Below are 331,418 nucleotides of genomic sequence, written 5' to 3' on the forward strand. Positions count from 1 at the left end.
CGCAGAGGAACTCAACTACGGAGTCGATCTATCAACCATCTGAGGGTGGTATCAGATTGATGGGGTGAAGGTGCCCCATCAACCATTAAATCCGTATACCCACTAAAACAAAGCCACCTCGGCAGCAGTTAGGTGCCGATACTCACCCGGGCCTAAATCACCCAGTTTAAGCTCACCTATTTGTTCACGATGCAGGCCTTCTACTTTGTTACCAATAGCAGCAAACATCCGTCGCACCTGATGATAGCGTCCTTCTGATACGGTCACTAACGCTTGCTGCGGATGAATAATATCGAGTTGTGCCGGTTCGGTTAACTTTTTCTCACCATGCAATTGCAGCCCTTGTTTGAATAGCTCTACATGGTGCGGCTCAAGCGGCTCGGCCAGCTCTGCTCGATACACTTTCGGACAGCTACGCTTAGGCGAGATAATCCGATGGGTCCATTGTCCATCATTAGTGATCAGCAAGAGTCCAGAGGTATCTATATCCAGTCGTCCTACCGTGTGAAATTTTTCCGGGTTAGGTAAATCTAAGTAAGCAAATACCGTCATATGACGGGGATCGTCATTGGCACAAACGCAATCTAACGGCTTATGCAACATGATATAAGTTGGGCCCAACAGCTTAAGCGTCACCCCATTAAAAATCACTTCCGCAGTCGCTGGCACCTGCATCGCGCCTTTCTTAGCGACCACACCATCAACACTGACCGCCCCGGCATGCAAAGTTCGCATCGCTTCTTTGCGGCTCATTCCGGTGGTTTCGGCTAAAAATTTATCTAATCGCATCTGCATCACCTACGTTTGCCATGGTTGCTCACCAACACCATGGGCTCGTTACCCAAAAAATAACCTCGCCTAAGCGAGGTTATTGTGCCCCAGAATCTGGGGCTATTATAGCTAGTATCACAGCGGCTTAATAAAAGTTTTTATCCTCAATCACGCCTGCTGCGAATTGGTCGACACCAATGGCATACAGACGGAGTCGCTCAGTACGGCTTAAAGCGCTGGCCTCTTCAGCGCTAATCACTTCGGCTGCCCGCGCTTGCTCTACCAAGGCATCACCGTTGAGATTACCATCAATATCGCCACGTTTAACCGCCTTACGAATACGTTTGTAGACATCTGAATGCTCGCGCATCGCTAAGAATGCCAGTTCCATATGACCGGTCGGATCTTTTTCATCATCCTTCCAATAGGTTAAGAAGGTATGGCGATCACGAGTAACACCCGGCTGCATCATGCTGGTAGAAATTCCCTGCAAAATACTATCGTCCGGCTGATGATAATGGTTGCCTAATGGGAAGATTGCTAAGCGCAAGGTCCACGCAATAAATCGGTTCGGGAAGTTTGCGAAGAATCCTTTAAAGGCTTCACCAATAGCGTACAAATGATGCTGCAGCGCATAATCAACAAACACCAAATCACCACTTTGACGACCATCATCTTCATACCGCTTCAGCACTGCCGAGGCCATGTACAAATGACTTAACACATCGCCTAACCGCGCCGATAACATTTCTTTGCGTTTTAAATCGCCGCCCATCACCAACATCGCCATATCTGCAGTCATAGCCAGCGCTCTGCTCATACGGGTTAATTGTTGATAATAACGTGCGGTTGGACCACTCACTGGGCTCTTATTAAAACGTGCTCCAGATAACCCCATCCACAAACTACCGAAGAAGTTACTCGCGGCAAACCCAATATGTTTGAGTAACAGCTCATCAAAATCATGTAAGCCTTGCTCTTCATCTGGGTTGCTCGCTGCTTCCATTTCTTTCAGTACGTAAGGGTGACAGCGGGTTGCACCTTGTCCAAAGATCATCAAGTTACGGGTAAGAATATTCGCGCCTTCTACGGTAATAGACACAGGTGTGGCCATATAGCCATGGCCCAAATAGTTTCGACTACCTAATTGAATGCCTTTACCCGCATGAATATCCATCGCCGCATCCATCACCTCGCGGCCCATTTCTGTCATGTGATACTTAGTCATGGCCGTGATAACCGACGGACTCTTACCTTCACACAAGGCGGTCACCGTTAACCGACGCATGGATTCGAGGATGTAGTTGGTGCCACCAATTTTACCCATGGCAGCTTGCACCCCTTCGAACATCCCAATGGGCATGCCAAACTGTTGCCGTACGTAAGCATAGGCACCGGTCATGCGCTGCGTAAGGTGGCCCGTTGCTGCCGCCAATGCTGGGAGTGAAATACCACGGCCAGCTGATAAGCATTCCATCAGCATACGCCACCCTTTACCAGCAAACTCTTGCCCACCGATAATCCAATCTAGTGGGATAAAGACATCTTTGCCGTAGGTGGTACCATTCATGAAGGCTTGATTGAGTGGCAAATGACGCTCACCCGTCTCAACACCCTCGTGACTGGTAGGAATTAACGCACAGGTAATGCCGATATCTTCTTGCTCACCCAATAATTTTTCAGGATCGTATAGCTTAAAGGCCAAACCTAAAACTGTCGCGACCGGAGCCAAGGTAATGTAACGTTTGCTCCAATTTAAGCGAATGCCTAAAACTTCTTTGCCTTCAAACTCGCCCTTACACACGATGCCCGTATCTGGAATGGCACCAGCGTCAGAACCTGCTTCAGGGCCAGTTAAGGCGAAACATGGAATATCGGTGCCGTCAGCCAAGCGCGGCAGCCAATAATTCTTTTGTTCATCGGTACCGTAGTGAGTAAGTAACTCACCCGGGCCTAACGAGTTGGGTACCATCACCGTAACGGCGGCACTGATTGAACGGGTCGCAATGCGCGATACAATGTATGAGTTTGCTGCTGGCGAAAATTCTAAACCTCCAAACTCCTTACCAATAATCATGGCAAAGAATTTTTCTTTACGGATGTAATCCCAAACATCTTTAGGTAAATCGCGATCTTGTTGCATGATTTTAAAATCATCCAACATCGCCAATAGCGTCTCTAACTGGTTGTCGATAAAGGCTTGTTCAGCATCAGTAAAGGTCGGCGCCTGAGTCTGGTGAAATTTTTCCCAATCCGGGCGTCCACTAAACAAGTCAGCATCCCACCAGATATCGCCAGCTTGCATGGCCTCGCGCTCGGTTGGCGAAAGCGGCGGCAACACCCGTTTAAAAAAACCAAACGCTGGTCTGCTAATCAGGCTACGGCGAATGTCTTTAATGGCGAATAACAACACCACGGCGACAATCAGGATAATTAAAATTTCCATGCTACTACACCTTATTAAAAGAATGATTCAACTAGCTATAAGCATAGCTGATTATGCTGCCGAGGCGTCAACACCACCGGCAAGAAATGGAATAAGACGATCAATCATCTGGTCTGCTGCAATCGTTTCACCAAAATCTGCTGCGGCAATCTCTCGAAGTGCCGGCCCAGATACCTGTGCAAATACCGTTGCTCCAAGCACAAAGTGTAACCGCCAAAACATATCTACGGGGCTCAATTGCGGGTTAGCTTGATGCAACGCAGCTAATAGATGCTCGATAACATGGCCAAAATGGTCCATGGTATACCGCCGTAGATGCCCTTGAATTTCTGCATAAGCAAATCCCAATAGGCTTAAAAACAACGTGGGACCATGCTTTCTAACCTCACGCAACTGCGCCAATGGCTTACGAAAACAGTCGAATACATCGCGAGTTGATATCTTATTTCGTGCTTGCAGCGCCACCAGTTCTTGCTCTAAGGCGGGCATTAACACCTCTAAATAACGTGCCATAACCGCTTGAATAAGCGCCTTTTTTGAACCAAAATGATAATTCACTGAAGCAAGATTAACATCAGCATCGGCGGTAATCTGCCGCAAGGACGTCTGCTCAAAGCCATGTTCCGCAAATAATGCTTCCGCTGCATTGAGTATTTTTTCTTTGGTTGTAACTCGTTTTGCCATCGTTAACTGGCCTCACCTCTATGCTGTTCTTTTGTAAGCGTTTAGAACAGCCATTTTAAACATGCGTTTCAATTTAATCAAAATAGCATGAATGCGCAAGCGTCAGCCACTTTCCTATCCCTTGATCTGCCTGTTGCTAGCTGATAGTTTATCAATCATGTAAATCTATCAACATTCTAATAACTGAGCAGCCTGGGCCATGCATAAACTTACTCATATCATTTATTTAGCGATTATTGGGGTACTAGTTATTGCGCTAGTTGTTGGCCGATCCGCACCTAGCAGCCCTGTCGCCGGCACCAGTGCAGACCTTAATACTGCAGCGGAGAACACGTCTGCCGCAGCTTCTGTACCTAGCACGTCCTTAACTGCCACCAATGCTGCCACCAATGCTGCTGTAAATAACACGGATAGCGCGGCTGCTTTTGCCAGTGATAGCAGCACTCAACCACAAGCCGCTGCTTCTACCCAAGAGCAACAAAACGTAGCTCAAGAATTAGACCTTAGTGATGCGCAGCTGGCCCGATTGGCCGAATTATTAAAGACCCGTAACCAACAAGAAATAGAGATGTTGCTAGATGTGCAATCAGAAATACTTAATTCTGAGAACATTAGTGAACGTCTTCATACCGAAGCTATTGACCAAGACTGGGCTTATGTCATGACTAGTGAAATAGAAAACCTGTACGCTCAACAGGAAGATTTACAGGGCGCAGAAATTAGCGACATTCAATGTCGCACAACCGTGTGTGAAGTGAGTATTAGCGGTTCAGACTTGCCGTTTGACTACATGATGAAATTTCATAAAGCGCTGGCGCAGTCACCGCAATTAGGCCCAGACTATAAGACCATGATGATCTCTAATTCCTTAGAGGGCTCCCATAAAATTCATATCATCAGACCTCAGCCTTAACCATAACGACTGCGGTAACTGCTAACAGTTACCGCAGTTTGCTGGTTAAACGGTGCTGGTATCAAGTGGAGCAAAACTCTTAACCAACTGATCCACCGCTTGCATTTGCTGTAAATAAGCCTCGAGCTTATTCAATGGCAAAGCACAAGGACCATCACATTTGGCTTGATCAGGATCTGGATGGGCTTCAATAAACAAGCCCGCTAAACCAAGAGCCATCCCCGACCGAGCTAACACAGCAGCTTGTGCACGACGTCCGTCAGCAGAATCTGAACGACCACCAGGGCGCTGTAATGCATGAGTGGCGTCAAACATCACTGGGGCTAGTTGTTTCATTTCGTCCATGCCTAGCATGTCTACCACTAGATTATTATAGCCAAAGCAACTACCACGTTCGCACAAAATCACTTGATGATTACCAGCTTCACCAAATTTTTTCAAAATATGACGCATTTCGTGGGGAGCTAAAAATTGTGGCTTTTTGACATTGATCACAGCACCCGTTGCTGCCATCGCCACCACGAGATCCGTTTGCCGTGCTAAAAATGCTGGAAGCTGAATAATATCAGCAACCTCTGCTACCGGCTGGGCTTGGTGAGGTTCATGCACATCAGTGATAATAGGAACGTTAAAAGTCGCTTTTATCTCAGCAAAAATATCTAATCCTTTGTCTAACCCAGGCCCACGATAAGAGTGAATCGACGACCTATTAGCCTTATCAAAGCTTGCTTTAAAAACAAAAGGAATGCCCAATTTGCTGGTCACTTCAGCGTAGTGCTCAGCAATGCGCATGGCTAAATCACGCGATTCAAGCACATTCATGCCACCAAACAGCACAAAAGGTAAGTGATTACCTACTTGTACCTGCCCTACTTTTATTACTTGAGTATTAATCACATTCGATCCTTACTGGGTCCATGATGAGTTAGTTTAAGCAGCTAACTAACCCTAACCAGCACTAATAACACGAAGAATTTGGCCACATATGTACGCCATATAAGTACCTAGCGCGTAACCAAATACGGCTAGTAATACTCCTACCGGCGCTAACGATGGGTGAAAAGCTGAGGCCACCACGGGCGCAGACGCCGCGCCGCCTACATTCGCTTGGCTACCTACCGCCATGTAAAATACTGGCGCTTTCAGAAGCCGTGCAGTCACTAACATCAGGCTAGCATGAATGACCATCCAGATAGCACCTATTAAGAAATACTTAGGTGAGTCTAGGATAGCAGTAACATCCATGTGTAAGCCGATAGTCGCGACCAAGATATAGACAAACAAAGAACCAAATTTGGATGCTCCTACCCCTTCTAATTTCCGTGCCGGAGTAAAAGAAAGGATAACCCCAACGGTGGTTGCGATGACGATTAACCAAAAGAATTTTTTATCCAAACTAAAATCTTTGAGGAGCGGCAGATGCTCGCCAATAAAAGGTGCCAGCACATCAGCGCCCCAGTGAGCAATACCTGTTACCCCAAATGCAACAGCAAGAATAAACATTAAATCAGGTAGTTTAGCCTCACGGTTATGTTGCGCTTGATAATGCTCCATACGCTCTTTAATGGTTTCAATGGCACTGGTGTCGGCGCCAATCCGCGCATCTATGGCTTTGCTATTAGCAGCCATATACAACAACACTGCCATCCATAAATTGGCGACAATGATATCCACGGTAACCATGGCTGAAAAAATCTCGCCGCCAACTTCGTAAACTTCTTTCATGGCCGCCTGATTAGCACCGCCGCCAATCCAGCTGCCGGCGATGGTAGTCATACCGCGCCACACCGCATCCGGTCCGGCGCCATTTAGCAATTCAGGAAAAACCAGACTTACCAGTAACAGTGCAATAGGCCCACCAATCACAATCCCCAAGGTGCCTACCAAAAATAAAATCACTAACTTAGGCCCCAGCCGCACAATGGCTTTTAAATCGAGACTTAAGGTAAGCAGTACCAAACAGGCTGGCAGTAAATAATCCATCACCAACGGATACACGCCAGTACTGGCGCCATCGACAATCCCAAAGGTGTTCAGTAAAGACGGGATAAAGTAACAGAGTAAAAGCGCTGGTACCCATTTATAGAGCTTTTGAAAAAATGGATGTGAGCTGGATTGGGTGTAAAAAATCGCACCCAAAATAACGGCCAGCAAGCCAAAAATAATACCATCGTTAGTTATGAGAGCGGTTGTTTCCACGTGGGCTCCTTAGTTGTTCTTATTTTATTATTGGCATCCATGGCGCTACTCTCACTTGCCTTAATGCAAGATATGCTGCGGTGCCGCCCAAGTCTCTAATTGCAGACGCAATAATTGAGCACTAGGGTCATCAGGACATTGTTCGACAAAATACAAATAATCGTCAACCGCGGCTTGCTGACAATCTAGCTCTTCTAACACATAACCACGATCTCGAATTTCGTAGGGGTCATCGGGATGGATGGTTAATAACATATGCACGGTCGTCAGCGCATTCGCAAAAGCCCGATCATGAATAAACGCATGTTTTAATTCAGTCAAATAACGAACTAAAACCGTTTTTTGATCGGCCGCTTCAAACATATCCCACCCAAAATCAACGACATTTTCAGTGAGATCTTCAAAGCGCTCTTGCACCTGATAGCCCTCTAGCAAGTCTCCGTTGATGGGGTCAACAAAATAACTTTGTTGTTGATAATCAAATCGCAATAATGGATAACCAGGAAAATCGACCAGTTCTAATTGCAAGCCCGCATAAGCAGCGGCCTCTTGCAGCAACAAAGCTAAACTCATGGGTAACCCAGTGCGATAGCTAATCACTCGATCCAGTAGAATCCTTTGGCTACCAACGATAGGTTCAGGCGCATCACTAAAACTTAGGTTAAAGAAGAATTGCTCAGTTAATCCTTGTAATTTCTCTACACCTTCAAGCTCATCAAGGTCTTCCGCCAAGTGCCGAATGCTTTGATAATAATCAGCTACGTACTGATCACTATCCGAATGAAAGGCACGACTTACTTCCCAGATGATTTCTATGGTAGGAAGAATTTCTTGAGCAATATGTTCTAAGTATGAAAAACGCATAAACTATTCTATTACTTTCCTTAGCCAATCAATGCTTGTTTGCTAATAGCTACATGCAATAAAAAGGCAATCCAGCCTAGGGCCACCGCAAAACCAAGCGTACGCACCAAGGTGGTGGTTGCTTTCATGGCAACTAAACCAGCTAAAATATAACCCACTAAACCAATCAATTTATTGGTCGCAAAAGCATCCCACGGGCGGTATATCATCAAGCCAACGATACTGAGTAACAACAAGGTATCGATGACATGAGGAACAATCTTTACCCACTTCTGCTGAGCCACCTTAGCATCGATGCTAACCCAGAAAAAACGTAACACGAATAATAACACACTCAAGGCTACAAAGGTGACGTGCATGTGTTTTAGCGCCATATAAGACATCTTATATCTCCTGCTTTATATTTTAAAAGTTATTATTAATCAGCTAGTTGCCTATATGCCGTAGCTATCTTTACCGCTGTTTCTGGTTGATGCTCGGCTAACCAGTTACGATAAAACTCTAGTTCAAATTGCAATTGCTGCTGTTTGGCCACCACCTGCATGATGTCACGATAAGAACGCAGCGACGACATCACACAGGTAAAGAGTTTTTGTGCAGTAAGTTCTGTTTTAGCTTTGTAATCATTAATATCGTAGTTCATTACCACCGCGCGCTCAGGCGCTTGACCTGGTTGCCCCGTGCGTAAAATAATTCGTGATGACTGGTTTTTGGCTTGCTCGCGAATAAACCGCGCCACCATCAAACCCGCGTCATCAGTATCCATCACCACATCTAACAAGACAATGGCAAGGTCAGGATGCTGCAGCACTAACTGCTCAGCTTCATGACGCGAATAGGCACTTAAAAATTGCAGCCCACGCCCTTCAAATTGCAGGTCCATCAAAGCGAGCCGTGTTACTGCATGGACTTCTCGTTCATCATCAACGATTAAGATTTTCCATGGCTCTTGATTCGCTTGGTTATGGTGTTCGTTATTATCAGGTTCGTTGGCAAAGATAAATTCGCTACTCATTACTAGCCTCTTCGGTTGTCTGCCCCACACATTGACCATAAGTATAGCGTTCGTTACCGCCATAATCACAACCACTGGCCACTGCTGTAAACCCTTGTTGTACCATCAGTTGTCGTACCGCTGCAGCTTGTTGCCAGCCATGCTCTACCACCAACCAGCCCTGTGGCTTTAGGTAACTCGGTGCTTGCGCCACGATGGCGGCTAAATCAGCCAAGCCCGCGTCTGTGGCAACCAAGGCTGACCGCGGCTCAAATCGCACATCACCTTGCTGCAAATGAACATCACTAGCATCAATATAAGGTGGGTTACTGACAATCAGATCAAAACCTTGGTTTGTGATGGCACTGAACCAATCACTACAACTAAAGCTCACCGGTAGCTGCAGCCGTGCCGCATTGGCAGAGGCAAGCGCTATGGCTGCCGCCTCTTTATCGATCCCTTGTATGTGCCAGTGCTCACGTTCACTTGCTAGGGCCAGCGCAATAGCCCCGGTCCCTGTACCTAAATCGAGCACGTGCGCGGTAGCCGGCAAGGTTAAGCTAAGCGCAAACTCAACTAAACATTCGGTATCAGCCCGAGGGATTAAAGTACTAGGGTTGGTCGCTAAGGGTAATGACCAAAACTCGCGCTCGCCCAGTAGATAGGCCATGGGCTGCCCGGCTTGGCGTTGCATGACCCACGCGCTGAACTGCTGTTGCTGCGCCGCCGTTAACTCAGCTTCAGGCCAAGTAAACAAGTAACTACGCTGTTTAGCTAATACCTTAGCCAACAACACCTCAGCGTCCAGCTTCGGGCTGGAGGATTCACTCAACTGCGTTACGGCCCACTGCAATGCCTGTGCGACCGTGCCTACTGCGCTGTGTTGCTTATCCGCCATGAGGTGCCTTCATTGCCGCAGCCACCTTAATGTTGTTCTGACAAAGCCGCAAGTTGGTCTGCTTGATGCTCTTGCACAATGGCATCCAAGAGCAAATCCAACGCACCTTCAAGCACTTCATCTAAACGGTACAAGGTTAAATTGATGCGGTGATCACTCACTCGTCCTTGTGGATAATTGTAGGTACGAATACGCTCTGAACGGTCACCACTTCCAACCAAGCTACGCCGCGTTGATTGTTCTTCGCGTTGGCGCTTTTCGTCTTCTGCTGCTTGTAGTCTTGACTGCAACACCGACATGGCTTTCGCGCGGTTCTTATGCTGTGAGCGCTCGTCCTGACATTCCACCACAAACCCCGTTGGGATGTGGGTGATCCGAATGGCTGAATCGGTACGGTTGACGTGCTGTCCACCAGCACCGGAGGCACGAAAAGTATCCACTCGTAAGTCCGCAGGGTTGATCTCAATCGCCTCGGCTTCTGGAATCTCTGGCAATACCGCCACCGTACAAGCAGAGGTATGCACCCGACCTTGCGATTCAGTATCTGGTACCCGTTGCACACGATGGCCGCCGGACTCAAACTTCATCCGCCCGTAGGCACCATCACCTGATACGTGCGCAATCACTTCTTTAAAACCGCCATGTTCGCCTTCGTTACAACTCACCATGCTAACCCGCCAGCCATGATTCTCAGCATAGCGGCTGTACATTCTAAATAAGTCGCCGGCAAAGATAGCGGCTTCATCGCCACCGGCACCGGCACGAATCTCTAAGTAGCAAGGACGGTCGTCGTTAGGATCTTTAGGCAGCAACAAGATTTGTAGTTGTTGCTCTAACTGCTCTTGTTGCTGTTGCGCAGCTTCTAATTCGAGCTTGGCCATCTCACGCATTTCTGCGTCATCTTCTTGCATCATCTCGCGCGCCCCCTGTTCATCCGATTGGGCGCGTTGATAGGCGGTAAAGCACTGAACCAGCTCTTCTAACTGAGAATATTCTCGTGATAAGGCTCTAAATTTGTCTTGATCCGAAATAATTTGCGGATCACTTAATAAATGCTGTACTTCTTCATAGCGCTCTAACAGCGCTTCTAGCTTTCGAATAATCGAAGGATTCATCATCGGGCGAAGACCTTACTCGTCATCTGCAATTAATTGTTGGAATAGTGCCAACGTGTGTTGATCACCCGTGGCTCCAGCGGCTCGCATTAACCGCGTGGGTTGGTGTAAAAACTGCCGGGTTAAGCGTTGACTAAACTCACTCAACACCGCATCCGCATCTTTACCTGCGGCCAGCTGTTTTTGTGCTCGTTGTAATTGTTCAGCGGCCATGGCTTCGATGCGTTGGCGATAATCACGAATCACATCAACATGGCTTAGTTGACGTAACCAAGCTAAAAAGGCATCACAGTGCTCTTGAATAATGCCTTGTGCTTCTGCAGCGGCTTCTTCACGGTTACGTAAATTCTCGGTGATGATACCTTGCAGATCATCAACCGTGTATAAATAAGCGTCAGCAAGCTCGTTTACTTGCGCTTCAATATCTCGCGGTACCGCTAAGTCAATCAGCAACATAGGTTGGCGACGCCGCTGTTTTAAGGCATGTTCAATCAAGCCTTTGCCAATAATCGGCAACGGACTTGCGGTAGAACTGATGACAATATCGGCCTTAGGCAATAAATCTTGCAGCTCACCTAAGGTGTGCGCATGACCACCAAACTGCTCAGCTACTGTCGCGGCCCGAGTTAGCGTCCGGTTAGCTACCATCAAATGCTTCACGCCGTGCTCAGTTAAGTGTTGGGCAACCAACTCGGCAGTATCACCAGCCCCCACCAGTAACACATTAGATTCTGGTAACTCGGCAAAAATTTGGCGCGCCAGATTTACCGCAGCAAAAGCCACTGACACCGCGTTCTCGCCCACTTTAGTTTCCGTACGAACGGTTTTAGCAACGCGGAACGTTTGCTGAAATAAGCGCTCTAACACGCTACCAACGCTGGTTTGATTGCGAGCAAATTGATAGGCTTGCTTTACTTGGCCTAAAATCTGCGGTTCACCCAGCACCAGCGAATCTAAACCACTGGCTACGGCCATTAAATGAGCGATGGCGGCACCATCTTGATAGCCATAGCTATGTTCTCTGAGCTGTTGCAAGGGGATGCCGTGATAACCGGCCAGCCAACCTGTGAGCAAATCTAACGAGGCTTCGCCATGACAGTACAATTCAGTTCTATTGCAAGTAGAGACAATCACCGCTTCTTGCACGCCGGTTTGCTCACGCAAAGCCGGCAGCGCGCTATGCAGCTGCTCAGGCGAGAAAGCAACCCGCTCTCGTAATTCTACGGAAGCGGTTTTGTGGTTAACACCCAGTGCGAAAATGGTCATAATAGGAAAAAATTGCAAGCCTCTGGCTACTGCGAAACGCTGGCAATTGTACGTGAAACCCCTCATTATTAAAAGCATGCGAACAGGGATAAACCTGCACATGAAACGTCTTCTATTAGTAGTACTCCTAAGTGGGTGGTTAAGCGCCTGCTCTACGGTACCAACCAGCACCACGACCACCATGGTGTCGGCCGGTGCCATTGCGGCCCAACAACAGCAGTTAGCTGAGCTAACCCAATGGCGTTTGCGCGGCCAAATGGCAATTTTTGACTTACGCGAAAATGACCGCCACGGCATTTACGTGGATTGGAACCAATCCCCCAATCTCGTCAGTATGCACTTTTCACATCCACTCAAAGGTACTCTTGCCACACTCGAACAAACCTCTAACGGTGCTCTGTTAATTGATAATGATGGCAACGAATATCGTGACAACAGCGCCAGCGCCCTGCTTGAGCGCTATTTTGCGGTGCAATTACCGTTCGATTTATTGCAACAGCTGGTGTTGGGTGTGCAACCTGAGCAAATGTTTGAAGCGCACTACCAATTGCTCGATGATGACCCACAACAACGCGCGTTACTGGCCGATTATCAATTGCTGGCGGCCCGCCAAATGTGGACCGCGGAGCTGCGCCAATACCAGCCGGTAGCCACTTACTTATTACCTCACAGCATTGATTTAACCTCAGCGCACTGGCGCCTCAAACTAAAGGTATCGCAATGGCTACTCTGAGCCTTTCGGCTGTTGCCAAACTGAATTTATTCTTGCATATCACCGGCCAACGTCATGATGGCTATCATTTACTCGAAACGCTATTTCAATTTATCGATTACGGTGATCGCTTAGATTTTACCCTTACCGCTACCGACACGCTTGATTTTAGCTGTTCGGTAGCTGAACTCGCGGGCCCTGATAATCTAGTGCTTAGGGCAGTTCAACTGCTGCAACAGGAATTTCCTGAACATGCCCGTGGTGTGCGTATTCACCTCCATAAAGTACTGCCCTGCGGCGGAGGCCTTGGCGGTGGTTCGTCGGATGCAGCCACCACCTTACTCGCCTTACGCCAGTTATGGCAGTTACCCCTCAGCACCGCTGAGTTAGCCCAGCTAGGCTTACAACTAGGAGCCGACGTGCCGATTTTTGTTAGCGGCCATGCAGCTTTTGCCCAAGGTATCGGCGAGCAATTAACGCCGATGACGCCGGCCTGTCCTTGGTACTTAGTGGTGCACCCCGGCGTCCATGTCAGCACCCCAACTATTTTTCAGCATCCGCAACTGCCGCGCCAACATGCGCCCATAGATCCGCAGCAGTGGAACTGGCACAACACCCAAAACGATTGCCAACAACTGGTCTGCCAACTCTATCCAGAAGTTGCCAAGGCCCTGGCCTGGTTGGTAGAATACGCGCCGTCTCGGCTGACCGGCACCGGTGCCTGTATTTTTGCCCGGTTCGACCAGCAGCAACAGGCTCTTGCTGCGCTGCAACAGCTACCTGCGGCTTGGACAGGGTTTGTCGCCCGTGGCATCAACGAATCCCCGGTCTGCCAGCAATTGCGGCAGGCTTCAACTGTAACCTAACCATTGAAAACAGAGGTTTAGTGTGCCTGACATGAAGCTCTTCGCTGGCAATGCAACGCCAGAACTCGCCAAGAAAATTGCCGACCGTTTGTATATCAAATTAGGCGATGCTGAAGTGGGCCGTTTTAGTGACGGTGAAATCAGTATTCGTATCAACGAGAATGTGCGCGGTTCTGACGTTTTTATTATTCAATCAACCTGTGCCCCTACCAACGATAACCTGATGGAATTAATCGTGATGGTAGATGCTTTGCGCCGCGCTTCAGCCGGCCGTATTACTGCAGTTATTCCCTATTTTGGCTATGCGCGCCAAGATCGTCGCGTACGCTCGGCTCGGGTTCCTATCACCTCCAAAGTAGTAGCTGACTTCCTCTCCAGTGTTGGGGTGGATCGGGTGCTGACCGTTGATTTGCACGCAGAGCAAATTCAAGGCTTCTTTGATGTACCGGTAGACAACGTGTTTGGTACCCCAGTTCTGCTTGAGCACCTGCGCCAACAAGCTTTCCATAATCCAGTGGTGGTCTCTCCGGATATCGGTGGTGTGGTTCGCGCGCGGGCACTAGCCAAATTACTAAATGATATTGACTTGGCCATCATTGATAAGCGTCGTCCACGAGCCAACGAATCACAAGTGATGCACATCATTGGTGATATTCAAGACCGTGACTGCATTATCGTTGATGACATGATTGATACTGGTGGTACGCTTTGTAAGGCCGCTGAAGCACTCAAGAAAAACGGTGCTAAACGAGTGTTTGCATACGCCACTCACCCGGTCTTCTCAGGCAATGCCGTGAGCAACATCCGCGATTCTCATATTGACCAAGTAGTAGTAACCGATAGCATCCCTTTGAGTGCTGAAATGAAAGCCTTAGATAAAGTGCATCAGCTGACTCTGAGCGGTATGCTCAGTGAAGCGCTACGCCGCGTGAGCAACGAAGAATCAATCTCAGCAATGTTTGAGTATTGATTGAGTTTTAAGGGCGCCAGTGGTAATATTTCGCGCCTTTAAAATTGGCGAGCCATTTTTAAGGAACTTGTCGGGTATTTGGTCGCGAATAGCCGACGTCATTTTATTTAACGGAGACACTCCATATGTCAACTATCGATTTTACTATTCAAGCAGAACTGCGTACTGATACAGGGAAAGGTGCGAGCCGCCGCCTGCGTCGTGCGGAAAAAGTACCTGCTATTTTGTACGGTGCAGATAAAGAAGCCATCTCAATCACTCTAGATCACAACAAAGTGAACAACATGGCTGATCATGAGGCTTTCTATTCGCACATTTTGACGTTAGTGATTGACGGCAAGAAGCACGAAGCTATCTTGAAAGACGTTCAACGTCACCCGTTCAAGCCTAAATTGACTCACTTGGATTTCCAACGTGTTGTTAAAGGTCAGAAGTTACACACGCACGTTCCAGTACACTTCATCAACGAAGCTACTGCAGTTGGCGTGAAGCAAGAAGGTGGCGTTGTTGTTCACCATGTTGCAGATTTAGAAATCACTTGTTTGCCAAAAGATCTTCCAGAATTTGTTGAAGTTGACATCGCCAACTTGAAACTGGGTGAAACCTTACACTTGAGCGACCTTAACCTACCTAACGGTGTGGAATTGGTTGAGCTTGCTAAAGGTGAAGATCATGACCAAGCGGTAGTATCTATCACTGCACCGCGAGTTGAGAAAGAAGCAGATGCTGAAGAAGTTTCTGCAGAAGTTCCAACTGCAAAAGAAGCAAAAGCAGATAAAGACGCTGAATAAGCTCTGATGTCTCGCATTCGCTTACTCGTGGGCCTGGGTAATCCAGGCCCCGAATACTCTCAAACACGTCACAATGCAGGCTTTTGGTTAGTAGAGCAATTTGCTCGCAGCCATGGCCAACAACTGCAGCCCGATTCCAAGTTTTTTGGTAACACCACCCGCATTCAACAAGGTGCTCTCGATTTACGAGTGCTACAACCGATGCAATTTATGAATCGCAGTGGTAACGCCGTCGCCCTACTAGCTCATTTCTACAAAATTTTACCTGAAGAAATCTTAGTGGCTTACGATGAATTGGATCTTCCAGCTGGAGTCGCCAAGTTCAAAACCGGGGGTGGTACCGGTGGCCATAACGGCATTAAAGACATAGTGGCACGGTTGGGCAGTCAGAACTTTCATCGCTTACGTATTGGTATCGGTCATCCTGGTGATAAAAGCAAAGTAACCGGTTGGGTACTTGGCAAAGCACCGGCTCATGAGCAACAATTGATGGACGATACCATTACGGAAGCTTGCCGCAGCATTGATCTGTTATTACAGCAAGATATGCGCGCAGCACAACAGCACTTACACAGTTTCAAAGCACAGAGAGAGAAATAAGCATGGGATTCAAATGCGGTATCGTCGGTTTACCTAACGTGGGCAAATCAACCCTATTTAATGCCCTTACCAAAGCTGGCATTGAAGCGGCTAATTTTCCTTTTTGTACGATTGAACCAAACACAGGTGTGGTAGCGGTACCAGATCCACGCTTAGACCAGCTCAGTGAGATTGTGAATCCACAACGAGTGGTTCCCACTACCATGGAGTTTGTGGATATCGCCGGTTTAGTTAAAGGCGCATCTAAAGGCGAAGGTCTCGGCAACCAGTTTTTAGCGAACATCCGTGAAACAGATGCGATTGGCCATGTTGTACGCTGTTTTGAAAACGACAACATTGTGCATGTTGCCGGTAAAGTAGACCCTGCCGAAGACATCGAAGTGATTAACACTGAACTTGCTCTGGCTGATTTGGATAGCGTCGAAAAAGCTATCTTGCGTCAGGGTAAAAAAGCTAAAGGCGGTGATAAACAAGCGGCTGCTGAAATCCAAGTTTTGCAAAAGCTACTGCCAGCTTTAGAAAATGGCGATATGGCCCGTTCAGTTGCTTTGAGTGATGATGAGAAAGCCACCATTCGCAGCTATAACCTATTAACGATGAAGCCTACCATGTACATTGCCAACGTGAATGACGATGGTTTTGAGAATAACCCTTACTTAGATAAAGTTCGCGAAATCGCTAGCAAAGAAAATGCCATTGTAGTGCCAGTTTGTGCTGAAATTGAGTCAGAAATCGCTGAACTAGACGATGCCGAGAAAGCTGAGTTTATGGCTGACTTAGGCCTCACCGAGCCGGGTCTTAACCGGGTGATTCGTGGTGGTTACCAATTACTAAACCTACAAACGTACTTTACCGCAGGGGTTAAAGAAGTTCGCGCTTGGACCATTCCAGTCGGTGCAACTGCTCCGCAAGCGGCTGGTAAAATCCATACCGACTTTGAAAAAGGCTTTATCCGCGCCGTTGTTGTTGGTTTTGATGACTACATTCAATATCGTGGCGAGCAAGGCGCAAAAGAAGCTGGTAAACGCCGCGAAGAAGGCAAAGAATACATAGTGAAAGATGGCGACGTTATTTTATTCCGCTTTAACGTCTAACCTCGCCTACAGCTGGTTTGAAACCAAAAAACACGCCTAACGGCGTGTTTTTTTATAGCGCTTTTTATTCTGAGCTGGGAAGCTGGCTCCATTCCGCCCAAGAACCATCATACAATTGTAGCGAACGATTTAATCCTGCCTGAGCTGAATACTGCCAGGCGGCCAACAACAAAATACACGCCGTTATACCCGAACCACAAGTAAACATCAGGTGTTTATCTGCAAACTCGCCAAAATACTCATCCAGCTGTGCCACCGTTTTATAGTGATAGCCGTTCAATAAGCTGGCAAAAGGTAAGTTTATCGCGCCAGGGATATGGCCCCCATGGCTGCCGGCGCGTGGCTCTGCTGCCGTACCGGCAAATCGTGCCGCTGACCGAGCATCTAACAACACCCATTCCGCCGAACCTTGCCGTTGTTTGATTTGCTCAGCTGTCACCAGCCATTCGGGTTGCAGTTGCGCCATCACCTTACCCCGCCGCTTCGGCAAGGGCGCATAGCCCGTTAAGTATTGATAACCAGCGGCCAACCACTGAGGCAAACCGCCATTGAGAATAGCTACTCTATGCATCCCCATCGCTTTGAGAATAAACCAAGCGCGGGGTGACGAATAAACACCTTGGTTATCATAAAGAATAATGGTGTCGCCGGCCTCGATACCCAAAGCTTGCAAACGCGCAGACACTTGCTCTGGCGTTGGCATCGCATTGGGTAAGGCACTCACGGTATCGGTCAGTTCAGTTTCTAACGCAAGATCACGGGCGCCAGGAATCACTTGCAACTGTGGGTAGACAATGGGTTCTTTTCCCACGACCTTGGTCATACTTGCATCTAACACATGCAATTGCGGATCACCTAAGCGACCTGCCAACCAATCACAATCAACCCAAGCGGTGGTGCTTGCAATCATCGTTTTACTAACTCCTACATTTCACCCAAGAGCTGCTCGTTCTTGTTAACCAATGATTGGTAACCAATGATTGATAACCAATTATTGATAACCGATGCTAACGGCCACTAACATAGCTACTGCGCAAGCAAAAATAAGCTTAATCATCAAGGGTGCAATAAATTTGAACCAGCGCTCGTAAGGAACACCAGCTAATCCAAGAATGCCCATAAGTACCGGATTCGTCGGTACTATCATATTCATTAAACCATCGCCCATCTGAAACGCCAACACCGCAATTTGACGACTGATACCGGCGGTATCCGCAATGGGCACCATGATCGGCATGGTCACAAACGCCTGACCACTGCCAGAGGGAATGAATAAGTTAAGCATACTCTGAATAAATAACATACTCACGGCCCCAAAATGGGCACCAAAGGCTTCTACCGGCATGGCTAAATAATAGATCACAGTGTCGAGCACTTGGCCTTGTTCCATAATCATGGCGATTGAGCGCGCAAAACCAATCAACAAGGCGGTCGCTGTTAACTCTGCCGCCCCTTCAATGAATTGATTAGCAGCTTGATTTGCGCCCATCTTAGCGACGATAACCGCAAATAAGCCAAAACCTAAAAACAGCGCACTCAGTTCAACCAAGTACCATCCGTGAACTTTGATGCCCCAAATCAGTAGGCCTAAAACCGCCACAAATCCTAACAAAATGATTTTATGGCGCCCCGTTAAACGCGGATACTCAGTAGTTGCGTTACCTTGTTCCGGGGTCAGATCAGCGAGTAACGATTGGCTAGGATCAGCAGCAACCCGTTTGGCATATTTGTAAACATGGTGAAAACCAATCCCAAATAGTACCGGCCACAATACTAAGCGATACCACAATCCCGATGCCGGAGGAACCTCGGCCACCGCCTGCGCGATGAGCAGCGTAAAGGGGTTAAATAGCGATAAACCGTAGCCGATACCGTAACCGACAATCAAAATCCCCATGGCGGTAATACCATCGAGTTTTAGCGCACGACATAAAGCAACCAACATGGCCACAAAAATCAAATACTCTTCGGCGACGCCAATCAAGGCTGAAAAGATCCCAAAGGTCAACATACCGCCCAGAATTAACCAACCGGTTTTGTTGGCGAATTTAGCTAACAACAAGCCAATTAATGCATCCAGCATGCCAGTGGCACGCAAGATCCCCATCACCCCACCAATCAACAGCACAAAGAAAATGACGCCTTGGGCATCGGCGAGCGCTTGCGGAATCACGGTGAATAGGGTTAACGGTGACAGCCAAGGCTGTTCCGCCAACGTGCTGTAAGTGCCTGGTTGCACCACCGTTTGACCGATATCATTAACGCTACGCTGAAATTCACCAGCAGGGATCAGCCAAGTTAAAACTAACGCGGCTAGCATCATGTACATCATCAGCACCAGCGTGTGCGGGATTTTTATTTTAATCATGAAAGGAATAACCTATTTTTGTTCTTGTGGGTAGACAATCTCGTGTTGCATGGCGGCGAGTATAGCAAGTAAACGGTTTTGAGTGCTAACCGAAAGCTGTTGTTGCTGCATGGCGGTGATCAGATTCTCAACGACGGCATTAAATTCAGCACTACTAATACGCATGCCCCGATGCACCTCAACCATATCGGCTCCTGTGTATTCACAGGGTCCCCCCGTTAACTCACAGAGGTGCAACGTTAACATCTGATGAAAACGTTCAATATCAACTCGTTCAAAATGATGGATAACCCGCTCATCAACCGCAATTGCAAGTACAAAAGCTTCCATCAATTGACTCAGCCCTTGATACTCACCAAGCGCTAGATACAACGAATTATCGCGCTGCTGCAACTCAGTTGGCGCTATCGTGGCGCTCAAAGGAGCGGCACTGTGTGCTACTGCGCCACTATGAATACTGCCAGCTAGCACCGCAGCTAGTACCCACAACGGGCGCTTCGCAATGTTGTAACTCCGCATGCCTGCCCCCTTAAAAACTAATCTGTAACGAGCCATACACGCCCGTTTGGCCGGCCGCCCCGGCAATGGCATCTAAATCAGTGTAAGCAAGAGCCACAGCAACGCGCTTACTCGGAAACCAGCCCACAAAAACATCGTACCAATCTTGTTCTTTGGCGAAACTCAAATTATCTGGTTTTTGCCGATACTCCATGCCCACTACCCAATGACGGTTAACAAACATCGCCACTGACGCTTCTGCTACCCATTGGTAGTTGTTCTGCAAGTCGCCACCAAAGCCAAGCAACCCTAGCTCGTTCGCACGAGTGCCGCGTACGGTTAAGTTAGCCAGCCAAGTACGATGCCAAGGGCCATCTAACCAAGCCTTGGTCGCACTCACGTAAAGATCGGTGCCATTGGCGGACGCTGCACCTAGTGCTTGCGGTAAGCTAAAATCACCCGAGCGTTTGTGCTGCAGGCCAATACTCACTTGTGGCATAGCGCCATAAATAACATCACCCGCAAGGCGATATTTAAGCCCATAAATCGATTGCTTCAGTTCGCCACCTAATTGCTTCAACTCAAAGTTCTGCCGCGCATAACTGAACTCCCAACGATTATCATAGGTGACAGTCGCGGCACCCACCTGCAACTGATAGTCATCAACGTCAGCTACATTGAAGGCTAGGGTTGCGCCCCATTGCTGTTGATCGGCGTAACTTGCTAAGGTTGCCCAAGGGACAATTCCCCCTCCCCCAGCACCTTCAATATTGGTCAAGCCTCCGGTTGCTAATAAGCGACCAAACTCGGCTTGGGCAGGGGCGCTCAGCAGACCTAGGGCCGCCGCCACTAACCAACCTAACTTAGCAGATCTTGCTGTGTTCATGCTTACTCTGCTCATGCTTGTTGTCCTTGTTGATGTTGTTTGAGCCATAGCTCAAGCTCCGCCGCAGCTAACGGCCGACTGAAGTAAAATCCTTGCACTGTGGTACAGCCTAAACGCTGCAAGACCTGCCAAGTAGCTTGATCTTCAACCCCCTCAGCAACAGTCTGCAACTGCAATTGATGCGCCAGCGCTAAGGTGGATTGCACAATAGTTTGGTCGACCTCACTGTGCGCCAGTTCTTGGATAAAAGAGCGGTCTAACTTCAATTCATCTGCAGGGAGTTGCTTCAGTTGGGCCAAGGACGCATAACCGGTGCCGTAATCATCGATCGCTATTTTAAAGCCGAGCTCGCGTAAGGCTTGGAGTTTAGCTTTGGCACTGGTGGGGTCTTCCATCACTGCACTTTCAGTCACCTCAAGGGTGATCCAAGCCGGCGCTATGCCCTGTTGTTTTGCCTGTTGCTGTAATTCAGTCACTAAGCTCGGTGAGGATAGATCTAAAGCCGACAAATTCATCGCTAAACTTAGCTTATGCCCTTGCTCATGCCATAACGCCAGTTGGGCTAAGCCGGCACTAATCACCCATTGGGTGAGCCGATAAATTTCTCCCGTTTGCTCCGCCAGCGGAATAAATTCATCGGGCCGCACCACGCCAAGGTGTTCGTCGCGCCAGCGCAATAAAGCTTCAACCCCAACCACAGTGCCCGTAGCGGTCGCAAGCTTAGGTTGATAGTGCAACTGCAAGCGTTGTTCGCGCACCGCTTTGGGCAGCGCTTGCACTATCTGCAAGCGCCGTAAATACTGCTCGTCCATGCCAGCTTGATAAGCCACCGCAAAACGGTTCTGTAGTCGAGCTTGGCGGGCGCACAATTGAGCCTTACGCAGCAAATCATCGACGGCATCCGCGCCGCCAGTAAAAGCTAAGTAGCCACTATGAAAATGCAATAAATAGCTACTATCAGCTAACCACCAAGGTTGTTCTAGCTGCAGTTTTAATTGCTCTAGCAACCGCTCAACTTGCGGCAAGGTTTGTCCAACCCCAACCAACACAAATTCATCACCAGCTAACCGTGCTAGCCACCAAGGTTTGCTGAGTAAGGCGCTAAGCCGTTGTGCTATGGCCTGCAACAGACGGTCCGCCACTTGCTGGCCAAACTTGTCATTGACCTCGCCAAACCTAGCCACATTGAGCAAAATAATGTAGCCCTGCTGATGGCTTTCGATAGCTTCACGCAGATAACTTTGCAAACTCACCCGATTGGGCAGTTCGGTCAGTAAATCATGCTCCAACTGAAAGACAATTTGCTGCTCACGCATGGCAATATCATGGCGCATGGCCTCAAACGCCGTCCCTAACTTGCCAAATTCATCACCCCGATTGATGCCAATAGGTTTAGCATAGTCGCCTTGCCCAAGGCGTTGCGTGGCCTGGGTTAATTGCGCCAGTGGTTCGGTAATTTTGCGTGCTGTTAAGATCGCCAACAAGCTGGCTAAAATAAGTAGCAGCAAGGCCATCGCCGCATATTGTTGTTGCAGGGTGACGAATTCTTGTTGCGCCTGCTGCCGTTGGCTAGAAAAAATCACCTGTAACCCCTGCGGGCCGGCTAATTGCGCCGTTTGACTCAGGTTATTGATATGGGCGGCTAAGTCCAGCTGCTGTAACCGCTGGTCTAAGGGCTGTTGATTATTACCCAAAATAGTGCGCTCAGCTGCACTCAAACTTGAGGCATAAATTTGCTCGGTGCCAACCTCCATGAAGCTAATATCAGCCAGAGTTAACTGTTGCAATAACTTGGCTAGCTCATCATCAACGCGAAAGCCAAGGGTTGCCCAGGCGATAAGATCCGGCGCCTGTACTGGCACAGTGACTATTTGAAAAATCTCATCTTGCACCAAAATCAAAGGTGCAGCCGCAACTGCAGTACGTGCCGCAATACTCGGTAAGGCACTAACCGCATGGGTTGCTGCAACCTCATCCCCGGCCGCATTTTGTAACACCATCAAGTTAGTGCCAATGCGCTCACCATGGTTAACCAGCGCCGAAATGATGGTTTCTTGGTCTTGGCTAGCTATCGCCTCCCGAAAACCAAAATCTGCCGTGAGTACCGCCGCTGCTTGTTGTAATTGCTCCGTTCGCACTTGCATTAATTCTGAAAAAACGCGCTCGCTCACCAGCAACTCGCGCTCTAGACTCCGTTCAGACTGAAGTGCCACCACCCAACGTAAAGTCACCAACGAGGTTGCCAAAATGCCTGCGGTAAGCAGCAAAAACAGCAGTAATAATCGAGTTCTGAAGCTGTTGATGCGCATTTAATGCTGCTCACTCATAAGGGTTTGTTGTTTACGCTGATTAAATTTTTGCTGTAACGGCGATAGTGGGGGTGGTTGCTGCTGTTGTTTGCTCACTGGCAGTTGCACCACCAGTTCCGTTTGCCCGCTGCGCACAGTCACCAGAGTGTCGGTAACAGTATTTTCCTGGCCCGGATACCAGACCGCTAACTGGGTGCTCCCAGCCGGCACTGTCACTTGGCCTTGCGCATCCGTTTGGGCGCTGTACTGATGCGGGCTGATATAGATGTAGGCTTTCATATGGTCGTGGATATTGCAGCCCAGCACCACCACCCCAGCTTGCTCAAAGCGCACCAGCGGCTGCTCACGATTGCTGTAAAGAGGTAACTCGAAAGGCTTGGCGGGCGAGAACGAAAAGACTTGATGGCGAATGTTATCCCGATTGGGGAACACCACTTGGCTGCCCTTGGCGACTACTAAGATGAAGGGAACAAATAATTTATCCACCTGATCCATCACGTAGGTTTCTGCCGTTAACAAATTATCTGCGCTGTTCGTTGTCGTTGGAAGGTCTACTCCTGCCGGAATACTAATCACCGCCCCAGCTAAGGGTTGTTGCTGTGCGTCTAACACTTTAACTTGCAGGTTAGTTGCGGTTGCTGCGGCCGAGAAGATTAACGCAAGTACTGCTATGCTGCTTACAGCACCGAGTAAGAAAACCGTAAAAACGGTTTGAAATAACCGCATAGTAACCTCATGTATTCACTAGTAACATGGTTTCAGATGAGTGACTATAAAAGGTAACCCTTACCTTTTGCACGACTTTTTTCAAATAAGGAGCAAAACATGGCAACCCGCACCGAAACCGATAGCATGGGCTCCGTCGAGGTACCAGTTGATGCCCTTTGGCGCGCCCAAACTGAGCGTGCGCGACAGAATTTTCAACTCAGCTCGTTGCGCTTTCCAGCCCGTTTTATTCATGCCTTGGCGCAGGTTAAAGCCGCTGCTGCGCAAGCTAATGCCAAAGCCGGCGTGCTAACCCAGCCCCAAGCGCAAGCCATTATCGCTGCGGCTGATACCATTTTAGCGCAAGCTGAACCAGATAGTTTTCCGCTAGATATTTTTCAAACCGGCTCGGGCACCAGCACCAATATGAACATGAACGAGGTGCTCAGCAGCCTAGTCAAACAACAAAGCGGGCTCGAGCTGCATCCTAACGACCACATTAATGCCAGCCAAAGCAGTAACGATGTGATTCCTACCACGATTCTGGTGAGCTCAACCTTGGCTATCAGTCAACAGCTGCTGCCGGCCTTGCAACATTTACAGCAAGTGATCAAACAAAAAGCGACCAGCTTAAAAGATGTGGTTAAAACCGGCCGTACCCACCTGATGGATGCCATGCCGCTTACCTTCGCCCAAGAACTATCGGCCTGGGCAGCCCAAGTTAACCATACCCAGGTTACTTTAGAACAACATTTGCAATTACTACAACAATTGCCTCAAGGTGGTACCGCCATCGGCTCAGGCGTTAATGCTCCGGATGGGTTTGCGGCAGACTTTTGCCAAGCGTTGAATGAGCGCAGCGCCGCTCAGTTTTGCCCGGCTGCAAATCTGTTTGCTGGTATTGCTGGGCAAGAAATCAACGCCATGGTGAGCGGCACCCTGAATGCGATCGGCACGGTACTGCTCAAAATCAGCAACGATTTACGTTGGATGAACAGCGGTCCACTGGCTGGCCTAGGTGAAATCAGCCTGACCGCGTTACAGCCGGGCAGCAGCATCATGCCAGGTAAAGTGAATCCAGTAATTCCTGAAGCTGTAGCTATGGTTGCGGTGCAGGTGGCGGGTAACTACCACACGGTCAGTGCTGCAGCGCAGCAAGGCAATTTCCAATTAAATGTGATGTTGCCGGTAATTGCCTACAATCAACTGCAAAGTATTGAACTGCTCAGCCACGCGGCCCGTGCCCTAGCTGACCAAGCGATTGCTGATTTCAGCGTCAATCACCAACGCATCAACGCCGTGCTAGCTCGTAATCCGATTCTAGTAACCGCCTTAAATCGCGAGATTGGCTACAACCAAGCCGCCGCCATTGCCAAACAGGCCTATCAGCAACAGCGCGATATTCTTGACGTTGCTGCTGAGCAAACGGATTTAGATCGCGACACCTTAGCGCGCTTACTGGATCCCAAACGACTTACCGAATAAATCGCAACTCAACACAGGAGTGATCATGTCAAAACATGTTGTTATTACCGGTGCCAACCGTGGTATTGGCCTAGCTTTAACTGCGCAGTATTTGGCCCAAGGCGACACAGTGACCGCTGTTTGTCGTAGCAGTAGCGAAGCCTTAGAACAGTTGCAGCCAAGCCGAATCATTACCGGCATCGATGTGACTGATGCCAATGCCGTACGCGAGTTAGCCCAACAGCTTGCCGATCAAACCATCGATATTTTGATCAATAACGCCGGCTTGTTAGAACGCGATAGCTTAGGTGCTATCCATGCCGACAGTTTACTGCGGCAATTTCAGGTTAACGCAATGGGGCCATTGATCCTCACCGATGCGCTGCGCTCTCGCCTACATAACGGCAGTAAAGTAGTGCTTATCACCAGCCGCATGGGCTCCATGACAGATAACGGCTCGGGTGGCTATTATGGCTACCGCATGAGTAAGGCCGCCTTGAATGCCGCGGGGGTTTCCTTAGCACGGGATCTCGAAGCCGCTGGGGTCGCGGTAGCCTTGCTGCATCCAGGCTTTGTACAGACCGAGATGGTGAATAACGCCGGCGATATCAGTGCTGATCAAGCTGCAACTCGACTTATCGCTCGCATTAATGAACTAACCTTAAGTTCCAGTGGTCAATTTATCCATAGCAACGGCGAGTCACTCCCGTGGTAGCGACTCATTCTCCTCATAAGGATAAATCATGATTTCCAACAATAGTTTACGCCCGTTAACCGCGGGCATTTTAGCCGCTGGGTTGGTGCTTGCGGCGGGGGTGTTAAGCTATGCCCTTACTGCTAGCGTACAAGAGTTTCGTAGTTTTGAACGGGTGGTCGAGGTCAAAGGCCTAGCTGAACGCGAAGTTGCCGCTGATACGGCGATTTGGCCACTTAAAGTGGTTCGAGCTGGCAACAGTCAACAGACCATTTACGAAGAGCTTGATGCTGATATCAAGGCCATCCAAACCTTTTTGCTGAATAATGGCTTTAGTCAGGATGATATTTCTATCGCCGCACCAAATGTCCTCGATAAACTAGCTGAACGTTGGGCCACAGAAGACGTTGGCTTGCGCTATACCGGTGAACAAACCCTAACGGTTTATACCAACCAGGTCGACAATGTTCGAGCCCTACGGCAACGCTTATCCGAGTTAGGCAAACAAGGCGTGAGCTTAAGTGGAAATGCCTACGAAACCCAAGTGGAATATCATTTTAATGGCTTAAATGCGATTAAACCTAGTATGATTGAGGAGTCGGCGCGCAACGCCCGTGAAGTCGCCTTACGTTTTGCCGAGCATTCTAATAGTGAATTAGGTAAAATTCGTAGTGCTAATCAAGGGCAGTTCAGTATTTACGATCGGGACTCCAATACCCCTCATTTGAAAATTGTGCGGGTGGTGTCGACGGTTGAATACCAACTTGTTGATTAACGACTGCGGATTCGTTGATTAATTAAACAAACTATCGCTTTTTTAAGCAATCGCGCAGAAATACGCGTTTTTTTGAGAAAAAGTGGTTGACGGTATCGTCCCTGATTTGCATAATACGCGCCGCACTCACCGAGCGCAGTTTGATAAAAAATTTGGTATGGCTACGTAGCTCAGCTGGTTAGAGCACAGCACTCATAATGCTGGGGTCGCAAGTTCGAATCTCGCCGTAGCCACCATCCAAATAGCCTTTTTGGGCGGACGTGGTGGAATTGGTAGACACGCTGGATTTAGGTTCCAGTGCCTCACGGCGTGAGAGTTCGAGTCTCTCCGTCCGCACCAACTCAAACTGTGAGGCGATAATAGCTGTTGGGGTATAGCCAAGCGGTAAGGCAGCGGGTTTTGATCCCGCCATTCCCAGGTTCAAATCCTGGTACCCCAGCCAATCGTCTTTATCTCGTTGATGCACCCTGTGTTGGGGTATAGCCAAGCGGTAAGGCAGCGGGTTTTGATCCCGCCATTCCCAGGTTCAAATCCTGGTACCCCAGCCAATCGTCTTTATCTCGTTGATGCACCCTGTGTTGGGGTATAGCCAAGCGGTAAGGCAGCGGGTTTTGATCCCGCCATTCCCAGGTTCAAATCCTGGTACCCCAGCCATTTTTTTGATGCCCCTGATTATTGCGGGGGTGGCGGAATTGGTAGACGCGCTAGCTTCAGGTGCTAGTGAGCTAACGCTCGTGGGGGTTCAAGTCCCCCCCTCCGCACCATCGTTATGGTGAAACCGCAATAATCAGTTTAGACAAGCATTGAATAATAAAACGCTCGTGGATATTTGCTGAAGTTTAGCTAACATCCACGAGCGTTTTTTGTTGTCTCTCTCACCAGCTTCAAAAGCCGATGGCCCGACGTACCAAGGCTCGTTTCAAAGGTTGTACTTGCGCTACCGCGAACAAGCCGGCAGCTACTAGTCCCTGCGGTGCCCAATGCGGCGAACTAAAACCAAGATGGATGGCATCCATAGCACGCATCATCAGCTGGTTTTCACGCATTCTAATACGTTCATACGCGGCCAAGGCCGGGGCTAAAGGTTGACTGGCTAATTGCGCTACTAGGGTTTGCACGTCAGCAAAGCCTAAATTAACCCCCTGCCCGGCTAACGGATGAATGCTGTGCGCGGCATCACCGATAAGCACCACCGATTGCTTCACTTGATAGCGCAATGCGCGCTGACGACGCAGCGGAAAACTGGCAAAGTTGAGCAATTGATAAGCGCCAAGGTGCGGCGCAAAGGTTTGTTCAAGCTGTTGCGCTACTGCTTCAGGTTGTTGACTAAAATGCTGCCATTGTTGTTCGCTACGATAATCAATTAAACAGGCCTGGCGTTCACCAAGAGGTAACAGCGCATAAGGCCCTTCCGGACGAAACACTTCCCATGTTGCCGGCGCAATAGGTTCGGCCAGTTCTGCTAGCGCCAGCATACAGCGCATGTCATAATCCCAGCCGCGCTGGCCAATCTGAGCCGCTTTGGCGACCTGCGATTGGGCCCCGTCAGCGCCAATCAATAAATCGTAACTTAACAGCTCACCGCTACTTAACTGCACTTGTTGCTTGGTTAAATCAAACGCTTGTACTTGAGTTTGAGCTCTTGCGTTGATTGGCAACTCGGCAAACTGCTGCCAGAGCGCTTGCTGCAATGCATGATTCTCAACCATCGCCCCTAGCATCTCGGTGTCGCTATCATGCTGGTTAAATTCAAGCCGCTGCCCGTGTTGTGTTTGCACTGCAAGCTGGGTGTAGGGAAATTGCCGTTCGGCTCTAATTAGCGCCCAAGTATGTAACTGTTGTAGCCATTGCACATTGCGCAGATGGATTGATGAGATCCGTAAATCCCACGGGCCGCTGCTTACCACTGCGGGGCCTGCTTCAATCAGTTCTATCTGATGACCTTGTTGCGCCAGGGCAACTGCCGCTGCTGCGCCCACCATACCGCCACCTACAATAACTACCTGCATGATTTATCTCTTTACCCGGTAAACTTACTACGCATGATAAAAAATACTGCGCCAAGAATACATAAGCCAGCCCATAAATAATCCCAAGTTAGCTTTTCTTTCATATAAAACAATGCAAAAGGCACAAATACCGACAGGGTAATCACCTCTTGCAAGATTTTCAGCTGCCCCAAGTTCATGACCTCATAACCGATACGGTTGGCGGGTACTTGCAACAGATATTCCAGCAAGGCAACACCCCAACTGGCAAAAGCCGCCACCAGCCATGGTTTTTCAGCGAGGTTTTTCAAATGGGCATACCAAGCAAAGGTCATAAAAACATTACTCAGCGTTAATAAAGTGATCGTGATAATATAGCGATTCATACAAGTCTCGTTGACTAGGCGGCTGACGCCGCACAAGGACATTATGGACACGCCGCAGCGCTCCGTGGTTATAGCTTCTCTATTGATTATTACGGCCGAGCTATGCTTTGCCGGGGTAAGTGCCTTAGTTAAATATTTGAGCACCTATTTGCCCTCAGAACAATTGGTGTTTTTCAGAAATTTAATGGCTTTTTTAGTGCTGCTGCCGTGGCTGTGGCGCAAAGGCCCCAGCGCCTTTAAGACTAAAGCATGGAAATTTCACCTGAGCCGGGGCTTGGCGGGTTTGGCGGCGATGTATTTGTTCTTTTATGCGATCGCACATTTGCCCTTAGCGCAAGCCACCCTAGTGCTGTTGTTATCGCCTTTTATTATTCCCATCATTGGGCGGCTTTGGTTACACGAAAAAGTGCTACCCCAAACCTGGTTGGCGATTGGGATTGGCTTTATCGGCGTCTTTATTTTTCTTAATCCCACCACAGCGACCTTGTCGCCGGTGGTCGCAGTAGCTTTCATTGCTGCTTGCTTAGCAGCTTTTACTAAAACTTTGATCCGGCAGATGTCAGCTACTGAATCATCCAGTAAAATAGTGTTTTATTTTGCCAGCCTAGCGACGCTGTTATCGGCAGTGCCGCTATTATGGATGGGCCAGGCCGTTGCCCCAGAACATTGGTTGGCAATTACCGTCATGGGAGCCCTAGCAGTCGCCGGGCAATTAACCATGACCAAAGCCTTTGCCATGGCACCAGCCGCTAGAGTCGGTGTTTTTACTTACAGTTCGGTTATTTTTGCCGCTCTTATGGGCTACTGGTTTTGGCAAGAGCCCATCACTTTGAGTATGTTGATAGGAGCCGGCGTTATTATGGTGGCCGGTTATTTAGCGATTCGCACCCGACGCAAAGCTTAAGCTTGGCGGTAAATCCGCCTGAAAGTTGGCAGTTGGATGCAGAACAAGCTAAAATAGCCGCCCATTTAGTCTATTGATAGCTTGGTTAAGACCAGTGTCACCGCTGCAGCTTAACCAACCAACGCGATACAGCAAGCGAGCCAGAGATTTATGAGTAAGAAGTTATATATTAAAACTTGGGGTTGTCAGATGAACGAGTACGATTCAGCGAAAATGGCTGATCTACTTAAGGCAACTCATGGCTACGAGGTGGCAGGCGAGCCTGAAGAAGCAGATTTGATTTTGCTGAACACCTGCTCTATTCGCGAGAAGGCCCAAGAAAAAGTCTTTCATCAGTTAGGCCGTTGGAAAACCCTAAAAGATAAAAATCCCGATCTCGTGATTGGGGTTGGCGGCTGTGTGGCCTCGCAAGAAGGCGATCATATTCGTGAACGTGCTCCGTACGTAGATATCGTGTTTGGCCCACAAACCCTGCATCGGTTGCCAGAGATGGTGAAACAAGTACAAACCCATCACACGCCGATGGTCGATATCTCGTTTCCTGAAATCGAGAAATTCGACCGTCTACCAGAACCCAAAGCAGATGGCCCAAGCGCGTTCGTTTCTATTATGGAAGGTTGCAGCAAGTACTGTACGTTCTGTGTGGTGCCGTACACCCGCGGTGAAGAAGTCAGTCGTCCAGTCGACGACGTGTTATTCGAGATTGCCCAGCTTGCTGAGCAAGGCGTACGCGAAGTGAATTTACTGGGCCAAAACGTAAATGCCTACCGGGGTGAACATCATACCGGTGAGGTTTGCCGATTTGCCGAGCTATTACACTTAGTTGCTGCTATTGATGGTATCGATCGCATCCGTTACACCACCTCGCATCCAGTGGAGTTTACTGACGATATCATTGAAGCTTACGCCACCATTCCAGAATTAGTGAGTCATTTACACCTGCCGGTGCAAAGTGGTTCAGACCGTATTCTGACGTTAATGAAACGTGGACACACGGCATTAGAATATAAGTCACAGATCCGTAAGCTTAAAAAAGTACGCCCAGATATCGCCATGAGCTCAGATTTTATTATTGGCTTCCCAGGTGAGACTGATGCCGACTTTGAAGCCACCATGGATTTGATTCAAGCCGTTGATTACGATATGAGCTTTAGCTTCATCTACAGTGCGCGTCCTGGTACACCAGCCGCTGATTTGCCTGATGATGTCAGTGAAGCCACCAAGAAACAACGCCTGCAGCTATTACAGCAACGCATTAATCAGCAAGCCCATGCCCATGCTCGACGGATGCTAGGCACCGAACAACGTATCTTGGTAATTGGCCCATCAAAGAAAGATCCGATGGAGCTAAGTGGGCGTACCGAAAACAACCGCGTGGTTAACTTTATCGGCGAGCCGTCCATGATAGGTAAATTTGTAGATGTCAAAATCACCGATGTGTTTGTTAACTCATTACGCGGCGACGTGTTACGGGTAGAATCAGACATGGGCTTGCGGGTTGATACCGCACCACAAACTATCTTGGCACGACAGGCAAAACACCAACCTAACGAGCTTGGCGTGGCCACTTTCGTTCCTCCAGCAGCCTCTTAACCGGCTGCTGGATTTTATCTTCGCAACACCGAGGTTAGCTTGACTCAAACTGTAAGTACGTTAGACATAACTCTAGAGCCCGCAGATAACAACCGTATTGCCGATTTATGCGGGCCCGTTGACGACAACTTAAAACACATTGAGCGCCGCTTAGGCATAGAAATCAGTCATCGTCACAATGAATTTCGCCTGCTCGGCCCAGCTCATACAGTGCAGGCTGGTGCCAAAATCCTGCGCGATTTATACCTAGAAACCGCCACCATCAAAGGTGATGCCGGTAGTGTCACCCCACAAATGGTGCACCTAGCGGTGCAGCAAGCGCAAGTGCTTGAACAGCAACACCATGACGATGACCCCGCGTTTGCGAAAATGACTCACATTAAAACCAAACGTGGGCTGATCAAACCCCGTAACCCGAATCAAGCCGAATACGTTCGCGCCATCTTAACTCACGATGTTAACTTTGGCGTAGGTCCTGCCGGTACCGGCAAAACCTACCTGGCCGTGGCCTGTGCCGTAGATGCACTCGAGCGCCAAGAGATTCGTCGCATTCTATTAACTCGCCCAGCAGTTGAAGCTGGCGAGAAACTAGGCTTTTTACCCGGTGATTTAGCACAAAAGGTCGATCCTTATTTACGCCCGCTCTACGATGCCCTGTTTGAAATGCTCGGGTTTGAAAAAGTAGAAAAGCTCATTGAGCGCAATGTGATTGAGGTAGCCCCGCTTGCCTACATGCGCGGCCGTACCCTCAACGATGCTTTTATTATTTTGGATGAAAGCCAGAATACCACCTGCGAACAAATGAAAATGTTCCTGACTCGGATTGGCTTTAATTCTCGTGCTGTTATCACCGGAGATATTACTCAGGTTGACTTACCGCGCGGCCAAAAATCTGGGCTACGTCATGTCATTGAAGTACTCAAAGACATTGATGACATCAGTTTTACCTTCTTTCAGGCTTCTGATGTGGTCCGCCATCCCGTGGTGCAACGTATTGTGCAAGCTTACGAAAGCTTTGAACAAGCTCCTTCGAGTAACTCATGACCGCTACTTTAGATATCCAAATTGCCAGTACTGCCAGCGACATTCCCAGCCACCAGCAATTTAGCCAATGGGTGACCAGCGTGCTCCAGCACCTAGCCCAACCTGACAGCGAAATGACCATCAGGGTGGTTGACAGCGACGAAGGTTTGCAGCTTAATCACGATTATCGCGGTAAAGACTACGCCACTAATGTGCTGTCGTTTCCGTTTGAATCGCCGGTGCCTTTGCCTTTGCAACTGCTCGGTGATTTGGTCATTTGTGCACCTGTGGTTAGCCGCGAAGCAACTGAACAAAACAAACCCTTGGTAGCTCATTGGGCTCATTTAGTGGTGCATGGTACCTTGCATTTGCTGGGGTATGACCATATAGAAGACCAACAAGCTGAGCAGATGGAACAACTTGAAAGAGACATCCTAGCCGGCTTGGGCTATGCTGATCCCTATGCGGAAGCGGATGCTATCACCTAGACATATCTCTAGGAAAACAGCATAGATACAACTGACTTTTTTCGATAACCAACGCTGCTTAGCAGCGATATTTTGAAGCACACATGGAGCACAACCGACATCATGAGCGATGATAATCCCCACTCTACGAGCGGTTCTGCGCGTAAAACTTGGGCTAGCAAATTGCTGCAACTGTTTACCGGAGAACCGAATAGTCGAGAAGAGTTAGTCGACCTCATCCAGGACGCCGAAGAACGAGACTTGATTGACAATGACACCAAAGAAATGATCGAAGGGGTGTTAGATGTCGCCGAGCTTAAAGTGCGCGATATTATGGTGCCACGTTCGCAAATGGTCACCATTGATATTCATCAAAGCGTCGAGTCGTTTCTACCTATCGTGATTGATTCGCAGCACAGCCGCTATCCGGTAGTGAGCGAAAACAAAGACCACATCGAAGGCATTCTGCTTGCCAAAGATTTACTCGCCTATGGTTTTGGCATGACCGACGAAGAATTTTCGTTGGCTAAAGTGATTCGCCCAGCGGTGATTGTGCCCGAAAGCAAACGCGTTGATGTGCTACTCAAAGAGTTCCGCGAGCAGCGCTATCATATGGCTATCGTCGTCGATGAATACGGCGGTGTATCAGGGTTAGTAACCATCGAAGATATTCTTGAAGAGATTGTTGGTGAAATTGAAGATGAAACCGACTTCAATGAAGATAGCAAAGCTGATATTCGGCGCATCAACAAGTCGCGTTATTCAGTGAAAGCGCTCACCACCATCGAAGACTTTAACGAGTATTTTAATCTCGAGTTAGACGATGAAGAATACGACACCATTGGTGGTATGGTAGCTCATGGTTTTGGCCACTTACCGCAAGTTGGTGAAGAAGTAACCTTGCATGGCATGATCTTCAAAGTGACTGGTGCCGATAAACGTCGGATTCAGCAGTTACAAGTGACTTTAGCTGAAGCACCTCGTGTAACAGATGCAGACTAAATGAATAAAACCAAACTGATGGCATTGCTGCTAGGTGGCAGTTTAGTCTTTAGCTACTCCCCTTTTGAACAGGCTTGGTTGCCCCTTGCAGTGCTGACGCTTCTGTTGCTGCTATTACGCAACAGTAGCCCCAAGCAAGCTTTTGCGCATGGGTTTTGGTTTGGGCTGGGTTGGTTTGGTGCCGGCTTAAGCTGGATCTACGTCAGTATCGATCAGTTTGGTGGGCTGCATCCGCTCGCCTCCATTGCCATCTTACTGGTGCTCTATGCCTACTTAAGTTTGTTTCCCGCAGTGGCTTTATGGCTGTGGAAATGGAGCGAACACAAATTTGGCCCGAGCGCCATCTGGTTACTGCCAGGCATTTGGTTACTCACTGAAAGCTTGCGCGGTTGGCTGTTAACCGGATTCCCTTGGTTAGAGTTAGGTTATAGCCAGACCGATGCCAGCCTTGGACAATACGCTGCTTGGGTGGGTGTTAGTGGCGTCAGTGTGATCGTCTGGCTGATTGCGATTAGCCTTTATCGTGGCTGGCAGCAGCGGTGTTTGTTGCCTACTGCGGTGGCCACAGCACTGCTACTAGTTAGCTTTGCTTTGCCACAATGGAGTCAATTAGAGCGCACTGGCGAAACCAAACGAGTGCTGTTAGTGCAAGGCAATATTTCTCAATCGATTAAGTGGAATCCGGATCAACATTGGCGCTCGCTTACAACCTATTTAGAACTCAGTAAGCCTTTCTATAGCAGTCATGACATCATTGTTTGGCCCGAATCTGCGGTGACTATGCCAGAGCCCTATACCGATGATATTTTGGCGAACATCCATCAGGATTTAGTGGCTGCTGATACCAGTTTAATCACCGGCATTATTGATTACAGCAATCGCGAATATTTTAATAGTTTGATTACCCTCGGTATGGATGCGCCCTATCAACCGATGGAAGCCTATTATCATGGCCATAGTAACCGCTATGCGAAGCATCAATTATTGCCCATTGGTGAGTTTGTTCCCTTTGAAAATTTACTGCGCCCGCTAGCCCCTTTGTTTGATCTACCTATGAGCTCATTTAGCCGGGGAGATTACGTACAGCCCGACCTACGCGCCAAAGGGCAGCACTTAACCGCAGCAATTTGTTATGAAATCGCGTTTCCTAATCAAGTACGCGCCAATCTTAAGCCTCACTCAGATTTTTTAATCACGGTCAGCAACGATACCTGGTTTGGCGCCTCCCATGGCCCAGCTCAACACATGCAAATCGCTCGCATGCGCTCGATAGAACTGGGTCGTCCGTTACTGCGAGCTACCAACAATGGCATCACCGCAGTGGTTAACGAATATGGCCAAGAACTCGCGCGCGCACCGCAATTTGTCGCCGCCACACTCAGTGCCCAAGTCCCGCTAGTTCAAGGCACCACGCCGTTTTATCGTAATGGCCTACTAAATGCATGGATAATTGCACTGATGATTGCGATATGTGGTATTTTCGGCATGGTCAAGCGCCGCCAAAATCAGTAATATAAGCGCAAGTTTAACTAACCTTCGGGTTATTCGTCTTTTTTACCCTACTTTTGAGAAGCGAGTTAATCATGGAAAACATCGTAGCGGCAATTATCTTTGCTATTCTTGTTGGCGCAGGCACCTTAGGTGTTACTAGCTTGGGTTTCTTTGCCTTTCATCGCAACCCAGAAAGCGTTGATGCACAACAGCGCGAGCGGCTTGAGTATGCCTTCTTTGGCCTATTCGGCATCGTTATCATGCTGATGATGTGGTACGCGCTGTAAGCGTGTTCCTGCCTTTCTAGGCAGCCTCAGCTATTACTTTTAATTGCCACCAGTTAATCAATAAACGGAAGTCCAGATGTTAAAGCAGATGCCGGAGCAGTACGATCCAGCCCTTGTTGAACCCCAGGTACAACAGCGTTGGGAACGCGATAACGTGTTTCAAGTTAGCGAAGACCCTAGCAAAGAAAAATTCTATTGCTTGTCGATGTTTCCTTACCCAAGTGGCAAGCTCCATATGGGACACGTACGTAACTACACGCTCGGTGATGTGGTCGCTCGGTTTCAGCGGATGCAAGGCAAAAACGTCCTGCAACCTATGGGTTGGGATGCTTTTGGCTTGCCGGCCGAAAACGCCGCTATTCAGAACCAAACGGCACCAGCTAAATGGACCTATCAAAACATTGATTACATGCGTAACCAGCTCAAGTCTTTAGGCTTTGGTTACGATTGGTCGCGTGAATTAGCCACCTGTCAGCCGGACTATTATCGGTGGGAGCAATGGTTCTTCACCAAGCTTTATGAAAAGGGCTTAGTGTACAAAAAGAATGCCACGGTAAACTGGGATCCGGTCGACCAAACCGTACTTGCTAACGAGCAAGTTATCGACGGTCGTGGATGGCGTTCCGGCGCAAAAGTTGAGCAAAAAGAAATTCCGCAGTGGTTTATAAAAATCACTGACTACGCGCAAGAACTGCTCGACGATTTAGACCAACTTGAAGATTGGCCAGAGCAAGTAAAAACCATGCAGCGCAACTGGATTGGTCGTTCTGAAGGGGTGGAAATTGATTTTGCTATTGCTGACAGTGATGCGCATTTAACCGTTTATACCACTCGCCCAGATACCCTGTACGGGGTGACTTATATGGCAGTGGCGGCGCAACACCCGTTGGCGCAACAAGCAGCTGAACAGAATCCTGAGCTTGCGGCCTTTATCGAAACCATTAAAAACGTCAAAATGGCTGAAGCTGATTTGGCTACCATTGACAAAAAAGGTATGGATACGGGGTTCCGTGGCGTTCATCCGCTAACGGGCGAGCTTATTCCAATCTGGGTCGCTAACTTTGTGTTGATGGATTACGGTTCAGGTGCAGTGATGGCTGTTCCGGCCCACGACCAACGTGACTGGGAATTCGCCACCACCTATCAATTGCCTATCACTGTGGTGATCGATCCGGCCAGCGGTGAGGCCGATATTAGCCAAGCTGCCATTACTGAAAAAGGCACCACCATTGCCTCTGGTCCCTACACAGGTTTAAGCAGTGATGAAGCTTTCCAAGCCATTGCTGATACCCTCGAACAACGTGGCATTGGCCGCCGTCAGGTGAACTTCCGCCTGCGTGATTGGGGCGTATCGCGGCAACGCTACTGGGGCGCTCCTATTCCTATGCTGAATTTAGCGAATGGTGAATCGGTACCGGTACCGGCAGATCAACTGCCAGTAAAACTCCCTGAAGATGTGGTGATGTCAGGTAACTCATCCCCTATCAAAGAAGATCCACAATGGCGCCAAACCACTTACCAAGGGCAGCCAGCCGAACACGAAACCGATACTTTTGATACCTTTATGGAATCATCTTGGTATTACGCGCGCTATTGTAGCGCCAACTACCAAGACGGTATGCTGAACCCTGAGCAGGCTAACTATTGGTTGCCCGTAGACCAATACATCGGCGGTATTGAACACGCGATCCTACATTTGCTCTATGCGCGTTTCTTCCACAAATTGTTACGCGACACTGGGTTAGTGGAATCTGATGAGCCATTTAAGCGCCTGTTAACCCAAGGTATGGTGCTTGCGGATAGTTATTTCCGTGAGGATGCCTCAGGTAAAATCACCTGGTATTCGCCCCTAGAGGTGGATATTCGTCGTGATGACAAGGGCCGCATCATTGAAGCCATCTTGCGTAGCGATGGTAAGCCGGTAACTCATGGCGGCATGACCAAAATGTCGAAATCTAAGAATAACGGCATCGACCCGCAGGTGATGATTGATAAATACGGTGCCGATACCGTGCGCCTGTTTATGATGTTTGCCGCACCGCCAGAAGCCACGCTCGAGTGGTCTGACTCTGGTGTCGATGGCGCGCAACGTTTCTTGCGTCGAGTCTGGCGCTTGGCCGCGGACTTTGTCGCGGTAGCAGACCAGCCGCGTAGCCAAGACTGGCAGCAACTGTCTGAGTCACAACAGCAATTACGCCGTGAATTACATCGTGCTATTCAAAAAGTTACCGATGACATGGGCCGTCGCCAAAACTTCAATACAGCTATTGCAGCCATCATGGAGTTATTGAACCGGCTGCAAAAAGCTTCTTTAGATACAGCTCTTGATCGTGGCTTAATGGCCGAAGCCTTGGATGCCGTAGTGCTGATGTTAGCGCCGGTAACCCCGCATTTAGCAGAAGCCCTGTGGCAGGCCTTAGGCCATAGCAGTGATATCAACTTTGCCGCCTGGCCAAGCTTTGATGAGGCAGCCTTAGTCGAAACTTCGGTACTGATTGTGGTACAAGTTAACGGTAAAGTGCGGAGCAAATTGACCGTAGCCGCCGATGCCGATGAAGCAACCGTGACTGCCCTAGCTATGGCAGACGACAATGTGGCGCGCTTTGTGGATGGTAAAACCATTCGGAAGCAGATTTATGTGCCGGGTAAGTTATTCAATATAGTGGCCAACTAATCATGCGCAACGGCTTGCTCCAATGGATAACTGTGCTGTTAGCCACAACCCTAATCATGGGTTGTGGCTTTCAGTTACGTGATCAGTATCAATTGCCGCCGAGTTTGCAACAAGTGTACTTACAAGCACCTAAGTTCAGTGAATTTGCTAATGTGTTTGAACAGCGCTTAAACTTAGCCGGGGTTGAACTCGTAGATGCCGATCCTGGCTTGGTGATTGCCATTAACCGCGATGAACTAAGTCGCCGTACCCTATCCCTATCGGGCTCTGGCCAAGTAGCGGAATACGAGTTGATCTATAGCGTGGACTACAGCATCAACGAAGCCAATAAAGATCCGGTCGACCTACGAATTGAGGTCTATCGTGATTATCAAGACGACCCCAACTTTGCGCTAGCCAAGACCCGTGAACGCGAACTGCTGGTGGCAGAAATGCGTGAAGAAGCAGCCCGCCGCATGCTGCGGCAGATTCTTGCCCAGTTAGCGGAGTAATCATGCAGCTTTATAGCAGCCAACTCACCCAGCATTTACAACAACATGGGCTAGCGCCTATCGTTTGTGTGTTTGGTGATGCGCCGCTATTAGTGGATGAAAGCGTCCAGCAATTACGCCGTTTTGCGCGCCAGCAAGGCATTGATGAGCGCCAACGGTTGCTCCAAGATGCTCAGCTTGATTGGAGCATCTTGCATACCGCCAGTGCTAATTTAAGCCTGTTTTCGAGTCAGCGTTTACTTGAACTAGAATTACCCGAGGGTAAACCAGGGCGCGAAGGTGGCGAAGCCTTGCGCAGCTATGCCGAGCAGCCCAGCCAAGACCAAATTCTGGTCATTATTGGCCCTAAACTCAAACAAGAACAACAAAAAGCCAAGTGGTTTCAGCAACTCAGCAAAGTCGCCACCATGGTCAGCGCCAACAATCCTGAGCGCCAGCAGCTACCCCGCTTTATTCAGCAACGGGCGCAACGCTATCAGTTACAACTAGACCCATCGGCTGTACAATTGCTGGCTGATTGGTACGAGGGTAACCTGTTAGCACTGGATCAAGAATTGCAGAAACTAGCCTTAAGCGAGTTACCTCCCCCAGTCACTGCGGCCCTGATTACTTCGCATAGTGAAGATCAAAGCCGTTTTAATGTGTTTGCGCTACAAGAAGCTATTTTAGCGGCGGATCTCGACCAAGCTTTGCACAAGTTGCAACGCCTGTTTGAAGGGGATGTTGAGCCGGCTATTTTAAATTGGGCCCTGCAACGCGAATGGACCCTAGTATTCAGTCTGCAACAAGCTCTGGCGGAGGGACAAAGTTTTAGTGCCGCAGCCAAGCAACAACGTCTGTGGCGCTCGCAAGAGCCTGCTTATCGCCAGTTTGTGCAGCGTATGGATGCCTCCGCAATGCAAGTCGCGGGACAATTGTTAAGCCGCTTAGAATACGCTTTTAAAGGTGATTCAGGTGACCACTATCCCACCTTGGTCACGCAGTTGGTAGCCCTGTATTGTCGCCCGCAACAGTTGCAGCAGCTCCCGTTATGATTCGTGCTATTCTTGGCGGTACTTTTGACCCTATTCATTGGGGCCACTTGCGGCCGGCGCAACAAGTGCAACAGCTACTGCAGGCGCAACTGCATTTAATGCCCAGTGCGCAACCACCCCATCGTGACTATCCTGGTGCTACCGCTACCCAACGCCTAACCATGGCGCAACTCGCAGCCACGGCCCTAGACCATTGCGTTGCCGAAGACTGGGAGCTCAACCAAGCTCGGCCAAGTTATACCGCGCAAACTCTTGCCGAACTGAAGCAACGCTGGCCACAGGACGCGTTGGTGTTCTTATGCGGCGCTGATGCCTTTGCATCACTGCATCGTTGGCATCAATGGCAGCATCTCTTTGATCATGCAAATTGGGTCGTCATGCAACGCCCCCATAGCCAGGTCACGTTCAACGCCACCGTTACAAAGGTGCTCGCTGAACGCCAAATCACTCAGCTGGACCAGTTCATACAACAACCCCAGGGGGCGATTTATCTGGCCCCAACCACGGCTGTTGATATCTCTGCAACCGCCATTCGAACAGCTATCCAGCAACAACAAGCATGGCAACATTGGGTGCCGGCAAGTGTTGCTCACTACATCGAACAACAGCAGCTTTATCGTTAGCTGCTTTTTTGGGTTGCTTCATGCTAAACTAGCGCATCTTTTTTTGACATGTTAAACCTTGGCCGCCGTCATTCTTGAACGCGCCAAAAACTGGAGTAAGACCCTTTTGCAAGCTGAACAATTACGCGACTTTGTCGTAGCTAAAATTGATGATATGAAAGGCCGCGACGTTAAAGTATTAGACGTACACGAGCAAACCGATATTGCTGAATATATGGTGATATGTTCAGGTAGCTCAAAAACCCACGTGCGCAGTATTGCGAACTATGTGGCCGCCGAAGCGAAACACCACGGCGTGGCGCCGTTAGGCGTTGAGGGTCATGAGCATTCTGAATGGGTGCTAGTAGACCTAGGTGACGTAGTCGTACACGTGATGCAAGAAGCCATCCGTGATTTCTACGAACTTGAAAAACTTTGGAGCCGCAAGTAATGCGGATTCAGCTGATAGCTGTTGGGCAAAAAATGCCTGATTGGATCAGCACTGGCTATCACACCTATGCCAAACGTTTTCCAGCCGACTGCCAATTACAATTGGTGGAGATTGCGGCTGGTAAACGTGGTAAGAATGCCGATATTGCCCGTATTCTTAAGCAAGAAGGCGAAGCTATGCTGGCGGCCGTTGGTAAAGGTGATCGGATTGTTACCTTAGAGGTGACCGGTAAACCTTGGACAACCCCCCAGTTAGCTGGACGCTTAGAGCACTGGCTGATGGACGGGCGTGACATTAGCTTACTCGTGGGCGGCCCCGAAGGGTTAGCCCCTGAGTGTGTTGCCGCAGCCGATGAACGCTGGTCTTTATCGGCCCTCACCTTACCGCATCCACTGGTACGGGTGATTGTCGCCGAAGCCTTGTATCGCGCTTGGAGTGTCACCAACAACCACCCCTACCACCGTGAGTAAGCATGAAGCACAAACGCATTACCATCCGAGACAATTACGCTGAAGCTGCGCTATTTGCCCGGCGCGTTTTTGTTAGTTTGCTGGTGGTCGTGGTCACCTTTGGGGTGCTGTTGCTCAACATGTATCATTTACAAGTGGTTGAGCATCAACAGTTTCAAACCCGCTCAAACGATAACCGCATTAAAGTCGTCCCACTAGCCCCTAATCGTGGCATTATTTACGACCGTGATGGCCGCATACTAGCCGAAAACCGCCCGGTTCTGAGTCTAGAAATCACTCCTGAACAAGTCGAAGACTTGGATGCAACCCTGGCCAGATTACAACAGTTGCTTGAGTTTGATGCTAGCGTGATTGAGGATTTTCATGAGACCAGGCGGCGCGAACGACGTTTTAATCAGGTGATTTTATTAGACCGTTTAACCGAGCAACAAGCAGCTCGAGTAGCGGTACGTCAACATGACTTCCCGGGGGTAAGTATTGAGGCACGATTAGTGCGGCATTATCCCTACGGCGAGGCCATCACCCATGCACTGGGCTATGTCGCTAAAATTAACCGTACGGATCTTAATAAACTGACCGAACAAGGTTTAGCTGCCAATTATGCAGCCACTCGAGTGATTGGCAAACTCGGTGTTGAACGTTTTTATGAAGAGCAACTGCATGGCAGTATTGGCTATCAACAAGTTGAAGTTGACATTCGTGGACGTAACATTCGCACGCTATCCGTTCAACCGCCGGTACCGGGCCAAGATTTACACTTAGAACTGGATGCTGAACTGCAACAATTTGCCTACGATCTACTCGGCCAAGATCGTGGCTCTATCATTCTCATGGACCCGCGCGATGGGGCTATTTTAGCTATGGTGAGTAAGCCGAGCTATGATCCCAACTGGTTTGCTCAGGGCATCAGCTACGCTCAATATCAAAGCTTACTCAACTCGACCCACTCGCCGCTCCTTAATCGTAGTACCCAAGGTGGCTATCCGCCGGCATCCACCATTAAAGCACATTTAGCCATCACCGCGTTAGAGCAGGATATCATCACGCCAAACAGCCGTATTTGGGACCCAGGTTGGTTCATGATTGAGGGGGTTGATCACCGCTATCGAGATTGGCTAGCGTGGGGGCATGGCTGGGTTAACGTCACCGATGCCATAGTCGAAAGTTGTGATACCTTTTATTACGATATTGCCTTGAAAATGGGCATCAATGTCATTCATGATGATATGGTTCGCTATGGTTTTGGCGAGCGTACTGGCATCGATATCGCCGAAGAATCAGCCGCTGTAATGCCGTCGCCAGGCTGGAAACGCGCGCGTTTTAACCAGCCTTGGTATGCTGGCGAAACGGTATCGATTGGCATCGGTCAAAGTTTCTGGACCACCACCCCGATGCAACTCGCCGTAGCCACATCAGTGCTGGCGAACCGCGGGGAGCGCCCGGTCCCACGTCTTTTAGAAAGTATCGCTGAAGGCCCGGTGCGGATTCCCGCAGTGGTGGAACAACGTGAGCCGGTGGTATTGAAACATGCCAACAACTGGGAAGTCGCCCACCAAGCGCTCACCAAAGTGATCACCTCGCCCAAAGGTACCGCACGGCGGGCGTTTCAAGGGGCCAGTTACACCTCAGCCGGTAAAACCGGAACCGCGCAAGTACGCAGTATCGGCCAAGACGAAGAATATAACGCTGAAGAAATTGCTGAAAAATACCGTGATAATGCGATGTACGTGGGTTACGCACCCGCTGAAAACCCGGAAGTTGTGGTGGTTATTGCCGTCGAAAACGCCGGCGGCGGTAGTAGTATTGCGGCGCCCATGGCGCGCCAATTACTCGATGCCTACTTTGCTGATCCGGCCCCGACGGGTGGCTTAGAGTCTGTGTTAGCGATTTTAGAGGAGCCAGCCGATGCAAACTAGCCAAGAACGCCAACGTCATAAATGGCTCAGTAGATTTCATATTGATGGCCCGCTCTTTTTAGCGCTGCTGGTACTAGCCCTGCTTAGTCTCGTCACGGTTTATTCAGCCAGTGGCCAAGACCTCGCCATGACCGAACGCCAAGTGGTGCGTATTGGCTTGGCCTTTATGGCCATGTTGGTCGTAGCACAAGTTCCCTTAAGTTTAGTTGAGCGCTGGTCACTACCGATATTTGCCGTCGGCATCGTGTTGCTGTTAGGGGTGTTGCTCTTTGGTGAATCCAGTAAAGGGGCGCAACGTTGGCTAAATCTTGGCGTGGCAACCATTCAGCCATCGGAGATCATGAAGCTAGCGGTACCGATGGCCGTAGCTTGGTTCATAGCACAACAAGGCCTACCGCCCACCAAAACGCGTTTGGCTGGGGCCTTTTTGCTGCTGCTCATCCCTACTCTGATGATTGCCAAACAGCCTGATTTAGGTACCTCATTACTGATTGCTAGCGCCGGCATCTTTGTGCTGTTTTTAGCCGGTATGAGTTGGCGTCTCATTACCCTCTTTGGAGTTGCTATAGGCGCTTTTATCCCGGTGCTTTGGTTCTTTCTCATGCACGGCTATCAACGTCAGCGCGTGTTAACCTTCCTTGACCCTGAGCGCGACCCCTTAGGATCAGGTTATCAAATCATTCAATCGAAAATCGCGATCGGTTCCGGCGGTATTGAAGGCAAAGGCTGGTTACAAGGCACCCAGTCGCAGCTGGAGTTTCTCCCTGAGCGCCACACGGATTTTATCTTCTCGGTATTTAGCGAAGAGTTTGGCCTAATTGGCGTGATTGGCTTATTTTTGCTTTATGGTTTCATTGTTTTTCGTGGCATGATTCTGGCCATGCGGGCGCAAAAGGTGTATCACAAATTGTTAGCTGGCAGCTTAACTCTTACCTTTTTTGTTTATGTTTTGGTAAATATTGGCATGGTCTCAGGACTCTTACCCGTGGTTGGTGTACCCTTGCCGCTGGTAAGTTATGGTGGCACATCTATGGTGACATTAATGACAGGATTTGGTTTACTGATGGCTATCGCTACGCATAAACGTTTGGTTATGCACGATTAGCGCCATCAGCACAATAATAACAAGCGGTAAGGAATAACCATGCGCAACTACGTTCGTCTGCTCAACCAGCTTAGTACCAAGCTCCTAATCACCGCGAGCTTAGCTATGGTCCTCAGCCAGCCTGCTAGTGCCAAAGTCGAGCCAGCAGATGCTGCTACCGTAGCGCAATTGCAGCAAGAATTTATTGAAACCATGGTCAACGAGCATGGTTTTAGTACCAGCCAAGTGCAACAACTGTTGCAGCAAGCCAGTTTCAATCAAGACGTATTTGACGCCATTCAGCGCCCGTGGGAAGCCAAGCCTTGGCATCAATACTATCCCATTTTTTTGACCGAAAGACGCCTGCAAGCCGGCCTTAAGTTTTGGCAAACTCATCAACAAACGCTCGCCAAAGCCGAACAAGAGTATGGCGTACCGGCTGAAATTATTGTCGCAATCATTGGCGTAGAAACCTTTTACGGCGAATACCTAGGTAACTATTCGATATTAGATTCACTCTTTACCTTAGGCTTTCACTATCCGCCTCGAGCTAAATTCTTCCGCTCTGAGCTCGCCCAATTTATGCTGTTGGCCAACGAAGAAGGTTTACCTGCTACTGAGCTGAAGGGCTCCTACGCCGGAGCCATGGGCTATGGCCAATTCATCTCCTCTTCTTATCGCCATTACGCCGTAGATTTCGATGCCGATGGCGTACGTGACTTACTAGGTAATCCGGTCGATGCAATTGGCAGTGTCGCTCATTATTTTGCCCGCCACGGTTGGCAGGCCGATGCTCCCGTTGCGCAGCTGCTAGCGCCGAGCGATTCCGTAGCTAACCTCGTAGAAAAAGGCTTGAAGCCAAGTGCAACGGTGGCCGAACTCACTGAACGAGGCCTTAGCCTTACCAGCACCGTCAACGCTGATCAGAAAGCCAAAGTGTTTGCGTTTGAGTTAGCTGAGGGCCATGAGTATTGGCTAGGGTTCAATAACTTTTATGTGATTACCCGCTACAATCACAGCCCGCTGTACGCCATGGCTGTGTATCAATTTAGCCAACAGTTGCGGCAAGCGAGGTAGCACCATGCTAAGGCCACTGAATCTAGGCTGCTTAGCCCTACTCAGTTTACTGCTAGCAGCATGCTCTAGTGCGCCCGAAGCTCCCTCTCGCTATAGCCAAAAGCATGACTCTATCCCCGCACGACTACCTAGTGCCGATGAACTGATAGAGCCCGAGCCCTCATTTGAGCCTTACAGCCGGCAAGGCAATCGAACTTATCAACTGTTCGGGCGTACTTGGCATATTTTAGATAATGTCGAGGGTTACACCCAAGAAGGAACCGCCTCGTGGTATGGCGAGAAATTTCATGGTCATTTAACCTCAAATGGCGAAACCTACGACATGTATGCCATGAGTGCCGCCCACAAAACCCTGCCATTACCCTCCTATGTGAGAGTAACTAATTTAAATAATCAGCAATCGGTGGTGGTGCGAGTTAACGACCGAGGGCCTTTTCACGGCAATAGAATCATCGATTTATCCTACGTTGCCGCCTATAAAATAGGTATGCTTAAAACCGGAACGGCGCCGGTTCGGATTGAAGTACTGCAACCGCCGGAGCCGAATACGGCAATCGCTGTGACCACCCCCATCGCACCTACCTCTGTGCCGCAGTTTTATATTCAAGTGCATGCTGGGGCAGATCCTCAGCGGTTAGCCCTTGAAGCTGAAAAACTTCAACAAATCTACGCTGTCCCTGCAACTACTCAACCTAATAATGGTCTATACAAAGTCATGTTAGGTCCGTTTGCCGAACCACAGACCAATGAATTGTTAGAACAACTTCGGCAAGCTGGTTATCCCGACGCGTTTCGGGTAGCCGTGCCCTAAAGCCTGCGTTTTCTGGTAGAACGTGGTACTATTCGAACCCTTTTTAGAACTAGTAACATAGAGAATCATCCTTATGCCCAATGTGTTTCGTCACTTTGTTCGCAGCTTAACCATTGTTGCTGCCGCCTCCGTAACCATAGCTCATGCTGCTATCGTTCCGCCAGCGCCCTCCATTAATGCCAAAGGGTACATTTTGATGGATTACACCACGGGCCATGTCATTGTCGGTGGTAATGAAGATGAGCAATTAGCGCCGGCTAGTTTAACCAAAATGATGACCAGCTATATTATTGGCCGTGAACTGCAAGCCGGCCGCATCAATAATGACGACATGGTCACCATCAGTGAGAACGCTTGGGCCAAAAACTTTCCTGAATCATCCAAGATGTTCATTGAAGTCGGTAAACAAGTATCGGTTGCTGAACTCAACAAAGGCATCGTGATTTCTTCAGGTAATGATGCTTGTGTCGCTATGGCTGAGCACATTGCCGGCAGTGAAGACGCCTTTGCTGATCTGATGAATACCTATGCCGCAGAGCTGCAATTAAGTAACTCTAACTTCGCCAACAGCCACGGTTTACCAAACCCAGACCAATACACCTCGCCGCGTGACATGGCTGTTTTAGGCCGTGCATTAATTCGCGATGTGCCGGAAGAATATTCGTTGTATGCCGAAAAATCTTTTACCTACAACAACATCAAACAGTACAACCGTAACTCGCTGTTGTGGGATCGCAGCATGAATGTCGATGGGATTAAAACCGGCCACACCGAAGAAGCCGGTTATAGCCTAGTCTCGTCAGCCACCGAAGGTGACACCCGCCTCATTGCTGTGGTGATGGGTACGGACAGCGAGCAAGCACGTAAAGTAGAAAGTAAAAAATTATTGAACTACGGCTTTCGTTATTACGAAACCGTCACTGCCTACAGCGCTGGCGAGAGCTTTGTCGATCACCGTATTTGGGGTGGTGAACAAGATACCGTGCAGCTTGGAGTCACTGAAGATGTGGTGATTACTTTACCTAAGGGCCAACGCGGCAACCTGAAAGCAAACTTTGAGTTAACGCAAAACTTGCAAGCGCCTATCGCTAAGGGCACTCAAGTAGGCACTGTGTATTTGCAACTGGACGGCGAAGATATTGCCAGCTACCCACTTGTTACCCTTCATAGTGTTGAACAAGGCGGTTGGTTTAAACGTTTAAGTGACTGGGCTAAGCAATCTTTTAGCGAAGAATAACCCAGCCTTGATGTTAGTTCCAGCAAGGCCGTTGAGTCAGCGGCCTTGCTCTCTCCCCCACAACCACAACCACAACCACAACCACAACCTCTGCCTAGTGCAAACGCGCAAAGCACATTCAAATTCCAACCTTGCCCTAAAATAATGATATAATCGGCCGCAACAGTTACGACACCTTGTTATCGTTATTTTTGCCCTCATCATGCAGTGGTATAAAGCAATGGTGTTAGTTAAGCCATTCATTTGGGAGTAAAGCATGCAAAAAACACGCTTTGATGAGTTGGTTGAGTTTCCTTGTCACTTCACCTTTAAAGTGATGGGCTTGGCGGTTCCAGAGTTAGCAGATTTAGTTGTCGCCGTTGCTCAGCAACATGCGCCGGGCGATTATAACCCGACTCTAAAGCCTAGCAGTAAAGGAACCTACCACTCAGTATCTATTCAAATTAAAGTAGAAAGCCAACAACACATAGAAACCCTCTATCGTGAGCTGGCGGCAATCGAAGAAGTGAAATATGTGCTCTAAGTTGGCCACTAAAGAGATCGCTCAACAACTGCTGATCAGACAGCTGGGTAGGCAGCCCTACCAGCCGGTATGGCAGGCCATGCAAGACTTTACCGATAAGCGCGATGAGCAAACCCGTGACGAACTTTGGGTACTTGAACATGAGCCGGTGTTCACCCAAGGCCAAGCCGGTAAAGCAGAACATATTTTGGCTCCGGGCGATATTCCAGTGGTCCAAGTAGACCGCGGTGGTCAAGTCACCTACCATGGTCCCGGTCAACTGGTGGTGTATTTTTTACTGGATATTAGGCGCCGCAAAGTAGGCGTGCGCCAACTAGTCAATACCATTGAAGACACCATAGTGGCGCTGATGGCCAATTATGGCGTGGTTGCTGCCGCCAAAGCCGATGCACCTGGCGTTTATGTGCAAGGCGATAAACTTTGCTCGCTAGGGTTGCGTATTAGAAAAGGCTGTTCGTTTCATGGTCTGGCACTGAACGTGGATATGGATTTAAGCCCGTTCGCAAGAATCAATCCTTGCGGGTATGCCGGCATGCAAATGGTACAAACAAAATCACTGAATGGGCCGCAGGATGTCACTGATGCGGCCACGCAGGTAACCCAAATCTTCGCTGAATTGATGGGTTATCAAGAAATCACCGAAACAACAGGATTCGCATAGGCTATGTCAAAACCGGTAAGAATTGAACCTGGCGTGAAACTTCGTGATGCCGATAAAATGGCATTGATCCCCGTTAAAATCATGCCTACTGAGCGTGAGCAGATGCTGCGCAAGCCCGCGTGGCTAAAAGTGAAGCTACCTAGCTCTACTCAGCGTATTGACGAAATTAAGCAAGCCATGCGTAAGCATGGGCTGCACTCTGTCTGTGAAGAAGCCTCCTGCCCTAACTTGGCAGAATGCTTCAACCACGGTACCGCAACCTTCATGATTCTGGGTGCCATTTGTACCCGCCGTTGTCCGTTTTGTGACGTTGCGCACGGTCGTCCGCTGCCCGTTGACCCTGAAGAAGCCGTCAAATTAGGTGCTACTATTCGTGACATGAAAGTTAAGTATGTGGTGGTTACTTCCGTTGACCGCGATGATTTACGTGACGGTGGTGCACAACATTTTGCGGACTGTATTCGTGAAATCCGAGCGCAAAGCCCCGGCATTCAGGTAGAAGTGTTAGTGCCTGATTTTCGTGGGCGGATGCAAGTCGCGTTAGATATCCTAACCGATGAGGCTCCGGATGTGTTCAACCACAATCTTGAAACCGTGCCACGCATGTACAAAGCCGCGCGGCCTGGAGCGAATTACCAGTGGTCGTTAGACCTGCTCAAAAATTACAAAGTAGCTCGACCTGATGTCCGTACTAAGTCTGGTCTTATGGTTGGCTTAGGCGAAACCAATGAAGAGATTCTAGAGGTGATGCGTGATTTGCGTGCGCACGATGTTGATATGCTCACCATTGGTCAATATCTACAGCCGAGTCGTCATCATTTGCCCGTCACTCGTTATGTGACGCCAGATGAGTTTGATATGTTCCGCGCTGAGGGCGAGAAGATGGGCTTTACCCATATAGCCTCGGGCCCCTTAGTTCGCTCGTCGTATCATGCCGATATGCAAGCTGCCGGTAAGGAAGTGAAATGAGTATTCTGATCTGGTGTTTATTGATTGCTGGGTTGCTACCGATTGCGGCCAAAGCACCTGTGGTGTATTTCCAGAATCGCGATGCTGGTTACGATAACCGTCATCCGCGAGCTCAGCAACAACGCTTAACAGGTGCTGGTGCTCGTGCTGTGGCGGGTCATTACAATGCGTACGAGGCGTTTCCACTGTATGCCACCGCTATCCTTGCCGTATTAGCCACCAATAGCGTTTCTGATACCAACATTACGTTAGCAGTAAGTTATCTTGGTTTACGCATTGCGTATCATGTTTTGTATTTAGCTAATTACGACAAACTACGCAGCTTGGTCTGGTTTTTCGCAATCGCCTGCCCAGTGATTATGCTGGCACAAACGGCGTTGGCAGTGGCTGCCGCTTAGCACTGTAAGGCTATCATTGGGAGGAGTTTACCTAATCGTGACTCCTCTTAATGAGCATACTGTTGCTGAATAAGTTCTAGATACAGCGATGGCCAACGCGCACTATCGAAATATTGCATCGCCGTGATCTCAGCTAGTGGTCGCCAAGCAAAATAGTCGCTGTTTTGACACGTATCTACCGCATGTAAACCAATCTGCTCGGGCGCACTCCCTAATTCCCACAACGGCTCTCCTTGGCTATTGGTTAGTGAGGTAGGCTGCGCTAGCAAGCGCCAATCCTCTACCGCAGTTCGCCATGGCAAGGTTTGCCACAGCTGTTGCAGTTGCTCAGCACTGAGTTGGCGACTGTCAGTCACCACAATATTTAAACTAGGATGCTGGTAATCACCGCGACAAAAAGCAGCAGCTAAAGGCGCGCTCATCGCGTATTCATCAGCTAGCCCCAACCAATGCCCAAGTTCGTGAGCTAAGAGCTCCACCGGCGCAGCTAAACTAAGTACCATGCTAAAATCTTGTCGCTGCTGCGATGCCGAAGCTATGCCAGACTGCTCTACCAGTAACACTCGATACCGCGCCTGAGTAGGATCAGCGTGGTGGTTGCCGCCACCTAACGGACCTTGGAGATGACATTGTAGGCGACCGCGCGCAGTTACCTGCTGGCATTCGTTGACAGCTTTCGGATAAGGTTGCAACTGCCAACAAAAGCCAAGTTCGTACATTGGCTTCGCTAATGGATGGTGCTCCCACTGGTGTAATAACTGATACGCTTTGAGCTCGCCACGGCCCTCAGGCACTTGCAACTGAATGGGATAACGGCAAGCAGTAGCCGATGGTGACTGCATGACATGCACGGGTGATTGAGGGGAAAATTCAACGCGTGTAGGTCGTACAGGGACGGCTATTAGCCACCCATTAGGCGGCATGGCTAATAGATCAAGCAAGGTCGCTAACTGCGCGGTACTCACTGCTTTCGGATACTTGCCCTCGCTGCCCTCGCTGCGATGGGAGAGTGGATTGGCGAGTACTTGCTGACAACTCACCAGCGCTATCAACAGGATCCCTAACTGCACCATCCGTTGCAAGCGATTGCTCCAGTATGGCGGTTTGCGCGGTCGCTCACTCTTGCGCATCAAGCTTGGTTGAACTCGCTTGCTGCTCTAGTGCTTGCTGACTGCGTTGCAGCTCAATCCCAGCATAACGGTGTTCTAAAAAGCGGTACACATTGGTCGTGAGCGCTAGTCGAAAATACACCGCTGCAGCTTGGTTGTCGCCTTCCAATTGCTTCAGCTTACCCAAATAAAAGTAACTCTCACACATGCGCTCTGCTAGGGTTTCATCTTCGCCTAAGTGTTTAGGAGCATAGTCATTTAAAAAGCTTTGCTCATCCACCACACCCAACAACAGATCATTCAGCACCCAGCCCCAAGCGCCATTGGCGTACTTGATTCGGCGTTCGGCTAGATTGCGACGGGCTGCCTCGGCATCTGTTTCTACTTCAGCTAAATACAGCCACAGCACCCGATACGGGTCGTCGGGTTGGCTTTCAAAATAGCGTTGATAATCTTTGCTGGCGAGGTCAATCCGGCCATCATAATAGGCTGTCATACCGCGATTAAGCAAGGCATAGGGGTGCTCAGGCTCAAGCTCTAAGGCCGAGTCGAACATCTCATAAGCATAATTGTACTGTTCAATTTCAGTGTACTGGATACCCAGAAAGTTATAGGCATCGGCTAAACGTGGATCGCGCTCTAAAGCACGATTTAAATCAATACGAGCTAACCCACTCAAACCGAGCGCATCATAGAGACTGCCGCGTCGATACAGCAATTGCGCCATACTGGCATCATCCAATTGATTCTGGTGATTAGCGAGGTCTGTGAGTTTGGCGATTTCAATTTGATAACGCATGTCTGGCGCTTGCGGCGTTACTACAAATAAATTCATGACGGCCGATTCAGAGGGATCGGGCAATTGGGCACAAGCACCCAGCAACAGCACCGAAGCCAGCACCGCGATACGACTTTTCATAAAGGACAACCTTTCGTTATGGTTCAACTCATCATACCTTAGTTGCAACAAAAATAAAGTTCTGAACAGGTGCTTGAGCAAGCTGATGAGGATTAACAAGGTAACACGGGGGAGCTGAAAACAGCTGATGAATTCACACCAAGGCTTTGGGTTTAACCAAAACCTTGGCATGAATGCTTTGCTCACCGCAGGTCAGATAACCAACCGGGTTTTGCAGGGTAGGACTTATCTTAGCTTATTCGCTATCGCTGCTGTCAGTGCTAGCTGAAGCTGCTGCTTCAGCTTTATCAGCGGCGTCTTTCATGCTCAAACGAACACGACCTTGACGGTCAATTTCAAGCACTTTAACTGGCACTAAATCACCAACTTTCAGATATTCGTTAACATCGTTCACACGCTCTTCAGCGATTTGTGAGATGTGCACTAAACCATCTTTACCTGGCAAAATTGTGACGAATGCACCGAAGTCTACAATGCGCGCCACTTTACCTTGGTAAATGCGACCAACTTCAACTTCTGCAGTCAGCTCTTCGATGCGAGCGATAGCTGCATCGGCTGATTCTTGGTCAGTTGCAGCGATACGCACGGTACCATCGTCATTGATTTCGATGTTGGTGTTGGTGCTTTCAGTTAACTCACGAATAACTGCGCCACCTTTACCAATCACGTCACGGATCTTATCAGGATTGATCTTGATGGTGGTGTAACGCGGAGCGTAGTTTGATAACTCAGTACGAGCACCGGCTAACGCCTGATCCATCACTTGCAAGATGTGCAAACGAGCTGCTTTAGCTTGAGCTAAGGCAATTTCCATGATTTCACGGGTGATACCGTCAATCTTGATGTCCATTTGTAAGGCGGTTACGCCGTCAACGCTACCGGCAACTTTAAAGTCCATGTCGCCCAAGTGATCTTCATCACCTAAGATATCAGACAAGACCACAAATTTGTCACCTTCTTTCACCAAGCCCATCGCAATACCAGCGACTGATGACTTGATTGGTACGCCTGCGTCCATCAATGCTAATGATGCACCACATACTGACGCCATTGAGCTTGAACCGTTTGATTCAGTGATCTCAGATACCACGCGGATGGTGTACGGGAATTCGTCTTGTGACGGCATCACCGCTTGTACACCGCGCTTAGCTAAACGGCCGTGGCCGATTTCGCGACGCTTAGGTGAACCCACCATGCCGGTCTCACCCACACAGTATGGAGGGAAGTTATAATGCAACATAAAGCGATTGTCGCTGCGACCAGTAAGGTCGTCGATCATTTGTGCATCGCGCTCAGTACCTAAGGTTGCAGTAACCAAGGCTTGCGTTTCACCACGGGTGAATACCGCTGAACCGTGCGTGCGTGGTAACACGCCAGTAGCCATATGCAGGGCGCGCACCATATCTGGTTCACGACCATCAATACGCTTCTCGCCGGCAATAATACGGCTACGTACCACGTCACTTTCTAGTGAATGGAACAAATCGCCGATTTCTTTGGCATCTAAAGTTTCATCTTCTGCCAGTAACTGCTCAGTAACTTGGGCTTTCAATGCCGCTACTTGCTCATAACGTGCCGCTTTTTCAGTAATACGGTACGCATCGCCAATGCCTTGCTCTGCTAATGCTTTGATTTTGTTCAGTAACTCAACATTTTTCGCAGGAGCTTGCCAATCCCAGGCTTCTTTACCTGCTTCAGCAGCAAATTCATTGATGGCGTTAATCACAGTTTGCATCTGCTCATGGCCATAGACCACCGCGCCTAACATGGCATCTTCTGACAATAGTTGCGCTTCTGACTCAACCATCAATACCGCACCAGCAGTACCAGCAACCACTAAATCTAGCTTAGAAGTTGTCAACTCTTCCAAGGTTGGGTTTAACACGTACTCATCATTGATAACGCCCACACGTGCTGCACCAATTGGGCCAGCAAAAGGCACGCCAGAAATAGCTAAAGCCGCTGAAGTACCGATCAAAGCAACTATATCTGGAGAAATTTGTGGGTTAACTGATACCACAGTCGCGATCACTTGCACTTCGTTATTAAACCCTTCAGGGAATAATGGACGAATCGGACGGTCGATTAAACGCGAGGTTAAGGTTTCGTTTTCTGATGGACGCCCTTCACGCTTGAAGAAACCACCAGGAATTTTACCGGCAGCGTAAGTACGTTCTTGATAATTTACAGTTAATGGAAAGAAATCTTGGCCTTCTTTGGCATCTTTCTTAGCCACCACGGTCACCAACACGGTGGTGTCATCCATGCTTGCCAATACGGCTGCAGTTGCTTGGCGCGCCATTGCACCAGTTTCTAATGTGACAGTATGCTGACCATACTGGAATTTCTTAGTAATAGGATTCACGTTATTTTTCCTTTGTCTTTCTCTTTTAAATTCTTAAGCGCTATTAGTTACTAGATATTAGACACTAACTCAACCCAGTGTTATTGCTCTAATGAATATCTAATATCTAATACCCAATAACGCCTTTGTCCTTCGATAAATAAAAAAGGGGCCACAACAGGGCCCCTTCCAATGAACAATGCTTAGCGACGTAAACCTAAGCGCTCAATCAGGGTTGCATAACGCTGATTGTCTTTACGCTTTAAGTAGTCCAACAATTTACGACGTTGGCTAACCATCCGTAATAGACCACGACGTGAGTGGTGATCTTTTGCGTGTTCTTTGAAGTGGCTTTGCAGTTCGTTAATGTTTGCAGTCAATAGTGCTACTTGAACTTCGGTAGAACCGGTGTCATTTTCGCCTTGACCATATTCTTTAACGATTTCAGCTTTTTGTGCCGCAGTTAGTGACATATATTACTCCTGATAAGTGAAAAATGTCAGTGCCGATCACTAATTCAGCACCAACGAAATCGCTGCAAATTATACGCACTTTATGCCCGCAGCGCAATCAATCTCGCAAATTCAATACCCGCTTGGGTTTCACCCAAAGGCCTGCTTCCGCTGGCCCAGTTGCAAGCGCCGGTGCTTGCAGTAAACCCATCCCAATAAACACCCCATCAGAGCTACGCAGTACTCGATAATGATCTGCGACAACTTCAGGTGGCTGCGTTAACTGAGCTGGATTGCCCAATAAAAACTTGGCGGCCTCAGCGGCCTCAACCGTTACCGTAGGCACTTGCTGGATAACCGTATCATTGGCTAGCAATAAAGCGTCAATCGCAGCGTAATCCCCTTGTTCTGGATCCGTCTGTGCGGCGACCGCTGCCAACTCTTCAGCACTGTAGACGGGGCCGACCACACCTTCTATCCAACTGCGGTGCAACTCCGCAACATGAGCTCCGCAACCTAAAGCCGCGCCCATGTCGTCGATAAGCGTACGAATGTAAGTGCCTTTTGAACAGGTCACGTCTAACACCAAGCGCGCTCCGTGCCACTCCACTAAGTTAATCTCGCGAATGGTAATAGCACGTGTTTTGCGCGGCACTTCTATGCCTAAACGGGCATAGTAATACAACGGCCTACCTTCGTGTTTTAACGCCGAATACATCGATGGGGATTGCTGTTGCGGGCCTGTGAATTGCTTAATAACTCGAACGATATCCGCTTGGGTTAAACGCTCAAGCAAAGCAGCATCGGCCTGCGCTACTATCTCACCTTCGCTGTCACTGGTGGTGGTGCGAATCCCTAAACAAGCTTCTACCCGATAGGCTTTATCGGCTTCTAAGGAGTAATGAGATACTTTCGTGGCTTCGCCAAAACACAACGGCAGTAGCCCGGTTGCAGCCGGGTCTAAAGCGCCAGTATGGCCTGCTTTGTTGGCATTTAAAAAACGCCGCACTTGTTGGAGTGCGGCGTTTGAACTGATATCACGGGGCTTATCAAGCAAAATCACGCCGCTGACATCGCGACCTGACTTTCTTCGTCCCATTAATCGTCTCCGTGGTCGTCTGTGGCTGCGGTATCGGCCGGCTTTGCAGTGGGGGCAGCATTACCGCGACTTTCATCACGTTTAATGGCCTCATCAACTAAGCGCGACATCCGAATACCTTCGTTCAAGGACGGGTCATGTACAAATCGTAGTTCGGGAATAATACGCGCCCGAATACGCTTGCCAAGTAATGAACGAATAAAGCCTGCGGCATCATTCAGTACTTTCAGCGCGGTTTTGATTTGCTCTGGCTCATCGTTGAAGAAAGTCACGAATACTTTGGTGTAAGCCAAATCCCGTGACACTTCTACTTCAGATACCGTCACCATACTCACCCGCGGATCTTTTATTTCGCGCTGCAGTATCATCGCTATCTCACGCTGATACTGCTGCCCTACTCTGTCGGTCCGACTATAATCTTTCGCCATAGGCGCTTATAAGCTCCGTTCTACTTGAACTGTTTCAAAGACTTCAATTTGGTCACCAACACGAACGTCGTTGTAGTTCTTCACGCCGATACCACATTCCATACCGTTGCGAACTTCTTGTACGTCGTCTTTAAAGCGGCGTAATGACTCTAACTCGCCTTCGTAGATAACTACGTTATCACGTAGTACCCGAATTGGAGCTGAACGTTTCACCACACCTTCGGTAACCATACAACCTGCAATAGCGCCAATCTTCGGTGATTTAAATACATCACGAACTTCAGCCAAGCCAATAATTTGCTGCTTGAACTCAGGCGCTAACATACCGCCCATAGCTGCTTTAACTTCGTCAATCAAATCATAGATAACACTGTAATAGCGTAAATCTACCGCGTCTTGCTCAATCAAACGCTTGGCTGAAGCATCAGCACGCACGTTAAAACCAATCACAATCGCGTTTGATGCACTGGCCAAAGATGCGTCGGTTTCAGTAATACCACCTACGCCGCTACCAATGATGTTCACTTTCACTTCGTTTGTAGAAAGCTTCTGCAATGAATCAGAAATAGCTTCTAGTGAACCCTGTACATCAGATTTAAGCACGATGTTCAGTTCTTGCACTTCGCCTTCTTGCATGTTCGCGAACATGTTTTCTAGCTTAGCTTTCTGCTGCTTAGCTAATTTAACTTCACGGTATTTGCCTTGACGATAGTTAGCTACTTCACGGGCCTTACGCTCGTCTTTAACTACGGTAGCTTCATCACCAGACTGTGGCACACCTGACAAGCCAAGAATCTCGACCGGAATTGATGGACCAGCTTCTTTCACTTCTTTACCTGTTTCATCGCGCATCGCACGAACTCGGCCATATTCTAGGCCACAAAGTACGATATCACCTTGGCGTAAGGTACCTTCTTGAACCAACACCGAGGCTACCGGACCGCGTCCTTTATCCAACCGTGATTCAATAACTATGCCTTTGGCCATGCCGGTCGCAACAGCTTTCAGGTCCAGCACTTCAGCTTGTAACAAGACCGACTCTAGCAACTGTTCAATACCGTCACCGGTATGCGCCGATACTGGTACAAACATCACATCGCCACCCCAATCTTCAGGGATAACATCGCGTTGGGCTAGTTCGTTCTTAACTCGATCTGGGTCCGCCGTTGGTTTATCCATCTTGTTGATGGCAACCACGATTGGTACTTGGGCGGCGCGAGCATGCTGAATCGCTTCAAGCGTTTGTGGCATCACACCATCATCAGCAGCTACCACCAAGATGACGATATCAGTCGCACTTGCACCACGCGCACGCATCGACGTAAACGCAGCGTGGCCTGGGGTATCGAGGAAAGTGATCATGCCATGATCCGTTTCTACGTGATACGCACCAATATGCTGGGTAATACCGCCAGCTTCACCTTTCGCCACTTTCGCTTTACGAATGTAGTCAAGTAACGAGGTTTTACCATGGTCAACGTGCCCCATTACAGTCACTACCGGAGCACGTGTAGTGGCATCATCGGCTGTATCTGCGCCACGATCCGCCAACACTTCTTGCTCTAGTGCGTTTTCACTAACCAACACCACTTTATGACCCATTTCTTCAACGACCAACGAGGCCGTTTCTTGGTCTAGTACTTGGTTAATGGTCACCATTTCGCCCATTTTCATCATGGTCTTGATAACTTCGCTAGCTTTGACCGCCATCCGGTTAGCTAACTCACCAACAGTAATGGTTTCGCCTAGCTTAACGTCACGCTCTACCGGCGCGGCAGGTTTATTAAAACCATGCTGCAAGGTTGAACGCTTAGCACCTTTACGGCGTTTTTCACGACGCGGGCTATCATCACGTTCGTCATCTTTATGACGGCGTTGCTTACTTACTTTACGACGGCTGCGACGCTCTTCATCCACGTCTTGCTCGTCTTCAGCAGCTTGCGCTGTAGATGAGGTGGTAAAGTGAACATCTTCTTGTTCAGCTTTTTTACGCTTGGCTTCTTCTTCTTGCCAACGAGCTTCATTTTCTTCAGCTAAACGACGCGCTTCTTCAGCTTGACGCGCAGCTTCTGCTTCGGCCTTTTTACGGGCTTCTTCTTCTTGCGCCTTACGTAACCGCTCTGCTTCCGCTTTCGCTTCGTCAGCTTTCTGACGTTCTTCTGGCGTCATTGCTGCGCGCTTATCAGCTTCTGCTTTCGCTTTCGCTTTTTCTTTCTCTTTGCGAGCTGCTTCTTGCTTAGCTTTTTCTTCAGCTGCTTTTGCTTCCGCTTGAGCTTTGGCTGCGGCCGCTGCTTGCGCTTCTTCTTCTAAACGCTTCGCTTCAGCTGCTGCACGTTCTTGTTCAAGGCGCTCTTGCTCAGCTTTTTGCTGATCTTCTAAGGCCGAACGCTTCACGTACGTACGTTTCTTCCGCACTTCAACTTGCACCGACTTACTACGACCTGGGCCGCCGCCGATACTTAAGGTGCTTTTTTCTTTCCGCTTCAACGTCATTTTAGCCGGCTCAGTAGGGCCGTTGCCGCCATGGGCCTTGTTCAAATGCGTTAGTAATGCTTGTTTCTCGTCTTCGGTAACAGCGTCGCCAGGCTGTTTTTTCATACCAGCCTCGGCAAACTGTTGCACCAAACGATCAACTGTCGTACCGACATCTTTGGCTAGCTTATCCAGCGTTACTTCTTCCATAGTCAGTTGTACCCCCGTTGATCTTATTCTTCGTCACCGAACCAGCAGATATTACGCGCTTGCATAATCAATTCTCCGGCTCGTTGTTCGCTTAACTCTTCAATTCCAGCCAAATCATCAATGCCCTGCTCGGCTAATAGCTCGAGACTAGTCACACCTTTGCTTGCTAACACAAAGGCTAAATGACGATCTAAGCCCTCTAAGTTAAGCAATGATTCATCTGGCTCTGCACTCTCTAACGACTCTTCTGTGGCTAATGCACGAGTTGTTAGTACCGCTTTCGCGCGGCTGCGTAGCTCTTCAACAATATCTTCGTCCATCCCCTCAATTTCCAGTAATTCATCTACTGGAACATAAGCGATTTCTTCTAACGAGGAGAAGCCTTCGTCAACTAATACGCTGGCAAAATCTTCGTCAATGCCAAGGTTCTTAGTGAACAAATCAAGTACTTTCTGTGCTTCAGCTTCGTTCTTCTCAGTAAAGTCAGCAACTGACATCACGTTCAACTGCCAACCCGTTAGCTGACTGGCTAAACGCACGTTTTGCCCAGCTTTACCAATGGCTTGGGCAAGATTGCCTTCTTCTACCGCGATATCCATAGTGTGTGCTTCTTCGTCAACCACAATCGCTGCGACTTCGGCCGGTGCCATTGCGTTAATAACGAATTGGGCTGGATTATCATCCCACAACACGATATCAACGCGTTCGCCACCTAACTCACCGGAAACTGCTTGAACCCGCGCGCCACGCATACCAACACAAGCGCCAACAGGGTCAATCCGACGGTCATTGCTCTTCACGGCGATTTTTGCGCGTGAACCAGGGTCACGAGCGGCACCACGAATCTCAATCATTTCTTCGCCAATTTCTGGCACTTCAATGCGGAAAAGTTCGATTAAGAAGTCCGGATGGGTACGGCTAACAAATAATTGCGCACCGCGTGCTTCAGGACGCACGTCAAACAGCACGCCACGAACTCGGTCGCCGGCGCGAACGGATTCGCGTGGCAACATGTCTTCACGATAAATAATCGCTTCAGCGTTGTTACCAAGATCCAAAATCACATGCTCGCGATTGGCGCGTTTGACCGTACCTGTCACCAGCTCACCCACTTGATCTTGATATTCTTCAACTACTTTAGCGCGCTCAGCTTCGCGTACTTTCTGTACAATCACCTGCTTGGCGGTTTGAGTGGTAATGCGATCAAACTCAATCGAGTCGATTTGCTCTTCAACATAATCGCCGGCTTGTACTGAGTCGTCCTCGTACTGGGCCGCAGCTAAGCTGATTTCGCGATAAGGGTGCTCTAGCGGTTGTTCGCTATCATCTACCACTAACCAGCGGCGAAACGTATCAAATTCGCCAGTTTGGCGATTAATGCTGACGCGTACTTCGATATCGCCTTCGTATTTTTTCTTTGTTGCGTGCGCAAGTGCTGATTCTAATGCTTCGAAAATCTTTTCTTTCGATACATCTTTTTCGTTAGAAACTGCTTCTGCAACCAATAAAATTTCTTTTGCCATTGTTCTGCCTCGCCTACGCAATCCTTAGTTAAACTGAGGAACTAAATGAGCTTTCTTAATGGATGACTGCGCTACTTTCAGGGCTTCACCATCAACGTTAAATTCTACGTAATCGCCATCAACAGCAGCAATTACACCTTTAAATTTGCGTTTACCTTGCTGTGCTACAGTTAATTCTACCGCAGCGGTCTCGCCAAGGTAGTCTGCATACTGACTCGCGTTGAAAAACGGACGTTCCATACCTGGCGAGGATACCTCTAAAAAGTATTCCGTGCTGATAGGGTCTTCTACGTCTAAAATTGCGCTTACCTGATGGCTTACCGCCGCACAGTTATCAACGCTCACGCCATCGGCATGATCAATATAAACACGTAAGGTTGAATGTTTACCTGCCCGCACAAATTCCACGCCCCAAAGGGTGAAATCTAAAGCTGCTACTGCAGGTTCTAACATCTCAAATAAACGATCTTCAACTCGAGCCAAGTTTGCCAACTCCTAAAAACAAAAAAAGGGCGTCATCGCCCAGTGTTATTGACTGCCAATTCATTGTATTAAGGGCGTTTATTACTAACGTCTTACGCTTAACACAGATGCTGCAGCAGAGGTCACATAGTAAAAAGCCCCGAACTGCTGCGGGGCTTTTAGAACACTGGACCCTTTGTAATTGGTTGCGGGGGCAGGATTTGAACCTACGCCCTTCGGGTTATGAGCCCGACGAGCTCCCAGACTGCTCCACCCCGCGTCCGAAAACGAATCCATATTATAAAGATTTTGGCTACAAACGCAACCGTAGCCGTTGTAAATTTGGTGCGGATGGCGGGACTTGAACCCGCACGCCCTAAAGCACTACCCCCTCAAGATAGCGTGTCTACCAATTCCACCACATCCGCAAATCTGTTACTAACTCAGCACCACTAACGAACCCAACTCAGAAGTCTTAGTTTGACCCTGGCACGTCGCTATCGTTGCTTGGTACTGTCGGCACTTCTTCTTGCATCATGTCTAAGTCATCAAACTGGCTGCCTGCATCGCCATTACCGGCGGCTAGGTTACCAAGAACCAGACTCAACACAAAAAAGATAACCGCTAAAATAGCTGTGGTACGAGTTAAAAAGTTACCCGAACCGCTTGAGCCAAACACAGTATTTGATGCGCCTGCACCAAAAGAAGCGCCCATATCGGCACCTTTACCATGTTGAATCATCACAAAGCCGATCAACATCAAGGCTACGATGAGATAAACGATTAGAAAAATCTCGTACATAATTTAATTACTCCGGGCCTGAGCTGCAGTACAAATCGCCACGAATTGTTCGGGCTGTAAACTTGCACCGCCAATCAAACCACCATCAATATCAGCTTCAGCAAACAGTTCTGAAGCATTACCAGCCTTCACGCTGCCACCGTACAAAAGCTGTACTGCGGCGCCTGCCGACCCAAATTTTTCTTGCAGCCAGTGCCGTATAAAACCATGCACTTCTTGCGCTTGCGCTGGCGACGCTGTTAATCCCGTGCCAATCGCCCAAACTGGCTCATAAGCTACCACAAGGCGTTCGCATGCAGACACTTGCGCTAAGGCTTCACTAAGCTGCGCCTCGACCACGGCAAAGGTCGCCCCTTGTTCACGTTGTTCGGCACTTTCACCCACACACAGCACAGCGGTAAAACGTGAATCAGCTAGCACTTGACCTAGTTTCTGAGCGATTCGAGTTTCCGAATCACCGTAACACTGGCGGCGTTCAGAATGACCAATCAGTACCCATTGCGCGCCAGCTTCATGCACTAGCGCTAAACTATGCTCACCAGTGTGCGCACCATCAGCATGTTCATTCACATCCTGCGCACCTAACGCAACCACACCTGGTTGCGCTTGCCACACCGGCAATAATACTGCAGGTGGACAGACGACCACAGTCACGTCCGCGTAGTGCGCCTGCTGTTGTTGCAGGGCCTCACTTAATTCAGCAACTAATGCGCGGTTGCCGTTCATTTTCCAGTTAGCTATCACTAACGGTTGGCGTTGCATCGGAACCTCTGACTTCATTGAGAGCGGCGAGATATTACATAACCTCGCCGAAACTTACAAGCGGTGAATGACGATTTGTTAACGAACTGATTAATTACTAGCCGCTTCTACTTCGCTAGCAATTTCTTCAGCATACGCGCGCACTTTATTGCCATCCTGACCTTCGACCATGACTCGAATGAGCGGCTCGGTACCAGACTTACGCAATAACACCCGGCCGTTATTACCCAGCGCTTGCTCTACTTCACTTACTACCGCTTGCACATTAGCCGCAGCTAACGGATCGGTACCGGCGGTAAAGCGTACGTTGATCAAGGCTTGCGGCGCTTTTACCAAGGGTGCCAGCAACTCGTCCAAGCTGCGTTGCTCACGCTGCATCGCCGTCAAGACCTGCAATCCAGCAATAATACCATCACCGGTACTATGAAATTGGCGATTAATAATATGGCCAGAATTTTCACCGCCAATGCGCCAATCACGTTTGACCAACTCTTCCATCACGTAGCGGTCGCCTACTTTGGCACGCACAAACGGAATCCGACGGTCAGTAAAGAATTTTTCTAGGGCGAAATTACTCATCAAGGTTCCGACAATACCGCCTTGCAACAAACCATCTTGCTGCGCCGCTCGGGCCAGAATAAATAACACATCATCGCCGTCAACAATGCGCCCAGTAGCCGTCACCATCATGATCCGATCACCGTCGCCATCAAGCGCAAAGCCCAAGTCAGCTTTACGTGCTAACACTTCGTCGCGTAGTGCATCTAAATGAGTGGCGCCACATTTTTCATTAATATTGATGCCGTTCGGTTCAGTGCCAATTTCCCAAATATCTGCACCTAGCTCACGCAACACATCGGGCGCTATGTGGTAGGTTGCGCCATGGGCACAGTCCACCACAATCCGCATCCCTTTGAGCGATAAATCAGAAGGAAACACGCTCTTGCAAAACTCAATATAACGCCCAGGCGCATCATCAATGCGGCTAGCTCGTCCCATGTGCTCAGACGGCACACAAACAAGCGGCTCATCTAACAGACGCTCAATTTCTGCTTCGACATGGTCTGGCAGTTTACTACCTGAGTCGGAGAAAAATTTAATCCCGTTATCGTAATAAGGATTATGTGAGGCACTGATAACAATGCCCGCAGCAGCACGGAAATTTCGCGTGAGATAGGCTACCGCTGGCGTTGGCATTGGCCCCAAAAATTCAACACTGACGCCGGCTGATAACAACCCCGCCTCGAGGGCAGATTCCAACATATACCCAGATAAACGGGTATCTTTACCTACCAATACACGCTGATTGCCACTGGCCGACAGCACGGTACCAGCTGCCCAACCCAGTTTCACCGCGAAATCCGGAGTGATAGGGAAATCACCTACTCGACCACGCACCCCGTCGGTGCCAAAATATTTACGCTGACTCAACAGTTTTCTCCTGCCAAGGTTGCTGCAACCACCTGCATTGCATCAACCGTTTCCTTGACATCATGAACACGGATAATCCGTGCGCCCTTCATTGCCGCTATCGTTGCCCCAGCAATACTGGCTGCTAGGCGCTCTGCTACCGCTCGTCCGGTCACCTGACCTAACATGGATTTACGCGATAAACCGATTAGTAATGGCAATTGCAATTTATGCAGCGCTTCAAGTCGCTGCAACAGTTGGTAATTATGCCCTAGGCTCTTGCCAAAACCAAAGCCTGGATCCAAATAAATGTTTTGTTTTTGTATTCCAGCTTGTGTGCAAAGGTTAACACGCTGCTGTAAAAACTCACTCACCTCAGCTACCACGTCATCGTATTGGGGTTGCTGCTGCATCGTTCGCGGCTGGCCTTGCATGTGCATCAAGCAGACTAATACCGCGGGATGTTGTGCTAACAGCTCCACTGCACCCTCTTCGCGCAAGGCATTGACGTCGTTGACCATGGTCACGCCAGCCGCGATGGCTTCGCGCATCACCGCCGGTTTAGTAGTGTCTACGGATAACTTCACGTCAAACCGTTGGCGCAGCGCTGTCACTACCGGAATGACTCGTTCCAGTTCGGCCTCTACCGCCACCGCAGCGCTGCCAGGACGGGTAGATTCGCCGCCAATATCTAACCAACTGGCACCAGCCGCAAGCATCTGCTCAGCCTGGCGTAAAGCCGCATCTAAATTGTTAAAACGACCACCATCAGAAAACGAGTCAGGCGTGACATTTAAAATGCCCATCACCTCGATTGGCGCACTCATCAATTGGGTTCCTTATCGCTGTTCATTCAGATCAAACTGGGTAAAAAAAAGCCCCGACTTGCGGGGCTTTATCTGCTTAGCTCGCCGATGAATTATCTGCTGGTTCTGCACCAGGCGAAACATCATCTGCTTTGGCTGAACTGTCACCATCTTTGTTGCTGTTAGAGCGTTGCTGCCAATCACGTGGCTCACGCACATCACGGCGATTCATCAAATCATCGATTTGATCCGCATCAATGGTTTCATATTTCATTAATGCGTCTTTCATGGTGTGTAGAATATCTACGTTTTCTTCCAAAATACGTTTAGCTCGATCGTAGTTACGATCAATAAGCAGCTTCACTTCTTGGTCGATGGCACGTGCGGTATCGTCAGACATATGTTTGTGCTGAGTGACCGAGCGGCCCAAAAAGACTTCGTTTTCATCATCAGCATAGAGCAACGGCCCCATTTTTTCTGACAAGCCCCATTGCGTCACCATCTTACGTGCAATTTGTGTAGCCCGCTCAATGTCGTTCGAAGCACCGGTCGTGACTTTCTCAAATCCATAGATGATTTCTTCTGCCAAGCGGCCCCCAAACAAACTAGAAATCATACTTTCTAGGTACTGCTTAGAGTGACTTACGCGATCTTGTTCCGGCAGGTACATGGTCACCCCAAGCGCTCGTCCACGCGGGATAATCGACACCTTATAAACAGGATCATGCTCTGGCACCAAACGTCCGACAATCGCGTGACCCGCTTCATGATAGGCCGTCATAGCCTTCTCATCTTCGGTCATCACCATCGAGCGGCGCTCTGCCCCCATCATGATCTTGTCTTTAGCCTTTTCAAACTCTTCCATAGCAACAACTTTCTTGTTGGTACGGGCAGCAAATAACGCTGCTTCGTTCACTAAGTTAGCTAAATCTGCACCAGAAAATCCTGGCGTACCGCGCGCAATTAACGAGGCATCGACATCTTTGCCCAGTGGTACTTTACGCATGTGTACTTTCAATATCTGCTCGCGTCCGCGCACATCCGGTAAACCAACCACTACTTGGCGGTCGAACCGACCTGGACGTAACAGCGCAGGGTCCAAGACATCAGGGCGGTTGGTTGCGGCAATCACGATAATACCTTCGTTGCCTTCAAAACCGTCCATCTCTACCAGCATTTGGTTAAGAGTCTGTTCACGCTCGTCATGACCACCACCTAAGCCGGCGCCACGCTGGCGACCTACCGCATCAATCTCATCGATAAAGATGATGCAAGGTGCTGACTTCTTCGCTTGTTCGAACATGTCACGTACCCGCGAGGCACCCACACCAACGAACATTTCTACGAAATCAGAACCTGAGATAGAGAAGAAAGGCACCCGTGCTTCACCGGCAATAGCTTTGGCTAGCAAGGTTTTACCTGTACCTGGTGGCCCCACCATCAACACGCCTTTAGGAATTTTGCCACCTAGGTGTTGGAACCGAGTCGGATCTTTCAAATAATCCACCAGCTCGCTGACTTCTTCTTTGGCTTCGTCACAACCGGCCACGTCTGCAAAGGTCGTTTTAATCTGGTCTTCACTCATCAAGCGAGCTTTGCTTTTGCCAAACGACATAGCGCCCTTACCACCGCCACCTTGCATTTGTCGCATGAAGAAAATCCACACGCCAATCAGCAATAACATCGGGAACCATGAAATGAAGATCGAAGCCAAAATGCTTGGCTCTTCAGGTAGCTTGCCGTTAACTTCTACGTTGTTATCCAACAAGTCATTCAATAAGTCAGGATCCGATGCGGTTGGGATGACCGTGGTAAAATTTTCACCCGTACGCGACTGCGCTTTGATAACGCGGCCGTCGATGTCAACTTTGCGCACCCCACCGTTATGCACTTGCGTGATAAATTGGCTGTAAGCAACATTCGAGTTACTTGCGCCACCGGGACTAAAACTGTTAAATACCGTCATAAGTACGACGGCGATTACCAGCCATAAAATCAGATTTTTTGCCATATCGCTCAAAGCCGACTACCTCTTGTTTGCATTTGTAGCACGCCCTACAGGGTACTACAGTTTATAACCTGTCGCTACCAGATACACTTCTCTAGAACGTGCCCGAGAAGAATCTGGTTTACGCGTGCGCACAACTTTAAATGCTGCTCTAACTGCCTTTAGATATTCTTCAAAGCCTTGCCCATGAAAAACTTTGACCACAAAGCTACCATTTGGTTTGAGTACTTGATGGCACATTTCTAAGGCCAACTCTACCAAATAGATGGCGCGCGGCTGGTCCACGTTGTCGTTGCCGCTCATGTTAGGCGCCATATCCGACAATACTACATCTACGTTCTTACCGCCGATTCGGTCCAATAACGCATTTAAAACTGCTTCTTCACGAAAGTCACCCTCTAAAAAGTCGACTCCGGCGATTGCGTCCATCGGTAGAATATCACAAGCAATAACTTGACAGTTACCCTGCAGGGTATCCACGACATATTGTGACCAGCCCCCAGGGGCCGCTCCTAAGTCTACTAGCGTCATACCTTGGCGCAATAAGTTATCGCGCTTTTGTATTTCGTCTATTTTAAACACAGCACGCGAGCGCAAACCCTGCTTTTGCGCTTTTTGTACATAATGATCACTAAAGTGCTCTTGCAGCCAACGCGTACTGCTGGCCGAACGTTTTTTACCCATTTCTTTTCCACCAAACTGGCTTATTCTACCCAGATGGCGGTAGAATAGCGTAAATTCAAGTCATACGTAGGATATATATTACATGGCAACGGCTTTAACCTTAAGCAATAAGCAAAAACAACACCTGAAAAGTTTAGCTCATTCACTCAAACCTGTCGTTTTATTAGGTGGTAATGGCCTTACCGAAGGCGTGATGGCAGAGATCGAGTTGGCGTTAGAACATCACGAGTTGATTAAAATTAAAGTGCCTGAAGAAGAACGCGAAGTACGTGAACAAATTTATACCACCATCGTTGCTCACACCCAGGCTTATCGGGTGCAGGTGGTTGGTAAAATCTTAACCCTGTACAAACCAAGCCAAGCCAAAAAGATCAGCTTACCTAAAGCTTAATCCGCTTGACTTGCCTCGTTCGGCTGCGCCGTTGCCAGTGCTTTCGCTACCTGGTTCAGCGCAGCCGACAAAATTAATGCCTCGCCTCGCTTCTTAAAATAAGTTTCTGACATCAATTGCCGATTGGTTTCGGTCTTAGGTAAATTGTAGCGCTCAAGCACCGGGTCAATTCGATTAATAGCTTCTATCGCTAAATTCATGGCCTGATTCTGTTGATACAGCGGGGTTGACTCATTCAGTTCCCCCAACTGTCCCACGGTTGGGTAAAATAAATCTTCATAAGGCGCGAATAACCAATCTAGCGACACCCTGTGTCGTAACAAACCTGCAATGATAGGATCGAAGTTAACCGACCCGCGCCGCTTCCAGTTAGCTATGGAGCTTGGCTTAATCCCCAGCCAGCGCATGATACCACTTGCTGAACGCTCACCAGAGATCAGCGCCAGACGCTCCATTACGGTATCCACATCAGGTATTTCCAAGTTGCTTTTAATAGGGTTCTGTGGTCTATTTTCGTTTAAGTCATTTGGCATTTAATTGCTTTTATCTATGTCATTTGACACAGAAAGACCTTCTTATGAATTATTTTTGAACTCGCGGCGCACGCCAAGTGCACCGCCCAGGAAAAGACTCAATATACTGATGGATAGCGCAAAAATCAAAAAGGAATTAAGACGTCGCGGCTTCGATTATTCGATGCTGGCCGAAGCTCTTAATAAAAGTCCTTCTCTTATTTCAAAAGTGGTTGCCCGCAAGGCCAAGTCACAGCCTGTGGCACTGGCCATCGCCAAAGCGTTAGAACTTGAGATTGAGGAAGTATTTCCCGATGTTGAGGCTTATCACCATAAGCCACTAACGCCCGCTGAGCGCGAACAGAAACAACAAGAATTAAAAGCCTTGCTAAATAAATAGTCAGGCAGAGAGACTGCAAACCTTTGCCCAAACAAAAAAACCTAGCTCGCGCTAGGTTTTTTTGTAAATTTTACTCAGCTATTAAAGGTATTTCACATCAACAACTTCGTATTCAACATCACCACTTGGCGTAGTGACCATCACGGCATCATCAACTTGCTTGCCAATCAAGGCGCGAGCAATCGGTGAGTTCACTGAAATCAAATTTTGCTTAATGTCAGCTTCATCATCACCAACGATGCGATAGGTCACTTCTTTATCGGTGCTGGTGTTATAGATGGTCACAGTAGCCCCGAAAATCACCTTACCTTGGTTAGGAACCTTGGTTACATCAATCACTTGAGCATTGGAAAGTTTTGCTTCAATTTCTTGAATGCGTCCCTCACAGAAGCCCTGCTGCTCTCGCGCCGCGTGATATTCAGCGTTTTCTTTCAAATCACCGTGTTCACGAGCATCGGCAATCGCCTGAATGATCCGTGGCCGGTCTTCTGATTTTAAACGCTGTAGTTCCTCCCGCAGCATCTCTGCGCCGCGGGTGGTCATTGGTATTTGACTCATTGTGCTAAAACCCTTTTGTGCAATGCTTGTAACGAATTAACGCGGGCGCGGTCGTCCGCGGTATTAGCCTTAACTGTGGCAAACGCTGCATTTAATGTGGTGGTATAAATAACTTTATTCAAGAGGGCTTCGCGACGAATATAAACCGAATCTTGAATCGCTTGGCGACCTTCGACGGTATTAATAATGTAGCTGTATTCACCGTTCTTGATAGCATCGACAATATTCGGCCGGCCCTCTTGTAGCTTGTTCACAACGGAGCAAGCTAAGCCCTCGTCGTTGAGTAGTTTGGCGGTGCCGCGGGTGGCTTCTAGAGAAAACCCAAGCCCAATAAGGCCGCGCGCCAACTCGAACAAACGACTTTTATCACTATCTCGCACTGAAAGTAAAGCTTTACCCGCTTTAGCTAAGGCTTCGCCAGCACCTAAGTTAGCTTTGGCATAGGCTTCTTCAAAGCTTTCGCCAACCCCCATAACCTCGCCGGTAGAGCGCATTTCTGGCCCACGAATGGGGTCTACCCCTTGGAACTTAGCAAAAGGTATCACCACTTCTTTAACCGAGTAGTAGGGTGGAATCACTTCTTTGGTAAAACCTTGGCTAGCCAGAGATTGTCCAACCATCACCCGCGCTGCGATTTTTGCTAACTGCAAGCCAGTCGCTTTAGATACAAACGGTACCGTGCGGGCTGCTCGCGGGTTAACTTCAATCAAATAAACTTCGTCGTCTTTAATCGCAAACTGGGCATTCATAAGGCCATTTACGCCTAATTCAAACGCCAACTTGCGCATTTGCTCACGCAGCTCGTCTTGAATCTTGTCACTTAACGAATAAGGCGGTAACGAACAGGCTGAGTCACCCGAGTGAACACCCGCTTGTTCGATGTGCTGCATGATGCCGCCGATTAACACATCTTGACCGTCACAAATGGCATCAACATCTACTTCAATGGCATTATCAAGGAAGCGATCCAGCAGCACCGGCGCAGAGTTAGAGACTTTCACCGCGTCAGTTAAATAGCGCAGTAAATCAGTTTCATCATAAACGATTTCCATCGCTCGTCCGCCTAACACATAAGACGGCCGCACTACCAACGGATAACCAATCCGATCGGCTTCGCGAAGGGCTTCGTCTACCTTGGTGACGGTTGAGTTTTCTGGCTGCTGCAGACCTAATCGACGCACCGCGTTTTGGAACCGTTCCCGGTCTTCTGCACGGTCAATGGCATCTGGCGATGTACCAATAATAGGCACGCCGTTAGCCTCAAGCTCACGCGCTAATTTTAACGGAGTTTGACCGCCATACTGCACAATCACGCCTTCTGGTTGTTCTACCCGAACAATCTCAAGGACGTCTTCTAGGGTGATAGATTCAAAATACAAGCGATCTGAGGTGTCATAGTCCGTGGATACGGTTTCTGGATTACAGTTGACCATAATGGTTTCGTAACCATCTTCACGCATGGCTAGCGCTGCGTGCACACAACAGTAATCAAACTCGATGCCTTGGCCGATACGGTTAGGGCCGCCACCAATCACCATGATTTTCTTGTTATTGGTAGGCGCTGCCTCGCATTCCTCGTCGTAGCTAGAATACATGTAGGCAGTATCAGACTTAAACTCCGCCGCACAAGTATCCACCCGCTTATACACCGGATGCACTGCTAAATCCCAACGTCGGCGACGGATTTCAGCTTCAGCAACATCCAATAAATCTGCAATACGCTTATCGGCAAAGCCTTTGCGCTTAAGCAAACGTAACGTGCGTTCATCTAAGCCAGCCATACCTAGCGTTTGAATCTCAGCTTCCAGCAGCACTAACTCTTCAATCTGAATCAGATACCATTCGTCAATGCGGGTCAGCTCAAACACTTCGCGCACTGTCATACCTAAACGGAACGCATCGGCAATATAGAAAATCCGCTCGGCGCCTGGCTCTTTAAGTTCACGAATCACTTTACCGCGGGCCGCAGGGTCGTTGACATCCACCATAGGATCAAAGCCAGACACACCAATTTCGAGTCCGCGCAACGCCTTCTGTAGAGATTCTTGCTGGTTACGACCAATCGCCATCACTTCGCCCACCGATTTCATCTGGGTGGTGAGACGGTCGTTACAACCGGCAAATTTCTCAAAGTTAAAGCGTGGGATCTTAGTCACGACGTAATCCAACGCTGGCTCAAACGAGGCTGGCGTTACGCCGCCGGTGATTTCATTTTCTAATTCATCCAGGGTATAACCTACCGCCAATTTAGCGGCTACTTTAGCAATCGGGAACCCTGTTGCTTTCGAGGCTAATGCAGATGAGCGCGATACCCGTGGGTTCATTTCGATAATAACCATACGTCCGGTATCTGGATCGATCCCAAACTGCACGTTTGAGCCCCCGGTTTCCACGCCAATTTCACGCAATACCGCCATCGCCGCATCACGCATCAGCTGATATTCTTTGTCGGTCAGGGTTTGCGCTGGGGCAACGGTAATAGAGTCACCAGTGTGGATGCCCATCGGGTCGAAGTTTTCGATGGCGCAGACAATAATGCAATTGTCTTTTTTGTCGCGCACCACTTCCATTTCATATTCTTTCCAACCAATCAATGACTCATCAATGAGCAATTCTTTAGTCGGTGATAAATCTAAGCCGCGCCGACAAATTTCTTCAAACTCATCGCGGTTATAAGCGATACCACCACCGCTGCCGCCCATGGTAAAGCTTGGGCGAATAATCACCGGAAAACCTAACCGTTCTTGAATTTCAAAGGCTTCTTGGAGGTTATGCGCAATTTCAGCATTTGGCGTTGCTAGGCCGATTTTTTTCATCGCTTTATCAAAACGATCACGGTCTTCCGCTTTGTCGATGGCATCTGCGTTAGCGCCAATCATTTCTACGTTATAACGCTCTAACACGCCGTGCTTGTCTAAATCTAGCGCACAATTGAGCGCAGTTTGTCCGCCCATGGTTGGCAAGATGGCATCTGGCCGTTCTACTTCGATGATTTTGGCAACCACTTCCCAATGAATCGGCTCGATGTAAGTGACATCAGCCATTTCTGGATCGGTCATGATAGTCGCTGGATTAGAGTTGACCAGGATAACTCGGTAACCCTCTTCACGCAGCGCCTTACAGGCTTGCGCGCCAGAATAATCAAACTCGCAGGCCTGGCCAATAACAATCGGCCCAGCGCCTAAAATCAGAATACTTTTGAGGTCGGTACGTTTTGGCATAATTATTGGCTCATCAATTCGATAAAGTGATCAAACAAGGGTGCGGCGTCATTCGGGCCCGGACTTGCCTCGGGATGCCCCTGAAAACTGAAGGCTTTCACATCGGTGCGCGCAATACCTTGTAAGGTGCCATCAAACAACGATTTGTGAGTCGCTTTAAGATGCGCAGGCAAGGTTGCCTCATCTACCGCAAACCCATGGTTCTGGCTGGTTATCATCACTCGACCAGTCGCTAAATCTTGTACGGGATGATTGGCACCATGATGGCCTAACTTCATTTTAATGGTGGTAGCACCACTGGCTAACGCCAACAATTGATGGCCCAAACAGATACCAAAAATCGGCACTTGTGCCGCAATAATTTCCTGAATAGCCTTGATGGCGTAATCGCACGGCTCAGGGTCGCCGGGGCCATTTGATAAAAATACTCCGTCCGGTTGCAGCGCTAACACGTCTGCCGCCGGAGTTTGCGCAGGTACCAAAGTCACTTTACAGCCACGATCCACTAACAAGCGCAAAATATTGCGTTTGCAGCCATAGTCGTAGGCGACCACATGAAACCGTTGCTCAGTTAATTCTTTAAAACCTTCACCTAAGCGCCAGCTGCCGCTGGTCCACTCCACTGGCGTACGAATGGTCACTTCTTTGGCTAAATCTAAGCCTTTTAATCCAGCAAAACCTTGTGCTAGTTCTAACGCCTTGGCTACGTTGATATCGCCGGCCATGATGCAGCCGTTTTGCGCACCTTTCTCACGGAGGATACGAGTTAGTTTGCGCGTATCGATATCAGCAATACCCACCACATTGCGTTGCCGTAGATAATCAGCTAACGATTGCTCGCGACGGAAATTACTGGCTTTAAGCGATAAATCTCGGATAACTAGGCCTTTAGCCCAAACTCGATTGGATTCTTCGTCTTCGTGATTAGTGCCGTAATTGCCGATGTGGGGATAAGTGAGGGTAACAATTTGTTCAGAATAAGAGGGGTCAGTAAGGATTTCTTGATAACCGGTCATGGCGGTATTAAAAACAACTTCACCAACCGCGGTTCCGCCGGCTCCTATTGCCGTGCCGTGAAAAACAGTTCCATCGGCAAGTACCAAAATGGCTTTACTTGCTGAGTGGCTCGCTAGAATACTCAAGGTTAACCTCCGTACATAAAAAAACGGGTGAATCAATAATTTGACTTCCCCGTTGATTACCTTGCACCAGCGTCTGGTATTTGGATTTTTAACCAGCCAAACACCTCTGGAGTGCGCGTTTCAGCTTGCCCGAAAACTTACTGGCAAATTGGCGGTATTCTACAGAAATATTAGCTTAACGTAAACCAGAAATTACTCTTTCAGTAAGCTTACAGAAGGTCTTGTAATAAGGCTTTTAATTGCAACATATCCGCCATGCTATAACGGCCGGCCGACTGCTGCTGCAGCCACTGTGCTGCTTGCACTGCACCTTGGGCAAAAATATGCCGGTCGCCAACCCGGTGAGTTAGCTCTAAGCGCTCGCCCGGCTGCGCAAATAAGACCGTGTGCTCACCAATAATATCGGCCGCTCGTACCACCGCAAAACCAATCGACCCAGGTTGACGTAAGCCATCGCCACGTACACCAGCACTAACATCAGTTAGCTCCACCCCGCGCCCTGCAGCTGCACTAGCACCTAAGGCCAGTGCGGTACCCGACGGACCATCGCGCTTGGCACTATGATGCGCTTCAATGATTTCAATATCCGTGTGCGGCAGAGCTGCCGCAGCGAGCTGCACCAGCTGTCGCAGTAACGTGATACCAACACTGGTGTTAGCTGCATACAATACCGGAATCTTTGTCGCTGCTTGATCGAGCGCCTGCTGATGGGATTCGCCCAAACCCGTCGTACACACCACAATGGGAACTTGTAATCGCTGCGCTAACGCTAAATTAGCCGACAGCGCTTGCGGTAAAGAGAAGTCAATAAGCACCTCAACTTGGCCGGCTTGCAGTTCATCGGCGTGCTGAAAGCAGACACCGCCATCAGCATCATTAGCGCGAATAGGTTGTCCATAACGGGACGACTGCTGACTTACCACAGCGGCGGTTACGGCGACCTCGAGACGTTTTGCCGCCACGATCACCGCCTGCCCCATGCGCCCACTGGCACCTAAAATACCTACTTTCAAACCCATCCGATAATCCTTCATGCGCTGTCGCCACAGCCTTAACTTGCTGAGCTTAACTTGCTTAGCTTAACTTGCCGAGCTTAGACTAAATGCCATCAATACTAGCCTAGTTGGGCCTTAGCGTCATCATCTGCGCTCTGTTGCTTGCGCCCCAACACCACTGCCACCGCCATATCACCGGTCACATTGGTTGCGGTACGCGCCATATCTATGATTCTGTCGATGGCCGCGATAAATGCAATCCCCTCTAACGGCAACCCAATCGCATTGAGGGTGACGGTTAACATCACCATCGCCGTACCTGGTACACCAGCCGTTCCTACCGACGCAAGCGTGGCAGTTAAGGTGATCAGCATATAGTCTGCCCAATCCAACGGAATGCCATAAATCTGTGCGATAAAGACCGCAGCAATGGCCGGATAAATCCCGCCACAACCGTCCATGTTAATGGTGGCACCAAGAGGTAACACAAAACTTGCATACTCTTTTTGGACACCTAGTTTTTCAGTGATAGCTTGGTGTGCGGCCGGAATCGTGCCAAAACTACTACAGGTTGTGAAGGCCACCAATTGCGCCGAAAACACCGATTTAAAAAAGAACCAAGGCGACATCCCTGCTAACCGTACCATGGTGCCGTACACCAACAGAATATGCAGTAAACAGGCGAGATAAATGGCTCCAATAAAAGCGGCCAAAGGGGTTAAGCTGGCTAATCCGTAGTGGCCCACCACCCACGCCATTAACCCTAAGACCCCAAACGGGGTCAGTTCTAACACCATTTTGGTGATCCGATACATCACCTGTGCACCGGCGCTCATCACCGCGGCTACCGGCTTAGCGACCTCACCCAACTGATTGATGGCTACCCCCACCAACGCGGCAAACACCACGATTTGAATCACGTTACCCTCAGCCAAAGCAGCAAACGGATTGGTCGGAATAAAACTCAACAGTACCTCAATGGGCCCAGGCACTACTTTCGGTTCATAGTTACTATCGGCGACTAAATCAGGTGACGGAGTAATATCCAATAACTGTGCTACCGATAGCCCAATGACACTGGCAATAACAGCTGTAAGTAAGAACAAACCTATGGTTTGCATCCCAATTTTACCAGCCTTTTCGCCACTACCTAACTGTAAAATAGCACTCACAATGGCAAAGAAAATCAGTGGCGCCACCAACATCTTTAACGCATTGATAAAGAGCGTTCCCAGCGGCCGCAACGCTTGCGCAATGTCAGGATGAATCACACCAATCAGCACGCCCAGTGCAAAAGCACCCAGCACGCGTTGCCAGAAGGGAATTGCAAACCAAGCCTTAATCATAACACCTCATTAGTTCATCGCAGCTACCAGCAACCAGCCAGCCGCCGCCAAAAAGTACTTTGCATGCTGATATTCTACTAACGCTGTGAGCAAAGCTTTAGTCCAATCTCGACTTACATATAACCGAAATGAGATGTACCGAGATAAGGTTAAGAGAATGCCGTTAGACGATGAGCCTTCCGTGGCTACTAGAATTAGAGTTTGCAGTTGGCTTTAGGGGCACTTTGATAGACGCCCATCACCTCAGGAGCATAGGCTTCAATAGCATCAATGCGAGATTGGGGTGAAGGGTGTGTCGATAAAAATTCAGGCCCGCCGGCGCCGCTTACACGCGCCATGTTTCGCCATAGATCCGCCGCCGCAGCGGGATTGTAGCCAGCTGCAGCCATGTAATCCAGGCCCAGCTGGTCGGCTTCGCTTTCATGTACCCGTGAGTAAGGCAACAGCACTCCTAGCTGGGTGCCAATACCTAAGGCCGCCATCACTAAGGCAGCATCTTTGTCTTCTAGCTTAGTTGAAGCTACCACGGCACCTATTTGCAAGCCTAGCCCCACGGCAAACTGATTCGACATGCGCTCGTTACCATGGTCGGCGATCACGTGCGCAATTTCATGCCCGATCACCGCCGCCAATTGATCTGGAGTTTCGGCAACTTTCAGTAAGCCCGTGTACACGCCAATGTTTTCGCCCGGTAGGGCAAACGCATTCACATCATCACTGGCAAATAGATTCACTTCCCAGGTTTTACTGCGCCAAGGTTCAGGTAGCACGGCCAACAAGTCATTAGCCACACAGCGTACGTAATTAACCTCACGGGTGTTAGTGCTAAGTGGCTGCTGTTGTTTCAGCTCAGCATAACTTTGGTCGCCTAACGAGGCAATTTCGCCGCTCGAGAACATAATCAATTGCTTACGTCCGGTCGGCGATTGCGTGCAGGCAACCAACAAACTAATCACTACGGTTAAGCTTAGTGCTATTTTCATCCAGCGCATAAGAGGTGCTCCCTGACTATTCTGAATGGCTCAGAAATCTGCTGCTAGCATCAGCTTAACCGCAGTTGTACTAGCCGCGCAAGTCATCAAAGAATTTACGCACGCCGTCAAAAAAGCCTTTTTCTTTGGGACGATACTTAGCAGCTTCGTCGCCACTACCCATCGACTCTTCTAACTCGGCTAGTAACTCACGTTGACGCTCTGACAAATTCACTGGGGTTTCGATAACCACCTTACAAATCAAATCGCCAACAGCACCGGTGCGCACGGATTTAACGCCCTTACCACGCAGGCGTAATAACTTACCTGTTTGGGTTTCGGCCGGTACTTTCAGTTTTACTTTGCCTTCTAGCGTCGGCACCTCGATGTCGCCACCTAAGGCAGCTCGAGTAAAGCTAATCGGCACTTCGCAGTACAGATTATTGCCGTCACGCGCAAAAATCTTGTGTTCACGCACATGCACTTGCACGTACAAATCACCCGCCGGAGCGCCCATTTCGCCGGCTTCACCCTCACCACTTAAGCGGATCCGGTCACCGGTATCAACACCAGCTGGAATTTTCACCGACAAGGTCTTGGTGCGTTCCACTCGGCCTTCACCATGACAGGTGCGGCATGGATCTTTAATCACCTTACCGCGGCCACGACAATGGGGACAAGGTTGTTGGACGGCAAAAAAGCCTTGGCGCATTTGAATATGGCCACTGCCATGGCAATGACCACAGGTTTCAGCGCTAGAGCCAGCTCGCGCGCCGCTACCATGACAGTCGTCACAGGTACTTAATTTAGGAATTTTCAGCTCAACTTCTTTACCGCGTACCGCCTCTTCTAAGCTTAGCTCTAGGTTGTAGCGTAAGTCGGCTCCCCGTTGCGGTTGCGCATGGCCACGTCGACCACCACCGCCAAAAATGTCACCGAACACATCACCAAAAATATCCCCAAAATCAGCACCGCCACCGCCGCCGCCAAAGCCACCTTGACCTTGTTCAAAAGCTGCATGACCATACTGATCGTAAGCCGCGCGCTTTTGCGGATCACTGAGAATTTCGTAGGCCGCTTTAACTTCTTTAAACTTGGTTTCGAGGTCTTTATCACCTTTGGTACGATCCGGGTGATACTTCATCGCTAACCGCTTATAGGCCTTTTTGATGTCGCGTTCGCTGGCATCTTTACTTACTTCCAGCACTTCATATAAATCTATTTTCGACATAATGGTGTGATTTCCACGTTCCTTTTATATCCTGCCTGATACAAGTACACGGAGGCCACCTAGCGGCAACCCCCGTGTGCTTTCTATCACCAACACCCGGTGGGCGGGTTATTATTTCTTGTCGTCTTTCACTTCTTCAAATTCAGCGTCGACAACATCATCAGCATCTTTCTGGCTGTTACCAGCGTCGGCATCGCCACCTTGCTGCTGAGCTTTCGCTTGTGCTGCTTCCATCAACTTACCAGAAGCTTCAATCAAAGCTTGCTGCTTGGCTTCAATCTCAGCTTTGTCGGTACCTTTGATGGCTGTTTCCAGCTCGCTCAAGGCAGTTTCAACCGCTTCTTTATCTGCCGCAGCCAACTCCGCACCAACTTCTTCTAACTGCTTACGGGTAGCATGTACCAGCGCATCAGCTTGGTTACGAACCTGCACCATTTCTTCAAATTTACGATCTTCTTCAGCGTTAGCTTCAGCGTCACGTACCATTTTTTCTACTTCTTCATCACTTAAGCCAGAAGAAGCTTTGATGGTGATTTTCTGCTCTTTACCTGTGTCTTTATCTTTCGCTGACACATGCAGGATACCGTCCGCATCAATATCGAAGGTGACTTCAATCTGTGGCTGGCCGCGCATCGCTGCACGAATACCTTCCAGATTAAATTGCCCCAACGATTTGTTGTCAGCCGCACGCTTACGCTCACCCTGCAACACATGAATCGTTACTGCCTGCTGATTATCTTCAGCCGTTGAGAAGGTCTGTGATTGCTTGGTCGGAATCGTGGTGTTCTTCTCAATCAGCTTAGTCATCACACCACCCATGGTTTCAATACCCAGTGATAATGGCGTTACGTCTAACAACAACACATCTTTCACATCGCCTTGCAATACGCCCGCTTGTACCGCAGCACCTACGGCTACCGCTTCGTCAGGGTTGACATCACGACGCGGCTCTTTACCAAAGAAGTCGGTCACTGCTTGCTGTACTTTTGGCATCCGGGTTTGACCGCCCACCAAAATAATGTCGTTGATGTCGCTTACTGACAAATCAGCATCTTTTAGCGCTTGTTTCACTGGCTCTAACGACTTGGCAATCATGTCTTCAACCAAAGATTCCAATTTAGCGCGAGTTACTTTAATGGCTAAGTGCTTAGGCCCAGTGGCATCAGCAGTAATGTACGGCAAGTTAACTTCCGTTTGCTGTGCTGATGACAACTCAATTTTAGCTTTTTCAGCAGCTTCTTTAAGACGCTGCATCGCCAGCGGATCTTTACGTAAATCAATGCCTTGATCTTTGTTGAACTGCTCAACCAAGTAGTTGATCAAACGGTTATCAAAGTCTTCACCACCAAGGTGGGTATCACCATTGGTCGCTAATACTTCAAAGGTCATTTCGCCTTCTACTTGGTCAATCTCAATGATTGAGATATCGAAAGTACCACCACCTAAGTCGTACACTGCGATAACGTTATCGCCTTGCTTCTTGTCCATACCGTAGGCTAATGCTGCTGCGGTTGGCTCGTTGATAATACGCTTCACTTCTAAGCCCGCGATACGACCAGCATCTTTGGTTGCTTGACGCTGTGCATCGTTAAAGTAAGCCGGCACGGTAATAACTGCTTCGGTTACTTTCTCACCCAAGAAATCTTCGGCAGTTTTCTTCATCTTCTTCAGAATTTCTGCTGAGATTTGTGGTGGCGCTTTTTTGTCGTCGTTAATTTGTACCCACGCATCGCCGTTTTCTGCTTCAACGATTTTGAATGGCATGATGCCGATATCACGTTGTACTTCTTCGTCTTTAAAACGACGACCAATCAGGCGCTTAATTGCGAATAAGGTTTTGTTCGCATTAGTGACCGCTTGGCGTTTTGCCGGCGCACCTACTAACACTTCACCATCATCAGTAAAAGCTACTACTGATGGCGTGGTACGATCGCCTTCCGCGTTTTCAATGACGCGTGCTTTGTCACCATCAAGTACTGCAACACAAGAGTTGGTAGTACCTAAATCGATGCCGATAATTTTACCCATAATTTTCTTCTCCAACTAAATCTTAAAAAACAGGTTTGATAACTTTAATATGGGGCGGCTTTAAGCCTTTTCAATACCCCTAAAAAGCTTATTGTTAATTTTTTACCACCATCACCATGGCTGGACGCAGTAAGCGGCCACTTAGGGTGTAGCCTTTTTGCATCACCGCCAAAATGGTGTTGTTGTCTTGGTCTGCCGATGGCTGCATCGCCATGGCTTGGTGCAGTTCAGGGTTAAAAGCTTCGCCAATTACACCCACCGCTTCTACCCCAAATTTGTTTAAAGTGCTGAGTAGCCCCTTGTGGGTTAACTCAATCCCTTCTAAAAAGTTTTGATTAATACTTTCTGCCTGGGCTGCAATCTCGAGAGCGCGCTCTAAGTTGTCTACCGTGGTAATGATTTCGTTGGCAAACTTTTCCAGAGCAAACTTATGCGCCTTCTCAACATCTTGGGCTGCCCGGCGCCGAATATTCTCCATCTCAGCTACCGCACGCACGGCACGATCATTGGCATCAGTCACACGTTGCTCAGCTTGGCTCAAGGCCAGCTCCAACTCACCGAGCCGATCGCTAGCGTTGCTCGTGGCATCTGCGGCTTGCTCTTGCTCCACGTCTTGCTCCTGTTCAGCCGCTTGCTCTAGCTCTTGCTCTTGCTCTAGCTCTTGCTCTTGCTCTTGCTCTTGCTCTAGCTCTGGCTGCTGTGGGTTCTGTGCTGCATCATTTTTAGTCATGTTTGGCTACTCTCACTGTCATGGCACTTGCGTGACACTTACGTGGCACTATCATCAATTCACAACCAAAATGTTAGTTGGTGTGATATAACTTAACTTGCAGCTGTTAATGGGGGCATCTAACCTCGATTCAAGAGTTGCGTTACAAAAAACCGCAGAATTACAGGGAAATTTATGTCGCAGCGTGACCATCAACCGTTTCAAACCATCGCCTTGCTGGGCAAAGTTAATCACGAAGCTACTCGTACCACCTTATTCACTCTAGAACAAAGCCTACTCAAGCTGGGTTATCAAGTGATTATTGAGAGTCGCACTGCCGAGCAGCTAAGTGGTACTCAAGCGCGCGTGATGTCGCTGTTAGAGCTAGGCCAACACGCCGATCTGGCGATTGTTGTGGGTGGTGATGGCAACATGCTTGGTGCGGCACGAATTCTTTGTGATTTCGATATCGGGGTGATTGGCGTGAATCGCGGCAACTTAGGTTTTCTAACGGACCTTGACCCTGACCATGTGCTTGAGCAACTCAAAGCAGTATTAGCCGGCGACTACCAAACTGAACAGCGCTTTTTGCTACAAACCGAAGTCATCCACCATGGCCAAACTAAGGCCGTAGGACGCGCTATTAACGAAGTAGTACTGCACTCAGACAAAGTGGCTCACATGATCGAATTTGAAGTGTACGTGGATAATCAGTTTGTCTATTCACAACGCTCGGATGGTTTGATTATTAGCACCCCCACCGGCTCTACTGCCTATTCGTTATCTGGCGGCGGCCCTATCGTCGTTCCTAACCTCCATGCCATTAGTTTAGTGCCGATGTTTCCACATACCTTAAGCAGTCGCCCGATTGTGGTCGATGCTACCAGTACCATCAAGCTGCGGGCAGCGACAGATAATGATGATCTACAATTATCCTGCGATGGCCATGTGCGCATGAAAGTTGCTGCCGGCGACGAAGTCATTATTCAGCAGCACCCCCATAAATTATGCTTAGTGCACCCGCACGACCACAGTTATTTTAGAGTGTTGCGCAACAAGCTAGGCTGGGGTAGCCGACTGTTCTAGTGGCTTGGCTTAGGCGCTGCTGCAGAATTTTTAGGCAGCACTTGCATTACTGTATAAATACTGTATAACTACTGTATATTATCACAGTATCTGAGGTGACCTATGTTGCTCCATTTGCATATTCGTAATTTAGCTGTTGTACGTCATTTAGACATAGACTTTGCTGCAGGCATGTCTGCCATTACTGGCGAAACTGGCGCCGGAAAATCCATTGCCCTCGATGCCTTAGGTTTATGTTTGGGCGACCGTGCTGACGTTGAACTCATTCGCACAAGCGCTGATAAAGCTGAAGTAAGTGCAAGCTTTCAACTCGGTGCCAGCGCTAGCCCTGCCATCCAGTGGCTAGCAGAACAAGAGCTAAACGAAGAAGCTGATGCCGATGCCAGCCACATAAGTTGTGTCATTCGCCGCGTGATTACCCGCGAGGGCCGCTCCAAAGCTTGGATCAACGGCCGCCCTGCTACCGTGGGCCAACTCAAGCAACTGGCGCCACTGTTAGTCAACATTCATGGTCAGCACGAACACCAATTATTGACCCGACCGGAGCATCAGTTGCAATTGCTTGATGCTTACGCCCGTCACCAACAACATCTAGATGCGGTGCAGCAGGCCTATCAGCAGTGGTACCAACTGCGCAAACAACAAAAGCAGCTACAACAGCAGCAACAAGATATTGCCGCACGCAGTCAGCTGTTGCGCTACCAAGTCAGTGAGCTGAACGAGTTTGCTCTAGGCGAAGACGAATACGCAGAACTAGAGGCGCAACATAAGCGTTTGGCCAATAGTGCCAGCCTCATTGAAGATTCTGGCTTCGCCCTCAATGCCATCTTTGATGGTGAACATAATAACGCCTACAGTTTGTTGCAAAACGCCCTAACCCGGTTAGAGCAACAACTAGAGACCGATGCTAATTTGCAACAAGCGGTACGTTTGCTCCGCGATGCCAGTGTGCAAGTGGAAGAAGCAGCACGTGAACTGCGTGATTATCAAGACCACATTGAACTTGACGATGAGCAATTAGCTAACGCTGAACAACGGGTTACCCAAACGCTACAGTTGGCTCGCAAGCATCAGCTCGACCCAACTCAACTTTATCAGCACCATCAACAATTAGCGCAAGAGTTAGCAGATCTCGAGTCCATGCAGAGCGCATCTGAACACATCGATGAGCAAGTGGAGCAAGCAGCTAAAAGCTACCGACAAGCGGCTGCCACTTTGTCGGCAAGCCGTGAGCAAGCCGCCACTGAACTTAGTCAGCGTATCGCCACCAGCATGCAGCAACTTAATATGCCCCATGGTCGATTCGTCATTCAAGTGACTCATCAGGCGCAAGCGCCAGCAACAAAACTAGGTACCGATGAGGTTTGCTTTATGGTGACCACGAACCCAGGCCAACCGTTACAAGCCCTAGCAAAAATTGCTTCAGGCGGTGAATTATCGCGAATTAGCTTAGCTATTCAGGTAATTACTGCCAGCCAACTAACCACCCCGACCTTGATGTTCGACGAAGTGGATGTAGGTGTTAGCGGCGCTACCGCAGCCACGGTAGGTAAATTATTACGCCAGTTAGGGGAATCAAATCAGGTTATCTGTGTCACACATTTACCTCAGGTGGCCGCAAAAGCTCACCAACAATTACGGGTAGATAAGGTAACAGATGGTGCCAGTACCGAGACACACATGGTACGATTAGACTCTGAAGCGCGTGTCATTGAACTAGCACGCTTACTTGGTGGTGATGAAATAACCGCAGCAACGAAAGCTAATGCAGCTGAATTACTTGCGGTTGGCAGCTAGCTTTGTTTATTATCGCCCTAGACTAAAATTTTAATAGCAGGTGTTATGAAAGCATTAATTATTGCAGGGACTATAATCTTTTTAAGTGGCTGTTCAGTATTAGATAAATTGGTTTATCGAATTGACATTCCACAGGGTAATTACTTAGAACAACGAGACATTGACCAGCTTCGCGTGGGGATGTCGAAAGAACAAGTGGTTTACGTGGTTGGCAAACCAGTAGCAGATAACCCCTACAATAACGATGTGTGGTTTTACGTTTTTGACATGAATGCAGGTAACGGAACCAGTTATCAACAAAAAATGATTTTACGCTTCGAAGATAACCTGTTGGTATCTTATGAAGGCGATTATGACCGCCCGAAAGACTTCGATACGCCGCTGGAACAATAGACCCTCTGTGGGCCCAGGGTTATCAAGCAACACTGGGCCGACAATTTAAGGTGAGGGATGACAACACCATTGCAGCCTACAACCACTGAGACACGCCTTATTTTAGATGATAGTGCTATCATCAAAAGTCCGGCAGATACTCGTAGCTATCAGATCATTGAACTACCCAACCAATTACGTTGTGTGTTGGTGCACGATCAGACAGCCAACCAAAGCAGTGCGGCACTAGCCGTAGGGGTAGGTCATTTTCACGATCCTCAGGCCACGCAAGGCCTAGCCCACTTACTTGAGCACATGTTATTTTTAGGGACTGAGGGCTATCCTGATGCCCAAGGTTTTCAGTCCTATATCAGCGCTCACGGCGGTAGCCATAATGCTTGGACTGGCACCGAATACAGCAATTATTACTTCAGCATCAATCAGCAGTATTTTGCCCCCGCGTTAGATCGTTTCATCCGCTTTTTCTATGAACCCTTGTTACAGCAAGATTGGGTCGAAAAAGAACTGCAATCGATTGAAGCTGAATTTCACCTAAAACGAAACGATGAATTGCGCCGTTTGTATCAAGTGCACAAAGCCACGGCCAACCCTAAGCATCCTTTTACCAAATTTTCAGTAGGCAACCTAAGTACCCTTACCAACACCAAAGAGAGGCCGCTCAGCGCTGCTTTGCAGCAATTTTTTAAACGCTGGTATTGTGCCAAACGTATGACCCTAGTGCTGTGTGGGCCACAATCCTTAGCTGAATTACAACAGCTTGCTGAGCTTCACGGTAGCCGCATTCCAAGTGGGTGCGCCGATGCCTTATTACTAGACGAGCCGCTCTATGAAGCAGAACAGCTGGGGCTGATGGTTCAAGTGAAACCACTTAAAGAAGCCCAACGGCTGATTTTAACCTTTGCCCTGCCGGGTATCGATGACGATTATGCTAATAAAACCACCAGCTTTTTGGCTCATCTACTGGGCTATGAAGGGCAACAAAGTCTGCTGAGTTATTTGCGCGAACACAATTGGGTGAACTCGTTAGCCGCCGGCGGTGGGATTAGTGGCGGTAATTTCAAAGATTTTAATATCAACATGCAGCTAACCAACCAAGGGTTAACCCACATTGATGATATTATTGCAGCTGTGTTCAGTTATCTGCAGCTCATTGCCAACGAAGGGTTACAAGCTTGGCGCTACAACGAACGCCGAGTGAGCGTCATGAACGCCTTCAATTACCAAGAGCCAGCGAAATTAAGCGATATTGCACCTCAGCTAGCCATTAATCTACATCACTACTGCGCTGAAGATATTATTTTTGGTGACTACCGCATGGATGGTTTGTTTTTACCGAAAATCCGCAACTTTCTGGCCTTGATGAACTCGCACAACATGCGGGTAACCTTGATTCATCAGCAGCTTGAGACCGATCAGGTTGAACCAATTTACGGAACTCATTACCGCGTCTCTGCGTTGACGCCCGCACAACATCAACGCTTCGCTCAGCCGGCGCCGATAGCTGCGCAATTACCGCAAGCGAATCCCTATTTGAGCACACCTTGGCAGTTACAACATCCTCCAACTGAGACCGACTCTAAGCGGCTGCTGCAGCCTGATTGTCAGCAAGTTACGTCGGCATTGCAGCATTGGCATTTAACCGATACCAGTTTTAAGCAACCCAAAGCTCATGTTTATTGTGGCTTTTATCTGCCCCAAGTGATTCAGTCTGCGCAGCATTTTGCGAACGCCCGCTTATGGTGTGAGCTGATGCTCGATGTGCTCAATGAAGAATGCTACGATGCGGAAATTGCTGGGCTTAATTTTAATTTATACCCGCAACAGCAAGGGTTAACCTTGCATGTATCAGGGCCCGCACAGTACGTGCCTCAATTACTGCAGGATATTCTAGGGTATTTGCACCAAGCAACCAGCAGCTCGAATGCACAATTACTCGTGCCGCAACGCTGGGCTAATTTGCGCCAACGTCTAATCACCAACTGGCGCCAAGCCTTGCTGCATAAACCACTGAATTTACTCTTCACCCATCTGAACGTGCAGTTACAGCCCCATACTTTTTCGGTGCAAGATCTAGCCAAACAATTAGAAGCTAGCGATTTTGCGACCTTCATCGATGCCGGCCAGCAAATGTTTAGCCAAGCCAGCGTCGAACTCTTTAGTCATGGTGATCTGCGTCCTGACCAATTGCAAGCGGTACTGCAACAATTGCAACAGCTCCCCCTAGCGGCACAGATGCAGCGCGCAAATTTAACGCCCTACCGGTTTGCCCAGCTAGACCCCGCGCCAGCGCTAGTCACTCAGCATCAAGACCATGCGCTGCTGGCGGTGCTGCAAAGTAGCTCAAACACCACTCAAGCTCAAGCCAGCTTTATGCTGTTGCAGTATTTTCTGAACCCGCGCTTGTTTAGTGCCTTGCGTACCGAGCAACAGCTAGGTTATCTGGTGGGCAGCAGTTACATGCCGCTGCAACAGGTACCGCATTTGATGCTCTACGTACAATCCACCAAGTATCCGCATCAGCACTTACAACAAGCCATGAATGATTACTTAAAGGTGTTTGCTGAGCAATTAGCACACATTGATAGCACTGAATTCAGCAAGGCGCAGCGGGCTATTACCCAACAACTTACTGAGAATGACGCATCTCTGCGTGCGCGGAGTCAAAGGTTGTGGAGCTCTATTACTCAACAAGATGAAAATTTCTCGAGATTACAAGTCATAGCAACGAGTTTAGCGAGCTTGACCTTGAATGACATCCACGCGGAATACCAACAGTTAACCAACAATCCAACACAACAGATGTTTCTAGTTAGCCATCCACAGAGCTTTGACAGCTCGGCATAAATTGTTTAATTTGTTTATCTCTTAAGAACAAGAAGAGCTGCTTTATAAAACAGCCAACCCATTGGGGAATAACGTGCATTTTCGGGGTCAAGGTGGTGCTACTGGTGGCAATGCTCTGTTAGCGTTTGTTATAACGTTAACCTGTACGGCTGCGCTGCTGATGCTACCGTCATTATTTGCCAAAACTCATGCAGCAACTTATATAGCAACTTATGCAGCCCAGTCACCGACCAGCAGTGATTGGCAAGTTGAGCTCATCAGCCTGCGCATTGCCAATCAACCCATTCAAGCTGAACAATTAGATAGTCGTAACCGCGCTCAACTTTACAATACCCAAACGCTATTCCTACCTGTGCTCGAGAGCCCCATCAGCATTGAGTTTGGGGCGCCCTATGCACCTAATGCTCGGCAATTGTATTACCGCTATAAAATGCAAGGAGCCGATCTTGACTGGATTTACACCGACCATCAATATCGTCGTGCCACCTACACCAATCTAGCCTTTGGTCATTATCTGTTTATGATTGAGGCCTCCTACGATGGCAGCACCTGGCTGGGGCAGCGCCAGTTAGCGGTTGAAGTTGCCGCCCCGGCTTGGCTTTCACCCTGGGCGCTAAGCATGTATGCGCTGGTAGGTGGTGCCGGTATTATCACCCTATTCTTCATCGTGCGGGCGCGCCATCGTGCTATGCGCCAACTGCAACAAAGTGAAGAACGGCTGAAGTTAAGTTTGTGGGGTAGCGGTGATCAATTATGGGACTGGGATATTGCAGCTGGAGTGATTCATCGACATAACACCTGGCGCCAAGTCAGTGCGTTCCCGATTGATTATATTCGTACCGGTGAACCGGGCAGCCCCAGCAATATTCATCCACAAGACCTCGCAAATTTACAGCAGGCGTTGAATCAGCACTTAGATGGACACACCCAATTTTTTGAAGTCACTTACCGAGTTCAGGCTGAAGATGGCTGGGTGTCCGTACTAGATCGAGGTAAAGTGGTGGAACGCGATGAGCATCAGCAGGCTCTGCGGATGACCGGTACCATGAAAGATATCACCCCGTTAGTACTAGCTGAAGAACGCTTAAAAATGCTAGCCACCTCCATCACCAATATTTCCGATGGCGTGTGTATTTATGATCATACCTTTGCCGTCGTTGAGGCCAACCAATCGGTGACCAAGATCACCGGCTTTAGTCGCCAACAAATGCTCGGCCGACCACTACAACTGCAGCTCTATAGCGACGATTACGTCAACCAAATAAAACGCACCTTGCAACAGTATGGTAGTTGGCATGGTGAAGTTGAAGATCTGCGCAGTGACGGCAGTTTGTATCAGATTGAATTAACCATTGATGCCATCTACGACGATAGCAGTCAGATTTCCCATTACGTGGCGACCTTTGCAGACATCAGCGAACGCAAACAAACCGAGCGCGAATTGCGCCGGCTGTCTAACACCGATACCCTCACCGGGCTGCCTAATCGCTCCTATTTTCAAGTCAGCCATGCCAATTTAGTGCGTAAACGTATTGGTCACGCTTTAGTGCTTTTCGATCTCGATGATTTTAAGAAGATTAACGATTCGCTAGGCCACGATCTAGGTGACGAGCTGCTGCTACAAGTAGCTGAGCGCATTGCGCAAGTAGGACGCCCGCAAGATACTTTCTATCGCCTCGGTGGCGACGAATTTGTGCTATTGCTAGAAGATACTTGGAACATGAGCACCACCACCGATATCGCTAATCAGATCCTGCACGCCATGAGCCAGCCCTTTCATATTCAACAGCAAGATATCGTGGTGGGCACATCCATAGGAATTGTGGTTTATCCAAGCGATGGTAACTCCTCGCAAGAGTTACTACAGAATGCCGATACCGCTATGTACCATGCCAAGAGTCGCGGCGGCCATAACTATCAGTTCTTTAACGAATCCATGAACAAAACCGCGGTTCGGCGTCTGCAAGTAGAAAACCAACTGCGTTTTGCGCTACGCCATAAGCATTTGCAAGTACTGTATCAGCCTAAAGTGTCGTTAGTGGATTATCAATTTGTAGGATTAGAAGCCTTAGTCCGCATGAACATCCCTGGCCATGGCCCCCTTAGCCCTAGCGAGTTCATTCCGTTAGCCGAAGAAACCGGCCTCATCATTGAGATGGGTGAGCAAGTGCTGCGACAAACCTGTCGTGATATGCGACTGTGGGTAGAACAAGGCTTGGTGCAAGGCCGAGTAGCGGTGAATTTATCTGCCAAGCAATTTGTGCAACCCAATCTTACCGAGACCATCATGACCATTCTCAAAGAAGAAGGTTTAGCACCACAGCATCTGGAGTTAGAAATTACCGAAGGAGTGGTGATGGAAGATCCCGAGCGCGCCATTGCCATCATGACCGAGTTACATCAACAGGGGATTCATCTCGCCCTCGATGATTTTGGCACCGGCTATTCGTCGTTGGCCTATTTGAAGCGTTTCCCGATTCAAACATTAAAGATTGATAAAGCCTTTGTGGATGACATCAATGGTGCCGAGCGCGATCGCAATATGGTCGCCTCCATTGTCGCCATGGCTCACAACTTAGGTTTAGATGTGGTTGCCGAAGGCGTTGTAGACGCAGCTCAAGCAGCCACGTTAAGCCACTTAAGCTGCGAATATGCACAGGGGTTTTTATTTGCCGAGCCGCTTAGCCGTGATGCCTTTGCCGCCCATATCAGCGTACCTGCATCAATACATTAGCATCGCCACGTGCTTGGCGCAGACGCAGCCGCTTGTGAGTGATAAACATCGGCACTATCAAGGGCCCGAACAGCAACCCTAGCAGGCCCCAACGTTTCGCTCCCATCGCGTGCGTTAATGCTTGCACATACAAAGTTAACGCCGCCCCTAAACAACACAGCGCCACTAACATAACAACCCCCTACTACAAGTCTACGAGCGCTTAATAAAAGCGCTCGTTATTTGTTGCCATTTTAACCAATAATGGCGCTGGTTGATAGCGTTCACCATGCTGCTGTTGGTAAGCTTGCAAACGACTCACCACCTCAGCAATGCCTAGCGCATCCATATAACGGAACGGGCCGCCACGGAAAGGCGGGAAACCGATACCAAAAATGGCACCAATATCACCATCACGAGCACAGCTTATGATGCCTTCGTCTAAACAGTACGCGGCCTCATTGAGCATCAGCAACACGGTGCGCTGGGCAATCTCGTCAGCACTCAGTTGGCTTGCTGCGGTTACGCCTAACAAGCTATACACCGAGCTATCAACCTGTTTGCCCGCTTGCTTACCTTGGTAGTCGTAAAAGCCCTTTTTGTTTTTCTTACCCTTGCGCTCATCGTCCAGCAATTTGCCAAATGCTTCTGGCGCTTGGAATCGATCGCCAAGCTCATTCGCCAAAATAGGTGCCACTTTGGCAGCCACATCAATCCCTACTTCGTCCATCAGTTTCATCGGGCCGACCGGGAAGCCAAACTTAACCAGCGCTTTATCTACCACGTCGATCGGCTCACCCGCTAACACCAAGCGCGCAGCTTCGTTCATGTACGGGGCTAAAATACGATTGACGTAAAAACCAGCTCCGTCTTTGACCACAATCGGGGTTTTACCTTGCTTTTTAGCCAAGGCCACGGTGGTCGCAATGGTTTCTGCTGAGGTACGCTCATGGGTAATAATTTCTGCCAACGGCATCTTATCTACCGGCGAGAAATAATGCAGACCAATCACATTTTCTGGGCGCTCTGCTTTTGCAGCAATTTGCGTAATAGGTAAGCTTGACGTATTGGTTGCAAAAATGGTGTGCGGATTGCCAGCGGCTTCTACATCGGCCACCATCTGTTGCTTTAAGCCAAGATCTTCAAAGACCGCTTCAATCACCACATCAACCTTGTCAAAGCCGCTGTAATCAAGGGTACCGCTCAGGCTCAGCATGGTCGCTTCTAATTCTGTCCGGGTCATGTGCTTGCGCTTTACTTTACTATTAAGCAGGTCGTAGCTGTACTTCAACGCATGCACAATGCCTTGTTCGTTGATGTCTTTAATGCGTGCCGGTAGTTTCGCTTTAGCAGCCGTGACATAAGCAATACCGCCGCCCATCAACCCACCGCCAAGCACGCCAACGCGCTGAATAGCACGTGGCTTGGTATCGCCCGCACCGGTTTCTTTCTTCATCGCCGTGGTGGCGAAAAAAATCTGCCGTAGCTCTTTGGATTCCGGCGTCATTGCCAATTCACCAAATTGCTTGGCCTCATAGGCTAAGCCTGCTTGAAAGCCCTTGGTGGCACCACAGGCTAAGGTATCAATGATTTTATCGAGCGCCGGGTAGTTACCTTTTGCTTTTGCTTGAGCTTGTTCGCGCGCCTTTTTAAACATGAAATTACGCCCAAACGAGGTGCCTTCCAGCACTTTGCTGACACCTTTTAGCTTAACTTTGCACACTTTTGCCTTGCTCGCCAGTGCCTTCTCGACCGCTGCATCCAATAAGATACTCGCAGGCACGACATCATCAACAATCCCGAGTTTACGGGCTTGTTTGGCACGTAATTGCTTGCCAGCCAAAATTAATGGTAGGGCTTTTTGAATCCCAATCAGACGCGGTAACCGTTGGGTCCCACCTGAGCCCGGCAACAGCCCTAGCTGCACTTCAGGTAAGCCAATCACAGTGCGGTTATTGTCCGTCGCAATCCGATAATGACAGGCTAACGCAAGTTCTAACCCACCACCTAAACAAGCACCATCAATGGCTGCCACCACCGGCACCGCTAACTGCTCAATTCGGTCAAACATAGCCTGCCCCTGGCGCGCTAAACTTTCCGCATCGGCAGCATTAGTACAGGCATCAATCATGCTTATATCAGCACCGGCCACAAAGGAGCCTGGCTTATCACTGATCAGCACCACCCCACGTAAATCTTGGTGCTGCTCCAACTGATTCAGTACATGAGCTACCTCATCAGCAAAAGAAGCTTTTAAGGTGTTCATCGATTCGCCAGGAACATCGATATGGATAACCGCCACATGGTCGTCGCGTAGCTCTAAAGTAAAAGCTCGGTTGTTATCTGTTGTCATTATTCGGTCTCCACAATCATCGCAGCACCTAAGCCACCAGCAGCACATGCGGTGGTTAAACCAACCCCGCCACCACGACGTTTTAATTCATTTAAAGTTTGCGTAATCAAGCGCGTGCCCGTTGCCGCAAACGGATGGCCATAAGCCAGGGAGCCACCCAACACATTAAACTTATCCATATCAATCTCGCCGATAGCTTCACTGCGGCCCAGCTTTTCTTGGGCAAACTTGGTGCTGGCAAACATCTTCATGTTTGCTAACGTCTGCGCCGCAAAAGCTTCATGCATTTCAATCAGGGTCAGATCCGATAACTTCATGCCAGCTCTATCAAGGGCGATAGGAGTAGCGTAAGACGGCCCCATCAGCATGTCTTGCCAAACATCTATGGCGCTGAAGGCATAACTACGAATGTAACCAAGGATGTCATAGCCTAACGCCTTGGCTTTGCTTTCTGTCATCATCAAAATAGCGCTAGCACCATCGGTTAAAGCGGTACTGTTGGCCGCTGTGACTGACCCGTGCTTTTTATCAAACACCGGCCGAAGTTTGGCATAGCCCTCTAGTTTAGAGTCTGAGCGAATGGTGTTATCGCGCTTTAAGAAGTCTTTGTATGGCTCAGCATAAGCGGTCATCACTTCGTTATCTAACACACCTGACTGCCACGCTTGATGCGCCAAAGTATGCGAACGATGAGCTAACGCATCTTGATCGGCACGGCTGATGCCATGGGTCTTAGCCATCTGCTCGGCCGTCTCACCCATGCTTAGGTTAGTGCTGTACTCAGCAATCGCAGGTGGTACTGGGAGTAAATCCTTCAATCGCAGCTTGCGTAAAATAGCAAGGCGCTGACCAAGGCTGCGCGCTTTGTTTAAATCAACCAGCGCATGGGCTAACGCCCGTGAGGCGCCAATCGGCAGTACTGATGACGAATCCGCGCCGCCGGCGATCCCCACGGTGGTATTGCCGGCCATCATACTTTCTAAAACATTAACGGTGGTTTGGAAACTGGTCGCACAAGCCCGCGACACGCTGTAGGCATCGGTGGTTACCGGCAAACTTGTGCCTAACACAATTTCTCGCGCGATGTTCGGTGCCTTAGGCATTTGCACCACTTGGCCGTACACTAAAAGTTCAACTTCATGCGGATCTAAGCTGTATTTATTGAGTAATTCTTGCACCACCATTTTGCCCATATCCAGCGCCGGAACGCCATGGAAATAGGTGGCTTGCTTGGCAAATGGCGTCCGTAGGCCTGCTACGATAGCAATCCGTTCGCCCTGTGCCGTGGTCAGATTCTGACGTGCGACCATGTGTTATTCCTCTGTTGCTGTATCATGGTCACAACCTAAGCTGGTCTGACCTCATAGATGGTTACAAATTTTAGCGGGTCTTGCTCGAGATTTAAACCGTTGTTTTAGGTAAAGTCTCAACTTACACTAGTAACTGATAGTATCATGCATAGTAGCTATCAATCGTCACCGCGGTATCACAGCGACCATACAGCCCAGTTCTTGCTACAACAGCTCGAGTAACAGAAGAGGATCAGAATGGCAGCCGAACAGTTCCAAGCCTTGCACGCCTATCTTAATAGTCAAGTTATCGGCCAGCCCGAATTTACTGAGGGCCTACTCATTGCCATTTTAGCCGATGGCCACCTATTGGTTGAAGGCCCACCTGGGCTGGCCAAGACCCGTGCGGTTAATGCCTTAGCCACAGGGATTGAAGGCAGCTTTCACCGGGTGCAGTTCACGCCTGATTTGTTGCCTGCGGATTTAACTGGAACCGACATCTATCGCGCCGAAACCGGTAGCTTTGAGTTTCAGCAGGGGCCGCTGTTTCATAACATCATTCTAGCAGATGAAATTAACCGCGCCCCGGCGAAAGTACAATCAGCTTTATTAGAGGCTATGGCCGAGCGGCAAATCACCGTGGGTCAAACCACCTACAAGCTGCCGCCGTTGTTTATGGTGCTGGCTACCCAGAACCCGCTTGAACAAGAAGGCACTTACCCGCTGCCAGAGGCGCAGTTGGATCGCTTTTTGATGCAACTCAACTTGGATTATCCCAATGCTGCAGTCGAGCGTGATATTTTGCGCCTGACGCGCGGCGAAGAACTCGAGGGGCAAGCAAGCATGCCAAGCCCCGTCACGCAAGCGGATATTTTTGCGGCCCGTCGTGAAGTCCTAGAAATTTATATGGACGACAGCGTTGAAGAATATTTAGTACAACTGATTATTGCCACTCGCACCCCAGATTTTTATTCAGCGGATTTAGCCCGCTGGCTGAGTTACGGCGCTAGTCCTCGTGCCACCATTGCCCTCGACCGTTGTGCAAGAGCGCGAGCTTGGTTAAACCAGCGTGACTTTGTGACCCCTGATGATATTCATTATGTGTTTGCTCACGTGTTAAGGCACCGCATCATTTTGAGTTATCAAGCGGAAGCTGATGGTATCGATGCTGATACTGTATTGAGTGAAATTATTGAGCTAGTCCCAGCACCTTAATGGCTAACAGCATGCATGAAACGGCCGCTACTTGGTTAGCACAATGGCACAGCGACGGGGTTAAGGTAGCAGCCCACGAGCTGATGTACTACCGCAGTAAAGCTGCAGCTCTAGCGCGCTTGCGGCCACGCCTGAAGCCAGGTCGCAGTGGCGCTTTGCTGAGCAAAGTCAAAGGGCGTGGGATGGAGTTTGACGAGTTTCGTCATTACCAAGCTGGCGATGATATTCGAGCCATTGATTGGCGCGTCACCGCTCGCACTGGTACGCCACACACCAAGTTGTTTCGTGAGGAACGTGAACGCCCGGTGTTGCTGGTGGTCGATTTTAGTGACAGCATGCAATTTGGCTCGCAACTGTTACTCAAATCGGTACAAGCTTGCCATCTAGCCAGTGCCTTAGCATGGCTAGCCGTTGCCCGTGGCGATCGCGTCGGCGCCTTATTGGCGAGCACTCCGTCGGCACAGAGCCAACCCCAGCATATTGAATTGCGACCGCAAGCCCGCGAGCACGCAGTGACCCGCATCATCCAGCAGCTCGTAGCCGCACAAAATCAGGCGCTACAGAACTGGCAGCAACCTCATCAAGAGCGCGCCAGTGTATTACCCTATTTGCTGCAACGTACCCTGCAGGTCGCCAAACCCGGCACCTTAGTGTATGTGATCAGCGACTGGCGAGGCTTACTAACGAATAGTCAGCAGTCGGCAGATACTGCGGCTGTGCAAGCTTTGTTGGCACTGCAACGCCACTGTCAATTAGTTCCGATGCAGTTAGTCGACCCCCTTGAGCTTAGTCTCGAAGCCGTGGCACAAGCGCAAATTTCCGAACAGCTAGCGCTCACTGATGGTCAGGTGGAATGGCAGTTTGACCCACACCAAGCCCATCAGCAGCAACAGTACGCTAACGCTGCCGCCGCATGGCAGCAACAGTTGATCCAACAGTTTCAACAACAAGCGCTAGAGCTGTGGCAGTTTTCTGCCGCCACACCGCTGGAGTCACAATGGCCAGGAGTACGCCTATGACCTGGCTTGATAATGGCAACCCATTAGAGACCATGCACGACATCGTGGCCGCACCTGCTGCGCATTGGTGGCCTTTAGCTCCGGGTTGGTGGGTACTAACTCTATTGGTTCTAGTTGTGTTTATCAGTGTGAGCTGGCTGAGCTGGCGGGCGTGGCAGCGCCGCCGGCCGCAACGAGCCGCTTTAAAACAATTAAAACAATCCCCAGCAGACAGTTTAGGGCAACTTAATTTGCAGCTAAAACAAGCCGCCTTGGGTTATTTCCCGCGCTCGCAAATCGGTGCTCTACAGGGCGCTTTGTGGTGGCAATTTCTAGCCCAACAATTGCCACCGCGGCAACAGCAACAGTTGGCTGAGTTGCTGCAACAGGGGCCGCTGTTAAGCTACCAAAAGGCTCCCTTAACGCCTCAGCAATTGGCAGACTATCAGCGTTTTGCCCTGCTCTGGGTGCAGCATGCCCTGCCACCGAAGCCGAAGCGCTCAGCGGCACCAGTGCAAGGAGGCCAGCATGATTGAGTTTGCTTGGTGGTGGGCTGCGCTACTGTGGCCGCTGCCTTGGCTGGTGTGGCGGTTGCTACCAGCTGCCCATCCACCGTTGGTGGCATTGCGGCTGCCGGTGCTACCCGTTACAGCAACCACAAGGATTGAACGCCACTCGCGGCTGGGCTGGCGTAAATGGTTGGCCGGGTTAATTTGGACCCTGCTGGTACTGGCGTTAATGCAACCCCAGTGGTTAGGCGAACCGGTGAGCGCGCGCAACGAAGGACGAGAAATGATTTTGGCTATCGACTTATCCGGCAGTATGGAAATTGCCGACATGGAAATAGCGGGTGAACAAGTCGACCGACTGACCATGGTTAAGCATGTGATGGGGGATTTTATTGCCCGCCGCGTGGGCGACCGTCTTGGCTTGATCCTATTTGCTGATACTGCTTACGTGCAAGCTCCCATGAGCTACGATAGAGACAGCATCAAACAGCTGTTAGATGAAGCCGAACTGCGCTTAATTGGTGAACGTACCGCCATTGGTGATGCTATTGCGCTGAGCGTGAAACGCTTTATTGCCCGCGAGCAGTCGAACAAAATCATCATTTTGCTCACCGACGGCCAAAATACCGCGGGTAATGTCTCACCAGAGCAAGCGCTACAACTGGCGCAATATCATGGGGTGAAAATTTATGCCATTGGGGTGGGTGCTGAAGAAGTGATTGTGGAGGGTTATTTTGGTCAACGCCGCGTGAATCCTAGCCGCGACCTAGATGAAGATATGCTACGCAACTTAGCTAATAGCACCGGAGGGGAATATTTCCGCGCCCGCTCTACCAGCGAGCTGGAGCAAATCTACCAACGCTTAGATGAGTTCGAGCCCATTCAAGCAGAGAGTCAGCAACGGCGCCCACAGACAGCACTTTTCTTTTGGCCACTAGGGCTTGCCTGGGCAATGATGCTGCTCGCTGGCCTACTCCCTTGGCTGCTACGCCGTTTCAGACCAGCAGCAGGAGGTCGCTCATGAGTGAATTTCAGCTTCTGCGCCCTTGGTGGTTACTAGGACTGCTTCCGCTGGCACTACTGGCTTGGACTTGGCTGCGCCAGCGTAGCGCGAGTGGTGGCTGGCACCAGTTACTGCCAGCCCATTTACAACCGGTCCTGTTACCCAAAGCTGCTGCACAGCGCCAGGTGTGGCCGCTGTATTGCGCGTTACTCGCCCTCCTCTGCATCAACTTGGCACTCGCTGGCCCTACCTGGCAACGGCTGCCACAACCGGTTTACCAGTTGAATGCTGGCAGTGTGGTGGTGGTAGATATGTCGCTATCTATGTACAGCACGGATTTACCGCCCAATCGGCTCACTCAGTTGCGCTTTAAAGTCACTGATTTAGTGCGCGAACGGCTGGATGGCGAAGTGGGTTTAGTGGCGTATGCTGGTGACGCCTTTACGATTAGTCCGTTAACCAATGACGGCGCTAACCTAGTGAACTTAATTCGCGCCTTAAGCCCAGATATCATGCCAGAACTTGGCAGTAATCCGCTGGCCGGCTTGCGTCAAGCCGATGAGTTGTTGCGTGCAGCGGGCTACCCGCAAGGTGACATTTATTGGGTCACCGACGGTATTCAAACGGCCGACCAACAGGATATCTATAACTTCATCAGTAGCAGTGGCCATCGCGTAAGCGTTCTAGCGGTTGCCACCGCAACCGGCGCCCCTATTCAATTACCTTCCGGCCAGCTTTACCGCGATAGTAGCGGCTCGGTGGTTGTGCCCACGGTGCAATTCAGCCGTTTGGAGAGTCTGGCCAAACGTGCCGGGGGACGCTTCAGTATCATCCGCAGTGACCAACAGGATCTTGATTACCTAGGTAGTCAGCCGCCCTTGAGCCGTGACGGTGAGCTCACCGAAGGTCAAGCCGGCGACCAGTGGCAAGAAGCCGGCCCCTGGCTCTTAGTTGTGGCAGCGTTGCTGCTACTCCCGCTCGCTCGAGCTGGAGCTTTAACTCAGGTTCTACAAGCCTTACCTGGCAAAAATTTATCCAGCAGCTGGTTAGCGCTGGTGAGCCAAACACTGATGCTAGCTGGCAGTCTAGTGCTGCTCAGCGGCTTAACCAGTAGCCCGGCGCTGGCCCAAACCCCGTCAGGCCAGAACTCGTCAAACCAAAGTTCATCGAACCAGAGCTCATCCAACCAAAACTCGGCTGCGCCAGCAGCCTCGTCACAGCAATGGCTGCAACAGTGGCAACAGCTGTGGCAAACGCCCTATCAACAGGCGGACCAAGCCCTGCAACAACAAGATTATGAACAAGCGGCGGCGACTGCGACCGACCCTTGGCAACGGGGTACAGCTAATTACCGCGCCGGCAATTATGACCAAGCCTTGGTTGATTTCTCCCAAGTTGATAGCGCTGAAGGCTTTTACAATCAAGGCAATAGTCTGATGCAGTTAGGCCGCTATCAAGAAGCAGCCAACAGCTATGCTGCGGCCCTGACACGCCGCCCAGACTGGCCAGAGGCACAGGAAAATAAAGCGCTAGCCGAGACCCTGCAGCAGCAACAAGAACAACAGCAAGACAACCCGTCCAGCGATAATAACACCGGCCAGCAACAGCAAAAGGATGGTGAGGGCAGCAGCAGCGATACTGATGCTGAGGGTCAACAAGCTGAGCAAAATGATCGTACCGACGCTGAGGACCAAGCTCCAGCCGACGAGCCAGGCCAAGAAGAAGAAGACGCGGCGACGCCAGAACAGACCGAACCGCAGGCTGAGCAACAAGGCGAGGAGCAATCCCAAGCCTTATCTGCAGCGGAACAACAGCAAAACGTCAGCGACGAACAGCGGCAGCAAATGGAGCAATGGCTGAATCGCATTGAGGATGACCCAGCCGTGCTACTGCGCAATAAAATGCTACGCGAAGCGCAACAGCGCCGCGGCAATAGAAAACCCAAAGGAGTACAGCAAGAGTGGTAATATCTCGTCAACTTTTAATGCTAGCTAGCATCTTGGTCGTAGGCTTACTGAGCTTACCCCAGGCCCTTGCCGAACCTACTGAGGTGATTGCCAGTGTGGATAGAAATCCGGTGTTGGCAGGCCAGCTATTTAACTTAACAGTTACGGTAAATGATGATATCGACCAAGATGAAATAAATGTCGAGCAACAGTTAAATCAGTTTCGAATTGTTAATTCGCGTTCTTCTCGTAGTACCCGAGTGATTAATGGTGACATGAGTCGCACCACCACCTTCGTGTTCAGTTTACAGGCACCACAACAGGTCGGCACCCTGACTATTCCAGCCCTAAGTGTTGGCGATGTTAGCAGCCAACCCATAGAACTGACGCTATTAGCTAGTGATCAAGCGGATGCTCTAAGCGAATCCCAGCCAGCCTTTATTCGCACCAGCGTTGAGTCCACTCAGGTTTATGTGCAGCAACAATTTAAACTGATATCGCGACTCTACTTAGCGGCTAATTTGCATAGCGGCAATCTCATCGCCCCCGAGCTGGCCGATGCTGAAATCACTCAATTTGGGCAAGACCAAGAAAACTATGAAATTATTGATGGCAAACGCTATCAGGTGTACCAGCGAACCTATTTGATCACGCCGCAGCGCTCCGGCCAATTTACCCTTAATGGGCCTATGTTTGAAGGTTTGATCAGCAAGGATAGTGGTCGTTCTATTTTTTCTTCCATGAGCACCACCGAGCCGGTAACTGCCAGTGCGGAACCTATTGAACTACTGGTACAGCCGATCCCGAGTAGTTGGCAAGGCGACTGGCTACCGGCTGATTTGGTCACCTTAACCCTAGAAACAGATATAGACCCAGCACAGCAGTTACAGCAAGGCCAGCCGCTTACCTTAACGCTACGTACTACAGCGATGGGAGTAAGCCCCGACCAATTGCCGGCGTTGCAGTTACCAGACATCGCTGGGGTGAGCATCTATCCAGAGACGCCCCAACTCAACCAAGCGGTGCGTAACGACAATCTAATAGCTCAGCGTAGCCAAACCATTGCCATTATTCCTCGCCAAGGCGGTACCCTAGAGCTTCCCTCTTTTACGCTGCCTTGGTTTAACACGCGCACCCAGCAGCGGCAGGTCGCTAGTACCGACCAACTCACTTTTAACGTGGCCATCAATGGCTCAGCCACAGCAAATGAGTATCCAAGCAATCCTACTGATGTCAGTTCGGCCCCCAGCCAAGCCCCAAGCGCTACCGAGATGAATCAGCAAGGGCCAGCAGCGTCTGCCCAGAGTAGTTCGCCAAACAACCGCCTGTGGTATTGGTTAGCAGCTTTATTTGCCGCTCTTTGGGTGATAACCCTTAGCCTTTTTGCTAGCTATTGGCGACGCCAGCAACGTCAATCACGCCAGCCGCAAACTAACGCCACCAGCGCTACCAGCGATTCTGTTCGCCACGCTCTAAGTGGTGCTTTATGGCAACAACTGCAGCAAGCCTGCCAAGCAAATCAAGCCGCGGCGACAGACCAAGCTCTGCGTGCATGGGCAAACTCGATACTGGGCCAGCCTATCCATGATTTGACCGAGCTTAGCCGGCATTTTGCTCACCCGCCGCTAACCAGCCAAATTAACCACTTATTAAGCTGTCGATTTGGCCACCACAGCGTCGCCTCGGCTCCTGACCAACCATCCTGGCAAGAAGGCAAGGCCCTGTTGAGAAGTTTACAAGCGGCTTATAAGAACCACGTGAAATCCAGCAAAACCAAGCAACAGCAGAACGTCTTACCAGCACTTTATCCGCAGTAAGCACTAACACCTTGATAATGCCATATGCCACCCAATAAAAAAGCCTTGAAGTGATCAACTTCAAGGCTTTTTATTGGGGAACGCACCGTTTAGTTGTTGCTACTACTAGTTAAGCTAATTTCAACATCACCTTGGTCGCGTAACGCACTTAAGAAAGCCTCATAACTTTGCTGCGCAAAGCTATTTTCCAGCTGTTCTTGCATCTGTTGCTGAGTCGCCTCATCTACATCGCCGGCGCTTACACTAGTCAACTGAACTAGAGCTAAACCACCGTTATTCATTTCTACCACGTCAGCTTGCACAGCACCTGCTGCTGGAGCAGCCTGCTCGAATAAGCTCTGCACAACAGCACGTGGCAAATCAGCATTACGACGATCGATAGCAGTTAGCTCAGTAAGGCCGCTAACGGCTTCACCAGCACGGAGGGCGGCAATGACTGCTTCAGCGTCGGCGCGCGCCAGTTGCTGAGCTTTCTCTTGCTGCAAGTTACTCACCACTTGCTCACGAACCTCATCAAGACTCTTAATTGAAGCAGCTCGATAATCAGTTACGCGAACCACTACCGATTGCGTATCATTCACTTCAATCAAGTCGCTGTTCAGGCGCTCTTGCAACAAAGTATCACCAAACACTTGCTGCAATACCGCCGGATGGTTCAAGGCTGATGGCGCCGTTTGGCGGTTAAACCAATCGCTGTTACGTACCTGCAAACCCACTTCATCAGCTACGGGCTGCAACGTATCAGGCATTTCAAAGGCCAGCTCAGCTACTTTTTGCTGTTGCTCATAATAAGCTTGTTTGACTCGCTCATCTTGCATGTCAGCGATGATGTCATCGCGTACTTCAGCAAATGGCGTGACGCTACCTTCTTGCTTGTCGGTTAACTTGATCACATGGAAGCCAAAACTGGTTTCGACCACGCCACTCACGTCACCCACTTCAGCAAGAGCAAATGCTGCTTCTTCAAAGTCAGGGTCCATAGTACCAGGCTGGATGAAATCTAAATCACCGCCGTTTTCAGCCGAGAAAGTGTCATCCGAATACTCGCCAGCGAGTGCGGCAAAATCGGCACCCTCAGACAGCTTATCGACCACTTCTTGGGCTTTATTGCGCGCCGCGGCATCATCACCTTCAATCAGAATGTGCGAGAAGCGATACTGAGCTGCTGACTCGTAAGCACTGCGATTGCCTTCATACCATTCACGCACCATCTGCTCATCAATAGTGATAGATTCGGCAATGGCGCCGGCATCTAGCGCTACAAATTCAACTTGCACGCTTTCTGGTACCGCAAATAAATTAGAGTTATTGTCATACCACTGCTGAATTTCGTCGTCTGAAACATCAACTTGAGCTAAATAGCTATCAAGTGCAAAGGTACGATAAGCACCACTACGCTGCTGATTCACTAACTTTTGAATCGCCACTGCTTCTGCTGCTAGTGCAAATTCGGTGTTCACAACCGCCTCTAGCACTTGCGAGCGTGCTAAATCTTTACGTAACGCTTCGGCAAAGCCTTCTGGCGTATAACCTAAGCTGTTCAGGGTGATTCGATAAGTGTCGTTATCAAACTGACCGGCGACGTTAAACGCAGGAATAGCACGAATAGCTTCACGCACCTGCTCGTCTGATGCCCGCAACCCGTTGTCACGCGCATATTGCTCAACCAGTTTTTGATTGACCAAATCGTTGACCACTTGGTTACGTAAGCGCTGATTAAAGCTCGGATCAGTGGCTAACGTATCGTAGAAATCGCCCAACTGTTGCTGTTGGCGCGCACGTTCATTTTCTAAAGCACGGTCAAACTCAACCCGAGTAATATCCTCACCATTAACCGTCGCTACGCTTGGCTCTGGCGCATTACTGATATAACCGCCAATACCTGCAAGTGCAAACGTTAAGGCTATCAGCACTAAGACGGCTTTCACTACAAAACTTTGCGAGCCTTCTCTAATCCTATCCAACATAATCCACTTAACCTCAAATTTTCCCAGTGTCTGGGCGGGTATTATATCTGCTCTTGCACAAAAAAAATAACCCGAAGACAGGCTTCGGGTTACTTTCAGCTAAAGCTGGCGGAGCGGACGGGACTCGAACCCGCGACCCCCGGCGTGACAGGCCGGTATTCTAACCAACTGAACTACCGCTCCGCAGCGGTATGAAACCAATTTCAGGAAAGTGGCGGAGCGGACGGGACTCGAACCCGCGACCCCCGGCGTGACAGGCCGGTATTCTAACCAGCTGAACTACCGCTCCACTTTTATTAGTTTACTGAATCTTTCAGTGCTTTACCGGCTTTGAAAGAAGGTACTTTAGCAGCAGCGATCTGAATGGTGTCGCCAGTTTGTGGGTTACGACCAGTGCGAGCTGAACGCTCACGAACACTGAAAGTACCAAAACCAACTAGAGCTACTTGCTCGCCACCTTTCAAAGCTTCAGTAACTGCTTCGATGAAAGAATCGAGAGCACGTCCAGCTGCCGCTTTTGAAATATCTGCTCCGTCTGCAATTTTATCAACTAACTGAGACTTGTTCACAGTATCATCCCCTTAGATTGTTATTATCAAATTTGTTAGCGTCCCATGCGTTGTATGTGCATTTTTGTTGGGGGCTACACAAGGTTATAACAAGCTAGAACAAAATGTTCAAGCTATTGCGATAGGTTAGCAGACTGCTTCCATATTAACCCATCGCCAAGTGGCATGTCAGAGTCTATGGTTGTGAGCGTCTGACCAATCACTTTGACTCTAGGCTACCACAAGATTTTAGATTGAGAACCCTTTTTCACGTTTTTTTTAACGAAAGAATGCGGGCTGCTGGCATATTTTCTGCGTCTAGCCCGCATCTTTACGTAAATTGGCTATAAATTCGTCAATTATGACGATTGTGGTACTCGCTCCAAAGCTACTGACAAGACTTCATCAATCCACTGTACCGGTTGAATCAGCAAGTCGCCTTTCACCGCATCGCTAATTTCTTTTAAATCACGCTCATTGTCTTTAGGAATTAGCACATGCTTTATCCCACCACGGTGTGCAGCCAACAGCTTCTCTTTTAAGCCGCCAATGGCTAACACTTCACCGCGCAACGTGATTTCACCCGTCATGGCCACATCAGCACGTACCGGAATCTCAGTTAACGAGCTCACCAACGCGGTTACCATGGCGATACCAGCACTGGGGCCGTCCTTCGGCGTAGCGCCTTCAGGAACGTGCACGTGGATGTCCCGTTTCTCATGAAAATCTTCCGGAATGCCTAATTTGTTAGCACGGCTACGCACCACAGTTAACGCGGTCTGGATAGATTCTTGCATCACATCACCCAAAGAGCCGGTTGAGGTAATTTTGCCTTTACCTGCAACATTGGTAGCTTCAATGGTCAATAGGTCTCCACCTACTTCGGTCCAAGCCAAACCAGTCACCTGCCCCACTTGGTTGTTCTCTTCGGCGCGACCAAAGTCAAAGCGCTGTACGCCCAAGTAATCAGCAAGATTATCACCGGTTATCGCCACATGTTTAATGCTGCTATCTAGCACCAGTTGCTTCACTGCTTTACGACACAACCGCGAAATTTCACGCTCTAAGTTACGGACCCCAGCTTCACGGGTGTAGTACCGAATAATGCCGGTAATAGCAGCATCGGTGATCTCAATTTCTTTAGCTTTTAGGCCCGCCCGTTCAATTTGCTTGGGCAACAAATGCCGTTTAGCAATGTTGAGCTTTTCATCTTCGGTATAACCCGACAGGCGAATCACTTCCATCCGGTCTAACAGCGGGCCGGGGATATTCATGCTATTTGAGGTAGCCACGAACATCACATCCGATAGATCATAATCCACTTCTAAATAGTGGTCGTTAAAATTAACGTTTTGCTCAGGGTCTAACACTTCGAGCAATGCAGATGCTGGATCACCGCGCATATCCGAGGCCATCTTGTCGATTTCATCCAACAAGAACAGCGGGTTACGCACACCTACTTTCGCCATTTTCTGAATCAGCTTACCTGGCATAGAGCCAATATAAGTGCGGCGATGGCCACGAATCTCAGCCTCATCACGCACGCCACCTAAGGCCATCCGAATGTATTTACGCCCGGTTGCTTTGGCGATGGACTGCCCTAACGAGGTTTTACCCACACCTGGCGGCCCTACTAAGCATAAAATCGCGCCGCGAACCTTGTTGGTACGCTGCTGCACCGCGAGGTATTCAAGAATACGTTCTTTCACCTTTTCTAGGCCGTAATGGTCGGCATCTAGGATCTTCTCTGCATTAGCGAGATCTTTTTTGATCCGCGAACGTTTTTTCCATGGCACCGATACCATCCAGTCAATATAGCCGCGCACCACGGTGGCTTCGGCAGACATGGGTGACATCATTTTTAATTTTTGCAGTTCAGCGCGAGTTTTCTTCTCGGCTTCTTCTGGCATTTGCGCCTCTTCAATTTTGCGCTGCAAGGCTTCAAATTCATCAGGGCCATCTTCCATTTCGCCCAATTCTTTTTGAATGGCTTTCATTTGCTCATTCAAATAATACTCGCGTTGGCTCTTCTCCATTTGTTTTTTCACCCGCGTACGGATGCGTTTTTCAACTTGGAGTAAATCAATCTCGCCTTCCATCAACGCCATCAAAAATTCCAGGCGTTCGCGCACATCGGTAATCTCGAGTACTTTTTGTTTGTCGTTGAGCTTCAACGGCATATGCGCGGCCATGGTATCGGCTAGCCGGTCGGCTTCTTCAATACCAGACAACGAGGTCAATACTTCCGGTGGGATCTTCTTGTTGAGCTTAACGTAGCCCTCAAACTGATTCACCACCGAGCGGATCATCACTTCTTCTTCTTTGTCATCCATCGCCTCAGAATCAAGGTAATGAACCTGCGCACGGAAGAAGTCCTGCTCGCCCTCAAAATTCTCAATCTCTGCCCGCTGGCTACCTTCAACCAACACTTTAACGGTACCATCAGGCAGCTTTAACAACTGCAAAATAGTCGCTACCGTACCAATGCGGTGGATATCGCCTTGCTCTGGCTCATCTACTGCTGCATCTTTTTGGGCCGCAAGAAAGATCTGCTTGTTTTGCTCCATGGCCGCTTCTAAACAACGAATTGATTTTTCGCGCCCCACGAACAAAGGAATCACCATGTGCGGATACACGACCACGTCGCGCAGCGGCAGCACAGGAATACTTAAACGTTCCACCCGTTCTTCACTCATAAACTTCTCCAGGTAACCGGTTCGTGATAGTTCACTCTATCTTACCCCTTTATATGTGGTGCTCCAGCGAAAGTTCAATGGTTTGCAGAAAAAAAGGGCCTAAATGGCCCTTTTTGCATATTTTTCAGACTAAATGTTAACTTTATTCACCAGCAGCCTGTTTTTCATCGGCTTTGTTCGCATAGATAAAAATAGGATCGGACTCGCCTTTAATCACCGACTCATCAATCACTACTTTTTCGACGTTATCTACTGATGGTAAATCGTACATAGTATCTAACAGCACCGCCTCGACGATCGAGCGCAAACCACGTGCACCGGTTTTTCGCTGCATGGCTTTACGTGCAATGGAGCGTAACGCATCTTCACGAAACTCTAGGTCAACGCCTTCCATATTGAATAACGCTGAATATTGCTTGGTTAGCGCATTCTTCGGCTCGCTCAGAATTTTCACCAAGGCGTCTTCATCCAGTTCAGTCAGCGTTGCTAGTACCGGTAAGCGGCCAATAAATTCAGGGATCAAACCAAATTTCACCAAATCTTCTGGTTCAACTTTAGCCATCACCGCGCCTTCCGCTTTGGGCTTCTTACTTTTCACTTCCGCCCCAAAACCAATCCCAGAATGCTCGTTAATACGCTGTTCAATCACTTTATCTAAGCCGGCAAAAGCACCGCCACAGATAAATAGGATCTTTGACGTATCAACCTGCACAAACTCTTGCTGCGGATGCTTACGCCCACCTTGTGGCGGCACCGCTGCAACCGTGCCTTCAATCAGTTTCAGTAAAGCCTGCTGAACCCCTTCACCGGACACGTCACGGGTAATTGACGGGTTATCTGACTTACGCGAAATCTTATCGATTTCATCTATGTAGACGATGCCACGTTGAGCCTTTTCGACATCGTAATCACACTTCTGCAGTAATTTTTGGATGATGTTTTCAACATCTTCACCAACATAGCCAGCTTCGGTAAGAGTGGTTGCATCAGCCATCGTAAAGGGCACATCTAAAAACCGCGCCAAGGTTTCAGCTAAATAGGTTTTGCCTGAGCCCGTTGGGCCAATCAGCAAAATATTACTTTTACCTAGCTCAACCGCATCCTTGTCTTTACCCACAGCAGCACTTTGTAAGCGCTTGTAGTGGTTGTAAACAGCTACTGCTAAGACCTTTTTCGCTAATTCTTGGCCAATCACATATTCATCTAAGTGGGCGCGAATTTCATGGGGCTTAGGCAACTGCTTAGGTGCATCCTTAGGCGCAATGTTCTGAATTTCTTCATCCAGAATATCGTTACACAGCTCCACACACTCATCACAGATGAATACCGATGGTCCCGCAATAAGCTTACGAACTTCGTGCTGACTTTTACCGCAGAAGGTACAAAACAAAGGCTTTTCGCCTTTACCTTCAGTTTTATCCGTCATCTTATTCTCCGCCTCGTTGGGTCAGTACTTTATCAACTAAGCCGTAGTTAACAGCTTCTTCAGCCGACATAAAGTAGTCACGGTCGGTATCTTTAGCGACCTGCTCTAAGTCTTTGCCAGTGTTTTCTGCCAACATCCGGTTCAGCTTATCTTTGATATCCAAGATTTGCCGCGCGTGAATTTCAAAATCCGACGCCTGCCCTTGGAACCCACCTAACGGCTGGTGAATCATCACCCGTGAATTAGGCAAGCAGAACCGTTTACCTTTGGCACCACCAGCAAGTAAGAATGCGCCCATGCTGGCCGCTTGGCCCATACATACAGTACTTACATCTGGCTTAATAAAGCGCATGGTGTCATAGATCGCCATACCTGCGGTAACCGCACCACCGGGTGAGTTGATGTACAGATAAATATCTTTGTCTGGGTTATCTGACTCCAAGAACAGCAACTGAGCCACAATTAAGTTGGCCATATGGTCTTCAACTTGACCGCAGCAAAAAATCACGCGCTCTTTAAGTAAGCGCGAATAGATATCGTACGAGCGCTCTCCCTTTGCTGTTTGTTCTACTACCATGGGCACCAATTGGGCCATTGGATCTAGCGCCATATCCGACATAATTTTACGACTCCTGAAATAAAAATGGCTCGTATAAGCATATACGAGCCATTAAACCAAGTTGTTAGGGATGCCGTCAATGATGTTCTAACGGTATTCCTATCACTTACTTATTTTTTTGGGTTCATCAACTCGTCAAAGCTGGCCTTTTTCGCCGTTACTTTGGCTTGACCAAGGATGAACTCAATTGCTTGCTCTTCAAGGGCAACATTGCGCACTTGTTGCATCAATTCTTCGTTACCTTTGTAGTAAGCTACAACTTCAGTTGGATCTTCGTAGGCTGAGGCATTGTTGTCGATGATTTCTTCAACTTTTTGCTCGTCAACTTTCAATTCGTTGCCACGAATAACTTCACCCAACAACAAACCTACTTTCACCCGCTCTTTTGCTTGTTCTTCAAACAATTCGGCTGGCAATTGTGGTAATTGAGCTTGGTTACCACCAAAGCGTTGCATGGCCTGACGACGTAATACGTCAACTTCTTGGCTCAACATAGCTTTTGGAACGTCCACTTCGTTGCTTTCAACTAAGCCTTTCAATACCTGTTCTTTCACTTTCGCTTGAACGGTATTTTTCAGTTCACGCTGCATGTTTTTACGCACTTCAGCTTTCAATGCGTCAACACCACCTTCTTTGACACCGAACAGAGCCACGAACTCGTCGTTTAGCTCAGGCAGTTCACGCGTCTCAACTTTCTTGGCAACGATCACAAAAGATGCTTTTTTGCCTTTCAAGTTTTCTGCGTGATAATCCTCAGGGAAAGTCACTTCGATGGTTTTTTCTTCACCGGCTTTCATGCCAATGATGTCATCTTCAAACCCAGGAATCATTCGGCCTTGGCCTAATTCCAAAGCAAAATCAGATGCTTTGCCACCTTCAAACTCTTCACCGTCAATCGAGCCAGTGAAATCGATGGTGATTTGGTCATCTTTCTTCGATTTACGCTTCACCTCTTTCCAAGTAGCGTGCTGCTTACGCAACGTTTCCATCATGGTGTCAACGTCAGCGTCAGTCACTTCTACTTCTGGTTTTTCGATGGCTAATTTATCTAAATCAGCAACCTTAACTTCTGGATACACTTCAAACGTAGCCACGAATTCGAAGTCTTTACCTTCTTCGTTAACTTTTGGCTCGATTGCAGGCGCACCCACTGGGTTTAATTTTTCTTGCATCATTGCTTCGAAGTATTTGCTTTGCATCAAGTTAGATGCAGCACGTGCACGGGCTTCTTTGCCGAACAGTTTTTGCAATACATTCGGTGGTACCTTCCCTTTACGGAAACCGTTGATACGGCGGTTACGGTACTCGTCTTTAAGCAGACGCTTTACTTCTTTATCGATGGTTTCAGCCGGCACGGTGATAGTGGCACGGCGTTCTAATCCTTGGGTTGTCTCTACAGAAACCTGCATTGCTTTTTTACCTCGGCTTCACTATTGGCCTGAGCCCACTACGATTCGGGACCCTTCAAAATGACGCCGCATTATAGCGAAGCGATCTACTCAAGTCGAGAATAAATGGTTACTAATTGGCAACAAACACCACTAGGTTACGCCCTGTTAGCTTCGCTTGATACACTGCGGCATCTACTTCTTGTAATAAATTATCAGCTCCCACAGGTGCTTGCGGAATACATTGATAGACCCCAATGCTCACGGTTATTTGCGCCCCTTCGGGGTAGCTTAGGGCGCGTACACGATACAGCACCGCAGCGGCGAGGGTCTGGGCAGTGGCGGCGTCGACTAACGGACTAATGACAACAAATTCATCGCCACCGTAACGGGCTACAAGCTCGCCACTACGCCTAAACTGGGTCGCTAAAATCTCTGCCACATCAGCCAGCACAGAATCGCCTAAACGATGCCCATAGGTATCATTAAGCTGCTTAAAATGATCAATATCAACCATAAATAAAGTGAGTTCACGGCCCATGCGGCTGGCACGTTGTAGCTCGTCTTTCAGGCTTTTATCTAAAGCGCGCCGGTTAGCAACTTGGGTTAGACTATCTTGATGCGCTAACGCTAATAATTGCTCATTAGCCAGTCGCAACTCGGCTTCAACTTGCCGTAACCTCGTCTCAGTGCGATGCCGCGCGATGGTGTTACTGATCATGTCTGCCACCAACTGCATCTGCTGGATATCTTCCGCGCTCCAGTGATGCTGACGCTGCACTAAGTCACAGCCGACAAAGCCCATCAGCCGATGCTCTAAATACATGCCTACGGCCATCATCGCTTGAATTCCCTCACGGGTGAGTTCTTGCTGAAAGCCGATAGCCGCTGGCGGTAGTTGCTTGACATCATCGACCACCACTTGACCCTGGTTGCGCATCTGCTCAAAAAACCACGGCATGGCGGCGATATCAATATTTTGGAGCTCAGCTTTAAAAGACGTGATACCTGGAGCAGTCCACTCATGGGTGTTGCTCATGGTGGTGAGCTGTTCATCAAACAAAAACACATAACAGCGATCTTTACGGCCGCCACTAGCAAGGGCAGCCAAAGCTTGTTCTATGTGTTGCTGGGTTTCTGCTGAGGTACTATTGATCAGTTGCGTACTGATTTGCGAGATCAGCAAACCGAACTGCTGTTGCGCAATGTCACTCGTTGCTTGACTGAGATTTTGTGTCGCTATTCCTGAAGCTGCCATGCGCCTTCCTGTGCATCAACCCGTTGTTAGCATTAACTTTGTGCTAAACGCGAACGCGTTAAGCCAACTCAAAGTAAGAGTATTAGCAGAATTCAGCGAAGAAGTATAGACATAGTAGAATGGTCGGCGAGACTGGATTCGAACCAGCGACCCCTTGTACCCAAAACAAGTGCGCTACCAAGCTGCGCTACTCGCCGACACCAAACAGGGAATATTTTACTGAGGGAGAGATGGGGTGGCTGATGGGACTTGAACCCACGACAACCGGAATCACAATCCGGGGCTCTACCGACTGAGCTACAGCCACCATTTCTCAAAACTGTTGATGCCAGGGCAGTATTGGCGCACCCGGCAGGATTCGAACCTGCGACCGACGGCTTAGAAGGCCGTTGCTCTATCCAGCTGAGCTACGGGCGCATTTCTATCCTGACAAAGAATGGTCGGCGAGACTGGATTCGAACCAGCGACCCCTTGTACCCAAAACAAGTGCGCTACCAAGCTGCGCTACTCGCCGACACCAAACAGGGAATATTTTACTGAGGGAGAGATGGGGTGGCTGATGGGACTTGAACCCACGACAACCGGAATCACAATCCGGGGCTCTACCGACTGAGCTACAGCCACCATTTCTCAAAACTGTTGATGCCAGGGCAGTATTGGCGCACCCGGCAGGATTCGAACCTGCGACCGACGGCTTAGAAGGCCGTTGCTCTATCCAGCTGAGCTACGGGCGCATTTCTATCCTGACAAAGAATGGTCGGCGAGACTGGATTCGAACCAGCGACCCCTTGTACCCAAAACAAGTGCGCTACCAAGCTGCGCTACTCGCCGACATCTTTGAAAAACCCGTGCAGGACGCGGCCTGACAACGGGGGCGAATATTACCTGTTGCTCTTAGAGTCGTCAAACATTTTTTTGCGTTCTGCATTCAACTGCCGAAAATACCGACAATCTGTATTCAAAAGCAGCAATTCTGTTTGTTTCGGCCAGCTTAGCTACTGTTTCAAGTACTAACCGCTGGCTTCAGTAACTTAAGCACATAAACTGCCCACATAAGTTACTACAACCTAACGTCAAAACGTGCGAAAATATCCGCCCAACACGATGACCAAAACATCTTACCATTCCACGCTTGAACAAAGAAGGGTTTGCAGCAGCTATGACAGCGCAAAATATTGACGGTAAAAAAGTTGCCCAACAGGTTCGTGACCAAGTAAAAGCTGGCGTGCAAGCACGTCTAGCCGCTGGCTATCGAGCTCCGGGGCTGGCGGTAGTGTTGGTAGGTAACGACCCAGCATCTGAAGTTTATGTGGGCAGCAAACGCCGCGCCTGTGAAGAAGTAGGCATCATTTCTAAAGCCTATGACCTACCAGCTAGCGCCACTCAAGCCGAGTTAGAAGCTCTCATCGATCAACTTAATGAAGATGCTTCGGTGGATGGCATTTTGGTACAGCTGCCGTTACCGGAAGGATTAGACGCACAAGCTTTGTTAGAGCGCATTAATCCGTTTAAAGATGTCGATGGTTTTCACCCCTTCAACATGGGACGCTTGGCGCAACGAAACCCGGCCTTACGCCCCTGCACCCCGCGCGGCGTGATAACACTGCTCGAATCCATCCAACTGGATACTTATGGTAAGAATGCGGTTGTGGTTGGTGCGTCAAACATTGTCGGACGACCGATGAGCCTAGAACTGCTCTTAGCCGGCTCCACCACCACTGTCTGTCACAGATTCACCACTGATTTGCAAAGCCATGTTGAACGCGCTGATATTCTCGTGGTTGCTGTGGGCCGTCCTAACTTTATTCCGGGTGCTTGGATTAAACCAGGGGCGGTGGTCATTGATGTCGGCATTAACCGGCTACCTTCCGGTCAATTAGTGGGCGATGTGGAGTTTGCTGCGGCCGCGGCTCGCGCTGCTTACATTACCCCAGTACCAGGTGGCGTGGGCCCAATGACAGTCGCAACCTTGATGCAAAATACCCTGCAAGCTTGTGACACTTGGCATGCGCCGGTAACCACCTCAGCATAACAGTCTAAAGCCCGCTGTTAGCGGCGGGTCTATCAGCTTTGCTAACGGGTGCGAAAACCCGTTAGCATAGGCCCTTCTGCCATCACCTTTAACGCCCACATCGGCTTATCAAGAGCCATTCCCCGTAAGCGACAGAAGGCTTGGCTGTCACTACGAAACCACTGGGCCGTTGCCGCAATCATGCTGCCGACTATGGGAACTTCCAGCGGCATGCACCACCAAATTTCTATCTGTAACTGCCGCGCTGCCAGCCAAGCTTCCGCATCGCGCGCTTCCGCCAGCCGCACTTGCGGATGATCAATAGCTATCTCTTGCACCCAGCGCGAGTTGCGCGTGTCCCAACGGCGTTCACTCAATTGCCGTTGCATCGCCGCAGTAGGATTATGAATTTGAATGCGCGCCGCCAACTCCAGGTAGCCACGCATTTTTAGGGTTTCGGTAAGGGTTGCGTAACGTAAGTCATTGTCGTCAAATTCAGGCGCTGCACCCTCGCTATCGCTAGCCGGCGCGTCAAAATACTGCATTTGAGTGGTCGCCATCACCGTCGCTAGGGTATCCTTCATCTTATCCAGGCTGCCATGTTGCAAGACTCCGCTACGCAACACGTAATGAGAACCGGTTTGCAGTGTGTGCATGGTCCAGAATACCCAAATCAGTTGTACTAGCCCCAGTAACACCACGAGAATAATCGGCAATGCCAACAGCGCCTCCAGCATGGCTTGCCCCGTTTGCTTGGTTCGCATTGTTACCTCCTTGCTGGTTGGTTACGGCGCTGGCTAACCCTGACAGCCACCGCGGGCCACACACAACTCCCATAGTTGCTGATACTCAGTAATGCGTTGCCAGACCTGCTCCATACTAATCCCACCAATCACCGCTTGCGCTGCTGTCACCATGGTGAAATGGCCATGCTCACTTTGCACTTGCACCAGTTGTGCCTCTGGTGCGCTTAGGCTTTGCCCATACCAAGCGCTGGCGCGCAGTTGATCAATCCCCTGCAGGTTATGCTGGCGAAGATCGAGATCCGTATGCATTTGGTTCAGTTGCGGAGCATCAGCAATCGCCACTCGATAAAGGTAAGGACTATCCGGATGGTAGCTCTGCGCTGGCTGCCACACAGTTACCAGCACCTGCTCGGCATTGGCGCTGGCACCCACGATTTGGCCAGCTAACCAGCTCGCGGCGGCCGCACTAGGTGCGGTTAAGCGTAATTGCACATAACGTTGCTGCGGCTGTAGCAACCAAGGCTGCTGCCACGGCGTGGTTAGCTGCTGCAAGTGCCCATGCTGTTGTAACTGCGCAAAGGATGGCGGCGGTTGCCCCGTATCACTCCAGTAACTGCGTACCGCTTGCTGTAAGCGTTCAGTATCAGCTAACCATTGATGGCGCTGCTGTTGCTGTTGTTGCACCTGCTGCCACTGAGCAAACACCAGCAAACTAGCTGCCAGCAACACGGTCGCAATGATCACCTCTAACAGCACAAAGCCAAGGCTAGACCTGCCCCGCAGCGGTAGTCTTACTATTACCTCAGCGCCGCCGAGGATTGGCGCTGCTATGGGGCCGCTGTTCAAGTCCGTTGATTTCATTCGTGGCACTCCTTGGGGGTTAGGTTGGATCAACCAACGCCGCCCGCACCAGTAGAAACTGGCGATGGGCGCGCAACTGTTGCTGTAACTGCAACAGCTGCGCATCCGACCACGGCGGGTCTTGCTTAAACGCTGCTTGACGCCAGTGCTGCAGCCCCAGCACTGCCGCACTAGCAAGCACCGCCAGCAAGGCTAGCGCCAGCACCAATTCAATCATGCTAAAACCATGGCTGCGCAGGTGACTGGTTAGCATGGGGTTAGCCTTGGAATGTTAAAACTAAGGTACCGCTAGCAAAAGTCGACTGTAATGTGTACTGATCAAAGTCATAAGCCAACCGCGCCCCTTCAGCATCGGCATCAATTCCTGTCAGGGTAATCACGTAGCGCGAGGTATCAGTACCATCCACCGAAACTTGGACATCGCCACCCCAAGGGTTAATCGACTCACCGTTGCCCCACTGCTGCGGCACCGCTGCAATACCGGACATAGCGGCCAAACTAATGCCGGTTAAATCACCGCTACGAGGTCGCCACAGCTGGGCACCTGCCTGAATGGTTATAATCTGAGTCTTAGCCTCACTAATGCGTGAGTTCCCCACCGCCCAATCTCGCAAGGCGAGCGTGCCCACCGTAGCTAACGCAATAATGGATAAAACGGTTAACACTTCAATAAAAGTAAATCCTTGTTGTTGCTTACGCATCACTTGCTCCTTGTTTTTCAACGAAACCGCAAAGGTCCTTAAGGACGTTCTTGGCGCTTATCTGATAGTTTCATGGTTGTTGCTATCCGTTCCTGTTGCTTATCCTCCTCACGCTGTAACCCTGCTTGATGAACTTAGATATGCTGCTGGGATACTGTCATCAGCATGGCTCCCATACCGCCTAGTACCACCACCAACACCATAAAAATCATGCCGTAGCAAAATCCTAGTAGCAGTACTCGTAACCGCCCCAACGCCCGCACCGCATCTTGGGTGGCATACTCAGCCACCCGCAGCAACGTGCCTTGTTCGCGGGCCTGGCGACTGCCATTACTTAGCCGAAACAACATGCGCGCCGACAACAGTCCGGTATCAAACAGCACTGCTAACTGTCGCTCACCTTGGGCTAAGCGCTGCCGAATCACGCCTAAATGCCAATCCATTGAGCTATTGCTATAGGCTTGCATCGCCAAGATAGCGCGATCCAGATTCATCCCTGCTTTCAACAGCACAGTGACGGTTTGCAACAGCAATACCGCATCAAAATAGCGGCGAATAACAAAACAGCCTCTCTGCGCCAACGCCCGCCAATACCATCGGCTTAAATCAATCAGCAGCGCTGGGCCCCAACAGGCCAATAACACCAACAGCACCGCTAGCAGGAGTAACGGCACCGCCGGACCATGACTAAGTTGCAACAGCAATCCACTCAGTTGCGGCCACTGCTCAGGGGGTAACGCGGCGGCTAGTTTCGGCATCACTTGCTGCCCAATAAAAACGCAAGCCAGTAGCGCCAAGGCCAACATTGCTAGTGGATAAAGGAGCGGCTTCCAGAACGCTTGTAGGGCGGCATAACGTTGTTGTTCAAACTGCTGTTGCCGTTGCAGTAACTGATCTAACACGCCGCTATGTTCGCCGACGGCCATCAGCATCACTAGATCTTGGGCAAAACTACCTTGTAATGCTGGACCTAGTGGCTGGCCGGCATTTAATTGCGCAATGATTTGCTGTACCAGTTGGTATTCCGCCCTTAGGCCTTGCTGCTTAGCGTTTTCCGCTAATCCGTTACAGGTTTGCAATGGGCTTAAACCATCGGCTAGCCCTAACGCAAAATCTTCGAGAAAAGCCAGCTGTCGCGGTCTGCTTAAGCGTTGCATAACGGCTCCTCTAGGGTCTCGCCCAGCTGTTGCTCTAAACTCAACCAGCCTAGCTGCAGCAAGTGTTTGCGACACTGTTCCAATTCACCTTGGCGCAGCGCCAACCGTACCTTTTCGTCAATCACTAAAAACTCGGTTAGCAGCTGGCGACCACTCACCCGAGCACCATGACACACTGCACAGGGTGCTTGCGGACGCGCAACGCATGCCTGACACACGGTACTTTGCAAGCGCTGCGCCAGAATCCCACGCAATACCCCTACTTGCGCCAGCGATTCAGCACTTAGGCCCAAATCCAGTAACCGTTGCAACACTCCAAAAGTATCGTGGGCGTGCACCGTTGCGGTCACCAGGTGCCCCGTCAGCGCTGCGGTATAAGCCGCTTTAGCGGTTGCGGCGTCGCGAATTTCACTAATCGATATCACGTCTGGATCTTCCCGCAAGGCCACCTTCACCATATTGGCAAAGTTAAGTTCGGCATGATCAGCGATAACCGGCTTTTGCTCAATGTGAGGCTGAATAATCTCAATTGGATCTTCGAGGGAGATCACCTTAGCCGTGCGCGGGATCACCCAATTGATAGCGGCCAAGGTGGTGGTTTTACCCTGCCCCGTAGGCCCCGCAATCAGAATCATGCCAGCCGGTTGCAACAATAACTCCAGCAGTTGTCGATGCACTTTGGCGGTAAGCCCCAACTGCCCAAGCTCGACTACCCGTTGCTGTTCGTTCTGCAACCGCATGGTCACGGCAAACCCATCGCGGGTGGGCGACTTTTGTACCCGCAACCGGATCCGTTGGGGCTGATTCTGATGCGCTACGGTAATAGAAATGCTTGCTGCCGATAGACGTTGCTCATCAAACAGTTCACGAAAGTCATCAGAGCGAGTGTTTAACGACGCAGCAATAGCAGCCGCCATAGTCTCTCTGTTGCGTTCGGCCTGGCCAATCAAGCGCCCATGCACGCGAAACGCCAGTAAAGCTTGGCATGGGGTAAATACCAGATGAATATCAGATGCCGAAATGACCAACGCCTGTTGCACTAAATCTTCGAGGGCCTGCTGCGCCCGAGTTTGATCCAAGGGTTGGTTAGCATGCGCCTTGGCTTGCTGGGTTTGCGCCAAGGCATCATGTAACGCAGCCCGAATGGCGCGCGCTGGAGCTAACATCCGCAGCCTTACTTGCAAGCCTTGATGATAGGTAAATTGGAGTAAGTTAATGATCTCCAACGCCGATTCTTGCCAAGCCACGAGACTGCATAGCAATAGCCCTTCGTTGGTAACTAACACCGCGTTATCCGGTTGCTGCGGACGCTCACTGATGCGCAGGCACTCGGTTAAGCTGGGCAAGAAAATCTGACATTGCAGCACTTGATCTTCCGGTAGCATTAACATGGCTCACCACCCCTGCGGTAGTGGGATATCGCGATAGTGGCCGTAACGTTTTAAGCGCACCTGCTGCTCATGCACCTCAACTTGTAGATCATGGGCACCTCGCTCACCTGGGGTTAAAAGCAACCACTGACCACGCTCTTGCAATACCACCTTGACGCCATCCACAGCTTCGATAAAGCCCACCAAAATGATGCTACTCAGTTGTTCAGTAACCCGATTACCCGGGTTAGCTGCGGGCTTTTGTAAGGCGGCAATGGCATGCTTGGCTTTCTCGATTTGCAACTGGGTTTGCAATCGTTTGGCTTCGGTTTCAGCTACCCGTTGCTCTAACTCGCTGTAACGCAACTGCTCAATCAAGCCTGGAGCCGGATCAAAGGCTTCAGTGGGTTCAGCGGGTTCAACGACGTGAACGGCATCAACGGAGCTGGTGACCGCTGTCGATGGTGGTGCTGTTAGCAATTGTTGCGCCAGCAATAAACTAATCGTAATCCCTACCATGTGCTTGCCCTCCATGAGCGTATGCGCGCAACTCCAATTGCAGTTGCCATAATAATCCGTCGGCCTTGGCCGAGGCTGCTACCAACCTCAGCTCACTGGGCAGTTGCCGCCACGCCTTAGCACCGGCACTGCTCCACAATAAGGGGTCAAACCCTAACACTTGCACCTGTACCTGCTGCCACTGATACCAACCGTCGGTTTGTACCGCTGCCACTTTAAATTGCGCCTGCGGAAACCATTGCTGTAGTTCACTTAAACTGCTTTCCAGATAAGCCAACGATGGCGCCAACTTGGCCAAGCTTGGCTCTTGCTGCCAGGCACTGGGGACGTTGGCGGTCAGTAACAGCCCCGGTTGGGCACTGCCAGCAACGGCACCTAATTGATAAAACCAAATCGGCTGTAACTGTTGTCGCAAGTCTGCCATCGAGGCATACCCCTGCTGTACATGCAGTTGCTGCTGTTGCTCGCTAAACTGCCACTGCTGTACTTTCCAGCCAGCCACATAACTCCAACGCAATAATTGCTGGGGCAAGGCTGCCATACTAGCCAGTTGCACCCCCGCCATCGGCGGCCGCTGTTGCGCTTGCGGATGGCTATCCAAGCCATCTTCGGACGGCGTTGTCGGCCATAACAGCCAACCCAACAACAGCGCTAAGCACAAGCTTATGGTGGCGCTAAGCACCACCACTTTGCGCCGTAGCCAAGGTGGCGGTTTGCGGATATTTAACAGCTGCTGGCCTTTACTTGGCGCTTGATTAAACAGCTCATCGCACACCTGCGGGCTTACCGGCCAGGGTGCTGTTAACCAGCGTTGTTGCGCCATCTCACCGGCTAACATCAATTGACACTGCATGCCATCAGTAGCTAACCAGGTAGCGGTAAGTTCAAACAGAAAGCTATTCGGGTTGGCTTCTAAATCAATCGCCAAAGCGCACAGTAAGGTTTGTTCGCGCCAAGCTATCACCCAAACCTGCTCACCCACCACCTGCAGCACCACCCAACTGGGGTCTTGCGTGCTAGTTAACTGCTGATGCACATGAGCTACGGCATCGCCTACGTTGGCCTCGCCGGTACAACTTAACCAATAGCACTGCCCCACTTGATACAACCCATAATGACTAAAGCCCTGCTGTCTGGCCTCACCCAGCCATTGTAAAATGCGCGCTTGCTCAGTTGATTGTCGACGCCATAGCTCAAGCCGCCAGCCACTCACCAACATTAGTAACCTCGCTGCACAATATTCGGTGTTAACAGCACAATGGTTTCGCTACGGCGATGCTGGCTACTATTGGCGCCACCTAACATTAGGCTCAACCAACTCTGTTGCTGCTGAATGCTATTACGCTCATTTCGTAAACCACTCATCAACAGGGTTTTGCCATCTTCAATCATGGCTTTCATAAAAAACTTTTTGCGATTGGTATGAGGTGTTTGGATAATTTGCTCGCCCGAGCGAACTTCATCAATCCGTTCTAAATCTGATAATTCGGTAGACAGCTGCAATATCACCTCGCCGGCACGAATACTGGGCAACACGTATAACTCAAAGCCAGTAGTCACTAAACCTGGCTGCAACACTTGTGAGCTTCCAACGTTCGGTGTGCTGGTACTCCCAGACGCGGCCAAATAACTGGCGTTATCTTCCAGCACAATTTTGGCGATTTGATTATTTAAGCTGATCAAGCGCGGATGATTACTGATGCGCACCACGCCCTGCTGCTCTAATGCTTCGATAAGTACCGACGACCCTGCCGCTTTGCCCTGTTGCTGCTGCCACATTAATTGAGTTCCGTTGCCACCGCCAAAGCTAGCGCTAGAAAGCCCTAAAATACCTTCGCCACCAGCGGTCTGAACCAAAGCTTGCCAATCTACAGAAAACTGCTCGGTATCATTAAAAGTCACTTCCAGAATTTGCACATCAATCGATACTTGCCGGGTTAGCCGCTCATTTTGCTGTGCCAAGTAGTGCCGCACTTGCGCAACATGATGAGGATAATCTCGCACCAACACCGAACTTGAACTTTGATTGATGGATAAGCTGCCCTGTTCAGAGAGCAATAAGCCAAGTGCTTGCTCGAGATCGTTCCAAACGGATAATTGGCGGCTGCTAAAGTTCAAGTATTGCTGACTACCGCCACTGGCATTAAAGGCATTGTTGCTGTTGGTTCCAGCGGTTTGGTTACTGGTGCCGGTTTGCTCAGCATCTTTGTTACCAAGAAAGTAATTGGTATCGCCCGCTAAAAAGGCAACATCAAACTCTTCAACTTGAAACTCACTCCATAAAATTTGCCGTGGTTGCTGCTGTAAATGCCAGCCCGTATGCGCTGCCATCTGCTCCAGTAAGCCACCTAACGTGCCCTGATAATTAAGCTTGACCACCTGCTGACCTAGCTCCGGCCCCAAAAAGTGCGCACTAATCTGATGGGGAGCTAACACCTGCTGCATCACTGCTGCGGCAGTTAAGCCATTGGATCGCAAGGTGACGGGGGCACTATGCCACGCCGGTACCAGCTGTTGTGGCGCACCTATTAAAGAGCCAGCCGAGGACGCGGCATAAGGCCCGGCATAGGGTCCGGCATAGGGTCCAGCATAAGGCCCAGCAAGTCCGGGCGGTGGCTGAGGCGGTTGATTGCCAGCCGGCATCGGATAGCCATTGCCCGGATAAGCCACAGGTCCTTGCTGGTAAGGTGTTGGCAACTCACGAATCGGGTAGTAGGGATTACCGTATTGCACTGCGGTGCGCCTACCGTACTGCTGTCCATCCATTGCCGCCAAAGCTTGCAACGCCTGCTGCTTATGCTGTTGGTAGTTATCTTCTGGTAGTTGACACCCACTTAGTAGCACTGCGGTTAAACCTAACATCAGCCATTTCATCGTAGCACTCCTGTGCGGCCATAATATTGACGGGGTTGTGGTGCTGCCGGTTGCGGCCAGCGCGGGGGCGCTGCATTAGCGGCAGCAGCCGGCGTTTGATAGCTGACCAAGGCTCCTTGATTGGCAAAAATGGTAACCGCCAGTGCTGCTGAGCTCAGCAGTTGTTCAAGCAGTTGCGGATGATCGGGAGCATGAAGTTGAAAAGGGGCCGCCCAGCGATAATCGGCGGCAATTTGCCAGTCAATCCAGCGCACCGCAAAGTAATCCATCAAGTATTGCTCGAGTTGCGGCCGTACTAGGCCCGCGGCAAACACCATGGATACCCCAGTAGGAGCCGGATAATAGGGATGATTAACTGCATTGGGTGGTGCCACCGTAAACGCGTAGCTAGGGCAGCTACTGGCGTTTACTGACGCCGGCCACAAACAGCTCAGAATGATGCTGAATGCAGCGGCGACCAGTTGGACTTTCGCCCGATATGGTACATAGACCATGGAACCTCCTTGTCGGCAACGTATCACCTCCGTTTGTGATACCCCCTCAATGTAGCTGAGGGGCTTGCTGCCAACAAGTGGTAAATATATGATTTACCTAGGGTTTATTTCTTACGCTTTTTCGCTTCTTGTACGCTCCACGTGCCGTCACGATAAAAGGCTTGCCAGCCAGTCGGCTTGCCATCCGCTTCGGTAATCACATACTGCTCTTTGTTCTTACGGCTGTAGCGGACAATCGCCTCGTTCCCCTCATCGTCTTTTGCTGGGGCTTCGGTAAGATAATGAAACTTACTCGGAATACGATCTTTAAAACGTTGTAATTCCGCTACTTTCACCGCCCGCGTCTCACGTGAACGAGGGAAGGTATTGGCCGATAGAAATACTCCAGAAGCACCGTCACGCAACACATAGTGAGCGCTTGAGTCTTCACATGGCAACTCAGGGAATGGCACCGGATCTTCTTTCGGTGGTGCTGGTTGACCATTTTTCAGTAATTTACGAGTATTTTTACACTCACTGTTGGTGCAATCAAAATACTTACCAAATCGGCCGGTTTTAAGCTGCATTTCACTGCCACAGCGGTCGCACTCTAACACCGGACCATCGTAGCCTTTGATTTTAAATTCACCCTGCTCAACTACCACCCCATCACAGGCTGGGTTGTTACCGCATACGTGCAGCTTGCGTGATTTATCAATCAAGTAGCTATCCATGGCAGTACCACACTTAGGACAACGCTTTTTCGCTCGTAAGGCGAGCGATTCGGCTTCGTCATCGTCGCCTTTGACACTGACGGCTTCTTCACCTGGTAACAAGTTTAAGGTTTGCGTACAGCGTTCCGCTGGAGGTAAGTCATAGCCTGAGCAGCCCAGGAACACTCCGGTACTCGCCGTACGAATACCCATCTTGCGGCCACAGCTTGGACAGTCGATATCCGTTAGCACCATCTGATTGGTGCGCATGCCGCCCTCGTCTGGATCTAATTCGGCTTGCTCTAACTTGGCTTTAAATTCTTTGTAGAAATTATCGAGTGTCTCGGTCCAATTGCGCTTGCCTTCAGCGATATCATCTAACGCCTGTTCCATTTCAGCGGTGAAATTGTAGTTGAGTAGCCGCGAGAAGTTTTCCACCAACCGGTCATTCACGATTTCGCCCATTTTCTCAGCGTAAAACCGTCGGTTCTCAACCCGTACGTAGCCGCGATCTTGAATGGTCGAAATAATTGAAGCGTAGGTCGAAGGACGACCTATACCGCGTTTTTCTAGTTCTTTCACCAAGGATGCTTCGCTGAAACGCGCCGGTGGTTTGGTAAAATGTTGTTGTGGATCTAGCTGTTGCAATGCTAACACTTCGCCCTTTTTAACATCAGGTAACGACGCATCATCATTCGCTTTACTCGCTGCCGGTGGCTGCACTTTGGTCCAGCCCGCAAATCTCATCACGCGGCCTCGAGCTTTCAATTCATAATCACCAGCGGCCACCGTAATGGTAGTCGCATCGTATTGTGCCGGAGTCATTTGACAGGCTACAAATTGCCGCCAAATAAGTTCATACAAGCGCTGAGCGTCGCGCTCCATATCACGTAACTGCTCTGATTTAACCGTGACGCTTGATGGACGAATAGCTTCATGCGCCTCTTGCGCATTCTGTTTGGAGCCGTACATATTAGGTTTAGCCGGCAAGTAGTCGCCACCAAACTGTTTCTCGATATAGCTACGACAGCTCGCTACCGCTTCGCTACTTAGATTGGTTGAGTCGGTACGCATGTAGGTGATGTGACCGGCTTCATACAAGCGTTGCGCCAACATCATGGTTTTCTTCACGCCAAAGCCCAACCGAGTGCTGGCGGCTTGCTGCAGCGTAGAGGTGATAAAAGGTGCCGATGGACGACTGCTGGTCGGCTTATCTTCACGCTCCACCACTTTGTATTGCGCACCTTGCAGCGCATCAACTGCCGCCATGGCTGCGGCTTTATCACCGACTTTAAAGGCCTTGCCTAGGTGTTTCTGCACCTGCATTCGCAGCTCAGCTTGGGCAGCTGTATTCAAATCAGCGTAAATATCCCAATATTCTTCAGGAATAAAAGCTTTGATTTCGCGCTCTCGTTCCACTACCAAACGCACTGCTACAGATTGCACCCGTCCAGCCGATAAGCCGCGAGCAATTTTTTTCCACAGCAAGGGCGACACCATAAAACCAACCACTCGGTCTAAAAAGCGACGGGTTTGTTGGGCGTGCACACGATCTTCGTTAACCTCGGCGGGCTTCGAAAACGCTTCTTGAATGGCTTTTTTGGTGATTTCGTTAAACACCACCCGCTGAAACCGCTGTTTATCGCCACCGATTAACTCACGTAGGTGCCAAGCAATGGCTTCTCCCTCGCGGTCCAAATCCGTTGCGAGATAGATTGCATCGGCTTTGCTGGCAAGCTTCTGTAACTCAGCAACTACTTTTTCTTTGCCGGGTAAGATTTCATAGTGTGCTTGCCAGCCGTGTTCAGGGTCAATACCCATACGCGCCACCAACTTGGCGAACTCACGCTGCTGGCGATAAGCTTCTTTTGCTTCAGGCGACATTTTGCGAACTTCTGCAGCCGGCTTAGTTTTTACCGTGGCTACCGAGCGAGTGGGCAAGTCACGCACGTGACCTACACTCGATTTCACAATGAAATCATTCCCTAAATATTTATTAATTGTCTTGGCCTTCGCGGGGGACTCGACAATAACTAGCGCTTTTGCCATGCGACTCTCTATGTATTGGTGATTTACCGGGTTCTTTTTTTAGATATATCCGTTTCGCATTCACTTCACAACCACCGAATGCAAATTAAATAAACAATCATTTTTTAAGTATAAACATGCAAACAGCCCGAAACGCCAGATAATTCAAGGGCTACAGCACTTACACCTAAGCTATTTAGTGGGTATAATACTCCGCAAATGAACACTTGCAACCGCAATGGAGGTTTCGTTAAGCATGAAACACGTTGAAGTAAACTTCGATGGCCTCGTCGGCCCCACTCATAATTACGCTGGGTTATCTTTTGGTAACGTGGCGTCGTTGAGCAATGCTAAAGCAACCTCTAGCCCCAAATCAGCGGCTAAACAAGGCTTAGCCAAAATGAAAGCGCTGCACGATATGGGTATGGTGCAAGGTGTCCTGGCGCCACAAGAACGCCCTGATATTGCTACCTTACGACGTTTAGGCTTTAGTGGTTCAGATGGCGAGGTGTTAATCCGTGCCGCCAGCCAAGCCCCGCAGATTTTCCAAGCGGTGTGCTCGGCTTCAAGCATGTGGACCGCCAACGCCGCTACCGTGTCGCCGGGTGCTGATACGGCCGATGGCAAGGTACACTTTACGCCGGCTAATTTAACCAATAAATTTCACCGTAGTTTAGAGCCTCAAACCAGCGGTCGTATTTTACAGGCGATGTTTAACAATGGTCGCTACTTTGAGCACCACACTCACTTGCCTGATAACGAGCATTTTGGAGACGAAGGCGCCGCTAACCACACGCGTTTGTGCAGTAACTACGGTCATGCTGGGGTGGAGATCTTCACCTTTGGCCGGTACGCCTTTGATAGCAGCAAGCCCGCGCCACAAAAGTATCCGGCGCGGCAAACCTTTGAGGCTTCGCAGGCCATCGCACGCTTGCATGGATTAAGCGACGAGAATACGGTCTTTATTCAGCAAAACCCAGCCGTTATCGATCAAGGCGTGTTCCATAATGACGTGATTGCAGTGGGCAACCAGAACGTGCTCTTTTATCACCAGCAAGCGTTTTTGGATACAGAGCAGAAATTCGCCGAAATTCAGCGCAAATTTGGCGACGAACCTGTCCATTTCATTGAAGTTAGCACCAATGAAGTATCCGTTGAAGATGCCGTACAAACCTATTTATTCAACACCCAGCTGTTAACCATGCAAGACGGTCATATGGCTATTATTGCTCCAACTGAGTGTCAAGAGAACCCGCGGGTTGCTGCTTATTTGGCAGAATTAGTCACCCGCAATACCCCGATTCGCCAAGTGCATTATTTTGATGTTAAACAAAGCATGCGCAACGGCGGTGGCCCTGCTTGTCTGCGTTTACGAGTTGCTTTGAATGATACTGAACTAGCGGCGGTAAACCCAGCGGTACTGATGAACGATGAGCTATTTGCCCGTCTGAACCAATGGGTCGATAAACATTATCGCGATGAACTGAGTGTGGCTGATTTAAGTGATCCACAGTTACTCACCGAGTCTCGGACAGCGTTAGATGAGCTCACCCAAATCTTAAAACTTGGCTCGGTGTATCCGTTCCAGTTGTAAGGGCTATCTGGTTAAGTAGCACCTGTTTAAACCCAAGCTGTTTAAGCAGCAGCCATAAAAAAAGCCATGATGAAACATCATGGCTTTTTTCTCGAACTTGTTATCAGCACTTACTCGTCATCAAGCTCATTATGTAGCTCTAAATTAGCATCTTCAGCACTATTATCGCCACCACGAGCAATATCGTTACGGGCTGCATCAAGACGATCTAAGTAGCTTTGGTTGATATCGCCAGTGATGTACTTGCCGTTAAAGACCGAGGTCTCAAATTGCTCAATGGCAGGATTCTCTTCTTGAACTGCCGCAATTAAATCGTCCAGTTCTTGATAGATCAAACCATCGGCTTTGATTAAATCGTTGATCTCCGCAGCTTCACGACCATGGCCAATCAGTTCATTGGCGCTTGGCATATCAATCCCATACACGTTCGGGAAGCGGATCTCTGGGGCGGCAGAGGCAAAATAAACTTTCTTCGCGCCAGCTTCACGGGCCATCTCAATGATCTGCTCAGATGTGGTACCACGGACAATTGAATCATCTACCAACAGCACGTTTTTCCCACGAAATTCAGCGCTAATCGCATTCAACTTGCGGCGCACTGATTTACGTCGTTGGGTTTGCCCTGGCATGATAAAAGTACGGCCAATGTAGCGGTTTTTAACAAAGCCTTGGCGATACGGCAGGTCCAAAATATTAGCCATCTCTAGCGCAATATCACAACTGGTTTCAGGGATCGGGATCACCACATCGATGTCTAAGTGAGCATAGTCTCGTTTCACTTTTTCACCTAGCTTGCGACCCATGTTAACGCGTGAGGCATACACCGACACTTTATCAATAAAAGAATCAGGACGCGCAAAGTACACGTATTCAAAGATACAAGGGCAATGCTGTGGGTTATCCGCACATTGGCGTGAGGTCAACTGGCCATCTTCGCTGATATAAACAGCTTCACCCGGCTCGATATCACGCACATAAGTAAAGCCAGTGCCGTCTACGGCAACACTCTCCGAAGCAACGATATATTCAGGGCCCTTAGCGGTATCACGCTTACCTAATACCAGCGGTCGAATGCCCCATGGGTCACGAAACGCGACCATGCCGTGGCCAATAATCATGGCTACCACAGCATAAGCGCCACGAATCTGTCGATGCACTCGGCTTACCGCGGCAAACACATCTTCTGCGGTGAGTTGTAGGCTTTCTTGTTGGTACAGTTCGTGGGCAAAAATATTGAGAAGAATTTCAGAATCAGAGGTGGTGTTAATATGGCGGCGAGCTTTCTCAAACAACTGCTGTTGTAATTCTTGCGCGTTGGTGAGGTTGCCATTATGCGCCATGGCAATACCAAACGGCGAGTTCACATAAAAAGGTTGAGCCTCGGCCGAGCTGGAGCTACCTGCGGTTGGATAACGCACATGACCAATCCCGATCCGCCCCGTTAACCGGTGCATATGGCGTGTGTGAAACACATCTCGCACTAAACCATTCGCCTTGCGCAAGCGCAAGGTGTTGTTGTCTACCGTCATGATGCCGGCGGCATCTTGACCGCGATGCTGTAGCATCGTTAAACCATCGTACAAGGCCTGATTAACTGGGTCTTTACCAACAATACCAACTATGCCACACATGCTATAACAACCTCATTTATTGCGCCTATTTACTGCGCTCATTTATTGAGTTAGGGGAGAAAACTTGAAGTTTTCTCTAGGTATTCAAAAAACCATTCAATCACAATGCCAAAGTGAGGAATCAACGAAGACTCAACCCACCATTGGGCTTGGGCGAAACCAGTAAAGGAATCTAAAAAGAACAATAACGCCGCTACCACTAACACCCCACGCAGCGCCCCAAAAACGGCGCCGAGCAAACGGTCAGTGCCACTTAAACCTGTGCCTACTACTAAGCGCCCCAGCAGATTGTTTAGAATCGCTCCAACAATCAGCGTAGCCACAAATAAAGCAGCCACAGCGGCACCATTGCGCAGCATCTCATCTTCAATACCAGTGAAATAAACTGCTAAATCTAAATAGAAAAATTTGGCGATGAAAAATGCGGCAATCCAGATTGCCAGCGACATCGCTTCTTTAATAAAACCACGACTAAGACTAATTAGCGTAGACAGCCCAATGATGGCTAAAATGGTGATATCAAACCAATTCATAACTGCATTCCTTAGCTATTTTTGGCGCGCGAATTATACCAGATTTGATTCGGTTTTGCGCCATTATTGTTGTTATTAAACGGTAGCCTTAGGGTTGGTAACGCACGACTTTACCGTTGAGTGAGGTGATTTGTTTGAGTTTTGGTAGATCTTGTTCGAGTTCACTTTTCACTAATTTAGGGCCTACCATAAGCTTATGTAGAGGCCCTTGGCTGCCGGCCACTTGCTCGCGATAAGCAGCGTAACCAGCGGCTTGCAGTTCAGCCACCAATTGGTCAACGGACTGCTGATTGCGAAACGCTCCTAGTTGAATAACCCAACCGGACTCTTTTAATGCGGCGGCACTGGGTGGTTGGGCCGCTGCTGGAGTGCTGCTCGCCGGTGCTGATTGGTTGAGCGTCGGTGCCGTGTCGGCGGTTAACTCAACGGTCGCTACATCATCCAACGAGGGTGGTAATTGCTCCGTTGGGATCTCCGCTACCGGGGTACTGGTGACTGCTACTTCGGGTTGCAACGGAATCGTCTCAAATTGCTCTTGTTGCTGCGGTGGCTTGCCATCCAGCAATTCAGGTAAAATAATTACCGCAAGCGCAATCAGAATAACGCTCCCCACTAACCGGTTTTGCAATTGCGACGCCATCAGTTACTCCGTATCTGCTATTTTGCCCACAGTGTAAAACGACCCGCAAACCAATACCAGCGGTTGTTGTTGGTTACTCCCCTCGGGCGCGGGTGCAGCGGCAGCTAGAGCGGCGGCATAGGCACTTGCCACATCGGCAAAACAGCCAGCCACGTTAGCTGTGCTCGGCAGCTGTTGTTGCAGTTGCTCAGCTCGCGCACCACGTGGTTCGCTCAAATCGGCAAAGAACCACTGGGCAACCAGCGGCTGTAAGGTCGCTAGGGTGCCGGCAATATCTTTGTCTTGTAGCATCCCAACCACGGCTAACACGGGGCGCTCAGGATAACGCTGCCGCAGCACTTCCACTAAATAGGCCGCCGCATGAGGATTATGAGCCACATCGAGTAAGGTATCCGCAGGACGCTGTGCCGTGGCTGCTAAAAACTGTAACCGACCCGGCTCACGCGCCTGCTCCAAGCCTTGCTTAATGGCGGTTAAAGTAACGGGTAGCGGCAACGCTGCTAAAGCAGCTACTGCCGTGGCTGCATTTGGTAAAGGCAATTGTGGTAACGGCAAATCAAGCAGTTGTATTTCACTGTTGCGGAACTGCCAGTGCTGCGCATCTTGTGGTTTGTAGAAGAACTCATAGCCGACTCGCTGCAGTTGTACTTGCTGAGCTTGAGCCTGTTCTACTACGGCCGCTGGCAAATCAGGTTCACCGCAAATAGCCGGACGATGGGGTCTAAAAATACCTGCTTTTTCTCGTGCGATACCAGTCCGGTCGGCCCCCAAAAAGCCAACGTGATCGATCCCCACACTGGTCAGCAAAGCAACATCCGGGTCGATAATATTCACCGCATCTAAGCGGCCTCCTAAGCCTATTTCTAACACCCAAACATCGAGGTTACGTTGCTGCATCAGCCACAATGCCGCTAAGGTGCCAAATTCAAAATAGGTTAACGAAATATCGCCCCGAGCAGCTTCTACTGCCGCAAAAGCAGCCACATGCTCAGCATCGCTAAGTTGTTCGCCATTAATACGCACGCGCTCGTTATAGCAATGCAAATGCGGAGAAATATAAACGCCAGTTTGATAGCCATCCGCGCGTAAGATAGTTTCGAGGTAACGCACCGTCGAACCTTTACCGTTAGTACCAGCAACGGTCATCACTTTGGCGCTTGGCTGCAATAAATTGAGTTGCTCAGCAACCTGCTTCACTCGGTCTAAGCCCATGTCGATGGCTTGATGATGCAAGTGCTCTAAATAAGTCAGCCAGGCATGAAGCCCGGCTGATGTGGATGGAACAGAAAGCTGTGTCATAGGCTTAATATTCGTCGGCTACAGCCGGTAAGTTTTGGAACTTGGCCAACAAGGACGCAATGGTATTTCGCATTTGGCGCCGATCAACAATCATATCAACAGCCCCATGGTCGAGTAAGAACTCAGCGCGTTGGAAGCCTTCTGGCAGCGTTTCGCGTACCGTCTGCTCAATCACTCGTGGCCCAGCAAAACCAATCAGAGCCTTGGGCTCTGCAATGTTCACATCACCCAACATGGCCAAACTAGCTGATACGCCACCCATGGTTGGATCTGTCAGTACCGAAATGTAAGGCAAACCAGCTTCGCTCATGCGCGCTAACGCCGCTGATGTTTTTGCCATCTGCATCAAACTCAGTAAGGCTTCTTGCATACGGGCGCCACCTGATGCTGAAAAACACACCAATGGAATCCGTTCTTGCAAACACACCTTGGCTGCTTCAGCAAAACGCGCACCAACGACGGATGCCATAGAACCACCCATGAATTCAAATTCAAACGCGACAGCCACCACCGGCATACCTTTTAAGGTACCTTTTTGCGCAACTAAGGCATCTTTCTCACCCGTAGCTTTTTGCGCAGCGGCAATACGGTCTTTGTATTTTTTTGAGTCTCGAAACTTCAACACATCTTTCGGTTCAAGCTCAGCACCAATCTCGGTAACTTTACCTTCATCCAAAAAGTGCTTAAGCCGCATCCGCGCCGATACCCGCATGTGGTGATCACACTTAGGGCAGACATTCAGGCTACGCTCTAAATCAGCGCTGTACAAAATGGCATCACAACTGCTGCATTTGGCCCAAACTCCCTCGGGAATTTCACGCTTTTTGCTGCTCTTTGGTTTTGCAAGAATTCGCTCAATCCAGCTCATAGTAATTCGCTTGTCTCAATAATTTAATGGCGCTATTAAAGCACATTCGTGCTTACTAGTTTAGCAAAAAGTGGTCTTAACTGTTAGCCGTCAGCCCCATACCACCGCACTGGGTAACCATAAGGGCCCAGGCTCTACCTGCGGTAAGTTAAAGTGGGCGGGGTAATCTACCTGCACCAAATACAATCCTTCGGCCTTCGCTGTAGCCGCAGCTTGGGTTCTATCTTTTAGCGCTAACACTTGGGCTGGCCACCCGACCGCTTGGCTACCTTTGCCTACTTCCAGCAAAGTGCCAACGATGTTACGTACCATATGATGCAAGAACGCATTGGCGGCAATATCGACCACGACAAAGTCGCCTAAGCGTTGCACTTGAATGTGGGTCACACACCGATTCGGTGAATGAGATTGGCATTGCGCGGCACGAAACGAACTAAAATCATGCTCGCCTAGCAGCCCTTGCGCGGCGTCATGCATACGAGCTACATCTAACGGCTGGTGATAATGACTTAAGCCCTGGCCTAAGATACCCGGCCGATAACGGCCATTGGCAATAATATAGCGGTAACGCCGTCCGGTCGCACTGAAGCGTGCGTTAAAATCATCCGCAACCGGTTGCGCCCAACGCACGGCCACGGTCGCTGGTAGATTGCTATTCACGCCCATGGTCCAGGCCGGCATAGCGCGCTCGAACTGGCAATCAAAGTGCACCACTTGTCCGGTCGCATGCACCCCTGCATCGGTACGTCCGGCACAGGTGACTTCAACCGGATGATTAGCCACTTTGCTTAACGCTTGTTCAAGTACTTGCTGTACTGAGATAACTTCGCGTTGTCGTTGCCAGCCATAAAAAGCGCTGCCATCGTATTCAATCCCTAAGGCTATGCGGGTGGTTCCGCTACTACTACCTTGCTCGGTCATGCACCGTCCTGTTCATCTATCTGTTGCTGCAGCATAGCGATTTCACGCTGCAAATCTTCATCGTTACTGGCATCAATAGCTAATAACTCAGCCCGCGCAGCAGCAAAATCACCCATGTCTAAATAGGTTTGGGCTAAATCCAGGTGATTTAGTGCGGTGTCTTCACCGGTGGGCAAACTGCCGGCTTCGCTCTCATAGAGGGTGTGTGAAAAATCATTGGCACCCTCGGCTTCCGCTTCTTCCAAGAGCTGCTCGATCGCTAAGTAGTCATCGTCTGAATCTTGTTGCGATAAATCGTATTCAGTTTGGCCTGCTGGCTCATCTTGCCAACTAGCTTCGCTGCTATCCTCGGCTTGTTCCAGCAAGGCAGCAAGATCCTCATCATCGCTTTCAACGAGCGAGGCCGGTTGGTATTCTTGTTGATACTGGTTTTCGTTATAGGCTTCATCGCCATAAGCTTTTCCGGCATAGGCGCTATCACCAAATTCTTGATCCACGTAGCTACCGTCATCGGGCTCCTGCTCCGCAGCATTCGCTGCCGACAGATCTGAATCCTCCAACTCAAATTCAATCAGGTTTTCCGCAGCAGATTCAGCAGTTAGCTCAGCCTCACCACGAGTCTCTGCCGCAGCCGTAAACACCGCATCTTGCTCAGCAAACAAAGCCTCTAGCTCCGCATCCAAATCGTCAGGCTCGGCATCGAGCTCGTTTTCCAACTCGGCATCAGGCTCGGTTTCCAACTCGGCATCGAGCTCGGTTTCCAACTCGGCATCGAGCTCGGTTTCCAACTCGGCATCGAGCTCGGTTTCCAACTCGGCATCAGGCTCGGCAGCTGTTGATGAATCTTGCGCTGCGGTTGCTTGGGGAGTGAATTCTAGTTCCGCATCCAAGTCTTGTAACGACTGTTCTAAGCTAGTTTCTGCGGCGTTAGTTTCGGCCTGCTCTTTGGCCAGCTCGGCTGCACTCTCATCTGCACTCTCATCAGCACTCTCGGCCGCCGGCGAGGCTGCATCATCAGCTTGAGCTGCATCTGCTGCTAGGGCGGTGACTCCGGCTGCTAACGCTGCTTGCTCGGCTTCTTCAAAGGCGCTGGGGACAGTTTCCAAGGTTGGCGCCACTTGCGAACTTGCGGCATCCGCTACGCTGCTAACTTCCTCGGTGCCATCTGCGACAGTAGCATCCGCAACAGTGCCCCCCGCCACAGCACTGGCCGCAGCAGCACTGTCGGCGGCCGCTGCCGATTGCTGCTCTCTGGCAGCAGCATCTAATGCACCTTTATACTGACTCGATTGCTGTTGTTGACGTTGTCGATAAAAACGATAGCCAAATAGCAACACCAACAGTAATGGTACCCCTACCACCATTAACAGATGCAGTGGCTGCATTAACCAAGCCAATAAACTTGGTTTAGCTGGGGCTGGTGGCTGTTGTCGGATAGACGCAGCTTGGTTGGCCTGTTCTGACTGCTCAGCAGCTACTGATGCCGCCGCTTGCAACGCTGCTGCAGTAGCATCCGCAGGAGTTTCAGTGGTAACACTTTCTTGTCGTTGAGCTGTCACTTCCGCACTGATTTGCTGTTGTAACTCAGCTTCTGCTTGTTGCTCTGCATTAACTTTTAAGCGCAGCTCACCGAGCTCTTCAGTGACCGCTAACAACCGCTCATGCAACTCAAGATTTTGTCGCTGCAGTTGTTCAATTAACTCTATCGACTGGGCCAGCTGATTGCGTAATCCAGCCAGTTCACTAGGGGCTAAACCACCTGCAGCAGCGGCTTGGCTGGTTTGGCTTGCTGCCGGCTGAGCTGAGTTATCCCCCGCAGTCGGCTTTGGCTTAGCGACTGTAACCTCGGTCGTGGCAACCATGCCATCCGTGGGAATGGTTAGATAAAACCCATCCAACATATGGTCAGCAAGGCCATTCGGGAACACCCGCGGGTTAGCTTCAATGATGAGGTCCATCATCTCGTACACATTGAGATTGCGCTTGTCGCTGTAATACATAGCTATGGTCCACAGCGTATCACTCGATACAATAGGGCCAAAGCGCTCAGCTTGCCAACGAGAGGCGGTCTGCGCCTGTCCAGCAAGCGCAATAGAGCTTGGCACAATGCTCGCCTGCGCCGCGACGCCAGCGATTGACAACGCTGCTACTACACTACTCAACAAGCTACGCTTGATGTTCCGTTTCATTGACTAGAGCCCTCATTTACTCTTGTTATTATTATCGATAGCCATGCTACGAGGTTTGACTACAAATAATCGCGAATCAAATGTTCCGCAATTTGAATACTGTTGGTCGCCGCACCTTTACGTACGTTATCAGCTACTACCCACAAATTCAGCCCTTGCGGATGGGTAATATCATTACGCACGCGGCCGACAAAGACGCTGTCATGACCTGCCGCATCACCTACTTGGGTTGGGAAATCTTCATTATTTTCCAATAAGATAACCCCGGGCGCAGCGCGCAACAACTGTTTTGCTTGCTCAGCATCTATCGGCTGCATGGTTTCTATATGTACAGCCTCGGCATGGCCAAAGAAAACGGGTACCCGCACTGCCGTGGCATTCACGCGCACGCTTTCATCACCAAAAATCTTTTGCGTCTCCCACACCATTTTCATTTCTTCTTTGGTGTAGTCGTTGTCTAAAAATACATCGATTTGTGGAATGCAGTTAAAAGCAATTTGGCGACTAAAGGTTTCAACTTCTACCGGCCGTCCGTTTAGTAAGGCAGCCGTTTGCTGGGCTAACTCGTCCATAGCCTCTTTACCAGCACCGGATACCGACTGATAGGTCGCCACGTTGATACGCTCAATGCCTACCGCATCGTAAATAGGTTTCAAGGCCACTAACATCTGAATGGTTGAGCAATTGGGGTTCGCAATAATATTGCGATTACGAAAATCGGCCAACGCATGAGCATTTACTTCTGGCACCACCAGCGGAATATCTGCTTCGTAGCGAAATTCAGAGGTGTTATCAATCACCACGCAGCCAGCATCCGCAGCGCGTGGTGCGTACATGCGAGAAATCGCTCCACCGGCAGAGAAGAAGCCAATGTCAACTTGGCTCCAATCAAAGGTGTCGGCATCTTGCACGGTAATCTCTTCGCCACGAAACTGCACCTGGGTACCTGCCGAACGGCTACTGGCTAATGGAAACAGTTCAGCCACAGGAAAGCCACGTGCTTCTAGAATTTCAATCATCTGTTGGCCAACCAGTCCGGTTGCTCCTAATACCGCAACATTAAATGCACGTGACATAACCACTCCTAGCTTTGGTGGGCCGCCTTAGCAGCCTTATTTGAATTGAAAAGTTAATTGTTTTAGGCGCTTACGCCATTCTTCTGTGGCCAGCCAAGAACCACCTTGCACCTGTCCAACACTTAATTCAGGACGATGCGCATAACCACGCCGCAGTTGGTCAAAAGCGGCCGGTTTAGCAGGCTGTTGTCGTAACGCTAAATCATCTTGGCGTATATCATAAATCGCCAAGACCCAGGATGCTAGTGTTCGCCAATCAGGGGCCTCATTTGCCTGCCATAGCTGCGGCTGTACACTTGTCGGCCAAGCTTGCAATAAATCAATTAAGTCTGGCAATTCATGTACGGGCATGGCGGTGCCACTGGCTTGGGCTAACTCGGAACTTGGCAACCAAGACAGCAGTTGCTGCAGTAATTGCAAGGTGCCGGCCACTTTGCCAGCCATGCTATGCCCAGCAATATGCATGGTAGCTAAGCTCAGCCAGGGCAATAAATCCGTAGCTATCTGTGGCTCATGCTCCCACACATCGAGTACCACTCGCAATGGTTGTTGTCGGTTAGCTGCGGCGCGCAAAGCGGACTCTGCAACTACTGGCCCGCGACTTGCGTTAATCAGCACACAATTTGCAGGTAACTGAGCGATACTGGCGTCATCCAGCAAATGGTAGGTAGCGAATGGTCCGCTGCGCGTGAGTGGCACATGACAGCTGATCGCCGCACTGGTTAACACCTGCTGCCAGTTGCCGTGAATCGGCATGCCATCTCGTTGGTTTATCCCCTGCGCTACTAGCGGTGGATCGTAACAATGCACCTTATAGCCCAAACCTTGCAGTCGGGCTCCAGCAGCTTGGCCCGTATGCCCACCACCAATGATGGCCACCGGCCCGGTTAAGGGTGCGTCCTGCGCCAAGGTTAACGCAGCTACGGCACTAGCGACGTAGTCACCCACGGCTTGGGCATTTACGCCTGGGGTACTGACAAACGCAATCCCCCGCGCCTCGCAAGCAGCCGCATCAACATGCTCAGTACCTATAGTTGCGGTACCGATCCAACACACATGCGGAGCTTGATCTAACAGTTCCTTGGTAACTTGGGTAATCGAGCGGATCAGCAGTACTTGGGCTCGCGCTAGTTGGGAAGCGTCGGGCTGGCGCCCACTAAAAGTTTCTAGCTGCAACGCCATCCCTGCTTGCTGACAGGTGCGTACGAGTTGGGCCAGAGCCGGCATACTGGCATCGGCGAGAAGATTGATCATAGATGGGCCACTTTTAGCTCACTAAAACAGACGAGCTAGCTTACAACAAAAAGGTGCGCCTTGGCGCACCTTTTTTGTAAACCATCAACTACCGTTAAGATAGCGGCTTGCAGTAAGCTAGGTTACTGATACTTACGCAAAACCAGCGTGGCATTGGTGCCACCAAATCCGAAGCTATTAGACATCGCCGTCGTAATGTTAGCTGGGGTTGGGCTGGTGACAATATTCATCCCAGCAGCACCTGGATCTAAGTTTTCCACGTTGATGGATGGCGCCACAAAACCATGTTGCATCATCAGTAACGAGTAAATGGCTTCGTGGACACCCGCCGCACCTAGGGCATGACCAGTCATCGCTTTAGTGGCACTGATCATTGGTGTGGTGTCACCGAACACTTCACGAATAGCTTCCAGCTCTTTGGTGTCGCCAACCGGGGTTGAGGTACCGTGTGTGTTCAGGTAATCAATCGGGGTATCAACCGTGGCTAATGCCATTTGCATACAACGCACGGCACCCTCGCCTGATGGAGCAACCATATCGTAGCCGTCTGAAGTGGCACCATAGCCAACAATTTCAGCATAAATATGAGCACCACGCGCCAACGCTGTTTCTAGTTCTTCAATCACCAGAATGCCGCCGCCACCGGCCGGCACAAAGCCATCACGATCTGCATCGTAGGTACGCGAAGCTTTGGTAGGCTGGTCATTGTACTTGGTGCTAAGTGCACCCATAGCATCAAACTCCATGCCTAAGGTCCAATGCAATTCTTCACCACCACCAGCAAACACACGGTCTTGCTTACCAAATTGAATCAGTTCCAAGGCATGACCAATACAGTGCGCCGAAGTAGCACAGGCTGAACTGATGGAGTAGTTCACCCCTTTGATCTGAAATGGCGTTGCTAAACATGCCGACGTGGTAGAAGCCATGCAACGAGGCACCATGTAAGGCCCCACTCGCTTCACGCCTTTTTCACGCATGATATCAGCAGCGGCAACCTGGTGCTCGCCAGAAGCGCCACCGGAGCCAACCACCAGACCTGTGCGTGGGTTTGACACTTGTTCGTCGGTTAAGCCGGCATCGGCTATCGCTTGCGCCATGGCCATGTAGGCATAGGCGGCAGAATCTCCCATAAAGCGTAATGCTTTGCGGTCAATATGATCAGCTGGGTTAGCCCGTACTGGCCCCCAAACCTGACAACGTAACCCCATATCGGCAAATTCTTGAGAAAATTCAATGCCCGAGCGTCCTTGTTGTAACGACTCCAACACTTCTTGTTTGTTCACGCCGATACTCGACACAATGCCAAGTCCGGTAATCACTGCTCTTCTCATTCTCATGTCCTGTCTTGCTGAGCGCTGCTGTATGGTAGCCCACTTCTGAAAAAAAGTGGTCTGCTTTCCGTATTTTTACCTAAAAATTGTTACACTAATGCGCTAGATTAGCCACCTGATTGGATGACTTTTTTGTGAGTAAACTTCCCCCTCAGCCGGTGCAGCCTGCGCAAATCAGCTACAACGACCATGGTTTACCGGTCGCTACCGCTTTTGATGATATTTATTTTACCAACAGCGATGGGCTGGCCGAAAGTCGATACGTATTCTTGCAGCATAACGATCTACCCCAACGCTGGCAAACTCATCCGCATCCGCTGTTTGTAGTAGCCGAGTCTGGTTTTGGTACCGGCTTGAATTTTCTTGCCTGCTGGCATGCTTTTATGCAACAGGCGCCTAGCTCGCTGCGACTGCATTTTGTCTCATTTGAAAAGTACCCCTTAGCCCGCGCTGATTTGCAGCGGGCGCTAGCCCACTTTCCAGAGCTAGCAGAGTTAGCAGCACAACTTCAGGCGCATTACCCAGCGGCCGAGGCTGGGTGTCATCGACTGCAATTTGCCCAAGGCCGGGTCACTCTCGATTTGTGGCTTGGTGACATTCTCGAACTACTCCCTGCGTGGCCTTCGCAACAAAGCGTCGATGCATGGTTTTTGGATGGCTTTGCCCCGGATAAAAACCCCGCCATGTGGCAACCTGAATTATTTAACGCCATGGTCAGTCATGCTCGTGCTGGCTGTACTTTTGCTACCTTTACCGCTGCCGGTGCCGTTCGCCGTGGTTTACAAGCAGCTGGCTTTAGTGTGCTCAAAGTTAAAGGCTTTGGCCATAAACGCGAGATGCTACGCGGCGTTCTTTGCGAGAAAACAGGTTCTGAACCCACAGGGTCCATGCAAAATGGCGCTGCGAGAGCGACTGCTGAGGCGCCTCGGTTAGCCATTGTTGGCGGAGGTATCGCGGCAGCTTGCTTGGCTTGGTCACTGACCCGCCGCGGTCACGCGGTGGCCTTGTATACCACCGGAATCGCTAGCGGCGCCTCAGGCAATGCGCAAGGTGCAGTCTACCCTCTGTTACATGCGCAATTCAGTCCGCTCGCACAGTTTTTTGTCGGTGCCTTTCATCAGGCTCGCCAGTTTTATGCACAGTATGCACCCGCCTGTTGGCATCCAAGCGGAGTCTTGCAGCTCGGCTTTAATCAGGAGCGCCAGCAACGCCAACACAAACTTTTAGCCGCCCAACTGTACCATGCAGAAACCGTGCATGGCTTGAGCGCTGCCGCCACTCAACAACATTGGGCGGCATTACCAGCGCAGCCAAGCTTATTTTATCCGCGCGCCGGTTGGGTCAGTCCGGCCAAACTTGTGGCTGATTTATTGCAGCAATGCGGTGAGTTATTAACCATCATTGAACTAGGAAAAGAACTGGGTAAAGAGCCAAGTAGCGGGCACCAAGCCATTACCGCCATCAAGCCAAATACTTCTGGTTGGCACCTCTATAGTAGGGCTAGCTTAGTTGGTAGCGCTGATTTGCTGTGGGTCGCCGCCGGCGCTGCCATGCAGCAGCTGCTCGCGCCGTGGCAGTTGCAATTCAGTAATGTGCGTGGCCAAGTCACTCAGGTGGCAGCAACAGCAACCAGCAGTAGCTGCCCAACGGTGGTCTGCTACAAGGGCTATTTTACGCCTGCCGAAGACGGTCGTCATTGTGTTGGCGCCACCTACGCGCGCAACTACCCAGCCAGCTTAGCGCAGCAACCACAAACGGCCGATCAGCAGGAAAATTTAGCCACCCTGATTGATAATCTGGGGCCGGCTGCCAGTGCTTGGGCCGAGCAGTTAGAAGCTGTCGCTGACCGTGCCGCCGAGCGCAACACCACCCGCGATCATTTACCCGCCTGTGGCTGGCTCACTCCCACCTTAGCAGTCTTAGGTGGGCTTGGCTCACGCGGGTTTACCAGTGCGCCCTTGGCCGCAGAAATATTGGTCAGCCAATGGCTGCAAGAACCCCTGCCCTTGGCTACTGAGCTGCTGCAGCGGTTGGCTCCGCAACGGCTTCAAGCTGCGCCAGCATAGCCTGTATATGAACCATGTCGGCGGGCGCTAATTCGTGCTTGGCGTGCTCTACTGAAGCACGCACCGCCGGCAAAATGGCTGTGGTTTGGGCCAGTTCTTGCAATTCCAATTGCGCCACCACCAAATCAAAATGGCCGCGCAAGTAGCCGCTGGCAAACAGTTCGTCGTCTGTGCCTGTCACCACCGCACGCTCAAAAACTTCTTCTAATTGTTCCACGTATTGCTGAAACTCTGCTGATGCCATCACCTACTTTCCTTCACCCAAACGTTACTTAAGCCACCTGTTGGCGTGGCTGTTGCAGTGCGCAAGAATACCATAAGCCAAGGCATTTCTGATACACTAGTGCCACCTTGATTGAGATAACGCAATGCTGTGAGGAAGAATGACCACACCGATAGGATTATTCTACGGATCCACCACCTGTTTTACCGAAATTGCAGCGGAAAAAATTCAAGCTCAGTTTGCCCCGGGCGAAGTCGAGCTGTTCAATATCAAAGATGTACCGCTGGCTCATGCAGAGCAGTTCGAGGTGCTTATTTTTGGCCTATCAACTTGGGATTTTGGTGAAATTCAAGAAGATTGGGAAAGCCATTGGCAAGATATCGGCCAGTTGCAGCTCACTGGTAAAAAAGTGGCGCTGTTTGGTATGGGTGACCAAGTGGGTTACACCGATTGGTTTCAAGATGCACTAGGCATGCTGCACGACGAGCTCGCCAGCCACGCCAATACTCGTGGCTGCATTCGATTAGGTTTCTGGCCGAACCAAGGCTATGACTTTGCCGCCTCAAAAGCCCTCATCAACAACGACGAATTTTTTGTCGGCCTAGCGCTAGATGAAGACAGCCAATACCAGTATAGCGATGAGCGTATTGCGCAGTGGTGTGCGCAACTTAAAGAAGAGCTTGCCAGCGTGTGAGCTCTTGTTGCTGCTGGGCTGCGGCAAATCGTAACGCGGCTGAGTGGCCCCATACTGGCCCTGGCCACGCAGGATCATTGGGCTGACGCAGCAGCACATGAATATGCAACTGGCTCACCACATTACCTAGCGCGCCGACATTGAGCTTAACCTTTTGCTGGCGTTGCCGCGCATCCTGTAACAGCATCTCACTTGCTTGTTTGATCTCACGCGCCAACTGCACTTGGTCGGCCTCGCTCAAGTCAACAAACTCGGTCATATCAGCCCGCCGCGGCACCAACATCAGCCACACGTAGCGTTGATCGTCAAACCGTCGCAGCTCACACAACGGCCAGCTTGCTAACCAAAAGCTATCGGCCGCTAAACGTTCATCAAGCTTGAAATTGACATCATCTTTTGGCCCGTTAGTCGTGCTTAGGTTAGTTTCTGCTGGCGCTTTGGTATACCCTGTGTCTGACATTTTGTATTCCGTTTTTCAGTGGATGATTATCATGCAATGTATAACTTTATCTCGGCGCTCAATAGGCGTACTTAGCTTAGCTGGCTTTATTGCTGTGAGCTTGATCAGCAGTACTGCCATCGCAACTCCCGCTCAGCCCTCGGCTCCTTCTGCGGCAACAGCTCCGTCAGCTAGCAACGAGCAAAGCTCGGCTATTGCTACTTTTACGGCAAAGATGCAGCAGCACCAAGGCTTTTTTAGCTTTTATCACGATCAGCACCAAGGCAATATCTACCTCAAAGTGCCACGTGCGCAAACCCAATTTATTTTTCAAACCAGTTTGCCGTGGGGCTTAGGCTCTAACGACATAGGTTTAGACCGCGGTCAATTAGGAGCTACTCGGCTAGCAAGCTTTTTAATTGAAGGCGATAAAGTGTTGTTGCAACAACATAATACCAAGTTTCGCGCTAATAGCGACAATGCGGCTGAGCGCGCCAGTATCGAGCAAGCCTTTGCTAGTTCAGTCATTGCGGGTTTTAAAGTAGTCGCTGCCGATGCCGATGCAGTGCTGATTGATTATACGCCGTTCTTACTCAGCGATACCCATGGCGTGGTGCAACGCTTGGCTCAGAGCAAACAGGGCAACTATAAGGTCAATGGCGCTCAATCCGTGATTTATCCCGCGCGCAGTAAAGCTTTTGCCGACAATACCGAGCTCGAAGCTAAACTCACCTTTAGTGGCCAAGCCAGTGGCAGTTACGTCAACCAAGTGGCCGCCGATGCCAATCAGCTGACTCTGCATTTACATCACTCTTTTATTCGATTACCTGATGCCAATTACCAACCGCGGCAATTTCATCCGCAAAGTGGGTTTTGGAGTGAGGCCCATCAAGACTATGCCGCCCCTTTAGGACAACCACTCACGGTGCAATACATTCCACGCCATCGGTTAAGCGCGACCAACCCGATCATCTATTACCTAGACCCTGGCGTACCCGAACCGGTGCGTACGGCGCTACTTGACGGAGCAAAGTGGTGGGCCGAAGCTTTTGCCGAAGTTGGCTACCCTGACGGCTTTCAAGTACGCGAGTTGCCAGCCGATGCCGATCCGATGGATGTGCGCTACAACGTCATTCAATGGGTGCACCGAGCCACTCGCGGCTGGTCTTACGGCGCGTCAATTATCGACCCCCGTACCGGCGAAATTATCAAAGGTCATGTCACGCTCGGCTCGCTCCGCGTCCGTCAAGATATGCTGATTGCCCAAGGCTTACTGGCACCTTATCAAGACCACACCGAGACGGTCACACAGCAGCAATTACTTGCTGATATCGAGGCCATGGCGCTGGCACGGATTCGTCAGCTATCAGCCCACGAAATCGGTCATACATTGGGGATTGCCCATAATTTTGCCGCCAGCAGCCATGACCGTGCTTCGGTGATGGATTACCCCCATCCTTTAGTAAGTTTAAGCACCAATGAGCAAGGTTTAAGCTTGGCCGGAGCCTACACCGAAGGCCTCGGTATTTGGGATAAGCAAGTGGTGGCTTACGGCTATGGTGACGGCGATTTAGCCAAGGTGATCGAACAGAATCGTCGGTTGGGCTTAAGCTTTATCTCAGACCGTGATGCGCGTGCTCCTGGTGGCGCTCATCCTGATGCCCATTTATGGGATAACGGCAGTGATGCGGTTACCGAACTAGAGCGTATTCTCGCAGTACGCGCCACCGCTTTGCAGCAATTTGGCCTGGCCAACTTAGCCGCTGGCCAACCCTTAAGCCAGTTACAAAATGTGTTAGTCCCGGTGTATTTACTGCACCGCTATCAAGTAGAAGCCGCCGTAAAAATGCTTGCTGGAGTGCATTACGATTACAGCGTGAAAGGTGAACCTTTCCGACCTGTGCGGGCGGTCAATGCTAGCCAACAACAGCGCGCACTGCAGGTGTTAATGAAGACGCTACAAGCCGATACCTTGCGTTTACCCACCGCAATACACGACTTACTCACTGCACCGGCCTACGGCGAGGGCTACGACCGTGAGCGCTTTACTGGGCTAACTGGATTATTGCCAGATACCGATAGCATGGCGGCCAGCAGTGCCCGTTTTACCCTTGATTTGCTGTTACAGCCACAACGCCTAGAGCGCCTCGCGCAACAGCATAGCAAAACGCCAAGTATCCCTAGCATTAGCACTCTGTTAGCGGCCCTAGCAGATACCACCCTAACTCCGGCACAAGCCGCCTCGGCGGATACCCTGACGCAACGTTTAGCCTTTGAAACACTGACTGCGGTGGCTCAGGTCTATCAGCAACAACAGCTCAGTGCGGTCGTCAAAGCTCCGCTGTGGCAGTTTTTACAACAGCAGCAACAGCAATGGCAACAGGCGCCAGCCTCAGCCCATCAAGCCTATGTGGTGTATGCACTCGAGCAGTTGTTAGAGCATCAACGTTGGCCGGTGCCGGCTGCTGCAGCCCTACCACCGGGTTCGCCAATCTAAAGAGTCTCACCTACCCAGCAGGCATAAAAAAGAGGCCAAGTCGTTATCCGACTTGGCCTCTTTTACAAGAGCTTATAACAAGCTTAATACCATTAGAACGAGTAGTTCAAGTTGATGAACACTTGACGACCTAACTGATCGTACTGTGAGTACATCATCGCATTACCGGTAGTGTATGAGTAAGCTGGGCTACCTAATGGTGGCTTCTTATCAAACACGTTAGTAATACCTACGGTTAAATCAATATCGTTTTCAAATTGCTTAGATACTGACGCAGTATGGTAGAACGTCGTTGGCGCTTCAGCTTTAAAGTACACTGGAGTACGACGATAGGTAGTTGCTGAACCTTTGACGTATTCACCGTAGTTGTCAACTTTACCAGCATAACGAGTGGCCCAAGTATAGGTCCAAGTATCACGCTCTAATGACGCAGTAATAGTACCTGAATGACGTGGGTTACCTAACAAGCCTACGTACTGCTCTGGTTGGCTATCGGCTAACTGCTGATAAGTACGTTCGATTTGGATTGTGTGGTCTAAACGTAGACGCAAGTAACCCATCGGAGTATCGTCTTGATAGCTTAACACGGTATCCACACCACGTACGTACTGGCTAGCAACGTTAACGTAACCGCCGTAAACTTCGTCAATACCCCAGTTACCGGTTTCAGTACCATCGTTACGAGTAAAGCGATCACAGAACGGCTCGTTTGCGAAGTCCTCTGAAGTGTAACATTGGTTCAGAATAGCTACGCCGGTGATATCGTCAACTTGGTTGTCGATACGTACTTGGTAATAATCTACTGACGCTGCAACCGTACCTTCTGGGCTACTCCAAACAATACCTACACCTTCAGAGACTGAGGTTTCAGCTTTCAGAGTACCAGCGCCACCACCGGTGTAGGCAGTACCAGAACCGAAGTCTTGTGCGTAATCGCCAGGGATACCGTCAGCTTGACAGTTAGCTAGCACACGCTCGTTGATGGAACCAGCTTCTTGACGCTCTGCCCAATTCCAGCATGGATCGCTACGCTGATCAAAGAACGCTGATTGGTCGCCTAAGTACAATTCAAACAACGCCGGTGAACGGAACGAAGTACCACGTGATGCACGTACGCGCAAATCTTCAGTAATAGCCCAGTTTGCACTGATCTTAAAGGTGGTGTCGCTACCGTAAGTGTTCACGTCAGTCCAACGGGCAGAACCGGTTAAATCTAATGAGTACACACCTGGTAAATCGCGTAGTACTGGAACCTGAATCTCACCATAAGCAGCTACGGTGGTTTGACGACCGGCAGTAATACCAGCGCTACTCATACCCCATGAGTTACCTTGTAAGGTTTGCTCTCCGGGAGTGTCCACAATCGAGTCAGTTTGATAAGCCACACCAACTGCAGTGGCTACGGTACCCGCTGGTAAATCAAATAAGTCACCGGTGATGTAAGCATCAACAGTATCTTGTTTGTAGATGGTTTTACCATGGTCCATACCGAATAAGAAATCACGGGTACCTTGATCAAAGTTACCGCGAACGTATTCTGGATCAAAGAAATCAATCGCATAACAAGCGCGTTGTGAAATAGGTGATACTTCACCTTCACATGGGTCACCCCAGATCGCATTAGCGGCCATTTCTAGCGCATCTTGCATGATAATCTTGGTGTCATAAGTACCGCTGCTTAAGCTACGCTGCCAAGAAATATCCCAGTTCCAGAAGCCTAGTGAACCTTCCAAACCTACCACACCACGGGTGTAGTCGATGGTGGTAACGCTACCAGAGTGATCTGTTACAGCCGTTGGATCTAAATAGACATCACCTTCCCAGCCAGGTACCAAACCAGCCCATGCAGGGATGTAGGGTTCCCAGAATTGGCGGTAGCTGTTGATTTTAGTTTCACGCACACTGTGCAAGATTTCTGAGTAGAAACGTACGTTGTCAGACAAATCATAATCAGCCTGCGCATACAATGACCATGCTTCAGTACGTGGTACCATGGTTTGCAAGTCTTGGTACGGGTGATCAGCATCTACCCAACCATCAGTAAGCTTGTCGTAGCCCACTGGGTACCAACCTTCTGGTACGCCAATGTCACCTGGGTTAACCGGGTTGTAGGTTGGCAAACCAGCTGCTGCTTTAGAACCATCGTAATCGTAGTTCTGAATGGTTGACAGGTAGTTACCTGCGCCGTTGTACCATAACCACATACCGTAAGGTAAATCGTTACAGTGATAGTTACCGGTACGTGGGTCGATCGGATCAGCACGCTCACCAGTGGCTTGATCGATCAAATAACGCTGTTCACAAGCAAAGTGGTCGCGATCTCCACGGGCCAATTCTTGTTGTAAACGGTAATCAGCAACCACACGGAATGATCCTTTATCAAAGGCTTGACCGTAAGTACCATTCAAACGGTAGTTTTCACCACCTGATTCAGTTGGCTGATTAGCACTGAAGTTAATCGCTGATTCATCACCTTTTTTAGTGATAATGTTGATAACACCAGCTACCGCGTCAGAACCGTATAAAGACGACGCACCGTCTTTTAAGATTTCAACTCGTTCAACTGCAGATACAGGAATCGAGTTCATATCAAACGCAGCTACTTGACCACGAGTACCGGCAGGCCCTGCACGGCGACCGTTCAACAATACGAGGGTACGGTTCGCACCTAAACCACGCATTGAGATAGACTCGTTACCAGCACCACCTTCGGTTACGCTACCTACCGACATAGCTGCAGTTAACTGGTTTGAACCAGAAGCCACAGTAGAGGTACGTAGCAATTCACCCAAGGTATTTAAACCTTGTTCAACGGCTAGTTCGGTGGAAATAACTTCAAGTGGGGTAGGATTATCCATACCGTCGGTACGAATACGCGAACCTACAACGGTAATACGTTCCGCTTTTTCTTCCGCATCGGCGTTCTCATCTTGATCAGTGACATCTTGTGCATATGCACCAGCTGATAACAGCGTAGAGGCTGCACCAAAAGCTAAAGCAAGACGTACTGATTTGGCGATGTGACTATCTTTCATCATCTCTCCAGATCATTCTTTATTTTTGTAATCAACAAAAAGTCAGGAAACTTTTTGCCAGAAGCACTGTCGCAAAACAATGACTGACCTTCAATGTATCCAATTTCTTTATAAAATTACAAGTAAATAACGGAATGTTCTTGCTATAGAGCGGGAAATTAGCGACTAACGACGGGCTTAGTTTTCAGTTCTCACCACCGCCAGCTCGAATATCAAACAATTTGTCCAAAAAAAAAGCGCAGGCTTGATAACCCGCGCTTTTTGAGCTAGTTAAACTTAAATCATTAATCGAGCTTGGCAAAAAATGACTCAGGCAACCAACGCGGACGCTGCTGCTGATTAGCAATTTCTTCGCCAATGGCATAGTTGATGTTGGTAAAGACCACGCCGGCATCGTAATTAATGGGTAAGTCGGTCGAGTCGCTAGGGCGATGATAGTGCTCAGCAAAGAACTTACCCCACACTTCACCACCGTTTTCATCTTCATTTTTAGCGGTAAAGCCAGTCATTAAAAATACCGCTGGTACGCCTTTCTTCACGAATGGGTAGTGATCTGAGCGAGTAAAAATCGCCTGTTCGGGCATCGGATCTTCGCTCAGCTCGATACCATACTTGCCGGCTGCGCTGGCCACTGTCTCACCCAAGGTTGAATGGGTTGAGCCAAATGCAATCACGTCGGCAAAATCATACAACAACACCGGCATATCAAGGTTCACGTTAGCTACGATATTTGCCAAAGGCACTGTCGGTTGATGCGCAAAATAGTCCGCACCTAACAGACCACGCTCTTCGGCTGTCACCGATAAAAACAACACCGAACGCTTGGGAGTAACGCCTGATTCCACAAACATCCGTGCCGTTTCTAACATCACAGCAACGCCTGAGGCGTTATCCATCGCACCATTGTTAATGTGGTCGTCTTGGCTTAGATCTTTGGTGATACCAATATGATCTGAATGTGCGGTGTAGAGCACGTACTCATGTTTTAACTGTGGATCGCTACCCGGTAATACCGCCGCAACATTCGGGCTGCTAATTTCTTCGTGGCGAGAAGCGCGTGTAAGCTGTGCTTCAAAACCTAATTCAAAACTAGGCACCGGCTCGCCTGCTTCAGCTGCCGCAAAAATATCCGTTAAGCTCTGCGGAGCCTTAGCAAATAATGGCGCTGCTGCTTCGTGATGCAAATAGGCACCCGCGGCAATATTTTTGTAGGCCACATTGGGTTCACCATTTGGCTGTAACCAGCGCACTGTAGGCGCCCGTTGATACATAGCCCCTACTTCAAAAGGCCTTACTTTTTCGCGCTCTGGGCTATGCAGCGTGATAATGCCTACCGCTCCGCGCTCAGCTGCAAATTTTGTTTTGCTGCTATTCAGGTGGGCACCTTCTTCGCTTGGTAAATCGGCCGGGCGACCGGTGAGCATCACCACAATTTTACCGTTAACATCCACCCCAGCATAATCGTTTAAACCAAACGCTTCGGATACCAAACCATAACCAACAAACACCAGCGGCGCAGTCACATCGTCCTGCTCGGTGTAGGCGCTGGGCCCAGTAATAAACTGCTTAGGATAATCAAACTCAATTTCGGTATCGCCGTTGCGCACGGTGAAAGTGGCTGAGTTTTCTTCTAAGTAGCTCCGTCTGAATTTAATGCGCTGAAAATAAGTGCCATCATCACCAGCCGGCTCTAGGCCCAACTGCTTAAACTCGGTGGCAATGTATTTAGCTGCAATTTCATGCCCCTGACTGCCGGTGTCACGGCCCTCAAGTTCATCACTAGCTAGAAATTCTAAGTGGGCTTGCAAGGTACTGGCATTGGCAGTCACTGCGGCAACAGTGCTGTTATTGCTAGCCTCGGTGTCGGTCACATCATTGCAACCGACCAAGCTTGCCGCGATCAGCGTCAAGCCAAACATCGAAATTAAGCGCATAAAGGGTTCCATTCATGGTGTATTTGTTATTTTTCGCTTCACAGTTTAGCGATAAAGACTACTGGCAACAATAGCCTAAGCAACCACACTGGGTAGGAATGACCCTATTGCCTGGTGCAAAAACCCGTGTTATTGTTACATTATAACATTACACAACCCTGCTTATTTTGACGGTGGAGAAAGTATCAATGCCTGTTGTTCAAGCGACCCTTGCTAGGTCACAGAAACCTATCAAAACATCCATAAAACCACTCAACTTGATGGTATCAAGCTTGCTTGCAGGCGTTGTGGTTACTGGTTTCAGTAGCAGCGCTCTGGCCCAAGACCAAAGCCCAACCACAGCGTCCGAAAGTACCTCAGAGGCAGCACAGCATCAGCACCAAGACACCGAAGTGATCGTCATCACCAGTAGCCCGTTAGCTCGTACTGTCTTAGAATCGGCGCAACCCATCAGCGTTATGGCTGGCGATGAACTGCGTGAAAATCAAGCTCACACGCTGGGCGACACCCTCATGCATGAGCCTGGTATCAACGCCACTCATTTTGCTGGAGTTGCCAGTAGCCCGATCATTCGTGGCCTTGATGGTCCGCGGGTTAAGATCGCCCAAAACGGCTTAGATAGTGCCGATGTCTCACGCGGCTCACCGGACCATGCGGTCACCACTGAAACCTCGGTGGCTGAGCAAGTCGAAATTTTTCGTGGTCCTGCCACCTTGTTGTACGGTAGTGGTGCCATCGGAGGCGTGGTTAACGTTGTTGACCAGCGCATTGCGCAAGATTTTGTCGGCGGCAGTCGCGGCTTTTATGGCGTGAACCTTAATACCGCCAGTAACTTGCGCGATGCTACCGTCGGTTTCAATGCCGATCATAAAAATACCGTCTGGCATGCTGATGCCTTTATTCGTCGTAGCGATGACTACGATGTCCCAAGCTTTACCAATGACGAGGGTGAAAACCTCACTCATATTAACAACAGCTTTGTGGATGCTGAAGGGGTAAACCTTGGCGTCAGTTATCTGTTTGACCAAGGCTACTTTGGCGTTTCTTACGGACGTTTAGAGCAGCAATATGGTATTCCTGGGCATGACCATGGCCACCAAGATGACCATGCTGATGAGCACGCCGATGAGCATGAACACGAGCACGAGGCTGAGGTGCATGCCGAGGTCGGCCCCTTCGCTGATCTTTGGCAGAACCGTATCCAAGTACACGGTGGCTGGCTCACGCCTAGCTTACAAGGCATTGAAAAAGTAGAACTTCGCTACGGTTTTACTGATTATCAACATCAAGAAATTGAAGATCAACTGCCCTCCACCACCTTCACCAACGAACAGCATGAGCTGCGTTTAATCGCAAATCATGGGCCGCTGGCAGGCTGGCAAGGTGCCTTTGGCTATCATTATTTTGACCAGCAACAGAGCGCTTTTGGTGCCGAAGCCTATACTCCAGCCTCAACCACCGAGCGACATGGCTTGTTTTGGTTGCTGGAGCGCGAAATTAACCAAGTCACCTGGCAAACTGGGGTGCGTTACGAGGATGTGAGTGTCAATGAGTACTCATTCCAACCAGTATCCGCATCATTAGGCTTAACTTACCAGCTGCAGCCAGGAGTTCAGCTCTCAGCAAACCTCAGTCATGCCCAACGGGCTCCGTCTGCCAATGAGCTATTTGCCAATGGTCAACACTTGGCAACTCGTACCTACGAGCTTGGCTTAACCTATCAACTCGATACGGTAAGCGAGCACCATCTGCATATTGAACCAGCAACAACGGCACCGCGCAAAGAGCAATCCAACAACATCGATCTTGGCTTGCACCTAAACTTAGCCAGTTTCCATTTAGACTGGACCATGTTCTATAACCGCATTGATGATTATGTATTTAATGCCTACAGCGGCTTTGTTAGCAGCGGCATTGCTCACCACCATGAACACGACGAACATGCCGAACAACCAGGCGACGCTCATGACCATGATCATGGCGGTGCTTTGCCCATCGTCGCCTATCAGCAACGCGATGTTGAACTTTACGGCTACGAATTAAGTAGCCGCTGGGAAGTCACCGAACAGGTTGAGTTCACTGCGTTTAGCGATTACATTCGTGGCCGTGCCCGCGATGGCGGCGACAACCTGCCGCGCATTCCCGCCCAACGCTTAGGTGCTGAGGGTCGTTATCAAGCCGACCAATGGGAAGCCAAGCTAGGCTACACCTGGTACAACAGCCAAACCCGAATCACTGCGTACGAAACCACCACGCCTAGCTATGGCTTACTCAATGCCCAGCTTAATTTATTTCCGGTGGCGTTACAGCAGCATGGCATCACCCTATACCTAAAAGCTGAGAACCTAACCGACGAACTCGGTTTTGTGCATAGCTCGTACCTCAAAGATGACGCTCCCGTTCGTGGACGTAATTTTAGTATTGGTATACGTGGTGAATTCTAGCGCACACAAGGAGCACTTTACCGCACCTTAACTCAGTTGGCGGCCTGCTTTGATACACTGCTTAAATGTTACTTAATGCTACAAGTAAAATTTAACACAGGAACCTAGCAGGCATGCCCACTGCGATTAGCATTGCGATTTTAACGTTAAGCCTCTTCTTCACCGCTTTTGTGTCGACCACGGCGCGGGCGGATACTGCTGATTTTGATATCGAGCGCATTTTTTCTGCTCCTAGCCTAACCACCACTGCCCCGCAGCGTATTCAAATCTCCCCCTCTGGTGAGTGGGTCAGTTATTTGGCTGGCTCTGCTGATGCTCCGAACGTTTACGATTTGTGGTTGTACCAAGTACGCGAAAATAAACATCAACGCTTAGTTCAAGCAGCTGATCTCACTGCCAGTGATATTACTCTCTCTGCTGAAGAGCAGGCGCGCCGTGAACGCATGCGCATCAGCGCCAGCGGTATTGTTGATTATCAATGGTCGCCAGATAGCCAGTCACTGCTCTTTCCTTTGCAGGGACAGTTGTATTTATACGACATCGCCAGCGGTCACACGCAGCAGCTCACCAATGCGGATTACTTTGCTACAGATGTGCGCTTTTCTCCGCTTGGCAATTACATCAGCTTCGTTCATGATTATAACCTCTGGTTAATTGATCTCGCCCAACAGCGCACGTTACAGTTAACTGAAAGAAGCAGTGCCACTGAGCAATTTGCAACGGCTGAGTTTGTCGCCCAAGAAGAAATGAAACGCATGACGGGCTATTGGTGGAGCCCCGATGAGCGCCATATTGCCTTAACTCGGGTCGATTTGAGCCAAGTGCCGATTCAAACTCGAGTGGATATTCATGCCAACCAAAGCACTTTGGTACAACAACCCTACCCTGCGGCAGGACAAACCAATGCGTTGGTTGATTTAGGGGTATTAAGTTTACCCACCGAGCTGTCGCAAGAGTCTGCCGAGCAACTCTCGCAGCAAGTCTCGCAGCCACTCTCGCAGCAACTCAAGCCACAATGGTTTAACTTGCCGAAACGCCATGGCAGCGGCTACTTAGCCCGAGTTAACTGGGTGCCCGACAGCAAACGGCTGAGCTATCAGTGGCAGAACCGCCTGCAGCAACAACTGAATCTTTATGTGCAGGACATTAACACAACAGGTGCGCCCCAACTGGTGCTGCAAGAAACCAGCGCACAATGGGTGAATCTGCATGATGATTTGCACTTTATGGAAGATGCTCGTCACTTGGTTTGGGCCTCTGAACGTAGTGGCTTCAAACATCTTTACTTGTACCGTTTGGATGGCAGTTTGATTCGACAACTCACCAGTGGCGATTGGAATGTCGATGAAGTAAGTCATGTGGATGAAATCACTGGGGTGGTTTATTTTACTGGCCGCAAACAAACCCCTCTAGAGCGCCATCTCTACCGCGCCAGCTTGAACACCAATACTCCTAGTCAACCGAGTCAGCTCAGTCAGCGCCGCGGCATGCATCAAGTGGTGTTTGCCGGCAACGGACGCAGCTATATCAGCTATTTTTCCAGTGCCAAGCAACCACCTCAAGTAAGTTTACATGGCCCCACCGGTGAGCGCATCGTCTGGCTGCACGAGAATAAAATCAATGCCGAACAACCCTTGGCACCCTATATCGAGCAATGGAGCTACCCAGAATTTGGCGAACTCACTGCCGCCGATGGCCAGACCCTCTATTACCGCGTACACAAACCACCCATGATGGCCGATAACCGTCGTTATCCGGCCGTCGTTATGGTTTACGGTGGCCCGCGTGCTCAGCGGGTAACCAACAGCTGGGGTGACTATTTTACCCAATACTTAGCGCGCCAAGGCTTTGTGGTCTTTGCCTTAGACAATCGCGGTAGTGGCAACCGTGGCCGCCAGTTCGAAACCGGCATTTATCGACAGTTAGCACAACTTGAAGTTGCCGATCAACAGTTGGGAGCGCAATGGCTTGCACAACAAAGCTATGTGGACAGCGAGCGCATTGGCGTATTTGGCCACAGTTACGGCGGCTATATGGCGTTGCACCTTATTTTACGGGCCCAGCAACAATTTGCGGCCGCTGTAGCCGGTGCTCCGGTCACCGACTGGGCGCTTTATGACACTCATTATACCGAGCGCTACATGGGCACCCCGCAAGATAATCCAGATGGTTACCGGGCGGCAAATGTGATGACCTATGCGAAGCAGTTACAACGCCCCCTGCTTATTTATCACGGCATGGCGGACGACAACGTACTGTACAGCCATACGGCATTGCTCACCTGGCAGTTACAACAACAGATGCTGCCCTTTGAGATGATGGCATACCCCGGTAAGGCACACGGTTTAAGTGGCCGCGAGACCAGTATTCATCGCTACCAAATGATCGCAGACTTTTTTGCCAGACACTTACAATAAGTTATACTAAGTAACCGTACAGGTTGTACTCTAAGTATCACTGACAGTTCCACAAAGGAGTGGGTGTTCATGCGTTTTTTATCTCGTCGTTTGGTTATGCCTAATGATTTGAATTTTGCCGGCTCGTTATTCGGTGGTCGTATTCTCGAATGGATTGACGAAGAAGCTTATATCTATGCGGCCTGCCAGCTAGATGCCAAAAGCTTAGTAACGAAACACATTGGCGCCATCAGCTTTGAAACCTCTGCGTATCAGGGCGATGTGGTTGAATTTGGGTTAGGTGTCAAAAAGGTGGGTAAAACCTCTGTGACCGTCACCTGTGTGGTGCGTAATAAGCAAACCAAACAGAATATTTGCGTGGCCGATGACATTGTATTTGTTCACATCGACCCAACCAGCCGCACGCCACAGCCCCACGGCAAAACGAAAGCACAGTTGGATGCGATCGAGATCGAAACTCCAATCATGTAAGGTTGGCGCTTCCATTCACTAACGCTATAACTGACAAAAAAGCCGCTGACAGTACCACTGTAGCGGCTTTTTATTGTTGTAGCGCAATCCAAACTTATTGATATAGGGTACGAATCCAGCGCTCTTCGTTAATAAAGCTCCATGACCAAGCCTGCCATTGCTCGCTTAGGCCATGCTCGATCACTTGCTCAACACTCATGCCTTGCTGCTTCAACGTAAGTACTTCTTCGCGCGTCGCCTCAATCATGTGCACTAGGCGTAACCAATCTGCTCGATTAGATAAAGGCCCATGGCCCGGGATGATCTGAGTTTGTGTATCTAGCTCGGCAATCACCGCCCGCACATTATCAATAAAGCCTTGCACGTTGCCGCCCGCGTTTAAATCGATAAACGGAAAGCGATCAACAAAGAACAAATCACCGGCGTGAATGACATTTGCTTGCGGAAACCATACCACCACATCGCCATCAGTATGACCGTTTGGATAATGCTGCAGCCGCACGCTCTGGCTACCAGCTTTCACTTCTAAGCCATCGCTAAAGGTCACTTTAGGTAGGCCATCACGGTCAAATTTATCGTTTGCCGCTAATCGTGTTTTGACATTCTCATGAGCCACAACCATCACCCCGTTGCGAGCGAACGGAGCATTACCATCAGTATGGTCACCATGAAAATGGGTATTTACTAAAGTTTTAATCGGTTGCTCGGTCACGGCCGCAATCGCCGCAGTGATCTTGTCTGCTAACCCTTGGTACTGGGCATCGATCATGACTACGCCATCATCACCCACATAAACGCCGATGTTGCCGCCCATACCCGTGAGCATATACACATTGCCTGCAACTTGCGTGGCTTTAACCTCAACCTCAGCAAGGTTAGCCTGTGCCCACGCTGGTGCTGCAACAAGCAAGACCAATGCGGCCCACGCCGTCTGTTTTAACTGAACCAGTTTAAATCCACGCATGTTACTGTCCTCAAAGTTAGCTATTAACGGTGCAAGTAACAACCAGCAAAACTAGCCACTGGCGTCGCCGTAGGCTTACCATGTTGCCAATCGCCGCCTTCTACCCCACTCCCAGCAATATCGACATGCACATAAGGGAGCGGTTTGTTGCTGTCACTACCGTGTTTATCTAAACCCGCGGCAATGGTTAAAAATGCCATCGGGAATTGGTGCCCACGTGCGGTGGTTGCTGACGGGCCATTGTTACTTGATAAAATGTCATCGGCCTTAGTCCGCGGTGCGACAAATTTAAAATCTTCGCGCCGAGACCAAGAAATTTCACTCGGGTCACCGTATACTTCGCCGGCTTCCCATAAATTATCCGTGATAGCATCTACGCGCGCTGGACCATTCGGGATCAATGCCGTGTAAGGCCCCTTCGCTAAGGCTGCATGACCAGTTAAGGTCGCCACACTAAAGAGTTGTGGATTGGTATATTGATGCGCTTCACTGCGCAGATGAGACAACAAATCAGCGAGTAACAAGCGGCCCTCAGCATCAGTATTACCAATGCGCACTCGTACCCCACTGTGACCGGTGATGATTTCATCAGCAACAAAAGCTTCCGCGCCAATGCTGTTGCGCACCACGCCTAACTCAGCTACCACACTCACGGTGTCTGGTCGCATCAAGGCGACGGTTTTCATAAACCCAGCCACACCTGCAGCGCCACCTTTATCACGGCTCATGCCTGCCATATGGCCACCGGTTTTGACATCCGCACCACCGGTGTCATAAACGATACCCTTACCAGCCATCAGCAAGGTTTGCTCTGGCTGTGGTGCTTTGTATTCAAGCCGAACCACGCACGGTAAATGGCGCTCCACCCCAAGTGAAGCTCGGGCTACGGCCATTAACAACGGGTATTCATGTTGCAATTGTTGCACGTCATCAATCACAGTTACCCGCACCGGACTGTGGGCAAAAGCCTGCTGACAGTACTCGGCAAACTTCGGCGGTGCCATCCGCTCAGGCTCGGTTCCACACAGGTCACGGGCAACTCGCTTGCCCGCCTCTACGGCTTCTAACCAACTGGCATCTAGAGCACCGACAATACCAATGCTGCTGACGGTTTCTAACTCAGCCTCACCGAGTGCTTCACGCGCCTCTAACGGCTCATACAAAGCCTGGCAAGCACCCCAGTAGGCTACCGCTTCAGCTTGCCCATAACGCGCTTGCTGAGGCACCCCAAACACCACTAATAAAGGTTTGCTGCTACCCGCTTGCTGGGCAATACGCGCCCCAGTACCTGCAGCTTCGGCAATCACGCGCACGTCATCGTAATCCCGCTCCAACGACCCGGTCGGTGCCAAAATTAAGCGTCCACCCGGCACCTCAGCAGCGACTAACAAGGCTTGCTTGCCAACCCGTTTGTCCAATTGCGCCGCTTGTTCAATAAAGTCGGCAAAGTCTTCTGGTAAGTCTTGCGCAAAATCGCCCACCACAATCACTGCGTCAAAATCGCCGGTCATCGCCGCATGATAATTATCTAACACTTGCGCTGTAGGAAATCCCATAAGGTACCTCGTTGTCTGTAAGTGAGTTAACCGCGACGCCAGCGGGTGCCGGTGGCGGTATCTTCTAATTCAATCTGCATGGCTGCCAACTTGTCGCGGGCGGCATCGGCTCTGGCCCAATCTTTAGCGGCCCGGGCCGCGTTACGCTCGGCAATCAAAGCTTCAATTTCCGCCACGTCGGCATCAGCACCTTGCAAGAAGGCAGCTGGGGTTTGTGTCAATAAGCCCAACAACTGGCCCAGTTGTCGTAGTTGTGCGGCATAGGCTCCCGCCGCTGCGCTGTCGCCAGCAGTGAGCGCACGGTTTACTTCGCGCGCTAATTCAAATAATACGGCTAAGGCTTCTGGGGCATTAAAGTCATCGTCCATCGCTGCATAAAAGCGATCATGCAAGTCTGCCGCAGCAGGCTCTGAAGCAGCTACTTCTGGCGCATCACGTAAAGCTGTATACAGACGTTCTAAACTGGCCCGCGCCTGCTCCAAGTTGTCTTTAGAATAGTTCAATTGCGAGCGATAATGGCTCGATAACAAGAAATATCGTACCGTCTCGGCGTCAAACTGCGCCAACACATCGCGAATGGTAAAAAAGTTACCCAGCGATTTCGACATTTTTACTTCATCTACTTGCACCATACCACTATGCATCCAGTAATTCACATAAGGACTATGGTTGGCACAGCAGCTTTGCGCTACTTCGTTTTCATGATGTGGGAAAATCAAATCAGAACCGCCGCCATGAATATCAAAGTGCTCGCCTAAATGGCGTTTATTCATGGCTGAGCATTCAATATGCCAGCCCGGACGCCCAGCCCCCCAAGGCGACTGCCAGCTTGGCTCATTCGCTTTCGCTTGTTTCCACAACACAAAATCTAAAGGATCTTGTTTATTATCGGCGATATCTACCCGCGCGCCAGCCTGCAGCTGTTCTAAGTTTTGCCGGCTCAGTTGACCGTAGTCTTTGAAGGTACTGACATCAAACAGCACATCACCATCGTTAGCTACGTAGGCATGACCGTCAGCGATTAAACGCTCAATCATCACAATGATATCTTGCATGTGGCCGGTCACCGTCGGCTCAATATCTGGGCGCAACAAGTTCAGTGCATCAAAGTCATCATGCATGGCTTGCGTGTAACGCTCGGTAACATCCGCAATTGCTTCGCTATTTTCTTGCGCGCGGCGGATGATTTTATCATCCACATCGGTGATATTGCGCACGTAAGTCACCTCAAAGCCGCGGGCTCGTAGGTATCTGACAATCACATCAAAGGCAACATAGGTGCGCGCGTGGCCAATGTGACAGTAGTCATAAATAGTTACACCGCACACGTACAGCTTTACCTTACCTGGAGTAATGGGCTTAAACTCCTCTTTTTGGCGGGTTAAGGTATTAAAAACTTTCAACATGTACGGCTGCTCCTGTATAAGGCCAAATAAATTTAAAAATGCTAGCTTGATATCATAACGCAAGGTGCAGCCTTGCCACAAACAATGCTAAACTGCGCGGGTTAATTTTTCCGAAAAGCAGCGACCATTTTTGCTGTTTTGTTTATTTATTTAGTTTGGAGTAGCTCATGTCTGCCAATCCACAGGTAACCCTGCACACCAACCACGGTGATATCACCCTCACCTTGTTTGCTGATAAAGCCCCTAAAACTGTTGCAAACTTCCTCACTTACGTGCGTGAAGACTTCTACAACAACACCTTGTTTCATCGTGTTATCAAAGGTTTTATGATTCAAGGCGGTGGTTTTAACCTAGAAATGGTACAAAAGCCTACCCATGACGCCGTTGCCAACGAAGCTAACAATGGCGTTAAAAATAACAAAGGCACCATCGCCATGGCGCGTACTCAAGATCCACATTCAGCCACCGCTCAGTTTTTTATTAACGTTGCTGATAATGACTTCTTGAACTTCCGCAATGAAAGCATGGGTGGTTGGGGTTACTGTGTGTTTGGTGAAGTTGTCGCCGGCATGGATGTGGTTCATGCGATTGAACAAGTTCGTACCTCGCACGCTGGTTTTCATCAAGATGTGCCGGTTGACGACGTGGTGATTCAAAGCGTGTCTATCGCTGAGTAAGTTCGATTACTGATGGCAGCCACCACCTGGTTTATTGCTGATCTTCATTTGAGTCCAGCGCGGCCCGATATTACCGCGCTGTTTCTGCAGTTCTTGCGCCAGCAAGCGCCCAACGCAGATGCCCTCTATATTTTGGGTGACTTATTTGATGCTTGGATAGGCGATGACGATAACAGTGATTTCGCTCAGAGCATTCAAGCGGCATTGGCTGAACTAACCCAGCAGGGGGTTGCCGTTTATTTTATTGCCGGCAATCGCGATTTTCTCATCGGCCCAAGCTTTGCCACACGCACTGGCGTTACTTTGTTGCCAGAGGCAAGCGTGATTGATTTGTATGGCTGTCGAACCTTAATCATGCATGGCGATAGCCTCTGTACCGACGATGTTAGCTATCAACGGTTCCGGCGGATCATTCGTCACCCTTGGCTCACCAAGCTGTTACTGCGATTGCCGTTGGCTTGGCGCATGCGGATTGCCAACAAATTGCGCGCTAATAGCGCCACCCAAAAGCCTCTCACCGATGCCCAACTTAGGATCATGGACGTCAACCAGCACGCCGTGGTCGAGGCGATGCAGCAGCACCAAGTGCAATGGTTGATTCATGGGCATACCCATCGCCCCAATATCCATCAGGTAACACTAGCCAACCAAGCCCTCGCGCAACGCATTGTGCTTGGTGATTGGTATCAACAAGGCAGTTGGTTAGCAGTGACCGCACAAGGGTTACAGTTGCACACAGCGCCATTGCGCTAACTGGCGGCCGGTATCCCGCTATGAAATTTAAAATCTTCGTCGGCGGTTAAAATCAATTCAGCCTCGCGTTCGCCAAAGAATTGCACACGTGCACTGATGTCTTGCCCAGCAATGGCAGCAGCCAAGCTTAGATAATCTTGATAATGCCGAGCTTCTGAACGCAATAGCGAGATATAGAAATCACCAATATCAGCTGGCAAATAGGGCGCTATGCAAGCAAAGCGTTCACACGAGCGTGCCTCAATGTAGGCCCCACAAATCAGCTTGTCTATTAACGCCTCTGGCTCGTAAGTACGCACATGCCGCAGCAATCCGCGAGCATAACGGCTCGAGCCAATGGTATCGTAGGCTACCTGATGCCGCTCCATCACTTCTAACACCTGATAAAAATGATGCAGTTCTTCTTTAATCAGCAACACCATCTTATCAATCAATTCTTGTCCATAAGCTGAGCGGGCCGCCGGTATCATCGATTTTTTCAAAGGCCGATTAGCTAAACTGCGCCAATCGCCTTGCTTACGATAAGTAAAATCCTCATACGGCTTCAACCATTGCAGCAACGCCTCACCGCTGGCTTCATCAACAGCATAACGGCGAATTAAAAACATCGCTGATTGCGCTGCCTTCAGCTCACACACAAGATGGTCTAGCAACAGCACTGGCAATTGCTCAGGGCGCTTGGCCTGAGCTAGCCAAGCAGCCGGCGTGGCACAGTGTAAAAAACCACGAATGGGTTGTAATAATTCGTCCAAACAAAGACCTCGTTTTATTTCACTACTTTTTTTAGGGTTAAATCATGCAATTTCCTTGACTATGCCGAAAAACCGACCAATATTTAAGTCAAGGCGCATAAAAAAGCGTCAATGGCAATTATAAAACCACAGAATTACAACAGAAGTTGAGGTATATCATGATTTTAAATCATATTTGGGGACTATACGCACATCCGGTTGATGAATGGAAAACCATCGACCAACGGCACGAAAGCATCACTTTTTCACTCACGCACATTCTTTTAATTGCACTTATCCCTTGTGCCGCTGCCTATTACGCATCTGCGCATCTGGGCTGGAGCATCGGCGCCCGAGAGCTGACCTATCTCACCCAAAGTAGCGCTGTCACCATGGCCGTAGCCATGTATGCAGGCATTATTGCTGCGGTGTTTGCGTTAGCTTATTTGGTGCACTGGATGGCAAAAACCTTTGGTGCTGAGCCCACCTTCACGCAATCTCTTGAGCTTGCTGCCTACACGGCAACTCCGGCTATTATGTCTGGGGTGGCTGCATTGTATCCAGAATTGTGGTTCGTCACCATGGCCTTTTTAGCGGGTATCGCCTATTCAGTGTATCTGCTGTATTCAGGGGTACCTATTTTAATGCACATCCCTGAAGAGCGTGGCTTTATCTATGCCAGCTCAGTAGTCACTGCCGGATTGATTCTCTTGGTTATTTTGATGGTAACTTCGGCCATCGTATGGACCAATGGTTTTGGCCCGCAGTACATGTAATCCCCTGTAGTAAATGTTGAAAGTAAGCTTGATATTGAAGTAACTGGCGCGGATTTATTTACTGGTTATTGACTAGAACCAGATAAGTACCGCGCCTTTTTTCCCGGTTTTAATCGCGTAATATCCACCCACACCAAGCCATCCACAGCATCCGCAAAGTCAGCATCCACATTAAATCCAATAAACCTTACCCCACCCGGTTCGCAAAGGTCCGCATATTGTTTGTACAAGGTTGGGATAGCGACGCCCTGGTGCGCCAAATGATGCTTTAAATGGGTGAAATCTTGCAAATAATCCCCGCTGGGCGGCGGCAGCGGACGTTCAAGGGCTTGATAAGGAGTGCGCGGCACCGCTAAGCCATCAGGGTCCGGAAATTGTTCGGTAAAAAACTGCACCATGGCATCTTGGGCTAGCTTGGGCAAACTGGCGCTCATGGTCACTGGCCCAAACAAATAGCGATATTCAGGATGACGTCGCAACAAAGCGCCAATCCCTTGCCATAAATAATCCAAACTACGTTTGCCCCAATAACGCGGCTGTACGAAGCTACGGCCTAGCTCTAAGCCTTGCTCCAACAACGGCAATAATTGCGGCTGATACTCAAATAAGGTCTGGCTATAGAGCCCTGCCACCCCATGCTGAGCTAGAATCGCCTTGGTATCACCTAACCGATAAGCTCCTGCAATTTCAAGATCCTGTGGGTCCCATAGAATCAAATGCAAATACCAAGTATCAAAATTATCCAAATCACGACGCTTACCTGTGCCCTCATCTACCGCTCTAAAGGCGACCTCGCGCAGGCGTCCAAGCTCACGCATGATCGGCGAGTTACCCTGATAGCGATACAAGTAAATGGATTTACCATCGGCAGTTTCACCAAGGCATTCGCAATCTTGTAGGGCTTGTTGTAAGCGTTCGCGCGCTTCGCTACGAGCGATCGGACGCTGACTTTTCAGTAAGCCGGGTCGGTCCTGACCCAGCCGATACAGGTGCTTACGAAACAGCTTAGCTCGCATCGGTAAACTGAGTTGATCACCGGTAAAGGAGCTTAACGGGATCAACTCACCGATACGAAAATTAATATGACCAGAGCGCTGCCGTACCATCTCTTGCACCAGTAACAAGGTAGCAAGTGGCTTATACAACATAGAGGCGCCATAAAACCAAGGCGAATTATGCGCACCAATAAAAACCGGTAGTATCGGCGCCTGACAGCGCAGCGCCAGTTTCAAAAAGCCAGTTTGCCAATGGCCGTCACGCACTCCTTGCGGGCGTAAACGCGACACTTCACCGGCCGGAAACACAATCAAAGCACCTTCATCTTGTAGGTGCTGATAGACTTTTTTTAGCCGCTCACGCTCGCCAGCGCTGCCATTGCTGCCTGACCTAAACACCCGCACCGGAAACATCAGCTCTTGCAGTGGTCCGATCGCCCCGAGCATATCGTTGGCCAGAATTTTCACATCGCCACGCTGGGCGCTCACTAACTTTAATAACGCCAAACCATCCAGTGAGCCAATCGGATGATTCGCAACGATAACAACCCGGCCATCGCTAGGAATATGATCGAGCTCGTTATCTCTAGCGGTATAAGTAAAGTTAAAAAAGTCTAATACTTGCTCAACAAATTCAAGTCCTTGTACCACCGGATAGCGGCGCTCAAACTCTTGTATGTGTTGTTCGCAGAGTAATCCGCGTAAGCACCAAAGCAGCGGTCGTTGCAGCAACTGGTGCTGATACACCGCGGGCAATGTCGTTGCAGCTACTTGTTCTACCTGAATCATAAGCGTCTCACTTTTGGCAGGGCCGAAACCTAGGTGATAGGTGCAGCTTTAGAGCCTTAAGGTAGCTGGTTAACGTGACGGTACTATGTCAGCAACATGTCAGCAACATGTCAGCGACATGGCAAACACATGTCAGCCTCATGACAACAATATGTCACCAACATGTCCTTACCAGCTCAGCAGCAACAAGGTTAGCGGGGCCATTTGCACCAAAACGGTACAGCTGTGCGATAAATTCTGCTAGGCTAACGGCACTTAATTGCGCACAATAGCGCAACTTTTATCTCGATTGACATGCAGGATTCCTCCTATGAGTGAGAACAACAAGAAGCTGAGTCTTACCAGCCGCATCGTGATTGGCATGTTTGCCGGTATTATTGTCGGCATTTTGCTAAAGGCACTGTTCCCAGACAGCACCCTGGTCGAAGGTTATTTATCAAAAGGATTGTTCTTTGTGGTGGGGCAAATCTTTATCAGCTCGCTACAGATGCTGGTCGTGCCTTTGGTGTTTGTCTCGTTAGTGGTAGGCACTTGCTCACTCAGTGATCCGAGCAAATTGGGACGTTTAGGCGGCAAAGCTGTCGGTCTTTATTTAATCACCACCGCCATAGCCATCACCTTAGCCATTTCGTTGGCTGTGTTAGTGCAGCCGGGCACCGGCATTGAGCTAGACACCAATGCGACCTACGAGCCGAAAGCGGCTCCGTCGCTGGCTCAAGTCATTATTGATCTCTTCCCAACCAACCCCTTTAATGCGTTCGCTAACGGCAACATGTTGCAAATCATTGTCTTTGCCTTGCTGTTTGGTATTGCCATGGCGTTGGTAGGCAAGCCGGGGGAACGGGTTAAAACCTTATTCGAAGACTTTAACGAAATCATCATGAAGTTGGTCATTATTCTGATGAACATAGCTCCGTACGGGGTGTTTGCGCTGATGGCCAAACTGTTCGCAGAAACCTCGTTTGAGACCATCTTCAGCTTAGCTAAATATTTCTTATTGGTGCTAGCAGTACTCTTTATCCACATGCTGATCACCTATCCGATTATTCTGAAAGGATTAGCTGGCATGAGCCCGCTAACTTTCTTGAAGAAAATGCGTGAGGTGCAGATTTTTGGCTTCAGTACCGCCAGCTCTAACGCGACCATGCCAGTAACCCTTGAAACTGTAACTAAACGCCTTGGCGTACACAACAGTGTCGGCTCGTTCACGGTACCTCTTGGTGCGACCATTAACATGGATGGCACCGCCATCATGCAAGGGGTAGCCACTGTCTTTATTGCGCAGGTTTATTTAGTTGACCTAAGCATGGCTGATTACCTGATGGTAGTACTCACCGCAACCTTAGCCTCGGTCGGAACCGCTGGCGTGCCCGGCGTAGGGATGATCATGCTGGCCATGGTGTTGGGCCAAGTAGGCTTACCGGTAGAAGGGATTGGCTTGATTATTGGCGTCGACCGGCTCCTCGATATGACTCGTACCGCGGTCAACGTAACTGGTGATGCTATGGTATCAGTGATAGTGGCCAAAAGCGAAGGGGCCTTGGATGAAGATGTGTTTAACGATGCCAAGGCCGACATCGACGAGCGTAATCTGTCCTGATAGCAAACGCCGGTTGCAGCTGAGCTGGTTCAGCTGCATCACTCAAACTTGCCAGCGCACAAGCTGCTAGTCAGACGTGCTGCGCTGGTTCTTTAAACCGCTGCGTTCATCTAATTTCACGCCAAATAAAACCCGTCAGTTTAGCGACATCAACCACTGCATCAGATTCACCACGTAAACTCTGCTCCATCACCTGTTCCACAATCGGCCATAGTAATTTTGCGATGTAAGTATCCGCGGTATCATCGGCACTTAGCTCAGGCAAACGCAAACTTGCAATCCGCACGCTTAATAGGGGCTGCCCTTGATCAAATAGGTTCACCACCACATTTTCAAGCTGGGCCTGCTGCACGCTCCATACCAGCGCCGTTGATGCTCTTTGTAAGCGCTGTTGCTGCTTGGCGGCGGTCAAGAGCGCATGCAGATTAGACTGGCCTTTACCATAATAAGCGATGGTTAGCTGGGCATCAGCAACAATCACTTCGTCTACCTGTAGATGGTTGCGTTGTTGCGTCAGCCAATCGCCACGGACCAACAAACGACCGGCACGCAGAACTTGGTTAAGACCCGCATCCAACTCGTTAACACGGCTGGATAAACTAATCTCCCGAGCGCTGATTTCACCCAACAGAGTGTTGAGATCTAACTCGGCATAGCTAAAATCTGCATCAAAGTGAGTATCAGCGCGCTGTTGTAGCTCTTGCGCCAAGCGTTCTGACCAAGTTTGCTCAGCCGCTAAGGCGCCGCCACCAGTTAGCCCAACACCTAATCCAGTACTTACTAGCGCCACTGTAAGCCAGCGCGCCATTGTTGCTCGTACTATTGTTACTCCTACCATTCCCTACTCCTTTTGCATCTTAGCGCCCTAGTGAGCTTATAAGACGCCCTAATGCACGCTTGTGCGGCACGTTAGTGGCTCTTTTGCAGCACTTCTGCAGCACTTCTGAGACACTAGCGGCGCTGATGTCGCTCTCGGTTAAGTTGCTTTTGCTCAGCATTCTTGCGCAGCATAATATAAACAGCGCCGGTACCGCCATGATGACGTTGCGCACTATGAAACGCCATCACTGGCTCAAGTTCGCGTAGCCATTTATTCACATAGCTTTTGATCAGCGCCGGATGCGGCTTACTGTGCTTGCCTTGTCCATGAATAATCAGCCCAGAGCGCACGCCACTGCGATGACAGTCTTGCACAAACTCAAACAATGCTTGGCGCGCCTGCTTCAGAGTATGCTCGTGTAAATTTAAACTCGCCTCAATCGGGTACTGCCCTAAGCGCAATCTTTTATACACGCCGTGCTGCACACCGTTGCGCTGAAAGCTAATGAGATCAAGGGGCTCCACCAGTTCAACATATTCCGTTGAGAGAAAATTAATATCTTCTTCCAGCTGCGCTTCGGCCGCTTTACGCCGCTCTAATTGCGCCAACGTAGGCGTAAACGCAGTTTTCACGTCCGCTACATCAGCACCCGCTAACGGGGTGACACCTGTCATTTCACGGCGAAACAGCTCAAATTCATCGCGGTCTTTCATGGTCACCTCTTTTGCTATTTACTTAACCTTTTGACTTAACCTTGCCGCCCCACCAAGTTTTTAAGTTGCAACAACAAGGCATTGACGTTGCGCCCCATGCGCTCGCCTAGGTTTTTCTTAGTAACATAGCGCACCAAGAACATATCGTGACTATCACGATGCGCTAGCAACCAACCATCGCTAGTAGTTAACTCGTCAACTAAGCCATAATTTATCGCTTCTTGGGCAGTCCAATACTCGCCGGTAGCTACTTTTTCAATATCAATTTGCGGCCGATACTGACTAATATGGGCTTTAAATTGACGATGAATATTCTCTAATTCATCTTTAAATTTGTCGCGCCCAGCATCGGTATTCTCACCAAAAATAGTCAGGGTACGTTTGTACTCGCCAGCAGTGACCTGTTCAAAATCTACGTCATGCTTTTTTAGCCAACGATGAAAGTTCGGCATTTGCGCCAACACCCCAATCGAGCCAATGATAGCAAAGGGGGCTGCTTGGATCTTATGAGCAACGGCAGCCATCATATAACCACCGCTGGCGGCTACTTTGTCGACACTTACAATCACTTCAAGTTCCGCCTCACGCAGGCGCTGTAACTGGGCTGCGCCTAACCCGTAACCGTGCACCACGCCACCGCCACTTTCAAGACGCACTAACACTTGTTCGCCCGGTTGCGCAACCGACACGATAGCGTTTACTTCACGCTTTAAAGAATCCACTTCTCGCGCATCCATAGAGCCATTAAAGTCAATCACGAATAAGCGTTTACGCTGCTCACCAGCCTGTTGCTTGTGCTGCTTCTTTAAATCTTTCTTAACCTTTTTACGTTGCTTCTTATCTAACAGATCTAACTGCAATTGCTGCACGCCATCGCGTAAATCCTCCGACAGCTTATCTACCAACAGTTGCCCTTTACGTGGCTTTTGCTTTTGTACGGCTTGGGCAATGGCGCCAATGATCAGCAATGCGACAAAGGCAATCACCGCTGCTTTGGCGACAAAACTAGCCACATCTAGTAAAAAATCCCACATGATTGTCTTACTCCTTCAGATAACAAAAAGGCCGCTGAGTTGCAGCGGCCTTCGGCATAAACAGATGACGCTTATTGCTTAATCACAGACGGATCTGAAATTGGCAATACGCTAGTACCGTTAGCAAACCAGAAAGCTGCTTGGGTTTGCATCTCTAAGGTTGCCTCAGCCGAAGCTGCTGGGCTAACGATAGAGCCGTGGTCACCGGCGGTAAAACGCACCGCACCAGATACTGATGAACCATCGGCACCTACCGTGGTTTCAGTAATGGTAGCTAACTGGAGCGCACTGATCAGTGCTTCAGTACCAGCTAATGGCTTACCAGCAACTGTGTTCGGCACAACTTGGTCTGGTAATACATCACTACCGTTACCTACCACTTCAATCAAGTGAATTGGGCTTTCAGTAGCACGTACTGCCGCTGCGTAGTTAATTGGGTCGGCTGAATCAACCACGGTTTGTGCGGCAAAGGCAAATTGCTCAAACACACCGTTAATTTCAGCTTGCTCAGCTGCACTCAACTGTCCCCAGAAACCGTTATACACTTGAATTAACAAGCCTTGGAACTGTGGATCTGTTGGCGCAATACCAGCACCTTCTGCCGCTGCATTCACTGCCGCCGCAAAATCAGGGCTTTGTGAATACAACAACTGGCTCTTAATCACTGGGCCAAAACTCGGTGAACCTAACAAGAAGTTCGCGATACTCGCACCCGGTGCCATCAAGCTGCTGCCTTGTACTTCAAACCATGAAGAATAAGGGGCAAGGTCGCCGCTTAGCGGTGAATTAGCTAATGCCGTAAATGGTGTCCCAGTGATAGCACCTAGCGAGTGGCCAACAAAGTAAGCGTTTGTACCATCAATGCCTAGGTTGTTAGCATTTAAGCTTAAGCGTAAACCTAACATATCAGAGATCGATTGACGTAAGTTATCACGCGTAGTTAGCAAGCTACCCAAGTTCATGTACGCAGTTGCTGGGCCTTTGCCGCTGGTTGCGTTGATCGGACCGAAGCCTCGATCACCATGCAGCGGATGGTCGATAGCTACGGTAGCAAAACCTGCTACGGCTAAGGTACCAGCAATCCCTAAAACACTGCCTTTATCTGCGGTAATACCGTGTTGGAAAATCACTACTGGCCAACCGCCTTCTGGCATGGTCAACTCACCTAAACCTAAGGCTGCACGAACTGGAGCCGCCGCCGCTGGGTTAGGTACAGTCACTATCGCACCAATAGTTTGATTGCCTTGCACCGCAGGTACTGGGTTGTATTTGGTGACATGGCGCTCAGTATCTACGCCAGGGAAGTCCATGCTGGCAATGACTGCTGGGTCTGTTGCCAACAAACACTGTTGTACCCAAGCTGGGATGAAGGTACTAGCACCACCAGCTAACCATGCTGGATTGATACTAGGGGTGTTCATTGGGTCGATTGCACCGGCTTGAATAGCGCCTAAGACAGAAACACCGCTATCACATTTTGCCTGCCAGCGACCCTGCAGTGGCGCTTGTGGATTTTCAGCCGTGGGTAACGGTGAAAAATAAGGCAAGCTCACTTGGGCTTGATACATGTTAGCAGCAGTTGCAGCTAAGTACGCAAGGCTAGTTGGATCGGGCTCCAACATACCATTGCTAACGAGGAAATCAGCAACGCTCACACCCAAAGGTGCGCCTAAAATGTTCGGGCTCGGCAAGCCTACTTGGGCAGACTGTGCAAACTGTGCCGCCATCATGGTTTTCACCATATGGAAGGCATCATCAGTAGACTGGGTGGTAAAACTTGACGCATAAATGATGCTGTCTTTATCCACACCAGCGGCCGCCAATGCGTTTTCATGGCTGTTAATCAAACCTTGCAAGCTCAGCGCAGAAGCATCCCCTGAGACAGGATCGGTTTCAACGTTGCGTTTCATCAAACCGTAAGTTTGTGACGGCTTCACTGAGCGGCCCAACGAGTCGGTGATGTTATCGGTTAAAATAGCTAAATAACCGGTTTTTGGTTTCCATGGTTTTAGTGGAATCACGGCAACACCAGCCGGGCCGGTGGCACGTACGATATAATCCACGCCATAGGTTAATTCAGCAGCAACGGCACAGGTAGCAGCAGGGTTAGCTGCAGCACAAGTTTCGTTCACCGCAGTCCCGCCCATCACGGCTTCAAACATCCGCACCGCACCTGGCGCTTCTAGTGAGCTGCTATCCACGGTCACGTCATTGCCATTGGCATCTTTCGGTAACGAGAAGCTAAAGGTTAACGTGGAGTGAGTCCCCCAACCGTCCAAACCGTTGATAGCTACTTGCGGGTTACCACCATCGGTAGGATCTGCGACTGGGATATTTAACGTACCATCAACAGTACCACTTAATAAAATATTCGACGGCACCGGTACCTGCCCATTAGATGGGTCAAATACAGCGCGTGTTGCTGCTACTTGGTATTCTGTAACGACCGACTCTGGTGCGTCATCGCCACCACCGCAGCCAACTAAGCTGAGTGCGCTACCGATCGCTGTTACAAGCAAGAGTTTTTTCATGAGGCTTCCCCAATCCTTGTTCGTGTTGTTATGTATTGAGCACCTGCAGATGCTTTTTATTCGTCTTGCCTATCATCGCCTTTTTAAACTGGTACGACAAGACATATCAATTAACAAAATTTTATACACTGCTACGGCCAAACTTAAAAGTATTTTTAATAATATTCTATCCAGCTGCTGAGAATCATAGCAAAAAACAGTACACTTGCAGCTTTCTACATCAACATAAGTGTAAGCATAAAATGACTGCAATGCATAATTACTCGTTCAACAAAGATACTTTAGCAGGTAAAACCATTCTTGTGACCGGGGCCGGCGACGGCATTGGCCGTACTGCGGCAAAAACCTTTGCAAGCTGTGGTGCTACCGTTATTTTATTGGGCCGCACGGTCAAAAAACTTGAAGCTGTGTATGATGAGATTGTTGCCGCGGGTGGTCCAGAGCCCGCCATTGTGCCGTTGGATTTAAAAGGCGCCACAAAAACTCACTATCAAGGCTTAAATGCTACTATCGTTGAGCAATTTGGCAAACTAGATGGTTTGCTCCACAACGCTGGCGTCTTGGGTGTATTGTCGCCGTTTGAGCACATCGATCATGATTCTTGGAACGAGATCATGCAAATCAATGTCACCGCCCAATTCATGCTTACTAAAGCCTTGATGCCAGCGTTAAAACGCGCTGCACAGCCGAGCATTGTCTTTACTTCGTCTGGTGTTGGTCGCCAAGGCCGCGCGTTTTGGGGCCCTTATGCAGTGAGCAAATTTGCTACCGAAGGTTTAGCCCAAGTGATGGCCGATGAGTATGAAGGCACCCACGTTCGGGTTAATGTGATTAATCCGGGCGCAACCCGCACCACCATGCGCTCAAAAGCCTATCCGGCTGAAGATGCCAGCAAACTCAAAACTGCTGAGCAGCTCATGCCAACTTATGTTTACTTCATGGCCGACGATAGTATAGGTATCACCAACCAGTCGGTGAATGCTCAGTAACAACAGCACTAGCATGAGTTAACTTTAACCAATTTGCAGGAGATTCCTATGGCAACCCAGACCTTTCAGTTACAACTAAGTGGTATGAGTTGCGCCGGCTGCGCTCGTAGTATCGAACGTGCACTACAAGCGGTACCTGGGGTTACCTCGGTGAATGTTAACTTTGCTAATGAAGTAGCCGCAGTTACTAGTACCAATAAAACCGCAGACGGGCTAGTAGCTGCAGTACAGCAAGCTGGGTTTGATGCAGCCCTGATTGACCATCAAAGCGCAACTCCCGCGGCCGACCCACGACAGCGAGCACAGCGTCAGCAATGGTACAAGTTTGTTGCCGCCGCTCTGTTATCGGCGCCGCTGCTGTACACCATGGTGGGCCACTTTAGTTTTACTGCCGGCATCTATGTGCCGGCTTGGTTGATGAACCCTTGGGTACAGATGGCGCTGGCTACGCCCGTGCAGTTTATTATTGGCTGGCAGTTTTATAAGGGTAGCTACACCGCCCTGCGCGCCGGTGCTGCTAATATGGATGTGTTGGTCGCACTAGGTACCTCAGCGGCTTATTTTTACAGTGTCTACTTGGCGCTCACCGAAGGCGCTATGGCAGCCCATCAAGGGCTCTACTTTGAAACCAGCGCAGTACTTATCACGCTTATTTTGCTCGGCAAATGGTTTGAAGCTCGTGCCAAAGGCCAATCTTCGGCGGCCATTAAGCAGTTGCTGCAACTACAACCTAAGCATGCCCTACGCCAGCAAGCCGATGGTTCAGCCAAGCTGGCGCCCATTGCTGAGCTGGTGGTCGGGGATATCATTCACATTAAACCCGGCCAACAGATCCCGGCTGACAGCGTAGTGATTGAAGGCACCACCAGCGTTGACGAAGCCATGCTTACCGGTGAAAGTGTGCCCGCCGACAAGCAACCCGGCGATACCTTGGTGGCCGGCTCTATTAACAAACAAGGCTTTGTTAAAGCAAAGGTCAGCAAGCTAGGAAAAGACTCGGCGCTGGCACAAATCATCGCTATTGTAGAGCAAGCACAAAACTCCAAAGCGCCCATTCAACGGCTTGCCGATAAAGTTTCGGCCATCTTTGTACCTGTGGTCTTAGTCATTGCTTTAATGACGTTCTTGGTCTGGCTGTTATGGCTGGCACCGGGCGACTATCGCAGTGCCTTAGAGGCGACTGTCGCCGTGTTAGTGATTGCTTGCCCGTGCGCTCTGGGTTTGGCCACGCCAACATCAATTATGGCGGGCTCTGGCCGCGCCGCGCAAATGGGCATCTTGTTCAAGCAAAGTGACGTGTTAGAAATTACCCATAGTGTTACCACTGTGGTGCTGGACAAAACGGGCACTATCACCGCTGGCACCCCCACTCTTACGGATTTAGAAATCGATCTCAAAGGCATCCAAGAACTCACGCCAGAGCAGTTACGCGCCGCAGTGCAAGCGCTTGAAGTACAATCTGAGCACCCACTAGCGCAAGCGATTGCGACTGGTATTGAGGTTGATTCTAGCACCGCCAAGATGGTGCAATTAACAGATTTTACCGCCCATACCGGGCGCGGTGTATCAGCGCAAGTGCAACTTGTGCACACTGATACTGACGCTGAGCAACCATCAACCAGCCATCACTTACAGATTGGTAACTTGCGTTTAATGCGCGAGTATAATATTGAAAGTGACGCTTGGAGTGCGCGCCAACAAGAACTAGAAGAGCAAGGCAAAACTGCCATGTTAATTAGCTGGGATAAACAGCTGGTAGGTATTGTCGCCGTAGCAGATACCGTGCGTGAGCATGCAGCCGAAGCCATTGCAGCACTACAACAGCGCGGCTTAAAAGTCGTGATGTTAACCGGTGACAACCAACGCACTGCCGCTGCGATTGCGGCCCAAGTAGGAATCACCGAGGTCCGCGCTAATGTCTTACCTGAACACAAAGCTGCTGCCGTCGCTGAGTTGCAGCAACAGGTCGACATCGTGGCCATGGTGGGTGATGGTATTAATGATGCGCCGGCTTTGGCGACTGCTAACGTTGGCATTGCCATGGGCACAGGTACCGACGTTGCTCTAGAAACCGCGGATATTGCCCTGATGCGGGCCGATTTACGCTCGTTGCTACACGCCTTAGAGATTAGCGAAAAAACCGTGGGTAACATCCGACAAAACTTATTCTGGGCCTTTGCGTATAACACGTTAGGAATACCGATTGCGGCCTCTGGCCTACTCGCACCTTGGTTAGCAGGTGGCGCTATGGCGTTAAGTTCAGTCTCTGTCGTATTAAATGCGTTAAGGTTGCAAAAGTTACGATTGAACTCCTAGCCCAGTTCCGTGCTATGGTAACCACTAACGCCTGATACCCGAGCACGAGTTGCTGCTAAGGTCAGCGACAATTGATGCTACAGAACAATAGGTTAAGTTATTCATGATGTTAAGCGCACTTACTTTGGCAGCAAGCCTGACCCTGATTCCCACGAAAGCTGACGTGAATTGGATTGGTGTTAGTGTTCCTAACCCTGATGTGATTTGGCTAAGCGGTTCGAACTCGCATATTGCTCGCAGTAGTGATGCTGGCGAGACCTGGGAGTATTTTCAGCCGGCCACCCAGAACCTCCAATTTCGTGATATTGAGGCCCTCGATGCCAACCATGCGTATGCGTTAAGCATTGGCAATAATGGCGATTCGCGTATCTATTACACCAGCAACGGTGGCCGTAATTGGCAATTGCGCTATCGCGCGGGCGGTAATCAATTTCTCAATTGTATGGCGTTATCTGCCACCAACGAAGCTTGGGTTTATGGTGACACGGTAGAAAACCGTTGGAACATGGTGCGCAGTGTAGACGGCCGCAACTGGCTTACCGCCAGCAACATGGTTGATACCCAACCGCTTTCCGATGAAGGTGGTCTAGCTGCAAGTGGTGGCTGTTTACGTCACAACAATGGCATTTGGGCGATTGGTACTGCCAACGGCAACACTGCCCGCTTGCTGGTTAAACGTAATTTTGGCATTCGCTTTAAAGCTATCGATACGCCTTTACCGGCAGGTCCGAGTGCTGGCATTGCCAGTGTTTGGCCGTTTAGCGAAAAGCATATCCTGTTGGCTGGAGGCAGCTTGAACCATGCCGATGCGAAACCACGCTTGGTAGAGTATAAAGACGACCAGTTTACCGCCCTAATCGAGCCACCATTGAGCGGCGCTTTGTATAGCCTAACGGTGCGCAATGATGGCAGTATTCTGGTCACCAACCCAACCGGTGCGGCTTTACTCAATAGCAGCAGAGATGCTTGGCAGACCCTAGCCGAAGCCAATATTTGGAATAGCGCCTGCAGCACTAACAGCTGTTATCTGGTAGGAAAAGACGGCTACCTCGCAAAAGTTACTTTTACCGAGTAACCTATTCTGAAGCAACCCACGCGCTAGCCAACTTAACTTTAACTGGCCAGTAACAAGGCGGTGCCGCCATTTAAATGGCTCACTTGGCTAAACCCAAGCCGAGCCAGCACCCGAGCTGCCACAGCACTGCGATGCCCAGAGCGACAGACACAGACAATCGGCCGCTGCTGATAGCTTTCACGGTGCTCATAAATGAACTGCGCCAAACGCGTTAACGGCACGTTGATTACCTCGGCCGCTAAACCCAAATCACTCACTGCAAATTCTTGCTGCTCACGTACATCAATCACCAAGGTATCAGGTTTGCTGAGCCACTCTTGCTGGGCTTCTAGAGCAACATCCACTAACTCACAGTTAACGCAATGACCAGCTAATTCGCACCAGCGCTGAGTGATACGAAATTCATCATCGGCCCGGCTTAACAACAAGGTGTTGTCATGAACCATCGAGCGAATCAGTTCTGGCTGCTGAATGTCACCGATAAAGGCAAAGTCTACTTCTGCAGGAGCGTCCGTCGTAAGCGGCGAGCTTAACAAATACACCGGTTGGCGCGTGCCTACGCGAAACAGGCGGCGCTGTCCTACAGCTAAGCAGCCCTCTACCGTGGCGGCGCAACCCAACGGCACATCACAGCCACCGTTGTATGCCTGCGGCCAACCCACGGCATCAAGGTCCGCTTGCGCTACCTCACAACTCAGTAACTGGGCTAACATAGCTGCAGGGCTATTAGCCGGCTGTGGCTCAGTGGTGAGCACCGCCTTCACACAATAATGCTGGCAAGCCACCAAACGTTCAATGCGTTCGGCTAATTCAGGCAAGGGGTCGATGACCACCATTTCTTTGGCGGCTTTATCAATCAATAAATAACAGCACTGATTGCCAAATCGCAGTTGTACTACCCCATCTAGATTAGAATCAATATCTTCGCTGGTATCGGCAATCAATAAGCACGACTGGCGTAAGGCATGAGCCGCCGTTTGAATCCGCTCACACGCGGCCTTGATGGTGGCAGCTTCGGTGGCTGGCCCAAAGGATAATCGAATCGCTGAACATGAGCGCCAATCTTCAAGGCCCATGGCATCTAGCACAAAGCTACGAGTGACACCTGAGCTGCAGGCAGAACCTGAACTGACTCGAATGTTAGCCGCATCAAATACATCCATGATGTCGCGAGACGCCATGCCACGTACCGAAAAGTTAAGTGTGGTAGGTAAGCTCAAATCCAAATCGTGGTTCAGCTCGAGGGTAGGAAACGCTTGTTTTAACGCAGCCAGTAATTGGTCCCGATATTCACAAAGGGTTGCTGTCGATTTAAAAACTTGTTGTTGATCGTTAAGCAATAACTCAAACAGCGCATGTAAAGCGGCAATGCCCGGAAGGTTCTCCGTTCCAGAACGCTGCCCTTGCTCTTGTCCACCACCAATAATCAGGGGCGTAAATGGCGCTGCTTGGCGCACGTATAAAAAGCCGATGCCTTTGGGGCCGTACAACTTGTGGCCACTAAAAGGGGCATAATCAATGCTGGTTTGTGCTAATTCTAGCTTTAACTTACCCAAGGCCTGTACGCAATCCACCATCCAAGGAATGGTTGGGTTATTGCTACGGATCACTTGTTCTAACTGGGCTAAATCTTGTTGTACACCAGTTTCGTTGTTGGCAGCCATGGTACAAATCATGTGGGCTGCGCCTACATGCTCGGCAATAAAGTCTAGATCTAACAGACCTTGACGGTTAACCGGAATAGCTTTGAGCTCGGCATTCAAACGTAAAATATTATTCCAGTGCTCAAGCGCTTGCGGCACCGCTTTGTGCTCAGTAGCTCCGTATAACAGCCAACGACGCTGACCATGGTCGGTATTTCTAGCATGGGTGAGGGCCGATAACACCGCTGTTTGAATGCCTTCGGTAGCACCGCTGGTGAAGATAAAACGGCCAAGCCCTGCGCCCACTAGCTGGCGTCCTAGCCGGCGGGTACTATCAAGAATATAGCGTGCTTGCAGCCCAGTGATATGGCTACTACTGGGGTTACCAAAGACATGCTCCATCACGTGCCGAACGGCCTGAGCAATTTGCGGTAACACCGGCGTCGTTGCGTTGCAATCGAGGTAAATTTCCGCCGTTTTCGGCTTAATCTGAACCGGTGTTACCATGGTACTACTCCCTTAATCAGGTTTTAAAACTTGCACCTTTACGAATCTATACGGTTATCTTGCCAAAGTTTTTCTTTGGCTGCACGTTTTGCGGCGGCCTTTTCTTCGGCAGCCATCTTGGCCTTGCGCTCGTCACACGGATCTTTGCAGTCACAAGCTTTATCCATACCCAAGGCAGAAATACCACCACAACTTCCCGAAATGGTTTTACGCTGGGCAATAAACCCAACCGACATGGCCAATACCACTACTAGCATGATGCCGAATACTGCTAAAAACATTCCCATACTAACCCCCTTCGGTTACTGTTGATACTGCTTAAATGCAGTACTACTTTCTTCTTTAAAGCCTTCGGCCTCGCGGCTAATCAGTAACACCGCCAAGCCCTTTTGCTCGGCAAAGGCTAACGCTTGTTCTGGCCCCATCACCGTCAATGCTGTCGCATAGGCGTCAGCATCCATACTGGTGGGCGCTACCACGGTAACCGACACCAAATTATGTTGAATAGGATAGCCGGTACGCGGATCGATAATATGCGAATAACGCACACCATCTTCTTCGTAGTAATTACGATAATCACCAGAAGTTGCGATACCCGCATCGCCCGGCTCAATCACCCGTTGCACGCTGCGCTCGCTGGTGACCGGCTTTTCTATCGCAATGCGCCAAGGTTGATTACCAGGCTTAGTGCCACGCGTACGCATCTCACCACCAATCTCAACGAGATAATTGGTGATTTCCATCTGCTCCAACAATACTGCGACGCGATCCACGCCATAGCCCTTGGCAATGGTCGATAAATCAATATAAATCTCGGGCTTAGCTTTACGTAACTGGTGGTTTTCAACATGAACATGCTGATACCCCACCTCATCTAACATAGCTTGCAGCTCGGCCTCTGTGGGCTTACGCTCTGGCTTAGCCAGTGGCCCAAAGCCCCATAGATTAACTAATGGCCCGACCGTAACATCAAGTACGCCATCGGTTTCGTTGGCAATTTCTAGCGCGCGTCGAATCACAGTTTCTAACGACCGCGAAATAACCACCGGCTCTGTCGTTTGACGGCTATTAAACAACGATAGTTCCGATTGCGGGTCGTAAGTCGACATCTGGCTGTTTACTTGCTCCAGCACCGCATCCACTCGTTGCTTCACTTGTTCAGGGCTATGCTGCGGATTCGCCGTAACATAAGAGATGTGATAGGTCGTCCCCATCGTCTTACCAGACACCGCCAATTGTTGCGGCGCATGGGTACAAGAAACGAAAAAGGCTAGCCCCACTAGGGCTAGCCAAACTCGTAGCATTGATGAACGGGTTGTTTTCATCAGGCTCTTTTCCACCTTTAAATCAGGCTATTAAAGGGGCTAAGCCAAGCTTAGCCACCAAAGTCATCCAATAGGATGTTTTCATCTTCTACGCCCAAATCTTTGAGCATTTTAATAACTGCTGCGTTCATCATCGGTGGTCCACACATGTAGAACTCACAATCTTCAGGCGCATCATGATCCTTCAGATAGTTTTCGTACAACACGTTATGGATAAAGCCGGTGTAACCTTCCCAGTTATCTTCTGGTTGTGGGTCAGACAAGGCCACATGCCATTCAAAGTTGTCGTTTTCACGCGCCAACATGTCGAAATCTTCCACGTAGAACATTTCTTTCTTAGAACGTGCACCGTACCAGAAAGTCATCTTACGGTCGGTTTTCAGACGACGTAATTGGTCAAAGATGTGTGAACGCATCGGCGCCATACCAGCACCACCACCAACAAACACCATTTCTGCTTTGGTGTCCTTAGCAAAGAATTCACCAAATGGACCAGAAATCGTTACTTTGTCGCCAGCTTTCAAGCTGAAAATGTACGATGACATTTTGCCTGGCGGTAAGCTCATATCACGTGGCGGAGGCGTAGCGATACGCACGTTCAACATGATAATGCCTTTCTCATCTGGGTAGTTCGCCATCGAGTAAGCACGAATGGTCTCTTCGTCAACTTTAGATTCTAAGTTAAAGAAGCCAAAGTGTTCCCAGTCACCACGGAATTTATCTTCAATCTCGAAGTCTTTAAATTTCACGTGATGCGGTGGACATTCGATCTGAATATAACCACCGGCGCGGAAAGGTACTTCTTCGCCTTCTGGCAACTGCACCACAAACTCTTTGATGAAGGTGGCTACGTTGTTGTTAGACTTAACCGTACAATCCCACTTACGAATACCAAACACTTCTTCTGGAAGCTCGATTTTCATATCTTGCTTCACGTTTACCTGACACGATAAACGGCAGCCTTCACGAGCTTCCTTGCGGTTAATGTGATCACGTTCGGTAGGCAGAATATCACCGCCACCCTCTTTGATAATCACACGGCACTGGCCACATGAACCACCACCACCACAAGCTGACGATACGAAGATACCAGCATTAGCTAAGGCACCTAATAATTTAGTACCTGGCTGCGTGGTAATTTTCTTGTCTTCATCATCATTAATTAAAATCTCGACATCACCCTGAGGCACTAATTTTGACCTGGCGACCATGATCACCGCCACTAAAATTAATACAATCAAGGTAAACATGCCTACGCCGAGCGCTATTAGTGTTAAATCTTGCCCTTGCATCGACTCGTACCTCTTGTTAATCCGTTGTTATCGTTACCGGTGCTTGTTACAGGGATACGCCAGAGAATGACATAAAGCCCAATCCAATCAGACCAACTGAAATAAAGGTAATACCTAAACCGCGTAAACCATCTGGTACATCGGCATATTTCAGTTTCTCACGCACTGCTGCCAAGGCAACAATGGCAAGGGCCCAGCCGATACCGCTACCGATACCGTAAACCACACTTTCAGTGAAGTTATAATCACGCTCAACCATGAAGGACACACCACCAAAGATAGCGCAGTTCACGGTAATCAAAGGTAAGAAGATACCTAACGCGTTGTACAAAGCTGGTACGTATTTGTCTAATGCCATTTCCAAAATCTGTACCAACGCTGCAATAACGCCGATAAAGGTTAAGAAACGCAAGAAACTCAAGTCTGCATCAGGGAAACCAGCCCAATCTAACGCACCTGGCGCCAAAATGTTGTGGTAAACCAAGTTATTCACCGGTACTGAAATACCCAGTACCACGATTACTGCAACGCCCAAACCAAAAGCTGTGGTTACTTTCTTTGATACTGCCAAGAAAGTACACATACCTAGGAAGAACGATAACGCTAAGTTTTCAACGAAAATCGATTTAATAAATAAACTGATATAAGCTTCCATGGTCTGCTCCTTATTCCTTCGGCTCTACTTGTTCGGTACGGAAGGTACGCAGTACCCAAATAAAACCACCGATAATAAAGAACGCACTTGGTGGCAATACCAACAAACCGATCGGCTGATACCAGCCGCCTTCAGAAGCTAGCTGCATGATCTGATAACCGAACAGGCTACCTGATCCGAACAGCTCACGAATAAAGCCCACGGTTAACAACACCACCGAGTAACCTAAGCCGTTACCAATACCGTCCAAGAACGATAAGCCTGGAGTACTCTTCATCGCATAGGCTTCAGCACGGCCCATCACGATACAGTTGGTAATAATCAAACCAACGAATACCGACAGTTCTTTGGCGATGCTGTAGGCGTAAGCACGCAGGATTTGGTCAACCACGATAACCAAGCTGGCAATGATCGTCATTTGCACAATAATCCGTACACTCGAAGGAATGTGGTTACGGATAATTGAGATAAACAAGTTAGAAAATGCCGTTACTAAGGTTAGTGCAATACACATAACCAAAGTATTTTCCATTTTTGACGTTACTGCCAACGCCGAGCAAATACCTAAGATTTGTAAGGCAATTGGGTTATTGGCAAAAATCGGTCCAAACAGAACCTCTTTGACTTCTTTTGCACTCGCCATTAGTTCAGCTCCCCTTTGCGAATTTTGTCAAATAGCGGGCCGTAAGCCTTGTCGCTAAACCAGAACTGCATGGTGTTTTCAACACCGTTGCTGGTTAAGGTTGCACCAGACAGTGCATCTACGTCATGAGCTTGGTCAGTCACGTTTTTCGTCACGTTAAGAGCAACCTCGCCGTCGGCGTAGATTTCTTTACCCTGCCAGCTGGCAGCCCAGTTTGGATTCTGGATTTCGCCACCTAACCCTGGAGTTTCAGTGTGCTCGTAGTAGTTGATACCTTTGATGGTGTTCATGTCAGGTGCCACTGCCATGAAGCCGTACATGGTACCCCACAAGCCGTAGCCGCGAACAAACACAACGACTGTCTCTAACTCGCCTTGGGCATCATTGATAAAATAGACTTTAGCTACATCTTCACGAGAACCGATACCAGCTTCGTCATCAGCTTTATCTAATTTAGTGCCCAAACCTGCTTTTTTAGCAGACGCGATAGGATCGTAGTCCGTGGCATTTTTGCCGTCTACAGATTCAACTTCTTCGAGCGTATTAAGGTTGAATAAACGCGTCTCTACGCGCTGCTCAAACAGCTCGATAACGTTAGTTTCTGGGGTTAATAAACCTGCAGCATCTAACACGTTACGTTGCATGTCTAGCGCAGCGTTTTTCTGTTGTAAAGGCTTCAAGCCAACCGCAGAACCTGCCACGATTATCGCGCACACTAAACAGAGGGCGATAACCACAAACAGCGTTTTGCCTAGTGATTCATTTTTATTAGCCATTGCGTGCCAGTCTCCGTTTAATGTTTGATTGAACAACAAAGTGGTCAAACAGCGGGGCAAATACGTTAGAGAATAAAATCGCTAACATAATACCTTCTGGATACGCAGGGTTTACCACTCGGATAAGTACAGTCATGGCACCAATTAAGAAGCCATAATAAAACTTACCTTTGTTGGTGAATGAGGCTGACACTGGGTCCGTTGCCATAAACATCATACCGAAGGCAAAACCACCTACCACTAGGTGCCAGTACCAAGGCATAGCAAACATTGGGTTGCTGTCACTGCCAACCACGTTGAACAATAATGACAACGCGACCATACCTACAAACACACCTGATACGATGCGCCATGAGGCAATACGGAAGTAAATCAGTGCTAAACCGCCAATCAGAATCATCAGGGTAGATACTTCGCCCATTGAACCTTGGATATTACCTAAGAAGGCATCCATCCATAAATCCATATTAGCAATGTAATCAGTGCCCTGAGTTGCTTGGCTTAGCAAAGTAGCGCCAGAGTAGCCGTCAACAGCAGTCCATACTTGCTCACCAGAGATAGACGCTGGGAAGGCAAAGTACAAGAACGCACGACCGGTTAAGGCTGGGTTCAAGAAGTTACGGCCAGTACCGCCAAACACTTCTTTACCAATCACCACACCAAAGGTAATACCTAAGGCTACTTGCCATAACGGCATGGTTGCGGGCAAGGTTAAGGCAAACAGAACTGACGTGACGAAGAAGCCTTCGTTGATTTCGTGCTTACGTACAGAAGCAAATAAAACTTCCCAGAAACCACCCACAATAAAGGTGGTCGCGTACACCGGCACAAAGAAGCAGGCGCCGTAGAACAGCTTACCGGCCCAGCCAGCGGTAGCTAGATCACCACCTAAGGCAGTAAAAATACCTACTTGCCAGATATCAGCTAACTGATAACCGTCAGTTAAGGCTAATGCCGCTTGGTTACCGATGTTGTACATACCCCAGAACATCGCTGGGAAAGTCATCATCCACACCAAAATCATGATGCGTTTTAGGTCAACGCTATCTTTAACGTGGGTAATGCCTTTGGTCACTTTACCTGGCGTATAGAAAATAGTTGCTGCAGCTTCGTATAAGGCATAGAACTTCTCGTACTTGCCGCCTTTCTCGAAGTTTGGCTCAATTTTCTCAAGAAAATGTTTCAAGCCCATGATTAGCCCTCTTTCTCAATTTCGGTCAACATGTTACGCAACACCGGACCGTACTCATATTTGCCGGGGCAAACATAAGAACAGAGCGCTAAATCCTCTTCGTCGAGTTCTAAACAGCCTAACTTTTGCGCCTGTTCAGTATCGCCAGAGAGCAAGTCACGTAGCAAAATCGTTGGTAAAATATCAAGCGGCATCACGCGCTCATAGTTGCCGATTGGCACCATTGAACGATCTGAACCGTTGGTGGTAGTCGTCATCGCAAACAGCTTTTTAGGTGACAAATGACCCAAGTATGCACGCGTAACTGAGTGTTGGTTTGAACCAGGCTTGATCCAACCAAAGAATTCTTTCTGATCACCCTCAGGCAACACACTCACTTGGGTATGGAAACGACCTAACCACTGATGAGCATCGTCAACTTTGTGACCGTTTAGCACTGAACCAGAAATAATACGGTTTTTACCCTGCGCCAACTCGCCTTTGGTTAGTTCACGCAAGTTTGCGCCCATCCGAGTACGCAACAACCGAGGTTTTTTCGTACCAGGGCCGGCTAAAGCAACCACACGGTCGGTGTAAACCTGGCCCGTGGTGAATAATTTACCGTAGGCAATCACGTCTTGATAACCGATGTGCCAAACCTGCTTGGCCATAGATACCGGCTGTAAGAAATGAATATGAGTACCTACCAGACCAGCAGGATGCGGACCAGCAAAGCTCTCTAATTGAACCTTAGCATGACCCACATCAACTTTTGCATCAGCAGCTTTCACCACAAACACCTTACCTTTGGTTAACGTGGTTAACAGGTTCAGACCATCGATAAAGGCTTGTTGCTCTTGGCTGATGATTACAGCTGGGTCGGCCGCTAACGGATTGGTGTCCATCGCATTCACGAAGATCGCAGTAGGCTCTGCGTCTAGCTTCGGCGAACGACTAAAAGGTCGCGTACGTAAGGCTACCCATTGACCCGCATTGTTCAATTGCTCAACCACTTGGTCGCGCGGCAAACTAGCTAAGTCTTTACTGTCGTAGCTGGCAAACGTTTCTTGCTCATCACCGTCAATTTCAATAATAACGGCTTGTAACACACGTTTGGCGCCACGCATCACGTCTTTTACAACGCCAGCAGCTGGTGCAGTGAATTTAATTCCTGGGTTTTTCTTATCTTCGAAAAGTACCTGGCCTTTTTTGACGCGGTCCTCAACCTTAACCTGCATGGTTGGGCGCATCCCCACATACTCTTCACCCAGTACGGCAACGGTGGTGATGGCTTGACCATCATCAATAGCTTGTTGGGGCATTCCCGAGATTGGGATATTTAGCCCTTTTTTGATCGTAATCATACGCGTTTGCACTACTCGTTAGGGAAGATTAATCTCATTCCAGCCACGCCGTACGCATTTCTCCGCACGCCGCGACTGACCAAATTCTGTCCATTTTCACCTAGGGCCGGCATTTTAGCACTTTTGGATTACAAAACAAATGTAAAAACCAATCGATAGTCGTTATTCGTTAGTCGTATTTCGGTCACCGAAAAAAGCCAACCAATAGCTCCTCTCTAAAAGCTAACCAAGCTTTGCTGTTGCCCTTCAATCAAACCCAACCATAGGATCGACATCCGCATCATAATCAACGCCATCAATCCCAAAACCAAACAACTTCAAGAAATCACTGTGATAACCTGCGTAGTCAGCCAATTGATGGAAATTTTCTTGATTCACTTGATGCCAAAGAGCTTCAACCTTGGCTTGCGTCGCATCATTGGTTTCCCAGCCATTCATAAATAAGCGGCCAGCTTCATCCAACAATCGGTCTTCGCTGTAAAGGGCTTCGTTGAACAATCGATAAATTTGTTCGATACAACCCTCGTGGGTACCCTCTTGCTTCATCACCCCATAAATCAACGAGATATATAGCGGCATGACAGGAATTGCTGAGCTAGCTTGAGTCACTAGGGCCTTTAATGAAGATACGTAGGCTTCTAGATTAAGATCGGTATAGCGCGTACGCATCGCAGCTGCCGCACGGTCTAAGTCCTCTTTAGCTTTACCAATGGTGGCTTGACCGTAAATTGGCCAGGTCAGCTTTTTACCAATATAGGTGTAGGCCGTGGTTTTTGCATTAGGTGCTAATACGCCAGCATCATGCAGGGCTGCCAACCAAAGTTCCCAATCTTCGCCACCCATCACTTTGATGGTTTGCGCAATTTCGTCATCAGTAGCAGGCTCTAAAGTGATTTCAGTCACTTGGTCTTTGTCGGTGTGGTAGGTTTTGGTGGTATAGCTGTCACCAATAGGCTTCAACGTTGAGCTATAAACTTCACCTGTAACCGGATCTTTACGCTTCGGCGAAGCCAAGCTGTAGATCACCAAATCAACCTGACCGAAGTCTTGCTTAATTTGTTCAATAACTTGTGCTTTGATTTCATTCGAGAAAGCATCACCGTTGATGGTATGGGCATAAAGACCATCAGCCTTAGCTGCTTGATGAAATGCTGCCGTGTTATACCAACCTGCAGTCGCGGTGCGTTTTTCGCTCGGCTCTTTTTCAAAACACACGCCTAAGGTTTTGGCGCCAGCACCGTAGGCAGCAGCAATACGCGAGGCCAAACCATAACCGGTAGAACAGCCGATCACTAGCACCCGCTGTGGCACTTGCGTTAATTTAGGTTGTTGTTTGATAAAATCAATTTGTTGTTGTACATGAGCCGCACAGCCCACGGGATGGGCGTTAGTACAAATAAAACCACGAATTTTAGGTTGAATAATCATTACTATTATCCTTTAAACTAGGGTCTAGGCTTGAGTTAGCCATAATCAACAAGCTGGTGCTTTGATCCGGGTAGTTTAACCGAGCTGCACCCATCAAGTGATCTGATTAGTTGTCGAGCTTACTACCGCCGCGACAGGCTGGTGAATCTGGAACCTGCTGCAGCGGCCATTCGTCTGGGCTGTAAAGATGCAGAGCTAACGCGTGAATTGGCCCAGCAAGTTCTTCTTGCAGCAGTTTGTTGACCGCCCGATGGCGTTGTAACAGACGTTGGCCCGCGAAGCTAGCGCTCACCAGCACCAACTTATAATGCGAATCATCACTAGCTGTGCCGTGCTGATCGCTTTCATTCAGCAAGTGCAGGTAAATAGGGGCAAAGGCGGCTTCGAGTTTGGCTTGTAAATGTTGATGAAGTGCGGTCATAAGGCGTTACTACTCACTTTGGCTGGCGTCTAACGAGCTGAAACAAATTTTTTCATCGCGGCCTAAGCTGGCCAGCGCATTAAACACATTAGGTTCGCTGTATCGGCTAGGATAAACAATGCGATAGAGCTGTGAACTTACCGTCCCCCACTGCTGCCATAACAGCACGCCATGGTCATGGTAGAGCTCTGCTAACTGCTCCAACCCTTCTTGACGTTGGCGCGGAAACGCTGAGCGCTCACCCACCAGGCGCCAGCGGTTTAGCTCTTCACCTTCGGCCAGTAAGGCATCGTTGACTCGATTGCGACAAAAACTAAGCTGAATGACCGCACTCGACAGCGCCCAATCTTGGTTAGGTAGCTGCTGTTGGTCGAGAGTCTGCACTAAGGCAAGCTCTTGGTTGGTTAAACGTTCGGCATCGCCAGCTGGCTGACAACCGCTGAGCAACAGCCAACTCGCAGCCACTATTAGGCTACCTAGATGCGTCAATGTGGAAGATTTGTTCAACTGCATCATATTCATCTCATGACAGTACGGCAGCGGCCGCAGCTTGGGCTGGTAAGATTCACTTACAGGTAATTTAAGTAGAAGAGTATAAAGGGAATGGCACTGAATAAAAAGAAAGGAAGAACATCCGTGTTCGAACAGGGTCACGTCAATCCGTGAAGTAACCCCGCAATCCATGAGTTAAACTATAACTAACTTTATTTTCCAAATCAATTACAATTTCGCAACAAAGTAGTAAGTTTCTGTTTTCTTGGTTAATTTAGTGTTAAGCGGAAGCTTGATCTGGCTTCTTTTCTTGCTCTGGACTTATCAACGCGACAATCTGCCAACCGGCTGCCGGCGTAAAGGTTTGGTCCGCACTAAACAAATGGCATACCCCACGTTCGTCTAAGGCAAATAACGGCAAAGCTCGGTTACCATAGCGCTCTTGATAGTCATCGTAGTGAAACGACTCAGTCAGTGCAGTGGTTTTCACCTGCGCTCCCTGAAACGACAAGCTTGATAACTTAGAAAAGCTTACCCCTTTGCCGAACAATTTTAAGCGCTTACGAAACACTTCCGGTAATTGGTTACGAGCCGGCGCATCATGCTCGGAGTTTTGCAGAGCAAAGATCTTGTCTTCGTCAAACCAATCCATAAAGTGCATCGCGACAACCGGGTTTAACTGCCGATATGGCGACAGAATCAACACCTGGCCAATGCCATTCAGATCCATATTATTTTCAGCATGCTCTGAAGTAGGGTTACCAAAGTACACCGGCAAGTTTTCCATGCGTGCTAACTTCACGTGTTCCCAGTTAGTGTCGGCTAATAACACCGGAAAATTATGTTCCTTCAGGGCTTTGGCAATTTGCCGCGCCGGCGGATTGGCGCCAAATATGAGAAAGCCCCGTGGTGGCGGTTCCCGCAGCGTTAGAAAGTGCGCCAACGGCTTGGCGGTTAAGCTTTGCAACACCACAGTGCTTAAAATCACCAAGAACACCAAGGGAACTAACACGTCCGCTTGCTCCCAGCCAGCCTCTTGCATTTTTAAGGCAAACAACGCTGATACCGCCGCTGCAACAATCCCGCGTGGCGCAATCCAACTGAGCAAGATCTTCTCTTTAAAGGTGGTTTGGGTACCGATGGAAGACACCCACACACTCACTGGGCGTACCACAAATATGATAATCACCAACAGTAACACCGCCGGCATGCCTAGGCTGCTAAAGGCATCCGCATTTAAACGAGCTGCCAACAGAATAAACAACCCAGAGATAAGCAGCACACTTAAGGTTTCTTTGAACTCAAGGATGTCATCTAAATCTAGCCCGCGCATATTCGCCATCACCATCCCCATAACAGTCACGGTCAGCAGTCCAGACTCGTGTTGCAAGGCATTGGATAAGGCGAACACCCCTAACACCACAGCTACCGTAGCGACGTTTTTCAAATAATGCGGAAAGATACTAAATTTAAGCGCTTGTCCGAGTAATTTGCCGCTGGCAAAACCCAGCGCGAAGCCTACCCCTAACGTGGTGGCAAAGGCCTGCATGGCGTGGCTGATACCGGCGCCTTGATTGGCAATAATAAACTCATACACCAACACCGCTAACAAGGCACCGATCGGGTCGATGATGATCCCTTCCCAACGTAAAATGTTGCCCAGCCGAGCTAACGGCCGTACCGATCGTAACATCGGCATGATCACTGTCGGGCCAGTCACCACCACCAACGCCCCAAACAGCGCCGCCATCTCCCAGCCAAAGCCAATCAGATAATAAGCCGCCGCCGCAATCATCAGCCAAGTAATGACCATGCCGATACTAACCAAGTTAGTTACCATGCGGCCGTGCCCACGGATTTCATCAAAACGCAGCGTTAATGCGCCTTCAAATAAAATAATAGCAACCGAAAGTGACACAATGGGGAATAATAAATCACCGAATACCGCATCAGGATCTAACCAGCCCAAACCTGGGCCAATCGCTAATCCCACTAACAACAGAGGTAAAATCGCTGGTATTTTTAACCGCCATGCACCCCATTGGCACAAGATAGATAACACCCCAATGAGCGCTAGTGCTGACATATTTGACATAGGCTGAAAGTCTCTTTCCTAGATTTTACAAATTATTTGTTGATAATGATTCGCATTTGCACGAGAATAACTCTTAATGGTTACTTAATGCGAATCAATATCGTTCCTTTTATTTTTTCTATATAATCCACGTAACATTACGAGGTAAATCACCATGAGTTCAATCATGTTCCGCAAATTACTTACCATGACTGCAATTGCAGCAAGCTTAACCGCAACAGTAGCACAAGCTACCACGGTTAACGTATATTCTGCGCGTAAAGAAGCGCTAATTAAACCTGCACTAGAGCAATTTACTGCCAAAACTGGCATTGAAGTACGCTTATTAACCGGTGGCGGCGATGCCCTCCTGGCCCGGTTACAGAACGAAGGCGAAAACACTCCGGCCGATTTATTCCTCACCGTTGATGCTGGTAACTTGCACCGTGCCGCGCAAGCAGGCGTGTTTCAGCCGCTGACCGACCCAGCTGTGTTAGCTGCAGTGCCTGAGCATTTGCATGGTAGCGATGATTTATGGGTAGGCTTAAGCTTACGGGCGCGCCCTATTTTCTATGTTGAAGGTAAAGTTGACCCGAGCCAATTAACTGGGTACGAAGACTTAGCTAAACCAGAATGGCGCAAGAAAGTCTGTATCCGTTCTTCAGACAACATTTACAATCAATCGTTAACTGCGGCGCTAATCGAACACTGGGGCCCAGAGGCTACCGAGCAATGGGCTGAAGGCCTTGTTGCTAACCTAGCAAAACCTCCGGTGGGCGGTGACCGTGACCAATTAAAAGCAGCCGCTGCAGGCATGTGTGACCTAGCCGTTGCCAATACTTACTATTTTGGCCTGATGCAGACCGGTGATGACGCCGAGCAGCGCGAAGCCGCCAGCAAACTGAAGATTTTCTGGCCCAATCAAGATAGCTTTGGTACCCACGTTAACGTCAGTGGCATTGGCATCACCAAACATGCGAAAAATAAAGCCGCTGCAGAACAACTCATTGCATTCTTGCTATCGCCAGAGTCGCAAGCTTGGTACGCCGCCACCAATAATGAATACCCTGCCGTAACAGGGGTTGAGTGGAGCGAAACCTTACAAGCATGGGGCGAGTTTAAAGCGGACGACCTGTCCATGCGTTTCTTAGGTGAAAACAACGCCGATGCGGTTAAATTAATGAACCGTGCAGGCTGGCGGTAAGCGTGTTCACGGCGTGGCGTAAATTATCGCTGATTGCAACGGCAGCTCTGTTAGGGCTGCCGTTGTTAGTGATTTTATGGGTTGGCGTAGAACTGCTCATCGGCGGTGATTACGCTACCCTTAGCCACCTGTGGCAAACGGTGGTGCCCGAGTACATCCGGCATTCTTTATGGTTACTGCTTGGGGTTGCCGTTGGCGTTATCACGCTCGGCGTAAGCACCGCCTGGCTAACTACAGCCTGTCGATTCCCTGGCCAACGCCTACTCACATGGGCCTTGCTACTACCACTCGCCATGCCGGCCTACATCACCGCCTACACCTATACCGGCATGCTTGATTTTGCCGGTCCGGTGCAAACCACGCTGCGCGACACCTTTGGTTGGGGCTACGGTGATTACTGGTTCCCCCAAATTCGGAGCTTAGGCGGCGCTATCCTCGTCTTGAGTTTAGTGCTGTTTCCGTACGTTTATCTGATTACCCGAGCCACTTTTATTCAGCAATCCGCCACCACGCTAGAAGCAGGACGTAGTCTTGGCCTAAACCCATGGCAGTGTTTTGCTCGCTTGGCGTTGCCTCTGGCTCGCCCAGCTATAGTGACCGGCACCACCCTAGCGCTAATGGAAACCCTCGCCGATTATGGTACCGTCGCCTATTTTGGCGTCACCACCTTTACCACCGGTATTTTTCGTACTTGGTACGGTTTAGGTGATTTAAACGGTGCTCTGCAGCTGGCTGGGATGCTGCTGGTAGCAGTTATCGCCCTGATGTTCTTAGAGCGCTGGTCACGTCGCCAAGCACGTTACGATCAACGCTCTAGTCGCCCCGCCCAACCCTTCCAATTGCATGGCGCCAAAGCTTGGCTGGCCAGCTTGGTGTGTTGGTTACCGCTAGTGTTTGGCTTTATTTTACCGGCACTGCAACTGGCCAGTTGGTCATTAGAGCGCTGGCAAGTGTGGGTCGACCCTGACTTTTGGCAGCTCACCTTTAACAGCTTTATGCTAGCTCTTATCGCCGCGGTGATTGTGGTGACCATGGCTCTTTGGCTTGGTTACGGCCGCCGCCAGTTACCTACGCCTGCGGTGCGCGTGAGTGTGACCTTTGCCGGTTTAGGCTATGCCATTCCTGGGTTGGTGATTGCCGTTGGCCTGTTGTTGGTGTTGAGCAAACTAGACCACGCTATCATTGCACTGAGCAAAAGCTGGTTTGACTACAATCCGGGCTTATTACTCTCGGGCACCTTGTTTGCCTTGCTGTTTGCCTATGTGGTGCGTTTTTTAAGTGTCTCGCTACAAACCATCAATGCCGGCTTGGCCGAGATCCGTCCGAGCATGGACGAAGCAGCCCGCATTCAGGGCTACCGCCCGCTGCAGGTGTTGCGTAAAATACATTTACCCTTACTGCGCCCCAGTGTGCTTACCGCACTGATTTTAGTCGGTGTCGATGTACTCAAAGAATTGCCAGCCACGCTGGTACTGCGGCCGTTTGATTTTAATACCTTAGCCGTGCGCGCCTACGAAATGGCAGGCGATGAACGCCTTGCCGATGCTGGCCCACCGGCCCTGATGATGGTATTGGTAGGTTTAATTCCGGTAATTTTGTTATCGCGAGCTATGCTAAAAAGTCGCCATTCGCAGCTAACAACGCCCACCAACACGACCAAGGAGTCTGATTTTGCCCCTGTTACAGCTTGATAAGATCCACATCAGCTTTGGCGCCCAGCACATCGTTCGGGGTGTTAGTTTGCAGCTTGAAGCCGGCGAAATCGGCTGTTTATTGGGCCCCAGCGGGTGCGGTAAAACCACCTTATTGCGTGCTATAGCTGGCTTTCAAGGGTTACAGTTAGGCACCATCACCATGGCCAACGAATGTGTTTCTTCGGCCAACCAGCTGACCCCACCAGAGCAGCGTGGCATTGGCATGGTGTTTCAAGACTTTGCCCTGTTTCCGCATTTAACCGTGGCCGAGAATATTAGTTTTGGCATGCGCAAAGCGAGTGCCGCCGAGCGCCGCGCTCGCGTGGATGAATTACTGACGCGGATTGGCTTGCCCGGCTATCAAAAACGTTATCCTCATGAGCTTTCCGGTGGCCAGCAACAACGTATTGCCTTGGCTCGGGCGCTCGCACCAAAACCACGTTTGCTGCTGCTTGATGAGCCTTTTTCGAGTCTTGATGCAGAATTACGAGAGCGCTTAGCCGTTGAAGTTCGTGAGCTGCTCAAGCAAGAACAGATCACCGCTTTGCTCGTCACCCACGATCAGCAAGAAGCCTTTGCCATGGCTGATAAAGCTGGGGTGATGTATCAGGGCGAACTCTTGCAATGGGAAACCCCGTATCAACTGTATCACCAGCCACGCCATCAGCTGGTGGCCGACTTTATCGGCCATGGCGTGCTGCTGCAAGGCACCGTCAATGCCTCAGGCTCGTTAGCCTCACCGCTAGGCATGCTAGAGCATCCGAGTTTATTGACCGTACCTGATGGCACCCCAGTGAGTTTTTTAGTGCGCCCGGACGATATCGTTCCTGATGCTAATTCGCGTCTGCGCGGGCGCATTAAAGCGCGCGGTTTTCGTGGTGCTCACAATCTTTACAGCGTACAGCTTAACAGCGGCATCGAAGTCCTCACTTTAAGCCCGTCCCACGAACAAATGAACGTGGGCGATGAGGTAGGTTTACGGCCGGAATTTGACCACTTGGTGGTGTTTGCCGCAGATCATTGTGAATTGCCGGGCTTTCATGATCAAGCGCCACTGGTACGCCCGTTTACGCCACCAGTATCTACTGCACCACCAGCCCAGCCGTTACCCACCTCACCAAAAGCGAAGTCGGCGTAATAGCAAAAACTCAATCACGGCGATAATCAGTAACGCCCCACTGAATATCCAAAAAGCAGCGGCATCGTCAACTCCAGGCATGCCGCCAATGTTAATACCAAACAGTCCGGTCAAGAAACTGATCGGTAAGAACACCCCCGCAACCATTGAAAGCCAATAGGTATTGCGGTTCATTTTTTCTGCTACTTCTTGCTGCAAATGCTCTCGCAACATCCACACCTGCTCTAGCAGCATGTCCATATTCTCAAGTTCGCGTTGGGTATTGTCGCGCTCATTCAGCAACCATTGCACCCACTCAGCCTCAAATAACTTAGGCCCATCCACCGCTAACTTATCTAACGCGGCAATCTGTGGGCGCACAAAACGAGTTAATCGCAATAAGCGTCGATGCAACACCGTGAGTTGCCGCTGCCGTTGCGCCGTAGTGCCTTTGCTGTCATCTTCCAGCTCTTCCATCTCGAGTTCAATGGTATCTAGCAGTTGCTCCAATTGATTATTGGCTTCATCCACTAAATGCACCAAAAGATCAGCAATAGATTCGGGGCCCTGGCCCAACTCGAGCTTTTTCTGCAGCGCCCGCACCGCATTCACGGGGCGTTTTCTGAAGCTATACAAGTTGCCGTTGTAAAATAGAATTCGCAAGCTCACCATATCTTCAGGTTGCTCACCCAGCCCCAAATTCACCCCACGTAAAATCAACAAGAAGCCCGCACTAACCCGCTCAAACCTAGGCCGAGTATCTTCTTCTAACACCGCATCAATCAGCGGTTCCGGAATACCAGCCGCCAACAACCAGTCACTCAAGCCGGGCAAATCACGCTGAAAATGAAACCAGCTCTGTTGTCGTTGATGGTAGTTCTGATGCACCGGCTGCGCCGGCACTACCGAAAAATCCCAGCTATCGATGATAAAATCAGGCCGCTGAGGCGGTATCTGTGAGTGATTATCTGTCATATTGTTATCCTTTCATGTTTTATTCAGTCTAGACCGACCACAAGCACATTCACAAGCATTATCATTTCACGTTAAACTATGACAACTTATCGTTCACTTGTTTAGGAAATCTATGTTACTTGCCATTGCTGCTGTAATTATTGGACTAGCGCTACTGGTATGGAGTGCCGATCGCTTTGTCGATGGTGCTGCCGCCACCGCCAACCATTTAGGCATGCCCCCCCTGCTCATCGGTATGGTGATTGTCGGTTTTGGTACCTCAGCACCAGAGATGGTGGTATCAGCCATCGCCTCACTGCAAGGTAATCCGGGCCTGGCTCTGGGTAACGCCTTTGGTTCTAACATCACCAATATTGCATTAATTCTTGGTTTAACAGCCGTGTTAGCCCCCATTGCAGTAGCTAGCCAAGTACTCAAACGTGAAGCGCCCATTCTTATCGCCATTACCTTTTTAGTTGCGTGGCCTTTAGTTGATGGTGTGATCACCGCGCTTGAAGCTTGGGTCCTGCTGGCAGTATTTGCACTTTACATGGGCTGGAGCATTTACCAAGGCATGCGCGGTGGTGATGATGCCATGGCAGGTGAATTTGAAGCGGAAGTGAAGGCTCATGCCATGCCGTTGGGCAAAGCTATCACCTGGCTCGTGATTGGCTTGATCTTACTTATCATCAGCTCACGTATCTTAGTCTGGGGTGCCGTTGATATCGCTACCGCTTTTGGCGTGAGTGATTTAGTCATCGGCCTAACCGTAGTCGCAATTGGCACCTCATTGCCAGAGCTAGCTTCGTCTATTGCTGCGGTGCGTAAAAACGAACATGACTTAGCCCTGGGCAACGTGATTGGCTCAAACATGTTCAATACGCTGGTAGTGGTTGGTATCGCCGGTGCTATTCATCCGATCGACCTAGACCCCTTAGTGCTCAGTCGCGATTGGCTGGTTATGGCCGTATTAACCGTGTTGTTGTTAGTGTTCGCGTTCCGTCCAAATGCGCGCCAAAACCGTATCAATCGAGTGCATGGTGTGATTTTCTTGAGCGGTTACGTGGCTTACACCATTTATTTACTTAAAACAGGCTTATAAAGCATGCAGTTAACCACTCAGTACACCGCTCAACGATTAGGCTTTGCCGGGCTTATTCCCTTTATTGGGCTAACCTTGCTGGCCCTGCTGGATATTTATGGCGCCCAAGCAATACAACTTTTTATTATCTACAGCGCCATTATTTTCAGCTTCTTGGGTGGTGTACACTGGGGGCTTAGCCTGCAACAGCCACAGCAAGACCAATCACGCAACCTGCAATGGAGTATGTTTCCGTCAGTCACCGGTTTTTTACTGTTAGTGTGGCAAGCCTTGCCTTGGTGCAGCGATACTCAGCTAGCTAGTCTGGCTATTTTAGCCCTGCTGCACCTATTTTGGCTGAATTACGAGCGACGCAAACTCAGCGAGCATGGCTGGTATCTTGAGCTTCGTAGTAGGCTCACCTTTACTGTAGTCGCTTTACATGTCATTTTATTGATCATTAGCATATAGCGCTATTGCAAATCATTCTCATTAAGTTTATCATCTCTCTAGTTGTTGCTAGGAGATGAGTATGTACGTGTGTTTATGCAAAGGGGTCAGTGATAAAACCATCCGTCGCGCGGTGGACGATGGCCTTTCTAGCATGCGCGAATTACGTCAACAGTATGGTGTAGGCAGCCAGTGTGGCTGCTGTACTCAGTGCGCAAAAACGGTGTTAAAAGAAGCCGTTGCCGAACGCAAACAACAAAAACAATTCGAAACTTTATTGCCAATTCAGGTGTGCTACGCTTAAGCTGTTACCCAAAGGAAACAGTTAGGAGTATCACCATGCATGGCAAACCACAGGTTTTATCTGAACTAAACCGCATACTTACGCGTAAACTTACCGCGATTAATCAATACTTTTTGCATGCCCGCATGTATCGCAACTGGGGCTTCGAAGCTCTCAACCAAGCCGCCTATAAAGCCTCTATTCATGAAATGAAACACGCCGATAAAATCATCGAGCGTATTTTGTTTTTAGATGGCCTACCTAACCTGCAAGACCTAGGCAAATTATACATAGGTGAAGATCCTGAAGAGTCCTTGCAGCTTGATCAGCAAGTGCAAGCCGCCGATGTGACTGAGCTACGCAGCGCTATTAAACACTGTGAACAAGCCCAAGACTACGTTAGCCGAGATCTGCTCACCGAGATATTAGAACAACAAGAAGATTATCTAGATTGGTTAGATACCCAACTCGATCTGCTAGGCAAACTTGGCGTGCCTATGTATCTGCAAACCAAACTATCAGATTAACAGAACCTAGGAGTAGTGATCATGAGCTTTGATGCAAGCGCTGTAGCCGCGCAGTTAAATCGTCTGTTGGCCTTTGAGTTAACCTCCATTGACCAATACACAGCCCATTCACGCATTTACGAAGATATGGGCTTGAATGCATTGTATGAAAGAATTAACCATGAAGTGGATGATGAGCGTGGTCATGCAGACCTGCTGATTCGCCGAATTTTATTTTTGGGTGAACAACCTAACTTAGAGCAACGCGAACCACACACCATAGCCACCGACGTACCCACTATGCTGGCTAACGATTTAGAACTGGAGCACAACAACGCCAAAACACTGCGTGAGGTCATTCAATTTTGTGAGCAACAGGGTGACTTTGTAAGTCGTGACATGCTGGTCGGCATTCTCAAAGATACCGAAGAAGACCATGCCTATTGGTTGCGCCAACAGCTGCGCCTGATTGAGCGACTGGGGTTAGCGCTATTTTTGCAAGCCCGCATGAGCTAAGCCTATGGAGCAACTACTAAACCAAATAAGTAGTTTTTTTCATTGGTTTGAGCACGAAATCTTTACCGTAGGTGAAACCGCTATCACCTACGGTTCTGTAGCTCGACTGCTATTCATTTTAATCATCACCTACGTGGTGTCGCGAGTACTCCAAAACGCCTTGCGGCGCTTTGCTAGCTATCGTAAATCGATGGCGCAATCGTCCGTATACGCCCTCACTCGCATCACCCACTATGTGGTAATGCTGGTTGGTTTTTTAGTGGCCATATCTTCCGTCGGGATCGATCTCACTAAGTTTGCCATTTTTGCCAGTGCACTGGGTATTGGTGTCGGTTTTGGTTTACAGAACCTGATCAGCAACTTTACCGCCGGTATCATGTTGCTGTTCGAAAAAACGCTAAAGGTTGGCGACTTTGTTGAACTCGAATCTGGCGTGACCGGTGAAGTGAAAGAAATCAATATTCGCAGTACCATCATCACCACCAACGACAACATTGATATTATCGTGCCAAACTCTGAGTTTGTCAGTGGCCGCGTGACTAATTGGACCATGCGCGACACCTATCGGCGTATTCATGTGCCCTTTGGCGTCGCCTATGGAACCGATAAAGAACTGGTACGAAAGGCTGTCTTAGAAGCCGCAGAACGAGTGCCTCATACCCTACAGGATGGCACCCATAAACCACCCCAAGTGTGGTTCGTAGAGTTTGGTGATAGTTCACTTAATTTTGAGTTGGTGGCCTGGCTGAAACCCGAAGCCGTTAATCGCCCTGGCGCCGTTAAAGCCGCCTTCTTGTGGGAAATCCATACGTCACTTGAAGAGTACAAGATTGAAGTGCCTTTCCCGCAACGGGATCTGCATATTCGTAGTTGGTCTGAACATGCGGTGATGCCACACAGCCGCGCCAGCACCAGCGGCTTACAGAAACAGCAAGAATTAGAGCAGCAACAAGAAGCTGGTGCCACCGCTGAGCCCAGTACCGACCCCGAGCAGCGTCCAGAAAATGACGCTGCTAAGGATCTTTAATGAATAATCCCGCAGAACAGCTAGCCCGCTAGCTGTTCGCGTAATTCATCAATACAACTAGGATCATCTATCGTTGATGGCACTTGTACCGGCTCGCCATCGGCTAATTGGCGCAATACCCGGCGTAAAATTTTGCCAGAACGAGTTTTCGGTAACCGCGGCACCACTAAAATCCGCTTCAGACAAGCTACCGCACCAATCTCATCCCGCACCAGCTGCACTAACCGAGCCGTGAGTTCTTCAGCACTCACCTGTACCCCATCTTTAGTGATGACCAGCCCCACCGGCACTTGTCCTTTCAGTTCATCATGCACACCAATCACAGCGCACTCAGCCACGGCATTGTCCTGCGCCAGAATCTCTTCCATCTCACCGGTAGACAAACGGTGCCCGGCAACGTTTATCACATCATCGGTACGCCCCATGATAAACACATAGCCATCATCGTCTTTATAGCCACCGTCACCGGTACTGTAGTAGCCCTCAAATTCACTCAGATAACCACTGACAAAACGCTCTTCGTTATTCCAAATAGTGGTTAAGCACCCTGGCGGCAACGGCAATTTAATCGCTACCGCACCTTGCTCGTTAGGCCCTACCGGTTGCCCTTTATAATCCAATATTTGCACATCATAACCAGGTAGTGGCAAGGTGGCTGAACCAGGTTTAATCGGATGCTCAGCCGCGCCCACCGGGTTAGCACAAATTGGCCAGCCTGATTCCGTTTGCCACCAATGGTCGTACACCGGCTTACCGGTAATGGCTGTGGTCCATTCATAGGTGGCCGGATCTAACCGCTCACCCGCCATGTAAATACGTTGCAACTTAGATAAATCGTAGCCTGCTAACAACAGTCCTTCTGGGTCTTCTTTTTTCACCGCCCGAAACGCTGTAGGAGCAGAGAACAAGACATTGACACCATACTCTGCACACACCCGCCAAAACGCGCCAGCGTCCGGCGTACGCACGGGTTTACCCTCGTACAGCACCGTCGTTACACCAGCCAGCAGGGGCCCATAGACAATATAAGAATGCCCCACAACCCAACCCACATCCGAGGCCGTAAACATCACCTGCCCGGGCTTTAAGCCGTACACTAAATTCATCGAATAATGCAACGCCACCGCGTAGCCACCCGTGTCTCGCACCACCCCCTTCGGCTTACCCGTAGTGCCCGAGGTGTACAACACATACAACGGATCTGTCGCGGCAACCACCGTACATTCGGCCGGCGACACCCCTTGCAGCCCTTGCTGCCAATCAATATCACGCTCTGGCAATAACTCAGCCTGACACTCCGGGCGCTGCCACACAATCACTTGCGCCGGCTTGTGGTTCGCTTCCTCAATGGCTTTATCTACCATCGGCTTATAAGGAATCACTCGATTCACCTCAATGCCGCACGACGCCGTCACTATCACTTTGGGTGTCGCATCATCAATCCGCACCGCCAATTCATGCGGTGCAAATCCACCGAACACTACCGAATGCACTGCTCCAAGCCGCGCACAGGCCAACATCGCAATCGCCGCCTGCGGAATCATCGGCATATAAATCACCACCCGGTCGCCTTTCTTCACATGCTGCTTTTTCAACAAACCAGCAAACAGCGCCACCTGATCACGCAACTCACGAAAGGTGTAGCTTGCTTTAGCACCACTCACCGGTGAATCATAAATCAACGCCAGTTGATCACCACGACCATTATCCACGTGATAATCCAACGCCATGAAAGACACATTTAGCTCACCATCAGCAAACCAATCCGCACAGCCATTAGGTTTGAGCGATACAGCTTGCTGCGGCTCTTTAAACCAATGCAGCTTCTTCGCTTGCTGTAACCAAAAAGCGTCGCGGCGTTGCAACGATGACTCATATTCTCGGGGGTAACTCATGGTAGGCCTCTCAAAGTTTGTACTGCAATGCCCCTAGAGTAGCCCAGCCAGTAAATATTCCCATTCGACTTAGGTATGAAAAAGTGCAAAGACTGAGTTAATCGCTCCGGATCACCACAAGTCTGTTGATTTACCCCCAGCTTTTCCCTATCATACCGCCACTTCTGGAGAGGTGTCCGAGTGGCTGAAGGAGCACGCCTGGAAAGTGTGTATACGCTAACCGCGTATCGAGGGTTCGAATCCCTCTCTCTCCGCCAGATACAAAACAACCGCCCTTGTGGCGGTTTTTTTGTATGTGAAGGAGAGAGCGGCTTTGATGAGAAGCCTACGGGTTCGACCAAACGGCAGGATAGCCGTTTGGCACAGCGCGCCAGCGCTGCCCGCAGGGCGAGGGCCATGGATGGCCCGAGTGTATCCCTCGATCGAAGCCAGATACAAAACAACCGCCCTTGTGGCGGTTTTTTTGTATGTGAAGGAGAGAGCGGCTTTGATGAGAAGCCTACGGGTTCGACCAAACGGCAGGATAGCCGTTTGGCACAGCGCGCCAGCGCTGCCCGCAGGGCGAGGGCCATGGATGGCCCGAGTGTATCCCTCGATCGAAGCCAGATACAAAACAACCGCCCTTGTGGCGGTTTTTTTGTATGTGAAGGAGAGAGCGGCTTTGATGAGAAGCCTACGGGTTCGACCAAACGGCAGGATAGCCGTTTGGCACAGCGCGCCAGCGCTGCCCGCAGGGCGAGGGCCATGGATGGCCCGAGTGTATCCCTCGATCGAAGCCAGATACAAAATAACCGCCCTTGTGGCGGTTTTTTGTCTACTAGCGCAACCCCGCAGATGGCGTATACTAGTCAATAAGTTATCGCATCGTAGGAGTCAGCGAGCCGATGGAATTGATTTGGATGGCCTTAGTAGCCAGTACCCTAACTGGCGGCCTTACGGCGATCGGGGCACTGCCCATTCTGATTGGTAAACAACCCTCCGCAGCCTTTAATGACACCTTGCTTGGCTTTGCCGCCGGGGTCATGTTAGCCGCTTCTTTTTTCTCTTTGATAATACCCTCCATTGATATATCCACCGAAATCTATGGTCCTGGTCCTTGGCCGGCTACCATTGCTGTGGTTGGTATTTTAATGGGAGCACTAGCGATTGCTCTGCTTGACCGACTGTTACCCCATGAACACTTTGTAAGTGGCCCCGAAGGCCGTGATAGCGACAAAGTAGCAGGTATCTGGCTATTCGTTTTTGCCATTGCTATTCACAATTTCCCCGAAGGCCTCGCCGTTGGCGTTGGCTACGGTAGTGGAGACCAAGAGCGCGCCTTTTCGCTCGCATTAGGGATTGGCCTGCAAAACCTACCCGAAGGCTTAGCGGTTGCAGTTGGCCTTTTGGCGGTGGGCTACAGCCGCCTCAAAGCCTTTGTAGTAGCCTCTTTAACCGGCCTTATTGAGCCTCTCGGCGGCCTGGTTGGCGGCATCTTTGTAAACTTGTCACAGTTGTTACTCCCTTGGGGCTTAGTCTTTGCCGCCGGGGCCATGTTGTTTGTAATCAGTCACGAAATCATCCCAGAAACACACCGCCATGGCCATCATCAGCGCGCCACCAGTGGCTTAATGATAGGCTTGGTACTGATGCTATTTTTAGACGTTTGGTTAGGAGCCGTATAGTGAAGCCGAGATTACTTTGGATAGGTTATGGCGATATCGCCCAACGCACCGCACCTTTATTAGTTAAGCAAGGCTGGCAGGTCGTTGGCGTCTGCCGACAACCCGAACGCAAAACCGCGCCGGCGGGGGTAGAATTAGTAGCAGCCAGTGCCAACAACGAAACTGAACTTAAAGCCTTGTTTGATGAACCGGTGGCAGCCGTAGTGATCACCCTAACACCAAGTGATTACTCGCGTGATGGCTACCATCAAGCCTACGTGGTGCCATGTCGGCATTTACAGCAGGTCTTTAATCAATTGGCCGAGCCGCCTCGTGTCTTGTATGTGTCTAGCACCGGCGTTTACGGCCAAACCCATGGCGAGTGGGTCGATGAAGAAAGCGCTACCGAGCCAACCAGCGATAGTGGCGAGATGCTGCTGCAAGCCGAGCGAGTGATTCAAGGCAGCGCTGCTACGGTAAGTGTGTTGCGCTGTTCAGGCATTTATGGCCCCGGTCGGGAGCGCCTGCGCCAGCAAATTCAAGCGGGAACAGCGGTTATTTCTCCTACCTGGACCAACCGCATTCACAGTGACGACGTGGCTGGTTTTATTGGCCACTTATTGGCTCATCCTGAACATTGCGAAGACGTCTACTTGGTCACCGATAGTCAACCGCTGTTACAGCAAGATGCCTATGCTCGCATCGCCGCACAACTCGGGGTTGCTATTACCGAGCTGCCGCGTAGCGATAAAGTCGGCGCCCGCGGTAGCAAGCGCTTAAGCAATCAACGGCTATTGGCAACCGGCTATCAGCTGTTACACCCTGAATTAGCTAGCAGATCCGAGCGCTAATCGGCCCGTTGTAGCCAATCACAAATGCCCAAGGCAGCCTTGCGCCCTTGGGCTATTGCGGTCACCACCAAATCGGCCCCCAGCACCATGTCACCGCCAGCGAAAATCTGCGGATGACTGGTCTGCAAGGCGTAGGTTTGCTGTTCTTGAGTTGCAACCGTGCCCCAATCCGTCAATTCTACGCCTTGCTCAGTAAGCCAACTAGGCGGATTAGGCTGATAGCCAAACGCAATCACCACGGCATCTGCTGCCAAGACAAATTCTGAGTCTGCCACCACTTCGGGGCGACGTCGGCCTTGCGCATCGGGCGCACCGAGTTGCGTGCGCACCATCCGCACCCCGCTCACCTTGCCATTCGCATCGGTTTCAATCGCTAACGGTTGCAAGTTAAACTCAAACACCACCCCTTCTTCTCGAGCATTTTGCACCTCGCGCCGCGAACCTGGCATATTTTGCTCGTCGCGCCGATAGGCGCAGGTCACGCTAGCCGCCTGTTGGCGCACAGCAGTCCGCACACAATCCATCGCCGTATCACCGCCGCCTAACACCACCACGCGCTGGCCCTGCAAATTTAACCAAGGATAGGCCGGCATCGGGGCGTGCTCCAACAACCGTTGCGTATTCCCTATCAAGTACGGCAAGGCATGATGCACACCTTCTGCATCCAATCCTGAGAGCTTACCGTCGAGGGCTTGATAGGTGCCAAGCGCCACAAATACCGCATCAAATTGTTGTAACAGCTCACTGAACTGCACATCGCTACCAATATCGGTATTTAAGCGAAACTCAATGCCCATCTCGGTAAAAATTTCGCGCCGTAACTGCATCACCGATTTTTCTAACTTAAAAGGTGGGATCCCATACGTGAGTAAGCCACCAATCTCAGGATAGCGGTCAAACACAACCGGACTGACGCCGTTGCGCACCAACACATCCGCACAAGCTAACCCAGCCGGTCCGGCCCCAATCACTGCCACCCGCTTATCAAGCTTCTGTACCTGCGATAGGTCTGGGCGCCAGCCTTGTGCAAAGGCGGTATCGGTGATGTACTTTTCAATGCTACCTATGGTCACCGCACCAAACTCATCATTCAGCGTGCAAGCGCCTTCACAGAGCCGATCTTGTGGACACACACGCCCACAAACTTCCGGTAAACTATTGGTTTGATGACATAACTCAGCAGCTTCAAAGATACGCCCCTGCTGTGCTAGCTCTAACCATTGCGGAATATAATTATGCACCGGGCACTGCCATTCACAGTAAGGATTACCACAATCTAAACAACGATCGGCTTGACCACTCACCTGATGCTCAGCCATAGGTTCATAGATTTCCACGAACTCAATTTGCCGTTCGCGGACAGATTTTTTCGGCGGATCGATGCGCTGAACATCCAAAAACTGATAAATATTCTTGTTCATTACATCACCTCCACGCGCAATTCAGCGGTCGATCGGGCTCGATGCCCGACCAAATCAGCTAAGTCTGCGGCTTTCGGCTTCACCATCACAAACTCACTAAAATGCTGCTCTAAGCGCCGCAGTAACTGGTGTGCGTGTTCGCTGCCGGTGCGTTCATAGTGTTCATGAATGAGCCCTCGCAGATGCTCCTGCAACATCGGCGAATCTACTGCGCAAGGCTCTACTAATTCACGATTAAGCCGCGCTTTAAACTGGCCATCTTGGTCCCACACATAAGCAAAGCCGCCGGTCATCCCAGCACCAAAGTTAATGCCAGTGCGGCCTAACACCACCACAATACCGCCAGTCATGTATTCGCAGCCATGGTCACCGATGCCTTCTACCACGGCCGTTGCGCCTGAGTTACGCACCGCAAAGCGCTCACCGGCACAGCCGGCGGCAAACAACTTGCCGCCAGTAGCCCCATACAAGCAGGTGTTCCCCATGATAATGGCCTGATTACTTGCGTATGTTGCCACTCGTGGCGGTTTTATCACCAACCGCCCTCCAGCCATGCCTTTGCCGACATAGTCGTTGGCATCACCGGTAAGTTCAAGCCGCAAGCCGCCAGCATTAAAGGCGCCAAAACTCTGCCCGACCGAACCCTCAAGAGTAATGGTGATAGGCGCACCAGCCATCCCTTGATTGCCGTATTTGCGCGCGATTTGCCCTGCTACGGCAGCCCCTACGGCACGATCGTAGTTACGTACCGGCAGGTGCCAATGGCCGCCACTACCGGCGGCGATAGCAGATTTGGTTAAGCTCAACAACTGCTGATTAAGCTGGCCTTGGTCAGCGGCCGGGTTGCGCTCGGTACAATGACGAGGCAGTCCATTATCTGTACCTGCTGCGGCTAATAGCCCCGACACATCTAACCGTTGCTGCATGGCAGTGGTTCCAGTCACGCGTTCCAATAAATCCACCCGGCCAATAAGATCCGTTAACTGCGCTACGCCTAATTGGGCTAACCAATAACGTACTTCTTCAGCCACAAAGGTAAAGTACTGCGCCACCCGCTCCGGTAGGCCACTAAAATGCTCGCGACGCAAGGTTTCGTCTTGGGTTGCCACCCCAGTCGCACAGTTGTTCAAATGGCAGATACGCAGATACTTACAGCCTAACGCCACCATAGGCGCGGTGCCAAAGCCAAAACTTTCGGCACCTAAAATCGCCGCTTTGATGACGTCTAAACCTGTCTTTAAGCCGCCATCTACTTGTACTCGTACTTTGTGGCGTAAGTTATTACTTACTAGGGCTTGCTGCACTTCAGCTAAGCCTAACTCCCACGGCGAACCGGCGTGCTTCACTGAGGTTAAAGGGCTTGCGCCGGTGCCGCCATCGTAACCAGATACGGTGATCAAATCGGCGTAGGCTTTCGCCACCCCAGTAGCTATGGTGCCAATGCCCGGCGACGATACTAATTTCACACTAATTAAAGCCTGAGGATTCACCTGCTTTAAATCAAAAATCAGCTGGGCCAAATCTTCAATCGAATAAATATCATGATGCGGTGGCGGTGAGATCAGCGTCGTGCCCGGCACTGCGTATCTAAGCCGTGCGATCTCCGCAGATACCTTTTCACCGGGCAGTTGTCCGCCCTCACCAGGTTTTGCTCCTTGCGCAATTTTGATTTGCAGCACATCAGCATTCACCAAGTAATGCGGCGTCACCCCAAATCTGCCTGAAGCAATTTGCTTAATCCGTGAGTTTTTAGGGGTACCAAAGCGGCGCGGATCTTCCCCGCCTTCACCTGAATTTGAATGTCCACCGATGCTATTCATCCCCTCAGCCAAAGCCTCGTGGGCTTCGGGGCTAAGCGCGCCAATCGACATGGCGGCGCTATCAAAGCGATGAAACAAAGCAGTTGCTGGTTCTACTTCGGCTAAAGGTAATGGTTTGGCAACCGGCTGGGGTTGCAATAAATCACGAATAAAGGCAATCGGACGCTGGTTAACATGATCTGCAAAGCGCTGATAGGCTGCACTATCACCCGTCTTTACCGCCTGTTGCAAGCTGGTCACCACATCCGGGTTATAGGCATGGTATTCACCCCCATGCACGTACTTTAACAGGCCTCCTGCGGGTAACGGTTGATGCGCTAACCAGGCTCGCTGGCGAACCTGTTCAAGCTGCAGCTGCAAATCACTAAACTCAGCACCACCAATGCGGGCAGGCGCATGAGCAAAGCAACGTTGGCGCACCCCATCGGCTAATCCCACCACCTCAAACAAACAAGCACCGCGGTAACTGGCAACGGTGGCAATGCCCATTTTCGACATGATCTTGAGCAAGCCCTTGTTGATGCCCTCGCGATAATTCGTCAGGGCGGTACGCACCTCTTCCTTAACCACCCCTTGTTCTACTAATTGTTCAATACTTTCATAGGCTAAGAACGGATACACCGCAGTCGCACCCAACCCAATCAACACCGCCATGTGATGAGCATCGCGCACCGATGCGGTTTCCACCAAAATATTTGAATCACAGCGTAGGTTTTCGCGCACTAGCGCTTGCTGCACGGCACCCACGGCCAATGCCGCGGGGATGGTTAATAGGTTGCGGTCGATATCACGGTCGCTTAGCAGCAACAGTACCACCTGCTCCTCTCGTACCAGACGTACGGCTTCTTGACACAAACGCGTCAGTGCTTGCTCTAAATTGTCCTGCTGTGCAGAAAACTGTAAACTTAGCTTGGCTAACTTGTAGCCTTCTGCAGGTAACTGGCGTAATTGCTTCACATCGGTATACATCAACACCGGTGACTCAATCACCACACGCTCGGCATAACCTGACGTCTCACTAAAGACATTTTGCTCACGCCCTAAACAGGTAGCCAAACTCATCACATGACGTTCGCGAATAGGGTCGATAGGTGGGTTGGTGACCTGCGCAAACTGCTGCCGAAAATAATCGTACAATGAACGCTGATGGGCTGAAAGTACCGCAATTGGAGTGTCGTCACCCATCGAACCCGTAGCCTCATGGCCATCACTGGCTAACACTGCCAGTACTTGCTGCAGTTCCTCACGGTTGTACAAAAACAACTTGTGATACACCAACATCTGCGCATCATCAAATAAACGCTGCCCTAATAACTCAGCCGCGCACTCACGAAACGGTTGCAAGATTCGCACATGACTGGTTAACCAATCTTGATAAGGATGACGAGCCTGCAAATCTTGGTCGATTTCAGCGCTACGCCAAATTCGACCATTGTAAGTATCTACCGCCAGCATTTGGCCCGGGCCTAAGCGTCCCTTTTCAATCACGGTAGCTTCATCGTAGTCCCAGATCCCTACTTCAGAAGCGATGGTAAGCACGCCGGTATCGGTCAAAATAAAACGGGCCGGACGTAGCCCATTCCGATCTAAACTACAAGCCACATGCCGCCCATTACTCATCACAATACCGGCCGGCCCATCCCACGGCTCCATGTGCATCGAGTTAAACTCGTAAAACGCTCGTAAGGCGTCATCCATGGTCGGATCGCCCTGCCAAGCCGGCGGAATCAATAAACGCAGCGCCCGAAACAAATCCATGCCCCCGGCCAATAACAACTCCAGCATGTTATCTAGCGCTGACGAGTCAGAACCCTCGCTATTCACAAACGGCGCCGCCTGCTGCAAATCAGGTAACAGTGGCGAGTGAAACTTGTACTGGCGTGCTGCCGCCCACTGACGATTGCCACGAATGGCATTAATCTCACCATTATGCGCTAAAAATCTGAAAGGTTGCGCCAACCGCCATTGTGGCTGCGTATTGGTAGAAAAACGTTGGTGAAAAACACAGTTCGACGTGGTTAACGCCGGATTCGCTAAATCCAGATAAAAATGGGCAAGGTCTTTGGCTAGCATCAAGCCTTTGTAGACAATCACTAAACAAGACAACGAACACACATAAAAATCGCTATTGCCGGCTAATCGATTCTCAGCCCGCCGCCGGGCCATAAACAACCGCCGCTCTAAATCTTTTTTACGCCAACCCGGTGGAGCACTGACGATAACTTGGGCAATCTGTGGTCGCGTTTGTTGCGCTAACTCGCCTAAAATATCAGCATCAACGGGCACTTCGCGCCAACCTTCAACGGTAAGTGTTTCTTGTGCCAACTCTCTTTCTAGCACACTTTTTTGTGTTGCTGCCTGCTGCTCATCGACACTTAAAAATACCATGCCCACCGCAAACTTTTTGCTCAGGTGCCAGCCTTGCTGCGCTGCATAGTCACGAAAAAATTGCTCCGGCAATTGCAGCAACAAGCCACAACCATCGCCCGTTTTACCGTCGGCGTTAATCCCGCCGCGGTGCTGCATATTGGCCAACCCGGTAATCGCCCGAGTGACCAAATCGTGGCTAGGTTTACCATCAATTTGTGCAATCAACCCAAAACCACAGTTATCACGAACATCGTCATGAGAATAAAAAGCCATACTACCTGCCTCATTGTGATAGCTAACAATTCAACATAGGCAGCTATTGGCTTGATGGCAAATATATCCGTTATATTGATGAATGAATATTGGTATTGAAGAGCAAGAGCGCTGTTAGCTATTAGCTATTAGCTATTAGATATTAGTGGGGGAGCAAGAGCGCTGTTGGTTATTGGATATTAGATATTAGTGGGGGGTGTTCGTTACTCGGCTGTAATGGTACGAGTAACGAACAACGAATCATGATTAGCCTTTGAACTGGAGCATGCGATTGAGGGGGCGAAGTGCGCGTTCAGCGAGTGCCGCATCCACATGAATCTCATGGGCAGCGCCGCCCTTTTCAAGGGCTTCCGTGATAGCTACCAAGCCATTCATTGCCATCCATGGACAATGCGCACAGCTCCGGCAGGTAGCACCATTGCCAGCCGTAGGAGCTTCAATAAAGTGCTTGTGTGGCGACAACTGCTGCATTTTATAGAAAATACCGCGATCGGTGGCGACGATGAAGGTCTCGTTCGGCAGTTCTTGGCTAGCTTTAATAAGCTGTGAGGTTGAGCCTACAGCATCAGCTAGATCAACGATGGCCGCGGGCGATTCTGGATGCACCAAAATGGCAGCCTCTGGATACACCCGTTTGAGATCTTCCAAGCTCTTCGTCTTAAATTCATCATGGACAATACAAGCACCCTGCCACATCAGCATGTCAGCACCCGTTTGCTTCTGAATGTAAGCACCTAAGTGTTTATCAGGGCCCCACAGAATTTTTTCACCGTTAGCATCTAAGTGGTCCACAACTTCTAGTGCAATACTTGAGGTAACAACCCAGTCAGCGCGCGCTTTAACTGCCGCCGAAGTGTTGGCATAGACTACCACGGTACGGTCCGGATGCTCATCACAGAACTTAGAAAACTCGTCGATGGGACAGCCGAGGTCTAACGAACAGGTGGCCTCTAAGGTAGGCATCAACACACGTTTGTTAGGCGTCAGGATCTTCGCGGTTTCGCCCATAAACTTTACTCCAGCCACAATCAGCGTATCGGCTTCATGTTGCGCACCAAATCGCGCCATTTCTAGCGAGTCAGCCACACAGCCGCCGGTTGCTTCGGCTAAAGCTTGGATTTCTGGGTCGGTGTAATAATGTGCTACCAACACCGCATTCTGCTCACGTAATAATTCTTTAATACGGGCAGTGTACGCTGCTTTCTCAGCATCGTTTAACGGTTTGGGTTTGGCTGGAAACGGATAATCCAACTGATCAATGACACGTGCTTGAATTTCTGCAGTTATGCTCATGGTACCACTTCAATACATGAATAAAAGTTGCGGTAGTATAGACTAAAACAGACTGGGGGAAAATAGTGGTGGGTTGTGCAGGATTCGAACCTGCGACCAATTGATTAAAAGTCAACTGCTCTACCAACTGAGCTAACAACCCACTCTAGAACTTTGAAAGGGTGACGGTGATTGGTGGGTTGTGCAGGATTCGAACCTGCGACCAATTGATTAAAAGTCAACTGCTCTACCAACTGAGCTAACAACCCACTCTAGAACTTTGAAAGGGTGACGGTGATTGGTGGGTTGTGCAGGATTCGAACCTGCGACCAATTGATTAAAAGTCAACTGCTCTACCAACTGAGCTAACAACCCACTCTAGAACTTTGAAAGGGTGACGGTGATTGGTGGGTTGTGCAGGATTCGAACCTGCGACCAATTGATTAAAAGTCAACTGCTCTACCAACTGAGCTAACAACCCTTCACTGTCGTGCTGCACACTTATCAGTGGCAACGGCGGCATAGTTTACTGAAAAAGCCGCTCGTTGCAACTGTAAATTGCATCAATCGGGTCTGTTTGCTCAAATTGCGAACGTTTTCCCGAATTTTCTACAGAATACTTACAAATTATCGAGACGTTTCTTGGCCAAACCAGCTTCGGTGCTACTTGGATACTCTTGCATGACTTGGTTGTAATACTGGCGAGCAGTACCTGTATCATCTTGCTGTTGCGCAATAATGCCCAATTTCAAAATACAATCGCCGCGCTTGTTACTATCTTTGAAGTCATTCATGACGGTCGCAAAATGCACTTTAGCTTGGTCATAATTGCTTTCAGCAAAGAGTAACTGCCCTAACCAATAATGCGCGTTGGGGACATAGCTTGATTGCGGAAAACTCTCGATAAAAGCATTGAACGCTGGCACCGCAGCATCGTAACGCTTATCTCGCAACACCAACTGAATGGCTTGCTCATAGGCTTCGTTTTCGCTGAGGTTAGTTGAATAGCTAGCAGACGCCCCAGAATTTGCTATGGCATTAGTATCACTAGCAACCGGAAGTGGCTGTGGATTAGTCGCCAAACGACGATCGATTTCTTGATAGATTTCACGTTGACGCTGCAAAATCTGCTCAATTTGGTAGGCATGCTCTTCAGTGGTACCGCGAAGATTTGCGACCTCGTCTTGCAACTGCCCCATCTGGTCCAGCAACGCCATTTGCGCCGCATTACGAGCATCCATCACTCGTTCAAGCTGCGCCAAACGCTCTTCTACTGAACCGCTGCCTAACTTAGATACCGGCGCCTGCGCATGCAGAACGCCGGGAATCAGTAAGGCCAATACCAGTAATGTTTTTTGCATTGGCTTAACCGTTGGTTAAAGTAACTAACTTAGTAAACTAATACGCCACGACGGTTTTTAGCATAAGCATCGTCGTTAGACGCTTTGATCAGAGGCTTTTCTTCACCGTAAGACACAGTGTTGATTTGGCTTGAGCTTACGCCTAAGTTTTGCAGATACTGAGCAACCGCTTTGGCACGACGCTCACCGAGAGCAATGTTGTACTCTGGGGTGCCACGCTCGTCACAATGACCTTCTACAGTAACAGAGACCGCTGGGTTCTGAACCAAGAAGTCCGCATGAGCTGCTAACACTTGCGCGTACTCAGAGCTGATGCGTGAATCATCAAAGGCAAAGAATACAGTGTTTGCTTGACGTAATTCAGCTACTTTTTCAGCACGAATCTCTTCAGGCGTTTTCGGGCGCTCAATGCCACCAACATCAACGCCAGAACCAGAACCAGAGCCTTGACCCTGTTGCTGTTGATTGGTTTGTTGATCTACTGCTTCTTCAGCAGCTTGGTTAGAGCTACAAGCAGCCAATGCCAACATAGGTACTGCAATGAACAAACTCTTCAGGGCTTTATTTGCGTTCATATCCGCGTTCCTTTCGATCAAATGAAATCTGTCTGTGTATGTGTGTGTAAAACTATCTTAAAAATGGTGACCATGAGGGCGATTTAACTTCACCTTCACGAGCCGGTAACCGTGCCTTAAAGCGCCCATCCAAAGACACCAACGCTAGTACTTGTTGGTTGTTATGGGTGGTGCTGTAAATCACCATACTTCCATTCGGTGCCAAGCTCGGCGATTCATCCAAGGCTGTCTGCGTTAACACTTGCATATTGCCGTTCGGATAATCCTGCCGCGCAATATGATAATTCCCCTGCGTGCGGTTTACCATAATCACTTGCGTTCCATCTGGCGTATAGGTTCCACCTAAATTTTGCTCACCTTCAAAAGTTAAGCGACGAACCTGTCCTGAACTTAAATTTACGCTATAAAGCTGCGGTCTTCCACCCCTTTCTGAGGTAAAAATCAGCGAGTTACCATCCGGCGACCAATTTGGCTCAGTATCGATGGCATGATGATTCGTAACTCGCTTCAATTTCTTCGTTGCCAGCTCCATGGTATACAATTCTGGATTGCCATCTTTCGACAACACCATCGCCAACTGCTTACCATCGGGCGAGAATACTGGCCGACTGTTAATGCCTCTATAATCAGTAATTTGTTCACGACTACGGGTATAGATATCCTGAATAAAAATCTGTGGCTTTTTATTCTCAAAACTCACATAAGCTAATTTATTACCATCAGGAGACCAAGACGGCGACATCAAGGGTTCAGGGCTACGTAGCAGCACCTTTTCATTGAAACCATCGTAGTCTGCTACCACTAACTCGTAAGGCTTATCCAGCTTATAGTTCACCGTAACATAAGCAATACGAGTCATAAATGCACCCTTTTGCCCCGTTAAAGTCTCGTAAAACACATCAGAGATGCGGTGCGAGTACTGCCGAAACTGATTGCGGTCAATCACACTGCTGCGTGCATCGAGAATATGATCTTGCGAGTTAACCAGCTGCCCATTGCGCAGCACTTGCGTGCCGCTGGTGATTTGGCCGCGCAACACATCGACGATTTCAAACGAAACCGTGTAACGGTCTACGGCATAAGGCTCAATCGTCCCCACCAACACGGCCTCGACACCCAGCGCAGCCCACGCAGCATAATCAATCTCAGCCGACGAACTAGGTCGTTGTGGCATTGCTGCTACTGGAATCGGATTAAACTTGCCGCTGCGCATTAAATCGGCAGCCACCACCTCGGTTAATCCTTCTGGCTTCGGACCATCGCCCTTCCAGGCAAACGGCACCACCGCAATCGGCCGGGCACTATCAATACCTTCAGTAATCACGATTTCGAGCGCCGCTCGGGCCGAATTCGTCAATACCATCAGGCTTAACGCCGCTGTCAAAACACAGGCAAACAGTTTTTTCATCATAAGCTCTTCAACTACACGTTAGTGTTACAAATTAGGTCTAACCGTCAATTTAATGGTTTCCATCTGCTTATACACTTCAGGATCTTTCGATACCGGCAGTGTACCAGCTTTTAGCACCGCAGTCCGAGCTGATTGACACACCCGCTCATCGCCAACGCCTTGGTCCACCGATTTAACAAAGCCACTCGGAGCCAAGCTAATGGTTAGCTGACATTCTTTACCACGCATCGAATCATCCACGATCCAGTTGCGCTGAATAGCCCCGGTTATCAACGCCGTAAAGCGCTGAATCTCGCTTTGCATCTGCGCTTGGCGTGCCTTAGCACGTTCGGCTGCCTCAGCCGCTAACCGTTCTTGCAACTGCCGTTCGCGTTCAGCACGCTCTTTTGCTTCGCGCTCACGCTCTAGCCGTTCCTGCTCTAATCGCTTCGCTTCAGCTTCTCGTTCTTTACGCTCTTGCTCAGCCTTTGCCGCTGCCGCTTCTTCGCGTTTACGACGGGCTTCTGCGTCTGCTGCCGCTTTCTCGGCCGCTGCCTTTTCTTGTTGTGCTTTGGTTCGCTCTTCAGCTAACTTACGTCGCTCCGCTTCTTGCTTGGCTTCTAATTCACGCAACTCACGTAGCTCACGTTCGCGCGCCTTTCTTGCAGCTTCCGCTCGGCGTTCTAATTCTGCTTGGCGCTGCTGCTCCGCCGCCGCTTGCGCTTGCTTACGCTCATTAATCGCCTGCACTTGCCGTTCTACCGCGGCTTGATCTACCGCTACGGCCTGTACCGCCTCAAAATCATCCGGCGCCGGTATTTCTTCATCTGGGCTCAGATTAGGATCCGACAATTGCACCTGCATGGGCGTGTTTGGCAGCTGGGGTTGAAACACCATCCCCGCTGCTAACACACCTACAACGCCCACATGCACTAACACCGACCACAGCAAAGGCTTACCTAGCTCGCTGCCTTTTGCTGGCAGCCGTGCTCCTGCTTGCGTAGCCGTGGCTTTAGCAGCTGACGTTGACTTAGCTGAAGTACCTTTGGCACCATCTTGCGATGGCTTGATGTCACTCATGCTATCGCCCTGCCCCCGCCGTTTCAGCCAACGAACTATCGGTCATCAAACCAACCTGACTCACACCAGCTTTCTGCAACAATACCATCAACTGAATCACCTGATTATAGCTGACAGCGCCATCTCCTTTAACCACCACCGGACGTTCCGGGCTGATGCGCAACTCGGCTGCAACCATCACCGCTAAATCCACCACCTCGAGCGGTGTATTCGGCTCCGGATGGGTACTCAGAAAATAACGCCCCTGCTGATCCACTGATGCCACAATCGGTGGCTCACTCTCAGGATCAAGCGGCTCCGCTGAGGCCTTGGGCAAATCGACTTTCACCCCTTGACTGATCAACGGTGCCGTAACCATAAAAATAATCAACAGCACCAACATCACATCGATGTAGGGCACCACGTTGATCTCGGCCACCGGCTTACGCCGCTTACGCACCACGCTCATCATGCCGGCGCACCTGCTTTAGCTGCAGATTGAGCCGTTTGCCGTTGTAAAATAGCCAACAATTCATCCATAAAATTCAAATACTGGTTATCAATCTTTTCCACTTGATAAGTATAACGGTTGTACGCAATCACCGCTGGAATCGCCGCAAACAAACCCATCGCAGTGGCAATCAAAGCTTCCGCGATACCTGGCGCAACCATCGCCAAGGTCGCCTGCTGCACCGCACCCAGGCCGATAAATGCGTTCATGATCCCCCACACGGTACCAAACAAGCCCACATAAGGGCTGATCGAACCTATGGTCGCCAACCAACTCAAATTCTGCTCCATGTTATCCACTTCACGCGAGTGCACCACCCGCATGGCGCGATACGAAGCCTCCAACATTTGCTGCTGTCCTACCGCCGGATTATTGCGTAACCGCGCAAACTCCTTAAAGCCCGCATGAAATAATTTTTCCATGCCACCGGCGTTTTGTGCTTTCGCTGTCACTTCTTGGAATAACCGCGCTAAATCAACGCCAGACCAAAACCTGTCTTCAAACGCCAAAGCTTCGGCGCTAGCGGCTTTCAGTACATTGCGGCGCTGAAATATCATCATCCAGCCAACCACCGAAAACGCCAGCAGTAAGAGCATAACCAACTGCACCACTATACTGGCTTCTAAAATTAATGCGGTGATAGACAATTCAGCTTGCACGTTTTAATACCTCAATTATTTCAGCAGGCATAGGCACCGCACGAACGTCAGTACCAGCCTCACCCAAATGAACACAGGCCGCTTTAATCACAGCCTCACATAATACCGTACCATCTTGCAGCATAACTTGCTGGTGACACACAATCGATGCCCGACCTAGGCGTTCGACCTTAACCGTCACTATCAGTTCATCATTAAATTTAGCCGGCCGCAACAAATCCATCTGCACCTGCCGCACCACAAAGCCAACCCGATGAGCCAACCAAGTGTCCTGCTCAATTCCTAGCGAGCGTAACCATTCTGTACGGGCCCGCTCAAGAAATTTGAGATAATTCGCATAATAAACGATACCGCCAGCATCTGTGTCTTCATAATAAACACGAATGGGCCATTGAAATGTTGATTTGTTCAATTTCACACCAAAAATTTTTTTATCATTAGAATATGACCAAAAATCACTAAGATGCTATTTATAAACGATATTTTTGGTCTTACCAATTTTACCAAGCCTAATTTTTAAGCATCATTAAATATTTGATATTAGTAAAAGTAATGCGAAGCACAATTTTTCTCGTTTGAAAACTGGTCCAGCCTCTTTATAATGCACAGCATATACCAGATACGAAGAGACCGGTTGTCACTTCTTCCTGTTATTGTTCCCTGGATTTAACTTCCTTGTTGTTCTGTATTTTGCCCGCTCCCTGAGCGGGCTTTTTTTTGGTAACAACAAATATGCTATTAGCTAACCGCGCTCTTGCCCTTCCAATATCTAATATCCAATAGCTAACGGCGCTCTTGCCCTTCCAATATCCAATAGCTAACCGCGTTCTTGCCCTTCTTTATCCAGTCCGAAATGGCGATAGGCATTTAAAGTTGCCACTCGTCCGCGCGGCGTGCGCTGCAAATACCCCTGCTGAATCAAATAGGGCTCCAGCACATCTTCAATCGTATCTTTCTCTTCACCAATAGCTGCGGCTAAATTCTCGAGCCCCACCGGGCCACCCATGAACTTCTCAATAATCGCCAGCAGTAATTTCTTGTCCATGTAGTCAAAACCGGCTTCGTCCACATCAACCATAGCTAAGGCAGCAGCAGCCGTGGCTTGATCAATATGGCCGTTATTTTTAACCTCAGCGAAATCGCGTACTCGCCGTAACAAGCGATTAGCTATCCGTGGCGTACCGCGCGAACGACGTGCAATTTCTAACGCGCCAAGCGGCTCTAACTGTAAATTCAGGTAACTCGCTGAGCGCTTAATAATACTAGTAAGCTCTTCAACGTTGTAAAACTCCAAGCGCTGCACAATCCCAAACCGATCACGCAAGGGTGAGGTTAAAGCGCCAGCTCGCGTTGTGGCTCCAATCAAGGTAAAGGGCGGCAAATCTAACTTGATAGACCGTGCAGCAGGCCCTTCGCCAATCATGATGTCCAACTGATAATCTTCCATCGCTGGGTACAAAATCTCTTCAACCACCGGGCTCAAGCGATGAATTTCATCAATAAACAACACATCGTGTTCTTCCAGGTTGGTTAACAATGCCGCAAGATCACCGGCCTTTTCTAGTACCGGACCGGAAGTTTGCCGGATATTTACGTTTAGTTCGTTCGCGACAATATTCGCAAGGGTTGTTTTGCCCAAGCCTGGCGGGCCAAAAATAAGCACATGATCAAGGGCTTCAGAGCGTTGTTTGGCCGCCTGAATAAAGATCTCCATTTGCTCAACAACATGCTTTTGCCCGGTGTAATCAGCTAACTGCTTGGGCCGTATCGCACGATCCACAACCTCGTCTTCGGCAATAGCATGGGGCTGGTTTATCCGGTCTGGCTCAATCATCCTACTCACTCATCCTCGTTGTTCGCGGCTCTTGCTCTTGCTCTCACCCAATATCCAACAGCTAATATCTAATATCTAACAGCTAATATCGCTCTTGCTCTTCCCTACATATTCTTCAACGCAAACCGAATCAGCTGCTCGCTCGACGCTTGGGGTTCCGCTTTCAGTGCCGCGGCTACCGCTTTCTCCGCTTGCGCAAGCTTGTAACCCAGCGCCAGCAAGGCGTTCAGGGCATCATCACGAGGTGAATCCGCACTTATGGTTGGGGTCAAGTCACCAAAATCAATGGGCGCTGCATCCGTAGCCGGAGTGGTTGAACCCCAGTTTTTCAGCCGGTCGCGCATTTCTACTACCAAGCGCTCCGCCGTTTTACGGCCCACCCCTGGTAGCTTCACTAAGCTGGTAACGTCATCGTGGGTTACGGCATGCACAAACTGATGCGCAGTCATGCCCGACATAATAGTTAGGGCCAGCTTCGGGCCTACGCCTTGGGCTTTAATCAACTGACGAAATAACATGCGCTCGGCAAAAGTATTAAAACCATACAATAATTGGGCATCTTCACGCACCACAAAATGCGTGATCAAGGTTACTCGTTCGCCCAGTTCTGGCAGTTCGTAAAAGCAGGTCATCGGCAGTTGTACTTCATAGCCAACGCCGTTCACGTCTAACAAAATTTCCGGTGGGTGCTTAGCTATTAAGGTACCCGTTAATTGTCCAATCACGCACGTCCCCTTGCGGTTAAAATGAGTTGGGTGCGGGTGTGAGCATGGCATAAGGCCACGGCTAGAGCATCCGCAGCATCGGCTTGCGGCTTATGGGTTAGCTTCAGCATGGCCATCACCATGTGCTGTACTTGCGCTTTATCAGCGGCGCCAGTACCCACCACCGCCTGCTTGACTAAACGCGCGGCATATTCAGCCACAGGTAAGCCGGCACAAGCTGCCGCGACTATTGCAGCGCCACGGGCTTGGCCAAGTTTTAAGGCTGAATCAGGGTTGCGTGCCATAAACACTTGTTCAATGGCGAACTCGGTCGGCTGAAACTGAGTAATCAGCTCACAGACGCCATCATGAATCACCTTTAATTTATCCGCCAAACAAGGTTCGCTGTTACTTTTGAGACTGCGCATCACATTAATGCAGCCGCTACCTAAATAGCTTACCCGTTGCCCAGATTGGCGAATCAGGCCATATCCCGTTAACCGAGACCCCGGGTCAATGCCCAGAATAATCGCCATGATTCGCTCCTGTGACTTGTCTGACGTTAACTTAGCTGTCCTTTACCGTAACAGCAACATGTAACTCTGCCAAGGCTTCCGGGTTAGCGACACCTGGGGCATCAGTGAGCACACAAGCCGCGGTGGTCGTTTTCGGAAAGGCAATCACTTCACGAATGGAGCTTGCGCCCACCATCAACATCACCAAGCGGTCCAAACCAAAGGCTAAGCCCGCATGGGGTGGCGTACCGTACTTAAGTGCCTCGAGTAAAAAGCCAAATTTTTCTTGTGCTTCAGCTTTACCAATGCCTAAGATTTCGAACGCCGCTTGCTGCATATCATTGTTATGAATACGCACCGAGCCGCCACCTACTTCAACGCCATTCAACACCATATCGTAGGCATTAGACAGCGCCGCTTCTGGATTTGCTTTGAGTTCTTCTGCGGTGACATTCACTGGCGCAGTAAAAGGATGATGAATCGCATAAAGGCGTCCATCGGCTTCTTCAAACATGGGGAAGTCAACCACCCATAACGGGCGCCACTCATCACTCACCAACTCAAAGTCTTGGCCTACTTTTAAGCGTAATGCGCCCATGGCTTCAGCCACCACGCTCGCTTTGTCCGCACCAAAGAAAATAATATCGCCATTGGCTGCTGCGGTACGCTCCAAAATTGCTGTTAAAGCTGCATCAGGAATAAACTTCAATACCGGTGACTGCACGCCTTCACGGCCGGCCGCTAGGTCGTTAATCTTCATCCAAGCTAAGCCTTTAGCTCCATAAATACCCACGAAGTTGGTGTATTCATCAATGGCTTTACGTGAGATAGCATCTGCTTTACCGGGCACTTTTAACGCAGCCACGCGCCCTTTAGGATCATTAGCTGGGCCAGAGAACACTTTAAATTCAACCTCTTGCAGCACATCAGCAACATCAACCAACTCCAGCGGGTTACGCAGATCAGGCTTGTCGCTACCAAAGCGACGCATCGCTTCATGCCAGGTCATCCGTGGAAACTCACCTAAATCCACATCCAACATCTGCTGGAATAAGCCGCGTACCATCTGCTCGGTAACCGCCATCACCTGGTCGGCGCTCATGAACGAGGTTTCAATATCAATTTGGGTAAATTCAGGCTGACGGTCGGCACGCAAATCTTCATCGCGGAAACATTTCACGATTTGATAGTAGCGGTCAAAACCCGACATCATCAGCAGTTGCTTAAACAGCTGCGGGGATTGTGGCAGCGCAAAGAATTTACCTTTGTGAGTACGGCTCGGCACCAAATAATCGCGCGCGCCCTCAGGCGTAGCACGAGTTAGCATAGGTGTTTCTATATCCAAAAAGCCGTTATCGTCTAAAAAGCGGCGCACAGCACTGGTCACTTTAGCCCGAAATTGTAAGTTGTGGCTCATGTTCGGACGGCGTAAGTCGAGATAACGATAGCGTAAGCGCTGCTCTTCGCTTACCTGCTGGTTAAAATCAATCGGCAGTGGCTCTGCTCGGCTGATGATTTCCAGTTCAGTAGCCATCACTTCTACCGCACCCGTGGCCATTGATCTATTGATTTGGCTGTCAGGACGCGCCCGCACCGTGCCGGTTAAACGAATACAAAACTCTTGCCGAAGCTTATTCGCAGTTTCAAACAGCGCTTGTTGATCCGGGTCAAACACCACTTGCACTAAGCCCGTGCGGTCACGCATATCGATAAAAATCAAACCGCCTAAATCACGGCGTTTATTGACCCATCCACAAAGGGTTACAGGTTGGTCTACTAAGCTTGTTTCTAGCTGTCCACAATAATGGCTACGCATGGGTTTGTCCCTACCACAAATTAAGAAATTACAAAGCTGCACATTATAACGGACTGGCGCTGATTGTCAGCAACTAGCCCGCTTTTGAGAAAAAATTTAGTTTAGCACCTGCATGCGCTAAAATAGCGGCCATGTTAAACGCCAGCCCGAGTTATCAGCATGAGCAAAAAAGACGCCATCTTTGCCGAACCTTTACCGCAAGTCAGTGATTTTGTCTTCGACCAAAACGTGGTTGAAGTGTTTCCAGACATGATTAACCGTTCGGTACCTGGCTATCAAAGTATTCTGCAAGGTATTGGCCAGTTAACCAAACGTTTCGCCCAAAGCCATAGTAACCTTTACGATTTGGGCTGTTCGTTAGGTGCGGCAACCTTAGCCATGCGCCAGCACGTAAGCCACTTAGAGCAAGTGCAGATTATTGGTATTGATAACTCCAGCGCTATGGTTGAACGCTGCCAGCTGCATTTACAAGGCTATCGTAGCACGGTTCCGGTCAGCATTCGCTGTGAAGATATTCTCGACAGTGAGTTGTCGGATGCCTCGGTCGTCACCATGAACTTTACCCTACAGTTCGTGCCACCAGAGCAGCGCCAGCCTTTGTTACAGCGCATCTATGACAGCCTGAAACCGGGCGGAGCGCTGTTACTCAGTGAAAAATTTCGCAGCAATAGCCCCAGCATGAACGAGCTGTTGGTAGATATTCACCATGAATTTAAACGCGCCAACGGCTACAGTGAACTCGAAATAGCACAAAAACGTGCGGCCATCGAAAATGTGATGCGCATTGATACCTTAGAAACTCACCATCAGCGATTACAGCAGGTTGGCTTTAGCCAATCGCAAGTGTGGTTTCAGTGTTACAATTTTGCCGCACTGATTGCTGTTAAATAGTCACCGCCGCTTAACCTACGCTCAAGGGATATCATGACTTTATTTACCAAGGATTTAATCGCTGTCGCCCAATCGCCGTTGGCACATTGGTTAACGAGCCTCCCCGCGCAACTTCAACAGTGGCAGCAACAGCAACAACATGGCGAGTTACCCAAATGGTTACGCTGTGTCGCACAATTGCCACAGCTTGAACCTACAGCGGTAGCTTTGGGCGCCACTGTGAGCGTCCTGAATGACAGCATCAGCGACGGCCAACAGCAACGCATCAAAGGGCTACTGATGCAACTCACCCCGTGGCGCAAGGGCCCGTTCAATTTACATGGGGTGCAGATAGATACCGAATGGCGCTCGGATTTTAAATGGCAACGAGTGGCACCCCATATCGGTGATTTAAGCGGGCAACAGGTGCTTGATGTGGGTTGTGGCAGTGGTTATCACCTCTGGCGCATGCTTGAAAGCGGCGCCGAGCAAGTCTGGGGCATCGACCCCGGCCAGCTATTTATGGCGCAGTTTATGGCGGTGCGCAGCTTTATGCCGACTGACCTACAAGCACGCGCACACTGGTTCCCGTTGGGCATAGAAGATATGCCCGAACTAAAAGCCTTTGACACCGTCTTTAGCATGGGCGTGCTTTATCATCGGCGCTCGCCCATTGATTTTCTCACCCAACTTAAAGCCCAGCTCAAGCCAGGTGGCCAGTTAGTGTTAGAAACGCTGGTAGTGACAGGTGATGAGCAGACCGTTTTAGTACCGGGTGAAACCTATGCCAAGATGCGCAACGTCTGGTTTATTCCTAGTACCAAAGCCTTGTTACATTGGCTTGAACGTTGTGGCTTTAAGAACGCCCGCGTGGTGGATGAAAACGTCACCAGCTTAGCTGAGCAACGTGCCACCGAATGGATGCCTGGTCAGTCGTTAGTGGATTTTTTAGATCCGCACGATACCAGCAAAACCATCGAGGGCTATCCAGCCCCCCTGCGAGCCGTTATTATTGCTAATACCTAGCCGAATCATCCCGTTGGAGATTGCATGAGTACGCCCTACCGCCCCAAAACCACACTTGAACAATGGCGTATTTTACAGGCCGTAGTGGACCATGGCGGCTACGCTCATGCCGCGCAAGTCTTGAATAAAAGCCAAAGCTCGCTCAATCATGCGGTGGCTAAACTGCAAGATACGCTCGAAGTTGAACTGCTCGAAGTAGTGGGCCGTAAGGCTCAACTTACCCCCATCGGCGAGACCATGGTGCGCCGCTCACGCCAGCTCACCAGTTTAGTAACTGAACTTGAGCAGTTAGCGGTAAACCTTAAGCAGGGCTGGGAAACTAAAATCACTTTGGCCGTAGAAATGGTCTTTGACCGCCAGCTACTGGTGCCTGTGCTGCATGAGTTTCAACAACTCAGTCGGGGCACTCGCTTAGTCATTGAAGACACGGTATTAACCGGCTCCATTGAACATATTTTAGACCAAAGCGCAGATATCGTAATCACCCACCAACTCCCCAAAGGTCATGTGGGCGAGCCCATCAGCGGCTATCGGCTAGATTTGGTGGTGAGCAAAGAGCATCCGCTGGCTCAACAGCCAGGCCCCATTAGTGCCGATGAGCTGAGTCAGTATTTACAAATCGTGATTCGTGATACGGCCAAAAAGCCGATAGAAGTAGAGGGCTGGCTTAAGTCTGAACAACGCTGGACAGTGAATCACTTTAACGAATCACTACAGCTGGTGCAAAATGGCTTAGGTTTTAGTTGGTTGCCACCTCACGTTACCCGCTATGCTGACAACCTGTGCTTCTTAACCCTAGCTGGTAGCAGCAAGCGCAGCGGCTCGATGTACCTCACCTTACCCAAAGGCGATACCACCGGCCCTTGTGCCCGCATGCTTTATCAGTTGCTAATAAAAGAATTGATTTAGCGCAAATTATCGCAAACTTGGCATAATTCCCACACAAAGCTTAAGCTTTCTTAAGACTTCCTTAAGCAAGCCCTCATAGAGTGTTACTGCTAGTTGCAGTAATAAGGAGCTTTATCGTGTGGATCGACAACTTTGTTCAACAACATCTCAATTTACCTGCATGGGGTAAGCGCGATTTAGCCATCAGTCTATTGCTGCTAAACCTGCTTTTGCTCAGCCCAACAGCACATGCTCAAACACCCGCTAACACTAGCTTAAGTAGCTTAACCGACGCCGCTGAAGCCAGGCTGCAAACGGATCTAGTGCAACGTCCCGAAACCTGGGTATCTAGTTGGCTGGCAGCGGCACCTACGGTAAGTATAGCGGCCCTGCAAAGCCAAGCCGACCAAGGAACCGATGAACTTGAACTGGCTCTGTCATTGCCTCTTACAAGTCCGAGTGGCCACCAACTGAACCAGCAATGGCAGTCGATAGCACAGCACTATCAGCAGCAGCTGCTAAAACTACGCCGCTGGTACGCCAGTGGCCAAGTACGCAACTTAGTTTGGACCATTGCTCAGCATCAACAACAGCAGCAGCTGTTACAACAACAACTACAAACCTATCAGGGCTTAATGGCACCATTGCAACAGCAAGCTGAAACCACCGAGGCTGATACCTATTTTCGCTACGGATTGCAGCAGGCACAAACTCAATTAGCTATGTTGCAGTTAGAGCACCAACAACATCAGCAAGCCGCTGAGCAACAGCTTATGGAACTCACTGGCACCCGCCAAATTCCAACTAACTTAGCAGATGCCAACCCCACTAAACTCGACGCTGCAGCATGGCAACAGCATCCGCAGTTGGCGTTACTACAATTGCACGAGCAACAACTCTACTTACAACAGCAACAAAATCTCAGCGGTAATACCCCATGGCAGGTCACCACCCGCTTCAAACGGATAGATACTGCCGGCATCTCAGAAAATCAAATTGGCTTACAGCTCGATATTCCGCTGTCGTTGGGGGCGCAACTGAGCCAAACCGAACAAAGCAATTATCAGATAAGTCAGCAACAATGGCTACAAGACTATCAACAAAGTCGTCAGCAGATCATCCAGCAGTATCAGCAAGCACAAGCCCAGCTAAGCCTGTTAGAGGCGCAATATCAAATGCTCCAACCACATCAACAGTTGCGCCAGCAGGCCCAATCTGCGCTGCTTCTGTTGTTGCAGCGGCAAGAGATCAATCCAGATATCGCACAACAAAGGTTGCAACAGTTATTTGCCGAGCAACGCCAAGTGCAGTTACTCAAACAACAAATCCAACAAGCCTATGCCCAACTTCAACAAGCAGCAGGAGTACCCTTATGAGCCTTATCAATCGATTCAATAATCAGGGTTATCAACACCAGCAAGCTGCTTGCCTAAAGCTGTGCCGCGTTGCCGTGCTGCTTCTGGCTGTCACCACCACAACTCAGGTAGCGGCAGACCAAGTTGAGCTTAGCGAACTCGGACAGCTCTCTTTAAGTTATCACCAGGTGACGCCCCAATCTCACTATACCGGCGCCGCGCTTACCGCACGAGTTACTAACTTTGTGCAAAGTGGTTATCCCGTTGCCAATATGCTCGAAGTATCACAACAGCAATGGCTAGTGCAGCAAGGGCAACAGGTAACCCATAAACAACCGGTAGTGCAATTAAGTGGCGATGCCGTCGAACATTTTCTTACTGAATACAAAGCACAACAACAGCAGCTAGAGGTGGTAGCGCAGCGCTATCAGAGCAATCAACAGCTGTTTCAAAAGCAAGCCATCAGTGCCGCCCAGTGGCAGGAAATCAGCGCGGCTTACCACAGCACGCTGTTAGCATTTGAGCATCTCGACCATTTTTACCAGCATATTGTTCAAATCAATAAGGCAAACAACAGCATCACCTTAGCGGCTCCGCAAGCGGGACACATAGACATTGTCGCCAACCAAACGATACTATTTAGTGTCAGTGCTGCGGCAACATCAAGATTACGCGGACAACTGGCCACCTTTAGTAAGCAACCAACCAGTGTCAGCTGGCAGCAATGCGAACTAGCGATCGATTATGTCGAGCAAACCAGTCAGGGGTTTACCCAAACCTGGTGGAGCATTCCGCTCACCGATTTACCCGCTCACTGTCAAGCGCCGCTAGGCAGCCAGCTAAGCGTTACGCCGCATTATCAACAGACGGTGTTTAACGTACCCGCCAGTAGTATCATCCGGCATCAACAGCAAACCTATGTGTGGCAATTAGCGCAGCAAGCATTGGTGCTAGTACCGGTCGACATTATTGGTAAGCAAGCGATGAACACGGCCAACGGTGCAGCTTACTTACAGATCACCAGTACCCAACTAGCACCTAACAGCCAAGTGTTACAGCAATCCGTAGGCGCTGTTTACGGCCACTTTATTGGGCTAGGGGGAGAGTAATAGATGGCAGCCATTCTGCGTTTTGTGCTCACTCAACGGGTGTTTATCTTAGCTCTTACCGCCCTTGTCTTGGCGCTAGCGGTGCAGGCTTGGCAGCGCCTGCCGATTGACGCCTTCCCAGATATTTCTCCAACCCAAGCCAAGCTCATTATTCGTGCGCCGGGCATGACCGCCGCAGAAATCGAAGCGCAAATCACGCAACCTATCGAAACCGAACTACTAGGTATTCCAAATCAGGCGATTTTGCGCTCCACCACCAAGTATGGCATCACTTCTATCACCATTGATTTCGCAGAAGGTGTGGATATCTACTGGGCTCGGCAACAAGTAAGCGAGCGCCTCAGCGGCGTCTGGGGCAGCTTACCCGAAGGCATTGATGGTGGCTTAGCCCCAATGAGCACCCCACTTAGTGAAATCTTTATGCTGAGTTACAGCAATCCCAATTTAACCTTAGCCGAACGTCGGCACCTGCTAGATTGGCAAGTACGACCGTTGTTGCGTACCGTGCCTGGGGTAGCCGAGGTCACCACTATGGGCGGCTTTGTTACAACGCTGCAATTCACCCCTGATCTAGGTCGTCTCCAGCAAGCCGGAATATCCCTAGCGCAACTGGTTGAGTGGCTGCAACAAAATCATCTAAACGGTAGCGTGGGACGCATCGATAACGGCTCCACCAGTCTCATCCTGCGTACCGAAGGCAAACTCGTTGACCAATATGACCTGGCGCAACTGAAACTCCCCACGGCAACGGGCGAAACTATCACCTTGGCGCAATTAGGCGAGATCAGCAACGGTTACCTGCCGCGCTTTGGTGGCGTAACCCATAACGGTGAAGAAACGGCGCAAGCCATGATCATTGCCTTAAAAGATAGTAATACGAACGAGGTGGTTGCTGCTGTTAAAGCCCAACTGGCTCAACTTGAGCCAACCCTGCCGGCCGGTAGCGAACTTAATGTCTTCTACGACCGTGCGGATCTTATTAGTACTGCTGTGAGCACCATCATCGAAGCACTACTTGCTGCAGTGCTACTGGTTATTTTAATTCTCTTCATCTTTTTAGCCGATGTTCGCGCCGCTTTAGTGGTCGCCTTATCCATTCCACTGGCCGTAGCCATCACCTTTTTAGCCATGGACCAAGTAGGTCTTACGGCTAACCTCATGAGTCTTGGTGGCATTGTTATTGCCATCGGTATGCTGGTAGATGCTGCTGTGGTCGTCGTTGAAAACATCGTCACACAAAGTCAGAAACAGGCCTATTTACCGCGCGCTCATCGAATCTATCGGGCCACTCTGGCCGTGGCGCAGCCGGTGATTTCAGGTACCGCTATTGTGATCATCGTGTTCGCACCACTTTTGTTTCTGAGTGGTCTAGAGGGCAAGCTGTTTTCCCCCGTCGCGCAAACTATTGTCTTTGCGATGCTAGCCTCCATGCTAGTGGCGTTAACAGTTATTCCAGTGTTGGCGGTTACCTTAATCAGCGCTAAGCCTAAACCTACCCCACGCCTAATCCAATGGCTTATAGCGCATTATCAACGCCTACTTGCACGAGTTATCCAACGGCCTGCTGCATGGCTTATCTGCGCCGTAGGACTACTGGCAGTGGCAGCAGTAGCTATCAGTTTTACGGGTAAAACCTTTATGCCAGTGATGGATGAAGGCGATCTCATTGTGCAGCTAGAAAAGCATCCCAGCATTAACTTAGCTGAATCTTTGGCCTTAGATACACAATTAGAACAAAGACTACTCGCTGACATCCCAGAAATTAAGCAAATCGTTGCTCGCATTGGTTCAGATGAATTAGGTATGGATGCGATGGGACTCAACGAAACCGATATGTTTATTCAGTTACAGCCGCGTGACACCTGGCAAGTGAGTGACAAAGCTGCATTGATTGATGCCATTCGGAAGGTACTCCTAGACTACCCAGGAATAAACTTTAATTTCACTCAACCCATTCAAATGCGGGTCGCTGAAATGCTTACCGGTAGCTCTGGCGATGTAGCTATCAAGGTGTTTGGTGACGACATTAGCACTCTTAGTAGCACGGCCCAGAAGATCGCTGAGATAACTACTGGCGTGGCCGGGAGCGTCGATGTACAAACAACCTTGATTGACGGGGGCGAATACATCAACATTCGATTACGCCCTGATGTTGCGGCGCGCTACCATCTCACTACGGCAGAACTGTCACGTCTTATTCGATTGTTTGTTGATGGTCTGCACGTGGGTGACGTTATTCATGGCCGCATTAAAACACCGTTAGTCTTTGCCGCTAGTAACAGCAGCAAGCTGAGTTACTTACAGCAATTAAAAGACTTGCCTGTCAGCTTACCTGACGGCAACTGGGCGCCGTTAAGTGCCCTCGCAACCATAAGTAGTGACGAAGGCCCGAGCCTCATTGAGCGAGAAAACAGCAGTCGCTTTGCGGTCGTCACCACCAATGTTAGCGACCGTGACGTGGTTAGTTTTGTTGAAGAACTACAGCAACAACTCGCGCGTGAGTTACAGCTACCTAGTGGGTATTATCTTAACTTTGGCGGTGAATTTGAGAATCAAGCAAGAGCTACCAATAACCTGCTGACGATTGTCCCTGTCGTTCTTTTAGTTATTGGACTCATTCTATTCGCCACCTTCCGATCTTTGGCCGTAGCCGGACTGGTCTTCGCCAATATTCCCTTCGCTCTGATGGGCGGTGTGCTGGCATTATTTATCACCGGCGAATATTTGTCGGTGCCGGCTTCGGTGGGCTTTATTGCCTTATTAGGGGTAGCAGTACTCAACGGTGTGGTCATGCTGACTCACTTTCAAGCGATAGAACATCAACATGAACAGTTAGAACAACTGGTGATCGTTGGTGCCAGTGATCGTTTACGCGCCATCCTGATGACTGCGACCACAGCGATGCTGGGTCTTTTCCCATTAGCTTTGGCCACTGGCCCTGGCGCCGAAATTCAACGCCCGCTAGCGATTGTCGTGATTGGTGGCTTGGTTACCGCAACTTTCACCACCTTATTTATTCTTCCTTTAATGTACAAGCTATTGCGAGGTCGTCATGCCCGAGTATGAACTACTGCACGTGATTTTTCCGGTTAAACTGCGCGCCCATGTAGTCGATGTATTGCTAGCTGATGAGCAACTCAGTGGCTTTTCACTCGCAGAAATTGATGGCCATAGCCGCCAGAATAGTCAACTAGATAGGTTAGAACAGGTGGTTGGATATCGCCGTATGTTACGACTAGAAGTGATGGTAACTGAGCCAGAAAAACAGCGCGTGCTAACCCTGCTCAAACAATTAAAGCCGGCTAGCGCTGAATCTTTGGGGGTACGCTTTTATACGCTACCAATTAGCAGCAGCGGTCATTTATAAGAAACAGCCACAGTAATCCTCGTTACTGTGGCTGCACCATTTACACGATAGTTTTCAGCCAAGCACGCATGTCGTCGCCTAACGCCGGATGACGCAAAGCATGCTCTACAAAGGCCTGGGCATAACCTAGCTTGTTACCACAATCATGGCTGCGGCCTTTCATATAGTATGCATTTACCGGCTGTTGCTCGAGTAACATGGCCATGGCATCGGTTAACTGAATTTCATTGCCAGCGCCCACTGGAGTTTTCTCTAACAGGCTCCAAAGTGCCGCTGGGAACACGTAACGACCCACCACGGCTAAATCCGACGGTGCTTCATCTACCGGTGGCTTTTCTACCAATTGCTTAATCGCAACCTGTTCACCGGGCGCTAATTCAGCACCGTTTAAATCAGCAATACCGTACTGATTGGTAAGCTCGTGCGGTACTTTTTCTACCATCACTTGGGCGGCTCCCGTGGCGTTGAAGTTACGCACCATTTCGGCTAAGTTATCGCGTTTTAAATCACAGCTTTGGGCATCCACCAAAACATCCGGTAGCACCACCGCAAACGGCTGGTCATCAATTAACGGACGCGCACATAACACCGCATGGCCAAGACCTTTGGCAACGCCTTGGCGGACATGCATGATGGTGACTCCTGGCGGACAAATAGCTTGTACCTCCGCCAGCAGCTGTCGTTTAACCCGTTGCTCAAGCGTTGCTTCAAGTTCAAAACTGGTATCAAAGTGGTTCTCAATCGAATTTTTGCTCGAATGAGTCACCAAGATGATATCCGTTAAGCCTGCCGCAGCACACTCCTCTACAATAAACTGAATCAACGGTCGATCTACCAAGGGCAACATTTCTTTCGGAATGGCCTTGGTAGCTGGCAGCATGCGTGTTCCTAGCCCTGCTACCGGGATAACGACTTTTTTCACCATGGTATTGCGTCCTTATTTTTTAGATTGTTCGCCTAAACCTTCATGTTCGGCAACTGCTTGCAACTCTTGTTCAACGCCTTCGGCCAAATCAGCCGGTGCGGCTTGAGCTTTTTCGGCACCATGCATCCAGTTCACTAGCATGCCAGAAATAGCCCATAAAATAACTGCGAACACCAACAAGCCTACGGCAACCCCACCAAACACCACCAACAGACCAGAGTATTGAGCTTCTAGGCCAATCGATTGCGCCAGGTTAATCGAGAAATCGTACTTATCGGCGTTCTCACTGAAGGCACCCACCATACCCGCTAAATAACTAGCAATAGCCGGCATCAAGAACCACACCCCCATCACCAAGCTAGCTAAGCGCAGTGGGGCGAGTTTAGTCATTAACGACAAGCCTACCGGTGAAATACATAGCTCACCCAAGGTATGGAATAAGTAGGCCAGTACCAACCACATCATGTTGGCTTGACCGGTGACTTGAATTTCAAATAAGCCAAGGATCAAGAAAATAAAACCAATCGAGGTTAGCACCAAACCTGCGAAGATTTTAATCGGTGCATCCGGGCTCTTATCTTTCTTATGCAACCATACCCACAACACCGAGAAGATAGGCGCAAAGATCAAAATAAATAACGGGTTAAGTGATTGGAAGTAACCCGCCGGAATAATGCTGTCACCAAAGCTACGGTCTGTGTAGCGATCGGCATAGATGCTCATCAAACCGCCGGCTTGCTCAAACGCTAACCAGAACACGGTCACAAACACAAACAGGAATAAAATCACGCGCAAACGGTCGTGCTCTACTTTGCTCAGTGGCTTTTTCACACCGCCCGAAGCTTCGCGGTCACGTTTAGCGCCAGGGACTTTACCGATGTCGCCCAAGTAACGTTGAAAGAAGAGGCCTTGGGTAACGACCGCTAAGGTCATCCCTACGCCAGCGGCAAAATAACCCCAACGCCAGCCGAAGTCTGGGCTTTCACCCAAAGTAGAGGTTACCAATGGCGCTAAGAAAGCACCTAAGTTAATCCCCATATAGAAAATTGAGAAGGCACTATCCCGACGCGCATCACCTTGGCTGTACAAATCGCCAACGATGGTTGAAATATTCGGCTTAAACAGACCGTTACCGGCAATCAAGATACCCAAACCTATATAAAACAAGTCGAGGCTGTGCGGTGTGGCGGCAAACAGCGTAAATTGCGCTGCGGCCATTAAAATACCACCAAGTAAAATCGAGTTGCGTTGGCCTAAATAGTTATCGGCCAACCAACCGCCAATCAAGGGGGTGAAATAAACCAGCGCCGTATAGGTACCGTACAAAGATAAAGCTTCAGCATCGGTCATGCCAAAACCTGGGTTTGCGGCTTCAGTAGCTGCTACGAGAGTTAACACTAAAAGGGCACGCATGCCGTAGTAAGAAAAACGTTCCCACATTTCGGCAGTAAAAAGCACGTACAGTCCCTTGGGGTGACCCCAAAGTTCTGACTTTGAAGGCGCCTGGCTCATACAAATTCCTCGGTTAAATATAGTTATAGTTATACAGAACGTAACTGTGACGGGCTTTTATAACGCAGAAGCCTTGCATGTTGCAAGGCTTCTGGGCTGAATGGTTGCTTAAAACTGGTCGTAAAAGTCGTCGTCCAGCTCATCCGCTTCGGTTTGCGGTGGGTTACCATCATAAACCTTATGCTGCCAATTTTGAAAATACGCCTCTTTTACAAACCCGTAAGGGTCTAACGAGTTCTCCATCAGCGCTTGTTGTTCTTGCAGGCGTAACCGCGTATCTAGTGCCTTCACCAGTAATCGCGCGATGCTGGTAGGGCCATTTAAGTTATCAATCGGAAAGTACATGCCATCCACTACGTCACCGCCGCGATCGATAGGCACGGTCGGACCTAAACCTGGCAACATCACATAAGGGCCTTCCGTAACACCCCAGCTCGCTAGCGTCTCGCCAAAGCTTTCTTCTTTTGCCTCAATCCCGAGTGGCGTGGCAACATCAAAAATACCTAACACACCCACAGTACTGTTAATCGAGAAGCGCCAAAAGGTACTACCGGCATCCATCACTTTGCCTTGCAGCAGATTATTCACAAACCACGAGACTTCATCAAGGTTATCGGCAACGTTGCGTAAGCCGGTTCGTACCGGCTGCGGAATTTCACCATAAGCTTTAGCGGCTGGCCAAAGAATAGCTTCATCTAGCTGCTCGTTAAAATCCCACATGTCGCGGTTAAAATCTTCAAAGGGATCGCGTGGGTCAGCCCACTCATCGTCGGGCGTGCTAGCACAGCCTGCTAAGGTTAATCCCGCCAATACAATCAGTAAGTACTTCTTCACCATAACCTCAATGTTGTTGGTTTTAACGAGTTAGTCGTTCACTATCTTGCTAATTTCTAGCTGCACTGACGTAGCAGAACCAGCTTCTAATACCAACGGCTCGGCATCCAGATCACCAGGCGCAGCTTCAATCTGCTCATCGCTTGATATACGTGCCATCACCTGCCAACGGTTCAATCCGCTCATCACAAATTCCGGCAACATGGCATTGGCATCCGATAGCTCAATCGTTATCGGAAAGTTCGCCACTGGCTGACGTACTGCAGCCGCCGGCATTCTACTACCATCAGGATCGGTAATGTAGACGAACAAGGTGCCACCCGCTGGCACTTGATCTTGTAACTTCGGAGCCAAGCTTACCGTGACAGTCAAACTCGCATCAGCGGCCACTAAACGTTGCTCGACATCATCTAGTGCTTGTTGAATGGCTGCATAGCGCTCATCCGCCGGGGCAATTTGGTCTTGTAACAATTGCCATGCCGTTTGTGCCTGCTGCCAGTCACCGCGTTGATAAGCGATCAGGCCTAATAATGACAAGGCCTCTTGCTGCGTGGGGTCCTGTTGCAGCACTTGCACCAACAATTGTGCTGCTTGGGCTAAATATTGTTCTTCGCCAAAGTTTACTAACAGCTGAGCGTAACCTAACTGCGCCTGCTGATTGCTCGGGTTAATTGCGAGAGCTTTTTCAAAAGCATCCACCGATTGCTCCGCTTGCCCTAACTGAGTCATCACCCGCGCATAAATTTGCCACACCATACCATTATCATCGGGCGTTTGAGCTAAGCGCTGACGTAAACCTAGTGCAAAGGTTTCTAATTCTTCCCGGGTAGTTTGCGCCGACTGATCCGACATCACCTTTCGGCCTAAATCAGGCAACGCTGCTAAGGCGTCATCCGCTTGGCGCTGCAACTGCCAGCTACCAAAGGTAAAATAAAGGATCACCGCAGCCACCATCACCACCACCGCCGGTACCCATACGGCATTGCCCATTTGGCGATCAGCCACTTGTTCTAATTCGCTGTTTTCGGTAACAAAGCGCTTGTCTAACTCATCATTGGCACGCGCAAACGCCTCCATCGTGAGTAAGCCGTCATCGCGCTCTGCCACCAATTCTAATTTACGCTGTTGATAGAGTTCGCGGTTGACATCTAAACGGGTGCGCTGCTGCTCGCGCTGGCGCCGCCCGGTTACCATTAAAAATAAACCGCCCGCCGTCACCACGGCCAAGATCATCGCTATATGAGCAATCATTCTGATTTATCCTGTTTCTCGGTTTGCAGACGCGCCAACTGGGCTAATTCTGCTTCACTTAATTGGGCTTCTTCAGAGCCTGAACGCACTCGCCACAAGACCACAGCTGCGCCTATTAGCACCACTGCCAACGGCCCTAACCAAAGCACCAAGGTACTGGTGCGCACCGGCGGCCGATAGTAGGCAAAATCACCGTATCTTGCCACCATGTAATCTACCACCTGCTGCTTGGTGGCACCGTCTTTCACCATCAAATAAGTGCGGTCACGCAAATCTTTGGCCAGCGAAGCATCTGAGTCAGCAATGGTTTGGTTCTGACATTTCGGGCAGCGCAGCTCGTTAATTAGTTCTCTAAACAAACTTTCTTGCGCCGGGTCGTCAAATTTATATTGCTCTAAACTCACCTGCGCCTGAGCTTGACTACTAAGAGCTAACACGAGCACCAAGCTGAAGCTTACGAACAGGCTACTGAACAGCTGTCGCCACGAGCTGTGCGGCTGACTGGTTAATGCGCTTGTGGTCATGATTGCTCACCTCCTCGTTCGCCCGCTGCAGCTTTGGCCTGTTGCTGTAACTGCTGGAACATCGGTGCCAACAACTGACTCCAATTGCGAGCATTAACATCGCCAACGTGGCGATACACCACCTCGCCTTTATGATTAATCAAAAAGGTTTCTGGCGCACCATACACGCCGAAATCAATGGCGACCATGCCCCGCTCATCAAACAGGTTAACCACGTAAGGATCGCCTAAGGTATTGAGCCAATTCACTGCTTTAGCACGCGAATCGTCTTTGTAATTTAACCCCACTATCGGAATACCCTGCGCTGCCAGCTCATTCAAAAAAGCATGTTCAGCTCTACAGGTTGGACACCAAGTAGCCCACACGTTTAATAACAAGGGCTCGCCAGTTTTCAGAACTGCCTCGGTATGCTCCGTCGAGGTATCGTAGATATCTGGCAAGCTAAAGGCCGGCACAGGTTTGCCCACCAAAGCCGAACTTAACTCGGTGGGGTCTGAAAACAAGCCCCTTAACAAAAACACGGTCAGGGCTAAAAACGCTACCAGCGGTAACGCTAACACCAACCAGCGTAGCGACGACTTAGATGTTTGAGCTTCAGCCATGAGCAACTCCTTGAGCCGGCTGTTTGCGGCTGGCCCGATAACGTTTATCACTCATCGCTAAAGCACCGCCTAAGGCCATTAAAATGGCCCCTAGCCAGATCCAACGCACCATAGGTTTCACATAAATCCGTACTGCCCAAGCATCGGGGCTGGCCTCATCACCTAATGGCTCACCTAATGCTACATACAAGTCACGCAAGAAACCCGCATCTAGGCCAACTTCGGTCATACTCATTTGTTGTACTGTGTAAAAACGTTTTTCAGTCACCAGCTCACTCACCAGCTTACCATCGCGCAAAATACTAAACTCAGCATGGTCGGTGGTGTAATTCGGGCCCTGCTGTTCGCTTAACAAATCAAAGCGGAAGGTGTATCCAGCCACCTCAACCTGATCACCTGGTGCCAACCTTACATCGCGCTCAATCTCGTATTGGCTCACCGCAGCAATCCCCACAATAGTAATGGCAAAGCCTAAGTGGCCAAGCACCATGCCCCAGTGACTACGACCTAACTTGGTAAGACTCGCTAAGCCTTGGCCACGTTGCTGCACCCGCTGACGTAATTCGGCCACCAAGGTCAACACAATCCATAAGCTTAACACTAACCCTAATACCGTCATGGCCATCACTTGATCAGTCACCACCCACGGAATCACATAGCCCAACGCTAATGCCAGCACTAAGGCTAGGCCTAAACTGCCCATCAAAGGTTGCAGTTCTTGGCGACGCCAGCGCATCAATGGCCCTAAGCCCATAAACACCACGAAAGGCACTATCAAATAGGTGAACATCTGATTAAAGAAGGGTTCACCAATTGAAATCGAGCCTAAACCAAGTTCTTTGTGCACCAGTGGCAGTAAGGTCCCGATTAGCACCACAGCGGTAGCTGCTACTAACAAGATGTTGTTGCCTAGCAGCATCACTTCACGCGAGTTAACTTCGTATTTGGTGGCGCTATTTACAGCCCCAGCACGTAAGGCAAACAGCAGCAGCGAGCCGCCAATCACAATCGCCAACAAGCCGAGAATAAAGAGACCACGAGCTGGGTCGGTGGCAAAAGCATGCACCGATACGATCACCCCAGAGCGCACCAAGAAGGTGCCGAGCAAGCTTAAACTAAAGGCGGAAATAGCTAGTAACACGGTCCAAGACTTAAAGGCACCGCGCTTTTCTGTCACTGCCAAACTATGAATCAAGGCAGTGCCGACCAACCACGGCATAAAACTGGCATTCTCGACCGGATCCCAGAACCACCAGCCGCCCCAGCCAAGCTCGTAATAAGCCCACCAGCTGCCGATAGCAATACCCAAGGTTAAGAAACACCAAGCTGCGGTAGCCCAAGGTCGCGACCAACGCGCCCATGAGGCATCTAATTTACCGCTGATGAGTGCCGCAATGGCAAAGGCAAAAGCCACCGAGAAACCAACGTAACCCATGTACAGCAACGGTGGATGAATAATCATCCCAGGATCTTGCAGCAGCGGATTTAAATCGCGACCATCCACTGGGATTAAGGGAAGCGCGCGATCGAACGGATTCGACACGCTCATCATGAACAGGTAAAAGCCAATGCTGATCAACCCCAAAATGGCCAACACGCGCGCCATCATGGTTAACGGCATGCGCCGCGAGAACATTGCCACCGCAGCTATCCAGCACGCTTGCATCAGCATCCACAGTAAAAATGAGCCTTCGTGCGAGCCCCACACCGCAGTAATACGATACATCAGGGGCAGCGCGGTATTCGAGTTATGCGCCACATAAGCGATAGTAAAATCGTTAACCACAAAACCCCAAGTTAACGCTGCATAGGCTACCGCAGTAAACAAAAACTGACCGTAAGCTAGGGGTCGCGCCAACAACATAGCTCCGCTGTGACCTTTCCACGCGCCCCACAGCGGATACCCCGCTAGCAACACGGAAAATGCCAAAGCTAACGCTAATGAAACTTGACCTAATTCAGCAATCATTGTTAGTAACCCTCTGGCTCTTTAGATTCGGGCTTTTCACCGGTGTAGTCAGGTGCATTCGGGTTGACATGTTTAATGCCTTTCATAGCTTCAGCCAATTCTGGCGGCATGTATTCTTCGTCGTGCTTGGCCAGCACTTCCGTAGCTTTGAGCACGCTAGGTTCGATCAAGGTGCCCTGCGCCACAATGCCCTGCCCCTCGCGGAACAGATCAGGCAAAATACCTTGGTACAACACGGTCATTTCAGGCCCAGTATCGGTGACTCGGAAGCTCACTTCTAGGGTTTTAGGATCTCGACTAACCGAACCCTCAACCACCATACCGCCTACCCGAATCCGTTGTCCTACGCTAGGCTTGGTAAGGTCTTTGCCTTTGCCTTCTAGCACTTCTGTTGGGGTATAAAACAAATCAATATTTTTTGATAGCGCAAACAAAATCAAGCTCAGCGCCGCTGCCACCCCTATGATTAAAGCCAATACCCAGGCTAAGCGTTTCTTACGTCGTGGAATCATGCGGTACCTCGTTCTTGCTGTTTACGTCGGGCTAAGCGCTGCTGCCGTTGCTGTTGCTGCACCGCTTGTTGTTGCAATTGTTTACGGGTGCGTAAGCCATGCATCACTAAGATCGTGAGCGCTAATAAGGTCACCCCATAGGCCAGCCATACATAAAACCCATAGCCACCCATATCAATAAAGTCATACCAACTGTCAAATGCCATCTTACCGCTCCTGCTCAGCCACGTCGAGTTGGGCGTGAACCCAAGGCCGATGTATTTCTTGCTTCAAAATTTCGTTGCGTAACCGCTGACAGACTAACGCCCCGGTTAAGAGCGCAAAGCCCAAAATGCTAATCAGCAATGGGATCAGCATCTCGGGGGCCATCGACGGCTTTTCAAATTTAGTGATTGTGGCCCCTTGGTGCAGGCTGTTCCACCAGTACACCGAAAAATGAATGATCGGCACGTTCACCACCCCGACTAACGCCAGCACACTTGCCGCTTTAGCCCCAGTACGCGCATCGGTAAAGGCATAGTACAGTGCCAACACCCCGATGTACAAAAACAGTAGAATCAGTTGTGAGGTTAAACGCGCATCCCATTCCCACCAAGTTCCCCACATGGGCTTACCCCAGACGGCACCGGTAAAGAGCGCAATAAAAGTCAGCACGGCACCGACCGGAGCTATGGCCGCAATGGCCCATTCCGCGGTGCGAATTTGCCACACCAAAGCAATCAAAGCGGTAATCGCCATCGCCGTGTAAGCGCCCATCGAGAACATCGCTGATGGCACATGAATAAAGATGATGCGATAGCTATCGCCCTGCTGGTAATCGCTAGGTGCGAACAGCATTCCCCACACCAAGCCAACCGTTAAGGTCACCAAGGCACTGCCAGCCAACCAAGGTAACCAAGCGCCTAGCAACCGGTAGGTTGCCTCACCTTTTGCATACGGGTGTAACCATTTCCACATTGTTAGTTCACACTCACTCGGATTGCTGCTGCCACCGCAAGCGGTGCCAAAGTCAGCGTTAAAACCATAAGCCCCGCCAAGAGTAACACTTGGCCAAGCGCGGACGTACCTACTAGAGTACTTTCAACGGCGGCCGCTGCAAATATCAACAAAGGGATAAACAACGGCAGCAGTAATAAGCTCAATAATGCCCCACCGCGGCCTAAACTAACCGTCAGCGCAGCTCCTATCGCAGTCATGGCACTCAACATAGGAGTACCTAATAAGAGGGTGAGCATCAGCACGCCCCACGCCTCAAACGGTAACTTTAATAATAACGCACACAGCGGCGCTAAGATCACCAGTGGCAAGCCACTTAACAACCAATGCACCAGAATTTTGCCCAATGCCAGCACCGCCAACGGCACCGGCAGCAACGTCATTTGTTCTAACGAGCCATCTAAATAATCATCGCGAAATAAGCGCTCAGAGCCGAGTAAAGCCGACAACAAAGCAGCGACCCAAATCACCCCGGTGGCGATACGCGCTAAAATATCCGGCCCAGGCCCTACCGCCAATGGAAACAGCGTCACCACGATCACCACAAACAGCAATGGGTTAATCACATCGCTACGGCGGCGCAAGGTCACCGCTAAATCACGGCGCATGATCACGCGCAATAACGCAAAGGTTGATGCTTGATTACTACAACGCGAGTTGGTCTCAACTAAGCTCATCGACAAACTCCTCGTCTTGGGGCTCAATCCGTAATTTTTGCAAGCGCTCGCCCGACCAAGTTAACGGCTGATGCGAGGTTAGCAATAACGCGCCACCACGCTCTAAGTGTTCAGCAAAACGCTGATGGAGCATATCAATGCCGCGAGTATCTAGGGCGGTGAAGGGTTCGTCAAGGATCCATAAAGTCGCAGGGCTATACCATAGCCGCGCTAACGCAATTCGGCGTTGCTGCCCAGCCGATAGCTGTTGCGCAGGAATATCTTCTAGGCCAAGCAAGCCAACGGTTTCTAACAGCTGCCAAGAGTCTGTAGCGCCAGCGCCATCTAATTGAGCTTGAAAATGCAAGTTCTCCAGCGCTGTCAGCTCAGCTTTTACCGCAGGTTTATGGCCAATAAAAAGGGTTTGTCGTTGCCATAACTCGGGATCATCACGCTGCGGTTGGCCAAACAGTCGCACTTGGCCCTCTTGCGGACGTAATAACCCAGCAATGATTCTTAATAAGGTTGATTTGCCGGCCCCATTAGGGCCTTCAATATGCAGAATATGGCCTGCATTCAATTGCAGCGAAAGCTGCGCAAACAACGTGCGCCCGGCACGCACAGAAGTCAGCTGATCAGCTTGAATCACAACAGACATGTCAGCTAGTGGCCTATCTCGTTAATTAAAATTGGCTCGATAGTACCACAGGTTAGCCGTGGATTGGATCAGTTGTTGATACGAATATCTATATCTTGCCCTGGGTCATTAGCCTGAATATTCGATACCGAAATCACCGACGGAGTAAACACCATGCCCGGATTTGACGAGCCAAACTGAATGCTTAATGAGCTACCCTGCTGAATCCCATTACAGGAATAAATCGGGGTGGCTGATTTGCCCACAAAACTAAAAGAACAGGTCACATTTAAATCAGACGCGCTAATAGTTAAGCCGTTGTAATCGTTTTTCTTACAGTCTTGCCAGCTAGCAGTATTACCAGTTACTTTGTTAAACAAACAATGGAACTCGCCCGAGACAGCAAAATAAGTAGTCTCGCCGCTACGCTCTTCTACGGTAATGTTCATGGCACTGCTGATATCACGGCCAATATCTCGCACATGAATCGGTGGTCGCCCGATAATTCCGGTATTACCGCCTTGGCTCAGCATTGTAACCTGGGTGGTGCCACCAGCCACCGTGGTTAAGCGCCCACGACTGTAGTTTCCGTAATAATTACGATCAGGATCGACGATGGTTTCTATCTCTTCATTGGTAACTGTGGCCACCCCCGTATTGGACGAATCCCAATCACCTAACAGCGTGTTGTTAACCTCATAAAAGGGCACTTTAGTGAGCCAATCATCTTCACCGTTCTGAATCGCACTAATGACCGCCTGCAGATGGCTATCACTCATTTTATCTAGATAAATAGCGCGCCCAATCAGCTGATAAGAACCATTCATCAGCGTCGCATCACGATCATTAGGAGCCGCCGGTAGCGCCTCGCCTAACACCAAGGCACGGATCACCGCGCGCACATAATTGGCATAGGTCTGGTTACTGGCTTCATCCACTAAGTACTCAGAGGTGGAGACAGTAACAGCTTGCATCTCCCAATCGGGATACACTTCATACCAACCGTCAATACGCCGCATCCGGCATACTTCCAGATAGTTTTCATTGAGGCTGGCTTGGGCTAATCCGGTGCCCAAAATAAAACTCGATGCTCTAAAATGTCGATGGTCACCACTCGGCAACCGCGCCGCTGCGCTTTCTTCCCGATAGACGTTCCCACTGGCTACCATTTCTTCGTTGTCATGATGGTCGCGACAGCATTCAACACACAGCTCAGGTTGATTGGTATCCGCTGGAGCCCCCACCATTTTACGTACCAACTTGCCGCCATCGGGGTCTAGCGTTAATTGGTCATCTTTTAAGATCAACCGTTGGGGAGTACGCCCCACATTATCCTGTATCCCCACAAATTTGCACAAACACTCCACCGTGGCAAAGTCTTCGACGCGTTGGGTTTGCGTGGCTTGGTCATAGGTCACCGTATCAAAGGTCACCATACGTCGCCCATCTTTGGTCAGCACCGAAGGCGTCGGCCGGGTCGTTTCTTTCACTTGAAACAAGGTCGCATTGCTATCGTCGGTTAATTTGATGGCAATAACCTCAGGCGCTGCGCCCGGGTTATAAGTCACCTTGGGTTCGCTGCGGGGCGGTGGATTGGTTATCACCAAGCCGCCATCACGCATATTAAATTTACTTAACCAGCCTTCGACACTAGCAGCATCGGCTTCACCGCCACGACTGGTCCAACTCACCTGTACCAAAGCCGCCTTGGCATCGGGTTCACTGGGCAAGGGGTTGGGTAAGCCTACATCGCCACTGGTTTTCCAGCCATTGTGGTAATATTGCGGGCTTACCGTCCACACCACTTGATAATCTTTGCCATCGCGAGCCACAGTCGCACTGCCAGAAACAATATCGGCGTATTCGTTAAAGCGAAGCAACTCTAATCGATGCTGGGCGATTTCTAAGGCGGCACTGCGCTCAGCAGCACGCACCGAACCTTGGGTAAAGGTACGTTGCAAACTCACTAAACCGGTAACGCCTACGGCAATAATCACCAGCGCCACCAGCACCTCAACAAAGGTAAAGCCGCGTTGTTGTCTAGAAATCACGCCAACTTCCTCCTATGCGAAATAACCGTCGAAACTTATCGTTGGTGACAATATTGGTCAGTACTTCTTGGCTGTATCGTACTTCCAAACTCCCGTTAGAGAGCTTAGGGTCACGATTCGCCATCACCGCCCCTTCAATCCGTGCACCACCATTGAGTTTTAAGTCGTACGTATTTAAGTCATCCGGTCGCGTAAACGCAAACAACAAGCCATGAATGACCACATTGCCGTTAATCTGCACATTGGCACTTTCAACCACTATTGCTACCGGGTTCTCCGGGCTGCCGATAGAGCCTCCAGGGGCACAAGAGCCTGTTACCCAAATAAACCCAGTGCTGGCTGCATTTAAACTGCTGCAATTAGGCACAATCTGGCTGGCTGATGCTTTAAGTGATTGCCACTGTGACGAGGGCACGCCAAACAAATACTCCAGCAAGTCATCAGGAAAATTCGGGTCGTTATCTAAAATATCGACACCGTGGTCACCCCGCTCACTAAAGGGGTTAGAATCACAGCGTCCTTCCTCGAACTCTTGTTGGCCACAGGTGCTGCCACTACCGTTGATATCCACATCACCTGAAGTCCAAATAGATAATGGCACCCCATCACCACCGCCATTCGGGTTCGCCGCCACTTTAAAGTTACCAGAGACGTTCATCGAGCCACGAACTGCCACTGGCGTATCAGGTGCGGAACGAATGATCGGCAATACAGCTAGTTGTTGGCGCACCGTACGCTGCCCCCGCCCATCAGCCGAACGTGCGGAAATCACCACATCAACGATATCCACCACCCCACGTAGGGTATCGTCAAAACGTTGGCTGCTTATGGTCGCGGTATAACTGGCGCCACCTAGCGTGCCACTCAGCGTTCGATCCAAGTTAGTCTTGTCATCATCTAGCTCACTGATAACTCGCTCTAACGCTGCATCGGCCACCATAGTGGCCTCTTGCGCGGCTAAATGATTACGCATAATACGCTGCTCTTGTACCTTAAAACGAGCCGTGTACAAGGTCACCAAAATCAAAATCGCCAACAGCATCACCGAGATCGTCAAGGTGGCATAGCCAGCTTGGTAGCCATATCGTAACTGCTGTGGTGGCAACACTGGCTTAGAACGCATTACGTAGCACCACCTCGGTCATAAACTCGCGATCCAGCGCGGCATCACTAGGCACACTCAACCGCGCTTCAATAAACACGACCTGTTCGGTAACTTCATCCAACATGCGCTCCGTCAGCACAAACTGCAGTTGTTCAACTCGCACCAAATCAGGACTGGTTAAACCTTCCCATCCGTTTTCATCACAACCGGCACCGCCTTGACGGCGCTGAATTTGATCGTTTCGTAACCGATAGCCGAATCGCTCCACGTTACCATCATGCACACCATCGGCATCCGCATCGTAGTCAAACAACAAGCAGGATGCTGCTGCTTCATCAGGGTGAGCGCTCACTAGCACGGATTCATTAAAAGCCGTAATAGCATTTTCGGCATCTGTCACTAACAGGTGTGCATCGCTTCGATACCCAGCGCGACGCACATCACCTACCAACAAATCCATCACCGCGGTGGTTTCTTCATGCAACTGACTTAAGCGCAAACTGTTTGAGTTAGTACCAAGCGTGGCTGAGAACACACTCGCCAAGCCAGCCATCAACACCAGCCCCAGACTAATAGTAATCATCAGTTCGATCAGCGACAGGCCGCGTTGCTTTAACATGCCGGATAACTCCCCACATCGCCCACCTGACAATAGCGAATGCGCCCCAACGAGCTCACCACCAATTGCACTTGTTTTTCCATCGCTCCGGTACTGTCGCTCAACTGATAAATGACCGTGCCCGCATTGCCTTCAGCCAAGCCGCGCATGCCATCAAAGGCGGTAAATTCGCCAGCCGCAAAGGTACTACTGAGCAGTTCTACTTGATTATAGTCAGCACTGGAAATTTGCCGTAGCACACCGTCAATCGCGCAATCATCTTCCAGACAATCACAGTCCGCCGTGTCGGCTACCGCCGCACACCAGGCGCCGTCTTCATCGTCCCACACCACAAAACGCTGCTGCCCAGTCGCCAACGCATCCGATCGCGCGTACTGCAGCAAGGCATAGGTATCCTGTGCCGCCCCCTGCAATCGTAGCGACCGAGCTAAATCGAGCGTAGCCGGAACCCCCATTCCCAGCACTATGCTGAGAATGGCCACAGTCACCAACAGCTCTAATAAAGTAAAACCACGCTGCATTGCGTTTCGCCTAAAAGTGTAATACTAATGATGTATCTTACCTAGCATAGTATGGACGGTTGTAATAAATGCAAGTTAAAAAAACGTTGGCAGGCATCACCCTCATCGAGCTTATGATCGTCGTTGCTATTCTCGGCATCCTCGGCAGCATCGCCTACCCCAACTACGTCGACTATGTTAGAGCAAGTCGCCGCGCCGACGCCATCACTGAACTGCTGAAATTACAGCTCGCGCAAGAAGAATATCGCTTAAGAAATAGTAGCTACGCCAGCATAGCGGATCTCGGCACCAACCCCAGCAGCGAGTTCTATAGCTTTAGTGCCAGCAACATCGGCGCCGAAACTTACACGCTTACGGCCACAGCCACAGGTGCCCAGGCGTTGGACACCGATTGTGCTGCTATGAGTATTGATCAGAATGATGCGAAAACGCCAGCCGCTTGCTGGCGCTAGCGACGCAACAATAATTAAAGTATTGATTGAAGCTCATGCAAAGCATGGCGACAAAGCCGCCGGCTCAAGTAGATGTATGCTGAGTTGAGTCTTAAGTCACAGATGCAAGAAGACATCATAAAAAAGCTTTAGCTGCTGTGGCAGAACCGAAAATCTGGGCACGCAAGTTACCGATCCACTCAATGACATGACACCTTGTGAGTAACGAAAACCCGCATAAATATGCTACGAAGTACTGTGAGAGTATTTAAATATCGACTTCGAGGTTGATAACATTCTGAATCTGCCAGATGAACTTGATGAACCGGGTAATTTGGTCTGCTTTGTGCCAATTGCGGACGCTAGCACCTCATGATATTAATTGTTAGAGGCACCAACAGTAAAATACGATCACTTCCCAAGGTTTCACTTAGGTAACTCTATGTGCACTTCAAGCCCCGTGGGATATGAGTTGTTGAATGAAATTTTTCCATGGTGCAGTTGCACTATCTTTTGTGTAATCGACAGGCCTAAACCAGCGCCTGATACAGCACTATGTTCTTGAAGTCGATAGAAGCGCTCCCCCAACCGCTCAAGTGTTTCTTTAGGGACACCCTTGCCTTCATCAGCAACCTTGATAATGACTCTGTTAGCAGTCTCGAGCGCGACTACCTGTATTTTCGAACCTTTCGGCGAAAATTTCATTGCATTGGACAACAGGTTGGTTAAAACACTAACGATAAGAGTTTCGTCACAAATTATTCGAATAGAGGAAACATCAATGTGCCATTGGTGATTTTCCACTTTATTGATTGGTAAGTGATTTAGCGCCAAAGAGACCAACTTACTGATTTCAACTTCCTCAAACTTTTCAGTAAAGTTTAGGCTATCAAGCCGGTTCAACAACAACAGTTGATTAACAAGGCGTGACATTCGCTCCACGGAGTTAAAAATGGACCTGCCAGAGTGCTTGGCATCGTCAAGTGAATCAGCTGAAATGACATTTTCGGCGTGTACTTGGATTGCGCTTAACGGTGTGCGCAGTTCGTGAGAAGCATCAGCGACAAACCGCTTTTCGCGTTCCGAGAACATTTTAATTTGATGCAACAACCGATTGAGTGCTTGCCGGATCGGAACCAACTCATTAGGCAGTTCGGACTCAACTGGCGACAAATTATTTAACTCCCTAGCTCTTAGGTCTGCAGCAAAACGGTTTACGGGTTTTAGGACAATATAAACGATGAGGAGTATTATTAGGCTAATTGGAACCCACATTAATAATAGTGGATAGAGTTGCTCTGAGGCCAAGTAGCCACTCAGCTCACCTCGAACATCCTGACGCTGAAAAGTATGAACCCATATGCCTTTGGATTCCTCGAAGTAGCTAAAGATAAACCACGTGTTTTTGTCACTCTTTAATGTATGGTAACCCGCTTCTAAGCCCTTAAGGTTCAATGATTGAGCCTGGTTTGTTGAAGCCAGCAAATTACCGTCGACATTGTAAATTTGATAGCCAATCTTAGACTCGTATTTATGGCCGCTGGGACCTTTTTCTTCAGCGTAGCTATCCTCTCCGGTATCATCATATTGCGATATCGGAATTATTTGAGTGACAGACAGTTTATTTTTAGCGGGCGCATAAAACGTTGCGAGCGACTTTGCGGTCTGAGCAAGTTGCGCATCAAAAACCTCATCCAGCTCATGCAGAATATCTCTGTAACTCGCCCAAGCCGTGACGGCAAGTACAGTCACCACGGCTAAGTTGATGCCAACAACCAATGAGCGACGAAGTGACCACAGGCTCATGATGACTCATCTTGTAAGCGATAACCTAGGCCTCTTATCGTTGAGATAAGATTACCATCGATTTTCTTGCGTAAATGGTGAATGTGTACTTCTAGCGAATTACTCTCATGTTCGCCTCCCCAGCCATAGCACGCACTCGCTAATTGCTCTTTACTCACTATTTTTCCTTTATGCAGCGCTAACTGTTTCAGCAACAGCCACTCAAGCCGAGTCAAATTAATTGTTTTGTCACGAAAACGGCATTCCTGCGATGATAGGTCAATATTCAGTTGCCCACAGGTTATAATATCGTTTAAGTGTTGGTTTGCTTTGCGAACCTGCACTCGAATACGCGCTTCTAATTCGCGTAATTCAAAAGGCTTAACCACATAGTCGTTGGCGCCTTCGTTTAATGCCAGTACTTTAGTATCAATATCATCCCACGCTGTAAGTACGAGAATCGGGATTTCTTGGCCTGCTTTCCTTAACTTTTTAATCAGTGGTACGGCATTTCCATCGGGCAGTCCGAGATCAAATATTGCAAGGTCAAATTGATCTGTCCTAAGGGCGGTCTCAGCTTGAGACAAGTTTGCCGCTAGCTCAACCAGGTATCCCATTCGGCCTAGCCCCTTGATTATTCCTTCAGCCAAATATTTATCATCTTCTAGGAGTAGCAAACGCATGTGCTTACCGTCCATCAGGTTTAGTTAAGTCAAGGTGTTCGTTGTAAACAGAGGCTTCAACATTAAAGTAGCCCAGGATCGTATGCGAAAAATTATCATGACTGATAGTAGCGCCCGTTTCGTGTTTACTTACATTAAATGTGTCGGATGGCCATACTATCCAGGGTATGTGACGTTGTTCTTCTGGAGCTATCCAGTTAGGCAAGCCATGCAGATAGATACCGTTATTCCCTAGTGATTCACCATGGTCAGATACATACATCATACTGCTGTCCAGTTCAGTATGGCTTTTCAATAACTTTATGACCTGACTTACAAGTTGGTCGGTGACGAGCAAACTGTTGTCATAAGCATTAGTAATTTCATCCACAGAACAATTCGACAGCTCTTGACTTTTGCATTCGGGTAAAAACCGTTTCATTTCGTTAGGCGACCGTTCGTAATAGGCAGGCCCATGACTTCCCATTTGATGAAGCACAATAATTGAGTCCTGATGCAAATTGCTTAACCAAGATTTGAGTTGTTCGAGCATATCTACATCATAGCATTCCAACTCCCCACATCGGGACTCACTCATTTTGACGGTTTTAATTCGATTACAGACATCTTTGCAGCCAGAGTTATTTTCTATCCATGTTGCATTAATACCGGCAGTTTCTAAAACATCTAATACATTACTCGAGTTTCTAGCAACATCCGAGTAATTATCAGCTGTTAAAAAACTGAACATGCACGGCACTGAAATAGCAGTTGCCGTTCCACACGATGTAGCGCTTTTATAGCTGAATATTGGCTCTGATGTCATGAGCGCATTCAGTGAAGGCGTTGTCAGCCGAGCATAGTTATTGATTGAAAAATGGTCCGCTCGCGCTGTCTCACCCAAAACGATTACCATGACTCTCGGTTTTTCAGACGTACTTACCTGAAAGGCATCTTGCCCTAATCTTATAAATTGAGTTGGGGTCTCTAATTTTCGTTTCAAAGCCGAGACGGTTGCTGATATGACGTTGAAAGGAGCGACTCTGTACTTCACATCTCGATGGTTGCGAAATAAAGAAGCGAAGTCGTCATAACTGGTGTAAGCGATACCGACCGCTAATACGGAAAAGCAAGTCGCCGCTGCAATGCCTTGTTTTATTTTTGTTGCCGTACTGGAAGGGGGGAGTTTTATATACGCCAGCAATAACGAAGGGATAACACCAAGTGTTATGAAGGTTTCAAAAAAACTCCCAGAGAGTTGGTCGCGAGCCTCAGCCGTATCGGTCTCAATTGCATTAATTATCATATCTGCATCAATGATAATGCCATATTCCGACATGTAAAAAAGTGCAGGAGCAGCAAGAACAAACAACAATATTGCGAATGGCTTGAAAGCATTAACGCATCGGCTGATGGCGAGCGCAACAGTATAGAAAAAAGCAATGAACACCACCAGTTTGACTTGCGTGAACCCATGAACCCCGTATTCACTCAACGCACTCATAAGAGGACCCGTGTATCCAAGAGCAAGCCAAGCCGCAACGAGTATTAATAGAGCTGGAAAATTAAGCGTCAATCGCTGCATATTGCTCACCTATATGAAAGATAAATAAAGAAACGCTCCAACAGATGAATGCTGTTGTTATGTCATCAATAAAGAAGTGTGCGCCCCGGAGCTGTTGAACACCTCCAAGTACAAAGCCGGAAGAAAGTGACAGAGTCAGCGAAGCTCTCGCAAGAAAAGGTCTGCTTTTACGCCAGAAAAAGTACAGAGCAATCCAGGCAAAGCCAATACTTGAATGTCCCGAAGGGAAGCACCGACCCGACCCAAAATGAGTGTCGTTGAACGACCATAAGCTGATATATGGTTTGGCTCCTCCGTATAATTGCAAATCCCAAGGACAGTCCATACCAAGCATAGCCTTAAGGTAATTCACTAAACCAAAAGACAACAAAACCGATAAGAGTAACAATACATACCGGCGCCGCTTGCTGTCCCTTTTGGTTGGTAAGAACTGAGCCACGGTTAGGAATAGGACAAACACTACAAATGCGAGATTAAGCTTCCGTATACCGTCATGAAGAATCGTTTCAGTGATAAAATGGTGCCGTAAAGACCACTGTCCCCCTTCGAGCTGGTATAAAGTATTGGCGACCCAAAACTTAAGCTCTAAAAATTCTACGACCAGTAATAAAGCCACAAAAACCACCAAAACACGTGTCCAACGCCTCCAAACCGTCATGGACTCTAAAGCGGCCATAACACAGCTACCCAAACGACGATGAACTGACAGATAGCAATGAACACTGCAGCCGACGCGATATCTTTTGCTCGACCGCTCAGCTCGTGAAATTCCGCGCCAATGCGGTCGACAACTGCTTCAATAGCGGAGTTCAGTAGCTCTGTGATAAGTAAACCAAGCAATGACATAAGCAGTAGCAACCGCTCTGAAAGCTCAAGCTCTGCTATCACTAAAACTGGCAGCAACACCAACAATAAAAGTACCTCTTGTCGAAAAGCTGCTTCAAAACACCATGCCGCTCTAAGACCTTTCATGGAATATTGCGTTGCGTCGATGATTCGGGCTATGCCAGTTTTTCCTGGTTTCATAGTCACCTCTTTAGAAATAAAAACTGCATAGTAAACAGTCAATATTAAGTTCAGCTTAAGGTTCGTTCTTTAGTATCGAGTTCATTATCAGAGCTAAGTTGGGCTACTAATGAGCAATACACCTTTATTAAAAGAACTGAAGTCGTCGCTATTCCAATACCGGACGCTTATAGCGGGTTTTTCGCTGGGTCTAATTATCCTGAGTGTTAGTCGCTTACTATTATTTATATGGCAGTTTGAGCGCGTAACTGAGGCAGGAGAGCTCAGTTACTTGATGTTAATGGGCCTCAGAGCAGACGTCGTTCAGATGGGTTATCTGACGCTACCATTATTGCTATTCGCGCCATTATTTTTAAATCGCTGGGGTGTGAGGGCTTGGCAAACAGTTCAAAGCGCGTGGTTGATTATTGCTATCTCCTATATCACGTTTATGGAGGTCTCAACGCCTGCCTTTGTTATGCAATACGACTTGCGACCAAACCGTCTGTTTGTTGAGTATTTAGAGTACCCGCGGGAAGTGCTAAGTACCCTTTGGGGAGGGTTTAAAATCTGGTTACTTTTGACCGCGGTGGTGTTGAGTATTTGCCTGTACGGACTCGGTAAGCTTGCTAAGCGACTGAACCAGGCGCCTTATGGTCATAAACAATACGCTGGCAGGGCGCTTATTGCTTGGCCGCTTTTGATGGTACTTGTTTTTGCCGGCGTGCGTTCAACTTTAGCGCATCGCCCGGCGAACCCAGCATTTTTTGCTGTGACATCGGATGCTTTGGTGAATAGTTTGGTTATCAGTTCAGCCTATTCGCTTGAATACGCAATTTACAGCATGAGGCACGAGGAAAATGCCTCTCGTATATACGGTGATGCCAGTATAGAGAAAATTCTTAAAACAGTTAAAAACCAGCCACACCTAGCAGGCAAGGCATTTCCATCTGACGATTACCCCACAGTGCACTTTAATAAAGCTTCCCGGACCTTCGACAAACCCAAAAATATCGTCGTTATTTTGGAGGAAAGCCTAGGCGCGACTTTTGTTGAAGATCTCGGTGGTATTAATGTCACGCCAAACCTACAGCAACTTAGGAAGGAAGGGTGGTGGTTTCAGCAGCTTTACGCAACAGGCACTCGGTCAGTTCGTGGTATTGAGGCGGTTATTTCCAGCTTCTTACCCACTCCGGGAAGGAGTACAGTGAAACTATCATTGTCTCAGCAAGATTTTTATACCGCTGCTGATCTGTTGTCGCGTGAGGGATATTTCACTGAATTTCTTTATGGTGGTGAAACCCACTTTGACAACATGGGGAGCTTTTTCGCAAGTAACGGTTTCCAGTCTATTCTTGGACAGAGTGACATTGATAACCCCAAGTTTGTCGGTAGCTGGGGAGCGAGCGATGAGGACCTGTTTGACACCGCTGATAAAAGGTTTGAGAAACTAGCTAAAAAGAATACGCCCTTTTTTAGCTTGGTATTTACTTCGTCAAACCACGAACCCTTCGAGTTTCCGGACGATGAAGTCGAGCTCTATTCTACGCCCAAAAACACGGTAGAAAACGCTGTCAAATACGCTGACTTTGCGCTGGGTAAGTTTATCGACAAAGCAAAGACGAGTAATTACTGGGAAGATACGATTTTTTTGATTGTTGCTGATCACGATACGCGCGTCTATGGAAACGAATTAGTTCCCATCCAAAAGTTCCGCATCCCAGGACTCATTCTGGGAGGCTCTATTCAACCCAAAGAGATTAATGAAATTACCAGTCAGATCGACTTAATGCCCACGGTTATCTCGCTTGCAGGCATTTCAGCTTGGACCCCGGCGATAGGTCAGGATATTTCGAATGATAGCGTGCCACCGGCTAATCGTGCCATGATGCAATTTGGTAATAACTACGCATGGATGACACCCAAAGGAGTAGCGATTTTAACTCCTGGAGAGGATAAAACCGGCCACTATGACTTCGAAGAGCGAAAATTTGTGGCTGACCCAAATATCAATCAACAGTTGCGTAATGAGGCACTAGCTCATGCATTATTGCCTTCTTGGCTATATCAGCACCGAGCGTATTTTGTCCCAGAACATTTAGCTGAACCTTCTAACGAATAGACCTTTGTTAGAAGTTAGATTAAAGGCTTCAAATTGAGCAATTGTGGGGCTGCTACTTGGGCTTTAGTTGGTCCGCTTATCGCTCAAACCAGCCCTAAACCGCTCAAAATTTAAACTACAATGAATATTCCAATTCTGCAAACCAAAAAGAGGAAACGATGATGGCTGTTAAACATTCACCTCCAAGCGGCAACCCCATTCTTCATCAATAGCAAAAAGGCGGAAAACGGGTTGCGGCATAGATACGAAGGTAAACCCTTCGCATTGGTCGAATACGCACGACAAGATCACCGGCGATAAAAACGGCTGTAAAAACTAGCGTTACTTGAAAAAATGGTGGTCCGCGCATGCGACTACCGCATACCCTCTCTCTACTCAAATACCCCATTCAAAGCTCCCAAATCGCCATCACCTTGTGATATTCTTTTGAGCACACAACAGCAAACATTCCAAGCCAACCAAGCGACAAAAATTGACGCTTATTTAATGGACTAAAACAGGGAAAGAATGATGACAAGTACCCAACAGCGCGCCCTACTCCAACGCCAAATTTGGCAGATTGCCAACGACGTTCGTGGCTCAGTAGACGGCTGGGATTTTAAGCAGTATGTACTCGGTACCTTGTTCTATCGCTTTATCAGCGAAAACTTCGCTAGCTACATTGAAGCCGGTGACGAAAGCATTAACTATGCATCGCTTGATGATTCGGTGATTACTGACGACATCAAAGACGATGCCATTAAAACCAAAGGCTATTTCATTTACCCAAGCCAGTTATTCGTTAACATCGCCAAAACCGCGAACAACAACGAGAGCCTGAACACCGACCTTGCCCGCATCTTTGGTGAAATTGAAAATTCAGCCAACGGCTATGCATCGGAAGATGACATTAAAGGCTTGTTCGCAGATTTCGACACCACCAGCAACCGTTTGGGTAATACCGTCAAAGACAAAAACCTACGTTTAGCGGCGGTATTAAAGGGTGTAGCCGGGTTAGACTTCGGCAACTTCGAAGACAACCAAATCGACCTTTTCGGCGACGCTTACGAGTTTCTTATTTCAAACTATGCAGCGAATGCCGGGAAATCAGGTGGCGAGTTCTTTACGCCGCAACATGTCTCGAAGCTCATTGCTTTGCTGGCTATTCATGGGCAAACCAGTATCAATAAAATCTATGACCCGGCAGCGGGTTCTGGTTCTTTGCTGATGCAGGCGAGAAAGCACATCGACGTGCATCGAATTGAAGACGGTTACTTCGGGCAGGAAATTAACCACACCACCTACAACCTTGCCCGTATGAACATGTTCCTGCACAACATTAACTACGACAAATTTAATATCCAGTTAGGGAACACGCTCACTAATCCACATTTTTTGGATGACAAGCCGTTTGATGCCATTGTTTCTAACCCACCCTACTCGGTGAAATGGATAGGTAGTGACGACCCCACATTGATTAACGACGAGCGTTTTGCCCCTGCAGGTGTACTAGCCCCCAAATCAAAAGCTGACTTTGCCTTTGTGTTGCACGCACTCAGTTACCTTTCAAGCAAAGGCCGTGCAGCCATTGTTTGCTTCCCTGGTATTTTTTATCGCGGCGGTGCCGAGCAGAAAATCCGTAAGTACCTTGTGGATAACAACTACGTTGAAACCGTAATTTCGTTAGCGCCAAACTTGTTCTTTGGTACCACGATTGCCGTAAATATTTTGGTGCTCTCCAAGCATAAGCAAGATACTTCCGTGCAATTCATCGATGCCAGTGGTTTATTCAAGAAAGAAACCAATAACAACGTACTGACCGATGAGCACATTGAACAGATTATGAAAGTGTTCGAGAGCAAGGACGATGTTGAGCACTTTGCCAAATCAGTACCATTCGAGAAAGTTGCAGAAAGTGACTACAACCTGTCTGTCAGCAGCTATGTTGAAGCCAAAGACAATCGCGAAGTTGTCGACATCACTGAGCTAAATGCTGAACTTAAAACTACCGTTGCCAAGATTGACCAATTGCGTGCGGATATTGATGCGATTGTGGCAGAGATTGAAGGTGCCTGAGATGAGTGAGCTAAGTTTTATTGAGCGGTTACTTGATGGGGTAGAGGTGGACTGGGTGCCTATTAGCGAAGTGACGCTGCGTACTAGCAATATAAAGTGGAGTGAAGTTAAACGTGATTATAAATATATCGATTTAACTTCTGTCAGTATCGAAACTAAGCAGATTGTAGAAACATCATGGGTGTCACCAAATAATGCTCCAAGTCGGGCGCAGAAGCTTGTCGAAAAAAAAGATGTAATCTTTGCAACTACTCGGCCAACGCAAATGCGCTATTGTTTGATTGGCGATGATTACCATGGAGAAGTTGCCAGTACTGGCTATTGCGTGTTGCGTGCTGAAAGAGAAAAAGTGTTACCTAAATGGATTTTGCATCTGATCTCAACGAGCGAATTTAAAAGGTACCTAGAAGATAATCAGAGTGGATCAGCGTATCCAGCAATTTCTGACGCGAAAGTTAAAGCATTTAGTATCCCAATCCCATGCCCTGAAATCCCAGAAAAGTCGCTGCAAATCCAAGCGGAAATCGTCCGAATTTTGGACGCATTTACCTCCCTTACCGCCGAGCTTACCGCCGAGCTTACCGCACGCAAAAAACAATACAACTACTACCGCGATAAATTGCTCAGCTTTGAAGGCGACGAGGTGGAGTGGAAGCCTCTGGGGGAGGTTGTAAACATTAAAAATGGGAAAGACTGGAAAAATCTGGGTGCCGGAGATATTCCGGTTTATGGCTCCGGAGGAGTGATGACCTATGTGGACTCGTTTGCTTACGATAAACCAACGGTTTTAATTCCTCGCAAAGGGTCTATCACAAACATATTTTACGTCGATGAGCCATTTTGGAATGTTGACACAATTTACTATACAGAGATAGATACCACACAAATTGTCCCGAAATTCTTCTATTATTTTATGCGAACCTTAGACTTAATGAAGTTGGACACGGGTTCCGGCAGACCGAGTCTTACTCAAGCAATTCTAAATAACATTTTGGTACCTGTTCCGAGTCTCAGAAAGCAGGAACATATTGTAAATGTACTCGACAAGTTCGATGCCCTAACCAACTCAATCACTGAGGGCCTCCCGCGCGAAATTGAGCTACGTCAAAAGCAGTACGAGTACTACCGTGATTTACTGCTAAGCTTTCCAAAGCCAGACGAGCAGGCGGCTTGAAATGTGGGAAATGCGTGGGGACTTCGTCGTTTCAGGTACTTTGCCCCGAGCTATAGGTAATCGTTCAATATTGGGCACATACGAATTTTTAATAGCGACTACCGAGGATTTCTCGGTAGTTCAATGTTTAACTAGAACTAGGAAAAGGAGTTTCCGATGACTAACAATATTGAGATTTACCAATTTACTGACGGCAAGTTAGGGCGTGGTTTAGTATGTGCAGAATTTGCACGGACTACCATCGTTACATCGGAGGTAACCCATGACTAACAAACTAAGTGTCAAAGACCAAACCTCTGAATTTCTGCTATACACCGCGCCCAATGGCGACATTAAAGTTGAAGTGTTACTGAGCGATGAAACCATTTGGCTAACGCAAGACAGAATGGCAGAACTATTTGGTGTTCAACGTCCGGCAATAACTAAGCACTTAAAAAATATTTTTGACAGTGGCGAACTGAATGAAAAAGTGGTTAGTTCCATTTTGGAACTAACCACTGAACACGGCGCCATTGCTGGGAAAACACAAACGAAAAAGGTGAAATACTACAACCTCGATGCAGTGATCTCTGTCGGCTACCGCGTTAACTCAACACAAGCTACCCAGTTTCGTATTTGGGCCACTCAACTGATCAAAGAATACATCATCAAGGGCTTTGCCATGGATGATGAGCGTCTGAAAAATGGCCAGTACTTTGGCAAAGACTACTTTAAAGAACTCCTCGAGCGCGTTCGTTCCATTCGCGCCAGTGAACGACGCATTTATCAGCAAATAACCGACATTTTTGCTGAGTGCAGTATCGACTACGACCCAAAATCAGAAACCACGCGCCAGTTCTACGCCCACGTGCAAGATAAATTCCACTATGCCATTACCGGGCATACCTCGGCTGAAATTATTAGCCTGAAAGCGGATGCAAGTAAGCCGCTTATGGGAATGACAACTTATAAGAATGCCCCCAAAGGTCGCGTGCTGAAATCGGATACGGCTATCGCTAAGAACTACTTATCAGAAACGGAAATTAAACAGCTAGAACGCACGGTATCGTCGTTTTTTGATTACATTGAGGGCATTATTGAACGGCGCAATACCTTTACCATGGAAGCCTTTGCCGCCAGTGTGGATAAGTTCTTGGCCTTTAACGAATATCAGATACTGGAAGGTTATGGCAGCGTGTCGCGCGCAATTGCTAAGCAGAAGGCCTACCAAGAATACGAACAGTTTAATAAGCAACAGACGATTGAGTCAGATTTCGACCGCGAAGTGAGAAAGCTGTTGCAGAAAAAGGAAACAAAGGAATGACCACCTACAAACCCATAGCCGAGTCAAAACACTTTATCGTTTTAGATAAGTACACCAAGCAATATGAAGTTGCTGAAAGCTATCAAAGCGAGAGTGATTTAGAGCGCGAGCTGATTCAAGATTTAGTGAATCAGGGCTATGAGTATGTGCCCGGTCTGAATAACCCAATGGCGATGCTTGCCAACGTGCGGGTACAGTTGCAAACGTTGAACAACGTTGAATTTTCAGACGGCGAGTGGGCGCGCTTTGTTGAAACCTACCTTGATAGGCCCAGTGACAGCATCACCGATAAAACTCGCAAAATTCATGACGATTACATTGAAGACTTCGTCTTTGATGATAGTCGTATTCAAAACATCTATCTGGTCGATAAAAAGAATATTGCGCGCAACAAAGTGCAGGTGATCAAGCAGTTTGAACAAACGGGTTCGCATGCGAATCGTTACGACGTCACCATTTTGGTGAACGGCCTGCCACTCGTTCAAATTGAACTGAAAAAACGCGGTGTGGCCATTCGCGAAGCCTTTAACCAAGTGCACCGCTATAGCAAAGAGAGCTTCAATGCCGAAAGCTCGTTGTTTAAATATTTGCAGCTGTTTGTCATTTCAAACGGTACCGACACGCGCTACTTTGCTAACACCGTGAAGCGTAACAAGAACACCTTTGATTTCACCATGAACTGGGCGAAATCCGACAACGGCTTGATTAAAGACCTAAAAGACTTCACTGCCACCTTCTTTCAAAAAGAGACCTTGCTCAAAGTATTACTGCACTTCTCAGTGTTTGATGTAAGCGACACCTTGCTGGTGATGCGGCCTTATCAAATCGCCGCCACAGAGCGCATTTTATGGAAAATCAAGAGCGCGTTTCAGGCCAAGCAATGGAGTTCAACCGATGCTGGCGGCTATATTTGGCACACCACAGGCTCGGGGAAAACATTAACCAGCTTTAAAGCAGCACGCTTAACGACCGAACTCGATTTTATCGACAAAGTATTCTTCGTGGTGGACCGTAAAGATCTCGATTACCAGACCATGAAGGAATATCAGCGCTTCTCGCCGGATAGCGTGAATGGCTCGGATAGCACCGCAGGCCTTAAGCGTAATTTGAGCTTGGACGACAACAAAATCATTGTGACCACCATTCAAAAGCTGAATAACCTGATGAAAACCGAGCGTGACTTACCGGTTTATCGTCAGCAGGTGGTGTTTATTTTTGACGAATGCCACCGCAGCCAGTTTGGTGAAGCGCAGAAGAACTTACAGAAGAAATTTAAGCGCTATTATCAGTTTGGTTTTACCGGAACGCCGATATTTCCACAGAATGCATTAGGCGCTGAGACTACCGCTAGCGTGTTTGGCCGGGAACTGCACTCGTACGTGATCACTGATGCCATTCGCGACGAAAAAGTGCTTAAGTTCAAAGTGGACTACAACGACGTACGTCCGCAGTTCCGGCAAATTGAAACCGAGCAGGACGAGAAAAAACTTAGCGCAGCGGAAAATAAACAGGCATTACTACACCCGGAACGTATTCGGGAAATCACCCAATACATTTTGACCCACTTCCGCCAAAAAACGCACCGAATGAAGGCTGGCGGGCGAGGCTTTAATGCCATGTTCGCCGTCAGCAGCGTTGATGCCGCAAAAGCCTACTACGAGGCGTTTAAGCAGCTGCAACAAGATGCCGAGCGACCTTTGCGTGTGGCGACCATTTTCTCGTTCGCCGCGAATGAAGAGCAAGATTCCATCGGTGAGATACCCGATGAAAGCTTTGAAGTTTCTGCCATGAATAGCAGCGGTAAGGAGTTTCTAAGCGCAGCGATTGCTGATTATAACGCCATGTTTCAATCCAACTACGGTGTGGACAGTAACGGCTTCCAAAACTATTACCGCGATCTTGCCAAGCGCGTGAAAAGCCAAGAAATTGATTTGCTGATTGTGGTGGGTATGTTCCTCACCGGTTTTGATGCACCGACACTGAATACCTTGTTTGTGGATAAGAACCTGCGTTACCACGGACTTATTCAAGCCTATTCACGCACCAACCGTATTTACGATGCTACCAAGACTTTCGGCAATATCGTGACCTTCCGTGATTTGGAGAAAGCGACGATTGATGCCATCACTTTATTTGGTGATAAGAATACCAAGAACGTGGTGCTCGAAAAGAGCTACACAGAGTACATGGAGGGCTTCACTGACCTCGTGACTGGGCAAGCACGACGTGGTTTTATGGAAGTGGTTTCCGAACTTGAGCAGCGTTTCCCGAATCCCGATGAAATTGAGCTCGAAAAAGACAAAAAAGACTTTGCCAAGTTATTTGGCGAGTATTTGCGTGTTGAAAACATCCTGCAAAACTACGATGAATTTGCCAGCTTAAAAGCGTTGCAGACCATTGATACGAGCGATGCAGAAGCTGTTGAAGCGTTCAAGATTGAGCATCACTTAAGTGACGACGATATCGCGACGTTACAAACGATTCGTATACCGCCTGAGCGTAAAGTGCAGGATTATCGCTCGACCTATAACGATATTCGCGATTGGATACGCCGCGAGAAATCAGCCGAGAACCAAGCACAGTCAACGATTGACTGGGACGATATCGAGTTTGAGATCGACTTGCTGAAGTCGCAGGAAATAAACCTCGACTACATTCTTGAACTGATCTTCGAGCAAAACAAGAAAAACAAAAGCAAAGGCGATTTAATTGAAGAAGTTCGCCGTTTGATTCGAGCCAGCCTTGGCAACCGGGCCAAAGAAAGCTTGGTGGTTAAGTTTATTAACCAAACTGAATTAGATGCGATACCAGACAAGTCGGAAATCATTGATAATTTCTATAAGTTTGCGCAAGCGGAACGTGATCGCGAAGCCGAAGAACTCATTCGTTCAGAGAACCTCAACGCCGATGCTGCCAAGCGCTACATCGCCGCATCTTTACGCCGCGAATACGCCAGTGAAAATGGCACCGAGCTAAATTCAACATTACCAAAACTAAGCCCGCTGAACCCGGAATACCGTACCAAGAAGCAAACAGTATTCCAGAAGATTTCGGCGTTTGTTGATAAGTTTAAGGGCGTTGGTGGGAAGCTTTAGGTTGGTTGCAATGGTCTTCTTTAAAGCCCGATCCCATCTTTGCCACCTCCCCCACGGAGTTTGGGCCGCTAGCACAAGGCTAGCGGCAAAGCTGTTAGTTTACTTCAACCACACGTAATTCAGGAGGGATAGAAAAAGTAATGTTCTCTTCGCGGCCACTGCGTTCTTCAACCTGATTGCCACCCCAAGCTTGTAGCTGTTTGATCACGTCACGCACCAACACCTCGGGGGCCGAAGCGCCAGCAGTCACACCAACCGCCTGCACGCCATCCAACCAGCCCTTATCGATACAGCTGGCATCGTCAATCAAATGCGATACTGTGCCCATTTTCTCAGCCAGCTCGCGCAGGCGATTTGAGTTGGAGCTATTGCGCGCGCCCACCACCAATAACAAATCAACTTCGGCAGCCAACTCACGCACTGCATCTTGCCGGTTCTGCGTGGCATAGCAAATATCATCTTTACGCGGCCCCTGAATATCCGGAAACTTGGCCCGCAACGCATCAATCACATCAGCGGTATCGTCTACCGATAAGGTGGTTTGACTCATGTAATGGAGTTGCTGTGGATTTTTCACCTCAAGGGTTGCCACATCAGCAACAGACTCAACCAAATAAATACCGCCTTTGGCGTTATTGTATTGGCCCATGGTGCCTTCTACTTCTGGGTGCCCAGCATGACCTATCAACACACACTCATGGCCTTTACGGCTCGCCCGCGTTACTTCCATATGCACTTTGGTGACCAATGGACAAGTGGCATCAAACACCTGCAAGCCGCGGTCTTTGGCTTCTTGGCGTACCGCCTGCGAGACCCCATGCGCAGAGAAAATCACAATGCTGTTGTCTGGCACTTCATGTAATTCATCCACAAACACTGCGCCACTAGCCCGCAACGAGTCCACCACGTATTTGTTGTGCACCACTTCGTGACGCACATAAATCGGCGGCTCAAAAATTTCCAACGCGCGCTCTACAATAGTAATGGCTCGATCTACCCCAGCACAAAACCCACGCGGATTCGCCAGCACAATATTCATTTTAAACTCCAAGTGCGTTGTTCGTTATTCGTCCGCTTCGCTATTCGTCCGTTCGCTACGCTCACTGTTCGTTATTATACTTCGAACAGCGCAGCGCACGAACAGCGCGAAGCGCGCACGATTAACGATGAACGGTTCTTAAGGATTCACTTCAATAATCTCAACCGCAAATCGTACCTGCTGGCCCGCCAACGGATGATTAAAATCAATGGTCACAAACTGGTCATTGATACTACGCACAATACCAGGCAACTCTGTGCCGTCGGGTTGCGGGAACGTAAAAATCATTCCTACTTCGGGTCGCTCAGCGCCAAACTTAGTGGTATCCACTTGATAATAGTTGTCGCGATTAGGTTCGCCAAAGGCATCTTTGGCCTCGAGCGTAAACTCACGCTCATCGCCTGCTTTGAGCCCAACCAAACAGGCTTCAAAATTTTCGGTTAACGAACCATCGCCCATCCGAAACTTAGCCGGTTTACCGGTCATCTTGGTGCTATCGGCAACTGAGTTATCACTCAACTTAATGGTAAAGTGCATAATCACTTCACGACCGTGTTCGATCGGGAGACGACTGATCATTATTTTGACTCCTGCCCCGCGGGCTCTTGACGCTGTTCAAAAAACGCTTCTAGCAACATCAATACAGCCCCAATAGTAATGGCCATGTCGGCAATGTTAAATGCTGGCCAATGCCACTCATTCACATAAACATCGATAAAATCGATAACATAGCCATAAATGATGCGATCAATCACATTGCCAATAGCGCCCGCTAAAATCAGCGTAAAGGCGAGGTTCTGCCGCCATAACCCGACCGGATTACGGCGCAACCACACCAATAACACCAAGCTCACGGCAATAGCCAAGCCGGTGAATAACCAGCGCTGCCAACCACCTTGATCACTCAAAAAACTAAAAGCTGCACCCATGTTGCGCACGTAGGTGAAATTTAAGTACGGCATTATCTCTATGCTTTCGTACAAATCAAACACCCGGATCACCCACTGCTTAGTAAATTGATCCAGCACAATAAGTAGCAAGGTTAACCACAAAAAGCGTAAGCCACTGGCACGCTTTTGCAAATCTATCGGCTTACTAGGCAAAATGACGCTCCTCACCTGCACCTTCAACGTTAGTTACGCAGCGCGAACAAAGGGTTGGATGCGCCGCAATGGTGCCCACTTCAGGGCGGTGGTGCCAACAACGGTCACACTTCTGTGCTGCTGCCTTCGCTACTTGCACCCACACCCCTGCTAAATCAGTAGCCGCTGCACCCGCTGGGGCAGAGGTCACGGTTTCGACAGTCACCGCAGAGGTAATAAAGGCAAATCGCAACTCATCACCTAAACTTGCTAACTGGCTGGCAATATCCGCTACCGCATAAACCGTTACTTCAGCTTGCAACGAACCACCAATCACCTCGTCACGACGCGCTTGCTCAAGGGTACGGTTCACTTCATCACGAACCGCCAACACGGTCTGCCACAATTCGTTATCTGCCGCAGTCACTGTGATAGATTCAGCAGCCCGATACCAACTCTCGGTAAAGACATAGTGCTGACGAGCCTGGCCATCGGCTAATTGACGCGGCAAGGCATCCCAAATTTCTTGGGCAGTAAAGCTACAAATCGGTGCTAACCAGCGTACCAGCATTTCGGCAATATGATACAAGGCCGTCTGACATGAACGACGCGCTACACTGTCGCGCTTCGCTGTATACTGGCGATCTTTAATCACATCTAAGTAGAAACTACCAAGTTCAATCGAGCAGAAGTGCATCAGCTTTTGCACCACCACATGAAATTGATAATCGTCTAACGCGGCCAATAATTCATTTTGCAAACTAACCGCGCGCGCCACAATCCATTTATCAATAGCAACCATCTCAGCCGCTGCGACCGCGTGTTGGCTTGGCTCAAACTCATTGATGTTCGCCAACAAGAAACGTGCCGTATTACGAATGCGTCGATAACTATCGGCTGCACGCTTCAAGATTTCATCAGATACCGTCATTTCACCGGAATAATCCGTTGCCGCTACCCACAAGCGCAGAATGTCACCACCTAGCTTATTCATGACCTCTTGCGGCGCTACCACGTTACCGATTGACTTGGACATTTTCCGTCCTTGTCCATCTACGGTAAAACCATGGGTCAGCACTTGCTTATAAGGGGCTTGTTGATACATAGCCACGCCCGTTAACAACGACGACTGGAACCAACCACGATGCTGATCCGAACCCTCTAGATACAAATCAGCTGGCCACTGTAAGCCCGGTGTTTTTTGCAGCACGGCTTCGTGCGTTACGCCCGAGTCAAACCATACATCCAAGGTATCGGTTACTTTGCGATAATCCGCTGCCTCGTCACCGAGTAGCTCTGCTGCATCTAAATCAAACCAAGCCTGGATACCAGTTTGTTCTACTCGCTTAGCGACTTCTTCAATCAGTTCCAGTGTACGCGGATGCAACTCATCGTTGTCACGCCGTACAAACACCGCAATCGGGTTACCCCAAGTGCGTTGGCGCGAGATACACCAGTCCGGACGACCTTCCACCATACTTTCAATACGGCTTTGGCCCCACTCTGGCACCCAACGTACTTGTTTAATTTGCTCTAACGCTGTGCTGCGCAGCCCTTGCTTATCCATGCTGATAAACCACTGTGGCGTAGCACGGAAAATGATCGGGGTTTTGTGCCGCCAGCAATGCGGGTACGAGTGCTGATAGGCCTCATGGTGAACTAACTTGCCGGCTTCTTTTAACGCCTCAACGATGTTGTCATTAGCTTTCATCACGTGCTGACCAGCAAACATCGGTGTGTCATCTTTATAGACGCCGTTGTCACCCACTGGGTTATACACCTCAATGCCGTAGCGCTGACCAACAATAAAGTCATCCACACCATGGCCTGGTGCCGTGTGTACACAACCCGTACCCGATTCAGTGGTGACATGCTCACCCAAAATTAAAGGCACCTGCACGTCCGCAAATAACGGATGTTGCACCAACATATTTTCTAGCGCCTGGCCCTTGGCAAAGCCAAGTTTGTGGTAATGCTCAATACCCCAACGCGCCATCGCACTGGTCACCAAATCATCAGCCAACACCAAGCGCAGCGCCGGCCGCTCTGCCGTAGCCTCAACCTGCACCAAGCTATAATCCAAACTTGGATGCAACGAAATGGCTCGGTTGGCCGGAATAGTCCAAGGTGTGGTCGTCCAAATCACCACCTGCACTTCGCCTTCACCGGCGTGGTCTTGCGGATGATCAAAGGCCGCTACCAACTGGGCTTGGTCAACCGCTGCAAAGCCTACATCGATAGCTGGTGAACGCTTATCTTGATACTCTACTTCGGCCTCCGCCAAGGCTGAACCACAGTCCGTACACCAATGCACTGGCTTAAAGCCCTGCTGTAAATGACCATTAGCAATGATCTTGCCCAACGCCCGAATGCTATCCGCTTCTTGTTGCGGGTTCATGGTTAGATAAGGATTATCCCAATCACCAAACACACCCAAACGTTTAAAATCTTCACGCTGACCATCTACTTGCGTTAACGCATAGTCGCGACAATGCTGCCGAAACTCAGCAACGGTCAATTTTTTACCCGGCTTGCCATACTTTTTCTCTACTTGCAGCTCAATCGGCAAGCCATGACAATCCCAGCCAGGAACATAAGGCGCGTCAAAATCGCTAAGGGTTTTCGCCTTCACGATCATATCTTTCAAAATTTTATTAACCGCATGACCAATGTGAATGCTGCCGTTCGCATACGGAGGGCCATCGTGCAAAATAAACACCGGCTTACCCGCTTTAGCGGCACGAATCTTGCCGTACAAGTCGTCGGCATACCACTGCTCTAGCATCTGCGGCTCGCGCTGCGCCAAATTCCCGCGCATCGGAAACTCAGTTTCCGGCAGATTCAGCGTGTGTTTATAGTCGGTCATTATTTCTGTTCCTTTTTCCGGGGTGTTTTGTGCCCCATGACTTATTTCAAGTTTTGAATTATAAATGCGTTGTTCGTGCGTTCACTTCGTTCACTGTTCGTGATTCGTGCGTGCTTCGCACTGTTCGTGATTCGTTGTTCGTGCGTTCACTTCGTTCACTGTTCGATATTCGTCCGTGCTTCGCACTGTTCGAACAGCGAAGCGGACGAAGCACGAACAGCAACGCGGACGAACAGCGAAGCGGACGAATCATGGCCGAAGCTCTCGCGCAGCGCGAGCATCACGCTCTATTTGTTGCTGCAACGCAGCAAAGTCAGCGAACTTTTGTTCAGCACGGATAAAATGCCGCGGCACCACCTGCAACTGTTGCCCGTACAAGTCGCCGGTAAAATCAAACAAGTGCACCTCAAGCTGTACCCGCTCGCCATTAAGTGTCGGTCTACGCCCAATATTAGCAACGCCAGCATGCATTTTGCCATCATTGGTTTGCACCTGCACTGCAAAAACACCTCGTAACGGAGAGTGTAAACGCTTCAGTTGTAGATTAGCAGTAGGAAAGCCTATCGTCCGGCCTTTTTTTTCACCATGCACCACCCGTCCAGCGAAAGCAAAGGGGCGACCTAACATGGCCTCGGCTGCAGCAAAGTCACCTTCTGCGAGAGCTTGACGAATGGCGGTGCTGCTCACTCGCTGTTGCTGCTGCCGATAACTTTGCGTATCGACCACTGCAAAACCAAATTCGGCGCCAGCCCGCTGTAACATCGCAAAATCACCCGTGCGCCCGTGGCCAAAGCGAAAATCATCACCCACTACTAAAAATTTCACACCGAGTTTTGCCACCAACACCTGCTCAATAAAATCAGCCGCCGGCAAATTAGCAAACTTACGATTAAACTCAATCACAATATGGCGATCAATCCCTTGGGCTCGCAACGCTTGATGTTTTTCGCGCAGGTTGGTCAAGCGCGCCGGTGCTTTATCCGGCTGAAACAATTCTTGCGGTTGTGGCTCAAAGGTCATCACGGTGGCTGCAACACCGCGCTCTTGCGCCTGTTGTTTAACTTGCGCCAGCACCGCTTGATGGCCTAAGTGTACCCCATCAAAATTACCAATAGTGAGCACACACCCACGGTGGATAGAGCGAATGTTATGTATTCCGCGAATTAACTGCATGAGAACGTAGTGAGCCTATCGTTACTGGTGATTCGGTAAATGATTAACGTAAATGATTAACAAAGCGGCGATTATAACAGGCTCACCAAAGGCTAACCAGACACTAAAGACTCATTAATACCAGCTCGAGTAGCTGATCGCTCAAGCACCTCATCAAGATGTTGCTGTGTAGTTAATGATCATCGCCGTCGGCGTTGAGCAACTTAGTTAGGGCTTTTTCGACAACCTGTGGGTGCTGTAGCGGCACCAAATGGTCACTATCAGGCAACGGAATATACTGCCCGCCAGAAATCTTGGCCTGCTCAGCACTCCAAGCACTGCCTTCGCGCTGCCACTGTTGCAGGGCTGCCACCAGCTCGGCGTCATCCGCTGCAGCTGCAATCTCCTGTTGTTCGAAATCACTGTCGATAACACTCACAGGTATCTTAGTAATCATGGCTAGCGAGGCATAACTTTCTAGGTCCGCACGGTAGGCCGCTATCTCACGCGCCCGCGTTTGTTGCTGCGGTACCAGCAAGCGCAACTGCATGATCTGTTCAAAGTAGCTCCAATCCATCACACTCGAATCTTGCGCTACGAGCTCGCGCACATGTTGATGCTCAGCCTCAAGTTTTTCCTGCGTTCTCGCGGTCCAATTGCCCGCCGCCAAATGCGGTAGTAACTTATCCAGATTCGCCTCATACCAGTCAGCAGGATAGCCCTGATACAAACTCAACGAATGGGGTAACGGAATGTCAGGGTCGATGTACAGCATGGCTTGAATAGCAAACTGCTGCTGATAGGACTGATAAAACCAACGCGCACTGATACTGGCACTGGCAAACGCCACCACGGCCAACTCGGTTTCACCCAACTGCTGTAGCACCAAGGCCAAATCATCGGCAAAGCGACGATAGGATACCTCCTCGCTATAGCTACTCAAGGCATTACCAAGCCGGTCAACGCTATACACTCGATACTGCTGCGCCAACAACGGCTGCAAGGCTGCGAACCACGCACTATCACTGTGATAGTTATGATTTGGCCCCGCTAACAAAACCACCGCTGGGCCACTGTTCTCCAGCCCCATCGCCCGTACATGAAACTGCCCTGCAGTAGTGCTGACTAGCCGCGAATGCTCCGGCAACTGCGGCTGATCTGCGCTCGCCACAGCATCGTCAGCAGCGCTAGCAGACGGGCTAACCGCCATACTAAATAGCAGGGGTAGCAGCATAAGAAGAGAATACATTTTCATGAAAACATCCTGTTACAGCAGCAAGGGTCAAACCACACCAGCTAAACCACTTAGCGCCGGCTCCAATTATCCTACGTGAATGATGCTACCGGCCCTTCGCTAACAGCTTACGCCCTTTAGCTACGCCTAACAGCAACAACATCAATACATAAGTGCCTGCACCAGCGCCAATTAATACCGCCAACTGCCACACCCTATCCATAAATTCTACCGTCAACCACCAATCCCGCTGCGGCGCCAAGTACAACACTACCGCCACCATCGCCGCCACGGCCAGCGCCACTTTCAGGAAATACGTCAAAGTACCGGGATAACGCTTCAGCACCCCATCGCGCCACAGATTATAGCCCAACAAACCCGCATTCACTGCCGCCGATAACGAGGTGGCAATGGCCAACCCCACATAACCAAACGGAATCGCAAACACCAAATTGAACACCATGTTAGTCACCATGGCGATGATCCCGTACTTAACCGGACGCTTGGTATCCTGGCGCGAATAAAATCCCGTCGCCAACACCTTCACCAACATAAAACTCAACAAACCAGAACCGTAGGCAAACAAACTGTAAGAAGCCAGCCGCGCATCCTCAGGCGTAAACTCACCGCGCATAAACAGCACCATCAGCATCGGCTCGGCCAACACGATCAGCCCCGCCATCGCCGGCAAACCCAGCAACACCACCGTCCGAATACCCCAATCCAAGGTGCGACTAAACTCCGCCGCCGATTTATCCACATGCCGCGAACTCAACGCCGGCAAAATCACGGTCGCAATCGCAATCCCAAACAACCCCAGCGGAAACTCCAACAAACGGTCCGAATAATACAGCCAGCTAATCGACCCACTCATCAAAAACGAAGCAATGAAAGTATCCAACAGCAAATTAATCTGGCTCACCGACACCCCAAACAACGCTGGTATCATCAAGGTCCGAATTTTGGTCACCCCAGGATCACGCCAGCCCCAGCGCGGCCGCACCAACAATCCCGCACGGCGCAAAAACGGCAGCTGAAACAAAAACTGCACCGCCCCACCAACAAACACACCCCACGCCAACGCATATTCCGGCTGCTCTAACTGCGGCCCCAACCAGATCGCGAATACAATAATCGCAATATTCAAAAACACCGGCGTAAACGCTGCCACCGCAAACTTGCCAATGGTATTTAAAATAGCCCCAGCCAGCGCCGTAAAAGTAATGAACCACAAATACGGAAAAGTGATCCGCAACAAATCCGCCGCCAGCACAAACTTATGCCCCTGTGGCCCATCGTGGTACCAATCGATAAACCAGCCCGTACCAAACAACGCAGCAACCACCGGCGACAGCACCACCCCCACCAAAGTAACCATCGTCACCAAGGTACCCAGCGTGCCCGCCACCCGCGCAATCAACAACCGCTGCTCATCCAGCGTCTTGCCCTGCTTATATTCTGTTAACACCGGCACAAACGCCTGCGCAAACGCCCCCTCCGCAAACAACCGCCGCAAAAAGTTCGGAATCTTGTTGGCAAAAAAGAACACATCCGCCGCCGCACCCGCGCCCATCAAGTTCGCAATCACCACGTCACGCGCCAGCCCCAGCACCCGCGAAATAAGGGTCATGAAGCTAACGATTAAACCAGATTTAGCAAGGGATTTAGACAATGTAACCTCAACTTCGTTATTCGTTATTCGTTATTCGTGCGCTGCGCTGTTCGTCCGCTCCGCTATTCGAAGCTTCAACGTGTTAATTAACGCATTTAATAATTGGTATGTACGTGATAATAATTCATTTTCGTCTGATCTAATATAACCAAGTCGCACAGCAATCCTTAACTGCGTCTTAAGTTCAGCAAGTGAACCTCTAGCAATAAACAGAAAACGTAAGAAGTCTTTGCTACTTCCTCTGTGCGCTCCTTCTTCTATATTACTTGGAATGCTCACCGCACATCTTTGCATCTGGCTTTTTAATCCATACTTTTCGTCCTTCGGAAAACATCTCGTTATGCTGTAAATCTCACAACACAGCTCTATCGCAACCTTTGTAACAATTAATTCTTTAGCCACAGTCAACACTCCTTGTTTAATGTTTTCACGAACAGTGTAACGTACGAACAGCGCAGCGCACGAATAACGAATAACGAATTCCACACTTGACTTTAGGTCTAAAAACAGGCATATTCCCCGCCCTATTACACCAATGCATTTTGATAACGAATTTTAGGAGTTCACCTTGGCTAACATTAAGTCTGCTAAAAAGCGTGCGGTTCAAGCAGAAAAAAACCGTCGCCACAACGCGAGCCGTCGCTCTATGATGCGTACCCAATTGAAAAAAGTAATTGCTGCTATTGAAGCGGGCGACAAAGCGGCTGCTCAGCAGGCATTTACTGGCCTTCAACCGGTATTGGATCGTTATGCGACCAAAGGTTTGATCGGTAAGAACAAAGCTGCTCGTCATAAGAGCCGTTTAAGCGCGAAAATCAACGCACTGTAAGCATCTGCTTGCATGGTGTGTGATTAACTTCGTGTTACGAAAAAGCCGGCTTCTGCCGGTTTTTTTGTGGCTGCGTTCCCGTAGCTCAGCTGGATAGAGCAGCCCCCTCCTAAGGGGCAGGTCGCAGGTTCAAATCCTGCCGGGAACGCCAACCTTTGTATCGTCTCCACTGCTTAGGCCGGCGTTTAGGCCACAGCTTTCACGGCACGGTTAAATTCTCCTAGCTTAACCATCACGTCTGTAAGTGCAGCTCGCTCAACCTCAGTCAGGTACGGGTTCCAGATATCTGCCAGCAACACAATTCGAGTGCGGTCGCTGCGATTCCATGCTTCATGCAAATAGGTATCATCAAACGCAAAGGCTTTGCCTTCGTCCCAATGTATCTCGGTGATATCCGGTAGATGCAACGCGCAGTCCGTGGGAATATCTAAGCCCAAATGCAATACCGAGCGCAGGTTGGTGACGCCACGATGGGGTAAAATATGAGCTCCGGGGCGTAGAATAGAAAAACAGACTTCGGGCGAGTGCTGGGGGATGCGACACAAGGGTAAGCTATCTAGCACCGATGCCGTGGTTGGGCATTGGGCTAGGTTTTCAGTAAAGGCGTTGCCATGTCGATAAAAGAAGAACGCATCCCAGCTACCACCTTCGGTTAACTGTTCTTCGCCACCTTGATACTGAAAACGCGGGAACTCAGCTTGGGTCTCTAATACCCGATGCAGATCAGCCTGAATGCCGGCAGCGGCAGCTTCGTACTCATCAATAAAAGGCATCGCCTCGCGCGGAAATTGCGGTGCTACGGGTAAATCCGGTACGTAAAAATAGCTGGGTAACTGGCGCTTATCATGATGTTCAACTGCGATTTCACCCGTATGCATGCGCACGGCTTTAATCACTCGCGCCAGATCTTGCTGCTCGTAGTCTCGTTGTAGTTCGCTAATCCATTGCTGGCCTTGGGCGATTCGTTGCTGCGCACTTACTTTCAACGCATGCTGCACAAACGGTCGGCACCAAGGCGCAGTAGATGCATCATTGAGCCAAAAGCCAAGACTCTGCGCCGTATTAATGGCTTGGCTGTAATGCAAAAATGCAGCTTCAGGCTGTCCTAGCATTTCAGCAAAGCGCGCCACTAGCAAGCGCGTAGTAAAAGCATAAGGCTGTTGTTCTACTAAGCCCGTTAGTTGCTGCTGCTTGGCTTCGCTATCACAATACTGGCGAAGTGCTTGCCCCAGTTGTTCATGATAACCAACTTGCTTCGGCTCCGCTTGGATCAGTCGCTCTAGCAAGCCAATCGCTTGCAGTAAATCGCCTTGTTCGCTAGCTGTTACTAGTTGTTGTTGGAGTTCTGCTGTGGTTACTGCATTTGTCATGAGGGTACCTAATTCTTAAAGTTATTTCTGCCGGCGTGCGTAAGGTTTATCCCAGGCCTCAGAATGAATCCATTTAGCGCCCATGCCAAAACTAGGTTGGGTCGCAGCTAAACTGGTAAAATTAAAATCACGATGAAGGAACACAGACGTGGTCGAGCTGTGGCATTCGCCCGGCTTAAAGCCCGTAAAATCCACTTCGATTAAGCCTTGTTCGCGTAAAAACTTGGCCGTATTAGGGTGCCAATCAGCATTATCCAAAATGATCATACCACCTTGGTTCAGCTTACCTATGGCGGCACTAGCACAGTCATAACGGTAACCGGCGCTGTCCACAATAATCACATCAAAACCATGCTGGTACTGCTCAATGGTCCACGGAAAATCATCCCCCTCAACATGCAGCAAGGTCACATTATCAGCGAGTTCAGGCTTTAATTTTTGCACCCACTGGGCATTATTCTCGACGCTCATCACCTGCTGCGCCCGCTGCATCCAAAACTTAGTAGAGCCGCCGGCGCCAAACTCAAACACTCGCTTCTGACGATAATCAAACTGTTGCAAGTATTCAATAGCAGGGTAAGTAAACAAAGGTAACGGCTGCCCCTTGGCATCCTGTGCTGTACCTTCGTCTACTGCTTTCACAAAGCCGTATTCGGCCCGCACTATCTGTGTGATGGCCGCTAAAAACATCTCGCCTTTGGGCATTTCAACGGCTTGCGGATGGCGTTTTAATCTGCCGCCCTGCTCCTGTTCTTTACTAAAAGCACCCCAATACATGTTTATCGTTACTCCTCTGGCACCAAATCAAAAGCCACAGTCACGCGGTATTCATCGTCAGCAAAAGGCACGGTTCCATGCCACATCATCGACGGAAACAAGACCACTACGCCAGCTTGTGGTTTAACAATATAGTCAGGTTCATCCATGTAGGTCGGATCCAACTGCGCTTGGCCAAACTTGATCCAGCCATGGCCGTCATGGTTTACCGCCTTGGGAATCGACACATAGAAGCAGCCACTGATCCAGCCTTCGCTATGATAATGATTACGATGAAAGCCTGAACAATTCAGCCGCACACTCCAGGCGCCAGTGTACTTAAAGCGGCCACTTTTGCGCTTTAGAAACGGATGCTCTGGGTCATCGGGTAGCTCGGCAATATACTGTGTTACCGCGGCTGAAATCTGTTGCTTCAGCGCTTGAATATCTTCATCTTGATTAAGAAATAACTGGCCGTCGGTTTGAGTACCACTGCGTAGCGACTGCTGCAACGGATGTTGTTTTTGCGTATGCAGGCGCTCCAGTTTAGCCAGCAAGCCTTGATTAAAATCAGACAACCCGCCGTCTGCGGCGGTAGTTAACGCAAACGGGCGCACGAAACGTCCGAAATCGTACAAACGCTGATAGCCCTGCCAATCGCCACTAGCTTTCAACGCCGTAGCACGCATCGCCCACCAGCCCTGATGCCCAGGTGCTAACGTCACCAACTTTTGCGACAGCTGCAAGCACTCTACATAGTTTTGCTGCCCGAGTTGAGTCACAAACATCTCGTACAGTGCTTCTTGCTGCTCCGGTTGCAAGCTTAAGGCTCGCTGCAGATAATCTTCTGCACGGGCCAGTTGCCCTTGCATACGTTTTAAATGCCCTTGCAATAACCATACCGACGCTGGCACCGAGTCTAATTGCAACAAGGGCTGTAAGGTCTGCTCCGCCAGCTCAAATTGCTCAGCTTTGATTAACCGATGAGTTAACCCAAGACGTAGATCATGCCAGTCGTTATGAGCAGCTAATTGCTCGTAATAGCTACCCAGCCAATCGCTATCTTGCTGCAACCAGCGCATGTCTGAAAAAGTTTCGTGCAGCGCCAACTGACGTGGTTGCAAAGCAAGTGCAGCCCGCATATCGGCATAGGCTAAGTCGACTTCATCTAAGGCAAAAAACGCAAGCGCGCGTTGGCGTAAAAATGCCACCGATTGAGCATGGAAGCTCTGTTGCAAGAGCTCCAGCGCTTGCTGCGCCCGCCCTTGTAAGCGGTAAGCTTCCGCTGCAGCTAAGCGCGCTTGCGTATGCTGCGGTTGCTGTTTAAGCACTGTCAAAAAGGCAGCCAAGGCATCATCTAACTGCTGCTGTGCCAAAGCGGTTAAACCAAGGTTATAGCGCGCCTCAAAAAAGTTGGGCTGAGCTTGTAAAGCCAACCTAAATTGCTGCTGAGCTTGCTCATATCGTTGCTGTTGACGTAATAAATTACCGTAGTTATTCAGAATTTCGTGATGCTTAGGAGCTATCTTTAAAGCCTGCGTAAAACTTTGTGCGGCAGCGGTTAACTGTCCTAACTTACGCAGAGTTAAGGCCTGCACGTGCCATACCAACGCCTGCTCAGGCAGCTGTTGACTAAGCTGCTGCAACAAAGGTAGCGCCGCTTGATACTGCTGCTGTTGATACAGTGTCAGTGCTTGTTGCAGCACTGCTTGCGGTTGCTGGAAACGCTTCACCTGCTCTCCTTAGGCTCTCGAAAAAAAGCCACCAATAAAAAAGCCAGCAAATTCATGCTGGCTTTTTTCATCGGAACTGTCAACGCTTAGAACTTCATACCTAAACGAACGTACCAGTAAGCACCTGCCAAGTCATAAGAAGAAGCAATGGTGTTCATGTCTTGGTTGTTCGTGGTGTATGGAGGCTGACGGTCGAACATGTTACGAATACCGCCACTGATGGTGGTGGTTTCGTTCATCACGTAGCTCGCCTGCAAGTCGTGGTAAACCGCACTACCTGCATAAGTACTGGTGTAAGTAGGCTCGCCACTTAAGTCATCGGTACCTTGCATGTAACGTGCTGCCCAAGATACTGACACATTGTCCATATCGTAAGTAGCAGTGAAGTTTGCACGAACTTTAGAGAATGCAGCGATGCTGTCTTCCCACTGGTCTGCCGCATAGTAGCCAGCATACTGAGTAGGCTCAGCACCAGGTGAAGAAACAAAGCTATAGTCTTTCAAGTAAGTACCGTCTAAACGTAACTTCAACAAACCTGAAGCAAGATCGGTTGACCAGTTTGCGTCAAAGTCGTAACCAGAAGTTTCGAAAGTAGACAAGTTCGCTAAGCTAGCCACGATACCAGAAACGGCACCTAAGATATCACGATTTGGAGCGTTTGAGCTGTAAGCTGGACGACCCATCTCTGCGGCACCCAAGATCAAGTCACACAATGGGCTGCTGAAATCAACACTGGTATAACAGCCATTCACGATGGTGTTGGTGTCGATTTTACCTACGCCGTTATCAATTTTGATATCGAAGTAGTCAACGGCCAAGCTGAAGTTCTCAATGAACTCAGGCGTGTAAACAAAACCTACGGTTAAGCTTTCTGATTCTTCTGGCTCAAGATCTGGGTTACCACCAACCAATGATGCAGACTGGTTAGATGCTAATTCAAAGTCTTGTGGTAAGCCTTCAGCGGCACAGTTATCACGTAACGCTTGGTTGGTTTTAGTACCCCAATCATTACATGGCTCGTTGTACGCTAAGTTAGATTCTTGCTGTGGTGAGAATAACTCGCTAATACTTGGCGCACGGAAACCATCAGCACGAGTCGCACGAACCAACAAACCTTCAAACGGCTTGTACTCTAAACCAAATTTGGTGTTCGTGGTTGAATCCAAGAAGCTGTAGTTTGAGCTACGTACTGCTGCAGACAAGCTCAAATCTTCAACCCCTGGCAGATCTGCCAATAGTGGTACGTCAAGCTCAAGGTAAGCTTCAGTTACATCGTACTGACCTTCAGTTTTCTCACCAGCTACTGAGAAGATTTCACCAATCAGTGCAGCACCATCTGGTTGATACAAATAGTCTTCCCAACGTTTCTCAACACCGGCTGCCCAAGCGATATCGCCTGCTGGCAAACCAATACCCATCAAGTCACCAGAGATGTTAGCCAAGAACTGTTTGGTTTGGCCACGTACTACCGGAGAGTTAGGTAAGAACGCGTAATCCATCATCGCCTGGGTCAAGGTACCTGGTGCAAATGGGTTCCACACACCAGGGCAAGCTGCATCATCAGCACACAAGTCTGGGTCAGTTAAGTTCAAGAAGCGATTTGCGTTGGCACGACCGTAGTCAACACGGGTATCAACAAAGCGGGTGTAGTTATAAGACACATCCCACGTCCAACCATTGTCTAGGTAACCTTCAAAACCAGCAACCATACGATAATCGTTCATGTCTTGCGTGAACGCTCGGCCACCAGACTCTTCTAAACGACGGTTGATATAAAGGTCTTCACCTACTGGGTTGTACGGGTTAGTTGCTGGAACGAATTGGCCCCAGAAAGTACCCTCAGCACCCATCAACTGGTCTGATTGACGGTTAGTGAAACCACCTTCGATAAACGCAGTCGTGCTTGGTGTTAATTCATAAGTGGCAGCACCGTTGATGCTGAATACTTCCATTGGCGTAACCATGTAGCTTACTGCAGCGTAGTTAAAGCCATCGGTAGCATTGTTAAATGGACGCAGTGCACCTGTGGTTGGGTCAACTACGTAACCTTTGTAAGAATTAGATACGGTTGTCCAAGTACCCATCGCAGTAGTACCAGAACCACCACAGTAAACACCACCTTTGCCGTCATCGAACAATGGACATTCAGAGAAGTCACGATCGCCCTGCCAGATTTCGTTACGGTTGGTGTACTCTAGTGATAATACTACGTTACCACGGTCGCTAGAGGTACCTACGGTAGCTGCTAAACGCGTGGTCTCACCGTCGCCTTCGCCAGTTAGGTCATATTGAGCAACAAACTCAGCACCTTCAAAGTCGCGCTTGGTGATAAAGTTGATAACCCCGGCAATTGCATCAGAACCGTATGCGGTAGATGCGCCGTCACGTAGCACTTCAACGCGCTCAACGTACGCCATTGGGATAGAGTTCATGTCGCTGAATGCAGTACGACGACCGTTCACCAACAACAAGGTACGGCCAGAACCTAAACCACGCAAAGATACCGTGGCGCTACCGTTACTACCGTTGTTTACGTTCGAACCTTGCGCAGCACCGTTCACTGATGGCAACGAGTGTACGAATTTTTCTAGCGTAGCGTAACCTGAGGCTTCAAGGTCGGCAGCAGTAAATACTGAGATAGGGCTTGCGGTTTCAAGGTCGGTACGCTTGATGCGTGAACCTGTTACAGAAATGCGTTCTTGGGCTTCAGCACCGGCTTCGTCTTCAGACGTGTCTTGTGCTGCAGCTGTGCCTGATAATGCTAATGAAGCACCACCAAACATCAGAGCTAAGCGGATAGACTTAGCAACTTTGCTATTGGTATACATAATTATTCTCCCTGGACCACTTTTAAGTGATTTTTTTGCTATAGCTCAACACGCACAGCAGCGCGCGAACCAAGTCTGACCCAGATCAGAAAAAACCCCGTGAAATCGTTGTTTTTTTGATTAGGGTCAACCTGATACTAATGAAAATAATCGATGTGAGCAAGCGTTCTATCGCAAATAACTATAACAAAAGTGATCTTATTTTCACCGCACTGTGTCTAATCACCGATATAAACATGCAGTTTATCGTCATATTCGTGTTATTTCGGCTCTCACTTAACTAATTTTGCATTCATTTAACATGGTTAAGGCCTTGCTTTTAAGCCTAAAAAAAGCCCCTCTGCAAAACAGTGGGGCTTTTTCTCTATCGCGAACGTTTAATTAGTCGCCAATGTGCTCTTCGAAGAAGGCAAGCATCTTCTGCCAGCGCTCAACGTTATTTTCTGGTTTGTAGAATCCGTGGCCTTCACCTTTCTTATACAACCACTCGTACGGATGCTCACGCTCTTTCAAGGCATCACGCAAGCGGAAGGCATGCTCTTCTGGCACCCGGATGTCGGCACCACCTTGAATAATGAACACCGGCGCTTTGAGCTTATCCACGTTATCAATCGGTGATTGCTCAGTACGGCCTTCGCTATCACTAGGTAGTACTTGATCTAAATAGTTACGGCCCGCTTGAGCTTCAGAAATATCGCCCTGTTCGTACATCAGGTTTAAGTCATACACCCCAACAAAGCCCACAATACACTTATACAGGTCTGGCTCACGAATACCACTTTGTACCGCAGCATAACCACCATAAGAGGCGCCATACACGCAGACACGGTCTGGGTCGGCTATTTTCTCTTTCACTAAGTGCATCACCCCATCGGTCATGTCGTTAATCATGGTGGTGCCCCAGTTCTTATAACCAAGCTCCATAAATTTCCGACCGAACCCACCTGAGCCACGGAAGTTAGGCTGTAATACCGCATAACCATGTTCTGCTAGCACTTTAGCATCAGAGTCCATGCTGCCCATGCTGTCGCGAATACCATGCGGGCCGCCATGTGGTAATAAGATCAACGGCAAATCTTTGGCTTCTTTACCGTTAGGCAAGGTTAGTAGAGCATGAATATCTAATCCGTCACGGCTTTTATAGACAATAGTTTGCGTCGTTGGAATCGTATGTCCATCCAACCAAGGTTTAGCCGCAGCAATCGGCGTAAGCGCACGCTTATCGCGGTCGAACAAATAAAACTTTGCAGGAGCATTCACTGACTCTACCCGCACAATCAATTTACGATTATCACGCGTTGACGAGTTAATGCCCACCGACTGACCTGGGAAAGTAGCGATCAAGCTTTGCACCAAGCGGGCGTAATCTTTATCTTCAACATCGTCAAAAAAGAAGGTATCAATACCATTGTATTCAAAGGCAGCACCAATCACTTCGTTGGCACGACCATTCTTCACACTCATGATCGGCATCAAATCGGTATTTGGATGCTCAGCCATCACGGTTTCTTGTTTGGTGCTTAAATCCAACACACTCAACGAGCGAGTATCCGATTGGCTATCACTCAGACCTAACACTTGGTCGGTACCTGGCAACATCAGTAAGGGCATAAAACCGCCATCGGTTTCGTAATAACTGTCAACTTCGTACCAGTCTTTGTTGGCGCCGTCACGCCCTAGGATCACCGTCTTGTTTTTCTCGTTAGGGTCGATCCCTAACACCATCCGCGACACCCCATCGCTATCTAGTACTACCTGCACGTTAGTGCTCGCATAGGCACGCAGCGGGACGCGCCCTTCTGAACGCTTACGCCCAGAAGTAACCTTCATGGTATAAAGATCTAAATAGGGTTCTTTGGAGAAAAACGAGCGGGTGTAGATCATGATAGCTTCAGGATCTTCCGGTAAATAATCTACCACTTGTGCAAACTCGTAGTTGCCATCGCTTGAACGTGGGCCAGTTAGAATCACTTGGTTCGAGCCATCAGCATTCATGGCAAAGATTTCACCCGTAGGTACCGGTGCATCCAAAGAGCCAATCTCGCGCGCCATGGTCATGATTAGACGCTCGTTATTCGCCCACTGAAACGACGATACTGATTCACGCCCATTGCCTTGGGTGATAGATAGAATCTTGCTCTCGTTAATATCTAAGACGGTTAGTAACACCGAGCCTTCTTCATTACGCGATGTTGCTGCTAAATAGTCACCGCGGGGGGAGATTTTTACATCCAAGTATTGCGAATGTTTCGCATAGCTTTCTAGCAGCTCGGTTTTCACCTCAGCGCCATTCGTTAACATGGGTACAGCTAATGCTGCTAACCCCATCACCAATGAAGAATACTTCATATTTGCCTCGTGTTCTGTAGAGAGTGTCTGTCTTTATAATTGTTAATAATACTATCGTTAATTGTAAAACAAAGTAAATAAAAAAGCCCCACCTAAGTGGGGCTTTTATCATTCATCTTGCTTGTTCGTTTCAACGAACCTACCAATTAGAACTGGTAAGAGATGTTGAAGAACGCGCGACGACCTAAGTAGTCGAGCTGTGATGCGAACAATGGTGCGTTACCAGAGGTGTATGCCGCTGCTGGGCTCACCTTAGGTGGTTGCTTATCAAAGATATTACTCACACCGATAGTTACATCAATATTGTCATTGAACGTAGTGTTCGCTGACAAAGTGTGTAACACGTAAGTTGGAGTTTCAGCTACGAAACGCACAGACTCACCACGATAGGTGGTTGAGCTAGTACCTAAGCCGCGGTAGTCAGAAGTAGCATCATAGTAGCTCATGTTCCAGTTAAAGCTCCAGTCGTCACGGCTGAAGGTAGTATTTAACGTACCTACGTTACGTGGGTTACCGATATAACCAATGTACTGCTCTGGCGTATCAGTAACGAACTGTTGGAATGAACGCTCGATCTGGTTGGTGTGGTCTAATTTGATACGTAAATCACCGAAGTCAAACGACTCTTGATAGGTAATCACAATATCAACACCGCGAACGATTTGCTTCGCAGTGTTCAAGTAACCACCACGAACTTCTACGATACCGTAATCACCATCTGTACCGTCGGCACGAGTGAATTGATCACAGAATGGTTCGTTCGCAAAGTCATTCGACGTGTAACACTGGCTCAATACTGCACCACCAGTGACGCTTGAAATCTGATCGCTGATTTCAACATCATAGTAGTCAATTGACGCAGCAAAACCGCCATCTTCAGATGAGTAGACTAAACCAATACCTTCAGAAATCGAGGTTTCAGCTTGCAACTGACCTGCGCCACCGCCGGTAATTGAGGTCATCGAACCACGAATTGCCGCTGTGTAGTCTTCAGGAACGCCATCAGCCGCACAGTTCGCACGTACCAACGGGTTAGTTGACTCAACCCAGTTCAAACATGGATCTGATGTTTGACCCAAGAAACCAGTTTGATTTTCAAGGAACAATTCGTACAGAGCTGGAGCACGGAACGAACTACCACGTGATGCACGTACACGGAAGCCGGCACCGATTTCCCAGTTAGCGCTTACCTTGAAGGTCGTGTCGCTACCGTAGATATCTACGTCAGTCCAACGGCCAGAAGTTGTTAAGTCTAAGCTCTCAACAAATGGCAAGTCACGTAACAATGGAACTTGGAATTCTGCATATGCAGCAGTAGTTTTCGCTTCACCTGCAGTGATACCAGCGCCAGTTAAGCCCCATGAGTTACCTTGTAACGTGTTTTCACCTGGTACGTCTTCGATTTCGTCACGTTGCCAGTACACACCTACCGCAGTACCAACTGGACCAGCTGGCATTTCGAACAAGTCACCAGTGATGTAAGCATCAATCGTATCTTGTGTATAGGTTGTTTCACCAACGTCTTGACCGAACAAGAATTCACGAGCTTCAGCGCTTTGGTTACCCCAAACGTTTTGTGGATCGAACCAGTCGTAGTTCACACAAGCTTTGCCCGAAATTTCAGTCACACGACCTTCACATGGAACGCCAAGCAATGTTTCTTGAGCCATGATCATTGAATCGAAGAAGATGATGTCAGTTTTGTATTCGCCTTTGTTATGCGAACGCTGGTATGACACATCCCAGTTCCAGAAACCAATCGAACCTTCGAAACCAACGACTGCGCGAGCATAGTCGATAGTCGTTTCGTTACCGAAGTGATCAGTATAGTGTACTGGCATGACATAGTTGTCACCCTCGAAACCAGGTGCTAAACCAGACGAAACTGGGAATTGACCGATTTCACGAGTCCAGAACTGACGCGTATTACGTGATTCAGTTTTACGCTGGCTGTACAACAACTCACCGTACATAGAAGTTGTATCGGTAAGGTCATAATCACCTTGGAAATAAACTGAGTTTACAGTCGTTTCAGGGATCATCGTTTGGTTCAAACGGAATGGGTGGTTACCACCGTCCAATAAACCGTCAGATGCAGCATCATAACCAGCCCAATACCAACCATCTGGAGCTGCAGTGACACGCGGGTTCTCGTCAGCAATGTTAGCGAAACCATCATTAAAATAATCGTATTGAATACGACCATCAGATGCTAAACGACCATTAACGACTTGATAGTTGAAGATACCTGGACCTGATTCACTACAGTGGTACTCACCAGTACGTGGATCGATTGGATCAGCGCGCTCACCCGTTTCGATATCGTTGAAAAGGTAGCGAGTTGCACACGCGAAATAATCACGGTCGCCACGCTTCAAACCCGTGTTGACGTTGCGGTCAGCAACCACACGCCATGAACCACGGTCAAAAGAGTCACCGTATGTAGCGTTTAAACGATAAGTTTCGCCGCCACCTTCAAAAGGAGCTGAGCCAGAGAAGTTAACTTCGCCGCCTTCACCTTTTTTGGTGATGATGTTGATTACACCAGCAACCGCGTCAGAACCGTACAAAGATGATGCGCCATCTTTCAAGATTTCAACACGCTCGATGATGCTGATTGGTAATGCGTTCATGTCGAACGCAGAAACTGCGCCACGGGTACCAGCTGGGCCGGCACGACGGCCGTTCAAGAGAACGAGAGTACGACCAGCACCGAGACCACGCATAGAGATTGATTCAGCGCCGCTACCACCGTTGGTTACAAAACCAACAGAGTATGCAGAAATCAACTGGTCAGAACCAGAGGCAACTGTTGACGTACGCAACAATTCACCTAGGGTGTTCAAACCTTGATCGGTAGCAATTTCAGTAGTGATGATCTCAACCGGAGTTGGGCTGTCCAAACCGTCAGTACGGATACGAGAACCGGTTACTTGAATTTTTTCGGCAGCTTTCGCTTGTTCGCCGTCTTCGCTTTCATTGCTTTGGTCTTGCGCCATAGCCGGTGCGCCAGCTAATAGTGCAGAACCAAACCCTGCCATCATGATGGCGCGGATAGAATTTGACAAAAATGACTGCTTAGCCATGTAAGTCTCCCTGATTTTTTTATTGTTGATTTGGCTGATACGGAACTTTTGTAAAAGTTATTAGTCGTAAGCCTTAATAGTGGCTTCCAGTAAGAGATGCATCTACGCATGTCTTCTGAGTTCCGTTGCTAATACAACCACAGTTAAATGCTTTTTACAATAGTTTTGCAACAAGGTTTTTACCTGTTTTTTTGCACAGACTTGTAAACTTTTCGATAATTTGTTTTTAAGATAAATCTGAAATTCACAGCTGAGAGGTCTACTCGGTTGCGCTGAACCGCGTCCAACGGCCCTACAAAATCAACTGCGCGGTAACCTAACTACTTGAGCGCCCGCGTATTTATACAGTTGGGCCAACATCAATTCACCACAAGCAATGGCGTCGCTGAGCGCATGATGGGCATCATATTGCGGTAAGCCATAACGGCTGCGACAAGCACTTAAGGTTAAGCTACCTCGCTGAATATGATGTTGAGAATTCTTTAATCTTTGCCCCTCAAAGGTCAAGGTATCAAATCGTAGCAATGGCTTGAACCGCACTTGATGCGCTTTACCCGCTTGTTTTAAAAAAGCCCAATCCAGTTGCACATGATGACAGACCAAAACCGCACCATCGAGCACCTGTTCTAGTTCCTTGAGCACCTCAGCCAAAGGCGTCACTTGTTGTAAGTCGCGGCTCACTAAACCATGTACCACCGGCGACTGATTCAGTTCAGTTTGTGCCGTTGCCACGGTGTAATAACGGGCACTTTGGTAATCAAGCAAAGGTGGCGTGAGCTCCACCCAAGCCACCGCAATAATGTTATCGTGGCGCGCATCCAAACCACTGGTTTCTAGATCTAGTGCCACATAGCGCTGCGCTGTCCACGGCTGAGCTAAAGCTTGCCGCCGTTGCCACCAAGCCGCGAGTTTGGCAACTAAGCCGAACCCACCAGCAGGCTTAGATAAGGGAGGGGTAGAATGAGCCGCCATCAACCAATCCGTCCAAACTTCAAGCCAACCCCTTGCTGGCATTCTTTAATAATTCGAAAGGCGGTCTTTAATTGGCGTCGCGTTAAGGTACTGAGCTCATCAGGGTCTAACGCGTTTTTAGGCTGGTCACTGCCCCACGTCTGCAATTGGTGCTGTAGCCGTAGCTCAGTTAAAAATTGCCAAGCTTCTGCCAACGACTGGTTATCTTTATTATTGAGTAACTTACTGCCTCTCAATGCCTCTAAGCGAGCCAAGGTTTGCGGCACCATAATTCCTGCTTGCAAGGAATAAATGCGCACAATATCGTTAATCAAAGCAATGCCGTAACGCTTGATATTGATCAGATCCGAGTCTTTACCACTCTCGGTACCACGAAACCTATTAAACAAGCCTAACGGCACCTGCACACTCACCTGTAAACGTGCCAAATTACCTAAGAAAAAGTCCTTTTGGGCCAGCCGTGCAACTTGCTCACGATAGCGTTGGTATAGCCGCTTATTGCCGTAAACTAGCCGCGAATCGAAGAAGATTTGGCAATACATCAACGCCTTCGGCGTCGGGCTTTCCGTCCAGCTTTTAAAACGCTCCAGCCAGCCATCCAAGGTGCGTCGACAATCCACATTCGAGGCCATAATATCGCCCGGACACAGCGGAATACCGCATTCATGCAAACCGCCACTCACGTATTCGCCCAACCCTTTAAACCAATCCAACTGATTGTCGTTAAGCCCGTTACCCAGCAATAAACCATTATCTTGATCGGAACTCAGCACCTGGTCTTCACGCCCTTGCGAGCCAAACGCTATCCAGCAATAGGGCCCCGGCGCAACCCCATGTTCGTGTTCATACAAACTGATTAATTTACGCGTCATACTATCGGTTAACGACGCCAGCAGCCGTCCCACCATGGTGGTGTCATGCACGCGCGCAGCAAACGTCTGCATGTAGGCCGGAATATGCGCCGCCTCCGCCACTAGCTGCGCTTTACTCGCCGCTTTGTTCAGCGCACTGATCAGCATGATAGGTTCACTGCGCTGCTGCCGCATCAAGTCGGTATTGGTGATCATTCCTATCGGCTGGTCAGCGTCATTAAGTACCGGCAAATGGTGGATATTTTCTTGCGTCATAATCGCCAACGCATCCATCAGGGTCTGGCGCCCATACACAGTCGCTGGGGCTTGGGTCATTACCGCATTCACCTGTAAATCGTAGGCCAATCCTTGCGCTACCACCCGATTGCGCAAATCACGGTCGGTCAAAATTCCGCACAACTTCACCGCCGCTGCTTCGCTATCTGCAGGGCTATTCGCCGCAGTCTCGTTTACCGCAGTGTCGTTTACCACAGTCCCCTCTGCCACCGCATTTTCTGCCACAAGTCCTTCTACCACCAGCACCGAAGAAACTTTTTCGTCGCGCATGCGCTCGGCTGCTTCTTTGATGGTGGCATGGATAGACAACATCACCGGCGCCCGCACAATCACTTCGGCCACGGGCAATTGCAACGTATCATAACTGGCCACTGGCTCTTGCTTCGGCCTACTGGCCGCCAAGCCCTGCCGACCACGCTCGGCCGCACCAGAATCCACCTGACTCCCTTGCAGGCTGCCGCTACTGGTACCCGTTAAACTGCCTCGTCGTCCGACATCACCTTCTCGCCGTGCCGTCTCTGATAACAAACGCTGCTCATGCGCCCGGATAAAATATTGCTCGAACGCCCGCACATGCTGGCGGAGCTGATCAAATACCGCGGCAGTAATAATGTAAATAATGCCGTCTTCAATCACCTGCAGCTTGTTCACCACCGCCCGCCCACTTAGCAAGCTCGGAAAACCAAACAAATCATGGGACTCAAGTCGCTCAATCAAATGCCCATCTGGCGCCAGCAAATCAAAACCGCCTGAACGCACAATATAAAGCGCTGGGCTATGTTGTTTAAACAGCCCATCCACATTGTATTCGTTCACATAAGCAGCTTTAATTTGCCCCGCCACCCACTGGCGCTGCTCCCCATTGAGTTCATCAAAGGGCGGACAATCCAGTAAAAATCGTTGTACTTCTAACAGTTCCGGTTGCATAAGAACCTCGCTTTCCAATCAGAAAAAAGCCCGGCAGTGCCGGGCTTTGCAGTAGCTCATCATTAATGACTAGAGGCAGCGCCCGAGCCTTTCGGATACCGAATCGACTCAACCAAGTCTTGGGTATCCTGCGGCGCATCACCGGTCAGCTTGTGTACCACGTACGACACAATAAAGTTCAGTATCATACCGATAGTACCAATGCCTTCTGGCGAAATGCCGAACAACCAGTTGTCCGCAGTATTGGCAGCCGGGTTTACAAACTTGAAGTAAATAATATACGCCAAGGTAAAGACCACACCCACTAACATACCAGCAATAGCACCTGTGCTGTTCATGCGCTTATAGAAAATACCTAATATAATGGCCGGGAAGAAACTCGCTGCGGCCAAGCCGAACGCGAAGGCGACCACCTGCGCCACAAAGCCGGGCGGATTAATCCCGAACCAAGTAGACAGAGCAATAGCTACAGCGGCAGCGACCCGCGCCCACAGCAACTCTTGCTTATCGGTAATATTCGGCGTTAGCGTACGTTTCAACAAATCGTGCGACACCGACGTAGAGATAACCAACAACAAACCGGCTGAGGTTGATAACGCCGCGGCAACACCACCGGCTGCAACCAACGCCACTACCCAAGCTGGTAAATTAGCAATCTCAGGGTTTGCCAATACCATGATATCGCGGTCAACGGTCATTTCGTTGCGCTCATCACCAGCATAGAACATTTTGCCGTCGTTGTTTTTATCTTCCCACTTAATCAAACCGGTTTGTTCCCAGTTTTTCACCCAATCTGGAGCCGCATCATATTCCACGCCAGCCATATCCGGACCGTTAACGGTGTTGATCAAGTTCACTTTGGCAAAACCAGCAATCGATGGTGCAGTTAAATAAACAACTGAGATAAAGACCAATGCCCAGCCCGCTGAACGACGCGCATCACGTACTTTTGGCACGGTGAAGAAACGTACAATTACGTGTGGTAAACCAGCAGTACCTACCATCAAGGCACAGGTAATAGCAAACACGTCAATCTTAGATTTCAAGCCAGAGGTGTAAGCTGCTAAGCCCAGCTCTTCTGACAAGCCATCCAAGCGCGCTAACAAGTATTGCCCCTCACCTGATACACCATCAGCAATAGTCGCACCAAAACCGGTTTGCGGCAAAATGTGCCCCGTCATTTGGAACGAGATAAAGATAGCTGGCACCAAGTATGCAAAGGCTAATACGCAGTATTGCGCTACCTGAGTATAGGTAATACCTTTCATGCCACCTAACACGGTGTAGAAGAATACAATCACTGCGCCGATGTAAACACCGGTAGCAATTTCAACCTCTAAGAAGCGCGAGAACACCACGCCTACACCACGCATTTGTCCGGCAATGTATGTAAAGCTGATTAAGATTGCACAAATAACCGCAATAGTACGCGCTGTTTGCGAGTAATAACGGTCACCAATGAAATCTGGCACAGTAAACTTACCAAACTTACGCAGATAAGGTGCCAAACACAGTGCTAATAACACATAGCCACCGGTCCAACCCATCAAGTACACACTGCCATCATAACCAGCAAACGCGATAATACCTGCCATTGAAATAAACGACGCTGCCGACATCCAATCCGCCGCAGTTGCCATACCATTCATCACTGGATGGACGCCACCGCTCGCAACATAGAAATCAGAGGTAGAACCGGCACGAGACCAAATCGCAATCGCGATATATAAAGCAAAGGTCGCACCAACGATAATAAACGTGAGAGTTTGAATATCCATGGATGGGCCCCTTAGTCTTCGTGAACTTCGTATTTGTTATCAAGGGCCGCCATTCGTTTTACGTAAATAAAAATCAGAATGACGAAAGAAATAATCGACCCTTGCTGAGCAAACCAAAAGCCCAGTTTAAAGCCGAAAAAGGTAAATTGATTAAGCCAATCCACCAGGATAATGCCAAAGCCATAGGAAACGATAAACCAGACCGCCAGTAGCTTAAGTACCAGACTGATATTATCGCGCCAGTAGGCTTTTGCGAGTTCTTCGCTTTTGAAAGCCATACGTCCTCCAGGTTGTTCTAGTTGTGTTTGTTATTGTGATTTGTTCACTATGCAATCTAGACGCCTAATGGCAATGTAGGAAATACGACATTGGTCGTAAGGTTGATATTTCACTTGCCGAGTGGCTATCAACTATTAACCATTGACTCAATCAGATAAGATTTACTCTTGTCGCAGCCCCAAAAATCAATTAGCTTCGATCCGCAAATATTTTAGAACAAACGTGATTCGTGAGAACAAACGTGATTCGTGATTCGTACGCTGCGCTGTTGGTCCGCGCTTCGCGCTGTTCGTAACCGCCAACCGCCAACCCCGAACAGCGCAGCGGACGAACAGCGCAGCGCACGAATAGCGCGAAGCGCGCACGAACAACGAACTAGGTATCCAACATGACCCTACTGCTGATACTTGCCTCACTAGCTTATATTGCCCTACTTTTTGCGGTGGCCCATTGGGGCGACAAATCTAACTCGTTGGCCAACCGCATCAGTTATAAGCCCATCATTTACAGTATGAGCTTGGCCATCTATTGCACCAGCTGGACCTATTACGGCGCGGTGGGTAACGCCGCGACAGGCGGGTGGGCCTATATTCCGATTTTGCTGGGGCCGTTTTTACTCTTTATTTTTGCCTTGCCACTACTGCAAAAGCTGGTCAGTGTTTCCAAACAACAGAACATCACCTCGATTGCTGACTTTATTGCGAGCCGCTACGGCAAACGGCAACGATTGGCGCTGTTCGTGACACTTATCGCCGCGTTAGCAACCATTCCATACATTGCCTTGCAGCTCAAAGCGGTCGGTTTAACCTTTGTGGTGCTTACTGAAAACACCTCAGCCTTTACTGAATTTTCCATCAACGAGTTGATTGCCGCGGCGATTATGGCAGTGTTTGCCATGCTATTTGGTACTCGCCATATTGAGGTCACTGAATATCGTAACGGCATGATTCTAGCCATTGCCTTTGAGTCTGCGGTAAAGCTATTAGCGCTGTTGGCGGCGGCAGTATTTGCCTACATTTTATTTAACGACGCCTCGCCCGTTAGCATGTGGCAACAGCTGGCCAATCCCAGCAGCAAAGCCTGGAGTTGGGAAGCCCTAACAGAATTCGACTTTATCGTGCAGACTTTTATGGCGGCAGGGGTCATTCTCTGTTTGCCGCGCCAGTTTCATGTGGCGGTGGTTGATAACGTGGATGTAAACCATCTAAAAACCGCGCGCTGGGGTTTTCCGTTGTACTTGGTGCTGATTGCGCTTGCCATTGTGCCCATTGCCCTTGCCGGCCAATTATTCTTCGGTACCGGCGTGGACGGTGATACCTACGCCTTACGCTTACCGCTCCTACATGATCAAACCTGGCTCGCGGTATTTATCTTTATCGGTGGCTTTTCAGCCGCTACAGCGATGGTGATTATTGCCTCGGTAACCCTCAGCACCATGGTCACCAACGATGTTATCATGCCGATTATTCTGCAGCGCCAACAGCGCTTCCCTACCGGCTTTCAAAACCGCCTGCTGTTTATTCGCCGCGTTGCTATTGCCATTATCTTGCTACTCAGCTACCTCTGCTATGCCTTCTGGGCCGCCAACACCGGCCTAGTGAGTATCGGTTTGCTGGCCTTCTCGGTGGTCTTACAGCTGTTGCCAGCGGTGCTTGGCGGCCTCTACTGGCGTCGTGGCCACGCCCGCGGCGTCTATGTTGGCTTAGGCGCCGGCTTGCTAGCTTGGCTGTTTGCCGTGGCACTGCCCATGTACCTGCCTCACGACGGCAGCGATACCAGCATCATCACGCACGGCACCGTGATCAGTATGGCCATCAATACCCTTTGCTACGTGGTGTTCTCGATGCTGGCTCGGGCGCGCTTAGTCGATCGTATTCAAGCTACCGCCTTTGTGAAGCCGCGTAGTCATCTACAAGAACACACCATAGGTCGTCATCACCAAGCCACTAACGCCGATATGGTGTTATTGCTGACCACCTTTGTGGGCGAAGATCGCTGTCATCAATTGCTGACGTTCTTTGCTGAAAGCAAAGGCGGCGTTACCATGACTGCGGCTAATCGCGATGATGTGGCCTCGCGTGAGCTAATTGATTACGTTGAGCGGGCGCTGACTGGGGTACTTGGCGCCGCAACCGCGCGCTCGCTGGTAGAAGCAGCCCTGCGCGATAGACGCTTACACTTGGAAGAAGTGGTGCACTTTTTTGACGACACCACCCAAGCCCTACAAACTCAACAGTCTATTCTCTTCAGTAGCTTAGAGAACTTAGCTCAAGGCATTTCTGTGGTCGATGCCGAGCTGCGCCTTGTGGCTTGGAACAAGCGTTACCTTGATTTGTTTGAATACCCCGAAGGCATGGTCAAGCCTGGCCAGCCGATCGCCACGCTGATACGTTACAACGCCGAGCGCGGCGAATGCGGCCCGGGTGAAATTGACGAGCTGGTCACCAAACGCCTGAACTACATGCAAATGGGCTCGCCGCATCGATTTATTCGTCGCCGCGGCGATGGCCGAGTGATTGAGATGGTTGGCAACCCCTTACCTAACGGTGGCTTTGTAACTTCGTTCACCGACATTACAGAGCACGTAGAAACAGCTCAAGCCCTGGAAGAAGCCAACATCGATTTAGAGCAGCGCATTAACGTGCGTCAGCGAAAAATTCGGGAAATCAACAATGAGCTCACCGAAGAAATCGAACGCCGTCGTAAAGTTGAAGTCGAGCTAAAACAGGCCAAACAAGACGCCGAAGAAGCCAACGCCTCGAAGACCCGCTTCTTGGCGCTCGCCAGCCATGACATTTTACAGCCGCTGAACGCCGCCCGCTTGTATCTAAGTGCCATGGATGAGCACAGTATGAATGCTAACAATCGGCAGCTGGCAGGTAAGCTGGATACTGCGCTTGCCTCTACGGAACACCTGCTCAGCACCTTATTGCAAATTGCTAAAATGGACCAAGGCGCGCTGCAACCGCAGTTCAGACATTGCACCCTGCAAGATATTTTGGCGCCGCTGATCAACGAATATGCGGTATTAGCCGAACAACGCGGCATCAAATTACGCAGCCGAATACAAGATGGGGTGGTTTACACAGACCCCACTTACTTGCGTCGTATCGTCCAAAACTTTTTATCCAATGCGGTTAAATACAACCGCGATAACGGCCGTGTGCTGTTAGGCGTGCGTAAGCGCGGTGAGCACCTAGTTATTGCCGTATGGGATACCGGGCTAGGTATCACAGCGCAACAGCGCCATCGTATCTTTGATGCGTTTTATCGGGGCTCTAATACCCGCGTTGAAGGCGTGGGTTTGGGCTTAAGTGTTGCCAAGCGCATGAGTGAACAATTACGCTGCGAACTCACCTTGGTCACCCACGAAGGCAAAGGCAGTTGTTTTTCGGTAACCGTACCTATGGGCAGTGCTGCCCAAGTGTACGAACGCCCTATGGTCGCCAGCGCCGATACGCCCAACTCCAACTTGCTACTGATATGCGTAGACGATGACCAAGAAAACCTCTCGGCCATGCGTGCGCTGCTAGAAAAATGGGGGTGTACCGTAGAAACCTTTAATAGTAGTGCCACGGTCATGGAGTACGCGGCTACCCATCCACGCCCTGATGGTTTGTTACTTGATTATCAGCTGGGGGACGATGACTATGATGGCTTACGTTTGGCAAAGGCTTTACGCCAGCACTGGGGCGACAATGTAGCCGCGGCATTAGTCACAGCCATGGGCGATGACAGCGTGCGCAAACAAGCCCGTGAGAGTGGCTTGCATTTCTTAGCGAAGCCCGTTAAACCTGCGGCACTGAAAGCTCTGCTCAAACACATCGAACGCCATCGCTAACAAGATAAGGGCGGCCCAGGCCGCCCTTAGCTGTTTAGCGGTCTACCGATTGAACCACTTTACAAATACCACCCTCAAGCATCACGCCTGGCTTAGGCAGCATCTCACAAGTACTCATCTCGCCCGTTTGCGCTATCTGTTGTACCCGTAACTCCGTGTACTCATTGGCGAGTGCTTGCAGCTTAGCAGCATCAGAACTCACCGTTGAATACACCATATAAAACTCTGGGCCACCGCAGGCTCGCTTGCCCACCGCCAATAACTGGCACTGATCAAAACTATCGGCGCGCGCTATCCCAACTTCTTCACGAATGGCTCTATCTAGCGTGGTTAAACGCTCACTCAAGCTCTGCTCTTGCACACTAGCTGGCTCACCAGCCGCATCCGGCATCGCACTATCCAGTTGCACCGTGTCATCGGCACACCCCACCAGCGTCAGGCTAGCAGCTACTAGCATTGCAATTACACTTAAACGTGACATTCCCATGATGTTATTCTCCTGAGTATAAGCAACATTAGCTTAACCTCTACTCTAAAAAAAACGGCGATAGAAAGCTATCGCCGTTTCAATCTTTACACTCGAGTCACTTAGCTAGTGCGACGACGAGCCCATACCAAAGGTAATGCTAACAGGGTTAGCCACCAGCCAAAGGCACTGCTGCTCTTCGGTGGTACAATTTTAACCGAGGTAGGACGTACTACCGAGCCTGCACCATCACTCACAGTTACTTGCAATTGCAAGGTTTGCTCAGTTTCTACGTACGGCGCAGTAAGGGTGACTGAACTACCGGTTGCGCTACCTAAGGTTACCGCAGGGCCGCTAATCACTTCCCATTGATAAGTCAGGCTATCGCCATCCGCATCAGATGCAGAGACTGACAAGGTAATCTCATCACCTTCCGCTTTCGGTTCAGTTACCCCAGTCACAGTAGCTGTTGGGTTGGTGTTAGTCACCGCAACGGTTACAGTTCCTGCATCAGATACCGCACCAGACTCGTCCACTGCACGATAAGTAAAGCTATCGTCGCCAACAAAGCCTGCCGCTGGGGTGTAGGTTGCGGTCATGCCGTCTAGCTCAACCGTACCATTCGCTGGCTGGTCAACGATTTCAACTGTTAACGCGCCATCTGGGCTGATAGTTACAGGAACCATGTCTGTTACTTCGCCTTCGTCGGTGCTCGCAGCAAGCATAGCTACGACCTCACGGCTTGGCGTACCTACCGCTTCGGTTAAGTCAACAGTGATAGCACGGCTGTGCAGACCACTAGCTTCGCCAGCGCCAACTGCACCAAAGTTAGACACGCTGAAGTCAAAGCTTGCGCTTACTTCTGCGGCTTCACCCGGTACTAGATTAGCTTGTACTAACCAACCATCTTGCGGCATGCTGCCAGCTAAATCACCGCCGAATTCGGTACCACCGACATAGATAAAGCCACCACCGGTGCCATCCATGGTTTCAACACCACCCGCTAACGCAGCAGCTGGAGCCTGACCATTCACGTCCACGTAGTTAAACATCACGTCGGCTGAATCATCTAACGCTACCCAAGCACTAAAGGTATACGAAGAACCAGCTTCGTCATATTCAGATACGTTCACCCATTCCATCACCAAATAAGGTACACCCGCATTAACCACAGCGATACGCAATTCACCGCCTACGTTAACATTTTGATTCACCACCATATCCGCCCAGAATGGTGCTAAGACACCGTTTGGAGCAGTTGGATCAGGAATAAACGACAGTAGATACGTAGATTCAACGCGAGACTCACCAATCTCAATAATACCGTTCGACCACATCACGATGTTGTTGTACTCAACGCCATCGAACACAAAGCTTAAGTTACCTAACGGGATATTGATGCGAGTTTCATCACAGCCAGGCGCTTCGTTACAGAAGGTTTGATAATTTGTAACACCTAATTGATCCAAGGTTGCACCGGCAAAACCGCCGCTTAATATGGTCAGTTCTAACTCAGCAGGAGCATTGGTTTGTACCCCAGTCCAGGTATAGGTATTAGTCTCAGTATTTAAGCCTTTTTCGCTAGCTACTGAACCTACTTCCGTTTCTACCAACGTAGCTTCATCAATGGTCACGCCTTCTACTGGCAACTGCGCCGACAAAGTCACATTAGCCCCTTCAAGGGTACCTAAACGACCGGTCATGCTGAAGTTCAGTGGCGTATTGGTGGTTCCGGTATCAGCGTCACCGATAGAGCCACCGATTGAACCTACCGGTGCCATTTCTTCAGCAAACACCGCGATTGGCACATTTACTGGAGCATAGTCACCGGCATTGTGAGTTAGCGTTAAAGTACCGAACTGCCAGCCACCAGCACTTGCTGAAATATCGATTTCTACGCCTAATTCAGCAGCATCGCCGCCAGCAATAGTCACAGTTTCAGGGAAAGTTGCAGTCACTGCGCTGTCGTTGAAGCTAGCGCTTACGTTCCACACAGTTTCTTCGCCCACCAAACTGGTGATTTGGCGAGTGAACGAACACACATCTTTACAGAAGTTATTGGCAATACTCGCTGTATCTAGCGCTACTGCTACACGAGTGGCATTCAGTACATCAATACGACCACCACCAATATCAAACGGATCCGCTGCAGTTTGCGTGTCTTCTTTGGTCACCGCACGAACACCTGACGTCATCAGTACCGATTTTACCTGCGCCGGCGTTAGCTCTGGATTATTAGCTAACAACAAGGCCGCAGCACCAGCCACGTGTGGGCTCGCCATTGAAGTACCGCTCAGCAGGTTAAACTCCCCACCTGGCAATGATGACAGGATGCTTGAACCTGGTGCTGCCAAATCAGGCTTCAACACGTTCGAGTCACCGTTCGGACCACGGCTACTAAAGCCTGATACCGCATCTACGTTAGCTGGCACAACCCAAGCTTCAAACGGATTCAAGCTCACCGTTAAGCCCGGCTCGTACAAAGTCTCTAACTGCTCACCAATAGCTTGAGTGATAGACACTGCCGGCAAGGTGGCTTCAGCCATATTCATCGAAATGGTACCGGCAGCATTGTTATACACAATCATACCTACTGCACCTGCGGCTTGTACGCTCGCGGCTTTCTCAGCAAAGCTACACTCGCCTCGCGGTACCATGGCAATCGCACCTTCAAGCGAACCTGCTTCATAAGGCGCACAAGCCAACAAGTTGGTTTCGCTAATTTGCGATACTGGTAACCATCCACCGGTTACCGGTTCATCTAGGGTATAGCCATTATCGTAGTTACCTGGTAACGCTGTGATCGGATAAAAACCTTCCAATTCAATGTTGTTACCAAACTGACGACCATGCTGGGTGCTAGCTACGCTGATGGTATCTTCCACACAACCTGGGCAACCAATGGTATTTGGGCCAGGGCCATCATTACCAGCAGCAGTAACGGTAACTACGCCCATTTCTTGCAGGCTAGTCATGATAGTGCGATACGCACTGTTGGCAGGGTTGCCACCAGCACCACCACCCCATGAATTATTGATAACATCAGCGCCATCGGCTGCAGCATCTTCAAGGGCTGCGGCAAGGCTTAATGACGAACCAGAACCCACGCCATCTAACGTGGTAAACAAGGCTTTGTAAGCCATGATGTTAGCGCCCGGCGCTATACCGGTGACGTTTACCGCTAAGCCATTAAGGTTAATACTTAACGGGTTACCAGCAGCAGTACCAGCAACGTGGCTACCGTGGCCATCGGTATCTTGCGGTGAATCTAAGATTTCATCTTCGCTGATATCTTCTGGGTCAAATGGGTCATAGACCCGCGCCAACACAACTTTGTCGTTACAGAAAGTAGGATCGGTTACTGCACAATAATCGTCAGTAGGTAGACCTTCTGGACGACTATGCCCGTTATCGGCAAAAATCGGATGCGAACTATCAATACCGCTATCAATAATTGCAATATTGATACCTTCACCGGCGCGGTCCTGGCCACCTAACATGCCCCACACATCATCCGCATTAATCAATGCTGGTGATACGTCAGTTTTTAACCGCATCTCGGTATCACGATGCACAGCTTTGACGCCCGGCATGCCACGTAACTGGGCCGCTAAATCGCCACCAGCATAATCTACGATCATACCGTTTAAGGTTACGGTTAGATTCTTCTTCGCTTTCAGCCCTGGCGCGCGAGCACTCATTTGGCTTAGCATTTGGTTTTGACGCTGCACCAAATAGCTTTGGTAATCTTGTACTGGCTTGGTCTTCATGCTCAGTGTAGCAGCGCCGGTTGCCGCTGCTGAAGTTGCTGCAAAGCCAGCAACGCCGCCTTTATAGGTCGCTACTGGAGCATCTTCAAACTCAATCAAATAACGCGTGCTAGCACGTTTGTTCTGGCTGGAAATAATGCTTGTTTGGCGTGCACGTTTTTCAACTTTCAGCGCTTCTTCGTGCGGCTGAAGGTCGACTGCTAACGATTGCACGTCCTGTGCGGTCGCCACGCCCAAGCCCGTTGCTGTTGCTACTGCTAATGCAATTGCAGACCAGCGGGTATGGAGAGTTCTGCTCATGTTATCTACCTTGTTTTTGTAATAAGAAAGCGGACTTTATTGAAAAAGTCACAAGGTAGAAATTAACACAATTAATTCACATTTGAACAAATATAAATTTGTAATTGTAAGTATTTGTAACCGTACTGACACATGTCATAGCCACACCCTTGTACGAGCTGCTGCTAACTTATTCAGTTTGCATAAAAAAACGGCACCCGCTAAGGAGTGCCGCTTACACAACAAACAAAGTTTACATGTTATTTACGGCGACGTAACCATACCAATGGCAACGCCAGTAAGCTTAACCACCAAGCAAACGAGCTGCTTGATTTAGGTTCGGCTTTCAGTTCCATAGTTACGGTTTCTTCGCTGCTGGCCATGCCATCAGATACAGTGACTGTGAAGCTCACGTTAGTATCTTCTTCAAGGCCCGGCACCACAAAGCTAGCAATCGCTTGGCTGGCGTTAGTTAAGCTAACACTTGGGCCACTGGTCTGGCTCCAGCTGTAGCTCAAAGTATCACCATCAGCGTCCGAAGAGCCTGAGGCATCTAGCTGTACGGTAGCTTCAAATTCAGCTGACGCAGGTGCCGTGGCTGCCGCTACTGGGGCTGTATTGGTTAAAGTGACAGTCACAGTATTGCTAGCCGACGTTGCACCCGCTTCATCCACCATATGGAAGCTAAAGCTATCGGTACCAGCAAAACCACCCTCTGGCGTGTAAGTCGCGACCATGCCATCAAAGCTGACGCTACCATGCTCTGGCGCTGCAGTAACTGCAGGTGCTAAGGTGCCTTCAGGTTTGATTTTAATTGGCAAGACCGCTTCTGCCGCACGATCACCACTGGTCACGCTAAGCAAGGTTGCAAAATCGCGCTCCATTTCACCTACGGCTTCGCTTAAGTCAACCGTAACAGCGGTGTTATGACCGGTTTCTGTAGCCATTGCCGCTACATCACCAAAGTCACTTACGCTCACCTCAACATCTACTTGCAACTGCGCTGGAGTACCTGCTAACAAGCTCATTTCAAGGGCAGAACCATTAGCTGGTAAATCTGCGGTGGCGATGTAGTTAGAACCACCGGCGGTACCGTCGATATTTTCCAGACCAATCACCGCCCCACCATCTGGCGCTTCGCCTTGGTTCACATCAATAAAGTTCACGTACACTTTATCGGTGTTCAGCTCAAACCATGCGTTAAAGGTATAAGATGGGCCAGTTGGATCGTTCCAGTTACGCACGTTGTACCACTCTAAAATCAAGTAGCGAGTACCATCGGTGGTGTTAATTAAGCTATAACGTAACTCACCATCCTCAGCAAACACCTGGTAGTCAGCCCAGAATGGCGCAACGATACCGTTCGGTGAACTTGGATTCGGCAGATCTTGATTTATGAAAGTATATATCGCGCGGTTTTCACCCATCTCCACGACACCGTTTTCCCACATCACCAGGCCTGAGTAGTTCACCCCATCTAAAGTCCAATAGGTTTCGTCGTCAAGCTCACTGAGGTCAAATGAGATTGTCACCTCATCACAACCTTCAACGCAGAGCTTCTCGTGGCCAATGTCGGCAGCTTGTAAGTCATCTAAGCTCAGACCAGCAAATGGGAAGCTTTCTCCTGCTGCTGCAATGGTGGTAACAGCTGGATCATCGGTTTGGTCGCCAGTCCAGGTAAAGGTACGAGTTTCTGTATTGAAATCCCATTCGCTCGCCGTGGTACCGACTTCAGTTACTGCCAAAGATTCAGCATCAATCACAAAGCTTTCATCTTGCGGGAACTGCGCCACCATGGTGACTGGTTCAGCACTATCACCCATGCGTGCTAGCATGGTTGCAGTCATCGCCTGGCCTGCAGCAATCTCACCGGCGGTAATACCAGAGGTTAATACGCTCGAATCCGTAGATAACTCAGCATAAACCGCTACCGGCAAGCGTGCATCAGCAAAGGTGCCACTCGCGTCGGTTAAGGTGATGGTACCGAACTGCCAACCCGGCTCAGCCAAGCTACCGTTAAAGGTCACATCAAAGTCGAGGGTTTCGCCGGCAGCCAACGTCACTGTTGCTGGTAGCTCAACACTCATGCCAGCGTCAGCAAATTCCGCGCTGACGTTCCACACGGTTTCAGCATCAGCTAAGCTGGTGATGGTGCGGTCAAACTGACACTCATTCACACACATAGGATGCGCAAAACTAGCCACATCAAAGGTCACCCCAGTTTCCATGGCGGTTGCTAAATCTAACCGACCAGCACCCACATCAAACGGGTCTGCCAGCGTCACTGTGTCTTCTTTGCGCACGCCAGCGGCACTTGAAGTCATCAGAATCGACTTAACTTGTTGCGGTGCTAATTCAGGGTAGTTAGCCATCACTAGCGCCGCAGCACCTGCTACATGAGGACCAGCCATTGAGGTACCGCTCATCATGGCAAAGCCTTGACCCGGTGCCGCAGATAAAATATCCGAACCTGGTGCAGCAATTTCTGGTTTCAGCATGTTTGGGTCGCCATTCGGACCGCGCGAACTGAAGTCAGATAAAGCATCCACATTGGCATCAATCACTTGCACTGTATTTGGATTGATAGTGGCTTCCATACCCACGTCATAGGCCGCTAAAATCGCTTGCCCCGCAGCTTGGGTAATAGAAATACTAGGCAAGGTTGCCGCGCCCATGCCCATTAAAATGGTACCTTCGGCGTTGTTGTAAACAATCATACCTACTGCACCAGCAGCCTGTACTGTATTGGCTTTTTGCTCAAACGAACAAGTACCACGGCTCACCATCGCAATCTTGCCGGCAAAAGCATTTTCTGCAAAAGGTTCACAAGCTTCAAAGGCTGCTTCGTCTACTTCAAGCGCCGGTAACAGTTCAGCCGTAATCGGCTCAACCACACTAAACGCACCGTTACCTAATTGCGCTGAAATAGGGTCAAAGCCAGTCACGTTCACTTGGTTAGCAAAAATCCGCCCCGTTTGGGTACTAGCTACCGTAATGGTTTCTTCAATACAACCCGGACAACCCACGGTAGTTGGGCCAGGGCCCGAGTTACCAGCCGAAGTCACGGTCACCACGCCCATTTCATCGAGCGACTGCATGATAGGCGTGTAATAACTGCTTGCAGGATGCCCGCCAGCGCCACCGCCCCATGAGTTGTTGATAACATCAGCACCATCAGCCGCTGCGGCTTCGAGCGCTTCAGCCAAACTGATGGTCAAACCTGAACCACGGCCATCCGAGGTATTCCAAAGCGCTTTATAAACCAATAAGTTTGCGCCTGGTGCCACACCAGAAAAGTTTAAACCCACGCCATCGATGGTGGCGCTTACTGGGTTACCAGCCGCAGTACCAGCAACGTGCGAACCGTGGCCGTTCATATCCTGCGGCGAATCCATAAATTCTTCAGGGTGAACACTGCTTGGTGCATCAAAGAAACGCGCTACGGCAATCTTGTCATTACAGATCTCAACGTTGGTGGCACAGTAGTCATCACCTGGGCTAACCGCGATCGGATCATGACCATTATCAGCAAACATCGGATGTGCAAAATCAATACCGGTGTCGATAATAGCAACGTTGATGCCCTTACCAGCAGCCTCTTGACCACCCAATAGTGCCCAAGCACTTTCGCTATTAATCAATGAATTAGAAGAGTCCATGTGCACTTCTACTTCATAATCTTTATGCACTGCTTTCACGCCAGGAATATCACGCAACTGCCGGCTTAAATCGCCTGCGCCTTGGTGCTCCACCACAATCCCGTTAAAAGTTAAGGTTAACTGCGATTGCGCCTGTAATCCAGGTACCCGTTGCATGGCTGCAGCCAACACCTGTTGCTGCTGCGTACGCAAGTAATTTGCATAAGCACGTGCAGCACCGTTGTTAGCGTTCAATTGCTCGGCACCTGTCACTTTCGCTGAAGTAGCCGCATAACCTGCGATACCACCTTTGTAGGTCGCAACAGGGGCTTGCTCTAATTCAATCAGGTACCGGCTGGATTGTTTGGCGCCCTGTTTAGCCGCGGCTTTTTTCAGTAACGCTTTGTTAGCAATCGGCTTGGCACTTTGCTCGGTTACTTTAGGTTGGCTTGGTGAAGAATAGAGGTCTTGTGCAGCAAGCGTTGATACTCCCGTAGCGGCAGCAACAGCCAGTGCAATACTCGACCAGCGAATACGTCTTGTCGTTGTCATGTAACTTCCCATTTATTGTTGTTAGAGAAGTATCAAACTGTAACAGCTTATTAATCATTTTATAACGCAGTCGTTTGTTATATGAGCAGAGTATAATTCGCTATCGCTCGAAATAAATAACCAGGTAAATCATAGAGGTATGACCACCTCTGCATTCCTTACAAATAAAGGAAGCTTACATTTTAAGCAGCGTCTGAGCAGAAAACAGCCAGCCTAAATGCACCAGCAGTGTGCGTTTTATTGAAAACAAAGGTTAATAAAATGTTGCTGGATGCGTATAGACCATAGCGGCATAATGTCGCAGGCTAGCTTACAACGAGCAGCAACAAGGAAGTCATCAGCCAAGCTGCCCGTTAGTACTTAATGATTAGGTTCTAACTGCAACCGCTCTGCTAGCAACACCGCTTGGGTACGGCTATACACACCTAGCTTACGAAAAATCGCGGTGATATGCGCTTTCACAGTAGCTTCGGTAATATTCAGCTGATATGCAATTTGCTTGTTGAGTAAGCCTTCGTGTAGCAAAAACAGCACACGATATTGCTGGGGAGTTAAGTCAGCCACTTTCTTAGCTAACTCTTGATCTTCATCGGTAATAGAATCAAGACGACCGCGTACCTCGTTCGGTACCCAAGTATCGCCTTGTAAAATGGCATCAATGGCTTCCGCAATCTGCGCCGAGGGTAACGATTTCGGAATAAATCCAAGCGCACCAAAACCAATGCATTTAGCAATCACAGCAGCGTCTTCAGAGCCTGAAATGATCGCCACCGGTAACAACGGAAAGTCTTCTCGAATACGAATCAATCCATACAAGTCTCCGCTACCTGGCATGTGTAAATCCAGTAACAGCAGATCTAAGTCATCATCTTGTTGCAGCGCCGCTAAGGTCGCGTCTAAATCGCCGGCCTCTCGCAACTGTAACTCTGGATAATGATTGGCTAATGCCCCTTGTAATGCCTCCCGAAACAACGGGTGATCGTCCGCAATCAAAAATTTGGCCATACTAGCTTCCCGCGGCAATGCTAAGCCACCTAGCTACGGGAGTTAGGTGGCACATTGCATCGTTATTCGTTCATCCGGTACCGCTATAATTATTATTTATTCAAGCGGTTTTGAATTAACGAATCTACCACGCCAGGGTCAGCAAGGGTAGAGGTATCCCCCAAGTTTTCAAACTCATTGGCGGCAATCTTACGCAAAATACGCCGCATGATCTTACCTGAACGGGTCTTAGGTAAGTCTGCTGTCCAATGAATAAAGTCTGGCGTTGCAATTGGGCTAAGCTCTTTACGTACCCAGTCGCGTACCTCTTTGGTCAGCTCATCCGTTACCTCAGTACCAGCCATGGCCGACACATACACATAGATGCCCTGCCCTTTCACGTCGTGCGGATAACCCACCACAGCCGCTTCAGAAATCTTCGGATGCTCAACCAACACCGACTCAATTTCGGCGGTACCTAAACGGTGGCCGGATACGTTCAAGACATCATCAACTCGACCGGTGATCCAGAAGTAACCGTCTTCGTCACGACGCGCGCCGTCACCGGTAAAGTACATGTTCTTATAAGCTGAGAAATAAGTCTGTTCAAAGCGCTCGTGGTCACCCCACAAAGTACGGGCTTGGCCCGGCCATGAATCAAGAATAACCAAGTTACCCTCAACGGCGCCCTCTAGCACCTTACCATCAGCATCCACCAAGGATGGTTTCACGCCAAAGAACGGCCGTGTTGCTGAACCTGGTTTCAAATCAGTCGCACCTGGCAATGGCGTGATCATGATACCGCCCGTTTCAGTCTGCCACCAAGTATCAACAATCGGGCAGCGGCTATCGCCAATCACTTTGTAATACCACTCCCAGGCTTCTGGGTTAATGGGTTCACCCACTGAGCCCATGGTGCGCAATGATTTACGCGTTGAGGTTTCAGCCGCAGCAGTACCCTTCGCCATCAACGCACGGATCGCAGTAGGTGCAGTATATAAAATAGTCACACTATGTTTATCAATCACTTCGCCAATACGCCCCACGCCTGGGTAAGTTGGCAAACCTTCAAAGATTAAGGTGGTAGCACCGTTGGCTAAGGGTCCATAAACAATGTAGCTATGGCCCGTGATCCAGCCCACATCGGCCGCACACCAATAAACATCATCTTCATGATAGTCAAACACATACTGATGCGTCATCGACGCATAAACCATGTAGCCACCGGTGGTGTGTAACACCCCTTTAGGCTTACCCGTTGAACCTGAGGTATACAGAATAAACAGCGGGTCTTCAGCATTCATCACTTCTGGTTGGCACTCAGCCGGCACATCTTTCACCAGCTGGTCCCACGCCACATCGCGGTCATCGTGCCAGTCCACCTCACCATGGGTAACCTTGGCCACGACCACATGCTCTACCGTCGGGCACTTGCCATTACGCAACGCCTCATCAACGTTGGCTTTTAGTGGGGTCGCTTTGCCACCACGACGACCTTCGTCAGCAGTAACAATCACTTTTACGCCACAGTCGTTTACTCGGTCCGCAATCGCATTTGGCGAGAAGCCACCAAAAATAACCGTATGCACTGCACCAATACGGGCACACGCCAACATCGCATAGGCCGCTTCAGGCACCATCGGCATATAGATAGCTACCCGATCGCCTTTCGCTACACCTAATTTTTTCAAGCCATTGGCAAACCGCGATACTTCCGCGTGTAACTGCTTGTAGCTGATTTCATTACTAACGGACGGGTCATCGCCTTCCCAAATAATCGCGGTTTTGTCACCGCGCTCAGCTAAGTGGCGGTCGACACAGTTGTAACAGGCGTTCAAAGTACCATCTTCAAACCACTTTATGCTCACGTTGCCCGGTGCAAAACTGGTGTTTTTAACTTTGCTGTAAGGGCTAAACCAACTGATCCGTTGCCCCTGCTCACGCCAAAAACCCTCTGCATCATCAACACTTTGCTGATACATGGCGAGGTATTGGTCGTTATCAATCAGCGCCCGCGCTTTGGCATCCGCCGGCACTTTATATAAGTCATGTTGCATAAAACCTCCTTTCAACTGCGAAATCGTCACTGGCTATTGAACTGCGACATCGTCATTAGCTATTGGCTATTTGATATTGGTCCGCGATGGGCGTTCTCTAATAGCTAATATCTAATAGCTAATAGCTAATAGCGCTCTTGTTATTATGTTTTTCAATGCCCCTACCTTCATTTATTCGGGGCTGCGAAGCCATTAGACCATAGTCTAGATTGATAAATCACCCATCCTGCTATTGACTATAACTTAAGAGTGCCAGCGTCAAAGATTGCTGATATTAGCTTGATGTAACACAACAAATTAAAAGTGTAGCTGATATCTAATAGCCGACATCTCAATACGAACTTTATTTTAAGAACAACAAGGAGCACAGCAATGCTGCATAAAACTCTAACCAAATCGCTGATTGCCGGTGCAGTACTCAGCGGATTGGCATTCAATGCCCAAGCCGCAGAGGGCCCCGAATGGTCATTCGGTGGCTACGTAAAACTTGATGCCATGATATCTGATTATTCGGATGGTTCAGCCGGCTCTGGTAGCGACAAAAACATCGGTCGCCAGTTCTATATTCCTAGCCTAACCCCAGTAGGTGGTCGAGGTGACGATGCTGTCACCGACTTTCATGCGCGCCAATCACGCTTTTGGTTTGATGTGAAACAGGGCTTAGAAAACGGCGAAACCATCACCGGTCGTATTGAAATCGATTTTTTGACGGTGCCTAGTGGTGACGAGCGTATTTCTAACTCGTACGCGCCGCGTTTACGTCACGCTTTCTTGAAGTACAAGAACTGGACCATTGGCCACACCTGGTCCAACTTCCTAGATCTGAGCGTTTTTCCTGAATCCGTTGACTTTATCGGTGCTACCGACGGCATAGTGTTTATGCGCCAGCCACAAGTACGCTACACCCAAGGTAACCTGAGCTTCTCCCTAGAAAACCCAGAAACCACAGTTAGCCTTGTTTCTGGCACCGGGGCAGTATCACGCTTGGCCACCTCTGAAGGCATCATGCCAGACCTGACCATGAAGTACACCGGTAAAAGCGATAACTTCAGCTACAGCGTTGCTGGTTTAGTGCGTCAATTAGCACATGACATTGACGGTGACGGCGATGATGAAACCGTAGCTGGTTACGGTGTCACTTTTGGTGCTAAATACAGCCTCGGCAATGGTAACGACATTCGTGCCTCCTTTACTGCCGGCTCTGGCGTTGGTCGTTACATGGGTCTAAACACCTTCAACGGTGCTTACATTGCCAGCGATGGCAGCCTAGAAGCACTGGATGTAATGGGCGTAACCTTGGCCTATCGCCACAACTGGAACGAGAAAACCCGCTCTAACTTCGTCTTCAGCCGCGGCTGGGCCGATAATACCGATAATCTCGAAACCTCAAGTGCCACCGATTACACCCAACGTTTTGGCGTCAACGTCATGCACTCTGTTGACAAAAAACTCACCTTTGGTGCCGAAATCTCACGCGCCACTCGTGAAACAGCCAACAACCTTGATGGTGACCTAACCCGTCTCCAATTCATGGCCATGTATTCGTTCTAACAGCCCTTTAGAACTTCAAATCAAAAAAGGCAACGCATTATCGCGTTGCCTTTTTCTATTTCGTCACTTGACAACTCCAATGTTGATATATAGGCTAAAACCTATAAAACAAGGATGTTAATCATGTGGACAATACGAACTACGGATAGGTTTGATGCTTGGTTTGATGCATTAGATGATACAGACAAAGAAAACGTTATCGCTTCGTTGCTTCTATTGCAAAGTGAAGGACCTTTTCTGTCGAGACCTTATGCAGATACTTTATATGGTTCTGTTCACAGCAATCTTAAAGAATTACGAATTCAATCAAAAGGTAAGCCCATCAGGGTCTGTTTTGCATTTGATCTAAGCCGAACGGCGATTATCTTGTGTGCAGCGCATAAAAACCGCAACACTCGGCTTTTTTATCAAACGATGATCGCGACAGCAGACCAAGAGTTTACTCGACATTTAATCGCTATGGGGCAGAAAGACAATGGCTAGAACACTCGAGCAATTAATAGCCAACGAAAAACCAGAGCTCATTGCAAGAGCCAGCAAGAAGGCTGATGCTATGCTGCTAACTATTCGGCTAAGTGAGATCAGGAAGCTGGTTAATAAAACCCAAGTTGATCTAGCAAACTCTATGGGAATTAAACAACCCACGGTAGCAGGTATGGAAAAAACTGGAGCCGATATTAAGTTATCTAGCTTAAAAAAATATATCGAAGCTTGTGGTGCTCATTTAAAAGTGGATATTGAACTTCCTGACGGGAGCCATCACCAATTTAGCTTGTAAGCGATAAACTTCAAATCAAAAAAGGCAACGCCATTATCGCGTTGCCTTTTTATTTGTATCAACAAATAGGTGAATTACTTCAGCATCTCTTCTAATTCAGCTTTGGTTTTCTCAATCATAAATTGTTCAAACAAAGCCTGCTCAGAGGTTGGGTCTAATTGCATGCCACTCATGCCCACCATCTGGTTAAAGACTTCTTCTGGCTGTTCTAACGCAACCAACGCACACAGCTGTTTTTGGCCATCAATTTGCGCCAAAGTCACTTCTTTCGGAATCGCTCCCTCAAGTACTTCAGAGCTTAATTGGGTGCTAGCTTGCGCAAAACTACTGCTCACCATGGCGCTCACGCCCTCAATGGTTTTAGCGCTGACAGACTTATCTAACACCGCTGCGCGAGTGCGAATTTGTTGCGCCAAATCAGCACGTGCGGCCGCGATCACTTGGGCCCGGTCCACTTGCATCTGGCCACTCCACTGCACGCACTGAGAGCTCGCAAGAGCTCCTTCTACTTCCGGCAAAAACACCCAGCTAGGCGCATTATCCGTTTCGTTTTTAGTTACCTCGCGCATGGTTTGCGCGCCATCATTAGAACTACAAGCCGCTAAGGTGGCAGCTACAGCACCGGCTAACGCCAATTGTAAAACTTTAGAGTGTTTGTTCATGATTGTAATTCCTCTTTATAAAACTGCTGTCGCTGCACAACTTTGCGCAGATAATTCTTGGTTTCAGTAGCCGGCAAATGTTGCATCAAATGCTCATACACAGCTGCTGCGCTCATGCCATTAGCTCGCTGCGCCGCATCGCTCAGCGATTTCGTTTGGGCCATCGCCAAACTCACGTTACCTGGCCCCGTATTGTAGGCCGCAATCGCCAAATACATTCGGCTCACGGGATCTTCCACCTGCTTAAAGTACCTGTTACCAAGCAGATGCAAATACACGGTACCAGCCTGCACATTTTGCTCAGGGTCATACAAGTATTCCGCTGATAACACCCGTTGCTGCCCGGTTAAAAACTCAGTCACATCACGGCCCGCCGAGGTAGGCACAATTTGCATCAATCCAAAAGCAGGAATCGGCGACCGCGCCAACGGATTAAAACTCGACTCAGTGTGCATAATCGCCATCACCAATTCAACCGGCAAACCGCGTTGCATGGCATATTTTTCAGCAATCGGAAACATCCGTTGCGCCCGTTCACTGCTCACTTTCGTGGGCAATTGAATGGTCACCGAGGTGGTCTTGCCTTGGCGCTTTACTTGCGCGGGCTGCTGCTTCACCTCAGCCGCCGACACCCCGCCTAACAACGAACTTTGCTGCATCTGCTGGGAATTTTTAAGCTGAGCTAGATTCACCCCAGCATTCACATGAATGGGATCTTTAGCCACAGCTTCTGCTAACGAGGTTCCGGTCGCTTTGGCTAACACTTGTTCAGCCTCAGCGCGCACTGCTGCCTCAGATTTACCGGCCGTCTCAGAGGCTAAAAACTCCACCGTCACCGTGTCATTTTCATAATCGATGATGGTACGCTGGCTTTGGTCATCGGAGTAGCTCACCCACTTGGTTTTACCCGACACCATGCCATCGTTCCAGCGCTCTTTAAGCTGCTCTACGTAGTTCTTTTCGGCATCTTGCCAGCGTTTCACAAAAGCTCGAAATTCAGCTTCGCGCTGCTCCGAAAACTTCTCAAACTGGGCCTTATTTTGCTGCTTAAAGCGTTCAAAATCTGCTTGCTGGGCATGACCGTGCAACACCGCACCTGGCATCGCCACCGCCACTAATAAGGCCACCGCACTCATGCGTAAAGCACCAGTAGGTTTCATGCTAGTTGCCAAAGTAGCTGTTGAGGTCCATCGCTTGTTTCGCTTCATACGCGCGTAACTCCTGTTTGATTTGCGGCAGCAATTTTCTGCAGGCCACGCTACCACAGCTGTTAGCCAGCATCATGGCCGTTGCGATCTCGCCGCCTTGTAGCATCAACTCGGCCACCGCTAAGCGCGCATCATCCAATTGCAGCGCCGCTAAGTCTACGTTGGCTTTGGCATACGCCAACCCCTGTTGCGCAGGCGCCAATTTAGCAATCAGAGCAGCTCCATCAGCAGCAGTCGCACCATGGCTTAAGGCAACCTGTAACAACTGTTTTAACTGCTCTGGGGTTAACTCAGGGTATTGCGCCCAAGCAGCACGTACCGCCGTAGCGGCAATACTCAAAGGCATATCAGTAATACTCACCATGCCCGTACAAACATGCGCATCGGCGTTGCTACTCAGCTTAAAGTTAGTCACCTCAGCTTCAACGTAACCCACCTGCTCGTCTATCGCAAAACCGACCTGCTCCGCCAAACGAGCTCTCACCTGCGCCATGTCCTCAGCTTGCATGGCGGTGGTACAAGCATTGCGCAGCATGCCATCGGGCATATTCTTACTTTTTAGGATCTCACCTTGGCGTTGCTGCGCCGGCTCGTTCATACCAGCCGCCATCGCCGTAAAGCTAGCTAGGCTAAGCCCAGCTAGCAGCGCTAACACACCAACTTTATGAGCTGCGGCTAGCATTACAAGTTATCTTCATCGCTAACTTTGCCAGACGCGCCTTGTGAGTTCTTGGCACGCTCGTTCAATCCGCCACGGGCATTAGACTTGCCTTGCCCTGGTGCATCAGTGGCGTTCTGCCGCGCCGTAGCTTCTAATGAGGGTGCATACACAGCCACCGTGTACTGCCAAAAGCCATCTTCAGAGACAAACGAACGCAAACCTACTCCCGGCGGTAACTGGCCTTTGGTCAAAGTACCGTAGTCATCGCTTTGCTGCATTTGGTTTAAGAAAGTCACTTTATCTTGCTCTAAGCGAGTAACATTCTCAGGATCAGCCAACACCGGATCATCGTAAGTAAATTGCTCAGTGCTCTCTACTTGGCTTTCATCAAAGCTACCACGCCAGTACACTTCTTCGCCTTGCATGGTACTTAACAAGGCAGCGCGCGCCCGCGTTTGCGACTGACGCAAGGCCGCATCGGCTAAACGCGAAGCCAGCCGTGGGTTGCTATTCTGGCGAATAATTGACGAACCAAAGCCCATCACAATCACTTCGCCGGTATTGGCATGAGTTAATACCTTAGCGCCCATCGGCGGCATCACCCCATCTTGAATGTCGCTTACCACTTGCTTGAACACTTCGTTCGGGTCGGTCACCACATTCAACGCACCCACGTTGTCACGAATAATCGAACGGGTTTTTGGAGTTGAAATCACACTCACCCGTACCCGCTTGGTGTCCACGTCATCAAACACATCGTAAGTAACGTAACCTGCCACCGAGCCGTTCACCGACTCGCTACAAGCTTCTTCTGAACTCACAGATTCGTTACCCATACCATCGGTACCGCTGTCAATAAAGTCCATGCTCATGCTCACGAGGTTACTACAAACCACGTTCACACCTTTCTGGTGCTCTACTAAGCCTTTTTTAGCCACCAAAAACGCTTGGTTGTAGGCGGCACGCTTGCTCAATAGGCTCGCATTTGGGTTATCAAACAACTGATAACTTGCCGAACCTGTAGATAACACCCCAATCCCGCTTCCTACCGCGATGGTCATCACGCCATCTTGGGTGTTTTCCATCAGATTTTGGTGCGCCACGGTCACCGCTGTGGCTTCATCGTTGGCCACCACCACATTGTCTTTAACTTCATAGTCACCGCTGGTAGGCGCTGCTTGGCCTGGCCGCGCTGGCATCATGTCGGTTAAATCAAAATCTTGCGCCATGGTAGCTGCTGAGCTCAAACCCATCACACTGCTAATAACCACCGCAATCAACGAATGTTTCATAATTTGTCCTTAACTTACCTAAACTTATAGAAATTTAATTTTATAGGCGTTATCAATTCGCGCCTGCGGTAACGGTGCTGCTAATAACGGCGGCAGTACTTGGCTCAATACCGAGGCCAACTCCGCTGCGCTGCCGTTATAGCGCAACTGCGCCGTAACTAACTGCTCATTGCCACCTACCTGCACATCGCGCACACCGCCGATGGTCTGCAACACGCCAGGTAACTCTGCGGTACTACTCAAATAGCGCCGAGCAATGGCGATTTCATGAATCAGTCCGCCCTGCGCTACCATCTGGGTAAAAGCCTCATACAACGCGTTGGCTAAGGCCGCGCGCTGTTGCTCATGGCTTAAATGAACATCCAGTAAATCGCGATGAATACCTGTTTTGTTAGGCAGCGCTAATAATGCCGGGTTATTGTTCCACTGGCCATAAAGATTGCCGGCGGCATCTTCTACCTGCACACCTAAATGCAGCCGCGCACTATTGCCACTCACACGCACATCGGCATTGGCATTCACCAATAAACTGGCATTCTCACTTACTTCAATACCTTGCTGATTCAGCCACAAGCGCAAATGATCAGCCAGCGGTTGCGGTGCCATCACCCGTACCCGTGGCGAGCCAATCGCGGTCAGAATATCTTGCGCCGCTTGCGCTAGCTCTTGCTTTTCAACCACAGCTTCTAAGGTTAACTTAACGCCGCCATCACTCAGCATCTGGGTATCCAATAACTGCCAACGTTTTACCAAGCCATTGCTGCGAGTATGCAACTGTTGCGCCACCACATCCTTAAGGCTTTCGTTCACTTCGTCATTGGTTTGTTCAATCGACGAGTTAGAGTACTGGCTGTAGTTTTGCTGCAACCACACCCCAACCACTTGCGATACCGCCCGACGCAAGCCATCCACTTCCGCCACTTGTTGCGCGCTTAAGCCCTTGGCTTTATTCGGCCAACCTTCGCCGTTCACCACCACCGCAACTTCACGGCTGGCATCATCCCATACGATATCGCCATCCAAGGCATCAGCGCCACCGACATCCGTGCCTCGCACCAGCGTCATGCTGACGCACGTATCTGAACCTTGCAGCCAGGGTTGGCCACTTTGCACAAATAAATTAGCGACCGTGATGCCACTTTGGCTGGCCTCTTGCAAGCTCTGTACCCACTGCGTCGCTTCAGCGGCACTGGTGGTAGTTAGCGAGTCAGCTACCTCATTTAATTGCAGCAGTGCAGGCCCTTTCACAAAGGCCGCTAATTCTGCCGCTGCCTGCGCTTCAGCTTGTGCAATGGCTGCTGCACCGCGCCCATAGGCACAAGCCTGCACGGTAATATCGGCATTACTATTAAAACTAATCGAGCTGGCGTGTGCTGCCGGGGCCGCCCCAAACGCAAGCGCTACCAGCCCCGAAAGCATCGCCACTGCTGGTAATTTAGCAGTATAGTTGCGTGCTTTTATCATGTTCTATTCTCCAAGAACCCCGCTGGAGTTCCGACACTGATGGCGAAAATCTTAACGCCATTGCTTGGACGATAAATACCATTGCTGGCTGAACGTTCAATCTGATCGGCCAAGCGCGAATTTTTCCAACGCACGATCGTACCGTTGGCGCTATTAATCGACGGCTGCACTCGAGCAACCCCAATCGGCTCCACAAAACCAGCTTCGTATTGAAACACAATCATGGTTTCGTTAGGTAACACCCCAGCATTTTGGCCACGATCTAAGCTAATTTGGTCGCCTTTAATACCTAACACCTGCGCCGATGCAGGAATTTCTGACAGCATCCGCGTCAGCAAAATATCGATCCCGCGAGACGCCATATCATTGATCACTGCGTTTACATGAGCGCTGTCGTTATACCGGAAGCCCGAAACGTAACGGTTATTGGCCATGATAAACTTCAGCTCGCTACGGTCGCGCACTTCTTCTGATTTCACCCGCACTTTACCTAGGTTGGGATACGACATAATTTCACGGGTACGCGGATTGATGGTAGCCGCAGTAAGCTCCAAGGTGTAATCCATCCAGCCGGTAATCGAACCTTCGTTCTTAACCGTGCGTAAAGTATCAATTTTCACCACGTAATCAGGCAGTAACGGGCCTGAACCACTAAAGTATTCCGCCGCTTTTGCTGCGCCCTGCTGCTCTAACACTGTGGCGCTTTCAGCATCAATCACCGCATCATCACGGGTTACAATCCGGTAGCGGTTAATGCCACTGAATTGGTTTTCTAGCATAAACAGCAACTGGGTATCGTCGTAGGCCCGCAGAGCATCAACGCCTTGGCCTTCGCCACCCACGTCCGTGCCAGAAAAATACATGCGTACAATCGGTTTCTTCAACGGGCACGCAGAATGTTCGTTATCCACATCAAAGGTACAGTTCTCTAGCCCTTGCGTATTAAAAAATGCTGGTACCGAAATATCGCTATCATTGAATTGTTCAGGTGCCTTGGCAACATTTACTCCAGATGACCGATTCGACACCTTGGTGCTTTGCGTTTGGCTAGGTGCGGTAGATTGGCACGCCACCAACACACTCAAGGCGATAGCTGATACGGCTAATTTGGCAAACTTCATATTTGTTGTCCTTTACTATAAAAATAACCATGCCCGCAGGGGCTGTTCTAATTGTTGTTGCATGCTGCGCAGCGCAGCTTGCTCAGCGGCACTGGCACTAGCCCCTTCACCGATACTACGCAACTGTTGTTGCTGATACACGGTAAAAGGCGCGGTAGGGCTGGTTAACTGCACCTGCACCACGCGCTGTTCTATAAACTTACCTTGTTTTTGGCCGCGCTTACGCTGTTCCGTTAACCGTAACCAGAGTACGCTGTCGGTAGCTGCTGGTAATTGCGTCGATAAGGCCCCTACCAATGGCTGCAGTTCATAATTGGCAACCACCCGTACGCCCATATTCTGCCACACTTGCTGCACCTCGCGCTGCAATTGTTCTAAATGCATCCGCGCCATCGGTTGGCCACCGCCTAGTGCTGCCATGGCGCGCTCTAAGCGCAAGCCATCGTCGATACTCTGCCGATACTGTAAACTCCACAATAACTGTTGTGCTCGCCCTTGCTCGCTGGCGTCATCCATAAATGGAAAATTCAACGCCTCTAAGGGCCGCAAACGGTCATGCAAACCCGCAACAATCGCGGCCTTAGGCACCGCCAACAACACTGCAACTTGGCTGCCATCAGCATTTTCTAACAAGGCACTTTGCTGCTCTTCTACTTGCTCTAATTGCAAACCCAGCGCCTCTAACAGCGTCACTTGGCTAAAATCATCCTGAATTTCAGTAGCACCTGCGCTACGTTTACGCGCCAACACACTGCGCTGTAAGGTATTCACATCAGCCGATACTTGCAGGCTAATTTCAGCCAGCGCATGCTGCCGTGCCGTCGCCTTAGAAACGCCAAAACCCACTGCATACAAGTGGGTTGAGGGATAATCCGAGACCGGAGCAAACACCCAATCCGGCCAGTCGGCCTCCGTTGGGGTAGGCGGCTGCTGCGTCGCCGATTGCGTTGCCGACTGCGCTGGCGACTGTTGCGCCGCCGCGCTGGGCAGCGCTAGTAGCAGCCCCAACAGCATCGCCATCTTACCTGTGTGCATCCAAAATGTGTGCATCAATTCAGTTCCGTTCCTAAATGATAAAACTCGTTATCTTTACTCATCCCATCGTGCAGGTTGTTCTCAACTTGCTGCCGCATCAACAGAGCCGCTTCTAATCCATCTAACAGCTGTAGCTGTGAATCAGCGTCGTGTAAAAGCTGACCAGTAAGGTCATAAACATCGTTCAAATACATGAATCCCACATACAGATTATTTTCGGGGGTCTGGGGTACTGGCTTCGGGTAAGCTATAACACCCATGGATTTTGCTATCTCTGTCCCCAGCTCCACCAACGCCTCCTGAGCCTCAGCCCCTAAGGCTTCATGACTTTCATAAACCAGTCGATGATCTGCACGAAGCTGGGCCAGGCGCGCTGTGAAGCTCGACTGTGCCTTTAACTCCGTCACCAACGCATCCACTTCAGCCGGGCTTAATGCCTCCAACCGCTGTTGCAGCGATGCCTCGGTTTCATCGAGCTGCTGCCACTCATGTAGCAACAAATAAAGCTGCGGATATTGCAATAACCATTGGCGATACTGGTTTAGCCAGAGCTCGGTTTGCTCAACTACAACCACCATCGAGTTATTGAGCTCACCTAATTTGCCATCTTGGGCTAAGGGCACCGCCCGCTGAGCTGCCAACTCTTGCTGCAGCTCAACCATAGAATCTTTGCCACTCGCTATCAGCCGTTCTGCGCGCTGCTGCGGTGTCGGAGATAACGTACAACCTGCCAGGGCTACAGCCACAACAATGAGCAGGATTGATCTTGATTTTTTTAGCATGAATGCCATAAAGGTCTCAACTGCAACAGTAGGCACTGGCCTTATCAGCCAGTGCCTTACTTAATAGCTTATTTAGCTTCTAATTCAGCTTGCAAAGCATCAATCGCCAACATGGTATCTTGGTCAATCGAAATAAGGTCGCTTGCTTGAGTCGCCAAATCGATTTGATCCATAGCCCGAGTCATGGCCAGGCCAATGTTATTATTCACTGTTTGCTCTTCACCGCTGCCAAATATCACATATGCTTGAGCAATTGCGATAGCTTTGGCAATTTCAGTACCGTATTGACTCATTAGGTAAGTACCTTGAGCACCTTGAATCAAAATCTCTTCAAATAATTCTTGGTTAGCTGCAGAAACTTCTGCGATCGCGCCACGATAAGCATCGATCTTCGGACCAATTTTTTCTGCTTCAGTGGTTGCGCCTAAATCAAATTCCATAATAGCTGCTTTCAACTGCTCTGGCGTTGCTTCACGCTGCGCATACAAGAACGCCTGCACATCAGCATGGTTTTCTGCTTGGGTGCGATATAAGCCCATCACTTTCTTCTGACGCTCAGTGATATCTACTACGATATTTAAGAAGTCTTGAATACCAGGGAATGCGGTGATGCGTTCGTAGCCCAGCTCATCCATTTGTTCAGTTAATTCGGCAATCGCAAGATTACGATCTAACTTGGCTGCATCGCTGGTAGTAGCGCCACAACCGGCAAGCGTTAACATTGAAGCCAACAAAGCAGGAATGATTAATTTTTTCATAATAAGAGTCTCTCCGTAAGCTCCAACGAGCTTTCCATACGTTCCCCCAACCTAGCCTGTATACCAATAACTAACTAAGCTGAGAGAGGTCCAAGGCAAATTGTTATATAATTGTATACTTTGCCACTAGCGTTAAGGTAAATAATTTGTAAACGCATTGCAACAAAAAAATCTGAAATAGCTAAAAAAGTATTTAGCTGCTATTGAATGGTGCTTCTATTACAGGCATAGTAGCCCATAGCTACGCAATCTTTACGAAAGATTAACAGAGTAATAGCCGTTTTACAGGACGAAACTGCTGATGAAATATGTCAAAAAGCTAACAAAAATCGCACTTGGTAGCCTAACCTTAAGCGCAGTGGGCCTCTGCTCTAGCGTGAGTTTAGCTACCCCTGTTCAAGAATTACGACTGGCACAAGAAGCCTTCACTGAGTCGTACGCCTCCAACGTACCAGTAAGTGGGCGTATCTTAGTTGGGGTGGTGTATGCTTCTCCCAACCTTAGCGGAAACCTTGCCGTACGAGTGCCAAAAGTTGATTTAGATCAACCTATTTGTTTAAAGGTGCATTCGCGCGATGGTAGCTACAGCTCAGAAAATGAATACCGCATGGCCGCCGCCGCAGAGGCTGAGTTATATTCAGTAGAATATCCTAGTAAGCATACAGATGTGTTAGATAAGCTCTCAGCTGACGAGATGGCTATGGTCGCCGTACCCGGCTCTTGTGAGCAGAGTAACAGCATTCAACAAGTGTATTTAAGCTATCGCGGCGAAGAGCCAGGCGGCAAAGTATACGTATTCGCTAACTCAGGGCGTAGCGATGTGTTCATGCAACTGCAGCTCGACTCTGGCAACCAAAATCACCGCTGCCAAGCTATCAAGCAAGGCGTCCGCACCGGCTACGATACCCTGTGTGAAATCGACCCAGCATTACTGCGCGATGGCAGCAACGCCATCACCCTCGTCCGCCGCCAAGCCGGCCGCATGCTCCCCCCAGTCAAATTCGAATTAGTGTATTGATAACGGCAAAGGCGCCGTTAGCTATTAGATATTAGATATTCGAGCCGATGCTCCGCAATCAACTAATATTTAATATCTAATAGCTAATAACGTCTTCGCATTTAATAAGAAGAGATACTTATGTCCGTATTGAAAAATAGCGCGATGCGCATGTTTATGGTAACGCGGGTGAAGAACCTGCGCGGTCGCGGCTGGACTCGTAAAAGCGTGATTTTTTTGATTTTGTCGGGGATGGTAGCAGCGCTTGCGTACGTGCTTTTTGCCGATCGGGTCAACATCTACACGGTAAGCGCGAGAACGGACGTGATGAGCATTGTGACCGCCGACAGCACCATCAATCAGTGGCGTATCCCAAATGATGCGACTGTACTTAGCGGTATCACCGGCGAGGCACTGATGGACCCCGAGCAAAATCCAGCAGAACAAATGGAGCTGGTTGACTACAAAACTGGCGAGAATTTTATCATTGTTAATCCAGGTATTCAGGTTACCTTTTTTGTTAATCATGCTAATAGCGAGTTTGTCATTACCCTCGAACATCCAGACTTTGCTAACGGTTCAGTCGGCTACTTAGAACGTGACCTTGGCCGCCAAGAATTGGGTTCGTACGTGGATGTGATCATGGATCAATCACGCCAACTGCTCTTCCCTTTTATGGGAGAAGTGGTGATAGGTGACGACGTGAGTACTTCGGTAGCAGCAACGTTACTCAGTGGCAATATTCGTATCATCGAGCAGGAACTGTTTGGCGACGTACGTTACGTATCGGGCGAGTTTGAGTTAGACCAAGGCGACCGCGTGACGCTACACAACGATATTGAGCGCAACACCAACGCCGTGCTTCGTGGTTTTGTGCGCTATGAACCCGATGACAGCATGTATATCACCACCCATGGTGAGACCACGGTCGCACGGGTAGAGCGCCTTGGCAGCGCCGGCTACGATGCTAAAACCTCGCTATGGAAGCGCTTCGGTAACGATCCTGTGGTGATGGCGCTTACCAGTTTGTACGCGATTATCTTCCTCATGCTTGAGTTTACCGTGATGCTACGAAGCTTATTTGCTCCGAAAAAAGAACAAATCAAAGCAGAAGAAGTGGTGGTGAATCGCTAACAGCTGCACGTATAAAAACAATAGGTGATATCCGAATCATGGCTAAGTTACGACCTACAGCGGCAATCAAGCCGCTGCTAGCCGCCTCGGTGGGGCTAAGCATCGCCACCGCAGCTATTGCCCAACCAGCAGGGGCACAAAACACGCCCATTACTCCGGTATTTGTTGAGGCCGGCGAGATCGGCCAAGGCTTTTTGCTCAAACGCCTAGACAGCTGTTACCTGATCACCCCCGAGCACGTTGTCAAAGACAACTTTTTTGCCAACCTCACCGCCGCCAATGCTGCGCGCAGCAAAGGTGAAGCCGTTGCCATTCAAAACTTCGGTTACGACCTATCGATTATGGGCGTGAGTGGCCCTGCTGCTGAGGGCTGTGGCGCTAGCTTTAACGAGCTCACCAGCACCAGTGCTGATGTCCTCAAACAATTGCAAAGTGCTAGCCAACTCAGTGTTAGCACCGTTAGCGCCGATGGCGCTCGCACCTTAACCCCAGTAAGCATCAGCAGCGTTGATTTGTTGCGCCTTTACGTACAACCCATCGATGCTATCAACACACCTTTGTATCAAGGCATGAGCGGCAGTACCGTTTATGTCGGCCAAACGCCTGTGGGGATGTTGCAATCAGTGGATGCAGATAGCGGCCAAGGCTTGGTGTTGCGCATCGACCGTTTACTAGAAACCATCGGCCCTTTTTTCAATGATGGCTTGGTCGCAGATCTTGCCAATAATACCGGTCTGAATGCTCTACAACAAAGCGTGACGCTAAGTGCCTGGAGCCATGCGCCCAGCGCCGGTAGCAATAGTAATCTGCTCACCGATGGTGATACCGCCACCCATTGGAGCTATCAGCCGCAACAAGGGCCGAACTATAACAAGCTCGGTAACTATCAAGCACATAATCCTGTGCGGCTCACGTTTAGCCTAGGTGATAACTTACAACAGCTTAATAGCATTACCTTGGCTAACCATAGCAAGCAGCGTAGCAGCTTTATCCGTGATTTTGAGATCCTCGCCAACCGTTCCGAGCGCAGCGCGCAAGGCTGGGTGCCTGTGTATAGCGGAACTTGGATGCTCGGCCAAGAGCAAAAGGAGATCGATCTAAGCAAGGCCAACGTCGCAGCTCGCCAATTTATGCTGGTGGTGCATTCTCATTGGCAAGCTGACGCGGAACAGATCGTGATTTCAGAGGTTAAAACAAGTCAATCGTTGCTGGCAGAGTAACTCCTGCACAAGTCACACTGCCACTTAACTCACTCACGTCGTTAAGCTCAAATTTAGCGCTGCAGGCGTTTTGCGATAGGCTAACCTGCAGCCCAGCTACTTCACCATAACCATTGTGGCTACCGCCGAAGTTACGCACCTCAAAGCGGCCATTCACCTCGTTATAACTGCGCACGGTTACGTTCATCACGCCACCTAAACTGCGCCGCAATTGCTCGGCTTTTCCGCCATCACCTTCGTTTAAGGTGATCTGCAACGTCTGTACTTCGTTAAATCTATGGCTCAAAGTAATAGCGCGCGCCACATCGTCGGCACTACCAAAGCCGACCGCATAGGCCATTTCACGTAGCGCCGTATTCTCCGATTGCAACAACTTATTCAGTGCACTACTACGCACGTTGGCATCGGCATGACTCAATAGCTGCCGCGCCTGCGCTAACTGATTGACATCAGCCTGAATTTGCTGCACGTTAAGCTGGTTCGCCACCACGGGTGCCGCGCTGGCAGCGGTCGTTCCTGCCACCAACAAGAGCATAGCCGTAGCCATGTGGGTGATACCGCGCGCCGACCCAATAACCAACCTTTTATCATCCTGTAACATGCTTACGTCCTTCATTTCTACAACCTTTAACTTTCAAACAAATCCTCTAGGGGTACTGGCCGGCCAAAATAAAAGCCCTGCATATAATCACAACCTAGCTCAGTAACAAACTCAGCTTGTTGCGGGGTTTCTACCCCTTCTGCCACCACTTTAAAATTCAAACTTTGCGCAATTTTAATCACCGAGCCAATCAACACTCGGTCACTACGATGGGTTTTGATCCCTGCCACAAAACTCCGATCAATTTTTACTTTATCCACCGGCAAACGGCGCAAATAGCTCAAGCTGGAGAAGCCGGTACCAAAATCATCTAACGAGATGCTGATCTGCTTATCACGCAAGCTTTGCAAGATATCCACCGCATAGTCGGTGTTCTCCATCAAGATGCTTTCGGTAAGTTCTAGCTCTAACCACTGCGGCTGACAGCCGGTATCTTCTAACGTACGCTCTAAAAAGCCTTTAAATTCGCTTCGGTTAAAGTGCAAGGTACTTAAGTTAACCGCTACCTTACATGGCCCATATTGCTGCAATTGCACCGCTGCCTCACAGGCCCGTCTAAACACCCACTCACTTAACGGAATAATCTGGCCCGTCATCTCGGCCAAGGGAATAAACTCCGATGGCGGAATAAAGCGCCCAGGTTCACGCTCCCAACGCAACAGGGCTTCATAGCCCACTGTGGCGGTATCGCTACAGCGCACAATCGGCTGATAATGCAAGGCCAACTGATTGCGCTCAATCGCCTCCTGCAAACTCGAACGCATCGCCGCTGATGATTTAAACTGCAAGCTCATACTCTCTTGGTACACTTGCACGTGATTATGGCCTTGGCGCTTGGCTTGATGCATGGCCATATCGGCCCGCTGTACCAACTCCAATGGCGCATATTGGTCGTCCGTTTGATGCGCCACGCCAATACTGGCAGTTAAGTATATTTTATGGTGCATGATCCGATACGGCTGTGCGACGGCCGCTAATAACTTATCCGTCAGCTCTTTGACCGCTCGCTGATTATCATGCACTTTGTCGGTAATGATTAAAAACTCATCACCACCAAACCGGCCTAAGATAGCCTGCTTACCAACCACAGCTTCTAACCGCTGCGCCAGCACTTGGAGTAAGCGGTCACCCACTTGCAAGCCCAAGCTATCGTTGATGTAGGTAAAGCCATCCAAGTCGATAAACAACACCGTTTGCTGCTTGTTTTTATGGAACCTATCCGCTAGCACCTGCTCACTGGTGGTACGGTTAAGCAGCCCGGTCAGGGCATCATGCTCGGCCTGAAACTTCAGTTGCCGGCCCTGCAACACCAACTCGCGGTTACGCTCTACCGTCAGTGCCATCATCAGCACCAGCAAAATCCCCGCAAACACCACTAAGACCTCAAGATTAGCCCGCTCTTGTAAACTGCTGAGATCTACCAAGTAGGTTTGAATCGGGTTACCTGAGGTGTTGTAGTCTGTTACTAACGCACTGTCATACAAGAACAAAGCCTTACTGGCGAGGTAAGCTTTTTGCTCATCGCTGATCCAATACCCCGCATAGTCAATCAACACGCCTCGGCCAAGCATGGTGTATGCGGTAATAGGTGATTCCATAATGCGGGTTTGCGGCGCTAACATCAGCGGCACGTCAAACACCACCAATAAAGAGAACTGCCGCTCCGGCTGTTCTTGTTGCGGAGGATGCGCCTCGGTAAATTCCACCGGCAAACGCACAAACATCAAGGTTCCATCAGGCGAGTTCTCGCGAGAGGCAACCAGCATTTCAATTCGGGTTAAACTTGGCGCGGCATCCACGCGCAAATAGGGGTCGATGTTCCACAGATGGGTGTAATGGCTGTCGCCGTTTTTATTCTGCTCCCAAACCACATCTGTCCCTTCAAGCAGCATCATACTTTCAAGAAAATCAATATCTTCCAAATAGGCTTTAACATCTGCGTCCATCAATCGGTCATGATGGCTGGCAGGATAATCACTCCAGCGCTCGGCCACCCGCTCGAACGTCCGCAAATGCTGCGAACCTAGTGAACGCCTACTCTCGTTTAAATTCTGGGCAACCTCACGACCTTGCTCACGCAAGTTATTCATTTGGCTGTGAAAGGTGAGTAAACCAAAGCTGGTTGCGGCGGCTAAACCTAACAAGACCATCCAGGTGGTCAACGCACTGACAGGAGGCAGGTACTCATGCCCAGCACGGCTGGCATTCCATACCGCCAATGCCGCTAGCAACACCAGCGTACAACTAATCAAACTGCCAATCGGATGCCGCGCCATCAACGGCTGCTGATAATAAAAATGCAGCACTATCATGGTTAACATGCCCAGCGCAATCGGGGCCGCCAGCAACGCTTGCACGCGCATCGCCACCCGCCCACGTAACCGCAGCGCTAACCACAGCGACAATAGCCCCATCAAGCCGTGCGTAATCGGATGCACCTGCGAATCGTAAGGATCAATCACGGAGCCAAACAAGCCGTTGGCAGCTACCACCACCCCAATAACGGCAAACGCCCGCGACAACCAAGGCTGCCACGAGCGTTTTGAATGCAAATCAAAGGTAAGGAGACTCAAGCCATTAAACACCGCACCTAATAGCAACGATGAGCTCATGGAGTGGTAAAGCGGCAACTGGGTCGGTTCCCAGTAGCGATAGCCCAGGATTAAAATCCCAGCTAATAGCAGTGAAAGCGACAACACCAAATGGGTCACTGCGCGTGCTTGTTGGTCTACCTGAATTATACGCATTCGGTAATCCTGCTAGTCTAATTATTCTTATTATTATGGGTAGCGCCGTCAGCTCATCACATCAGCATTTACGACATAAGCTTATATAACCATAAGAAGATAACCATGACTAGTCGGATTAGCGAGTTTGCCAACAAAAACCAAAAAAATCCTGATGAAGATAGAGATAACTAGTTTAAAAGTGATAGAGCGAATTTTAGATGTGTAACTACCGTGGGCATACCTTGCGGATTGCCTCATGAAGTCGCCTTAATGCAATAACTAACGCGACAACTAGCTTTAATGCGCTAGAATACTGATATGGAGCCGCTTAAAAATCGAAGCTGAGCGTGGTAACACCCAAAGCTTACCATTGCGATCCCGAAACACCGCGTGGGTCAGAATCGGTGACCGTTCCATTTCTATCATGGCCCGGCGCAAGGCTTGACCATTCGATTCACTGCTTGGCACCCCAATATCAGATAATTTTTCGTCACCGTTATATAACGATATCTTGCGGTGCCTCTTATAATGACCACTCTGACTAGCTGTCACTGCTTGTTCCCCCATGTCCGTACAGAAAATAGTGCTTATAATTGTAGGTAGTATGTAAAGATTACGCTATAAATCATTTTCGATATAGTAGGCGCAAAATCGTAACGATTTGTTGCGTCTTGGTTAACTTTTAAAGAATAAGGCACGAAAGGGGTAAAAAACAATCGGGTTTTATACGAAATCGTTGTCAGATTGGGGATGATTTGAGCGTCCGTTATTTTAACAGTGTAAAGGTTTTGGTGAGGGCTTGTTTGTTTGGAACTTAGCGGGGGCTTAATCAGAGCTTAATCGGAGCTTGTTCGGAGCTTGCGCTAGCGCATGAGGAGAATTAGAAGAGGCAGCAGTGCGACCAAAGTATGGATTACGGAGTTCGAACAAGGTGCTGCCTCTCCTAATACAAATAGGCTACCTGAGAGATCGGCTATTGTCAGTAATTTTTTTCTGGTCTAGGCTGATTTTTCGCTTATAACTCAAGGAGAAATGTAAATGGATATTACACATCATGGTGCTCATGAAGGGGTCACCGGTTCTTGCCATCAACTTCACCTCGATATCAAAGGTAGCTCCAGTCCATGTTCCGTGTTGATCGACTGCGGTATGTTTCAAGGGATGGATGCTAAACGCCATCAGCTTCATCAACAAATGCTAGCGGTCGCCGAGCAAGAGGGCACGCTGGGTTACAGCGGCGTTGGTGGAGCTGCTGGAGCTGGTGGTGGCGTTCGCGGTGCTAGCAGCATGAGCAGCCGAGATAGCAGCGGGCTTGGCTTTAGCATCGACGACATTGAAGCTTTGGTGCTCACTCATTGCCACATCGACCACGTCGGGCGCGTGCCACAGCTGATCACCGCCGGCTTCAGCGGCCCTATTTACTGCACACCAGCCACCGCTAGTTTGCTGCCGATCGTCTTGAGCGATGCACTAAAGTTGCAGCTCGGCCATACCAGCCAGCAAGACGACATGATTGACCACCTGGTGCGCCGCATCCAGCGCCAAGTCATACCCATCGCTTACGATCAATGGTTTACCCTACCCTTTAGCCGCGACCAAATCCGCTTACGGCTACGCAACGCCGGCCACATCTTAGGCTCTGCCTACGCCGAATTTGAGCGCATCGAAGACGGCTTTCGAGTGGTCTTTTCAGGCGATCTCGGTTGCAAAAATACGCCCTTGCTACCGGACCCGACCCCACTCGAGTACGCCGATATCTTAGTACTCGAAAGCACCTACGGCGACCGCCTGCACGAACCGCGCGAGCACCGGCAAGCAAAGCTCAAACAAGTCATCGAGCGGGCCTTTGAAGATAAAGGGACGGTACTTATTCCGGCGTTTAGTATCGGCCGCACCCAAGAGCTGCTGTACGAACTTGAAGATCTCATCCACAGCAACACCGATTGGGCCAAGATGACAGTGATTTTAGATTCGCCGCTAGCATCGCAATACACCGCCATGTATCGACGCCTGCGCCAGCAATGGGATGACGAAGCCAAGCAACGCCTGGCCGACGACCGCCATCCGCTTAATTTTGAACGGCTGCACATCGTTGAAAGCCACGAACAGCACGAACAACTGGTGGAACTCTTGCGTGATAGCGGCACCCCAGCGATTGTCATAGCCGCCAGCGGCATGTGCAGCGGTGGCCGCATCGTCAACTACCTGAAAGAGCTGCTGCCCGATGCTCGCACCGATCTGATTTTTGTCGGCTACCAAGCCGAAGGCACCCCCGGCCGCGACATCCAACGCTACGCCGAACACGGCCTCGGCTCCGGCAGTTCCGGCTACGTGGTACTCGACCACCAACGCATCGCCATCAACGCCCGTATCCATACCCTTGGCGGCTATTCAGCTCACGCCGATCAGCGCGAACTGGTCGAATTCGTACAAAGCGCCCAGCGCCCCATCCCCGACATCCGCCTCGTACACGGCGAACCCGCCGCCAAACGCGCCCTGCGCGCCGTCCTAGACAGCTTCGATTGAGCCGAAGAAGGACTTGCGGCCCCAGCTACGGAGCTGGGGCCGCAAGTTCCTCCAAACAATCTAAAACTTTACCAAAGTACGACCAATGTCGTACAATAGAGGCCTGCCATGGGATTTAACAACATTAAAAAGAGAGTCATCAAATGCTTGGATGAAGGACTCGTTTCTCACGAAATGAGAAACAACATTGACGTCAAAAACTTATTAGCGACCGGACAGGTAACTCTTAATGAGGTTGCAACCATTATTAAGCGAGCCAGAAGTACAGATTACATGACCAGCCCACATCATTTTGACGCCAGTATAGAAGTTCATGTTTTGAAGGTGACGTACTCATGCCAATTCTGGTATATCAAATGGTACTTCAATGAGGCAAACAGTGTATTTATCAGCATTCATATGTAAGAGGCTAAAATGAAAATATTCAAGGTTGGTGACTCACACAAAGCAGCCTGTACAACATGCCAATCATTTGGAGACACAACATTCCAGTTACGTGATGTCCCCTTCAGCGATGGCAGCGGTATCGTTAAAAATGTTCTGGTTGGCGTTTGCGACAAATGTGACAGCGTCGTTCTCCTTCCACACCAATCAACTCCCGCGGTTAAGCGCCAGTATGAAACCAAGCGCAAACCGGTCGAGGGACGCTTACCTGCACACCTGATCGATATCCTAAACCTAGCAACAATAGAAATTGGGGCTTCCATCGATTTCGTCCCCAATTTAATGAAATACTATATTCACGCATTGTCTGAGAATGAGATGGCAGCGAAATCTATCACACAGTATTTGAATAGCGAATTAGCAAAAGGTCGAGCAGATAAACGGCTATCCCTAAAAGGGCGGCTACTAGCTAGTGAAATTGAGCGTCTTAAAGTGATAACCGATATAGCAAACACAACTGATTTACTAAAAAGCATTGTTCTTAAGATTAACGAAGACCTTTTACTTAAACGAAAAGCAGCACCAATTAAAGAATTGAGAAATATATCAGCAGCATTGGCGTAGAGACTTAAATACCGGAGCCACCTGCGGCCCCAGCTAAGTAGCTGGGGCCGCAAGTCCCTCCAAGTCCCTGCAGACAGAAAAGAGCAACAAGCCTACTTAATCACAATCGGGTTAATCGGCGAGCCTGAGCCGCGTTCCATTTTCAGCGGCGCCGCGGTGAACATAAAGGTATACTGGCCATCTTTGGCGCTATCTGCAGCCAAATCGTCCAGCCAATACAACTCGCTCAGCACCACACCTAAATCACGAATCAGCGCGCCATGTAAAGGAATCACGTAGTCGTCACCCTCAATCTTTTGTGGTACCAATTCAACTGCTAAGTTATCCGCCGCAATCACCGGAATTTCCATCTGATCAATCCAGCGCACCAACTCTTTGCTGTAGCACAAACCTGGCTCGGTGGTAGCGCTCCATGGCGCATCTGGCGCATCGCTATAAAAACGGCCAACGGAGCCCGTACGAATCAGCAGAATATCACGCTTCTGAAGCGTTACGCCTTGGGCCTTTGCTGTCTCTTTCAGATCTTGCAAAGTCACGCAGCTGCTAGGTGGCAAACGCCCGGCATCACCGCCTTTACGCAAACCAACATCCAGCAACACCCCGCGTCCCACAATACCGTGACTCGCCAAGCTACCAATATCCACATGGTCATGCCCATGCACCGTACTATCAGCGCTCACCCCACCGTAAACTTGGTCACCGTACCAAGCATGGCCTAACGCATCCATGTGCGTGGTTCCTTGCAGGTACATAAATACCGCATCATCAGAATACTTCACGCCACCCGCCAGTTTATCCAGCTTACCGGTGTCGTACATGCTCTCATCTTGAGTCATATAGTGCATGGCCGGCACTCGACCAGGAAAGACCGGTCCCACGCCATGAATCATCGGCAACTGTAAAGTAAATGTCTTACCTTGCTTCACAGCTTTTACCCCACGCATCGCCTGCGCGTCATCGAGGTAATTCAGCGCACCAATTTGGTCGTCATCTCCCCATTTGCCCCAGTTCTTCGGCATATCGGCCTGTAATTTCTCAATCGGTGTTTGTTGTGCCAGAGCTGCTGTTGATAAACCCATCAGCATGGCTGCAATCGCTACTGGTAGTACTTTCTTTGTTGTTTTCATAATGTAAGTCCTTATTGTTATTGGAATAAAACTTAGTTACTCAATTTAATGTATTTGGTTTCGAGATATTCCTCGATCCCTTGACGGCCGCCTTCACGACCCATACCCGACGCTTTGACTCCGCCAAATGGCACCGCAGCATCTGAGATAAGGCCCGTGTTGACACCCACCATGCCTACCTCAAGCTCTCGTGCAAAGCGTTGAATTCGTTTTAAATCTTGGCTGTAGACGTAGGCAGCCAAGCCTGCCTCTTGCTGGCGTAACTGCTGAATTAATTGGGTCTCGTCAGTAAAGCGCACCAAAGGTGCTACCGGCCCAAAAATCTCCTCTTGCACGCACTCCATAGCAAAACTGGCGTCAGCCAATACCGTGGGTAAAAACCAATTAGCATCGCTCTGCCAACGTTTACCACCGCATAACAGCTTGGCCCCTTTGGTGAGCGCATCTAACAACAGCTTTTCTACTTTATGCAGGGCCGCCCGGTTGATTAACGGCCCAATCGTGACATCAGTCTGATCGCCAGAGCCCAAGCGCAACTGCTGCACCTTCTCAACTAAGCGTTCAGCAAATGGCTGATACACTTCATCGGCAACAAACAGGGCATTGGCGCACACGCAGGTTTGCCCAGCATTACGAAACTTAGCCGCAATAGCTCCATCCACCGCAGCCTCAATATCCGCATCGGCGCAAACAACAAAAGGAGCATTACCACCCAGTTCTAACGACAGTCGCTTCAAGGTTGGAGCACATTGAGCCATCAACAAGCGCCCCACCGCAGTCGAGCCAGTAAAACTCAACTTACGAACCTGCTTGGAAGCCGTTAATTGAGCTCCTACCTGCTGTGCATCGCCGGTGATCACATTCAACACCCCAGCTGGTAGCCCCGCGCGTTGCGCGAGCTCAGCCAAAGCCAATGCTGTAAAAGGTGTATCCGGCGCTGGTTTAACAATCATGGTGCAGCCCGCAGCTAAGGCCGGCGCTACCTTACGAGTGATCATCGCCGCCGGAAAATTCCATGGTGTAATGGCCGCACACACCCCTACCGGCTCTTTAACGACCAACATCGATAAGGGGGTTTCGCCGTAGGGCAAGGTCGCCCCACCATCAAGCAGGCTCGGCTGCGCAAACCATTGAATGTAACTCGCAGCATAAGTTATCTCACCGAGCGCTTCAGCCAACGGCTTACCCTGCTCCAGCGTCAAAATCCGCGCCAAGCGCTCGCGCTCAGCCATAATCAACTCATACCAAGCCTGCAACAGCGCACAACGCTCACGAACCGGTACCTGCCGCCACAGGTAATAGGCTTGTTCGGCAGCAGCAATACAGGCCTCAACTTGCGCGCTATTGAGTTGTGGCACCGTGCCTAAGCACTCTCCTGTTGCTGGGTTGACGACCTCCTCTACCGCATCGGCATCAAGCCACTGGCCATTCACTAATGCCTGCTGGCGTAACTCAATCACGTCGTTTTTAAACATCTTTAAACTCCACTGTATTGCGGTTTTCCACAGCTTGCTGGGCCCGCCAGCGTTGTTGCTTTTTCACCAAAGTCGATTGATCAATGCCCAGCGCTGCCGCCGCTTGGCGGGTAGTGCCGTACATGGCCAGAGCCTGCTCAATCAGCTCACGCTCTAAACCTTCTACTTGTTCTTTCAAGCCCATGCCAAGGGCCGTAAAACCTGTATCTACTCGCATTTCGCGTGGCAGTTGCGCCGTGGTAATCAGCGATTGCTCTGCAGTCACCACCAATCGCTCGGTCAGGTTGATCAACTCGCGAATGTTGCCCGGCCAGTGATAGCGTTGTAACCGAGCAATCACATCGCTGTGCCAACGACAATCAAACTCGTACTTAGCATTAAAATGGCTTAGATAATGCTGCAGCAAGGCTTCAACTTCTTCAGCCCGCTCGCGCAGCGGTGGCAATTCCAGTGGCACCACACTCAAGCGATACAACAAATCTTCACGAAATTGGTGCTGTGCCACCAATTCATGCAAGTTATGGTGGGTTGCAGAAATCAACCTGAAATTGGTATTTTTGAATTGAATACCGCCAACCGGAATAAACCGGTTTTCAGCAATCACTTTGAGCAGTTTGGCTTGCAAGCTCAGCGGCAAATCGCCAATCTCATCAAGAAATAAAGTGCCGTTATTAGCGGCCTCAAGCAGCCCCGTCTTGCCTTTCTGAGCAGCCCCAGTAAAGGCCCCCGGCACATAGCCGAACAATTCTGCTTCTAACAGACTCTCTGGCATGGCAGCACAATTCAACTCAATAAAGGGCCCTTGCGCCACGGCGCTGTAATCATGAATGGTGCGCGCCAGTAACGTCTTACCAGTGCCGGTTTCACCCTGAATCAGAACCTTGGCGGCGGTGGGAGCAACTCGTTTGGCGAGATCGTAGCAACGCTGGGTTGCCCGACTGATAATCACCGCATCGTTGGCCTCGTGCGCACCATAATGGTCACGCACATGTAAGATCTGCTCCAACTGTTCTTCGGCGCGTTTGGCCTGCAGCAACTCGGTAACGTCACGCACGGTCGTAACTATGTATTCAAGTCGCCCTTGCGGGTCGAACATGGGCGTACCCGAGACTAAAATATTATGATCATTGCCAATGGTCTGAGTGAGCGTGACCGGACCTTGCTCTTTCAACACCTCCAACGACACCGAACGCGAGATGTAGCCTCGCTGTACCACTTCAGACATGTGTAAGCCCACGAGCGCACTACGTGGGATGCGGGTAATACGCTCGTACGCCTTATTCACAGTGACCGTCACGCCATGACCATCGGTGATATAGACACCATCACTTAACGCATCAATCACTCGCTGTAAATTATCGCCGGACATCATGCGCGTTGCTCCCTTAGGCGCCAGCCGTACACTAAAAAGCACAGCAACAGCCCGGCTGCAAAGGCCCAAGTAGCACCTTTCACCACCAAAATGGCAGCAATCACCCCAGCAATCCCTAAATCACGCTCGGAGCGTGCCTCTTGAATGCCAATACGCACGCTCACATAGCCTTGAATAAGCAGAGTGAGCGCTAAAGCGATCCCCAAAATCGGCTGCACCAAACTCACCACCGGCAACAACAACAAGCCGGTATTGGTGCCCCAACGAAACGAGCCGGCGCCACCAAAAATCGAGTCCATCGCTTGCCGCCCCTTTTTGAAGCGCTCCACAATCACCACATGCATGGCCGCCCACAAGGGTCCGCACATAGTCACATCGGGTCCGATCACGCTCATGCCGAGGTTGCGCGCACCAAAGATCAAATGCGCACGATTAGGGTCGTAATCAATTTTCTCATCTTGGCGTACCTCGTCTGCTTCATCCAAGATAGCCTTGCTTTGCAACACATCACCAAACAACACAATGTACGCCGCAAGCACCGTCGGAATCGCACTCAAGTACATACTCCAAGGCGGAAAACCCACTCCGAACAAGGTGTATTGACTAAACATGGTGGCAAAATCAGGCGAGGTGAATCCCCACTCCAACTGCGGCCAAGGCGCTTCTGAAAACAGCGGGGCCAGTACAATCGCCAAGGCAATAATCGGGAAAATACCTAGCTTACCTAACGCCGCAAACACCCAATGACGATCTTGCAAGGCTGCAAAATGCTTAGAAAAGATCAGATAAAAGGCAATACCCACCGCAATAGAAATGGTAAATGGATAACTTTCAAAGCGCCCACCATCGTCAAACACCACAGCCACCGCTGCTAGCCCAGCCCCCATAATAATGCCGGCTTTGATGGCACTGGGTATCAACTGCACTACCCGCTTAGCAGCGCCCGAGGCGCCCAGCAAAATAGCAAACAACCCCAGCAACATCTGAAACGCAATCAATGCATGCACCCGCGCCTCACCTTCCGGGAACATCGACACATACATCATCAGTAACGGAATCGCTGGGGTTATCCACCCAGGGACCACAGGATCACCAAGCAAATGGTGCAGTAAATAAAACAAACCATTGAGCACCACAATCGCTAACGCCGCCTCGAACGGCATGCCCAGCAGTTCGGTCATTAATGAGATGGCGGCAAGATCAACCGCACACATCAACAGCCCTTGAAAATAGTCCGGCCATTCAAAGCGATAATGCACAAACGGCAACCGCACTTTAAACGGACCAAGGGCAAAAAACGGTGCTTCAGCGCCGCTAACGCGTTGTTTCCATAACGACATCAGAGGCTCCTTAGTAGGCTTCGCGATAAATGGCTTCGATATCTTGCACCGAGAGCTCGCGCGGATTATTGCGCAATAGCCGAGTGACCCCACTTGCGGCTTTTGCAAGCTCTGGTAAGGCCGACTCAGGGATGTCAAACTCGCGCAGTTGCGCCGGAATATTGACCGCCGCACACAACGCCTGCATTTGCTGTAAGACATAATCCCCAGCCGCTTCTGCGCTGATACTATCGGCCGCACCAAAAGCTTTGGCTAATTCGACAAAGCGCTCAGGACAAGCCGCTTGGTTCCAACGCATCACTGGCACCAACATCACCGCATTGCTCATACCGTGTGACAAATGATAACGGCCTCCTAGCGGGTACGCCAAAGCATGAACAGCACCCACCCCAGCGTTACCAAAAGCCAGCCCAGCCATCAAACTGGCGGTGGCCATTTCTTCGCGGGCGACCATGTTGTCAGGCTCTTGATAAGCCTGCACCAAACTGGCTTTGATTTTACGGATAGCCGCCAACGAATAGGGCTCGGTTAACGCCGTCGCAAATCTTGAAAGGTAACTTTCTACGGCATGCACCAACGCATCAATACCGCTGGCCGCAGTAACACCTGGCGGACAGCTCAGCGTGAGCTCTGGCGCCACAATGGCCACATCAGGCAACATCTCATTACTCACAATGCCCTTTTTTAACTGGGCTTGGGTATCAGCCAAAATAGAAATGTTGGTAACTTCTGATCCGGTACCTGCGGTAGTAGGTAAACAAATCAGCGGATATTGCCGAGGTTTCACTTGGTCTTCACCAAACAGCTCCGCTAACGGGCGCGTATCACCAGCGTAAACCGCCACGGCCTTGGCCGTATCCATGGCACTACCGCCACCAATCGCCACAATGCCATCGCAACCTTTTGCCATAAACAGCTCGCGACAGGCTTCAACCACCGCCATCTCAGGTTCAGCTGAAATCGCATCAAAGACAGTCACGTGATGCACACCAGCTTGGTTCAACTGGGCGGTAACCGTAGCGATAATGCCCGCCTCACTCACCCCGCGATCACTCACCAATAACGGGCGCTGCATAGCAAGCTGTTGCATCTCGTGCGCCAACTGATGACTAGCATGGGCGCCAGTTAGCAACCGTCGAGCGGTTTTAAAGGTTTGAACGGTTGAAGTACTCATGATCTTCCTCTCGTTGTTCTTGTTCTTGTTATTGGCGTTCGATAGTCGGTACCTTGGATGACAAAGACAGATGCAAACAGCGTACCAACTTTCATAAAATTCATAACACCATGTTTTTAAATGAATTTATTATTTACCCCGAAGAGTCTTGTTCATTCTTTTGATGACAATCATCATCAAATTACACCTTACGATGACGATTGTCATCAATGTTATTCATATCCTCAAAAATAAATAGCTTTAAAAACATGGAGTTATAAATAGCTACCGACTTGGCACAGCCATTGCACCTATCACCCACATCAGCATCATCTCATTCTGAGAGCTGTCACCAACGATAATAACAACAAGAGGCAATGGTTATGACTGACAAAACAACACGGCTTTATCTTCCAGCAGTAATGAGCGCTCTGTTACTGGGTACCGCACCAGCCTATGCCAACAGCAGCAGCGAGCCCGCTTGGGATTTTGGCTTTCACGGTTATGTGAACGCCCATGCGGTATTCGCCGATTGCGATGACTCCGGGGCCGTCGTTGCAGGCAATGCTCTGCTCTGTACCGGCGAAGATGCTACCTCGGTATCCAACGGCTACAGCCCCGCTAGTTTCCAATTCTCCGCCAGCACCCAACGCGAAGGCTTTGATATCAAAGCAGTGATCGCCATCGAGCCCGGCACCACTGATAACAGCGCCTTTAACGGCAACGGCGACAACCGTGCTTATCGCGCCTTCTTTACGGTAGGCAACGCAGAACTAGGAACCATCAAAGTGGGTCGTGATTACGGCGTATTCGGTATCGATGTAGTACTAGAAGATATGGCATTAGGCGGAGTTGGCGCACCAGCGTCCATTCGTAGTCCTCTGAACACCACTCTAGGTGCGGCTGGCTACGGCTACGTATTTGCAGATAGGCTGTCACAAATCACATACAGCCGTCAGTTTGGCGAACAATGGCAGGCCGATATCGGTATTTTTCAGCCGTTAGATCCAGTCAGTTTCGGCGGTAACGGCTATGTCGGCGACTCAGGCTCTGAACGGCCAGGCCTGCACGGCCGCCTACGCTACAACTACGAGCAAGGGTTTGTCTCTAGCACCTTCTACAACCAAGATGTTAGCACCCCAAGCGGCAGCTACAGCGCCCGTGGCATCGATATCACCGCGGCGCTGCAGTTGGGCGATACCCGCTTCATGGCTTCAGCGTTCGACGGTCAAGGTTTTGGCTATTACGGACTTCTGATTGATGCTGCCGATAGCAATGGCGCTCCACGCGATAGCTCGGGCTGGTTAGCCCAAGCCACCCACACCATAGGAGCCACCAAATTTGGCATCAACTACGGTGTCTCACAAGTAGACCTCGCTGGCGTTGATACCTTGGCGCAAGTAGAACAACAAAGCAAAGCCAGCATCGGCGTCTGGCACACCCTCTGGAGCATGTTCACCATCTCTGGTGAAGTCTCTCGCATGGATGCCGAAAGCCACGCCGGCGACAGCATCGAAAACACCGCCATCAGCGTCGGCCTCGCCCTCAGCTTTTGAGGAACTTGCAGACCCACCTCCGGACCCCGCTCCGGAGCCACTTGCGGCCCCAGCTCCGTAGCTGGGGCCGCAAGTCCCTCAAAGCCCCTCCCGATGCTCGCAAACTTCTGCTATCCTACCCACCACCACCCCGCAGCGAGCGCTATCTATGGCCAAATACATCACACTGAACATTAATCTTGAAGATGCCCCTTACCAAGTGTCGCGCCAGCTGTTGGTGCCAGCTAAAATCGATTTATACCGGCTGCATTACTACATTCAGCTAGCGATGGGGTGGACCAATTCCCATCTGCATATGTTCAAAACTGCAGCAGGCTTCTTCTCGAACAACGATGACCCTTTTGATGATCCTTTTGATAACGAGCAACCTGAAATAGGTGCCAAGCTAGTCGCCCAGCTGCCTCGCAAAGGCGATAGCCTGCTTTACGTTTATGATTTTGGCGATGACTGGCGTCATACGGTAACTCATGGGGGCAGCAGCATTCAGCCTCGGCACAGCTCAGTTAAAATCATCGAAGCGGTGGGTGCTTGCCCTACTGAAGATAGCGGCGGCGTTGCACATATGCCCGAGCGCTCCAGCAACAAGCCGAACCTAGCGCAGATCCAACAGCGCCTCGATCAGTTTATCGAACTAACAGAACAACAAGCCCACGACCACGACCGTGCTTTTGCTTTTGTGATGGGTGACCAGGATGCACTAGATGAGACTGACGGCGAGGATTTTCTTGACGAAGAGGCGTTAGCAGCCTTTATAGCGGCCGATGAGGCCGAAGAGTTTAACGAGGATGAACTCACGCCCGAGCGGCAGCAAGCATTTGCTGAGCTGAAGCTGGACATGCAAAAGCAAGCAGCCCAACTACTGTTACAACAAATTATCGCGAACATGCATGCGCAGCAGCGTTATCAGCATGTGAACGAGTTTATCAACAAGCCATTTACGCACACGCCGATGCACCTTGCCCCGCCACCTAACGAGCTGGTCGCTGAGGCGCCGATTATGAAAGCTCTGCTGCCGCTACTGCAAACCATGTGCGACAAGCCCATTAAGCTCACGGCTGCAGGCTATCTGCCGGTAGCTTGGGTCAAACATATGTGGACTGAGCTCAATAGCCCCGACACTCCGTGCATTGGCAAACAGCAATACGAAGTACCTAACTCAGAATCAAAAGTCACCATGGTTGCTGCTGCTCGACACATTATGGCGCAGAGTAGCTTAGTTAAAGCCAACAAAACCAGTTTAACCATCACCGCGAAAGGCAAAAAACTAATAGCTAGCCAAGCGCTGGGCGAGATTTATCACGAACTATTAAAAGCCTGCTTAACCACGTTTCATTGGGGTTTTGTGTTCGGCGACCAGGTGTGTCCACTGCAACGTGCCGTAGCTCCTTCGGTGCTTGCCATCAGCCACTATCTGCCGCAGCACGAGTTTCCGGTTAACATGCTGTACGACATGACCAGCACCTTAATACCCGCGCTTAACGAAGAGCCGATCCCGGCTAGCGCGTGGCGAGATGATAGCGATCATAGCGAACGACAATTCTACTTCGCCTATCGCTACCTCACGTTGTTCGGCATCTTCGGCATCTGGCAACACCAAGCCACCAACGACTACCGCCGCTTCGACACCCAAGCCTACCAAGTCACAGTTACCGATCTTGGCCGCAGCTTGCTGGCGCCATGATGTGAGGTATCTAAAGTGGCATCGGTTTAAATACTAATCAGCGGGTTGAGTTTGACGTTTTTAATTCCAACTTCATCTTTAAATAAAGGGGTATACGGATTTAATGGTTGATGGGGCATCTTCACCCCACCAACCTGATACCACCCTCAGATGGTTGATAGATCGACCCCGTAGTTGAGTTCCTCTGCGAAGTCCGGCAGTCCGTAACCGATGGTTTTCTTGTGGAACGGAGAGACCTTTGCAGTCGGGGGCTTCTTCTTGTGCTTCGTGGTGTACAGCATTCGTTCCCGCATCACTTCGAAGGAGTAACCACGCCCTTCACGGTTCTTGTCTTTGGCCAGTCGG

At 49.6% G+C, this 331,418-nt stretch carries 274 protein-coding genes, 23 tRNA genes and 1 pseudogene; 104 read left to right on the forward strand and 194 right to left on the reverse strand.

Going from position 1 to position 331,418, the window contains the following annotated elements:
* Positions 1–102 precede the first annotated feature (102 nt).
* From rsuA to psrA, 3 genes are all read right to left on the reverse strand, one after another.
* Positions 103–789, reverse strand: a complete 687-nt coding sequence (gene rsuA, locus NOG12_RS03345; protein WP_153825738.1) for a 16S rRNA pseudouridine(516) synthase RsuA — start codon at positions 787–789, stop codon at positions 103–105.
* Positions 790–916: 127 nt separating this feature from the next.
* Complete coding sequence (locus NOG12_RS03350) at positions 917–3,217, reverse strand: acyl-CoA dehydrogenase (protein ID WP_313932414.1); 2,301 nt, start codon at positions 3,215–3,217, stop codon at positions 917–919.
* Between the two features lie 51 nt (positions 3,218–3,268).
* Positions 3,269–3,901 (reverse strand): TetR family transcriptional repressor PsrA, encoded by a 633-nt coding sequence (gene psrA / locus NOG12_RS03355; RefSeq protein ID WP_153825740.1) that lies wholly within the window; start codon positions 3,899–3,901, stop codon positions 3,269–3,271.
* Positions 3,902–4,100: 199 nt separating this feature from the next.
* On the opposite strand from psrA, the gene NOG12_RS03360 reads away from it, so the two are divergent.
* The gene (locus tag NOG12_RS03360; protein ID WP_313932415.1) at positions 4,101–4,814 is read left to right on the forward strand and encodes a hypothetical protein; all 714 of its coding nucleotides are present in this window, start codon (positions 4,101–4,103) and stop codon (positions 4,812–4,814) included.
* 45 nt (positions 4,815–4,859) lie between these two features.
* Here NOG12_RS03360 and kdsA read toward each other — a convergent pair whose 3' ends face one another.
* From kdsA to hemA, 8 genes are read right to left on the reverse strand one after another with little or no spacing between them, the layout of a single operon-like run.
* Positions 4,860–5,708: a 3-deoxy-8-phosphooctulonate synthase gene (kdsA, locus tag NOG12_RS03365; RefSeq protein WP_162014458.1), complete on the reverse strand. Its 849-nt coding sequence runs from the start codon at positions 5,706–5,708 to the stop codon at positions 4,860–4,862.
* A gap of 54 nt (positions 5,709–5,762) precedes the next feature.
* The gene (locus tag NOG12_RS03370) at positions 5,763–7,013 is read right to left on the reverse strand and encodes a DUF819 family protein (RefSeq protein WP_313932416.1); all 1,251 of its coding nucleotides are present in this window, start codon (positions 7,011–7,013) and stop codon (positions 5,763–5,765) included.
* A gap of 60 nt (positions 7,014–7,073) precedes the next feature.
* Positions 7,074–7,877: a transglutaminase family protein gene (locus tag NOG12_RS03375; RefSeq protein WP_153825742.1), complete on the reverse strand. Its 804-nt coding sequence runs from the start codon at positions 7,875–7,877 to the stop codon at positions 7,074–7,076.
* Positions 7,878–7,897: 20 nt separating this feature from the next.
* A complete protein-coding gene (locus NOG12_RS03380) occupies positions 7,898–8,260 on the reverse strand; it encodes a SirB2 family protein (RefSeq protein ID WP_110074745.1) in 363 nt (120 codons plus the stop codon).
* A 35-nt stretch (positions 8,261–8,295) separates the two neighbouring features.
* Positions 8,296–8,892, reverse strand: a complete 597-nt coding sequence (locus tag NOG12_RS03385) for a response regulator (RefSeq protein WP_110074746.1) — start codon at positions 8,890–8,892, stop codon at positions 8,296–8,298.
* Entirely contained in the window at positions 8,885–9,769 is an 885-nt protein-coding gene (prmC, locus tag NOG12_RS03390) for a peptide chain release factor N(5)-glutamine methyltransferase (protein WP_153825743.1), read from the reverse strand. The genes NOG12_RS03385 and prmC overlap by 8 nt, the downstream gene beginning before the upstream one ends.
* A 26-nt stretch (positions 9,770–9,795) precedes the next feature.
* Complete coding sequence (prfA, locus tag NOG12_RS03395) at positions 9,796–10,884, reverse strand: peptide chain release factor 1 (protein ID WP_110074948.1); 1,089 nt, start codon at positions 10,882–10,884, stop codon at positions 9,796–9,798.
* A gap of 15 nt (positions 10,885–10,899) precedes the next feature.
* On the reverse strand, positions 10,900–12,150 hold the full coding sequence (hemA, locus tag NOG12_RS03400; protein WP_110074748.1) for a glutamyl-tRNA reductase: 1,251 nt from the start codon (positions 12,148–12,150) through the stop codon (positions 10,900–10,902).
* Between the two features lie 100 nt (positions 12,151–12,250).
* On the opposite strand from hemA, the gene lolB reads away from it, so the two are divergent.
* The 6 genes from lolB to ychF all read left to right on the forward strand — a co-directional run bounded on the left by lolB (position 12,251) and on the right by ychF (position 17,183).
* The gene (gene lolB, locus NOG12_RS03405; protein WP_313932417.1) at positions 12,251–12,883 is read left to right on the forward strand and encodes a lipoprotein insertase outer membrane protein LolB; all 633 of its coding nucleotides are present in this window, start codon (positions 12,251–12,253) and stop codon (positions 12,881–12,883) included.
* Entirely contained in the window at positions 12,871–13,728 is an 858-nt protein-coding gene (gene ispE, locus NOG12_RS03410) for a 4-(cytidine 5'-diphospho)-2-C-methyl-D-erythritol kinase (RefSeq protein WP_110074750.1), read from the forward strand. The genes lolB and ispE overlap by 13 nt, the downstream gene beginning before the upstream one ends.
* A 22-nt stretch (positions 13,729–13,750) precedes the next feature.
* Complete coding sequence (locus NOG12_RS03415; RefSeq protein WP_110074751.1) at positions 13,751–14,698, forward strand: ribose-phosphate pyrophosphokinase; 948 nt, start codon at positions 13,751–13,753, stop codon at positions 14,696–14,698.
* A gap of 125 nt (positions 14,699–14,823) precedes the next feature.
* Entirely contained in the window at positions 14,824–15,489 is a 666-nt protein-coding gene (locus NOG12_RS03420; RefSeq protein WP_153825746.1) for a 50S ribosomal protein L25/general stress protein Ctc, read from the forward strand.
* 6 nt (positions 15,490–15,495) lie between these two features.
* Positions 15,496–16,089, forward strand: coding sequence for an aminoacyl-tRNA hydrolase (gene pth, locus NOG12_RS03425; RefSeq protein WP_153825747.1), 594 nt, complete (start codon positions 15,496–15,498; stop codon positions 16,087–16,089).
* 2 nt (positions 16,090–16,091) lie between these two features.
* Positions 16,092–17,183, forward strand: a complete 1,092-nt coding sequence (gene ychF / locus NOG12_RS03430; RefSeq protein WP_153825748.1) for a redox-regulated ATPase YchF — start codon at positions 16,092–16,094, stop codon at positions 17,181–17,183.
* Between the two features lie 64 nt (positions 17,184–17,247).
* Here the strand turns inward: ychF and NOG12_RS03435 are convergent, their stop codons facing one another.
* The 6 genes from NOG12_RS03435 to NOG12_RS03460 all read right to left on the reverse strand — a co-directional run bounded on the left by NOG12_RS03435 (position 17,248) and on the right by NOG12_RS03460 (position 23,970).
* Positions 17,248–18,093 carry a sulfurtransferase gene (locus tag NOG12_RS03435; RefSeq protein ID WP_313932418.1) on the reverse strand — a complete coding sequence of 282 codons (846 nt, stop codon included), beginning with the start codon at positions 18,091–18,093 and terminating at the stop codon, positions 17,248–17,250.
* Between the two features lie 81 nt (positions 18,094–18,174).
* Positions 18,175–19,551: a YfcC family protein gene (locus tag NOG12_RS03440; protein WP_313932419.1), complete on the reverse strand. Its 1,377-nt coding sequence runs from the start codon at positions 19,549–19,551 to the stop codon at positions 18,175–18,177.
* A 12-nt stretch (positions 19,552–19,563) separates the two neighbouring features.
* Positions 19,564–20,070 (reverse strand): group I truncated hemoglobin, encoded by a 507-nt coding sequence (locus NOG12_RS03445; protein WP_162014443.1) that lies wholly within the window; start codon positions 20,068–20,070, stop codon positions 19,564–19,566.
* 10 nt (positions 20,071–20,080) lie between these two features.
* On the reverse strand, positions 20,081–20,950 hold the full coding sequence (locus NOG12_RS03450) for a DUF3034 family protein (RefSeq protein WP_228759441.1): 870 nt from the start codon (positions 20,948–20,950) through the stop codon (positions 20,081–20,083).
* On the reverse strand, positions 20,947–23,244 hold the full coding sequence (locus tag NOG12_RS03455; RefSeq protein ID WP_153825751.1) for a putative bifunctional diguanylate cyclase/phosphodiesterase: 2,298 nt from the start codon (positions 23,242–23,244) through the stop codon (positions 20,947–20,949). Before NOG12_RS03455 ends, NOG12_RS03450 begins: the two co-directional genes overlap by 4 nt.
* Positions 23,245–23,970, reverse strand: a complete 726-nt coding sequence (locus NOG12_RS03460) for a hypothetical protein (protein WP_153825752.1) — start codon at positions 23,968–23,970, stop codon at positions 23,245–23,247.
* Positions 23,971–24,069: 99 nt separating this feature from the next.
* On the opposite strand from NOG12_RS03460, the gene NOG12_RS03465 reads away from it, so the two are divergent.
* The 9 genes from NOG12_RS03465 to NOG12_RS03505 all read left to right on the forward strand — a co-directional run bounded on the left by NOG12_RS03465 (position 24,070) and on the right by NOG12_RS03505 (position 27,646).
* Positions 24,070–25,434 (forward strand): class II fumarate hydratase, encoded by a 1,365-nt coding sequence (locus NOG12_RS03465; protein WP_153825753.1) that lies wholly within the window; start codon positions 24,070–24,072, stop codon positions 25,432–25,434.
* A gap of 25 nt (positions 25,435–25,459) precedes the next feature.
* Positions 25,460–26,128, forward strand: a complete 669-nt coding sequence (locus NOG12_RS03470; protein WP_153825754.1) for an SDR family oxidoreductase — start codon at positions 25,460–25,462, stop codon at positions 26,126–26,128.
* 28 nt (positions 26,129–26,156) lie between these two features.
* On the forward strand, positions 26,157–26,882 hold the full coding sequence (locus NOG12_RS03475; RefSeq protein WP_313932420.1) for an SIMPL domain-containing protein: 726 nt from the start codon (positions 26,157–26,159) through the stop codon (positions 26,880–26,882).
* 159 nt (positions 26,883–27,041) lie between these two features.
* Positions 27,042–27,118: transfer RNA gene (locus tag NOG12_RS03480), tRNA-Met, on the forward strand.
* An 18-nt stretch (positions 27,119–27,136) separates the two neighbouring features.
* Positions 27,137–27,221: transfer RNA gene (locus tag NOG12_RS03485), tRNA-Leu, on the forward strand.
* Positions 27,222–27,249: 28 nt separating this feature from the next.
* Positions 27,250–27,324: transfer RNA gene (locus tag NOG12_RS03490), tRNA-Gln, on the forward strand.
* Between the two features lie 31 nt (positions 27,325–27,355).
* Positions 27,356–27,430, forward strand: a tRNA-Gln gene (locus NOG12_RS03495).
* A gap of 31 nt (positions 27,431–27,461) precedes the next feature.
* Positions 27,462–27,536 (forward strand) — tRNA-Gln (locus NOG12_RS03500).
* A gap of 23 nt (positions 27,537–27,559) precedes the next feature.
* Positions 27,560–27,646: transfer RNA gene (locus tag NOG12_RS03505), tRNA-Leu, on the forward strand.
* Between the two features lie 120 nt (positions 27,647–27,766).
* Here the strand turns inward: NOG12_RS03505 and NOG12_RS03510 are convergent.
* Positions 27,767–28,891, reverse strand: a complete 1,125-nt coding sequence (locus NOG12_RS03510) for an FAD-dependent monooxygenase (RefSeq protein WP_313932421.1) — start codon at positions 28,889–28,891, stop codon at positions 27,767–27,769.
* Positions 28,892–28,902: 11 nt separating this feature from the next.
* Positions 28,903–29,256, reverse strand: a complete 354-nt coding sequence (locus NOG12_RS03515) for a DMT family protein (protein WP_313932422.1) — start codon at positions 29,254–29,256, stop codon at positions 28,903–28,905.
* 43 nt (positions 29,257–29,299) lie between these two features.
* Between NOG12_RS03515 and NOG12_RS03520 the strand changes: the two genes are divergently transcribed.
* From NOG12_RS03520 to NOG12_RS03625, 22 genes are all read left to right on the forward strand, one after another.
* Positions 29,300–30,160: a DMT family transporter gene (locus tag NOG12_RS03520; protein WP_313932423.1), complete on the forward strand. Its 861-nt coding sequence runs from the start codon at positions 29,300–29,302 to the stop codon at positions 30,158–30,160.
* Positions 30,161–30,310: 150 nt separating this feature from the next.
* Positions 30,311–31,753, forward strand: a complete 1,443-nt coding sequence (miaB, locus tag NOG12_RS03525) for a tRNA (N6-isopentenyl adenosine(37)-C2)-methylthiotransferase MiaB (RefSeq protein WP_110074766.1) — start codon at positions 30,311–30,313, stop codon at positions 31,751–31,753.
* A 39-nt stretch (positions 31,754–31,792) separates the two neighbouring features.
* The gene (locus NOG12_RS03530) at positions 31,793–32,797 is read left to right on the forward strand and encodes a PhoH family protein (RefSeq protein ID WP_313932424.1); all 1,005 of its coding nucleotides are present in this window, start codon (positions 31,793–31,795) and stop codon (positions 32,795–32,797) included.
* The gene (gene ybeY, locus NOG12_RS03535) at positions 32,794–33,264 is read left to right on the forward strand and encodes an rRNA maturation RNase YbeY (RefSeq protein ID WP_153825760.1); all 471 of its coding nucleotides are present in this window, start codon (positions 32,794–32,796) and stop codon (positions 33,262–33,264) included. Before NOG12_RS03530 ends, ybeY begins: the two co-directional genes overlap by 4 nt.
* Before the next feature lie 102 nt (positions 33,265–33,366).
* Positions 33,367–34,245, forward strand: a complete 879-nt coding sequence (gene corC / locus NOG12_RS03540; protein ID WP_153825761.1) for a CNNM family magnesium/cobalt transport protein CorC — start codon at positions 33,367–33,369, stop codon at positions 34,243–34,245.
* A complete protein-coding gene (gene lnt, locus NOG12_RS03545; RefSeq protein ID WP_313932425.1) occupies positions 34,246–35,757 on the forward strand; it encodes an apolipoprotein N-acyltransferase in 1,512 nt (503 codons plus the stop codon).
* A 71-nt stretch (positions 35,758–35,828) separates the two neighbouring features.
* Entirely contained in the window at positions 35,829–36,023 is a 195-nt protein-coding gene (locus NOG12_RS03550; RefSeq protein WP_153825763.1) for a hypothetical protein, read from the forward strand.
* 88 nt (positions 36,024–36,111) lie between these two features.
* Entirely contained in the window at positions 36,112–38,697 is a 2,586-nt protein-coding gene (leuS, locus tag NOG12_RS03555) for a leucine--tRNA ligase (RefSeq protein WP_110074950.1), read from the forward strand.
* Between the two features lie 2 nt (positions 38,698–38,699).
* A complete protein-coding gene (locus tag NOG12_RS03560; protein ID WP_153825764.1) occupies positions 38,700–39,188 on the forward strand; it encodes an LPS-assembly lipoprotein LptE in 489 nt (162 codons plus the stop codon).
* Between the two features lie 2 nt (positions 39,189–39,190).
* Positions 39,191–40,222: a DNA polymerase III subunit delta gene (gene holA / locus NOG12_RS03565; RefSeq protein ID WP_313932426.1), complete on the forward strand. Its 1,032-nt coding sequence runs from the start codon at positions 39,191–39,193 to the stop codon at positions 40,220–40,222.
* Positions 40,219–40,845 carry a nicotinate-nucleotide adenylyltransferase gene (gene nadD, locus NOG12_RS03570; RefSeq protein WP_153825766.1) on the forward strand — a complete coding sequence of 209 codons (627 nt, stop codon included), beginning with the start codon at positions 40,219–40,221 and terminating at the stop codon, positions 40,843–40,845. The genes holA and nadD overlap by 4 nt, the downstream gene beginning before the upstream one ends.
* A 106-nt stretch (positions 40,846–40,951) precedes the next feature.
* The gene (gene rsfS / locus NOG12_RS03575) at positions 40,952–41,275 is read left to right on the forward strand and encodes a ribosome silencing factor (protein ID WP_313932564.1); all 324 of its coding nucleotides are present in this window, start codon (positions 40,952–40,954) and stop codon (positions 41,273–41,275) included.
* Positions 41,275–41,745: a 23S rRNA (pseudouridine(1915)-N(3))-methyltransferase RlmH gene (gene rlmH / locus NOG12_RS03580; RefSeq protein ID WP_153825767.1), complete on the forward strand. Its 471-nt coding sequence runs from the start codon at positions 41,275–41,277 to the stop codon at positions 41,743–41,745. The genes rsfS and rlmH overlap by 1 nt, the downstream gene beginning before the upstream one ends.
* A gap of 2 nt (positions 41,746–41,747) precedes the next feature.
* Positions 41,748–43,661, forward strand: a complete 1,914-nt coding sequence (mrdA, locus tag NOG12_RS03585) for a penicillin-binding protein 2 (protein ID WP_153825768.1) — start codon at positions 41,748–41,750, stop codon at positions 43,659–43,661.
* Positions 43,651–44,766, forward strand: coding sequence for a rod shape-determining protein RodA (rodA, locus tag NOG12_RS03590; RefSeq protein WP_313932427.1), 1,116 nt, complete (start codon positions 43,651–43,653; stop codon positions 44,764–44,766). Before mrdA ends, rodA begins: the two co-directional genes overlap by 11 nt.
* A gap of 39 nt (positions 44,767–44,805) precedes the next feature.
* Complete coding sequence (gene mltB, locus NOG12_RS03595) at positions 44,806–45,822, forward strand: lytic murein transglycosylase B (RefSeq protein ID WP_418055293.1); 1,017 nt, start codon at positions 44,806–44,808, stop codon at positions 45,820–45,822.
* A 4-nt stretch (positions 45,823–45,826) separates the two neighbouring features.
* Positions 45,827–46,633, forward strand: coding sequence for a septal ring lytic transglycosylase RlpA family protein (locus NOG12_RS03600; protein WP_313932428.1), 807 nt, complete (start codon positions 45,827–45,829; stop codon positions 46,631–46,633).
* A 73-nt stretch (positions 46,634–46,706) separates the two neighbouring features.
* On the forward strand, positions 46,707–47,870 hold the full coding sequence (locus NOG12_RS03605; protein WP_313932429.1) for a serine hydrolase: 1,164 nt from the start codon (positions 46,707–46,709) through the stop codon (positions 47,868–47,870).
* A 256-nt stretch (positions 47,871–48,126) separates the two neighbouring features.
* A complete protein-coding gene (gene ybeD, locus NOG12_RS03610; RefSeq protein ID WP_110074782.1) occupies positions 48,127–48,393 on the forward strand; it encodes a DUF493 family protein YbeD in 267 nt (88 codons plus the stop codon).
* Positions 48,383–49,054: a lipoyl(octanoyl) transferase LipB gene (lipB, locus tag NOG12_RS03615; RefSeq protein ID WP_313932430.1), complete on the forward strand. Its 672-nt coding sequence runs from the start codon at positions 48,383–48,385 to the stop codon at positions 49,052–49,054. The genes ybeD and lipB overlap by 11 nt, the downstream gene beginning before the upstream one ends.
* A 3-nt stretch (positions 49,055–49,057) precedes the next feature.
* A complete protein-coding gene (gene lipA / locus NOG12_RS03620) occupies positions 49,058–50,023 on the forward strand; it encodes a lipoyl synthase (RefSeq protein WP_153825774.1) in 966 nt (321 codons plus the stop codon).
* Positions 50,020–50,421: an MAPEG family protein gene (locus NOG12_RS03625; protein ID WP_153825775.1), complete on the forward strand. Its 402-nt coding sequence runs from the start codon at positions 50,020–50,022 to the stop codon at positions 50,419–50,421. Before lipA ends, NOG12_RS03625 begins: the two co-directional genes overlap by 4 nt.
* 47 nt (positions 50,422–50,468) lie before the next feature.
* On the opposite strand, the gene NOG12_RS03630 is transcribed toward NOG12_RS03625, so the two are convergent.
* The 17 genes from NOG12_RS03630 to rlmE form a co-directional block, all read right to left on the reverse strand.
* Positions 50,469–51,551 (reverse strand): hypothetical protein, encoded by a 1,083-nt coding sequence (locus NOG12_RS03630; RefSeq protein ID WP_313932431.1) that lies wholly within the window; start codon positions 51,549–51,551, stop codon positions 50,469–50,471.
* Positions 51,538–52,449 (reverse strand): lipoprotein NlpI, encoded by a 912-nt coding sequence (nlpI, locus tag NOG12_RS03635; protein WP_313932432.1) that lies wholly within the window; start codon positions 52,447–52,449, stop codon positions 51,538–51,540. The genes NOG12_RS03630 and nlpI overlap by 14 nt, the downstream gene beginning before the upstream one ends.
* 235 nt (positions 52,450–52,684) lie before the next feature.
* Positions 52,685–54,814 carry a polyribonucleotide nucleotidyltransferase gene (pnp, locus tag NOG12_RS03640; RefSeq protein ID WP_313932433.1) on the reverse strand — a complete coding sequence of 710 codons (2,130 nt, stop codon included), beginning with the start codon at positions 54,812–54,814 and terminating at the stop codon, positions 52,685–52,687.
* Between the two features lie 182 nt (positions 54,815–54,996).
* On the reverse strand, positions 54,997–55,266 hold the full coding sequence (rpsO, locus tag NOG12_RS03645; RefSeq protein WP_110074789.1) for a 30S ribosomal protein S15: 270 nt from the start codon (positions 55,264–55,266) through the stop codon (positions 54,997–54,999).
* A 97-nt stretch (positions 55,267–55,363) separates the two neighbouring features.
* On the reverse strand, positions 55,364–56,344 hold the full coding sequence (gene truB, locus NOG12_RS03650) for a tRNA pseudouridine(55) synthase TruB (protein WP_313932434.1): 981 nt from the start codon (positions 56,342–56,344) through the stop codon (positions 55,364–55,366).
* Positions 56,344–56,772 (reverse strand): 30S ribosome-binding factor RbfA, encoded by a 429-nt coding sequence (gene rbfA, locus NOG12_RS03655; protein WP_110074791.1) that lies wholly within the window; start codon positions 56,770–56,772, stop codon positions 56,344–56,346. Before rbfA ends, truB begins: the two co-directional genes overlap by 1 nt.
* Positions 56,773–56,778: 6 nt before the next feature.
* On the reverse strand, positions 56,779–59,454 hold the full coding sequence (infB, locus tag NOG12_RS03660; RefSeq protein WP_153825779.1) for a translation initiation factor IF-2: 2,676 nt from the start codon (positions 59,452–59,454) through the stop codon (positions 56,779–56,781).
* Positions 59,455–59,477: 23 nt separating this feature from the next.
* Positions 59,478–60,977, reverse strand: a complete 1,500-nt coding sequence (gene nusA, locus NOG12_RS03665; protein WP_110074793.1) for a transcription termination factor NusA — start codon at positions 60,975–60,977, stop codon at positions 59,478–59,480.
* A 24-nt stretch (positions 60,978–61,001) separates the two neighbouring features.
* Positions 61,002–61,460 (reverse strand): ribosome maturation factor RimP, encoded by a 459-nt coding sequence (rimP, locus tag NOG12_RS03670; RefSeq protein ID WP_110074794.1) that lies wholly within the window; start codon positions 61,458–61,460, stop codon positions 61,002–61,004.
* A 182-nt stretch (positions 61,461–61,642) separates the two neighbouring features.
* A tRNA-Met gene (locus NOG12_RS03675) sits at positions 61,643–61,719 on the reverse strand.
* A 63-nt stretch (positions 61,720–61,782) separates the two neighbouring features.
* Positions 61,783–61,867: transfer RNA gene (locus tag NOG12_RS03680), tRNA-Leu, on the reverse strand.
* A gap of 47 nt (positions 61,868–61,914) precedes the next feature.
* Positions 61,915–62,241 carry a preprotein translocase subunit SecG gene (gene secG, locus NOG12_RS03685; protein WP_110074795.1) on the reverse strand — a complete coding sequence of 109 codons (327 nt, stop codon included), beginning with the start codon at positions 62,239–62,241 and terminating at the stop codon, positions 61,915–61,917.
* 3 nt (positions 62,242–62,244) lie between these two features.
* Positions 62,245–63,003, reverse strand: coding sequence for a triose-phosphate isomerase (gene tpiA / locus NOG12_RS03690; protein ID WP_418055296.1), 759 nt, complete (start codon positions 63,001–63,003; stop codon positions 62,245–62,247).
* A gap of 90 nt (positions 63,004–63,093) precedes the next feature.
* The gene (glmM, locus tag NOG12_RS03695) at positions 63,094–64,434 is read right to left on the reverse strand and encodes a phosphoglucosamine mutase (RefSeq protein ID WP_153825781.1); all 1,341 of its coding nucleotides are present in this window, start codon (positions 64,432–64,434) and stop codon (positions 63,094–63,096) included.
* Entirely contained in the window at positions 64,431–65,240 is an 810-nt protein-coding gene (folP, locus tag NOG12_RS03700; RefSeq protein WP_313932436.1) for a dihydropteroate synthase, read from the reverse strand. Before folP ends, glmM begins: the two co-directional genes overlap by 4 nt.
* A 76-nt stretch (positions 65,241–65,316) precedes the next feature.
* The gene (gene ftsH / locus NOG12_RS03705) at positions 65,317–67,239 is read right to left on the reverse strand and encodes an ATP-dependent zinc metalloprotease FtsH (RefSeq protein ID WP_110074798.1); all 1,923 of its coding nucleotides are present in this window, start codon (positions 67,237–67,239) and stop codon (positions 65,317–65,319) included.
* A gap of 45 nt (positions 67,240–67,284) precedes the next feature.
* A complete protein-coding gene (gene rlmE / locus NOG12_RS03710) occupies positions 67,285–67,911 on the reverse strand; it encodes a 23S rRNA (uridine(2552)-2'-O)-methyltransferase RlmE (RefSeq protein ID WP_313932437.1) in 627 nt (208 codons plus the stop codon).
* An 82-nt stretch (positions 67,912–67,993) separates the two neighbouring features.
* On the opposite strand from rlmE, the gene yhbY reads away from it, so the two are divergent.
* Complete coding sequence (yhbY, locus tag NOG12_RS03715; protein ID WP_153825784.1) at positions 67,994–68,302, forward strand: ribosome assembly RNA-binding protein YhbY; 309 nt, start codon at positions 67,994–67,996, stop codon at positions 68,300–68,302.
* On the opposite strand, the gene NOG12_RS03720 is transcribed toward yhbY, so the two are convergent.
* Complete coding sequence (locus tag NOG12_RS03720; protein ID WP_153825785.1) at positions 68,299–68,769, reverse strand: helix-turn-helix domain-containing protein; 471 nt, start codon at positions 68,767–68,769, stop codon at positions 68,299–68,301. The genes yhbY and NOG12_RS03720 overlap by 4 nt on opposite strands.
* Before the next feature lie 175 nt (positions 68,770–68,944).
* On the opposite strand from NOG12_RS03720, the gene NOG12_RS03725 reads away from it, so the two are divergent.
* A complete protein-coding gene (locus NOG12_RS03725) occupies positions 68,945–69,214 on the forward strand; it encodes a helix-turn-helix domain-containing protein (RefSeq protein ID WP_162014444.1) in 270 nt (89 codons plus the stop codon).
* Positions 69,215–69,295: 81 nt separating this feature from the next.
* Here NOG12_RS03725 and greA read toward each other — a convergent pair whose 3' ends face one another.
* The 9 genes from greA to grpE form a co-directional block, all read right to left on the reverse strand.
* Positions 69,296–69,772, reverse strand: coding sequence for a transcription elongation factor GreA (greA, locus tag NOG12_RS03730; RefSeq protein ID WP_110074803.1), 477 nt, complete (start codon positions 69,770–69,772; stop codon positions 69,296–69,298).
* On the reverse strand, positions 69,769–72,993 hold the full coding sequence (gene carB, locus NOG12_RS03735) for a carbamoyl-phosphate synthase large subunit (protein ID WP_153825787.1): 3,225 nt from the start codon (positions 72,991–72,993) through the stop codon (positions 69,769–69,771). The genes greA and carB overlap by 4 nt, the downstream gene beginning before the upstream one ends.
* Before the next feature lie 2 nt (positions 72,994–72,995).
* On the reverse strand, positions 72,996–74,135 hold the full coding sequence (gene carA / locus NOG12_RS03740; protein ID WP_110074805.1) for a glutamine-hydrolyzing carbamoyl-phosphate synthase small subunit: 1,140 nt from the start codon (positions 74,133–74,135) through the stop codon (positions 72,996–72,998).
* 209 nt (positions 74,136–74,344) lie between these two features.
* Complete coding sequence (gene dapB / locus NOG12_RS03745) at positions 74,345–75,154, reverse strand: 4-hydroxy-tetrahydrodipicolinate reductase (protein WP_153825788.1); 810 nt, start codon at positions 75,152–75,154, stop codon at positions 74,345–74,347.
* 95 nt (positions 75,155–75,249) lie between these two features.
* A complete protein-coding gene (locus tag NOG12_RS03750) occupies positions 75,250–76,476 on the reverse strand; it encodes a dicarboxylate/amino acid:cation symporter (protein WP_110074807.1) in 1,227 nt (408 codons plus the stop codon).
* Between the two features lie 194 nt (positions 76,477–76,670).
* A complete protein-coding gene (locus NOG12_RS03755; RefSeq protein WP_110074808.1) occupies positions 76,671–77,468 on the reverse strand; it encodes a M48 family metallopeptidase in 798 nt (265 codons plus the stop codon).
* Between the two features lie 70 nt (positions 77,469–77,538).
* Positions 77,539–78,678, reverse strand: coding sequence for a molecular chaperone DnaJ (gene dnaJ / locus NOG12_RS03760; protein ID WP_110074809.1), 1,140 nt, complete (start codon positions 78,676–78,678; stop codon positions 77,539–77,541).
* Positions 78,679–78,789: 111 nt separating this feature from the next.
* Entirely contained in the window at positions 78,790–80,706 is a 1,917-nt protein-coding gene (dnaK, locus tag NOG12_RS03765) for a molecular chaperone DnaK (protein ID WP_110074810.1), read from the reverse strand.
* 94 nt (positions 80,707–80,800) lie between these two features.
* Positions 80,801–81,436 (reverse strand): nucleotide exchange factor GrpE, encoded by a 636-nt coding sequence (grpE, locus tag NOG12_RS03770; protein ID WP_313932438.1) that lies wholly within the window; start codon positions 81,434–81,436, stop codon positions 80,801–80,803.
* Between the two features lie 174 nt (positions 81,437–81,610).
* Here grpE and nadK point away from each other — a divergent pair, with 174 nt between their 5' ends.
* The 5 genes from nadK to NOG12_RS03795 all read left to right on the forward strand — a co-directional run bounded on the left by nadK (position 81,611) and on the right by NOG12_RS03795 (position 90,269).
* Positions 81,611–82,501: an NAD(+) kinase gene (gene nadK / locus NOG12_RS03775; protein WP_110074812.1), complete on the forward strand. Its 891-nt coding sequence runs from the start codon at positions 81,611–81,613 to the stop codon at positions 82,499–82,501.
* Between the two features lie 102 nt (positions 82,502–82,603).
* Positions 82,604–84,298: a DNA repair protein RecN gene (recN, locus tag NOG12_RS03780; RefSeq protein ID WP_153825793.1), complete on the forward strand. Its 1,695-nt coding sequence runs from the start codon at positions 82,604–82,606 to the stop codon at positions 84,296–84,298.
* A gap of 45 nt (positions 84,299–84,343) precedes the next feature.
* The gene (locus NOG12_RS03785) at positions 84,344–84,691 is read left to right on the forward strand and encodes an outer membrane protein assembly factor BamE (protein ID WP_110074814.1); all 348 of its coding nucleotides are present in this window, start codon (positions 84,344–84,346) and stop codon (positions 84,689–84,691) included.
* Between the two features lie 57 nt (positions 84,692–84,748).
* Positions 84,749–87,535 carry an insulinase family protein gene (locus tag NOG12_RS03790; RefSeq protein ID WP_313932439.1) on the forward strand — a complete coding sequence of 929 codons (2,787 nt, stop codon included), beginning with the start codon at positions 84,749–84,751 and terminating at the stop codon, positions 87,533–87,535.
* Positions 87,536–87,608: 73 nt separating this feature from the next.
* The gene (locus tag NOG12_RS03795) at positions 87,609–90,269 is read left to right on the forward strand and encodes an EAL domain-containing protein (protein ID WP_313932440.1); all 2,661 of its coding nucleotides are present in this window, start codon (positions 87,609–87,611) and stop codon (positions 90,267–90,269) included.
* Here the strand turns inward: NOG12_RS03795 and NOG12_RS03800 are convergent.
* Genes NOG12_RS03800 through fadI form a run of 3 tightly spaced genes read right to left on the reverse strand, consistent with a single transcriptional unit; the run spans position 90,244 to position 93,911 of the window.
* Positions 90,244–90,441, reverse strand: a complete 198-nt coding sequence (locus NOG12_RS03800; RefSeq protein ID WP_313932441.1) for a hypothetical protein — start codon at positions 90,439–90,441, stop codon at positions 90,244–90,246. The two genes, NOG12_RS03795 and NOG12_RS03800, sit on opposite strands and share 26 nt — an antisense overlap.
* Positions 90,442–90,471: 30 nt before the next feature.
* Entirely contained in the window at positions 90,472–92,601 is a 2,130-nt protein-coding gene (gene fadJ, locus NOG12_RS03805; protein ID WP_313932442.1) for a fatty acid oxidation complex subunit alpha FadJ, read from the reverse strand.
* Positions 92,601–93,911 carry an acetyl-CoA C-acyltransferase FadI gene (gene fadI / locus NOG12_RS03810; RefSeq protein WP_110074819.1) on the reverse strand — a complete coding sequence of 437 codons (1,311 nt, stop codon included), beginning with the start codon at positions 93,909–93,911 and terminating at the stop codon, positions 92,601–92,603. Before fadI ends, fadJ begins: the two co-directional genes overlap by 1 nt.
* Before the next feature lie 237 nt (positions 93,912–94,148).
* Here fadI and NOG12_RS03815 point away from each other — a divergent pair, with 237 nt between their 5' ends.
* From NOG12_RS03815 to NOG12_RS03840, 6 genes are read left to right on the forward strand one after another with little or no spacing between them, the layout of a single operon-like run.
* Positions 94,149–95,105, forward strand: a complete 957-nt coding sequence (locus NOG12_RS03815) for an AAA family ATPase (protein ID WP_313932443.1) — start codon at positions 94,149–94,151, stop codon at positions 95,103–95,105.
* Entirely contained in the window at positions 95,105–96,124 is a 1,020-nt protein-coding gene (locus NOG12_RS03820; protein WP_313932444.1) for a DUF58 domain-containing protein, read from the forward strand. The genes NOG12_RS03815 and NOG12_RS03820 overlap by 1 nt, the downstream gene beginning before the upstream one ends.
* Positions 96,121–96,639: a DUF4381 domain-containing protein gene (locus NOG12_RS03825; protein ID WP_313932445.1), complete on the forward strand. Its 519-nt coding sequence runs from the start codon at positions 96,121–96,123 to the stop codon at positions 96,637–96,639. The genes NOG12_RS03820 and NOG12_RS03825 overlap by 4 nt, the downstream gene beginning before the upstream one ends.
* Positions 96,632–97,636, forward strand: coding sequence for a vWA domain-containing protein (locus tag NOG12_RS03830; protein WP_313932446.1), 1,005 nt, complete (start codon positions 96,632–96,634; stop codon positions 97,634–97,636). The genes NOG12_RS03825 and NOG12_RS03830 overlap by 8 nt, the downstream gene beginning before the upstream one ends.
* A complete protein-coding gene (locus tag NOG12_RS03835) occupies positions 97,633–99,582 on the forward strand; it encodes a VWA domain-containing protein (RefSeq protein ID WP_313932447.1) in 1,950 nt (649 codons plus the stop codon). Before NOG12_RS03830 ends, NOG12_RS03835 begins: the two co-directional genes overlap by 4 nt.
* Entirely contained in the window at positions 99,576–101,378 is a 1,803-nt protein-coding gene (locus NOG12_RS03840; RefSeq protein WP_313932448.1) for a BatD family protein, read from the forward strand. The genes NOG12_RS03835 and NOG12_RS03840 overlap by 7 nt, the downstream gene beginning before the upstream one ends.
* Positions 101,379–101,467: 89 nt before the next feature.
* Here NOG12_RS03840 and ppiD read toward each other — a convergent pair whose 3' ends face one another.
* The 16 genes from ppiD to NOG12_RS03920 form a co-directional block, all read right to left on the reverse strand.
* Entirely contained in the window at positions 101,468–103,345 is a 1,878-nt protein-coding gene (ppiD, locus tag NOG12_RS03845; protein ID WP_313932449.1) for a peptidylprolyl isomerase, read from the reverse strand.
* Between the two features lie 106 nt (positions 103,346–103,451).
* A tRNA-Asp gene (locus tag NOG12_RS03850) sits at positions 103,452–103,528 on the reverse strand.
* 29 nt (positions 103,529–103,557) lie between these two features.
* Positions 103,558–103,634 (reverse strand) — tRNA-Asp (locus NOG12_RS03855).
* Between the two features lie 7 nt (positions 103,635–103,641).
* Positions 103,642–103,914, reverse strand: a complete 273-nt coding sequence (gene hupB, locus NOG12_RS03860) for a nucleoid-associated protein HU-beta (protein ID WP_110074826.1) — start codon at positions 103,912–103,914, stop codon at positions 103,642–103,644.
* A 338-nt stretch (positions 103,915–104,252) separates the two neighbouring features.
* Entirely contained in the window at positions 104,253–106,589 is a 2,337-nt protein-coding gene (lon, locus tag NOG12_RS03865) for an endopeptidase La (protein ID WP_313932450.1), read from the reverse strand.
* A gap of 142 nt (positions 106,590–106,731) precedes the next feature.
* The gene (gene clpX, locus NOG12_RS03870; RefSeq protein WP_110074828.1) at positions 106,732–108,015 is read right to left on the reverse strand and encodes an ATP-dependent protease ATP-binding subunit ClpX; all 1,284 of its coding nucleotides are present in this window, start codon (positions 108,013–108,015) and stop codon (positions 106,732–106,734) included.
* A 1-nt stretch (position 108,016) separates the two neighbouring features.
* Positions 108,017–108,634, reverse strand: a complete 618-nt coding sequence (gene clpP, locus NOG12_RS03875; RefSeq protein ID WP_092855810.1) for an ATP-dependent Clp endopeptidase proteolytic subunit ClpP — start codon at positions 108,632–108,634, stop codon at positions 108,017–108,019.
* Positions 108,635–108,744: 110 nt separating this feature from the next.
* Complete coding sequence (gene tig / locus NOG12_RS03880) at positions 108,745–110,043, reverse strand: trigger factor (protein WP_313932451.1); 1,299 nt, start codon at positions 110,041–110,043, stop codon at positions 108,745–108,747.
* A 112-nt stretch (positions 110,044–110,155) separates the two neighbouring features.
* Entirely contained in the window at positions 110,156–111,280 is a 1,125-nt protein-coding gene (locus NOG12_RS03885) for a GGDEF domain-containing protein (RefSeq protein WP_313932452.1), read from the reverse strand.
* A gap of 120 nt (positions 111,281–111,400) precedes the next feature.
* Positions 111,401–111,477, reverse strand: a tRNA-Pro gene (locus NOG12_RS03890).
* Positions 111,478–111,511: 34 nt separating this feature from the next.
* Positions 111,512–111,587: transfer RNA gene (locus NOG12_RS03895), tRNA-His, on the reverse strand.
* Between the two features lie 33 nt (positions 111,588–111,620).
* Positions 111,621–111,697, reverse strand: a tRNA-Arg gene (locus tag NOG12_RS03900).
* Positions 111,698–111,717: 20 nt separating this feature from the next.
* A tRNA-Pro gene (locus tag NOG12_RS03905) sits at positions 111,718–111,794 on the reverse strand.
* A 34-nt stretch (positions 111,795–111,828) separates the two neighbouring features.
* A tRNA-His gene (locus NOG12_RS03910) sits at positions 111,829–111,904 on the reverse strand.
* Positions 111,905–111,937: 33 nt separating this feature from the next.
* Positions 111,938–112,014 (reverse strand) — tRNA-Arg (locus NOG12_RS03915).
* Positions 112,015–112,034: 20 nt separating this feature from the next.
* Positions 112,035–112,111, reverse strand: a tRNA-Pro gene (locus tag NOG12_RS03920).
* A 328-nt stretch (positions 112,112–112,439) separates the two neighbouring features.
* Between NOG12_RS03920 and folD the strand changes: the two genes are divergently transcribed.
* On the forward strand, positions 112,440–113,312 hold the full coding sequence (gene folD / locus NOG12_RS03925) for a bifunctional methylenetetrahydrofolate dehydrogenase/methenyltetrahydrofolate cyclohydrolase FolD (RefSeq protein ID WP_153825807.1): 873 nt from the start codon (positions 112,440–112,442) through the stop codon (positions 113,310–113,312).
* 41 nt (positions 113,313–113,353) lie between these two features.
* Here folD and NOG12_RS03930 read toward each other — a convergent pair whose 3' ends face one another.
* From NOG12_RS03930 to topA, 11 genes are all read right to left on the reverse strand, one after another.
* The gene (locus NOG12_RS03930) at positions 113,354–114,055 is read right to left on the reverse strand and encodes a TadE/TadG family type IV pilus assembly protein (RefSeq protein ID WP_110074832.1); all 702 of its coding nucleotides are present in this window, start codon (positions 114,053–114,055) and stop codon (positions 113,354–113,356) included.
* 33 nt (positions 114,056–114,088) lie between these two features.
* On the reverse strand, positions 114,089–114,898 hold the full coding sequence (locus NOG12_RS03935) for a hypothetical protein (protein WP_313932453.1): 810 nt from the start codon (positions 114,896–114,898) through the stop codon (positions 114,089–114,091).
* A 19-nt stretch (positions 114,899–114,917) separates the two neighbouring features.
* Positions 114,918–115,151 (reverse strand): prepilin-type N-terminal cleavage/methylation domain-containing protein, encoded by a 234-nt coding sequence (locus NOG12_RS03940; protein WP_110074834.1) that lies wholly within the window; start codon positions 115,149–115,151, stop codon positions 114,918–114,920.
* 4 nt (positions 115,152–115,155) lie between these two features.
* Positions 115,156–115,599: a type II secretion system protein gene (locus tag NOG12_RS03945; protein ID WP_110074835.1), complete on the reverse strand. Its 444-nt coding sequence runs from the start codon at positions 115,597–115,599 to the stop codon at positions 115,156–115,158.
* 134 nt (positions 115,600–115,733) lie between these two features.
* Positions 115,734–116,756: a type II secretion system F family protein gene (locus NOG12_RS03950; RefSeq protein WP_313932454.1), complete on the reverse strand. Its 1,023-nt coding sequence runs from the start codon at positions 116,754–116,756 to the stop codon at positions 115,734–115,736.
* The gene (locus NOG12_RS03955) at positions 116,744–118,147 is read right to left on the reverse strand and encodes a GspE/PulE family protein (protein WP_313932455.1); all 1,404 of its coding nucleotides are present in this window, start codon (positions 118,145–118,147) and stop codon (positions 116,744–116,746) included. Before NOG12_RS03955 ends, NOG12_RS03950 begins: the two co-directional genes overlap by 13 nt.
* Before the next feature lie 3 nt (positions 118,148–118,150).
* Positions 118,151–118,645 carry a hypothetical protein gene (locus tag NOG12_RS03960; protein WP_313932456.1) on the reverse strand — a complete coding sequence of 165 codons (495 nt, stop codon included), beginning with the start codon at positions 118,643–118,645 and terminating at the stop codon, positions 118,151–118,153.
* Positions 118,626–119,864: a hypothetical protein gene (locus NOG12_RS03965; protein ID WP_153825813.1), complete on the reverse strand. Its 1,239-nt coding sequence runs from the start codon at positions 119,862–119,864 to the stop codon at positions 118,626–118,628. The genes NOG12_RS03960 and NOG12_RS03965 overlap by 20 nt, the downstream gene beginning before the upstream one ends.
* On the reverse strand, positions 119,864–121,519 hold the full coding sequence (locus NOG12_RS03970) for a hypothetical protein (RefSeq protein WP_313932457.1): 1,656 nt from the start codon (positions 121,517–121,519) through the stop codon (positions 119,864–119,866). The genes NOG12_RS03965 and NOG12_RS03970 overlap by 1 nt, the downstream gene beginning before the upstream one ends.
* Positions 121,516–122,013, reverse strand: coding sequence for a hypothetical protein (locus NOG12_RS03975; RefSeq protein ID WP_110074841.1), 498 nt, complete (start codon positions 122,011–122,013; stop codon positions 121,516–121,518). The genes NOG12_RS03970 and NOG12_RS03975 overlap by 4 nt, the downstream gene beginning before the upstream one ends.
* A 104-nt stretch (positions 122,014–122,117) precedes the next feature.
* On the reverse strand, positions 122,118–124,754 hold the full coding sequence (gene topA, locus NOG12_RS03980; RefSeq protein WP_313932458.1) for a type I DNA topoisomerase: 2,637 nt from the start codon (positions 124,752–124,754) through the stop codon (positions 122,118–122,120).
* A 235-nt stretch (positions 124,755–124,989) separates the two neighbouring features.
* Here topA and astB point away from each other — a divergent pair, with 235 nt between their 5' ends.
* Positions 124,990–126,327 (forward strand): N-succinylarginine dihydrolase, encoded by a 1,338-nt coding sequence (astB, locus tag NOG12_RS03985; protein ID WP_110074843.1) that lies wholly within the window; start codon positions 124,990–124,992, stop codon positions 126,325–126,327.
* A 110-nt stretch (positions 126,328–126,437) separates the two neighbouring features.
* Here astB and purF read toward each other — a convergent pair whose 3' ends face one another.
* From purF to fabB, 10 genes are all read right to left on the reverse strand, one after another.
* Positions 126,438–127,958 (reverse strand): amidophosphoribosyltransferase, encoded by a 1,521-nt coding sequence (purF, locus tag NOG12_RS03990; protein ID WP_110074844.1) that lies wholly within the window; start codon positions 127,956–127,958, stop codon positions 126,438–126,440.
* Positions 127,959–128,008: 50 nt separating this feature from the next.
* Positions 128,009–128,491 (reverse strand): CvpA family protein, encoded by a 483-nt coding sequence (locus tag NOG12_RS03995; RefSeq protein ID WP_313932459.1) that lies wholly within the window; start codon positions 128,489–128,491, stop codon positions 128,009–128,011.
* A gap of 88 nt (positions 128,492–128,579) precedes the next feature.
* Positions 128,580–129,131: an SPOR domain-containing protein gene (locus NOG12_RS04000; RefSeq protein WP_110074846.1), complete on the reverse strand. Its 552-nt coding sequence runs from the start codon at positions 129,129–129,131 to the stop codon at positions 128,580–128,582.
* Between the two features lie 3 nt (positions 129,132–129,134).
* Entirely contained in the window at positions 129,135–130,430 is a 1,296-nt protein-coding gene (gene folC, locus NOG12_RS04005; protein WP_313932460.1) for a bifunctional tetrahydrofolate synthase/dihydrofolate synthase, read from the reverse strand.
* Between the two features lie 4 nt (positions 130,431–130,434).
* On the reverse strand, positions 130,435–131,298 hold the full coding sequence (accD, locus tag NOG12_RS04010) for an acetyl-CoA carboxylase, carboxyltransferase subunit beta (protein WP_110074848.1): 864 nt from the start codon (positions 131,296–131,298) through the stop codon (positions 130,435–130,437).
* A 90-nt stretch (positions 131,299–131,388) separates the two neighbouring features.
* On the reverse strand, positions 131,389–132,219 hold the full coding sequence (truA, locus tag NOG12_RS04015) for a tRNA pseudouridine(38-40) synthase TruA (protein WP_313932461.1): 831 nt from the start codon (positions 132,217–132,219) through the stop codon (positions 131,389–131,391).
* Complete coding sequence (locus NOG12_RS04020; protein WP_313932462.1) at positions 132,216–134,408, reverse strand: hypothetical protein; 2,193 nt, start codon at positions 134,406–134,408, stop codon at positions 132,216–132,218. Before NOG12_RS04020 ends, truA begins: the two co-directional genes overlap by 4 nt.
* A 59-nt stretch (positions 134,409–134,467) precedes the next feature.
* Entirely contained in the window at positions 134,468–135,484 is a 1,017-nt protein-coding gene (locus NOG12_RS04025) for an aspartate-semialdehyde dehydrogenase (RefSeq protein ID WP_153825820.1), read from the reverse strand.
* A 36-nt stretch (positions 135,485–135,520) separates the two neighbouring features.
* Positions 135,521–136,738 (reverse strand): 4-phosphoerythronate dehydrogenase, encoded by a 1,218-nt coding sequence (locus NOG12_RS04030; RefSeq protein WP_313932463.1) that lies wholly within the window; start codon positions 136,736–136,738, stop codon positions 135,521–135,523.
* A gap of 122 nt (positions 136,739–136,860) precedes the next feature.
* Positions 136,861–138,072, reverse strand: coding sequence for a beta-ketoacyl-ACP synthase I (gene fabB, locus NOG12_RS04035; protein WP_313932464.1), 1,212 nt, complete (start codon positions 138,070–138,072; stop codon positions 136,861–136,863).
* 134 nt (positions 138,073–138,206) lie between these two features.
* Between fabB and mnmC the strand changes: the two genes are divergently transcribed.
* Positions 138,207–140,138, forward strand: coding sequence for a bifunctional tRNA (5-methylaminomethyl-2-thiouridine)(34)-methyltransferase MnmC2/FAD-dependent 5-carboxymethylaminomethyl-2-thiouridine(34) oxidoreductase MnmC1 (gene mnmC / locus NOG12_RS04040; RefSeq protein WP_313932465.1), 1,932 nt, complete (start codon positions 138,207–138,209; stop codon positions 140,136–140,138).
* On the opposite strand, the gene NOG12_RS04045 is transcribed toward mnmC, so the two are convergent.
* Positions 140,083–140,382, reverse strand: coding sequence for a YfcL family protein (locus NOG12_RS04045; protein WP_110074855.1), 300 nt, complete (start codon positions 140,380–140,382; stop codon positions 140,083–140,085). The genes mnmC and NOG12_RS04045 overlap by 56 nt on opposite strands.
* A 139-nt stretch (positions 140,383–140,521) precedes the next feature.
* Here NOG12_RS04045 and fldB point away from each other — a divergent pair, with 139 nt between their 5' ends.
* Positions 140,522–141,055 carry a flavodoxin FldB gene (fldB, locus tag NOG12_RS04050; RefSeq protein ID WP_313932466.1) on the forward strand — a complete coding sequence of 178 codons (534 nt, stop codon included), beginning with the start codon at positions 140,522–140,524 and terminating at the stop codon, positions 141,053–141,055.
* On the opposite strand, the gene NOG12_RS04055 is transcribed toward fldB, so the two are convergent.
* On the reverse strand, positions 141,030–141,515 hold the full coding sequence (locus NOG12_RS04055) for an HIT domain-containing protein (RefSeq protein WP_110074857.1): 486 nt from the start codon (positions 141,513–141,515) through the stop codon (positions 141,030–141,032). The two genes, fldB and NOG12_RS04055, sit on opposite strands and share 26 nt — an antisense overlap.
* A 31-nt stretch (positions 141,516–141,546) precedes the next feature.
* Between NOG12_RS04055 and NOG12_RS04060 the strand changes: the two genes are divergently transcribed.
* Positions 141,547–143,991: a zinc-dependent metalloprotease gene (locus NOG12_RS04060; RefSeq protein WP_313932467.1), complete on the forward strand. Its 2,445-nt coding sequence runs from the start codon at positions 141,547–141,549 to the stop codon at positions 143,989–143,991.
* Positions 143,992–144,083: 92 nt separating this feature from the next.
* Here the strand turns inward: NOG12_RS04060 and NOG12_RS04065 are convergent, their stop codons facing one another.
* Positions 144,084–147,029, reverse strand: coding sequence for a TonB-dependent receptor plug domain-containing protein (locus NOG12_RS04065; RefSeq protein WP_313932468.1), 2,946 nt, complete (start codon positions 147,027–147,029; stop codon positions 144,084–144,086).
* Between the two features lie 281 nt (positions 147,030–147,310).
* Positions 147,311–148,960: a M28 family metallopeptidase gene (locus NOG12_RS04070; protein ID WP_153825828.1), complete on the reverse strand. Its 1,650-nt coding sequence runs from the start codon at positions 148,958–148,960 to the stop codon at positions 147,311–147,313.
* Positions 148,961–149,148: 188 nt separating this feature from the next.
* Between NOG12_RS04070 and NOG12_RS04075 the strand changes: the two genes are divergently transcribed.
* The 3 genes from NOG12_RS04075 (at position 149,149) to NOG12_RS04085 (ending at position 154,292) form a co-directional block, all read left to right on the forward strand.
* Positions 149,149–151,404, forward strand: coding sequence for a TonB-dependent receptor (locus tag NOG12_RS04075; RefSeq protein WP_313932469.1), 2,256 nt, complete (start codon positions 149,149–149,151; stop codon positions 151,402–151,404).
* A 113-nt stretch (positions 151,405–151,517) separates the two neighbouring features.
* On the forward strand, positions 151,518–153,821 hold the full coding sequence (locus tag NOG12_RS04080; RefSeq protein ID WP_313932470.1) for a S9 family peptidase: 2,304 nt from the start codon (positions 151,518–151,520) through the stop codon (positions 153,819–153,821).
* Between the two features lie 69 nt (positions 153,822–153,890).
* Positions 153,891–154,292 (forward strand): acyl-CoA thioesterase, encoded by a 402-nt coding sequence (locus NOG12_RS04085; RefSeq protein WP_313932471.1) that lies wholly within the window; start codon positions 153,891–153,893, stop codon positions 154,290–154,292.
* A gap of 94 nt (positions 154,293–154,386) precedes the next feature.
* On the opposite strand, the gene NOG12_RS04090 is transcribed toward NOG12_RS04085, so the two are convergent.
* The 3 genes from NOG12_RS04090 to cysS are packed head-to-tail and all read right to left on the reverse strand — an operon-like array spanning position 154,387 to position 158,218.
* The gene (locus tag NOG12_RS04090) at positions 154,387–155,256 is read right to left on the reverse strand and encodes an MBL fold metallo-hydrolase (protein WP_313932472.1); all 870 of its coding nucleotides are present in this window, start codon (positions 155,254–155,256) and stop codon (positions 154,387–154,389) included.
* 23 nt (positions 155,257–155,279) lie between these two features.
* Positions 155,280–156,812: a M17 family metallopeptidase gene (locus NOG12_RS04095; RefSeq protein WP_153825833.1), complete on the reverse strand. Its 1,533-nt coding sequence runs from the start codon at positions 156,810–156,812 to the stop codon at positions 155,280–155,282.
* Positions 156,813–156,838: 26 nt separating this feature from the next.
* Complete coding sequence (gene cysS, locus NOG12_RS04100; protein ID WP_313932473.1) at positions 156,839–158,218, reverse strand: cysteine--tRNA ligase; 1,380 nt, start codon at positions 158,216–158,218, stop codon at positions 156,839–156,841.
* Between the two features lie 167 nt (positions 158,219–158,385).
* Between cysS and NOG12_RS04105 the strand changes: the two genes are divergently transcribed.
* Both NOG12_RS04105 and lpxH read left to right on the forward strand, forming a co-directional pair.
* Complete coding sequence (locus tag NOG12_RS04105) at positions 158,386–158,895, forward strand: peptidylprolyl isomerase (protein ID WP_110074867.1); 510 nt, start codon at positions 158,386–158,388, stop codon at positions 158,893–158,895.
* A gap of 12 nt (positions 158,896–158,907) precedes the next feature.
* Positions 158,908–159,648, forward strand: coding sequence for a UDP-2,3-diacylglucosamine diphosphatase (gene lpxH / locus NOG12_RS04110; protein ID WP_313932474.1), 741 nt, complete (start codon positions 158,908–158,910; stop codon positions 159,646–159,648).
* Here lpxH and miaE read toward each other — a convergent pair.
* Positions 159,645–160,400, reverse strand: a complete 756-nt coding sequence (gene miaE, locus NOG12_RS04115; protein WP_313932475.1) for a tRNA isopentenyl-2-thiomethyl-A-37 hydroxylase MiaE — start codon at positions 160,398–160,400, stop codon at positions 159,645–159,647. The two genes, lpxH and miaE, sit on opposite strands and share 4 nt — an antisense overlap.
* Positions 160,401–160,558: 158 nt before the next feature.
* Here miaE and NOG12_RS04120 point away from each other — a divergent pair, with 158 nt between their 5' ends.
* The gene (locus NOG12_RS04120; protein ID WP_153825838.1) at positions 160,559–161,155 is read left to right on the forward strand and encodes a Yip1 family protein; all 597 of its coding nucleotides are present in this window, start codon (positions 160,559–160,561) and stop codon (positions 161,153–161,155) included.
* Positions 161,156–161,220: 65 nt separating this feature from the next.
* Here the strand turns inward: NOG12_RS04120 and olsF are convergent, their stop codons facing one another.
* Positions 161,221–162,939, reverse strand: a complete 1,719-nt coding sequence (gene olsF / locus NOG12_RS04125) for a bifunctional ornithine lipid synthase OlsF (RefSeq protein WP_313932476.1) — start codon at positions 162,937–162,939, stop codon at positions 161,221–161,223.
* Positions 162,940–163,249: 310 nt separating this feature from the next.
* Between olsF and NOG12_RS04130 the strand changes: the two genes are divergently transcribed.
* The gene (locus NOG12_RS04130; protein WP_110074872.1) at positions 163,250–164,539 is read left to right on the forward strand and encodes a dicarboxylate/amino acid:cation symporter; all 1,290 of its coding nucleotides are present in this window, start codon (positions 163,250–163,252) and stop codon (positions 164,537–164,539) included.
* Between the two features lie 106 nt (positions 164,540–164,645).
* On the opposite strand, the gene NOG12_RS04135 is transcribed toward NOG12_RS04130, so the two are convergent.
* From NOG12_RS04135 to NOG12_RS04150, 4 genes are all read right to left on the reverse strand, one after another.
* On the reverse strand, positions 164,646–165,377 hold the full coding sequence (locus NOG12_RS04135; RefSeq protein WP_153825840.1) for a hypothetical protein: 732 nt from the start codon (positions 165,375–165,377) through the stop codon (positions 164,646–164,648).
* Between the two features lie 113 nt (positions 165,378–165,490).
* Complete coding sequence (gene smrA, locus NOG12_RS04140; RefSeq protein ID WP_181394874.1) at positions 165,491–166,072, reverse strand: DNA endonuclease SmrA; 582 nt, start codon at positions 166,070–166,072, stop codon at positions 165,491–165,493.
* Between the two features lie 35 nt (positions 166,073–166,107).
* Positions 166,108–167,106: a protease SohB gene (gene sohB / locus NOG12_RS04145; protein WP_313932477.1), complete on the reverse strand. Its 999-nt coding sequence runs from the start codon at positions 167,104–167,106 to the stop codon at positions 166,108–166,110.
* Between the two features lie 71 nt (positions 167,107–167,177).
* Positions 167,178–169,637: a VolA/Pla-1 family phospholipase gene (locus NOG12_RS04150; protein ID WP_313932478.1), complete on the reverse strand. Its 2,460-nt coding sequence runs from the start codon at positions 169,635–169,637 to the stop codon at positions 167,178–167,180.
* 251 nt (positions 169,638–169,888) lie between these two features.
* Between NOG12_RS04150 and NOG12_RS04155 the strand changes: the two genes are divergently transcribed.
* The 3 genes from NOG12_RS04155 (at position 169,889) to NOG12_RS04165 (ending at position 174,017) form a co-directional block, all read left to right on the forward strand.
* The gene (locus NOG12_RS04155; protein WP_110074953.1) at positions 169,889–170,626 is read left to right on the forward strand and encodes a YciK family oxidoreductase; all 738 of its coding nucleotides are present in this window, start codon (positions 169,889–169,891) and stop codon (positions 170,624–170,626) included.
* Between the two features lie 48 nt (positions 170,627–170,674).
* A complete protein-coding gene (locus NOG12_RS04160) occupies positions 170,675–172,942 on the forward strand; it encodes a heavy metal translocating P-type ATPase (protein WP_313932479.1) in 2,268 nt (755 codons plus the stop codon).
* A gap of 103 nt (positions 172,943–173,045) precedes the next feature.
* Positions 173,046–174,017 carry a WD40/YVTN/BNR-like repeat-containing protein gene (locus NOG12_RS04165; protein WP_313932480.1) on the forward strand — a complete coding sequence of 324 codons (972 nt, stop codon included), beginning with the start codon at positions 173,046–173,048 and terminating at the stop codon, positions 174,015–174,017.
* Positions 174,018–174,055: 38 nt separating this feature from the next.
* On the opposite strand, the gene NOG12_RS04170 is transcribed toward NOG12_RS04165, so the two are convergent.
* From NOG12_RS04170 to NOG12_RS04230, 13 genes are all read right to left on the reverse strand, one after another.
* Positions 174,056–176,167: an aminotransferase class V-fold PLP-dependent enzyme gene (locus NOG12_RS04170; RefSeq protein WP_313932481.1), complete on the reverse strand. Its 2,112-nt coding sequence runs from the start codon at positions 176,165–176,167 to the stop codon at positions 174,056–174,058.
* A 38-nt stretch (positions 176,168–176,205) separates the two neighbouring features.
* Complete coding sequence (gene nqrM, locus NOG12_RS04175; RefSeq protein ID WP_110074881.1) at positions 176,206–176,454, reverse strand: (Na+)-NQR maturation NqrM; 249 nt, start codon at positions 176,452–176,454, stop codon at positions 176,206–176,208.
* Between the two features lie 15 nt (positions 176,455–176,469).
* Positions 176,470–177,492, reverse strand: coding sequence for an FAD:protein FMN transferase (locus NOG12_RS04180; RefSeq protein ID WP_313932482.1), 1,023 nt, complete (start codon positions 177,490–177,492; stop codon positions 176,470–176,472).
* Positions 177,493–177,542: 50 nt separating this feature from the next.
* Positions 177,543–178,784, reverse strand: coding sequence for an NADH:ubiquinone reductase (Na(+)-transporting) subunit F (gene nqrF, locus NOG12_RS04185; RefSeq protein WP_313932483.1), 1,242 nt, complete (start codon positions 178,782–178,784; stop codon positions 177,543–177,545).
* A gap of 46 nt (positions 178,785–178,830) precedes the next feature.
* On the reverse strand, positions 178,831–179,439 hold the full coding sequence (gene nqrE, locus NOG12_RS04190; protein ID WP_153825850.1) for an NADH:ubiquinone reductase (Na(+)-transporting) subunit E: 609 nt from the start codon (positions 179,437–179,439) through the stop codon (positions 178,831–178,833).
* 10 nt (positions 179,440–179,449) lie between these two features.
* Positions 179,450–180,082, reverse strand: coding sequence for an NADH:ubiquinone reductase (Na(+)-transporting) subunit D (locus NOG12_RS04195; RefSeq protein ID WP_153825851.1), 633 nt, complete (start codon positions 180,080–180,082; stop codon positions 179,450–179,452).
* On the reverse strand, positions 180,082–180,858 hold the full coding sequence (locus NOG12_RS04200; protein WP_153825852.1) for a Na(+)-translocating NADH-quinone reductase subunit C: 777 nt from the start codon (positions 180,856–180,858) through the stop codon (positions 180,082–180,084). Before NOG12_RS04200 ends, NOG12_RS04195 begins: the two co-directional genes overlap by 1 nt.
* Positions 180,851–182,050, reverse strand: coding sequence for an NADH:ubiquinone reductase (Na(+)-transporting) subunit B (locus NOG12_RS04205; RefSeq protein ID WP_110074886.1), 1,200 nt, complete (start codon positions 182,048–182,050; stop codon positions 180,851–180,853). The genes NOG12_RS04200 and NOG12_RS04205 overlap by 8 nt, the downstream gene beginning before the upstream one ends.
* Positions 182,051–182,052: 2 nt before the next feature.
* Complete coding sequence (locus tag NOG12_RS04210) at positions 182,053–183,393, reverse strand: Na(+)-translocating NADH-quinone reductase subunit A (RefSeq protein WP_313932484.1); 1,341 nt, start codon at positions 183,391–183,393, stop codon at positions 182,053–182,055.
* A gap of 246 nt (positions 183,394–183,639) precedes the next feature.
* A complete protein-coding gene (fabV, locus tag NOG12_RS04215; RefSeq protein WP_313932485.1) occupies positions 183,640–184,821 on the reverse strand; it encodes an enoyl-ACP reductase FabV in 1,182 nt (393 codons plus the stop codon).
* 106 nt (positions 184,822–184,927) lie between these two features.
* A complete protein-coding gene (locus NOG12_RS04220; protein WP_313932486.1) occupies positions 184,928–185,242 on the reverse strand; it encodes a BolA family protein in 315 nt (104 codons plus the stop codon).
* A 9-nt stretch (positions 185,243–185,251) separates the two neighbouring features.
* Positions 185,252–185,707 carry a hypothetical protein gene (locus tag NOG12_RS04225; RefSeq protein ID WP_313932487.1) on the reverse strand — a complete coding sequence of 152 codons (456 nt, stop codon included), beginning with the start codon at positions 185,705–185,707 and terminating at the stop codon, positions 185,252–185,254.
* 307 nt (positions 185,708–186,014) lie between these two features.
* Positions 186,015–187,829 (reverse strand): cation:proton antiporter, encoded by a 1,815-nt coding sequence (locus NOG12_RS04230; RefSeq protein ID WP_153825857.1) that lies wholly within the window; start codon positions 187,827–187,829, stop codon positions 186,015–186,017.
* A gap of 154 nt (positions 187,830–187,983) precedes the next feature.
* Here NOG12_RS04230 and NOG12_RS04235 point away from each other — a divergent pair, with 154 nt between their 5' ends.
* The 3 genes from NOG12_RS04235 to NOG12_RS04245 are packed head-to-tail and all read left to right on the forward strand — an operon-like array spanning position 187,984 to position 191,844.
* A complete protein-coding gene (locus NOG12_RS04235) occupies positions 187,984–189,012 on the forward strand; it encodes a Fe(3+) ABC transporter substrate-binding protein (protein ID WP_202912488.1) in 1,029 nt (342 codons plus the stop codon).
* A 2-nt stretch (positions 189,013–189,014) separates the two neighbouring features.
* Positions 189,015–190,703 (forward strand): ABC transporter permease, encoded by a 1,689-nt coding sequence (locus NOG12_RS04240; protein ID WP_313932489.1) that lies wholly within the window; start codon positions 189,015–189,017, stop codon positions 190,701–190,703.
* Positions 190,690–191,844, forward strand: a complete 1,155-nt coding sequence (locus tag NOG12_RS04245) for an ABC transporter ATP-binding protein (RefSeq protein WP_313932566.1) — start codon at positions 190,690–190,692, stop codon at positions 191,842–191,844. The genes NOG12_RS04240 and NOG12_RS04245 overlap by 14 nt, the downstream gene beginning before the upstream one ends.
* On the opposite strand, the gene NOG12_RS04250 is transcribed toward NOG12_RS04245, so the two are convergent.
* The gene (locus NOG12_RS04250; protein WP_313932490.1) at positions 191,821–192,798 is read right to left on the reverse strand and encodes a CorA family divalent cation transporter; all 978 of its coding nucleotides are present in this window, start codon (positions 192,796–192,798) and stop codon (positions 191,821–191,823) included. The genes NOG12_RS04245 and NOG12_RS04250 overlap by 24 nt on opposite strands.
* Positions 192,799–192,910: 112 nt before the next feature.
* Between NOG12_RS04250 and NOG12_RS04255 the strand changes: the two genes are divergently transcribed.
* From NOG12_RS04255 to NOG12_RS04280, 6 genes are all read left to right on the forward strand, one after another.
* Positions 192,911–193,879, forward strand: a complete 969-nt coding sequence (locus NOG12_RS04255; protein ID WP_313932491.1) for a calcium/sodium antiporter — start codon at positions 192,911–192,913, stop codon at positions 193,877–193,879.
* Between the two features lie 3 nt (positions 193,880–193,882).
* A complete protein-coding gene (locus tag NOG12_RS04260; protein WP_153825862.1) occupies positions 193,883–194,329 on the forward strand; it encodes a DUF3429 domain-containing protein in 447 nt (148 codons plus the stop codon).
* Between the two features lie 61 nt (positions 194,330–194,390).
* A complete protein-coding gene (locus tag NOG12_RS04265; RefSeq protein WP_110074898.1) occupies positions 194,391–194,612 on the forward strand; it encodes a bacterioferritin-associated ferredoxin in 222 nt (73 codons plus the stop codon).
* A 35-nt stretch (positions 194,613–194,647) separates the two neighbouring features.
* On the forward strand, positions 194,648–195,118 hold the full coding sequence (gene bfr, locus NOG12_RS04270; RefSeq protein WP_110074899.1) for a bacterioferritin: 471 nt from the start codon (positions 194,648–194,650) through the stop codon (positions 195,116–195,118).
* Between the two features lie 21 nt (positions 195,119–195,139).
* Positions 195,140–195,613 (forward strand): bacterioferritin, encoded by a 474-nt coding sequence (bfr, locus tag NOG12_RS04275; protein WP_153825863.1) that lies wholly within the window; start codon positions 195,140–195,142, stop codon positions 195,611–195,613.
* A 4-nt stretch (positions 195,614–195,617) separates the two neighbouring features.
* A complete protein-coding gene (locus tag NOG12_RS04280) occupies positions 195,618–196,640 on the forward strand; it encodes a mechanosensitive ion channel family protein (protein WP_313932492.1) in 1,023 nt (340 codons plus the stop codon).
* A 20-nt stretch (positions 196,641–196,660) separates the two neighbouring features.
* Here NOG12_RS04280 and NOG12_RS04285 read toward each other — a convergent pair whose 3' ends face one another.
* On the reverse strand, positions 196,661–198,535 hold the full coding sequence (locus NOG12_RS04285) for a propionyl-CoA synthetase (RefSeq protein WP_313932493.1): 1,875 nt from the start codon (positions 198,533–198,535) through the stop codon (positions 196,661–196,663).
* Positions 198,536–198,701: 166 nt separating this feature from the next.
* Between NOG12_RS04285 and NOG12_RS04290 the strand changes: the two genes are divergently transcribed.
* The 3 genes from NOG12_RS04290 (at position 198,702) to NOG12_RS04300 (ending at position 201,029) form a co-directional block, all read left to right on the forward strand.
* Positions 198,702–198,792, forward strand: a tRNA-Ser gene (locus NOG12_RS04290).
* A 627-nt stretch (positions 198,793–199,419) separates the two neighbouring features.
* Entirely contained in the window at positions 199,420–200,199 is a 780-nt protein-coding gene (locus tag NOG12_RS04295) for a ZIP family metal transporter (protein WP_110074903.1), read from the forward strand.
* Complete coding sequence (locus NOG12_RS04300; RefSeq protein ID WP_313932494.1) at positions 200,199–201,029, forward strand: SDR family oxidoreductase; 831 nt, start codon at positions 200,199–200,201, stop codon at positions 201,027–201,029. The genes NOG12_RS04295 and NOG12_RS04300 overlap by 1 nt, the downstream gene beginning before the upstream one ends.
* Here NOG12_RS04300 and NOG12_RS04305 read toward each other — a convergent pair.
* The 18 genes from NOG12_RS04305 to aspS form a co-directional block, all read right to left on the reverse strand.
* The gene (locus NOG12_RS04305; protein ID WP_313932495.1) at positions 201,026–202,450 is read right to left on the reverse strand and encodes an FAD-dependent oxidoreductase; all 1,425 of its coding nucleotides are present in this window, start codon (positions 202,448–202,450) and stop codon (positions 201,026–201,028) included. The two genes, NOG12_RS04300 and NOG12_RS04305, sit on opposite strands and share 4 nt — an antisense overlap.
* Positions 202,450–206,913 (reverse strand): glutamate synthase large subunit, encoded by a 4,464-nt coding sequence (gene gltB, locus NOG12_RS04310; RefSeq protein WP_313932496.1) that lies wholly within the window; start codon positions 206,911–206,913, stop codon positions 202,450–202,452. Before gltB ends, NOG12_RS04305 begins: the two co-directional genes overlap by 1 nt.
* A gap of 246 nt (positions 206,914–207,159) precedes the next feature.
* The gene (nadA, locus tag NOG12_RS04315) at positions 207,160–208,206 is read right to left on the reverse strand and encodes a quinolinate synthase NadA (protein WP_110074907.1); all 1,047 of its coding nucleotides are present in this window, start codon (positions 208,204–208,206) and stop codon (positions 207,160–207,162) included.
* 66 nt (positions 208,207–208,272) lie between these two features.
* A tRNA-Lys gene (locus tag NOG12_RS04320) sits at positions 208,273–208,348 on the reverse strand.
* Positions 208,349–208,378: 30 nt separating this feature from the next.
* Positions 208,379–208,454: transfer RNA gene (locus tag NOG12_RS04325), tRNA-Lys, on the reverse strand.
* Between the two features lie 30 nt (positions 208,455–208,484).
* Positions 208,485–208,560: transfer RNA gene (locus NOG12_RS04330), tRNA-Lys, on the reverse strand.
* A gap of 30 nt (positions 208,561–208,590) precedes the next feature.
* Positions 208,591–208,666: transfer RNA gene (locus NOG12_RS04335), tRNA-Lys, on the reverse strand.
* Between the two features lie 139 nt (positions 208,667–208,805).
* The gene (gene ybgF, locus NOG12_RS04340; protein WP_313932497.1) at positions 208,806–209,546 is read right to left on the reverse strand and encodes a tol-pal system protein YbgF; all 741 of its coding nucleotides are present in this window, start codon (positions 209,544–209,546) and stop codon (positions 208,806–208,808) included.
* A 29-nt stretch (positions 209,547–209,575) separates the two neighbouring features.
* Positions 209,576–210,121: a peptidoglycan-associated lipoprotein Pal gene (gene pal, locus NOG12_RS04345; protein ID WP_313932498.1), complete on the reverse strand. Its 546-nt coding sequence runs from the start codon at positions 210,119–210,121 to the stop codon at positions 209,576–209,578.
* Positions 210,122–210,173: 52 nt separating this feature from the next.
* Positions 210,174–211,484: a Tol-Pal system beta propeller repeat protein TolB gene (gene tolB, locus NOG12_RS04350; protein WP_369744178.1), complete on the reverse strand. Its 1,311-nt coding sequence runs from the start codon at positions 211,482–211,484 to the stop codon at positions 210,174–210,176.
* Between the two features lie 72 nt (positions 211,485–211,556).
* Positions 211,557–212,591 carry a cell envelope integrity protein TolA gene (tolA, locus tag NOG12_RS04355; RefSeq protein ID WP_110074911.1) on the reverse strand — a complete coding sequence of 345 codons (1,035 nt, stop codon included), beginning with the start codon at positions 212,589–212,591 and terminating at the stop codon, positions 211,557–211,559.
* Between the two features lies 1 nt (position 212,592).
* Entirely contained in the window at positions 212,593–213,042 is a 450-nt protein-coding gene (gene tolR / locus NOG12_RS04360) for a protein TolR (protein WP_110074912.1), read from the reverse strand.
* The gene (gene tolQ, locus NOG12_RS04365) at positions 213,039–213,740 is read right to left on the reverse strand and encodes a protein TolQ (RefSeq protein WP_313932499.1); all 702 of its coding nucleotides are present in this window, start codon (positions 213,738–213,740) and stop codon (positions 213,039–213,041) included. Before tolQ ends, tolR begins: the two co-directional genes overlap by 4 nt.
* Positions 213,730–214,152, reverse strand: coding sequence for a tol-pal system-associated acyl-CoA thioesterase (ybgC, locus tag NOG12_RS04370; protein ID WP_313932500.1), 423 nt, complete (start codon positions 214,150–214,152; stop codon positions 213,730–213,732). The genes tolQ and ybgC overlap by 11 nt, the downstream gene beginning before the upstream one ends.
* Positions 214,153–214,557: 405 nt before the next feature.
* Positions 214,558–215,574, reverse strand: a complete 1,017-nt coding sequence (gene ruvB / locus NOG12_RS04375) for a Holliday junction branch migration DNA helicase RuvB (RefSeq protein WP_153825999.1) — start codon at positions 215,572–215,574, stop codon at positions 214,558–214,560.
* Between the two features lie 104 nt (positions 215,575–215,678).
* The gene (ruvA, locus tag NOG12_RS04380; RefSeq protein ID WP_110074916.1) at positions 215,679–216,299 is read right to left on the reverse strand and encodes a Holliday junction branch migration protein RuvA; all 621 of its coding nucleotides are present in this window, start codon (positions 216,297–216,299) and stop codon (positions 215,679–215,681) included.
* The gene (ruvC, locus tag NOG12_RS04385; RefSeq protein ID WP_313932501.1) at positions 216,296–216,814 is read right to left on the reverse strand and encodes a crossover junction endodeoxyribonuclease RuvC; all 519 of its coding nucleotides are present in this window, start codon (positions 216,812–216,814) and stop codon (positions 216,296–216,298) included. Before ruvC ends, ruvA begins: the two co-directional genes overlap by 4 nt.
* Before the next feature lie 31 nt (positions 216,815–216,845).
* Complete coding sequence (aspS, locus tag NOG12_RS04390) at positions 216,846–218,609, reverse strand: aspartate--tRNA ligase (RefSeq protein WP_313932502.1); 1,764 nt, start codon at positions 218,607–218,609, stop codon at positions 216,846–216,848.
* Between the two features lie 159 nt (positions 218,610–218,768).
* Here aspS and cmoA point away from each other — a divergent pair, with 159 nt between their 5' ends.
* From cmoA to NOG12_RS04425, 7 genes are all read left to right on the forward strand, one after another.
* Positions 218,769–219,500, forward strand: coding sequence for a carboxy-S-adenosyl-L-methionine synthase CmoA (gene cmoA, locus NOG12_RS04395; RefSeq protein WP_313932503.1), 732 nt, complete (start codon positions 218,769–218,771; stop codon positions 219,498–219,500).
* A gap of 33 nt (positions 219,501–219,533) precedes the next feature.
* The gene (gene cmoB / locus NOG12_RS04400; protein WP_313932504.1) at positions 219,534–220,505 is read left to right on the forward strand and encodes a tRNA 5-methoxyuridine(34)/uridine 5-oxyacetic acid(34) synthase CmoB; all 972 of its coding nucleotides are present in this window, start codon (positions 219,534–219,536) and stop codon (positions 220,503–220,505) included.
* Positions 220,506–220,529: 24 nt separating this feature from the next.
* A complete protein-coding gene (locus NOG12_RS04405; protein WP_313932505.1) occupies positions 220,530–221,414 on the forward strand; it encodes a LysR family transcriptional regulator in 885 nt (294 codons plus the stop codon).
* A 116-nt stretch (positions 221,415–221,530) separates the two neighbouring features.
* Entirely contained in the window at positions 221,531–222,769 is a 1,239-nt protein-coding gene (locus NOG12_RS04410) for a hypothetical protein (RefSeq protein WP_313932506.1), read from the forward strand.
* A complete protein-coding gene (locus NOG12_RS04415; RefSeq protein ID WP_313932507.1) occupies positions 222,766–223,857 on the forward strand; it encodes a hypothetical protein in 1,092 nt (363 codons plus the stop codon). Before NOG12_RS04410 ends, NOG12_RS04415 begins: the two co-directional genes overlap by 4 nt.
* Before the next feature lie 3 nt (positions 223,858–223,860).
* On the forward strand, positions 223,861–226,923 hold the full coding sequence (locus tag NOG12_RS04420; RefSeq protein WP_313932508.1) for an efflux RND transporter permease subunit: 3,063 nt from the start codon (positions 223,861–223,863) through the stop codon (positions 226,921–226,923).
* The gene (locus NOG12_RS04425; protein ID WP_110074925.1) at positions 226,910–227,224 is read left to right on the forward strand and encodes a DUF3240 family protein; all 315 of its coding nucleotides are present in this window, start codon (positions 226,910–226,912) and stop codon (positions 227,222–227,224) included. Before NOG12_RS04420 ends, NOG12_RS04425 begins: the two co-directional genes overlap by 14 nt.
* 40 nt (positions 227,225–227,264) lie before the next feature.
* Here NOG12_RS04425 and galU read toward each other — a convergent pair whose 3' ends face one another.
* From galU to NOG12_RS04505, 16 genes are all read right to left on the reverse strand, one after another.
* Complete coding sequence (gene galU / locus NOG12_RS04430; RefSeq protein ID WP_110074926.1) at positions 227,265–228,149, reverse strand: UTP--glucose-1-phosphate uridylyltransferase GalU; 885 nt, start codon at positions 228,147–228,149, stop codon at positions 227,265–227,267.
* Between the two features lie 12 nt (positions 228,150–228,161).
* The gene (locus tag NOG12_RS04435; protein WP_313932509.1) at positions 228,162–229,661 is read right to left on the reverse strand and encodes a peptide MFS transporter; all 1,500 of its coding nucleotides are present in this window, start codon (positions 229,659–229,661) and stop codon (positions 228,162–228,164) included.
* A 108-nt stretch (positions 229,662–229,769) separates the two neighbouring features.
* Positions 229,770–230,498, reverse strand: a complete 729-nt coding sequence (locus NOG12_RS04440; RefSeq protein WP_313932510.1) for an MlaA family lipoprotein — start codon at positions 230,496–230,498, stop codon at positions 229,770–229,772.
* A 27-nt stretch (positions 230,499–230,525) separates the two neighbouring features.
* Positions 230,526–231,746 (reverse strand): c-type cytochrome biogenesis protein CcmI, encoded by a 1,221-nt coding sequence (gene ccmI, locus NOG12_RS04445; RefSeq protein WP_313932511.1) that lies wholly within the window; start codon positions 231,744–231,746, stop codon positions 230,526–230,528.
* The gene (locus NOG12_RS04450) at positions 231,743–232,270 is read right to left on the reverse strand and encodes a cytochrome c-type biogenesis protein (protein ID WP_313932512.1); all 528 of its coding nucleotides are present in this window, start codon (positions 232,268–232,270) and stop codon (positions 231,743–231,745) included. Before NOG12_RS04450 ends, ccmI begins: the two co-directional genes overlap by 4 nt.
* Positions 232,267–232,872 carry a DsbE family thiol:disulfide interchange protein gene (locus NOG12_RS04455; RefSeq protein WP_313932513.1) on the reverse strand — a complete coding sequence of 202 codons (606 nt, stop codon included), beginning with the start codon at positions 232,870–232,872 and terminating at the stop codon, positions 232,267–232,269. Before NOG12_RS04455 ends, NOG12_RS04450 begins: the two co-directional genes overlap by 4 nt.
* Positions 232,865–234,841, reverse strand: a complete 1,977-nt coding sequence (locus NOG12_RS04460; RefSeq protein ID WP_313932514.1) for a heme lyase CcmF/NrfE family subunit — start codon at positions 234,839–234,841, stop codon at positions 232,865–232,867. The genes NOG12_RS04455 and NOG12_RS04460 overlap by 8 nt, the downstream gene beginning before the upstream one ends.
* Positions 234,842–234,843: 2 nt before the next feature.
* Positions 234,844–235,353: a cytochrome c maturation protein CcmE gene (gene ccmE / locus NOG12_RS04465; protein ID WP_313932515.1), complete on the reverse strand. Its 510-nt coding sequence runs from the start codon at positions 235,351–235,353 to the stop codon at positions 234,844–234,846.
* Complete coding sequence (gene ccmD / locus NOG12_RS04470) at positions 235,350–235,559, reverse strand: heme exporter protein CcmD (RefSeq protein WP_153825925.1); 210 nt, start codon at positions 235,557–235,559, stop codon at positions 235,350–235,352. The genes ccmE and ccmD overlap by 4 nt, the downstream gene beginning before the upstream one ends.
* A gap of 1 nt (position 235,560) precedes the next feature.
* A complete protein-coding gene (locus NOG12_RS04475; protein ID WP_313932516.1) occupies positions 235,561–236,310 on the reverse strand; it encodes a heme ABC transporter permease in 750 nt (249 codons plus the stop codon).
* Between the two features lie 2 nt (positions 236,311–236,312).
* On the reverse strand, positions 236,313–236,957 hold the full coding sequence (gene ccmB, locus NOG12_RS04480) for a heme exporter protein CcmB (protein WP_228759452.1): 645 nt from the start codon (positions 236,955–236,957) through the stop codon (positions 236,313–236,315).
* Between the two features lie 55 nt (positions 236,958–237,012).
* On the reverse strand, positions 237,013–237,663 hold the full coding sequence (gene ccmA / locus NOG12_RS04485; protein WP_313932517.1) for a cytochrome c biogenesis heme-transporting ATPase CcmA: 651 nt from the start codon (positions 237,661–237,663) through the stop codon (positions 237,013–237,015).
* A 68-nt stretch (positions 237,664–237,731) separates the two neighbouring features.
* Positions 237,732–239,693, reverse strand: a complete 1,962-nt coding sequence (locus tag NOG12_RS04490; RefSeq protein ID WP_313932518.1) for a type IV pilus modification PilV family protein — start codon at positions 239,691–239,693, stop codon at positions 237,732–237,734.
* Positions 239,683–240,816 (reverse strand): pilus assembly PilX N-terminal domain-containing protein, encoded by a 1,134-nt coding sequence (locus NOG12_RS04495; protein WP_153825929.1) that lies wholly within the window; start codon positions 240,814–240,816, stop codon positions 239,683–239,685. Before NOG12_RS04495 ends, NOG12_RS04490 begins: the two co-directional genes overlap by 11 nt.
* Entirely contained in the window at positions 240,806–241,417 is a 612-nt protein-coding gene (locus tag NOG12_RS04500; protein WP_110074939.1) for a prepilin-type N-terminal cleavage/methylation domain-containing protein, read from the reverse strand. The genes NOG12_RS04495 and NOG12_RS04500 overlap by 11 nt, the downstream gene beginning before the upstream one ends.
* Positions 241,411–241,938, reverse strand: a complete 528-nt coding sequence (locus NOG12_RS04505; protein ID WP_313932519.1) for a GspH/FimT family pseudopilin — start codon at positions 241,936–241,938, stop codon at positions 241,411–241,413. Before NOG12_RS04505 ends, NOG12_RS04500 begins: the two co-directional genes overlap by 7 nt.
* Positions 241,939–242,006: 68 nt before the next feature.
* On the opposite strand from NOG12_RS04505, the gene NOG12_RS04510 reads away from it, so the two are divergent.
* Positions 242,007–242,390, forward strand: a complete 384-nt coding sequence (locus NOG12_RS04510; RefSeq protein ID WP_153825931.1) for a type IV pilin protein — start codon at positions 242,007–242,009, stop codon at positions 242,388–242,390.
* A 405-nt stretch (positions 242,391–242,795) separates the two neighbouring features.
* Here the strand turns inward: NOG12_RS04510 and NOG12_RS04515 are convergent, their stop codons facing one another.
* From NOG12_RS04515 to NOG12_RS04535, 5 genes are read right to left on the reverse strand one after another with little or no spacing between them, the layout of a single operon-like run.
* The gene (locus tag NOG12_RS04515; protein WP_153825932.1) at positions 242,796–244,175 is read right to left on the reverse strand and encodes an ATP-binding protein; all 1,380 of its coding nucleotides are present in this window, start codon (positions 244,173–244,175) and stop codon (positions 242,796–242,798) included.
* Positions 244,172–244,837 (reverse strand): response regulator, encoded by a 666-nt coding sequence (locus NOG12_RS04520; protein ID WP_110076795.1) that lies wholly within the window; start codon positions 244,835–244,837, stop codon positions 244,172–244,174. Before NOG12_RS04520 ends, NOG12_RS04515 begins: the two co-directional genes overlap by 4 nt.
* A gap of 4 nt (positions 244,838–244,841) precedes the next feature.
* On the reverse strand, positions 244,842–246,401 hold the full coding sequence (locus tag NOG12_RS04525) for a phosphoethanolamine transferase (protein WP_313932520.1): 1,560 nt from the start codon (positions 246,399–246,401) through the stop codon (positions 244,842–244,844).
* Positions 246,382–247,077: a phosphatase PAP2 family protein gene (locus NOG12_RS04530; protein ID WP_313932521.1), complete on the reverse strand. Its 696-nt coding sequence runs from the start codon at positions 247,075–247,077 to the stop codon at positions 246,382–246,384. The genes NOG12_RS04525 and NOG12_RS04530 overlap by 20 nt, the downstream gene beginning before the upstream one ends.
* Positions 247,065–247,427 carry a diacylglycerol kinase gene (locus tag NOG12_RS04535; protein WP_313932522.1) on the reverse strand — a complete coding sequence of 121 codons (363 nt, stop codon included), beginning with the start codon at positions 247,425–247,427 and terminating at the stop codon, positions 247,065–247,067. Before NOG12_RS04535 ends, NOG12_RS04530 begins: the two co-directional genes overlap by 13 nt.
* 109 nt (positions 247,428–247,536) lie before the next feature.
* Here NOG12_RS04535 and NOG12_RS04540 point away from each other — a divergent pair, with 109 nt between their 5' ends.
* The 5 genes from NOG12_RS04540 (at position 247,537) to NOG12_RS04560 (ending at position 257,155) form a co-directional block, all read left to right on the forward strand.
* Positions 247,537–249,528: an LTA synthase family protein gene (locus tag NOG12_RS04540; RefSeq protein ID WP_313932523.1), complete on the forward strand. Its 1,992-nt coding sequence runs from the start codon at positions 247,537–247,539 to the stop codon at positions 249,526–249,528.
* A 510-nt stretch (positions 249,529–250,038) separates the two neighbouring features.
* Positions 250,039–251,583 carry a type I restriction-modification system subunit M gene (locus NOG12_RS04545; protein WP_313932567.1) on the forward strand — a complete coding sequence of 515 codons (1,545 nt, stop codon included), beginning with the start codon at positions 250,039–250,041 and terminating at the stop codon, positions 251,581–251,583.
* A 1-nt stretch (position 251,584) separates the two neighbouring features.
* On the forward strand, positions 251,585–252,757 hold the full coding sequence (locus NOG12_RS04550) for a restriction endonuclease subunit S (protein WP_313932524.1): 1,173 nt from the start codon (positions 251,585–251,587) through the stop codon (positions 252,755–252,757).
* 262 nt (positions 252,758–253,019) lie between these two features.
* Positions 253,020–254,060 (forward strand): virulence RhuM family protein, encoded by a 1,041-nt coding sequence (locus NOG12_RS04555; RefSeq protein ID WP_313932525.1) that lies wholly within the window; start codon positions 253,020–253,022, stop codon positions 254,058–254,060.
* Positions 254,057–257,155: a type I restriction endonuclease subunit R gene (locus NOG12_RS04560; RefSeq protein ID WP_313932526.1), complete on the forward strand. Its 3,099-nt coding sequence runs from the start codon at positions 254,057–254,059 to the stop codon at positions 257,153–257,155. The genes NOG12_RS04555 and NOG12_RS04560 overlap by 4 nt, the downstream gene beginning before the upstream one ends.
* Positions 257,156–257,249: 94 nt before the next feature.
* On the opposite strand, the gene ispH is transcribed toward NOG12_RS04560, so the two are convergent.
* The 8 genes from ispH to NOG12_RS04600 all read right to left on the reverse strand — a co-directional run bounded on the left by ispH (position 257,250) and on the right by NOG12_RS04600 (position 266,602).
* Positions 257,250–258,194, reverse strand: coding sequence for a 4-hydroxy-3-methylbut-2-enyl diphosphate reductase (gene ispH, locus NOG12_RS04565; RefSeq protein WP_313932527.1), 945 nt, complete (start codon positions 258,192–258,194; stop codon positions 257,250–257,252).
* Positions 258,195–258,332: 138 nt separating this feature from the next.
* Positions 258,333–258,773, reverse strand: coding sequence for an FKBP-type peptidyl-prolyl cis-trans isomerase (fkpB, locus tag NOG12_RS04570; protein WP_153825940.1), 441 nt, complete (start codon positions 258,771–258,773; stop codon positions 258,333–258,335).
* Positions 258,773–259,282, reverse strand: coding sequence for a signal peptidase II (lspA, locus tag NOG12_RS04575; RefSeq protein WP_110076100.1), 510 nt, complete (start codon positions 259,280–259,282; stop codon positions 258,773–258,775). The genes fkpB and lspA overlap by 1 nt, the downstream gene beginning before the upstream one ends.
* Before the next feature lie 7 nt (positions 259,283–259,289).
* The gene (gene ileS, locus NOG12_RS04580; RefSeq protein ID WP_313932528.1) at positions 259,290–262,142 is read right to left on the reverse strand and encodes an isoleucine--tRNA ligase; all 2,853 of its coding nucleotides are present in this window, start codon (positions 262,140–262,142) and stop codon (positions 259,290–259,292) included.
* 249 nt (positions 262,143–262,391) lie between these two features.
* Positions 262,392–263,315, reverse strand: a complete 924-nt coding sequence (gene ribF, locus NOG12_RS04585; RefSeq protein ID WP_313932529.1) for a bifunctional riboflavin kinase/FAD synthetase — start codon at positions 263,313–263,315, stop codon at positions 262,392–262,394.
* Positions 263,316–263,487: 172 nt separating this feature from the next.
* Positions 263,488–264,549: an alpha/beta fold hydrolase gene (locus NOG12_RS04590; RefSeq protein WP_313932530.1), complete on the reverse strand. Its 1,062-nt coding sequence runs from the start codon at positions 264,547–264,549 to the stop codon at positions 263,488–263,490.
* A gap of 85 nt (positions 264,550–264,634) precedes the next feature.
* Complete coding sequence (gene murJ / locus NOG12_RS04595; protein WP_313932531.1) at positions 264,635–266,200, reverse strand: murein biosynthesis integral membrane protein MurJ; 1,566 nt, start codon at positions 266,198–266,200, stop codon at positions 264,635–264,637.
* A gap of 30 nt (positions 266,201–266,230) precedes the next feature.
* On the reverse strand, positions 266,231–266,602 hold the full coding sequence (locus NOG12_RS04600) for a four helix bundle protein (RefSeq protein ID WP_313932532.1): 372 nt from the start codon (positions 266,600–266,602) through the stop codon (positions 266,231–266,233).
* Between the two features lie 166 nt (positions 266,603–266,768).
* On the opposite strand from NOG12_RS04600, the gene rpsT reads away from it, so the two are divergent.
* Both rpsT and NOG12_RS04610 read left to right on the forward strand, forming a co-directional pair.
* Entirely contained in the window at positions 266,769–267,029 is a 261-nt protein-coding gene (gene rpsT, locus NOG12_RS04605) for a 30S ribosomal protein S20 (RefSeq protein ID WP_110076084.1), read from the forward strand.
* Between the two features lie 74 nt (positions 267,030–267,103).
* A tRNA-Arg gene (locus tag NOG12_RS04610) sits at positions 267,104–267,180 on the forward strand.
* A 34-nt stretch (positions 267,181–267,214) separates the two neighbouring features.
* Here the strand turns inward: NOG12_RS04610 and NOG12_RS04615 are convergent.
* The 10 genes from NOG12_RS04615 to NOG12_RS04660 all read right to left on the reverse strand — a co-directional run bounded on the left by NOG12_RS04615 (position 267,215) and on the right by NOG12_RS04660 (position 284,254).
* Entirely contained in the window at positions 267,215–268,399 is a 1,185-nt protein-coding gene (locus tag NOG12_RS04615) for an aspartyl/asparaginyl beta-hydroxylase domain-containing protein (RefSeq protein ID WP_313932533.1), read from the reverse strand.
* A 21-nt stretch (positions 268,400–268,420) separates the two neighbouring features.
* A complete protein-coding gene (locus NOG12_RS04620) occupies positions 268,421–269,176 on the reverse strand; it encodes an O-methyltransferase (protein WP_313932534.1) in 756 nt (251 codons plus the stop codon).
* A gap of 8 nt (positions 269,177–269,184) precedes the next feature.
* A complete protein-coding gene (locus NOG12_RS04625) occupies positions 269,185–270,888 on the reverse strand; it encodes a tetratricopeptide repeat protein (RefSeq protein WP_313932535.1) in 1,704 nt (567 codons plus the stop codon).
* A gap of 86 nt (positions 270,889–270,974) precedes the next feature.
* Positions 270,975–273,716 carry a TonB-dependent receptor plug domain-containing protein gene (locus NOG12_RS04630; protein ID WP_153825950.1) on the reverse strand — a complete coding sequence of 914 codons (2,742 nt, stop codon included), beginning with the start codon at positions 273,714–273,716 and terminating at the stop codon, positions 270,975–270,977.
* A 381-nt stretch (positions 273,717–274,097) separates the two neighbouring features.
* Entirely contained in the window at positions 274,098–276,065 is a 1,968-nt protein-coding gene (locus tag NOG12_RS04635) for a S9 family peptidase (RefSeq protein ID WP_313932536.1), read from the reverse strand.
* A gap of 146 nt (positions 276,066–276,211) precedes the next feature.
* The gene (locus NOG12_RS04640) at positions 276,212–279,151 is read right to left on the reverse strand and encodes a TonB-dependent receptor plug domain-containing protein (RefSeq protein WP_313932537.1); all 2,940 of its coding nucleotides are present in this window, start codon (positions 279,149–279,151) and stop codon (positions 276,212–276,214) included.
* 300 nt (positions 279,152–279,451) lie between these two features.
* Positions 279,452–280,123 carry a 3'-5' exonuclease gene (locus tag NOG12_RS04645; RefSeq protein WP_313932538.1) on the reverse strand — a complete coding sequence of 224 codons (672 nt, stop codon included), beginning with the start codon at positions 280,121–280,123 and terminating at the stop codon, positions 279,452–279,454.
* On the reverse strand, positions 280,123–282,198 hold the full coding sequence (locus tag NOG12_RS04650; RefSeq protein ID WP_313932539.1) for a DUF294 nucleotidyltransferase-like domain-containing protein: 2,076 nt from the start codon (positions 282,196–282,198) through the stop codon (positions 280,123–280,125). The genes NOG12_RS04645 and NOG12_RS04650 overlap by 1 nt, the downstream gene beginning before the upstream one ends.
* A gap of 62 nt (positions 282,199–282,260) precedes the next feature.
* Positions 282,261–283,976, reverse strand: a complete 1,716-nt coding sequence (locus NOG12_RS04655) for a sodium:solute symporter family protein (protein WP_153825954.1) — start codon at positions 283,974–283,976, stop codon at positions 282,261–282,263.
* Between the two features lie 11 nt (positions 283,977–283,987).
* Positions 283,988–284,254 (reverse strand): DUF4212 domain-containing protein, encoded by a 267-nt coding sequence (locus NOG12_RS04660; protein ID WP_110076073.1) that lies wholly within the window; start codon positions 284,252–284,254, stop codon positions 283,988–283,990.
* A 389-nt stretch (positions 284,255–284,643) separates the two neighbouring features.
* On the opposite strand from NOG12_RS04660, the gene NOG12_RS04665 reads away from it, so the two are divergent.
* Positions 284,644–288,096 carry a PAS domain-containing hybrid sensor histidine kinase/response regulator gene (locus NOG12_RS04665; RefSeq protein WP_313932540.1) on the forward strand — a complete coding sequence of 1,151 codons (3,453 nt, stop codon included), beginning with the start codon at positions 284,644–284,646 and terminating at the stop codon, positions 288,094–288,096.
* A 34-nt stretch (positions 288,097–288,130) separates the two neighbouring features.
* On the opposite strand, the gene NOG12_RS04670 is transcribed toward NOG12_RS04665, so the two are convergent.
* From NOG12_RS04670 to acs, 5 genes are all read right to left on the reverse strand, one after another.
* On the reverse strand, positions 288,131–288,583 hold the full coding sequence (locus tag NOG12_RS04670) for a hypothetical protein (RefSeq protein WP_153825956.1): 453 nt from the start codon (positions 288,581–288,583) through the stop codon (positions 288,131–288,133).
* A 101-nt stretch (positions 288,584–288,684) separates the two neighbouring features.
* Positions 288,685–292,632, reverse strand: a complete 3,948-nt coding sequence (locus NOG12_RS04675; protein WP_313932541.1) for a S8 family serine peptidase — start codon at positions 292,630–292,632, stop codon at positions 288,685–288,687.
* 239 nt (positions 292,633–292,871) lie between these two features.
* Positions 292,872–296,801 (reverse strand): S8 family serine peptidase, encoded by a 3,930-nt coding sequence (locus tag NOG12_RS04680; RefSeq protein ID WP_313932542.1) that lies wholly within the window; start codon positions 296,799–296,801, stop codon positions 292,872–292,874.
* A gap of 360 nt (positions 296,802–297,161) precedes the next feature.
* Positions 297,162–297,806, reverse strand: a complete 645-nt coding sequence (locus NOG12_RS04685) for a response regulator transcription factor (RefSeq protein ID WP_110076068.1) — start codon at positions 297,804–297,806, stop codon at positions 297,162–297,164.
* A gap of 92 nt (positions 297,807–297,898) precedes the next feature.
* Entirely contained in the window at positions 297,899–299,842 is a 1,944-nt protein-coding gene (gene acs / locus NOG12_RS04690) for an acetate--CoA ligase (RefSeq protein WP_313932543.1), read from the reverse strand.
* 372 nt (positions 299,843–300,214) lie between these two features.
* Between acs and NOG12_RS04695 the strand changes: the two genes are divergently transcribed.
* The 3 genes from NOG12_RS04695 to NOG12_RS04705 all read left to right on the forward strand — a co-directional run bounded on the left by NOG12_RS04695 (position 300,215) and on the right by NOG12_RS04705 (position 302,171).
* Positions 300,215–301,393, forward strand: a complete 1,179-nt coding sequence (locus NOG12_RS04695; protein ID WP_153825961.1) for a DcaP family trimeric outer membrane transporter — start codon at positions 300,215–300,217, stop codon at positions 301,391–301,393.
* A 123-nt stretch (positions 301,394–301,516) separates the two neighbouring features.
* Entirely contained in the window at positions 301,517–301,876 is a 360-nt protein-coding gene (locus tag NOG12_RS04700; protein WP_110076065.1) for a type II toxin-antitoxin system RelE/ParE family toxin, read from the forward strand.
* A complete protein-coding gene (locus NOG12_RS04705; protein ID WP_110076064.1) occupies positions 301,869–302,171 on the forward strand; it encodes a helix-turn-helix domain-containing protein in 303 nt (100 codons plus the stop codon). The genes NOG12_RS04700 and NOG12_RS04705 overlap by 8 nt, the downstream gene beginning before the upstream one ends.
* A gap of 74 nt (positions 302,172–302,245) precedes the next feature.
* On the opposite strand, the gene NOG12_RS04710 is transcribed toward NOG12_RS04705, so the two are convergent.
* Genes NOG12_RS04710 through NOG12_RS04750 form a run of 9 tightly spaced genes read right to left on the reverse strand, consistent with a single transcriptional unit; the run spans position 302,246 to position 311,154 of the window.
* Positions 302,246–302,833, reverse strand: a complete 588-nt coding sequence (locus tag NOG12_RS04710; protein WP_110076063.1) for a hypothetical protein — start codon at positions 302,831–302,833, stop codon at positions 302,246–302,248.
* The gene (locus tag NOG12_RS04715; protein WP_313932544.1) at positions 302,830–304,041 is read right to left on the reverse strand and encodes a transglycosylase SLT domain-containing protein; all 1,212 of its coding nucleotides are present in this window, start codon (positions 304,039–304,041) and stop codon (positions 302,830–302,832) included. The genes NOG12_RS04710 and NOG12_RS04715 overlap by 4 nt, the downstream gene beginning before the upstream one ends.
* Positions 303,995–304,723 carry a hypothetical protein gene (locus NOG12_RS04720; RefSeq protein WP_313932545.1) on the reverse strand — a complete coding sequence of 243 codons (729 nt, stop codon included), beginning with the start codon at positions 304,721–304,723 and terminating at the stop codon, positions 303,995–303,997. Before NOG12_RS04720 ends, NOG12_RS04715 begins: the two co-directional genes overlap by 47 nt.
* Positions 304,723–305,994, reverse strand: coding sequence for a hypothetical protein (locus NOG12_RS04725; protein WP_313932546.1), 1,272 nt, complete (start codon positions 305,992–305,994; stop codon positions 304,723–304,725). Before NOG12_RS04725 ends, NOG12_RS04720 begins: the two co-directional genes overlap by 1 nt.
* Before the next feature lie 24 nt (positions 305,995–306,018).
* Complete coding sequence (locus tag NOG12_RS04730) at positions 306,019–307,458, reverse strand: hypothetical protein (protein ID WP_313932547.1); 1,440 nt, start codon at positions 307,456–307,458, stop codon at positions 306,019–306,021.
* The gene (locus tag NOG12_RS04735; protein WP_313932548.1) at positions 307,455–308,579 is read right to left on the reverse strand and encodes a hypothetical protein; all 1,125 of its coding nucleotides are present in this window, start codon (positions 308,577–308,579) and stop codon (positions 307,455–307,457) included. The genes NOG12_RS04730 and NOG12_RS04735 overlap by 4 nt, the downstream gene beginning before the upstream one ends.
* A gap of 15 nt (positions 308,580–308,594) precedes the next feature.
* Positions 308,595–309,629 (reverse strand): hypothetical protein, encoded by a 1,035-nt coding sequence (locus NOG12_RS04740; protein WP_313932549.1) that lies wholly within the window; start codon positions 309,627–309,629, stop codon positions 308,595–308,597.
* Positions 309,629–310,405: a hypothetical protein gene (locus NOG12_RS04745; protein ID WP_313932550.1), complete on the reverse strand. Its 777-nt coding sequence runs from the start codon at positions 310,403–310,405 to the stop codon at positions 309,629–309,631. The genes NOG12_RS04740 and NOG12_RS04745 overlap by 1 nt, the downstream gene beginning before the upstream one ends.
* A gap of 59 nt (positions 310,406–310,464) precedes the next feature.
* Positions 310,465–311,154 carry a hypothetical protein gene (locus NOG12_RS04750; protein ID WP_153825969.1) on the reverse strand — a complete coding sequence of 230 codons (690 nt, stop codon included), beginning with the start codon at positions 311,152–311,154 and terminating at the stop codon, positions 310,465–310,467.
* Positions 311,155–311,455: 301 nt separating this feature from the next.
* Here NOG12_RS04750 and NOG12_RS04755 point away from each other — a divergent pair, with 301 nt between their 5' ends.
* The 3 genes from NOG12_RS04755 (at position 311,456) to NOG12_RS04765 (ending at position 314,505) form a co-directional block, all read left to right on the forward strand.
* Positions 311,456–312,172 (forward strand): hypothetical protein, encoded by a 717-nt coding sequence (locus tag NOG12_RS04755; RefSeq protein ID WP_313932551.1) that lies wholly within the window; start codon positions 311,456–311,458, stop codon positions 312,170–312,172.
* A gap of 120 nt (positions 312,173–312,292) precedes the next feature.
* A complete protein-coding gene (locus NOG12_RS04760; protein ID WP_313932552.1) occupies positions 312,293–313,285 on the forward strand; it encodes a hypothetical protein in 993 nt (330 codons plus the stop codon).
* Positions 313,286–313,323: 38 nt separating this feature from the next.
* Entirely contained in the window at positions 313,324–314,505 is a 1,182-nt protein-coding gene (locus NOG12_RS04765; RefSeq protein ID WP_313932553.1) for a hypothetical protein, read from the forward strand.
* Here the strand turns inward: NOG12_RS04765 and NOG12_RS04770 are convergent.
* From NOG12_RS04770 to NOG12_RS04780, 3 genes are all read right to left on the reverse strand, one after another.
* On the reverse strand, positions 314,474–315,106 hold the full coding sequence (locus NOG12_RS04770; protein WP_313932554.1) for a hypothetical protein: 633 nt from the start codon (positions 315,104–315,106) through the stop codon (positions 314,474–314,476). The genes NOG12_RS04765 and NOG12_RS04770 overlap by 32 nt on opposite strands.
* 26 nt (positions 315,107–315,132) lie before the next feature.
* Positions 315,133–317,853 (reverse strand): putative bifunctional diguanylate cyclase/phosphodiesterase, encoded by a 2,721-nt coding sequence (locus NOG12_RS04775; protein WP_313932555.1) that lies wholly within the window; start codon positions 317,851–317,853, stop codon positions 315,133–315,135.
* Between the two features lie 279 nt (positions 317,854–318,132).
* Complete coding sequence (locus tag NOG12_RS04780) at positions 318,133–318,387, reverse strand: hypothetical protein (protein ID WP_313932556.1); 255 nt, start codon at positions 318,385–318,387, stop codon at positions 318,133–318,135.
* A 486-nt stretch (positions 318,388–318,873) separates the two neighbouring features.
* Between NOG12_RS04780 and NOG12_RS04785 the strand changes: the two genes are divergently transcribed.
* Positions 318,874–320,361 carry an MBL fold metallo-hydrolase RNA specificity domain-containing protein gene (locus NOG12_RS04785; protein WP_313932557.1) on the forward strand — a complete coding sequence of 496 codons (1,488 nt, stop codon included), beginning with the start codon at positions 318,874–318,876 and terminating at the stop codon, positions 320,359–320,361.
* Between the two features lie 414 nt (positions 320,362–320,775).
* Entirely contained in the window at positions 320,776–321,369 is a 594-nt protein-coding gene (locus tag NOG12_RS04790; protein WP_153825977.1) for a hypothetical protein, read from the forward strand.
* A gap of 92 nt (positions 321,370–321,461) precedes the next feature.
* Here the strand turns inward: NOG12_RS04790 and NOG12_RS04795 are convergent, their stop codons facing one another.
* The 5 genes from NOG12_RS04795 to NOG12_RS04815 are packed head-to-tail and all read right to left on the reverse strand — an operon-like array spanning position 321,462 to position 327,857.
* Positions 321,462–322,496 (reverse strand): cyclase family protein, encoded by a 1,035-nt coding sequence (locus tag NOG12_RS04795; protein WP_313932558.1) that lies wholly within the window; start codon positions 322,494–322,496, stop codon positions 321,462–321,464.
* A 32-nt stretch (positions 322,497–322,528) separates the two neighbouring features.
* Positions 322,529–323,971 carry an NAD-dependent succinate-semialdehyde dehydrogenase gene (locus tag NOG12_RS04800; protein ID WP_313932559.1) on the reverse strand — a complete coding sequence of 481 codons (1,443 nt, stop codon included), beginning with the start codon at positions 323,969–323,971 and terminating at the stop codon, positions 322,529–322,531.
* A complete protein-coding gene (locus NOG12_RS04805) occupies positions 323,964–325,343 on the reverse strand; it encodes a sigma-54 interaction domain-containing protein (RefSeq protein WP_313932560.1) in 1,380 nt (459 codons plus the stop codon). Before NOG12_RS04805 ends, NOG12_RS04800 begins: the two co-directional genes overlap by 8 nt.
* Positions 325,340–326,683, reverse strand: a complete 1,344-nt coding sequence (locus NOG12_RS04810; protein ID WP_128352372.1) for a hypothetical protein — start codon at positions 326,681–326,683, stop codon at positions 325,340–325,342. The genes NOG12_RS04805 and NOG12_RS04810 overlap by 4 nt, the downstream gene beginning before the upstream one ends.
* Before the next feature lie 10 nt (positions 326,684–326,693).
* Positions 326,694–327,857 carry an iron-containing alcohol dehydrogenase gene (locus NOG12_RS04815; RefSeq protein WP_313932561.1) on the reverse strand — a complete coding sequence of 388 codons (1,164 nt, stop codon included), beginning with the start codon at positions 327,855–327,857 and terminating at the stop codon, positions 326,694–326,696.
* 362 nt (positions 327,858–328,219) lie between these two features.
* On the opposite strand from NOG12_RS04815, the gene NOG12_RS04820 reads away from it, so the two are divergent.
* Both NOG12_RS04820 and NOG12_RS04825 read left to right on the forward strand, forming a co-directional pair.
* The gene (locus NOG12_RS04820; RefSeq protein ID WP_313932562.1) at positions 328,220–329,392 is read left to right on the forward strand and encodes a porin family protein; all 1,173 of its coding nucleotides are present in this window, start codon (positions 328,220–328,222) and stop codon (positions 329,390–329,392) included.
* 148 nt (positions 329,393–329,540) lie between these two features.
* Entirely contained in the window at positions 329,541–331,073 is a 1,533-nt protein-coding gene (locus NOG12_RS04825) for a plasmid pRiA4b ORF-3 family protein (protein ID WP_313932563.1), read from the forward strand.
* 146 nt (positions 331,074–331,219) lie between these two features.
* Here the strand turns inward: NOG12_RS04825 and NOG12_RS04830 are convergent.
* Positions 331,220–331,418, reverse strand: a pseudogene (locus NOG12_RS04830) (ISL3 family transposase); the annotation flags it as partial.

It is taken from the genome of Pseudidiomarina fusca (genome assembly GCF_032227045.1).
GTDB lineage: Bacteria > Pseudomonadota > Gammaproteobacteria > Enterobacterales > Alteromonadaceae > Pseudidiomarina > Pseudidiomarina fusca.

Excerpts from the sequence above, each read along its gene's own strand:
- NOG12_RS04170 (WP_313932481.1), bottom strand. The coding sequence starts at position 176,167 with ATGGTAACACCGGTTCAGATTAAGCCGAAAACGGCGGAAATTTACCTC.
- NOG12_RS04640 (WP_313932537.1), bottom strand. The coding sequence starts at position 279,151 with ATGGCTAAGCAGTCATTTTTGTCAAATTCTATCCGCGCCATCATGATG.
- NOG12_RS04095 (WP_153825833.1), bottom strand. The coding sequence starts at position 156,812 with ATGGGATTTCCTACAGCGCAAGTGTTAGATAATTATCATGCGGCGATG.
- NOG12_RS04495 (WP_153825929.1), bottom strand. The coding sequence starts at position 240,816 with ATGCGTTCTAAGCCAGTGTTGCCACCACAGCAGTTACGATATGGCTAC.
- mltB (WP_418055293.1), top strand. The coding sequence starts at position 44,806 with ATGCGCAACTACGTTCGTCTGCTCAACCAGCTTAGTACCAAGCTCCTA.
- NOG12_RS04420 (WP_313932508.1), top strand. The coding sequence starts at position 223,861 with ATGGCAGCCATTCTGCGTTTTGTGCTCACTCAACGGGTGTTTATCTTA.
- fadJ (WP_313932442.1), bottom strand. The coding sequence starts at position 92,601 with ATGACAACAGATAACAACCGAGCTTTTACTTTAGAGCTACGCGACGAC.
- NOG12_RS04760 (WP_313932552.1), top strand. The coding sequence starts at position 312,293 with ATGTCCGTATTGAAAAATAGCGCGATGCGCATGTTTATGGTAACGCGG.
- ppiD (WP_313932449.1), bottom strand. The coding sequence starts at position 103,345 with ATGTTGGATAGGATTAGAGAAGGCTCGCAAAGTTTTGTAGTGAAAGCC.
- pth (WP_153825747.1), top strand. The coding sequence starts at position 15,496 with ATGTCTCGCATTCGCTTACTCGTGGGCCTGGGTAATCCAGGCCCCGAA.
- leuS (WP_110074950.1), top strand. The coding sequence starts at position 36,112 with ATGCCGGAGCAGTACGATCCAGCCCTTGTTGAACCCCAGGTACAACAG.
- NOG12_RS03385 (WP_110074746.1), bottom strand. The coding sequence starts at position 8,892 with ATGAGTAGCGAATTTATCTTTGCCAACGAACCTGATAATAACGAACAC.
- NOG12_RS04540 (WP_313932523.1), top strand. The coding sequence starts at position 247,537 with ATGAGCAATACACCTTTATTAAAAGAACTGAAGTCGTCGCTATTCCAA.
- NOG12_RS04700 (WP_110076065.1), top strand. The coding sequence starts at position 301,517 with ATGTGGACAATACGAACTACGGATAGGTTTGATGCTTGGTTTGATGCA.
- NOG12_RS03975 (WP_110074841.1), bottom strand. The coding sequence starts at position 122,013 with ATGGTCTATGTACCATATCGGGCGAAAGTCCAACTGGTCGCCGCTGCA.
- NOG12_RS03420 (WP_153825746.1), top strand. The coding sequence starts at position 14,824 with ATGTCAACTATCGATTTTACTATTCAAGCAGAACTGCGTACTGATACA.
- lon (WP_313932450.1), bottom strand. The coding sequence starts at position 106,589 with ATGAGTGAAGAACGGGTGGAACGTTTAAGTATTCCTGTGCTGCCGCTG.
- clpP (WP_092855810.1), bottom strand. The coding sequence starts at position 108,634 with ATGTCGGATATGGCGCTAGATCCAATGGCCCAATTGGTGCCCATGGTA.
- bfr (WP_110074899.1), top strand. The coding sequence starts at position 194,648 with ATGCATGGCAAACCACAGGTTTTATCTGAACTAAACCGCATACTTACG.
- tpiA (WP_418055296.1), bottom strand. The coding sequence starts at position 63,003 with ATGCAACGCCAACCGTTAGTGATAGCTAACTGGAAAATGAACGGCAAC.
- accD (WP_110074848.1), bottom strand. The coding sequence starts at position 131,298 with ATGAGCTGGATTGAGCGAATTCTTGCAAAACCAAAGAGCAGCAAAAAG.
- NOG12_RS04725 (WP_313932546.1), bottom strand. The coding sequence starts at position 305,994 with ATGAAACATTCGTTGATTGCGGTGGTTATTAGCAGTGTGATGGGTTTG.
- NOG12_RS04535 (WP_313932522.1), bottom strand. The coding sequence starts at position 247,427 with ATGAAACCAGGAAAAACTGGCATAGCCCGAATCATCGACGCAACGCAA.
- NOG12_RS04090 (WP_313932472.1), bottom strand. The coding sequence starts at position 155,256 with ATGCGTGGATTTAAACTGGTTCAGTTAAAACAGACGGCGTGGGCCGCA.
- dnaJ (WP_110074809.1), bottom strand. The coding sequence starts at position 78,678 with ATGTCGAAAATAGATTTATATGAAGTGCTGGAAGTAAGTAAAGATGCC.
- ccmD (WP_153825925.1), bottom strand. The coding sequence starts at position 235,559 with ATGGCATTTGACAGTTGGTATGACTTTATTGATATGGGTGGCTATGGG.
- prfA (WP_110074948.1), bottom strand. The coding sequence starts at position 10,884 with ATGAATCCTTCGATTATTCGAAAGCTAGAAGCGCTGTTAGAGCGCTAT.
- NOG12_RS03455 (WP_153825751.1), bottom strand. The coding sequence starts at position 23,244 with ATGCGCATCAACAGCTTCAGAACTCGATTATTACTGCTGTTTTTGCTG.
- ychF (WP_153825748.1), top strand. The coding sequence starts at position 16,092 with ATGGGATTCAAATGCGGTATCGTCGGTTTACCTAACGTGGGCAAATCA.
- NOG12_RS04220 (WP_313932486.1), bottom strand. The coding sequence starts at position 185,242 with ATGACCGCACTTCATCAACATTTACAAGCCAAACTCGAAGCCGCCTTT.
- nadK (WP_110074812.1), top strand. The coding sequence starts at position 81,611 with ATGTCGCAGCGTGACCATCAACCGTTTCAAACCATCGCCTTGCTGGGC.
- NOG12_RS04665 (WP_313932540.1), top strand. The coding sequence starts at position 284,644 with ATGACCCTACTGCTGATACTTGCCTCACTAGCTTATATTGCCCTACTT.
- NOG12_RS04205 (WP_110074886.1), bottom strand. The coding sequence starts at position 182,050 with ATGGGCTTGAAACATTTTCTTGAGAAAATTGAGCCAAACTTCGAGAAA.
- NOG12_RS03350 (WP_313932414.1), bottom strand. The coding sequence starts at position 3,217 with ATGGAAATTTTAATTATCCTGATTGTCGCCGTGGTGTTGTTATTCGCC.
- NOG12_RS03750 (WP_110074807.1), bottom strand. The coding sequence starts at position 76,476 with ATGATTAAGGCTTGGTTTGCAATTCCCTTCTGGCAACGCGTGCTGGGT.
- ispH (WP_313932527.1), bottom strand. The coding sequence starts at position 258,194 with ATGAATATTGTGCTGGCGAATCCGCGTGGGTTTTGTGCTGGGGTAGAT.
- NOG12_RS04285 (WP_313932493.1), bottom strand. The coding sequence starts at position 198,535 with ATGAGTTACCCCCGAGAATATGAGTCATCGTTGCAACGCCGCGACGCT.
- infB (WP_153825779.1), bottom strand. The coding sequence starts at position 59,454 with ATGGAAGAAGTAACGCTGGATAAGCTAGCCAAAGATGTCGGTACGACA.
- NOG12_RS03460 (WP_153825752.1), bottom strand. The coding sequence starts at position 23,970 with ATGCGGTTATTTCAAACCGTTTTTACGGTTTTCTTACTCGGTGCTGTA.
- NOG12_RS04160 (WP_313932479.1), top strand. The coding sequence starts at position 170,675 with ATGGCAACCCAGACCTTTCAGTTACAACTAAGTGGTATGAGTTGCGCC.
- NOG12_RS04405 (WP_313932505.1), top strand. The coding sequence starts at position 220,530 with ATGAGTACGCCCTACCGCCCCAAAACCACACTTGAACAATGGCGTATT.
- NOG12_RS04655 (WP_153825954.1), bottom strand. The coding sequence starts at position 283,976 with ATGGATATTCAAACTCTCACGTTTATTATCGTTGGTGCGACCTTTGCT.
- mrdA (WP_153825768.1), top strand. The coding sequence starts at position 41,748 with ATGAAGCACAAACGCATTACCATCCGAGACAATTACGCTGAAGCTGCG.
- ribF (WP_313932529.1), bottom strand. The coding sequence starts at position 263,315 with ATGCAGTTAATTCGCGGAATACATAACATTCGCTCTATCCACCGTGGG.
- NOG12_RS03930 (WP_110074832.1), bottom strand. The coding sequence starts at position 114,055 with ATGCGAACCAAGCAAACGGGGCAAGCCATGCTGGAGGCGCTGTTGGCA.
- fabV (WP_313932485.1), bottom strand. The coding sequence starts at position 184,821 with ATGATTATTCAACCTAAAATTCGTGGTTTTATTTGTACTAACGCCCAT.
- NOG12_RS04425 (WP_110074925.1), top strand. The coding sequence starts at position 226,910 with ATGCCCGAGTATGAACTACTGCACGTGATTTTTCCGGTTAAACTGCGC.
- ispE (WP_110074750.1), top strand. The coding sequence starts at position 12,871 with ATGGCTACTCTGAGCCTTTCGGCTGTTGCCAAACTGAATTTATTCTTG.
- recN (WP_153825793.1), top strand. The coding sequence starts at position 82,604 with ATGTTGCTCCATTTGCATATTCGTAATTTAGCTGTTGTACGTCATTTA.
- NOG12_RS04080 (WP_313932470.1), top strand. The coding sequence starts at position 151,518 with ATGCCCACTGCGATTAGCATTGCGATTTTAACGTTAAGCCTCTTCTTC.
- dnaK (WP_110074810.1), bottom strand. The coding sequence starts at position 80,706 with ATGGGTAAAATTATCGGCATCGATTTAGGTACTACCAACTCTTGTGTT.
- hemA (WP_110074748.1), bottom strand. The coding sequence starts at position 12,150 with ATGACCATTTTCGCACTGGGTGTTAACCACAAAACCGCTTCCGTAGAA.
- NOG12_RS04650 (WP_313932539.1), bottom strand. The coding sequence starts at position 282,198 with ATGCAACCGGAACTGTTAGAAGTACAACGATTTTTACTGGATTGTCCG.
- gltB (WP_313932496.1), bottom strand. The coding sequence starts at position 206,913 with ATGGCTTTTTATTCTCATGACGATGTTCGTGATAACTGTGGTTTTGGG.
- NOG12_RS04730 (WP_313932547.1), bottom strand. The coding sequence starts at position 307,458 with ATGATAAAAGCACGCAACTATACTGCTAAATTACCAGCAGTGGCGATG.
- NOG12_RS04515 (WP_153825932.1), bottom strand. The coding sequence starts at position 244,175 with ATGAGCCTGTGGTCACTTCGTCGCTCATTGGTTGTTGGCATCAACTTA.
- NOG12_RS04020 (WP_313932462.1), bottom strand. The coding sequence starts at position 134,408 with ATGAAACGGAACATCAAGCGTAGCTTGTTGAGTAGTGTAGTAGCAGCG.
- dapB (WP_153825788.1), bottom strand. The coding sequence starts at position 75,154 with ATGGGTTTGAAAGTAGGTATTTTAGGTGCCAGTGGGCGCATGGGGCAG.
- olsF (WP_313932476.1), bottom strand. The coding sequence starts at position 162,939 with ATGATTCAGGTAGAACAAGTAGCTGCAACGACATTGCCCGCGGTGTAT.
- NOG12_RS04075 (WP_313932469.1), top strand. The coding sequence starts at position 149,149 with ATGCCTGTTGTTCAAGCGACCCTTGCTAGGTCACAGAAACCTATCAAA.
- NOG12_RS04200 (WP_153825852.1), bottom strand. The coding sequence starts at position 180,858 with ATGGCTAATAAAAATGAATCACTAGGCAAAACGCTGTTTGTGGTTATC.
- psrA (WP_153825740.1), bottom strand. The coding sequence starts at position 3,901 with ATGGCAAAACGAGTTACAACCAAAGAAAAAATACTCAATGCAGCGGAA.
- NOG12_RS03815 (WP_313932443.1), top strand. The coding sequence starts at position 94,149 with ATGGCAGCCGAACAGTTCCAAGCCTTGCACGCCTATCTTAATAGTCAA.
- nadA (WP_110074907.1), bottom strand. The coding sequence starts at position 208,206 with ATGAGCATAACTGCAGAAATTCAAGCACGTGTCATTGATCAGTTGGAT.
- NOG12_RS04070 (WP_153825828.1), bottom strand. The coding sequence starts at position 148,960 with ATGCGCTTAATTTCGATGTTTGGCTTGACGCTGATCGCGGCAAGCTTG.
- NOG12_RS04770 (WP_313932554.1), bottom strand. The coding sequence starts at position 315,106 with ATGTTACAGGATGATAAAAGGTTGGTTATTGGGTCGGCGCGCGGTATC.
- astB (WP_110074843.1), top strand. The coding sequence starts at position 124,990 with ATGAAACACGTTGAAGTAAACTTCGATGGCCTCGTCGGCCCCACTCAT.
- NOG12_RS03820 (WP_313932444.1), top strand. The coding sequence starts at position 95,105 with ATGGCTAACAGCATGCATGAAACGGCCGCTACTTGGTTAGCACAATGG.
- NOG12_RS04030 (WP_313932463.1), bottom strand. The coding sequence starts at position 136,738 with ATGATCAATCTTCTCGCCGATGCCAGTATGCCGGCTCTGGCCCAACTC.
- NOG12_RS04255 (WP_313932491.1), top strand. The coding sequence starts at position 192,911 with ATGTTACTTGCCATTGCTGCTGTAATTATTGGACTAGCGCTACTGGTA.
- greA (WP_110074803.1), bottom strand. The coding sequence starts at position 69,772 with ATGAGTCAAATACCAATGACCACCCGCGGCGCAGAGATGCTGCGGGAG.
- NOG12_RS04165 (WP_313932480.1), top strand. The coding sequence starts at position 173,046 with ATGATGTTAAGCGCACTTACTTTGGCAGCAAGCCTGACCCTGATTCCC.
- NOG12_RS04135 (WP_153825840.1), bottom strand. The coding sequence starts at position 165,377 with ATGGTAGGAGTAACAATAGTACGAGCAACAATGGCGCGCTGGCTTACA.
- NOG12_RS04620 (WP_313932534.1), bottom strand. The coding sequence starts at position 269,176 with ATGTATTGGGGTGCTTTTAGTAAAGAACAGGAGCAGGGCGGCAGATTA.
- NOG12_RS03755 (WP_110074808.1), bottom strand. The coding sequence starts at position 77,468 with ATGCGCTGGATGAAAATAGCACTAAGCTTAACCGTAGTGATTAGTTTG.
- NOG12_RS04720 (WP_313932545.1), bottom strand. The coding sequence starts at position 304,723 with ATGCTAGCCGCAGCTCATAAAGTTGGTGTGTTAGCGCTGCTAGCTGGG.
- NOG12_RS03435 (WP_313932418.1), bottom strand. The coding sequence starts at position 18,093 with ATGATTGCAAGCACCACCGCTTGGGTTGATTGTGATTGGTTGGCAGGT.
- NOG12_RS03830 (WP_313932446.1), top strand. The coding sequence starts at position 96,632 with ATGATTGAGTTTGCTTGGTGGTGGGCTGCGCTACTGTGGCCGCTGCCT.
- NOG12_RS04460 (WP_313932514.1), bottom strand. The coding sequence starts at position 234,841 with ATGATTGCTGAATTAGGTCAAGTTTCATTAGCGTTAGCTTTGGCATTT.
- truA (WP_313932461.1), bottom strand. The coding sequence starts at position 132,219 with ATGACCGAGCAAGGTAGTAGTAGCGGAACCACCCGCATAGCCTTAGGG.
- sohB (WP_313932477.1), bottom strand. The coding sequence starts at position 167,106 with ATGTGGGATTTTTTACTAGATGTGGCTAGTTTTGTCGCCAAAGCAGCG.
- NOG12_RS04500 (WP_110074939.1), bottom strand. The coding sequence starts at position 241,417 with ATGTTAAAGCAACGCGGCCTGTCGCTGATCGAACTGATGATTACTATT.
- ybeY (WP_153825760.1), top strand. The coding sequence starts at position 32,794 with ATGACCGCTACTTTAGATATCCAAATTGCCAGTACTGCCAGCGACATT.
- rpsO (WP_110074789.1), bottom strand. The coding sequence starts at position 55,266 with ATGTCACTAACTGCGGCACAAAAAGCTGAAATCGTTAAAGAATATGGT.
- NOG12_RS04130 (WP_110074872.1), top strand. The coding sequence starts at position 163,250 with ATGAGTGAGAACAACAAGAAGCTGAGTCTTACCAGCCGCATCGTGATT.
- NOG12_RS04230 (WP_153825857.1), bottom strand. The coding sequence starts at position 187,829 with ATGTCAAATATGTCAGCACTAGCGCTCATTGGGGTGTTATCTATCTTG.
- folP (WP_313932436.1), bottom strand. The coding sequence starts at position 65,240 with ATGAGTGCGCCAATCGAGGTGATGGGCATTTTAAATGTCACGCCTGAC.
- holA (WP_313932426.1), top strand. The coding sequence starts at position 39,191 with ATGCAGCTTTATAGCAGCCAACTCACCCAGCATTTACAACAACATGGG.
- NOG12_RS04250 (WP_313932490.1), bottom strand. The coding sequence starts at position 192,798 with ATGACAGATAATCACTCACAGATACCGCCTCAGCGGCCTGATTTTATC.
- NOG12_RS03380 (WP_110074745.1), bottom strand. The coding sequence starts at position 8,260 with ATGTCTTATATGGCGCTAAAACACATGCACGTCACCTTTGTAGCCTTG.
- NOG12_RS04785 (WP_313932557.1), top strand. The coding sequence starts at position 318,874 with ATGGATATTACACATCATGGTGCTCATGAAGGGGTCACCGGTTCTTGC.
- tig (WP_313932451.1), bottom strand. The coding sequence starts at position 110,043 with ATGCAGGTTTCTGTAGAGACAACCCAAGGATTAGAACGCCGTGCCACT.
- corC (WP_153825761.1), top strand. The coding sequence starts at position 33,367 with ATGAGCGATGATAATCCCCACTCTACGAGCGGTTCTGCGCGTAAAACT.
- cmoA (WP_313932503.1), top strand. The coding sequence starts at position 218,769 with ATGAGCAAAAAAGACGCCATCTTTGCCGAACCTTTACCGCAAGTCAGT.
- tolA (WP_110074911.1), bottom strand. The coding sequence starts at position 212,591 with ATGAGTGACATCAAGCCATCGCAAGATGGTGCCAAAGGTACTTCAGCT.
- NOG12_RS04735 (WP_313932548.1), bottom strand. The coding sequence starts at position 308,579 with ATGAAGTTTGCCAAATTAGCCGTATCAGCTATCGCCTTGAGTGTGTTG.
- nqrF (WP_313932483.1), bottom strand. The coding sequence starts at position 178,784 with ATGCAAGGGCAAGATTTAACACTAATAGCGCTCGGCGTAGGCATGTTT.
- NOG12_RS04440 (WP_313932510.1), bottom strand. The coding sequence starts at position 230,498 with ATGGTGAAGAAGTACTTACTGATTGTATTGGCGGGATTAACCTTAGCA.
- NOG12_RS04790 (WP_153825977.1), top strand. The coding sequence starts at position 320,776 with ATGAAAATATTCAAGGTTGGTGACTCACACAAAGCAGCCTGTACAACA.
- NOG12_RS04645 (WP_313932538.1), bottom strand. The coding sequence starts at position 280,123 with ATGGCGGCTCATTCTACCCCTCCCTTATCTAAGCCTGCTGGTGGGTTC.
- NOG12_RS04455 (WP_313932513.1), bottom strand. The coding sequence starts at position 232,872 with ATGGCTGAAGCTCAAACATCTAAGTCGTCGCTACGCTGGTTGGTGTTA.
- NOG12_RS03475 (WP_313932420.1), top strand. The coding sequence starts at position 26,157 with ATGATTTCCAACAATAGTTTACGCCCGTTAACCGCGGGCATTTTAGCC.
- NOG12_RS04825 (WP_313932563.1), top strand. The coding sequence starts at position 329,541 with ATGGCCAAATACATCACACTGAACATTAATCTTGAAGATGCCCCTTAC.
- NOG12_RS04795 (WP_313932558.1), bottom strand. The coding sequence starts at position 322,496 with ATGAAAACAACAAAGAAAGTACTACCAGTAGCGATTGCAGCCATGCTG.
- NOG12_RS04415 (WP_313932507.1), top strand. The coding sequence starts at position 222,766 with ATGAGCCTTATCAATCGATTCAATAATCAGGGTTATCAACACCAGCAA.
- NOG12_RS03515 (WP_313932422.1), bottom strand. The coding sequence starts at position 29,256 with ATGAATCGCTATATTATCACGATCACTTTATTAACGCTGAGTAATGTT.
- NOG12_RS04180 (WP_313932482.1), bottom strand. The coding sequence starts at position 177,492 with ATGAAAACAACCCGTTCATCAATGCTACGAGTTTGGCTAGCCCTAGTG.
- NOG12_RS03445 (WP_162014443.1), bottom strand. The coding sequence starts at position 20,070 with ATGCGGAGTTACAACATTGCGAAGCGCCCGTTGTGGGTACTAGCTGCG.
- lolB (WP_313932417.1), top strand. The coding sequence starts at position 12,251 with ATGAAACGTCTTCTATTAGTAGTACTCCTAAGTGGGTGGTTAAGCGCC.
- NOG12_RS04520 (WP_110076795.1), bottom strand. The coding sequence starts at position 244,837 with ATGCGTTTGCTACTCCTAGAAGATGATAAATATTTGGCTGAAGGAATA.
- NOG12_RS04745 (WP_313932550.1), bottom strand. The coding sequence starts at position 310,405 with ATGGCATTCATGCTAAAAAAATCAAGATCAATCCTGCTCATTGTTGTG.
- folC (WP_313932460.1), bottom strand. The coding sequence starts at position 130,430 with ATGACACAGCTTTCTGTTCCATCCACATCAGCCGGGCTTCATGCCTGG.
- NOG12_RS04150 (WP_313932478.1), bottom strand. The coding sequence starts at position 169,637 with ATGAAAAAACTCTTGCTTGTAACAGCGATCGGTAGCGCACTCAGCTTA.
- NOG12_RS03465 (WP_153825753.1), top strand. The coding sequence starts at position 24,070 with ATGGCAACCCGCACCGAAACCGATAGCATGGGCTCCGTCGAGGTACCA.
- NOG12_RS03550 (WP_153825763.1), top strand. The coding sequence starts at position 35,829 with ATGGAAAACATCGTAGCGGCAATTATCTTTGCTATTCTTGTTGGCGCA.
- ccmE (WP_313932515.1), bottom strand. The coding sequence starts at position 235,353 with ATGATTCCACGACGTAAGAAACGCTTAGCCTGGGTATTGGCTTTAATC.
- NOG12_RS04805 (WP_313932560.1), bottom strand. The coding sequence starts at position 325,343 with ATGATGTCCGGCGATAATTTACAGCGAGTGATTGATGCGTTAAGTGAT.
- NOG12_RS04675 (WP_313932541.1), bottom strand. The coding sequence starts at position 292,632 with ATGAGCAGAACTCTCCATACCCGCTGGTCTGCAATTGCATTAGCAGTA.
- ileS (WP_313932528.1), bottom strand. The coding sequence starts at position 262,142 with ATGACCGACTATAAACACACGCTGAATCTGCCGGAAACTGAGTTTCCG.
- NOG12_RS03520 (WP_313932423.1), top strand. The coding sequence starts at position 29,300 with ATGGACACGCCGCAGCGCTCCGTGGTTATAGCTTCTCTATTGATTATT.
- ccmB (WP_228759452.1), bottom strand. The coding sequence starts at position 236,957 with ATGCGCCGTGATTTAGCGGTGACCTTGCGCCGCCGTAGCGATGTGATT.
- tolR (WP_110074912.1), bottom strand. The coding sequence starts at position 213,042 with ATGATGAGCGTGGTGCGTAAGCGGCGTAAGCCGGTGGCCGAGATCAAC.
- NOG12_RS03885 (WP_313932452.1), bottom strand. The coding sequence starts at position 111,280 with ATGGCAGCTTCAGGAATAGCGACACAAAATCTCAGTCAAGCAACGAGT.
- fldB (WP_313932466.1), top strand. The coding sequence starts at position 140,522 with ATGACCACACCGATAGGATTATTCTACGGATCCACCACCTGTTTTACC.
- NOG12_RS04680 (WP_313932542.1), bottom strand. The coding sequence starts at position 296,801 with ATGACAACGACAAGACGTATTCGCTGGTCGAGTATTGCACTGGCTGTT.
- NOG12_RS04695 (WP_153825961.1), top strand. The coding sequence starts at position 300,215 with ATGCTGCATAAAACTCTAACCAAATCGCTGATTGCCGGTGCAGTACTC.
- purF (WP_110074844.1), bottom strand. The coding sequence starts at position 127,958 with ATGTGTGGCATAGTTGGTATTGTTGGTAAAGACCCAGTTAATCAGGCC.
- NOG12_RS04085 (WP_313932471.1), top strand. The coding sequence starts at position 153,891 with ATGCGTTTTTTATCTCGTCGTTTGGTTATGCCTAATGATTTGAATTTT.
- galU (WP_110074926.1), bottom strand. The coding sequence starts at position 228,149 with ATGGTGAAAAAAGTCGTTATCCCGGTAGCAGGGCTAGGAACACGCATG.
- NOG12_RS03605 (WP_313932429.1), top strand. The coding sequence starts at position 46,707 with ATGCCCAATGTGTTTCGTCACTTTGTTCGCAGCTTAACCATTGTTGCT.
- topA (WP_313932458.1), bottom strand. The coding sequence starts at position 124,754 with ATGGCAAAAGCGCTAGTTATTGTCGAGTCCCCCGCGAAGGCCAAGACA.
- NOG12_RS04715 (WP_313932544.1), bottom strand. The coding sequence starts at position 304,041 with ATGAAGCGAAACAAGCGATGGACCTCAACAGCTACTTTGGCAACTAGC.
- NOG12_RS04260 (WP_153825862.1), top strand. The coding sequence starts at position 193,883 with ATGCAGTTAACCACTCAGTACACCGCTCAACGATTAGGCTTTGCCGGG.
- NOG12_RS04630 (WP_153825950.1), bottom strand. The coding sequence starts at position 273,716 with ATGTATACCAATAGCAAAGTTGCTAAGTCTATCCGCTTAGCTCTGATG.
- rbfA (WP_110074791.1), bottom strand. The coding sequence starts at position 56,772 with ATGGCGAAAGATTATAGTCGGACCGACAGAGTAGGGCAGCAGTATCAG.
- NOG12_RS04550 (WP_313932524.1), top strand. The coding sequence starts at position 251,585 with ATGAGTGAGCTAAGTTTTATTGAGCGGTTACTTGATGGGGTAGAGGTG.
- NOG12_RS04755 (WP_313932551.1), top strand. The coding sequence starts at position 311,456 with ATGAAATATGTCAAAAAGCTAACAAAAATCGCACTTGGTAGCCTAACC.
- NOG12_RS04060 (WP_313932467.1), top strand. The coding sequence starts at position 141,547 with ATGCAATGTATAACTTTATCTCGGCGCTCAATAGGCGTACTTAGCTTA.
- bfr (WP_153825863.1), top strand. The coding sequence starts at position 195,140 with ATGAGCTTTGATGCAAGCGCTGTAGCCGCGCAGTTAAATCGTCTGTTG.
- NOG12_RS04065 (WP_313932468.1), bottom strand. The coding sequence starts at position 147,029 with ATGATGAAAGATAGTCACATCGCCAAATCAGTACGTCTTGCTTTAGCT.
- secG (WP_110074795.1), bottom strand. The coding sequence starts at position 62,241 with ATGTACGAGATTTTTCTAATCGTTTATCTCATCGTAGCCTTGATGTTG.
- nqrM (WP_110074881.1), bottom strand. The coding sequence starts at position 176,454 with ATGGGAATGTTTTTAGCAGTATTCGGCATCATGCTAGTAGTGGTATTG.
- NOG12_RS03790 (WP_313932439.1), top strand. The coding sequence starts at position 84,749 with ATGACAACACCATTGCAGCCTACAACCACTGAGACACGCCTTATTTTA.
- nadD (WP_153825766.1), top strand. The coding sequence starts at position 40,219 with ATGATTCGTGCTATTCTTGGCGGTACTTTTGACCCTATTCATTGGGGC.
- nlpI (WP_313932432.1), bottom strand. The coding sequence starts at position 52,449 with ATGAAAAGTCGTATCGCGGTGCTGGCTTCGGTGCTGTTGCTGGGTGCT.
- NOG12_RS04820 (WP_313932562.1), top strand. The coding sequence starts at position 328,220 with ATGACTGACAAAACAACACGGCTTTATCTTCCAGCAGTAATGAGCGCT.
- truB (WP_313932434.1), bottom strand. The coding sequence starts at position 56,344 with ATGGGACGAAGAAAGTCAGGTCGCGATGTCAGCGGCGTGATTTTGCTT.
- NOG12_RS04055 (WP_110074857.1), bottom strand. The coding sequence starts at position 141,515 with ATGTCAGACACAGGGTATACCAAAGCGCCAGCAGAAACTAACCTAAGC.
- NOG12_RS04530 (WP_313932521.1), bottom strand. The coding sequence starts at position 247,077 with ATGGCCGCTTTAGAGTCCATGACGGTTTGGAGGCGTTGGACACGTGTT.
- folD (WP_153825807.1), top strand. The coding sequence starts at position 112,440 with ATGACAGCGCAAAATATTGACGGTAAAAAAGTTGCCCAACAGGTTCGT.
- NOG12_RS04765 (WP_313932553.1), top strand. The coding sequence starts at position 313,324 with ATGGCTAAGTTACGACCTACAGCGGCAATCAAGCCGCTGCTAGCCGCC.
- rodA (WP_313932427.1), top strand. The coding sequence starts at position 43,651 with ATGCAAACTAGCCAAGAACGCCAACGTCATAAATGGCTCAGTAGATTT.
- NOG12_RS04510 (WP_153825931.1), top strand. The coding sequence starts at position 242,007 with ATGCAAGTTAAAAAAACGTTGGCAGGCATCACCCTCATCGAGCTTATG.
- NOG12_RS03995 (WP_313932459.1), bottom strand. The coding sequence starts at position 128,491 with ATGAATTGGTTTGATATCACCATTTTAGCCATCATTGGGCTGTCTACG.
- NOG12_RS04615 (WP_313932533.1), bottom strand. The coding sequence starts at position 268,399 with ATGACAAATGCAGTAACCACAGCAGAACTCCAACAACAACTAGTAACA.
- NOG12_RS04505 (WP_313932519.1), bottom strand. The coding sequence starts at position 241,938 with ATGCAGCGTGGTTTTACTTTATTAGAGCTGTTGGTGACTGTGGCCATT.
- NOG12_RS04295 (WP_110074903.1), top strand. The coding sequence starts at position 199,420 with ATGGAATTGATTTGGATGGCCTTAGTAGCCAGTACCCTAACTGGCGGC.
- NOG12_RS03835 (WP_313932447.1), top strand. The coding sequence starts at position 97,633 with ATGAGTGAATTTCAGCTTCTGCGCCCTTGGTGGTTACTAGGACTGCTT.
- yhbY (WP_153825784.1), top strand. The coding sequence starts at position 67,994 with ATGGCAACGGCTTTAACCTTAAGCAATAAGCAAAAACAACACCTGAAA.
- NOG12_RS04685 (WP_110076068.1), bottom strand. The coding sequence starts at position 297,806 with ATGGCCAAATTTTTGATTGCGGACGATCACCCGTTGTTTCGGGAGGCA.
- lipA (WP_153825774.1), top strand. The coding sequence starts at position 49,058 with ATGTCAAAACCGGTAAGAATTGAACCTGGCGTGAAACTTCGTGATGCC.
- NOG12_RS04545 (WP_313932567.1), top strand. The coding sequence starts at position 250,039 with ATGACAAGTACCCAACAGCGCGCCCTACTCCAACGCCAAATTTGGCAG.
- NOG12_RS04265 (WP_110074898.1), top strand. The coding sequence starts at position 194,391 with ATGTACGTGTGTTTATGCAAAGGGGTCAGTGATAAAACCATCCGTCGC.
- NOG12_RS04450 (WP_313932512.1), bottom strand. The coding sequence starts at position 232,270 with ATGACCACAAGCGCATTAACCAGTCAGCCGCACAGCTCGTGGCGACAG.
- ccmA (WP_313932517.1), bottom strand. The coding sequence starts at position 237,663 with ATGTCTGTTGTGATTCAAGCTGATCAGCTGACTTCTGTGCGTGCCGGG.
- fadI (WP_110074819.1), bottom strand. The coding sequence starts at position 93,911 with ATGGTCGCACGTCAGAATCTGACCACGGCACAGGGCGAACGGATTGCT.
- NOG12_RS04435 (WP_313932509.1), bottom strand. The coding sequence starts at position 229,661 with ATGAGCCAGGCGCCTTCAAAGTCAGAACTTTGGGGTCACCCCAAGGGA.
- NOG12_RS04475 (WP_313932516.1), bottom strand. The coding sequence starts at position 236,310 with ATGTGGAAATGGTTACACCCGTATGCAAAAGGTGAGGCAACCTACCGG.
- NOG12_RS04800 (WP_313932559.1), bottom strand. The coding sequence starts at position 323,971 with ATGTTTAAAAACGACGTGATTGAGTTACGCCAGCAGGCATTAGTGAAT.
- prmC (WP_153825743.1), bottom strand. The coding sequence starts at position 9,769 with ATGGCGGATAAGCAACACAGCGCAGTAGGCACGGTCGCACAGGCATTG.
- nqrE (WP_153825850.1), bottom strand. The coding sequence starts at position 179,439 with ATGGAAGCTTATATCAGTTTATTTATTAAATCGATTTTCGTTGAAAAC.
- NOG12_RS03375 (WP_153825742.1), bottom strand. The coding sequence starts at position 7,877 with ATGCGTTTTTCATACTTAGAACATATTGCTCAAGAAATTCTTCCTACC.
- NOG12_RS03440 (WP_313932419.1), bottom strand. The coding sequence starts at position 19,551 with ATGATTAAAATAAAAATCCCGCACACGCTGGTGCTGATGATGTACATG.
- ruvB (WP_153825999.1), bottom strand. The coding sequence starts at position 215,574 with ATGATTGAGCCAGACCGGATAAACCAGCCCCATGCTATTGCCGAAGAC.
- NOG12_RS04525 (WP_313932520.1), bottom strand. The coding sequence starts at position 246,401 with ATGCAGCGATTGACGCTTAATTTTCCAGCTCTATTAATACTCGTTGCG.
- NOG12_RS04775 (WP_313932555.1), bottom strand. The coding sequence starts at position 317,853 with ATGCGTATAATTCAGGTAGACCAACAAGCACGCGCAGTGACCCATTTG.
- NOG12_RS04560 (WP_313932526.1), top strand. The coding sequence starts at position 254,057 with ATGACCACCTACAAACCCATAGCCGAGTCAAAACACTTTATCGTTTTA.
- NOG12_RS04705 (WP_110076064.1), top strand. The coding sequence starts at position 301,869 with ATGGCTAGAACACTCGAGCAATTAATAGCCAACGAAAAACCAGAGCTC.
- NOG12_RS03625 (WP_153825775.1), top strand. The coding sequence starts at position 50,020 with ATGAGTATTCTGATCTGGTGTTTATTGATTGCTGGGTTGCTACCGATT.
- NOG12_RS04105 (WP_110074867.1), top strand. The coding sequence starts at position 158,386 with ATGTCTGCCAATCCACAGGTAACCCTGCACACCAACCACGGTGATATC.
- grpE (WP_313932438.1), bottom strand. The coding sequence starts at position 81,436 with ATGACTAAAAATGATGCAGCACAGAACCCACAGCAGCCAGAGCTAGAG.
- NOG12_RS03470 (WP_153825754.1), top strand. The coding sequence starts at position 25,460 with ATGTCAAAACATGTTGTTATTACCGGTGCCAACCGTGGTATTGGCCTA.
- NOG12_RS04740 (WP_313932549.1), bottom strand. The coding sequence starts at position 309,629 with ATGCACACATTTTGGATGCACACAGGTAAGATGGCGATGCTGTTGGGG.
- carB (WP_153825787.1), bottom strand. The coding sequence starts at position 72,993 with ATGCCAAAACGTACCGACCTCAAAAGTATTCTGATTTTAGGCGCTGGG.
- NOG12_RS04025 (WP_153825820.1), bottom strand. The coding sequence starts at position 135,484 with ATGTCACGTGCATTTAATGTTGCGGTATTAGGAGCAACCGGACTGGTT.
- pal (WP_313932498.1), bottom strand. The coding sequence starts at position 210,121 with ATGAACGCAAATAAAGCCCTGAAGAGTTTGTTCATTGCAGTACCTATG.
- NOG12_RS04710 (WP_110076063.1), bottom strand. The coding sequence starts at position 302,833 with ATGAACAAACACTCTAAAGTTTTACAATTGGCGTTAGCCGGTGCTGTA.
- NOG12_RS04305 (WP_313932495.1), bottom strand. The coding sequence starts at position 202,450 with ATGAACAAGAATATTTATCAGTTTTTGGATGTTCAGCGCATCGATCCG.
- NOG12_RS04810 (WP_128352372.1), bottom strand. The coding sequence starts at position 326,683 with ATGTCGTTATGGAAACAACGCGTTAGCGGCGCTGAAGCACCGTTTTTT.
- NOG12_RS04660 (WP_110076073.1), bottom strand. The coding sequence starts at position 284,254 with ATGGCTTTCAAAAGCGAAGAACTCGCAAAAGCCTACTGGCGCGATAAT.
- NOG12_RS03725 (WP_162014444.1), top strand. The coding sequence starts at position 68,945 with ATGGATAGCGCAAAAATCAAAAAGGAATTAAGACGTCGCGGCTTCGAT.
- NOG12_RS03940 (WP_110074834.1), bottom strand. The coding sequence starts at position 115,151 with ATGCTAACCAGTCACCTGCGCAGCCATGGTTTTAGCATGATTGAATTG.
- NOG12_RS04280 (WP_313932492.1), top strand. The coding sequence starts at position 195,618 with ATGGAGCAACTACTAAACCAAATAAGTAGTTTTTTTCATTGGTTTGAG.
- NOG12_RS03560 (WP_153825764.1), top strand. The coding sequence starts at position 38,700 with ATGCGCAACGGCTTGCTCCAATGGATAACTGTGCTGTTAGCCACAACC.
- smrA (WP_181394874.1), bottom strand. The coding sequence starts at position 166,072 with ATGAAAGACCGCGATGAATTTGAGCTGTTTCGCCGTGAAATGACAGGT.
- NOG12_RS03970 (WP_313932457.1), bottom strand. The coding sequence starts at position 121,519 with ATGAAATGGCTGATGTTAGGTTTAACCGCAGTGCTACTAAGTGGGTGT.
- fabB (WP_313932464.1), bottom strand. The coding sequence starts at position 138,072 with ATGAGAAGAGCAGTGATTACCGGACTTGGCATTGTGTCGAGTATCGGC.
- NOG12_RS04045 (WP_110074855.1), bottom strand. The coding sequence starts at position 140,382 with ATGGCATCAGCAGAGTTTCAGCAATACGTGGAACAATTAGAAGAAGTT.
- NOG12_RS04210 (WP_313932484.1), bottom strand. The coding sequence starts at position 183,393 with ATGATTACGATCAAAAAAGGGCTAAATATCCCAATCTCGGGAATGCCC.
- miaB (WP_110074766.1), top strand. The coding sequence starts at position 30,311 with ATGAGTAAGAAGTTATATATTAAAACTTGGGGTTGTCAGATGAACGAG.
- NOG12_RS04555 (WP_313932525.1), top strand. The coding sequence starts at position 253,020 with ATGACTAACAAACTAAGTGTCAAAGACCAAACCTCTGAATTTCTGCTA.
- NOG12_RS04195 (WP_153825851.1), bottom strand. The coding sequence starts at position 180,082 with ATGGCGAGTGCAAAAGAAGTCAAAGAGGTTCTGTTTGGACCGATTTTT.
- NOG12_RS04670 (WP_153825956.1), bottom strand. The coding sequence starts at position 288,583 with ATGGGAATGTCACGTTTAAGTGTAATTGCAATGCTAGTAGCTGCTAGC.
- NOG12_RS03955 (WP_313932455.1), bottom strand. The coding sequence starts at position 118,147 with ATGTTAATGCTACCGGAAGATCAAGTGCTGCAATGTCAGATTTTCTTG.
- rlmE (WP_313932437.1), bottom strand. The coding sequence starts at position 67,911 with ATGGGTAAAAAACGTTCGGCCAGCAGTACGCGTTGGCTGCAAGAGCAC.
- NOG12_RS03950 (WP_313932454.1), bottom strand. The coding sequence starts at position 116,756 with ATGCAACGCTTAAGCAGACCGCGACAGCTGGCTTTTCTCGAAGATTTT.
- NOG12_RS04815 (WP_313932561.1), bottom strand. The coding sequence starts at position 327,857 with ATGAGTACTTCAACCGTTCAAACCTTTAAAACCGCTCGACGGTTGCTA.
- acs (WP_313932543.1), bottom strand. The coding sequence starts at position 299,842 with ATGCAACATGACTTATATAAAGTGCCGGCGGATGCCAAAGCGCGGGCG.
- NOG12_RS04000 (WP_110074846.1), bottom strand. The coding sequence starts at position 129,131 with ATGGCGTCGCAATTGCAAAACCGGTTAGTGGGGAGCGTTATTCTGATT.
- NOG12_RS03450 (WP_228759441.1), bottom strand. The coding sequence starts at position 20,950 with ATGAGCAGAGTAAGCATGAACACAGCAAGATCTGCTAAGTTAGGTTGG.
- NOG12_RS03825 (WP_313932445.1), top strand. The coding sequence starts at position 96,121 with ATGACCTGGCTTGATAATGGCAACCCATTAGAGACCATGCACGACATC.
- NOG12_RS03960 (WP_313932456.1), bottom strand. The coding sequence starts at position 118,645 with ATGGTAGGGATTACGATTAGTTTATTGCTGGCGCAACAATTGCTAACA.
- ybeD (WP_110074782.1), top strand. The coding sequence starts at position 48,127 with ATGCAAAAAACACGCTTTGATGAGTTGGTTGAGTTTCCTTGTCACTTC.
- cmoB (WP_313932504.1), top strand. The coding sequence starts at position 219,534 with ATGACTTTATTTACCAAGGATTTAATCGCTGTCGCCCAATCGCCGTTG.
- fkpB (WP_153825940.1), bottom strand. The coding sequence starts at position 258,773 with ATGATCAGTCGTCTCCCGATCGAACACGGTCGTGAAGTGATTATGCAC.
- NOG12_RS04155 (WP_110074953.1), top strand. The coding sequence starts at position 169,889 with ATGCATAATTACTCGTTCAACAAAGATACTTTAGCAGGTAAAACCATT.
- aspS (WP_313932502.1), bottom strand. The coding sequence starts at position 218,609 with ATGCGTAGCCATTATTGTGGACAGCTAGAAACAAGCTTAGTAGACCAA.
- clpX (WP_110074828.1), bottom strand. The coding sequence starts at position 108,015 with ATGACGGATAAAACTGAAGGTAAAGGCGAAAAGCCTTTGTTTTGTACC.
- cysS (WP_313932473.1), bottom strand. The coding sequence starts at position 158,218 with ATGTTGAAAGTTTTTAATACCTTAACCCGCCAAAAAGAGGAGTTTAAG.
- NOG12_RS03600 (WP_313932428.1), top strand. The coding sequence starts at position 45,827 with ATGCTAAGGCCACTGAATCTAGGCTGCTTAGCCCTACTCAGTTTACTG.
- NOG12_RS03510 (WP_313932421.1), bottom strand. The coding sequence starts at position 28,891 with ATGCAGGTAGTTATTGTAGGTGGCGGTATGGTGGGCGCAGCAGCGGCA.
- rsuA (WP_153825738.1), bottom strand. The coding sequence starts at position 789 with ATGCGATTAGATAAATTTTTAGCCGAAACCACCGGAATGAGCCGCAAA.
- rlmH (WP_153825767.1), top strand. The coding sequence starts at position 41,275 with ATGCGGATTCAGCTGATAGCTGTTGGGCAAAAAATGCCTGATTGGATC.
- ruvC (WP_313932501.1), bottom strand. The coding sequence starts at position 216,814 with ATGGCGATTATTCTGGGCATTGACCCGGGGTCTCGGTTAACGGGATAT.
- nusA (WP_110074793.1), bottom strand. The coding sequence starts at position 60,977 with ATGGCAAAAGAAATTTTATTGGTTGCAGAAGCAGTTTCTAACGAAAAA.
- ccmI (WP_313932511.1), bottom strand. The coding sequence starts at position 231,746 with ATGATTGCTCATATAGCGATGATCTTGGCCGTGGTGACGGCGGGCGGT.
- NOG12_RS03630 (WP_313932431.1), bottom strand. The coding sequence starts at position 51,551 with ATGCGCAAGAGTGAGCGACCGCGCAAACCGCCATACTGGAGCAATCGC.
- NOG12_RS04120 (WP_153825838.1), top strand. The coding sequence starts at position 160,559 with ATGATTTTAAATCATATTTGGGGACTATACGCACATCCGGTTGATGAA.
- lpxH (WP_313932474.1), top strand. The coding sequence starts at position 158,908 with ATGGCAGCCACCACCTGGTTTATTGCTGATCTTCATTTGAGTCCAGCG.
- lipB (WP_313932430.1), top strand. The coding sequence starts at position 48,383 with ATGTGCTCTAAGTTGGCCACTAAAGAGATCGCTCAACAACTGCTGATC.
- NOG12_RS03360 (WP_313932415.1), top strand. The coding sequence starts at position 4,101 with ATGCATAAACTTACTCATATCATTTATTTAGCGATTATTGGGGTACTA.
- NOG12_RS03935 (WP_313932453.1), bottom strand. The coding sequence starts at position 114,898 with ATGAAATCAACGGACTTGAACAGCGGCCCCATAGCAGCGCCAATCCTC.
- lnt (WP_313932425.1), top strand. The coding sequence starts at position 34,246 with ATGAATAAAACCAAACTGATGGCATTGCTGCTAGGTGGCAGTTTAGTC.
- NOG12_RS03785 (WP_110074814.1), top strand. The coding sequence starts at position 84,344 with ATGAAAGCATTAATTATTGCAGGGACTATAATCTTTTTAAGTGGCTGT.
- tolB (WP_369744178.1), bottom strand. The coding sequence starts at position 211,484 with ATGGTATTGACGAATTCGGCCCGAGCGGCGCTCGAAATCGTGATTACT.
- ybgF (WP_313932497.1), bottom strand. The coding sequence starts at position 209,546 with ATGCAAAAAACATTACTGGTATTGGCCTTACTGATTCCCGGCGTTCTG.
- NOG12_RS03800 (WP_313932441.1), bottom strand. The coding sequence starts at position 90,441 with ATGTTAGTGGCGCTGTGTTGTTTAGGGGCGGCGTTAACTTTGTATGTG.
- NOG12_RS03965 (WP_153825813.1), bottom strand. The coding sequence starts at position 119,864 with ATGTTGGTGAGTGGCTGGCGGCTTGAGCTATGGCGTCGACAATCAACT.
- NOG12_RS04635 (WP_313932536.1), bottom strand. The coding sequence starts at position 276,065 with ATGAAGTATTCTTCATTGGTGATGGGGTTAGCAGCATTAGCTGTACCC.
- NOG12_RS03945 (WP_110074835.1), bottom strand. The coding sequence starts at position 115,599 with ATGCGTAAGCAACAACAAGGATTTACTTTTATTGAAGTGTTAACCGTT.
- NOG12_RS04590 (WP_313932530.1), bottom strand. The coding sequence starts at position 264,549 with ATGAAAATGTATTCTCTTCTTATGCTGCTACCCCTGCTATTTAGTATG.
- NOG12_RS04750 (WP_153825969.1), bottom strand. The coding sequence starts at position 311,154 with ATGAAAAAATTAATCATTCCTGCTTTGTTGGCTTCAATGTTAACGCTT.
- NOG12_RS04235 (WP_202912488.1), top strand. The coding sequence starts at position 187,984 with ATGAGTTCAATCATGTTCCGCAAATTACTTACCATGACTGCAATTGCA.